Below are 456,758 nucleotides of genomic sequence, written 5' to 3'. Positions count from 1 at the left end.
GGTGCGGGGACGGCAGGTCCGGTCGTCCCCACGGCGGGCGCGGCCGGTCCGGGCGCCGCCTCGGTGCGGGGCGACCGCCACACGAGCAGCGTGCCGACGTCCGACACCACCTCGCCGACCCGCGCCCACCCGCCCGGGGGCGGGACGTCGTCGGGCAGCAGGACGCACTCGCCCGGCAGCGCCGCGACGGGCAGCAGACCCCCGAGCGCGGTGAGCGCGGCGACCGCGCCGAGCTCGCGCGCGACGGCGCGGAGGTCGGCGGGGCCGTCCCCGCGCGGCGCCGCGGCGCCCTCCTCGGCCAGCGCCTCGGCCGCCGCGACGGGGGTGGGCGCGACGACGTCCGTGCTCATGCGAGCACCGCCTCTCGGGACAGGTCGTCGGCGTCGGGGGACGCCGCGACGGAACGCGGGCCGAGGACGAGGGAGCAGCGGTAGCCCAGCTCGAGGCACCGCTCGTGCAGGACGACCGGCGCGTCCGGGACCTCGTCGCACGCGGCGAGGAGCTCCCAGACCCCCGTCGCCGCCGCGCCGGGGTCGGCGTGCAGGACGACGTTGCCGTCGACGTCCGGCACCTCGCCTGGGTCGACGTCGACGCCGAGGACGATCCGGCGGGCGTCGTCCGGGACAGGCCCCCACCAGGCCACGGCTTCGCTCGCGTGCGCCGCGCCCGGCCGTGGGCCGCGGGGCGCGCGCGCGACGGACAGCGCCTCGACCGGCCGTCCCGCGCCGTCGTGCCCGACGACGAGCGCGACGACGCGGTCGCGCGCGGGGACGCGCGTCGCCGTCGGGGGCAGCGTGCACTGCTCCAGGACGAGGACGAGGGCGTCGCCCCCGAGCCCGACACCCTGCGGGCCGCCGTGCGCGAGCTCCTCGTGCGCGAGCCGCAGCGCCGTGAACGGTCCCGCGAGGCCTTGCTCGGTCACGCAGAACGTGTACGGCCGGTCGTCGAACAGGTCCGCGACGAACCCGCCGAGCAGACGCTCGTGCTGCAGGTCAGGGGTGGTCACGACGAGGACGACCAGGCGCACGTCGGCGAGCAGGCCCCGGTCGCGCAGCGCGGCGCGCGCCGCGCGGATCATCGTCGGGTAGTCCCGGCCCGGGCCGCTCTCCAACCAGTCCGTCGGCTGGTCCTCGCCGTACACGTACCGCAGGTCCTCGGCGACCGACCGGCGCGTGCCGTCCCCGACGGGGACGAGGTCGTCGACCGGCACGTCCACGACGCCCCGCACGCGCAGGGCGGCGCCACAGGGCTCTGCCCAGGACGCTGACCCGCTCCCGCCCCCGAGCGTCACGTCAGTTCCGCGTCGAGTGCTCGACGACGAAGTCCGTCAGCGAGCCCACGCTCTCGAGGTGATGCTGCTCGAGCGACTCCGGGTCGACCTCCATGTCGAGCGAGTCCTCGAGTGCCATGAGCAGGCCGAGGACGCTCGTGGAGTCGAGGTCGAGGTCGTCGAACAGGCGGGTCGCGTCCGTGACGTCGGGCAGCGGGCGTCCGAGGACGCTCGACAGCGCCTCGACGACCGCGCCGACGACGCGCTCGCGGCCGAGGGCCTCCTGGGACTCGGTGCTGGTGCTCACGATGGTTCCTCCGGGTGGGTCTCGTGCGCCCGCGGTGCGGGCGGCGGCAGGTTGACGGGTCGGTGTCGGCCGGGCCGGCCGGCGGGTCAGGGTGCGGCGACGGCCTCGGCCGGGGCGATGCGCGCGCCGAGGTCGTGGAAGACCTGGCGGGCCAGGAGGTCGTCCGGCGTGTCCGCGTGCCGGACGAGGAACGTCTCGTCGCCCAGCGTCAGCACCTCCGCGGGGTAGCCGTGGCTGAGGAAGTGCACGGGCGACGCCGTCGCGCCGTACGCGCCGGACCGGTCGACGGCGACGAGGTCGCCCGCCGCGAGGTCGGCCGGCAGCGGGACGGCCTTGCCGATCGTGTCGTTGGGCGTGCACAGCGGGCCGGTGACGTTCCACGGCACGTCCTCGGCGCCGGACGCGGCGCCCACCTTGCGCATCGGGAAGTTGCGCTTGACGAACGAGCCGATGCCGACCGCCGCCATGTGGTGGTTCGTGCCGCCGTCGGCGACCGCGAACCGCTCGCCCATCGACTCCTTGACGTAGCGCACGCGCGCCACGTACGTGCCGCACAGCGCCACGAGGTACCGGCCGAGCTCCATGACGAGGTCTGTCCGGGGGTGCCGCTGCACGAACGCCTCGATCACCGGGTTGAGCGCCGCGGTGAGGACCTCGACGTCGAGGTCGCGCTCGCGCTCGAAGTACGCGACGCCGAGCCCGCCGCCGACGTCGACCAGCTCCAGCGGGAACCCGAGGCGGTCCGCGAGCCGCTCCGCGAGCTCGAAGATCCGCGTCGTGTTCTCGACGATCGTGCCCTCGTCGAGGATGCGCGTGCCCATGTACACCTGGACCCCGACCACGCGGGCCGTGGTGAGCCCGGCGCACAGGTCCGGCGCGTCGAGGAGCTGCTGCTCGTCGATGCCGAACTGGCGCGGCTTGCCGCCCATCGTGAGCCCGGAGCCCTTGACGGAGAACGACGGGTTGACGCGCAGCACCACGCGCGCGGCGCGCCCCGTCGCGCGCGCGAGCTCGTCCACCAGCGCGAGCTCCGGCAGCGACTCGACGATGATCGCCCGCACGCCCGAGTTGAGGCACGCGACGAGCTCGTCCCGGCTCTTGCCGGGCCCGAGGAACAGGACGTCCTGCGGCGCGACCCCCGCCGCGAGCGCCGTCCGCAGCTCGGTGAGCGACGACACCTCGGCGTTCGCGCCGAGCGAGTGCAGCAGCCCGCAGATGCTGACGTTCGGGTTCGCCTTGAGCGAGTAGAAGATCCCGAGAGCGGGGTGCAGCCGCTCGCGCAGCGCGCGGTAGTTCGCGGCGAGCACGTCGCCGTCGTACACGTACACGGGCGTGCCGAACTCCTCCGCGACCGCGGCGAGGTCCGCGCTCCCGGGCGTCGGCCGGCTCGGCGTCGCGGTCATCGGGGGTCTCCTTCGGTCGGGTCCGCGGTCGGTCCTGCGGTGGTGCGCCCGGCCAGCCGCTCCGTCACGGCGCGGTCGAGGCGGGTCAGCGCCTCCTCGTCGGGTGCGACGAGGAGGCCGTGGAGCCGGCCGGCGAACGTGCCGCCCGGGGTCGGGGACGACGCGCCGGCGTTGACGGTGCCGGTGCCCTGGACGACGAGGCCCGCCTGCCCGGGCGCGCCGGGGAGCAGGTCGCCGAGGACGTCGTGGAGCGCCGCGAACGGCAGCGGCGCGTCGAGCACGAGCGGGTACTGCCGCGCGAGCGCGACCCACCCCTCCGGCTGGAACCGCTCCTGGAGCGGCACGGTGTACGTGGACATGTTGCTGCGCGCGTTGATCTCCAGGACCGGCAGCAGCGAGCCGTCCGTGCGCACGAGCGCGTCGACCCCGACGAGGCCGTGGAAGCCGTCGGCCGCGAGGCGCGCGCCGAGCCGGGCCGAGAGCTCGGCCAGCGCGTCGACCTGCACCGCGGGCAGGCGCGACGGGATGCGGTGGCCCTTGTGGACACCGCCCTCGGTGATCGCCTCCTTGACGAAGTCGAACGCGACCGAGCCGTCCTGCGCGACCGTGAAGTGGTAGTTGAGGTCGGTGGCCTTGTCCGCCCAGACCTCGACGACGACGGCGAGACGGTCGTCGCCCGAGCGCGCGGCCCGGCGCGCGACCATGCGCACGAGCTGGTCGAGACGGCGCGGGTCGTCCACGACGAGGATCCCCTTGCCGGAGACGCCGTACGCGTCCTTGACGCCCACGGTCGCGCCGTCCGCGACGAGCCGCGCCGCCTCGGCGCACGCGCGCTCGAAGTCCTCGACGGTGCGGCACGCCCAGCCGCGCGCCTGCTCGATCCCGAGCTCGTCGCACAGCCCGCGGCTGTAGACCTTGCTGTTGACGGCCTTGGTCGTCGCGGCGTCGACGAGCACCGAGCGCAGGCCGGTCGCGGTCGCGAGGTCCTCCTCCGCCGCCGACGTGCCGTGCGCGAGGAGGCGGACGCCGTCCGCCGCGAGGTCGCGCAGGCGCGCGAGCAGCGCGGGCGAGTCGAGCGCGTCGAGGGTGACGGTGCGCAGAGGGTCGCTCGACTCGGCGACGTGCACGGTCGGGAGCCCGACGCCGAGCGCGTCCAGGTGGGCGAGGTGGTCCGGGTCGGGCTCGGCCTTGAGCACGACGTGGTCGTCGGGGCCGGCGAGGAGCAGCGCGAGCTCGTCCATGCGGTTGACGAGCGCGGCCGTCGCCGACGCACCCCCGACCGAGGGCAGGCCGACCTCCCCGACCGCCCACGCGTCCTCGACCTCGAAGTTCCCGAGCAGCACCAGCGGCGCGTCGGGCGCGCCCGCGAGCGCGCGCTTGGTCCGCGCGAGGAACGGCTCGGTGCCGTCCGCCTTCAGGGCATCCGGGGCAGCGTCCGGGGCGGCGGCCTCCGCCACCTGCTCGACCGTCATGCGGGCTCCTCCGTCTCGTGGGGCGCGTAGCGCAGGACCATGGCGGAGAACGTGGCACCCAGCCCGACCGCCACCATGAGGAACGGGTCGCCGGGGCGCAGCCGGCCCTCGGCGCGCGCGGCGGCGTAGCCGATGAACGAGTCGGCACCGAAGCAGTGGCCCGTCACGGGCACGTCGTCGAGCCGGACGCGCGCGATCGGCAGCCCGAGGCGCGAGCACAGGCGCCGCCAGGACACGCGGTTCACGTTGTGCGGCAGGACGAGCGCGAGGTCGTCCAGCGTCAGGCCCGCGCGCTCGACGGCCTCGACCACGACCTCCGCGAGCACCTCGGTGTACGCGACGCCGAACGGCGCGGCCAGGTCCTCCGGGAGCGGGACCTGGTGGTACTCGCCCAGGGTGCGCGTCGCGTAGGACAGCACCGGGCTGCCCGCCCGCGCGGAGACCCCACCGGTCGGGTCCGCCGCCACGAGGACGGCCGCCGTGCCCTCGCCCATGATCGTCGTGCCCTCGATGAGGCGGGACCCGGGGCTGAACGCCTTCTCCCCGGTGAGGACGAGCGCGAGCGCGTCGGCGTCGCCGTCGGCCGCCAGCAGGCGCCCGGCGACGTCGACCGCGAGCAGCGCGGACGCGCACGCGTGCTGGGTGAGGGTCCACACGACCGCGTGGTCCAGCCCCAGGCGGTCCGCGGCGTCGTGCAGGGGGTTCACCCCGACCGGGGCGACCGTCGCGATGGTCCGCGCGCCCAGCACGTACCGCACGCGGTGCTCGTTGCCCGCGAGGCCGGGCACGGCGCGCGCCGCGGCGACGAGCAGGTCGGTGAGGCTCTCGTCCGGCGCCGTGCACACCTCGCGCAGCCCGAAGAACCGCTCGAACACGCCCAGCTCGAGGTGGTCGAGGCCCAGCTCGTCCGCGAGGTCGCGGATGGGCACGCGCGTCGCGGGGACGTGCGCGCCGACGTCGACGAGGGTCGTCATGCCGCGGTCCCGGGGGCGTCGACGACGCTGCGCAGATGCTCCGCGAGCGCCCGGGGCGTCGGGTTGTCGACGACGGCCTCCGGGTCCAGGTCCACGCCGAGCGCGTCCTCCAGGTCGCCCAGCAGGGCCAGCACCTGGACCGAGCCGAGGCCGAGCCCGGCGAGGTCGCCCGCCGGGTCGACGTCCGCGGGCGCGACCCCCAGGGCGGTGGCGACGTGCCGGAGCACGAGGTCGTCGAGAGAGTCGGGCAGCGGTGCGGTCATGAGCGGGTCCCTGCGAGCTCGGTGCGCGCGCGGTCGCGGGACGCGCGCAGGGAGTGGAGCGCGGCGAGGTCGCCCGCGCCGTGCAGGTCGCGCGCCCGACCGCGCTGGATCTTGCCGCTCGTGGTCCGCGGCACCTGGCCGGGACGCACGAGGACGACGTCGTGCACCGCGGCGCCCGAGACGGAGGCCAGGTGGGAGGCCATCTGGCGCACGACGGCGTCCAGCTCGTCCTCGGCGCTCGCGCCGTCGAGCCGGGCCCCCGGCGTGGGCCGGAACTCCTGGACCGCGCAGAGCGTGCCCGGCAGCCCCTCCGCCTCGAACACCGCGCCCGGACGGCCGTCGGCCCCGGGGTGCAGGCGGCGCAGCTCGCGCTCGAGGTCGTAGGGGTACAGGTTGCGCCCGGCGACGATGAGGAGCTCCTTGATCCGGCCCGTGACGACGAGCTGCCCGCCGTGCAGCGCCCCCAGGTCCCCGGTCCGCAGCCACGGGCCCGTGCCGTCGGCGGCGACGGCGCCGAACGTCTCGGCCGTCGCGCCCGCCGCCGCGTCGCCCCAGTACCCGGCCGCGACGGTGCCGCCGCGCAGCCAGACCTCCCCGACCGCGCCGTCCGGGACCTCGACGCCCTGGTCGTCCACGAGGCGCAGCTCCACCCCGCTCGGCGGGCCGCAGCACACGAGCCGCGCGCCCGGGACGCTGCCCCGGCCCTGCGCCGCGGGGTCCGGGAGGGCAGACAGGAACGACGCCTCCTCGAGCACGACCAGGCGACCGTCGGCGAGCGCCGCCTCGTCGGCGGTGATGACGAGCGGGAGGCGGCGGTCCGGGTACGTCGCCGTCAGCGTCGCCTCGGCGAGGCCGTACCCCGGGCCGTGCGCCGACCCGCGGAAGCCCACGGGCTCGAACCGGCGCGTGAAGGCGTCCAGGACGGCAGGGTCCACCGGCTCGGCCCCGCCGAGCGCCCAGCGCAGCCGGGTGAGGTCGAGCTCGGCGAGCTGGTCGTCGCGCACGCGCCGCGCGCACTGGTCGTAGCCGAAGTTCGGCGACGCCGTGACGGTCGCCCCGGTCTCGGTGATCGCGGAGAGCCAGCGGACGGGGCGCTTGAGGAACGCCGTGGAGGGGACGATGACGGCCGTCGCGCCCAGGCCCAGGGGGACGAGCAGCATCCCGACGAGGCCGAAGTCGTGGTAACCCGGCAGCCAGCTGCAGAAGACGTCCTCCGGGACGAGGCCGAGGGTCGTCGTGAACGCGTCGTGGTGGTGCAGCACGTTCGCGTGCGTGACGACGACGCCCTTGGGGCTGCTCGTGGACCCGGAGGTGTACTGCAGGAACGCGACGTCCTGCGGGCCCGGGCGGCCGCGCCGGGCCGGGCCGCCCGTGGCGCCGTCGACCACGGTCACGACGACGGGGCCGCCGTCCGCGCGCCGCAGCGGCTCGGCCCACTCCGCGGTCTCGGTCGCGGCCGACGGGTCGACGAGCACGACGGCCGCGTCGCAGTCGACGAGCATGCCGCGCACGCGCTCGCGCTGGTAGGCCTGCCCGCCCGGGAGCGGGGACGGGACGGGGATCAGGCCCGCGTAGAAGCAGGCCACGATCCCGACGACGAACGACGCGGTGGCCGAGTAGAGCACGAGGGCGCGGTCGCCCGGCCCGTGCCGGTCCGCGAGGTCGGCCGCGAGCGCCGCCGCCTGCGCGTCGAGCCCGGCGTAGGTCAGCGTGCGCCGCTCGCCCACCTCCGGCACGACGACGACGGCGGCGTGGTCCGGTCGCTCCCGTGCGTGCTCGTGGACGAGGTCCACGAGGGTCAGGTCGTCCGGCTGCGCGCCCATGTGGCCCCCTCTGTCACCGGCGCCGGGACCGCCCCGGCACGTAGGACGCCGGGCAGCACGAAGCCCGACCCGGCGGTCCGGGGGAAGCCTGGCAGCGGACGAGCGCGGTGTAAACAAATCGGACGTGTCCGGAAGAGGACAAATACCCGTTGACCTCCCCGTTCGTCACATCGGTCCGGTCGCCGGGACGGCTCTCGGCACCCCCGAGGAGGTCGGCTACAGTCACCCCGTGTGACGTCGTCGGAGCGGGACCCGGTCCTCGGCGCCAGGCGCTCCGCGCGGGCCGTCGCGCTGCGCCGCGCGCGCGACGTCCTGGTCCTCGACGACGGCAGCGGGCACGACCCGGACCCCCTCTGGTCGCGGGTCCGCGAGCAGGTTCGGCGCGAGGCACGCCTCCGGGTCGTGACGGTCGAGCCGCCGCGCGACGGGACCCTCGACGACGGGCCGACCGACGACGAGGCGCTCGACGAGGGTCCTTTCGACACCACGCCACCCGCCACGGAGCACCCGGCGCCCGACGACCCTCGCGACGGACCCGCCGTCGAGCACCGCGTGGCCCCGACGCTGCCCGTGTCGCTCGTCGCCCTCGACGACACGGTCGTGCTCGTCGCCCGCCCGGACCGCACGCGGGCCGTGACCGACCGCGACGCCGTCCTCGCGCTGCGAGCGCTCGCCGAGTCCGAGTGGGGCCGGGCGCGGGCGGCCGACGACGCGCTGGCCCCGAGCGAGGACACGCTGCTGCGGCTCCTCGCCGAGGGCAAGACCGACACCGCCGTCGCCGCGCGGCTCGGGGTGTCGCCGCGGACGGTCCGACGTCACGCGGCCGGGCTCATGGGCCGGCTCGGCGCGACGAGCCGGTTCGAGGCCGGCGCCCGGGCGGCCCAGCGCGGCTGGATCCGGATCACGGACCGCTAGCGCGCGGCCGCCGCCGCGAGCTCGGCGTCGCTGCGCAGGATGCAGAACTCGTTGCCCTCCGGGTCGGCGAGCACGACCCAGCCCCCGCCGTCGGGCGTGCGCCGGTCCGCGACCTGCGTCGCCCCGAGCGCGAGCACGCGCTCGACCTCCTCCTCGCGCGTGCGGTCCGTGGGCCGCAGGTCGAGGTGGACGCGGTTCTTGAGCTCCTTGTCGTCGGGCACCTCGACGAACAGGACGTGCCCCCGGCTCTCGACGGGCGTCGCGGCGTCGGCCGGCGGGATGATCATGCACTCCTCGTGACCGGGGAGGTTGGGGTCGCCGGGCACGTCGGTGTACCCGAGGACCTGGGCCCAGAAGACGGACTGCGCGTAGGAGTCGCGCGCGTCGAACGTGGTGTGGGAGATGCGAGAGGTCATGGTCGCGACCCTGCCACGCCCTCCGGCCACGCGGCACGGCATTATCACCGGCCCTCCCGATCACCGGCCCTCCCGCCGAGCACGGGGTTGCTGGCGTTCTCACGCCGAGAACGACAGCGACGTCGTGCTCGACCGCGCGTGAGGTCGTGCTCGGCGAGCGGCGGCGGCCCGGGTCAGTCCTGTGGCGGCCGGCGCAGGCGCTTGACGTCGGTCCGCCGCTTCTTGGCGCCGATCCGGCGCTCGACCGAGCCCCGCGTGGGTCGGGTCGCGCGCCGCGGCGGCCCGGGCGGGGCGACGGCGTCGGCCAGCAGGGCGGCGAGCCGCGTCCGCGCGGCCTCGCGGTTGCGCCGCTGCTCCCGGTGCTCCGACGCCGCGACGGTGACGACGCCCCCGACGAGCCGCCGGCCCAGGCGGTCCAGCAGCCGCGCGCGCTGGGACTCCGTGAGCACCGCCGACCGCGCGACGTCCCACGACAGCTCGACGCGCGAGTCCGTCGTGTTGACGCCCTGCCCGCCCGGCCCGGACGAGCGCGAGAAGCGCCGCGACAGCCCTGCCTCGGGGACGACCAGGGTGGTCGTCACGCGCAGGCCGGGGCGGGCGTCGTCGGGCATCCGTCCATCGTGCCCGACGGCGCCCGCGCGGCCCAGGGGATTCGCGTCGCCGTCCGCGCGGGCACCCGTTCAGCGGTCGAGCTGCGCGTCGATCTCCGCGACGCGTGCCGCGACGAGGTCGCGGACGACGTCGTCGGGCAGCGGGTGGTCGCTCGAGAACCGGACGGTCCCCTTCGCGTGCGAGAAGCCGTCGAGCCGCGGCTCGACGGCGGTCACCGCGGCCGGGCTGAACGGATAGACCGCGAGGTGCTTCGCCGACGCCATGGCGCTCAGCAGCGCCTTGCTGCGGTACAGCAGTGCGGGCATGCCGTAGCTCGTGCCCTCGGTGGCGTCGGGCACGACGTCGCGCGCGACCTCGACGACGCGTGCGAGCGTCGCGCGGTCCGGCTCGTCGACGCCGGCCAGGTAGTCCGTGACGGTCCCCATCGGGACATCGTCCCGCCGCCCGCGGCGGACCGCTCGGCGAGCGGGACGGTCCGTCCGACCTGCAAGATCACAGTGCGCCCACCTTGACCTCAACCGTGGTCGAGGTCCTAGCGTGGCTGCATACCGACGGAAGGAACCTGAGGAACCATGCCTGTCTACACTCTCCCCGAGCTGTCCTACGACTACGGTGCGCTCGAGCCGCACATCTCCGGGCGGATCATGGAGCTGCACCACTCCAAGCACCACCAGGCCTACGTCACCGGCGCGAACACCGCCCTGGAGAAGCTCGCCGAGGCCCGCGAGACCGGCGACTTCGCCGCGATCAACCTGCACGAGAAGAACCTCGCGTTCAACCTCGGCGGCCACGTCAACCACTCCGCGTTCTGGACCAACCTCTCCCCCGAGGGCGGCGGCGAGCCCACCGGCGAGATCGGCGCCGCGATCGACGAGCACTTCGGCTCCTTCGACGCCTTCAAGAAGCAGTTCGCCGCCGTCGCCGCCGGCGTCCAGGGCTCCGGCTGGGCCATCCTCGCCTGGGACTCCATCGGCTCCAAGCTCGTCACCGTCCAGCTCTACGACCAGCAGGGCAACCTCACCCTCGGCCTCACGCCGATCGTGCTGCTCGACGTCTGGGAGCACGCCTACTACCTCGACTACCAGAACGTGCGCGCCGACTACGTCACCGCCTGGTGGAACCTCGTCAACTGGTCCGACGCCGAGGCCCGCCTCCAGCGCGCCAAGACCCAGACCGCCGGCCTCATCGTCCCCGCCTGACGAAGCCACCCCCGGGCGAGCACGACCCTGCTCCCCCACCACAACGACGTTGGTCCCGTTATCCACCGGATAACGGGACCAACCTCGTTCTCGGCGGGTTGCCGGACCCGCGGCGGGGCTCAGTCCGCCGTGACGAAGAGGTGGCGGGCTACGTCGTCGGGCAGGTCGAGGACGGTCTCCGCGCCGTCTCCCGACGCGGTGACGACGCCGTCGTTCACCGTCACGACGAGGGTCCGGCGCGGGAAGACGCCCGCCTCGGCGAGACGCGCGAGCAGCTCGACGTCGACCTGGACCGGCTCGGCGATGCGCTGGAGGACGACGCGCGTCTCGCCGTCAGGCCCGACGCCGTGGGCGGCGAGGTGCGCGGTGAGCGACACGACGCCGTCGAGGTACTCGACCTCCGGCAGGTCCTCGCCCAGCTCGCGCAGGCCCGGGATCGGGTTGCCGTAGGGGTCGTGCGCGGGGTGGTCGAGGAGCGCGACGAGGCGCTGCTCGACGAGGTCGCTCATGACGTGCTCCCAGCGGCAGGCCTCGGTGTGGACCTGCTCCCAGTCGAGCTTGATGACGTCGGTGAGGAGCCGCTCGGCGAGGCGGTGCTTGCGCATGACGCGCACCGCCGTCTGCTGTCCGAGCGTCGTGAGCTCGAGCTGGCGGTCGCCGCCGACGACGACGAGGCCGTCGCGCTCCATGCGCGCGACGGTCTGGGAGACGGTCGGCCCCGAGTGCCCGAGGCGCTCGGCGATCCGCGCGCGCAGCGGGGGGATCCCCTCCTCCTGCAGCTCGTAGATCGACTTCAGGTACATCTCGGTGGTGTCGATCAGGTCGGTCACTCGGCCTCCCGCGGCAGGTACGCACTCTTCTCTGGAACCGTTCCAGTCTAGCGCTCCCGGGTCGACACGATGATGTGCCTGTTGCACATACTGTGTGTCACACACTATGGTGTGAGCCATGACCGATCCCGAGATCTACGCCGGGCACAGCCAGGAGGTGCGTCGCGGCTCCGTCGTCGTCGCGAGCCTGCTGCTGCTGCGCACGCCCGGCTACGGCTACGGGCTCCTCGAGGCGCTCGCCGCAGCGGGCGTCCCCGTCGACGCCAACACCCTCTACCCGCTCCTGCGCCGGCTCGAGAAGCAGGGCCTCCTCGTGAGCGAGTGGAACACCGACGAGGCGCGGCCGCGCAAGTTCTACCGCACCTCCCCCGCGGGCGAGCGCTTCGCCCGCGACCTGCTCGACGAGTGGCTCGCCATCGCGCAGAGCCTCCGGACCATCGACTCCCAGGAAGGCACGTCATGACGCTCACCGACCGCTACGTCGCCGCCACGCTGCGCCGCGTCCCCACCGACCAGCACGCCGACCTCGAGCAGGAGCTGCGCGCGTCCGTCGCCGACGCCGTCGAGGCCAAGGTCGAGGCCGGCACCGACCCGGCGCGGGCCGAGACCGACGTCCTCAACGACCTCGGCGACCCCGACCGCCTCGCGGCCGACCTCGCCGGCCGGCCGCTCTACCTCGTCGGCCCCACGCTCTACCTCGACTGGCTGCGCCTCCTCAAGGTCCTGCTCTGGGTCAGCCTCATCCCCGGGGCGATCGTGCTCACGACGGGCCTCGTCGAGGGTGACGCCGTCGGGTCGGCCATCTGGAGCGGCATCTGGACGACCGCCTCGGTCGCGCTCCAGATCGCGTTCTGGACGACGCTCGTCTTCGTCCTGCTCGAGCGCTACGGCGCCCCGCGGAGCCAGGACGAGCTCACGGGCCCCTGGACGGTCGACCGCCTCCCGACCGAGCGCGCGCCCCGGGAGGTCACGCTCGTCGACACGGTCGTGTCGGTCGGCCTGCTCGTCCTGGTCGCCGCCGTGCTGCTCCTCCAGAACGTCGCGACCTACCGGGGTCCCGACGGCACCGCGGTCCCCGTGCTGCACCCCGACCTGTGGCCCGCCTGGACCGGCGTGCTCGTCGCGCTCGTCGCGGCCGAGATCGTGCTCACGATCCTCGTGTACGCACGCGGCCAGTGGACCGTCGGCCTCGCGGTCGTCAACACGATCACCGGCGCGCTGTTCGCGGGCGCCGTGGTGTGGCTCGCGAGCGCCGACCGCCTCGTCAACCCGGCGTTCCTCGAGGTCACCGGCGGGGACTCGCTCGCCTGGCTCTCGAACGCCATCATCGCCGGGACCCTCGTCATCGCGGCCTGGGACGTCATCGACGTCTGGGTCAAGACTCTGCGCGGTCGCCGCGCCTAGGCTGACCCGGTGACCAGCCGACGCCTCGATCGCACCCGGCGTGCGGTCGAGGCGGCCGCCGCGCGCGAGGGGTTCTCGCTCGACGCCCGCCAGTCCGCGCTCCTCGACCGGCTCGCACGGCTCGGCGGCGAGCTCGTCGGGGCCCGACGGCGGCCCGTCCGCGGGCTGTACGTGTGGGGGCCCGCGGGGCGGGGGAAGTCGTGGCTCGCCGGGGCGTTCTTCGCGGCGCTCGCCCAGGAGCTCCCTGCCGGCGCCGCGAGACGCGTGCACGTGTACGACCTGTTCCGCGAGCTGCACGCGGCGATCCACGCCCAGCGGGTGAGCGCCCTCGCCGGACCGCGCCCCGCCGTCGGGCAGGGTGGCCCGACGCGCGGGTGGCGCACCCGCCCGGCGCCGCCCACCCCGGACCCGGCAGCGGCCGCCGCGCCGGAGGACTCGCCGGCGCCGCGCCCCGGGACGGTCGACGCGGCGATCGACGACCTCCTGCGCGGGACGACGCTGCTCTACCTCGACGAGCTGCACCTCCACGACACCGGCGACGCGACCCTGCTCACCCGGCTCCTGCGCCGGGCGTTCGAGGCGGGGGTCGTCGTGCTCGCGACGTCCAACTACGAGCCGGGGACGCTCCTGCCGAACCCGCTCTGGCACCACCTCGCCGAGCCGGGCATCGCGCTCCTGCGGGCCCACCTCGACGTGGTCGAGCTCGCCGGACCGACGGACTACCGGGCGCTCGGCGGCCGTGGGCGCACGGGGTTCGGCGCAGGATCGTGGCTCCATCCCGGTACGACGGCGCAGCTCGCCGACCGCGGGCTCGTCGCCCCCGACCGGGGGTCCCGGGCGGTCGTGCGTACCGGGACGAGGTCGTTCGACGTCACCGCGGTGCGTGCGGACGGCGAGGCGCGCGACAGCGTCCCCGAGCTCTGGGTGACGTTCGACGACCTGGCGGGCCGGACGACCTCGACCCTCGAGTACCTCGACTGGGCCGCACGCTTCGGCCGCTGGGTCGTGACGGACGTCCCGCTCCTCATCGACGTTGACCGCGAGGCGCAGCAGCGGTTCATCGCCGTCGTGGACGTGCTCGTGGACGCCGACGTCGAGCTCGTCGTCACCTCCCCCCACGACCTCGCGACGTTCCGGGGCGCGCTCCCCGACCGGCCGGACGCGTTCCGGATGACGAGCCGCCTCCTCCTGCTCGCGGGCTGACACCGGACGGGCCGGACGGACCGTCTCCGTTCCGCGCGCCGTCGCCCACCGTCGGTGCCATGATCCGGCCATGAGCGCTACGGCCCCGGAGACCGGCCTGCACGGCTCCGGCACCCCCACGACGTCCGGCCCCGAGACCGCCGACACCCCGGCCTGGTACGCCCAGGAGGCCTCAGCGGTCCTCGCGGCCCTCGGGTCGGACGCGGCCGACGGCCTCACCGCCGCGGAGGCCCGTGCGCGGCTCGACCGCGACGGCCCCAACGAGATCGTCGCCGAGCCGCCGCCGTCCCGGTGGCGCATCCTGCTCGGTCAGCTCGCCGACCCGATGAACATCATGCTCGTCGCGGTCGCGGTGGTCAGCGTCGTCATCGGGGAGATCCCGGTGGGCGTGATCGTCGCGCTGCTCGTCGTGCTCAACGTCGTGCTCGGCACGCGCCAGGAGATCCAGGCGCGCGCCACGGTCGACGCGCTCGCCCGCACGCAGACGCCGCAGGCACGCGTCGTGCGCGGCGGGTCCGTCGCGAGCGTGCCCGCGGTCGACCTCGTCGTCGGCGACGTCGTGCAGCTCGAGGCCGGCGACATCGTGCCTGCCGACGGGCGCATCCTGCGGTCGGCGACGCTCGAGACGCAGGAGGCCGCGCTCACGGGCGAGAGCGCGCCGATCGGCAAGTCGGCGCCCGCGCTGCGCTCCGCCGACGTCGCGCTCGGCGACCGCGTGAACATGGCGTTCCAGAACACGTCCGTGACGCGCGGTACGGCGACGGTCGTCGTGACCGAGACCGGCATGAGCACGCAGATGGGTCGCATCGCGACGATGCTCTCGACGGTGAAGACCGCGCGGTCCCCGCTGCAGCGCGAGCTCGACTCGCTGACGAAGGTGCTCGGGATCGTCGCGTGGGGCGCGGTCGCGATCATCGTGATCATCGGCCTGCTGCGCGGGCAGAGCCTCACCGCCCTGCTGCTGCTCGGCATCTCCATGGCGATCTCCGCGATCCCCACGAGCCTGCCGACGTTCGTGCAGGGCATGCTCGCGTACGGGGCCAAGCAGCTCGCGGCCGCGAAGGCCGTGGTCAAGAACCTCACGGACGTCGAGACGCTCGGCGCGACGAGCGCGATCAACTCCGACAAGACCGGCACGCTCACGATGAACCAGATGACCGTGCGGTCGCTGTACTTCCGCGGCGAGTGGTACACGGTCGCCGGCGAGGGCTATGCCAAGCAGGGCACCATCCGGCACGCGGCCGGGAGCCCCGCTCCCGACTTCACGTACCTGGCCTACGGACTGTGCCTCGACAGCGACGCGACGGTGTCGGACGCGGGGGACGTCGTCGGGGACCCGACCGAGGCCGCGCTCGTGGTGCTCGCGGCCAAGATGGGCGTGGACGCCGAAGAGACGCGCCGCGCGTACCCGCGCGTCGCCGAGGTGCCGTTCGACTCCGACTACAAGTTCATGGCGACGTTCCACCACGTGCCCGTGGAGGGCGAGACGCGCCTGGCCGGGATCGTCAAGGGCGGGCCCGACGTCGTCCTCGCGCGCTGCTCGGGCGTGCTGCGGCCCGACGGCACGGTCGTCCCGATCGACGAGGCCCGGGACGAGGTCCTCGCGGCCAACCGGGAGCTGTCGGAGAAGGGGCTGCGTGTCCTCGCCTTCGCGGTGCGGCGGCTCGACGTGCCGGAGCCCGAGGTCCAGGCCGACCCGATGTCGTTCGTGACGGACCTCGTGTTCGTGGGGCTCGTGGGCATCATCGACCCGCTGCGGCCCTCGTCCGTCGAGGCGGTGCGCGTCGCGCACGGCGCGGGGATCGACGTCCGCATGATCACGGGCGACCACGCGATCACGGCCGCGGCGATCGGCAAGGAGCTCGGGCTCGGGCCGGGCGCGGCGTCGGGCGCCGACATCCAGGCCATGACCGACGACGAGCTCCTCGCGGCGCTGCCGAACCTGCACGTGTTCGGGCGCGTCACGCCGCAGGACAAGCTCCGCCTCGCGCGGCTCATGCAGCAGGAGGGTCTCGTCGTCGCCATGACGGGCGACGCCGTGAACGACGCCGCCGCCCTCAAGCAGGCCGACATCGGCGTCGCGATGGGTTCCGGGAGCGAGGTGACCAAGCAGGCCGGGAAGATGATCCTCACGGACGACAACTTCGGCACGCTCGTCACCGCGATCCGCCTCGGCCGCAGCATCTACGAGAAGATCGTGTCCTACGTGCGGTACCAGATGGCCGGGCTGTTCGGCCTCGTGCTGCTGTTCCTCACGGCGAGCGTCTTCGACATCAACGACGGCGTGCCGCTCTCGCCGCTCATGGTGCTGTTCCTCAACTTCTTCGTCACCCTGTTCCCGGTGATCGTCATCATGCTCGACCCGCCGAGCGAGGCGCTCATGAGCCGTCCGCCGCGTGACCCGAAGGTCACGATCACGAACCCGCACGCCGTGAGCCGCTGGCTCCTCTACGGCGGCGTCCTGTTCGGGGTCACGCTCACGACGCTCCTCCTCGCCCCGGGCGAGATGCGCTCCGACGGCCCGTCCGTGCCCGTGACGATGGCGTTCGTCGTCATGGCGCTCGGGTCGGTCTTCGGCGGCCTGGCGATGCGCCGTGACCCGGAGTCCGGGCTCGCATCCCCGGTGCTCAAGGCGCTCCTCATCTTCACGGTCCCGGTCGTGCTGACGCTCCTCATGGTCGAGTCGCGCATCGTCCAGGAGCTGCTGGAGACGACGAGCCTCACGTCGGGCCAGTGGCTGGCGTGCCTCGTCGTGTCCCTGGTCGTCCCCCTCGTCGTGGAGGCGGACAAGTGGCTGCGCCGGGTCGCCGCGCGCCGTCGTGCCGCCGGAGGTGCGAGGCCCGCCGACGTGCTCGACGTCGTCGCGCCGGTCCGCGCACGGTAGGGCCTCACCCGGGGCGGTCGTCCGGGGTGTCGTGGGCGCGGGCTACGATCGGCCGCAGTCGACCGCTACCCCCACCGACTGGAGGCCCCCGTGGCACGCTCCGACGGCACCGACGACGGCGCCCCCCGCGGCCAGCGCGGACCTCGCGCGGCGGACGCGCTCACCTGCTCGTTCTGCGGCAAGTCCCAGCGCCAGGTGAAGCGGCTCATCGCCGGGCCTGCGGGCGTGTTCATCTGCGACGAGTGCGTGGCGCTGTGCCTCGAGATGGTCGAGGAGGACCGCGAGGCCGAGAGCGCGTCGCAGGACGTCGTGACCGGCGACGGTCCGCTCCCCACGCCGCACGAGATCTTCGCGCACCTCAGCCGCTACGTCGTCGGGCAGGACGGTGCCAAGCGCGCCCTGGCCGTCGCGGTGCACAACCACTACAAGCGCGTCCGCGCCGCCGCTGCCGCCGAGGAGGCCGGCGACGCCCCCGCGACCGACGACCCGGACTACGTGGAGCTGGCGAAGTCGAACATCCTGTTGATCGGTCCGACGGGGACGGGTAAGACGTATCTGGCGCAGACGTTGGCGCGGATGTTGAACGTGCCTTTTGCGATCGCGGATGCGACGGCGCTCACCGAGGCGGGGTATGTCGGTGAGGACGTGGAGAACATCTTGTTGAAGCTGGTGCAGGCGGCGGACTTCGACGTGAAGAAGGCTGAGACGGGCATCATCTATATCGATGAGATCGACAAGGTGGCTCGGAAGGCGGAGAACCCGTCGATCACGCGTGATGTGTCGGGTGAGGGTGTGCAGCAGGCGTTGTTGAAGATCATCGAGGGGACGTCGGCGTCGGTGCCGCCGCAGGGTGGTCGGAAGCATCCGCATCAGGAGTTCATCCAGGTGGACACGTCGAACGTGTTGTTCATCGTGGCGGGGGCGTTTGCGGGGTTGGACGACATCGTGGCGGCGCGGGCGCGTAAGCGGGGTGTGGGGTTTGGTGCGCCGATCGAGACGGGTGCGGGGGAGGATCTGTTCGCGCAGGTGCGTCCGGAGGATCTGCACCGGTTCGGGTTGATCCCGGAGTTCATCGGGCGCCTTCCGGTGATCGCGTCGGTGTCGGCGTTGGATGCGGAGGCGTTGGTGCGGATTCTGACGCAGCCGCGGAATGCGTTGGTGAAGCAGTATCAGCGGATGTTCGCGATCGACGGGGTGGAGCTGGAGTTCACCTCCGGTGCGGTGGAGGCGGTCGCGGAGCAGGCGTTGTTGCGCGGGACGGGGGCGCGGGGGTTGCGGGCGATCATGGAGGAGGTGTTGCAGCAGGTGATGTTCGACGTGCCGTCTCGTGATGACGTGGAGCGGGTCGTGATCACGCGTGAGGTCGTGCTGGACAACGTGAACCCCACGATCGTGCCGCGCACGACTGCTGCACGGTCGCGGACCCCGCGGGAGAAGTCCGCCTGACCGGCGGTCGTCAAGTTGTCAGCACGTCGTCGCGCCATGGCGCGAGAACCTGCTGACAACTCTGGGGGCTCGGAGCTGGCGCGCGCCGACGGGTGAATCGTGTGGCTCGGCGCGACGGATCCTGGACGGGTGCCGATCATCGAAGGATGAGCACACCTGGGGGGACCCCGGCACCGGGGTGGTACGACGACGGGACGGGTACCGGCACGCAGCGGTACTGGGACGGCTCGGGGTGGACCGAGCAGACTGCCCCCGCAGCAGGTGCGCCACCCGGCGGGACCGGCGGAGCGACCGCGCCGGGCGGGACCGGATGGGCGACCGCGCCAGGCGGGACCGGCGGGGCGGCGCACTTCTCCGCTCCCCCGCAGACGGCGGTCGAGCCACCGGCGACGAAGCCGCACCCGCTGGGCTGGGTCGCCCTCGCCGTCGCCGTGGTCGGCTTCGTGTTCGCGTGCGTCCCCGGCGCGCTCATCGTCGGGTGGGTGCTCCTGCCGGTCGCGTTCGTCCTCGCGATCGTCGGCTTCTTCCTCCGGGGCAAGAAGTGGCCGGTGATCACGGCGCTCGTGCTCTCCGTCGTCGGGACGGTCGTGGGCTTCGTCGTGTTCCTCACGGTGGTGAGCGACTCCGTCGACGAGGCGTTCGGCGACTCCGACGTCTCGGTCTCCCCTCCTGAGTCCGAGGAGACGGACACCGGGAGCGAGGGCACCGAGAACGCCGAAGCACCCGATCCCGAGCCGGAGGAGGCCGACGACGAACCCGGGAGCCGCGAGAACCCGGTGCCGCTGGGCACCGTCGTGAGCGGCGACGACTTCGACGTCACGATCAACTCGGTCCAGCTCGACGCGACGGACGCCGTGATGGCGGCCAACGAGTTCAACGAGCCGCCGCCCGAGGGATCCACCTACGCCCTGATCAACGCGACCGTCGCGTACACGGGCGAGGAGTCGGGGTTTGCGATGGAGGTCACCATCGACTACGTCACGAGCACGGGCGAGGTCCTCGGCTCGTACGACTCGTTCGCCGTCGTGCCGGAGCCAGAGCTGGGTCTCGACGAGCTGTACAACGGCGGCACGACGACCGGCAACGTCGTCATCGCCGTCCCCGCGGGCGACGCCGGCCTGGTCCGCGTGACACCTGGGCTGTTCGCCGACGAGGTGTTCGTCGTGGCCCAGTAGCCGCTCCGCGCGACCACAGCTCTACCTCGGCCAACCACGGCTCTACCTCGCGCCACCACGGTTCTCCCCAGGCAGCACCGGGGGGCGGTAGGCCGGGCCGGCGAAGTGGTGCAGGGCGGTGTCGAGGTCGCGCGCGACGGGGACGTCGAGGTCGGCCGTGAACGGGACGGACGACAGCAGGCGCTCGTGCGTGAACGGCTCGGGGAGCACCAGGCGGGCGAGCGGCGCGGGGCGACCGGCGTCGTCGGTCTCGGCACGCGGGCACCACAGCAGCGAGAGGGTGACCGAGCTGGCGGGGCCCTTGGGCATGAGGTGGGTGCTCGCGGGCCGGACGGCGTCGACGTGGACCGCGACGGCCTCCAGGTCTGCCCAGTCGAGCCGCAGGGTGCCGGCGCCGAGCGACAGTCCGTCGGGGCCGACGGTCATGGTCTGTCGTGGCGCCCGCACGAAGGCCCGGACGGTCAAGACACCCAGCCCGCCGAGGAACGCGACGACGACGGTCAGGAGCACCACCGCGACCGCGACGGACACCCGCACCGACTCCGGGTAGAGCACGACCTGGCGCACCACGAGCACGGCCGCGGCCATCAGCGCGAGCCCGAGGACGAGGACGAATGGCCGTCGCTCCGCGAGCCGCAGGACGAGCGGCCGGTCGCCGTCGGGCCTCCAGGTCCCCGGCTCGGGCGGACCGTCGGGGCGGGTGGGCACCGTGCTCACGGCCGGACGTCGCGGGAGAGCCGCTCGCGCACCTGGACGACGTGCGGCGCGGCGGCGGGCGCCGGATCGAGGTTCCTGTCCGGGCCGGTGCAGACCTCGGCGGTGGCGAGCGGCGTCGCGGTCATGAACGCATGATCGCGCGCCGGGCCGCGGGAGGCGAACCCGGGCGTCGTCGTCGCCGCACACGCGGCGGGCGGTCACGAGCCGGGCTCGCGACCGCCCGTGGCGGGTCGTGCGCGGTTCACGCGCCGACGGTCTCGCTCGCGCGCGCCGGTTCGCCGGCCGCGGCGCGGGGCGGCGTGCGGAGCAGCACCGCGCTGAGGAGCGCCGCGACGAGCGCGATGACCCCGGCCCCGAGGAAGACTGCCGAGTACCCCTCGGTGAGCGCGACGAGGTCGTCGCTCGCGGTCGCCCCGAACGCCGCTCCGACGGCCGTCATCGCGGCGAGCCCGAGCGCGGAGCCCACCTGGTAGCTCGTGTTGACGATCCCGGACGCGAGGCCGCCGTCCTGCGGCGGGGCGCTGGAGATCGCGGTGCCGAGCGACGGGATGAAGGCGAGCGACATGCCGAGCGCCGCGACGAGCGTCGCGGGCAGCACGTCGACGGCGTACGCGCCGTCGGGCCGGACGAACGAGAGCCACCCGAGACCGACCGCGAGGACGAGCAGGCCGGAGACGACGAGCGCCTTGCTGCCCCAGCGCGCGATGAGGCGCGGGGCGAGCGCGACCATCCCGACCATGACGAGCGCGGTCATCGGCACGAGCGCGGCGCCCGACGCGAACGCCCCGAGCCCGAGGACCTGCTGGAGGTACAGGTTGAGGTAGAACCACATGGCGACCCAGGCGGCGCCGAGCAGCGCCTGGGCGAGGTTGGCCGCGCCGAGGTTGGGCGTCCGGAAGATCCGCAGCGGCACGAGCGGCTGGCTGCGCCGCGCCTGGCTGACGACGAACCCGGCGAGCAGCAGGAGCGCCGCGCCGAGCACGAGCCAGGTCTGCACCGCTCCCCACCCGACCTCGGGGGCTCGCACGACCGCGAAGACGAGGGCGCCGAGGCCCGCCGTGACGGTGAGCGCGCCGACGACGTCGACGGACCCGCGGGTCCGCGACCCGGCAGGGAGCAGGACCCGCGTGACGGCGAGCACGAGGACCGCGATCGGCACGTTGATCCAGAACACCCACGGCCAGCTCGCGTACTCGGTGATGAGTCCGCCGAGGAAGACGCCGGCGGTGCCGCCCGCGGGTGCCGCGGCACCGTAGACAGCGAGCGCCCGGGTGAGCTCGCGCGGGCTGGATCCGAAGATCGACATCAGCAGGGTGAGCGCGGCGGGGGCGACCAGTGCCGCGCCTGCGCCCTGGACGATGCGGCCGACGAGCTCGACGGCGACGCTGTCGGCCGCCCCGGCGACGACGGACCCGACCAGGAGCACCGCCCAGCCGATCGTGAAGACGCGGCGCGCGCCGAAGAGGTCGGCGAGCCGGCCGCCGAGAAGCAGGAGGCCGGCGAACGCGACGACGTAGGCGTTGAAGACCCACGACAGGTTGCCCGGCGAGAAGCCGAGGTCCTCCTGGATGCGTGGGAGGGCCACCCCGATGATCGAGGTGTCCATGATGACCATGAACTGTGCGGTGGCGATGAGCCCGAGGGCCCACCCCCGCCTCGATGCGTCCGACATCGAGCGTCCTCCTCCGGGCCCCGTCGGCCCCGTCCCGCCGCCAGGAACGGCGGCTCGTGTGACGACGGCGATCCGTCGCCAAATACCCCATGGGGGTATCTGGCGGTGAAGGTACTATACCGGTAGGGGGTATGCAAGGGTCGCGTTCCGGGCGGTCAGCCCACGAACACGCAGAACGGGTGCCCGGCCGGGTCGGCGTAGACGCGCAGCGGCTCGTCCGGGTCGTCCGACCGGTCGTGGAGCAGGCGCGCCCCGAGCGCGAGGGCGCGCTCGTGCTGCCGGTCGAGCTCCGCGACGTCCGCCACGGTGCAGTCGAGGTGGAGCTGCTGCGGCACGCCGTCGTCCGGCCACGTCGACGGCGGGAGCATGCCGACCTGCTGGAACGCGAGCTGGACCCCGCCCGGCGCGGCGCGCAGCACGAGCCAGTCCGCACCCGCCGGGTCCGGCTCGCCCGCGGGTGGCGGCTCGTCGCCCGCGCGGTACTCGAGCCCGAACAGCGCGCGGTAGAACTCCGCGAGCGCACGGGCGTCGGTCGTGTCGAGCACGACCTGGGCGATCCGGGGGAACACGTCGGCCACGGCGACCACCTCCGCTCGCCACCGTCACGCGGTACGGGGGCGCTCGCAAGCAGGTCGACGCCGGGCGCGGGAGGATGGGCCGGTGCGAAGGCCGACGACCATCCCGCAGGAGGCGACGTGACCGACCAGGACGCGCGGCTCGCGCGGCACGTCGCCGAGGCGGCGGACGCCTGGCTCCGCGACCCGCTCGACGCGGGCGTGTACCGACGCCTCGTCGACGCGACGCTCGCATGGCGTGCGGGCGGCGGCCGCGTGGTGCCGAGCACGACGGCGGCGCCCGCCCCGTTCCCCACCGACGCCCCGCGAGCCGTGACCGGCGCCGCGGCGGTGACCGGCGAGGCCGACGACCCGGACGACGACGCCCGCTACCTCCGCCCCGAGCGCGCGCCGCGCGCGGTGGGCAGCACGCTCGCGGACGTCGCGAGCATGCTGCGCGCGCGGGCGACCGCCGCCACGCCGGAGAGCAAGACCCCGACAGTGGACCCGCAAGAACGCGACGACCACACCTGACCGGGACGTAGGGTGAGGGCATGACGCGCGTCCTCGTCACCGGTGCCGACGGCGGCATCGGCCGCGCGACGGTGCGCCACCTCCTCGACCGCGGGTACGAGGTCACGGCGCTGTCCACCGCGTTCGAACACCCGTGCCCCGCCGACCGGGCCGTCGTCGGAGACGCCCGCTCCGCGGAGGACGTGGGCCGCGGGCTCGAGGACGCGGACGCCGTCGTGCACCTCGCGGCGATCCCGCACCCGAACCTGGGCACCCCGCTCGAGGTGTACGCGACCAACACGACCGCGACCTGGGCCGTGCTCTCGCTCGCGGGCGAGCAGGGCGTGCGGCGCGCAGTGATCGCGAGCAGCATCAACGCGTTCGGGGTCCCGATGAACCCGCACGACGTGCACCCCGCGTACTACCCCCTCGACGAGGACGCGCCCGCCGACGTCGCCGACGCGTACTCGCTCTCGAAGCAGGCGGACGAGGGCGCGGCCCGGGCCGCGTGGCGGCGGTGGGGCATCGACGTCGTCGCGCTGCGCTTCCCGCACGTGCGCGACGCCGCCGGCCTCCGGGAGACCGCGGCCGCCGTCGCCCGCGACCCGCGCGTCATGGCGCGCGAGGGCTGGGCCTACCTGGACCTGCGCGACGCGGCGGGAGCGATCGAGGCCGGGCTGACGGCCGACCTCACGGGCGCGCACGTCGTCGGGCTCGCCGCGGACGACACGCTCCTGGACACCCCGACCCCGGAGCTCCTCGCCCGGTACGCGCCCGGCGTTCCCCTCACCTGCGCGATCGGACCGCGCGACGGCCTCGTCGACACGCGCCGCGCGCGCGAGCTGCTCGGCTTCCGCCCGCGACACTCCCTCCACCGCCCCGCCGACCGAACCACCTCGGAGACCCCGTGACCGACGCCCCGCTCAGCACCGTCCACCCCGTCGACCCGGCGTTCGCGAACCCGTGGCCCGCGCGCGACGGCACGCGCATCACCGGCGTGCGCGCGATCGTCACCGCGCCGGACGGCATCCCGCTCGTCGTCGTGCGCGTCGACACGAACGTGCCCGGCCTGTACGGGCTGGGCTGCGCGACGTACACGCAGCGCTGGCACGCCGTGGCCGCGTACGTGGAGCAGCACCTCGAGCGGATCGTCGTCGGCCGCTACCCGGGCGACATCGGCGACCTGGTGCGGCTCGCGCGGCTCGCGCCGTACTGGCGCGAGGGCCCGGTGGGGAACAACGCGATCTCCGGCCTCGACATGGCGCTGTGGGACATCGCCGGCAAGCGTGCGGGCATGCCGGTCCACGAGCTGCTCGGCGGGAAGGTGCGCGACGCCGCCGACACCTACCTGCACGCGAGCGGGCGCACGGTCGAGGAGACGATCGACGACGCGGCGCGGATCGTCGACGCCGGGTGGCGGCACGTGCGCATCCAGACCGGCCAGCCGGGCCTCGGGCACTACGGCACGCCCGTCGACCCCGAGCCCGGATACCCCGCCGCGCCGAACCCCCACGGGTGGAGCGTCGAGGAGTACCTGCGCCGCACGCCGCGCCTCTTCGCGGCGGCGCGCGAGGCGCTGGGCGAGCAGGTCGAGCTGCTGCACGACGTGCACTCGCGCCTCACGCCCAAGCAGGCCGTGATGCTCGCCCGGGCCCTCGAGCCGTACCGCCCGTTCTTCCTCGAGGACGTCCTTGCGCCCGAGCACTGGGACCGCCTGCCCGAGGTGCGCGCCGCCTCGCCGGTGCCGATCGCGGTCGGCGAGCTCGCAACGTCGTTCCCCGACGCCGCGCGGCTCGTCCTGGGCGGCGGCGTCGACCTGATCCGGTGCCACATCAGCGCGATCGGCGGACTTAGCGCGGGCCGGGCCCTCGCGACGGCCGCCGAGATGGTCGGGGTGCGCACGGCCTGGCACGCGCCGGGCGACACGTCGCCGGTGGGCGCGGCGGCGAACGTCGCGCTCGACGTCACGTCGACCGCGTTCGGCATCCAGGAGGGCCACGTGTACTCCGACGCCGTGCACGAGGTCTTCCCCGGCACGCTGCGGATCACCGACGGGTGGCTGCGCCCGCACGACGCGCCGGGCTTCGGCGTCGACCTCGACGAGCGCGCCGCGGCCCGCTACCCGGCGGACCTCGCCGGCCACGACGCGTGGGCCGCGGGGGTCCGTGCGCCCGACGGCGGCCTGGTCGCCCCCTGACGGCAGGTCACCCGGCGGCGCACGTCGGGGTCGGGGGCTCGCCCGCCAGGCGCGCCTCGGTCCACCGCACGAGGTCCGGGGCGAGCGGGGAGTCGGCCTGCACGAGCCCGACGTGGTCCCGCCCCGGGTACGTGCGGTAGTCGACCGGCTGCCCGGCGGCGCACCGCGCGCCGACGTACGCCTCCTGCGCCGTGGGCAGGATCAGCGTGTCGGACGCCCCCTGGGCGACGAGCAGGGGCGCGGTGATCGCACCGGTCGGCACGTTCTCAGCCAGGCGTTCGCCCAGCGGGCCGGTCGTGGGGTCGGTCGTCCACAGGGGCTGGTCCATCGACAGGGCCTCCGCGACGGAGACGAGCGCGCCCGGCTCCGACAGGCAGCGCGACGCCATCTCCCGCACGACGAACCGCGCACCGGGCCGGACGTACCCGGCCGCGTCGCTGTCCGGGTAGATCGCGTCGTACGCCTCCACGACGAACGACGCGAAGACGCTGCCGCCCGTGACGTTCTCCAGGTGGGAGACCAGGCCCGTGAGGTCGCTCGCGGGCGCGAGCGCGGCGACGCCCGCGAGGGGGACGTCGGGCGCGTACTCCGGGGCGACGGCCCCGGTCCACAGCGCGGCGTGGCCGCCCTGCGAGTGTCCCCAGACGACGGTCTGCTCTCCGAGCGTCGCGCCGTCCAGCTCGCGCGCGGCGCGGACCGCGTCGAGGACGGACCGCGCCTCGCCCTGGCCGACGAGGTAGGGGTGCGGGCCGTCGGTCCCCAGGCCTACGTAGTCCGTGGCGACGAGCGCCCAGCCGTGCGCGAGGACGTCGTCGAGCAGGAAGAACGCGCCCGACTCGAACGGCTCGGCGAGGACGGACGGCGCGCACCCGCGCGCGTAGCCCGTCGTGCCGTGCGCCCACGCGATCACGGGAGGCGCGGCGGCGGCGTCCCCGACGGCGTCCGGCACGACGACGATCCCGCTCGCCACGGACGGCTCCCCCTCGTCGCGGGTCGTCGTGTAGAGGATGCGCCACGCCGTCGCGCCGTCGGGGATCTCGCGCGTGAACGGCTCCGCGCGCACGAGCCGGCCGGGCTCGCCCGGGACGGACGCGGGCGGGTCGTAGAACGCGTCGACCTGCGGCGCCGCCCGATGCAGACCGACGCTCACGACCGCGAGCCCCCCGGCCGCGACGACGGCGAGCACCGCGCCGACGAGCGCGACCCGACCGTGGCGGCGGGGCCCCGACGGGTCGGGTCCTGCGGGCGCGCCGCCCGCGCCGACGGTCCGGGCGCGCGCCGACCCCGGCTGCGCGCGGGCGCGGCGGACCCCGGAGACGACGAGTCGGACACCGAGGACCACGACGCGGACACCGAAGACGACGGCGACGACGAGGACCGTGACGTCCGGCCACGCGAGAGCCAGGACGCCCAGCACCACCGAGGCCACGCCGAGCGCCAGGCGCGTCCAGCGGTCGGCGCCGAACGACCGGAACCCCTCGAACCCGTCCAGGACGCCCGCGACGACGAGCCCGACGCCGACGAGGACCGCGACGACGACGATCGACGGCGCCGGCCAGACGACGACCGCGACCGCGAGCGCCAGGAACACCAGGCCGCGCGCGACGTGCGGCCAGCCCGGGGCCCGCGGTGCGTCGGGTGCCCCGGGACGGGACTCGTCCGCACGGTCGGGCGACCGCCCGCCGACGAGCTCCGTGACGCCGAGGACGACGGCTCCGACGACGACCGCGACCACCAGGAGCGCGAGCGAGGCGAACGGGCGCAGGACGAGTCCCGCGCCGACGAGCGTGCACACGACGCCGAGCGTGACGGAGACCCACGGCGGAACCCTCTCCGCCGCCGCGGCGGCGGACGCACGCATCCTGGCTCCGAGTCGACTCACGCCGCGAACGTACCGGGAGCGGTGCCGCTCCGCGCGGCGGCCGTCGTCGACGCCCGGCGCGTGGTGGCGACTCAGGCCGGCGGTGCGGCCTCGTGCGCGGGGCGCAGGTCGGTGCGCGAGAAGTCGTCCCCGACGTACAGGAGTCGGTCCCGTGTCGCCGCCGCCAGCGCGTAGGAGAAGCAGTCTCCGAGGTTGAGCCGTGCCGGGTGCCCGCTCCCTCGGCCGAACTCGCGGTACGCCTCGCGGGCGATCTCGGCGTGCTCGGCCGTGAACGGCTCGACCTCGATCCCGTAGAGCTCCAGGAGGGCGTCGAGCCGGCGGCGCTGCGCCGGGGACGACCGGTTGTCCAGGACGGCGTAGAGCTCGACGAGGGTCGGGGCGGCCATGCGCGGACGGCTGGCCGCGAGCAGGATCTCGGAGAGCGTGTCGGCGCCCGGCTCGTCCAGGACGATGGCGACGAGCGCGGACGTGTCGACGATCACCGAGGGAGACCGCTCTCGTCGTAGAGCGACGCCTCCGCGGCACGCACGCTCTCGACGTCGAGGTCGACGCGGATCTCGTCGAGGAGCCGGGCGATCTCGGCGCGTCGGGCGGCGACGGCCTCGTCGCCCCTCGACCGGGACTCGAGCACCTCGTCGAGACGGCGCTGGACCGCGTCCTCGATCGCGCTCGTCTGCGACTGGCCCGTGGTCTCCGCGAGCCGGCGTACGAGCGCGTGCGTGCGCTCGTTCTTGATGTTGAGGCTCATGGGCACCCTTCCACCGTGGCAGAACCTCTCGTCTACCCAGGGTAGATACTCCAGCCCGTCGATGTCCATGGCTCGCGCTCCGCCGACCGACGGGCAGGACTCCTGACGCAAGAAATAGACGAACGACCGCAATATCACTACAGAGTCTTGTGCTCGCAACGACGGCGCTCTAGTGTTCGGCACGAACGACCCTGCGCGGAGGTGCGACCGTGCAGCGGGCCGGAGGGTCAGCACGCCCTCCGGTGAGCACGGAGGCGGACGCCTCCCGAGAGAAGACGGGTCAACGATGATTCGCAGCACGAACCACCCCGCGGCACGGCGACGCGCCCGGGTCGCGACCGCCACGGCCGTCGCCCTCACGCTCGTGGCGGGCACCGCGTCGTCGGCCCTCGCCCACGGCAAGCCCCAGCCCCCGGCCCCCGCGGTCGTGACGCGCGCCGCCGTCGACCCGGCGCTCGTCGAGGGTCGCGGGGCCGCCGTCCCGTTCCTCGAGCAGGAGGCCGAGAACGCTGTGACGACCGGGACCGTCATCGGCCCCGGTCGTGACGCGTACACGATCGAGGCCGAGGCGTCGGGACGCTCGGCCGTCCGCCTCACGGCGGGCCAGAACGTGGAGTTCACGCTTCCCGCCGACGCCAACGCGATCACGGTCCGGTACTCGATCCCCGACGCCCCCACCGGCGGCGGGATCACCTCGCCCCTCGACGTGTCGGTCCTGCGCCAGGGCAAGAAGGTCGGGCTCGACCGGCGCATGACGCTCACGTCCGCCTATTCCTACCTGTACAACCAGTACCCGTTCACGAACGACCCGACGGCGGGCCTCCTCCAGCCCGGCTGGTGGGTCGCCGAGTGCGCGTGCGTCCCCGCGGAGACGACACCGACCCCGACGTTCGACACGCCCTTCCGGCCCATGAAGTTCTACGACGAGCAGCGTCTGCTGCTGGGCCAGACGTACAAGAAGGGCGACGTCGTCCGCCTCACGGTGCCCACGCGCGGCGCCGCGGAGTGGACCGTGGTCGACCTGCTCGACTCCGAGAAGGTCGCGCCCCCGAAGGTGCGCCTCCTCGCCGCGAACGCGCTGCTCTTCGGTGCGGACCCCACGGGCCGGCGCGACTCCGCCGACGCGCTCGACAAGGCGATCGCGTTCGCCAAGAAGCACCGGCTCGAGGTCTACGTCCCGCCGGGGATCTACCAGGTGAACCGGCACGTCCTCGTCGACGGCGTGACCATCCAGGGCGCCGGGAGCTGGTACACGATCTTCACGGGCAAGGAGGTCGCGCTCGACGCGCCGGCGCCCGACGGCTCCGTGCACACCGGCGTCGGGTTCTACGGGAGGTACGCGGACGAGGGCGGCAGCACGAACGTGCACCTGCGCGACTTCGCGATCGTCGGGGACGTGCGCGAGCGCGTCGACACCGACCAGGTCAACGGCGTCGGCGGCGCGCTGAGCTCCTCGTCGATCTCCGGCCTGTACATCCAGCACACCAAGGTCGGGCTGTGGTTCGACGGGCCGATGGACGACCTGCGCGTGGAGAACACCGTCGTCGTCGACCAGATCGCCGACGCGCTGAACTTCCACGGGGGCGTGACGAACTCGGTCGTGCGGAACGTCTTCGTCCGGAACACCGGCGACGACGGCCTCGCCATGTGGTCGGAGAAGGTCGCCAACGCCGGCAACGTGTTCGAGAACAACACGATCCAGTCGAACACCCTGGCCAACGGCATCGCGGTCTACGGCGGCACGGACAACACGGTGCGCGCGAACCTCGTCGCAGACCCCGTGCGCGAGGGCAGCGGGCTCCACGTCGGGTCGCGGTTCGGCGCCGAGCCGTTCGCGGGTCGCCTCGACCTCACCGACAACACCGCAGTGCGCGCGGGCACGCTCGAGCTCAACTGGAACATCGGGCTCGGCGCGATCTGGTTCTACGCGCTCGACCGCGACATCGACGCCGACGTCCGGGTCACCGGCGACCACTACCTCGACAGCACCTACAACGCGATCATGCTGGTCTCCGACTGGGGCGTGAAGGACCAGGTCGCCATCGAGGGCGTCGCGTTCAAGGACGTCCGGGTCGACGGCACCGGCACCTCCGTGGTGAGCGCGCGCGTGCGGGGCGGCGCGTCGTTCGAGAACGTCGACGCGCGCAACGTGGGCTGGGCGGGCGTGAACAACTGCGGCGCGTTCAACTTCCCCGACGGCGGCACCGAGTTCACGCTCACCGACCTCGGCGGCAACGACGGCACGTCGCTCAGCCCGTGGGAGCCCGGCACCGTGAACTGGCTCGGCCGGTTCGTACCGAACGCGCCGAGCTGCAACGACCGCCCGCCGGTCGTCGCTCCCCCGGCCCCGTCGCCCTGGGTCCAGCCGGTCGGCTGACCCCACCCCGCTGAGTGCATGAAATAGTCGCGGTCGGATCGATTCGGCCGCGACTATTTCGTGCACTCACGCGGTGGGCGGGCCGGTAGGGTCCTCCGGTGATCCTCGGACCGGACGACGACGTCGTCACGCGCCTCGGGCGCGTGCCGCGGCGGATCGCCGTGGCCGGGGTGTCCGGTTCCGGGAAGACGACGCTCGCTCGCCGGCTCGGGGAGCGGCTCGGGATCCCGCACACCGAGCTCGACGCGCTGCACCACGGGCCGGCGTGGACGCCACGGCCCGCTTTCCTCGACGACGTCCGTGCGCTCGTCGCGCAGGCCGCGTTCGTCACCGAGTGGCAGTACACGACGGCGCGACCGCTCGTCCTCGCGCGGGCGGAGGTTCTCGTGTGGCTCGACCTGCCGACGCACGTGACGATGCGGCAGGTGGTCGTGCGGACGCTGCGCCGGTCCGTCCGGCGCGAGGTGCTGTGGAACGGCAACGTCGAGCCGCCGCTGTGGCGCACCTGGTACAAGGCGCCGGACGAGAACATCGTCCGGTGGGCCTGGACGACGCGCCACAAGTACCGCGACCTCCCGGCGGAGGTCGCACGGGACGCCCCGGACGTGCTCGTCGTCCGGCTCCGGTCGCGGTGCGAGATCGAGCGCTGGCTCGCCGCGCTCCCGGTCGTCGACGGCGCCTGACGACACCTCACGACGCCGGCACGGGGTACCGGTCAGACCGCTGTCAGACCGCCTCGGCGGCCACCTGGCGCGCGAGCTCCTCGACGATCCGCACGTCGGCGTCGAGCCACGGCACGGTCAGCCAGCTCCCGGCGTCGAGCCAGGTCAGCTCGTCGTGCTCCACGAGCGGCTGCGGCTCACCGGCGGTGATCCGGGCGAACCACAGGCGCATGACGTGGCGGTCCGTGATGATCCACGTCCCGTGGTCGGGCCCCACGAGCTCGTCACCGAGCTCGACGGCGACGCCCAGCTCCTCGCGCAGCTCGCGGTGCAGCGCCTGCGTCGGGGTCTCACCGGGGTCGACCTTGCCCCCGGGGAACTCCCACCGACCTGCGAGGTGCGACGGACGGGACCGGCGCGCGCTGAGCAGGAGCCGCGGAGCGACGAGATCGTCGACGATCGCCGCGGCCACCACCAGTCTGCGCAGAGTCATACGCGGAGTGTCGCACGGCGTCGTGTCGTGCGGGTGACGCGGTCACGCCTCCGGCTCGCCATGGTGGACGAGCCGGCGGTCAGCGCAGGCCAGCCGCCCGTGCCCAGGCCACGGCCTCGGCGCGGGTCGAGACACCGAGCTTGCGGTAGAGGCTGCGGACCTGCGACTTGACCGTGTTGCGCGTGACGAAGAGCTTGGTGGCGATCTGCTCGAGCGTGACGTCCTCAGACAGGTTGGACAGGACGACCCGCTCGCGGCGGGTCAGCGGGGCGATCGGTGTGCCGATCAGCTCCGACGGGGCCGCCATGGGGCGGACCAGCTCGATGGTGCTCATGTTCTCCTCCAGTGGCTCTCCGGGCACGTCATCCCCACGTGGCGAGTTCCGGTGTGTTGCTACAAGAAGAGATGGACCAAGGTCCCGTTCATGACGCGACTTTTCACCCCGAGATCTGACCGCTCGTCAGAAGCCGGTCGAGTCCCCGTCACGCGGGCAGGTCTTCGCAGGTCAGAGGGCTTTTCCGGAGACACGGAACCGGCGCCGGACAGCGCGGTGGAAGGGCTCCACGCGCCACCTGACGCCGGTTCGCTCGTGTGATCTGCGTCACACTTTGTCGTGCAGATCAGCTCCCGACGTGCGCCGCGTACTGGTCCGGGGTGAGCAGGTCGCCCGTCTCCACCACGTCGACCTTGAAGAGCCAGCCGTCGGTGTACGGGTCGGAGTTGACGACGGCCGGGTCGTCGATCGCGGCCTGGTTCACCTCGACGACGGTGCCCGTGACGGGCGAGAAGAGCTCCGACACGGACTTGGTGGACTCCACCTCGCCGATGACGCTGCCCGCGGTCACCTCGGAGCCCACCTCCGGCAGCTCCAGGTAGACGATGTCGCCGAGGGCCTCGGCGGCCGTCGCCGTGATGCCGACGACGGCCGGGCTCGAGCCGTCGATCCACTCGTGCTCCGCCGTGTACTGCAGGTGGGCCGGGAACTGGGCCTCGGTCATGGGGTTCTCCTTCGAGCTCTTCGGGACGACGGCAGGGTCAGGACTGCTGGGGACGACGGTAGAACGGGAGCGGCACGACCACCACGGGCTCGGCCCGGCCGCGCACGTCGACCGCGAGCTCGGTGCCCTCCGCCGAGAGCTCGGGCGTCACGTACGCGAGCGCGATCGGGTAGCCCAGCGTCGGCGAGGGCGCCCCCGAGGTCACGGTGCCGACCCGGCGCGCGGACTCCCCCACCGCTCCCCCGGGCTCGGCCCCGGGAAGCACGACGGCGTAGCCCGCCCGGGCGGGGCGACGCCCCAGGCCCTTCAGCCCGACGAGCACGCGCGCGGGTGCGGACGCCCGGCGCGCCGCGAGCGCGGCCCGCCCGACGAACTCGAGCGGCGTCCCGTCGTCGGCGACCTTGTCGAGCTTCACCACGCGACCCAGGCCCGCCTCGTACGGCGTGGTCGTCGTGTCCAGCTCGTGTCCGTACAGCGGCATCCCCGCCTCCAGGCGCAGCGAGTCGCGCGCGGACAGGCCGGCCGGCACGAGGCCCAGCGGCGCACCGGCCGCGAGCACCGTGCGCCACAGGTCGGCCGCACGGTCCGCGGGCACGAACAGCTCGAAGCCGTCCTCCCCCGTGTACCCGGTGCGCGCGACGAGCGCGTCGACCGGACCGGCGTCCGTCCGCAGCGCGAGCGGGGCGGCCGCGTAGTACTTCAGCCCGCGCACGGTCTCGGCCGCGTCGGAGCCGTAGTCCGAGCCGGCATCCGAGCCGGCATCCGAGCCGGCGACGTCCGTCAGCCCGACGACGATCTCCTCCGCGCGCGGGCCCTGGACCGCGACGAGCGCGGTGCCCGCACCCTGGTCCGTGACCGTGGCGTCGAACCCGGCGGCGCGCTCGACCAGCTCGCGCGCGACCAGGTCCGCGTTCCCCGCGTTCGCGACGACGAGGAAGCGCTCCTCCTCCAGCCGGTACACGACGAGGTCGTCCAGGACCGCCCCGTCCTCCTGGCAGATCATCGTGTAGCGCGCCCGCCCCGGCGTGACGGCGGTGAGGTTGCCGACGAGCGCGTGGTCCAGCGCGGCCGCCGCCTGCGGGCCGGCGACCTCGATCTCCCCCATGTGCGAGAGGTCGAACAGCCCCGCCGCCTCGCGGACGGCGCGGTGCTCCGCGAGGTCGGACGTGTACCGCAACGGCATCAGCCAGCCGCCGAAGCTCGTGAGGTTCGCGCCCAGCGCGACGTGCTCGTCGTGCAGCGGGCTGTGCCTGTCGGTCGGCCTGTCGGTCGGCCTGTCGGTCGGCCTGTCGGTCGGCTGGTCGATCGGGTCGGTCGGCTGGTCGGTCATGCGAGGTCTCCCGTCACGTAGGACTCCACAGGCGGGCACGAGCACACCAGGTTGCGGTCGCCCCGCGCACCGTCGATGCGGCGCACCGGCGGCCAGTACTTCCCGGCGCGCAGGCTCGCGACCGGGTACGCCGCGAGCTCGCGCGAGTACGGCTTGTCCCACGTCTCGGCGACGAGCGCCGCCGCCGTGTGCGGGGCGCCGCGCAGCGGCGACTCCTCCACGCTCCACCGGCCCGAGGTGACCGCGTCGATCTCGCCGCGGATCGCGATCAGGGCGTCGACGAACCGGTCGAGCTCGGCCAGGTCCTCGCTCTCGGTCGGCTCGACCATGAGCGTGCCCGCGACCGGGAACGACAGCGTCGGTGCGTGGAACCCGTAGTCCATGAGGCGCTTCGCGACGTCCTCCGCCGTCACGCCCGTCTCCGCGGTGATGCCGCGCAGGTCGAGGATGCACTCGTGCGCGACGAGCCCCGCCGGTCCCGTGTAGAGCACCGGGTAGTGGTCGGCGAGCCGGCTCGCGACGTAGTTCGCCGTCAGCACCGCGGTCTTCGTCGCCTCGGTGAGCCCGTCCGGCCCCATGAGCGCGACGTACGCGTACGAGATCGGCAGGATCCCGGCCGACCCGTACCGCGTCGCCGAGACCGGCGTGGCCGGGGACGCGCCCGGCGCCAGGGGGTCGCCCGGGAGGAACGGGACGAGGTGCTCGGCGACCGCGACCGGGCCGACACCGGGCCCTCCCCCGCCGTGCGGGATGCAGAACGTCTTGTGCAGGTTCAGGTGCGAGACGTCGCCGCCGAACTCACCTGGGCGCGCCAGACCGACGAGCGCGTTGAGGTTCGCGCCGTCGATGTACACCTGACCACCGGCCTCGTGTACGAGGTCGCACACCTCGCGAACGTGCTCCTCGTAGACGCCGTGCGTCGAGGGGTACGTGATCATGATCGCCGCGACCCGGGGGCCGTGGTCGGCGAGCTTCGCCCGCAGGTCGACGAGGTCGACCTCGCCGCTCTCCGCGGTCTTCACCACGTCGACCTTCAGACCTGCCAAGGCCGCCGACGCTGCGTTCGTCCCGTGCGCCGACGCCGGGATGAGGCACACATCGCGCGCCGTGTCGCCGCGCGACACGTGGTAGTCACGAATCGCCAGCAGGCCCGCGAACTCGCCCTGCGAGCCGGCGTTCGGCTGCACCGAGACGCCCGCGTAGCCCGTGATCTCGGCGAGCGCGGACTCCAGGCCGTCGATGAGATCCGCGTAGCCGAGCGCCTGGTCGGCGGGCACGTACGGGTGGAGGTCCGCGAACCCCGGCCAGGAGATCGCCTCCATCTCCGCCGTCGCGTTGAGCTTCATGGTGCACGAGCCCAGCGGGATCATCGTGCGGTCCAGCGCGAGGTCCTTGTCCGAGAGCCGCCGCAGGTAGCGCAGCATCGAGGTCTCGGACCGGTGCAGGTGGAAGATCGGGTGCTGGAGGTAGCTCGTCTCGCGTCGGAGCGCCGCGGGCAGGGCGTCGGAGACGCCCCCGGCGGGGGCGGCGGCCTCGCCGTTCGCCTCACCACTGCTCGTGGCCACGCCTCGACCTCGCGAGGTAGAGGCCTGGTCCGTGAGGCCAAAGGCCTGGAGCACCGTGGCGAGGGTCGCGGAGGTCGTGGTCTCGTCGCAGGCGATCTGTACATGGTCGGCGTCGGGGTTGTACAGGTTCACCCCCGCGGCCGCCGCGGCAGCGACGACCGCGTCCGCGCGGCCGGGGACGAGAGTGCGGACGGTGTCGAAGAAGGTGTCGTGCTCCACGCTGACACCGCCCGCACGCAGCGCGTCCGCGAGGGTCGTGGCGTGGACGTGGGCGCGCTCGGCGATCGCGCGGAGGCCGTCGGGGCCGTGGTAGACGGCGTACATCGACGCCACGATGGCGAGGAGCGCCTGCGCGGTGCAGATGTTGCTCGTCGCCTTCTCGCGGCGGATGTGCTGCTCGCGCGTCTGGAGCGCGAGCCGGTAGGCGGTGTCGCCGTCCGCGTCGATCGAGACGCCCACGAGGCGGCCGGGGAGCGAGCGCTCCAGACCCTTGCGCACCGCCATGAACGCGGCGTGCGGGCCGCCGTAGAACAGCGGGACGCCGAACCGCTGGGCCGAGCCGACCGAGACGTCGGCTCCGAGCTCGCCGGGGGAGACCAGCAGCGTCAGTGCCAGCAGGTCGCTCGCCACGGTGACGAGCGCGCCCGCCGCCTTGGCCTCCGCGACCACGGGGCGCCAGTCCACGACGCGTCCCGACGCCCCGGACTGCTGGACGACGACGCCCACGAGCTGCGCGTCGTCGTCCACCCCGGCGGGGAAGGCCCCCGCGGCACGGGCCGCGTCGAGCCCGGTCTCCAGGCCGCCCGACAGGTCCACGACCACCACGGGCAGGCCGACGGCGTGCGCGCGGCCCAGCGTCACCGCGAGCGTCTGCGGGAAGAGGTCGGCGTCGAGGGCCACGTAGCCGCTCTTCGCGCGCGACGCGCGCCACATGAGCGCGACGGCCTCGGCCACCGCGGTGGCCTCGTCGAGGAGCGACGCGTTCGCGACGTCCAGGCCCGTGAGGTCCTCGACGACCTGCTGGAAGTTGAGGAGCGCCTCGAGTCGGCCCTGCGAGATCTCCGGCTGGTAGGGCGTGTACGCGGTGTACCAGGCGGGCGACTCGAGGACGTTGCGGCGGATCACCGGGGGAGTGACGGTGCCGTAATAGCCGAGCCCGATCATCTGCGTCTTGACGACGTTCTTGCCGGCCAGCGCGCGCAGGTGGTCCAGCACCTCGGTCTCGGTGCGCGCCGCGGGCAGGTCGAGCGTGCGCTCGGTGCGGATCGTCGCCGGGACGGCCGCGTCGACGAGCGCGTCGAGCGAGGCGTAGCCGAGCTGGTCGAGCATGACGCCCACCTCGCGCCCGCGCGGGCCGAGGTGGCGCGGCGCGAACGCGCCGGTCGCGGCGTTGTGCCGCGAGCTGGGGTCGAAGGACGGCTGGGTCACGAGGGACTCCCGGTGGAGGGGACGACGGCGGGTCCCTCCCCGCTCTGTCATCGGACGCACGCGTCGACCTGAGAGTTTTGCCGGTCCGCCGTGCCGCGAGGGCCGGGGCGCGCCGACTTGCACCGTCGGTGGGCCGAGGCCGCCGGAGGTCCGACGGGCGCTCGGCCGCTTTCCAGAGTTGCCTCACCTCGACGGTACGGGGGCCTGAGAGATTCCCGGGGAGGACTTGCTCCTTCGGCGCCGGCGCCGGTCCGAGGACCGTGGCGCCGAGCTCTCCCGTCGTGGTTCGGGCGGCAGTACTGCAGTTGTGGGCTCGATCATACCGGTCGGGCCGCCGCGCGCGCCGAGGCGCCCAGACCGCCGTCGTCTCACCCGACGGGTAATAACTACGGACCCCGAACGATCCGCGCTAGCGTCATCGCGGACGGGCGACGACGCGACGTGGGTGGGGGAGTCATGACGACCGAAGGTGCGGCCTCGCAGCCGCCGCTGGGGGAGCGGGTCCGGCGCTGGACGACCATGTGGGGGCTGCTGCGCCACGCGGGCGTCCCGATCGTGGCGGTGGGCCTCGCGCTGAGCGTCCTCCTCGCCCTCCTGCCGCTCGTGTCCATCGTCGCCCTGGGCCGCGTGCTCTTCCTCCTGCCGAGCATGTCCGACGGCGCGGCGAGCGCCGGCTGGGGCGACCTGCTCGCGGCGTTCGGCGTCGCGGTCGGAGCGCTCGTCGTGCAGCAGCTCCTCGCGCCGTTCCAGACGGGGATCGTCGAGACGATCGGGCGGCGGGTCGACCAGCGCTGCATCGACCGGCTCCTCGACGCGGCGCTCTCCGACGCCCCCCTCGCGCTGCTGGACGACTCCGAGGTGCTGGACGTCGTCGCCGACGCCCGCGCGGCGTTCGCGCGGCAGAACATGAGCCCCGGCGACGCGGCTGGCGCGCTGGTCCCGCTCGTCGGCCGCTACGTGCAGCTCGTCGGCGCGGCCGTGCTCGTCGCGGCCGTCGTCTCGCCCCTCGCGGGCGCCGTGATCCTCGCGACGGCGCTCGCCATGCGCGCGGGCGTGCGGGGCACGTTCAGCAAGCTCACCCCGATCTGGAAGACCCTCCACCCCCAGCGGCGCCGCATGTACTACCTGCGGGAGCTCGCGACCACGCCCGGGATCACCAAGGAGGTCCGACTCCTCGGCGTGCTCGGGTGGCTGCGCGAGCGCCTGCGTCGGGAGACGATGGCCTACCTCGAGCCGCAGTGGGCGGTCAACCGTCGGCTCCAGCTCTGGCCGTTCGTCGGGTTCTCGGCGATCGGCCTGGTCGGCGGCACGATCGTCCTGGTTCTGGTCGCGCTCGACGACGCGCTCGACCTCTTCGCGCTCGGCGTCGCGATCCAGGCGGTGCTCATCCCGCTGCGGTTCGGGGTGTACTTCCCCGAGTGCGACGTCCGCACGCAGTTCGGTCTGCTGTCGTTCGACGCGCTCGAGCGGTTCGAGCGGCAGCTGCGGTCCGCGACGCCCGAGAGCACGCGCGAGGACGGCGACGCCCCCGTCCCGCACGGCGTGATCCGTTTCGAGGACGTGTGGTTCCGGTACTCCGACGACGGCGCGTGGGTCCTGCGGGGCCTCGACCTCACGCTCGTCCCGGGCACCTCGACGGCCGTCGTCGGGCTCAACGGCGCCGGCAAGACGACGACCACGAAGCTCCTCGCGCGCCTGTACGAGCCGACGCGGGGGCGCATCACGGTCGACGGCGTGGACGTGCGCGACCTCCCGCTCGAGGCGTGGCGGCGCCGCCTCGCCCTGATCTTCCAGGACTACGTCCGCCTCGAGCTGCCCGTCAGCGACAACGTCGGGCTCGGCGCACCCGGCCTGCGCGACGACGCCGACCGGGTGCGCGAGGCGATCACCGCCGCCGGGGCCGACGGAGTCGTGGACGGCCTCGCCGACGGCCCTGACACGGTGCTCTCGGGCGGCTACGCGGGGGGCCGCGACCTGTCGGGCGGGCAGTGGCAGCGCATCGCCCTCGCGCGCGCCCTGCTCGCGGTCTCCGGCGGCGCGGACGTCCTCGTCCTCGACGAGCCGACGGCGCAGCTCGACGTGCGTGCGGAGGCGGAGTTCTTCGAGCGCTTCCTCGCCCACGGCGCGGTCGCCTCGGTGGCGCGCGAGCGCGCGGTGACGTCCGTCGTCATCTCGCACCGCTTCTCGACGGTCCGCCCGGCCGACCAGATCGTCGTCATCGCGGAGGGCCGCGTCGTCGAGCAGGGCACCCACGACGAGCTGCTCGCCGCCGACGGTCGCTACGCCGAGCTCTTCGTCCTCCAGGCCCGCCGGTTCCGCAGCGACTCGCCCGACGACCCGGACCCCGACCCCGGCGCGGCCAGCCCCGAGACGGCCCTGACCTCCGGAGGGGCCCGATGAAGCGCGTCGCTCTCGCTGCCCGGTTCATGCTCTCCCTCGCCTGGCGGACGGACCGGCGTCGCCTGCTCGTGGCGGTCGTGCTCCTGACGGTCGGGTTCCTCGCGGGTCCCCTCGTCGGCGTCGGGCTGGGGCTCTTCACCGACGCGCTGGTCGACCAGGACGTCGCGCGCGCCGTCGGGCTCGCGTGCGCGGTCACCGCCCTCGTCATCGCCGAGCTCATGCTGGGCCACTTCGCCCACCTGTCGTACTTCGAGGTCGCGGACCTCCAGCAGCTCCGTCTGCTGGACGAGGTCGCCGAGCTCACGCACGGCTCGGCGGACCTCGCCGAGCTCGACGACCCGGACCGTGTCCGTCTCCTCACCTCCGTGACGGAGGGCCTGCAACGGGTCCGGCTGGCCCTCGAGGGCACGCTCCAGCTCGGCGGCATGGTGCTCCAGGTGCTGGTCACCACCATCATCCTCGGTCTCGTCGAGCCGTGGCTGCTCCTGCTGCCCCTCGCGGCCCTGCCGCCCGTCTGGTTCGCCGACCGCGCGCAGCGGGTGCTCGACAGGGCGCGCGACGCCGCGGCCGACGACGTGCGCCTCTCGCGGCACCTCGTCACCGCGGGGACGACGGGCTCGTCGGCCAAGGAGATCCGGCTCTTCGGCGCACGTCGCCTCGTCGCGGACCGGCAGCGCGCGGCGTGGGACCGCACGACGGCGGTCCTGTGGAGCGCGCACCGGCGCTCCGCGCTGCTGCGCGCGGCGGGCCAGGTGTGGTTCGCGCTCGCCTACGGGGCCGCGGTCCTCCTCGTGCTCCGCAGCGCCGCGTCGGGCATGGCGGCCATCGGTCAGGTCGTGCTCGTCGTCACGCTCGCCATCCAGGTGAGCACCCAGGTCGCGGGCGCGCTGTCGCTGTTCGGCAACCTCCAGGACGCCGGTCGGACGGTCGAGAAGCTCCTCGAGCTGCGCGCGACGGCGACACCCCCGGGCCGAGCCCCCACGGGCGGGGCGCCCGCCCAGGCCACGCCCGCCGTCGGGCCGCTCCCCGCCCGGCTCGAGCAGGGCGTGCGCGTCCAGGACCTCACGTTCGCCTACCCCGGCGCGGACCGACCCCTCCTCGACGGCGTCACGCTCGACCTGCCCGCCGGGGCCACCGTCGCGCTCGTGGGGGAGAACGGCGCGGGGAAGTCCACCCTGGTCAAGCTCCTGTGCGGGCTGTACCGGCCGACGTCGGGCCGCATCCTCGCGGACGGCGTCGACCTCGCCGAGGTGGCGCCCGCCGCGTGGCAGTCGCGCGTCGCGACGCTGTTCCAGGACTTCGCGCGCCTCGAGCTCTCGCTGCGCGAGGACGTCGGGATCGGGCGCGTGGACGCGCTCCACGACGACGACGTCCTGTGGGCCGCGCTCGACGAGGCCCGCGCCCGACCGATCGTCGAGCGCTCGTCCGACGGCCTGGACCAGATCCTCGGCACGGGCTACGCCGACGGCACCCAGCTCTCGGGCGGGCAGTGGCAGACGCTCGGGCTGGCCCGCACGCTCCTGCGCCCCGACCCGATCCTGCTCGCGCTCGACGAGCCCGCGTCCGCGCTCGACGCGACCGCGGAGCACGCGCTGTTCGAGCGGTTCACCGAGACGGCACGGCGGACCGGCACGACCTCCGGCGGCGTCACGCTGTTCGTCTCGCACCGCTTCTCGACCGTGCGCGACGCCGACCTCATCGTCGTGCTCGACGGCGGCCGCGTCGCCGAGCTCGGCACGCACGACGAGCTCGCCGCCGCGGGCGGGTCGTACGCCGAGATGTACGCGCTCCAGGCCCGCGCCTACCAGTGACGGCCCTCTGGCAGGGTGAGGCCATGACCGCCGACACGATCGCCGACGTCGTCCTCCTGCTCGTGCTCGCCGGTGCCGGGGTCCTGCTCGTCTGGTGCGCCCGGGCGACGGCGTCCGGTCGCGTCGGTCGCAACCACGTCGCCGGGATCCGCACCGCGACGACGCTCGCGAGCGACGAGGCGTGGCAGACCGCCCACCGTGCGGCACGGCCGCTGAGCGAGGCCGCGGGCTGGGTGCTCGTCGCAGCCGCGCCGGTGCTGTTCCTCGTCGGCGACGACGCGGGTCTCGTCGTCGTGCTGGTCGCGACGGGCCTGACGCTCGCCCTCACGGTCGGCGGGCTCGTCGTCGGGACCCACGCCGTGCGACGCGGGGTCGACCGGAGCCGCTGACGCGCGCCCAGGTCGGGCGGGATCGCGTCAGGCGGGCTCGGAGACCAGCTCACGCTCCGCCGTCGGGCCGGGCTGGGGCTCCAGGGCCGAGCGGCGCGACGCCGGGCGGCCGTAGGTGAGGTAGAGCGGGAGGCCGGTGAGGAGCAGTCCACCGACGAGGTTGCCGAGCACGGTGGGGATCTCGTTCCAGACGAGGTAGTCCATGATCGTGAACTCGCCGCCGAGCAGCAGCCCGGACGGGAACAGGAACATGTTGACGATCGAGTGCTCGAACGACATGAAGAAGAACAGCATCACGGGCATCCACATCGCGATGGCCTTGCCGGGCACGTCCTTCGCGATCATCGCGCCGATGACGCCCATGGAGACCATCCAGTTGCACAGCATGCCGCGCACGAACAGCGTGAGCATGCCCGACGCCCCGTGCTCCGCGTACCCGACCGTGCGGCCCTCGCCGATGTGCCCGATCGCCTGACCGACCTCGTTGGGCGGGGTGTCGAACCCGTACGTCACGACGATCGCCATCATGACGGCGACGGCGAACGCGCCGAGGAAGTTCCCCGCGAACACGAGGCCCCAGTTGCGCAGCACGCCGCGCACGGTGACGCCGGGCCGCTTGTCGAGCCAGGCCAGCGGGCCGAGGACGAACATGCCGGTGAGCAGGTCGTACCCGAGCAGGTAGAGCAGGATGAACCCGACGGGGAAGAGGACGGCGCCGAGGATCGCGTGGCCCGTCGTGACCGTCACGGTCACGGCGAACGCGGCGGCGATCGCGAGGATCGCGCCGCCCATCGTGGAGCGGACGAGCGTGTCGCGCGTGGACAGCAGGACCTTGTTGGCACCGGCGTCGATGATCGTCGGGACGAGCTCGGCGGGCTTGACGTAGGACATGGGCGGGCTCCGGTCTCTGAGGCGACGTCGCGGCAGGGGAGTGCCCGACGGCGCGTCCCACGCTAGGAACCCGCGGTTTCGCCCGCGTTCCCGCCGGGGAGCGGCCTCGTTACCGGGGTCGCTCAGCGCGCGGGGCCGCCCTGTGAGAACTCGGTACCCGGCGCGGGCTCGACCACGACGGACCGGACCGTCGCGAGTCGCCGGACCGCGCGTTCGAGGGCCCGCGCGCGGCGCGGCGTCGCGCGGAACGTCACGACGATCCGCCCGGCCCGGCCGTCGTCGTCCACCGGCTCCGTCGCGAGCGAGTCGAAGCTGACCCCGCGCGTCGAGAACACCCCGGTCAGCGCCGTGAGCGTGCCCGGCTGGTCGAGGCCGTGCACGGTCGCGACCCACGCGGTCTCCGCCCGGCCCGACGGCGCCCGGTCGCCCGCGCGGGCCGGCTCACCGAGGTCGTGGGCGCGCGACGGTGCGGCGGGGGCACCTGCGGCGGTCCCGGCCCCCTCGGGCCGTCCCGACCGGTCGTCCCGGCCGGGCGTCACGCTCGCGGCGACCATGCGCCCGACGCCGTCCGCCGCGTGCGCGAGGCGGCGCGCCTCGTCGTCGGGCAGCTCGTCGAGGAGGACGCGCGTCCACCCGCCCGGCCCGAGGACGACGGGGACGCCGAGCACGCCCCGGTACGGGGCGCCGTCGGGCCCCGAGGGCATCCCGTCGAGGCGCCCGTCGAGCTCCCCGTCGAGGGCCACCTGCCCGGCGACGACGATCTCGCGACCGTCGAGGATCACCTCGAGGAGGTCGACGGTCGCGCTGGCGGTCCCGGCGGGCGTCTTGGCGCCGGACTGGTGCGTCATCCACGGGCGCGCGACGAGCCGCAGGTCGGCCGGCCACGCGTCGATGAGGTCGAACGCCGCACCCATGTCCTCGGCTGCGACGCGCGCCAGCTCGGTCTTCGCCGCGGCGATCTCGGCGGGCAGCGCGTCGAGCGTGCGGCCGCGCCGGAGCGCCGCGACGGCGCGGGCGCGCTCGTCGGCGTCGAGCCCGCTCACCCGGACCGTCGACCACAGCGGCACGGCGTCCTCGCCGTGCTGGCCGCCGACGAACCCGCCGACGCGGTGCCGGCGCACGCCCAGCTCGACCGCGAGCTCGCGCCGGAACCGCAGCGTGTCGAGCCACGCGCCCATCCCGAGCACGCGGTGCCGCCCGAGCCGTTCCGCCATGACCGCGACGCCGAGCTCCACGGGGTTCGTCACGACGATGACCACCTCGTGCCCCGAGCCGTGCCGCGCGATCGCGTCGGCGTACTCGGCGAGCACGGCGCCGTTCGTCGCGGCCAGGGCCCGTCGGTCGGGGTCGGCTCCCGTCCGGGCCGGGGGCGTCAGGCCCGCGGCGACCACGATCACGTCCGCCGTGACGTCGTCGGGGGAGTGCGCGACGTCGAGGAGCGGCGCGTGCTCGTCGTACGCGTCGACCAGGTCCGCGCGCAGCCCGTGCACGGCCCGGCCCGACGCCCCGCCCGCGCGGCCGACGAGCTGGAGCCGCGCCGTCGGCGGGAGCACCCGTCGCTCGACGATCTGCGTGCACACCTGCCGGCCGACGTCCCCCGTCGCCCCCACCACCGCTACGTCCACCCCGGCAGGCTACGTCCCCGACCGATGAGTCCGGGCGCCTCGGCGCGTCATCACCGGTGAGGACGCACCGGGACGAGAGGAGCAGGACGATGACGACCGCCGACCCGACGGTGAAGAACCTCGACGGCTACGGGACGCCGCCGATCGAGTGGGCGCGCGTGCACGACACGCTGTTCGGCCGGCTCCCGCAGGAGCCCGGGGCCGGCGGGCCGAACCGGCACACCACGTGGCTCGCGACGACCGACCCCGACGGGAAGCCGCACGTCGTGCCGTTCGGCGCGCTCGTCCTCGACGAGGAGATCTTCCTGTGCTCCGGCGAGGGCACGCGCAAGAACCGGAACCTGCACCGCGACCCGCGCTGCACGCTCACGGTCGCGACGGAGCCGTTCGACCTCACCGTCGAGGGCCGGGCCGAGCGCGTCACCGACCCCGAGGCCCTGGAGCGCGCGGCGGCGGGGTTCCGCGCCGACGGGTGGCCCGCGACCGTCGACGGCGACGCGCTCACCGCCGAGTTCAGCGCGCCGTCGGCCGGACCGCCGCCGTGGGCGGTCTACCGCCTGGTCCCCGAGCGCGTGTTCGCGTTCGGCACGGCCGAGCCCTACGGCGCCACCCGCTTCGACCTCCCGCCGAGGTAGCGCCCAGGTCGCGCGAGGTAGAGGCCTGGTCAGACGTCAGGCGAAGGCGATGTCCGCCGCGGCGGCGACCATCTCGTCGAGGACCGCGGAGACGACCGGCCGGGGCTCGTGCCGGGTCGCGCGGTGGCGTGCGACGAGGCGGCGGGAGCCGAGGCCGGGCAGGCCGACGACCGTGACGCCGTCGGGCACCTCGTCCGACGCGCCGCCCTCGACAGCGAGCGCCGGGAGCATCGCGACGCCGAGCCCGGCCGCGACGAGCGACAGCGCGACGTCGAAGTCGTAGTAGTTGTGCCGCGTGCGCACGGTCCCGCCGAGCCCGCGGGCCAGACGGCGCAGGGCGCGCGCCGCGGCGGTGCCCGGCTCGGGTCCGAGCCAGACGACGTCGCGCACGTCGTCGAGGCGGGTCGGGGTGGGCATGCTCGCCGGGACCACGAGCCGCCACGGCTCGTCGAGCAGCACGATCTCGCGCGTCCCGCGCGGCGCGGGGGAGTCGGCCTCGTAGTCGCGCTCCAGGAGCACGACGTCGAGCTCGCCCGCGCGCAGGAGGCGCAGCGCCTCGGTGGGCTCGCGCTCCTGCACGTCGAGCTCGATGCCGGGCGCCGTCTCCGCGAGGCGCCCGGCGACGGGCGCGACGACGGCGCGGATCGCCGTCTGGAACGACCCGACCGCGACCCGGCCGCTGACCTCGTCCCCGAGCGCGGCGAGCGCCTTGCGCGCCTCGACGAGCTCCGTCTCGATGCGCTCGGCCGTCTCCGCGAGCACGCGCCCGGCCGGCGTGAGGGTCACGCCGCGCGGGCCGCGGTCGAGGACCGCGACGCCCTCCTCCGCCTCGAGCCGCTGGATCTGCTGGGAGACCGCCGACGGGGTGACGTGCAGGAGATCTGCTGCCGCGAGAATGCCCCCACCGCGGTGCACGGCAAGGAGAAAACCAAGTCTGCGTGGGTCGGTCGCCATGTAGAGATGCTAAACGGCCGGTGCAGGATACTTCGATTGTGCTGAAGCGCGGGAGGCCTCACACTTGTCGTGGCGCCGGTCGGTTACCTCCTCCTCCTTACGGGTCGGCGCCCGAGCTTCCGCACCACCCGCGCCACCAGCCACCGGCCCGGAGCGCACAGCCACCGCAGCGTCGCGGTACCCCCCTCCACCCCTCTTCATCACCGGAGTACCGCTGTGCCCGTCACCCTCGACGCGTTCGTCATGTTCCTCGGCTGGATCGGCGCCGCCGCCGGCGTCGTCGCCTACGCGATGGTCAGCCGCGGCCGCTGGGCCGCGTCCTCCGCCCCGTTCCAGCTCACCAACCTCACCGCGGCTGGCCTCATGGGCATGGTCGCCGCCGCGAACGGGGTGTGGCCGTCGGTGGCCGCCAACATCGTGTGGATCCTCATCGGCGTGCAGGCGATCGTCGTGATCGTCCGCGCGCGGGCGCGCCGCCGCGCGGCCGTCGACGACGCGGCGACCCCGACGGCCGCGGTCGTCCCGGGCGCGGCCGCTCCCACCGCCCCCGAGTCGGTCCTCCCCGACGGCGACCCCTCGCCGCGCGAGGTCGGGCTCGCCGCCTGACTACACGCCGGCGGGCGTGATGAGCCCGATCAGCAGGCCCATCACCAGCACGGTGACCAGCTCGTGCGCGGCGTTGAGGACCGTGAGCCCCGCCGGCCGGCCCTCGAACGCGTCGTGCGTGACGAACCGCGCGGCGGTGAACCCCGCCCACAGCACGACGGCGGTCAGCAGCGCGTTGCCCAGGTAACCACCGCCGTAGAACGACCACGCGAGGTACGTCGCGCCCGCGAGGACCCACGCGGTGACGAAGCTGACCACGACCGTGACCAGGATCGGCACGACGGCGTCCCGCCCCTCCCCGGACGGGTCGACCTTCGCGACGCGCATCCAGTAGGTGCCGAACACCTTCGGCGTGTACCAGACCGAGCCCACGACCATGCTCGACACCGTCGCGGCCAGCACCGCCCAGTAGTTGATCTCCGGAACCATTCGACCGCTCCCTCGCGTCGACGCCTCGCTGGGAGCGTAGCGCTCAGGCGGTGGCGCCCGCCTGCGGTTCGACAACGACGTCGACCACGACCGCGCGGTGGTCGGACAGGCCGGTGTCGACGGCGGTCGCGGGGCCGAGCGCCCGGACCGTCGCCTGCCCGGGCGTGGTGTCGACGAGGACGTGGTCGATCTGGCGCACGGGCCGGTCCGTGGGGTGCGTGAGCACGTCGGCGAGCGACGTGAAGCCGCTGAGCTCGGCGGGCTCCGGCGCGCGCAGGTTGAGGTCCCCGAGCAGCGCGAGAGGCCGGGGGAGCGGCGCGCACGCCCGGACGAGGGACCGGAGCTGGTCCGCCGTGAACTCGGGGCGGGACGTCGTGTGGGTTGTGACCACGGTGAGCGGTCCCCACGGCGTCACGACGGCGGCCGCGAGCGCCGCACGGGGCTCGTCCGGGACGACGCGGAACGGGACGAGGCGCGCGGCACCGCTCACCGAACCTGGCGTCCGGCGGCGGACGCGCGAGCGCCACGGCATCCGGTCGAGCTCGAGCCGCGACCACCGCGCGACCGGGAACCGGCTGACCAGCCCGATCCCGTAGGACGCGACGCCGGGCACGCGCCGCACGCCCGCACCCGGCCGCGCGGCCCGGACCCACGCGCCGGCAGCGCCGCGCAAGGTCGGGGAGAAGTGCCGATGGTCGGCGCGGAGCGCCTCCGCGGCGACCGCGACGAGGTCGACGCGCTGCGAGCGCGGGGAGTCGCGCTCCACCTCTTGCAGCGCGAGCACGTCCGCGTCGAGGTACGCGACCGCGCGCGCGAACCGCTCGACGTCGACCGTCCCGTCGAGCGCGGCGCCGTGCAGGGCGTTGAACGTCGCGAGGCGCAGCGCGCCGTCGGGTCGAGGAGGCAGTCCTGACGAGGTGGGTTCGGTCGGCACCGCACGATCCTCGCGCGAGCCCGCGACGGTCGCGACCAGACGCGTCAGAGGGTGCGGCGCCAGGCGACGATGCGCTCCACCGCTTCCGCGACGGTCTCCGGGGCTGCCGCGAAGGAGAGGCGCACCCAGTCGCCGCCGCGGACGCCGTCGAAGTCCGTGCCCGGGGTGAGCGCGACGCCCGCCTCGGCGAGCAGCCGCTCGCACCACGCCACGGAGTCGAGGCCGTCGCCGGAGACGTCGGCGTAGACGTAGAACGCGCCGTCGGCCGGGGCGACGCGCGACCACCCGAGGTCGTCGAGCCGCGACAGCACGAGCTCGCGCGACGTCGCGTAGCGCGCGACGTTCTCCGCGGCGGCCGCGTACCCCTCGGGCGAGAACGCTGCCACGCCCGCGTGCTGCGCGAGCGCGGGCGGGGACAGCGCGACGTTGCCCGCCAGCGCGTCGACCGGCCCGACGAGCTCGTCGGGCAGCACGAGCCACCCCAGGCGCCAGCCGGTCATGGCCCAGTACTTGGAGAACGAGTTGACGACGACGGCGCCCTCGCCGACGTACCGCGCCGCCGTCGGCAGCGCCGCGGGAGAGGCCCCCGCCGCGTCGTCGTACGTGATGCCGTGGTAGATCTCGTCGCTCACGAGGCGGACGTCGTGGTCGGCGCACCACGCCGCGACGGCGTCGAGCTCGGCGGGCAGGATCATCGTCCCCGTCGGGTTCGCCGGGCTCGCGACGACCAGGCCGTCGAGACCGCCGTCGTAGTACGCCTCCATGAGCTGCGACACCGTGGGCTGGTAGCGCGTCTCGGGTCCGCAGTCGAGCTCGACGACCTCGCAGCCCAGCGCGCGCAGGATGTTCTTGTACGCGGGGTAGCCGGGGCGGGCCAGCGCGACGCGGTCGCCGACGTCGAACGCCGCGAGGAACGCGAGGAGGAACCCGCCGGAGGACCCGGTCGTCACCGCGACGCGCGCCGGGTCGACCTCGACGCCGTACCAGCGGTCGTAGTGCTCCGCGATCGCCCGTCGCAGGGCCGGGACGCCGAGCGACTCCGTGTACCCGAGGTCGCCGTGCTCCAGCAGCTCGATCGCGCGGCGCCGGACGACGTCCGACGCCCCCGTCGACGGCTCGCCCGCGCACAGGTTGAGGACGGACGCCCCCGCGTCGCGCAGCCTGTTCGCCTCCGCGAGCACCTCCATCACCGCGAACGGCGGCACGTGCGAGCGGCGTGAGACCTTCATCGACCCGGACATGGAGCCATCATGCCGGGTCAGCGGGGTCGGCCGGGCTGTCCGGGCTTCGTCGGCCCCGGCCGCCGGCCAGGCACCCCTCGCGCGCCGAACCCCGGGGTCGCCGGCGGCCCACGGTGCCGAACCCGGGGTTTCGGGTGGGTTCGGCGGCAGGGTCGCCCACAAGCCCGGGTTCGGCGGAGCGGGGTCATCCCTTGGGGGGAGCTCGACGGGGCCGATGGCGCGACGTCGGTCGTTCGGGCGACGCGCCGGGCCGTGGCGCCGGGGTCGGATGGGGCCATGACCGAGGACACGGGGGACGAGGGCGCCGACGGGCGGGCGAGGGACGGTCACGGGCGAGGAGGTCGCGACGAGACGTTCCGGCCGGTCCGGGGATGGGGCGTGCTGTGGCGCAGCGCGTTCGTGCTGCGCCACGGCGGGCACGAGTACGTCGTGGACGTCGACTTCCTCGACTGGGACGAGCGCATCCGGCTGTACCGCGACCGTCGCCTCGTCGACGAGCAGCGGTCCCGCGCCCGGTTCGACCTCGGCGGTGCGGCCCTCGAGGCCCGGATGAGCCTCTACGGGATGCGGTACGTGCGCGTCGTCGACGCCGTCGGTCACCGCCAGGACGTCCCGCCGATGCCCGGGACCGCCGAGGCGTGGCGGGACCGCATGGACCGCGAGCGCCCGACGGCGAGCCGCGCCGTCGGCGTCACGGCGTGGGTCGTGCTCGTGGTCGCGCTCGTGACGCAGGTGCCGCAGCTCCTCGACCTCGTCTCCGGGTTCACCGGCTGGACGCCGCCGTTCGTGCCCGACCTGCCCGCCTCCGTGAACACGGTGCTGTCCGTGGCCGGAGTGGTCGCCGCCGTCGACCGCGGGCTGCGCCGTCGCTACCACCCGCTCCTGGACGGCTGACCGCCCTCTCGTCCCGCACCGCCCCGCGTGCTTAAGGTGGACGGACGGCGACAGAGGAGGTTCTCGTGTTCCGACGACGGTCCCGCAGCACCCCCGACGACGACCCGGTCCGGCGCGCCGCGCAGTACCGGGTCGACCGCGAGACCGCGCGCGAGGAGTCGGAGCACGGGGACCCGGGACACACGGACGTGCCTGGTCCCGCCGGGGACGCGGCACCCGCGGAGTCCCCGGCGCCTGACGATGACGCTGCGCCCCGCGGCCCGCGGCGTGTACGACCCGAGGATCGTGCGATGTACGTCGACACGGTGATCGATCAGGCCATCCGACGAGGGGAGTTCGACGACCTCCCGCTCGCGGGCAAGCCGATCCCCGGCCTCACCGGGTCGCACGACCCCGACTGGTGGCTCAAGTCCGTCATCGAGCGCGAGCAGCTCACGGGTCTGGGCCCTCCGGCGATGCTGCTCAAGCAGGAGGGTCGAGAGCTCGACGACCGGCTCGACCGCGAGCTCGACGAGACGACCGTCCGCGAGATCCTGGCCGACTTCAACGCGCGCGTCGTCGACGCCCGCCGCCAGCTCCTGGGCGGGCCGCCTGTGGTCACGCCCACGCGCGACGTCGAGCACGAGGTCGCACGCTGGCGCGCACGGCGCGGGCGGACCGCCTAGCCCCACGGCCTCGTCCCGCAGACCGCCGCCCGTAGCACGGAGCAGGCAGGAACCACCCGCCGCACACACGACACGGGGGTCGTCATCGGGCTGATGACGACCCCCAGGTCGTGTTCGGCGGTGGAGCGGGCGCAGGAGAGCCCTGGCCCTGCTAGCGGCCCTGGAGCGCGCGGACGTTGTCGCCGAACGTCCAGCCCTTGGAGCCGTCCCAGTTGATCGACCACGTCATGAGGCCCTTGAGACGCGACGCGTACGGCTGGTACGCCTGCGTCACCAGCGACGGCGCCATGTAGCCGCCGCCCGCGCCCGCCTGGGCGGGGAGCCCCGGGACCTGCTTGTCGTAGGGCACCTTCACGGTGACGCCCTGGATCGTCAGGCCGGCGTTCAGGCAGTCGGTCTGCTTCTGGAAACCCTGGACGGTCCCGGCGCCGTACGAGTCGCCGCTGCACCCGTACATCGAGCCGTTGTAGTACTGCATGTTGAGCCACCACAGGCGGCCGTTGTCGACGTACTTCTTGATGATCGGCAGGTACGAGCCCCAGATCGACCCGTACACGACGCTGCCGCCCGTGACGTACGCCGTCTCGGGCGCCATCGTGAGACCGAACCCGCTCGGCATCTCCGCGAGGACGCCGTCGATGATGCGGATCAGGTTCGACTGCGACGTCGACAGCGTGCTGATGCTCCCGCTGCCGGACAGCCCCGTCTCGATGTCGATGTCGATGCCGTCGAAGTGGTTGTCGCGCAGGATCGGCACGACCGTCTCCACGAAGCGGTCCGCGACGGCCGGGCTGGACAGGTCGATCCCGGCGGTCGCGCCGCCGATCGACAGGAGCAGGCGCGTGCCGTTCGCCTTCGCCGCGCACATCTCGGCGGGCGTCGGCACGTCGACCCCGGTGTCCATGCCGTCCTGCCACAGCACGGTGCCGTCGGAGAGGATCACGGGGAACGCGAGGGTGACGACGTTGTAGCCGTGCGCGGAGATCCGGGCGTCGTCGATCGGGATGTGCCCCAGGCCCGGGTGCACGCCGTTGGACGCGCCGTCCCAGCTCTCCCAGTACCCCTGGAGCACCTTGCCCGCCGGCTTGCCCTGGACCGCGCAGTCGGTCGGGTCGGTGGGATCGGTCGGATCAGTGGGGTCCGTCGGATCGGTGGGATCCGTCGGATCGGTGGGATCCGTCGGATCGGTGGGATCCGTCGGGTCGCACGTCCCGCCGTCGGTCCACAGCGTCGGGGTCGCGGCGGGGTTCCAGCCGGTGCCGACGTAGGCCGTGTGCGTGACGCGCGCGGTGTACGTGCGCCCGCCGTACGTGACCTGGGCGCCGGCGGCGTACGTGGAGCCCTCCGCCCAGACGGTGGTCGAGCACTGGGCCGCGGCCGCCGGGGCGAGCGCACCCGGGACGACGGCGGCGCCGCCCACGAGGGCCGCCGCCAGGGCGACGGTGGCCGCTCCGGCGAGGAGCGGGGTCGGACGAGATCTCACGGGGGCACCTCGGGTTCGGTCGCACGGCGGCCGAGACGGGCGCCGTCGGCCGATGATGCCGCCAGTCTGCAAGCGCGCGACCGCGTCGCGCATGAGGGAGAACCACACGATCCGCGCCGCTCGCCGGGGCGCGGGGGGGCGCGCGGGGTACGGGTGGTCCCGGACCTCCCGGCCGTGGCCGGCCGGGAGGCGACGTGTCCCGTACCGAGCGCGCGCGAGCGGCCTCCCGCCCGCGCGCCTAGGGTCGGCGGCATGGCCGACTGGCAGCCCGACGTCCTCGGGGACGACTACGAGCAGCTCACGCTGCCGCTCGCCCCGGACGACGAGGGCGACGTCGTCGCCACGCTCGTGCGCCGCCGTCGGGCCGGGGGCGCCCGCACCCCGGCCGGGGGTGACGACGGAACCGCCCCCTACCTGGACGTCCTGTACGTCCACGGCTGGTCGGACTACTTCTTCCAGACCGAGCTCGCCGACTTCTGGGAGGCGCACGGCGCGCGCTTCCACGCGCTCGACCTGCGCAAGTACGGGCGCAGCCTGCGCCCCGGCCAGACCCCGGGATTCGTCACGGACCTCGGGGCGTACGACGAGGACATCGAGGCCGCGCTCACGGCGATCGGCCACCGCGGTGACGGGCGCTCACCGCGCGAGCTCGTGCTCATGGGCCACTCCACGGGGGGCCTGACCCTCAGCCTCTGGCTCGCCCGGAACCCCGGCCGCGCGGCGGCGCTCGTCCTCAACAGCCCGTGGCTGGAGTTCCAGACGCGGGAGGTGGGACGCCTGCTGCTCGAGCCCGTGATCGGGGCCCGCGCCCGCCTCACGCCGACGCGCCCGCTGCCGAACGTCGACCTCGGCTTCTACACGCGCTCGGTGAGCAAGGACTTCGACGGCGAGTGGACGTACGACCTCGCGTGGCGCCCCCAGCACGGGTTCCGCACCACGCCCGCGTGGCTGTCCGCCGTCTTCCGCGGGCAGCAGACGGTCGCGCGCGGCCTGGCCATCGGGGCGCCGGTGCTCGTGCTGCTCTCCGCCCGCAGCACGCTGCTCCCGCGCTGGACGCCCGAGATGATGCACACGGACACGGCGATCGACGTGGACGGCGTCGCGCAGCGGTCCGTCCAGCTCGGCGACCTCGTCACGGTCGCGCGCCTGGACGGCGCCCTGCACGACGTCGTCCTCTCGGCCCGGCCCGTGCGCGCGCTCGCGTACGGGCGCATCGCGCAGTGGGTCGGCGCGTACCTCCCGCGCCCCGCGCCCGTCGTCCTGGTCGTGCCCGACGTCGACGCCCCCGCTCCCGACGCCGCACCGCCCGCGTCGCGCCGGCTGGGCCCGCTGCTCTCCCGCCTCGGCGCGGGCGCCCACCGCGCCGGGCGCGCCGTCGCGCGCACGGTCGGCTCTGCCGTCGGGACGCTGCGCGGCAACCGGGCCGGCCGCCGGTGAACGGAGTCCGGACGAGGCCGGCCCACGACACCGCACCCCCGCCCTGGGCGTCCCGCCCTGCGGGGGGTCATGGGCCTACCGTGGGCACGTGAACCAGGCACTGGACGAGGGGCCGTTCTTCCACGGCACGAAGGCCGATCTCCGGACGGGCGACCTGCTGACCGCGGGCTTCCGTTCGAACTACCGGCCCGAGGTCACCATGAACCACGTGTACTTCACGGCACTCGTCGACGGCGCCGGCCTCGCCGCCGAGCTCGCGGCCGGCGACGCGGCACCTCGGGTCTACCAGGTCGAGCCGACCGGTCCGTTCGAGGACGACCCCAACGTCACCGACAAGAAGTTCCCGGGCAACCCGACGCAGTCGTACCGCAGCAGCGCACCGCTGCGGGTCGTCGGCGAGGTCACCGACTGGCCGCGCCTGAGCGAGGACGCGCTGGCGTCCTGGCGTGCGCGACTGGCGGCACTGCTGTCCGACGAGCGGGGCGAGATCATCAACTGAGGGCTGCCGCGCCCAGGCATCGGGCAGGGGTCGTCTACCCCCACAGGGGGAGGGTGCCGGGTCAGGGTTCGCCCCGTCGATGGATACCCCGGCGGCGGGGCGGCACTACCGTCGGCGACGTCGCGTACGGCCCAGCAGAAGGAGCGGTAGGAGTGTTTCGCGAGGTACCGGTCCTTCCCGTCGTGGCGCCCCTCGCTGCCGTCGTGCTCGGGACCCTGCTGTGGCGCCTGCGCCGCGCGGGTCGGCTGACGGTGCCGCGAGCCGCCGTCGCGCTCGCGCTCGCGGTCTACGCCGCGGGTGTCGTCGCGAACACCGTGTTCCCGATCTTCCTCGACAAGCCGGTGACCACCGCTCCCTGGAACGCCCACCTGGCACTCGTGCCGCTGAGGGACTACGAGGTCGCCGACGCGGTGATGAACATCCTCGTGTTCGTGCCGCTGGGGATGCTCGTGCCGCTCCTGACGGCGAGGCTGTCGTGGTGGGGTGCCGTCGCCGCGGCGGCGGCCTTCAGCCTGGCGATCGAGGTGACCCAGCTCGTCACCGCGCACCTTCTGGGCGGCGGCCACATCGCGGACGTCAACGACCTGGTCTTCAACGTCGTCGGCGGCGTAGTCGGCTTCGCCCTGGTCACCACGCTCACGCGCGTGCCCGCCCTGGACGCCGTCGTCGACCGCTTCCGCTGGTACCCGGGCTCGCGGCTGCGCGGAGAGCGGCGCCTCCGCGGCTCACGGCGGCACTGAACCGGCACTGAACCGGCACCGAGCCGGACACCGCGGGCGACGGACCCCGGTGGGGATCACTGGTCGAGCTGCGCCCGCACGAAGTCCACGATCCCGTCCGCCGCGGCCTCGACCTCGGCGAGGCAGTCCTCGAAGTCCTGCTGACCGCCGTACCAGGGGTCGGCGATGTCGAGCACGTGCTCGGGCTCGCCCGGCGCGACGCGGGGCGCCACCGGGTCGAACGAGCGGTACATCCGCACCGGGGCGTCGTCGTCGAGGCGCCGCAGGGCGCGCGCGTGCTGGGACGTCATCGCGAGCACGAGGTCCCGCGCGGCGAGGTCGCCCGCGCGCACCTGGCGGGCGCGGTGCGTCCCGTCGACGACGTACCCGTGCTCGGCGAGGACGCTGCGCGCACGGCGGTCGATCGGGTTCCCCCGCTCCTCGTCGCTGATCCCCGTCGAGTCGACGACGACGCGGCCTCCGAGCCCGGCGGCCTCGAACCGGTCGCGCAGCACCACCTCGGCCATGGGGGACCGGCAGATGTTGCCGGTGCAGACGGTCATGACGCGGTAGGGCGCGGGGGCCTCGGCACTGGTCATGAGCCCATTCTGCGGGAGTCGCGCGCGCTCCTCGCGGGGCACGCCGTCGTCGGGCGCCCCGCGACCGCCGCGTCTACCGTGAGGACATGATGATCGGGGCGGGGTCGGGGCGGATCGCCGTGACGGGCGCGAGCGGGCTCCTGGGGTCGAAGCTCGCGTTCCGCCTCGCCGCCGAGGGCGCGACCCAGCGCCTCGTCGTGCGCGACGCCGCGCGGGCGCCCAGCCTCGGCGACGACCCTCTCCCGGAGTCGGACGTCGCCGTCGTCGGCGGGTACACGGACACGCGCGGGATGGTCGCGGCGTTCACGGACGTCGACACCGTGTTCCTCGTGTCCGCCCGCGAGGACCTCGACCGCGTCGCGCAGCACCGCGCGGCGGTCGACGCCGCCATCGCCGCCGGGGTGGGGCACATCGTCTACGTGTCGTTCGTCGGTGCGGCGCCGGACGCCGTCTTCACGTTCGCGCGCGACCACTGGCGCACCGAGGAGTACATCCGCGCGACGGGCGTGCGCCACACGTTCCTGCGCGACAACCTGTACCACCGCGGGCTCGCGCTCATGGTCGGCGACGACGGCGTGATCCGCGGACCCGCGGGCGACGGCCGGGTCGCGTCCGTGTCGCACGACGACATCGCGGACGTCGCGACCGTCGTCCTGCTCGACGCCGACGCGCACCGCCACGACGGCGCCACCTACGGTGTCACGGGGCCCGAGGCCCTCACGCTCGGCGAGGTCGCGGAGTCCCTGGCCGCCGCCACGGGTCGCGAGATCACGTACCACGCCGAGACCGTCGAGGAGGCGTACGCGTCGCGCGAGAGCTACGGGGTGCCGCAGTTCGAGGTCGACGGGTGGGTGTCGTCGTACACGGCGATCGCCGCGGGCGAGCTCGCGCACGTGAGCGACGTCGTCCCCCGCCTCGTCGAGCGCCCCGCGCAGTCGTTCGCCGCGTGGCTCGACGACTACCCCGAGGAGTGGGCGCACCTGCGTCCCGCCTGACTCCCGGCGCCTCACCGCACGACGTGTCACCGCGCGACGTCTCCACGCCGTGCGCGAAAACCCCTGGCGCCGTCCGCGGGGGCGGACGTACCGTCGTCGTACACGCGAAAGGAGGTGGTCCTGGAAGTGAAGATTCTTCGGACTCGTGAGGTGGTTGCGCGCTAGTCGTCGCGCAACCGATCCAGCAACGGACCGGATGCGGTGAGCCCGTGAACCGGGCGGGGTCTCCCGAGGGGAGGCGCCCGACGGCGAGCGAGTACCACGCAACCACCGGAGCCCGCGGGCGTCGTGCCCTCGTCCAGCACGACAGGAGGAACCCTCCAGCCCGCGGGCTTCTCGCTGCCCGCCCGCTCGCTGAGTGCTGGGTATGTGTCGTCCGGATCCCCTGACGACGACACATACCCAGCACTCAGCGGGTGGCGGGGGCCGGCTCCGGGACGTGACCTGCGTCGTCGAGCGCGGTCGTCCGCTCAGGCGCCGCGGGCGCGGTGGTGGCCCGACGACGGCGCGGCGCTCCCATCGCGACCCCCGCGAGGGCGAACGCCGCGACCGGGACCCACAGCGCGGTGTGGAACGCGGCGAGGCCCGCCTCCGGCCCCGTCGCGTCCCCGAGGGCGAGGACGCTGACGGCCGTCGCCGCGGAGATGCCGATCGCCGCGCCGAGCTGGAACGCCGTGTTGAGCACGCCGCCGGCCACCCCCTGCTCCGCGTCGGTCACGCCCGTGGTCGCCGCGATGGCGATCGGCCCGTAGACCAGGGCGAACGCGACCCCGACGAGCGCCATCGACGGGACCATCACGGCGTACGTCCAGTCGAGCCCCGACGCGAGGAACCACGCCGCGGCGAGCGTCCCGGCGACGAGCCCCCCGACGATCACGCGTGGCACCCCGAACCGCTCCACGAGGCGCGGCGTGAGCACGGGCGCGAGGACGACGTCGATCGCCATGAGGAGCATCGCGAGCCCGGTCTGCAGCGGCGTCCAGCCCCGCAGCTCCTGCAGGTAGAGCGTGAGGAGCACCTGGAACCCGTAGAACCCGCCCGCGAAGAGCACCGCCGTGACGTTCGCCCGCACGAGCTCGGTCGAGCGGAAGAGCCGCAGCGGGAGGAGCGGGTGCGGGGCCCGGCGCTGCCGTGCGACGAACGCCGCGAGGAGCACGGCACCGCCCCCGAGCGCGGCGACCGTCCACGCGAGCCCCTCGCCCGGGTGCTCGAGCCGCACGATGCCGACGGCGAGCAGGACCATGGCGCCCGTCGCCAGGACGGCGCCGAGGACGTCGAGCGCGCCGCGGACGCGGCCCGTCGTGTCGCGCGGGACCGTGACCAGGGCCAGTGCGAGGAGCACGACGGCGAGGAGCACCGGGGCGAAGAAGACCCACCGCCAGTGGATCGCGGCCAGGAGCCCGCCCACGACGAGCCCGAGCGAGAAGCCCGCCGCGCCCGCGGCGCCGTAGACGACGAGCGCGCGGTTGCGGCGCGGCCCCTCGGCGAACGACGTCGTGATGAGCGACATCCCGGCCGGCGTGAGGAACCCGGCCGCGACGCCCGTGACGAAGCGTGACAGCAGGAGCATCCAGGCGTCGGTCGCGAACCCGCCGAGCCCCGAGAAGACGAGGAAGACGAGCAGCCAGAGGACGAACATCCGGCGGCGGCCGTAGAGGTCGGCCGCGCGCCCGCCGAGCAGCATGAACCCGCCGTACCCGACGACGTACGCCGTCACGACGCCGCCCAGCTCGCCCGTCGCGAGCCCCAGGTCGGCACGGATGCCCGGGAGCGCGACAGAGAGCATCGCGATGTCGCTGCCCTCCAGGAAGATCGCCCCGCACAGCACGAGGAGCAGCCCCCAGTCCCGGAGGGTGAAGCGTGCGGCCGCCCGCACGCTCTCGCGGCTGCGGCTCGTCGTCCCGTCGGTCATGAACGTCCCCTTCCTCCTGAGCACCTCTCGGTACTCGGTTACCTCTTGATACCGAGCCCATCGTGGGACAGGATCAGGAGGCATGGAAGACGGCACATTCGACTCACCTGGTATCACCGTGGATACCGTGGCGGCGCGCGGACGGTCCGCGGACGGGCACGAGGCTGCTCGCGCCGGCGCGTCCGACGACGTCCCGACCCCCGAGGGCCGGCACGGCTGCCCACCGGCCAAGTGGGAGAGCGACGTCGAGGTCTGGCAGTGGGACGCGCGCGAGGACTGCGAGGTGCGCCAGATCCTCGACCGCATCGCGGACAAGTGGTCGCTGCTCGCCATCGCGCTGCTCGACCGCCGGGTCATGCGCTTCACCGAGCTCAAGCGCGAGATCGACGGGATCAGCCAGCGCATGCTGTCGCGCACGCTGCGCCAGCTCGAGCGCGACGGCATCGTCGAGCGCACGGTCTACCCGACCGTCCCGCCGCGCGTCGACTACGCCCTCACCGAGATGGGGCGCTCCCTCCACGCGACGACCAAGGCGCTCGTCGTGTGGACCGAGGCGCACCAGGAGCGCATCGCCGCCGCGCGCAGCGCCTACGACGAGCGCGAGGCGTCGCTCCAGGACCTCTGAGGGGCGCCGGTCAGGCGACCGCGGTCGCGAGCACGCCGAACGTCGGGTCGGGCGAGATGGGGGACGGTGCGGGCTCGTCGCCCGCCGGACCGCTCGTCATCTCCCACGTCCCGTCGCTCTCGACGCGGACGGCGGCCGTGCGGGCCCCGGACGCGTCGACGACCTTGACGCTCCCCCCGAACGGCCGCCCCGGGAGCTGCGCGAACGCGGCCCGGACGAACCGCGACGCGGCGTCGGGCAGAGGGTCGCCCATCTGGAGCGGGCGCACGTGCCAGATGCCGAACGGGCGCGGCTCGAGCACGACCGCACCGCCCTGCGCGCCGACGAGCAGCGCGGCGTTGGTGCGCTCGTCCGCGATCGCCGCCGCCTCCACCCACTCGGTCGCGGTCGTGAGGACGCGCGTGAGCGGGACGACGTTGCCGACGGGTGCGAGCACCTCGCCCTCGACACGCGCGAGCCGCCGCACGACGAGCGAGCTGAGCCCCGCCGCGAGGAGGGGGGAGTCGGCGGGCACGTCGGGAAGGCGCAGGTTCTCGCGCGTCCTCGTGGCGGCAGGTCCCTCGTTGAGCGACAGGAGCACGAGCAGCTCCGGCCCCGTGAGCTCGATGAGCCCGTCGTCCGGACGGCTCGCCGCCTCGGTCTGCGTGGTCATCGGTCGTCCCTCTCCTCGTGCGGACCGTGGCCCCGGTCCGGCGCGTGCGCCGCGGTCACCACGGCCATACCTTCTTCAGCGTCTCGGTCGCCCCGTCGACGAAGTCCCCGCCCGCGTCCCACACGTCGCCGGCGAGGTCGGCGGCACCGTCGGCGAGGTCGCCCCCACGATCCCACAGCCAGCCCGCGCCGTCGGCGATGCGCTTCGTCACGGGGACGTCGCCGGAGAGCAGGGTCGCGACGCCCCACACGGCTCCCGCACCCGCGATCGCCCAACCGACCGGGTTGCTCGCGAGGAAGATCGCCGCGCCGATGCCGGCGGCGCCGAGCCCCGCGGTGATGACGCCGTCCGTCCCCTTGAACCCGTCGCCCTCCGCGAAGCCCTCCCACGCCTGCACCGAGCCGCTGTACACCGAGTAGCCGTCGAACACGAACCCGGCGCCCTTGAGCACCTTGCCGGCGGACGCGAGGTTGTCCGCGAGCCCCGCCACGTTGAGCGGGTCGTCGAGCTTGTTCATCGCGGCCCAGGCGTCGACTCCCTGGGACGCGACCCAGTTGAGCACGCCGCCCTGGGTCATGTCCGTCGTGAGCCACGACGGCGGGACCAGCCAGTCCGGCGGACCACCGTCGCCACCCCGGGTCACCGGATCGCCTGGCCCACCCGGAGAACCCGGTCCGCCGGGCCCACCGGGGCCGCCCGGCCCGCCCGGCCCGCCCGGCCCGCCCGGCCCGCCCGGCCCGCCCGGGCCACCGTCGCGGCTCGTCGCGTCCTGCTGCTCGGCGTTGCCGCGCAGGAGGTCGGCGGCGTCCGTGAGCAGCGCGGCGGTGCCCGTCAGGCTCGGCCGCAGGGTCGACGTCCACGCGGTGCGGAACTCGGCGGCGTCGGAGCCCTCCCAGCGCGCTCGGCCCACGGCCGTCTCGATCGCCGCCGCGGCCAGCTCCAGGGCCTGTGCGCCGTCCGCCACGCGGCCCGCGAGCGAGCGCAGGGCCTCGATGTCGGCCCCGTACATCCCGCTGCTCATTCCTCGCCCCTCTGCGCTCTCACCCACACCCCCCGCACGCTCCCGGATCGGCCACGCCGTGCCGGCGCCGCCTGCAGGGTACGGAGGCGGAGCGGGAGAGGTCGATGGTGACCGGTCCCCATGCCCGTCAGGACGGGCGCACGCCGCGGCGGCGGTCGTCGGCCACGAGCGCGCGGTACCGGCGCCACTGCCGGACGGCGAACCGGCCGAGGAACACGCAGGCCAGCACGCCGACGGCCACCCAGCCCCAGGGGAACGGGTCGCCCGCGTGGTAGCTGCGGAAGCCCTCCGTCCAGCCGTACACCTGGGCGCGGTACCAGCCCAGCACGAAGACCGCGACGACGGCGGGAGGGACGACGGCGGCGAAGGTCAGGAACCACGCGTACGTGCGCGCCTGCTTCGTGTCGCCCACGAACCGCGTCCGCGGCGCCCCGTCCATCCGTCCACCTCCGTGCTCGGGCCTCCGGGCACCCTACCCGGCGCCGGCCGACCGGCCGAGGCGTCTCGCCCGCCCTGTCGGCCGGCGTCCGTCAGCGCACGAGGTGGGGCTCGACGAGCTCGACGTACCGGCGGGCGAGCGTCGCCACGACGTCGGCGCCGGGCGCGGCCCAGACGTCGGCGTGGAAGATCTCGACCTCGACGTCACCGGCGTAGCCCGCCGCCGCCACCGAGCGCGTGAACGCGGCGAAGTCGACGTGGCCGTCGCCCATCATGCCGCGGCCGAGCAGCGTGTCCGCGGGCAGCGGGGTGATCCAGTCGCACACCTGGTAGCTGACGATCCGGCCCGCGGCACCGGCCCGCGCGATCTGCTCGTGGACCTTCGGCTCCCACCACAGGTGGTAGGTGTCGACGACGACGCCCACCTCCTCGGGCGCGAACGGCTCGGCGAGGTCGAGGGCCTGCTCGAGCGTCGAGACGACGCCGCGGTCCGCCGCGAAGATCGGGTTCATGGGCTCGATCCCGAGCGTCACGCCCGCCTCGCGCGCTGCCGGGACGAGCGCGGCGATCGCGTCCGCCGCGCGCGCCCGAGCACCGATCAGGTCGCGGTCGCCGTCGGGCAGCCCGCCCGGCACGAGGACGAGCGTCGGCGCGCCGAGGGCCGCCGTCTCCGCGATCGCGGCGAGGTTGCTCGCGTGCGCGGCGGCACGCGCGTCCGGGTCGCTCGCGGTGAAGAAGCCGCCGCGGCACACGGACGACACCCGCAGCCCGGCGTCGCGCACCCACCGCACGGCGGTGTCGAGCCCGACGTCGGCGACCGGCTCGCGCCACACCCCGATCGCCGGGAGCCCCGCGGCGACACAGCCGTCGATCGCCTCGCGCAGCGACCAGCGCGCCGTCGTGCGCTGGTTCAAGGAGAGCCGCGCAAGCCGAGGATCGCCGGCCCCCGGCGTCACCACCCGCGCTGCCACCCCGCTCGGAACGTCGATCCCCGCCACGTCCCCGCCGAGCATGCGGTCGTCGCCCGTCCCGGGGCTCTGACGAGCAGCAGCCGCATGCTCGGCGGACACCACCGCACGCTCGGCCGGGGAGGAGTCACGCGCGGGACCCGACGGGAACTCCGAGATCTCGGTGCTCACGCGACCACCGCCGCGACGCCGGCGTCGGCACTGCCACGGGCCGCGTCCGCCTCGATCCCGGCCGCGGCGAGGACGAGGCCGAGGCGGTGCGCGGCGCGGTCCGGGTCCGGCAGGAGCTGAGCCTCGTTCGCGAGCTCGAAGGCGCGTGCGAGGTGCACGACGCTCCGGGCCGACTGCAGCCCGCCCACCATCGTGAACCCGGGCTGGTGACCCGCGAGCCACGCGAGGAAGGCGATCCCGGTCTTGTAGTAGTACGTCGGCGCCTCGAACACGTGCCGCGAGAGCGCGAGCGTCGGGGCCATCTCGGCGTCGTAGCGGTCGAGGTCGCGGTCGTCGAGCGCCGTGAGCGCGGCCGAGGCGGCGGGGGCGACCGCCGCGAACGCGCCGAGCAGCGCGTCGGAGTGCCGCTCGCCGTCGCCCCGGATCAGCTCCGGGTAGTGGAAGTCGTCGCCGGTGTACAACCGGACGCCGTCGGGAAGTACGGCGCGCAGACCCACCTCGTGCGCCGCCGAGAGCAGCGACACCTTGACCCCGTCCACACGATCGGCGTGCGCCCGCACGAGGTCGACGAACGTCGCGGTCGCGGTAGCGACGTCCCCGGACCCCCAGTAGCCGCGCAGGTTCGGGTCGAACGCCTCACCGAGCCAGTGCAGGATCACGGGCTCGCGCACCTGGGACAGGATCGCGTCGTACACGCGCACGTAGTCGTCGGCCGACGTCGCGACGCGCGCGAGGTGGCGCGACGCCATGAGGATGACCTGCGACCCCGTGCCCTCGACGAACTCGACCTGCTCGGCGTACGCGCCGATCACGTCGTCCACGGTCCGCAGCTCGTCGGGCGACCGGTGGTCCGTCCCCGCGCCCGACGCGATGCGCGCCCCGAGCTCGTGGGCCTGCGCCGCGCTCCGCGACACGAGCTCCTGGACCGCGGGCCAGTCGAGACCCATGTTGCGCTGCGCGGTGTCCATCGCCTCGGCGACGCCCATCCCGTACCGGAACAGGTGCCGCCGGAAGGCGAGGGTCGACTCCCAGTCCACGACGGCCGGCGCACCGGGGACGTTCTCGCCCCGCGGGTCCGCGACGACGTGCGCCGCCGCGAACGCGACGCGCGACGCGTACGGGCCGGGGTGGTCCGCCCACTCCCGTGGTGCGCGCAGCTCGACGCGCCGCGTGCCGCCGTCGGGCAGCGGGATCCGCACCCCGCCCGCGCCGCTCACGCCCCCGCTCCGGACGCCGAACCCAGGGCCTCGGACCCGGGGTACGGCGAGGCGCCGAGCTCCACCCGACGCCCCTCGCGCGACGACGTGTAGCCCGCGTCCACGAGGCGCAGGCCCCGCACCCCGGCGTCGAAGTCGTACGGGTGCGGCCGCCCCGCGTGGACGTCGCGCAGGAACTCCTCCCACTGCGCGCGGAACCCGTTGACGAACTCCTGGTTGTCCGGGATCTGCTCCCACTGGGCGCGGAAGTCCTGGTCGGTGGGGAGGTCCGGGTTCCACACGGGCTTGGGGGTGCGGGCGCGCGACTGGATGCGGCACCCGAACAGGCCCGCGACCGCGGACCCGTGCGTCCCGTCGACCTGGAACTCGACGAGCTCGCCCCGGTCCACGCGCACCGCCCACGACGAGTTCACCTGCGCGAGGATCGGGCCGTCCGCCCCGGCGAGCTCGAAGATCCCGTACGCGGCGTCGTCGGCCGTCGCGGCGTAGGGCTCGCCGTGCTCGTCCCAGCGCTCGGGGATGTGGGTCACGGCCTTCGCCATGACCGCCTCGACCGGCCCGAACAGGTTCTCCAGCACGTAGTTCCAGTGGCAGAACATGTCGAGGACCATCCCGCCGCCGTCCTCGGCGCGGTAGTTCCAGCTCGGGCGCTGCGCGGGCTGCCAGTCGCCCTCGAACACCCAGTACCCGAACTCGCCGCGCACCGACAGGATGCGGCCGAAGAACCCGCCGTCGATCAGGCGCTTGAGCTTGAGCAGACCGGGCAGGTACAGCTTGTCGTGCACGACGCCGTGGATCACCCCGGCCGCTCGCGCCGCCTCGGCGAGCTCCTCGCCCTCGGCGACCGACTCCGCGATCGGCTTCTCCGTGTACACGTGCTTGCCCGCCGCGAGCGCCTTGAGGATCGCCTTGGTGCGCTCCGACGTGACCTGCGCGTCGAAGTAGATCGTGGCCGTCGGGTCCGCGAGCGCCGCGTCGAGGTCGGTCGTGTACTCGGTGACGCCGTGGCGCGCGGCGAGCTCCGCGAGCTTGGCGCGGTTGCGGCCCACGAGCACGGGCTCCACCTGGAGGCGCGTGCCGTCGTCGAGCTCGACGCCGCCGTCGTCCCGGATCGCGAGGATGGAGCGCACGAGGTGCTGGCGGTACCCCATGCGCCCGGTCACGCCGTTCATGACGATGCGCACGGTGCGGGTGGTCGGTCGGTCGCCCCCTGCGGCGTCCGTGGTCTGGCTGGTCATGCGGGCGGTCATCCGTTCTGCGAGAGCGAGCGCTCGGCGGGCCGGCCGCCGAGGTAGAGCTCGGAGAGCTGGGGGTCGGCGAGGAGCTCGGGCGCGGGTCCGGTGATGTGGACGCGGCCGAGGTCGAGCACGCACCCGATGTCGGCGGTCTCGAGCGCGCGGCGCGCGTTCTGCTCGACGAGCAGCACCGCGACGCCGGCGTCGCGCATGCGCACGACCTGCTCGAACACCGTCGACGTCGTCTTGGGGTCGAGGCCCATGGACGGCTCGTCGAGCAGCACGACCTCCGGGCTCACCATGAGCGAGCGCGCGAACTCGACCTGCTTCTGCTGCCCGCCGGAGAGCAGGCCCGCGAGCTGCTTCCACCGCTCGCCCACGATGGGGAAGAGGTTCTGCACGAACGCGACCCGCTCCGCGATCCTCTGCTTGTCACGGAGCGTGTACGCGCCGAGCAGCACGTTCTCCGCGACCGTCATCTCGCGGAACACGCTGTGCCCCTGGAGCACGTGCGCGAGCCCGGACGTGAGCATCTCCTGCGGCCCCTGGCCCGTGACGTCGCGCCCGCCGACGAGGATGCGGCCCGAGCGCGGCTTGAGCAGCCCGCTCGCGACCTTGAGCACCGTCGACTTGCCCGCGCCGTTCGGCCCGACGAGGCACACGACGGTCGCCGCCGGGACCTTGATGGTCAGCCCGCGCAGCACCATGGCCGCGCGGCCGTACCCGGCCTGGATGTCGTCCAGCTCGAGGAGGTACTCCTGCTTCGCCCCCGTCCCGGGGGTCGGGTCAGACACCAAGGTAGGCCTCCAGCACTCGCGGGTCGGCTTGCACGACGGCGGGGGTCCCCTCGGCGATGGGCCGGCCCCGGTCGAACACGATGACGTGGTGGGACAGGCTCATGACCATGTCCATGTTGTGCTCGACGACGAGGAACGTCTTGCCCTCGGCGTTGAGCTCCTGCACGAGCGTCCCGATGCGCCCGATGAGCGCCGGGTTCACGCCGCCCGCGGGCTCGTCGAGCATGATCGTGTCCGGGTCGCCCATGAGGACGCCCGCGAGCTCGAGCAGCTTCTGCTGCCCGTAGGAGAGGTTGCGCGCCTCGGCGTTCTCCAGGTGGTCGATGCCGACGCGCACGAGCAGCGCGCGCGCCTTGTCGATCTCCTCCGGGTTGCGCGCCCCGCCGAGCAGCTCGCGCACCGTGGCGCGCCGGACGGCGACGAGCATGTTCTCCAGCACCGTCATGCGCGGGAACACCCGGCAGAGCTGGAAGCTGCGCCCGATCCCGGCGCGCGCGATCTTGTGCGGCGCGCGCCGCGTGATGTCCTCGCCGCGGAACGTGACCGTGCCGGAGTCCGGCTTGATCATGCCCGTCACGCAGTTGAAGAACGTCGTCTTGCCCGACCCGTTCGGGCCGATGAGCGCGTTGATCTTGCCGTGGTGGAACGTGACCGTCGCGTCGCGGACGGCGTGGACGCCGCCGAACGACTTGGTGAGGCCGACGGTCTCGAGGTTGCGGGTCGTCGGGGGTGCGGTCGTCGTCATCGGTCCTTCTCCTCTCCCGTGCCCTCTGCGGTCGGCTCGCCGTCGGGTCGTCCCTGCACGACGGCGGCCGTCGGCTCGCCGGTCGGCTCGCCCGCCGCGGCGCGGTTGCGCTCGAGGAGCTCGGCCGCGGTCATCTCGCGGATCGACGAGTCCTGGGGACCGAACCGCTTCACGAGCGACTGCGCCGCGGGGATGATCCCGTCGGGCATGAAGAGCACGACGACGCCGAGGAGCAGGGCCGTGGCGACGAGGTGGAACTGGGTGTCGCCGAACTCGAGCTTGAAGTACTCCAGACCGGTACCGACGACGACGGCGCCGAGGAGCGGGCCGAAGAGGTGCCGGACGCCCCCGAACAGGGCCATGAGGACCATGTAGGAGCCGAGCATGATGGAGAACTGGAAGATCGGGTCGAGGTCGCCGAACCACAGGGCGTACATGCCGCCCGCGAGGCCGGTGAACGTCGCCGAGACGACGTAGGCGACGAGCTTGTAGTTGCGCGTCGGGACGCCGAGGGCCTGTGCCTTGTCCTCGTCCTCGCGGATCGCCTTGAGCCCGGTGCCGAAGCGCGAGCGGTCGATGACCCACCAGGCGACGAGCATGACGACGAGCAGCGCCGCGAACAGGTAGAAGAAGGTGCGGTGGTGCTCGGGGCGCAGCAGGTCCGGGAAGGGGCGCGGGACGACGAGGCCGTCCGACCCGCCCGTGAAGGATCCCCACGCCTGGAAGACGAGCAGCAGGATGAGGACGAACGAGATCGACACGATGACGAACGACGCGCCGCGCACGCGGAGCGCCGCGATGCCGACGGGGATCGTGATGAGCAGGACGATCAGGCCCGCGACGAGCCACGCGACGAAGCTCGGGAGCCCGAGGTCGCGGATCAGCAGGCCCGTGCCGTAGGCGCCGAGGCCGAAGAACGCGGCGTGCCCGAGCGAGACGTACCCCGTGAAGCCGCCCATGAAGTTCCAGGCGGTCGCGGTGCACGCGTAGCTGAGGACGACGATGCCGGCCGACAGGATGTACGCGTTGGGCGCCATCGTCGGGAAGGCCAGGACGAGCACGGCGAGGACGACGAGCGCGGCGAGGCGGACGACGCGGCCCCAGGGGCGGCGTGCGGTGGGTGCGACGACGGCCGAGGCCGTGCCTGCGCCGTCGGGCACCGCGCGGGCGGCCGCGCGGCGGCTCGCGGGACGGGTGTCAGAAGCGTTGGGCAAGGCGACCTCCGAAGAATCCCTGGGGCCGCAGCATCAGCGTCGCGAACAGCGCGACGTAGAAGATGGTCTGCGCCCAAGTGGTGCCGAGCGGCACCTGGAGCAAGCTCTGGCCGATGCCGAGCACCATGGCGGCGATCGCGGCGCCCGGGATGGACCCCAGGCCGCCGACGACGATGATCGCCATGAGCGGGCCGATCCAGTGCCAGTGCAGCGACGGGTAGATCGTCGCGTCGAGCGACAGCGCGGTCCCGCCGATCGCGGCGGTCGCGAGGCCGAGGCCGAAGCCGTAGCCCGCGACGCGGTCGGTCTTGATGCCGACGAGCTGCGCCGCCTCGCGGTGCTGGATCGTCGCGCGCAGCGCCTGGCCGAACCGGCTGTGCTTCATGAGCAGGTACAGGAGCGCGAGCGAGAGCGCCGCGAGGCCGAACGCCACGAGCTTCACGACGGCGATCCGCGCCCCGAAGAACTCGATGCTCGCGCCCGAGTAGGGGAGCTGGATGCGTCGCTGCGTGCCGCTCCAGACGAAGCCGATCATGCCCTCGATGAAGAGCGCGACGGCGAACGTCAGGAGGACGGACATCATCGTGAGCGTCGCGGGCCGCAGGCGCGTGATGAGCAGGCGCTGCATGCCCACGCCGACGAGGAAGAACAGCGGCACCGTGATGACGAGCGACAGCAGCGGGTCCATGCCGGTCTGCTGGTTGAAGAACCAGGCGAGGTACGCGGCGAGGATGAGGAACGCCGAGTGGGCGATCATCACGACGCGCATCACGCCGAAGTACAGGGTGAGGCCCGCTGCCAGGAGGGCGTAGAGCCCTCCCAGCAGCACGCCGAGCACGAGGCTCTGGAAGAGGAGCGTTCCCGTCACGTGCGGATCACCAGGCCGGCTTGGGGAAGACGAAGTCGGCTTCCTTGGCGTCCTGCGGCAGGACGATCTGGATCTCGCCGTCCACGTACTGCTGGATGAGGTGGGCGCCCTGCGGCTTGCCCGTCTCGTCCCAGGTCAGCGGCCCGACGACGGTCTCGACCTCGTTGCTGCGCAGCCACGAGATGAGTTCCTGCTGGCACTCGCCCTGCTCGGCGCAGCCGACGGCCTCGACCGCCGCGGCGACGACCTGGCCGGTCGTGTACGCGTTGGCCTCGTCCTCGCCGGGCGGGTTGCCGTGCAGCTCCGTGTACCGCTCGACGAAGTCGACGTTCGACGGCCAGCTCGCGGTCTCGGTGTACCCGGTGGGAGAGAGGATGCCCTCGGTCTTCGAGCCGATCGCCGCGGCGAACTCGGGGTTGGTCGGCGCGGTGGAGAACGCCGCGAGCGTGGGCTGGTAGTTGAGCTGCTGGAGGGCGACGATGAGGTTCACCGCGTCCTGGTACTGCGTGCCGCCGATGACCATGTCCGCGCCGGAGTCGCTGATCTTCGCGGCGATCGAGGAGAAGTCGGTCGTGTTGGGCGGGTAGACCTCGTCGACGACGATGTCGAGCCCGGCGTCGGCGAGCTTGTCGCGCAGGCCGTACGCGGTGCCCTGGGCGAACGGGTCGTCCATCGACGCCACCGCGACCGTCTGCGGGCGCTCGCCCTCGGGCATGTCGAGGATGTGGTCCGCGAGGTAGTTGTAGTGGTCGTCGGCGACGGCGGGCGCGGCGTAGAACAGGTTCTCGAAGCCCTGCTCGAACACCTCGGCCGCCGCACCGGCCGGCTCGACGAAGAGCATCCCGTACTCCTCGGCGACGCGGGCGCTCGGGACGACCAGGCGCGTGGAGAACGGCCCGAACACGAGGTCGACCTCGTCCTGGGCGATGAGCGCCTCGTAGTCCTGCACGACGCGGTCCGCGTTGGACTGGTCGTCGAGGATCTTGAGCTCGACCTGTCGCCCGAGGAGGCCCCCGTCCTCGTTGACGAACTGCGCCCAGGCCTCGTAGCCGCGCTGGACGCCCTTGCCGGGCTCGGAGAAGTCGCCGGTGAGCGGGAGGGAGATGCCGACGACGATCGGGTCGTCGGACCCGCCGCCTCCGCCCTCGCCGTCGGACCCGCCGGAGCACGCCGTGAGGACGAGCGCCGTCGCGGTCGCACCGGCCGCGAGGGCGAGCGCGCGCTGCGAGCGGGGGCGGGTGGACATCCGTGGAGTCGACCGAGAATGCATGGACGTGACTCTCCCTACTTCGTCGTAGTGAAGACCTGAGGCCGTACTGCTGCGTACGAGACTGCGTCATTGCGAAAGCGCTTTCGTAAGCGCTTCCGCTAGAGTACGGTGCGAACAGCGGATGTGGCAAGCGTCACGTCGGGGAGGGCCCTCGGGCCGCCGACCGGGCGACGCACGGACGAGCGGAGCAGGGGTGCGTCGAGAGGGTCGGACCACGAAGGGCCGGAGCGCGCTGCGGCTGGTCGACGTCGCCGAGCGGGCGGGCGTGTCGCTCGCGACCGCGTCGCGAGCGCTGTCGGGCAGCGACGGCGTCTCGGAGGTGCTCGCGGAGCACGTCCGCGAGGTCGCGACGGAGATGGGCTACATCGCCAACCCGCACGCGCGCACGCTCGCCGGCGGCACCACGTCGGTCGCGGGCCTGCTCGTCTACGAGATCGGCGACCCGTACTTCTCCGAGATCGCGAGCGGCGTCGTGCGCGTCGCGACCGAGCACGGCTGGAGCGTCCAGATCAGCCACACCGAGCGCGAGCCCAGCGCCGAGGTCACGCAGATCCGCCTCATGCGTGCGCACCGCGTCGGGGCGATCCTCGTCGCCGGGTCCGGGTACGTCGAGCCCGCGATGGAGGCCGACGCCGCGCGCGAGCTCGAGGCGTTCCAGGAGGCCGGTGGCCGGGTCGTCGTCATCGGGCGCCACCACCTGCACAGCGACGCCGTGCTGCCGGACAGCGAAGCAGCAGCCGCGAGCCTCACCGACCACGTCCTCGGCCTGGGCCACCGCCGCCTCGCCGTCGCGGCCGGGCCCGAGCGGCTCACGACCGTCGCCGACCGGATGGCCGGCATCCGGAGCGCAGCCGCGGCCCAGGGCCTCGACCCGGACGACCTGTTCGTCGTGCACGCGCCGTTCACCCGCGAGGGCGGCCGCGACGCCACGCAGCGCATCCTCGCCCAGCGCCCGGACACCACGGCGATCCTCGCGCTCAACGACGCCATGGCCACCGGGGTCCTGTCGCTGCTGCGCGAGCGCGGCGTCGTCGTGCCGCGCGACATGTCCGTCACGGGGTTCGACGACATCCAGGTCGCCCAGGACCTCGCGCCCGCGCTGACCACGGTGCGCCTCCCGATGAGCGAGATGGGAGCGACGGCGTTCGAGCTCGCGCTCCGGCCGCCGTCGGGCCGGCCGCGCCGCAAGCGCACCGACCACGAGCTCGTGGTCCGCGACTCGACGGCCCCGCCCCGCCCGGACACCCCGTGAGTGCATGAAATAGTCGCGCCACAGGCGTCCGGACGCGACTATTTCATGCACTCACGCCAGGGGTGGGCCGGGGTCGGGGGTGAGGTGGGCGGGCGTCAGAAGGGCTTGCGGGCGACGACGAGGAACCGCGGGGCCTCGTCCACGAACTCGTGGCCCGCGGCGAGGTGCAGGTGCAGGGCGCGCAGCGGCGCCTCGTACCGCGCGACCGCCTCGGGGGACAGCGCCGCCAGGTCGGGTACCTGCCACGCCATGAGCTTGAGGTACCAGAGCACCGAGGACAGGTCGCGGAACCGGCGCAGACCCTCGTGCTCGCGCGCGACGTCGACGACGAACCCCGCGTCGCGCAGCACCTCGACCGCGGCCTCGAGCGTCACGGAGTCCGGGTCCCACGGGAGCTCCGTGCCGAGCGCGGTGTTGAGGCGCAGGCCGTCTCGGGTGTCGACCTGCTGGGTGAGGAACACCCCGCCCGGCTCGAGCACGCGCAGCACCTCGTCGGGGTCGAACTCCTCGTGCCGGTCCAGCACGACCGCGAACTGGCCGTCGAAGAACGGCAGGAGCTGCTCGTCGTCGCCCTCGACCGGCCGGACGTCGACGCCCAGGGGCTCGAGCCGGCGTCGGGCCACCGGCAGGTTGGGCGCCCAGCCCTCCGTCGCCGCCGACCCGGCGGGCAGGGGACGGAGCGTCGACAGCAGCTCGCCGCCGCCGGTCCCCAGGTCGAGCACCGCCCCGCGCCCGCTGCCGACCAGCTCGCGCGCGAGCGCCGCGTAGTCCCACGGCAGCGGGTCCTCGACCACGCGCTCCGCCACGGGCGAGAGGTCGAACCCGACCACGGGCACCGCACGGGCCCAGGCGACGTGCTCCTCGAACGACGCGTCCCGGGCGGGGACGGGCACGTCGGCCGCCCGGTCGGAGGTGGCGGGGGTGTCGGGGACCGCGGCAGGCATGCGTCGATTGTCACCCGTGCGGGCGCCGTCGCCGAACATGCGCGCCGGGCCCGTCGCGGACCGACGGGGAGTCGTCCCCATCGCCGCGGGGCGGGTGCGCACGGTAGCCTCCCCGATGCCCGTTTCGTGCGTTCCGTGACGGACGGGGCGCGGCAGGGACACCGATCGACCAGCGAGGGGACGAGGACGACGTGAGCGGGATGTGGGGCGCCGACGTCACCGAGCTGAGGAGGCTGGCGCAGTCGCTGCGCTCCGCCTCCGACCAGCTCGTGAGCACGACGTCCGAGGTCAGCGGCCTCGTGGAGGCCGCCGGCCGGTGGCAGGGTGGCGACGCCGACCAGTTCCGGGGCGAGTGGACCGGGTCCTCGGTCGCGCTCCTGCGCGGCGTGAGCCAGACGCTCGCGGAGGCGTCGCAGGCGGTGCTGCGCAACGCCGACGAGCAGTACCTGACGAGCACCGAGGGCGGCGCGATCCCGTCCCCCGGCGTGCCCGGCCCGGGCGTGCCCACGGGCCCCGGCGGCGGGCCGCTCGGCGGCGGGACCACGCTGGCCGGGTCGATCTGGGACGTCGGCGAGACCCTCGGGGAGTCGGCGATGTTCGTCCTCGACGGGCTCAAGGCCTGGAAGGTCGGTCAGTCCCTCACCGCGTTCCTGCAGGCCAGCCGCCTCGCCGACCTGTCCGACGCCGCCGCGAGCGCGTCGGTCTTCGCGCGCGGCATGGTCCTCGACGACGCCATGGGGCTCCTGGGCGGGCTCGGGACGGCGGGCCGGCTCGCGGGCGGCGTCGGCGGCCTGTTCGGCGTCATCGGCGGCTTCAACCAGATGTTCAACACCGAGTACGACGGCGTCCGGGGCGGCGTCGACCGCGTCATGGGCGGTCTGTCGGTCGTGGGCGGCGCGGGGACGATGCTCATGATGGCGGGCATGCTCACCAACCCCGTGGGCATCGGGATCGTGGTGGGCGCGGGAGTCGTCGCAGGTGCCTGGGCGCTGGGGAACCTCGTCGTCGACAACTGGGACGCGATCTCCGGGTTCGCGACCAACCCCGGCCCGTACCTCGCGGACGGCTGGAACAACGTGACCGACTTCGCGGGCGACGCGGTCGATACGATCGGGGACGTCGCGTCCGACGTCGGGGACGCGATCGGCGACGGGCTCTCCGCCGCCGGTGACTTCGTCGGAGGGCTCTTCTCGTGACCCAGCAGACCATGCGGTGGTCCACGTCGGACGTCGCCGCGGCCGAGCGCGCGCTGGGACGAGCGACCCCGGGCGAGGTCACGCACGTCGTGACGCTCACCGACGAGGAGATCGTCATCCTCGACGGGCTGCAGAACCCCCAGCTCGTGGCGGTCCCGTGGCTCGACGCGCAGGAGGGCGCGGACCGCGGGCTCGTGGGCCGCGTCGCGCTCCGCTCGCTCCTCGCCCGCGGCATGGTCGTGCCGAGCGAGGACGCTGCCGCGGCCGAGCCCGTGGACGGCCGGCCGGCCGTCGGCATCGAGGCCGTCCCGGAGATCACGGGTCCGCTCGTCCTGCGCCGCACGGCGACCGCGATCCTGTCCGTCGAGCGCACGACGTCGCTCGGCCGGCACTGGGTGTACGTCTACCTCCACGAGGACGACCGCGTGCTCGAGGAGGAGGTGGCCCCGAGCGGCCACCACGCGTTCAGCGTCTACCCGCTTTCTGAGCTCGCGGGCCGGCTCGCGGTCTTCGTCGACCCGGGCTCCCAGGCCCTGCTCGACGGTCGCTCCCAGACGTTCACGCCCGACGACTTCGCTGCGCAGGCGCCGAGCCTGCCCGAGCTCGCCGGGGCGCTGGCCGTGACGACGCTCGGCGCGGTGCACGCGGGATCCGACGTCCTGGAGCAGGTGAGCGTCTACGCGACCCCCGACGGCGTGTACACCGTCCGGGGCGGCGAGCACGGGGCCGACGGCGCGCCGACCTCGCTCACGCTCTCCGAGGTCGGTGCGGCCACGGTCCGCCGTCTCCCGCTCGAGCTGCTCGGCCGATGACGGTGCCCACGGCAGGGCCCACGACCGGCGCGCGCGCGACGCGCAAGGTCCGGCACCACGCGGCGCGGTCGGGCCTCGGCGCGGTCCGGCACGTGTCGGCGGCGACGCCGAACGCTCCGGCGTGGGCGGTGACGGTGGTCGTGGTGCTGGTGTTCTCCGTCGGGCCGGCGCTCGTGGGGAACGCGGGGCCCGCCGCGATCGGCTACCTCCTGCCGTCCTTCGCGGCGATCGCCGCGGTGATCCTCTGGTTCCTCGGCTCCGAGAAGCTGGTCGTGCTCGACCACGGGATCCTCGTCGGCTCGTTCGCGCCGTTCCTGCGCCCCGTCGCGGTGCCCTTCGCGGCCCTCGACGTCCGGACGGTGCGCGCGGCCGTCGCGAGCCCGCGCACCCTCGGTCTGCTGCTGACAGACCGCGGCGTGTCGACGGCGTCGCGCACCGTGCTCTGGTCGCGCCGCGCCGTGACCTTCGTCGGGGTGGCACCGACCCAGCTCCGGCAGGCGCGCGCGCGAGGGCTGCACGTCGACCTCACGACCGCGACCGCAGTCGACCTCTGGGTCTTCTCGGCTCGCGACCCGCGTCGCCAGGAGCTGGTCGTCCGCGCGCTGGGCGACGCCGCACGCGCGGCCCAGGTGCCCGGCGCGGAGCAGGTCGAGGCGCTCGCCCTGCCCGCGCAGCCCGTGCAGGTCTCGCCGCAGGGCGCGGACCGCCTCGCGGTCCCGGAGCATCTGCGCAGCGCCCGGGCGCGCCACCCGCAGACGACGCGCTGAGCGTCTCGCGGGCGGGTCGCCCTCGGCGTCAGTCCGAGGCGGGCCCGAACGCCGCGGCGAGACGCGCCGTCGGACCGTCGCCCTCGGTGCTCGCGGCGCCGAGCGCGGCGACCTGGAGCACCATCCACGGGCTGAACGCCCACGGGGTCGCGGCGACCGCGCGCGCGACGTCGCGCGGGTCCGCCCAGGCGGTCTCCATGACCTCGTCGGGGTTCGGCTCGACCGCGCCCGCCGCGCGCGCCGCGTAGACGGGGCAGATCTCGTTCTCCACGACGCCGGAAGCATCGACGGCGCGGTAGCGGAAGCCCGGCACCGCGACCTCGAGGCCCGCGATCTCGAGCCCGAGCTCGTGCCGCGCGTGGCGGACGATCGACTCCTCGGTGGTCTCGGTCCAGCGCGGGTGTCCGCAGAAGGAGTTGGTCCACACGCCCGGCCACGTGCGCTTCGCGAGGGCGCGCCGCGTGAGCAGCAGGCGGCCCGCGTCGTCGAGCACGTAGCAGGAGAAGGCGAGGTGGAGGGGCGTCTCGGTCGTGTGGACCGCGGCGCGCTCGAAGGTGCCGGTCCGTCGACCCTGGTCGTCGACGGTGACGACGTGGTCGGCGGCGACGGGGACGTGCGAGGTCATGCGGCCACTCTCGCACACGCCCGCGCGCGACGGGGAAACGCTGTCAGGAGTCCGTGGTCCGGCGCCGGTCCAGGACCGGAGGCGCGACCTCCGCACGGCCGTGAGGGGTGTCACTCTCGGTGCTGCCGCACCGTCGTGCCGGTGCGGCAGCACCGTGAATTAAGGTGAGGGTAACCTCACCGTGCACGACCCGACCGGGCACGCGCCCCCGACCACATCCGAGCACCATGACCTCGCCCGCGACCGCCGACGCGCCGACCGGCGTCCCCGACGGGACCCGTCCGTCCTCGACGGACCGCGGCGACCGTCCGGCAGGGGTCGCTCGCACCAACGCGGGCCGCAGCCTGGGGCTGCTCGTCGCCGTCGCGGTTCTCGTGCTCGCGATCGCGCTGAGCCTCGCCATCGGCTCCAAGCCGGTCCCGCTCGGCACCGTCTGGGACGCGCTCACCGGGTACGACGGCTCGGGCGACCACGTGATCATCCGCGACCTCCGGCTGCCGCGCACGATCGTCGGCCTGCTGGTCGGCACGGCGCTCGGCGTCTCCGGAGCCCTCATCCAGGCCATGACGCGCAACCCGCTGGCCGACCCGGGCATCCTCGGCGTCAACGCCGGGGCCGCGTTCGCCGTCGTGCTCGCGGTCGCGTTCCTCGGGTTCACGGACATCCAGTCCTTCATCTGGTTCGCGTTCGCCGGGGCGGTGGTCGCGACCGTCGCGGTCTACGCCATCGGGTCGCAGGGGCGCGGGGGAGCGACGCCGGTGCGCCTGACCCTCGCGGGCGTCGCGCTCGGGGCCGTGCTCGGCGGCATCTCGCAGGGCATCACGTTGCTCGACCCCGCGGCGTTCGATCGCATGCGCTTCTGGGGCGCGGGCTCGCTCGCCGGCCGCACGATGGAGATGGCGGGCACGATCGCGCCCTTCGTCGTGGTCGGGCTGGTCATCGCGCTCGTCGTCGCGCGCCCGCTCAACACCATCGCGCTCGGCGACGACCTCGCGAGCTCGCTCGGCGCGCACGTCGGGCGCACCCGGATCCTCGTCGGCGTCGCGGTCATGCTCCTGTGCGGCGCCGCGACGGCGGCCGCCGGGCCGATCGCGTTCGTCGGGCTCATGGTGCCGCACGTCGCGCGCTGGACCGTCGGCCCCGACCAGCGCTGGATCCTCCCGTACTCGGCCGTGCTCGCGCCCGTGCTGCTGCTCGTGTCCGACGTCGTCGGCCGCGTCGTGGTCATGCCGGGCGAGCTCCAGGTCGGCATCGTCACCGCGTTCGTCGGGGCTCCCGTCCTCATCGCGCTCGTGCGCCGCTCGAAGGCGAGCGGGCTGTGAGCGCCCCGGTCCGGGACGACGCGCCCGTGGGCCCGTCCGTGCACGACGGCGGTACGCACCGCGTCGACTTCGGCCGCCCGACGCGCGTGGTCCGCGCACTCGGCGGCCGCGCGAGCCTCCGGCTCGACCTGCGCACGCTCGGGGTGTGCGGGGTGCTGCTGCTCGTCGCGCTCGCGATCGGCGTCGTCGCGCTGACCACCGGCGACTACCCGCTGACCGTCCCGCAGGTCCTGCAGGCGCTCGTCGGCGCGACGGACGGTCCGGTGCACATGGTCGTCGTCGAGTGGCGCCTGCCGCGCGCGCTCATGGCGCTCGTGCTCGGCGCGGCGCTCGGCGCGAGCGGCGCGATCTTCCAGTCCCTCACGCGCAACCCGCTCGGCAGCCCCGACGTCATCGGCTTCAACACCGGCGCCTACACGGGCGCGCTCGTCGTCATCATGCTGCTCGGCGGCGGGTACGTCGGCGTCGCAGCGGGCGCGCTCGTGGGCGGCATCGTCACGGCGGGGGTCGTGTACCTCCTGGCCTACCGGCGCGGGGTCCAGGGGTTCCGGCTCATCATCGTCGGCATCGCCGTGTCCGCGATGCTCGCGTCCGTCAACCAGTGGCTCATCATCAAGGCCGACCTCGAGACCGCGATGGCGGCCGCGGTGTGGGGCGCCGGGTCGCTCAACGGCATGACCTGGGCGCAGGCCGTCCCCGCGTGCGTGCTGGCCGCGCTCATCGCCCTGCCCCTCGTGTGGCTCGCGCCGCGCATGGGGCTGCTCGAGCTCGGGGACGACGCCGCGGCCGCCCTCGGCCTGCGCAGCGAGCGCGTGCGCCTCGCCCTCGTGATCGTCGGCGTCGCGCTCACGGCCCTCGTGACCGCGGCGGCCGGGCCCATCGCGTTCGTCGCCCTCGCCGCCCCGCAGCTCGCGCGCCGCCTCACGGGCGCCGCGGGCGTGCGGATCCTCCCCGCCGCCGTCATGGGCGCCGTCCTGCTGGCCGCGAGCGACCTCGTCGCCCAGCGCGCGTTCGCGCCCACCCAGCTCCCCGTCGGCGTCGTCACTGTGAGCGTCGGTGGCGCCTACCTCGTCTGGCTCCTCGTCCGAGAGGCCCGCAAGTGACCACCAACCCGCAGACCGGAAGGACCCCGGTGGCTCTCACGAACCTCGCGGCCGCCCCGAGCGTCGCCGACGCGCCGACCGACGCGCGCGCGGACGGCGTCCCGCCCGCGGACCGCCTGCACGCCGAGGGGATCACGGTCGGCTACGACGACCGCGTCATCTCGTCCGGCCTCGACGTGAGCATCCCCGACGGGTCGTTCACGGTGATCGTCGGGCCGAACGCGTGCGGCAAGTCCACGCTGCTGCGCGCGCTGTCGCGCCTGCTCAAGCCGTCGCAGGGGCAGGTCGTGCTCGACGGCCGCTCGATCTCCTCCATCCCCGCGAAGGAGGTCGCGCGCCGCCTCGGGCTCCTGCCGCAGACGTCGATCGCGCCCGAGGGCATCACCGTCGCCGACCTCGTCGCGCGCGGGCGCTACCCGCACCAGAAGCTCCTGCGGCAGTGGTCGCGCGAGGACGAGGCCGCGGTGGTCGGCGCGCTCGCCGCGACCGGGACGACCGAGCTCTCGGGCCGCCTCGTCGACGAGCTCTCCGGCGGGCAGCGCCAGCGCGTGTGGGTCGCCATGGTCCTCGCGCAGGAGACCCCCATCCTCCTGCTCGACGAGCCGACGACGTTCCTCGACATCGCGCACCAGATCGAGCTGCTGGAGCTGTGCGCCGACCTCAACCGCGACCGCGGGCACACGCTCGTCGCGGTGCTGCACGACCTCAACCACGCGTGCCGCTACGCGACCCACCTCATCGCCATGAAGGACGGCGCGATCGTCGCCGAGGGTGCGCCGGCCGACGTCGTGACGGCCGCGCTCGTCGAGGACGTGTTCGGCCTGCCGTGCCGCATCATCGCCGACCCTGTGACGGGCACCCCGCTCGTCGTGCCCGAGGGTCGCCCCCGCCGCGCCTGACCGTCGCGTGACCTCGTCGCGCGACCTCGTCGTCAGGCCTCGTCGTCAGGCCTCGTCGTCCGCCCGCCCGGCGATGACGGCGACCGCCCGCGCGAGCTCGTCCCCGCTCGGGACCGCGTCCGGGCTGAGGAGCCAGAGGATGCCGAGGCTCTGCACGAGCACGAAGTCGAGCCGGGCGACGGCCGCGAGGTCGTCCTCGCTCAGCTCGGGGCGCGCCGCCCGCAGGTGCTCGAGGATGCCGAGGTAGCCCTGCCCGGTCGCGGCGGCCAGCTCACGGCTCGCCTCGCCGTCGCGCAGGACGCGCACGGAGTTCTCGAGGCTCGCGAGCAGAGCCTCGCGGTGCGCGGCGAACACCTCGGGCATGCGGTTCCACAGGGCGGCGAACCCCTCGAGGAGCGGGAGCGACGCGGTCTCCTGGACGACCGCCTCCATCGAGTCGCCGATGCCGCTGCCGAGCGACTCCAGGAGCGCTTCGGTGATGAGCCGGTCCTTGGAGCCGAAGTGGTACCCGATCGCGGCGAGGCTGACCCCGGCCGCGGAGGCGATCTCGCGCGCGGTCGCCTTGGCGACGCCGCGCTCGACGATCACCTGGCGCGCGCCGGCGAGGAGGTCTTCACGGTTTCCCACGGGTGACACCCTATCGCGCGATTCAGACGTTCGTCCTAGACAAGCGTGCCATCGGTCTGTTAGACATACGTGTAAGACGAACGTCCAAACGGAGGGCACCGACATGACCGGCACCGACACCACCTCGCACGTCCTCGTCTCCGGCGGCGGCATCGCCGGGCTCGCGCTCGCGCTGCAGCTCGTGCGGCAGGGCCGACGCGTCACGGTCGTCGAGCGCGCGACGGCACCGCGCCCCGGGGGCCAGGCGGTCGACCTCCGCGGCGCGAGCCGCGAGGTCGCGACCCGGCTGGGGCTCATGCCCGCGATCGACCGGCACCGCGTGCACGAGGAGGGGCTCGCCTACGTGGACGGTCGGGGTCGGGTCTTCGGCCGCATGTCGATGGCCGACTTCGACGGCGAGGGCGCCGTCGCGGAGATCGAGATCGCGCGCGGCGACCTCGCGCGCGTCCTGCTCGACGCGCTCGTCGCCGCGGGCGACGACGCGCCGGGCCTCCTCGACCTGCGCTTCGGCGACCACATCACTGCGCTCGCCCAGGACGCCGAGGGCGTAGGCGTCACGTTCGAGCACGCCGACGACGCCCGCTTCGACCTCGTCGTCGGGGCCGACGGCGTCCACTCCGCGACCCGCCGGCTCGCCTTCGGTCCGGAGGAGCAGTTCGCGACCTACCTCGGCGGCTACGCGGCGTTCTTCACCCTGCCCACGCCCGACGACGTCGAGCCGGGCTGGTTCGCCATGCGGTTCGTGCCCGGTGCGACGTTCGGGATCCGCCCCGACCGCGACCCCTCGACCTCGAAGGCCCTGCTCACGCTCCGGGTCGACCGCGACCCCGCGCTGCGCGGCGACCGGGCGCGCCAGGAGGCGCTGGTCCGCGGCCTCCTCGAGGGCGCCGGGTGGCACGCCCCGACCGTGCTCGACGCGATGTCTCACGCGTCCGACCTCTACTTCGACGAGCTCGTGCGGATCGACGTCCCAGACCCCGTCGCGGGACGGGTCGTGCTCCTGGGGGACGCGGCGTCGTGCGGATCGCCCATGACGGGCCAGGGCACCGCGACCGCCCTGGTCGGCGCCTACCTGCTCGCCACGCACCTGGGGGCCACCCCGGACGACCCCGCCGGTGCGGCGCGGCGCTACGCGGCGGACGTCGCCCCGTTCGTCGAGACGGGCAAGAAGATCCCCGGCGGGGGCATCGCGCGCATGGTGCCCGGGAGCCGGGCCGAGGCCGCGGTGCTGCGCGCGACGACCGGCGTCATGCTGTCGCGCGCGCTGCGCCCGCTCGTGCGTCGCATGTTCCGGGCGGGCGGCGAGGCGCCGTCGCTCCCGGTAGCCGACACGGCACCGCAGCCCGTGCGCTGAGCGACCGCGGAGCACACACCGTGCCGGGCCCGCGGCGGGCCCGGCACGGCGGCTCCGTCAGACGAACCCGAAGACGGGCGGGAAGACGATCGCGACGATCGCGGCCCACGCCGCGTACACGGGGAGGAACCGGGTCTGCCAGGCCACGAGGTCCGCGAACGGGCGCCGCCCGCGCAGGAACGCCGTCGCCAGGACGGCGGACCACACGAGGTGCACGAGCAGGAGCAGGTTGAGCCCGAGCGCGGCGGCCTTGTTGGGGCTGACGCCGAACTCGGCGATGCGCGTGAGCATCGCGGTGAGCGCGACGGCGTCGACCGCGAGCGCCGCGACGACGAGGACGACCTGGAGCCCGTCGAAGAACGACCGGGGCGCGAGCGGGTCGCGCGCCGAGACGGAGTAGAGGAGCAGGCACAGGACGAGGACGAGGATCGCGTCCATGAGGATGAGCAGCTCGCGGTCGACGGCGGCGAGGTTCCCCGCGGTCGCGAGGACGACGAACACGGCGAGCAGCATGACGAGCGTCAGGGGCGTGAAGACGCGCGTGAGCACGGGCGCGATGTTCTCGACGACGTTCTGCTTGGCCTCGACGAGCCACGCGGCGACGATCAGCGCGGCCGGGACGCACAGGGGCAGGATCCAGTCCTCGAGGTAGGGCTCCAGGTCGACGTCGGCGAGGGAGAAGACGCCGGCCGTCAACCCGAGCAGGACCCCGCCGCCGAGCGCGAGGAGCGTGTAGTACACGGCGAGCTCGCCCGTGAAGCGCGCGAAGTCCATGCGCCGCGCGTCCGAGCGCCAGCGGCCCCCGACGTACGCGAGCCCGACGACGGCCCACAGCGTCACGGGGGCGGCGAGCGCCGCGAGGACGAGGGTGGAGCCCGTGGGCTCGAACGGGTACACGTTGAGGACGACGCCCAGGACGACGAACGGCACGGCGAGCGCCCCGACGACCCGCGCGGTGACCTGGCGCTTCCACGCGAGGTAGGCGGTGAGGAACGGCAGCACGAGGAGCCCGACGTTGAGTCCGACGGTCTCCGGGTCGAGGACCGCGGTCGCGACCTTGACCGTGATGCCGGTGGCGACGGCGAGCGCGAGCACGACCGCGAGCTCGCGCCACGACCGCGTGCGGCCCGTGGGCTGCTCGCCGACGAGGACGAGCTGCTTCCACAGCCGCTCGGAGTGCTCCTGCGCGAACTCGCGCGACAGGTCGTCGAGCGTGCCCATGCGCTTCACCGCGACGAGGAACGCCTCGTCGTCGTCGAGCCCGGTCGCGCGCAGGTCCTCGACCCGCTCGCGCAGGTGGTCCTCCATCTCGTCGACGTCCGCGGCGGAGATGGCCTCGCGGCGGCGGACGTAGCCGCGCCACTGGTCGATCTGGGCCTCGAGCGCAGCGTGCGGTCCGGGGCTCGCCCCGTCCGTCGGCGCGGTCGCGGCGCCCATCAGGCCCACCCCTCCGCGACGCGCGGCGGGCTCTGGAGCCCGTCCTGCGCCGTGCGCCAGACCTGGTGGAGCGCGTGCGCGACGACGTCCCACTGCGCCTGGCGCTCTTCGAGCGCCTCGCGCCCGGCGGCGGTGATCGCGTAGTGCTTGCGGCGCCGGCCGACGTCGGAGGTGCCCCACGAGGCCTCGACGAGCCCGAGCCGCTCCAGCCGGTGCAGCAGCGGGTACAGCATGCCGTCGGTCCACTGCATGCGGCCGCCCGAGAGCTCGTCGACGCGCTTGAGGATCGCGTAGCCGTACGACTCACCGTCGGCGAGGATCCCGAGCACGAGCGGGGTGGCCGACGCGGCCACGAGGTCCTTGTCGATACGCATGGCACTCCTATGCCTAGTTCTTCTAGGGGTACTGACCCTAGCAGATCTAGGGTTAGATGCGGTCGGCGGCGACGAACGGGGAGGCGATGACGCGACGACGGGCCTGGCGGCGGGACTGGGGTGTCACCGCTAGACGGGCCCTTCGACCGTTGCTACTGATCGCGGCCACCGGGGCACTCGTCGTCTGGCGCCTGCACACGCGGGAAGATCTCTCGGCCGTCGGCACCTTGTGGGTGGGCGCCGCCACCGTCGTGGTGGTCCTCGTCATCGTGACCGTGGTCCTTGCCCGTGTGCGGCGCCAGCTCCGCCTCGCGGCCGCCGCCAACCCGGGCGCCCTGGTCGCCCTGGCGGCCCCGGTCAGCGACTCCGCGGCGTTGCTGGACCAGCTTCCCCCGAAGCAGCGCGCCCGGCAGATGCCGTGCATCCTCGTCGTCCGGGACGACGAGGTCGATCTCTGGAGCACCGCTGATCCGCCGATGCTGCTCCTGCGGGTGCCGCGGGCCGGTCTCGAGGTCGAGGTCGTCGCGCTGGACCTCGGCATCCACCGCGAGCGGCTGACGCTCCGCCTCGTTCGCGGCGACCTCCGGTGCGACCTGGTCGTGCAGGGTTCGCTCGGGCGTCGTTCCTGGGGGCACCGGGGTGCGATCGACGGACTCGACGAGGTGCTCCGCGCCCTCGGTTGCCCGATCCGGCCCACGGCCGACGCGAAGGCGGGTCGCCCGGGCCACGTCGCGGAGCAGCCTCAGGGCTAGCGTGGTCCCACGGACGCGCGCCGCCCGGTCGGCCCGTGGAACGACAGGGGAGGACCCATGCCTCGCACGTACCTCTTCGCCCTGACCGACGGCGGCGGGACGGTCCCGCCCGAGGTGGGGGCCGTGCGTCGGCTCGTGGAGCGCGGGCACCGCGTCCGGGTGCTCGCCGAGGACTCGATGGCGCCCGAGGTGCGCGCGACGGGCGCGACGCTCGTCCCGTGGGCTACCGCGCCGAACCGGCCCGACCGTGACCCGGCGCACGACCCCCTCCAGGACTGGGCGGCGCCCAGCCTGCTCGCACAGGCACGCGACATGGGCGACCGCCTCATCGCCGGGCCGGCGCCGGACTACGCGCGCGACGTCCTCGACGCCGTCGACGACGAGCGCCCCGACCTCGTCGTGACGTCCGTCTTCGCGTTCGGCGCGATGATCGCGGCGCAGTCGAGGGACGTCCCGTTCGACGTCCTCGTCCCCAACGTCTACGCGCTGCCCACGCCCGGCCGCACGCCGTTCGGCGCGGGGCTCAAGCCCGCGCGGGGGCCGCTCGGCCGGCTGCGCGACCGCACGATCACCGGCCTCTCGACGCGCGTGTTCGACCGCTACACGCGCGACCGGCTCAACGCCCTGCGCGCCGACCTGGGCCTCGACCCGCTCGCGCGCTCGTGGGAGCAGCTGAGCGCCGCGCGCCGCCAGCTCGTCATGACGAGCCCGGCGTTCGACCTCCCCGGCCCGCTCCCCGCGAACGCCCGGTACGTGGGGCCCGTGCTCGACGACCCGGCGTGGGCCGACGACGTCCCGTGGGCCGCGCCGCCGGGCGACGACCCGCTCGTCCTCGTCGCGCTGTCGTCCACGTTCCAGGACCAGGCCGCGCTCCTGCGGCGGATCGTCGTGGCGCTCGCGACGCTGCCCGTGCGCGGCGTCGTCACGACCGGGCAGGGGCTCGCGCCCGACGCGGTGCCGGGCGCGGCGAACGTCACCGTGGTCGCGTCCGCTCCCCACCACGAGGTGCTGCGCGACGCCGCGCTCGTCGTCACGCACGGTGGGCACGGCACGCTCCTCAAGGCGTTCGCTGCCGGCTGCCCCGTCGTCGTCCTGCCGCACGGGCGCGACCAGGGCGACAACGCCGTGCGCGTCACGCTGCGCGGCGCGGGCGTCGCGCTCTCACGGAAGGCGTCCGCGCAACGAGTCGCGCGGGCCGTCCGCCGGGTCCTCGACGACCCGGCATACACGCGCCGGGCCGCCGCGCTCGGAGCAGCCGTTCGTCGCGACGCCGAGCACAGCACGCTCGTCGCCGAGCTCGAGGACCTCGATCCCCAGGGCTCCGCACCGCCGCTACGGTGACCCGATGGACGCCGAGACCCACGCCCGCCGGCTGCGCGACCACCTCGACGCCTCGACGCCGGACGCGGTGCGTCGCCTGCGCGCCGTCGTCGACGCGCTGCCCGACGCCGCCGAGGAGGTCGTCGTGACGGTCTTCCCCGACCAGGACGGCGAGGGCACGCTCGACGTCGTCGTCTCCCTCGACGGTCCCGACGCGTTCGTCCTCGACCGCGCGGTCGAGCCGTTCCGCACGCTCTTCGAGGTCGTGCACGGCGAGGACGGACCCGTCCCCGCCGTGCCTCTCGTCGCCCCCGGGCGGGCGGCGTACGACGCGCGCGACCTCGTCGTCGACACCGCCGCCGCGTGGGTCGCCGAGGTGTGGGACGCCGCGGCGCGGGGACGGTCGCGCGTCCCCGGCCGGGTGGAGGGCCACGACGGGTACGGCACCCGCGTCCCCCTCACCCTGGAGCCCTGACCCGGCGGGCGACCCGTCAGCCCTGGGCGGGGCGGGCGTGGGCCAGCGCCCACTCGAGGGCGTGGTCCGCGATCTCCTCCCAGCCCTCCTGCGACGTCATGAGGTGGGCCTTGCCGGGATAGGTCTCGTGCTCGGTCACCGTGCCCTCGCCGTGGTACTTGCCGGCGTTGGACCGCTGCACCGACGGCGGCATGATGTGGTCCTGCTCGCCCGAGAGGAAGAGCAGCGGCGCGCGGCCGGCGTTCGCGTAGTCGACCCAGATGTCCTGCGGGCCGGGCTGGAAGTTCGCCAGGACGCCGTTCCAGAGGATGCCGCCGGACGCGGGGATCGCGTACCGCTCGTAGACGCGGCGCGACTGCTCGGGTGTGAACCCGACGTTCGTGAACGCGTACTGGAACTGCTCGAACGTGAGCGGCACGGCCTTGTGACGGTTGGCGGGGGACCGCAGCACGGGGAACGTCGAGCGCACCTGGGAGAGCGGGATGGTCCGCACGCCCTCGGTCGGCGCCGAGTTCAGCGCGACGCCCGCGGCGCCGAGGCCGTGGTCGAGCAGCACCTGCGTGAAGGCGCCGCCCGCGGAGTGGCCGATGATGATCGGCGGCGTCGCGACCTCCTTGACGACCGCCTCCAGGTGCTCGACGACCGCCTGCGCCGTGAGGCGCACCAGCGGGGACGGGTCGGCGTTGAGCGCCTCGACCTCGACCTCGAGGCCGGGGTACGCCGGGGTGAGGACGCGGAAGCCCCGCGCCTCGTAGCGGCTCTTCCAGTCCTCCCAGCTGCGGGGGGTCATCCAGAAGCCGTGGACCAGGACGATGGTGTCGGGAGAGGTGGCCATGAACCGACGCTACGGACGGCCGCGGCCCGCGCGCATCGGTCACGTGACTGCAGTGGACGCCGGGCACCCGGCGACGGGATCATGCTCGGGTGCGGGAGCTCGTCGGGAGGGCGGCGGAACGTCGGGCGTTGCGCGACGCCCTGACCTCGGCGCGCACCCGGGGCGCGCGCGTCCTGCTCCACGGCGAGCCGGGCATCGGCAAGACCTCCCTGCTCGACGACCTCGCCGCGACCGCACGGGCGGAGGGAGTGCTCGCACTGCGGTGCGTGGGCGTGCCGTCCGAGACGCACGTCGCCTACGCCGCGCTGCACCAGCTGCTCCAGCCCCTCCTCGCCGGGCCCGCGCGCGACGCGCGCACCGCGCTCGTGCGGCGCGCCGTCGGTTCCGTCCCCACGCGCGACGACCCGACGGGCCCCGCGCCCGAGCCCGTCGCCGTCGCGCTCGCCACGCTCGACCTGCTGCGCGAGCGGGCCGCGACGACCCCGCTGCTCCTCGGCGTCGAGGACGTCCAGTGGCTCGATGCGTCGAGCGCGGTCGTGCTCGCCTTCGTCGCGCGCCGCGTCGACGACGACCGGGTCCTGCTCGTCTGCTCGAGCCGCGAGCCGCTGCGTCCGCCGCTGGACGACGTCCCGTTCCTCCCCGTCGACCTCGCGCCGCTCGACGAGGCCGCCGCCGCGACGCTCGCGCGTCGCGCCGCCCCCGACCTCCACCCCGTCCTGCGCGACCGGCTCCTGCGCGAGGCCCAGGGCAACCCGCTCGCGCTCGTCGAGCTCGCGGACGCGTGGCGCCGGCTGCCCGACGGCGCGCTGGTCACCTCGCCCGTGCCCGTCACCGCGCGGGTCGAGGCGGCGTTCGCCGCGCGCGTCGACGACCTCCCCGCGGGCTGCCGCGCCCTGCTCCTCCTCGCCGCCCTCCACCCGGGCGACGGGCGGTCGGCCGAGCTCGTCGCCGCGGCGCGCGCCCTCGGGCACGACGTCTCCGACACGTCCGCCCTCGCGCCCGCCGTCGACGCCGGGCTCGTCGCCGTCGAGCCGCAGGCCGTCACCTTCCGCCACCCCCTCGTCCGCTCCGCGGTCCACAGCCGGGCCGGGTCCGCCGAGCGCCGCGACGCCCACGCCGCCCTGGCCGGCGTGACGGGCGACCCGGACCGCTCGGCCTGGCACCGCGCCGGGGCCGCGACCGCACCGGACGAGTCCGTCGCCGGGGCGCTCGAGTCGAGCGCCGACCGCGCCCGGCGGCGGGGCGCCGTCCTCGAGTCGGTCGCGACGCTCGAGCTCGCCGCTGCGCACACGCCGGACCCCGTCGCCCGGGGGCGACGCCTCGTCCTGGCGGCCTTCCACGCCTCCGACGTGGGCCACGACGACGCCCTCGTCCGGCTGCTCGACGAGGCCGACGTCCTCCCGCTCGCAGAGTCGGACCGCGCTCGCGCGACCTGGCTGCGGTACCGGCCGCAGGACGCCGTCGGCGACTTCGAGCGGATGTCGCGGCTCGTCGAGGTGCTGGCCGGGCTCCACGCCGCCGGCCAGGCCGAGGCCGCGCTCGACTCGCTCGCGCCGGCGGCGGACGTCGCCTTCTGGCGCGGCGTCGAGCCCCGGTGCCGGGACCTGTTCTGCGGCGCCGTCGAGAGCCTCACCTCGGCCCCCGACCCGCGCCTGCTCACGGCGCTCGCGCTCACGGCACCCGTGTCACGCTCGCAGACCGTCCGCCTGGGGGTCGCCGCGCTGGACGCCGGATCGCTCACGGACGCCGAGGCGCTCGCGCTCGCCGGGCGCGCGGCCTCGGTCGTCGGCGACGTCGTCGGGGGCACGGCCCTGCTCGGGCGGGCGCTCGGGCCGCTGCACGCCCAGGGCCGCCTCGGCCTGCTCACGGCCAGCCTCGTCACGTACGCGTGGAACTGCTGGCACCTGGGTCGGTGGAAGGAGGCCGCCGCCGCGGCCGAGGAGGTCCGCGACGTCGGGCGCGCCCGCGAGCGCCCGCTCGTCTCGGCCGTCCTCGTCGAGGCGCTGCTGCTCGCCGTCCGGGGCGACGGCGACGCGGCCCTGCGCGGGTGGGAGAGCACGCGGGACGCCGTCGCCGCCACGGGGTCGCCCACGCTCGCCGCGGTCGCGACGTCCGCGCGGGCGACCGCCCTGCTCGTGCTCGACCGGGTCGAGGAGGCGTACGAGGCGCTCCGCCCCGGCTTCGAGGACGTCGACCACGACCGCCGCCCGGAGTCGGTCGCGAGCCTGCACCACGGCCTCGTGCCCCTGTACGCCGACGCCGCCCGACGCGCGGGCCGGGACGAGCACGCCCGCGCCGCCGTCGAGCCGCTGCGTACGACGCTCCGCCGGCACGGCTCGCCCCTGCTCGCCGCCTCGATCTCCTACGTCGACGCGGTGCTCGCCCCGGAGGACGACGCCGAGCCGCTCCTGCGCGCCGCGGGCGACGAGCTCGCGGGGTGGCCGTTCCTCCGGGCACGGGCGCGGCTCGCGCACGGGCGCTGGCTGCGACGGCAGCGCCGCGTCGCCGAGTCGCGCGCCGTCCTGCGCGCCGCGCGGGACGGCTTCGACGCGCTCGGCGCGCAGCCGTGGGCGCAGGCGGCGCGCCAGGAGCTGCGCGCCGCAGGGGAGTCCGTCGCCGGGTCGACCGCGTCGTCGCTCGCGCTCCTCACCGCGCAGGAGCGCGAGATCGTCGCCCTCGCGGCGCAGGGACTCACCAACCGGGAGATCGGCAACCGGCTCTACCTGTCACCCCGGACGGTCGGGTCGCACCTGTACCACGTGTTCCCCAAGCTGGGCGTCGCGTCGCGGACCGAGCTCGCCCGCGCGCTGAGCACCGACGGGGAGGAGGTCGACGGCGCCGGGGCCGGCTGAACCGTTCCCGGCGCCGCCGTCCGGCTCGGTCAGGCGACCGCGGTCGCCTCCAGCTCGACGAGCTGTCCTGGCACCGCCAGCCGGGTCACCCCGAGCATCGTCGTCGCCGGCGCCACGCGCGCAGCTCCGAGTCGCGCGGCGAGCACCCCGTAGTGCGGGAGGAGCGCGTCGACGTCGGTCGTGTAGACGTTCAGCCGGACGACGTCCGCGAGCGTCATGCGCGCCTCCGCGAGCACCGCCTCCAGGTTGTCCAGGCTCAGCGCGAGCTGCGCCGCGACGTCGCCCTCGTGCTGAGGACGGCCGTCGTGCGACATCGCCGTCTGCCCGGAGCAGAAGAGGGTCCGGGTGTGCCCCGAGACCAGCTCCGCCTGGTTGAACCCCAGCTCCTGCGACCACGTCACGGGGTTGATCGCCGTTCGTTCCAGTGCCATGCCGACTCCGTCCGACTCGTCCTGCCCGGGCGCCCGCCGACCCTCGTGGCCGACGTCCCGCACGCCCGTCTCCGAGCCTCTCGGCGATAGACGACACCCTCTGTCAGGTATCCCGGTACGTTTCTCAGGTGCGCGCCGACCGGCTGGTCTCCCTGGTGCTGCTGCTCCGGCAGCGCGGCCGGCTGTCCGCGACCACCCTGGCGCGCGAGCTCGAGGTGTCGACCCGCACGGTCCTGCGCGACGTCGAGGCGCTCTCCGCCGCAGGCGTGCCGATCTACGCCGAGCGCGGCCGGCACGGCGGCTTCGCGCTCCTGCCCGGCTTCCGCACGGAGCTCACCGGCCTGAACCCGGACGAGGCCCTCGCCGTCCTCGCCGCCGCGTCGCGGCGTGGCGAGCAGGTTCTCGGCCTCGGACCCGCGCTGGCGTCGGCCGTCCGCAAGGTCGTCGACGCGCTCCCGGATGCTCACCGTGACGCCGCCGACGACGCGGCCCGACGAATCCTCGTCGAGCCGGAGATCGACCTGCTCGCTCGTCGGCAGGATGCCGAGGTGGTCCCCGCGGTAGTCCTGCGCGAGGTCCGGCGCGCCGTGCTCGGCGGGTGGCGGCTCCGGATCCGCTACGCCGCCGTCGGACGGCCGCCGTCCTCGCGCGAGGTCGACCCGGTGGGGATGGTGACCGCCCGCGGCACGGGCTACCTGCTCGCCACCGTCGGCGGGGCGGACCGCACCTACCGCCTCTCCCGGATCCTTGCTGCCGAGGCGCTCGCCGAACCGGCGGACCGTCCCGACGTGGTCGACCTCGAGCAGCTCTGGCGCGAGCGCAGCGCCCGTTTCCGGGCGGGTGCCGACCAGATCGTCGCGCGCGTCCGGCTCGTGCCGGACCGCCGGGAGGCGCTCCTGGGCACCGCGGTCTGCGTCCGCGCCGAGTCCGCCGCCGACGACGGCCTGCTGGTGCTCGACGTCAGCTTCCAGGACCTCCGGCACGCCGTCTGGGCCGTGTGGCAGCTCGGGCCGGACGCCGAGGTGCTGGAGCCGGCACGACTCCGCGACCTGCTGCGGGACCGCGCCGTCGCGACCGCGCGGCGCTACGGGGCGGCAGACGACGCCCCCGCAGAAGGACGGCCCCGCCGCGGACGGCGCGGCGGGGCCGTCGTCGAGCCCGGGCGGGACCGGGTGGTCCCGCCCGGGGTCGTGCACGGGTCTCCCGGAGGAGGGTCGGGCTACCCGGCGTAGGTCTCGAGCTCGGCGACGCGGGGCGTGCCCGAGGCGCCGGTGATCTCGAGGTTGATCTTCGTGAGCGACGTCGCGGTGAACGTGATCGTCCCCGCACCGCTGCCCGTCTTGAGGACGGCGCCCGTGTCGTTGTTCACGAGGCGCCACGTCCCGATGCTGCCGCCGCCCGCGGCCTCCTTGACGACGACCCTGCCCACGGTCGTCGCGGTGCCCCACTTGACGGAGATGGTCCCCGTCGAGCCGCTGGGCGACCACCAGGTCGCGGTGCTGCCGTCGATCACGTTGCCGTAGCTCGTCCCGCTGCCCTTGCTCGAGCCATCCGCACCGGCGCCGATGCTGAGGTTGGTGCCCGACGGCGGGTCGGTCGGGTCGGTCGGGTCCGTCGGGTCGGTCGGGTCGGTCGGGTTCGTCGGCTCGCCGCCGAAGGTGACCCGGAGCGAGCCGTCCGCCGCGAACGACCAGCCGAGCTCGCCGTCGTAGGCGGAGCACGCCGACCCGTTCGAGCCGGACCAGAACGAGTTGCCGCCCGCGTCCGTGCCGACCGTCTTGTCGTTCGCGCCGGAGTCGCACGACACGTTGCCGCTGAACCGGTGGGTCCCGGCGTCGAAGCTGAAGTTGCGCTCCGCGTTCCCGACCGCGACGTTGCCGCTCACCGTGATCGAGCCCGGGTTCGAGTTGTACGTGAACCCGTGCTTGCCGTTGTCCACCGCGAACGAGTTCCGCACGACGTGGTCGACCTTGATGTCCTCGCCGCCGAGCTTGTACCCGTTGCGGTCGCCCGCACCGGCCTGGCCACCGTCGGAGAGCGTGCCGTTCTCGTACGCGAGCGAGCTCTCGATGGTCACGGCGCCGATGGGTCCCGTGTCGGACTTCGTGTACAGGTCCCAGCCGTCGTCGATGTTGTTGTGGGAGACGGTGTGCCGGAACACGTTGCCCGGGCCGGACGTGAGCTTCGCCGCGAAGCCGTCCGCGTCCTCGCCGTCCGAGTCCGCGTTGTCGTGCGACTCGCTGCTGAGGATCAGGTTGTTCGACGGCCACTCGCTCGCCGGGGCGCCTGCCACGAGACGGGAGAGCTGGAGACCGGTGTCGTGGTTGTAGCGGGTCACGACGCGCTCGATGACGTTGTTGCTGCCGCCGAGCAGGATGCCGTTGTCGCCCGCGTGCTCGACCACGATGCCGTAGACGTGCCACCAGTCGCCGCCGATCGCGAGGCCGCGGTTCGCCGGGTCCTCCGCCTGCGCGGAGAAGTTCAGCACCGGCCGCTCCCCGGGGTACGCGGACAGCAGGGTGCGGTCGCCCGACGTGCCGTCGTTGCCCGGCTCGATCGTGACGGTCGACGACAGGTCGTACCTGCCGCCGCGCAGGAAGATCTCACCGCCCGAGGCGACGCGCTCGATCGCGACGGGGAGCGTCGTCGGCGCCGACAGCGTGCCGGCCGCGCTCGCGCTGCCGTTCGGGGCGACGTAGATCGTCTCCGCCGTCGGCTCGGGCGGGTCCGTCGGGTCGACGGGACCCGGGTCCGTCGGGTCGGTCGGGTCCGTCGGGTCGGTGGGGTCGGGGTCCGGCGTCTGCGGCGTGCACGAGCCGTCCGAGACCTTGAGCCCCTTGTTCGCGCCCGCGGTCTGGTTCACGAGGTTCGGCACGCAGCTCGCGCCGTCGAGCGTGTAGGAGTACGGGATGCTGACCGACGTCGTGGAGGTCAGGTTCGGGCCGGCGGGCTGGATGTCACCGCTCGGGCTGGACCACGTGACGTCGTCGAGGACGTTCCCGGCGACCTGCCAGGTGCCCTTCTGGTCCGTGTAGAAGGTGCCGAGGACGTCCTTGGAGTCCTCGAAGTAGTTGTTCTCGACCTTCGCCCTCGCCCCGGCCCGCGAGTTGATCCCGGACTCGTTGAGGTGCACGTAGTGGTTGTTGTAGATGTGGGCGATCCCGCCGCGCAGCAGCGGCGTGCGCGAGTCGAGGTTCTCGTACTTGTTGTGGTGGAACGTCACGAACCCGTTGGACGTGTCGCTCTCGCTCGAGCCGATGAGGCCGCCGCGGCCGGAGTTGCGCAGGATGCTGTAGGACAGCGTCACGTACTGGACGCCCGCCTTCATGTCGAAGAGGCCGTCGTAGCCCTCGGACTCCCCGCCCGACGCCTCGAGCGTCACGTGGTCCACCCACACGTTGCGGACGCCGCTCTCCATGCCGATCGCGTCGCCGCCGTTCGACGTGGGCGAGCCGGACTTCTTGACGTTCTTCACGGTGACGTTCTGGATGATGATGTTGCTGGCCTCACGGAGGTGGATGCCCAGCTGGTCGAACGTCGCACCGTTGCCGACGCCGACGATCGTCACGTTGCTGATCTGCTTGAGCTCGATCACCCCGGCCGCGGTGTTGCAGCTGTCGCCCGACACCTTCGCGGTGTTGCCGTGGTTGATGGTGCCTTCGACCTCGATCGTGATCGGGGTGTCGTCGGCGACCCTGTCGCACAGGGCCGCGTGGATCTGGGTGCCGGTCGTGGCGCGGACGGTCTGGCCGCCGGCGCCACCGGTCGTGCCGCCGTTCTGGGTGGCGTAGCCGGTCGGGCTGCCGGTCACGGCGGCGTTCGCGGTGCTGGTCAGGGCGGTCACGCCCATGGTGGCCGCCAGGGCCGTCGCGGCGGTGGCCGCGAGCAGTCGTCGTGCGACGGGTCGTCTCATCGTGGTGCCTCACCTTTCGTCATCGAACTGGGGGCAGTGCGTGGTGACTCGCGGCGGCCAGGTCCGCGCTCGCGTCGGTCGACGCGGCGACCTCGTCCTGGTGCGCGGGCGCCGGGTCGTGCGCCCTGCGCGGCCCCCGACGACGACGTCGGGCTGGCCCGCCTCGACAGGCTCGTCGAGACCCTCGGAGGAGGTGGAGATCTGGGTAACCGGTTTCTCGATCGTAGGATACCGGTTTCCCATTGCGCAAGCCGGGTGTTCTTGACTCCCGCTTGACCACCGCACCGTCGTGAGCAGCGCGCGGCGACGGCGGCGGGCGCCGCGCTCCCGTCGCAGGGAGATCGACGGCCACGGAGAGGTCGATGGCCGCCGAGACGCAAAAAGTCCCGGTCAGGATCACCTGACCGGGACTTTCCGAAGGTCTTCCGACTCAGAAGTCGAAACCCTCGCCACGTGCGCGAGGGGGGACTTGAACCCCCACGCCCTTTCGGACACTGGCACCTGAAGCCAGCGCGTCTGCCATTCCGCCACTCGCGCGTGCCGCAGAAGACTAGCACGATGCACGACGGCGCCTGGAACCGCTCGGCCGGACGTGACGGCCGCCACGTGCCGGTCGTCGCGCACCGCCGACGAGGTGCCGACGGCTGCACGCCCGACGTTCACACGCTCCGCCCCGAACGCGCCACATCCGTCCGGAGATCGTGCGACGAATCGGGCCTCCGTCGCAGACGTGATCGATACGATCTAGGTAGTCTGCCCGGGACGCGGGTATGCACGGGGGCACCAGGAGCACGTCCGGAGGAGCAGACGACGACCGCGCGGCACGGACCGCGGCACGAGCGAGCACGAGGGAGGAGGTGGCATGGGAGTCCTGGACCGCTTCGAGAAGGGCGTGGAGCGCGTGGTGAACAACGCGTTCGCCAAGGTCGGGCGCAGCGAGGTCAAGCCCGTCGAGCTCGCGAGCGCGCTGCGGCGCGAGGTCGACGACCGCGCCGCCGTCGTGGACCGCGAGCGCACCGTCGTGCCCAACGAGTTCACCATCGAGCTGTCGGTGGACGACTTCGGCCAGGTCGAGGGGTGGGGCGCGGAGACGCTCGCCGACGAGCTGGCGTCGAACGTCACGCAGTACGCGGCGTCGCAGCACTACGCGTTCGTCGGCCCGGTGAGCGTGAGCTTCGAGCAGAACGACACGCTCGACGTCGGCCGCTTCCAGCTCCGTTCGGCCAGCGTGCGGGGCAACGTGGCGCCCGCGACGTCCGCGTCCCCGAGCACGCGGCACCCGCTCGTCGACATCGACGGGCAGCGCTACCTGCTCACCGGCCCGGTCACGGTCATCGGCCGCGGCTCGGAGGCCGACATCGTCGTCGACGACCCGGGGGTCTCGCGCCGCCACCTCGAGATCCGCGTGACGCCGGAGGGCGTCATCGCGACGGACCTCGGCTCGACCAACGGCCTGTTCGTCGAGGGCCACCAGGTGCCGGCCGCGACGCTGCTGGACGGCAACTCCCTGACGATCGGCCGTACCCGCATCATGTTCTGGACCGGCGCGTCCGACAACGAGGAGTGGTGATCCGGCCCGCATGACCGATCTCACGTTCACCCTGCTGCGGCTGGGCTACCTGGTGCTGCTCTGGGTGTTCGTGCTCTCCGCGATCGGGGTGCTGCGTCGGGACCTGTACGGCACCAAGATCACGCCGCGCCGGGGCCGCAAGGGCACCGCGCAGGCCGCGCGCCCGACGTCGGGCCCCACCCCTGCCGCGGCACCGGAGCCCGCGCGCCCCGCCGCGCCCGCGGGGCCGTCCCGGCTCGTCGTTACCGCCGGCCCGCTGACCGGCACGACGATCCCCCTCACGACGTCGTCGATCCTCATCGGCCGCGCGCCGAGCTGCACGCTCGTGCTCGACGACGACTACTCCTCGTCGCGCCACGCGCGCATCTTCCCGCAGCACGGGTCCTGGTTCGTCGAGGACCTCGGCTCCACCAACGGCACCTACGTCGAGGACCAGCGCATCAGCCAGGTGACGCCGCTGGGTCCGGGCACGCGGGTGCGGATCGGTCAGTCCGTCGTCGAGCTGCAGAGGTAGCCCGCAGTGAACATCGCCCTGCGCTACGCCGCGCGCTCCGACGTCGGGCTCGTGCGCTCGAACAACCAGGACTCCGGCTACGCCGGGCCGCACCTGCTCGTCGTCGCCGACGGCATGGGCGGCCACGCCGGGGGCGACGTCGCGTCGTCGATCGCCATCGCGGCGCTCGCCCCGCTCGACGGCGAGTCGCACGGCCCGGACGACGCGCTCGCCGAGCTCGAGCGCTCGATCGACCACGCGCGCCAGGACCTCGTGGACCGCAGCGTGACCGACCCCGAGCTGGTCGGCATGGGCACGACCGTCACCGCGATCCTGCGCGCGGGCAACAAGCTCGCGATGGCGCACCTCGGCGACTCGCGCGCGTACCTGCTGCGCGACGGCGAGCTCACCCAGGTCACGACCGACCACACGTTCGTGCAGCACCTCGTGGACACGGGGCGCATCTCGCCCGACGAGGCGGAGACCCACCCGCAGCGCAACGTCGTCATGCGCGTGCTCGGCGACTTCGACATCGACCTCACGCCGGACATGTCGGTGCGGGAGGCCAAGCCGGGCGACCGCTGGCTCCTCTGCTCCGACGGCCTGTCGGGCTTCGTCAGCCCCGAGACCATCAGCCAGACGCTCGCGGACGTCCCCGACGTCGACGAGTGCGCCGACCACCTTCTCCAGCTCGCGCTGCGCGCCGGCAGCACGGACAACGTGACCGTCGTGGTGGCGGACGTCGTCGACGTCGACGCGCTGCCCGACGGCGCGGCGCCCGGCACCGGGGCGCAGATCGTCGGGTCCGCGGCGATCGACCGCGACGCCCCGACGTCGGCCGCGGACGGCCCTGCCGCGCGGGCGGCGGCGCTCATGGCCAGCGCGAACGCCCCTGCCGCCACCGAGGAGCCCGCCGCGGATGGTGCGGCCGACCCGGCGGAGGGCGAGGCACCGGGGGAGACCCCGGGTGACGGCGACGACCTGCGGCCCGGCCGCGCGCCGCGCCGCTGGATCACCGTCGTCGCGATCCTCCTCGTCGTCGCGGGCCTGGGCGTGGCCGGGTGGGCGGGCTACCGGTGGACGCAGACGCAGTACTACGTCGGTGTCGCCGACGGCCAGGTCGCCGTGTTCCGCGGCATCCCGGAGAACGCGGGCCCGGTGACGCTGTCGACGCCGATCGAGCTCACGGGGACGCGCGTCGCGGACCTGCCGGGCTACGTCGTCGACCGCCTGGAGACCACGATCCCCGCGGAGTCGCTCGAGGACGCCCGCGCGCGGGCGGAGCGCCTCGTCACTGAGTCCACCGAGGAGGCCGCGGAGGAGTCCACCGACGCGCCCGCGACCGACGACACCACGGAGGCGCCTACCGAGGGTGCCGCCGAGACCCCGGAGGCCGGGGCACCCGACGTGACCCCGGCACCCACCGACGGCGCCGGCTCGGGGGCCTGATGGCCACGGTGGAGACCACCGAGGTGCGCCCCGGCCGGGGCGCGGAGCTCGGTCTGCTCGTCCTCGCGCTCGCGCTGGGCATCGGGGCGTACGCGCTCGTGGGCCTGCAGCTCACGGGCGAGCTCCCGGGCCGCTTCTACGTGTACAGCATCGGCACCGTGGTGCTCGCGGGCGCCGCGCACCTGCTGCTGCGCTTCAAGGCGCCGTACGCGGACCCGGTGATCCTGCCGATCGCCGTCGCGCTCAACGGCATCGGCCTCGCGATGATCTTCCGCCTCGACCTCGGCTCGCAGGTCACGGGCGGCACCCAGGACCTCGCGCCGCGCCAGCTCCAGTGGACCGCGCTCGGCATCCTCTGCGCGTTCGCCGTGATCTGGTTCCTGCGCGACCACCGGACCCTGCGCCGCTACACCTACACCGCGATGATCGCGGGCATCGTGCTCGTCGCGCTGCCGCTCGTCCCGGGCCTGGGCACGCGCATCAACGGCGCGCAGATCTGGATCAACGTCTTCGGCTTCTCGCTCCAGCCCGCGGAGTTCGCGAAGATCGCGTTCGCGATCTTCTTCGCCGGCTACCTCGTGACGAACCGCGACACGCTCGCGCTCGCCGGGCCCAAGGTGCTCGGGCTCCAGCTCCCGCGCCTGCGCGACCTCGGGCCGATCATCATCGTCTGGCTGGTCTCGCTCGCGATCCTCGTGTTCGAGCGCGACCTCGGCACGTCGCTCCTCTTCTTCGGCCTGTTCGTGGCGATGCTGTACATCGCGACCGAGCGCGTGAGCTGGGTCGTCATCGGTCTGATCCTCATCGCCGTCGGCGCGGTGCTCGCGGCGTCGACGTTCGGCCACGTGCAGGCGCGCGTCGACGTGTGGCTCCACCCGTTCGACGCCGAGATCTTCGGCCGCAGCCCCGGCGGCTCGGGCCAGCTCGTGGGCGGTCTGTTCTCCCTCGGCAACGGGGGTCTGTTCGGCACCGGCTGGGGTGCCGGCTACCCGCGCACGGTCCCGTACGCGTTCTCCGACTTCATCTACGCCTCGCTCGGCGAGGAGCTCGGGCTCACCGGCCTCATCGGCATCCTGCTCGCCTATCTCATCCTCGTGGAGCGCGGCCTGCGCACCGCGATCGGGGTCCGCGACGGGTTCGGCAAGCTCCTCGCGGGCGGCCTCGCGTTCGTCATGGCGTGGCAGCTCTTCGTCGTCGTCGGCGGGATCACGCGGATCATCCCGCTCACGGGCCTCACCATGCCGTTCGTCGCCCAGGGCGGGTCGTCGCTCCTCGCGAACTGGCTGGTCGTGGGCCTGCTGCTGCGCATCTCCGACGACGCGCGGCGGCCCTCGTCCCTGCCCGTGCGCGGGCAGGTCGCCCCTGGCGGGGCGCGCACGCGCCCCGACTCCGATCCGGTCGAGGTCGTCGGCAGCGGGGCTCCCGCCGTCGGCGCGCGGCCCGACGACGCGCCCACCACGGTCGGCGCGCCCGCCGTAGGCCCCGTGACGGGACCCGCCACAGGTCCGACGCGCGCGACGACGGGCGTCCAGCCCGCCGTCGGGCAGACCGGCGAGGTCCCCGGCCACCCCGACGAGCTCCGCACGGAGGTCGTGCGACGCCCCGGTACCGAGACCACCCACCCGGAGACCGACCCCTGGGGAGGAGCCCGGTGAACGTCCCCCTGCGTCGCGTCGCGACGGTCGTCCTCGTCATGTTCCTCGCGCTCATGGTGTCGACCACGTACATCCAGTTCGTCCAGGCGGACTCGCTCAACAACGACTCGCGCAACGCCCGCACGATCTACCGCGAGTACAACAAGTTCCGCGGCCCGATCGTCGTCGCGGGCGACGCGATCGCGTCGTCGACCCCGGTGGACGACGCGTTCGGCTTCCAGCGGCAGTACTCGAACGGCCCGCTGTACGCCCCGGTCTCCGGCTTCCTCTCGCTCACCAACGGGCGCACGGAGATCGAGGACAAGGAGAACGACTACCTCAACGGCGAGGCGAGCTCGCTGTGGCTCGACCGCCTGAGCGCCCTGTTCACCGGCAAGCAGCCCCAGGGCGCGTCCGTCGAGCTGACGATCAACCCGGCGGCGCAGCAGGCCGCCTGGGACGCCCTGGGCGACCAGCGCGGCGCGGTCGTCGCGATCGAGCCCAAGACCGGGCGCGTCCTCGCCCTCGTGTCGAAGCCGAGCTATGACCCCAACGAGCTCGCGACGCACGACACCGCCGCCGCGCGCGACCGCTACCAGGAGCTCCTCAACGCCGACGGCAACCCGATGTCGAACCGGGCCATCCGCGGCAACACGTACCCGCCGGGCTCGACGTTCAAGATCGTCACCTCGGCCGCCGCGATCGAGAGCGGGCAGTACACGTCCGAGAGCGTCATCCCGGCCCCGGACGTCTTCCAGTTCCCGCAGTCCACGGCGACGATGAAGAACTTCGGCGGCTCCCGCTGCTCCCCGTCGGGCGAGATGACGCTCGCGGACGCCCTGCGCATCTCCTGCAACACGGCGTTCGCCGAGCTGGGCGTGACGCTGGGCGACGACGTGCTGCGCGACCAGGCCGAGGACTTCGGCTTCGACCAGTCGCTCGAGATCCCGATGGACGTCACCGCGAGCCACTTCCCGACCGACGAGGAGGCGGACCCGGGCGCCACGGCCAACGCCGCGATCGGGCAGGGCGACGTGCGCGTCACCCCGCTCCAGATGGCGATGGTGTCCGCCGCGATCGCGAACGACGGCGTGCAGATGGCGCCGTACACGGTGGAGACGATCCGCAACCCCGACCTCGACGTCGTCCGTCAGTCCGAGCCGCGCCGCCTGCGCACGTCGGTGTCGCCGTCGACCGCCGAGCAGCTCACGCAGATGATGCTGGGCGTCGTGCAGAACGGCTCCGGCAAGGCCGCGCAGATCCCGGGCGTGCAGGTGGCGGGCAAGACCGGCACCGCAGAGACGGGCGGCGAGGCCGCACCGCACGCGTGGTTCACGAGCTTCGCGCCCGCCGACGACCCCCAGGTCGCGGTCGCGGTCATCGTCGAGAACGGCGGCTCGATGGGCAGCGAGGCGACGGGCGGCGCGATCGCCGCACCGATCGCGCGCGCGGTCATGGAGGCGGTGTTGAACGGATGAAGCCCGTGAGGGGGCTGACGCTCGGCAACCGCTACCGCCTGGTGCGGCGCATCGCCGTCGGCGGCATGGGCGAGGTGTGGGTCGCGGCCGACGACGCGCTCGGGCGCGAGGTGGCCGTCAAGGTCCTGCGGACCGAGTACGCGGGCAACGAGGACTTCCTCAACCGGCTGCGGACCGAGGCCCGCAACAGCGCCGCGCTCTCGCACCCCAACATCGCCCAGATGTACGACTACGGCGAGACGAACGGCTCCGGGTACCTCGTCATGGAGCTCGTCGTGGGCGAGCCCATGGCGGACCTGCTGGAGCGCGAGCCCGTCCTCCCGCCCGCGCGGCTCCTGCCGATCCTCGCCCAGACGGCGCGCGCCCTCCACGCGGCGCACCTGTCCGGCGTCGTGCACCGCGACGTCAAGCCGGGCAACATCCTCATCGACCGCTCCGGGACCGTGAAGATCACCGACTTCGGCGTCTCGCTCGCGGCCAACCAGGTCCCGATGACCGCGACCGGCATGGTCATGGGTACCGCCCAGTACCTGTCGCCGGAGCAGGCCGTCGGGCAGGCCGCCACCGGGGCGTCGGACATCTACGCGCTCGGCATCGTCGCGTACGAGTCGATCCTCGGGAACCGGCCGTTCACCGGGTCCACCCCCGTCGACATCGCGGTCGCGCACGTCAACGAGCCCGTGCCACCGCTCCCGTCGTCGGTCGACCCGGAGCTCTCCGAGCTCGTCATGGTCATGCTCGCCAAGGACCCGCTGGCGAGGCCGCACCCGGCCGACGCCCTCGCGCGGGTCTTCGAGGAGATCCAGGCGCGCCTCGCGGCCGACCCCTGGTCCGCCCGCGCCGGCGCGACCGCCAACACCCGGCGCGCCCGGCGCGCGCGCGCGACGGCGGACGACGCCCCTCCGGCACCCGAGCCCGACCCCGCTCCCGTCATCACGCCGCTCGTCATCCCGGCCGCCGTGCGCGACCCGCACCCGGTGGACCCGGCGATGCCGTGGGTCGCCCCGGAACCTCGACCGGTCGCCCCCGCCGCCGGGCACCCCGCGGAGAGCGTCGCGGAGCACGACGGTCGGACGACCGCCGCGCCCTCCGGAACGCCACCCGCGCCCGGCCCCGCACTGCCGTGGGAACGCCCCGTCCCCGCGGCCGCGGCGGGCGAGGAACCGGTCGGTCCACGCGCCTACCCGGCGCGTCGCGAGATGCACGGCGGCACCCGCTCGTCCCGCCGCCCGCAGCCGGCCCGGAGCGCCCCGCGGCCGGGCACCGGCACCGCCGCGAGCACCCCGTCGGCGGCACCCGCCACGCGGGCCGAGGCACGACGCCAGTCGCAGGCGGCCCCGTCGCGGTCGTCCTCCGGCCGACGCACGTCGACGACCACGGGGCGCCGCCTCGGGGGGCTGCCGAACGGCCTCACGTGGCCCCTGGTGGCCCTGCTGGGACTGCTCCTCGTGCTGGTCGTCGCGACGATCGCGTCGCTGGGGGACCGGGACGGGGGCGACGCCGACGCGTCGACCGTGGGCGTCGTCGAGACGGTGCCCGACGACGCCGCGCCGGGCTCCCCGGGTCCCGCGGGACGGGTGACATCGTGACGACATCGTTGTGTTCCCCGCTTTCCCGCACGCCCTCCAGTGGGATGATTGCGCCAGATGTGCCGCGCGCGGACGCGCCCGCGGCTCCGACGACACCGAAGGACGAATGAGTGGTGGACAACGCTCCCCGAGTGCTTGCCGGGCGCTACCAGGTCGGTGAGCTCATCGGCCGTGGTGGCATGGCCGAGGTGCACATCGGGCACGACAACCGCCTCGGTCGCACCGTCGCGATCAAGATCCTGCGGTCCGACCTCGCCCGCGACCCCACGTTCCTCGCGCGCTTCCGCCGCGAGGCCCAGGCCGCGGCGTCCCTCAACCACCCCGCCATCGTCGCGGTGTACGACACGGGCGAGGACGTCCACGCGGACGTCACCGGCAACTCGGTGCACGTCCCGTTCATCGTCATGGAGTACGTCGAGGGCCACACCGTCCGCGACATCCTCCGCGACGGCCAGGCCGTCCCCATCGACGAGGCCGTCGAGATCACGGCGGGCGTGCTCGCGGCGCTCGAGTACTCGCACCACGCCGGCATCGTGCACCGCGACATCAAGCCCGCGAACGTCATGATCACGCCCACGGGCGCCGTCAAGGTCATGGACTTCGGCATCGCCCGCGCCATGGCGGACTCCGCCGCGACGATGACGCAGACCCAGGCCGTCATCGGCACCGCCCAGTACCTCTCGCCGGAGCAGGCGCGCGGCGAGACGGTCGACGCGCGTTCCGACCTGTACTCCACGGGCTGCCTGCTCTACGAGCTGCTCACCGGCCGACCGCCGTTCATCGGCGACTCGCCCGTCGCGGTGGCCTACCAGCACGTGCGCGAGGCCCCGGCGACGCCGAGCGCCGTCGCGCCGGACGTGCCCGAGGTCCTCGACCGCATCACGCTCAAGGCGCTCGCCAAGGACCGCACGGCCCGCTACTCGAACGCCGCGGAGTTCCGCGCCGACCTGGAGAACGCCGTGCGCGGCGGGGCGATCACGGCCCCCTCGCTCGGGGTCGCCGCCGCGGCGGCCGGCCTCGGTGCCGCGGCCGCGGCCGCCGACCTCCAGCCGACGATGGTCGAGTCCGCGACGCAGGTCATGGCCCCCGCGGCCGCCGCCCCGAACCCGTGGGCGACGAGCGTGGCGCCGGCCGTCCCGCCCGGGGACGAGGTCCCGGGGGAGGACGAGGAGGAGCCCAAGAGCCGCAAGGGCCTCATGTGGACCCTCATCGCGATCGGCGTGCTCGCCCTCGCGGCGATCATCACGATGCTCGTCATCAACAGCCAGGGCGAGGACGAGCCGACGACGGGCACGGTCCCGACCCTCTCAGCGGGAGTGACGCCCGAGCAGGCCGAGAAGGCGATCACCGACGCCGGGTTCGTGTACGAGCAGGCCATCGACCAGGAGTCGACGGAGCCCGAGGGGACGTTCACGAAGACCGATCCCGCGGGCGGCACCACGCAGGAGCTCAACTCGACGGTGACGGCGTTCTTCTCCGCCGGGCCCGACGCCGTCACGCTCCAGGACCTCAAGGGGAAGACCCAGGAGGAGGCGCGGCAGTACCTCACCGACGCCGGCCTCAACGTCGGCGACGTCGCCACGGAGGACTCTCCGGACGTCGCGAAGGGGTCCGTGACGAAGACCGACCCGGGAGCGGGCCAGTCCGTGCCCGCCGGGTCGACGGTGAACCTGTTCGTGTCCAGCGGGCTCGTCGCCCTGCCCGACGTCACCGGTCAGCAGTTCGACGCCGCGAAGTCGACGATCGAGGCCCTCGGCCTCGGGGTCGACCGCAGCGACGAGGAGTCCGACGAGGCCGAGAACCAGGTCCTCTCGCAGCAGCCCAACGCCGGGAGCGTCCCGCAGGGGTCGCGCGTGACCCTCAAGGTCGCGATCCCGCGCGCCGCAGAGACGACGACCGTCCCGTCCAACCTCGTCGGGATGACCCTCGCGCAGGCCCAGGACGCCCTCGGCGGGGCCGGGCTCAACCCCGGTGCCCAGCAGAACCAGGAGTCCGACCAGTGGCCCGCCGGCACGGTCATCGGGTCCGACCCGCGTGGTGGTTCCGAGGTCCCCGTCGGCACCGAGGTCTCGCTCATCGTCTCGACCGGCCCCGGCCCGTCGACCGGGGGTGACAACGGTGGTGGCCCCGGCGGCGGAGGTGGCGGCGGCGGGAACAACGACGGCTGAGCCGCCACCCGGCACCCCCTGACGAACGGGCCCTCACCTCGCGAGGTGGGGGCCCGTCCGTCGTGCAGCGGGAGCAGCGCGGGGTGCGGCGGTCGGCACGGCAGCGGTCCGTGCGCCCGGGAGGCCCCGCCGGGCCGACCGGGCTACTGCCGGACGAGCGGCGCCATCCCGGCCGAGCGCTCGACGGCGCCGTCGAGGCCGCAGGCCTCGAGCCAGTTCGCGAGCAGGCGGTGGCCACCCTCGGTGAGCACGGACTCGGGGTGGAACTGGACGCCGTGCAGGGGCAGGTCGCGGTGCTGCAGGCCCATGATGACGCCCCCCGCGGTCGAGGCGGTCACCTCGAGCTCGGCGGGCACGGTGTCGGTCAGGACGGCGAGCGAGTGGTAGCGCGTCGCGGTGAAGGGCACCGGGAGCCCGGCGAGGACGCCCTCGCCCTCGTGCTCGACGAGGCTGGTCTTGCCGTGCATGAGCTCGGGCGCGTGCGTGACTGTCGCGCCGTACACCTCGGCGAGCGCCTGGTGCCCGAGGCACACCCCCAGCATCGGCGTGCGCGACGCGGCGCACGCACGGATGACCTGCTCGCTCTGGCCGGCCTCCTTGGGGGTTCCCGGCCCGGGCGAGACGAGGACGCCGTCGAACACGGTCCCGTCGACGTCGTGGAACCGCCCCTCGGCGTCGGGCTCGGGCACGGCGTCGTTGCGCACGACGACGGTCTGGGCGCCGAGCTGGTCGAGGTAGCCGACGATCGTGTAGACGAACGAGTCGTAGTTGTCCACGACGAGGATGCGGGTCTGGTGGGTCATCGCGGGGCCTCCACGGACACTGCGCCGGCGGCGTCGGTCTGGATGTTGGGGTCGTTGAACGGCATGTACTCGGACACGAGGGGGAACAGCCACTCGAAGCACGCGAGCACGACGGCTGCCGCGAGGACGAGCAGGATCAGCACCCGGACCCACGCCGGGCCGGGCAGCACGCGCCACAGCGCCCCGTACATCACGCGCTCCCTTCGGCAGCAGGAGCCGTCTGACCGACCAGGTCGGGCGGCGTGCCGTCCTCGACGGGCATCCAGTAGTCCAGCTTCGCGTTGACGATGAACCGCGCCACGAGCGAGTTCAGCCCGATCGGGTGGCACGTCGTCAGGGTGAGGTACCGCTCGGTCGGCTCGACGCCCGGCTGCCACGGCACGGGCGCCACGGCCTCCACCTGGTCGGGCTTCACGGCCTGCATGTGGTCCACGCGGTACACGTACCAGACCCCGCCCGCCTCGACGACGATCGGGTCACCGATCTCGAGCTCCTCCACGTCGTGGAAGATCTTGCCGTACGTCTGCCGGTGCCCCGCGAGCGAGAAGTTGCCGACGTCACCCGGCATGACGGTCTCGGGGTAGTGCCCCGCCTGGCCCTGGTCGAGGATCGAGCGCTTGTCCGTGCCCTCCGCGATCGGCATCATCTTGCCGTCCCAGCGCGGCACGTAGAGCGTGCCCCACACCTCGCCGAGGGCGGGCGCCTCCATGACCGGAGGCTCGTCCCGGCGCACGGCCGTCGCGACGTCCCCGGCGTCCGGCGTCGGCGCGTCCATCTCCTCCAGGACCTGCGCCTGCACACGGTCCGCCTGCACGTCCGTCCACCACAGCTGCCAGACGACGTACAGCCCCAGCAGGATGCCGAGCGTGATGAGCAGCTCCCCGACGACGCCGACCACCGTGGAGACGGCCCCGCGCCCGGACGCGCGACGGCCCGCGTGCCGCACCGGTGAAGGAGCCGTGGCCGTCACGACGCCACCGCGTCGGACGGGCGCGCGTAGCGGAGCTCGAGCGCGCCCTGGTAACCGGGGAGCTCGAGGTCGGTCCTGTCCTCGACGGACCAGCCCAGGTTCACGGCGTCGACGTACTCCTGGTACACCTGCACGCCCGGCGACCGTTCCAGGGCGTCGCGCAGCGCGTCCGGGTCACCCACGGCCTCGACGACGTAGGGCGGCGAGTACACGCGCCCGTGCAGCAGGAGGATGTTGCCCGCGCAGCGGAACGCCGACGTCGCGGTGACTCGCTGGCCCTGCAGGGTCATCGCCTCCGCCCCGCCGGCCCACAGGGCGTTGACGACGGACTGGATGTCCTGCTGGTGCACGACGAGGTCGTCCGGGCGGATCTGCGGCGGGTAGTTGCCCTCCGGGGGCGCGTCGTCGAGCGAGACGGACAGTCCCGTGCCGCTGACCGCCGCGGTGCCGGCCGCGACCGCGGTGCGCGACGCGAGGTCGGGGTCGACGCCGGCCGGGGCGTCTCCGGTCTGCGACAGTCCCGCGATCTCCGCCGTGAGCGCGTCGACCTGGGCCGACAGGTCCGCCACGCGGTCTGACTCGCGGTCGACGAGCTGCGCGAGGTTCTCGGGGTGACGCGAGTCGTCGCCCCGCGCGAGGCGCGCGTTCGCCGTGAACATCACGCCGGCGAGGGCGAGGACGAGCGCGACCGTGACGGCCGACCGCACCCGGCGCGAGCGCGGGGGTGCTGCGGGCTCGTCCGGCGTCGCGGAGGCGGGGCCGGTGCTGCTCACGCGACCGTCTCCTTCCTGGGCGGACGAGGGCGTCGACCGTCTCTCCGACGTGTCTCTGCCGTGCGTCTGTCGTGTCGTCGTCGCCGCGACAGGGCCGTTGCCCGCGCGCGGTGTCCGTGCCTATTGTGTGCGCCCACTACGCTAGTCGACGAACGTCGTCCACGATCGTGACGGACCCGTGCTCCTACGGAGCCTCGCGGCGCGTCGACGACCTTCGCCCGAGCCATGCACGGTTCCTGCACGACGACGGCAGGCGTCCGCTCCCGCGGTGCGTCCCGACGCCGCCGGCAGCGGACCCCACCAGGACAGGAGCCCACCCTCGTGCCCGAGTCGAAGTCGCGCAAGAAGCCCAAGCCGCAGCGCCCGCCGAGCGTGCCCAAGCCCGAGTCGGGCAACCCACGCTGGCTCGTGCCCACGATGCTCGGGCTGATGCTCCTCGGGCTGGCGTGGATCGTGCTGTTCTACCTCAGCGGGCCCAAGCAGCTCCCGATCCCGCCGCTGGGTGCCTGGAACCTCGGCGTCGGCTTCGCGTTCATCATCGCGGGCTTCGCGCTCACCACACGCTGGAAGTAGCGGTCCGACGGCGACCGCGCGCCTCGGGCGCGCGGCGCTCGGGTCGACCGGTGCCCTGGGGAATGACACCGGCGTAGTTCCACACCTGTGAGTAACCCTGGGGATAACTCTCCACGGGCCGCCCCGGGGGTCACCCGACGAGGTGGCCGAGCTGGTCCGCCGAGGCGTACGTCAGCCATGCCGCCACGACGAGCCCCACGGCGACGACCGCCGTCGCGCCCACGGACACCAGGGTGCGGCGTTCCTTCGGCGCGTACGCGTACGCGGCCCCGAGGACGAGGCCGACGACGAGCCCGCCGAGGTGCGCCTGCCACGCGATGCCGGTGAAGAAGAGCCCGATCGCGAAGTTGATGCCGATGAGCACGACGATCTGCATCGCGTTGCGACCGGTCCGGCGCAGCACCAGCAAGATCGCGCCGAAGAGCCCGAACACGGCTCCGGACGCACCGAAGACCCAGACGTACCATGCCTGCTCGGTCGGCCCGCCGGCGAGCAAGAGGTATCCGACGGATCCGCCGACTGCCGCGAGCAGGTAGAGCGCGACGAAGCGCCAGCGGCCGAGCATCTGCTCGAGGAATGGTCCTGTCACCCACAGGGCGTACATGTTGAAGAGGATGTGGACCGGGCTCGTCGAGTGGATGAACGCCGACGAAAGGAACCGGTAGGGCTCGACCTCTGCGAGGTCGGCACGAAAAGCGAGAAGTGCCGTCCAGGTCCCGCCCGTGACGAACTGGAGGATCCAGCTCACGACGCACAGGCCGATGATCGTGAACGTCACGACCGGCGGGCCGCCGCGGACCTTTCCGCCCAGCGCGCTGCGCTGTGACGGCGCCTGCCGGGCCGCCTCGCGCACGCAGTCGACGCACTGGACGCCGACGGCTGCGGGCCGCTGGCACTCCGGGCACGCGGGCCGACCGCAGCGCTGGCAGCGCACGTACGACACCCGGTCCGGGTGCCGCGGGCAGACGGGCGGGACGGCAGGACCGTCGTGCGGTCCGGCCGTCCCGTACGCCGGCGGGCCGGGCGGCCCGGGAGGTGTCGTCGAGATGGTCAGTCCTCGATCGTGACGGACGTGATGACGATGTCCTCCTGCGGGCGGTCGCCCGGGCGCGTCGGCGTCGCGTTGATCGCGTCGACGACCGCGCGGGACGCGTCGTCCGCGACCTCGCCGAAGATCGTGTGCTTGCCGTTGAGCCACGGCGTCGGCACGGTCGAGACGAAGAACTGCGACCCGTTGGTGCCCTCAGCCTCACCCGTGACCGGGTTGCGACGCAGGCCCGCGTTGGCCATCGCCAGGAGGTAGGGGCGATCGAACTGCAGCTCGGGGTGGATCTCGTCGTTGAACGTGTAGCCGGGACCGCCCGTGCCGGTGCCCAGCGGGCAGCCGCCCTGGATCATGAAGTCCTGGATCACGCGGTGGAAGATCAGGCCGTCGTAGAAGGGCTCGGTGCGCTCTGCGCCGGTGCGGGGGTCGGACCACGTCGTGGTGCCCTGCGCGAGCCCGACGAAGTTCGCCACCGTCTTCGGGGCGTGGTTCGGCAGGAGCTCGATCCGGATGTCACCTGCGGTCGTGTGGAGGGTTGCGAACATGGGCACCATCCTCCCACGAGACCCGCGCGCGACCCGTCGGGCGCGATGTCTCGCGGGGCGGGCACGGTGGTGGCAGAGTGGTCGGAAACGCCCATCGCATCCGCCCTTTCGTCCCGTCGGACGACGACCCCGGGGAGCACGCATGACCCGTTCTCGCTCAGCGAGCGACTCCGTCAAGGACACGCTCGAGTCGATCGACACCGAGAAGCTCAAGGACCAGGCCGCGCAGGCCGCCGTGACCGCGCAGAATGCCGCGAGCCAGCTCGCGGACCAGGCCAAGGACGCGGCGGTGCAGGCCAAGGAGTGGGGGACGCCCAAGGTCGAGGCGTTCCTCGAGTGGCTCCAGCCGCGCGTCGAGAAGGCGTGGCAGGACAGCATCCAGGCCGCCGCGCCGCGCGTCGAGAAGGCTGCGGGCAAGGCCGCGCCCGCCATCGACACCGCGCACGACAAGCTCGTCGACGACGTGCTGCCGAAGATCGTCGCGAGCTTCAACGCCGCCGCAGCCAGCGCCGCCGACTCCGCCCAGCGCGCGGCCGACAACGCGGCCGAGGCGACCGCCGCCGCGTCCGCGGCCACGGCGGCGGCGACCGGCAAGAAGGCGCGCAAGCTCGCCAAGGAGGCGCAGAAGGCTGCCACGGAGGCTGCGAAGCAGGCCCAGAAGGCCGCGGGCAAGGCGGGCAAGAAGGCCGCGAAGCACGCGGACAAGGCGGCGGAGAAGGCGGCAGCCAAGCTCGCCGCCGCGGCCGACAAGGCCGCGGCGAAGGCCGCCGAGGCCGACGCCTCGAAGGGCAAGGGTCGCACCCTCTGGTGGATCGCCGGAGGCGTCACCGCCGCCGGCGTCGGCTACGTCCTCTACCGCCGTGCCCAGCCCACCACCGACCCCTGGGCCGAGCCGTGGGAGCAGGAGGAGCAGCAGGTCCACTTCGACGACGTCGTCGGCGACGCACGCCACGCCGTCGGGGACGCCGCCGAGTCGCTGGGCGAGGCTGCGGGCGTCGCCGTCGCGAAGGGCCGCGAGGCGACCGACAAGCTCGCCGAGCGCGCCGCCGAGGTGCGTGACGACGTCAGCGACCGCGTCAGCGACGCCGTCTCCGACGCCAAGGACGCGGCCAAGAAGGCCACCAGCCGCGCCCGCAGCACCACCCGCAGCGCAGCGTCGTCCGCCAAGGACGCCGCCGCTGACGCGAAGGACGACCTCGGCGACGCCGGCAAGAAGGCCCGCGAGGCGGCCGAGGACGTCGCGGAGGACGCCGCCAAGAAGGCCGACGACGTCTGACCCAGCCAGGAGCGGCGCGCTGGTCGCGCACGGACGACGACGGGCCCCACCTTCATGGTGGGGCCCGTCGTCGTCTCAGGACGGCTTCGAGGGTTCGGTGAAACGCAGACGACCAGCATCGAGGCTCTCGATGCTGGTCGACGGAGTGGAGCCAGGGGGACTCGAACCCCCAACCCCCTGCTTGCAAAGCAGGTGCGCTACCAATTGCGCCATGGCCCCGGGTGACGCGGCCTGGGGCCGGTCAGGAGTGAGACGTGCTCACTCGAAGGTGTCGGTGACCTCTGCCCAGAGGTCACGCTCGGCGTTGTCCTCCGTGTACTTGCGCCACAGGAGATATCCGGCGCCGGCGGCGAGGAGCAGGACGAGAAGCTTCTTCATGACGTTCCCCCTCGAGTGGGTTCGGCAGTGGGCCTAAGAGGACTTGAACCTCTGACCTCTTCCTTATCAGGGAAGCGCTCTAACCGTCTGAGCTATAGGCCCGTACGCGCCTCGCCGGACAGCCCCAGGGGGCCGCTCCGCTCGCAGGCAGCGATTGAGGTTACCCCACCGGGAGCCGCAGACCCAAACCGAGAGGTCCGTGGCCCCCGGTCGGGGAGCCGTGCTGGGTCAGTCGTCCGTGAGCGTGAGGTGCACGCCGCCCACCAGCGCGGCGACGATGTTGTACAGGAACGCCATGATCGTCGACAGCGCGGTGATGATCACCACGTTCACGACGCCGAGCAGCGTAGCGATGGAGATCACGCGGCCGAACGCGACGTACTGCTGGATGTCCACGTCGGTCTCGGTGCCGACGATCTGCGTGAACAGGTCCTCGATCTTCGCGAAGACCATCATGCCGTCGAGGACGTACCAGACCACGGCCGTCGCGACGACGGTCATGATGCCGATCGCGACCGCCAGCAGGAAGCCGAGCTTCATCGCGGACCAGGGGTCGATGCGCGAGACCGCGAGCCGGACGCGTCGCGGGCCGCCCTCGTTCCGGACCGTGGGCGTCGCCCCCGTCGCCGGGCCGACGGCGGGTGTGGCACCGGTGAGCGGGGTGGCGGATCCCGACACGCCCGCGGCGGAGTAGTGCACCGCGGCCGGCGCCGGGGCGCTCGCCGAGGCCGCCGCCGAGGCGCTGGGGACCGTCGAGGTGGTCGTGGGCACGCGCCTCACCGTCTCGTCGTCGATCTCGTCGTGACCGGGCTGCTGGGGGCCGGTCTCCGCCGGTGCGGCCGGGACCGCGGCCGACACCTTCTTGGCCGCGCTCTTCGCCGCGGCGATGGCGGCAGCGGCAGCCTTCACGGCGCCGGCGCGGGCGACCGCGACACGACTCTCGCCGGACGCGCGCTCCATCCCGTCGTCGTCGACACCCCGCTGCGGGGCGGCCTGACCTCCGGTCTGGCTCGGCGGCGGTGGCGGGGGCGGCGGGGGGACGGCGCCGGACGCCGAACCGTTCGACGCGCCGTTCGACTCCGCGTGCTTGCTCGCCGTGGTCGCGCCCCCGGCGCGCGACGTCGTGTCCGTGTCGGGACGCGGCACGGTCAGCCGGGGCGTGATCGTCGGCGGTGCGTTGTTCTCGCTGCTCATCTGGTTTCCTCGGTGGTTCCGGGGGCCGGCTCGGTCCCGCTCGCCCCGTCGGACGAGGCGGTCGGGTCGATGATCGGTGCGCTGCTCGTGTCGGTGCCGACCGGGGCCGTGCCGGTCCCGTCCTCGCCCTCCACGGTATCCCGATCCTCTCCGAGGCGACGCTCGACGTTCCGCGCGACCGCGATGATGCGGTCACCCTTGTCGGGCTTCGCGAACGTCACCCCCTGCGTGTTGCGGCCCGTGAGGTTCACCTCGTCGACCGCGGACCGCACGATCTTCCCGCGTTCCATGATCACCAGCACCTCGTCGTCGGCCTCTGTCACCAGAGCCCCCACGAGATCTCCACGAGCCTCCACCAGGTTCGCGACCTTGATGCCCAGACCACCACGGCCCTGGACCCGGTACTCGTCGATCCGGGTGCGCTTCGCGAACCCGCCCTCGGTCACGACGAAGAGGTCGGAACCCTCCTCCACCACGTCCGCCGAGAGCAGCTCGTCGCCCTCGCGGAACTTCATGCCCGTCACGCCCGACGTCGCGCGGCCGAGCGGTCGCATCGTGTCGTCGCCGGCCGGGAAGCGGATCGACTGGCCCTTGCGCGAGACGAGGATGAGGTCGTCGTCGGCGTCCACGAGGAGCGCCGCGACGAGCTCGTCGGGCGTGCCCGACTCGTCCTCGCGCAGGTTGATCGCGATGAGCCCGCCCGAGCGCGGCGAGTCGTACTCCGACAGCCGCGTCTTCTTGACGAGACCGCGGCGCGTGGCGAGCACCAGGTACTCCGCGGTGTCGTAGTCGCGCAGGTCGAGGACCTGGGCGATCTTCTCGCCGGGCTGGAAGGCGAGCAGGTTCGCCACGTGCTGCCCCTTGGCGTCGCGGCCGCCCTCGGGGAGCTCGTACGCCTTGGCGCGGTAGACCCGCCCGAGGTTCGTGAAGAACAGCAGCCAGTGGTGCGTCGTCGTCACGAAGAAGTGGTCGACGATGTCGTCCTCGCGCAGCTGCGCGCCGCGCACGCCCTTGCCGCCACGCTTCTGCGCCCGGTAGTTGTCGCTGCGGGTGCGCTTCACGTAGCCGCCGCGCGTGATCGTGACGACCATCTCCTCCTCGGCGATGAGGTCCTCGATCGAGACCTCGCCGTCGAACGGGAGGATCGTCGTCCGACGCTCGTCGCCGTACTTGGCGACGATCTCGCCCATCTCCTCGCCGACGATCGTCCGCTGGCGCTCCGGCTTGGCGAGGATGTCCTCGTAGTCCAGGATCTTGCGCTCGAGCTCGTCGTGCTCGTCCAGGATCTTCTGGCGCTCCAGCGCCGCCAGACGGCGCAGCTGCAGGTTGAGGATCGCCGTCGCCTGCACCTCGTCCACCCCGAGGAGCTCCATGAGCCCGCCGCGCGCCTGCTCGACGTCCGGGGAGCGGCGGATGAGTGCGATGACCTCGTCGAGCGCGTCGAGCGCCTTGAGGTAGCCGCGCAGGATGTGGATGCTGCGCTCGGCCTCGGCGAGCAGGTAGCGCGTGCGGCGGACGACGACGTCGAGCTGGTGGGTCGTCCAGTGCCGGACGAACGCGTCGAGGCTCAGCGTGCGCGGGACGCCGTCGACCAGCGCGAGCATGTTCGCGCCGAACGTGTCCTGGAGCTGCGTGTGCTTGTACAGGTTGTTGAGCACGACCTTCGCCACCGCGTCGCGCTTGAGCACGATCACGAGGCGCTGGCCCGTGCGGCCCGACGTCTCGTCGCGGATGTCGGCGATGCCCTGGACGCGGCCGTCCTTGACGAGGTCGGCGATCTTCGCGGCGAGGTTGTCCGGGTTCACCTGGTAGGGGAGCTCGGTGACGACCAGGCACACCCGGCCCTGGATCTCCTCGACGTTGACCACCGCGCGCATCGTGATCGAGCCGCGCCCCGTGCGGTACGCCTCCTCGATCCCCTTGTGGCCGAGGATCGTCGCGCCGGTCGGGAAGTCCGGTCCCTTGATGCGCAGCAGGAGCGCCGCGAGGAGCTCCTCGCGGCTCGCCTCGGGGTGGTCCAGGTGCCACCGGACGCCCTCGGCGACCTCGCGCAGGTTGTGCGGCGGGATGTTCGTCGCCATGCCGACGGCGATGCCCGCCGAGCCGTTGACCAGCAGGTTCGGGAACCGCGCCGGCAGGACCGCCGGCTCCTGGGTGCGGCCGTCGTAGTTGTCCTGGAAGTCGACCGTGTCCTTGTCGATGTCCCGGACCATCTCCATGGCGATCGGGGCCATGCGGCACTCGGTGTATCGCGGCGCGGCCGCCGGGTCGTTGCCAGGCGAGCCGAAGTTCCCCTGGCCCGCGACCAGCGGGTAGCGCAGCGACCAGTCCTGCACGAGGCGCACGAGCGCGTCGTAGATCGCGCTGTCGCCGTGCGGGTGGAACTTGCCCATGACGTCGCCGACGACGCGCGAGCACTTCGAGTACGACCGGTCGGGGCGGTAGCCGCCGTCGTACATCGCGTACAGCACGCGGCGGTGCACCGGCTTGAGTCCGTCGCGGACGTCGGGCAGCGCGCGCCCGACGATGACGCTCATCGCGTAGTCGAGGTACGACCGCTGCATCTCGAGCTGCAGGTCCACCTGCTCGATGCGCCCGTGGTGCACCGCGACCGCCGTGCCGTCCGCGTGCACGATCGCCTCGTCCCCGTCGCCGGGGGCCGTGGGCTCGATCTCGGGGTTCTGGTCGTCGGTCACGGTCTACCTCGTTCGTCGTCTCGTGCAGGTGCTGCTGTCGCCGCCGGTGTCGGGACCGGAGCGGCGGCCGTGCCGGGTCGTGGCGGGTCTGGCGGGAGCGGCCGCGCGACGAGCTGCTCAGATGTCAAGGAACCGCACGTCCTTCGCGTTCCGCTGGATGAAGCTGCGGCGGGACTCGACGTCCTCGCCCATGAGGACGGAGAAGATCTCGTCCGCGGCGGCCGCGTCGTCCAGGGTGACCTGGTTGAGCGTGCGGTGCTCGGGGTCCATGGTCGTGTCCCACAGCTCCGAGTAGTCCATCTCGCCCAGACCCTTGTAGCGCTGGATCCCGTTCTCCTTGGGGATCCGCTTGCCCGCGGCCTGCCCAGATGCGAGGAACGCGTCGCGCTCCTTGTCCGAGTAGACGTAGTCGTGCGGGGCGTTCGACCACTTGAGCCGGTACAGCGGCGGCTGCGCGAGGTAGACGTGCCCGTTCTCGATGAGGGGGCGCATGTACCGGAAGAGCAGCGTGAGCAGGAGCGTCGCGATGTGCTGGCCGTCGACGTCCGCGTCGGCCATGAGGACGATCTTGTGGTACCGCAGCTTGGTGAGGTCGAAGTCCTCGCCGATCCCCGTGCCGAACGCGGTGATGATCGACTGGACCTCCTGGTTGGACAGGGCCCGGTCGAGGCGCGCGCGCTCGACGTTGAGGATCTTGCCGCGGATCGGGAGGATCGCCTGCGTCCGCGGGTTGCGACCACGGACGGCGGAGCCGCCCGCGGAGTCACCCTCCACGATGAAGATCTCGCACTCCTCGGCGCGGTTCGACTGGCAGTCCCGCAGCTTGCCGGGCATGCCGCCCGACTCCAGCAGACCCTTGCGTCGCGTCGCCTCGCGCGCCTTGCGGGCGGCGAGCCGCGCCTGGGACGCCTGGATCGCCTTGCGGATCACGTCGCGGCCCTCGTTCGGGTGCGAGTCGAACCAGTCCGTGAGCTGCTCGTGGACGACGCGCTGGACGAACGTCTTCGCCTCGGTGTTGCCGAGCTTCGTCTTGGTCTGGCCCTCGAACTGGGGCTCGCCGAGCTTCACGGAGACGACGGCGGTCAGACCCTCGCGGATGTCGTCGCCCGTGAGGTTGTCGTCCTTCTCCTTGAGGATGCCCTTGTCGCGCGCGTACCGGTTGACCAGCGAGGTCATCGCCGCACGGAAGCCCTCCTCGTGCGTGCCGCCCTCCGTCGTGGAGATCGTGTTCGCGTACGTGTGGACGGACTCGGAGTACGAGCTGGTCCACTGCATCGCGATCTCGACGGAGATGCGCTTCTCGGTGTCCTCCGACTCGAAGTCGATGACGTCGGGGTGGACGAGCTCGACCTTCTTGGCCGAGTTGAGGTGCTTGACGTAGTCCACGAGACCGCCGTCGTACTTGTACGAGACGGTGCGGGCCGGGGTGGAGGCCCCCGACGTCGCGCCGTCCGCCTCGGAGACGCCGTCCGCGTCGGTCGTCCCGTCGCCCCCCGTGACCTCGTCGCCCGTGTCGAGGTGGGCGGGACGCTCGTCCGTCAGCGTGATGCGCAGCCCCTTGTTGAGGAACGCCATCTGCTGGAAGCGCGCCCGCAGGGTCTCGAAGTCGTACTCGGTGGTCTCGAAGATCCCGGGGTCGGCCCAGAAGGTCTGCGTCGTCCCCGTCTCGTCCGACGGCTCGAGCCGTTCGACGGGGGCCACCGGGTTGCCACCCTCGGTGAACTCCTGGCGCCACGAGTAGCCGTCGCGACGGACCTCGGACACCATGCGCGTCGACAGCGCGTTGACGACCGACATGCCGACGCCGTGCAGCCCGCCGGAGACGGCGTACCCGCCGCCGCCGAACTTGCCGCCCGCGTGGAGGATCGTCATGACGACCTCGAGCGTCGGCTTCCCCTCGGTCGGGTGGATCGCGACGGGGATGCCGCGGCCGTTGTCGACGACGCGGACGCCGCCGTCGGCCAGGAGCGTCACGTCGATCGTGTCCGCGTGCCCGGCGAGGGCCTCGTCCACAGAGTTATCCACAATCTCGTACACAAGGTGGTGGAGGCCCCGCTCGCCGGTCGAGCCGATGTACATGCCCGGACGCTTGCGGACCGCCTCGAGGCCCTCCAGGACGGTGATGTTGCTCGCGTCGTAGCCGCCGCCCGCCGAGGGTGCCGCCTCCGCGGACGCCGTCGGGTCGGAGATGGCGGTGTCGGTGTGGTCTGCCACGGGCAGGACTGCTCCTCGTCGTCGTGCACGCAGCGCCCGCGTTCGTGCGGAAGCGGTCGCCGCTGCTCAAGGGTTCCGGGCCCGCACCACGACCGGCGTCGGCTCCTCCGCGACGGCGGACGGTCGGCCGTGGACGGCTGGCCGCGCCTCCTCGGAAGGGCTGCGCGCACGGGTGGTGAACAGACCCGGAATGACCTCCCCAGTCTACCCGCCACGAGCCGAATTCCGCGGATTGTGGCCCTCCTGGGGACGACGTCCCGGGCTATCACGACGCGATCCGCGCCCCGTCGTCGAGACTCCTCCACAAAGTTGTCCACAGGTGTTGTCCACCGCTCGGAGAGACGCCTCGGCACGCGCGCCGCAGCCCGGACGCCGGGCTCGCCGTCCAGGTCGTGGGAACGCTCCCTCCGGTGACAAGTCGGGAATCGGCATTTCACGTGGAAAGTGGTCTAATACCACACACAATCATGATTCGCGCGTCGTCCGCGCAGGAGTGATCCGCGTGCGGGCGGCCTCACCCCGAAGGGACCCTCACCTCGTGAAGAGACTCCTCGCGAGCGCTGCAGCGACAGTGCTCGCACTCGGCGGCCTGCTCGTGGCCACCGCGGCACCTGCCTCCGCCCACAGCGGCGAGCCCGTCGCCGACTGCCAGAGCCTCAAGGTCGATCTCTGGGCGTACGCCTCCGGGAACGGGCTCACCGTCGTCGTCGACGGGAAGACGCTCGAGCCGCGCAACTTCGACGGCCGGTTCTCGAAGACGTATCAGCTCGACCCGACCGTGGCCCACACGTGGAGCGTCGCCGTCGACGCCTCCGACCACGACCGCTACGACGCGGCCTGGGAGGGCACCACCAAGCCGTGCCAGCCCGCCGACGCACCCGTCCAGGTCGGGGTGTACGTCTACCCCAAGCTCGACCCGAAGAGCCCCGCCGCCTGGGAGAACTCCGGCCCGCAGAAGCTCGTCACGAGCGACGAGCTCGCCCTGCCCGAGAAGCCGTGGGACAAGACCTGGCTCGTCGCGCCTCTCGACCTGGAGGAGGTGCGCGCCGTCGCGCGCACCATCGTCCCCGACGTCACCACCGAGGACCTGTGCACCGCGTGGGCCGTGCAGCAGGACCTCGTGGACCTGCCCGGCGGGCTCGACGAGCTCCCGACGGACATCCGCTACTCGCCCGACGGCAAGCACCTCGGCGAGTTCCCCGACGGCACGCTGATCTCGTGGGACCACCAGGACCTCGCCAACCTCTTCCCCGAGGGCGCGTGCGACACCCCCGGGCCGGTCGACGAGGAGGTGGTCGCCCCCGCGACGCCGGAGGTCCCCGCCGCCGTCGAGGTGTGCGGCACCGAGCTGACCGGGGAGAACGTCCCGGCCGAGTCCGAGCAGTTCCGCTACACCGCGACGGCCGAGGGCGTCGTCGCCGAGCCGAAGAACGCCACCGTCGAGTTCTCCGAGGAGACGGCGCAGCTCGGCTACGTCGTCGCCGAGGACGGACGCAGCGCCCTGTTCCCGGTGGCGGACCTGCTTCCCGCGGAGGAGGCGTGCGCGCTCGTCCCGGGCGCGATCGAGGCGGTCTGCCAGGGCGACGTCCCCTACCTCGGCTACGATGTCGCGCTGCCCGAGGGCGTCACCGTCGACGAGGAGAACCCGCTCACCATCACGTTCCTGCACCCCAACGGCGGCGAGGACCACGTCGTGACCGGCCAGCCGCTCAGCGGCACGCTCCTGTGGCCCGGCGCCTCGGCCGCGGAGCCCCAGCAGTGGCCCGGGTTCGTCCGCAACGAGGACGGCTCGTACACGGAGACCGAGGGCAACTTCGCGTGGACGCGTGACGGCGTGGAGGTCCTCTTCGAGGTGAACCCGTCGTACTCGACGGTCGTCACCTACCCGCCCGCGACCAGCGCCTGCGCGAACCCGCCCGTCGCCCCGGTCGCGGTCGAGAACGTCGCCGGTCCCGCCGAGCCCGGCGGCCCCGCGCTCGCCACGACTGGCGCCACCGTCGCGGGCGCCGCGGCCTTCGCCGCCCTGCTCGTCGGCGGCGGTGTCCTGGTGTTCTGGCTGCGCCGCCGCGTGCAGTCCTGACCCCGACGTGGTGACCTGACCGTCACCACCCGCGAGGCCCGCCGTGCCCCGGTCACGGCGGGCCTCGTCGTGTCCGAGCACGCCGCGCCCGGGCGCGGCCCTCAGGACGGCGCGAGGCCGCGCCGTCGGGCACTCAGCCCCAGGTGTCGCGCGGGCCGGGTCCGCGGACCGACTTCTTGCCGCGCCGGAAGCTCGGGCCTGCCGGCCCGAGGACCGTCACCGTCTCCACGACGCCCTCGCCGACCTCGCGCGCGAGACGCTCGAGGAGCTGTGGTGCGAGCAGGCGCACCTGCGTCGCCCACGCCGTCGAGTCCGCCCGCACCACGAGGACCTTGTCCTCGAACGTCTCCGGCTCGCAGTGGTCCGCCACCTGGTCGCCGACCACCTCGCGCCACCGCCCGACGACGCCACCCACCGACACGTCGGCGACCCAGTCGCGCTCCCGCAGCAGCCGCGCGACGACGTCGCCCAGGAGCTGCGGGTCGCGGCCGCCCGGTCGGGCGCCCGACGTCGGGGGGTCGGCCAGGATCCGGCGGCGCGGCTCCTGCCCCGGCCGCAGCCCCTTCGCCCGCGCCGCCGCCTTCGCCCGGTTGAGCGCCTGCCGCGCCACCTCCGCCGGCGGCGTCAGCTCCACGACGTCCCCCACGGGCAGCCCCGTCGCCCGAGGCGCCGCGCTCTCCCCGTCCGTGGAGCCACGCCGCGAAGGGTCACCGGGGGCGGACGGCTGGGCCGCATCGTGCTCGGTGCGGTCGTCGCCGTGGTGGGACGAGAACGCGCCACCCTCAGTCCTCGACACGGCTCACCGTCCCGTCATGGACGGCGAAACGCGCCCCGTCCAGGAGCGCGGGGACGTCGTCGGGGACGGCGGCGGTGATGATGACCTGGCCCGCGCCCGCGACGAGCTCGGCCAGCCGCTCGCGGCGCCGGACGTCGAGCTCGGCGAACACGTCGTCGAGCACGAGCACGGGCTCGCCGTCCGGACCCCACTGGTCCGCCCACAGGAGGGAGTCGAGCCCCGCCGGGGCCCCGTCCTTGAGCAGCCGGTAGGACGCGAGGCGCAGGGCGAGGGCGAACGACCACGACTCGCCGTGGCTCGCGTACCCCTTCGCCGGCAGGCCGCCCAGGGTGAGGACGACGTCGTCGCGGTGGGGTCCGACGAGGTTCACCCCGCGCTCGATCTCCTTCGCCCGCACCGCCCGCATGGCATCCAGCATGCGCTTCTCGAGCGTCGGCGCGTCGGGGAGGCCCGACGTCGGGCCGTCGCCGTCGGTGCCCGGCTCGCCCCGCGGGGGGACACCGTCAGCGGCCCCGTCCGGGTCGAGCGCCTCGTCGACCGACGAGCGGTACGCGATCTGTGCCTCGCCCTGCCCGGCGCTGACCTGCTCGTACGCCTCCGCGACGTACGGCGTGAGCGCCGCGACGAGCTGGAGACGCAGGGCCGTGATCTCGGCACCGAGGCTCGCGAGCCGTGCGTCCCAGACCTCGAGCGTCGCCAGCGGGGACGACGTGCCTTCGGCCGCGTCGTCGTCGGGTGGTGGCTCCGCGGCCCTGGTGCGGCGGGTCGCACGGCGACCCCGGAGCGCGGTCGCGGACTTGAGGAGCGCCCCCCGCTGGCGCAGCACCCGCTCGTAGTCCGCGAGGAGCGCGGCGACGCGCGGGACCAGGAGGACGGCGAGCTGGTCGAGGAACCGGCGGCGACCGTCCGGGTCGCCCTTGACCAGGGCGAGGTCCTCCGGGGCGAAGAGGACGGTGCGCACGATGCCGAGGACGTCGCGCGGCCGCTTCGCGGGGGACCGGTTGATCCGGGCCCGGTTCGCGCGGCCGGAGGCGATTTCCAGCTCGACGGTGCTCGCGCGGTCGCCCCGGACGACCCGGGTCCGGACGACGGCACGCGTGGCGCCGGCCCGGACGAGCGCCGCGTCCCCGGCGACCCGGTGGCTCGCGAGCGTCGCCACGTACCCGATCGCCTCGACGAGGTTCGTCTTGCCCTGACCGTTCGGCCCGACGAGGGCATTCACGCCCGGGACGAGCTCGACGTCGACGGACTCGTACGAGCGGAAGTCGACGAGGGACAGGTGGGAGACGTACATCGCGGGAGGACGTGCCGGGTGAGGGTCGGCCGACCGGTCAGGCCGGGTCGGCGGCCTTCACCGCGTGCCCGCCGAACTGCTGACGCAGCGCCGCGACGGCCTTGAGCGCCGGGGACTGCTCCTGACGCGAGGCGAAGCGCGCGAACAGCGCGGCCGAGATGACGGGCAGCGGCACGGCGTTGTCGATGGCCTCGTCGACGGTCCACCGGCCCTCGCCGGAGTCGTCGACCCAGTCGTCGATCGCGGCGAGCTGCGGGTCCTCCTCGAGCGCCTTGACGAAGAGGTCGAGGAGCCAGGACCGCACGACCGTGCCGCGCGTCCACGCCTTCATCGTGCCGTGCACGTCCGTGACGAGCTCGCTCTTCGCGGCGAGGAGCTCGTAGCCCTCCGCGTACGCCTGCATGAGCCCGTACTCGATGCCGTTGTGGACCATCTTCGCGAAGTGGCCCGCGCCGACCTCGCCCGCGTGGACGAAGCCCTCCTCGCGGGGACCCTCCGGGCGCAGGGCGTCGAAGACCGGCATGGCGGCCTCGACGTGCGTGCGGTCGCCGCCGACCATGAGGCCGTAGCCGTTCTCGAGGCCCCAGACCCCGCCCGAGACGCCGACGTCGAGGTACCCCACGCCCTTCTCGCTCAGCTCGGCGGCGCGCGCCTGGTCCTCGGCGTAGTACGAGTTGCCGCCCTCGATGACGAAGTCGCCCGCGCCGAGCAGGTCGCCGAGCTCCGTCACCACGCCCCGGGTCGGCTCTCCCGCGGGGACCATGACCCACACGATGCGCGGACCGTCGTCGGGCAGGGCCGCGACGAGGTCGGCGAGGGTCGCGACGTCCGACACCTCGGGCCGCGGGTCGTAGCCCACCACCTCGATGCCGGCGGCACGGATGCGCGCCCGCATGTTGTTGCCCATCTTGCCCAGGCCGACGAGTCCGATGCGCGTGACCATGCGAGTCCTCCGGGGTGCGGTGATGCGGTCGAGGCGGTGGTGCGAGAGCGGTCCTCGCGGTGTCAGCCCGCGAAGCGGATCGGCACGAGCAGGTAGCGGTAGTGCGACGAGTCCTCGCCGTCCAGCGAGTCCTGCCCGGTGAACTCCACGGGCTTGTTCGGGTGCGTGAAGCTCAGGCGCACGAAGTCCGTCCCGAGGGCCCCGAGTCCGTCGAGGAGGAACTGCGGGTTGAAGGCCACCGAGATGTCCTCGCCCACGAGCACGGCCTCCAGCGCCTCGGACGCCTGTGCGTCGTCGCCCTGGCCCGCGTCGAGCACGACCTGCCCGTCCGTGAACGACAGCCGGATCGGGGTGTTGCGCTCCGCGACGAGCGACACACGCTTGGCGGCGTCGATGAGCGGCGCCGTCGGCACGACGGCGTGGATCGGGGTCTCGTCGGGGAACAGCCGGCGCACGGCGGGGTAGTCGCCGTCGACGAGCTGCGACGTCGTGTGGCGACCGCCCGCCTCGAAGCCGACGAGGTCCACCCCGGCGCCGGTGTTCAGGCCGACGTTCACGAGGCCCGAGCTGCCGAGCGACTTGGCCACGTCGTTGAGCGTGCGGGCCCGGACGAGCGCCACCGCCGAGTAGCTGGGGGTGACGGGCGTCCAGGTGAGCTCCCGGAGCGCGAGGCGGTAGCGGTCGGTGGCGAGGAGCGTGATCTTCTCGCCCTCGATCTCGACCCGGACCCCGGTGAGCAGGGGAAGGGTGTCGTCGCGGCTCGCCGCCACCGTGACCTGTGCGACGGCGTTCGTCAGCTCGTCGCCCGAGACCGTTCCCGTGAGCTCGGGCATCGCGGGCAGGGCGGGGTACTCGTCCACAGGCATGGTGAGCAGCGTGAAGCGGCTCGCTCCGCAGGTCACCGTGACCTTGTTGCCCTCGAGGACGACGTCGACCGGCTTCGCCGGGAGCGCACGGGAGATCTCGGCGAGCAGACGCCCGGACACGAGCACCGTGCCGGGCTCGCTCACCTCGGCGGGGATCTCCGAGCGGGCCGAGACCTCGTAGTCGAAGCTCGACAGGCCGATCGTCCCGGACGCGTCCGCCTCGAGCCGTACACCGGCGAGCACCGGGGCGGGCGGGCGGGTCGGCAGGGTCCGCGCCGTCCAGGTCACCGCGTCGGCCAGGACATCACGCTCAACCCGGAACTTCATCCCACACCCTCTCGTCCCAACGTCCTGATCGGACTCGATCTTCACATGTGCCGTCCGGCTGCGCCTCGGCGCACGGCTCGTCGTCGGGCTGAGGACGTCCTGACCGCTCGAGGGAAGGCCCGTGGCGGGGGACGCGAGGAGCTCGGGTCGCAGGTCCGCGCACACGTGTCGTGCATGAACCCTACGCGAGGAGGCGGTCGGGAGGAACTGGAACGACGTCGCTGGGGACAGTCCTGTGCACCGACGTCGTCAGGGCATCGTCGCGAGCGTCCGCGGTGTGCCGACGGGCGATCCGCTGGTCGCCGGTGGGACCGTCGGGCAGGGTGGTCGGAGCGGTCGCGCACGTCGGCCGTCGGAGCCTGATGAAGGCGTGTGGAATTCCCCCTTGATAACACTTTCGTCGTCGTCATAGGGGTTGTGGAATGCGTGGAAAACAGGTGTCCTCGCAGGTCAGAGGGCGAAACTGCGTGTGGACGAGCTGGTGGTCCCGCTGTGGGAAAGTCGCACGCCCTGTGGGCAACTGATCTGTCCCCACACGTCGTCCACCGACGGGTGCCATGTCATCCACACCTGAGGGCCCGTCGTCCACAGTTATCCACAGACGCATGCACAACCGTGTCATCGGAGAGCCGTCCACAGACTGTGCACGGTGCATCGTTTCCACAGCCATTCCGGGGAAAACCCTCGTCACTCCGCGGGTTGCGGAACGCCGCCGAGCGCTGTGGTCGATCGTCGATCCCTGGATCACGCGGATGTCACAACTCACAGGCGCCCTGTGGATGACTGTGGACAACTCGACCCACACGCTGTGTACGACACGGTGATGGAGGAGCCGTGGACTGTGCGGAGACGCTCTGGCGAGCTGTATCCACAGGATGATGCACCCCGGTGGGCATCTCTGTGGATCTGTGCGGAGGACGACACGGCACGGTGGTCCTGGTCATGGGTGGTCCCCGACACGGCTGCCTGTCGACAGCCCGGACCGGACTCCATGGGCGGGCGGTGGGTACGGGCCCCCACGGCGACGGGCCTCAGCCCCGGCGCTGCTGCTTGATCCTGCTCGTCAGCTCGGTGACCTGGTTGTAGGTGGACCGTCGCTCCGCCATCTGCTCCGTGATCTTGCGGTTCGCGTGCATGACCGTCGTGTGGTCGCGGCCACCGAACTGCTGGCCGATCTTCGGCAGCGAGAGGTCGGTCAGCTCACGGCACAGGTACATGGCGATCTGCCGCGCGGTGACGAGGACGCGCGAGCGCGAGCTCCCGCAGAGGTCGTCGATCGTCAGGCCGAAGTACGCGGCCGTCTGGGCGATGATCGCGGCGGGGGTGATCTCTGCGCTGTCCTCGTCGGTGATGAGGTCCTTGAGGACGATCTCGGCGAGCGGGAGGTCGACCTGCTGGCGGTTGAGGTTCGCGAAGGCCGTCACGCGGATCAGCGCGCCCTCGAGCTCGCGGATGTTCGTCGAGATGCGAGAGCCGATGTAGGAGAGGACGTCGTCCGGGGCCGCGAGCCGCTCGTTCGACGCCTTCTTGCGGAGGATCGCGATGCGCGTCTCGAGGTCCGGCGGCTGCACGTCGGTGATGAGGCCCCACTCGAACCGCGAGCGGAGCCGGTCCTCGAACCCGTTGAGCTGCTTGGGCGGCAGGTCCGAGGTGATGACGACCTGCTTGTTGGCGTTGTGGAGGGCGTTGAAGGTGTGGAAGAACTCCTCCATCGTCTGTTCCTTGCCCTGGAGGAACTGGATGTCGTCGATGAGGAGGACGTCGACGTCCCGGTAGCGGCGCTGGAACGCACCGGCCTTGCCCTCGCCGATCGAGTTGATGAAGTCGTTGGTGAACTCCTCGGAGTTCACGTAGCGCACGCGGACGTTGGGGTAGAGGTTGTGCGCGTAGTGGCCGATCGCGTGCAGCAGGTGCGTCTTGCCGAGGCCCGAGTCCCCGTAGATGAACAGGGGGTTGTAGGCCTTGGCAGGCGCCTCGGCGACGGCGACGGCCGCGGCGTGCGCGAACCTGTTCGACGACCCGATGACGAACGTCTCGAAGACGTACTTGGGGTTGAGCCGGCTCGGCTCGGCCTGCGGGCGAGGCGGGGGAGGGGGCGGGAGGTCGGGCAGACCGTCGTCCGGTTCGATGTACGGTCGCTCCACGGCGGGGCGAGAGGCAGGTGCCACGACCGGGTCCGAGCTGAGCTCCGGGTCGACCGTGATGCCGAAGCGGACGTCGCGGCCGAGGCAGGAGGACATCGCCGTCACGAGCTCGTCGCGCACGCGGGTCTCGAGATACGTCCGGGTCTGCTCGTGCGGCACCGCGATGAAGACCGTGTCGTCGAGGATCGCGAGGGGCTTGGCGAGCCGGATGAACGCGATCTGCCGCGGCGTGATGTCCGGGCTCGCCTCGAGGATGCTCAGGGTCTGCGCCCAGACGTCGGCGATGTTCTCGTCCGGGTTGGCCACGGGCAGTTCCTCACAGGTCGAGGGTGTGCGTCGGCGCGCAGGGCCGACCGTCGAGCGCGCGCTGACGGGCCGGGCGGGGTGCGCCGACGAAGAAAGGTCACGGGTGTGGTGATGCTGAGGTCGATCGTGCCATGGGAACCCCTCGTCCACATAGTTGTCCACAGGCTGTGGGTTATAGGGTGAGCATGGTCTCAGCGCCGTTCCGCTGCCGGTGGCGACTCGACACCGCGGTGCGCGTCCGGGGGCACACCTCACCCGTCCTGGTTTGACCTGGAGGGGTCGCTCAGCGTAACGTCAGACAGCCGTTCCAGGTGATCTTGGCGCGCCCGCGTGGAGGAGACTCGACACGAGGCCTCGCGTCGTGAGCTGCCTGCAAGGATCCGGTGCCCCCAGCAATGGCCCACTCGATCTGCGTGCCTGGACGACGACCCGAGCGGGCGACCGCACGGCGCACCACCTGAACCACCGACAGGCTCCAACCGGAACCTGTCACTGCATCGTCGAGGACATAGACGGTGTACCTCCCCGACGTTCTTGGAGTACCTCGTGAGCAAGCGGACCTTCCAGCCGAACAACCGGCGCCGGGCGAAGACCCACGGCTTCCGGCTGCGCATGCGGACCCGTGCCGGCCGCGCCATCCTGGCTGCCCGCCGTCGCAAGGGCCGCACCGAGCTCTCTGCCTGATCCCACGTGCTCCCCGCGGCGCACCGACTGCGCCGTTCCGTCGATTTCGAGCGGGCGGTGCGCCGCGGCGTGCGTGCGGGTAGGTCGACCGTGGTCGTGCACCTCTCGGAGGATCGTGAGGGGGACGCGCAGCCACAGGTCGGCTTCGTCGTCTCCAAGGCAGTGGGGAACGCGGTGCACCGCAACCTCGTGAAGCGTCGTCTGCGTGCCGCGACCGCGTCACGCCTCGACATGCTGCCCGCGCACGGGCGCGCCGTCGTCCGCGCGCTCCCCTCCTCCGCCGCCGCGCCCTTCGCCGTCCTGAGCGCCGATCTCGACAGCGGCCTCGATCGCGCCGTGCAGCGCCTCCATGAGCGCTCGGGCGTGGATCGATGACGACCACGCACCCGGTCGACGGTCCCGGCGTCACGTCCCCCGAGGATGTCGACGGCCGCGGAGCTCCCGGCATCGTGCGCCGCGTCGTCGCCGTCCTGCGCCGCGTCCCCGCGCTCACTCTCATCGGCATGATCCGGGCCTACCAGTCGGTGATCTCCCCGATGACGGGGCCCACGTGCAAGTACTACCCGTCCTGCTCCCAGTACGCCCTCACGGCGGTGCGTCGTCATGGCGCGCTGCGCGGAACGGGCCTCGCCCTCTGGCGGCTGCTGCGCTGCAACCCCTGGAGCCTCGGTGGGGTCGACGACGTTCCGCCGGCACGACACACGCACTAGACCGCAGCCCGATCACGGGCGATTCACAAGCTTTGTCCGAAGTTGAGGGAGCAGTCACCGATGGACTTCTTCGCGATCCTCTACCCCATCGAGTGGGTAGTCGCCTGGATCATGTACCTGTGCCACCAGGGCCTGACGTATCTGGGGTTCTCCGACGGTCCGGGCCCGGCCTGGGTGCTGTCGATCGTCGGCCTGGTCATCATCATCCGTATCCTGCTGATCCCGCTGTTCTTCAAGCAGATCAAGGCCTCGCGCGGGATGCAGATGCTGCAGCCCGAGATGCAGGCGATCCAGAAGAAGTACAAGGGGAAGACGGACCCGGCGTCCCGCGAGGCCATGAGCCGCGAGACCATGGACCTGTACCGCAAGCACGGGACGAACCCCTTCGCGTCGTGCATGCCGATCCTGCTGCAGTCGCCGATCTTCTTCGCGCTCTTCCGGGTCCTGAACGGCCTGGTGCCGATCTCCAACGGTACGGATGACCCGATCGGTCCGATCAACTCCGCGGTCGCGAGCGACATCGAGAGCTCGTCCGTCTTCGGTGCGAAGCTGTCCGACGTCTTTCTTCAGACGGACGACCTGCAGACGAAGATCGTCATCGCCGTGCTCATCGTCGCCATGTGCGCGACGACGTTCTTCACGCAGCGCCAGCTCACGATGAAGAACATGCCGAAGGCGGCGCTCGAGGGTCCGATGGCGTCGACGCAGAAGATGATGCTCTACGTCTTCCCGTTCATCTTCGCCGTGTCGGGCGTCAACTTCCCCGTCGGTGTGCTCGTGTACTGGACGACGACGAACCTCTGGTCGATGGGGCAGCAGTTCTACACGATCCGACGCATGCCCGCGCCGGGCTCCGAGGCGGAGCGACTCCTCAAGGAGCGGCAGGCCCGCAAGAAGGCGGCCAAGGGCATCGTCGAGGACGCCACGCCCGTGATCGAGCAGCCCCGCGGCCAGCGTCAGCAGCCGAAGCGCAAGGACCGTCAGAAGGGTGCTGCGCGCCCGGTCGAGACGTCCGCAGCGGTGGGTGCTGACGACGCCTCTGTGGAGGACGCACCGGTGAGCGACGTCGATTCCGGGACGAACGACGGCGCGAAGGGCTCGTCGTCCACCGAGACGCCCAAGCCTGCGCCCAAGAAGAAGAAGCAGAAGTAGACCCGCGCCCGAGCGCGCCCGCCGTGAGGAGCACCGTCATGACCCCCACAGAGACCCCTGCGCCTGAAGAGGCCGTCACCGACGAGTCGACGCGCGAGACCACCAGCCTGGAAGAGGAGGGTGAGATCGCGGCGGACTACCTCGAGGAGCTGCTCGACATCGCCGACCTCGACGGTGACATCGACATCGACGTCGAGCACGACCGCGCGGCCGTCGAGATCGTCGCCGACGACCCCGCGGCACTGCGTTCCCTCGTCGGTGACGACGGTGACGTCCTCGACGCGCTCCAGGAGCTGACCCGACTCGCCGTCCAGGCGCGGACCGGGGAGCGGAGTCGACTGATGCTGGACGTCGCCGGCTTCCGTGCTGCTCGGCGCCGTGAGCTCACCGCACAGGCCGAGGACGCGATCTCACGCGTTCGGTCCGAGGGGGCGAAGGTGTCGCTGGAGCCCCTGAACGCGTTCGAGCGCAAGGTGATCCACGACGCGGTGGCCGCAGCCGGTCTCCGGAGCGACTCCGAGGGCGTGGAGCCCCAGCGCTACGTGGTGATCTACCCCGCCGACTGACGCAGTCGCGTGTCAGACGCCCTTCGCCCCCCGTTTCACGTGAAACGGGGGGCGAACGTCTTGTACGGCACCTGAGAAGCAGGTGTCGTGCCGGTGGCAGAGGCCTGGCGGCGCTGGGTGGGCGCGCGGGGACCTGGAGAGTCGCACGGTCGACGGGATCACCTGGTGATCGGGCACGCCGTCGGGCGTTTCACGTGAAACGATGTGGCGTGCCCCATCACGAGGAGACAGAGGAGCCGATGCACGGCCTGGCTGACGGCGACGCCGAACCGCAGATCTCGCGGGAGGCGTTGACCGAGTATTTCGGCGCGTCGTTCCCGACCGTTGAACGGTTCGCGGACCGCCTCCGTGAGGAGGGCGAACTGCGTGGTCTCATCGGACCGCGCGAGGTCCCACGTATCTGGGACCGGCACATCCTGAACTCCGCGGCGGTCGTCCCGTTCCTCCCGCAGACCGGTCTCATCGCGGACATCGGATCGGGCGCGGGCCTTCCAGGGATCGTGATCGCCGCGATGCGCCCGCAGGCCTCCGTCTACCTGGTCGAGCCGATGGAGCGGCGATGTGCCTGGTTGTCGGAGATCGCGGCGGATCTGGGCCTCGCGAACGTCGAGGTGAAGCGGGGCCGCGCGGAGGAGTATCACGGTGCGTTCGAGTGTGACGCCGTGACCTCTCGCGCTGTGGCAGCACTGGACAAGCTGGCGCGGCTGTCGTTGCCGTTGGTTCGACCGGGTGGCGAGATGATCGTCCTGAAGGGCCGCAACGTGGCGCGAGAGATCGAGCCCGCCCGGAAGGTGCTTCGACGGCTCAAGGGGGGCGAACCCGAGATCGTGGACGCACCCACGATTCCTGGTGTGGAGACCACCACGGTCGTGCGCATCGTGCGGCAGACTGGGGCACGCTGAAACCGCCCCTGACGTCAGCACGGATGTCTTGACGACACGGGGATGACGTGCGCCCGACATCCACCGATGAGTGGGCCGGACGGCGCATGCTGGGACGCGACGACGGAGAGGATGAGGCGCGTGACGGAAAGCCCTGTCGACCCTGGAGAGCTCCAGGATCGGTCGGCGACGTCTCTCTCGGAGGACAGGGGAGGGGCCCGAAGCTCTGGCAACGAGGATGACCGGCGAGCAGCGCTGATGGCGAGCTTGCCGGACACGGACGAGTCGACACCGCTTGCCGCTCAGCTCGCCGAAGACGCTCGGCGTCGCATCGACCTCCAGGGTCGGCGATTCCCACGGCCAGTCTCGACGCGCATCATCACCGTGGCGAACCAGAAGGGCGGCGTGGGGAAGACCACCACGACCGTCAACCTCGCGGCAGGCCTCGCGCTGGCGGGTCTCAACGTCCTCGTCATCGACAACGACCCCCAGGGAAACGCCTCGACGGCGCTCGGTGTCGAACACCGCGCCGGGACACCGTCGGTCTACGAGGTCCTGGTCGACGGAGACCCCCTCGCCAGCGCGGTCCAGCAGTGCCCTGACATTCCCACGCTCTGGTGCGTGCCGGCGACGATCGATCTGTCAGGGGCTGAGATCGAGCTGGTCTCGCTCGTTTCACGTGAAACACGGCTCCGTCGCGCGCTCGACGAGTACCTGGCGGGGCGGGAACGAGAGGGCCTGGCACCCATCGACTACGTCCTGGTCGACTGCCCCCCGAGCCTGGGCCTCCTGACCGTCAACGCCTTCGTCGTCGGCCGCGAGGTGCTCATCCCGATCCAGTGCGAGTACTACGCACTGGAGGGCCTGAGCCAGCTCCTGAAGACGATCGAGCTCATCAAGTCGCATCTGAACCCCGGTCTGCACGTCTCGACGATCCTTCTCACGATGTACGACGGGCGCACCAACCTTGCGCAGCAGGTCGCGGCAGAGGTCAGGGAGCACTTTCCCGACCAGACACTGCGGACCACAGTCCCCCGCTCGGTACGGATCTCCGAGGCACCGAGTCACGGGCAGACGGTCATGACCTACGATCCTGGCTCGACGGGTGCGCTCGCGTACCTGGAGGCAGCGCGTGAGCTGACGCAACGCGGCGCGAACAGGCCCGACGATCGCGACCTCGACGCTCTGTCTGGGCGGGACTCGGCGCAGGAGCGGGGCTCCACTCCTGTGCCTGACAGCTTGTCCCCGACGGTCCGAACCGAACACGAGTTTGCCGGCACCATCGGTGGTCCCGGCCTGCGGCAGGAGGAACTGCGATGAGCGAGAAGCGTCGAGGGCTCGGTCGGGGGCTGGGTGCTCTGATCCCGACCAGTTCGGAGGGGAAGCGCCCAGTCGACGTCTTCTTCCCGAGCCCGACCGAGGAGCCGGTGCACGACGACGTCTCGAGCGAGGACGCGCTCGCAGCGCCGGGGGAGGACCGCGATGCGGCCGAGAAAGGCACTGGTCCCGTTCCGGTCGTGACGCTTGTCGCTGACGCCGGATCGGGCCCGGCAGATCTGGATTCCTTGACGTCGCTGTCCGCACACGACCTTGCCGAGCTGGACGCACTGAGTGCGGGCGGGCGCGGACCGCTTGGTGCGAGCGACGCTGAGGACGAGCGGTCGGGCACGCAGGTCACTTCACCAGGTGGTGGCGACACGGCGCCGCCTCCCGCCGACAGCCCGGACGACGTGGTTTCACGTGAAACGGCGCCTCAGGCCCAGAACGGGGACGGATCGGCGGTCTCCGGCGCGAAGTCGACCTCGGAGTCTCCCGCTGATGGCGACGGTGCCGTCACTGAGGAATGGGCAGGCAGCGCCGCTGCCGACCTCGTCCCCGTCCCTGGGGCACGCTTCGCCGAGGTGCCGACGGCCTCGATCCGTCCGAACCCCCGTCAGCCGCGCACCGTCTTCGACGAGGGTGACCTCGACGAGCTGATCGGATCGATTCGCGAGATCGGCGTTCTTCAGCCGATCGTCGTTCGACCGGTCCCCGGAGAGGACGGCTCCTTTGAGCTGATCATGGGCGAGCGGCGCTGGCGCGCGACGCAAGCTGCCGGCCTCGACGTCATTCCCGCGATCATCCGCGAGACGGACGACGCCGACCTGCTGCGCGACGCGCTTCTCGAGAACCTGCACCGCAGCGCACTCAACCCCCTGGAAGAGGCAGCGGCGTACCGTCAGCTGCTCGACGACTTCGGCTGCACGCATGAGGAACTCGCTGAGCGGATCTCGCGCAGTCGCCCGCAGATCTCGAACACCCTCCGGCTGCTGCGTCTGCCGCCCCTCGTGCAGCGACGGGTCGCCGCAGGCGTCCTCTCCGCCGGACACGCCCGCGCTCTCCTGGGCCTCACTGACGGCGCGGACATCGAACGTCTCGCCCAGCGGATCGTCGCCGAAGGGCTCTCGGTGCGCGCGACCGAGGAGATCGTCGCGATGGGCGGACTGGACGGTGAGCGTCGTGCGCCGCGCGCCCCTCGGGCGGGTCAACGGTCTGCGGCGATCGACGAGCTCGCGCATCGACTCTCGGACCGCTTCGAGACGCGGGTCAAGGTCGATCTTGGCAAGAACAAGGGGCGCCTCACGGTCGAGTTCGCGTCGGTCGAGGACTTGAACCGGATCCTGGACGTGATGGCCCCGGAAGACCCGGGCCTCCTGCGCAAGTAGCCAGATGCGCACTGCCGACGTGTGAGGCGACGTCGGAACCCGGCCGGGACCGCCATGGGGTGCTCGTGAGTACCAGCGGTGGTCCCGGCCTCATGCTGCGCCGCCAGGAGGCGGGCTCCGTGCATGTCGTGTGCGCCACGGCACGCGCTGGCGGTGATTCCGGTACCGACGGTACACGTGACCGGTACGCGGGGGAGGGGCGTCGCGGCGCCCTCCGTGCGAGGAGGTTACGACGGCGATCACGCGCACTCGTGAGGTGTCCCGCGGGACTGCAGCGCCGCGTCATGGCCGAGTTCTCGACCAGCCGAGTTCTCGACCAGCCGAGTTCTCGACCAGCCGAGTTCTCGACCAGCCGAGTTCTCGACCAGCCGAGTTCTCGACCAGCCGAGTTCTCGATCGGTGGCCCCGACCGCCCGGTTCTTCGGCACACATGCGCACCGCGCCCTCTAGCACGGCTACGTTTCACGTGGAACGTCCATGGAGCGCGAGGCGGTATCGGCTACCTCATCGATCGCCTCGCGTGCGTGTCGACGGCCCGGAGGACTTCGCTCACCGGTCCTGCGGACGGCGCGCCGCAATCGCAGTGCCCCGCGACTCGGGGGCAATGGCGAAGAGGGCTATCGCGCGGGGCACCGCTCGCACATCACGAGACCGAGTGGCCACGCGCAGGGAGCGGCATGTTCCACGTGAAACGTCGCGCCCCAGCGGCCCGTACCAGCAAGGGCACGGTGTTTCACGTGAAGCGGGCATCCTCCCAGCGCCGCCGGGGAGCCCCGGGCATGGTTGAGGAGTGGGACCGCGACAGACGCCGGAGTGCCGAAAGCTCCAGCAACTCCGCGAGCCATCCGCGCGCAATCCTGCTTCCGTGAGAGTGCCGCACACGCCGCTCAGGCGCCGTTCGGGACAGAACGCGCCACCCCGCGAACCGCCCGGCGCAGCACTCGGGGCCGTGGTCGTCGTAGGACGAGCATCGTGTGGCCGGGATTCATCCACCGAAACCCGCGCATGACGGCATCGGACGGCCGCACGGCGGCCTGACGGGCAGGCGTCAACGGCGCCGTCGACGGAAGAGATCAGCGTCAGGTTGGCCGCCTCCCCGGACGCGTCGCTCGACGGGTGAACCGTGGAGCTCATTCCTGCCAAGCATCGCAGTTCCTCGAATCGGCGTCGCGCGACCCGGAGAATGCCCGACATCGGTGTGCGGGGAGGCGGCACGACCGCTCGTCAGGAAGCGGGGCACGCTGCTTCGGAGCGGGCTCCGAGCCGTGACCTCTGCAGCGTTCGACCAGCAGGTAGACCTGATCGCTTCGCGCACACGTGGTCGCTCGCCTGCAGGGGCAAGATCGGGCGACCGACACGCGGCGCGACATGATCGGGCAGTCCGGTCACCTGTTCACGCAGTGGCGAGGACAGATGGCCTCAAGGACACGAACACGATGGCCCGACGTTCGGGGGGCCCGCCGCCCTCATCACGTGACCGCGCGACGGAGGGATCGCCGAGGACTCAACGCCACTTCTCCCACCGTGCGATCGCCTCAGAGGCCGCTGCCGCGTCGCCGAGTCGGGTCCATGCCGGCCACGGTGGACTCTCGACACGGCCCGTCCAGGTCGGGCGGACCAGTGCGAACGTCTCGTCGACGAGCCTGACGACGACGTCGTCGGTGGACCGGAACCGGGCCTCGACACCTGCGATCTTGCCCGCCAGCTCGTGGTCGGGGCTCAGTTCCAGGTCCATCTCGCGGAGCACCGCGTCACAGTTTCGCTCCGAACGTCGTCCCGAGCCAGGACAAAGCCACCATTCGCCCGAGAGGGTGAGCGCAGTCATGCGCCGATCGTGCCCTCTCGCCAGTGAGTCGACACGGCGCGTCACCTCACGTATCGCCCGAGGGACCGGCGCGAACGACGAGGATCGAGGGCGGCCGGACGAGCCGGGCGGTCGTCGACGACGAACCGACGTTCCACGTGAAACATGGCGTGCCGTCGAGTATGGCGGCACGCGACGAGGCTCAGTGGCGCACGTGGGCGTTGACGAGCGAGCGGTAGAGATGACCCAGGTCGAGGCCGGCAGCGCGCGCGGCCTGGGGGAGGAGGGACGTCTCGGTCATGCCCGGTGCGACGTTGACCTCGAGGAACTGCACGACGCCGTCCGGGTCGAGGATGACGTCGGTGCGGGACAGGTCGCGCAGGCCGAGCGCGACGTGTGCCCGAACCGCCACCTCGCGGACGACGGCCAGCACGTCGTCGTCGAGGCGCGCCGGAGCGAAGTACTCGGTCCGGCCGGGGTTGTACCGCGCGTCGAAGTCGTACGGGCCGGTCGTGACGATCTCGACCGGCGGCAGCGCCTCCGGCCCCTGACCGAGGTCGACGACGCTGACCGCGAGCTCCACGCCGCGCACGGCACGTTCGATCAGGGCGACGTCGCCGTAGGCGAAGCAGTCCACCATGGCGCGCGGGAGCTGGTCGGCACGCTCGACGAGGGTGACGCCGAGCGCCGAACCGCCGTGCGTGGGCTTGATGACGAGAGGGAGGCCCAGCCGCGCGACGACGGCGTCCAGGACGGGCTGGGCGCCGAGCTCACGGAACAGACTCTGGGGGAGGGTCACGTACTCGGGCGTGCACAGGCCTGCACCCAGTACGACGCTCTTCGCGACGGGCTTGCTCCAGGCCGCGCGGCTCTCCCGCGGCCCGGTGCCGACGTACGGCACACCGACGAGCTCGAGCACGTCGCGGATCGATCCGTCCTCACCGCTCGCGCCGTGCAGGAGCGGCCACACCACGTCGGGACGGGACGCGGCGAGGAAGGGGAGGAGATCGGCGTCGACGTCGTGGACGGTCACCTCGAGGCCGGCGGCGCGCAGGCTTTCGGCGACGCGGCGTCCCGACCGCAGCGAGACCTCGCGCTCGTGGGAGAGGCCGCCCGCGAGGATGGCGACGTGCCCGCCCGGGGGGACGGCGTCGTCAGGACGAAGAAGGTGAAGGTGCTGGTCAGGGCGCTGCGTGTCGGTCTTGGCTGCGGTGGCAGCCTCGCCCGTGGCCGCCGGGGTACCCGTGGTCGTGTCCACTGTTGACGGACTCCTGTTCGGTGCCGGCATCGCCCGGTGAGGGCCGCCTCGGCGTCGTGGTGAGGTGCTTCAGGCCAGGTTGGGCGAGGGGTTCTCGACGTCCGTGACGTCGGGGTCGAGCTCGGCGTTGGTCCCGAAGATCTCGACGAGCTCCTGCTCGGCGTTGACGACCCCAGCGAGGCGTCGGACTCCTTCACGGATCCGCTCGGGGGTCGGGAAGCAGTAGGAGAGGCGCACGTGGCTCGAGCCGGTGCCGTCCGCGTAGAAGGCGGTACCCGGCACGTACGCGACGCGTGCGGTGACGGCGCGGGGGAGCATGGACCGCGCGTCGAGGCCCTCGGGGAGCTGCACCCACGTGTAGAAGCCGCCGTCGGGCACGGTCCAGCTCGCTGAGGGGAGGTGCTCGGAGAGCGCGCCGATCATGGCGTCTCGGCGTTCCCGGTAGAGCTCGCGGAACTGCTTGATCTGACCCTTCCAGTCGCACGTGTCGAGGTACGCGGCGATCGCGAGCTGCGAGGCGTTGGAGGGACACAGGATCGCCGACTCGCTCGCGAGCACGAGCTTCTCGCGCACGGCGTGCGGCGCGACCACCCAGCCGACCCGGTACCCGGGCGCGAAGGTCTTGGAGAACGACCCGAGGTACAGGACGCCGTCCTCGTCGAGCGAGCGGAGCGCGGGAAGGGTCTGCCCGTCGAAGCCGAGGAGGCCGTAGGGATTGTCCTCGATGACCAGGACGCCGTACCGCTGCGCGATCTCCAGGATGCGCGGGCGGCGCTCCGCGGCGAGGGTCACCCCGGCGGGGTTGTGGAAGTTCGGCACGGTGTAGAGCAGCTTGACGCGGCGACCGTCCGCGGCGAGCCGGGCGAGCGTCTCCTCGAGCGCCTCGGGGACGAGACCGTGCTCGTCGAGGGGCACGTGCACGACGTCCGCCTGATAGGAACGGAAGACGCCGAGGGCTCCCACATAGCTCGGCGCCTCGGCGACGACGACGTCACCGGGGTCGACGAAGATCCTGGTCACGAGGTCGAGCGCCTGCTGCGATCCCGTCGTCACGACCACGTCGTCGGGGTGGCACTCGATGCCCTCGAGCCGGACGACGTCGAGGATCTGCTCACGGAGCGTCTCGTCGCCCTGCCCGGAGCCGTACTGGAGGACCGTCGCGCCACGCGTCGCGACGAGGCGCTGCATGGTGTCGGCGATCTGGTCGAGCGGGAGTCCTTCGAGGTACGGCATGCCGCCGGCGAGCGACACGACCTCGGGGCGGTTCGCCACCGCGAACAGGGCCCGGATCTCCGACGCTCGCATCCCGTGCGCTCGCTCTGCGTAGGCACCGAACCACGGGTCGAGGCGGGTGCCGCTGGGAGCGGGCTGCTGCGGGGGAGGTGTCGGTCCAGTCACGACCCCCAGTGTGGCACGGTGCATCGGGGGATCCCGTGAAGACGCCGGAGGGCGGACCGCGGTGCTCGCGGTCCGCCCTCCGGGGCGGTGGACGGGTGAGGCTCAGACGGCCGTGGCCAGCACGGCGTCGATCTCCTCGGTGAGCGCGCGCTTGGGGCGCGCCCCGATGATCGACTTCTGGAGCTCGCCGCCCACGTAGACGTTCAGCGTGGGGATGGACACGATGCCGTAGGCGCCGGTCGTCTCGGGGTTCGCGTCCGTGTCGAGCTTGGCGATCTTGATCTTGCCGCCGTACTCCTCGGCGAGCTCTTCGAGGATCGGCGCGACCTGGCGGCACGGGCCGCACCACGTCGCCCAGAAGTCGACGAGGACGGGGACCTCGGACTCGAGGACCTCGGCACGGAAGGTGTCGTCGGTGACCGGAACGGTCGGCATGGTGACCTCCTGCGGTAGGACTCGGTGGTGTGTGGACGGTCGCTGCGTCAGGCCTGGAGCTCGGCGAGCGCCTCGGGCAGCTCGTCCGGGTTCGGCGTCGCCGGGGTGCCGACGAGGTCCTCCAGGCCGGCGGCGTCGGCGAGCTCGGTGAGGTAGCGCTGCGCGTCGAGCGCCGCGGCGCAGCCGGAGCCCGCCGCCGTGATGGCCTGGCGGTAGGTGTGGTCGACGGCGTCGCCGCACGCGAACACGCCCTCGAGGTTGGTCGCGGTGGTGCGCCCGACGACCTGGATGTAGCCCTCGTCGTCCAGGTCGATCTGCCCCTTGACGAGCTCGGTGCGCGGCTCGTGACCGATCGCGACGAACAGGCCGGTCGCGGGGAGCTCGCGCTCCTCGCCGGTCACGGTGTCGCGCAGCGTCACCGCCTCGACCTTGTTCTCGCCGCCGATCGCGGCGACCTCGCTGTTCCAGGCGAACTCGATCTTCGGGTCGTTCAGGGCACGGTCGGCCATGATCTTCGAGGCGCGCAGCTCGTCGCGGCGGTGGACGAGGGTGACCTTGTCCGCGAAGCGGGTGAGGAACGTGGCCTCCTCCATCGCCGAGTCACCGCCGCCGACGACGGCGATGTGCTGGTCGCGGAAGAAGAACCCGTCGCACGTCGCGCACCAGGACACGCCGCGCCCGGACAGGCGCTTCTCGTCGTCCAGGCCGAGCTCGCGGTAGGCGGACCCGGTGGCGAGGATGACCGCGCGGGCGCGGTAGGTCTCGCCGTTGCCGGTCACGACGGTCTTGACCGGTCCCTCGAGGTCGAGCAGCGTGGCGTCGTCCCACTCGATGCGCGCGCCGAACCGTTCGGCCTGCTTGCGCATGTTCTCCATGAGGTCCGGGCCCATGATCCCGTCGGGGAACCCGGGGAAGTTCTCGACGTCGGTCGTGTTCATCAGCGCGCCACCGGCGGTGACGGAGCCTGCGAGCACGAGCGGGGCCAGCCCCGCACGCGCCGCGTAGATCGCCGCGGTGTACCCCGCGGGACCGGACCCGACGACGATCAGGTTCTGGACGGCAGACTGCTCGGTCACGTGCTCTCCTCGGTGCTCGGTGCGTGGCGGCCGACCACGCGAGAGTGTGAACGCCGCCAGGGCGGCTTCTGTTCCACGGTACGGGTGTTCGCGACGCTACGGCGACCAGGCGCACGGTGCGCGCGCCGTCCACGCACCGCGGCGCGGACGGTCCCGATCCGTGGGAGCCCGCCCACCGGTCGCGGCGGCCGGTGGGCGTCAGGAGACGAGGATCTCGTTGATCTCCGCGCGGAACTCCCCGGAAGGGTTCTGTGGCAGCTCGGTGAACCACAGGACGATCGACTCCGCCTCGACCGGCTGGTCGAACGTGAATTCCACGCCGGGAGCGAGCGGTCCGGAGGCGAGGACGGTGCCCTCGGTCGGGGCGTCCGGGCTCGTGGCGCGGATCTCGACGTTGCCGCCCGTGACGGCGGTGTCGAGCACGACCGTCGAGACCGGTGCCTTCTGCTCGAGCGTGACCGAGAACCCGATCCCGGAGCGCAGGCCGGCGAAGTCCGCGGCGTTGTACCGGCGCGAGAACCAGGTCGTGTCGGGCTTCTGGTCGTAGGCGAGCGGTGCGAGCTCGGGGTGCTCCCCGTCGTTGTTCCCGGAGGCGTCGCCCTCGGGGTCGAGGGCCTGGCCGGACGCGATCACGGGCCGGATGTCCGTCGCCGGGGGGGCCTGCTCACCCTCTGCGGTGCCACCGTCCCCCTCGGACGTGGCCTCGGACCCGTCGCCGGTCTCCTGCTCGCTCGTCTGCAAGGGCGGACGGAAGCCGTCGAACGCGGTGCCCACCGCCCAGACGACGCCCCAGACGACGATGCCGAGGACGAGCACGAGGACGATCGGGGTGGCGTTGAACCGGCGCGGGCCTCGCCGTCGCGGTGCGGGCTCGCTCCAGGCCTGCGGTGCGTCCGTGGTCGGGGGCACGGGCGGTGGCGCGGCTGCGTACTGGACGGTCGCGGTCCCGACGTCGTAGCCCACCGGGGGCGGCGGGACCGCGTACGCCGCGGTCGCGGGGTCCGGCGCGGGCGGCGGGACCGATGCCGTGGCGCCGGTGGCGACCCCGGTGGCGTACGCGACGCCGGGACCGGCGGAGCCCGGCACGTCCCCCACGCGGTGGATGCGGCCCGTCGTCGGGCGTCGGACCGGCGGCGCCGGCGGCGGCGTCCCCGGAGGCGCGGTCGTCGCGCCGTCGAACGCCGTGCGGACCGACTGGCGGCTCACGCCCGCCGTCGCGGGCTGCACGAACGAGGGCAGGGCCGCGACGACCGAGACCTCGCCCCAGGGCTCGACCGCGCCGACGACGTCGGCGGGGGAGCGGGGCGCGTCGCCGGCAGGCGGCGCCGTCCACTCCGCCGCCGTGCCGTGCGTGCCCGCGAAGGCGCGCGCGCAGAGCGTGTCGAGCTCGGTGGGGACGTCGGGGCGGACGGCCGAGAGCGCGAGGACCTCGTCGCCCGCGCGCTGCGCCGGGAGGGGGTGGATGGCCTCGGGGGCGATCCAGGGGACGTCCAAGGACGGTCCGGCCCAGCGCGCCGTCATCGCGTAGTAGAGGAGCGCGACGAGCCCGACGGCGTCGGTGCGCGACGTCTGGTCGGCGTCGTGCTGGTCATGGCCCGCCACGCCCGCGTCGAGGCCGAGGCCCGTGAGGAGGACGCGGCTGCCGTCGACGCGGAGCGCGTCGGGGCGGAGCGCGAGGTGGTGCACCCCCCGCCTCCGGGCGACCTCGAGCGCGGCCGCGGCCTCGCCGACGATCGCGCGCGCCTGCTGCGGGTCGACGATGCCGCCCGCGACGACCTCGCTCAGCGTGATGCCCGTGTAGCGCTCGGTCACGACGTACGCGACGCCGTCCTCCGTCCCGACGTCGAGGACGCGCGTCAGGCGCGGGTCGACGACGAGCGCGGCACGCCGGGCGGAGTCGAGGGCGTCGGCGACGTGCGCGCCGGAGACCAACGAGATCCGGACGGGTCGGTCGAGGATCTGGTCGTGCGCCGACCATGCCGTGACGTCCGACAGGTCGGACGCGAGCTGCTCGTCGAGCCGGTAGCGCGCGACGAGCAGTGTTCCTGGGGCCACGCCGTTCACCGGACCTCCTCCGTGGGACTCGTGGTCGACACACCATGGTACGCGGGCCCTGATTGCCCGCGTATCACCCGATTGGTTCTCGGTGGGCACATGCCGCTCATCGCCGCACGAGCCGGCGGACGCGGCCCACGATCGGACCGGCGAGCTGGTCGAGCTCGCGCACCCGCATGAGCTTGAGCCCGCCCGCGTAGACGAGCGCCATCACGGCCCCGGCGACGGACACCACGACGACGGCCTGCCACCACGAGAGCCCGTAGATGCCGTCCGGGCCGTCGCCGGTGACGACGACGAACCCGCGCAGGACGCCCCAGCCCGCGACGGCGCTGACGAGCGCGGCGAGCCCGGCCTTGACGTGCAGGCGCAGGATCCGGGCGCCGTCGAGCCCCCGCAGCGTGCGTCGCAGCCCGACCGTGCGCAGCGCGACGGCCACGAGGTTGGACAGGCTCATCGCGAGGCCGATGCCCACGACCCAGAGCTGGGGCGCCAGGACCTGCGTCGCGAGCCAGGAGACGCCGACGAGCACGAGCGTGCCCGGCACCTGGATCCAGAAGACGGTCCGGCCGTCCTCGAACGCGTAGTAGACCCACTTCATGAGCACCATGCCGCCCAGGGGGACGAGCCCGAGCGCCATGGCGCGCAGCACCTCGGAGACGGCCTCGCCGGACGCGGCGTCGACGGAGGGGACGAGGAGCTTGGTGATCGGCAGGGCGAGGACGACCAGCACGACGGTCGCGAAGACGGTGAAGACGCCGACGGTGCGCACGCCGCGCGAGAGGTCGTGCCGGACGCGCGCCAGGTCGCCCGCGTGGGCTGCGGCGCTCATGCCCGTGAAGAGCGCCGTCGCGATCGACACCGTCACGAGCGAGTGGGGCAGCAGGTAGATCATGAGCGCCTGCGTGTAGGCGGCGTTGCCCGCGACCGCGAGGGCCCCCGAGAACGCGTCGGGCGCGCCCGTGATCAGGCCTGTGACGGCCCCGAGGGTCCCGGGGTCGTCACGGTAGGGACCGAAGGTCTGCGCCAGCGCCGCGCGGGGCGCCTCGCTCGCGAAGCGTGTGGTGAACAGGACCCCGACCTGCTCGAGGAGGACGGCGGCGAACGTCCACAGCGCCACCTGGCCGGCGGACCGCAGCCCGATGCCGTGCAGGCCGAACCGCAGGTGCCAGCGGAAGCCGGCCCGCCACAGCGGGACCACGAGGATGAGCGCCTGCGCCGCGACCCCGAGCGTCGCGGTCCCTGCGAGGAGCGCGATCTTGGATCCGTCCCACTGCGTGAGGTCGTCGACGTTGCCCACCGCCGCCGGGCCGTAGATCGCGATGAACGCCCCGAACCCGACGATCGACACCACGTTGTTGAGCACGGGCGCCCACATGAACGGGCCGAACTGGCCCCGCGCGTTGAGCACCTGCCCGAGCAGGGTGTACAGCCCGTAGAAGAAGAGCTGCGGCGTGCACCAGAAGGCGAAGGCGACCGCGAGCGACGTCTGCGGCGCCGTCCACCCCGGCCCCGTGTAGAGCGCGACGAGGATGCTCGACCCCGCGGTGAGCAGCGCCGAGAGCGCGACCAGCACGACGCCGGAGAGCGTGAGCAGCTTGTCGAGCCGCTCCTGCGTGTTGTGCGCGCGGTAGGCGCGGACGATCTGCGGCACGAGGACGGCGTTGAGGACGCCGCCCGCGAGGATCGCGAAGAGGACGTTGGGGATCTTGTTCGCGACATCGAACGCGTCCGCGACCAGGCCCGTGGTCCCGATCGCGGCCACGAGGAGGACGTTGCGCACGAGGCCGAGCCCGCGCGAGACGAACGTGCCCGACGCCATGAGCGCGGACGAGCGGCCGAGCCCGCCCGTGCGGGGGGCGGGCGCCTCCGTGGCGCCGGCCTCCGCGGTCTCGTCCGGGGTGCCGGGCGCCGCCGGGTCGCCGGGCAGCGCCCCGGACGGGACGACGTCGCGCGTCGTGCCGGGCCGCGTGCCGTGCCCGGCGCCCGCGGGCCGGACGTGGCGGGGCTGGTCGGGGCTCACTCGACGCGCTCCTCGTCCCGGCGGGCGGGCGGCGTGGGCGGCTCCTGTGCGTGCGCCCGGTCCTGCGTGGGCGGCGCCGGCTGGTCCGCCGTGGCGCCCGCCAGACGGCGGGGCGAGCGACCCCGGCGCACGGTGCGCCAGATACCGGCGACGAGCGTCAGCGCGAGGAGGACCGCGATGACCGCGGTGCCGACCGACTCCCAGTCGGCGCGGACGCGCACGATGAACTCCTGCGGCTCCGCGACGCGGACCTGGGGCTGCGCCGCGCTGACGAGCTCGACCTCGACCGTGACGTTCCCGCTCCCGAATCCCTCGACCGGAACCCCCACGCTCGTCTCGGTCGCCACCAGGTCGCCGTCCGCGTCCCGGGTGGCGGCCGGGATCGTCACCGTCCTGCGCTCGGGGGCGCGCAGCCGGGGGTCGTCCGGCCGCAGCACGACCTCGACCGTCGCGTCCTGATCGAGGGTGCTGCGCACCCGGACGGGGAGGTCCTCCTCCTCGGCGACGAAGAGGAACGGGGCGCGGGTCTGGACGGACAGGCTTCCCTGGACCGCGGTGGACTGCTGCTCCGCGTGCTGGACGGCGAGCGCGCGCGAGGGCTCCGCTGCGCGGAACGCGACGGCGGTCGGCGTGACGAAGCCGGGCTCGAGCGGGCGCGTGATCGTCGTGGGGTCGGCGGCGACCGTCGCGAACGCGGCGAGGTCCGTGCGCGACCGGTCGAGCGCACGGAGCTGGGCGACGGTGATCTCGCCCTCGGGGGCGGCGGAGTCGGGGAGCGGCGCGCGCTCGACGGCGGGCGGCGCCGACGCCAGGAGGTCGTCCACCGGGGCCAGGTCGACCCAGGCGGCCGACCGGAGGGCGTCGAGCCGCGCCGTGAAGAGCGTCGGCTCGGCCTCCCAGCTCCGGGGCAGTGCGACGACGACGTGGCGCTGCTCGGCCGGGCGCTCGCGGGCGATCACCGCGGTCTCGGCGAGGATCCGCTGCGTCGCGGTGACGCCCGACCCGTCGCCGGCGGACAGGAGGGCGGTGAGCACCGCGTCGGCGACCAGCGCCTTCACGGGGCCGGCGGCGGTCGCGACCTCGGCGACGCCGGACGGCGTGTAGGTCAGCGACTCGTCCGGTACGAGCCCGCCGGGACCGACGACCGTCGCGGACGCGCCCGACGCCGCGGCGAGCGTCGTCGTGGCCAGGTCGGGGACGGCGTCACCCGGCCAGGCGAGGTCCGTCCGCCACCCGGACGCCGGGTCGGTCGGCTCGCCGGACTTCGCGCTCGTGGCCTTCGTGCCGTCCGTCGTCGCGTCGTCGTCGGTCGTCAGGTCGGGTGCGGTGGGGAGCGGGGTCCCCGCCGGCAGCGCGAGACCGGCGTGCGCGAACGCCGCGACGTCCGGGTCGTAGGCGCGCAGCGCGAACGTCGACCGGCCCGCCGAGCCAGCGCTCACGGCGTCGGCCCAGCCGTTCACCGCCGGGTCGGCCGCGGCCGCGGCTGCGGCGAGCAGCGCCGGGTCGGCGACCCACGCGACCTCCGGCGTACCGCCGGTCGCTGCGAGCAGGCGCCCGAGGCGACCGTCCGTCCCCATCGCGGTGGAGAGCGCGTCGTCGTAGGCCTGCGGGTCGGGGTCCACCGGGGGACCGGTCATGGCGGCGACCACGCTCAGGCGCAGCGGGGTCACCTCGCTCGACGGCTCCCACAGGACGAAGGTGCGCTGCACGGCCAGGCGCGCGCCGCCGTCGGACACCGTGAGGGAGATGCCGCGCGGTCCCCAGTCGCTGCCTGCGTTCAGGTTGAGCTCCGCGACCGTCGCGGTGAGCGTGACCTCCGCGCTCTCGCCCGGCGCGAGGGGGGCCCCGAGGCCCTGGCTGGTGACGCCGACCCCGACACGGCCGTCGAGCCCGGTCGTGGTCCAGCTCTCGAGCGCCGACCGGGTGCTCAGCACGCGCCGGTCGACGCCGAGCGCCACCTCGGGCGCCCCGAGCGTCTCCGCGGTCCCGTTGGTCACGCGCGTGGTGACGGTGAGGGTGGCGCCCGGACCGAGGACGGTCGGCTGCAGCGAGGACACCTCGAGCGTCACCGCGTCCTCGGTCTCCGTGGCGGCACCCGCCGTCGTGCCCTGGGGCGTGGCCGCCGCGGCGAGGGACCCGCCGAGGACGACGCCGACGGTCAGGACCAGCAGGACGACCAGGGCGACGAGGAGGCGAGCGGACCTGCCGAGGAGCGGGGCCGACGCGGCGCCGCCGAGGCGCGCGCCGCTGCTGGGGGAGGGCGTCATGAGTGGTCGGTCGAGCTCCGTGGGGCGGGCGGTGCCGGGCCGCCGCGGCCGTCGTGCGGACGGCCGGGCGAGCGGACGATCGTCCGGGTCACCCTACTCTCGACCACCCCGTGGAACCGCGCCGGTCTGCCCTCGAGGACGCTCTGCGCGACGACGGCGATCCGGCGCTCGTTCGGGTAGGCGAGCCGGTCGGGCAGGTCCGCCACGGGGATCCACGCGACGTCCTCGGCCTCGCCGTCCGGGTCGCCCTCGACCGTGAGGAACCCGCCCGTCGCGCGCAGGAGGAAGTGGTGCACGACCTTGTGCACGCGGCGGTCGTCGCCGGTGAACCAGTAGTCGATGACGCCGAGCGGCTCCTGCACCGCTCCGTGGATGCCCGTCTCCTCCGCGATCTCGCGGACCGCGGCCTGCTCCGGCGTCTCGTCGCCCTCGAGATGGCCCTTGGGCAGGCACCACTCGAGGCGCCCGCCCCGGTTGCGCCGCGCGATGATCGCCGCGCACAGGTCGCCGCCCGCGACCGTGACGACGAGCCCGCCGGCCGAGACCTCGTCGACCACGGGCAGCGGCGGCGGCGCGGGGGCCGGGCGCGAGCGCGGGTCGATGCGCAGCGCGTGCCCGCCGGGCGGGGCGGGGACCGGGAGAGGCTGCCCGCGACCGCTGTCACGCCCGCCCACCGGATCCCTCCGGGGCTCGTGGGCGTGCGCAGGGGTGGACATGTCCCAACTTTACCGAGTGGACGTCGGCTCCCCGGGACCGGCTCCCCGGTGCGGGCGTCGCATCTGGCAGGCTTGGGTGTCGTGCCCCAGCCTTCGTCGTCCCCGCCGTCACCTCCGCCGGCATCTCAGCCGACGCCGCAGTCGCTCGAGCTGCAGCGTCGAGCCCTCGCCGTCCTCACCGAGATGGCGCCCGCGGCGATCGAGCTCGGCGAGGCGTTCCGCGCCGCGGGTCACGAGCTCGCGCTCGTGGGCGGGCCCGTCCGCGACGCGTTCCTCGGACGGGCGAGCAACGACCTCGACTTCGCCACGTCCGCGTCGCCCGACGAGACCGAGGCGCTCCTCGCGCGCTGGGGCGACGCCCACTGGGACATCGGCAAGGAGTTCGGCACGATCGGGGCGAAGCGGTTCGGCCGTGGTGGCCCGGGCGACGACCTCGTCGTCGAGGTGACGACGTACCGCACCGACGAGTACGACCCGACGTCGCGCAAGCCCGTCGTCGCGTTCGGCGACACGCTCGAGGGCGACCTGTCGCGCCGGGACTTCACCGTCAACGCGATGGCGGTGCGCGTGCCGGAGATGACGTTCGTCGACCCCTTCGACGGCCTCGACGACCTCGCGCGCCGCGTGCTGCGCACGCCCATCGCCCCCGAGCGCTCGTTCGACGACGACCCGCTGCGCATGATGCGCGCCGCGCGCTTCGCGGCCCAGCTGGGGTTCGACGTCGACGGCGGCACGCTCGCCGCGCTCGTCCTCATGACCGAGCGCATCGAGATCGTGTCCGCCGAGCGGGTGCGGGACGAGCTGTCGAAGCTGCTGTGCGCGACGTCGCCGCGCCGTGGTCTCGAGGTGCTCGTGGACACCGGCCTCGCCGACCACGTGCTGCCCGAGCTGCCCGCGCTCAAGCTCGAGATCGACGAGCACCACCGGCACAAGGACGTCTACGAGCACTCGCTCACGGTCCTCGACCAGGCGATCGCCCAGGAGACCGGGCCCGACGGCGCGGTCCCGGCCCCCGACCTCGTGCTCCGCCTCGCCGCGCTGCTGCACGACGTGGGCAAGCCGCCGACGCGCCGCTTCGAGCCGGGGGGAGGCGTGAGCTTCCACCACCACGAGGTCGTCGGCGCCAAGATGGTCGCCAAGCGCCTCAGGGCGCTGCGGTACGACAAGCAGGTCGTCAAGGACGTCGCCCGCCTCGTCGAGCTGCACCTGCGGTTCCACGGCTACGGCGACGGCGCCTGGACCGACTCCGCCGTGCGCCGGTACGTGACCGACGCCGGACCGCTCCTCGAGCGGCTGCACCGCCTCACGCGCGCCGACTGCACGACGCGGAACCGGCGCAAGGCCCAGCGGCTGCGCGAGTCGTACGACGACCTCGAGCGCCGCATCGCCGACCTCCAGGAGAAGGAGGAGCTCGACGCCGTCCGCCCCGACCTCGACGGTCAGCAGATCATGGCGATCCTCGGGATCCGGCCGGGACCGGTGGTGGGGAAGGCGTACAAGCACCTGCTCGAGCTACGCCTCGACCGCGGCCCGGTCGACGAGGAGACGGCGCGAGCGGACCTCCTGGCCTGGTGGTCGACCCAACCGGAGTCGTCCACCTCCTGAGCGGCGACGCGTCCTGGTCGGTCCGGGCGAGACCTCCGGGGCGGTCGTGCCGGGTCTACCATCCGCGCCGCTCGTTCCTCGCGCCGCTCCCGCCAGACCCGCCACGACCCGGCACGACCGCCCCTCCGGCCTCGCCCTCGGCGGTCGCGTCGCCTCCGGGCGGGCGCGCGACCCGGCGAGGACTCAGACGTCGTCGGTGGCGAGAGCAGCCTCGACCGTGACGTCTTCCATGCGCGCATCCTCGACCGGCGCGTCCTGCGTGCGGTCCTGCGCGGGGCCGTGACCCGGGCCGTGCTCCTGCGGCGCGCTGCGACGCAGGAGGAACGAGAGGCCCACGGCCACGAGCATGACGGCCGTGCCCCAGACGAACGCGTCGCCGACCCCCTCGGCCAGCGCCGCCTGCGGTGACGCGCCCGCCTCGCCGTAGGCGATGGAGCGGGTCGTCATGACGGCGACGAACATGGCCGTGCCGGCGGCGCCCGCGAGCTGCTGCACGGTGCCGATCGACGCCGACCCGTGCGAGTACTGGTGCGGCTCGAGCGCCGAGAGCGCGGACGTGAACAGCGGCGTGAACATGAACGCCAGACCCAGGCTCAGCGTCACGTGCAGCGCGAGGACGAACCACGGCGACGAGTCCGCGTGGATCGTCGTGAACGCGGCGAGGGCGACGGCGACGACGCTCACGCCGGGGATGACGAGCGGGCGCGGGCCCACCCGGTCGTAGAGCCGTCCGACGGTCGGGCCGAGCAGACCCATGAGGAGCCCGCCCGGGAGCACGATGAGGCCGGTCGCGAGCGGCTCCAGACCCATCGCGTCCTGCAGGAACAGCGGCAGGAGGATGAGGGAGCCGAACATGGCGACCATGCCGACCGCCATGATGCCGAGCGGCACGCTGAAGCCACGGTGCGTGAACACGCGGAGGTCGAGCAGCGCACGGTCCTCGCGCTGGAGGACGAGCTGGCGCCACACGAACGCGCCGAGCGCGAGGGCGCCGAACGCGATCGGCACTACCGGCGGGACGACGGGCGTGTGGCGCGCGGCCTCACCGATGCTGGAGAGCCCGTAGACCAGGCCGCCGAACGCGAACGCCGCGAGGACCAGGGAGAACGGGTCGAGGCGCGAGTGCGTACGGTCGGCGACGTCCCGGATGTACAGGAAGCCGAGGACGAGCGCGACGAGCGCGATCGGGAGGACGATCCCGAACACCCACCGCCAGCTCAGCGAGTTGAGGATGAGGCCGGAGAGCGACGGGCCCAGCGCGGGTGCCGCGGCCATGACGATCGAGATGTTCCCCATGACCTTGCCGCGGATCGTCGGCGGGACCAGGGTCATGATCGTCGTCATGAGCAGCGGCATCATGATCGCCGTGCCTGACGCCTGCACGACGCGGCCGGTCAGCAGCCACGCGAAGCCCGGCGAGACGGCGGCGAGCAGCGTGCCCGCGCTGAACAGCGACATCGCGAGCAGGTACGCGCCGCGCGTCCCGAGGCGCTGGAGCAGGAACCCGGTCGCCGGGATGACGACCGCCATCGTCAGCATGAACGCGGTCGTGAGCCACTGGCCCGTGCTGGCCGTGATGCCGAGGTCCTCCATGAGCGGCGCCAGCGCGACGCTCATGGTCGTCTCGTTGAGGATCACGACGAACGCGGAGCCGAGCAGCAGCGCGATGACGAGGAAGTCCGCCCGGGGTAGCCGGTCGACGGGGGCCGCCGAGGTGTCGTGGGTGGGGGAGGCTGTCACGGGGTGTCTCCGCTCGCGTCGGTGGCGGCCCGGGCCCAGGTTCGGACCCGGTCGGGGCAGGGCGGGCTGCGTGGGGGCAGCACGGGAGTCGCGTGCGGTGCACGCGACGACGGTGTCGGTTCTCGGTCGGCGGGCCACGGGGGATGGGTGACCCGGGACGATCGGCGCGGCCCAGCCACGTCGATCCGTACCCTGTACGACCATCCACCATCCTGCGTTATTCCCGTCCGACGTGACGACCTCTTTTCGCTCGCGGACTCATCGGTGCTGCCGACAGCAGAAGCCGTGGTCGTGCCGCGTGAGGTGATCGGGGGAGGTGCGACCAGAAGAGGACGGCGGGTGACCGCTACCCCGCCTAGCGTCGAGGACGGACCCGCACCCCGACACCGGAGGCCCCTGATGGAGTTCCGACCGTTCACGATCGACGCCCCGCAGGCCGAGCTCGACGACCTGCGCGAGCGCCTCGCCCGCACCCGCTGGCCCGCCGAGCTCCAGGAGCAGGGCTGGGAGCGCGGCACCGAGCTGTCGACGATGCGTCGCATCGTCGCGCACTGGGTGGACGGCTACGACTGGCGCGCGCAGGAGGCGCGACTGAACCGCTTCCACCACCTCGTCGCCACGATCGCCGGCCGCGACCTCCACGCGATCCACGAGCGTGCGGTGCGCCCGGACGCTCCGGCGATCCTTCTGCTGCACGGTTGGGCGGACTCGTTCTACCGGTTCGCGCACGTCGTCGACCGCCTCACGGGCCGCGATCCCGTGATCGGCCCCGACGAGCCGGTGTTCGACGTCGTCGTCCCGTCGCTGCCAGGCTTCGACTTCTCGGACCAGCCCGAGGCCGGGACGGTGAGCGGCGCGCAGAGCGCCGAGGTCGTCGCGAGCCTCATGGCGGGCCTCGGCTACGACCGCTACCTCGTGCACGGCGGCGACTGGGGCGGTGTCGTCGCGCAGGAGGTGGCGCGCGCCCACCCCGACCGCGTCGTCGGCCTCCACCTCACCGACGTCCCGTTCCCCAACCTGTTCCTCGTCGACCGCGACACGGCGAGCGAGGGGGAGCGCGCGATGTTCGCCGCGGTCGACGCCTGGGGCGAGACGCACGGCGGGTACGTCGGGATCCAGTCGTCGCGCCCGCTCACGCTGTCCTACGGTCTGAGCGACTCGCCCGTCGGTCTCGCCGCTTGGCTCGTCGACCACTTCGGCCACCTCTCCGACACCCTGCCGTCCGACGACGACCTGCTCACCAACGTGATGCTCTACTGGCTCGGCAACTCGATCCGCTCCTCGATGCGCCTCTACAACGAGGGGCTCGACGGCGACTGGGGCGGTGAGTCGGGGGGCGACGCAGGGGACGACGCCGCATGGTCGGGCGGGGAGGGCGCCGACGCCGCATGGTCGGGCGAGGAGAGCGCCGACGCCGGCTGGTCGCAGCGCATCGACGTACCGACGGCGGTCGCCGTCTTCCCGCGCGACATCTCGCAGCCTCCGCGCGAGTACGCGGAGCGGTTCTTCGACGTCCGGCGGTTCACCACGATGCCGCGCGGCGGGCACTTCGCCGCGCTCGAGGAGCCGCAGCTCGTCGTCGACGACGTCCGGGCCTTCGTCTCCGAGCTCGGCTGAGCCCGATGGTGCGGCCGGGCCCTGTCAGGCGCCCGGTCGCCCGGCCGGGACGTCGTCGGTGGCCGACCCCTCGTCGGGCGCGCCGGCCTCGGGTACGGGCCGTGCGCCGTCGGGCACGACGGCGTCCCCCGCCCCGGCCGGGGTCCGTGCCCCGCGCGTCCAGATCACGAGCGCGGCGAGCGCGTAGGCGACCGCGAGGGCGACGAACACGCCGCGCGACCACCCCGTGTCGGGGAGCGTGAACGCTGCCAGGGCGGCCGCGCCGACGAACGCCGCGTTGTACAGGACGTCGTAGAACGCGAAGGCCCGGCCGCGGTACTCGTCGTCGGTGTCGCGCTGGACGATCGTGTCCACCGCGATCTTGGTGCCCTGCGCGGCCAGCCCGAGCAGGGCGGCGCCCGTGTACACGACCGCGCGCGACGGCGTCGTGACGAGCAGGAGCTGGCTCGCCGCGGCGAGCAGCAGCATGATCGCGATCCACACCTGCGGGCCCGTGTACCGGGAGAGCGTCGGCGTGAGCACCATGGCCCCGGCGCCGCCCAGGCCGGTCAGCCCGACGACGATCGCGAAGGTCGCCATGCCGGCCGTCTGGCTGCCCGCGTCGAGGAGGTTCCGGGCGATGAGGATCGACGCGATGAAGACCACGCCGTAGAGGAAGCGGTGCGTGGCCATCGCGAGCAGCGCCTGGCCCGGGGTGCGGCGCGCGACGAGGTACCGGGCGCCGTCGGCCAGGCCGCGCGCGACCTTGACGATCTCCGACCGGATCGCCGACTCGGCGGGGCGTTCCGGGCCGAGCTGCGTGCGGCCGAGACGCAGCGCGAGCAGCGACGCGATCCCGAACACGAGCGCCGCGCACACGAGCGCGGACGAGTCCTTGACCCGGCCCGGCTCGAACGCGAGCCCCAGGACGAACCCGATCCCGCCCCCCACGAACGCCGCACCGGCGCCCAGCGTCGGGGTCAGGGAGTTCGCGGTGAGGAGCAGCGGACCGTCGACGACGCGCGGCAGGCCCGCGGACAGGCCCGCGAGCAGGAAGCGGTTCACCGACAGCGCCGCGAGCCCGAGGGCGTAGATCCACCCGCTCACGCCGCCCGAGAGCATGAGCGCCGCCATGCCCAGCGTGATGACCACGCGGACCGCGTTGCCCCAGGCGAGCACCTGTCGGCGCTGCCACCGGTCGAGGAACACGCCCGCGAACGGCCCCACGATCGTGAACGGCGCCAGCATCACCGCGAACGCGCCCGCGATCGCCGCCGCGGTGCCCTGCGACTCGGGCGAGAAGAACAGCAGCGACGCCAGGCCGACCTGGAACATGCCGTCACCCGCCTGCGACACGAGCCGGACGGCGAACAGCTTGCGGAAGCCGCGCAGCCGCAGCAGCGCTCGCAGCTCGGCGACGACACTCACCCCTCAACCCTAGGCGGTCGACGCGCTCGGCCGGGACGTCATCGACGGGCCCGGCCGACGACGTCCCGTTCTCGCATCCTGGGAACGTCTGGGCAAGAATCATTAGGAAGGTTACCTTTGTGTTTTCGTCACGACCCGCCACAGTGGCCGGGCCCAGAGAAGCAGCGAGGCATTCTCGAATGACACGAACCCCCAGGACGGCAGCCGCAGGGCTCGCCTTCGCAGCGACGGCGGCGCTCGTCGCCGGCACGGTCGGCACGGCGTACGCCGCACCCGCGACCGCCGGCGGAGACGGCGCCAACGGCTACAAGACCGTCGGCTACTACCCCGCGTGGGACGCCGGCAACGAGGACGGCTACCAGGTGGCCGACCTCCAGACCACCGGGGCGGCGTCGGACCTGACGCACCTCAACTATGCGTTCGGCAACGTCACGACCGACCTGGTCTGCGACATCACCGACCGGGAGGACCCCGTCGACGGCGGGCTCCAGGGCGACCCCCTCAACGACTACGTGCAGCTCAAGCCGGCCGGGCAGGCCGTCGACGGCGTCGCGGACACCGCCGACCAGGCGCTCGCGGGGAACTTCAACCAGCTCAAGAAGCTCAAGGAGGCCAACCCGGGCCTGAAGGTCCTCATCTCGCTCGGCGGCTGGACCTGGTCGGACAACTTCTCCGACGCCGTGTCCACGCCGGAGAACCGCGAGCGGCTCGTCGAGTCCTGCCTCGACGTGTACTTCCGCGGGAACCTGCCCGTCGTCCAGGACGCGGAGAACGGCACCAAGGGTGGCGACGGCGTCGCCGCCGGCATCTTCGACGGCGTCGACTTCGACTGGGAGTGGCCCGGCGCGACAGGCGAGCACCCCACGCCGCGACCCGAGGAGGACGCGGAGAACTTCGTCCAGTTCGCGCAGCTCCTGCGCGCCGAGCTCGACGAGCTCGGCACCGAGACCGGCGAGGACTACCTCCTCACCGGCTTCGCACCGGCCGGCTGGGCCCCGCGCACCTATGGTGGCTGGCTCGACCCGCGCTTCGTCGAGGCGCTCGACTTCATCAACGTCCAGGGCTACGACTACCACGGCGACTGGAACACCACCCGCACGGGTCACCAGGGCAACCTGCACGTCTACGAGGACCCGACGACGGGGGAGCCCGCCAACTGGGGCCTCGCCGCCGACGGCGTCCTCGGCGCGTACCACGCCGCCGGGTGGCCCAAGGAGAAGCTCGTGCTCGGCATGGCCGCGTACGGCTACGGCTGGAAGAACGTCACCGACCCGACGCCCGGTGCCGCGGCGGACGGCGCGCTCCCGTTCACGTACTACTCGGAGATCAAGGCGAAGGGCCTCCCGGAGTACTACGACGAGGTCGCCGGGCAGGGCTACTTCTACGGCGACGGCGAGTGGTGGACCGCGGACACCCCGCGGTCCGTGACGGCCAAGGCCGAGTACCTCGCCACCAACGGCTACGGCGGCGGCTACTTCTGGGACCTCGCCGGTGACGACGACAACGAGCTCCTCGGGACCCTCCGAGGCGCGTTCGAGATCGCCACCCCCGGACCCCTCGTCCCCGCCGACGCGGCAGCCCCCTGGTACGCGACCGGCGTGTACACCGCGGGAGACGTCGTCTACCACGACGGGGTCGAGTACCGCGCCGCCTGGTGGACCCGGAACCAGGAGCCCGGCCAGCCGAACGGCCCCTGGCGCGCCATCGGCGGCGCCGGCACCGCCCCCGCCGGAGAGGCACCCGCGTGCGGCGACGCCTGGGACGCCGGCCGTACCTACACCACGGGCGACGTCGTCACCCGCGCGGGCGTGAACCACACCGCGCAGTGGTGGACCACCGGGTCCCAGCCCGGCACCGATGCGTACGGCGCCTGGGACGCGGGCAGCCCCTGCGTCTGACGCACAGCACCACGAGCACACGAGCGAGGCCCCTGCCGATCATCGGCAGGGGCCTCGCCCGTGTCTCGACCTGCGATGCGCTCCAGGTCAGCGCTCGACGTTCTTGGTCGCGCTGACCTTGCGCTCCGCTCCGGGCGAGTGCCTCGTTCCTCGGCCCTCGCCCTGCACTGCGCTCCGGATCAGCGCTCGACCCTTTCGGTCGCGCTGACCTTGCGCTCCGCTCCGGGCGAGTGCCTCGTTCCTCGGCCCTCACCCTGCACTGCGCTCCAGGTCAGCGCTCGACCTCACCGGCGATGAAGGCCTCGAGCTGCGCACGGCCCTTCGTGTCCTCCATCTGGACCGGCGGGGACTTCATGAAGTAGGTCGAGGCCGAGAGGATCGGGCCGCCGACGCCGCGGTCCTTGGCGATCTTCGCGGCGCGGACGGCGTCGATGATGATGCCGGCCGAGTTGGGGGAGTCCCACACCTCGAGCTTGTACTCCAGGTTCAGCGGGACCTCGCCGAACGCGCGGCCCTCGAGGCGCACGTACGCCCACTTGCGGTCGTCGAGCCACGCGACGTAGTCCGACGGGCCGATGTGGACGTTGCGGTCCTCCTTCTTGCCGCCGAGCGGGCCCTCGAGGTTCGAGGTCACGGCCTGCGTCTTGGAGATCTTCTTGGACTCCAGGCGCTCGCGCTCGAGCATGTTCTTAAAGTCCATGTTGCCGCCGACGTTGAGCTGGTACGTGCGGTCCAGCACGACGCCGCGGTCCTCGAAGAGCTTGGCGAGCACGCGGTGCGTGATCGTCGCGCCGACCTGCGACTTGATGTCGTCGCCGACGATCGGCACGCCGGCCTCCTCGAACTTCGCGGCCCACTCCGGGTCGGACGCGATGAAGACGGGCAGGGCGTTGACGAAGGCGACGCCCGCGTCGATCGCGGCCTGCGCGTAGAACTTCGCGGCCTGCTCCGAGCCGACGGGGAGGTAGCAGACGAGCACGTCGACCTGCGCCTCGCGCAGCGCGGCGACGACGTCGACCGCCTCCGCGTCCGACTCCTCGATCGTCTGCGCGTAGTACTTGCCGATGCCGTCGAGCGTCGGGCCGCGCTGGACGGTCACGCCGAGCGGCGGGACGTCCGCGATCTTGATCGTGTTGTTCTCCGAGGCGTTGATGGCCTCCGAGAGGTCGAAGCCGACCTTCTTCGCGTCGACGTCGAACGCCGCCACGAAGTCCAGGCTCGACACGTGGTAGTCGCCGAACTGCACGTGCATGAGGCCCGGGACGGTGGCGCTCGGGTCGGCGTCACGGTAGAAGTGCACGCCCTGGACGAGGGACGATGCGCAGTTGCCTACGCCGACGATGGCGACGCGGATGGAGGTCATCCTCGCTCCTTGGTGTTCGTTGTTCCAGGGTCCTCGGGACGCCTCGCGCCGTCGGGCTCCTGCTCGGATGGTTCCGCAGGATGCGGGGTGCTGCTGGACCGCGCACGGGTGGTGCTCCGGGAGTGCCCGAAGCTCCGGTCGCGCTCGGTGGTGATGAGACCGTCGAGCCAGCGCACCTCGCGCTCGACCTGCTCGAGTCCGTGACGTTGCAGCTCGAGCGTGTACTCGTCGAGCCGCTCGCGGGTGCGAGCCGCGGACTCCCTGACCGCCTCCAGCCTCTCCGTGAGCCGGGTGCGCCGGCCCTCGAGGATGCGGATGCGGGTCTCGGCGTCGGTCTGCGCGAAGAACGCGAACCGGACGTCGAAGCTCTCGTCCTCCCACGCGGCCGGCCCCGACGAGGCCAGCACGCTCTGGAGGTGCTCCTTGCCCTCGGCCGTCAGCTCGTAGACGATCCGCGCGCGCTTGCCCGAGAGGGCGGGCGCGAGCGTCGACTGCGCCGCGGACTGCTCCGTGCCGGTGATGAGCCCGCGGGCCACCAGCGACTTGAGGGCGGGGTACAGCGAGCCGTAGGACAGCACGCGGAACGACCCGAGCATGAGGTTGAGCCGCTTGCGCAGCTCGTACCCGTGCAGCGGAGACTCCTTGAGGAGGCCGAGGATCGCGGTCTCGAGCACCGGTGTCTTGCTGCGCACGAACCCACCTCCTGACGCACCTCGGGCGTGCCGCGGCGGGCTCGCTGTGACCTGATGATCGACTCGATGTATCGAGTCGATACATCGACAGGTTAGGTCGTCTCGATGCGTCGTGCAATCTTCGGGGAGTGTCGCGCATCGCGCCACAGATGTGAAGGACCCGCGGAGGCGGCGGGACGCCACGGCGAATCAATGGCGCACGATCGCGCTGTCAGTGCTGCAGACCCTTGTCCCGACAGGGCGACGCCCTATTGTTCAGGGTGGTCCGGCGTGTGCCGACCCCGTGCCCGACGACGTCCCGCGCCCGAGGCGGGGACGCGCCGTCGGGCAGGTGGTCCGCTCGCGGCGGGCCACGAGCAGGTCCGCGGACGACGTGGAGCCGGCTTCCCGTTGCCCCCCAGAGGAAGGTAGACCGTGGCGCGATCCACGAGGACGAACGGACGGACGACCCCCCGCGGGCGCCGTCGGTTCTTCAACTACCCGCGCTCGCACGTCAAGAGCTTCCGCCGTTGGCTGCCGTCGTGGCGCGTCGTCGTCGGGACCATGCTGACCGGCGTCGCGCTCGTCGCGGGCGTGCTCGTCGCGGCGTGGGTCACGACCGACGTCCCGACGAAGCTGCCGAGCGTCGGGGCGCAGACGTCCACGGTGTACTGGGGCGACGGGGCGACCGAGATGGGGACGTACGCGGTCGAGAACCGCGAGATCGTCGACTACGCGTCGCTGCCCGACTACGTGGGCAACGCGGTCGTCGCCTCGGAGGACAGCACCTTCTGGACCAACTCCGGCGTGGACTTCCGGGGCATCGCACGTGCCTTCTACAACAACCTCAAGGGTGGCGGCCGCCAGGGTGCCTCGACGCTCACGCAACAGTACGTCGAGCGGTACTACACGGACACCGTCACGGACTACGCGGGCAAGGCTCGTGAGGCCATCCTCGCGCTGAAGATCACGCAGCAGCAGAAGAAGGAAGACATCCTCGGCAACTACCTCAACACGATCTACTTCGGCCGCGGCGCGTACGGGATCCAGGCGGCCGCGCAGAAGTACTACGGCGTGAACGCGGCGGACCTGACGATCTCCCAGGCCGCGATGATCTCGGGCATCATCCCCAACCCGACGAACTGGGACCCCGCGAACAACCCCGAGCAGGCGCAGCACCGCTGGGAGCGGTCGCTCAAGAACATGCGGGACGACGGCCACATCGACAAGGCCCAGTACGACGAGGCGATCGCGGCCGGGTTCCCGACGGCGAACCCCTACGAGAAGTCGGACAAGTACTTCGGACCGACCGGGTACCTCCTCACCATGGTCGAGCAAGAGCTGGCGAGCGAGGGCATCGGCATCTCCGAGGCCGACCTGACGAGCAAGGGCTACAAGGTCGTGACGACGATCGACCAGGGGATGCAGGACGCGGCGGCGGCGACGGCCGAGTCTCTCCCTCGCGCCGAGCGCGGCGAGGAGAACCCCGTCTCGGAGAACATCCGCGCCGCGATCGTCTCCATCGACCCGAACGACGGCTCGATCCGGGCTCTCTACGGTGGCCGGAACTTCCTGCAGAACCAGTACAACAACGCCACCCGCGGCGCGGCTCAAGGTGGTTCGACGTTCAAGCCGTTCACGCTCATCGCCGGACTCGAGAACGACCACACGCTCGACGAGCGGTTCGACGGCAACTCGCCCAAGACGTTCCCGGGAGCGGACAACGGCAGCGACTGGAAGGTCCGCAACTTCAGCGACCACGACTGGGGAAACATCGACCTCACCGAGGCGACCGCGCAGTCGGTGAACACCGCCTACGCGGAGCTCAACCTCGAGGTCGGGCCGGAGAAGACCGCGGACGTCGCGGCACGTCTGGGCATCAAGGCCGACGTCGGGTCGAACCTGGCGAACGTGCTGGGTGACGCGACGGTGACGCCGCTCGAGCTGACGAACGCCTACGCGACCATCGCCGCGCAGGGCATGCGGTCGACGCCGCACATCGTGGCCTCCGTGACCGACTCCCGGGGCAACCTCGTGTACCAGGCACCGGGCGCCGACAAGCGCGAGCAGGAGTTCGCTCCGGACGTCATGGCTGCCGCGACGTACGCCCTCTCCCAGGTCGTCGAGAAGGGGTCGGGCAAGCCGGCGCAGGCCATCGGCCGCCCGGCCGCCGGCAAGACCGGAACCTCGACCGACAACAAGTCGGCCTGGTTCGCGGGATTCACCCCTGGCCTCGCGACGGTCGTCGGCCTCTACCAGTCCGGACCGAACGGCGAGCAGGAGCAGATCACCCCGTTCGGCAAGTGGGTCGGGGACGAGATCACGGGTGGTTCCTGGCCGGTCGAGGCCTGGACCTCCTACATGCAGACGGCGGTGGCGAACCTGCCCGTCGGCGAGTTCCCGGCGTACACGCCGCCGAAGCCGCAGCCGACGGAGACCCCCACCGAGACCCCGACGGAGACCCCGACCGAGGACACGCAGCCGGAGGAGCCGGTCGAGCCGGAGCAGCCGGAGAACGTCACGGTGCCCAGCGTCGTCGGCATGGAGAGCCGGGCCGCGCGCGCCCAGCTCGAGGCCGCGGGGCTCAAGGTGCGGATCACCGAGGAGTTCTCCGACCAGCAGCCGCGTGGCTTCGTCATCAGCCAGTCGTCGATGAGCGAGGTGCCGCCCGGGTCGACGATCGCCCTCGTGGTCTCCAAGGGGACGGACCCGGGCCAGCAGCCCGACCCGGACCCGACCGAGACGCCGACCGACCAGCCCACCGAACCCGGGTCCGGGAACGGGAACGGGAACGGGAACGGGAACGGCGGTGGACCGGGCGGAGGCGGCTGACCCGGCCGACCGCAGATTTCCAGGGGTCCGCGCCGAGCGGGTACCCTGGGGAGCTGCCGTCCGCTCGTCGGACGGCAGCAGCACGAATGCATGAACCCTCCTGTCACGGAGAGACCGTGACCGCGAAGACCAGAGGAGGTGGGTTATCCGCATGCGTCAGTACGAACTGATGATCATCCTCGACCCCGAGATCGAGGAGCGCACCGTCGCCCCGTCGCTCGACAAGTACCTGTCGGTCATCAAGACCGACGGCGGCTCCGTCGACAAGGTGGACATCTGGGGTCGTCGCCGCCTGGCGTACGACATCAAGAAGAAGTCCGAGGGCATCTACGCGGTCGTCGACTTCACGTCGACCTCCGACACCGCCAAGGAGCTGGACCGTCAGCTCGGCCTCAACGAGGTCGTCCTGCGGACCAAGATCCTGCGCACGGACGCTCGCTGATCCTCCCCGCGTCCCCCGTTCGACCGTCCCGCACCGGGACGCTCCACGCCGTAGCGCGTGTGGGCGCCGCGTGATGGGATGAGCGACGCGAGACCCGTTACGAGCACGAACGCGACGATGCTGACGACACACGAAGGAGCTGGCCATGGCAGGTGACACCGTCATCACGGTGATCGGGAACCTCACGGGAGACCCGGAGCTGCGTTTCACCCCCTCGGGTGCGGCGGTGGCCAACTTCACGGTGGCGTCGACGCCGCGGACCTTCGACCGCCAGTCGAACGAGTGGAAGGACGGGGACACCCTGTTCATGCGCTGCTCGATCTGGCGCGAGGCCGCGGAGAACGTCGCGGAGTCGCTGACGAAGGGCATGCGCGTCATCGCGCAGGGCCGCCTCGTCCAGCGCTCGTACGAGACCCGCGAGGGGGAGAAGCGCACCGTCGTCGAGCTGCAGGTGGACGAGATCGGTCCCTCCCTGCGCTACGCCTCCGCGAAGGTCACCCGGGCCCAGCGCTCGGGTGGCGGTGGCGGCGGCTTCGGCGGCGGTGGCGGCTACGGAGGTGGCGCCAACTCCGGCGGTGCCTCCGGTGGCGGATTCAGCTCCGGCGGCGGTCAGCAGCAGAGCGACGACCCGTGGGCCACGGCTGGCCCCGCGTCGTCCGGTGGTTCGTTCTCCGACGAGCCCCCGTTCTGATCGTCCGCCACTCCCAGAACACACACCCGTCCCCGCGGGTGCCGCGCCGCTCGTCGGCGCGGACCGCGCGCGGGGATCGCACCTTGTAGAGGAGCAACACCATGGCGAAGCCTGTGGTGCGCAAGCCCAAGAAGAAGTCCAACCCGCTGAAGTCGGCCAAGATCGAGTCGGTCGACTACAAGGACACCGCGCTGCTGCGCAAGTTCATCTCCGACCGCGGCAAGATCCGTGCGCGTCGCGTGACCGGCGTCTCCGTCCAGGAGCAGCGTCAGATCGCCCGTGCGGTGAAGAACGCGCGCGAGATGGCGCTGCTGCCGTACACGTCGACGGCTCGCTGAGCGGGAAGGGAGAGAACTCATGGCCAAGCTGATCCTGACCCACGAGGTCACCGGTCTCGGTGAGCCCGGCGACGTCGTCGAGGTGAAGGACGGGTACGCCCGTAACTTCCTCGTCCCGCGCAAGCTCGCCACGCCGTGGTCCAAGGGCGCCGAGTCCGAGATCACCGCGATCCGCAAGGCGCGTAAGGCCCGCGAGATCGCGTCGCTCGACGACGCAAAGGCGATCCGCGACTCGCTGCAGTCGAAGCCGGTCGTCGTCGAGGCGAAGGCCGGCGCTGCCGGTCGCCTCTTCGGTGCCGTGACGACGGCGGACATCGCGTCCGCCGTGACCGCCGCGGGCGCGTCGGTCGACAAGCGCAAGATCGAGATCGGCCAGCCGATCAAGGCGACGGGGGACTACACGGTCTCCGTCCGCCTCCACCCGGAGGTCTCCGCGACCCTCGCGGTGAAGGTCGTCGCTGCCTGATCTGCTGCTGAGCAGTCCTCGAAGGCCCGGTCCCTCCTCGGAGGGCCGGGCCTTCGTGCTGTTCACGCCGTCCCGGTGACCATCCAGGCGCTGCCCCGGGCGCGCAGTCCGGTGGTGACGGCGCGGGCGGCCATGAAGACCCCCGCGAAGGCGAGCCACAGCCACGCGAGGCCTGCTGCGCCGTCGGGCGCCCAGTGGCGGACGGCGAGCGCGAACGGCACGTAGACCACGAGCGTGAGCATGCCCGCCCAGGCGAGGAAGCGGCCGTCCCCGGCGCCGATGAGGACGCCGTCGAGCACGAACACCCAGCCCGCCATGGGCAGGAGCAGCCCGCACACGGCCATGCCGACGGCGACGGCGGCGCGCACGTCCGGGTCGGACGTGAAGAGCAGCGCGAACCACCAACCGCCCGCGGCCATGACGACCCCGAGGGCCGCGCCGGCCGCGACGCCCCACTGCAGGGTGCGGCGCAGGACGGCGCGGACGCGCGGGACGTCGTCGGCCCCGAGGCCGTAGCCGACGAGCGCCTGCGCGGCGATGGCGAGCGCATCGAGCGCGAACGCTGCCAGGCCCCAGACGGAGTTCACGACCTGGTAGCCCGCGAGCGTCACCTCGCCGAGCCCGGTCGCGACGAAGACCGTGAGGAGGATCGCGAGTCGCAGCGAGAGCGTGCGGACGAAGAGCGGCGCACCGGCGCGCGCGTTGGACCAGATGCCACCGGCCGCGGGGCGCAGGGACGCGCCGTGGCGCCGGGCGCCGCGCACGACCACGACGACGAGCACCGCGCCCATGGTGAGCTGCGCGACGGCCGTCCCGATGCCCGAGCCGGCGATCCCGAGGCCCGCGCCGTAGACGAGGACGACGTTGAGGACCGCGTTGAACGTGGCGCCGCCTGCGGCGACCCACAGGGGCGTCCGCGTGTCCTGCATGCCGCGCAGCACGCCCGTGGACGCGAGGACGAGGAGCATCCCCGGGAGGCCGAGGGCCGACCAGCGCAGGTAGACGACGGCGTGCTCGGCGACCTCGCCCGTCCCGCCCATCATCCCGACGGCCCAGGGCGCGGTCGCCCACAGCGCGGCGGCGAGGAGCACGCCGAGCCCGACGGCGAGCCACAGGCCGTCGACGCCCGACTGGAGCGCCTCGCGCGTGTGCCCGGCGCCGATGCGCCGGGCGACGGCGGCCGTGGTCGCGTAGGCGAGGAAGACGCACAGCCCGACGAGCGTGACCAGGAGCGTCGAGGCGAGGGAGAGGCCGGCGAGCTGCGCGGTGCCGAGGTGGCCCACGACCGCGCTGTCGACGAGGACGAAGAGCGGCTCTGCGACGAGCGCGCCGAGGGCGGGGACGGCGAGCGCGAGGATCTCGCGGTCGAGCAGGGAGCGGGTGCGGCGACCTGTGGACGACGCCGCGGGGTCGGGTGGCGTCCGGGTGTCGCCGGAGTGGCCGGGCGGTGTCCGGCGTGTCGTCGGCGTGTCGTCGGACTTTCTTTCTTCCACACCCCTGAGGGTAGTGACGAGGCTGGTCAGAGGCCGCTCCTGCTGATGTACACAGGGAGATCGTGACGTTGTCCACACCGTTATCCACCGGGTGTGCACAGTGACGGGGACTGTGTCCACAGGTTCGGGGGTCCCTGTCCACCGGGCGTGCACAGGGCCGTTTGCGGGGTGTGGAACCGCGATCTAGTGTCGCGGGGTCGTGCCTGTCGGAGGCGGGAGGCGCGGTCACCGGGACAGTCGTGTGGGTGGCCCGCTGTAGAACACGTGTACGACGAAGGTTTGTCCCGGTCGCGCGTCCCTCGGTGGGTCGTGACGGGCTCGGGGGAGCGAGGGGCGCATGTCGATCGAGGAGCTCGAGGAGAGCTACGGGGGACCGGGGCCGTCAGGTTTCGACCGGACGCCGCCGCAGGACGTCGCGGCAGAGATGAGCGTGCTCGGCGGCATGCTGCTGTCCAAGGACGCCATCGCCGACGTCATCGAGCAGATCCGCGGCTCCGACTTCTACCGTCCCGCGCACGAGGTCGTCTACGAGTCGATCATCGACCTCTATGGCCGTGGCGAGCCCGCCGACGCCATCACCGTCGTCGCGGAGCTGACCAAGCGCGGCGAGCTGCAGCGCATCGGTGGCGCCCCGTACATCCACGACCTCATGGCCGGCGTCCCGACCGCCGCAAACGCCGGGTACTACGCGCGCATCGTGCGCGAGCGTGCCGTGCTCCGGCGCCTCGTCGAGGCCGGCACGCGCATCGTCCAGCTCGGCTACGCGACCGACGGCGGCGACGTCGACGAGATCGTCAACAACGCCCAGGCCGAGGTCTACGCCGTCACCGAGCGTCGGACCACCGAGGACTACCTCCCGCTCTCGGAGATCCTCGGCCCGACGTTCGACGAGATCGAGGCCGCGCAGGGGCGCGGCGAGGGCATGACCGGCGTCCCGACCGGCTACTCCGACTTCGACCGGCTCACCAACGGCCTGCACCCCGGCCAGATGATCGTCGTCGCGGCGCGACCTGCTATCGGCAAGGCCCTCGCGCTGGGCACGCCGCTCCCCACGCCGTCGGGCTGGACGACGATGGGTGACGTCGCCGTCGGTGACCTGCTCGTCTCCGCGGACGGGACGCCCACGCGCGTCGTCGCCGCGACCGAGGTCATGGTCGACCGCCCGTGCTACGAGGTCGAGCTCGACGACGGCACGGTGATCGTCGCGGACGCGCAGCACCAGTGGGTGACCTCGACCCGCGCCCAGCGTCGCGCGGTGCGCGCCGGCGAGACGCCCGAGTCGTCCGTGCGCACGACCGAGGAGCTTGCTGCCACGCTCCGGACCGCGACGGCCGACAAGCGCGCGAACCACTCCATCGCCACCGCGGCGCCGCTCGACCTGCCGGACGCGGACCTCCCGATCCACCCGTACGCACTCGGGGTGTGGCTGGGTGACGGCAGCTCCCGACGTGCCGAGTTCACGTCCGCCGACCCCGAGATCGCGATGCGGATCGAGGGGCTCGGCTCCGTCGCGCGGCCGGGCGCGGACGACCTGCGCACCTTCGGTGTGCCGGGAATCGACCACATCCCGGCTGCGTACCTCCGCGCGAGCGAGTCCCAGCGCCGGGAGCTCCTGGCGGGGTTGCTCGACACGGACGGCACCGTCATGCCGCAGGGCAGCGTCCAGATCAGCCTGACGAACGAGCGTCTCGCGCGCGAGACGCGTGAACTCACCCTGTCGCTCGGGTACCGCACGGGTTGGTCGACGAAGACCGTGAAGGGGCGGACCGAGTCGTCGACGGCGTACACGATCACCTTCACGACCGAGGACGACGTGTTCTGGCTGGAGCGCAAGCGCCTCGTCCACAAGGAGCGCCGCCGTCCGGGCACCGCGCGGCTCACGTCACGGTTCGTCGTCGACGTCCGCCGGGTCGAGTCGGTGCCGGTGCGCTGCGTCGAGGTCGACCATCCCTCGCACCTGTACCTGGCTGGACGATCGATGGTGCCGACGCACAACTCCGTGCTCGGCATCAACGTCGCGACTCACGCCGCGGTGCACCACCAGATGGCGTCCGTCATCTTCTCCCTGGAGATGAGCCGCAACGAGATCACCATGCGTCTTCTTGCTGCCGAGGCGCGCGTGCCGCTGACGCGGATGCGGTCCGGGAAGATGGACGAGCAGGACTGGCAGAAGCTTGCGTCGACAATGGGAAAGGTCGCGGAGGCGCCTTTGTTCATCGACGACTCGCCCAACATGTCGCTCATGGAGATCCGGGCGAAGTGCCGGCGTCTCAAGCAGCGTCACGACCTCAAGCTCGTCGTCATCGACTATCTCCAGCTCATGAGCTCGGGCAAGCGCGTCGAGTCGCGCCAGCAGGAGGTCTCCGAGTTCTCGCGTGCGCTCAAGCTCCTCTCGAAGGAGCTCGAGGTTCCGGTCATCGCGATCTCGCAGCTGAACCGTGGTCCGGAGCAGCGCGGCGACAAGAAGCCGCAGATGAGCGACCTGCGTGAGTCGGGCTGCCTCACCGAGGACACGAAGATCCTGCGCGCCGACACCGGCGCAGAGACGAGCCTGGGCGAGCTCTTCGCGCTCAACGCCAAGGATGTCCCGGTGTGGGCGCTCAACGACCGGCTCCAATACGTCCGCCGTCACCTGACGCACGTGTTCCCCACGGGCGTGAAGCCCGTGTTCCGGATGCGACTGGCGTCGGGCAAGGAGATCGAGGCGACGGCGAACCACCCGTTCCTCACGTACGACGGCTGGACGGCGCTCGGTGACCTGGAGGTCGGTTCGCGCATCGGCGTGCCGCGCCACGTCCCCGGCCCGGAGCGAAACCTCGAGTGGGACGACCGCAAGGTCGTGATGCTGGCGCACCTCCTCGGCGACGGGTCGTTCGTGAAGCGACAGCCCATCCGCTACGCCTCGATCGACGAGCGGAACCTTGCGACCGTCTCCGAGGCCGCAGGCGCTTTCGGCATCACCCCGATCCGCGACGACTACGCTGCCGCAAGGGTCACGACCCTGCGCCTTCCGGCGCCCTACCGCCTCGCCCGGGGCCGCCGGAACCCCATCGCCGAGTGGCTCGACGACCTGGGGCTGTTCGGCGCACGCAGCCACGAGAAGTTCATCCCGACGAGCGTCTTCCACCTGCCGAAGCGCCAGATCGCGCTCTTCATCAAGCACATCTGGGCCACGGACGGCTCGGTGACGATCAACAAGAACGGGCGCAGCGGGCGGATCTACTACGCCTCGACGTCGCGCGAGATTATCGACGGGCTGTCGCGCCTCCTGCTCCGCTTCGGCATCTCGACGCGGGTGCGGACGGCGACCCCCAAGGGGTCGTACCGTCCCGGGTACACGCTGGACGTGAGCGGGGTGGACGACCAGCGCCGCTTTCTCCAGGAGATCGGCGTGCACGGCGACCGAGGCGATATCGCCGAGAAGCTGCTGACGATCATCCGCGAGACGCGCGCCAACACGAACGTGGACACCGTTCCGCGTCGGGTCTGGGACGACGTCCGCGACATCCTCGTCGAGCGCGGCATGACGCACCGTGAGTTCGCTGAAGCGATCGGGACCCAGTTCTGCGGTAGCGCGCTGTGGAAGAACTCGCCGTCACGGCATCGCCTCGGCAAGATCGCGGCGGTGCTCGAGAGTGAGGAGCTCGAGATCATGGCCGTGAACGACCTTCTGTGGGATGAGGTCGTCTCCGTAGAGCCGATGGGCGAGAAGCAGGTTTACGACGCCACCGTCCTCGACGGGCACAACTTCGTCGCCAACGGCATCGCCGCACACAACAGTATTGAGCAGGACGCTGACGTGGTGATCCTGCTCCACCGCGAGGACGCCTACGAGAAGGAGTCGCCGCGCGCGGGCGAGGCCGACCTGATCGTCGCCAAGCACCGTAACGGCCCCACCGACACGATCACCGTCGCGTTCCAGGGCCATTACCAACGGTTCGCAGACATGCAGATGTAGCAACCAGAGTTTTGACGTGCAACCTAGATTGCAAAGTCCTCCATATTAGTTACAAACACTGCCCGGCAGGTGGCTTACCACCTGTCGAGGTGGTGGCGGGCCAGCTCGCGAAGGCCGAGGCGGAAGTCGAGCGGCTGCGGCGTGACCTGGACGAGACGCCCGAGTAACACCCCGCGGAGTAGTCAGCAGTCCCACGTCGACTAGTTCGCCTCCGAGCACCGGACGCGAAGCAATTTCTCGCACGAATCCCTAGCCGCTAGGCGGATTCCTCCAGCCCAGCGACGGCCTCGTGCCCAAGAATCCCCGTCTCAAGTAGCCGCGTTGTCAACACTCGCGAGAGCGCTGGCGGTACCGCGTTGCCGATGATGACGGACAGTTGCGTGCGCGTCACCGTCGCGTCGAACTGGAAGTAGTCAGGGAACCCCTGGATGCGAGCGGCCTCGTGAGGCGTCAGCGTTCGAGGCTGCGACGGGTGTCCGTACCGGCCCTGCCCCAAGCTTCCGAAGCCGCTGGTGATGGTCTGCGCGGGCTGACTCCAAGTGAGGCGTCCGTACATGGACACGTACGAGTGGTCACCGCGGTGGCACTTGGGGCGTCGGTCATTCGGCAGGTTCACTTCGTTCTCGTCGATGAGCCACTGGATGCGTTCCCGGTTCGCCGAGCTCATCTTGGAGGGCGCATCGAACCAACGCTCGGTGTCGGCATGCTCAAGATCACCGATAGCCCATCGGAGGTCCCGCGTCGGTTGGGGTGCGAACTCAAGCAGGTCGGCGACCGACTGCCCATCCGCCAGGGCATCCGTTCGCACCGCGAGCAGGATGTGGCGTCGCCGTGTCTGTGGGATCCCGAGTCGTACGAGTTCCACCCGGGTGGCGGCGACCTTGTACCCCAACCGCTCAAGGTGGGTTCGCGTGCGGGCGACAACCTGCTGGGAATCGTGCACCACTGCGGGTACGTTCTCGACCACCATCACCCGAGGGCGCAGGACCTCGGCGGCACGCGCCATCCGCAGGTACAGGCGGTTCTTCGGGTCGTCCCTGCGCGTGCGGTTGTTGAGGTTCGAATGTCCCTGACACGGAGGGCCTCCGATGAGCAGATCGACGTCGCCAACTTGCTTGCGGGTCTTCAGCTCCGTGACCGTGGGCTTAGCGCCAAGGGCACCGTCGAAGTAGCTCTCCACGGATGCAACCTGAACGTTCGCCTTCGGGAAGTTCTTCCTGAACACCGTCACGGGTGCCTGCTCGAAGTCCACGGCGAGGGGCACTTTGAGGGCGAGACGACGGTCCCTTGCTGCCTGGGCGGCCCCGAGCGTCAGACCTCCGCACCCTGCAAAGAGGTCAACGACAACCAAGTTCCGGTCGCCGCGCTCAAACGCAGGTCGACGCTGGCCTTGAAGGGGGTGCTCGGTCGCCATCCATGCCCTTCCGCAGGCTGTACGCTCGGTTCGGTCGAAGGGCCAGCCTACTCGAGGTGCGCCGCGAGCCGTGGTAGGAGAACGCCGGGCGAAGGGCCTGTCGCCTGCGTGCTGCCCATCGTTCCCGCGCCGCCACCGACAGGGCGCTCTCGGCGACGCAGCGGGTGACTTCTCGGGGGGACTGGCAGAGTGTCGACATAACCCTCCACGTGCGGCTATACGATCGTGACGACGACGTTCGACAGCGAAGGAACACTCGCTCATGGCACTTGAGGTGAACGGCCATGTCGGGCGCCTGCAACGGTTTCAGCCCTTCGATGCGGACAGCGCCGACCTCGTGTTCGAGCGTCAGACCGACCACAACCAGCCGACATTTCGCGTCGTGACGCGTGACTACCTGCTGTCCATGGTGGAACTGCCTGGAACGCGCACCATCGTCCTCACGGGTGACGCGGGCCACGGCAAGACGAGCCTCTGTGCCAGCCTCCTCGAGGACCTCGGCGCGAGCAAAGAGGACGCCGCGCGGCAGATCGAGCAAGCTGGCAAGCACGGTCTTGAGCCAGTCGGTGCGACGGCGGCTGGGCGCCCCATCTACATGCTTAAGGACCTGAGCGACTTCTCCGCGCGCGTCGGGGCTCAGCGACTCATCGATCTCCTGGACCCATCGGACGACGGCGTTGCGATCATCTGCGCGAACGAAGGCCAGCTCCGAAACTGCGTCACCGCGGATCAATCCGGCCGCGCTCAAGTCGTCGTCGACACCCTCGGTTCGGGTATCGCGCTCGGGACCGTCGCGAGCAGCGACGGAGCAGTTGTCGTCATCAATCTCAACTACCAGTCGGTGGCGCCAGACAACGGGAACGACGGCCTCGTCGACTGGGCGACACGGACATGGTCCGGTGACAAGCGCTCGTGGCAGATCTGCAAGCGTTGCGACGCGCGAGACGCCTGTCCGATTCTCGCGAATCACGAGGCGCTCTCGGATGGCGTCAGTGGCCCGCTGAGGCGCCGTGCAGTCCGCGACGTGTTCAGCGCGGCAGAGCGGACTGGTGCCATCGTGACCGCGCGCCAGGCGCTGTCGGTGCTCGCCTACGCAATCACAGGTGGACTCACCTGCGAGTACGTTCACCGCCGGTACCGGAACGCCCATACGGACGATTCGTGGCAGTACCCGTATCAGTATCACCAGGCGTTGTTTGGAGATCGGCTCTCCCCGCAGCAACGCCAGCAGGTCCCGGCGATCGCGGCATTGCGACGCCTGGATCCTGGAAAGGTCTCACGTCGCCAGGTCGACGACATGCTCGAACCCGAGGGAGCCAAGGTCGCATTCCTCCCGCCGACGCCGGGTGCCAGCGGACGGCCCGTGAGGACAGCCCAGGACGCCCAGCGCGAGGCGAGCGCGCTGCGTGACCTCTACAAGTTCTTGCGCCGGGCCGACTTCTTTAGCGGCGATGCTTCCGACCAGTTTGCCCGTCTCGGGCTCAGTGCCGGCGACGATTTCGTCAAAATCACGGGAATCGCTTCTGAAGCGAGCAAGACCTCGGTCCGCGACGTCATCCTGAAGGGGCTTGAGGCAGTTCAGGGAGTCCATCGGACCGGTAGCAACCCCGACTTCCTCGTGCTCGATCCAGCGTTCTTCTCCCACCGCACGCGCGCAGCTGTGGTGTCGCGCACCGTGACCAATCGAAACGTCCAAGTCGTCGACCAGGTAAGCCAATGGCGTCGCGAGACGAAGCCTGGAGCTCCAGGTCCGGTGCTGCACGAGGCAGTCGAGTGGCTCAACCGCGCAATCTTCGTCCGAATTCCGGCCCCCTTGGGGCGTGCCCCCATCGCGGTCGAGGTCGATTTGCTGCGGTTCGAGCTGCTCAACCGGTGGGCGGCCGGCCTGCGAAGTGGCACTCAGCACGAGGCAGAGATCCGTGGGCTGACCAGCACGCTGGCAGCGCTGGCGGATGCGGCGAGCGAACGAGAGGTAATTCAAGTGTTGGTCGGTGCTGTGCCGCGAAAGCTCACGATCGACGTCGGCGACCAGATCAGATCGGTTCGGGTCTGATGGCGGACAGGTCGAAAGCCGAGGTCGTCCTCGACCTGTTTGGTCTGAACATCGAACAGCAGGGACGCGGGTTCTACGTGTCGCTTGAGCTCCTCGCGATTGCGCGTGGCGTCTACGAATCAGCTCGGTGGGAGCTTCTCGATCCGACGGTCAACGTCGTCTCGTACCGGCGGTCGTCCCACGACTTCGCGAGGCGAGTAGCTGCTGCCGCGGCCATAGACCCCGAGGCCCTTCGTGCGGCCGTCGATGATGAAGAGACACTTGCGACCCTTCAGGCATTGACGTCGTCACTACTGGTGCAGATCCCCGGGCGCCGCAAGTCTCCTAGCTGGTACAACTCGCACTTGTACCCCTTCGTGGGGGAACTCATCCACTACGACGCAGCAGAACGGCGGGCGCCCGGACTCCCTCGCGGTACCAAGGTGCCGCACATCGAGCGCTACGTCCTGCGTGGTGGCGGTGGGTGGGCGTATCGCGTCCTCCGCTCCGACCCAGACGGCGTGCGACGAGCCGGCACACGCGAGGGTTTGCTTGAGCTAGTGCACGACGGTGAGACGTCTCTGGGAGAGATCGCGCGCGCACTTCGGGCGCACGACTACGACACCGAAGACGAGGCCTTCCCGGACAAGACCGAAGCGGAGGTCAACACTTTCGATGACCTCAGTCCCTGGCCCGAGTATCTGAGACGTGGCGTGAACTCCATCGTTTCGCGCACCCAGGTCCCGCGGGCGAAGCGGATCGAGAGCCTGATGCACTGGACGCCGTACTGTCTCGCCCGCCACCAGCTCCATCTCGCCCGCGCGTCCCTCGGCTTGTCACTGGAGACCGTCTTCGTCGACATGCTGAAGGACGGCTCTCCGCTGCGTCGACTGTCGCAAGACGGCCTCGATGGGTTCCGAAAGAACATCGTGAACGCGATCATCGACCGCGCGACCGACCTTCACAGCAAGGCAGTGGCTCGCGGCAACGACGAAGTGGCGCGTCGGTTCGCGCGACACATGACCCCCAGTAAAGCCGGGACCGGATCTCCTGTGGCCTTCTTCTCCGAGTCGCTGGCCGCCGTGGGCGCGCTCAATGCGACGACCGGACGCCGGCACTTCACGTTGAAGCCGCCGATGCTGGAGGCCATGGTCTGCGCGTCGCTTGCTCCGGGCCAGGAGGAGGAGCTGTACAGCTTCTGCTCCCGAGTCTTCGATGAGTACCGCGTCATCGTCGACGACCGAACGGCCGGCGAACACGACCTGACTGTCGACGTTGACGCCTCGATTCTCGCGCGGAACTTGGACGCCTTCCGCTCGCGCCTGGCGGCAACCGGGCTTCTCACCCAGTACTCGGACGCCACGAGCATCGTGCGAGGAGAACCCCGGTGACCGATAGGGCAGACTCGACTCTCGGACGCGTGGTCGCGCGGGTGGCATTGGACTCGGTCACGCGAGGATCCGATGGAACCCGTGCAGCGTTGCGCATCGCCGCCTTCGAGAAGCCGATCGTGGAGTCCGCGTTGCGCGAGGTCGCAGAGATGCTGGCCGACGGGGCTACAACCGACGTCATCGTGAAGGTCGGCACGACTGAGCCCATTGAGGGTGTGCCGGACGGCTTCCTGTTGGACGACGGCGAGCAACTCACTGCCTGGCGGAACGTCCCCGGGACAGGGGCGTCGGTCGTGCTCTTCGACTGGGGCCAGCCACCAGATTCCGAAGGACTTTCGGCCGTCAACCGTCTCGACGGTGCCGTTCTCCTCACCGGGCCAGACGAGGATGCCCGGTTCGAACTCTTTGCCCGCGAGGCGTGGCTTGCCGTCGGCGGTGAAGGAAAAGCCCCTCCAGCGCTCGTGGCATGCCAGCGTCAGATCTGGCGCGCGGTGTCGGACTCTCAGGAAGAGAGCCGTTCGCTCCGTCGACTGGCTCGATATCTCGTGGAGTCCGCGGAGACGGTTACTGCCTCCAGCGTGCACACCGACGAGGTGATTCAGAAGGCCGCTTCCAGCGCGTTGCCTAGCCTGGGCCTGTTCCCCGACAGTGGCCTCTTCGCTTCCGAGAGCGCCGTCGAGGCGCGCGTCAAGAAGAACGTGCGTGTTGCGGGGCTCAGACAACCGAGCGGTGCACTGCTCTCTGAGGAGGATCTGCTTGCCCGCATCGATGAAGCGGAACTGACCTCGGCGGCACTCGAAAAGGTCGCCCTCTCGAGCGACGTTGCGAAAGCCCACATGAGGAACCTCGTGATGGAGGTGGGCGAGGGGTCGGAAGATCCTCGCCGAGCGCTCGACCTTCCGATTTGGCTAGAGATCTTCGAGAAGCGCTCGACGAAGGTCGGCCTCGGGCGCCAGATCCGCGATGTCTTCGAGCGAGTCGCCCCTGACCGGCTCGAGGAGTTCGACGCACTCCTCGTCGAAGACGGGCTGGACCGTAGCGATCAGGAGGCCGCTGAGCAGTTCTTGTTCGCGGAGCCGCCGCTGGACGCCGAGACGCTCGCCGATCTGTTGCCCAAGATTCTTCGCCGACGCGCCGAGAAGATCGCGTTCCCCGACTCGCAGGTTGTCCTCGACCCCCTTCGTGCGCTCCTTCGTGAACTCACCTACTTCGACGACGAGGACGAGGGGACGGTCAACGTCCGTGTCGAGGGTACCGTCGAGAGCGGTGGATGGACTCGATGGCTGTTTGCGTTCCTCTACGGGAGGTCGCTCAAGCAAGTTCAGGCCTCGGCTGGTCTTCGTCTCGGGCTAGAGGTCGAAGCCAGCCTGCTCTCTTGTGAGGCGCCCGAGCTGCCTGATGACGACGAGCCGTTCGATACGGCAGACGCTTGGGCACCCATCCGCGTCGTCGTCGAGATGCAAGGGGGAGCTCAACGACGCTTCCGGTGGGATCCGTTCACCACGCCGGGCCAGATCGCAGTCGCGGCACTCCTGCGCGGATTCGAGACTTCGCCCGGCGAGGTGCACGAAGGCAGCTTCGACGGGTTCCTAGAGCGATTTAGTGACCCGCGCGACTGGCAACGAAGTGGCGTCGCGCAACCGAGCGGGCAGTTTGGCGCGGAACTGTTCGACCTGCGCAGGAGCCACTTCGAGGGCTTCACCGAGGGTGTCGACGCCCAGCTGATCGGCGCGTACGTCGATGAGTGGGAGCAGGTCTTCGGCCGCGCACGCGCAAGCCTGGTTCCAGCGAACGCGCCAGATTCTGATCTCGCCGACGTCGTCCTCAGCGATGTCGTCCGGCTGTCAGACGGACGCTTGATGATGCTCGCAACTCATCCGCTGCGACTGCGCTGGCTTGCACGGCACTACGCAGAGGTGACCGGGTGGATCACAAAGGCCCTGAACGAGTGCCTCAGGCTAAACTCGGAGAACAGCGACCTGTTCTTCGACACGCTTGAGCGGGTGTCGCCGCACGGGACGCCGGCGATGATCGTCGGGCCGAACCAGAGCGTGGCCATCCCGATGCGGGAGTCCGCCGGGCATGAGGAGTACGCACCGGTCAGACAGGGCGGCAATGAGTCGCGGGACTGGCTGGCGGCCGTGGATGAGACGGCTATCGAGGAGATGGTTCGCGTCATCACCGACTATCTGGCGACTTACCCGCACAAGATGGACGGGCTCTCCGTACTGCTCTTGGACCGCAACGGTGACCCGGTTCTCCCCGTGCGCGTCGCGAAGCGCATGCGTGCCAAGAACCCCAAACTCCGCTTGGACCTGGTCGTCCTTGCTCCACGCGAGACGCACCACGGCATCATCCAGGCGTTCGACTTCGAGTTCACAGACTCGGACGTGGCAGAGGAGCGCTTCCTCCCCGACGTTCAGCTCGTCCTCAAACCGTGGAACTCCGAACGGGACATCGACTTCTCGGGGCTCGAAGACTCGATCGACGTCGCCCTGGCACCAGCACTCTTCGGCACACAGACAAGCCTCAACGCCAGCACGCGCGACCCGTCGGCCACGCTGGCCGGACGCTACGACCCGTGGACGCACCCGGCAGCGCACAACCTTGCCGAGTCCAGCGAGAACGTCGTCCGCGAGTTGCTGCCCACTTCGCCAGACGAAGTCCTCGAGACCTGGTCGACCCTGTGTGTCCGTTACGACCGTCGCTCGGCAGTTGCACGTGAGGCGGAAGGAAACATCGACTACTTCGAGATGCAGATTCAGTTCGACCAACATCAGGACCTCTTCGTGGCGCTTCACCGAGTTGCTCACTGGGTCGTGACGCTCGACGCCTTTATCGGGCGTGACCAGATCGACAACCTGCGCGACCGACCGGACGTCATTCTGGTGAAGCCCGGCGTGGGCAAGAACGAGGCCTACACACTGATTGTGAGCTCCCAGACGGGTCGACAGCTGGTCGTGCGACGCCTCCAGCGAAGGCTTGTCGACATTGGTGTCGTGGATCCTGATGAGGCCGAAGCGACTGCATCCAGGTTCTACTCGGTTGGCCGGAACGTCGTCCCGGGTGCCGTACTTCGCTCGCTGGGCATCGGTACGACAATCAACGAGATCGTGGGGCTGGTCGCGACGCGGTACGTCATCGCGCGGCAGGTGCCGGTGCCACATGACCAGAGCTGCCTCGTGGTCTGGCTCAGCTTCGACGAGCAGCAGCGATGGTTCGGTCGCGGGGCAAAGACGCGGGCGGACCTAGGCCGGTTCGCGCTCGCCCTCAGCGAGGACGGGAGTGTCAAGCTCGACATCCTCGTTGCCGAGTCCAAGTTCCGGCAGACCTATGACCACGGATCCGCCGAGGAGCAACTGAACCGCACGACGGATCTGTGCCGGTTCGCGTTCGCGTCCGGCGACGACGCGACCGACGATCACAAGTTCTGGCTCCAGGAGCTTGCCTCCGCCATCGAGCAGACGAGCAATAAAGAACTCCCCGCGGCGGAGCTCCCGTCCAGAAAGCACGTCGGCCCAATGTGCCCGGGCTTGGCCGCACGTGTGATCGAGGAGCTTCGCTCCGGCAACGTGGTCCTCAACTCCGTCAAGGGTGTGGCCGTCGCGGTTGCGGCAGGGCAGGAGGACTCGGCACCCGCTCCCCGGGCGCTCGGGAGCCACACTCTCCTGCGCCTGAACCGCCCCGAACTTCAGCAGGTCATCGCCCTGCTCCGCGCTCGGACGGACCCAGCGTTGGTGGCGGACGCGGAGATCGCGGAATCCGACGAGTTGCGATCACGTGGTGTCTCGAGAAGCGTCGAAGCCCCGGACGACCAGGAGCGCAGCACATCCACCGGTCGCGACGTCGACGCTCAAAGCGAGCGACTCGATGCGCGTAGTGAGAGCGCGCCTAGAGTTGCAGACGAAGGTCCGGCGCCGTCGTCCTTCCCCGCCACGGGCCTCGGCGACGACGAGCTCCGCCACCGGTACAACAAGGTGCTCAGCGTCTTCTCGCTCCACAACGTCCAGGTCGGCCCACCGGAGGCCGGCGATGCCTGGCAGGAGGGACCCGGGTTCTACGTGCTGCGATTCGTCCCGCGACCCGGCGTCACCGTGGACAAGGTCGTCAACCGACGCGAGGAGATCTTCCTCGCGCTTGGGCTGCCTGCCGGCTACAGCATCCGCACCCGCAGCGATCGCGGTGCCGTCGTATTCGAAATCCCAAAGGTCGAGGACGAGAAGTACGGCGTGCCCACAACCACGCTCTGGCAGCTCTGTCCGGTTAACTCGAACGACCTCATCGCACCGGTCGGCGCCGACATCGCTGGGACCCCCGTCGAGATCCACTTCTCCTCGCCCGACTCGCCACACCTGCTCGTCGCCGGCACGACGGGCTCCGGAAAATCCGTCGCCCTCGACACGATCCTCAAAGGTCTCATCCGCTACGACGCTTCCTCGGTCAGGCTCCAACTCGTCGATCCCAAGGGAACGGAACTCGTCGATTTCGAGGACGACCCGCACGTCGATGGCACCATCGGGATGGACGCAGACGACGCCATCGAGATCCTTGAGGCCGCCGTTCAGGAGATGGAGGATCGCTACCGAGCCATGAAGGTCGTCCGCGCGCGGAAGCTCGTGGAGTACAACGCGCAAGTCGAGGCCGTGGAGCGGAGACCGTGGATCGTCATCGTCCTCGACGAGTACGCCGATCTGACCAGCGACCCAGACGACAAGCGAGCGATCGAAGACCTTCTTCGTCGATTGACACAGAAAGCTCGCGCGGCGGGTATCCATGTCATCGCGGCAACACAGCGCCCGAGCGCGGACGTCATCTCTACGACCATCAGGTCCAACTTCCCGGCGCAGCTCGCGTTGCGGGTCAAGACGGCGACAGACAGCCGGATCGTCCTCGACGAGACCGGAGCTGAGTCGCTGGCGGGACGTGGTGACGCACTGCTGCATACCGCACAGGGCACAGTCCGAATCCAGGTGGCATACGACAACTCCTGACCCTGCCGAGGAGACCAAGGCTGCCGCGAGGGCCGGTTCGAGAGCATCGTCGCCGGCTGCGCGTCGACGCATGCAAGCAAACCGGCGTCGAGACACGGCTCCGGAGATGGATCTCCGGAGAGCTGCGTATGCACTCGGGCTCCGCTATCGCGTCGACGCTAGACCCGTTCGCGACTTGAACCGAAGAGCCGACATGGTCTTCGCGGGTGCGAAGGTAGCGGTGTTCGTCGACGGCTGCTTCTGGCACGGATGCCCGCAGCACGGGACCAACGCCAAGCAGAACGCCGCCTTTTGGAGGGCGAAGATCACTCAGAACCGTGCACGCGACGCTGATACGAACGCGAGGCTTGAGGCAGCGGGCTGGGCTGTCGTTCGCGTCTGGGAGCACGAAGACTCGAACGAGGCCGCAGTCCGGCTCGCTACCGTGGTTTCGCTGCGGAGGCGCCGCCGTCCGTCCGCAGGCCCGTCTCCGCAACTCTGACGGAGTGTCCGACGAACATGCGTGCGGAGGGCCGAACCGCAATGGCCGGTGTGGCTGCAAGACGATCCTTGGAGGACCGCGACAACCTGCCCGTGCCCGAGGTCATCGCCCGAAAGATCGTCGAGGACGGACCTGCCTGCAGCGCGTCCTAAGCCACCGGAGTCGCACGATCCGCGACACGCGAAAGCAACACGCCCAGCAAGCCCGCGGCCATCGCGGTCACGACAAGGAGGGAAAGGCCTGGAACCACGACGCTCCGCACGCGACTCACGCTCCCCTTGCTCGAGTCATCTTGTCTTTGCACGGTCGGACGCTACCGGCGCCCGCTGAAGGTACTAGGCATCAAGCCGTGCGGATAGTGCCATCTTCCAGCCACGGTGTGGTGTCCGCTACGAACTGGAGGCCCACCGGCGCCATTTGGCGTTGCCGAGTCCTTCGTCCTGAGCGGCGGTGAGCGCCGGTCCTTGAAGGATCTCCGACCGGCCAGCCCGGCGGAGTTAGGGCGTGGCTCACCCGAGTAGTAGTCAGGCGAAGGCGACCTACTGTGTGCACGACCCACGACACGCCCGGGGTCGTGCAAGGCAGAGCGGCGTGTCCCTGCAATCTGCGCCGCACGTCGACACAGAGCTTGCTGTCCAGATGCGGGCCGCTCTGCCCGATCCTTCATCTAGCCAGAAGCGCACTGGTAGGCGTGCGTCCTCGGCACGTGCGAGCTCGTGCGCCTCGGCACCTGCGGGCTCGTGCGCCTCGTCTGGTACCAGACCGCGTCTCCAGAGGTACCGGCGCGGGGTACGGTCAGGCGCATGGTCAGCAGTGGTAACGGCAGCGGGTGGCTCTTGTTCGGCGTCGGCATCATTGCCCTGGCCGTCCTGATCGGCTGGTACGCCGCCCGGGCGTCACGTCTCGACATCCGCCGGCAGACCGAGAAGGGCGACCCGTTCGACCACCGTGACGATGACTGCGCGCCGTAGACCGGCTCGATCGGTGGCGGTGGGATCGCCTCGCCCGTGAACGTCAGCCGCAAGTAGACGACCAGGGCGACGGCGGGGATGAGGGGCACGATCTGGGCGACGTGCCTTGGACATGCGAGAGGGGCTTCGACGACGGTCGGCGCGACCGGCATCACGATCGACTGTGCATGTCCCTGAGCCGCTGTGCCGCCGCGCGTCGTCGGCGCTACCGGCGCCGTTGACGGAAGCACCGACGGCGGGGGCGCTTCTTCTCGCTGGTCTCCACAGCTGCCGCCGCCCGTGCCTCCGCCGCCCGCGCTGCGCGGCGTTCTGCCCAGGCCGCCACTGTCTGGTCGACGTCCCGCGGCATGGTGACGAGCGGCGGGCCGGCGGGTGCTTGGTAGCGGCCGCGGAGGACGCGCCGGTTGAACTCCTCGACCTCGTGGCGCACGTCGTCCTCGACCCAGATCTCGTCGAGGCGTTCGTCGAGCGCGGCGTCTTCTCTGCGCAGCTCGATGGAGGGTGGCAGCACCACGAGCCGCTCGCGCTTGACGAGGTTCTTGAGCCACCAGTCGGGGTCGTAGCGGTCGGGCATGGGGAGCGGCTTGCCGCTGCCGGGCAGGTCGTCGAACTCGCCGCGTTCGATGGCCTTGCGGACGTGCAGGTCGGCCAGCAGGGCGATCGCCACCTCGTGGTCGATGGCGACGGCGTACGGGTTGAAGAACGCGGGGGGCGGGTGCGGGTCGGCCATCGTCTCTCCCTCCCAGGGTTTGCCATACAACTGTATTGTGTCACGCGTACCGCCAGAAGGAAGGGAGCCCGGGGTGCCGAAGCTGGTGGATCACCAGGAACGTCGCGAGGCGCTCGCGCGGGCGCTGTGGCGGGTCGTCGACCAGCACGGCTGGACCAAGGCCACGATGCGCGAGGTCGCGAGCGAGGCCGGGGTCTCCCTCGGGCACGTGCAGCACTACTTCGCGTCGCGGACCGGGCTGCTGACGTTCGCGATGGAGTACGCCGCCGAGCAGACCGCGGGCCGGGTCGCGCGGGGACTGGCCGCGCTCGACCAGCCCCCGCACCCGCGGGACGTGCTCCGGCTGGTCCTCGTCGAGATGCTCCCCCTGGGCCCCGACGCGCGGGCGTCGAGCCGCATGAGCGCCGCGTACGTCCTGGAGGCGCTGCACGACCCGGCGCTGCGCGAGCGAGCGAGCCTCGGGCTCCGTGACGGCCGCGCGATGGTCGCGCAGCTCGTCCACGAAGCGATGGCGCAGGGGCAGATCGCGCCGGACCGCGACCCGGACGTCGAGACCGACCTGCTCCTGGCGTTGACCGGGTTCACGCCGCTGCTCGAGCTCGAGGTGATCGAGCCGCGGGCCGCGCTGGCCGCCATCGACCAGCACCTGGAGCACCTCTTCGCCCGGGCCTCCTGACCGCGGCTGGCCGCGATGCGGCAGGGAGAGGCTCGCGCGGTGCGCGCACGTCCGCCCGTCGCGGCGGCGCCGCCCGACGCGGCCTCCGTTGACCCCGTCCGGCACCCGGGCTACTCTCTGCGCCCCCATTCGGAAAGTGCGCCCGAAATTTCGGGGGTCACGACACGAAGGAGTGCCTGATGGATGGAACGACCACGACCGCGCGGAGCGGCGTGCACCGCCACCGCGGAGCCGCGCTCGTCGCGAGCGGACTCGTCGGCGGGCTGGCCCTGGCCGCCGGCCTCGCCGCACCCGCTGCGGCGGAGAGCGTCCCGGCGGCGGGGAGCGTCCCCGCGAAGGCGACGCCCGGCGTCGGGCCCGACGGCCTGACCGGCGCGCAGCGCGCGACGCTGGAGACGTACCTGGAGGACACGTACACCTCGTTGGAGGCCATGACGGACGAGGGGACCGGCCTGCCCGCGGACAACATCGAGGGCAACCTGGACCCGGCGTCGAGCAGCGCGTACACGTCGCCGACGAACATCGGCGGCTGGCTCTGGTCCACCGTCGTGGCCCGCGACCTGGGCCTGGTCGACGCCGACGAGGCCCACGACCGCCTCGCGACGACGCTCGACACCGTCGCGTCGCTCGACCGGCACGACGCGAGCGGGATGTTCTACAACTGGTACGACCCCGCGACCGGCGACCGGGTCGAGACGTGGCCGGACAGCGGCGACGTCGTCCACCAGTTCCTCAGCTCGGTGGACAACGGCTGGCTGGCCGCGGGCCTGCGCGTCGTCGCGGAGGCGGAGCCGCGCCTCGCGGACGAGGCGCGCGCGATCTACGACGACATGCACTTCGGCGCCTTCTACAACCCGGACGCGCGTCCGGACCTCGGCGTCGGGCTGCTGCGCGGCGGGTTCTGGGACGAGGAGCCGCCCGGCTGCTCGGTCGCGGGCGACTACCTCGGCACGGGCACGGACGTGTTCTACACGTGCCACCACTACGACACGACGGTCTCGGAGACGCGCATCGCGACGTACCTCGGCATCGCGGAGGGCGAGGTGCCTCCGGAGGCGTACTACGCGAGCCACCGGACGTTCCCGGACACGTGCGACTGGTCGTGGCAGGAGCAGAAGCCGATCGGCGAGACGCGCGAGCACCTGGGCGTCCCGGTCTTCGAGGGCGCGTACCGGTACCGCGACCTCGCGGTCGTGCCGGGCTGGGGCGGCTCGATGTTCGAGGCGCTCATGCCGGACATGCTGGTGCCCGAGGCGGAGTGGGGTCCGGCGTCGTGGGGCGTCAACCACCCGCTCGTCGTGCGCGCGCACAAGGAGCACGGGCTCGACGAGGCGGGTTACGGGGCCTGGGGCTTCTCGCCCGCGAGCAACCCCTTCGGCGGGTACGCGGAGTACGGCGTCGACGCGATCGGGCTGCGCTCGGACGGCTACCTGTCCGACGGTGAGACCGACGTCGACCTCGGGTTCGACGGCTGCCGCGAGGCGACCAACCCCGCGCCGGAGTTCGGCGACGGCGTCGTGACGCCGCACGCGTCGTTCCTCGGCCTCGCGTACGACACGGACGGCGTGCTCGACAACCTGGCCCACCTCGCCGACGACCTCGGCGCCTACGGGCCGGGCGGTTTCTACGACTCCGTCGCCGTGCGGTCGGGCACGGTCGCCGAGCGCTACCTGTCGCTCGACCAGGCGATGATCGTCGCCGCGATCGGCAACGTCCTCGACGACTCGCGCCTCAAGGACTACTTCGTCGACGACGAGCTCGAGCAGCGCCTGCGGCCGCTCATGGAGGCGGAGACGTTCTCGGCCACGGCCGACCTCACGCCCGGCGTGGGCGCCGACGTCCAGGTCCAGGCGCGCTGCCTCGGCCACCGGGCGGCCGTCGCCGTCCGGGCGACGAGCACGGGGGACGGCCGCGCGGACGTCGCGCTCGCCACGCCCTACGGGTCGCGGTCGTTCGACGACGTCGTCCCGCACCGCAGCACCTACCAGTCGTTCGCGGCGCGCACGGCGGAGATCCCGTCCGGCGCCGCGACGGTGACGGTCACGTCCGACGACGGGTCGACGACCCAGGAGCTGTCCTACCGCTACGCGGGCGTCTCCTGCGGCTGACCGGCCGCCGGCTCGTCGGTCGACCGGCACGCGGCGACGGGAGGGGCGCGGACCGCGTCCCTCCCGTCCGCCGTGGCCCCGGCACGCGCCGGGACGCGAGCCGGGACGCGAGCCGGGACGCGCGCCGGGGCGCGTGTCAGGACCGCGTGAGGACCGCGCGTCGTGCAGCGCGTCCGGACCGACCCGGGGCCGCGCACGCCGGGCCACGTGCCAGGGCCGTCAGGGCAGGCTCACGACCGCGGGGGAGCGGTGGACTCGCGGACGACGAGGCTCGTCGCGAGCTCGGTGCGCAGCGTGTGCCCGCTCGCGGTGCGCGCGCGGTGCACGAGCCCGACGGCCGACGCGCCCATCTCGACGAGCGGCTGGCGGACGGTGGTGAGCGGCGGGTCGGTCCAGGGCGCGACGGGGAGGTCGTCGAACCCGACGAGCGAGACGTCGCCCGGCACGGACCGCCCCGCCTCGCGCAGCGCCCGCAGCGCGCCGAGCGCCGTGTCGTCGCTGCACGCGAAGATCGCGGTCGGGGGGTCGTCGCGGGCGAGCAGGCGCTGCGTCCCCTCGTAGCCCGCGGGGACGCCGTACGTGCTCAGGCAGACCAGGTCGTCGTCGACGGGCACGCCCGCCTGGATCATCGCGGCGCGGTACCCGGCGAGCCGCGCGATCGCGTTGTCCTGCTCCGGGACGCCGGTGATCGTCGCGATGCGCCGGTGCCCGAGCGCCAGCAGGTGCGCGGTCGCCTCGAGCGCCCCCTGGAAGTTCGCGGCGCCCACGCTGAGCACGTCCTCGGGCGGGCGCCGTCGCGGGTCGACGACGACGAGCGGCACCCCGGCCGCCGCGAGCGTCGCGCGCGCCTCGGCGTCGGGGACCGCGACGACGCTCACGAGCCCGTCGGTGCCCCGGGTCAGAGCGTGCCGGACCCACGCGCCGCAGTCGTCGGGGTCCAGCTCCACGGACAGCACGACGTCGAGGCCCAGGCGTCGCGCCTCGGCGACCGCGCCGCGCACCACCGCCTCGGACCACGGACCCTCGAAGTCGACGATGCGGACGTCCACGAGTCCCGTCCGCCGGGGAGTGGGAGGCCGGATCTCGTAGCCGTGGCGCCGCAGGACCGCGGCGACACGCTCGCGCGTCGCGGCCGAGACGTCGGGCCGTGCGTTGAGCACCTTCGACACCGTCGGGACCGACACCCCGGCGTCGGCCGCGACGGCGGCGAGCGGGACGCTCCGCCCACCGGGCTGCGCGGTGCTCATCCGGCTCCCTCGTCTCCGTCGCGCCGCGGAGCGACCCCCGTGGCGCGCGCCGCCGCGAGCCAGCCGTGCGGGTCCTCGCTCGCGACGAGGTCCGTCCCGGACACGAGCCACGTGGCCCCGGCGCGGAGCGCCTGCGGGACGATCGAGCGCGTGACGCCGCCGTCCAGACCGACGGCGTGACCCGGGCCGGCAACCTGCCCGACCGTGGCGAGCGCGTCGACCTGGAACGTCGAGCCGGCGTGGCCGGGGGTGATCGACATGACGAGGACGTCCGTCCCGGGCTCGACCTCCGGCACCCCGACGCCGGGCGAGAGCGCGACGCCGGCACGCGCGCCCCGGGCGCGGACGCGGTCGAGCGCGGCGCGCCAGTCGCGCGTCCCCGCGTGGACGACGACGAGCTCGCAGAAGTCGGTCCAGCGGTCGACCTCACCGAGCGGCTCCTCGACCATGAGGTGCGCCTCGGCGGCCAGCCCGCTGCCGGCGGTCACGGCCGCCGCCTCCGCGGCGTCAAAACCGCCTGCCGCGGCGTAGCGCCCGTCGGTGCGGTCCCAGTGGACGGTGCGGAGCCCGGCGCGCGCGAGCCGGTCGGCCTCCGCGGCGACGCGGTCGCGCGGCGTGGACCAGAACGACGCGGCGACCCGGGTGCGGGGCGCGCTCATCGGTCGGTGCCGCGCGCGACGGGCGGGAGGTCGAGCAGGGCCTCGGCGCACCGCTGCTCGGTGACGAGGGCGGAGACGAGGCCGGACCGGGTGACGGCGTGGACGGCGGCCGCCTTCTCGTGCTCGGCGGCGACGGCGATCACCTTGGGCACGCGGGCGAGCTGGCGCGCGGAGATCGAGAGGCACCGCTCGGCGAAGTCGGGGACGAGGTCGCCCTCGGCGGTGAGGAGGATGCCCGCGATCTCGGCGCGGACGCCGCGTGCGGTGAGGTCGTCCCGCTCGTCGCGCCCGAGGACCTCGCGGAGCTGGGAGATCGGCGGGTCCCACGACCCGATCGCGACGACCGCGACGTCGACCCGGTCGAAGAGCGAGAGCGCACGGGCGATGTCGGGCTGGCGGCGCAGCGTGGCCGCGGTCGCGGCGTCCTCGACGACCAGCGGCGCGAAGATCGCGTGCGCGTCGCCGCCGGCGCGCAGGGAGACGCGGCGGATCACCTCGACGGGCGAGTCGGAGAGGTCGGAGCCGACCGCGCCCGTGAGCTGGACGACCGTGACGGGCGGCAGCGCGGTGAGGCGCTCCGTCATGGCGGTGAGCGTCCGCCCCCAGGCGAAGCCGAGGGTGTTCCCCGGGCGCAGGGACCGGGTGAGCAGCTCGGCGGCGGCCGCGCCGACGTCTTCGCGCAGCTCGGACACGGTGTCGCGGCCCTGGACCACGAGGCACTCGTCCAGGCCGAGGTGCGAGCGCAGACGCGCGGAGAGGGCCGGGTCGACGACGCCGGCGTCGTCGATGGTGATGGTCACGATCCCGGCCTCGAGCGCCTGCTCGAGCATCCGCGCGACCTTGAACCGTGAGACGCCGAGCTCCTCGCCGATCTCGACCTTGGAGGCCGAGTCCACGTAGTAGCGGCGGGCCACGTGTGCGAGCTCGTGGCGCGAGAAGTCCGTCATGTCACCCATTCTTGCTCATCTGAGCGCTCGTCTGCGCATGTGTTACCGATCTGTGATCGAGGCGCGTTGCTTGTGGCCTCGCGGTGTCCATACTATCGACATACGAGCAATCGCGTGCTCATATGAGCACCCGCAAGGAGGCGAGAAGTACATGTCGCGACGACGCGTCCCCGACGAGGTCGGGATCGCGGGGATCTTGGTCCTCGTGGTGGTGGTGATGAGTCTGCTGTCCCCGAACTTCCGCACCGCCGGGAACTTCGAGGTCCTGCTGCTGAACGGTGCCGTGGTGGCGCTGCTCGCGCTGGGCCAGACCTTCGTGCTGCTCACCGGTGGCATCGACCTCTCGACGGGGTCCAACCTCGCCCTGACGGGCATGGCCGCGGCGCTCGGGATGCAGGCGGGGCTGCCCTGGTGGGCCGCCACGGTCCTCGCGCTCGTCGTCGGCGTCGCGGTCGGCCTCGTCAACGGGATCTTCGTGCACTACCTGCGCCTGCCCCCGTTCATCGCGACGTTCTCGATGTTCGGCATCGCCGGCAGCATCCCCATGATCCTCACGGGCGCGGCGTCGGTCACGGTGCGCGACCCGATGTTCGCCTTCCTCGGGCGCGGCGGGGTCTTCGGCATCCCGACGCCGATCCTCATCGTGGCGCTCGTCGCCGTCGTCTTCAGCGTCCTCCTGGCGCGCACCAGCACGGGCGTCCACATCTACGCGCTCGGCGGCAACAAGGAGACGGCGCGCCTCGCGGGCATCCACACCGGGCGCACGACCCTCTTCGTCTACGCGGTCTCCGGCCTGTGCGCCGCGCTCGCCGGCGTCGTGACGACCTCGCGCCTCATGGTCGGGTACCCGTCCGCCGGCTCGGGCAACGAGCTCTTCTACTCGATCGCCGCCGCGGTGGTCGGCGGGGTGAGCCTGTTCGGCGGGGTCGGCTCGATCGGCGGCGCGCTGCTCGGCGCGGTGCTCATCGCGACCGTCTCGAACGGCATGAACGTCGTCGGCGTCGACAGCTTCTGGCAGCCGCTCGTCATCGGCGTGATCATCCTCGCCGGCGTCAGCCTCGACACCTACCGCCGCTCGCTCTCGACCACCGGAGGGAAGGGTCGCCTCTTCCTCCAGCTCCTGCAACCACGGCGCGCCTCGCGCGCCACGTCCTGACCCCCACCGCTCGAAGGAGAGTACTCATGCGACGCAAGATCATCGTCTCGGCCCTCGCCGTGACCGCCCTCGCCCTCGCGGGCGCCTGCTCCGCCGTCGACACCGGCACCGGCGACACGAGCGGGAGCGGCTCGACCGACCAGGCCGAGACCACGCTGCCCGCGTCCTGCGACGGGGAGAACCCGTACGTCGCGGTCAGCCTGCCGAACCTCACCAACCCGTACTACGTGGCCATGAAGCAGGGCTTCGAGGACGGCGGAGCCGCCAACGGGTTCGACGTCGAGGTCCAGGTCGCGAACGACGACGACGCCCAGCAGCTCGCCCAGGTCGAGGCCATGCTGCAGAAGGACCCGTGCGCGCTCGCGCTGAACCCCGTGAAGTCGGAGCCCGCCGCCGGGATCGTCAAGGCGGCGAACGACGCCGGCGTGCCCGTCTTCACCGTGAACGTCATCGTGGACGAGGACGCGCTCGCCGCCCAGGGGGCGACGATCGTCCAGTACCTCGGCGCGGACAACGAGGCGGGCGGTCGCGCGATGGGCGAGAAGGTCCTCGAGGACCTCGGCGCCGACGCCGCGCTGAGCATCGGCTTCATCACCGAGCCCGACGAGCGCCCGGTCGTCATCCGCGACGAGGGCTTCACCGACGCGGTGTCGGCCAACCCGAACGCCGAGGTCGTCGCCAAGGTCGACGGCAACGTCAAGCCCGACGACTCGCTGCGCGTCACCGGCGAGATGCTCCAGGGCAACCAGGACATCAACGTCATCTGGGCCTCGACCGGCCCCGCCGTCTACGGCGCGCTGCAGGCCCTGGGCAACCGCACCGACGTCGCGCTCTACGGGTTCTGCGCCTCCGAGGAGCCGCTCACCGAGGTGTACCGCGGCTGCGTCGCGCAGGAGCCGGAGAGCTACGGCACCCAGGTGACCGAGCAGATCCGCGCGTACGTCGACGGCGAGGACGTCGAGCCGGAGATCCTCCTGCCGCTCAAGGCGTTCACCGTCGGCGAGACCCCCGCGCCGGGGGAGGTCGGCTGACATGACCGACGTCACGACGTCGGTCCCGCGGGGCGCCGCCGAGGGCGGCGCCCTGCGGGCCAGCGGGATCGTCAAGAGCTTCTCGCACGTGCGGGTGCTCAAGGGCATCGACCTGACGCTCGCGGCGGGCACCGTCACCGGGCTCGTCGGGCACAACGGCGCCGGCAAGTCGACGCTGCTCCGCGTCCTCGCGGGGGCGCACCCCGCCGACGAGGGCACGGTGTCCGTGGACGGCCACGCGCTGCCCCAGGGCTCCCCGACCGCCGCGCTCGACGCGGGGATCTCGACCGTCTACCAGGAGCTGTCGCTCCTGCCGAACCTCACGGTCACGCAGAACGTGTTCCTCGGTCGTGAGCTGACGCGCGGGGGAGCGCTCGACCGCCGCGCCATGCGCGACCAGTCCCGCGCGCTCGCGGACCGGTTCGGCCTCGCGGTGGACGTCGACCGCAAGCTCGGCGCCTACCCCGTCGCGACCCGCCAGCTCCTCGAGATCGCGGTGGCCGTGGCGCGCGACGCGCGCTACCTGCTGCTCGACGAGCCGACGACGAGCCTCGAGGGCGGGCAGGTCGAGCGCTTCCTCGAGACCGTGCGCGACCTGGCCCGCACCGAGGGCCTGGGGATCCTGCTCGTCGACCACAAGCTCGACGAGCTGTACGCCGTCGCCGACCACGTCGTCGCGCTCGTCGACGGCGAGGTCCGCATCGCCGGCCCGGCCGGCACGGTCGACCGGCAGGCGGTCGTCCACGCGATCGCCGGGGACGAGGCCGTCGCCTCGACGGGTGGCGTCACGGAGGCGGCGCACCGCACCGACGTCGTCCCGCTCGACGCGGGCGCCCGCCCGTCGCTCGTGGTGCGGAACCTGCGCACGCCCGCGCTCGCCGACGTCAGCCTCACGGCCCATCCCGGCCGCGTGCTGGGGGTCTACGGGCTCATCGGCGCCGGCCGCACGGAGCTGCTGCGCACGCTCGTCGGCCTCGACAGGGTCCTGGCCGGGAGCATCGAGCTCGACGGCGCGCCGTACCGGCCCGCGACCCCCGCCGAGGCCCAGCGGCGCGGTCTCGTCTACCTCACCGAGGAGCGCAAGGTCGACGGCATCGTCGGCGGGCTGGACGCGACGACGAACGTCGTCCTCCCGGTCCTCGACCGGTACCGGCGGCTCGGCCTGCTCGACAAGCGACGGATGCGCCGCGAGGCGGCGGCCCTCATGGACCGCATGCAGGTCCGCGGGGACCGCGAGGGCCCCGTCGAGCGCCTGTCCGGCGGCAACCAGCAGAAGGTGCTCCTCGCCCGCGTCCTGGCGCAGGCGCCGCGCGTGCTGCTGCTCGACGAGCCCACCAAGGGCGTCGACATCGGCGTGAAGACCGAGATCCACCGGCTCCTGCGCTCGCTCGCGCACGACGACGGGCTCACGGTCGTCGTCGTGTCCAGCGAGGAGGAGGAGATCCTCGAGCTGGCGGACGACGTCGTCACCCTCACGGAGGGCCGGTGCGACGGCGACGTCGTCGCGGCCGGCGACCTGTCCTCCGTGGACCTGCGGCACGCGGCCTGGAGCGCCGCGTGACCTCACCGAGAACCCCTGGACGAGGAGTACCCATGACCATCCCCGACACCACGACGCGACGCCGTGCCGCCGTGCTCGAGACCGCCCGGGCCGTCGTCGCGCACGAGGCGCAGGGGGTCGCGGCGAGCGTGACCGACCTGGGCGACGTGTTCCTGGACGTGGTCCAGCGGGTGTACGAGTGCACGGGCAAGGTCTTCGTCACCGGGGCGGGCACGTCCGGCGCGGTCGCGCGCCGCATGGCGCACCTGCTCTCCGTGTCCGGCACCCCGTCGGTGTTCATCTCCGGCGCGGACGCGCTGCACGGCACGATGGGCGCGATGGCCCCGGGCGACATCCTCGTCGCGATCTCCCGCGGGGGCGGGAGCGACGAGATCAACGACCTGGTCGTGCGCGCCAAGGAGCGCGGCGTCGACACCGTCGTCGCGGTCACGGCGGACGCCTCCTCGCGCCTCGCGCGGAACGCGGACGTCGTGGTCGAGCTGACGATGATCCCCGGGATCGACCCCGGCGAGGTCATCGCGATGGGATCTACCCTCGTGACGGCAGCGTGGGGCGACGCGCTCGCCGTGGTCCTCATGCGGATGCGCGGGTACTCGTGGGCGAACGTCCTGCACTCGCACCCGTCGGGGGCCGTCGGCAAGATCGACGAGGCGCCCCAGGAGCTGCCGCCCCTCGAGCCCTACTGGAAGTAGCCATGGACCTTGTCGCAGGGGTCGACTCGTCGACCCAGTCCTGCACCGTCGAGCTGCGCCGCCGGGACGACGGCGCGCTCGTCGGGACCGCCTCCGCGCCTCACCCCCGGACCGCACCGCCCGTCAGCCGGCAGGACCCGCGGGACTGGTGGGCCGCGTTCCGGGCGGCGTTCTCGGGCGCCTTGCGCGACGCCGACGCCGACCCGACGCAGGTCGTCGCGCTCGCCGTCGGCGCGCAGTGCCACGGGCTCGTGCTGCTGGATCGGAGCGGCGAGCCCCTGGCTCCCGCGCCGCTGTGGAACGACACGACGGCGGGCCCCGCGGCGGCGCGGATCGCCGAGGAGTACGGGCTCGAGCCGTGGATGCGCGACGTCGGCATGGCGCCGTCGTCCGCCCTGACGATCATGAAGCTCGCGCACGTGGCGGAGACCGACCCCGCGCTCCTCGTGCGCGTCGCGCACGTCCTCGTGCCGCACGACTACCTCACCTACCGGCTCACCGGGTCGACGGTCACCGACCGGTCCGACGCCGCCGGGACCGGCTACCTCGACGTGCACCGCGGCGTCTGGCGGCCCGAGCTCCTGGACCGCTTCGTCTCGCCGGACGTCGGCTGGGAGGACGTCCTCCCGACCGTCCTCGGGCCCGACACCCCGGCCGGGACCGTGCGCCCGGACGTGGCGGCCGAGCTCGGGCTCGGGCCGGGGGTCGTCGTCGGGCCGGGCGGGGGAGACCAGCACCTCGCCGCCGTCGGGCTCGGCCTCGTCGAGGGCGACCTCGGGGTCTCCCTCGGCACCTCCGGCGTCGTCCTCAGCCCGCGCCGCACGTCCGTCGTCGACCCGCTCGGCACGGTCGACTCCGTGTGCGACGCGACCGGCGGGTACCTGCCCCTCGCGTGCACGCTCAACGCCGCCAAGGTCACCGACACGTTCGCACGGCTCCTCGACGTCGACCACGCGACCCTGGAGCGCCTCGCCCTCGCCGCCCCCGTCCGGGGGGAGCGGCCGACGCTCGTCGCCTACCTCGACGGCGAGCGCACCCCGCGGCGACCGGGCGCGACCGGCGTGCTCGGCGGGATCACCGGCGAGACCACCCGGGAAGACCTCGCGCTGGCCGCGTTCGAGGGCGTCGTGGCCGGCCTCGTCGGGGCGGCCCGCGCGCTCGAGCGCGTGGGCGTCGACACGACCGGCGAGGTCGTCGTCAACGGCGGGGGTGCCCGGTCGCTCGCGTACCGGCAGGTCCTCGCCGACGCCCTCGGCCGCCCCGTCGTGCGTCGCGCGGCCCCCGAGGCGACGGCGCGCGGCGCGTGCGTCCAGGCCGTCGCCGTCCTCGAGGGCGCCACCGTCGTGGACGTCGCCGCGTCGTGGGCGCCCGCCGTGCTCGACGCCGTCCCGCCCCGCGACGTGCCCGCGACGATCGACGCCCCCTACTACGACCTGCTCGCCACGGTCGCGGACCGGCCCCGGCCGACCGCGCCCTGACCGCACCACCGCGGCCTGACCGCACCACCAGGGAGAACGCATGCTGTACATCGACTCCGCCGACCGCGACCAGGTCGAGCGGCTCCTCGCGACCGGCCTGTTCGCCGGCGTCACCACGAACCCGACGATCCTGTACCGGTCGGGGCTCACGGTCGACGACGTCCCCGCCGTCCACCGCTGGGCGCGCGCCGCCGGGGCCGGGACGGTCTTCCTCCAGGCCGTCGGCCCGGACGAGGCGGCGTTGGAGGCGCACAGCCGGGAGCTCGTCGACCTGGGGCCGGACGTCGTCGTCAAGCTGCCCGCGACGCGCGACGGCCTCGCCGTCTCCCGCCGGCTGACGCGCGAGGGGGTGCCCGTGCTCGTCACGGCCGTCTACCACGCGTCCCAGGCGCTCCTCGCGGACGCGGCCGGCGCGGGCTGGGTCGCGCCCTACGTGGGGCGGATGGGCGACCTCGGGCTCGACGGCGTCGAGCAGACGGTCGACCTCCACGCCACGCTGCGCGCGTCTGGTCAGGGGTGCCGGGTGCTCGCCGCGAGCCTGCGCGACACGACCCAGGTCGCGGCGCTCGCGGCCCGCGGGATCGAGGACTTCACGCTGTCCACCGCGCTCTGCTCGGCGTTGCTGGAGAACCCGGACACCGTCGCCGCGGCGGCGCAGTTCGAGACCGACGCCCGCGCGGCGGGGTGACCACCCTTCCGGACGGACGACGACGCGGGGCAGGGACGATGTCCCCGCCCCGCGTCGTGACCTGCAGGAGAGTGCGGCGCGCGGCCGTGACCGCGTCGCGTCAGTCGTCGAGCGAGACGGTGCCGCGGGCGACGCCGCCGAGCCAGGCGAGGCTGGGCTTGGGCGTGCGCTCGAAGGTCTCCGGGTCCCAGGCGACGAGCCCGAAGGTGGGGGCGAAGGAGCCCCACTCGTAGTTGTCGAGCAGCGACCAGTGCAGGTAGCCGAGCAGCGGGAGGCCCGCCTCCATCTCGGCGTGCAGCGCGCGCAGGGCGTCGCGCGTGTAGTCGATGCGCCGCGCGTCGTCGGCCGTCGCGATGCCGTTCTCGGAGACGAGGACCGGCAGGCCGGTGATCTCGTGCCCGAGGCGCGCGGCCTCCGCGATGGCGGCCGGGTAGTACTCCCACCCGGTGAGCGTCTTCTCGGAGTCCTCCGGGGCGGGCAGCGGGCCGTCCACCGTGATGCGCGTGCGCGTGTAGGCCTGGACGGCGATGAAGTCGTCGCCCTTCGCGGCTTCCAGGAAGACCGTCTCGCGCGGGTAGGCGTACTCGCGCAGGACCTCCTCGGCGCCCGGGTCGGCGAAGAACTGCTGCGGCGCGACGGGCCACCCGACGGGCACCCCGACGGTCCGCACGAGCTCGACGGCCCGGCGGTGCGCGGCGATCAGGTGCTCGGTCGCGACCGGGTCGGGCGCGTGCATGGTGCCCGCCTGGAGCTGCTCGGCGCCCTTGGCGGCCGTGATCATCATCGCGAGGATGTTCGGCTCGTTGATGGTGAACACGTGCGACGCGCGGTCGAGCAGCGGCAGCACGTGCTCGACGTACCGCGCGAACCGCTCGACGGACCGCGGGTCCGTCCAGCCGCCGTCCTCCGCGAACCAGCGCGGCGACGTGAAGTGGTGCAGCGTGATGAGCGGCGTGACGCCGTGCTCCAGGCAGCAGTCCACCATGCGGCGGTAGTGGTCGAGCTCGGCGCGCGAGAAGCGACCCTCGGCGGGCTCGATGCGCGCCCACTCGATCGAGAACCGGTAGGAGGTGAGCCCGGACTCGGCCAGCAGCCGGACGTCCTCGGCGTACCGGTGGTAGGAGTCGGCGGCGTCACCCGACGGCTCGGCGAGCGTCGAGGCCGGGTCGACCTCGCGGGCCCACCAGTCGCTGTTGACGTTGTTGCCCTCGATCTGGTGGGCCGCCGTCGAGGCGCCCCAGACGAAGGACTCGGGGAAGGTGATCGACACAGGTACTCCTCGTCGGTCGCCGGTCACTTGATGCCGGTCATGGCGATGCCCTGCACGAAGTAGCGCTGCAGGAACAGGAACAGGATGAGGATCGGCGTCACGACGAGCACGGAACCGGCCATGAGGAGGCCGTAGTAGGTTCCGTTCGAGCCGACCGAGTACAGCGAGAGCGCGACCGGGAGGGTGTACATGTTCTCGGTCTGCGCGACGACCAGGGGCCACAGGAAGTTGTTCCACGACCCGAGGAACGTGAGGATGCTCAGCGTCGCGAGCGGCGGGCCGCACTGGGGCAGCACGATCCGGAAGAAGACGCGGAACTCGCCGGCGCCGTCGATCCGGGCGGCCTCGATGAGCGCGTCGGGGATGCCGAGCATGAACTGCCGCATGAGGAACACGCCGAGCGGTCCGGCGAGGAACGGCAGGATGAGCGCGGGGTAGGTGTTGACGAGCCCCATGTTGGACACGAGCACGAACATCGGCACGAGCGTGACGACGCCCGGGACCATGAGCGTGAGCATGACGAGGGCGAACAGCACCCGCTTGCCGGGGAAGCTCATCTTCGCCAGGGCGTAGCCGACCATCGAGCAGAACACGATGTTGCCGAGCACCACGGCGACCGCGACGACGATCGAGTTGGTGAAGTACTGCCCGTAGTTGAGCTGGGAGAGCCACCGCTCGTAGTTGTCGAGCGTGGGGTTCTGCGGCCACCACGTGATGGGGCGCTGGAGGAGCTCGCCCTGCGTCTTGAAGCTGCCGAGGGCCATCCAGATGAACGGCATGAGGGTCAGGAGCAGCCCGACGACGAGCGCCGTGTAGGTGGCGCCGCGCGACCAGCGGATCGGGCGTCGCGGCCGACGGCGGGGCGCGCCCTCCGGCGTCGACGTCGCGGAGGTGGTCCGCGAGGACGTGACGGTCATGTCAATCCTCCTTCGACCGCAGCAGGCGGAACTGGACGGCGGCGAGGGCGGCGATCAGCGCGAAGAGCACGTACGCGGCTGCGGAGGCGAACGCGTAGTTGCCGTAGCCGAACTGGTTGTAGACGTAGTAGCTGATGGTCAGCGTGGAGTTGACCGGGCCGCCCTTGGTCATGACGAACGGCTCCTCGAACACCTGGAGGAAGCCGACGGACAGCAGCACCGCGCCGAGCAGCAGGGTGGGGCGCATGAGCGGGACCGTGATGGAGCGGAAGCGGCGCCACGAGCCGGCGCCGTCGACCTCGGCGGCCTCGTAGACGTCGCGCGGGATCGCCTGCAGGCCGGCCAGGAAGATGATCATGAGCGTGCCCATGTTGCGCCAGGCGGCCATGACGATGATCGACGGCATCGCCGTCGCGCTGTCGTTGAGCCAGTCCGGGCCGTCGATGCCGACCCAGCCGAGCACGGTGTTGACGAGGCCGGAGTCCTGGAGGATGAACCGCCAGACGACCGCCACGGCGACGATCGACGTCACGACGGGCGTGTAGAAGCCGACGCGGAAGACGCTGCGGAACTTCTCGATGCCCGAGTTGAGGGCGACGGCGAGTGCGAGCCCGAGCACCATCGTCAGCGGGATGCCGACGAGGACGAAGTAGAAGGTGTTGAGCAGCGCCTTGCGGAACAGCTCGTCCTGGAAGACGCCGGTGAAGTTCTCGAGCCCGACGAAGTTCACCGCGAACGGCGTCTTGATGTCACGGATCGTGAGGTCCGAGAACGACATCCCGAACGACGCGAGCAGCGGCCCCAGCATGAAGACCGCGAAGACCGCGACGAACGGGAGAGCGAACAGCCAGGCGACGAGCGCTTGCCGTCGCCGGTGGACGGCGCCGGCCGTACGCCGGCGCCGTCCCTCGGTGGTGGTGGTCATGACTGACGGGCCCTGTTACCAGCCGAGCCCGAGCGTGTCGGCCTTGGCCTGGATCGCCTTGGCGGCGTCCTCGGACGTGACCTGACCGTTCGCGACCTTCTCGGCCTCGGTCTCGATCGTCGCGGAGAGCTCGTCCCAGCTCGGCACGGTCGGCGGGGCGATCGTGTTGTCGAGCTGCTCCTGGAGCACCTGGGTGCGCGGGTTGGACGTCAGCGGCTCGTAGTCCCACGCGGTGGTGAGGGCGGGCAGGTCGCTCGTCGCGTCGAACCAGGCCTGCTGCGTCTCGGGCTGGGCGAGCCAGCGCACGAGCTTCCACGCGCCGTCGGCGTTCTTGGCCTCGGCGAACACGCCGAGGTGGGCGCCGCCGATGTACGAGTCGTTGTTCGCGGAGCCCGCGGGCACCGGGACGGTCGCGACGTTCTGCTCGACCCAGTCCTCGCCCTGCAGGTCGGCGAGCACGTTGACCATCCACGGGCCGGAGATGAACGCCGGGTCGGAGCCGTCGACGAACGCGCTGTTCTGCGAGTCGCCGTAGCCCGACAGCGGCGACAGGCCCTCGGCGAAGAAGGACGCGTAGTAGTCGAGCGCGTCGATCATCGCCTGGTTGTCGAGGTCGAACGCGTCGCCCGCCTCGTCGAGGACCGAGCCGCCGGCCTGCGAGTAGAACGGCAGGATGACCTGCGTGGAGTCCTCCGCGTCGCCCATGGGGAGCTGGAGGCCGTAGGTCGAGCCGTTCGCCTGCATGGCCTGCGCGAAAGCGGTGAGCTCCTCCCACGACGTGGGCGCCTCGACCCCGGCCGCCTTGGCCAGGTCGGAGCGGTAGTACAGGACGCGGGTCTCGACGTACCACGGCACGCCGTACTCGACGCCGTCCGCGACGGTGGACGCGGCCGCACCCTCGACGAAGTCGGCGCTGTCGACGAGGCCGTCCGGGACGGGCGCGAGGCCGCCGGTGGCGACCATCGTCGGCATGAAGGACGAGCCGATCATGATGGCGTCGGGCACGGTGCCCGCGGCGACGGCGGTCTGGAACTTCGTCATGACGTCGGCCCACGGGATCGTGGTGACCTCGACGTTCGCGTCGGGGTTCTCGTCCGTGAAGCCCTGGACGAAGTCGGGCAGCTTCTCGCCCTCCTCACCCATCGCCCAGATCGTGATGTCACCCTCCGCGGGGGCGTCGTCGACCGTCGTGGTGGACCCGGCGGCGCTCTCGCCACCCGTCGAGTCGTCGTCCGCGCGACCGCACGCGGTCAGGGCCAGGAGTCCGACGACGCCGATGGCGACCGCCTTGCGTCCGAGCTTCATGAGCAATCCTCCTCATCGAGCAGTCGGCTCGTCTGGTGTGAGCCGCTGTGGAAACTACCTTAGCGTGCGCTCGGTTAGTATTTTCAACCGGGGCGTCCAGGCCGTACCGTTGGCGCCGAGAGACTGGCGAAGGAGACGGTGATGAACGAGAGCGACTCCGCAGGTGGCGGCGCCACGACGGGGACGGCGGGGGCCGTGGGGAACCGAGCGACGACGACCGCGACCCGCGGCACGACGGCGGCCGGCCTGCCCGACCGACGCATCGTCCGGGGCGAGCAGCGCCGCCGCGAGATCCTGCGCACGGCCGTCGAGGTGTTCGGCGAGCAGGGCTTCCGCGGCAGCTCGCTGCGCGAGATCGCGGCGCGCGTCGGCATCTCCGAGGCCGGGCTCCTGCACCACTTCGGCAGCAAGGCGGGCCTCCTGACGGCGACGCTCGAGGAGCGCGACCGGCGCGACCTCGTGCGCCGCACCGAGGACGAGGCCGCCGGCGCGGACCTCCTCACGACCATCCGCGACCAGGTCCGGCGCAACGCCGAGACCCCCGGCCTCGTGTCCCTGCACGTCGTGGTCGCCGCCGAGGCGACGGACACCGCCCACCCGGCCCACGACGTCGTGCGCGACCGGTACCGCGCCCTGCGCCACCAGGACGACACGCGCTTCCAGGACGCCGTCGCGCGTGGCGAGCTGCGCCCCGAGGTCGACCCGCAGGCGATCGGCCAGCTCTTCTCCGCCGTCATGGACGGCCTGCAGCTCCAGTGGCTGCTGGACCCCGACAACGTCGACATGGTCGCGCTCTTCGACCAGTTCCTCGCGCTGCTGCGCCCCGAGGGCACGACCCCCGCAGCACCCGAGACCCGCACCACCGAGCAGGAGACCGCGTGACCCTCACCGCCAGCCCCGCACGCACGACCCCCCTCGCGGGCGCGACGCTCGCCTCGGGCGAGCTGACCGTCGAGCTCACCGGCGGGGGTGACGTGCGCGCCGTGAGCACGGGCGGCCTGCTCGTCAACCAGTACCTGCCGGGCGAGCACGACCGCATGCCCGGCGGCGTCCTGCTGCGCGCGACCCGCGCGGACGGCGGCGTCGAGGTCGCGCGCCTCACGGGGTCGGCGCCCGCGGTGACGTCGGTCGAGGTCGGCACCGACCGCGTCGTGTGGTCGGGCGAGGCGCTCGGCCTCGCCACGCGCGTCGCGCTGACGCTCGACGGGCGCACGCTCGTCTGGCGGGTCGACCTCACGGCCGGGCCCGCGACGCCCGCGGACGTCCGTTACGACGTCGTGCACGCGCAGGACCTCGCGCTCGCGCCGCCCGCCGCCGCGCTGTCGAGCGAGCCGTACGTGTGCCAGTACCTGCTGCACCGTGCGATGGAGCACCCCGACGCGGGCACCGTGCTCGTCAGCCGGCAGACCATGTCCGCCCAGCCGCGCCTCCCGCTCGCCGTCGCGTTCCTCGTCGAGGGCGCGGTCGCGCACCTCACGGACTCGCTCCAGGTCTTCACGGCGCGGGCGCGGCGCGACGGCGTCCCGCACGGGCTGCTCGGGCCCGTGGACTCCGGCGTGCTCCAGTACGAGTACGCGATGCCGACCCTCGTCTCGCGTCCGCTCGACCTGTCCGGCGGGACCGCCCGCGTGCACGCGGTGACCGTCGTCGACCCCGACGCGCCGGGCCCGCTCGCCGCGCACCTCGACGAGGTGGCCGGCTGGGCCGCGGCCGCGGTCGCCGCCGCGGCGGACGAGCGCGCGACCACCCCGCTGCCGCGGACCGGGTCCGTGCTGCGCGACGCGCCGCTCCTCGCGGGCGACGAGCTCGGCGAGGCCGACCTGCTCGCCGCCGTCGGGCTCGGCCCCGACGACGTGCTCCTGCCCGAGCGCGACGCCGACGGCACGCTGCTGTCGTTCTTCACCGCGACCGGGACGCACGTCGTGGACGCGCGCAAGGACACGGTGACCGAGCGCTCGCACGGGCACGTGCTCAAGGCGGGCGACGACGTGCTGCCCACCGACGACGTGCTCTCCACGACGGCGTTCGCGCCCGGCGTCTTCGCCTCGCACGTCGTGCTCGGCAACACCACGGCCAACCGGCTCGCGACGGTGCACCGGCACCACCTCAACCTGCTGCGCAGCAGCGGGCTGCGCGTGCTCGTCGACGACGGCCGCGGACCGTGGCTGCTCGGCCTGCCCTCCGCGCTCGTCCTCGACGTCGGCGGCGTCCGCTGGGTCTACGAGACGCCGCTCGGCCGCGTCGACGTGCGGACCGTCGCGCACGACCGCGAGAACCGCATCGACGTGGACGTGCGCTGCGACCGACCGCTGCACGTCACCGCGACCCTCGAGCTCGACGACGAGGCGGGCGGCTGGGTCGTCGAGCACGTCGCCCCGGCGGCGGACGCCGGCGAGGCCGTCGTCGTGCACCCGGTCCCGGGCGGCGACGTCGACGCGCACTACCCGGACCTGCGGTACGTCGTGGCGTCGAGCGCCTCGGTCTCGCTCGACACCGAGACCCCTGCGGGCACGTCCGCCGGGACCGCGCGCCGCCTCACGAGCGCGACCGACTCCGGCGCGCTCCGGATCGCGATCACCGCCTCGCTGCGGGGACCCGACGCCGCGCTCGCCCTCACGGGGTCGGCGCACGACCCGCTCGCGGACCTCGACGCGACGCTCGCGGGCCACCTCGCGACCGTCCGCGGGGTCGTGCGCGGACTGCGGTTCGCGCCGCACGCAGAGCTCGAGACGCACGAGCTCGACCTGCTCGTGCCCTGGTACGCGCACGACGCCCTGGTCCACTTCCTCGTCCCGCACGGCCTGGAGCAGTACTCGGGTGCGGCGTGGGGCACGCGCGACGTGTGCCAGGGGCCGTTCGAGCTCGCCCTCGCGGGCGGGCGGCACGACGTCGCGCGCGCGATCGTGCTGCGCGTCCTCGCGCACCAGCACACGTGGGGCGAGTTCCCGCAGTGGTTCATGTTCGACGCGTACGGCGAGCGCTACAACGACTCCTCGCACGGCGACGTCGTCGTGTGGCCGCTGTTCGCGCTCGCGCAGTACCTCGACGCGAGCGGCGACCTCGCGGTCCTCGACGAGCCGGTCCCGTTCTGGGACCACGCGCACCGGCGCCCCGCCGCGTCGGGGGCCGACGCCGCGGCGACCGTGCGCGACCACGTCGCGCGCCTGCTCGACCACCTCGACCGCGACCGCCTGCCCGGCACCGCCCTGCCCGCGTACGGCGAGGGCGACTGGGACGACACGCTCCAGCCCGCCGACCCGCGCATGCGCACGGACCTCGCGTCCACGTGGACGTCCGCGCTGCTCGTGCAGGCCGCCGAGCTGCTCGCCCGCACCACGTCCGGCAGCGACGACCACGCCGCCCTCTCGGCGCGCGCCGGGACCCTGGCCGCCGAGGTGCGCGCGGACCTGCGCGAGCGCGCGCTCGTCGACGGCGTCCTGGCCGGGTACGTGCGGCACGGGTCCGACGGCGACGAGCTCGTCATCCACCCGTCCGACACGGTCTCCGGGATGCGGTACCGCCTCATCCCCATGACCCAGTCGATCATCGCGGGCATCCTCACGCCCGAGGAGGCGGAGCACCACGAGCGCCTCGTGGTCGAGCACCTGCACTTCCCCGACGGCGTGCGCCTCATGGACCACCCCGCCGCGTTCGACGAGGGCGTCCCGCACACGTTCCTGCGGGCCGAGCAGGCGGCGAACGTCGGCCGCGAGATCGGCCTCATGTACGTGCACGCGCACATCCGTTACGTCGAGGCGCTCGCCGCCCTGGGCCGCGGTCGAGCGCTCGACGAGCTGCTGCGCATCAGCCCCGTCGACCTGGGCAGCCGCCTCGCGCACGCCGCGCCGCGCCAGCGCAACGCGTACTTCTCGTCGAGCGACGCCGACTTCCCGGACCGCCAGAGCTTCGCGCGCGACTTCGACCGGCTGCGCGACGGCACGGTGGGCGTGCGCGGCGGGTGGCGCGTGTACTCCAGCGGGCCGGGCATCTACCTGCGTCAGCTCGTCCAGGGCGTGCTCGGCCTCACGGAGCGCTCGGGGTCGACCGGCGCGCTCGTCGTCGACCCCGTGCTGCCCGCGGCGGCCGACGGCCTCGCCGTCGACCTCGAGCTCGCGGGGCGGACGCGCCGCGTGGTCTACCGGGTCACCACGATCGGTGAGGGCGTCCGGGTCCGCGCCGGGTCCGACCGCGGCGCGCTCGTCGACGTCCCCACCACCCCGCGGGCCGGCGACTACCGCGAGCGCGGCGTCCTCGTCGCGTCGGACGACCTGGGTGACGCCGACCTGGTCGAGATCACGGTGCCCGCGGGGTCGTAGGCCCCCGGGTCTCGTCGCCGCGTCGCGTGGTCCCGCGCGGGGGCGGGAGGCGCTAGCCTTCGGACCACGCCGCCGTCGGGACGGCGCCACCCGCGACGAAGGAACACGCCGTGAGCCAGCCTCCGTACCAGCCGTACCCGGGCGGCGACGCCCAGCAGCCCCCGCAGGCCCCGGGCCCGTACGGGCAGGGCCAGCCCGCCTACGGGCAGCCGGCCGCCCCCGGTCCGTACGGCGCGCAGGCGCCGTACGGTCAGGGCCAGCCGGCGTACGGCCAGCCCGCGCAGCCCGAGCAGCACCAGCCGGCCTACGGGCAGATGGCGCCGCAGGCTCCCCCCGCGGCGCCGTACCCGCCGCAGGGCCAGCAGCCCTACGGGACGCCCTACCCGCCGCAGGGTCAGCCGCCGTACGGCGCGCCCTACGGCCAGCCCGGCTACGGCGCGTACGCGCCCGTCGGCCCGCAGCCGATGACGTGGCGCACGATCCTCGCGTACGTGTTCAGCCCGATCGCGGTGTTCTTCCTGCCGATCGTGTTCGGTGTGCTCGCGATCGTCTTCTCGGCGATCGCGGCCCGCCGGAACGAGAAGACGGCGAAGATCGCGCTCGCGGTCGCGATCGCGTGCACCGCGGTGGGCTTCGTCCTGGGCGCGATCAGCGGGTACCAGGCGGCCAGCCAGTACTTCTGACGGTCACCCGGGCGGGCCGATCAGGTTGCCTGCCCGGGTCAGGGGACCGGGTCAGCGCGCGCGGCGAGCCACGACCAGGTGGCGGGTCGAGTGCGCCACGAACGGGGTGGACGTCGTCCCGTCGTCGCGCGCGCCCACCCGCACCCGCGCGTCGAGGTCCTCGAGCACGCCGCGGTAGCGGTCGACGGTGAAGTCCGGGACCCACCACACGCACTTGCGCAGCAGCCAGACGACGGCGCCCACGTCGTGGAGCTCCATGCGGCACGTCGCCGTGCGGAGATCGACGACGTCGAGACCCGCGGTGCGTGCCTGCCGAGCTTCGTCCTGCGGGTCCCGGCCGCGGCGGGCCGCGGGCTGCGGGCCGAGGAACGCCTCGATGAGCTCGAACGCCGAGCCCGGGCCCACGTGCTGCCCGAGGTACGTGCCGCCCGGGCGCAGCACGCGGTGGACCTCGGGCCACGCGGGCGCGACGGGGTGGCGCGCGGTGACCAGGCCGAACGATCCGGCGTCGACCGGGAGCACGCCGTCGACCGGGACGACGACGCGCCCTCCCCACGGCGCGAGGAGCGAGCGGGCGCGCGCGGCGTTGGGCGCCCACCCCTCCGAGGCGACGAGCGTCGTCGGGGTCGCGTCGCCGCGGTCGGCGGCGGCCGCCAGCGCCTCGGCCAGGACCTCCCCGCCGCCGGTGTCGAGGTCGAGCGCCGCGTCCGTCCGCCCGAGGTGCTGCGACAGGAGCGTCACGAAGCGCCACGGCGGGCGCTCCTCGGTGGCACGGCCGTCGAGCCAGCCGAACCCCCAGCCGGTGACGTCCGCCTGCTCGGCCTCGGTGATCAGCTCGTCGAAGGGTCGCACGGGCCCACCCTCACAGACGGGACCGGTCGGCGCCCGCCCTTTTCAGCCGCAGTCGACCCCGGCGTACGGCGTCTCGACGACGACCGGGCCGTCGTCGCCCGCGACCGTCAGCGTGGCGGCGCCCGCCTCGACCGACGCGGCCCGTGTGCTGAACGCCTGGTAGGCGTTGCGGCCCGGCTGGACGTCGGCGAACGAACGCTCGCCCGTGGCCGCGCCGAGGGTGAGGTCCACGGCGTCCTCCCCGACGTTGAGCGCGCGCACGGCGACGTGCGCCGTGCCCGCCAGGCACCGCGCGTCGACCTCGACGTGGACGGGCGGGAGCTCGCGGACCCGCACGTCGCGGTAGGTGACGACGTCGGGCGCGGACCCGTGCGCCTGGAGACCGACGTACCCGACGAGGCCGCGGCTGCTCGAGTCCGGGTCGAGCGGGCGGTCGGGGAACGGGACGCCGGGCAGGTTCTCGTACTCGTTGATGACGACCCCGTCCCGGATCACCGTGTAGTGCTGCCCGACGACGCGCACCTCCAGCTCGTTCCACGTGCCCTTCGCGGTGGGGCGCGCGCGGTCGAGCCCGATGTCGGCGAACCCGTAGACGGACCCGGTCTTGCGGGGGTCGTTCGACCCGCCCTCGGGGGAGTCGTTCACCTGGATCTCGTGCCCGCAGTTGACGGCGATCCACGAGAGGTTGCCCGTCTCGTTGCCGTTGAACGTCGTCGGGCACCCCTCGACGGGACCGGACAGGTCCGGGAACCGGACCTGCACGCCGCTGTTGGCGCGTGCGTCCCCGGGCGCGTCGTCGCGGAACTGCACGACGAGCGAGAAGTCCCCGTACTGCCGGACCGGGTACCAGAGCGTCCCGAACCCGCCGCCCGCACCCGCCCGGGAGCGGATCGTGCCGTCGTCGAGCAGGTCGAACCCGCCGTCGCCCGCGTACTCCCAGGCCTCGAACGACTCCGCGGTGCCGTCGAAGATCACGTCGTACCCGTCGTCGGGCGCCGCGGCCCGGGGCACCGCTGCCACGGCCGTCGAGGCCTCGGGCGCCGGGGTCTCCGGTGCCGCCGGCACGACCGCCGCGGCCGGCGCGGCGAGCGCGACCCCGACGGCGAGCGCGGCCGCCCCGGCGAGGCGGGCGCGGTGCGCCCGGCGGAGGACGGGGGGACGGGTGGTGCTCGACATCGGAACTCCCTCGTTCGACGCGTGTCCCTCCACCCTCGCACGGATGCCGGGCGCTCTCCACGGCACGGGGAGCGAGCGCGCGCCCGGGGCCGCGCGGCGCCCCCGCACCCGCGTGCGCGCGTCGGGCGCGGTGGGAGAATCGACCGGTGGCCGGAGCCGAGGAGCGAGTGCTGGAGTCCGCACGGGTCGCGGCGACGCTGCGCGACGAGATCCTGGACGGGGCGCGACGCCCGGGTTCCCGGCTGGTCGAGCGGGATCTCGCGGCCGACTTCGGCGTGAGCCGCATCCCCGTGCGCGACGCGCTCAAGGCGCTCGAGGGGGAGGGGCTCGTGGTGCTGCGCCCGCACACCTGGGCCGTGGTCCGGGAGTTCTCCGACGCGGACCTCGCCGACCTCGACGAGGTCCGGGAGGTGCTGGAACCGCTGGCGTTCCGCCTCGCGGCCGAGCGGCACGGCCCGGAGGGGCTGGACCGGCTGCGGAGCGCGCTCGCGAGCGAGCTGGAGGGCGCGCGCACGGCCGACAGCGTCGGGTCGCGTCGGTCCGCGGCCGACTTCCACGAGATCGTGACCGACCTCGCCGACAACCAGCTCCTGCGGGACATGATGCAGGGCATCCGCAGCCGTGTGCGCTGGGCGTTGTCGCAGCACGACGACCTCGCGCACGTCACCGAGGAGCACGCGGAGCTCTTCGAGGCGGTCGCGTCGCGCGACGGCGAGCGTGCCGCCGCCCTGGCCGAGGCGCACGTCGACAGCAGCCGTCGTCAGCGCTCCGCGCACGTCGCAGCGCTGCGCTCGGGGGACTGAGCCGGTCGCTCGTCGCGGACCTCGGCGTGCGTCGCGGGCCGGGATCAGACGGGTCCGGCGGTCCCCTCGTGCGACGTCGCCGGGCGGGCCGGGATCTCCACCGCCTTCTCCCACGACCCGACCAGCCGGCCGTCGCTCGTCTCGAGCCGGAACGGCGCGAGCGGGAGGTTGCCGGCCCGGCGCCGCGCGCGGAGCACGTCGATCGCGTCCTCGTCGCTGTCCGCGCCGAACGGCTCCCCGCGGCGTGCGCCCGTGGCGGTGACCACGCGGTAGCTGGTCATGCTGTCGTCGTCGTGGTGGACCTCGTCGGCGAGCGCGGCGACCTCCTTGGCGACCTCGAGGTTCGGCAGCGCGACCCAGGTGCGTTCGGGGCCGTCGAGCGTCCAGGTGTCGGCGTCGTCGCGCCGGATCACGTACTCGCGCGACGCGTTGCGGGCACGCCAGGTCGCGTCGTCTACGGCAGTCCAGGTGAGCATGTTCATGAGCGCTGGTGCGGGTCGGACGGCGGTCCGGTCTCTCGTCGGTCGAGCGGTAGTTCCCCCTGTCCGTCGTCCGGTGACCCACCGGCAGCGTACGCTGCCCGCCCCACGGGCGTGTCCACCCTGGGGAGGAGATCACCCGCCGGTCACGTCACACGGCGGCGGGACGCGTCAGGAACCGAGCGGGGTGACGGGCGCCCGCCAGTCCGTGCCGACCGGGATGTTCTTCACGGGGACCGCCAGCGCGTCCCCGCCGTCGAGCCACGGCATCCCCGGTGCGAGAGTGCCGAACCCCGGGCGACCTTGCGGCGGCCCGAAGCTGGGGAGGTACGCGCCGTAGATCGCCAAGGTCTCCTGGATCGGCCGGTAGCAGCCGGTCCCGGTCCTCGGGTCGTACGCCTGGACCGTGCCGAGCGCGCGCAGTCCCGTGGCGTCGGAGCGCCACACCGGGGCGCCGGCGTCGCCGGGGCCGGTGCGCATGTCCGTGCACAGCAGCGCCGCCCCGCGGAACATGACGGCACCGGTGATCCGGCCCTCGGTCCAGCCGGTCCCGATCCCCATCTTTCCCACGAGCATCCCGAGCGGTTGCGCCGCGGACGCGGTCCATCCCACGACGCGCCCGTCGCCCGGCGTCCTCCCGGTGAGCGGGTCACGGACGATCTGGTACGCGTCGTCGCCCGGGATCTCGCGCACGAGCGCGTTCCCGTCCGGGTAGTTCTGGGAGAACGTCCAGCCGTAGAGGCGGTCGCTGCCTCGCACCGAGGAGTAGATCACCGAGCAGGCCCGCGGACCGAGGAGGAACGTCCCGCTGTCCCCGGCGACCGCCCAGCCGCCGGTGCAGGCTCCTTCGTAGCCGCCGGACGCCGTCCCCCCGTTGTTGAAGATCATGGGGTCACCTGGCCGGAAGACGTAGCCCCCGGGCTGCGGGGACGTGGCCCCGGGACGTGCGGCGTCCCCGTCCAGAGCCCCGGTCACGGCACCGACGTCCCCTGGGTGCGCGGCGGCGGGGCTCAGGCCGAGGGCCAGGGCGCAGACCGCGCCGAGCACCACGCTCAGTCGTCTCCTCATGGACCGATCCTCGCGTCGCGACGGCCCGCGCGCCAGGGGTGGCCCGCACCCGCGCACCGGTGGGGACGGCGGAGCGGGGCCCAGCACGACCGCGAGCGTGACTCCGCTACCCTGCACGAGCCGCCCGCGACGAGAGGACCCGTCCGATGTCTCACCCCACCGACCCGAACGAATCGGTCGACGACCACACCGTCATGCGGCCGCCGCGGCGGTACGGGGACGACGGCGGGGCGGGCCCCGGCGGGCAGGCGCCCCCGCCGCCGGGCTACGGGTACCCCCACGCGCAGGTGCCGTACGGCACCGACCCCTACGGCACGGGCGGTCGCCGGGGGCCCGGTCAGCTCGGCGACCCCCACGCGACGCTCCCGCCCGCGGAGACCGGGGCGACCTGGCCGCCCGCGGGTACCGCGCCCGGCTACGCGCCGCCCCCGCCGCCCGGCACGTACCAGGGCCCCCCGCCTCCTCCCGGCCCGTCCGGCACCCCGACCGCTCCGTACCCGACCCCGTCGGGCCCCGCCTACGGCGCGCCGGACGACGCGACGGTCGTGCCGGGGCCGCCGGTCCCGCCGTCGGACCCCTACGGCTTCTCCCCGTACGCGACGCCGCCCGGGCGCGGCTCGCGGAAGTGGCTCGTGCCCGTCCTCGCCGGCGTGGGCGCGTTCGTCCTCGTCGCGGGCGGCCTCGGCGTGTGGCTGGCCGTGCGCGACGACGCCCCGCCCGCCCCGGAGCCGACCACCGCGGAGCAGGCCCCCGCGACGGACGCCCCGGAGGAGCCGGAGGCGACGGACGAGCCCGAGGCGACCGAGGAGCCGGTGGACACCGACGTCACCGACGACGACCCGTGGCTCGAGCAGCAGTACCGCGCGGGGGCGGAGATGGACCCGGAGTCGGGCCCTGCGCTCGCGCCCATGTCGTGGGACTACTTCTCCGACAACGACTACCTCGTCAACGAGGACCGCATCGCGCTCGTGGCGCGGCGCGACTTCGCGTGCGACGACCTCCCTGCGATCCCCGCGATCGAGGCGCTCGCGGGCTCGTGCCAGGCCGGGTTCGAGGCGCGCGTCGTGTCCGACGACGGCCCGACCCTCGCGCTCGACCTGGTCCTGGTGGACGTCGGGTCGGAGGAGGAGGCCGAGCGCGTGGCCGCCGCCTTCAACGACGCACCGCAGGGCGACCCCCTCGCCGACACCACGGGACCTGCGCACCCGACCCTCGCCGCCGCGGTGCCGCAGCCGGGGTTCCAGGGCTCGTACGCGCTGCTCGACGACGGGAACTCGCCGGGGGTCATGCTCAACACCGGGACCGTCGTCATGCTGTACCGGCTCGGCATCGACGACGGGCTGGAGCGCGACCAGATCCTGCCGGTCGCGCAGGCCGTCGGGTTCGTCATCACGGACCACGAGCTCGCCAAGTCGTTCGGCGAGAAGAAGTGGCTGGACACGAAGGCAGGCTGAGCGGTCGACGGCCGGGCTGGGTACCCTGGGGGCGGTGATGGATCCCGCCGGGGCGTAGCCGCCCGAACCGCCGCCAGGGCTGATGGTTCCTGTCTCGTCGCGCGTCGGCGGGCAGGGTGCTGCCCGCGGGAAGAGGTCCGCATGAGAGCCAGACCCGTGCCGCAGCCCGCGCTCGACCGCATGGTCCCGTTCGCCGGGCACCCCGTGGTCGTGGGCGTCGTGCCGGGCGGCGACCCGCTGGTCGTCCGGACGGCCGCGGCCTGGGCGGTGGCTGCCGGGTCCCGCGTCGTCGCCGCGTACGCCGACACCTCCCGCCACGTGGTCGAGGAGCACCCCGACGGCTCGGTGACGCACGCGCCGCTCGACCCGGACTCCGCCGACGACTCCTGGCAGGGCGTCGAGGCGCGGTTGCGGGCCGAGGTGGGGGAGGGGGTGCAGGGCCTCCCGGGCGACGGCGCGGTGGAGTGGGACCTGCGCTACCTCGCGGGCCGCCCCGACCGCGCGCTGACGCACCTCGCGCGGGCGGTCGACGCCGCGGTGATCGTCGTGGGGACGCGTGCCCCCGGGTCGACGGCGCACCTGCGCGAGCTCGTCGAGGGGTCCGTCGCGGCGCACCTCGCCCACCACCAGCACCGGCCGGTGCTCACGGTCCCGCTCGCGGTCGTGGACTGGAAGGAGCTCCGCACGCCGTGGGAGAGGTGAGACGACGGACCCCGCTCCTCGCGCTCGCGGGCCTCGTCGCGCTGGGCGGAGCCGTCGGCACGACGGCGCGCGCGCTCCTCGAGCAGGCGTTCGCCCCCGGGCCCGGGTCGTGGCCGTGGACGACGTTCTGGATCAACCTCGTGGGGTCGTCCGTGCTCGGCGCGCTCCTCGAGACGCTGCTGCGCTCGGGGCCGGACGCCGGCTGGCGGCGGGGCGTCCGGCTCGGCTGCGGGACGGGCGTGCTGGGCGGGTTCACGACGTACTCGACGTTCGTCGTCGAGGCCGAGCGGCTCGCGAGCGGGGGGCACGCCGCCCTCGGCGCCGCGTACGCGCTGGGGAGCGTGGCGCTCGGCGTCGCGGCAGCGGTGGGCGGGGTCGCGCTCGCCGCGGCGGTCCGACGCCGCCTCGTCGCCCGGGGCGGTGGGGCGCGGTGACGGGTGTCCCGGAGCTGGTGCTCGTCGCCGTCGCGGGCGGGCTCGGCGCGGCGTCCCGGTTCCTGCTCGACACCCTCGTGGCGCGGCACAACCGCTGGTCGACGCCGCTGGGGACGGTCGTCGTGAACGTCACCGCGTGCTTCCTGCTGGGGCTGCTCACGGGCTGGGGCGGGACGCACCCGGGGCACGGCGACGTCGCGGCGGTGCTCGGGGTCGGGTTCCTGGGCGGCTACTCGACGTTCTCGACGGCGTCGGTCGAGGGCGCACGCCTCCTGCTCGCGGGCCGCGGCGTCGTCGCGCTGGTGCACGCGCTCGGGATGCTCGTCGTGTGCCTCGCGGCGGCGGTGGCGGGGATCGCGCTCGGGGGAGTGTGAGCGGGTGACCCCCACCGTCTGCGCAACCGAAGGGTTGCGTTCAGTCGGACAGTGTGCAACTCTGAAGTTGCAGATGTGCCCGTTTCCCTCCCACGGAGAGGTTGCACCATGACCAGCATCAACGAGCCGGCCGTCGTCGACACCGAGGCGTACACCGTCTCCCGCACCGTGACGATCGAGGCCACGCCCGAGCGCGTCTGGGCGGCGCTCACGCAGGAGGACCTCATCAGCGGCTGGTTCGGCCAGCGGACCGAGCTGCGCGACCTGCGCGTCGGCGGCGAGGGCGTGTTCAGCTGGCCCGACGTCCCCGACGTCCAGGTGCGGATCGAGGAGTACGACCCCACGACGACGTTCGCGTTCCGCTGGGGGACCCCGGTCGGGCAGGTCATGGACGAGACCAGCTCGACCGTCGCGCGCTTCACGCTCGAGCCGCAGGGGTCGTCGACCGTCCTGCGCGTCGTCGAGACCGGGTTCGACCTCGTCACGGACACCGCAGAGCGGATCGAGAGCCACCAGCAGGGCTGGACGAGCGAGCTCGACGAGCTCGTCGCGCTCCTCGAGGGGGCGCTCGCGGTCGACGGAGGTCGCGCGTGAGCGCACCCGCCACGGAGCTCGCGCCCGTGTTCTCGGCCCTCGCGGACGACACCCGGTGGCGGATCCTGCAGGAGCTCGGCAGCGCGGACCTCTCGGCGTCCGCGCTCGCCGAGCGCCTGCCGGTGAGCCGCCAGGCCATCGCGAAGCACCTCGCCGTGCTCGCGGAGGTCGGGCTCGTCGAGTCCGTGCGGGTGGGCCGCGAGGTCCGCTACCGCGCGGTCGGCGCCCGGCTGGAGGAGACCGCCCGCGCGCTCGAGGCCATCGGCGCGGCCTGGGACCGCCGGCTCGCGGCGATCAAGCGCATCGCGGAGTCCTAGCTGTCGTCGGTCAGGAGCCGGGGGCCGGGACCGGGTGCGCCTCGAGCGCCGTCGCGACGGCGTGCAGGTTGTGCGCCATGAGGCGGCCCGTCTCCCGGGCCCACTCGTGGCCGTGGCCGGTCTGCACGTAGTCCGGGCCGGGGCCGGGGCCCTGGTTCCAGTAGGTCCAGGCCTGGCCGGGGATCGTGTACCCGATGTCGCCGAGCGCACCGCTGACCTCCGAGATGACGTGGTGCGCGCCGTCCTCGTTGCCCGTCACCACGACGCCCGCCACCCGGTTGTAGGCGACCGGCGTGCCGTCGGGACCTTCCTCGGAGAGCATCGCGTCCATGCGCTCGAGCATGCGCTGGGCGACCGACGACGGGCGGCCGAGCCACGTCGGCGTGAGCCGCTCGTGCACGCGCGGCCACTCGTCGCCCTCGCCGGCGTCGGTGACGACGCCCGGCAGGACGTCGAGGTCGACGAGCCGGACGTGCTCGACCTCGACGCCGCGGTCCTGCAGCGCCTCGGCGACCACCCGCCCGAGCGCCTCGGTGTTGGACGGTTCCGGGGACTTCTTGAGCGTGCAGCTCACGAACAGCGCCTTCATGGGTCCTCCCGTGTCGCCGGACGGGGCGACGGGTCCTTCGTGCGTCCGCCCGGACGGCCGACGGCGGGTGGCTTCACCGTCCCGTCCAGCGTCACGGGGCCACGGCCCGCTCGCAACGCGCCGAGCGCTGCTGCATCCCCGGCCGAGCGCTGCACGCGGAGGTGCCTCTCCCGACCGGACGTGCCCCTCCGGCCGGCCGTCGCGCCCGACGTCAGGGCAGTGCGGCGTCGTCCTGCCTGTACCCGGGCGCGAGGCGGACCTCGCCGCGCCCGACGGAGGCGACGTCGTCCCACGGCACGAGGAACGTGCCGCGGTGCCGGTGGCGGACGAGCTGCGGGACCGGCCACGGCGCGGTGACGCCCGTGCGCTCGTACCCGAGGAACGACGCGCCCGTCCGCGGGCTCACGAGGACCCCGACGACGCGCGCCCGACCGACACGGTCCCGCCGCCGGACGCTCGCGCTCAGCGCCCGGTCCTCGGGGTGCGCGTCGTCGGGGTCGCCGTCGGACGGGGCGTCGTCGGGCAGCCTGTCGAGCGCGAGCCGGACGTCCACGAGGAAGCCGAGGTCCTCGCCGTCGGGCCCGACGACGCGCGCGTCGAGCAGGTCGCCGAGGATCACGACCCCTCCTCGGGATCGTGGCGTCCGCCCGGGACGCGGCCGACGACGTGCTCGCGCAGCCAGTCCTCGGTCCAGTGCAGGTCGAGCGAGTCCGCGCGGACGGTGAGCTCGATCGCCGTCCCCACGTGCCCGACGTCGGACCACGGCACGCGTTCCCAGCGCGACGCGGGCGGTCGGCCGCCGAGGAGGCGCGTCACGAGCACCGGTCCGGTGAGGATCGCGCCGACCTCCGCCGGCTCGCCGGGCACGACGTCGCGCGGGCCGTCGTCCGCGCCGGTGCCGTCCGGGCCGCTCACGGCGACGAGCTCGAGGTCGTCGACGGTCGTGACCGGCTCGCCGTCGACGTCGAGCACCTGGCGGCTGAGCAGGTGCAGGCGCGCGTCCACGACGCGCACCCCCGTCGGCGTGGAGGCGTCCCGGCTCATGACCCCGCTCCCGTCGCGATCATCAGGGGTATCGCCGCGACGGCCGCGACGACCACGATCACCAGGTACACCATGCCCAGCGCGTTGGTCGCGCGCCCGTTGACGTGCTCGCCCATGTACTCCGGGTCGTTCGCGACGAGGAGGATCGGCACGTACGTGAGGGGCAGCGCGACGGCCGAGAACACGACCGACATCTCGGTGACGGCGACCGGGTCGACGCTCGTCATGAGGATCGCGACGGCCAGCAGGAGCGCGACCACCATCGTCACGTGGAAGCGCGCGGCGCGCGCCGGGCGGCGGAACTTGCCCCACGACCAGCCGAGGTGCTGCGCAAGCGTGTAGCCGCTCGACAGCGCGGTCTCGAGCGCGGCGCCGAACGTCGCCGCGACGATCCCGACGATCACGACCGCGAGCAGCAGGGTCCCGCCGGCCTCCGCCACGGGCAGCACGATCTGCGACAGCGACGACACCTCGATCCCCGCCGACAGCAGCACCACCGCCGCGCACGCGGCGATCGCGACGGACAGCAGCCCGCCGAGCGGGAACCCGACGAGCACGTTGACCCGGTTCTGCGCGAGGTCCTTCGCGGTCCACCCCTCCTCGACGGCGCCCGACGAGAAGAAGAACACCTCGTACGGCGTCATCGCGGCGCCGAACAGCGCGACCGCGTAGTACCAGTACGTCGCGACGTGCTCCGTCGCGGGCGGCGACGGCGGCACGGCCTGGCGCAGCAGCTCGCCCCAGTCCGGGCCCAGCAGGAAGAGCGCGACCCCGAACCCCACGAGCAGCAGCCCGAGCAGTCCCGCGACGTTCTCCATGACCTGGAACTTCACGCGCCACAGCACGAGCCAGACGGCGAGCGCCGCCACCGGGATCCACAGTCGCGGCTCGACGCTGCTCGCGAGGTGCAGCGCGAGCGCGATGCCGCCCACCTCCGCCGTGAGCGTGAGCAGGTTGATCGCGAACGACGCCGCGAGGTTCGCGCCCGCCGCGCGGGGGCCGAGGCGCTCGCGGATGATCTCGAACGTCGCGCGCCCGCTCACGGCCGCCACGCGCCCGGACATCGACGCGAACAGGCAGATGCCGACGACGCCGACGACCACGACCCACACCAGCGACAGCCCGAAGCGCGACCCGACGACGGCGTTCGTCACCAGGTCCCCGATGTCGACGAAGCCGCCGATCGCCGTGAGGATGCCGAGCGCGACGCCGAGGAGCTGCTTCACGCGCCACCCGCCAGGGCCAGCGCCGTGTCCACGTCGTCGGCGGCGCGGGCGAGGTCGGCCTCGAGCTCGGACGCCGTGAGCGGGACGGCGCCCGCCTCCGACAGGTCGCCGCCCGCCTCGCGCGCGACCCACGCGCGCGCCGCGACCACCTCGCGCGTCGCGTCCGCGACGGCCACGAGACCGGCGTCGCGCTGCGCGGACGAGACGTCGTCGGGCGGGACGAGGGTCGTGAGCGCCGTGGTGGACTCCTCGAGCACGCGCACCTGGTCCAGCACCGCGGCGTCCGCGACGGGCGTGGTGACGCGGTCGGCGTCGAGCAGGCGCACGGTGAGCCGCGTCGTCTCGACCGCCGACCCGGCCTGGGCGAGCGCGTCGGCCACGGCGGCCGTCGCCTGCCCGGGGTCCTGCCGGCTCACGGTGCAGCCCGTCGTCCCGAGCGCGAGCACGAGGCTCAGCAGAGCCCCGGCCCGGGCGGTGCGCGCGCGACGTCCCACGTCAGCGATGCTCCCGCCGGGGGAGGCCGCTCGCACACGGACGACCCGTCGCGGCGGTCGTCGCGACGCGCATCACCGTGCGCCGAGGCCCGCCTCGTGCGCGAGGATCGCGGTCTGCGTGCGGTTCACGGTGCCCAGCTTCGTCATGGCGTGCGCCAGGTAGGCCTTGACCGTCGACTCCGCGAGGTACAGCCGTCGGGCGATCTCGGCGTTGGAGAGCCCGTCCGCGAGCGCCCCCACCACCTCTCGCTCCTGCGGTGCGAGCGCGTCGAGGCGGCGCTGCGCGTCGGCGCGCCGGGCGGGCACGTCGTCGCCCGCGGCGGCGAGCAGGTGCCGCGCGACGGCGGGGGAGAGGATCGCGTCGCCCGCGACCGCGGCCCGGATGCCGTGGTGCAGCTCCTCCGGGGTCGAGTCCTTGAGCAGGTAGCCGACCGCGCCCGCTCGCAGGGCCGGCAGCACGTACTCGTCGCTGAGGAAGCTCGTCAGCACGACGACCGCGGTCTCGGGGTGCTCGCGCCGGACCGTCACGAGCGCGTCCAGCCCGTCCATGACGGGCATCTGCATGTCGAGCAGGAGGGCGTCGGGGGACAGCTCGCGGACCAGCTCGACCGCTCGGGCGCCGTCGCCGCCCTCGCCGACGACCTCGAGATCGGGCGCCGTCGCGATCAGGCGGACCACGCCGGCGCGCAGGAGCGCCTCGTCGTCCACGACGACCACGCGGATCATGGCGTCCTCCTCGGGAGCGTCGCCCGCAGCCGGTATCCGCCCGGGGGCGTGGGTCCGGACTCCAGGGTGCCGCCCAGGAGCTCGACGCGCTCGCGCAGCCCGGTGAGGCCGAAGCCGCCGGTCGTGAGCCCGGTGGGTGGGCGGGCGGGCGGACCGTTGTCGACCGTGACGCGGACGCCGCCCGCGACCGGTGCCACCTCCACGGTGGTGTCGGCGCCCGGGGCGTGCCGGACGGCGTTCGTCAGGCCCTCCTCGACGACGCGTGCCACCGTCCGGTCCACGAGGTCGGGCGGAGACGTGGACGGGGCCGAGACCTGGACCTCGACGGGCTGCCCGGCCGTGCGCGCGTCGGCGGCGAGAGCCTCGACCTCCGCGGCCCCGGCCACAGCCGGCGCGGGTCCGGGGGCGGGCTCGGGGACGTCTGACGTGAGCGCGGTGAGCACCTGCCGCATCTCGGCGAGCGCCGCCCGGCCGCTCGTGCCGATCTCCTCCGCGGCGTGGCGGACGTCGGCGTCGTCCGTCGACGTCGCGAGCACCTCCGCCTCGACGACGGCATAGCTCACCCGGTGCGACACGACGTCGTGCAGCTCGCGGGCGAGGCGGGCGCGCTCGCCCGCCCGCGCGGCCTCCGCGCCGCGCAGGGCGGCACGGCGCTCGGTCTCCCCGCGGGACCGCTCGGCGCGTCCCGCGACGTAGGCGGCGAGGAGCATGAGCGTGCTCACCCACAGGGTGGTGGGGCCGGACGCCTCGGCGGTGAGGCGCCACGCGGGCAGCGCCGCGGTGACGACGCCGAGCACCACGGCTCCGCTGACCCTCGCCGACGCGACCTCGGTCCCGACCGTGTAGAGCGCGGCCAGGGTCGCGAGCGCGGGGGAGACGAAGGAGAGCGCGACGCACGCCGCGAGGACGGCGACCGGCCACCGCCTCCGGACGAGGAGCAGCGCGGCGGCGGCCTCCTGCGCGGCGAGCTCGGCGCCGAGCGGCGCCCAGCCGATCCCCGACCCCGCCCGCAGCACGACGAGGAGCGCCCCGGCGACCCCGCAGGACACCGCGACGAGGACGTCGGCCCGCGAGACCTGGACCCCCACGCCGCTCAGGCTAGCCACGGCCGGGCGGCCGGGCTCGCCGAGGAGGTCGTGGGGAGTCGACTTTCGGAGGTAGTCGTCGCCGTCGTTCGGGCGTGCCGGAGAGGTGCTCCCCGGGCGGAACGTGGAGTCATCGGGAAACACCCGCCACGACAGTCAGAGGAGCTCCACCATGAAGGTTCTTCGCACCGCCACCACGACCGCCGTCTCCGCCGCCCTCGTGCTGGGGGCTCCGCTGGCCGCGTTCGCGAACGACGGCGAGGCCCCGGCCCCCGAGGCGACCGCCCCGGAGACCACCGCCACCGACGCCCCCGCCGAGGAGGCCGCCCCGGAGCCGGCCCCCGCGCCCGAGGCGCCCGCCACGGTGACGACGGACGCGGCCCCCGCACCGGTCGACCCCGTCGTGGCGCCCGCCGCGGAGGCACCGGCCGCCGAGGCCGTACCGGAGCCTGCTCCGGCCGGTGCGGAGCCGGCCGTCGAGACCGACGAGCCCGCCACGGAGAGCGCCGGCGAGACCGTGACCGACGACGTCGTGGAGGGACTGCCCGAGGACGTCACGGTCGACCCGGTCGTGCCGGACGGCGTGGCCGAGGACGCGAGCGCGGCGGCCGAGGCGTCGACCGACGCTCCCGCGGGCGCGGACGTCGCGACCACCCTCGCCACGGCCGCCACCGCGGGCCTGCTGGGCGCGACGCAGGCCGCCTACCCCGACGCCGAGTACGAGCCCCACTGGCACGACGGCTACTACCACGGCTTCCCGTGCGACTACTGGTACTTCATGGAGCCCGCCGAGGGCGGCTCCGGGAAGGACTGGACCGGCTGGGGCGGCCAGCCGCAGCTGCACATCCTCCACCACACCCTCGTGGACGACGACGGGACCGTGCACATGGTCTACGACCGCGACATCGCCGGGTACTGGTACCACGCGTGGTCCGGTGACGAGTCGGTCGCGCCCGACCCCGAGGGGATCCACTGGGAGAACACCTCGGCCCAGCAGACCATCCTCGTCAACGGGTACAAGGGCGGCAACGACGCGAGCGCGCGCGCAGCGGACGCCCAGCGGCTGTTCGACCGGGCCGGGGTGAGCGTGACACCGACGACGAGCTGGGAGACGTTCCTGGGCTGGTACCAGGGGAGCATCGACGACGGCAGCTACTCCGAGGACGACGTGCGGCAGATGTGGGAGGACCAGTACCTCAACCGCACCCTGGACTACACGGCGTACGAGGCCACGCAGTTCGCGGTCTGGTACTTCTCGACGGGTCACGACGTCATGGGGCTGCTCTTCGACGTGGACGCCGACAACCACGTCACCCTCTCGCAGAAGGCGCTCCAGCAGTTCGAGGCCATGCCGTACCCGGAGGACGGGAACTGGGAGGGCTTCGACTACACCCGCGACTGGGCCTCTGCCTACAACAGCGACCGGATGGCGACCCTGCAGACCGCCGCGTGGCTCATCGAGGAGGCTCTCACCACGAACGTCGTCATGCCGCAGCCCGGGTTCGTCTCGAACGGGTTCGTGCGCAACACCGACGGTTCGACCGACTACGGGTTCACGGCCTCGCTGGCCGGGGGCTCCGGGAACGTGCACGTCGAGCTCCGCACGGCGGACGGCTCACCGATGCCGGCCGGGGTCGTCCTCGTGGACGCGCAGGGCCGGGTCGTCGACAGCGTGACGCCGGGCCAGAAGGTGTTCGTCCGCGTCCCCGCCGGCATGAGCGTCACCGACCTCCCGTCGTTCCAGCTCTGGGGGTCCGCCCAGGGCACCCAGCAGGGCAGCCCGCACTTCTACACCGGCTGGGACCACAACAACCACGGCGTCACGGCCGAGGACGGGACGTGGAGCGCGGCGACCTTCCAGCACTGGTTCATCGGTCTCGGCGAGCTGGACAGCCCGTCCACGGCCTGGGACTGGATCGGCGTGACCCTCGCGGACGAGCCGGAGGCCCCGGTCGACCCGGTCGACCCGGTCGACCCGACGGACCCGACGGACCCGGCCGACCCGGCCGACCCGGCCGACCCGACCGACCCGGGACAGCCCGTCGAGCCGACGGCGCCGATCTACGCCGACGGCGCCGGCCGCGTGGTCACGACCGGGGCGTCGTCCGACCCGGCGAACCTCGGTCTGACGGACGCGCAGCCGGTCGCCGAGGTCGAGCAGGCCGCGGCGCAGCGTGACGCGCTCGCGACGACGGGCGCGGACGCGAGCGTCCTCGCCGCCGGGGCGTTCATCGTCCTCGCCGGCACGGGTCTCGTCCTCGCCTCGCGTCGCCGTCGGTCCACGGACGCGCGCTGACGACGACGCACGGCCCCTCGGCCCGCCCGCCCCGGTCCCGCACCCACGGTGCGGGGCCGGGCGTCGTCGTGCACGGGCAGGCGCGGCGTCGGTGCGCGTGCCGAGCCGAAAAGCCCGTGCCGGAGGCGCGTCGCGCTGACAGGCTCGCAGGATGGAGCACCCCGTACCGGTCGACCTCGAGACCTGGCCCCGCCGCGAGCACTTCGAGCACTTCCTCCACGCGTCGCCGTGCACGTACGCGATGACCGTCGAGCTGGACGTGACGGCGCTCGCGGCCGCGCTGGCCGGATCGTCCCGCAAGACCTACGTCGCGCAGGTCTGGGCGCTCGCGACCGTCGTGAACCGGCACGAGGAGTTCCGCCTGTGCCTCGACGACGCGGGCGCCCCGGCGGTCTGGCCGGTGGTGCACCCGGCGTTCACGGTCCTCAACCCGGAGCGCGAGACGTTCTCGGCCGTCTGGGCGCCCTACGACCCCGACTTCGACGCGTTCCACTCCGCGGCGTCGGCGCTGCTCGCCGAGCACCGGACCGCGACGACGTTCTTCCCGCAGGGTGCGCCGCCGCCGAACGCCTTCGACGTGTCGAGCCTGCCCTGGGCGTCGTTCACGGGCTTCACGCTCGCGATCCGGGACGGCTGGCGGCACCTCGCGCCGATCGTCACGCTCGGGCGGTACGTCGAGCGGGAGGGGCGGACGTTCCTCCCGCTCGCGGTCCAGGTGCACCACGCCGCGGCGGACGGGTTCCACACCGCGCGCCTCGTGACCGAGCTGCAGGAGCTCGTCGACGACCCGTCGTGGCTCGGCTGACGCCGGACCCGCGCCCGCGCGGGCCGGGTCGTCACGGGCGCAGCAGGGACTTGATCGCGCGGCGCTCGTCCATCGCGGCGTAGCCCTCGGCGGCGTCGTCGAGGGAGAGCTCGAGGTCGAACACGCGCGCGGGGTCGATGCGCCGGTCGAGGACGAGGTCCATCAGCTCGGGCAGGTACTGGCGGACCGGCGCCGGGCCACCCGACCAGTGCACGTGCCGGTAGAACATGTCGACGACGGGGAGCTCCACGCCGTGCGGCAGCCCGACGACGCCGACGTACCCGCCGGGACGCACCGACCCGAGCGCCTGGGCCACGGACTCCGGCGTGCCGACGGCCTCGACCACACCGTGCGCGCCGAGCCCGTCGGTGAGGTCCAGGACGCGCGCGACGCCCTCGTCGCCGCGCTCCGCGACGACCTCGGTCGCGCCGAACGCCCGCGCGAGCTCCTGGCGGGGCGCGTGCCGGCTCATGGCGATGACCTGCTCCGCCCCGAGCTGCGCGGCGGCGAGGACCGCGAGCAGGCCGACGGCGCCGTCGCCCACCACCACGACCGTGCGGCCCGGTCCCGCCTCGGCCGCGCGGGCGCCGAACCAGCCGGTGCCCAGGACGTCGGACGCGGTGAGCAGCCCGGGCACGAGGTCGTCGTCGGGGCGCTCGGGCGTCGCGACGAGCGTCCCGTCGGCGAGCGGGACGCGCAGCAGCTCGGCCTGGGCGCCACGCACGGGCTGGCGGTGGACGCACGACGTCTGGTAGCCGGCGCGGCAGATCGGGCACGTGTTGTCGGACGCGTAGAACGACCCGACGACGAGCTGCCCCGGACGCACGCTCCGGACGTCGGCGCCCACCTCCTCGACGGTGCCGACGTACTCGTGGCCCATCGCGACGGGGTGCTCGATCGGGTTCGCCCCGCGGTACGTCCACAGGTCCGAGCCGCACACGCACGCGGCCTCGACGCGCACGATCGCGTCGGTCGGTGCGAGCAGGCGGGGGTCGTCGCGCTGCTCGACGCGGACGTCGTACGGGGCGTGGATGACGGTCGCGCGCACGGTGGCTCCCTCGGCGGCGGACGGGACGCCGTCGAGCCTACGACTGCCCGCCCTGGCCCGCTCGGTCCGGTCCTCGTGCTCCTCGTCCAGCCTTCCACCACCGGGCGCTCGCTCGGCGACGCGACCTGCAGCGTCGGCGCTCCGCGCAGGCGGCGGGTTGCAGGAACGCCGCGCCGGACTAGAGTCCCGGTCTGAGTCTGGACCTGGCTCACGACCCGCTGAACGACGACGGAGACGACCCATGTCCCTGGAGGATCACGCAACCCTGCACCCGCTGTCCCTCGGCGACGACACGACGCTGGGGCAGTACCGGGTCGACCTGGCGACCGACACCTGGTGGTGGTCGGCCGAGACGTACCGCCTGCACGGCTTCGAGCCGGGCGACGTCGTGCCGACGACGTCGCTCGTGCTGGCCCACAAGCACCCCGACGACCGCGACCGCGTCCGGGACGTGCTGGAGCGCGCTCGTCGCGACGGTGCGCCCTTCTCGAGCCTGCACCGGATCATGGACGCGCGGGGGAGGGAGCGCGTCCTCGTCGTCGTCGGCCAGGGTCGGCGCGACCCCGGCACGGGTCGGGTCGTCGAGCTGCTCGGGTACTTCGTCGACGTGACCCGACCGGTCCGTGCGCAGGGCGGACGGCAGGCGCAGCGGGACATCGCCGCCGCGGCCGACAGCCGGGGCCCGATCGAGCAGGCGAAGGGGGTCGTGGCCGCGGCGTTCGGCGTCCGGCCCGAGCAGGCGTTCGCGCTCCTCAAGCGCGCGTCGAACGAGCGCAACGTCCGCCTGCGCGAGCTCGCCCGGCAGGTCGTCGAGGAGGGCACGCGGCCCGACGACGACCGCGCCGACCGGGTCGCCGTGCTGCTGTCGTAGGCGCTGCCGTCGGAGGCGCCGCCGTCGGAGACGCTGCCGTCGGGCCTCGGACGCGACGTCCGACGGCCGCCAGACGGCGTGCACGCGCCCGGTCAGGCTGGGGTCATGACCACCACCTCGACCCGCCCCGCACCGTCGCACGTCGTGATCGACCCGGGGATCCTGTACTTCGGCACGCCCGTCGCGCTGCTCAGCACGGTCGGCGCGGACGGTCGCGCGAACCTCGCCCCGATGTCGTCCGTGTTCTGGCTGGGTCGGACGGCGGTGCTCGGCCTCGGCGCGCGCTCGCAGACGGCGCTCAACCTCCTCGCGACGCGTGAGGTCGTGGTGAACCTGCCCTCGACGGCCGAGGTCGACGCCGTCGACCGCCTCGCCCTGACGACCGGGCGCGACCCGGTCCCGGACCGCAAGGCGTCCGTGGGCTACCGCTACGAGCCGGACAAGTTCGCCCGCGCCGGGCTGACACCCGTCGCGTCGGACACGGTCGCGCCGCCGCGCGCCGCGCAGTGCCCCGTCGCGGTCGAGGCGCGGCTCGTGCACGCGCACCCGCTCGGTCGCGACGACGCCGCGCGCGCCGGGTCGCTCGTCGCGTTCGAGGTCCGCGTGACGCGGGTCCACGTCCACGAGAGCATCCGCGTGCCGGGGGCCGCGCACCGCGTCGACCCCGACCGCTGGCGCCCGCTCCTCATGAGCTTCCAGCGGTTCTACGGCCTCGGGCCCGAGGCGCACCCGTCGCGCCTGGCGACGATCGACGAGGACTGGTACCGCTGAGCAGGGGGCGCCCGAAAACGTGCTGACGCGGACCGGCGTCCGGCCTACGGTGCTGCGATGGGACGATCCACGCTCGTACGGCTCGCGCACTCCGACCACCCGATCGCGTCGCCGCTGAGCGACGCGCGCGTCGACGACCTGCTGCGGCGGGCGGTCGGGGGTCGGGGGTCCGTCCTCGACCTCGGGTGCGGTGACGGGACCTGGCTCCTGCGGGCGCTGCGGCAGCACCCCTCGCTCACCGCGGTCGGGGTGGACACGTCCGACGTCGGGTTCGAGCAGACGCTCGCCCAGGCCGTCGCCGCAGGCGTCGCGGACCGGCTGACGCTGGTCCAGGGGGACGCGCAGGAGTACGCGGGCGACGCGCCGTTCGACGCCGTGCTCAGCGTGGGCGCCGCCTACGCGTTCGGGGGCCTCGGCCCGACGCTCGACGCCGCGCGCGGCCACCTCGCGACCGACGGCCTCCTCCTGCTCGGCGACTGCTTCTGGCCCGCGCCCCCGACGCAGGCCGTGCTCGACGGGCTGGGCGGGGCGTCGGCGGACGAGTACCTCGACCTGCCCGGCACCGTCGACCTCGCGACGCAGCGCGGCTGGGCGACGGTGCACGGGCACGTCAGCACGCAGGAGGAGTGGGACGGCTACGAGTGGGCGTGGACCGGGGCGCCCGCGCGGTGGGCCGTCGAGCACCCGGACGACCCCGAGGCGCGCGAGGTGCTGGCCGAGGTCGAGAAGCACCGTGACGGCTGGCTCCACGGGTACCGCGGCGGCCTCGGGTTCGTCACGCTCCTCCTGCACCCGGGGCGCGCCGCCGTGACGGGCGGCTGAGCACGGCCGCGGTGGGACCGCGGGGCCGGACGGTCAGCGCCGGCCGAGCGCCCGCACAACCGCCGCGACGTCGGCCGGGGCCTCCTCGGCCATGAAGTGCCCGGCCGTCGTCGTGAGGTGCTCCAGGTCCGGTGCCCAGCGGCGCCAGACGCCCGCGGCGTCGTACCCGAGCTGCGCGCCCCAGTCCTGCTGGACCACGGTGACGGGCATGGCGAGCCGGTCGCCGGCGTCGAGCGACGCCTGGTCGTGCTCGATATCGATCGTGGCGGTCGCGCGGTAGTCGGCCACGATCGAGTCGACGGCGTCCCGGCTCGCCTCCAGGTAGTGGGCCCTGACGTCGGCGGGGATCGCCGCAGGGTTCCGGGTCCACGCGTCGAGGAAGGACCCGAAGAACGCGTCGGCGCTGTGGCGGATCATCACCTCGGGCAGGCCCGGGGGCTGCGCCATGAGGTAGAGGTGGAAAGCGACCGCGGCGTCCACGCCGTGCAGCACGCCCCACGTGTCGAGCGTGGGCACCACGTCGAGGATGCCCAGCCTGCTCACCCGGTCCGGGTGGTCGAGCGCGGCGCGGAACGCGACGAGCGCGCCCCGGTCGTGGCCGACGAGGACGAACCGGTCGACGTCCAGCGCGTCGGCGAGCGCGACGACGTCGGCGCCCATGGTGCGCTTGGCGTAGACGTCGGGCGTGGTCGCGGCGGGCTTGGCGCTGTCGCCGTAGCCGCGCAGGTCGGGCACGACGACGTGGTGGTCGCGCGCGAGGTCGACGGCGACGTGCCGCCACATGTGGCGGGTCTGGGGGAAGCCGTGCAGCAGGACGACGGGCGTGCCCTCGCCCGCGGTCTCCGCGCGCAGCGCGACGCCGGGCGCGACCTCGACGGTGCGGGTCTCGAAGCCGGGGATGTGCATGGGTGGGTCCTCTCTCGGGGTGGTGCGAGCCGCCGCAGGTCGTGCCCGGGCGGCTCGTGACCATCCTCGGAGCGGTGGATCAGCGTCCGATCAGTGCCGCGTGCCGCGGGGCCGCGCGCACGCGCCGTCGTCTTCGCCGTCGTGTCGACGTGCGGCGAGAATGGCCGGGTGGTGGAGCTGCGCGTCGAGGTGCTCGGGCCGGTCCGGCTGCTGCGCGACGGCGCGGAGGTCGACCCGGGCGGGCCGCGTCAGCGCGAGCTCATGGCGCGGCTGGCGGCCGCGCGCGGGCGTCCGGTGTCGTTCGAGCGGCTCGCCGCGGACCTGTGGGACGACGCCGCGGAGCACGACCTCCGCGCCCGGCGCGGTGCCCTCGCGACGTTCGTCGGCGACCTGCGCCGTCGCCTGGAACCCGGGCGCGCACCGCGCACACGGCCGCGCCTGCTCGTCACCGAGCACGGCGGCTACGCGCTGCGGCTCCCGGACGGGGCGCTCGACGCGGCGCGGCTGGAGTCGGCCGTCGCCCCGGTCGGTGGACGCACGACGCACGGTCGGGCCGCCGCCGCACCCGGCGCCGCGCCGGGGTCCGGGGCCGGGGACGCGCCGTCGGGCACGCGTGCGCTGCAGGACGCGGTCGCGGCGTGGCGCGGGGAGCCGTTCGCCGACCTGCCGGACCGCGCGTGGGTGCGGGCGGAGCGGCGGCACCTCGCCGAGGTGCACGCGCGGGCGGTCGAGCTGCTCGCCGAGGCGCTGCTCGCGGAGGGGCGCCCGGGCGAGGCGGTCGCCGCGCTCGACCCGCACGCCGCCGCGCACCCGTGGCGCGAGCACGCGTGGGCGCTGCTGGTCCTCGCGCTGTACCGCGAGGGCCGCCAGTCCGACGCGCTCGACGTCGTGCGCCGGGCGCGCCGCCGGCTCGCCGACGAGCTCGGCCTCGACCCCGGACCGGAGCTCGCGCGTCTCGAGCGCGACGTGCTCGACCAGGCGCCGTCGCTCGACGGCCCGACGCCGGGCCCCCGCCTCGCGGTCACGGCCCCGACCTCGCGCACCCACCTGCGGTCCACGGTCGACGTCGCGCGCACGCTCGCGATCGCCGGGGGAGACCACCTCGCGACCGCGCAGCAGCAGCGGGTCGCGGCGGCGCTCGCTGCGGAGGCCACGGGCGACCCGGTGCTCACCGCGCGCACGGTCACGGCGTACGACGTCCCGGCCGTCTGGACCCGGAGCGACGACCCCGAGGCGGCCGCCGCGCTCGTCGGCGTCGCGCGGCGCACGCTGCACCGGTTGGGCCCCGCGGCGAGCCCCGTGCTGCGGGCGCGGCTGCTCGCCGTCGTCGGGATCGAGCACCGGGGGACGCGCGACGCGTGGGCGTGGGCCGCGGCCCAGGACGCGGTCGGCGTCGCGCGCGACGTCGGCGACCCGGGGACGCTCGCGCTCGCGCTCAACGCCCGGTTCCTCCAGTCGTTCCAACGCCCGGGCGCGGGCGCCGAGCGGGAGGCGACCGGCGCCGAGCTCGTCGAGCTCGCCGCCGCCCACGACCTGCCGACGTTCGCGATCCTCGGGCACCTCGTCCGGATGCAGGCCGCCGCGGGAGACGGGCGGTTCGGCGACGCCGACGCCCACGCCGCCGCGGCGGAGGACGTCGCGGCCGGGTACGAGTCGCCCGTGGTCCCCATGCTCACGGCCTGGTACCGGGCGATGCGCGACGCCGAGACCGCGCCGCCCGACGCCGCGGCGCGCGCGTACCGGGCCGCCGACGACCTGCTGGCCGGGGTGCGCATGCCGGGCGTGCGCGACGGGCTGCTCCCGCTCGCGCTGCTCACGGTGCGGCTCCGCCACGGCCGCCCGCTCGCCGGGCTCGGCGACCCGGGGCCGTACGCGCCGTGGGTCGCGCCGCTGCTCGCGCTCGACGCGGGTGACCGCGAGGCCGCCGCGGACCTGGTCCGCGCAGCCCCCGAGCCCCCGGCCGACCACCTGCGCGAGCTGCGGTGGGCGCTCGTGGCCGAGGCCGCCGTCCGGCTCGGGGACGCCGGCCTCGCGCGGCGTGCCCGGCACGCGCTCGCGCGAGTGCCCGACGAGCTCGCCGGGGGAGGCTCGGGCCTTGTGTCGCTCGGCCCGGTCCGGGCGTGGCTCGACCGGATCGACGGTCGTCGGACCTAGGCGAGCACGTCGCCGTGGTCGATGGTCGCCGTCGGCTCGCCACCCGCGTCGGGGGTGCGTGGCGGTGTCGCTCGTGCCCGCTGCGGGCTCGGGTCGACCGCGCCGATGACCGGCACCACAGCCTGACGGGCACGCAGGGCGGTGTGCCCTGCGTGCTCGCGCGTCAGTACGAGCAGGAGGCCGTGACCGGGCCGACGCCGGTCGGGACGCTCCACTGCGCGACGGTCGACACGCCGGAGTACACCTTGTACTGCGAGCCGATCAGCCGCGCCGTGTAGAGGCGGTTCGTCGTGGACGTGATGACGCGAACCGTGAACGGCTTCGCGGAGGTGAAGGTCGCCGTGCGACCCGCGGTGCAGGTGAAGCCGGCGTTCGCGCTGGCGGCGCCGGCAGGGAGGACGGTGGCGCCGAGCGCGAGGCCGAGGCCGAGCACCACACCGAGGAACTTCTTCTTCATCGAGGAATCTGCCTATCTCTCGTCGCCGCCCCTCGTTGGGCGGCAGGGATGATGATGGCGGCCAGCGGGACCACATGACAAGACTTTGTGAGGGCCACTTTCAAGTGGGGTCGGGCGGGGTGTCGACCCGGAGACGCGGACCGGTCGGGCAGGTGAACTTCAGCGCCGGGGTCTTGAGGTCGGTGGGTGCGGCACGTACCGTGAGGGCGGCGAGGCGGAGCAGCCTCGGCACGACCCCCCCAAGGAGATCTTTCGTGGCCAGACCATCTGCCGCGCGTCTTGACAGCGCTGTCGGACGACGCGGGGCCAGCCCGACGTCCGACCCCCACCCCCGACGAGGCCGCCGCAGCCGGCTCGGCGGAGCCCTCGCCGGGGCTCTCGCCGCCGCCCTCGCCGTCGGCGTCCTGCCGCCCGCCGCCGCGGTCGCGGCCCCCGCGGCGCCCGCCGCCGAGAGCGACCTCGCGTCGCTCGTCGACGTGTTCGTCGGCACCGAGGGCGACTACGGCAACGACATGCCCGCCGCGCAGGCACCGAACGGCCTCGCCAAGGTGAACCCGCGCACGACCCCGGGCCGCAACAACACCGGCTACGACTACGCGCAGTCGAAGATCTCGGGCTTCACGCACACCAACCTCGACGGGGTGGGGGGCTCCGGCGGCGGTGGTGACATCCTCGTGGTCCCGACCTCCGGGTCGTACACCGCGCGGCCGGGCACGGGCACGTACGCGCACACCTTCTCGCACGACGACGAGCAGGCCGGCCCGGGCTTCTACTCCGTCGGGCTCGGCAACACCGCGGGCAAGGACGGCGCCATCGCGGCCGCGCCGGGCACCATCGAGGCCGAGGTCGCCGCGACCACGCGCTCGGGCGCGCACCGCTACGCGTTCCCCGAGGGCTCGACGCCGAGCCTCGTCGTCGACCTGGAGACGAACAACACGAGCCGCCGGTCGTCCTCGGTGCAGGTGGAGACGCGCGCGGACGGCACCGTGGAGCTGTCCGGGCAGGTCACCGGCTACTTCTACAACGCCGCCTACACGCTGTACTACACGGCGCGCACGCTCCAGCCCGCGACGGTGCAGACGTGGGGCGACGACGACAAGCTCGTCGACGCGACGGCCCAGGACGGCGTCGACACCGGCGCGGTCCTCACGTTCGACCCGGCCGACGCGGGGGACGTCGGCCTGCAGGTCACGCTGTCGCCGGTGAGCGTCGAGCAGGCGCGGATCGACCAGCAGGTCGAGCTCGGGGAGCTGTCCTTCGACGCGATCCGTGACCGCACGCGGGCCGAGTGGAACGCCACGCTCGGGCGGGTCGCGATCGACGCCTCGACGGCGACGGACCCGACGGGCGAGCTGCAGAAGCTCTTCTACACGCACCTCTACCGCATGTTCGCCATGCCGATGAACGCGACGAGCACGTCGGGCACGTACCGTGGCGTCGACGGCGCGGTGCACGCCGCGCAGGGCTTCACGTACTACGACTCGTGGGCCACGTGGGACGACTTCCGCAAGTTCTCCGTCATCGCCTACATCGACCCGGCGCTGTACCGCGACATGGTGCAGTCGCTCGTCTACCTGTTCGCGGACGCCGAGGCGACCGGCACGGGCAGCGGCCTCGGCGGGTTCGTGCACTCGGTCCCGACGGTCCGCTGGGAGCGGTCGTCCCTCGTGGTCGCGGACGCGATCGCCAAGGGCTTCGACGGGTTCGACCGCCTCGACGAGGCGTACCCGGCGCTCAAGCGGCTCGCCGGGCAGTACAGCGCGGACGAGCTCCAGCGCGGGTACGTGGCGGGCAACCCCGGCGCGTCGGTGCAGCGCGGCTACGACCAGTACGGCCTGTCCGTGATCGCGGACGAGCTCGGCCTGACGGACGAGGCGCAGACGATGCGCGAGCAGGCGTCGTGGCCGATCGAGAAGCTCACCAAGCCGGGCGCGTGGACCGCGGCCGACGGCACGCAGGTCGGCCTGCTCACGCCGCGCGCCGCCGACGGATCGTGGCAGACCGCCGACTACGCGAAGTTCGAGGCCGCGAGCCTCTACCAGGGCACGCTCTGGCAGTACCACTGGTACGACGCGTACGACATGGACGCGCTGATCGAGGCGATGGGCGGCCCCGAGGCGGCCCGCCTCGCGATGCGCCACATGTTCGGCGAGCACGCGCCGGACGACGGCAAGGCGATGCTCCACTCGAACGCCAACGAGATCGACCTGCAGGCGCCGTACCTCTTCAACTACACGGGCGAGCCGAGCCTGACGCAGAAGTGGGCGCGCGCGATCTACACGAAGGAGACCTGGAACCGGTACATCGCGACCGGCTCCTCCAGCGCGGTCCCGAGCGGCGGCGGGGAGTTCACGCCGCCCGTGAAGACGAAGGTCTACCAGCTCGACCCGCGCGGCATGCTCCCCACGATGGACAACGACGCCGGCACGATGTCGACGATGTTCGTCGCCGCGGCCGTCGGGCTGTTCCCGGTGACCGCCGGGTCGTCCGAGTTCCAGGTCGGGTCGCCGTTCTTCGACTCCACGACCATCACCTACGACGACGGCAGCGCCTTCACCGTGACGGCCGACGGCGTCTCCGAGGACGCGTTCTACGTCCAGTCGGCGACGCTCGACGGCGCGCCGTTCGGCAACACGTGGGTCGACTACGAGACCGTGATCGGGGGCGCGGATCTCGCGTTCCGCATGGGCGAGCAGCCGAGCGACTGGGGCACGGACACCGAGCCCGCGTTCTCGATGAGCACCGCCACGGACGAGCCGGCCGAGGGCCCGCGCGTCAGCGCCGACCCGACGACGGTCCAGACCGGCGACGGCGGGGCGCTCGACGCGACCGTGACGCTCACGCTCGACGGTGCCCGGTTCGCCGGGTCCGCGGGCGCGGACCTCGTCGCGAGCGGGGCGGCGAGCGTCGTCGGGCTGCCCGACGGCGTCACGGCGGCCGTGACGGTCGCGTCGCCGACCGCGCTCACCGTCTCCCTGACGGGGACGGCGTCCGCCGACGCGCGCTTCTACGTCCACCTGGGCGACGGCGTGCTCGACGACGGCGTCGCCGCGTCGTCGCTCCGCGGGCAGGGCGTCTCCGTGCTCTCCCCGCTGCGCCTGTCCGTGGCGTCCGCCGAGCGCGACGCGCTCGCCGGGCTCGTCGACGACGCCGTGCTCGTGCGGCACGGCAACTACTCCTCGGTGACGTTCGACCGGTTCTCCACCGCGCTGACCCAGGCGCAGGACGCCCTCGCGGACGAGGCCGCGACGAGCATCGCGCTGCGGTTCGCGGCCGACCGGCTCGGCGCGGCGATCGACGCGCTCGACCTCACGGGCGGCGGCTACCGCACGCTCGAGGCCGAGCAGTCCGAGGCGTGGTCGGGCGGCGAGCTGAAGAACGAGGCGAACAGCTCGTCCGGCAACCTCGGCGGCGTGCGCTCCGGGTCGTGGGTGCAGTACCGCGACATGACCTTCGAGACCGCCGCCGGGGACACCCCGCCGCGCTTCCTCACGGTCCGGTACGACACGAGCTTCGCCCCGACGGACACGCCGAGCACCGTGCGCGTGCACGCCGGCGACGTGACCGGCCCCGTGGTCGCGACCGTCGACCTGAAGGGCACGAGCGGCTGGGGCAAGTACACCGAGGTGACGGCGGAGCTCGGCGACGTCCAGGCGCTCGTCGACGCGAAGGCCGTCACGTTCGAGCTGCTCGCGCCGTCGGGCCGGAGCTGGGTCGGCAACTTCGACTGGTTCCGGTTCAGCGCCGAGGACCCGGCGGCCCCGGGCCAGCCGGGCGAGTCGCCGGCGGTGACGATCGAGGCCGAGGACTGGACCGCCAACTCCGGTCGCGGGCTCAAGAAGGAGTCCTCGACGTGGACGAGCGGGCCGGTGACGAACGTCGGCGGGACCGCGGACGGCGACTGGATCGCCTACGGCGCGGTCGACCTCGGCGAGCTCCCGCTCGGCGAGCTGTCGGTCCACTACGTGCACAACTCGAACCGGTCCGGGAACAACTCGGCGCTGTCGGTGTACCTCGACGCGTTCGACCCGGCGAACCCGGGCGAGCCGTTCGTCACCGTGCCGCTGCCGACGACCGGTTCGAGCTGGACCGCCGACGGGACGGCGACCGTCGTCCTGCCGGAGACGGTGCAGGGGACGCACGAGGTGTTCGTGCGCCTGTCGACCGAGGCGTACGCCGACCACCCGTACGTCGCGAACCTCGACAGCCTGACGTTCGCGCCGGGCGGCCCGACGTCGGTCGTCGTCGAGTCGGAGGCCTGGACGTCGAACTCCGGCCGCGGGCTGAAGAACGAGAGCTCGACGTGGACGAGCGGTCCGGTGACGAACGTCGGCGGCACCGCGGACGGCGACTGGCTCGCGTACGGCGAGATCGACCTCGGCTCCGCCGCGCTCGACCAGCTCTCCGTGCACTACGTGCACAACTCGAACCGGTCCGGGCGGAACTCCGCGCTGTCGGTGTACCTCGACGCGTTCGACCCGGCGAACCCGGGCGAGCCGTTCGTCACCGTCCCGCTGGCGAACACCGGGTCGAGCTGGACGACGGACGGGACCGCCGTCGTCGACCTGCCGAGCACGGTGCGCGGCAAGCACCAGGTGTGGGTGCGCCTGTCCACCGAGGCGTACGCCGACCACCCGTACGTCGCGAACCTCGACAGCATGCGGTTCTTCACCGACGCGTACGACGTCGAGGCTCCCTCCACGGACACCGGGGCGCTCGCCGCGTCCGTCGAGGACGCCGCGACGTTCGAGGCGGAGATCGACCGCTACGGCCGGATCGACGCGGGCGTCTTCTCGCGCGAGCTCGCCGCCGCGCGCACGCTGCTCGGTACCGACGGCGCCACCCAGGCGCAGGTCGACGAGCGGGCGCGCCGCCTCGGGCTGGCGACCGACCAGCTCGTGCCGGCCGAGCGTCGTCGGCTCGAGAACCTCGTGACGAGCGCGGAGGCCCTGACCGACGAGGGGTACAGCCCCGAGTCGTGGCAGGCGTTCCGCACGGCGCTCGCCGCGGCGACCGAGACCCGGGACGACGCCGCGGCGTCGGACGAGGCGCTGCGCGACGCACGCCTCGCGCTGCAGGGAGCGATCGACGCCCTGGAGGAGCCGGCCGACGTCGAGCTCGTCGAGGTCACGCTCAGCCCGCGCTGCCTCGCCGGGAAGCCCTACGTGGCGGTCCGCGCGGACAACGTCTCGGGCGAGGCGGTCGACGTCGAGATCGCCTCGGCGGTGGGGACCAAGACGTTCGCGGGCGTCGCGCCCGGGGCGAACGCCTACCAGTCGTTCGCGGCCCGCGGCGTGACTGGTGACCTCGTGGTCACCGTGACCGCCACCGGCGCGGACGGCGAGCAGACGGTCGAGCAGACGGTCACCGTCCCGACCTGCTGACCGCACCCGACGTGCCCGCGTCACGGCCTCGTGCCGTGACGCGGGCACGCTCGTCTCCGGGTGCCCTGGCGGGGTGCGGCAGAATTCCCGGAGGTCGGTCCCGGTCCAGGGACCGGGACGGGAGGCGTGCGATGTCGGTCGAGGCGCAGAGGCGTCTGGTGACGGTGCTGGCGCGGGAGCTGGCAGCGGCGCAGACCGCGCCCTGGGACGAGCTGTCCTGCCGCGCGTTCGTCGTGGCCGACCGGACGCAAGAGCACGTGTCGGTCGTCGGCGGATGGCCACCCCCACCCGCGCAGAAGCCGACCTCCTCGGCGTTCGCGGCGGCGCTCGCCGAGCTGCGGACCGTCACCGCGCCGACCGGTCTGGGCGCCTGGTTCACACTCTCGCTGACGGTGCGCGCCGACGGCGAGGTCGACGCGTCGTACGACTTCGACACCGAACCCGGCTTCCTGCCCCCGGCCAGGCCCGCCGAGTTCGCCCGCGACCTGGAGCGGTTCCCCCGGTCGGTCGAGACGCAGCCCACCTGGCTGCGCGAACGCCTCTCCTGGGCGCGGCTGACGTCGGAGCAGAGGTCGCGCGCCGAGGTCGGGGTGAGTGCGCTCCAGCCGTACCCGGCGCTCGGCGGGAGCCGGCCGCTGTTCACCGTGACGGTGCCGCCGGAGGACGACGTCGTCGACGTGCTCGACCACGCGACCGGCCGGCGGGCGCGCGTCGACCGGGTCGGCACCGTCCGGCTCGTCGCGCCGGACCCCTCGGCCCGCCCGCGCTGACCGCGCCCTACCGCGCGAGCGCGCGCACCCCGTCGATCGTGTCGGCCTCGTCGGCGGTCTTGTCGTCGCGGTAGCGCAGCACGCGCGCGAACCGGAGCGCGAGGCCGCCGGGGTAGCGGGTGGACCGCTGGAGCCCGTCGAACGCGATCTCGACGACCTGCTCCGGTCGCACGTGCACGACGTACCCGTCGTCGGACGTCTCCAGCTCGCGGAACCGGCGCGTCTGCCACTCCAGCATCTCGTCCGTCATGCCCTTGAACGTCTTGCCGAGCATGACGAACCCGCCGTCGGGGTCGCGCGCACCGAGCCAGATGTTCGACAGCCACCCGCGGCGGCGGCCCGAGCCCTGCTCGACCGCGAGCACGACGAGGTCGAGCGTGTGCCGGGGCTTGACCTTGACCCAGCCCGCGCCGCGCCGCCCGGCCGCGTAGGGGGTGTCGAGCGACTTCACGACGACGCCCTCCTGCCCCTCGGCCACCGCGCTCTCGAAGAACGCGGTCGCGGCGTCGGGGTCGTCGGTGACGAGGCGCCGCACGGCGTGGGGGCCCGCCACGTCGTCGAGCACCGCGAGCCGGTCGCGCAGCGGCTCGTCGAGCAGGTCGCGGCCGTCGACGTGCAAGGCGTCGAAGAAGAATGGCGACAGCTCGAGCGACGCCGCGAGCTCGGCCTCCTCGGCGGGGCTGCGCTCGCCCTGGGTCGCGGAGCGGGCGGCGGTCTCCTGGAACGGGCGCGGGACGCCGTCGGGCCCGACGACGAGCGCCTCGCCGTCGAGCACGAGCGCCCGGGCGGCCAGGGCCCGCGCCGCGGCGACGATCTCCGGGACGCGCTCGGTGATGTCGTCGAGCGAGCGGGTGAACACGCGCACGTCGTCGCCGTCGCGGTGCACCTGGATGCGGATCCCGTCGAGCTTCACGTCCACGGCCACCGCGGTGCCCGACGGCGGGTGCTCGCCCTCTGCGGCTCCCTCGCCGGGTCCGGCGCCGAGCTTCTCGAGCGCGGCACCGACGTCGGGCGCTGACTGCGCGAGCATCGGCCGGACGGGACGGCCGACCGTGAGCCGGAACGTCGCGAGGGCCTCGGTCGCAGCATCGGGGCTCCCGGCCGTCAGCGCGGCGCGCGCGACCGGTCCTGTGGCTCCGGCGAGCATGACCGCGCGGCGCACTGCGTCGGCGGGGACCTCCGACGCCTCGGCGACCGCGTCGACCACCACGGAGTCCAGCGCGCCCTGCCGCAGCTCGCCCGAGACGAGCCCCGCGAGGAGCGACTGCTCGCGCGCCGTCGCGGCACCGAACAGCGCGCCGGCCTCGGCCTGGCGGGCCGTCGCCGAGCCGGGACCGGAGAGACCGGCCATGCGCGCGAACGCGGCGTCGACCGCGGTCAGCGTGAGTCTCGGCTCCTCGGCCGGGGTGGGCAGGTCGCGCAGCGAGCGCCACCCGAGTCCCGTGCGCCGCTGGCGCAGCTCGCCCGCGAGGTACGCGACGGCGATCTCCACCTCGTCGCGGGTGTCTGCGCCGTCGGTGTCGTCAGGTATGCCGGCCGGGCCGGCGTCGTCGGCGACGCGGCGCAGCAGGTCCGCGATGGCAGAGCGCTTGGCGAGGCGCGAGCGGGTGGCGGCGACGGCGTCGGACGTGGCGGCGACCTCGGCGAGCAGCATGCTCCATCCTCACGCCGACCACCCACGCCCGCGCTCCCACGGTGCCGAACCCGGATCTCTGCCGGGAGCCGTCGCCCCCGCCCGGCGTCGAACCCGGGTCTGTGTGGCACGTCGGGTCGCCGATCACGCGCAACCCCGGGTTCGGCGGCAACGCGTAGCCGTGAACCCCGGGCTCGGCGGCGAGGCGCGGGTCTGTGCCGGCCGGGGCGGCAGCCGGTCAGCGGGTGGGCGCCACCACGACGTCGACCGTCCCGACCGACGGCAGTGCACGTCGCAGCGCCGTGTCGGCGGCGGCCGTGACCTGGTCGGCGGCGGCGACCGGAGTCTGCGGCGGCACGAGGACGCGCGCCTGGACGGCCAGGCGGTGCCCCGACCAGCGCAGGCGGACGTCGTCCACGCCCTCTAGCCCGTCCACGCCGTCGAGCGCTTGGCGCGCACGGTCGGTGAGGTCCGGGTCGACGCCGTCGAGGAGCCGGCGCCCGACGTCGCGCGCGGTGCCCCACAGGAGCACGAGGATCGCGACGGTGATGAGCAGCCCGACGAGCGGGTCCGCGAGGGGGAGGCCCGCGAGGACGCCGAGCGCACCGAGCACGACTGCGAGCGACGTGAACCCGTCGGTGCGCGCGTGCACGCCGTCCGCGACGAGAGCGGCCGAGCCGATGCGGCGCCCGACGCGGATGCGGTACACGGCGACCGCCTCGTTGCCCGCGAAACCGACGACCCCCGCGGCGATCACCCAGCCCAGGTTGTCCACAGGCTGGGGATCCGCGAGGCGTCGCACCGACTCGACGCCCGCGACGACCGCCGAGAGGGCGATCATCGCGACGATGAACAGCCCCGCGAGGTCCTCGGCCCGGCCGTAGCCGTGGGTGTACCGGCGCGTCGCGGCGCGGCGCCCGAGCACGAACGCGATCCACAGCGGCACGGCCGTGAGCGCGTCGGAGAGGTTGTGGACGGTGTCCGCGAGCAGCGCGACCGAGCCGCTGACCGCGACGATGCCGAGCTGCGCCAGCGCCGTCGCGCCGAGCACCACGAGCGACACCTTGACCGCCCGGATGCCCTGCCCGCTCGCGACGAGCTCGTCGTCGATCGAGTCGGCCGCGTCGTGCGAGTGCGGCACGAACACCTCGTGCAGCCAGCCGCGCAGCCCGCTCGGGTGAGGATGGTCGTGGTCGTGGTCGTGGTCGTGGTCGTGGTCGTGGTCGTGGTCGTGGTCGTGGTCGTGGTCGACGGCGGCCGGGCGGGTCGTGCTCAACGCCGCGCCTCGGCGTCCCCGGCGGTGGGGGAGGACCCGTCGAGCGCGCCGTGCGCATCGTCGGCGTGGTGCGCGGGGTGGTCGTCCACGGCGTGCTGCGCCTGGAAGACGGCCTGGGTCACGAGCGTGCGCGCGTGCTCGTCGACGAGCGAGTAGAACACGCGGTTGCCCTCCTGGCGGGCGCGGACGATGCGGCCCCAGCGGAGCTTGGCGAGGTGCTGCGAGACCGCCGTCGGGGACTTGCCGACGATCTCCGCGAGCGCGTTGACCGGCAGCTCGGTGTCGCGCAGGGCGAGGACGATCCGGACGCGCGTCGCGTCAGCGAGCAGCGAGAACACCTCGGCCGCGAGCTCGACGTACTGGCTCTCCACGCCAAAGGTGCAGACCTTCGTATCTTCACGCATACGCAGATACTAACGGAGCCTGCGCCACCACGGCGCCGAACCCGGGGTTGTTCCCCACGGCCGCCGCGCCCTGAGGAGCAACCCCGGGTTCGGCGGCTCGGGTCGGGTGGGTCGGGGCTGCGGCTGCGGTGAGGGTGGCCCCTGCTTGGTACAGGGTTTCCTGAATACAGGAGAGCGTGTACTCTCGGGCGCATGGTCGAGACGGTCACGCTCACCCACACCGCGGCGCTCGCGCGGTTGGGGCACGCCCTGTCGGACGAGACGCGCACGCGCGTCCTCCTGGCGCTGCGGGAGGCCCCGGCCTACCCGTCCGACCTCGCGGACGCGCTCGGCGTCTCGCGGCAGGTCATGTCGAACCAGCTCGCGTGCCTGCGCGGGTGCGGGCTCGTCGAGGCGATCCCCGACGGCCGTCGCACCTGGTACCGCCTCGCCGACCCCCACCTGGCCCCCGCCCTCGACGACCTGCTGCGCCTCGTCGTCCAGGTCGACCCCACCTGCTGCGGGCCTGACGGGTGCACGTGCTCATGACCTCCGTCTCGATCGGGCCCCCGCCGTCCGGACCTGCCGCCCTCACCGCCGCGCGCCGCGCCGTGCTCGAGCGCCGGGTGCGGTGGGTCGTCGCGGCGACGATCACCTGGAACGTCGTCGAGGCGGTCGTCGCGATCACCGCGGGCCGTATCGCGTCGTCGGCCGCGCTCGTCGGGTTCGGGCTCGACTCGCTCGTCGAGGTGCTGTCCGCCGCCGCGGTCGCGTGGCAGTTCGCGGCGCCCGACCCGCACCGGCGCGAGCGGGCCGCGCTGCGCGTCATCGCCGTCTCGTTCTTCGGCCTCGCCGTCTTCGTGTCCGTCGACGCCGTCCGGTCGCTGCTCGGCGCGGCCGAGCCCGCGCACTCCGTCGTGGGCATCTGGCTCGCCGCGGTGAGCCTCGCCGTCATGCCCTTCCTGTCGTGGTTCGAGCGCCGCACGGGTCGCGAGCTGGGGTCGGCGTCCGCTGTCGCGGACTCGAAGCAGACGCTCCTGTGCACGTACCTGTCGGCGGTGCTGCTCGTCGGGCTCGTGCTCAACGCGACGCTCGGCTGGTCGTGGGCCGACCCGCTCGCCGCGCTCGTCATCGCGGCCGTCGCCGTCAAGGAGGGCGTCGAGGCCTGGCGCGGGGACGCGTGCTGCGCCCCCGTCTCGGCGCTCGTCGGCGAGGGCGATGCAGACACCTGCGCCGACGGGTGCTGCGCACCCCAGGACGACGGGCCGACGTGGCGCCCCTGAGCGCTCGTGCGCCCGTCGCGGGCTCTACGATCGCGACGTGAACGCCTCGGGAGCACCGGCGCGCCGCCGTGTGCCGCTGTGGCTCGTCGCGGCGGTGGTCGTCGTCGTGCTGCCCGCGACCGGGCTGCTCCCCGCGACGGACGCGCGGGAGCTGCTCGTCCGGACCGGACCCGTGCTCGTGTTCCTCCTCGCGATCACGGTCGTCGCCGAGCTGTGCGCGGGCGCCGGCCTGTTCGACGCCGTCGCGGCCCGGGCTGCGCGGCTCGCCCGGGGCAGACGGATCGTCCTGTGGGGGCTCGTCGTCGTCCTCGCGACGGCGAGCACGGTCGTGCTCTCGCTCGACACGACGGCGGTGCTCGTCACGCCCGTCGTGCTCGCCCTCGCACGCCGCACGGGCACGCGGCCGCTGCCCCTCGCGCTCACCGTGCTCGCGCTCGCCAACACGGCGTCCCTGCTCCTGCCCGTCTCGAACCTGACCAACCTGCTCGCGGCGCACCGGTTCGGCACCGGGTACGTCGCGGTGATGTGGGCGCCGGCGCTCGCCGTCCTGACCGTGACCGTCGTCGTGCTGCTGGTGCTGCACGGCCGCGACCTGCGCGGGCGCTTCACGCTCGCGGGTGCCGGCCCGACGCCGCCCGACCGGCTCCTCCTGCGGCTCACCGCCGCGGTCGTCGTCCTCCTCGCGGTCGCGTTCGCGCTGGAGATCCCCGTCGCGCCGACGGCCCTCGCGGGCGCCGCGGTGCTCGCGCTCGCGACGTGGTGGCGGCGCGTGCGACCGCTCGTGCCGGTGCGGGAGATGCTGCCGTGGCGGTCCGCGCTCGTCGTGGCGGCGCTGTTCGTGCTCGTCGAGACGTGGCACGCGCACGGGCTCGGCGACCTGCTCGCGACCGTCGCAGGCACGGGCGACGGGCCGGGCGACCTCGCGCAGCTGGCCGCGACCGGCGTCGTCGCGGCCAACCTGGTGAACAACCTGCCCGCGTTCCTCGCGCTGCTGCCCGCGGCGGGGGAGAGCGTCGACCGGCTCGCGACGCTCCTCGTCGCGGTGAACGCCGGGCCGCTGATCACGCCGTGGGCGTCCCTCGCGACCGTGCTGTGGTGGCAGCAGTACCGCCGCCACGCGTTCGAGCACGGTCCCCCGCCCGCGTGGCACGTGGTCCGGCAGGGCCTCGTGCTCGCACCTCTCGCCGTCGCTGCGGGGGTCGCGGTCGTCGCGCTCAGCTAGGCAGAGCGCGAGCTCGCCCGGGTGCATGGTCGACGGTTCGCCGTCGTGCGCGCGGCGCGCGGACTCACGTCACAGGCGGTCGAACGGGGCGGCATAGGTGAACCGTCCCGAGTACTCGTCGCGCCAGGCGCTCAGGGCGCGCGCCTGGAAGTAGTCCCCCCACGCCGGCTCGGGAGCCTCGATCCCCAGGGAGGCGGCGGGCACGAACCCGAACCGGGAGTAGAGGGCCGGCTCCCCGAGCAGCACCACGACGGGCTCTCCGAGAGCGTCCGCTGCACCGAGGACCGTGTGCACGAGCGCGGCACCGACTCCGCGCCGCTGGTGGTCGCGACGGACGCTGAGCGGTCCGAGCCCCAGCGCCGGCCGGTCCGCGAGCCGCCCGTGGGTGGCGACGGCGTGCCCGACCACCTGCGGGTCAGGGCGCCCGGTCTCGGCGACCAGCGACAGCTCCGGGATCCACCCGCTGTCCTCCCGCAGCCACCCGACCAGGGTGGCCTCGCCGGGCGCGCCGTCGGGTTCGACGGACGGGGCGGCGTGCTCGACCGCGGAGAAGGCGTCTGCGGTGACCGCCCGGATCGCCTGGACGTCGGACGGGCGCTCGCGTCTGATCAGCATGCCGACACACTCGACGGGTGCGCGCCGGGAGGCAACGGAAATTCGCCGGCGGATCGCCGACCGTCGTCCTTCCGAGGTATCAGGTCTCTGGGGCGATCCCCCCGTCGTGACCGCGCCCCTGTCGGCGGGCTCGGCATCGGGGATGCTGCCGGCCCGTCGTCGCCGCTGCGTCGCCACTGCGGGAGGTAACGCGCTGCCTGACTCAACCTTTCGGTGACGGTGGACGTGTCACAGTCATGACCGTGAACGCACTCGCCGTCTCCGAGGACGACGACGCACCCGACGTCGGGCCACCAGACCAGATCACCCTCGTCCGGGTGGCGGCCGACCCCGAGCAGGAGTTCGCCGCCTTCATGGCGGATGCCGCACCCCGGCTGGGCCGCACCGCCTGGCTGCTGTGCGGGGACGCCCACGTCGCCGACGAGCTCGTCCAGCAGGCGCTGACCAAGACCTACCTGCACTGGAGGACGGCCCGCGAGCGGGACCCGTTCGCCTACGCGCGGCAGGCTCTCGCGACGTCGCGCATCGACCAGTGGAGGCGGCGGCGGCGCGAGGTGCTCGTCGCGACCGACGACGTCCCCGAGCACGCGGAACGGTCGGCGCCCGTGGAGACGCACGCCGAGCGGGACCGTCTCGTCCGAGCTCTCGCGACGCTCACGCTCCGGCAGCGCCGCATCGTCGTGCTGCGCCACCTCGTCGGGATGTCGGCGAGGGAGGTCGCGGACGACCTCGGCGTGTCGGTCGGCACCGTGAAGTCGACGGCGTCCCGCGGGCTCGCGCAGCTCCGGTCGGTGCTGTCCGCGGCGGACGCCGTCGACGTCCGGCACCGGTCCGCCGGTGTCAGCGGCGCTCGCCGCCCGTCGTCGTCGCGCGTCGAACCCACCGAGGGGAGCCTTTCGTGAACGCCACGCTGCCTCGCCCCGACGAGGACTTCGCCCGCACCCTGCGCGACCGGCTGGACGCCGTCGCACCCACGGTCCTCGTCGACACGTCGCGCGTCGTCCCGGCTGCGCGGCGCGCACGCCGTCGGCGGCGGGTGACCGCTCTCGTCGCGTGCGCCACCGTGCTCACGGCGGGGGTCGGGTGGGTCGCCCAGCCGTGGGCCGATCGGGAACCCCAGATCCTGCCCGCCACGGACCCGCCGTCCACCCCGCCGGACGCCTCGCCGGCCCCGGGCGACGCCGCCCCGACGCTCGGGCCCGGTTGGCCCGACGCACCGTACTGGCACCTTCGTCGTGAGATCCACGAGGTCGAGAGCAACGGGGACGAGCACGTCAACGTCCTCGACGAGTGGTTCGGCAACGACCGGCCGGGGCTGGCGATGAACGACGGCGACCTCGAGTCCGCCATCGGTGTCGGCCTGCACCCCTGGGGGCGGGAGATGCTCCTGGACGGTGAGCGCGTCGATCTCGGCTGGGGCACGTTCTACGCGCTCCCGACCGACCCCGCCGAGCTCGAGGCCGTCCTGCGCGACAACGTCGCCGTCCTGTACCAGGAGCCGAACCCGCGCGAGGACGCGGTGCTCCAGCTCGCCGGCTCCTTCATCGGGCGCACCCCGGCTCCTCCTGCCCTGCGGGACGCGCTGTGGACCGTGATGACGAACCAGCCCACGGCCACGGCGCTCGGTGAGGTCCGCGACAGGCAAGGACGCGTCGGCGTGGGGCTGGAGTCGGTGATCACCACCGGGGGCGAGGGGGACGAGACCGTCCAGACCCAGTTCGCTCGGTACGTGTACGACCCCGTCGAGCGCCGACTCCTGGAGGTCTCGGGAGCGGTCACCTCCGGGCCGCCCGAGGACGCCGGAGAGGTCGTGTTCACCTCGTGGGACACGTACCTCGAGGAGGGGCCCGTCGACGTGCTGCCCAAGGAACCGCGCCTGGAGGACAGCCACTGCCGCTCCTGGGAGGACTGCTGACCCTCGCCACCCACGCACGACGACGGCGCCGTCACCGGGCCGGGTGCGGCGCCGTCGTGCCGAGGCGGTGCCGGACGGACCGGCGGGTCCGCTACGCCGAGGCTGCCGGTCGAGCCTCGCGGGACGCGAGGGCCGCCGCGACCGCGGCCGGGGATGCCGGGAGGAGCGGGAGCCGCACGCGCGGGCTGGCGATCCGGCCGTCGGCGGCGAGGACGGCCTTGATCACCGCCGGGCTGGGTTCGGCGAACAGGGCGCGCGTGAGCGGGACCAGCGCGTCGTGCATCGTGCGGGCCCGTCCTGCCGGGCCGTGTCGCCAGGCGCTGACGAGCTCCGCGTAGGCGCGCGGCGCCACGTTGGCGCTCGCGGTGATCGCCCCCCGGGCCCCGAGGGAGATCAGCGGGCCGATGTACAGGTCGTCGCCGGCCAGCACCGACACGTCCGGTCGCAGGGTGCTCAGGAACGCGACCGTCGTGTCGTCGATCGAGCCCACCGTGTGCTTGAACCCGGCCACGCCGGGCAGGTCGGCGAGCCGGTGGAGCGTGTCCGCCGTCAGGCTGAGGCCCGTCCGGTACGGGACGTGGTAGACGACCAGCGGGACGGGGGTCGCCGCAGCGAGGCGCCGGAAGTGCTCGACGACGCCCTCCGGGGAGGGGCGCGTGTAGGCGGGGACCGTGACGAGCGCGGCGGACGCCCGGGGGTCGAGGTCCGCGATCAGGTCGACGGACGCGGCGGTGCTGCTCGTCCCCGTGCCGACGACGAGCTGCCGGTCGCGTCCCGCGCAGACCCCGGCGCAGACGTCGACCACCTGGCGGGCCTCGGCGCGGGTCAGGGCCGCCGGCTCCCCGGTCGTGCCCAGGGCGACGACGCCCGCCGCGCCCTCGTCGAGGACCGTGGCGGCGAGCGTCGCGAGCGCGTCGAGGTCGAGGCGGTCGTCGTCGGTGAACGGGGTGACCAGGGGGACGTAGAGGCCGGAGAGCTCCATGGCGGCCACTCTGGGCCCGTCGCTATCGTCGGGTCCAGTTCATGTTTCTGTCGGGTGCCGTAAGTTCTCCTTATGCTCGACATCCGCAGGCTCCGGCTGCTCCGGGAGCTCTCGCACCGGGGGACCATCGCCGCCGTGGCCGAGGCGCTCGCCTACACTCCCTCGGCCGTGTCGCAGCAGCTCTCCGTGCTCGAGCGCGACGCCGGGGTGACCCTCCTGGAGCGGTCGGGCCGCCGGGTGCGGCTCACCGCGGCCGCGGTGACGCTCGTCGAGCACACGGAGAGGATCCTCGAGGTCCTGCGCGAGGCCGAGGCCGACCTCGCCTCGGCCGCCACGACGCTCCGCGGGACGCTGCGCATCGGCGTCTTCCCGACGGCCGTGCCGACCCTGCTCACGCCCGCCGTCGTGCGCCTGAGCTCCGACCACCCGGGGCTGCGGCTCCTGGTCTCCGAGCTCGATCCCGCCACGGTCCCCGCCGCGCTGCGCGGGGACGCGGTCGACGTCGCGCTGGTCCAGGAGTACGACCACGTCCCGCTCACGGTCGGGCCAGGAGTCGAGACGGAGCCGCTGCTGGAGGAGACGGTCCACCTGGCCGCCCTGGACGCGGGGTCGCTCGCCGACCGTCGGGACGCACCCTGGATCGCCGGCACGCCCGGGACCCTGTGCCACACGCTGACCGTCAGGGCCTGCGAGGCGGCGGGCTATGCCCCCGCCATCCGGCACCACGCGGACGACTTCGGCGCGGTCCTCGCGCTGGTGGCCGCCGGGCAGGGTGTCGCGCTCGTCCCGGACCTCGCGGCCGGGAACCCTCCCACGGGCGTGGTCCTCACGCCGCTCGCCATCCGCCGTCGGACCTCGCTGGCCTACCGCCGCGGGTCCCGGTCGCACCCGGAGGTCGCCGCCGCACGCGAGGCGCTGCACGCGGCCGTGGCGGCCGCCGGGCTCAGCCGCACCACCGGGTAGCAGCACAGGGATCGACGGCGCCGGTGCGCACGGCCGCGCCGGGGCGCCGTCAGCTCTCGGGGTCGTCCTGGAACACGCGCACCTCCTGCCGGCACCGGCAGGCGACGGCGATCTTCGCGGCCCACCGGAGCGCCTCGTCGCGCGTCGGCACCTCCAGCACGGTGTAGCCGCCCTCGAGCCGGGCTGTCTGCGGGTACGTGCCCTCGGTGACGGTGCCGTCCCCGGCGACGAGGACCGGCGGGACGCTCTCGTCGATCCCGCCGCCGAACACCCAGACGCCGGCCTCCTTGGCCTCCCGCACGACCGCGTGCGCCGCGTCCGCGGCCGCCTCGAGGCCGCCGGGACCGAGGTCCATCTCGCCGCTGGGGAACGAGATCAGGTACTTCGCCATCGCACGACTCCTTCGTCTCCGGGGATCCCGGTCCATCGTCGCGCGAGGTACCTGCTCCGCGTCCACCCTTGACGCCCCGGATGTCCGTCTCGTAACGTCCGTACTGCACGACGCAAGAAGTTGACAGAAGTCCAGCACAAAGCAGTGCACACGCTGCAACTCTCGAATGCCGCCACGGGTCCGACCGGTGACCATCCCTGACGGGTCGTTCGTGGCACACCCGGCTGACCGGTCTCGACCTCTGGGTCGATCCCGGTCCGACCCTGAACCAGCCCTGACCCGACCCACCCGTGACGGCGGCGCGGCACCAGCACGGTCGCGCCCGCCGTCGGGCACCGCTGCCCGCGGGTGGACGAGCCCGCCCCGGCGGGAGAACGAGGACGTTCATGAGAACCCCCTGGAAGCACACGGTCGTGGCGGGCGCCGCGGTGGCGCTCGTCGCGCCGCTCGGCGTCGTCGCCGTGGCGCACGCCGCGGACGCCACCAACCTGGCGCTCGGCAAGCCGATCGCCGCGTCGTCGGTGACGCAGACGTACGTCGCGGGCAACGCGAACGACGGGAACGCGAGCTCCTACTGGGAGGGCGCGGGCGGCCAGTACCCGTCGCACCTCACCGTCGACCTCGGGGCGGAGGCCGACGTCGACCGCGTCGTCGTCACGCTGCCGCCGCCCTCCGTGTGGTCGTCGCGCACCCAGACGTTCAGCGTGCTCGGCCGCTCCGACGGCGAGACGTCGTTCCGGACGCTCAAGGCGTCGGCGGCGTACGGGTTCGACCCGGCGAGCGGCAACAAGGTCGAGATCCCCCTCGACGTCGAGGTCGACGAGGTGCGCCTCGCGTTCACCGGCAACTCCGGAGCGGGCAACGGCCAGGTCTCCGAGCTGCAGGTGTGGGGCACGCCCACGGGCGGCACCGACCCGACGGACCCCACGGACCCGACCGACCCGACGGACCCGACCGGCACCAACTACGCGAAGAGCCGCCCCGCGACGGCGTCGTCGACGGAGTGGCAGTTCGTCGCGGCGAACGCGGTCGACGGCAGCGCGACCACGTACTGGGAGGGCGCGGGCGGTCAGTATCCGTCGACGCTCGACGTCGCGCTCGCCGCGCCGACGCAGCTCAGCAGCGTCCGCGTCCGGCTCAACCCCGACGCGGCGTGGGGCCCGCGCACGCAGACGTTCTCCGTGTGGGGCCGCACCGGCACGGGCACCTGGCAGGAGCTCAAGGCGTCCGCCGGCTACGCGTTCGCGCCGGGCAGCGGCAACCTCGTCGACGTCCCCGTGACCGGGACGGCGACCGACGTGCGCCTGCGCTTCACCGGCAACACGGGCGCGGGCAACGGCCAGGTCGCCGAGCTCGAGGTCTACGGCGCCCCCGCGCCGAACCCCAACCTCACCGTCACCGCGGTGACCGCGTCCCCGGCGTCGCCCACGGCGACGACCCCCGTGACGCTCACGGCGACGGTGAAGAACACGGGCGACCGCGCGTCGTCGGCCACCACGCTCGACGGGAAGCTCGGCGGGTCGACCGCGGGCTCGGCCGCCGTCGCCGCGCTCCAGCCCGGCGCGAGCGCGCAGGTCCAGGTCGCGGCGGGCACCCGGCCCGCGGGCGAGTACACGGTCGGTGCGGTCGTCGACCCGGCGAACACCGTCGTCGAGCAGGACGAGACGGACAACGCGTTCACGGCGACGGCCAAGCTCGTCGTGGGCGAGGCGCCCGGGCCGGACCTCGAGGTCGTCTCCGTGACGTCGAACCCGGCCAACCCGGCCGTCGGCTCGGCCGTGACGTTCTCCGTCCAGGTCCGCAACCGCGGCAACCAGCCCGTCGCGGCCGGGTCGGTGACACGCGTCGTCGCCGGCACCACGACGCTCGACGGCACGACGCCGGCCGTCCCCGCGGGCGCGACCGTCACCGTCACGCCGAGCGGCTCGTGGACCGCGACGAACGGCGGGGTCACCGTGACCGCGACGGCCGACGCCACGGGCGTCGTCGCCGAGACGAACGAGGACAACAACACCGGCACGCTCGCCGTGACCGTCGGGCGCGGCGCCGCCGTCCCGTACACGACGTACGAGGCCGAGGACGGCCAGTACACGGGGACGCTGCTCCAGACCGACGCCCTGCGCACGTTCGGGCACACGAACTTCGCGACCGAGTCGTCTGGCCGCGAGTCCGTGCGCCTGACCAGCACGGGCCAGTACGTCCAGTTCACGTCGACGAACGCGACGAACTCGATCGTCGTGCGGAACTCGATCCCCGACGCCCCCGGCGGTGGCGGCCAGGAGAAGACGATCAGCCTCTACGCGGACGGCCAGTTCGTGCAGAAGCTGACGCTCTCCTCCAAGCACGCCTGGCTCTACGGCACGACCGACCAGCCCGAGGGCCTCGTCAACACCCCGGGCGGCGACGCACGCCGCCTCTTCGACGAGTCCCACGCGCTGCTCGGCCGGTCGTTCCCGGCCGGGACGGTCTTCAGGCTCCAGCGCGACGCGGGCGACGACGCGGCGTTCTACGTCATCGACCTGGTCGAGCTGGAGCAGGTCGCCCCGCCGCTGGCGAAGCCCGCGCAGTGCACGTCGATCACCGAGTACGGCGCGGTGCCGAACGACGGTCTCGAGGACACGGCCGCCATCCAGGCCGCCGTCACCGCGAACCAGAACGGAGAGATCGACTGCGTGTGGATCCCGGCGGGGCAGTGGCGCCAGGAGAAGAAGATCCTCACCGACGACCCGCTCAACCGCGGCATGCACAACCAGGTGGGCATCAGCGACGTGACGATCCGCGGTGCGGGCATGTGGCACTCGCAGCTCTACAGCCTCATCCCGCCGCACCTCGCCCCGGGCGTCATCAACCACCCGCACGAGGGCAACTTCGGGTTCGACATCGACGACAACGTCCAGATCTCCGACCTCGCGATCTTCGGCTCCGGGACGATCCGCGGCAACAACGCGCAGGAGGAGGGCGGCGTCGGCCTCAACGGCCGGTTCGGCAAGGACACGAAGATCAGCAACGTGTGGATCGAGCACGCGAACGTCGGCGTGTGGGTCGGGCGCGACTACACCAACATCCCCGAGCTGTGGGGACCCGGCGACGGCGTCGAGTTCTCCGGCATGCGCATCCGCAACACCTATGCGGACGGCATCAACTTCAGCAACGGGACGCGCAACTCGCTCGTGGTGAACTCGACGTTCCGGAACACCGGCGACGACGCGCTCGCCGTCTGGGCCAACCCGTACGTCAAGGACCGGAACGTCGACATCGGGCACAGCAACACGTTCCGCAACAACACCGTCCAGCTCCCGTGGCGCGCCAACGGCATCGCGATCTACGGCGGCTACGGCAACAAGATCGAGAACAACCTGATCTCCGACACCATGAACTACCCCGGCATCATGCTGGCGACCGACCACGACCCCCTGCCGTTCTCGGGGACGACGCTCATCGCCAACAACGGGCTCTACCGCACCGGCGGGGCGTTCTGGAACGAGGACCAGGAGTTCGGCGCGATCACGATCTTCCCGCAGACGCACGACATCGTCGGCGTCACCATCCGCGACACGGACATCGTCGACTCCACGTACGACGGCATCCAGTTCAAGAACGGCGGCGGGAACATGCCGGACGTGAAGATCACGAACGTGCGGATCGACCAGTCCAACAACGGCTCCGGCATCCTCGCGATGGGCGGCGCCCGCGGCAACGCGATCCTGTCGAACGTGACCGTCACAAACTCGCGTGACGGCGACGTCGCCAAGGAGCCCGGCTCGCAGTTCACGTTCACGGGCCAGTAAGGCCTCGCCGAACACGAGGTTGGTGTCGTTATCCGCCGGATAACGACACCAACCTCGTTCTCGGCGCGGGGGAAGGTCGTGGTCGACGGCGGGCCGCTGGGCTGGCCCGCGAGGTACCGCACGCCGGTGAAGGCCGCCCACCCCGCGAACGACCCGGGGCCCGCGGCCCGGCGCTCAGCGCGGCGGCAGCCGGTCGGCGACCGGCTCCGGGGGCACCGTGTCCTCCACGAAACGGGGGCGGCAGGCGAACCAGCCGCCGACCACGCCGGGGATCGCGGTCGTGGCGAGCACGAGGAGCGGGACCGACCACGACCCGGTCGCCTCGCGCAGCAGGCCCAGGCCGATCGGGCCGAAGCACGCCAGCGCGTACCCGAGACCCTGGACGAAGCCCGACACGGCCGACGCGGACTGGGGCGTCCGGGTCCGCCGGTTGATGAGGGTCATGCACAGGGGGAACGTGCTCACCCCGATCCCGAGCGCGCACATCCACAGCACGGTGCCGTCGAGCGGGGAGAGGAGCAGGCCGAGGTACCCGGTCACGAGGACGACCGCGCACACCACGACCACGACGAACGGGTTCGCGAGGCGCGTGGCCAGCTGCGGGACGACCAGCGCAGCGACCATCCCCCAGGCGGAGTAGAGGGCGACCATGGTGCCGCCGAGCGCCGCGCTGCCGCCCGCGTCGGTGAGGACGGCCGGGACCCAGGTGATGATCCCGTAGTTGGACCACGAGATCGCCGCGAACAGGACCACGAGGCCCCAGACGGTCGAGGACCGGCCGATCCGCAGCCTCGCGCCGACGGCGGTCGTGGCGCCGGGCGCGTGGTGGTCGGCGGGCGTCCGGGTCGCCAGGACGAGCCAGACGACGGCGGCCAGCGCCGCGGGTCCCGCCCAGATCCCGACGGAGAACCGCCAGCTCGTCGCCTCGGCGACGGGCACGGCCAGGAGCGGGGCCACGAACTGACCGGTCTGCATGAGGATCAGGTAGAGCGACGTCCACAGGGCGATCCGGTCCGGGAACCACGCCTTCACCAGGGGGACGATCACGACGTTCGCCGCGCCGATCCCGGCGAGGGCCAGCACGGTCGACGCCACCAGCCAGGTGGTCGACGGGGAGACGGCGCGCAGGACGAGGGACAGGGCCGTCAGCCCCAGCGCGACCGTGGCCGTGCGCTCGAGGCCGAACCTGCGCGTGACCACGGGGGCGAGGAACCCGAAGAGGCCGAACGACACCGCGGGCACCGTGCCGAGCAGCCCGGCCACGGCCACGCCGTAGCCCAGGTCCGCGCCGATGATCTCCAGGAGCGGGGTGAACCCCGTGACGGCCGTCCGGAGGTTGATCGCCGTGAGCGCGACGGCGAGCCCGGCCCACAGGGTGAGGCGGACTCGCCCTGCGGGGACGCGGGTGGGGGAGAGTGTGGCCATGAAGAGCTCCGCTGCGAGGTCGGCCGACGATAGGATCATGGGATGAATCCTGAGCAGTCTGACACGCGCGAGCCGCTGCGTCGAGTAGGGCTCATCGACCAGGCGGCGGCACGGTTCCGCGACGAGGTGGTTTCCGGGCGCTGGCCCGTCGGCGAGCGCATCCCGACCGAGGTCGCACTGGTGGCGGAGTTCGGCATCGGGCGGAACACGGTCCGCGAGGCGCTCCAGTCGCTGGTGCACGCGGGCCTGCTGCGCCGCGAGCAGGGGCGCGGCACGTTCGTCATCTCCCGCTCCGAGCTGACCGGGACCCTCGAGCGCCAGCTCGCCGGAGGGAGCCGCCGCCACTACCTGGAGCTGCGCCTCGCCCTCGACAGCACGGCGGCGTCGCTCGCCGCCGCGAGCCGCACGGACGCCGACGTCGTGCTGCTGCGCGTGCTGCGCGACCGGCGGGAGGCGACGTGGTCGACCGACGACCCCGACGCGCGCGCGAGCGCGGACCTCGACCTGCACCGCGCCATCGTCGAGGCGACGCACAACCCCCTGTACGTGACGCTCTACTCGAGCATGCTCGACGTCTTCGCCGTCCACATGCGCGACGAGGAGAACGAGGACGAGGACGCCGCGCACCGGCACCACCACGAGCTGGTCGAGGCGATCGCCGACGCGGACGCCGGCCGCGCCGCCGCGGCGGTGGCTGCCATCATGGACCCGTTCCTGCGCTGAGCCGCGGCGCGGCGAGCGGGCTCCGCGGTCGGCCGGCTCGGGATCAGTCCAGGCAGAACTCGTTCCCCTCGACGTCCTGCATGACGATGCACGACTCGTCCTCCTCGTCCGCGACCATCACGCGCACGCACGTCGCGCCGAGGGCGACGAGGCGGTCGCGCTCGGCCTCGAGCGTCGCGAGCCGCTCGGCGCCCACGAGCCCGGTGCCGACGCGCACGTCGAGGTGCACCCGGTTCTTGACGACCTTGCCCTCCGGGACGCGCTGGAAGAACAGGCGCGGGCCGACCCCCGTGGGGTCGCTGCACGCGAACCACGCGTCCCGCCGCTCGGGCGCGAGCGCGGCGTTCGCGTCGTCCCACGTCGCGAAGCCGTCCGGGGGCGACGGCGGGACGTAGCCCAGCACCTCGCACCAGAACCGGGCGACGCGCTCCGGCTGCGCGCAGTCGAACGTGACCTGGACCTGCCTGACCGTCGTCGTCATCCCGCCACCCTAGGCGTGCGGGCCCTCCCGGTCGGAGGGCATTTCCGTCACCGGCGCGTCCGTCACCGGCGCGTCCGTCACCAGCGTGGTCGGCGCCGCAGGGAACGTGCGCCGCGCGACGAGGACCACGACGAGCGCGACGGCGACGATCCCCGCCCCGACGAACGGGACGACGTCGAGCCCGGAGCGGGCGAGGACGAGCGCGCCGAGCGCGGCGCCCCCGCCGATGCCGACGTTCGACGACGCGTTGACGAGCGCTCCCGTGAGGTCTGGCGACGCCCCGTGCGCGCGGATCGCCGCCGCCTGGAACACCGGAGCGACGGCGCCGAACCCCGCGCTCCACACCCCGATCGCGACGAGCACCCCGACGGTCCCGGGGAACGCGAGCCCGACCGCGAGCATGCCCGCCACCACCGCGACCAGCGTGACGACCGTCGTCCGCCGCGGCCGGTGGTCGAGGCGCGCGGCGGCGAACGCCGTCCCGACGAGCCCGAGCGCGCCGAGCACGAGGAGCGCCGGGCCGAGTGCCGACTCCTGGAGGCCCGCGCCCAGGAGCAGCAGCGAGACGAAGGTGTAGACCGTGTACTGGCCCAGGTAGGTGAGCGCGTTGGTGGTCGTGGCCACCGCGAGCGCCGAGCGTCGGCTCGAGCTCGTCGCGTCCGACGGCGGGGCGCCGCCCCCGGGCACGGGGGGCAGCAGGAACGCGATGAGCACCGTGGCCAGCGCGCACGCGCCCGCGAGCACGCCGAACGCGGGGCGCCAGCCGATCGCGGTGCCGAGCGTGGTCGTCAGCGGGACGCCGAGCACGAACCCGACTGCCGCGCCCGCGGTGACGAGCGAGAGCGCGCGCCCCGTGAGGTGCGGCAGCACGAGCCGTGACGCGTACCCGATGCTCACCGAGAAGAACACCGCGTGCGACGCGCCGCCCAGGGCCCGCGCCGCCGCGACGATGCCGAACGTCGGCGCGACGGCGACGAGCACGTTGCTCAGGGTGTAGAGCACGAGCGTCGTCAGCAGCAGTCCCTTGCGCGGGAGCCGGGCCGTCCCGAGCGTCAGCGGCACCGCGAGCGCCGCGACCATGACCGCGTACGCCGTGACGAGCAGCCCCGCGACGGACTCGGTGACGTCGAGGTCCGCGCTGAGGAGCGGCAGCAGCCCGACGGGAACGAGCTCGGTCGTGATCGCCACGAACGTCGCGAGGCCCAGCGCGACGATGCCGCCCGTGGCCTCGCGCACCGTGCCCGGCCGGAAGGACGCGGTCATGCGTCCGTCTCGACCTGCAGGGTCGTGTGGGGGTTCTCCAGGCCCTCGACCATGACGATCGTGCACGCCGTGACCCGGCCCTTCCACCGCGCCGCGACCTCGAGGTCCGCGCGCGGCTCGAGGGGGTAGCGGTTGGCCGTGAAGCTGTTGCCCCCGTTGCCGTGCGGGGACGCGTGGACGTGGTTCATGTACCGGATGCCGGTGTCGAGGTCGACAACGACCGGGTGCGCGAACGCCTCCGACTGGCTGAAGCCCTTGCGCTTGCGCTCGGGCCGGATGTCGGCGAACTCGGTGACCTCCACGGCGTGCCCGACGGGCAGGGGAGCAGGGTAGTTGAGGGCGACGGTCCGCAGCATGCGTCCACCCTAGGAGCCCGACCTGCCCGACGTCCCCGGAGACGCTGCCGCGCGATCTGGCATCCTGACGCCGTGCGCGTGGAACCGGTGACCGAGGACGTCCTCGTGGACCGGGTCGTGGACCTCGTCCTCGGGTTCCGGCGCGGCGACCGGGCGACGGCGCCCGACGGCGCGGTGCGGCTCCTCGTCGACGGCCACCCGTCGGCGCGACCCGAGGCGCTCGCGGACCTGCTCGTCGCACCGCTGCGCGCGGCCGGGCGACCGGTCGCGCGGGTCCGGGTGCAGGACTTCTGGCGACCCGCGTCGCTGCGGCTCGAGCACGGCCGCGAGGACCCGGACGCGCTGCTCGACGCGTGGATCGACGTGGCGGGCCTCAACCGCGAGGTGCTCGACGCCGTCGGCCCGGGCGGGTCCGGGCGCTACGTGCCGAGCCTGCGCGACCCGGCGACGAGCCGGTCGACGCGCGCGGCGTACGTCGCCGCGGAGCCGGGACTGGTCGTCGTGCTCGACGGCGCGCTGGCCCTCGGGCGCGGTCTCGCGGTGGACCTCTCCGTCCACCTCGCGCTGCGCGACACGACCCTCGCGCGCCGCACCGCGCCCGCGGACGCGTGGACGCTCCCCGCGTACGCGCGCTACGAGCGGGAGGTCCGGCCCGCGGAGGTGGCCGACGTCGTCGCGCGGGTCGACGACGCGCGGCACCCCGCGCTCGTCGTGCGCTGACGCCCGTCCGCGGGATGGCGCGCGCTCAGCGCGGCAGGTGCGTCTCGACGAGGTCGACGATCGCCGGGTCGTCGGGGAGGGTGCGGGGTCGGAAGCGGTGGACCTCGCCCCCGGGCAGCACGACGAACTTCTCGAAGTTCCACGTGACCCGCCCGGCCTTGCCCTCGGCGTCCTCGGCCTTCTTGAGCTCCTGGTAGAGCGGGTGGGCGTGGCGGCCGTTGACCCGCACGCGGTCGACCACGGGGAACGTCACGCCGTACGTCAGCGAGCAGAACTCCTGGATCGCCTCGTTGGTGCCGAGCTCCTGGAGGAACTGGTTGCTCGGGAACCCGATGACGGTGAACCCGCGGTCGCGGTACTTCTCCTGCATCGCCTCGAGCGTCGCGTACTGCGGCGCCAGGCCGCACCGCGACGCGACGTTGACGACGAGCACGACGTCGTCCGCGTGCTCGCGCAGGGTGTGCGTCGTCCCGTCCATGGCGTCGAACGGGATGTCGTACAGGCTCATGCGGGGATCTCCTGACAGGCGGGCGGGGATGGTTCGCCTCCCATCCTGCACCCGACGACGCCCGAGATGTGAAGATCTCGGGTCGAGGTCGCGCCCGCGGTCGCCGCCCACCACCCGGCCCGTCAGACTCGCGACATGGCCACGCCCGACCTGGACGACTCCCGCACGGACGGCACGTCGCGCCTCGGGAGCGCGGTCGTCGGCGTGGTCGTGGGGCTCGTGATCTTCGCGTGCGTGGGCGTCGTGGGGTACTTCCTGTTCGTGGGGGTCGCCATGGAGCGGTGGGCCGAGTCGTACGACGCGTCCGCGCCCGAGGTCACCGAGACGGCCGAGGACACGACCGCCGTCGGGCAGGAGACCGGGCTCGACGCGTCCAACGAGGCGTACCGGCAGCGGGCGGGCACGCCCGAGAGCGACGCCGAGGCGGCGCTCTCGGTGCCCGCCGTCCAGGCCGCGCTCGACCCGGTCGCCGACGGGTCCGCCGTCGGGGGCGACGAGGTCTCGGCCGCGCTCGTCGCGGCGGGCTTCGACAACGTGCAGGTCGTGGACAGGAACGCCTTCGGTGACGTCGTGCCGGTCGTCGGCGTGGGGGTCGCGGTCCCCGGCGGCTGCGTGTACGGGGCGGTCGCGCCCGACGCCGTGACGCTCGACGCGGGCGGCCCGATCGCCGACGGCGGGTGCCTGGAGATGCCGACGCACTGACGCCCTCGGAGGTTCCCCCGCGAGATCGGCCCGTGCGTTCGAGACCGACCTTCGGTGGGTCGATCTCGCGACCTGCGGGTCGACCTGGGTACGGTCAGCGAGGCGGGTGACGGCGCCCGCGCGGGTGACGGAGGGTGAGACATGCGGATCGAGGGCACGGTCGCCCTGGTGACGGGAGGGGCCTCGGGCCTCGGGCGCGCGACGGCGGAGGGCCTGGTCGCGGCGGGAGCGCGGGTGGTCCTCGCGGACCTCGCGTCGTCCGACGGCGTCGCGGTCGCCGGTGCGCTCGGTGACGCCGCGCGGTTCGTCCCCACGGACGTGACGAGCGAGGACGACGTCGCGCGGGCGCTCGACGCGGCGGACGCCCTCGGCGGTGCGCGCGTCGTCGTGAGCTGCGCCGGGATCGTGCTCGCGCAGCGCGTGCTCGGGAAGTCCGGCGTGCACGCCCTGGACGCGTTCCGGCGGGTCGTGGACGTCAACCTCGTGGGGACGTTCAACGTCGTCCGGCTCGCGGCCGAGCGCATGCTCGCGCTCGACCCGCTGGGGCCCGACGGGTCGGACCCGCAGGGTGAGGAGCGTGGTGTCGTCGTGCAGACCGCGTCGGTCGCGGCGTTCGACGGGCAGGTCGGGCAGGCCGCCTACGCGGCCTCCAAGGCGGGCGTCGCCGGCCTCACGCTGCCGCTCGCGCGCGACCTCGCGCAGCACCAGATCCGGGTCATGACCATCGCGCCGGGCATCTTCCGCACCCCCATGATGGCGTCGCTCCCCGAGGCGGCGCAGGAGTCGCTCGGCGCGCAGGTGCCGCACCCGAGCCGGCTCGGGCGGCCGGAGGAGTACGCGCACCTGGTGCGCGCGATCGTCGAGAACCCGCTGCTCAACGGCGAGGTGATCCGCCTCGACGGCGCGATCCGCATGGCGCCGCGCTGAGCGCACGGGCCGCGCCGCGGCGTGGAACGCACGGACCGTGGGCGACCGCCCGCACGAGAGGAGAAGGACGATGCCGCCGTACACCACGGCGACCGACTTCCGCGCCGACCTGCTCGCGCGCGCGAGCGCGGCCCAGCGCCGCGCCTACACGCGGTACTTCCCGGGCGACGACACGCTCGCCGGGGTGCGCATGGGGGACGTGTTCACGCTCGCGAAGGGCGCGCTCGACCTGCCGGTGGACCAGATCGAGCTGCTCCTGGAGGACCGCGTGCACGAGGTGCGGGCAGGAGGCTGCTCGATCATGGGCAAGTCGGCGACGGCCCGGCGCGTCACCGTCGAGCGGCACGCGGAGCTCGTCGAGCTCTTCCTGCGCCGGCACGACCGGATCGACACGTGGGACCTCGTCGACCTCACCGCCTACCAGGTGCTCGGGTCGTGGCTCCTCGACCGGCCGCGCGACGTCCTCGACGACCTCGCCCGCGCGCCGGACTGGCCGCGCCGGCGCACCGCGATCGTCGCGACGGCCGCGTTCCTGCGGCGCGGCCAGGTCGACGACACGTTCCGGCTGTCCGAGGTCCTCGTCGACGACCCCGAGCCCTACGTGCAGAAGGGCGTCGGGTGGATGCTGCGCCACGCGGGCGACGTCGAGCCTGAGCGGCTGCGCACGTTCCTCGAGCAGCACGCCGCGACCATGCCGCGTGACGTCCTGCGGGCCGCCGTGGAGAAGCTGCCGCCCGCGGAGCGCAAGGAGTGGCTCGCGCGCTGACCGGGCGCGCACGGACGGAGGAGCGACGCCATGACCGACGACCGGCAGACCCACGCCGCCTTCGCCACGCTGCTGCGCGCGTGGGGCGACGCGCTCGTCGCCAACGACCCCGCCGCGATCGACGCGTTCGTCGACCCGGGCTGGGTGGTCGTGGGGACGGACGGGAACGCGCAGCCCCGCGCCGGGTTTCTCGCGGTCGTCGCGTCGGGCGAGCTGGTGCACACCGAGATGTCGTCCGAGCTCGTCGCGGTGAGCGTGCACGACGACGTCGCGGTCACCCTCGCGCGCGGCGTGTCCGCGGGCACGTGGCGGGGGACGCCGTTCCGCGACGAGGAGTGGTCGGTCGACACGTTCGTCCGTCGCGGCGACGCGTGGCGCTGCGTCCACACCGCGCTCGTCCCCGCGCTCCGCGCGCAGCAGCCGGTGACCGACGATCGATAGACATTCGACTTTTGATTGACACCCGACAGAAGGCTCGTAGGATGACGACCGGGTGGTAGGTGAGAGCCCGCCCGACGAAACGGTGTGGACGCGCTCCTCCGGCACGACGACGTGCGGAGGACTCGCTCGAGGACGAGACGAGGAGGACCAGTCGCAGGGCGCTGTTCGGCCCTGACCAGGACGGACGACGAAGCGGGCCGCCCGAGGACCTGTCGTCGGCGGCGACGAGCACGTGTGCCGCTGACTCGCTGCCGACCTGCACCACCGCGGTGCGACTCGCCCGAGCCGCACCGTCACATCCCTCGAAGGAGAGACGATGAGCAAGTCTCAGATGACGCGCCGCAGCCTGATCAAGGCGCTCGCGACGTCGACCGTGGCCGTGGGCCTCGGTGCCGCCGTCGCCCCGGTGGCCAACGCAGCCCCGGCTCCCACCGCGGCCGGGCCGCTCGCGGCCGCGGGCAACGGTCGCCTGGTGCCCCCGGGCAAGATCGGCATCCAGCTCTACTCGATCCGCGACAAGGTCTCGAGCCTCGGGTTCCGGACGGTGTTCGAGCAGCTCGCCGACATCGGCTACTCCGAGATCGAGTTCGCCGGCTACACCCAGGGTCAGGTCGGCGCGATCACCCCGGAGGAGATCCGCCAGCTCCTCGACGACAACGGGCTGCGCGCCGTCGGCTCCCACGTCGGCATCAACGCGCTGCGCACGGACCTCCCGCGCCAGCTCGAGATCGCGAACATCCTCGGCATGCCGCACGTCGGCACGGCCAACGCCCCGTCGAACGTCAACACGGTCGACGGGTACCGCGCCGCCGCGGACGAGTTCAACGCGTGGGGCGCCCAGGCGAGCGCCGCTGGACTCAAGCTCTACCAGCACAACCACGCGGGCGAGTTCGCGTTCGCGACGGACCGGCCCGAGGTGCGTCTGTACGACGTCTTCTTCGACAACACCGACCCCCGCGACGTGTTCCTCGAGATGGACGTCTACTGGGCCTTCGTGGGCCAGTACCGCTTCCCCGGCTTCGAGCCCATCGACTACGTGCGCAACAACCCGCACCGCTACCCGCTCCTGCACCTCAAGGACGGGGCGCGCAACGAGGCGAACCCGAACGGGTTCGACATCATCGAGTTCGACGCGGGCGACCTGCCCTACCGCGAGTTCCTCCGTGCGACGAAGGCGCGCGGCACGCGCTGGGGCATCTGGGAGCAGGACAACGCCCCGACGACGGCCGTCCCGCCGAACCCGGTCGACTCGTTCGGCAACGCCCGGCGCAGCTACACGTCGATCCTCGGCCTGCGCGGCTGAGGCACCCGGCCTCGAGGGCCCCGTCCGCGGCTGCGCGGGCGGGGCCCTCGTGCGCGGTCAGACGTCGCGGACGAACGCCCGGAGGCCCGCGAGCACCCCGGGCGCGGCGTCGCCGCCGAGGAACCCGTGGCTCGCTCCGGGCACCTCGACGAGCTCGCACCGGACGTCGTCGCGCGCGCACGCCGCGGCGAGCGTCCGTGCCTCGGGGAGCAGCGCGTCCTGGTCGCCGACCGCGAGGAACGTCGGCGGGAGCCGCGACGCGTCGAGGTCGAGCCGCGGCGCGTCCGCGAGGTCCTCGACCCGGGTCCAGGCGCGGAACGACTCCGCGGACAGCGCGGCGTCGGGCCCGCCCGGCCGGTCCGGGTCGAACGACCCGAGCGTGAGGTCGAGGTTGGGGTTCGTCAGCGCCAGCCATGCCGGGGCGAGCGGCGTGCCGTGCGCCCGGTGCGCGGCGGCGACGGCGACCGCCCCGCCCGCCGAGTCGCCGAACAGGGCGAGGCGGCCGACGCCCTCCGCGGCGAGGAGCGCGAGCGCGACGAGCGCGTCCCCGGCCGCCTCGGCGAGCGAGCCCTCGGGCGCGAGCCGGTAGTCGACCGAGACCACGGGCGTCGCGAGCGCCGTCGCGACGCGGCGGCACGAGGCGTCCTGCAGCTCCAGGTCCCCGAACAGCCCGTACCCGCCGTGCAGGAACACGACCACGACCTCGGCGTCGTGGTCCCTGGGCACGTAGCGGCGCAGCCCGACGCCCTCTCGCGTCTCGTCCCGGACCGTCCCCACGAACGGGTGCCGGGGCCGGGCCAGGGCGCGCTCGCGCGCCTCGCGTCGCAGCGTCGCGACCTTCTCGGTGAGCTCCACGGGCCGATTCTCGGTCATCGCACCCGACGTCGCGGGCCGGGGCCGGAGGACCACGGTGCTCCCTCGTGGACCGGGGGTGCTACCTCGTGGGCTCGGGGTCCTCGACGGGCACCGCGGCCACGGGCCGAGGCGCCGGGCGGGGGAGCGGGCGCACCTGGCCGGCCACGGCGAGCGACAGGACGGTCGCGGCGCAGATCACGAGGAGCATGTGCCGTGCCCCGACCTGGTCGACCATCAGGCCGAGCAGCGGCGGCGCGGTGAGCATGGCGACGGTCGAGAACGACGTCGCGACCGCGACGCGCGGCGCGGCGTGGGCCGGGTCGTCGGACGCCGCGGCGATGGCGACAGGGTTGGCGAGCGCCGCGCCGCAGCCCCACAGCACGATGCCGACCCACGCGAGCGGCAGGCTCGGCGCGAGGCCGAAGACGAGCAGCCCGACGAGCGCGGAGACGCCCGACGCGCGCAGGACGGCGACGCGCCCGAACCGGTCGATGAGCCTGGTCCCGGCGAACCGGAACACCGTCATCGCGCCGACGAACGTGCCGTACGCGACCGCGCCGAGCGCCTCGCGCACCTCGAACCCGTCGACGACGGCGATGGAGAGCCAGTTGCCCGCCGACCCCTCCGACAGCGACGACGCGAGCAGCACGAGCCCGATGAGGAGCGTGCGCGGCTCGCGCCACGCGGCGAGCGCGGCGCGCACCCCGGCCCCGCGGCGGGGCGAGGTGGCGGCCGAGGGCGCGGCGCCGTCGTCGACCCGGTCGGGAGCGAGCGCGGTCGCGGGGGCGATGAGGACGGCGCGCGTCACCGTGACGGCGAGCGTCACGACGAGGATCTGCGCGGTGATGCCGACGTGCGCCCACGAGAACACGGCGGCGACGAGGGCGCCGCACGCGGCGCCGATGGAGAACGCGGCGTGGAAGTGGGGCAGGATCGCCCGCCCGACGTGCTGCTCCACGGACGCGGCGCAGATGTTGATCGGCACGTTGGTCAGGGCGCCGCACACGCCGTTGAGGAACGCGCCGGCCGCGAAGAGGACGACGCCCCCCGTCCCGGTGCCGAGCGCGACGAGCCCGAACCCGACGACGTTCCCCACCGTCGCGACGACGAGGGTCGTGCGGCTGCCGAACCGTGCCACGACCGCGCCCGCGGACACCACGGACACGAGCGAGCCCAGGCCGCCGACGACGAGCAGGAGGCCGAGCTGGCTCGCGCTGATCCCCAGCGCCTCGCGGACCGAGGGCAGGCGGCTCATCCACGACGCGCCGATGACCCCGAACAGCCCGAACTGCACCATGAGCGCCCAGCGGGCGCGCGCGACGACCGCGCGGTCCGTCAGGGCGCGGTCGGACCCGGAAACTGGTGGGGTTGTTGACACTTGCCCCAGTCTACGGACCGGCCGAGGTCAGAGCCGGACGGTCCCCGCGACGCACGTGACGCTCGCGCCGCCCACCCAGACGGTCCCGGAGCCGTCGCGCTCGACGTGCACGCGCCCGGCGCGACCGAGCGCCGCGCCCTGGGTCGCGACGTAGCGGTCGGGGAGGCGGCCGTCGCGCACGAGCCACTGCCCGACGACGGCGTTGAGGCTCCCGGTGACCGGGTCCTCGGGGATGCCCATGGCGAGCGCGAACCCGCGGACCTCGACCGCCGCGCCGTCGGGCCCGCCGTCGGCGCCGTACAGCCCGGCGACGCCGACGGAGAGGTCGGGGTGCTCGACGCGGAGCCGCGACCAGTCGGGCGCGAGCCCGGCGACGCGATCGGCGGAGTCGAGCAGCACGACGCGCCAGCCGGGCCCGTTGTCGAGGACGCGGTGGTCGAGCACGGCGTCGTCCGGGACGCCCAGCGCGGCGACGATCGCGGCGAGGTCGTCGGCCGGGACCGGCTCGTCGGCGAGCAGGTCGGGCGCGGCGAACGCGAGCCGGCCGGGCGCGGCTGCTGCGTCCTCCGCGTGCCCGTCCGGCCCGACGGCGTCCGACGTCCCGCGCCGGATCGTCACCAGGCCGACGCCGCACTCCTGCACGACGACGTCGCTCGCCCGGGGCTCCCCGCCGGCCTCGAGCCACGCGTGGCAGGAGCCGAGCGTCGGGTGCCCGGCGAAGGGCAGCTCGCCGCCGGGGGTGAAAATCCGCAGGCGGTAGTCGGCGCCGCCGGCCGCACCCTCGCTGCTGGGCGGGAGGAGGAATGTCGTCTCCGAGAGGTTCGTCCAGCGGGCGAACGAGGCCATCTGCTCGTCGGTGAGCCCGTCGCCGTCGAGCACGACCGCGACGGGATTGCCGAGGGTCGGGGCCTCGGTGAAGACGTCCACCTGCGCGAACGGCCGGGACGCGGTGCTGTCGGCGATGTCGCCGTGGCGTGCGCTCATGTCTCCGAGCGTACGTCGGGGCAGGCCAGGGCACTTTTGTCGACGGTGAGTCGGAAGTTGTAGACACATCGATAGAACGAGGACTAGCCTGTCCAGCGTTGTCATCGACGGAGCCGGGCAGGGGTTACGCTCCGTGGACTCGAAGTCCGACCGAGTATTAGGGAGCAACGATGCTCGAACGCACCAGCCTGCCGGTGTCCCGCCGGATCAGGTACCGACGCGGCGCGGCCGCCCTCACCCTCGGCGCCGTGGTCGTCGCGGGCTGGGCCGTTCCCGCCGCCGCCGACCTCCCCGAGCAGGAGCCCGGCGTCACGCTGCGCACCTTCCAGCTCGCGCAGAACCCCGGGGGCGTCTGCACCCTCAAGTCCGGCCAGACCCCCAACGTCGACAAGCTGATGCCGACCATCGACTGGTCGACCGCCGAGCAGTTCGGCGCGGAGGACAACTTCATCTCGCAGGCGCTCGCCAACCTGCACGTCCCCGCCGACGGCCAGTACCAGTTCCGCGTCACCAACGACGACGGGGCGCTCGTCTACATCGACGGCCAGCTCGTCGTCGAGAACGACGGCCCGAACGACTCGACCTCCGTCGAGGGCACCGCGACCCTCACGGCGGGCGTCCACGACCTGCGGGTCGACTACTACGAGGGCAGCGACAAGCAGCGCCTCACGCTCGCCTGGAAGACGCCGGGCAGCTCGACGTTCGAGGTCATCCCGACATCGGCGCTCAGCACCGAGGCGGGCGTCGTGCGCGTGACCGCGCCCGGCTACAAGTACTGCGAGGGCGCCACCGACACGGCCGGCGACGGCCTGCGCCTCGACGCGGTCAACCCCAACTACGACCTGGTCGACCTGCGCCCCGCGGGCTTCGAGCCCAAGGTCTCGGGCCTGGCGTTCACGCCGGACGAGAAGCTCGCCGTCGTGACGACGGGCGAGGTCAGCTCCGGCGGCTGGCGGCCCGACCCGGTGTCCGGCGAGGTGTACCTCCTCGACGGCGTCACCACGGCCGACGGTCCCGAGGACGTCACGGCGACCCTGGTCGCGGACGAGCTGCTCAACCCGATGGGCATCGAGGTCGTCGAGGACTCGATCTTCGTCTCGGAGCGGTACCAGCTCACGCAGCTCACGGACCCCGACGGCGACGGCTTCTACGACCAGCACACGAAGATCGCGGAGTGGCCCGACGGCGGCAACTTCCACGAGTTCGCGTTCGGCCTGATCCACGACGAGGACTACTTCTACGTCAACCTCTCCGTCGCCATCGACAACGGCGGCGCGACGACGAACCCGCAGCCCGGCCAGAACCGCGGCACGTCGATCAAGATCGACCGCGAGACGGGTGAGGTCTCGTACGTGGCGGGCGGCCTGCGCACGCCCAACGGCATCGGCTTCGGCCCCGAGGGCGCGATCTTCGGGACGGACAACCAGGGTGCGTGGCTCCCGGCGAACAAGCTGGTCCACATCGAGCAGGACAAGTTCTTCAACCACTACACGAACCCCGCGGGCCTGTTCGACGCGAACCCCGTGTCGCCGCCGGCCGTGTGGCTCCCGCAGAACGAGATCGCCAACTCCCCGGGCAACCCGGTCCTCATCCAGGACGGCGAGTTCGCCGGCCAGATGCTCGTCGGCGACGTCACGTACGGCGGCATCCAGCGCACGTTCCTCGAGAAGGTCGACGGCGAGTTCCAGGGTGCGGTCTTCCGCCACACCGCGGGCCTCGAGGTCGGCGCCAACCGCACCATCTACGGGCCCGACGGCGCGATCTACGTCGGCGGAACCGGTGAGGGCGGCAACTGGGGCGAGTCCGGCAAGCTCCGGTTCGGCCTCCAGAAGCTCGTGCCCGTCAACGAGGACTCCTTCGACATGAAGGAGATGCGCGTGGTCGAGGGCGGCTTCGAGATCGAGTACACCGACCCGGTGTCCGACGAGGTCGTCGAGAAGCTCGCCGACGCCTACCAGGTCAAGCAGTGGCGCTACGTGCCGACGCAGCAGTACGGCGGCCCGAAGGTCGACGAGGAGCCCCTCTTCGTCACCGACGCCACGGTGTCCGAGGACCGCACGACCGTCACGCTGAAGATCGACGGCCTCAAGCCCGGCCACGTCGTCTACATCCGCTCGCCGCGCCCGTTCGCGTCCGCGGAGGGCACCGAGCTCCTCAGCACCGAGGCCTGGTACACGCTCAACTCGCTCCCCGGCTACGTCGCCCCGGCCGACCGCGGCTGGTACGAGGCGGAGCTCGCGCAGCCCCTCGGCAGCTCGAGCATCGGCTCGGACCACAGCAACTACTCGGGCTCCGGCTTCGCCGCGGGCATGACGAGCGTCGGCGCCGGTCGCACGTTCTCCGTGACCGTCCCCGAGGCGGGCACCTACCCGGTCAACGTGCGCTACGCCAACGGCATCCACCCGTACACGACGCTGCGGGCGAAGAACGTCTCGCTCCACGTGAACGGTGCTGACCTCGGTCAGTGGAACTTCCCGACGACGGGGAGCTGGAAGGACTGGGGTGTGCTGACGCGCAACCTCGAGCTCCAGGCCGGAGTCAACACCATCACGCTCGCGTACGAGACCGGCGACGAGGGCAACATCAACCTCGACGTCCTGTCGATCGGCGAGAACCCGGACATCTGCAGCCCGGGTGAGGTCGAGGACGGCTACACCGCGATCTACGACGGCACGCTCGCGAGCCTGCAGGAGGGCTGGCGCATGGCCGGTCCGGGTGGCTTCGGCCGCCAGGACGACTGCTCGATCCGCGGTGCGGGTGGCATGGGCCTGCTCTGGTACGACCAGGAGCTCGGCGACCGCTACAGCCTGAAGCTCGACTGGAAGCTCACGAAGGACGACAACGGCGGCGTGTTCGTCGGGTTCCCGAACCCGGGCGACGACCCGTGGGTGGCCGTCAACAAGGGCTACGAGATCCAGATCGACGCGACGGACGCCGACGACCGCACCACCGGCGCGGTCTACACGTTCCAGGGCGCCGACGAGGCAGCCCGGGACGCCGCCCTCAAGCCGGTCGGGCAGTGGAACGCGTACGACATCCGGGTCGAGGGTGACCGCATCCGCATCTACCTCAACGACGTGCTCGTCAACGACTTCACGAGCACCGACCCGGCCCGTCTGGTGAACAGCTTCGTCGGCATCCAGAACCACGGCAGCGGCGAGATGGTCAACTACCGGAACATCCGGTTCAAGGCGCTGACCGACGAGCCGGTCGAGGAGCTCGCGATCTCGACGACGGTCCAGACCCGCTGCATGGCGGGCAAGGTCTACGTCGCGGTCCGTGCCACGAACGACGACACGGTGCCGGCGGACATCACGCTGACGACGCCGTTCGGGACGAAGACGGTGACCGGCGTCCAGCCGGGTGCCTCCGCGTACCAGTCGTTCGCGACGCGCTCGGCCTCGGTCGAGGCGGGCACCGCCCAGGTGTCCGCGACGGGCGGCGACCTGACGTTCCAGGCGGACGTCGCCTACGAGGCCGCGAGCTGCGGCTGACGTGAGACCCCGGGGCGGGCGGCGCGAGCCGTCCGCCCCGGGACGGACCGGGCGGGGGCGGCAGCACGAGCCGTCCCCGCCCGTCCCGTCTCACCCCTTCTCCACCTCGGTCTCCCCGAGGCGCGCCCTTCGCACGGGCGGAGCGTGGTCCGACGGCGCTCCCACCCTCGCGTAGGGTGCTCACCTCACCCCCCGGCCCCGCGGACTCGCGCGGCCGGCACGAACCCTGGTACGTCCCCCTGCGCGACTCTCTCCGCACGACGTCCCTCGACGAGGAGGACTGCCCATGGCGCTCGGACGCCTCCTGCACCGGACCGGACGGTTCGCCGCGCGCCGCCGCGGCGTCGTCCTCGGGGTCTGGGCGGTCCTCCTCGTCCTCGGCGCGGTGCTCGGCGGCGCCGTCTTCGACAAGACCACCGACGTCGAGCCCGCGCCGCCCGGGAGCGCCTCCGCCCTCGCGGCCGAGCGCCTCGACGAGCTCTCGCCCGAGGGCGAGACCGTCGTCGCCGTCCTGTCCGGGCGCGACTACTTCTCCACCGATCTGATCGCCCAGGCGAGCGACGTGATGCACGGCATCCGCGCGATGCCGGGCGTCGTCGAGGTGTTCGACGCCTACACCGGCGGCGGTCTCATCGCCGACGACGGCCAGGGCTCGCTCGTGATCGTCGAGCTCGACCCCGCGCTGTCCGACGACGACGCGCTGGCCCTCGCGCACGAGGTCGCCGACGCGCTCCACACCGTCGACACCCCCGAGGTCCTCGTCGGGGGCGCGCTCCTCGCGGAGGAGGCGTTCGTCGACCAGGCGATCACCGACGCCGCGGTGGGCGAGGGCGTCGCGATCGCCGTCCTGCTGATCGTGCTCGTCGTCGTCCTCGGCGGCCTGCGCGCGGGCCTGGTCCCGCTGCTGTCCGCGCTCGCCGCCATCGCGGTCGCGCTCCTCGTGCTGAGCGGCCTGCTGGGGATCGTCCCCGTCAACGAGTTCGCCGTGAACGTCGTGACGCTGCTCGGCCTCGGGCTCACGGTCGACTACTCCCTGCTCGTCCTGGCGCGCTTCCGCGAGGAGCGCGCCGAGAGCCCGGGCCTCCCGCTCGACGAGCTCGTCGGGCGGACCCTCGCGACCGCCGGGCGCGCCGTGCTCGCGTCGGGGCTCGCCGTCGCGGTCGCCCTGACCGGCCTGCTCCTGCTCGGCGACTCGCTGCTCTCCGGCATGGCCGTCGGCGGCGCGATCGTCGTGCTCGTCGCGACCGCCGCCGGGCTCACGCTCGTGCCCGCGCTCGTCGCGACGTGGCACCGCGCCATCCCCGCCCCGGGTGCCCGCACCTGGTCCCACCCGTGGACCGGTCGCGGTGGCGCCGGGACGCTCGGCCGCCTCGCGCGCACCGCCCAGCGGCACGCCGTGCTCGTCACGCTCGGCGCGACGGCCCTCCTGCTCGCGCTCGCCGCGCCGCTCGGCTCGATGACGCTCGGCAGCTCCGAGGTCCACTCCCTGCCCGCCGACGCCGAGGCGCGGCTCGCCGCCGACGCGTCCACCTCGCGCTTCGCCGACCTCGGCGTCACCCCGATCACCGTGCTCGTCGAGGCGCCCCGCGGTGACGAGGCCGCGTCCGCCTACCTCGACCGCGTCGCGGCCCTGCCCGGCGTCGAGGACGCGATGCAGGACACCGACTTCCCGTCCGAGGTCCTCGTCGTCGATGTCACGCCCGACGTCGGCGAGGGCGGCGACGCGACCGCCGCCGAGGCCCAGGACCTGCTGCGCGCGATCCGCGCGATCGACACCGGCGACCTCGACGTGCACGTCGCCGGTCCGGCCGCCGAGGTCGTCGACACCCAGGGGCACCTCGCGCAGCGCCTCCCGCTCGCCGCGGGCGTCGTCGTGCTCGCGACGTTCGCGCTCCTCTTCCTGCTCACCGGCTCGCTCGTCGTGCCGCTCAAGGCGCTCGTGCTCAACCTGCTCACGCTCGCCGCGACGCTCGGCGTGCTCGTCTCCGTGTTCCAGCACGGCGTCGGCGCCTCGCTCCTCGGGTTCGAGCCGTGGGGCGCGCTCGACGTCACGACACCCCTGCTCATCGGCATGCTCGTGTTCGGCCTGTCCACCGACTACGAGGTGTTCCTCCTCGCGCGCACGGCCGAGGAGTGGCGCGCCCGCACGCCCGGCGAGGACCCGCGCGCAGCGAACGACCGGGCCGTGCTCCGCAGCATCACCGCGACCGGCCCGGTCGTCACGACGGCGGCCGTCGCCATCGGCATCGTGTTCCTCGGCTTCGCGGCGGGCGAGCTCGTCGCGATGAAGGAGGTCGGCGTCGGCATGGCCGTCGCCGTGCTGCTCGACGTGACCGTCGTGCGCGGCCTCCTCCTCCCCGCCACGATGACCCTCCTGGGCCGGTGGAACTGGTGGCCCTCGTGGCGGGACGGTTCCGGTTCGCCGGTCCCGGGGCGGGAGGAGGGGTCGGGTCGGCCGGTGCCCGCGCGGGACGGCCAGGTGGTACCCCACCTGCCGAGGTAGAGCTGTGGTGCGTCAGGCGTCGCGCATGACCTCGGTGACGAAGCGGGCGGAGCGCTCGCGCAGACCGTCGACGCGGAGCTCGACGAACAGCTCGCGCATCGACTCGTCGTCGCCGATCTCGCTGCGGGTCGGGGTGCGGCGCACGTTCTGCGAGCAGAGGAACTGCGTGCAGATGAGGGTGCCGACGGTGTTGCCGCGGCGCCCGGAGGCGCCGGCACGCCGCGCGACGTAGAGACTGACGTCGTCCGTCACGACGACGTCCTCGCACCACGCGCACACGGCACGCTTGCGCATGCCGCCCGTCTTGGCGTCCGTGGAGCGCAGCAGGATGCCGCGCGGCTCGCCGTCGACCACGACGACGGCGTACGCGAGCAGCGGCGCCTTGCGGTCGCGCCACCCGAGGTAGTCGAGGCGGTCCCAGTCGAGCGTGTCGAGGTCGGGGAGGGTCGCCTGCGCGGCCTCCCGCTTGGAGGCGTTGACGAACGACGCGCGGATCTGCTTCTCGGTCAGGGGGATCATGGGTTCACGGCTTCCGTGTCGGTACGGTCCCACCCTGCCCGACGGCGTGCTGCGGCGCAGGCGGTCGGCTCACGACGACGCAGGGTCGCCGGGCGCACGACGGCGCCGCTCGCTCGGGGGCGGGGCGGGGATGACGGCATGCCCGCGACCGTCGTCGCCAGACCTGCTGAGTGCGGGATATCAGTCGTCGGGAACACGTGATGACGACGAACGTGCCGCACTCAACGGGGGCGGGGCGCCGGGTCGGCGTCCGGCCGAGGGGCTCAGCGGGTGACGGTGCGGGAGGGGAGGGCGCCCGAGCAGGCCGCCATGGCCACCTCGCAGCCTGCGGTGCCGTGCATCCGCGTCTCCTCGTCCCGTGCGGTGCGCCGTCCGGCGCGACCTGATCCGTGGTCGTGCCCGTCCGGCACGACGAACGGCTGCCCTCGGCAACCGTCACCCTCGATGGTGCGCCTCGCGCACCGCGGTCGTCAACGTGATTCCGGTCGCGCGGCGCCGCCCGGCCGCCGAGCCCGGGGTTCTTCCCCAGGGTGCGCCCCGCATGGGGAGCGACCCCGGGTTCGGCACCGCGGGCCGCGCCCGGTGACCTCCGGCGACCGGGAAGGGACGAAAGACGGCCGGTCCGGACGCTCGCGGGCGCGAGACTCGGAGGCTCCGCCACCCGTCGTCGAGGAGGATCCTCCGTGCCCGTCGCGTCGTCACCGTCCGAGACCGCCGCACCCGTGGAGGAGCGCCTGGTGTCCGTCGAGGTGGTGGTGCCGTCCGGGGTCTTCTGGTCGGGCCGGGCGCGCAGCGTGACGGTGCCGTCGGTGTCCGGGACCCTGGGGATCCTCGCGCGGCACCAGCCGGTCGCGGCGACCCTGACGGCGGGACGTGTGCGGCTGCGCACGCCCGACAGCCCGACGACGGAGCTGCGCATCGGCGGCGGCTTCGTCGTGGTCGACGACGACGAGGTGACGATCCTCGCCGACGACGCGACCTGGGTGCAGGCGCGGTAGCCCTACGCGGGGTCGGCCACCGGGCCGAGCTGTACGACGACGATCCGGTGCCCGTCGGGGTCGTGGACGTGCGCGAACCGGTCCCCGGACTCGGCGTCGGCGTCCGGCCCGACGAACGGCTCGACCCCCACGGCGGCGAGCCGCGCGAGGGTCGCGTCGAGGTCGTCGACGTAGAGCACGAGGTTCGGCAGCCCGTGGCGCACGAGGGGCGCGCCGCCCGCGGGGAGCGGGACGAGCCACAGCCCGGGCTCGTCGACGCGACCCGGTCCGACGTGCAGCAGCGGGAAGCCGTCGGTCTCGCCGCGGAACAGCGTCCCGAACCCGAACCCGTCCGCCCAGAACGCAGCGCTCGCGTCGAGGTCGTGGCACAGCAGGACGGTGCGGCCGATCGTCGTCGTCATGGGCCCGAGCCTAGGACGTCGGACGTGCCGCCCGACCGCCCGGGCGCGCGTCCGCCGTCGGGCATACCGTGGTGCGCATGACCAGCGACGGCGGCATCCGCAGGACGATCGGCGACCTCGTGGCGCAGGAGCGCGAGCTCCGCGAGCAGCTCGCGCACGGCGAGATCACCGGGGGGCAGGAGCACGAGCGGCTGCGCGCGATCGAGGTGGAGCTCGACCAGTGCTGGGACCTGCTGCGCCAGCGCGACGCGGCCCGCGAGTTCGGGAGCGACCCGGATGCCGCGACCGTGCGCGACCCCGGTACCGTGGAGGGGTACCTGGACTGACCCGCACCGAAGGAGCCCTTGTGAGCACGCAGGACACGCAGCAGATCCCCACCGGCACCGAGGGGCGCGACGTCGCGGACCGTGCGGGCGCCGTCGCCCGGTTCGTCGTCGCCTTCGCGCTGTTCGTGGGCGGGCTCGTGCTCATGGGCTCGGGCATGTCGGGTGTGGACGGCGGCGTGTGGCTGTTCGTCGGCGGCCTCGCCGCCTGCACGCTCGCGTTCGCCCTCCCGATGTCGGGCGCCGCGGAGCGCTGACCCACCTGCCGAGGGAGCACTCCGGCCACGCGAGGTAGTACCGGGGTCAGGACCCGGTACTACCTCGCGGACTGCATTACTTCGTCGCGAGGGTCGCGCGAACCGCCCGCGCCGCCGCGACGAGGTGCTCGAGGGACGGCACGGTCTCCTCGTAGCGGCGGGTCTTGAGGCCGCAGTCCGGGTTGACCCACACGACCTTCGGGTCGATCGACTTCACGGCGAGCTCCAGCAGCTCCGTGACCTCCTCGGCGGAGGGCACGCGCGGGCTGTGGATGTCGTAGACGCCCGGCCCGATGCCGCGCGCGTACCCGGCGTCGCGCAGCTCCGGCACGATCTCCATGCGCGAGCGCGCCGCCTCGACCGACGTCACGTCGGCGTCGAGGCCGTCGATCGCGCCGATGACCTCGCCGAACTCCGAGTAGCACAGGTGCGTGTGGATCTGCGTCGCCGCCTCCACGCCCGACGTCGCGAGCCGGAACGAGCCGACCGACCAGTCGAGGTACGCCGGCTGGTCGGCCTTGCGCAGCGGCAGCAGCTCGCGCAGCGCAGGCTCGTCGACCTGCACGATCCCGATGCCCGCGGCCTCGAGGTCCGCGATCTCGTCGCGCAGCGCGAGGCCCACCTGGTTCGCCGTGTCGCCGAGCGGCTGGTCGTCGCGCACGAACGACCACGCGAGGATGGTCACCGGCCCGGTGAGCATGCCCTTGACGGGCTTCTCGGTGAGCGACGCCGTGTACGACGACCACTCGACCGTGATCGGCGCCGGGCGCGTCACGTCGCCCCACAGGATCGGCGGCCGCACGCAGCGCGACCCGTACGACTGCACCCAGCCGTTCGCCGTGACCGCGAACCCGTCGAGGTGCTCCGCGAAGTACTGCACCATGTCGTTGCGCTCGGGCTCGCCGTGCACGAGCACGTCGAGGCCCAGCTCCTCCTGGAGCGTGACGACGCGCGCGATCTCCTCGCGCATCGCGGTCGTGTAGTCCGCGTCCGCGAGCTCGCCCTTGGTCCACAGCGCACGGGCGCGGCGGATCTCGGGCGTCTGCGGGAACGAGCCGATCGTCGTCGTGGGCAGCGGCGGCAGGTTCAGGCGCTCCTGCTGCGCGGCCGCGCGCTCGGCGTAGTCGCCGCGCGCGAAGTCCGTGTCGGTGAGCGCGGCGGCGCGCTCGCGCACCGCCGGCACGACGACGCCGGTCGCCGCGGCGCGCGACGCCACCGCCGCGCGGGACGCCTCGATCTCCGCCGCGACGGCGTCGCGACCCTCCGTGAGGGCCCGGGCGAGCGTCGCGACCTCGCCGACCTTCTGGTCCGCGAACGCGAGCCAGTCGCGCAGGCGCGGGTCGAGCGTCGTGCCCGACGCCGTCCCCGCCTCGGCGAACGTCTCGTCCTCCACGTCGTGCGGCACGTGCAGCAGCGACGTCGACGTCCCGACGGCGACCGCGCCCGCACCCAGGCCCTCGACGGCCTCGACGACCTCGAGCTTCGCCGCGAGGTCCGCGCGCCACACGTTGTGCCCGTCGATCACGCCCGCGACGAGCGTCTTGCTCGCGAGACCGGGGACGCCGCCGTCGGCCGCCGTCGGGACGGCGCCCTTGACGAGGTCGATCGCGATCGCCTCCACGTCCGTGCCCGCGAGGAGCGCGAGCCCGTCCCGCGCGTCGTCGCCGTCGGTCTCGGGCCTGGCCTGCAGCCCGCCGAACGGCGCGGCGACGAGGATCGCGGGCCGCACCCCGACTGCCGAGCCCGGGGTTTCGGGCCAGTCGGCGGCCGATGTAGCGCCCAACCCCGGGCTCGGCACCGGGCGGAGGGTCGTCGCGAGGGTGCGGTAGGCCGACTCCACCGCTGCTGCGAGCTCCGTGAACGGCACGTCGACCGAGTCGGTGACGAGGATCGGCTCGTCGAGCTGGACCCACGGCGCACCGGCGGCGGCGAGCGCGCGCAGCAGGTCGGCGTAGGCGGCGACGACGTCGTCCAGGCGGTCGAGCGGCGAGTACCCGGCGGGCGCGTCGTCCGCGGCCTTGGACAGCGCGAGGAACGTCACGGGCCCGACGACGACGGGCCGCGTCACGACGCCCGCCTCCTTCGCCTCGACGAACGCGCGCACGACGCGGTCGTCGACGAACCGGATCGGGGTGTCCGGGCCGATCTCGGGCACGAGGTAGTGGTAGTTCGTGTCGAACCACTTGGTCATCTCGAGCGGGGCGTCGTCGCCCTGGCCGCGCGCGACGGTGAAGTAGCCCGCGAGGTCGAGCCGACCGGCGTCGTCGGTGAGCGACGCGAACCGCGACGGGACCGCCCCGAGGGAGGCGGCGACGTCGAGCACCTGGTCGTAGAAGGAGAACGAGCCGGGGACCGACGCGTCGTCGGCACCGAGGCCGAGGTCCACGAGCCGGCGCGCGGTCGCGAGACGCAGCTCGCGGGCCGTGGCCTCGAGCTCGTCGGCGCTCGTGCGCCCGGCCCAGAACGCCTCGACGGCCTTCTTGAGCTCGCGGCGACGCCCGATGCGGGGGTAGCCGAGCACGGTGCCGGCGGGGAAGCCGGCCTGAATCTGGGTAGGGGAGGGTACGGAAGTGGCCATGATCGAAACCTCTTGCTGGTCCGGAGGACCGGTCAGACGGGCGTGCCGTGCGTGGCGGCGCTCGTCGTGGGCAGGGAGGTGCCGGTGACCCACGGCCCGCTGGCCAGGTCCGGGACGAGCGGGGCGGCGGCAGCGCTGGCGCTGCCTCCCGTCCCGGCCGACCCGCCGCCGAGGTGGACACCCTCGAGCAGGTCAAGAGCGGCGCGGTGCTTGTTGAACGTGTACACGTGCAGACCGGGCGCACCCGCGTCGAGGACGCGCTGCGCGAGGTCGACCGAGTACGCGATCCCGTAGGCGTGCTGCGCCTCCGGGTCGGGCAGGGCGTCGAGCGCGTCCAGCAGGTGCTGGGGCGCGCGCACGCCCGTGAGCTCCTCGACGCGGCGGAGCCGCGCGGGCTCCGTCGTGGGCAGCAGCCCGGCGAGGATGGGGATCGTCACGCCGGCCGCGCGGGCCTCCGCGACGAAGTCGGTGTACGACGACGCGTCGTAGAAGAGCTGCGTGATCGCGAAGCTCGCGCCGGCCTGCTGCTTCTGCCACAGGCGGCGCACCTCCTGCGTGCGCGTCGTGCCGGCGGCGGGGTTGCCGTCGCAGAACGTCGCGACGGCGATCGTCAGCGGCCGGGCCGCACCGCGCAGGGCCGCGGCCGGGTCGGCCGCGCAGCGCGACGCCTCGACCTCGCGGAGCAGCGCGACGAGCTCGGTCGACGACCGCACGCCGTCGGGCGCGGGCTGCCAGTCCGGCTGGTCGCGCGGCGGGTCGCCCCGCAGCGCGAGGAAGCTCCGCACGCCCTCGTCGAGGAAGTCGGAGATGACCTCCTCGACGTCCTCGCGCGACGCCCCGACGCACGTGAGGTGCGCGATCGGCAGGACCGGCGTGCCCTGGAGCAGACGGCCGACGACCTGGCGCGCGGTCGCGCGGTCGGTGCCGGCCGCCCCGTACGTGACGGACACGAAGTCGGGGTGCGTCGCGACGAGACGGCGCGCCGTCTCCCAGAACTTGGGTGCCGCGTCCGGGCGCCGCGGGGGCATGAGCTCGAACGAGACCGTCGGCCGTGCCGCCCCGCCGTGGGCCTGCCCGACGGCGTCCGCGACGCTCACGACGTCGCCCCGGCCGGGGTGGGTGCGTGCGCGACCGCCGTCGGGCACGTGCTGCCCGGACGGTGCGCGAAGGATGCCTCTGAGACCATTAGTCGCTCCATCGACCCTGGCGTTAGCACCTTTGTCCTCGGGAGGCTTCCGTCGGCGGGTTGCTGCGGTGTCGTCGAGCCAGGACTCTCGACCGCTCTGGATGGTTGCCACGATCCTACGACCCATCCGACATGCGGTCGAGCGCGCCCGCCAGGTGAGATGGCCCGGGCACGTGCCGAGCGGTCGACGCGCGGCGCGCGCACCTAGGGTGAGGTCCGACCGTCCGCACGACACCCAGCCGAGGAGACCGCCGTGTACGCCACCCCGACCCGCCCGATGACGCAGGACGAGCTCGACCGGATCTGCCGGGTGTGGGCCGACTGCGGCAGCGACGACCCCACCGACCGGTGGCTGGAGCTCTGGGACGGCGGCGACGCCGACGACCACCCGGAGCAGCGCGACGCGATCGTCGCGATCGCACGGGAGGTCGGCCTGGAGGCCACGGTCGAGGACGGCGTCCTGCGCGTGCAGAAGACCCAGCAGCTCCACGACGAGATCGGCGCACGCTGGATCTGACCAGGTCAGGGCTCCTGCGCTACAGATTTCACGCTCTCTGCGCGACAGATTTCAGGCTTCACACCGTCGTCAACGGCGCCGGAGCTCCGGGACGTGCAGGCGCCGGAGGAACCGGTCGGTGCGCAGCGGCGGGCCGTGGCGGTCGCGCAGCGACACCACGACGACGGTGGCGGTCGCGAGGGGGATGGTCCAGGCCGCGGGCTGGGCGAGCAGGGCGCGTACGACGCCGGGGACGCCGTCCGCCGTCGTGCCGGACGAGCCCGTCCCGTAGCCCGCGGCGACGAGCGCGGACGAGGCGAGCAGCGCCGTCGCGCACAGGACGGACCCCACGACCATCCCCGCCACCGCGCCGCGCGCGGTGAGGCGGCGCCACCACACGCCGAGCAGGATCACGGGCGACAGCGCGGAGGCGGCGAACACGAACACCGTCCCGACGCTCGTCACGAGCCCCTGCGGGATGGTCACGAGCGCGAACGCGAGCGGGATGAGCGTGCACGCGACCGCCGACCACCGGAACGACCGCACGGTCCCGCCGAACAGGTCCTGGCTCACGACGCCCGCGAGCGCCACGACCAGCCCGGACGACGTGCCGAGGAACGCGGCGAAGGCCCCGGCGACGACGAGCGCGGCGAGCAGCTCGCCGCCGAGCCCGGGGACGAGGCGGGTCGGGAGCGTGAGCACGACGGTGTCGGCGACGCCGGGCGTCGCGAGGTCGGGCGCGACGACCCGGGCGACGAGCCCGAGCGTGCTCGACACCATGTAGAACACGCTGATCATCACGAGCACGACGACGGTCGTGCGGCGGGCCGAGCCGCCGTCGGGCGAGGTGTAGAAGCGCACGAGGACGTGCGGCAGGCCGGTCGTGCCGAGCAGCAGCGCGAGCAGGAGCGACACCGTCGCGTAGGCGTCGAGGCCGCCGGGACCGGCGTCGTGCGGGAACACGGCGGCGGGGTCGAACGTGACGATCGCGCCGCCGGGCTCGAACGCCCCGCCGAGCGCCATGAGCACGAACACGAGGGGCAGCGCGAGCGCCGTGAGCTTGACCCAGAACTGGAACGCCTGGACGAACGTGATGGAGCGCATGCCGCCCGCCGCGACGACCGCGCTCACGACGACCGCGATCCCGACCGACCCGACCCACGGCGGGACGGGTGCGACGCTGGTGATGACGAGCGCCGCGCCGTGGAGCTGCGGCACGACGTACAGCCACCCGATGACGAGCACGAGCACGCTCGTGACGCGGCGCGCGACGACGGAGTCGAGCCGGGCGTGGACGAAGTCGGGGATCGTGTACGCGCCGCTGCGGCGGAGCGGGCCAGCGACGAACAGCAGGACGAGCAGATAGCCGGCCGCGTACCCGACGGGGAACCAGAACGCCTCGGCGCCGGAGAGCAGCACGAGCCCCGAGAGGCCCAGGAACGTGCCCGCGGACAGGTACTCGCCGCTGATCGCCGACGCGTTCCACACCGGCCGGACCGTGCGCGACGCGACGAAGAAGTCGCTCGTGGTGCGCGAGATGCGCAGGCCGTAGAACCCGATGAGCCCCGTCGCGAGCAGGAGCAGCCCGATCGCGACGAGGGGCAGCGCGCTCACGGGACGCCGCCGTCGTCGGGTCCTGCCTCCGCCGGGCCGGCCTCGGCGGCCCCGGCCGATCCCTCGGCGAGCGCGCGGTACCGGCGCTCGTTGCGCGCCGCCGCGACGGCGAACACGACCGCGAACGCGACGATCACGGGGTAGAAGCCGTACGCGTGCACGAGCCACGGGAGCGGGACGCCGAGGAGCACCACGGAGTCCAGCGCGGGCACCGCGCTCATCGTCACCGTGAGCAGCGCGACGACCGCGAGGAACGAGACCACGCACGCGAGCCCGAGCCGGAGCTGGGCTCGCACGAGGCCGCGCGTGTAGTGGGCTGCGGCGTCGTCGGGTTCGTCGGGACGACCTCGCGGGGTGCCCGACGGTGAACCACCGGCCGGGGCGTCGGGCCGCGGGTCCGTCGACCGGACGCGCACGCGTCCCCGGCCGAGCGCTGCGTCGGCGTCCGAGTGCTGCGTCCCGGGACGCAGCACTGGAGCAGGGACGCATCCGTCGGCGGGCGGGGTCGGGGCCGACGACCGGTCCGGGTCGCTCACGACGGACCCCGGTGCGGGCCGAGCAGCGCCTCCCGCACGGCCGGGACCATGCGGCGGCTCACCGGGACCTCGTGGCCTGCGACGACGAGCGCGGGCTGCGCCCCGCCGAACCGCGCAGCGGTCACGGCCGCGCGGTCCACGAGGTACGACCGGTGCACGCGCAGGAACCCGGCCGGGGCCCACCGCTCCTCGAGGTCGGACAGCGGCTCGCGCACGAGGAACTGCTCGGTGTCCGTCACGAGGCGCGAGTAGTCGCCCTGCGCCTGCACCCACCGCACCGCGCTGCGGCGGACGAGGCGCGTCGTCGTCCCGACCGTCACGACGAGCGTCTCGTGCTCCGGCGCCTCGCGCCCCGGGGCGGCAGGTGGGGCGGCGGCGCTCGCGGACGGTGACCCTCCGCCGTCGGGCACGCCCCAGGCCCCGACGCCGCCCCCGACGCCGGGCCCGGCACCGCGCCCGGCGCGGTCCGCGACGCGCTCCACGACCCGGTCGACGGCACGGGTCAGGCGCTCGCGGCGCACGGGCTTGAGCACGTAGTCGACGGCCTCGACGTCGAACGCCTCGAGCGCGCGGGCCTCGTCGGCGGTGACGAACACGACGGCGGGCCGGTCGGCGAAGCGGGACAGCGCGCGGGCGAGGTCGAGGCCGGTCAGCCCGGGCATGTGGATGTCGAGGAACGCCGCGTCGACCGTGCGCGAGGAGAGCTCGCGCAGCGCCTCCGAGCCGGTCGCGACGCCGAGCACGGTCCGCACGCGCGGGTCGCGCCGCAGCAGGGCGACGAGCTCGTCGAGCACGGGGCGCTCGTCGTCGGCCACGAGCACGTCCAGCCCGACGGCGGCCGGGTCCTCGGACGCCGGGCCGGGGGTCGGGTCGGTGCCGGTCACGGCACGCTCACCTCCGTCTCGTGCAGGGGCTGGGAGCGGGGCACGCGCAGGCGCACGAGCGTGCCGGAGCCGGGGGCGGTCTCGATGTCGAGGGCGTGGTCGTCGCCGTAGAGCTGGCGCACGCGCCGGTCGACGTTGCGCAGGCCCACGTGCTCGCTCCCGCGCGACGTGAGGAGCTCGCGCACGACGGCCGGGTCCATGCCGACGCCGTCGTCCTCGACGGTGATCTCCGTCTGGGTGCCCTCGTCGCGCGCGGTGATGACGATCGTCCCGCCGCGCTCCTGGGGCTCCAGCCCGTGCCGGACCGCGTTCTCGACGAGCGGCTGCACCGACAGGAACGGGATGACGGTGGTCAGCGACTCGGGCGCGATCTGCAGGGTCACGGCGAGGCGCTCCCCGAACCGGGCCCGTTCCAGCTCGACGTAGGAATGGATGGAGCCCAGCTCGTCGGCGAGCGTCGTGAAGTCGCCGCGGCCGCGGAACGAGTAGCGCGTGAAGTCGGCGAAGTCGAGCACGAGGTCGCGCGCCCGTTCCGGGTCCGTGCTGATGAACGACGCGATGGCACCGAGCGCGTTGTAGACGAAGTGCGGACTGATCTGGGCGCGCAGCGCGCGCAGCTCGGCCTGCGCGAGCGCGGTGCGCGACGCCTCGAGCTCGCCGAGCTCGAGCTGCGCCGAGCACCACTGCGCGACCTCGCCCGTCGCGCGCACGAGCGGCGGGCGGACCGTGCCCGCGAACGCGACGACGACGCCCGCGACGCGACCGCCCGCGACGACCGGGGCCCCGACGGCGTCCGCGACGTCGCCGCCCGCCTCGTCGCCGTTCCTGTGGTCCCGGCTCTCGACGTGGCGGCGGCCGGTGGCGAGCACGCGCTCGGCGACCCGGCGCGCGTCGGGCTCGAGGGTCGTGCTGCCGTCGAGCGCGACCGCGCCCTCGGCCGTGACCACGGCGAGCGCGTCCGCGCCGAGGAGCTGGCGCAGCGAGCGGGCCGCGCGTCCGACGTCGTCGCCGTCGAGCCCGCCCCGCAGGTGCGTCGCGGCGCGCGACGCGAGGTGCAGGGTGCGGAACGTCGCGCGGTCCGAGTCGCTCCCGAGCTCGCGCGACCCGCGCGCGAGCCGCCACGCGAGCACCAGCCCGAGGGTGAGCAGCACGCCCACGACGAGACCGGCGACGGCGCCGGCGAACACGGGCCCGGACATGCAGCGATCGTAACCAGCGTCACGTCCCGCCCCGTGACCCTCGAAGATAAGGTGAGGCAACCCTACGGAAGACGAAGGAACCCCCTGTGCCGATCTCCCGGACCTCATCGTCCAGCCTCCGCGGGCGCCGCGGCGCCCTCGCCGGTGCGCTCGTGCTCGCCTCCGCCCTGCTCGCCGCGTGCTCGTCCGCGCCGGAACCCGCGCCGACCACGACGGAGGCTGCCCCCACGGGGTACGCCGTCGAGCACGCGCGCGGGACCGCCGAGCTCGCGGCGGCGCCGCAGCGCGTCGTGACGCTGGAGCCCGTGGAGACGGACACCGCCGTCGCGCTCGGCGTCGTCCCGGTGGGAGCGGCCGTGCTCAGCGTCGAGGCCGGCGTGCCGGCCTACCTCGGCGAGGAGGCGCAGGCGATCGAGGTCGTGGGCACGGTGCCCGAGCCGAACCTCGAGGCCATCGCCGCGCTGGAGCCGGACCTCATCCTCGGCACGGAGTCGCGCCACGCCGACCTCTACGACCAGCTCGCGGGCATCGCGCCGACGGTGTTCATGGCGACGCAGACCGACCCCTGGCAGGAGAACGTGCTGCTCGTGGGTCGTGCGCTCGGCCGGGAGACCGACGCCCAGGCCCTGCTGGACGCCTACGACGCGCGGTGCGCCCAGCTCCAGGAGGACTACGACGTCAGCGGGACGGCGCAGCTCCTGCGCCCGCGCGACGGCATCGTGTCCGCCTACGGTCCGCGGTCGTTCGCGGGCAGCACGCTCGAGTGCGTCGGGTTCTCGACGCCGGAGCAGGACTGGGGCGAGGACATCTCGGTCGACCTGTCGCCCGAGCGCGTGACCGAGGCCGCCGCCGACCTCGTCCTCGTCTCGGCCGCCGACCCGGCCGACCCGGCCGCGGTCCCGGCCGAGATCCCGCTCAACGCGTCGTCGTTCCCCGACGTGCGCGTCGTCGACCAGTCGTCCTGGATCAGCGGCGTCGGCCCGCTCGGCGGCCAGGCCGTGCTCGACGACGTCGAGCGGTTCCTCCAGGACCGTGCCGGGTCCTGACCGGCCGGCCGGGAGCACGGTCGGGAGCGAGGCCGGGTGCCGGTTCCACCGGTCGCCCAACGTCCTCTTCCCGACGACGGTCGCGCGTGTGCACGACGTCGGACCGCGCCTGGTGCGCGTGACCCTCGCCGGCCCGGACCTGGCGGGGTGCGCCGACGTCGGGCTCGACCAGCGCGTGAAGATCCTGCTCCCCGGGCCGGGGACGGACCTGCTCGCGCGGCGTGCGGGGCTCGCGGGCGAGAGCGCGTGGCGGCGCGAGTGGTCCGCGCTCGACGACGACGTACGGCCGGTGATGCGCTCGTACACGCCCGTGGCCGTGCGGCCCCGGGACGCCGAGGTGGACCTCGACCTGTACCTGCACGAGCCCGCGGGACCGGCGAGCGCGTGGGCGCGCCGCGCGGCGCGCGGGGACCGCGTGCTGCTCTCGGCGCCGCACGTCCGGTTCGGCGTGACCGACCACGGCACGCAGTGGGAGCCGGGGCCCGACGTCGCGCACGTGCTGCTCGTCGGCGACGAGACCTCGGCGCCCGCGGTGCGCGGCATCCTCGCGAGCCTGCGTCCCGACGTGCGGGCGCACGTGCTCGTCGAGGCCGACGACCCGGCGGACGCGCCGGTCGGCGACGTGCCCGGGACCGTGCGCGTCGCGCACGTGCGTCGGCGCCGCCGTGGGGGCGAGCGGGCCGTGCTGGGCGCGGTCCGGGCCTGGGCCGTGGAGCACGGCCGGTCCGCGGCCGACGCGGGCGCAGGCTTCTACGCGTGGTGCGCGACCGAGAGCGCCACCGTCGCGCGGGTCCGCGCCGAGCTCGTGGCGGCGGGGATCGAGAGGTCGCGCGTGCACGCGCAGGGCTACTGGCACGACCGGGCCCGGCGTCGGCCGGAGCCAGAGGGCGGCGAGGCGCGCGCCTGAGGACCGCACGTGTCCTCCGGGACCGCGCCCTCGCGACGCTCAGACGATGATCGCGACCACGACGACGAACAGCACCACGAGGGCGAGGAGCGTGCCGAGCCCGACCAGCAGGGCGAGCGCGACCGGGTGGGCCTGCGGCCAGGGCACGAGCCGCCGGTCGAACGCGCGGAGCTGGGCCGGCGTGACCGGCTGGTGCCAGGGCGTGAGGGGGACGCCGCGGCGCGCGAGGTCGAGCGCGAGGGTCGAGAGCTGGTCGCGGTCCCACATCTGCCCGACGAGCAGGAGCAGGCGCTTCGTCGGGCCGAGGACGATGAGGTGGTGCGTCGCCCCGGCCATGCCGAACGCCATGCGGTCCACCGTGACGACGCGGTCGACGTCCGCGACCGTGAACCGCTTCGTCCGGCCCCAGCCGTGCACGGTGTACGTCCCGTCGCCCAGGACGATCCGCGCGCGGTCGACCATGCGACGCCCGATCGCGTACGTCAGCGGGATCATGGCGAGCGCGAAGGCGAGGAACCCGACGGCGAGCGCCAGGTTCCCGCTCGTGATCGCCGCCGGGAGCTGCGCGAGACCCACGAGCGGCGCGAGGATCGAGATCAGCGCCATGTTGGAGCGCAGCACCTGACGCTTCGCGGCGTCGCCCATGGCCAGCTCGATCAGGGGCGGGGCCGTCGCGCGCCCGGCGGTCGGCTCAGCCACGGCGGAAGAGCTTTCGCCCGGTGGCCGGGTGCAGGGGCGACCCGGCGGGGATCTCGACGGCGTTCGCCCAGACCGGGACGTCGTCGGGGCGCAGCGCCCCGGCGCGGACGGCGCGGTCGCACAGGCCGCGCGCGACGGCCCCGAGGCTCTCGCGGCACGAGAAGACGCCGTCGACGAGGGACAGGGCGACGGCCGTGGCGGGGGCCTGACCCGTTCCCGGGTCGAGGCGCCCGACCGTCGCGACGGCCCGGCCGTGCGAGACGAACGCCGTCGCGCGCGGGGTGACCCAGCGCAGCACGTCGAGGTCGTCGAGGAAGAAGGCGCGACCGGCGCCCCCGATCTCCCACAGCGCCGCACCGTCCTGGTGGGCGGCGTCCGAGGCGCGACGCTTCCAGCGCTGGGCGCCGAACGCCTCGGCGACCCAACCGGCCGCGGTCGAGGGGTCGGTCGCGAGCACGACCGAGACGGTGGGGATCTGACCCCGCGGCGGGTCGAGCGTGATGGGGACGGGAGGGCGAGCCACGCCCGTCACCGTAGCCGGTCCGGGTCGGGACTCTCGCCGAGGCCGGTGAGCGCCCGGAGCAGGACGGCGTGACCGGCCCGCGCGGCCCCGGGCAGCCAGGCGGCGAAGACGGCCCCGAACGCGAGCGGGAGGAGCGCGACGCACCACGCGACCCCGTTCTGGTAGACGGCGCCGAGCGTCGCGAGCCCGCAGGCCGCGGCGAGCCAGATCGCGACCAGGAGGAGGTCCAGCCCGCTCGGCGCGACCGCCCCGCGCACCCGGACGCCGTCGGGCTCCTGGGTGAGACGGGCCCGCAGCACGCTGTGACCGCTCGCGTGCGCGCCGCTGGCCCAGCGCCGCGCGACCAGCACGTCGCCGCGCACGCGGACCCGGACCTCCTGCCCGCGGCGCGGCAGCTCCGCGGCGCGGCGCCGGACGTCGGCGGTCGAGACCCGCGGCAGGAGCAGGTCGAGGGGGACGCGGAGCACGGCGCAGAGCCTAGGCCGTCAGCAGCAGCGCGACCCCGGGTTGGCGTCCTGCTCGGCGTGGCGCACACGCCAGAACTCACGCTCGGTCATCACGACGCCGCCCGGGTGCACCGCGCGCTGGTGCGCGGCGTAGGTCGCGTACGCGTCGTCGCCCATGACCTGCCGCACGTACCAGCGGACGGCGCGGAGCCCCGCCACGACGGTCGCGCGGACCGTCGTGGCGGGACCCTGCGAGACCTGCCGCACCGTCACCGGTGCCCCGTCGCGGCAGGACGCTTCTCGGGCGGCAGCGCCGCCCACTCCTTCTGGATCGCCTTCTCGGCCTTCGTCGCGACCAGGTCGGCCGGGGCGAACCGGCGCGACGCCACGGGCGGGTCCTCGTGGTTCGTGCCGCCGCCGTCGCGCAGCGCCTTCGCGGTCACGAGGACCGAGGCGACGATGACGACGATCGCGAGCACGACGAACACGATCGACAGCGTGCCCTGGACGAACGTGTTGCGGACGACCGCCTCCATGGCCTCGACCGAGCCCGCCGTGCCGAACGACGTCTCGCCCGCGGCGAGCGCGTCCTTGAAGGCGTTGTGGTTGGCCCAGTACCCGACCGCGGGCACGGGCGAGAAGATCTTCTCGATCGACGCCCAGATGGTGATGACCGCGGTGAACGCGAGCGGCGCCGCGACGATCCACAGCCAGCGCTGGTAGCTGCGCCCGCGCTTGGCGACGATCGCGAGCACGACGGCGAGCGCGATGGCCGCGAGGAGCTGGTTGGCGATGCCGAACAGCGGGAAGAACGTGTTGATGCCGCCGAGCGGGTCGGTGACCCCGAGGTAGAGGATCGATCCCCACCCGGCGACCATGATCGCGGTGCACAACCAGACCCCGGGGCGCCACGTCACGTCCCGGAACCTCGGCGCCACGTTGCCGATCGTGTCCTGGAGCATGAACCGCGCGACGCGGGTGCCGGCGTCGACGGCGGTGAGGATGAACAGCGCCTCGAACATGATCGCGAAGTGGTACCAGAAGCCCATCATCGCGGTGCCGCCCACGAGCTGCTGCATGATGTGCGCGAGGCCCAGGGCGAGCGTCGGGGCGCCGCCCGTGCGGGACACGATCGACGGCTCGCCGACCGCCTCGGCCGTGGACGTGAGCATGTCCGGCGTGAGGTTGACGCCCATGAGCCCGAGCCCGTTGACGAAGGCCACGGCCCCCTCCACGGTGCCCCCGGTCGCGCCGGCGGACGAGTTCATCGCGAAGTAGATGCCGCGGTCGATCGAGATCGCGGCGACGAGCGCCATGATCGCGACGAACGACTCCATGAGCATGCCGCCGTAGCCGATGAAGCGCGTCTGGCGCTCCTTCTCGACGAGCTTGGGGGTCGTGCCCGACGCGATGAGGGCGTGGAACCCGGACAGCGCACCGCACGCGATCGTCACGAAGAGGAAGGGCCAGAGGGCGCCGGACACGACCGGACCCGTCTCGCCGCTCGCGAACTCGCTGATCGCGGGGACGGTGATCTCCGGCCGCACGACGATCACCGCGACGGCGAGGACGACGATGACGCCGACCTTCATGAACGTCGACAGGTAGTCGCGCGGCGCGAGCAGGAGCCACACGGGCAGCACGGCCGCGACGAAGCCGTAGACGATCACGCCGACGGCGATGGTCGTGCGGTCGAGGGTGAAGAGGTCGGCGCCCCAGGCGGTGTCGGCGATCCAGCCGCCGCCGATGATCGCGGCGAGCAGCAGGACGAAGCCGATGACGGAGACCTCGGTGATCTTGCCCGGGCGCAGGTAGCGCAGGTACACGCCCATGAACAGAGCGATCGGGATCGTCATGGAGACGGAGAACACGCCCCACGGGCTCTCGCCGAGCGCGTTGACGACCACGAGCGCGAGGATCGCGACGATGATGATCATGATGAGCAGCGACGCGACGATCGCGGCGGTACCGCCCACGCGGCCGAGCTCCTGGCGCGCCATCTGGCCGATGGTCCGCCCGCCGCGGCGCATGGAGAAGAACAGCACGAGGTAGTCCTGCACCGCGCCCGCGAGCACGACGCCGACGATGATCCAGATCGTGCCCGGCAGGTAGCCCATCTGCGCGGCGAGCACCGGGCCGACGAGCGGGCCCGCGCCGGCGATGGCCGCGAAGTGGTGGCCGAACAGCACGTGGCGGTCGGTCGGGACGTAGTCCTTGCCGTCCTCGCGCGACTCGGCAGGCGTCGCCCGGCGGTCGTCGGGGCGCGTGATGTAGCGCTCGATGACCTTGGAGTAGAAGCGGTACCCGATGAGGTACGTGCACACGGCGGCGAACACGAACCAGATCGCGTTCACCGTCTCGCCGCGGACGACCGCGAGCATGACCCAGGCGATGCCGCCCAGCAGCGAGATCGCGGCCCACAGGGCGATCTTCTGCGGCGTCCAGCGGGTCCGCGTCTGCGCTCCGGGGACGGAGTCGGGCACTGCGGTGGGGGGCAGCGACGGGTCCGGCACGATCTCCGGCTCGTCGGGGGCGGCGTTCCGCGCCGCGCGGGTGTCTGTCGTCATCGAGCCTCTCCAGGGTCGCGTCGTTGCGTCCGACCTCGGAAGGCTAGGGAGCCCGTGCGGGGGTGATCCAGGTCACGTCGACCGGCGGTCGAGGTGTGCGACGAACGGTGGCCCGCGTGCGACGAACGGCGCCCGCCGCGCGCGATCCCGCGGCGCGGGCTACGGTCCTGCCGTGGCCGACGAGGGCGAGCAGGTCCAGCAGGTCGAGCAGGTCCGGCAGGCGGCGGACGGCGAGCAGGCCGAGAACCGCGGGCACGCCGGACGGTCGTGGCGCGAGACCGTGACCGTCGTGCTGCTCGCGGTGACGGCCGTCCTCACGGCCTGGAGCGGGTTCGAGGCGAGCAAGTGGGGCGGCGAGATGTCGATCGCGTTCTCGCGCGCGTCGACCCAGCGCATCGAGGCGTCGACGCAGCGCGCGCACGCCGACACCGCCCGGTCGATCGACCTGCAGGTCTTCGGCCTGTGGCTCGAGGCGTACGCGACCGGGGACACCGAGCTGGAGGAGTTCACGCGCGCGCGGTTCACGCCCCACTTCCAGCCGGCGTTCGACGAGTGGCTCGCGTCGCGCCCCCTGCAGAACCCCGACGCCGCCCCGAGCCCGTTCGCGCTCGACGCCTACGTCCCGCCCGGAGCGGTCGAGGCGGTCGAGGCCGACGAGCGGGCCGACGCCCTCTTCGCGCAGGCGCTCGTCAACAACCAGCGGGGCGACAACTACACGCTGACGACCGTGCTCTTCGCGCTCGTGCTGTTCTTCGGCGCGTTCGCGGGCAGGTTCCGCTCGGAGCGCGCCTCCTGGGCCATGGTCGGCCTCGCGTGCGTGGTCCTCGTGGTCGGCATCGGCTTCCTGGTGACCTTTCCGAAGATCATCTGACACCGCGGTCCCCGGGCACCTGCGGGCCTCGTAGCCTGGGGCGATGCAGACCCTCACGACAGCCCGGCTCACCCTCCGCCCCTGGCAGCCCGACGACGCCGACGCCATCCTGGACATCTACTCGCGCTGGGACGTCATGCGGTTCATCGGCGTGACGCCGCGCGTCCTGGAGCACCGCGACGAGGCGCTGGAGCGGGTCGAGCGCTGGGCCGCCGCCGACGACGGCACGCACGGGGTCTGGGCGGTCGTCCCGCGCGAGGGCGAGGGTGGGGGTCTGCCCGACGCCGCGCCCGTGGGGACCATCCTGCTCAAGCCCATCCCGGCGTCGGGCACGGGCGACCCGCTGCAGCCGTCGGGCGACACGGAGATCGGGTGGCACTTCCACCCCGACGTGTGGGGCCGCGGGTACGCGTCGGAGGCGGCGGCCGCGGTGCTCGCGCACGCCTTCGAGCGCGGGCTCGAGCGTGTCGTCGCCGTGACGCACCCCGACAACGCGGCGTCCCAGGCGGTGTGCCGGCGGATCGGCATGACCCACCGCGGGACGACCGACGCGTACTACGACGCGACCTGCGAGCTGTTCGACGTGACCGCGCCCTGACGGGACCGCCCCCTGACGGGACCGCCGCCTAACGGGAGCGCGCTCTGACGGGAGCGCCCCGTCAGGGAACCCGCGTGAGGCGTCGGACCGCGCCGAGGACGTCGACGTCGTCGTGCGGCTCGGTGTCGAGCGCGCGGTGGATGGTCATGCCCTCGATGAACGCGTCGAGCACGCGGCACGTCGCGGCGTCGAAGTGGCGGCCGAGCGCGTCGCGGCTACGGCGCATCCAGTCGTTCGTGAGCGTCCGGTAGGCGGGGTCGCGCGCCGCGAGCGTGTAGAGCTCGTGCGACAGGACGAGGTCGCGCTGGGTCGCGAACACGTCGTGCGTGATGAGCGTCGTGACCGCCTGCACGGCCTCCTCGGGCGTGCGCGCGTCGCTCATGCGGCGCTCGAACTGAGCGGCGGCGTCGCGCGCGAACCGACCGAACGCCTCGCGCAGCAGCTCGTCCATCCCGGCGAAGTGGTACGTCATCGACCCGAGCGGGACGTCGGCCGCGACCGCGACGCGCCGGTGCGACGTGCCCGCGACGCCGTGCTCGGTGATGACGTCGAGGCACGCGTCGATGATGCGGTCGCGCCGCTCCGGGTCGTGGCGGCGGGCTCGGGGCGTCGTCCCGGACGGGGCCTCAGGGGCGCTCATGGTCAGATGTTCTCGCGGATCACCCGGGCCGGGTTGCCCACCGCCACGACGTTCGCGGGCAGGTCGCGCGTCACGACGGAGCCCGCGCCCACCACCGTGTTGTCGCCGATCGTCACGCCCGGGCACACGATCACGCCGCCGCCGAGCCACACGTTGTCGCCGAGCGTGATGGGCTCGGCCGCCTCGAGCTTGTCGCGCCGGGGCTGCGGATCGACGGGGTGGGTCGGGGTGAGGAGCTGGACGTTCGGCCCGATGAGGCAGTCGTCGCCGACCGTGATCGCCGCGACGTCGAGCGCGGTGAGGCCGGAGTTGACGAAGGTCCGGGCGCCGAGGTGCACGTTGCTGCCGAAGTCGACCGCGAGCGGCGGCTTGACCCACGACCCCTCGCCGAGCGACCCGAGCAGGTCGGCGAGGATCTCGCGGGCTTGCGCGTCGTCGCCGTCGCCGTCGAGGACGGCGCGGTGGAACGCGTCGACGAGGCGCAGACCGCGCTGGACGCCGCGCGCGATCTCCGGGTCGTCGGCGACGTAGAGGTCGCCCGCGGCCATGCGCTCGTAGCTCGTGCGGTCGTCGCCGGCGAAGTAGTCGGTCGTCATGCGGTGGTGGCCTCCTCGGGCGCGGTCGTGCGGCGTTCGTGGTCATCATGCCGGGCGGGGGACGGCTCACCGTCGTGTTCGACGCGGCCCGGCCTGCCCGTCGAGCGCCGTCGCGGGGCGAGCACGCCGGCCAGGAGCACGACGACGAGGCCGGCCAGCGGCAGGACGAGCAGCCCGGCGCGCAGGCTCGTGGCGTCGGCGACGAGCCCGACGATCGGCGGGGACAGGAGGAACCCGAGGCGCATGAGCCATGAGACGAGGGTGAGGCCCGTGCCCGCGCGCAGGCCAGGGAGCTCGTCGGCCTGCTGCATCGCGGCGGGGACCAGGGTCGCGACGCCGAACCCGGCGGCGGCGAACCCGGCGATCGTGCCCGGGACGGACGGGAACGCGAGCGCGAGCCCCGTGCCGAGCAGCACGAGCGCGCCCCCGGTCCGGGCGACGGCGCGCTGGCCGAAGCGGTCGACGAGGCGGTCGCCGACGAGCCGACCGACGAACTGTGCGCCGACGAGCGCGACGAACCCGGCGGCGGCGAGCGTCGCCGGGGCGCCGAGCGACCCGGAGAGGTAGACCGCCGCCCACGTGCTGCCCGCGTCCTCCACGAGCGTGCCCGCGACGGCGACGAGGACGAGCGCCGCGAGGACGGCGACGGTGCGCGTGCGGGACGTGCGCGCGGCGGCCGCAGCGGCGGCCTCGGCGCTGGTCGGGACGCCCGGGGTGGCGAGCGCCCCGGCCTCGCCCGCGACGTCGTCGGGCACCTCGCCGTCCAGCCCGGGCAGGCACGAGCGCAGGGCCACGAGGGCGACGACGGAGAACAGCGCGCCCGTGATCGCCAGGTGCACGGCGAGCGGCAGGTCGAGCGCGATCGCGGCGGCGGCCATGCCGCCGCCGACCACGGCGCCGACCGACCAGAGCGCGTGGAAGCCGTTGATGATCGAGCGGCCGTAGCGGCGCTGCACCCGCAGGCCGTGGGCGTTCTGCGCGACGTCGGTGAACGCGTCCATCGCGCCTGCCGCGAACAGCGCGACGACGAGCAGCGGCAGGGCGGGTGCGAGGCCCGCGAGCAGCAGCCCTGCGGCGGTGAGCACGGTGCCGGCGACCGCGACGCGCGCCGACCCGAAGCGGCGCACGAGCGCCGCGGCGGCGAGCCCCGCGGTGATGGCCCCTGCGGGGAAAGCGGCGACGGCGAGCCCGTACGTGGCGTTCCCCAGGTCGAGCCCGGCCTTGATCTCGGGGTAGCGCGGCACGAGGTTCGCGAACAGGGCGCCGTTCGTGAGGAACAGCGCGGCGACGGCGACGCGGGCGCGCCGGACGTCGAGCACAGGTCGAGCGAGGGCGGAGGACGACATGCGGACGATCGTACACACGATGCGTACGCCCGTACACAACCGCGGACGGTGCCGAACCCGGGGTTGTTCCCCGGATCGGCGCCGAGGTGGGGAAGAACCCCGGGTTCGGCGGGGTGCGGTACCGCGTGAACCCGGGTTCGGCGGGGCCGGGGGCGGCGTCTGCACCTAGGCTGGCGCGCATGGACACCGAGGAACGCCTGGCCGTCTTCATCGACTACGAGAACCTCGCGCTCGGCGCGCGCGAGCACCTGGGCGGCATGACGTTCGACTTCGGGCCGATCGCCGACGCGCTCGCGGTGCGCGGGCGCGTGGTCGTGCGGCGCGCCTACGCCGACTGGTCGTACTTCGACGAGGACCGCCGCTCGCTCACGCGGCACCAGGTCGAGCTCATCGAGATGCCGCAGCGCATGGGCGCGTCGCGCAAGAACGCGGCCGACATCAAGATGGTCGTCGACGCGATCGAGATGGCGTTCGAGCGCGACTACATCTCGACGTTCGTCATGTGCACGGGGGACAGCGACTTCTCCCCGCTCGTCCACAAGCTGCGCGAGCTCAACAAGCGCGTCATCGGGGTCGGGGTCGAGAAGTCGACGTCGCGGCTCCTGCCGCCCGCGTGCGACGAGTTCCTCTTCTACGACCGCCTCGAGGGTGTCGACGTCCCCGACGAGCCGGAGCCCCGGTCCGTGCGTGGCGGGCGCGCCTCGGGCGGGACGACGTCGGGCGCGGGCAAGGCGAAGCGCGGCGGCGGGCGTTCGACCGGGCGCCGCAAGGCGACCGAGATCGCCGAGCCGGAGGTCGAGACGCCGGCCGCGGCGGCGCTCGCGGAGCTGGGCGAGGCCGTCGGGCGCACGACCCGCCGCGGCGAGCCCGTCGTGACGGAGAGCGACGAGGTCGAGGTCACGACGACGTCGGTCACCGAGGTGCCCGAAGCGGTCGAGACCCCGGCGCCCGCCCCCGAGGCCGACGACGAGGCGCCGTCCGGCGAGGACCTTCCCATGGAGGTGCGTGTCGCGCAGACGCTCGCGGACCTGGAGGCGTCGACGAGCGGCGCGGTGACGGCGTCCGTGCTCAAGCGCACGCTGCTGCGCAAGGACCCGACGTTCAGCGAGGCCGACTACGGGTTCCGCAACTTCGGTGAGTTCCTGCGGTTCCTGGCCGACCGGAGCATTGTCGAGCTCGCGCCCGGGCCGGCCACGGGCGACCCCGAGGTGTCCCTGCCGGCTCAGGGCGACACCGACCAGGCGTTCGCCCTCGTGCGCGAGGTCGTGCAGGAGGAGGGCGGCTCGGCCGTCCTGTCCGGGCTGAAGAACGCGATCCGCAAGAAGCGCCCGGACTTCAGCGAGAAGGCGCTCGGCTACCGCGGGTTCCTGCAGTTCTGCAAGGCGGCGCAGGCCGCCGGCGCCGTCGACCTGGCCTGGGACGACGACGCCGACGACTACCGCGTGTCGGTCGCCTAGCGGGCGACGAAGGCGAGCAGCGCCTCGTTGACCTCGGCGGCGTGCGTGACGAGCAGCCCGTGGGGCGCGCCCTCGACCTCGACGTACTCGGCGTCCGGCACGAGCTGCCGGAAGCGACGCCCGGTCGCGTCGATCGGGAGGATGTTGTCCTTCGTGCCGTGGAGGATGAGCGTCGGCTTGCCCGCCGCGCGGACGGCCTCGACGTCGGCCCGGAAGTCCTCGATCCACGTGGGCACGACGGCGTACGCGGCGACGGGAGCGGACCCGATCGCGGTGATCCAGCTCGCGCGCACGGTGTCCTCGCTGATGCGCGTCCCGAGGTTCTCGTCGAGGTTGTAGAAGTTCTTGTAGAAGTCGGTGTACCAGGCGTACCGGTCGGCACGGGCCGCGTCGACGATCCCGTCGAACACGGACTGCGGGACTCCCTCGGGGTTGTCGTCGCGCTGGACGAGGAACGGCTCGAGGGACGCGAGGAACGCGAGCTTGGCGACGCGCTCGTGCCCGTGGTTGTGGACGTAGCGGGCGAGCTCGCCGGTGCCCATGGAGAACCCGACGAGGATCACGTCGCGCAGGTCGAGCGTCTCGAGGACGGTGTTCAGGTCGGCCGCGAAGGTGTCGTAGTCGTACCCGCTGCCGACCTTGCTCGACGCGCCGAACCCGCGGCGGTCGTACGTGATGACGCGGTGGCCGGCATCGATCAGCTCGCGCTTCTGGAGCTCCCAGCTGTGCCCGTCGAGGGGGTAGCCGTGGATGAGGACGACCGGCTGGCCGGTCCCCTGGTCCTCGTAGTAGAGCTCGATGTCGGTGGAGTTCTCCTGCCCGACGGTGATGTACCCCATGGTCGTGCTCCCTTCGCGGAGTGCTGAGAACGATCGTTCTCGCCGATGGTCGCTACACTAGAGAACGATGGTTCTCCTCGCAAGTGGGGTGACGTGAACGGGAGGTGACGATGCTCGACGACGCGAGCGCACGCGCAGCGGTCGTGGCTGCCGCCGACCGGCTGTTCTACGCGCGCGGCGTCCAGTCCGTGGGGATGGACGCGGTCCGCACCGAGGCCGGGGTGTCGCTCAAGCGCATCTACGCGCTGTTCCCCTCCAAGGACGACCTGGTCGTCGCGGTGCTGCGGCACCGCACCGAGCAGTGGGACGCGGGGATCGCGCGCGCGGCGGCTGGTGCGACCGCGCCCCGCGACCGGCTGCTCGCCGTGTTCGACTTCCTCGACGCGTGGTTCCGCGAGGACGGGTTCCGCGGGTGCGCGTTCATCAACTCGTTCGGCGAGCTCGGCGCGACGTCGCCCGCCGTCGCCGCGGCCGTGCGCGAGCACAAGGAGTCGTTCCAGCGGTACGCGCGCGACGTCGTGCGCGAGGCCGGCCTGCCTGACGACGTCGCGCTCCAGGTCGTCCTGCTCGCCGAGGGCGCGCAGACGACGGCGGCCATCACCCAGGACGTCGACGTCGCACGTCAGGCACGCCGGGCAGCCGAGGCGATCCTCGACGCGGCGGTCCCGGCGACCGCCTGAGCCCGCGGGCGCGTGCGCGTGGGGACCCCGGCGTCGGCGCACGGCACTTCCTGAGGATGGATGTGGGAGCGATTCCACGACACGCCGAGAGAGCGCTTGCTCGGCGACCTCCCGCGCCCGTAGGTTCACGGACGGAGGGCCGAGGAACGGCCCCCGCCCCGGTGCAGAGTCGCGCCGAGAGCACGTCGCGCACCGTGGCGAGACGCAGGCGGCAGCCGCCGCCGGACCTGGAGGATCGATGGACCTCGCACGTCAGCGTTCACCCCGTCCCACGCCCCGGCGGGGTGCCCGCCCACGACCCGGTCGGCCACGACGTCGTCCGGCCCCGCGCCTCGGCGAGACCGCGCGCCGCGTCGTCGCGGTCGCGGTCACGACGCTCACCGTGAGCGCCGGAGCGCTCGTGGCGGCCCCCGCCGCGACCGCTGCGCCGGGCGACATCATCTGGTCGGACGAGTTCGACGGCGCCGCGGGCTCGGCCCCGAGCTCCGCCCGCTGGAACCACGAGACGGGCGCCGGCGGCTGGGGCAACGCCGAGCTCCAGAACTACACGACGTCGCGCGCGAACTCCGCGCTCGACGGGCAGGGCCACCTCGTCATCACCGCACGGCGCGAGGCCGACGGGTCGTACACGTCCGCGCGCATGACGACCCAGGGGAAGTACCAGCCGCAGTACGGGCGCGTCGAGGCCCGCATCCAGATCCCGCGCGGCCAGGGCATCTGGCCGGCGTTCTGGATGCTCGGCGGCAACCTCCCCGGGGTCGGCTGGCCGACGTCGGGCGAGATCGACGTCATGGAGAACGTCGGCTTCGAACCGCACCGCGTGCACGGCACCGTGCACGGGCCGGGGTACTCCGGCGGCGCCGGCATCACGGGCATGTACCAGCACCCGCAGGGCTGGTCGTTCGCGGACGACTTCCACACCTTCGCCGTCGACTGGAAGCCCGGCGAGATCACCTGGTTCGTCGACGGCCAGCAGTTCCACCGCGTCACGCGCGCGAGCGTCGGCGCCAACGCGTGGGTGTTCGACCAGCCGTTCTTCCTCATCCTCAACGTCGCGGTCGGCGGACAGTGGCCCGGGTACCCCGACGGCACGACGCAGCTCCCCCAGCAGATGAAGGTGGACTACGTGCGGGTCTACGACAACGGCTCGGGAACCTCGAACCCGCCGAACCCCGGCGGCGGCCTCCCGACCGGGACCGGGACGATCCGGATCGCGAACGGGTACTGCCTCGACGTCCCGTGGGGCCAGACGCACGACGGCAACCGCGTGCAGATCGTCCCGTGCAACGGCAACGCCGCCCAGTCGTGGACGCGGGGGAGCGACGGGACCATCAGGGCGCTCGGCAAGTGCCTCGACGTGAGCGGCAGCGGCACGGCGAACGGCACGGCGGTCCAGCTCTGGACGTGCAACGGCACGAACGCGCAGAAGTGGACCTACGACGCGGGGGCGAAGACGCTGCGCAACCCGCAGGCGGGGAAGTGCCTCGACGCCGAGGGCGGCAACCCGCTCTACGAGGGCCAGCGGTTCGTGATCTGGGACTGCCACGGGTCGACCAACCAGCAGTGGACCTTCTGACCCGTCCGCAGCCGAGCGATGCGTCCGCGTGCGAGTGCTGCGTCTCCGGACGCATCCCTCGCGCGCGGACGCATCTCTCGCCGGGTCATCCGGCGCCGCGTTCCCCGGTCGACGGGTCCGCGACCTCCGCGGGGCGCGGGCCCAGCCGGCTCGCGACCATCGGGAGCACGATCACCGACAGCACGCCCGCGCCGACGAGCGCCGCGCCGACGCGCGACGTCATCGCGCCCTGCTCGACCGCGATCTCCGTGAGGGCGACGAGCAGCGGCAGCGCGGTCGCGGCGTAGAGCGCGGTCTGGACGCGCTCGACCGACGGCAGCTCGCGTCGGAACCACAGCAGCACCGGTCCGCCCCGCACGACCACCATGAGCACGAAGAACGTCAGCGGCAGCAACGGCGACGCGACGATCGAGTCGATGTCCAGGCCCATGCCGGAGCTGACGAAGAACACCGGCACGAACACGCCCCACGCGACCGCGTCGAGCTTCTTCTCCAGCGCCTCGACGTCGCCCGGCGCCCAGCGGCGCAGCACCATGCCGCCGACGAACGCGCCCAGCACCGCGTCGAACCCGAGCCCCGCGGCGAGCGCGAGCAGCGCGACGAGCAGCAGCACCGTGAGGCGCAGCGTGCTCTGGCCGGTCCCGTGCTCGGCCGCGCTGAAGAGGCGGTCGCCGCCGAGCGCCTTGATGCGCCCCAGCCGGCCCGGCAGCGCGGACAGCGCGATCGCGACGACGGCGAACAGCACCAGCAGGATCGCCGCGACGCCGCTCTCGCGCGTGCCGAGCAGCACCGCCATCGCGACGATCGGCCCCAGCTCACCCACCGCCCCGACCACGAGCACGGCCCGCCCGAGCCGTGAGCCGAGCTGACCGCCGTCGCGCAGGATCGGGAGCACGACGCCGAGCGCGGTGGTCGTGAGCGCGATCGCCCCGGCCGCCACCTTGTGCGGCGAGCCGTCGCCCACGACCACGAGCACCAGCACCGCGCCGACGACGAGCGACGTCAGCCACGCCGCCCCGGCGCGTCGCCCGATGCGCTGGCGCAGGAGGTTCGGCTCGAGCTCGTACCCGGCGAGGAGGAACAGGAAGCCCATGCCGAGGTCGGAGAGGAGCGTGACGTCGGCGGGCGTCGCGAGGTCGAGCGCCGACGGCCCGATGAGGATGCCCCCGAGCAGCAGCACGACGACCTGCGGCACCCGCGACCGCACCGGCATGAGGCCCGCGAGGAGCGGCGCGAGCAGCGCGACGACGAACACCGGGACGAGCGGGGCGTAGACGTTCACGGGTGGGCTCCGGGTGGTCGGTGGACGGCGGGTCCCAGGATCCCGCAGCGCCCCGGCTCGCGCGCGGCGGGACGGGCCCGACGCCGTCGTGCCGGTTGACGACGCGTCGCGCCCCGGCCTACGGTCGGCGCAGCCGCGGGTTCCCGCGGCCCTGGATCGGCAGACAGGACCACTGAGCCGGCGCACCGTGGCGCCGGAGCCGCGCCCCGGTGAGCACGAGCCACCAGGAGGCACCATGACCAGCACCCGCACCTGGGTCCGCGACCCGCTCGGCGTCTTCACCGCGGACGACTCCCCCGACGCGCCGGACGCGCGGGGCGGGGTCGTCGTCGAGGACGGGGTGATCGTCGAGGTGGTCGCGGCGGGAGCGCAGCCGTCCGCCCCGGTCGACGAGACGTTCGACGCGTCGCAGCACGTGCTCACGCCCGGCCTGATCAACACGCACCACCACTTCTACCAGACGCTCACGCGCGCCTGGGGGCCGGTCGCCGACGCCCCGCTGTTCCCCTGGCTGCAGCGCCTGTACGCGGTGTGGGCGCGGCTCACGCCGCGCGACCACGAGCTCGCGACGACCGTCGCGCTCGCCGAGCTGCTGCTGTCCGGCTGCACGACGGCAGCCGACCACCACTATGTGTTCCCGGCCGGGCTCGACGACGCGATCGACCTCCAGGTCGCCGCGGTGAAGCGGCTCGGGATGCGCGCGACCCTCACGCGCGGGTCCATGACGCTCGGCCAGGACGACGGCGGCCTGCCGCCGCAGTCGGTCGTGCAGAACCTGGACGTGATCCTCGCCGACTCGCAGCGCCTCGTGGAGAGCTACCACGAGCGGGGCGCCGGGGCGCAGGTCCAGATCGCGCTCGCGCCGTGCTCGCCGTTCTCCGTGACGACCGACGCGATGCGCGAGAGCGCGGCGCTCGCGGAAGACCTCGACGTGCGCCTGCACACGCACCTCGCCGAGACGATCGACGAGGAGGACTTCTGCCGCGAGCGCTTCGGGATGCGCACGGTCGACTACCTCGAGTCGGTCGGCTGGCTCACCGACCGCGCGTGGCTGGGGCACGGCATCCACTTCGACGACGACGAGGTGCGCCGCCTCGGGGCCGCGGGGACCGGCGTCGCGCACTGCCCGACGTCGAACATGCGCCTCGCGTCCGGGATCGCCCGGGCCGTGGAGCTCGAGGACGCCGGTGCGCCCGTCGGGCTCGGGGTCGACGGCTCGGCGTCGAACGACGCCTCGACGATGATCCTCGAGGCGCGCCAGGCCCTCTACCTCCAGCGCCTCAGGTACGGCGCGGACATCCCCGTGACCCGCGCGCTCGGCTGGGGCACGCGCGGGTCGGCGCGCGTCCTGGGCCGGGATGACGTCGGCGTGCTCGCCGTCGGCAAGCAGGCGGACCTCGCGCTGTGGCGCCTCGACGAGCTGCGCTTCTCCGGCTCCCACGACCCGGTCGCGGCGCTCCTGCTGTGCGGCGCCGACCGCGCGGACCGCGTCATGGTCGGCGGCGAGTGGCGGGTCGTCGACGGCGCGGTCCCGGGCCTCGACCTCGACGCCCTGGTCGCGGAGCACTCGGCCGCGGCCCGGCGCCTCGTCGCGGGCTGAACCCGCTGCCGGGCGGGGACGTGCCCGGTCGCCGACCGGCGCGTCCCCGCCGGCTCAGAGCTCGCGGTAGTAGTGGACGACGGGGAGCGCGGTGAAGCCGCTCGACTCGTACAGGGCGCGGGCGGCGTCGTGCCCCGGGTCGCCGCCGGTCCAGACGTTGGCGTACGCGCACCCGGCGTCGCGCAGGAGCTGCAGCGCGGCGTCCACGAGGATCCTCCCGACGCCCTCGCCCTGCGCGTCGGGGTCGACGGCGATGATCTCGACGTCGCCGGTGCGGGCTCCTTCGGCGGGAGGCTCGCCGATCACCGCGGTCGCGAACCCGACGACCCGGCCGGCCCGCTCCGCGACGACCGTCGTCGCGGGGTGCTTCTCGCACGTGCCGCGCACCTCCGCCTCCTGGCTGCGCCGCCAGTCGGGGTACGCGAGCCCGTAGAGGCGCTCGCCGAGGATCTCCCGCCACGAGGCGAAGGCGTCCTCCCACGCGCGCAGCGACAGGTCGGCGACCGCGTCGAGGTCCGTGGAGCGGTAGGGGCGGAGCGTCGTGGTCACCGCTGGAGGCTACGGAGGCCGGGCGGGCCGGGGCCAGTGCTTTGACGTCGACGTCGTACCAGGCCGTCGCCGCAGGCCACGTGCGAGTTGCCGGGAGGGGCTTGACACGCGTCACACTTGGCGTTCGAATAGTGGAAGTAGTTTTCCGCCAAGCGGAACGATAGCTGACGAGGAGGTCCGCTATGAACGCGCGAGCCACGAGGGCCACGGACGGCGCAGAACGGCGTCCGGTACGCCCCGAGGACGAGCGGCTGCCCATCGGGTCGACGTTCGGGTACGGGTTCCAGCACGTGCTCACGATGTACGGCGGCATCATCGCCCCACCGCTCATCGTGGGCGGCGCCGCCGGGCTGACCGGGGCCGAGATCGGGACGCTCGTCGCGGCGTCCCTCTTCATGGGCGGCCTCGCGACGATCCTGCAGACGCTCGGCATCCCGTTCTTCGGGTCGCAGCTCCCGCTCGTGCAGGGCGTGTCGTTCGCGGGCGTGTCGACGATGGTCGCGATCGTCAACGGCGGGGGAGGGATCCCCGGCGTGCTGGGCGCGGTGCTCGTCGCGTCGGCGGTCGGCCTGCTCATCACGCCGTTCTTCGCGCAGATCATCCGGTTCTTCCCCCCGGTCGTCACGGGCGTGGTCATCACGACGATCGGTCTGACGCTCATGCCCGTCGCCGCCAACTGGGCCATGGGCGGCAACGCGAGCGCGCCCGACTACGGCTCGGTGAGCAACATCGGCCTCGCCGCGCTGACGTTCGCGATCGTCATCCTGCTGTCGAAGGTGGGCAGCGGCACGATCTCGCGCCTGTCCATCCTCATCGCGATCGTCGTCGGCACCCTCATCGCCCTCGCGCTGGGCAAGGCGGACTTCTCCGGCGTGGGCGACGGCCCGGTCGCCGCGTTCCCGTCGTTCCTCGGCTTCGGCGCCCCGACGTTCGAGATCGCCGCGATCATCTCGATGCTCATCGTCATCCTCGTGACCCTCACCGAGACGACGGCGGACATCATCGCCGTGGGCGAGATCGTCGGCACCAAGGTGGACCGCAAGCGCATCGCGAACGGCCTGCGCGCCGACATGGCGTCGTCCGTCGTCTCGCCGTTCTTCGGCTCGTTCACGCAGTCGGCGTTCGCGCAGAACGTCGGGCTCGTGGCCATCACGGGCGTGAAGTCGCGGTTCGTCGTCGCGGCGGGCGGCGCGATCCTCGTGGTCCTCGGCCTCCTGCCGGTCCTGGGCCGCGTCGTGGCCGCGGTCCCGACGCCGGTCCTCGGCGGTGCGGGCGTCGTGCTGTTCGGCTCCGTCGCGGCATCCGGCATCCGCACGCTCGCGAAGGTCGACTACTCCCGGCCGATGAACCTCATCATCGTGGCGGCGTCGATCTCGTTCGGCATGATCCCCATCGCCAAGCCCGACTTCTACGACCAGTTCCCCACGTGGTTCGGCATCATCTTCCACTCGGGCATCAGCTCCGCCGCGGTCATGGCGATCCTGCTCAACCTGCTGTTCAACCACGTCAAGCTCGGCAACCCGCCCGACCCGTCCGTGTTCGCCGCGGGCGCCGAGCACGGCGCGAGCTCGGTGGACGAGGACGACCTCGACGACCTCGAGGACGACGGCGTCATCAACGGATCGACCCGCCGGCCCGCGGCCACCGACACGGTCCCGCCGGCGGAGCCCGCGGCGAACCCCGCGCCCGTCGCGGGCGAGCAGCAGGTCGACGGGGCGCCCTCCCCGGCGCCCGAGGCGGCGCCCGCGGGTGGTGCCGCCGACGGCGAGAGCACGACTCCCCGGCAGCACGCGGTCGCCCCGCTCCCGCGGACCGCGACCCCGTAGGCGCACCCGGCGAGCAGGCACAGCGTCGTGCCCGACGCCGCCCCGCACCCGAGCGACCCCCTCGCGCCGGGTGCGGGGCGCCGTCGTGCCCGGGCCGTGTAGCGTCGTGGGTCGGCGTCGAGCACGACACCGGCACCCCGACCGCAGGACCGCACCATGAGCGCCCCCACGCCCGAGCACCCGGCACCGACCGCGAACGACGCACCGACCGAGAGCCCGGCGGCCGACCACCTCGGGCACGGGCTGCGGACGCGGCACCTGACGATGATGGGGCTGGGCTCCGCGATCGGCGCGGGCCTGTTCCTCGGCTCGGGCGTCGGGATCGCGACCGCCGGGCCCGCCGTGCTCGTGTCGTACGCGATCGCGGGCGTCGTCGTCATCCTCGTCATGCGGATGCTCGCCGAGATGGCGAGCGCGCGGCCCGCGAGCGGGTCGTTCTCCGTGTACGCGGAGGAGGCGCTCGGGCCCTGGGCCGGGTTCCTGCTGGGCTGGCTCTACTGGTTCATGCTCGTCATGGTGCTCGGCGCGGAGATCACCGGCGCCGCGCGCATCGTCACCGGCTGGTACCCGGACGTGCCGCAGTGGGGCGTCGCGCTCGTCGTGGTCGTCGTGTTCGCGGTGATCAACCTGTGGGGCGTGCGGCAGTTCGGCGAGCTCGAGTTCTGGTTCGCGTTCGTCAAGGTCGCGGCGATCGTCGGGTTCCTCGTGGTCGGCGTCCTGCTGGTCCTCGGCCTGCTGCCCGGGACCGACCCCGTCGGCACGTCGAACCTCCTGGGCCACGGCGGCTTCGCGCCCGAGGGATGGGCCGGGATCGCCGCGGGGCTGCTCGTCGTCGTCTTCGCGTTCGGGGGCATCGAGATCGTCACGATCGCCGCCGCGGAGGCGCGCGAGCCGCGCACCGCCGTCGCGCGCGCGACCCGCAGCATCGTGTGGCGGATCCTCGTGTTCTACCTGGGCTCGGTCGCGATCATGGTGCTCGTCCTGCCGTGGGACTCGCCGCTGCTGGCAGAGAGCCCGTTCGTCGCGGTGCTCGACCTCGCCGGGCTCCAGGGGGCGGCGCGCGTCATGGAGGTGGTCGTGGTGATCGCGCTCCTGTCGGCGTTCAACGCGAACGTCTACGGCACGTCCCGCATGGCGTACTCGCTCGCCGGGCGCGGCGACGGGCCGCGGGCCCTGCGGCGCGTGTCACGTCGTGACGTGCCGTGGGTCTCGGTGCTCGTCTCGGTGTTCTTCGCGCTCGTCGCGGTCGGGCTGAACTGGCTCCTGCCCGAGGCGCTGCTCGGCATCCTGCTCAACGCGGTGGGCGCGGCGCTGCTCGTCGTGTGGGTGCTCGTGGCGGTGTCGCAGCTCCGGCTGCGCCGCCGGATCGAGTCGCAGGCGCGCGCGTCGGGCGAGCCGATGACGTTGCGCATGTGGGGCTTCCCGTGGCTCACGTGGGCCGTGCTCGCGGGCCTCGCGGCGCTCGCCGTCCTCATGCTGACCGACGACGCCGCGCGCGCCCAGCTCCTGTCCACGGCCGGTCTGGTGATCGTCGTCCTGGCCCTCTACGCGGTGACACGCGGCGGCCGTGCACGCCGCGTCGCGTCGGCGGAGGCGCGCCGGGGCACGTGAACCGGAGGTGACCCGAGGTGACCTGCGCGGACACCGGGGCCGAACACCGCGTGCACGGACGTGCGCCGACGACGGTGCACAATGAACGGATGACCTACCGCGTCCTGAGGCTCATCCTGTCGCTGCTCGCCTACGTGCTGCTGCGACCACAGGTGACCGGACGCAACAACATCCCGCGCAACGGGGCGGTCATCCTCGCGAGCAACCACCTGTCGTTCATCGACTCGATCCTCATCCCGATCGTCGCGCCGCGGCACGTCACGTTCCTCGCCAAGGCCGAGTACTTCACGGGCCGCGGGCTCAAGGGCCGGCTCTCGCGCTGGTTCTTCACGACGATCGGCATGATCCCCGTCCAGCGCGACGACCCGCGCGCGGGGCAGCGCTCGCTCGAGGACGCCCTCGAGGTGCTCCAGCGCGGCGGCGCGTTCGGCATCTACCCCGAGGGCACGCGCTCGCGCGACGGCAAGCTGCACGCGGGCCGCACCGGTGTCGCCTGGCTGGCGCTCGCGGGCCACGCCCCGGTCGTCCCCGTCGCCGTGCGCGGCACGGACAAGGTTCAGCCGATCGGCAAGCGGATCCCGCGCCTGCACCGCGTCCAGGTGCACTTCGGCAAGCCCATCGACCCGCAGCGCCAGATCACGGCGGGCACCAAGCCCGCGCAGGCGCGGCGCGAGCTCACGGACGAGGTCATGGCGTCGATCCACCGCATGAGCGGCCAGGACCTCGCGGCCTGACGCTCAGAGCGAGCTCAGCCCGAACGCCGTCGCGAAGCCCAGCACCGTGACGAGTCCGGTGACCGGGCCGCCGAACTCCGTCGCCTCGGGGATCATCGTGTCGACGAGCATCGTGAGCAGCGCCCCGGCGGCGAACGCCTGCGTGATCGCCACGACCGCGGGCGACGCGCCGTCGAGCGCGACGTAGCCGATCCCGGCCGCGAGCGCCGAGACCAGGGTCGTCGACCCCCACAGCACCCAGAGCCGTGAGGGCTTCGTGCCCGCCTTGAGCAGCCCCGACGTCGCGGACATCGCCTCGGGAAGGTTCGAGACGAACACGGCGGCGAGCATCGCGACGCTGACCCCGCCGCCGCCGATGAGCGTCGCTCCGAGGACGACCGACTCGGGGATGCCGTCGAGCACCGTGCCGAGCGCGATCGCCGCGCCCCCGGTCCCGCCCGCCGCCTGGACGGACTCCGCCTGCACGCCAGTGGACCGCTTGCGGCCCTCGCCGCCCATCCGGTCGATGATGCGGTCGCCGACGAAGAACGTCAGCGCGCCGCCCGCGAGGCCGGCGAGCAGGACGAGGCCGCTCGCGTGCGTGGACGCGTCCTCGACGAGGTCGTACGCGACCGCGCTGATGAGCACGCCCGACCCGAACGCCATGATGAGCCCGACGAGCCGCTGGCCCGGCGGCCGCCAGAAGACGAGCGCCGCGCCGAGGAGCAGCGACGACGCGCCGACGAGGCCCCACCAGAACCCGAGCATGCGCCCATTGGACCAGCGGCCGGGCGGGACCGCGCGGGGACGGGCGGTCGGCTCGTACGGTTTCCCCCGGCCGGGGGAGGCGCGCCCTGCCCGGTCCCGGGAGACTGGGGCCATGACGCCCGACGACGCCCGCCCGACCCGTGCGGCGACCGCGCCGGGGCCGGGCGGGTGGGGACGGGTGGTCGCACCGCTGCGCAGCGCGACCACCGTCCGGGCGGGCGTCTACCTCGTGGTCGGCGGCGTGGTCGCCGGCGCGTACGTGACGCTGGTCGCCGGGTTCGTGCAGATGTTCGCCTCGCTGCAGACGCCGCGCGTCGCGATCCTCGTCCTGGCCCTCGTCTCCGCGGTCCTCGTGAGCACGCCGCCGTTCCTGGCCACGGTGCGCTCGCTGGAGATCGCGGCGGCCCGGACGTTCCTCGACGTCGACGTGCCGCTGCCCGCGCCGGGAGCGCCCGCGCCCGGTGCGGCCACGCGCTGGCGCGCCGCGGCCTGGTACGGGCTGCACCTCACGCTCGGTGCCGCGGTGCTCGTCGTGGTGCTGTTCCTCGTCCCGGTCGCGACGCAGCTCGTCCTCTCCGCGACGGGCGTCGAGCCGGTCCTCCTCACCGACTGGCGGCCGTGGGAGGCGCTGCCCGCGTGGACGTGGCTGGTCACCGCGGTGCTCGCGCTGCTCGCCGTCCCGTACGTCGTCGCGCTCGCGCGCGCGATGCTGCGGCAGGCGGCCCTCCCGCTCCTCGGGCCCGACCAGACGGAGCGCATCGCGGAGCTCGAGGCGGCGGCCGACCGCGACGCCGAGCGGGGCCGGCTCGCACGCGAGCTGCACGACTCGGTGGGCCACGCGCTGACCGTCACGACCCTGCAGGCCGCCGCGGCCGCCCGCCTCCTCGACCGCGACCCGGTCGCCGCGCGTGCCGCGCTCGCCGCGATCGAGGAGACGGGCCGCACCGCGATGGCGGACCTCGACCACGTCCTCGGGCTGCTCCGCGCGGACGGCGCCTCGGCCACGGGCGGCGCCCCGCCCGCGCCCGTGCGCAGCCCGGCGCGCACGCTCGACGACCTCGACGCCCTGCTCGACGACGCGCGCCGGACCGGGGCGGACGTCCGGCGCACGGGCGGCGACGCACGGGTCGACGTCCCGCGCGCGGTCTCGCAGGAGGCGTACCGCGTCGTCCAGGAGGCGCTCACGAACGCGCTCCGGCACGCCCCGGGCGAGCCGGTCGCCGTCGGCGTGGCCTCGGGTCCGGGCGGCGCGCTCGTCGTCGAGGTGCGCAACCCGCTCGTGCCGGGCACGCGCCGTCGGGCACCCGACGCCCCCGGTCGCGAGCGCCGCGGCCTCGCGGGCATGCGGGAGCGGGCTCACCTGCTGCGCGGGGACGTCTCGGCGGGTCCCGCGCCCGACGGCGGCGCGTGGGTCGTGCGCGCGACGTTCCCGCTGGCAGGATCGGGCGGATGACCGACGGGACGACGCGCGTGGTGCTGGTGGACGACGAGCCTCTGGTGCGCACGGGACTGCGGGTCATCCTCGACGCCGAGCCCGACCTCGAGGTCGTCGGCGAGGCGGGCGACGGGGCGGAGGTGCCGGGGGTCGTCGCGCGGGCGCGCCCCGACGTCGTGCTCATGGACGTGCGCATGCCGCGCGTCGACGGTATCGCCGCGACGCGCGCGCTCCTCGCGCGGGGCGACGCACCCCGCGTGCTCGTCCTCACGACGTTCGAGAACGACGACCACGTGCTCGACGCGCTGCGCGCGGGCGCGCACGGGTTCCTGCTCAAGCGCGCGCGGCCCGAGGAGGTCGCGCAGGCCGTGCGGGTCGTGGCGCGGGGCGAGTCGCTCCTGTTCCCCGACGCGGTGCGCCGGCTCGCGACGGCCCGCCCGCCCGCGGGTGACGAGCTGCGCGCCGCGCACCTCACCGAGCGCGAGGGCGAGGTGCTGCGGCTCGTCGCGCAGGGGTTGTCGAACGCGGAGATCGCGGGCGAGCTCTACCTGGGCGTCGAGACGGTGCGCACGCACGTCGGCAACGTCCTCGCCAAGCTCGGGGTGCGCGACCGCACGCAGGCCGTCGTGCGCGCCTACGAGTCCGGGTTCGTGCGGGCCGGCTGACCGGCCGCGAGCGTTCCCCCGCGCGGGGGAGCGACGTCGTCGTCGCGGGTGATCCGGCGCGCACCGCCGGACGCGAGGGTCGAGTCATGAGCACACGAACCCCGCCCCCGTCCTCCGTCACCACGCCGTCCGGCCCGCGCACGGTCGACGTCGGTTCCCTCTCCGGTGCGCCGCCCGGTCCCGGGGCGCACGCGTCCCGCGGGCGGTGGATCGCCCCGACCGCCGCGGCGTGGTGGGTGGTCGGGGGCGTCGCGGCCCTCGTCGTCACCCTGACGGGCGGCACGCTCGCGGTCGGCGACGCGAACGACCTGTCGTTCGGCGCCCTGAGCGGGGTCGCGGGCGCGGCGCTCACGCCCTGGGTCGCGGTCCTCGCCCTCGTCGGCGCGGCGACCGCGCTGCGGGCGTGGCTCGGGGGTCGGCACGGCCCCGTCGCCCGGGCCGACCGTGCGCTGACCGTCGCGGCGACCGCGCTCGTCTCGGCCGGGGTGCTCGCGCTCACCGACGCGTCCATCCTGGCGCGGCTGGGGTACCTCCCGGTCACGCTCGTCATGGCGCCGTTCGACCCCGTGATCCGGGCCGCGTTCCAGGACTTCCTCGGCGCGGGCCCGCTCACGCAGCTCGCGCTCCTGGCCGGCGCCGCCCTGCTCGTCGCCTCGACGTGGCGGTTCGTGCGCCGCGGCGTCGGTGCGTGCGCGTCGTGCGGACGTCGGCACGACGGCCACGACCCGGCCTGGACGACGCCCGCCGCCGCGGCGCGCTGGGGCCGGACGGCCGCGCTCGTCGCCGCCGCGATCCCGACGTTCTACGCGGTGACCCGCATCGCCTGGGTCCTCGGCATCCCGCTCGGCTTCTCGGCGGAGAACGTCGCCCAGCTCGCGGGGCAGGACGGCCTGGTCGCGGCGCTCGGGCTGGGCGGCTTCGCGCTCGTCGGTGCGGTGCTCACGCTCGGACTGTTCCAGCGCTGGGGCGAGGTCTTCCCCCGCTGGATGGTCGGGCTCGCGGGCCGCAGGGTCCCGGTCGGGCTGGCGGTCGTCCCGGCGACGATCGTGGCGGTCGCGGTGCTCCCCGCGGGGCTCTCGCTCATCGTGATCGGGCTCGGCGAGAGCCGGCTGGCGCTGACCGCGGACTCGTGGGGCGCCGTCGGCCCGACGTTCCTGTGGCCGGTGTGGTCCCTCGCCCTCGGCGCGGCGACCTACGCCTACTGGCTCCGCCGCCGCGGCACCTGCCGCGCCTGTGGCCGCGGCTAGCGGCCGTCCGGCGCCCGACGCCGTTCCACCGCTCGCCGCCGACCACGACGCCGCTCCCCGTCGAGCACGACCTTGCTGTCGTTATCAGCCCGATAACGACAGCAACGTCGTGCTCGGCGGCTACTGGGGCTCTACCGGGCCGTCGTGGCCCGCTACCAGGTCGCCGCAGGTGGTCTCCTGGGCCGTCGTGACGACCGGGTCGTCCGCGGCGGCGTCCTGCGCCACCGTCTCCTCCTCGCCGTTCGTCGCCGTCTGCGCGCCCGCGTCGAGGTCGACGAAGGTGCGCGACACGGTGAAGGACGTGCCGTCGTCGGACACGGCGTTCAGGCCCGCGAGGTGCAGCTCCCCGTCGACCTCCGTGCAGCCGACGCCCGTGCCGAACCCGGTGAATCCCTTGTCGAACGTGTACTGCTCGCCCTGGGCGTTCTGCGTCGGGGTCACGGCGCAGTCGGCGGCGGAGAACAGCAGGACCTCGCGGCCCGTGTCGACGAGCGCGATCGGTGCCGTGGCGTCGCCCGCGGCGACGAGCTGGACGATCGCGCTCGCCGCGACGGGGCTCGCGGACTCGATCGGCGCGGAGAACGTCGCGCCCGACGCCGTCGTGATCCCGAACGCGCGGTCCGTACCGCCGGTCAGCCACGCGGTGTCCGGGCGGCCGTCGCCGTCCACGTCGACGATCTCGTGCGTGCCCGCGCCCGCGGGGACGCCGTCGCCCGCCGCGGGGCAGCCCTCGGCGGCGGGCGTCGACGTGTCGTCGGTCGGGGTGCCCGTGTCCGTCGGCGACGGGTTCGGTGACTCCGTCGCGGTCGGGGTCTCCGCCGCGGGCGCGTCCTCCGTCGGGCGGTTGACGAGCCACACGACAACACCGATCACCACCACCGCGACGATCGTGAGCACGATCCACGGCCAGGTCCGCCGCGGCCGCTCGGGTTCGGGGTCGGGAGTGGGGAAGGGCAGGTCGGGCGTCGTCATCCCCTCAGGCAATCACCCGCGACGACGCGTGGCACCCCGGCGCGCCGGGCGGCCCGGCGAGCGAGGACTCGTCGGCGCGTCCTAGCGGCGCAGAGCCCGGGCGAGGGCCCGGGTGAGTGCGTCGCCGTCGGGGCCGTGCGCCGTCGGGACGCCGCGCACCTCGCCGGACAGGCTGCCGGGCGCCGGCAGCGGCGAGCCGTGGGCGAGGACCTGCTGCGCGGGCGTGAGCTCGCGGATCGCGACGGCCGCGACGTGGTCGGGGTGCCGGCGCGCGGCGCGCGCGTAGATGTCCGGGTCGTGCTGGCCGTCGTCGCCCACGAGCAGCCAGTCGACGTCGGGCAGCTCGCGGAAGAGGCGGTCGAGCGACGTGTCCTTGTGCTCCGGCCCGCTGCGGAACCAGCCGGTGTTCGTCGGGCCCCAGTCCGTGAGCAGGAGCGGGCCGGGCGGGAACCCGTGGCGCTGGAGGAAGCGGCGCAGGTTCGCGGCGGTGTTCCACGCGCCCGTCGACAGGTAGACGAACGGCGTGCCGGGGCGCGTCGTCGCGATCCCGCGGTAGAGGGCGGCCATCCCGGGCACGGGCACGCGCGCGCTCGAGTGCCGCACGAACGTGTTCCAGGCCGCGATGAGGGGACGGGGGACCGCGGTCACCATCGCGGTGTCGTCGATGTCGGACACGACGCCGAGCCGGCGCCCGTCCGCGACGACGAGCACGCGACCCGTCGCGACCGCTCCCGACGACGGACGGAACGTCACGTCGTGCCAGCCGGGGGCGAGAGCGACGTCGATCGTCGCGTCGAGGTAGCCGCTGCGGTCGGAGACGAGGTCGACGGTCGCGTCGCCGACGTGCACGCGGACCTCCTCGCGCGGCGCGGGGGCGGTGAAGAAGTAGCGCCAGCCGCGCCGGTCGGCGGACTCGCGCTCGTGCAGCGCGGGGTCGAACGCGGGGCTCGCGAGGAGCACGCGCGCCAGCACGCGCACGCGCCGCGGGGTCCCGTACCCCGCGAACGGCTCGACGCGGGGGCGCCACCCGCGCGCCTTCTGGAACCGGGAGACGACGGCGCGCCACCGGTCCTCGATCCGGGCCGCCCGGTGGGGTCGCTGGGTCACGGCGTGCTCGGTCGGGGTCGAGGTCATGGGGGCGCGGCGGTCTCCGGTCGACGTCGGGGGCTGGTTCCCACTGTGTCACACCCCGGTGACGCCGCACCGTCGGGACGCGACCGCGTCCCGGTGCGCCGTGAGCGCCGTCTCGTCAGACCTTCGACTTGCGGTACCCGGCCGCGACCGCGGCAGCCTCCGTGGTGAAGCACTCCTCCGGGTTCGTGTCGGCGTAGGACCGCCCACCGGGGACGTGGTAGATCCACTCGCCGGAGGAGGAGTGGTTTCCCTTGATCGGAGCCCAGGACGGGCAGTTCCGGATGTCCACCGGGGGCGTCCGCTGCGGGTAGACGACGGTCGCCGTGGAGGAGGACGTGGCCGACGCGGACACGTACCCGGACCTCGCACCCGTGACACGCACCGAGATGCGCTTGCCGTGCTGTCCTGCGGTCACGGCCAGCGTGGATGCGGTCGCTCCGGAGATCGTGGCGCCGTTCGCGAGCCACTGGTAGGAGAACGACGTCCCGGCGGTCCACGTGCCCGGCCGCGCGGTCAGCGTGGACCCCACGACGGCCGAGCCCGCGATGGTAGGCGCCGACGAGGACATGCATCCGAGGTTCGCCGCCGCGGCGTCGCTGACCGCACCGGCACCGCCCATCACGACCCGCTTCGACGCGCCGAGCGAGGCGACGGCGTTGCGCGTCGCCTCGGGAGTGCATGCACGCGAGGTGACGTACAGCGGGGCGGCGAGACGGCCCGCGAGGGCGGCCCCGGCGAGCGCGTCGGGAAAGTCGGTGCCGGTCGCGAGGAACACCGTGGTCGTCGACCCGGGCGGGAAGTACGCCTGGTTGACGAGCGCCGCGGTGTCGTACCGAGACGCTCCGCCGTAGCGGGAGACGGCCATCCCGTCGGCGCGGAGCTGGTCCGCGATGCCCGTGCTGACGGCACCGGAACCTCCGGCGATCGCGACACTCGTCACGCCGAGCCGGTGCAGCGTGCTGAGCGTCGCGGGACTGACGCGGGGCTGGAGACCGTCGACCAGGATCACCGGGACCTGGCGCGCTCCGGCTGCTCCGGTCGCGGCGAGCGCGTCCGGGAAGGACCGTCCGGTCGCGATGATCGCGTGCGCCGAGGTCGGGAACGTCGCGTCGACGATGCCCAGGCCGGTCTCGTAGCGAGACGCCCCGCCCAGCCGAGTGGCCGGGGCGATACTGCGGAGCGTCGAGAGCACCGCGTCGCTCACCGCACCACGACCACCGACGACGTAGATCTTCTTCGGTGCGAGCCGCACGATCTCGGTCTGTACCGCCGCGGGGAGCGAGCCAGGCGGCGTCAGCAGGAGGGGGCCGCCGACCCGGGCGGCCGCCGACGCGGCGGACAGGGCGTCGGGGAAGTCCGACCCGGTCGCCACGAACACCGCCGGCACCCCGGCCGCGTATCGCTTCGACGCCTGGAGCGCGGTCTCGTACCGTGTCGAACCGGACAGACGGGTCGTCCCGTCGGCGAAGGGGGCGATCACGGTCTGCCCCGGATCCACCGGGGGCTCCGGGACCGCTCTGATCATCGTGGCGGGGAGCGTCACCACCTGCGCTCCGCAGCCTCCGGACAGGGCGGACGTGAGCGCGTCCATCTCCCGCTGGTCCACGGCGAGCGACCACCGGTACTTCACCAGGGCCCACGCGGTGACGTACTCGCAGCGGTTCCCGACGTCGGTGGGCTGCCACTCAGCCGGGTCGTTGTCCGACTTCGCCTGGTTCGACGCACCCGAGACGGCTGCGAGCGCGTACGGGACGTCGAGGTCGTTCGCAAAGGCCTGCCTCTGCTCGTCCGTCCACGCGGAAGCGCCGGATCGCCAGGCCTCGGCGAGCGCGACGACATGGTCGACCTGCAGGTCCTCGATGCTGGTCGTCGTGACACCGTCGTAGACCGACACCCACGAGCCGCCGGTCAGCGTGCACGAGCCGGAGACGGTCGGTGGGGTCACGGCCTCGGCGACGAGCACTTCGTAGCGAGTGTTGCAGCCGTCCCCGTCGGCATCGATCCAGTGCTCGAACCGGTCTCGGTCGTACGACGGGGAGGTCGTCTCGGTGGCGACCGTGAGCAGACCAGGCAGGTCTGCGGCCGCGATGGTCGAGGCGACGACAGGCTGGACTCCGACGAACGTCGACGTGACGAGCGAGAGCGCGGCGACGAGGCCGACGCGCGCAGGGGTACGCATGGTGTGCACTTCTTTCCAGGACCCCCGCCGCTGTTGCTCGGAACTCTACCGGGACCGCTGGACGAGGCTCTCAGTGCGAGCGGGTGAACTCGTCGACCCGTACTCGGCGCGGGCACGGGTCCCTGGGACGGTGCACGGGGCTCTGGTCGAACGCGCGAGGGCCCGACGGGGACGACCGATGAGTTCCGGGCCAGCGGGCGGTCGACCCCGACGTCCGACGAGCCTCGACAGGAGCACCCATGACCGAGACGCCCGCCCCGACCGTCGACCACGGCGACCTGCTCGCCGCCTACAGCACGCCGGAGGCGCCACGGGTGCCGTGGTCCGCCGTCCGGGAGGCGCTCGAGCGCGCGGGGGTGTCGTGGGTGTCGACGGTCCGGCCCGACGGGCGGCCCCACGTCACGCCGCTGCTCACCGTGACGGCCGACGGGGCGCTGTTCTTCTGCACGGGCCCCGACGAGCGCAAGGCGCGCAACCTCGCGGCGAACCCGCACGTCGTCCTCACGACCGGGGCCAACCGGTACGAGGAGGGCATGGACGTCGTGGTGGAGGGCGACGCGGTGCGCGTCACCGACGACGCGATCCTGCACCGCCTCGCGGAGCGGTGGCGCTGCAAGTACGACTGGCACTTCGAGGTGCGCGACGGCGCGTTCTGGGACACGCCGGGCGGCGGCGGGGAGGCGTACGTGTTCGCCGTGCGGCCGGACGTCGTCTTCGCGTACGCGCGCGGCGCCGAGCACACGGCGATGCGGTGGCGGTTCGGTGCCGACGCGCCGTCGACCGGACTGGGCGCGGCGCGCGCGCCGCAGCCCGCCTCGTGAGGCGGGCTGCGGCGTCAGGCGTGGTGCGGAGGGGCGTCAGTTGCGCGTGATGGTGAAGGTCGACGTCGTGTTCTCGATGTCCCGGAAGTTGCCCGAGAACGTGAGGTTGGTGAACGTCGCCGTGCCGACCGCCGGGCCCTGTCCGGCCTCCGGCATCGGGTTGGCCCAGATGCCGTAGCCGGACTTGGCGTCGTACTGGTCGCCGCTCTTCTTCGCCCCCGTGATGGTGACGTTGGTGAAGGTCGGGTTCTGGAACGTGTTCTGCGGCTGCCCGCCGACGTAGTTCGTCTGGAACATGATCCCGGAGTACGTCGGGTCGATGACGTCGAGGTTGTTCACCTGGATGTTCCCGAACGACTTGGACGCCGAGAACATCCACACGGCCCCGAACACCTGGTCGCCCCAGAAGTGCCCGCCGGAGCGCACGACGGTGAGCCCGTCGAACACGGTGGGCGCCGGGCCGAAGCCCTCCATCGGGTAGCCGAAGTCGAGCGAGCTGATCGTGACGCCCGAGTAGACCAGGGTGTCCGCGATGTAGATGTTGCGGAACGTGTTGTCCTGGCCGCCGTAGACCGCGAGGCCCGCCGCGCGCCACGTGTTGGTCGACGTGAGGTTCTCGAACACGTTGCCGCGCTGCCCGCTGCCGCCGTTGTCGGTGGCCGCGAAGAGCGCGAACGAGTCGTCGCCCGTGCCGCGCGCCTGGTTGTTGTGCACGTGGTTGTTCGCGCTGCCGTTGGTCATGTTGATCGCGTCCGCGAACGTGTTGCGGATGCGCGAGTTCGTGACCTCCGAGTCGTCCATGTTGGACGCCCAGAACATGCAGATCATGTGCTCGACCCAGATGTTGTCGATCGTCATGTTCTTCACGTTGGCGAAGTCGAAGACCTTGCCCGGGCCGTCGATGCGCGAGGTGTAGTTCCCGAAGTACGCGAAGTCGCGGAACGTCGAGCCGTTCGCGCTCGCCTCGGCACGGAAGCCGACGTCGGTGTTCTCCTGGCCCTGCGGCGCGAAGAACCGCGTGAACCACGGCCCGGCGCCGACGACGTCGACCCCCTTGCCGTACACCTGGAACTTGCTCGACGTCTGGTAGTCGCCGGCGGGCAGGTAGACGCCCTTGAGCGTGCCCGTGGCGTCCATGCGGACCTTGTCGAGCGCCGCCTGGACGTCCTGGTGCGTGAAGCCCGCGGGCTGCGTGTACTGCGCGGGGTTCGGGTTCGCCTGCGGCGTCGCGAGCTCGAGGTCGACGAAGTCGATCGCGTACTGGCTCGTGTTGCTCGCCGTCTTCTGGAGGCGGATCTTCGAGCCCGCCGGGACGGTCGTGCCGAGCAGCGTGCTCGCCTCGTCGTAGACGTGCCGCGGCGCGCCCTGGCCCGGCTGGTTGCCCGGGTTGGTCTCGTTGCCGTACAGCCACGCGTAGCGCGAGGTGAGGTCGATGTTCTTGAGGAACTGGCCGTCGACGTAGATCGCGAGAGTCGCGTTCGTCCCGCCGCCGCCCGCCGAGTCGGGGATCGAGAAGCGGGTCAGCAGGGTGTTCGTCGGGGCCTTGGTGGTCCACTCGACGTACGCGCCGGTCTGGTTGAGCGTCACCGCGCGCCGGCCCGAGGCCTCGCCCGCGAGGTCGCCGACGACGCGGTTGGGCGCCAGCACGGTCGCGCCGCCGCCCGTGACGCCGTCCTCCGCCTCGTACGTGTCGAACGGCAGGTTGGCGCCGCGCCCGACGAAGAGCGGTCGGGTCGCGGTGTTGTTGGCCTGCTTCGCGGCGACCTCGGTGGAGTCCGGCGCGGCGACGACCTTCACGTCGTAGTTGCCGTTCGCGGCGGTCCACGTGCCGAGGTTGACGCTCGCGCTGCTCGCGCCCGCGGCGATCGCGCCGCTCGCGGACCCCGTGAGGGTGCGCACGACGGCGCCGGTCGCCTTGTTCGTCACGGTCACGGTGAGGCCGTGCGCGGCCGCGGAGGTCGCGACGTTGCCCTGGTTGGCGATCGTCGCGGAGAACGTCACCGTGCTGCCCGCGGCGGGGTTGCTCGGCGACCACGTGAGGGTCGGGACGAGGTCGGAGCTCGGGACGGCGGTGACGACGAGCGGGGTCGGGTTCGCGTACCCGTTGTTGCCCTCGTTCTGCTCCGCGACCGTGCCGCCCGCGTCGGCGACCGCGCCGATCGCGTAGCTCGCGGCGGGACGGGCGCCGACGTCGGCCGTGACGGTCGCCTGGGCGCCCGCCGCGAGGCCGCCGACCGGCTTCGTCGCGACCGTCTGGCCGTCGAGCGTGAACGCGACGTCGGTCGCGGCCGACGCCTGCGTGCCGATGTTCTTGACGACCGCCGACAGCGTGATCGCCTGCGACTCCAGCGGCGACGCGGGGGTCGCCGTGACGCTCGTGACGACGAGGTCCGGGTTGGGCGCGGCGGTGCCGAACACCTGGAGCTCGGCGACCTGGCCGTTGCCGGAGCCGGTGTTGCCGGTGAACCGCAGGCGCACGTCCTTGGCCGTCCCGGTGACGGGGACCGTCACCGTGTTCCCCGACGTCGGGGAGAACGGGTAGCCCGCCGACGGCTTGAGCGTCTGCCACGCGCCGGTCGCGGTCGCGCGACCCTGGACCTCGAAGGTCTGGGTGCGCGGGCCCCACGCGGACGCCGGCGGAAGCTTGACGACGACGTTCGTGAGCTGCGTCGCGGAGTCCAGGGACACGGTGAGCGTGCTTGGGTACTGGCCGCCCGCGCCCTCCCAGTAGGTCGAGGTGCTGTCGTCGTTCGCGTTCTTCGCGACGAACTGCCACTCCGTCGACGACCCCTCGATCGGCTTGTTCAGCGCGAGGTTGGTGCCGGTCGGGGGCTCCGGGTCGCCCGGGTCGCCGGGGCCGCCCGGGTCGGTGCTGCCGGCCGTGCCGCGCACCTCCAGCTCGGAGAGCTGGCCCGCGGGCCAGCCCGTGTTCGCGGTGATCTGGACGCGCACGTAGCGGGCGGACGTGTCCGGCACGTCGACCGTCACGGTGTTCCCCGACGCGGGGTTGAACGCGTACGCCTGTGACGCCTTGATCGTGGAGAAGCTCGAGCCGTCCGTGCTGGACTGCACGCTGAGGGTCTGGTTGCGCGTCTCCCAGCCCGTCGGGAGCTTGAGCACGAGGTCCTCGACCGTGGCGGCCGCGCCGAGGTCGACCTGCGCCCACTGCGGGAACGTGTTGTTGGTCGACTCCCAGTAGGTGCCCTGGTTGCCGTCGGTGAGGTTGCCGGACAGGTACGGCGAGTTGTTGCTGCTCGCGGCCGTCGGCTTCCCGGCGGACAGCACGGTGGGCGCCGCCGTCGCGGTGGTCGTCAGGCCGAGCGGGACGAGCAGGGCCGTCGCCGCCGCGGTCGCGGCGAGCAGGCGGAGCCGGCGCTGCGGCGCCCCGGCGGGTGTGCGGTTCGACGTGCTGGGTCGATGTCTCATCGATGTCCTCGATCTCCCGTCGTCGTCGACGGGCGTCAGGCCGCGCCGAGCGCGACCCCGCACCGGACCGGACGCCCGGGTCGGAGGACGGGCCACGGCGCACGTCCGGCGGGGCCGGCTGGCTCGGGTCGGTACCTTCGAGAATTGCGGTCCCGCTGTGCCGCACCGCACAACGGAGTGTTGATTTCTTGCATCAACACGCAAGAACGCTACTGCCGGGTGAAGGAGGCGTCAAGAGATGTCGCAAGCACCCGATGCGCCCGGTTCGTCGCGGGAGAACCGGGGTCGATCCCGGTCGCGTGAGGGAAGAGCCCGGTCAGTGCCGGGGGTCGCGGATCGCAGCGGTGAAGAGCTGCCAGCCGGTGTCGGCGTGGGAGACCGCGAAGAGATAGGGGCGGTCGACGCGGAAGCTGAGCGGAGCGACCTCTGCCTCCGACGACATCGCCTGCGCGCCGAGCTCCGTCACGGCCGCCGCGACGGTGCCCTCGGCGTCGACCTGGAGCATCGCCTGCTGCTTCGCCTGCGACACGAACAGGTCCTCGTCGCTGATGCCGCCGAGGTCCGGTGGGTCGACGGGGTCGAACAACCCGCCCAGCCCGGCGGCGGCGAGCGCGGGGCGCAGGTCCGTCGCGCGCTCGACCGGGACGTCGAGGGTCGGCATCGTCAGCGCCACCCGCTGCGGCGTCGCGGCGTCGAGCGCCTCGCGCAGCGCGGTCGCACGTGCCGGCGTGATCGCCGCGGGGTCGGTTCCCTCCGGAGGCAGGACGACGTCCGCGTGGAACCCGTCGACGTAGGGGAGGCGCACGCCGCGCCAGCCGTCGTGCTCGGCGTACGCCCACGACTCGGTGAGCGACAGCGACTCGACGTCCACCTGCTCGGCGGTCGAGAGCCGGAACGGTGACGGCCGGGTCTCGCCCTCGTCGAACGGCGCCTCCCACCGCGCCGCGAAGAGCACGGCGTTCTGGAGCACGAGGCGGAGGTCGACGTCCGGTTCGATCGCGCTCTTCTCGATGAGCCCGCCCGTGTGGAACCGGACCCAGTCGCTCAGCGGGGCGATGCCCGACGCCGCCCCGAGGTCCGTGCGCAGGACCCCGGCGCCGTAGCCGGTCGCGAGCGCCTCGAGGTACGTGTCGTGGACCTGTGCCTGGTCGTCGAGGACGACCTGGTTCGCGACGTGCACGAGCGGGGTCTTCGGGAGCTCGTCCTTCTGCACGAGAGCGGGGTCGCCGTCGTAGACCTGCAGCGCTGCGAGCAGGGCGTTGACGGCGTCGGTCCGGCCCTGGCCGGTCGCGCCGAGCGCGGCGTCGAGGGACGCAGCGGTCTCGCCCCGCGCGCCCTCCGCGAGCATCGAGAGAGCGACGACGGCGCTCGCCGGCGACACGACGACGTTGCCCTCGCGCGGGGCCGCGTCGAGCATCGTCAGGCCGAGCCGATCGGTCGCCTCGACGACGGAGGTCGTCGCGGGCGCGTCGGAGACCGAGACGACGTGACGTGCCGCATCGGCGGTCGCGAGGGGCAGGTCGGGCCCGGCCGGGACACCGCTCGCGCACGCGGCGACCAGCCCGACGACGGCTGCCGCCGCTGCGACACCGGCACCGGTCCGGGCCATGCTCGTCCGGGGAGCCATGGTGCTGTCGCCGTCCTCTCGTCAGTGGCGGGGGTCGCGGACCGCAGCGGTGAACAGCGGCCAGCCCGTGTCCGTGTGCGACACGGAGAACACGTACGGCCGGTCGACGCGCAGCTCGACGACGTCCTCGATCATGGGCGCGGACTCGACGCCGGCGACGACCTCCGTCACCGCCGCCGCCACGGTGCCCTCCTCGTCCACGCGCAGCACCGCCTGCTGCCACGCCTGCGTCACCTTCAGGCCGTCCTCGTCGCTGATGCCGGTCAGGTCGGGCGTTTCCAGCAGGTCGCCGAGCCCGGCCGCGACGAGCGCGGGCGTCAGGTCGAGCGGTGCGTCGGCGTCGATGTCGAGCGTCGGGAGCGTGAGCGCGACGCTGCGGGGCGAGGCGGCGTCGAGCGCCGTGCGCAGGGCAGCGCTCGTCTCCGGCGCGAGCGTCGCCGGGTCGACGCCGTCCGGCGGGAGCACGACGTCGGCGTGGAAGCCCTCGGTGTACGGGAGCCGGACGGCCTGCCACCCGTCCACCTCGGCGTACGACCAGTCGTGCTTCTGGTGCATCGCCTCGGCGTCGACGTCGGTCCCGTCCGCCAGGACGAACGGGCTCGGGCGGGTCGCCTGCTCCTCGAACGGCGACGACCAGCGCGCCGCGAGCAGCGCGGCGTTCTGGAGCGCGAGGCGGGAGTCGGTGTCGGGCTCGACTGCGGACTCCTCGATCAGCCCGCCCGTGTGGTGCCGGACCCACCGGTCCAGCGGCTCGAGGCCTGCCTTCGAGCCGAGGTCGGTCTCGAGCACCCCCGCGTCGTACCCGGCGGCGAGCGCCTCGAGGTACGTGTCGTGGACCTGTGCCTGGTCGTCGAGGACGACCTGGTTCGCGACGTGCACGAGCGGGGTCTTCGGGAGCTCGTCCTTCTGCACGAGGGCGGGGTCGCCGTCGTAGTCCTGCAGCGCTGCGAGCAGGGCGTTGACGGCGTCGGTCCGGTCCTGGCCGCTCGCGCCGAGCGCGGCGTCGAGGGACGCGGCGGTCTCGCCGCGCGCGCCCTCCGCGAGCATGGACAGGGCGACGACGGCGCTCGCCGGCGACACGACGACGTTGCCCTCGCGCGGGGCCGCGTCGAGCATCGTCAGGCCGAGCTCCTCGGTCGCGCCGACCACGTCGGGCGTGGCGTCCGCGTCGGCGACGGTCACGACCCGGCGCTCCACGTCCGCGGTCGTGACCGCGGGCGGCTCGCTCGACGTCGTCGCGCACGCTCCGAGCACCAGCGTCGCGAAGGTCGCGACCCCGATCAGAGCGGTCTCGCGCCGCCTGCCGGGCCGATGTCGCGTCCAGGTCGTCAATGCCGCCCCCTCGTGGAACTGCCGTGGCGTACCCGCCACGCTCACGACCTGACTATGTCGTACCGCGGGCCGGGCTTGCGCACCGGTAGGGTCCGCGCATGGGACTCGGGCCGGTCTACCCTTTGCTGATGCTGCTCTACGTCGCCGTGGTCGCGACGGTCGCCGTGCTGGTGATCTGGGCGCTGATCCTCACGATCCGGCTGCTGCGCAGCGTGCTCGCGGAGCGCGAGGCGCGCGCCCAGGGCGGCTGGACGCCGCCGCCGGCGTAGTCGCGCCCGTCAGTCCCCGGCGGGCCCGAAGCGCTCGGTCTTGACACGCGCCGGGTCGTGGCCGAGCGAGACGAGCTGGCGGGCGACCGCCTCGACGAACCCCGTCGGCCCGCACACGAAGCACGCGGGCTCGATCTCGGCGGGCCAGCCCCACGCCGCGAGGTCGCGTCGTTCGAGGCGGCCGGGTCCACGCATCGCGCCGAGCGGGGCCGAGCGGGTGAACACGACCTGGGTGTCGAGCCCGTCGTGCGCGGCGGCGAGCCGGTCGAGGTCCGCGACGTACAGCCGGTCCTCGGGGCGGCGGACGGAGTAGACGAGCCGGAACGGCGTCCGGTCGCCCGCGTCGCGGCGCGTGCGGAGCATCGCCATGAGGGGCACGAGCCCCGACCCGCCGGCCGCGAGCAGGACCGGTGTCCCGGCGTCGTGCTCCGGCGACCAGACGAACCAGCCGCCGACCGGCCCGCGCAGCTCGATCGCGTCCCCCACCGCGAAGCCGTCGGTGAGGTACGTGGAGACCTCCCCGCCGGGGACGCGCTGCACGGTGACCTCGACGCGCGCGGGGGAGCCGTCGTCGGGCACGCTCGCGCGCGTCGCCGCGCTGCCGATCGAGTAGCTGCGCTCGGCGGTGTAGCCGTCCGGCGCGGTGAGGCGCAGGTCCACGTGCTGACCTGCCAGGTGTCCGGGCCAGGCGGGGACCTCGAGGACGAGCGTCCGCGCGGACGGGCTCTCCTCCCACGCGTCGACGAGCGTCGCGACCTGCCAGCGCGACGGCGTCGCGTACCGGGCGCCGAGGCGGACCGGCGCCTCGGTCATCGTGAAACCTCAATCACCTTGGTACCTCTGCTCGCGCCACGGGTCGCCGAGGTCGTGGTAGCCCAGGCGCTCCCAGAAGCCCTGGCGGTCCATGGGCATGAGCGTGATGCTGTTGACCCACTTGGCCGACTTCCAGAAGTACAGGTGCGGCACGAGCAGCCGCGCCGGACCGCCGTGCACGGGGTGCAGCGGGGCGCCGTCGAACGTGTGCACGACCCACGCCTTGCCGCCCAGCAGCTCCGCGACCGGGAGGTTGGTCGTGTACCCGCCGTAGCAGCCGATCATCGCGAAGTCGGCGGTCGACTCGACGTCGGCGAGGAGCGTGTCGAGCGAGACGCCGCGCCACGACGTCCCGAACTTGGACCACCGGGTGACGCAGTGGATGTCGACGGTCGGCTCGTCCTGGGGGAGCGCCATGAGGTCCGACCACGACCACGCGTGCGTCGTGCCCGTCTCCGTCGTGACGTCGAGCCGCCAGGTCGCGGTGTCGACGCGCGGTGTGGGCCCCGCCGAGAGCACGGGAAACCCGGTCTCGACGTACTGGCCCGGCGGGAGCGCCACGCCCTGCGGGCGCGGCCGGCCGTGGAAGCCGGGGGTGAGGGTGCTCATGGCACACGGTAGGCGCGGTGCCCGACGGCGCGCCAGGGCTCAGGCGTCGGCGTCGCGCTCCGGAGGCGCCGCGACGAGTCGCACGACGCCGTCGCGCAGCCAGGCGCGGTACCGCTCGCCCGGCCAGCCGGCGCCCGCGACGAAGTGGGTCCAGCCTTCGGGCGCGAGGAGGTAGGACAGAGACTCGGCCGCCTCGTCCCGCGGCGCCCGGGGGCGGAACCCGTGCGAGGCGAGCACGTCGACGCTCGCACGCAGGTCTGCGCGGCGGCGTTCGAGGAGCGCGTCGAGCTCCGCGGCGACGGCGTCGTCGGAGCGCGCCGCCGAGGTGAAGGCGGACCACAGGCCGGCGACCCGCTCGTTCGCCGCCGCGACGAGCGCGACGAGGCCGTCGAGGAACTCCTCGGGGTCGGTGGTGCCGGCCACCGAGCGTCCCTCGGGCCGCTCGCCCAGGGACTCCTGGCCCTCCGACCCGGCGAACGTGAGCTCGAACGCGGCGAGCAGGAGAGCGCGCTTGGGTCCGTGCGCCTTCACCGTCTCGAGCGAGACGCCTGCGCGTGCGGCGACGCGCGCGAGCGTCGTGCGCTCGTAGCCGCGCTCGGTCAGCTCCTGCGCGGCGGCGCGCACGACCCGTTCGCGCGTGCGTGCGGCCTGCTCGGCGCGGAGGTCGGACGTGTAGACGCGAGGCACCACTATTGACTACCCCTTCAAGGTGATGAATACTCCTGACGGTTGTTCGATCTTCTCACACGCCGTCTCCCCTCCGGCGTCGCCCGCGCAGACGGCCCGGTCCTGCGCCTTCCCGTCCGACCGGCGCGCCCGCGCGCCGCCACGAGAGAGGCCCCACCGATGGCCACCGTCCTGCTCTGCTCCACCCCGGTGCACGCCCACGTCACCCCGCTGCTCGCCGTCACCCGGGCGCTCGTCGCCCGCGGCCACGACGTCAGGTTCCTCACCGGCGCCCGGTTCGCTGCCGCCGTCGAGGCCACCGGGGCCGAGCACGTCCCGCTCCCGGCAGCGGCCGACTTCGACGACCGCGACCTCGCCGCGGCGTTCCCCGGCCGCGCGGGGCGCACCGGGCTCGACGCGATCCGGCACGACATGCTGGAGATCTTCGTGGCGCCGGGCGCGGCGCAGCACCGAGCGGTGCTCGCGGCTCTCGCCGAGCGCCCGGCCGACGTCGTGCTCGTCGAGCCCCTGTTCCTCGGCGCGATGCCGCTCGTCTCGGTGCCCGCCGACCGCCGTCCTCCTGTGCTCGCGCTCGGGATCTTCCCGCTCGGGCTGACGAGCGACCACACCGCGCCGTTCGGCCTCGGGGTGCTGCCCGCGCGGGGCCCCCTCGGTGTCCTGCGCAACCGGGCGCTCCACGCCTTCGTCGAGCGGGTCGCGTTCGCAGCCCCGCAGCGCGCCGCGCAGGACATGGTCCGGGCCGCGGGCGGGGAGCCGAGCGGCACCTTCTTCCTCGGCTGGCCCGCCGACGCGGACGCCGTCGTGCAGCTCACCGTCCCCGAGCTCGAGTACCCGCGGCCCGACGTCGCGACCCCGGTCCGGTTCGTCGGCCCGCCGCGCCCGGCGCCGGGGAACGACGACCTCCCGGCGTGGTGGGGCGACCTCGACACCCGCCGGCCGGTCGTGCACGTCACGCAGGGGACCGTCGCGAACGAGGACCCGACCCAGCTCCTCGTCCCCACGCTGCGCGCGCTCGCGGCCGAGGACGTGCTGGTCGTCGCGGCGACCGGCGGCCGTCCGGTCGGAGCGCTCGGGCCGCTCCCGGCGAACGCGCGCGCGGCCGAGTACCTCCCGTACGACGCGCTGCTCCCGCGCACCTCGGTCCTCGTCACGAACGGCGGCTACGGCGGGGTGCACCACGCGCTGCGGCACGGCGTCCCCGTGGTCGTCGCGGGCAAGACCGAGGACAAGGCGGAGGTCGCCGCGCGCGTCGCGTGGACCGGTGCGGGCGTGCGGCTGCGGACGAGCACCCCGCGCCCCGGCCAGGTCCGGCGCGCGGTGCGGCAGCTGCTCGCCGACCCGTCGTACGCCCGCGCGAGCCGGCGCCTCGGCGAGCGCATCGCCGCCTCGCCAGGCGAGACCGGCGTGGTCGACGTCGTCGAGGAGGTCGTCGCGGCCCGCGAGGCGGCGCGCGCCGCCCGCTGACCCGGAGGCAGGATCGGGGGATGCCCAGCGACCTGCTCATGCGCATCCACGGTCCCGAGTTCCGCGCCATGTCCGAGAGGGTGCTGCGGGCCACCGAGCTCACCTCCCGGCTCAACGTCCTGCCGTTCGACGACGAGGACGGTCGGGCGCGGCTGTTCGAGCAGATCCTCGGCCGCCCCCTGCCGCCGCGCGTGACGATCTACCCGCCGTTCTTCACCGACCACGGGCTGCGCCTCGACCTGGGGGAGCGGGTCTTCGTCAACCAGAACTGCACGTTCCTCGACTACGCGGGCATCCGGCTGGCCGAGCGCGTCATGGTCGCGCCGCGGGTCACGTTCGTCACCGTCGGGCACCCGGTCGACACCGACGACCGCAAGGTCTGGCTGACGGGCGGCCCGATCGACGTGCACGAGAACGTGTGGATCGGCGCCGGCGCGACGATCCTGCCCGGCGTGACCATCGGTCGCGACGCGGTCGTCGCCGCCGGCGCGGTCGTGGCCGACGACGTCCCGGCGCGCAGCCTCGTCACGGGCACCAAGGCGGTCGTGCGGCGCACGTGGTGAGCGGTCGTCCTGGGTCGGAGGGCGACTCAGAGGTCGGCGACGTGCGGGACCGCCGGGGCGACGGCGCCGCGCACCCACGCGGCGAGGGGCGTCGTCGGCGGGCGCAGGATCACGGTGTCCACGCCGAGCCCGGCGAGCGGGCGGACGTCGTCGACGAACGCCCTGACGTCGCCGCGCAGCAGCGCCTCACCGCCGTGCAGCACCGTCACCCGGATCTGGGCGGGATCGCGCCCGACGTCGTCGCAGTGCCGGCGGAGCACGTCCAGCTTGTGCGCCACGTCCTCGGGCGACGTCGCGAAGAGGTTGCACGCGTCCGCGTACTGCGCGACGAGCCGCAGCGTCTTGCGCTCGCCCGACCCGCCCACCATGATCTCCGGCGTGCTCAGCGGGAGCGGCGAGCACAGCGTCTCCGCGAGCTGGTAGTGCACGCCCTCGTAGGGGCCGTTCGCCGCGGGGTCGTACATCTGCCGCGCGATCTGCAGCGTCTCCTCCAGCCGCTCGAACCGCTCCTTGAGCGGCGGGAACGGGACACCGAGCGCCGCGTGCTCGCGCTCGTACCAGGCCGCGCCGATCCCGAACGTCGCCCGGCCGCCCGAGAGCACGTCGAGCGTCGCGACGGTCTTGGCGAGCAGGCCCGGGTAGCGGTACGTCACGCCGGTGACCAGCGCGCCGAGTCGCACGGTCTCGGTGCGGCCCGCGAGGTAGCCGAGCGTCGTGTAGGCCTCGAGCATGGGGTCCGACGGCGGGAGGCCCGCGGGCTCCATCTGGAACCAGTGGTCCATCACGGAGATCCAGCCGAGGCCGGCCTCCTCCGCCGCGGCGGCCGTGTCCCCGAGCTCCCGGCGCAGGGCCGAGGGCTCGACGGAGTCGAATCGCATGAGGTGTGCACCGAGTCGCATGCCTCGCATCGTTCTCCTTCGAGCGCGCTCGAAGTCAACCCCGGCGGGCAGGTGCGGTGAGCACTCGACCCGCCGGTCGTGCCGGAGCCTGCGCTTGCTTCGCTGCGCTCCGGCTCAGCACTCGATGACGTTGACCGCGAGGCCGCCCGTCGAGGTCTCCTTGTACTTGGTCGACATGTCGACGCCGGTCTGGCGCATGGTCTCGATGACGGTGTCGAGCGAGACGACGTGCGAGCCGTCGCCCTGGAGGGCGAGGCGCGCCGCGGAGACGGCGGTGCACGCGGCGATGGCGTTGCGCTCGATGCACGGGACCTGGACGAGCCCGCCGACGGGGTCGCACGTGAGCCCGAGGTTGTGCTCCATCGCGATCTCGGCCGCGTTCTCCACCTGGGCCGGGGTGCCCCCGAGCACGGCGCAGATCGCCCCCGCGGCCATCGAGCACGCCGAGCCGACCTCCCCCTGGCAGCCCGCCTCCGCGCCGGAGATGGACGCGTTGCGCTTGTAGAGCGCGCCGATCGCCGCGGCGGTGAGGAGGTACGTGCGCATGGCCCGGCGCCGGCGCGCGGGGTCGGCGGCGACGTCCGGGTGGGTGCGCAGGAAGTGGCGCCCGACGGCAGGGATGATCCCGGCGGCGCCGTTCGTCGGCGCGGTCACGACGCGGCGCCCGTCCGCGTTCTCCTCGTTGACGGCCATGGCGAACGCCTGGAGCCACTCGATCGTCGTGTCGGCACCGCGCTCGTCCGCGAGCTCGAGGCGTTCGCGCTGCGCCCGCGCCCGACGGCGGACCTGGAGACGACCGGGCAGCACGCCGTCGCGCTCGAGCCCGGCGTCGACGCACGCGCTCATGGTGTCCCAGATCCGGTCGACGCCCGCCTCGACCTCGGCGGCGGGACGCAGGGCGGACTCGTTCGCCCACGCGACGGCCGCGACGGACGTGCGCTCGCGCTCGCACAGGGCGAGGAGCTCGGCCGCGTTGGCGAACGGGAACGGCACGCCCGACGGCTCGGTCCCGGGGTCGATCGCCTCGCCCGCGAGCTCGGCGCCGACCTGCGCCGCCTCGTTCGCGGCCGCGGACTCGAGCTCGGCGGCGGTGAGCACGAAGCCGCCGCCCACCGAGTAGTACGCCTCCTCGGCCAGCGGGGCGCCGCTCGCGTCGAGCGCGGTGAACCGCATGCCGTTGGGGTGGCCGGGCATGCGGGTCAGCGGCGCGAGGCGCACGTCGTCGCTCGTCATGGTGATGCGGTGGAGGCCCAGCAGAGCGACAGGCGCGCCGTCGCCCAGCTTCTCCCACGAGCCGGGGACCCGGGCTGGGTCGCACGTCTCGGGGTCGAGGCCGAGCAGCCCGGCGACGACGGCGTCCGGCGTGCCGTGGCCGACGCCGGTCGCTCCGAGCGACCCGCACAGGACGACCCGCAGGCCGACGACGTCACCCAGCGCGCCGCGGTCGTCCAGCATCGCGACGAACGCCCTCGCGGCCCGCATCGGCCCGACGGTGTGCGAGCTCGACGGGCCCACACCGACGGAGAAGAGGTCGAGGACCGACACGTACGCGCTCATGGGGACCATGGTCGCACCTCGTCCCACGATGCGGGCGGTTCTTGCTATAGCGACGGCGCCGGGGCGCTCGGTCGGCCCGGCGTGGCCAGGGCGACCGGGCAGGTCGCGAGGTGGTCGTCCACCAGGCCGCACGCCTGCATCGCGGCGTAGGCCGTCGTCGGCCCGACGAACCGGAAGCCCAGCTTCTTGAGCGACTTCGAGAGCGCCGTCGACTCGGGGGTGAGCCCCGGGACGTCGCCCCAGGTCGCGGGGCGCTCGCGGCGGGCCGGTGGTGCGAACGACCAGATCAGCTCGTCCAGCGTGCGCCCGCTCTCCTGGAGCGACAGCAGGGCGCGCGCGTTGTCGATCGTGGCGGTGATCTTCTGCCGGTTGCGGATGATGCGCGCGTCGCCGAGCAGGCGCTCGACGTCGGCCTCGCCGAACGCGGCGACGGCCTCCGGGTCGAACCCCGCGAACACCTCGCGGAAGGCAGGGCGCTTGCGCAGCACGGTGATCCAGGACAGGCCGGACTGGAACCCCTCCAGCGCCAGGCGCTCGAACAGCGCCGTGTCCCCGTGCACCGGGACCGCCCACTCGGAGTCGTGGTACTCCTCGTAGAGCGGGTCCCCGTCGCCGAAGCAGCGGGCGCCCGGTCGCGGGGCGGCAGGCGCGTCGTCGGGCACCGCGAGGGGCGTCGACGCGGTCGTGTCGGTCGTCATGCGTCCACTCTGCCCGGTCCCGCCGACACGGAGGCACCCTCCGGTGCCCCCTGTGGACGGGGACCGCGGTGTCCGGGCCTGTGCACGGTCAGGTTCCCGGGGACGGCGCGGGAGGCAGCCGGAGGTCCGCGATGGCGCGCAGCGCGTCGAGGTGGGCGACGAGGGCGTCGCGACCTGTGCCGGTCAGCCGGACCCACGTGCGTGCGCGGCGGCCCGAGCGCTCCTTGGAGATCTCCACGTACCCCGCGGCCTCCAGCACCGTGAGCTGCTTGGACAGCGTCGGGTCGGAGAGCTCGATGGTGTCGCGCAAGGTCTTGAAGTCCGCCTTCTCGACGCCGGACAGCGCCGCGACGACCGACAGGCGCACGGGGGAGTGGATCACCTCGTCGAGCGTGTGCCGCGGGTGGTGCTCGACGGCGTCGCCCGCGGCGACGTCGCGCTCGGCGGTCATGCGGTCGCCACGGTGTCGCGCGGCGCGGGCAGCCACGCCGCGAGGAGCAGGGGGACCGCGCTGACGAGTGCGGCAGGGACCCAGAACGCGACGTCGCCCGCGAACCGGTCGAGCCCGACGAAGAGCGTCGCGCCGTAGACGACGGCCCACCCGCCGGCGCCGAGGACCAGGCGGCGGCGCGTCCCGGCGGCCATGCTCCCCTGGCGCGCGGCCCACGTGACGCCCGCCGTGACGATCACGGCCCAGGCGCTCATGCCGACGACGAACCCGATCTGCCCGCCGAGGCCCAGGGCGAGCACGAGGCCGACGCCCGCCGCGGCCCAGCCCGTGAGGTAGAGGCGGACCCAGCGCCAGCCCCGGGTCCGCGTCGACGTGGCGAGCCGCGCGGCGTGCTCCAGCGCGGAGGAGGCCTCGGCCGGGCTGGGGGCGGGGCGGGCGGTCGTCTCGTCGGTGCTCATGGATGCCATCCAAGCATCTACTTTCCAGCATGGCAACTAGTTGCCTCGGGGAGTTGTGCCGATGGTCGGGCGTCACCGGTCCGGGGCACACTGTTCCCGGCCGGTCGCGCTCACGGGCGCACCCGCGCCGTCGTCCCGTCCGCGCCACCGAGGAGCCCCCATGTCCGACGCCCTGGCCGCGCTCGCCGCCGCCGTCGCGGCGGCGCCGTCGAGCGCCCCGCTGCGCGTCCACTACGCGAGCCTCCTGCTGGCCGCCGGGCGCCCGGTCGAGGCGCTCGAGCAGGCGAGCGCGGCGCTGCGGATCGACCCGGCCGACGGCGAGGCGCTGCGCCTCGTCCAGGACTCGGCCGTCGCCGCGGCGACGGGAGCCCGCGCCGCGGCGACCGGGGCCGACCCGTCCGCGACGGGCTCCGCCACGGCGTCGGCCCCGGTCGCCGGGCTGCACGCTCCGACGTCCGCGCCGGGAGGCCTCGGCGACGGGCTCATCACGGGCGCGCCGTCCGACGCGACCGTCCCGCGCGCGCCCGGCGCCGCCGCACCCGGCGTCCCGGCCGCCGAGGCCCCCGCGGAACCCGTCTCGCCCGCCGCACCGGGCTCTGCGGCGCCGTCGGGCATCGACTGGGACCGGCTGGAGCACGAGGTGGGCGTCCACGTCCCGGCACCGTTCGTCGAGACACCGGGCGCCGAGGCGCCGCCCGGGCAGGCGCCCGCCGTCCCGCCCGCCGGGCCGGGCGCGGCGCCCCGCGTGGAGGACGACGTCGTCGCGCCCGCGCCGGGCGGCGAGCCGTTCCTCGTCCCCGCGCGCGACGACGCCCCTGACGACGGGTCCGGGCTGCTCGAGATCTCGCGCGAGACGGTGACGCTCGCGGACGTCGGCGGCCTGGAGCCGGTGAAGCAGCGCATCCGCGAGGCGTTCCTGGAGCCGATGCGGAACCAGGCGATCGCCAAGGCGTTCGGCAAGTCGCTGCGCGGCGGGCTCCTGCTCTACGGGCCGCCCGGGACCGGCAAGACTTACATGGCCCGCGCGGTGGCGGGCGAGCTCGGCGCGCGCTTCCTCACCGTGACGCTCGCGGACATCCTCGACAAGTACATCGGGGAGAGCGAGCAGAACCTCCACGCCCTGTTCCAGCGGGCACGCCAGCTCGCCCCCGCCGTGCTCTTCCTCGACGAGGTCGACGCGATCGGCGGCAAGCGCGCGCAGTACTCCGGGTCGTCGGGCATGCGGACCGTGGTCAACCAGCTCCTCCAGGAGATGGACGGCATCGGGTCGGACAACGACGGGCTGTTCGTCCTCGGCGCCACGAACCACCCGTGGGACGTCGACACGGCGCTCCTGCGGCCGGGGCGGTTCGACCGCGTCGTGCTCGTGCTGCCGCCCGACGAGCCGGCGCGCGAGGCGATCCTGCGCCACCACCTCGCCGGCCGCCCGGTCGCCGGGATCGACCTGCGCTCGGTCGTGCAGCGCACCGACGGCTTCTCCGGCGCCGACCTGGAGCACCTCGCGGCCACGGCGGCCGAGAAGGCGATGATGGACTCGATCGCGTCGGGCCAGGTGCGACCGATCACCATGGCGGACCTGGACGCCGCGCTCGCGGACGTGCGGCCCTCGACGACGGCGTGGCTCCAGTCCGCGCGCAACGTCGTCACCTTCGCGAACAACGACGGCCGCTACGACGACCTCGCCGCGTACCTGCGCGCGCGGCGCATGCTCTGAGCCGCGGAGGCCCGGACCGTGACGACCACGACCGACCCGCGCGCCGTCGCCTCGCGCGCGGAGCTGCTCGTCCAGATGGGGCGACCCGAGCGCGCGCTCGACGAGGTCGACGACGCGCTCGCGAGCGTGCCCGACGACCCGCGGCTGCTCCTCGCCGCGGCCTGGGTGCGGCTGCACCTGCAGCGCTCGGCCGAGGCGCTGCCGCTCCTGGAGCAGGTCGTCGGCGCGCAGCCCGCGGCCGACGGCGCGCTCCACCTGCTGTCGGTCGCGCGCCAGAACACGGGCGACGTGCCGGGCGCGCGCGACGCCGCGGCGAGGGCGCTCGAGCTCGACCCCGACGACGCGCGGTACCACCTCCAGCTCGCCGACACCCACCTGTCGGGCCGCGTGCGCGGCGCCGACCGGAGGCTCGCGCGCGAGCGCATCGACTCGGCGCTCGCGCTCGCGCCCGAGAACCCCGACCGGCTCGCGCAGGCCGCGCGGCTGTGGTCGCGGCTCGGCGACGACGACCGGGCGCGCGCCCTCGTGCGCCAGGGCCTCGCCGTCGCCCCGGAGCACGAGGACCTGCTCTACCTCGACGCGGCGCTCGCCCTCGACGCGGGGCGCAGCGCGAAGGGGTACAGCGGCGTCCTCGCGATGAACCCCGAGCATGCCGAGGCCGGCTACCTGCTGCACCTCAGCGTGTGGCAGCAGGTCCTGCGCCTCGTCGAGATGCCGGTGCTGCTCGTCGGGGCGGTCGCGCTGGTCGTCGCCTTCTCGATGAGCGACTCCTCCGTCGGCAGCGTGCCGCTCTGGGGGATCGTCGTCCTGCTGTGGACCGGGATCACCGCCCTGCGCGTGCTGCCCGTCCTCCTCCGGGTGCCGCGCGGCCTGCTGCGCCGCACGCTGCGCCGGACGCCGTTCCGGGGCGGGACCGTCGTGGCGGTCGTCGTGGGCTGGGTGGGCGTGCTCGCGGGGCTCGCCCTGCTCTACGTGGTGCGCGACGCCGTCGTCGTGCGCTGGTTCCTCGTCGGCCTCGGGGTGGTGCTCGCGGGCACGGCCGTGACCTCCGCGGTCCTGCACGCCGCCATGGTCACGCAGACGCGCGACCTGGGATACCTCCCGCCCGGCCCGACGGGGGCGGCCCGCATCGCCGGCCTGCGGTCCGGCCTGCGCGGCGCCGTCGTGCGGCGCACGGTGGTCATGGGCCTCGTCGCGATCGTGGTCGCCGCGATCGGTCCGGGCGGGTTCGCGCGCGGCGACGCCCGACCCGTCGCGGCGCTCGCCGCCGTCGCGTTCGTCCTGCCTGTGGCGGTGGGCCTGTGGATCGCCTGGCGCGTGGCCTCCCAGCAGCGCGCGGCGTCGGACGAGCGCCCGGCGGTCGGCGCCGGAGCGGCCGTCCGTGCCGGGCTGGGCGCGGCGGTCCTCCTCGTCACGACGCTGCTCCTCGCGCTCGGCGGCGTGGCAGCGCTCGCCGCGCTGCCGGTGAGCCCGGGTGAGCACGACGCCGACGGCCGCTACGTCCAGGCGCCGGACGCCCCGCGCGACCCGGACTCGGACGTCCAGGAGTGCACCGGCCGGCCCGTGACCCGTCTCACCTGCATCCAGGAGAACAACCGCACCCGGCAGGAGGAGCTGCGCGACCGGATGGAGGACATGGACATCCCCAGCATCGACGTCCCGACGTTCGACGTGCCGGACCTCCCCGACCTCCCCGACGTCCAGGTGCCCGACGCCCCGGCCTGGCCGACCTCCTGACCCGATGAGCCTCCGGGCGAGCGGGCGGGATGGCGTCCCGCTCGTGGACCCGGCACCGTGCGGCGGTCAGCCGTGGTCGGCGGTCCCGCGGGCGGTGGCGCGCTGGGTGACGAACGCCTCGATCCCGTCGAGGAGGATGTCGAGGCCGAAGCCGATGTCGCTCTCCCAGTCGTCGGGCTGGACCGCCGTCGGCGTCCAGCTGGCGAGCGCCCCGGTGAGCGCGGGGTAGGTCTCGGGGTCGACGAGCCGCGTGAGCACGAGCTCGTAGTCGGCGTACGGGTTGGCGGCGGCGACCGCGTCCGCGTCGAGGTCGGCCTCGGGGGTGTCGGCGGGGAGGCCTTGGGCGCGGCGCACGGCCTCCGCGGCCGCGCGCCGGGTCTCGACCTGGACGCGGCCCTCGCCGAGCACGTGCTGGGCGAGGAGCCCGACGATCTGCAGCTTCTCGTCCACCGTCAGGTCGAGCGGCGCGAGGATCGCGAACCCGCGGTCGATCCAGCGCAGGCGGTTCGGCCCGACCTGCGCCGTCGTCAGCGGCAGGTCGAGGAACCAGGGCCGCGCGAGGACGCCCGCGATCTGCGCGCGCGTCCAGGCCTCCAGCCCGGCGCGCCAGTCGCCCTCGTCGTAGGGCGGCAGCTCGAGCACGTCCGCGGCGGCGTCGGCCATGAGGACGAGGAGCTCGTCCTTGCTCTCGACGTAGCGGTAGAGCGCCATCGACGAGTACCCGAGCGACTCGGCGACACGCGCCATGGACACGGCGGGCAGACCCTCGGCGTCGGCGAGGTCGACGGCGGCGCGCACAACCTGCTCGACCGTCAGCGCGGGCTTGGGGCCGCGCCGCGGGGCGGTGCCGCGGCCCCACAGGCGCGCGATGACGGGCGGGAGCTCCGTCCCGGCGTCCGGTCGGTCGGTGCTGGGTCGGTCGTCGGCGTCGGTCCCGGTCATGTCGTCATCCTCCCGCGGGCCTTGACCGCTCGCGAAACTGTGTCTACCGTCAGCAGAATAGCAGCGCTCATAAACAGTTTCTCTCCAACACCGTTCTCACCACGTCCCAGGGAGTCCCCATGCCAGCACCCGACGTGCTCGTGCGTGCCGAGGGCCTACGCAAGAGCTACGGCTCCGCCCGCAGGTCGGTGCGCGTGCTCGACGGCGTGGACCTCACGCTGCACCGCGGCGAGGTCCTCGCCCTCCTCGGCCCCAACGGTGCGGGGAAGACGACCACCGTCCGCATCCTCGCCACGCTCCTGCGCCCCGACGGCGGCACGGCGACGGTCGCGGGCCACGACGTCGTGCGCGACGCCGCGCGCGTGCGCGGGACCATCAGCCTCACCGGCCAGTACGCGGCGGTCGACGAGAAGCAGTCGGGCCGCGAGAACCTCACGATGATGGGTCGCCTCGCGCACCTGCCGCGCCGGGCCGCACGAGCCCGCGTCGACGGCCTCCTCGACGCGTTCGACCTCGCCGCCGCCGCCGACCGCCGCGTCGGCACGTACTCGGGCGGCATGCGCCGTCGGCTCGACCTGGCGGCCGGGCTCCTCACCCGCCCCCAGGTCATGTTCCTCGACGAGCCGACCACCGGCCTCGACCCCCGCAGCCGCCAGACCATGTGGGAGGTGATCCGCGGCGTCGTCGCCGACGGCACGAGCCTGTTCCTCACGACGCAGTACCTCGAGGAGGCCGACCAGCTCGCCGACCGCGTCGCGCTCGTCGACGACGGCCGCATCGTCGCCGAGGGCTCGCCGTCCGACCTCAAGCGCCGCGTCGGCGACGCGAGCATCGAGCTCACCTTCGCGTCGGTCGCCGAGGCGACGTCGGTCGCGTCCGCTGGGCCCTGGACGGACGCGCTCGGCGTCACCTCCGCGACGCTCCGCGTGCCGACCGACGGGTCGGTCGAGCACGTGCGTGGCGTCCTCGCCGCGGTGGCCGCGACCGGCGTCGAGCCCGTGCGGTGGGAGGTGCGCGAGCCGACGCTCGACGACGTGTTCCTCACCCTGACGGGCCACGCCGCGCGGACGCGCGACCGGGACGGCGGCACGACCGAGACCGCGCACGAGGAGACCGCAGCATGACCGCCCAGACCGTTACCGCGCCGTCGGGCACGGCCGCGCGGCTCCCCGCGCCCGCGCCCAGGCCGGGCCGCCACGTGCTCGCCGACGCCGGGACGATGGTCGCGCGCTCGTTGAGGCTCGTGCGCCGTGAGCCGGACGAGCTGGTCCTCGCGCTCGTGCTGCCGGTGATGCTCATGATCCTGTTCGTGTACGTGTTCGGCGGCGCGATGAGCGTCGGCACGGACTACGTCACGTACGCGACGCCGGGGATCATCCTGCTGTGCGCGGGGTACGGGGCGTCGAACACGGCGATCGCCGTCGAGCAGGACATGTCCGGCGGCATCATGGACCGCTTCCGGTCGATGCCGAACGCGAGCTGGACGGTGCTCGTGGGTCACGTCGTGGCGAGCGTCGTGAAGAACCTCGTGACGACGGCCGTCGTGCTGGGCGTCGCCTTCCTCATCGGCTTCCGGCCCGACGCGGACGCGCTCGAGTGGCTGGGAGCCGTCGGGGTCGTCGCCGCGTACGTGCTCGCGATCACGAGCGTCGCGGCCTTCGTGGGCGTGCTCGTGCGCTCGCCCGCGGCGGCCGGGGGGTTCAGCTTCTTCATGCTGTTCCTGCCGTACGTGTCGAGCGCGTTCGTGCCGCCGGAGACCATGCCGTCGTGGCTGCGCGGGTTCGCGGAGCACCAGCCCGTCACGCCGGTGATCGAGACGATCCGTGGCCTGCTCGTCGGCCTGGACTCGACGGGCGCGCCGGTCACGGACCTGGGACCGACGGCGGCCCTCGCCCTCGCGTGGTGCGCCGGCCTGGTCCTGGCCTTCCTCGGCGCGGCGGCCGCCGTGTTCGCGCGCCGTCGTCGTGGGTAGACCGCCCGTGCGACGACCACACCCGGAGAGCAGGGACCGCATGATCGAGGTCAGGCGTGGCGACGAGCTCGGCGAGAGCAGCCGGCGGCGGATCACCGAGGTGCTCGTACGCGGCTTCGCGGACGACTTCGCGTACTTCTCGAAGGACCCGCGCGTGCTGGCGGACGCGTTCGCGCACATGCTCGTCCTCGAACGGTTCTACGTCGCCGTCGTCGACGGCGAGCCCGCCGCCGTCGCCTCGGTCACCGAGGGCGCGCAGGAGTGCTTCGCCCCCGAGAGACGTCCCTTCCGGGACGCGTTGGGTCGTGTCCACGGCGCGATCAGCTACCGGATCGTCCGGAGCCAGTTCCTCGGCGCGTACGACGGCGCGCGGGACGGCCTCGCCGAGGTCGGGTTCGTCACGACCGCGCCGGAGCACCAGGGCCGGGGCGTGGGCACCGCGCTCGTGCGCCACCTGATGGAGCTGCCGTACGACGAGCTCGTGCTGCGCGACATCAAGGACACCAACGCTCCCGCGCTCGGGCTCTACCGCAAGCTCGGGTTCGTGGAGACCGGGCGCCGCCCGGTGCGGTTCGCCCGACGGGCGGGGTTCTCGGCGTACGTCACCATGAGCCGCGCCCGGGACGTCGCGTCGTGACCGCGGCCGGTGCGGCGAGCCGCCCGGCGAGGGGGACGACGGCCTGGACGGCCAGGCTGGCGGCCAGCGCGACCGAGAACGCCGCGGCGACACCGAGGCGTTCCACGAGGAGCGCGACGAGGAGGCAGAAGACTGCGAACCCGGTGAGCCCGGCGAGCAGTCCCCGCAGGAGGCGGACGGTCTCGGCCGACCCGCGCTGCGCGAGCGCGAACGCGGCGACCACGCTCGACGCGATCGGGAACGGCGCGAGCACGCCCGTCATCGCCGGCCCGAGCGCGCCCGACGCGGTGGTGACGGCGAGGACGAGCGCAGCCGTCGTCGCGGCCCGGGCGGGAAGGTCCCACCAGGGCGACGGGACGGCCGACGGCGGAGGACCCGGCGCATCGGGCGGCATGACGCGGGACGCGCCCCAGAACGACGCGAGCGCCACCACGAACGCGATCCCGGCGGGAAGCGTCAGCCGGGCGAGGGCGACGTCCGCCACGAGGCACGCGGCCCAGGACGCCGCGAGCGCACCGAGCCACCTCGTCCGGCGGGAGCACCAGCCGAACACCACGGCGAACAGCGCGAGGGACGTGAGGCCGAGGAGCGCCGAGGAGGCGGCGGCGGCGCCGAACGCGGTGCCGTGGTCGAGCGTGGTGATGAGCAGGATCGGCCCGGCCACGACGGGAAGCCCGACGAGCACACCGGTGAGCCGGGATCCCCAGCGCCGCCCGGCGAGCGTGGACGCGACCACCAGGGCAGGCGCCAGCACGAGCTTGAGGAGCAGCGTCACGCGGTTACGGTAGCCCGTGCCGGTCCGGTGGCCCGTGCCGGGTTCGCGCCGGGGGACCGGACCGGGCCCGCGGTCGGCGCGCACGAAGAAGGGCGGCGGTCCCGGAGTCCTGTCCACCGGGGCCGCCGCCCGCGAGGGCGACACCGTCGACGTGAAGCCGCCCTCGAGCCGAGGGCCGGGCGGTGAGGAGGGGCCGCCCGGCCGTGCGCGACGGTCGGTCAGACCGCCGCGAGCCGACGGCGCAGCCCGAGCCCGACGCCCGCGACGCCCGCGAGCACGGTCCCGCCGACGAGCGCCGACATGCCGAGCGACACCCGTCCGACGGGGCTGTTCTCGACGCTGTCCTTGAGCTCCGTCGTGCCGTCGGAGAGGGTTCCCGTGCCGTCGGAGAGCGCCGCCGCGCCGTCCGCGATGCGGGTGCTGCCGTCGTGCAGCTTCGACGCGCCGTCGGCGAGCGTCGTCGTGCCGGCGTGCAGCGTCGTCGAGCCCTCGGCGAGCGCGGCGTTGCCCGCAGCGAGGGCCGTCGCGCCGGTCGACAGCGTCGTGAGGCCGTTCTGCAGGCGCAGCGTCCCGTCCTCCAGCCGCGTCGTCCCGGCGAACAGGTCACCGGCGCCCGTGCGCAGCCTCACCGTGCCCGCGGAGAGGTCGGCGGCCCCTGTGGCGGCCCTGGTCGTCCCGGCCCGGAGGTCGGCGGCGCCGGCGGCGAGGTCGGACGTGCCGGTCGCGAGCTCGGAGGTCTTCGTCGCGAGGAGCGCGCTGCCGCCGCTCACGCGCGCGGCGCCCGCGGCGAGGTCGGCGTTGCCGTCCGCGACCTTCGAGGCGCCGGCGCTGAGCTCGCCGACCTTCCCGTGGAGCGTCGCGGCACCGGTCTCGAGCTCGCCGATCTTGCCGTCCAGGGTCGTGGCGCCGGTGGCCAGCGCGTCGATGCCGCCCGCGAGCTGGACGTCGATGCCCGTTCGGAGCTGCTGGACCCCCGCTGCGAGGCCCGGCTGCGTGGGAGTGCCCTCGCCGAGGCCCGCGCGAAGCTGCGCGAGCCCCGCGGTGAGCCCGGGCCGTTCCGGGGTGCCGGTCGCGAGTCCGGCCGAGAGCTGGTCGATGCCGGCGGTGACCTCGCCCGCTCCCACGGAGAGCCCGCGGGCGCCCGTCGCCAGCCGCCCCGCGCCGACCGCGATCTGCGCGGAGGCGCCGGGCGACGACTCGGTGCCGTTGCCCAGCGCGCGGAGGTTCGCGGCGATCGTCCCGAGGGTCTCCGGCGTCGCCGCGACCTCGCCGCGCGCGATCTTGTCCAGCTGTGCCGCGAGGCCGTCCAGGTTGGTCCCGACGGTCACGGCCGAGCGCTGGAGCTCGCCGGCAGAACCCTGCAGCTGGTCGGCGCCGCCTCCGAGGGTGACCGCGCCGCCGCGCACCTGGGTCGCACCTCCCCGCAGCTGGTCGACCCCGGCCTGGATCGTGTCGACCCCGGCACGCGCCGCGGCGACACCGCCGGCGAGGCGTGCTGCACCGCCGGAGAGCTGCGCCTGGCCCTGGTCGAGGGCCTGGACACCTGCGCCGAGGCTCTCGCGCACGCCGGCCCGGAGCTCGGTCGTCCCTGCGGCGAGGGTGCCGGCCCCCGTCGCGAGCCGACCGGCACCGGACGCGAGGTCGGCGGAGCCGGTCGCGGCGCGGGCGGCCCCGGCGCTCAGGTCGCCGGCGCCCGTGCTGAGGTCGCCCGCTCCCGTGGCGATCTGCGACGCGCCGTCCGCGGCACGCGCGTTGCCGGCGGCGAGGCGGGCGGCCCCGGCGTCGAGGTCCTTGCTGCCGGTGGCGAGGCGTGCCGCTCCGCTCGCGGCGTCGCCCGTCCCCGCGGCGAGGCGGGCGGCTCCGGCGTTCAGCTCGTCCGCTCCGGCGGCGAGCTCGGTCGCCCCGTCGAGCGCGGTGGTGCCACCGGTCGCGAGCTGGGCCGCGCCGTCGGACGCCTGCTGCGCCCCGGCGACGAGGTCGCCGGCGCCGTCGCGCAGGTCGCCGGCCCCGTCGGCGAGGCGCTGGGCGCCGTCCTGCGCCTCGGCGGTGCCGTCGGCGAGCGTCGACGCGCCGTCGGAGAGCTGGGCGGCGCCGTCGTCGAGCCGGGTCGCGCCGTCGGCGACCTTGCTGTTGTACACGAGCAGGAACGCGATCAGGCCGGCCACCGCGAGGGCGAGCACGGCGAGCGCGACGGACGTGAGGACCGTGTGCGTGCGCGACGGTCGGGGAGAGGCGTGCTGCGTCATCGGTCGTCCTTCCTCGCGCCCGGCGTCGTCGCGGGGCGGTCGGCAAGAGGGGAGAGGAGCGGGAGAGAGGCGGGGTCACGTGCGTGCCCGCCGCGGGAGGGCGTCGGGACCACGCCCGCCAACGTTGGCGGGACGTGGAGTAGCAGGTAAATCCCGAACGACGCTAGCAACCGCCATGACAGGGCGGACAGCGAGTACTAGGTACTTTCGCCGTCACGATTCGGTCACGGGGCCGAAGTATCAGGTACTCCGGTGCCGGACTTGTCGCCCGGAGCAACTGGCGCCCGCGCCGGGGCCCTCGCGGGCTCTCGCGAGCGGTGCCGCGCACTGTTCATCCGACGGCCACCCGTCGGCCCGGATCCGGTCGCCGCCACGCCACCGCGGGCCACCACCCTCTGCTCGACCCTCGTCGAAGGAGAGACATGTCAGCCATCCCTGAGCAGGCTCGTCAGCGCACCACGGCGCGCACCCCCGTGCGCGCCCGGGCCCGCCGCACGCGCCTCGCCGCGCTCGTCGCCACGGGCGCGACGCTCACCCTGGGCCTGGGCGCGCTGCCCGCGCTCGCCGCGGCGCCCGCGCACCCGGCCGGCGCGGTGGCGTCGGCCCCGACGGCGGCGCTCGGCCTCGCGACGGACGCCGCCTGGACGGCCCCCGCCGCGGACGAGACGTTCCACCGCCTCGCCACGTACCCCGTGTTCCAGAACCGCCCGGCCGGCGAGGACGCCGCCAGCGAGACGGTCGCCGAGATCTCGGCGGTGAGCGAGGACGGACGCACGGTCGTCCACACGGACGCGCTCGCGCGCCGCATCGGCTTCCTCGACATCACGGACCCGAGCGCACCGCAGGGCCTGGGCACGCTGAGCCTCGCCGAGCTCGGGTCGGAGCACGACGAGCCGACGTCGGTCGCGATCGTCGGTGGGTACGTCCTCGTCGTGGTGGACACGTCCGTGAGCTTCACGGAGCCGAGCGGGCGCCTCGACGTCGTCGACCTCGCGACGCGCGAGCGCGTGCGGTCGCTCGACCTCGGCGGTCAGCCCGACTCCGTCGCCGTCACGCCCGACGGCACGCACGCCGTCGTCGCGATCGAGAACCAGCGCGACGAGGAGGCGACGCCCGAGGGTGGCGACGAGGGCGACCTCCCGCAGCTCCCCGGCGGCTTCCTGCAGATCCTCGACCTGCCCGGCGACGACCCGGCGGCCTGGTCGACCCGCGCCGTCTCCTTCCTCGACGAGGCCGGCGCGCCGCTCCCGGTCGTCGAGGCCGCCGGCCTCGACACCCCGCAGGACCCCGAGCCCGAGTACGTCGCCGTCAACCCTGCGGGCACCAAGGTCGCGGTGACGCTCCAGGAGAACAACGGCGTCGCCGTCGTCGACCTCGCCACGGGCGAGGTCGAGACCGTCTTCTCCGCGGGCGCGGTCGCCGTGTCCGGGATCGACGTGAAGAAGGACGGCGTCATCGACCAGACAGGGTCGATCCCGGCGACGCCGCGCGAGCCCGACGCGATCGGCTGGCTCGACGACGCGCACGTCGCGACCGCGAACGAGGGCGACTGGAAGGGCGGCTCGCGCGGCTGGTCGGTGTTCGACGCGGCGTCGGGCGAGGTCGTGTGGGACGCGGGCGCGGAGCTCGAGCGCCTCGCGGTCCGCGTCGGCCTGCACACGGAGGACCGCGCGGCCAAGAAGGGCGTCGAGCCCGAGGGCCTGGCCGTCGCGACGCTCGGCGGGACGCGCTACGCGTTCGTCGGCTCGGAGCGCTCGAACTTCGTCGCCGTCTACGACGTCTCCGACCCGAGCGCCCCGCGGTTCGTCCAGGTGCTCGCGACGACCAACGGCCCCGAGGGCCTGCTCGTCGTGCCGGGGCGCGACCTGCTCGTCGTGTCGAGCGAGGAGGACGACGCCGGTGCGGGCGTGCGGTCGGCCGTCACGGTGTTCGGCCTCGGCGCGCAGTGGGCCGACGGCGCGGGGTCGCCGCAGTTCCCCAGCGTCGTCTCCGCGGACGCGACCGAGGGTCCGCAGGCCGGCGCCCCGATCGGCTGGGGCGCGCTCGGCGCGCTGACCGCCGATCCGGCCGATCCCCAGCGCCTGTGGACGGCGACCGACGCCGCGTACTCCACGACGCAGCTCCTGTCGCTCGACGTGCGCGGCTACGGCCAGGGCTCCCCGGCGGTCATCGACCGGACCGTGCCCCTCACGCGCGACGGCGCCCCCGTGGGCCTCGACGTCGAGGGTGTCGCGGCGCGCGCCGACGGCGGGTTCTGGCTCGGCGTCGAGGGCGCGAAGGGCGCGGAGAACGCGATCGTGCGCGTCGACGCCGCGGGCGCGGTCGTCGAGTCCGTGGCGCTCCCCGAGGGCGTCGCCGCGGGTCTCGGCAAGCAGGGCATCGAGGGCGTCGCGGTCGCTCCGGCGGTCTCGACGGCCGACGGAGCCGCGGGCGCGGGCGAGCAGGTGTGGGTCGCGCTCCAGCGCGGCCTGACCACCGACGAGGGCGGCACGGCGGGCACCGCGCGCCTGGGCCGCTACGACGTCGCCTCGGGCACGTGGGACTGGTTCGCGTACCCGCTCGAGCAGACCACGACGGGCGGCGACTGGATGGGCCTGAGCGAGGTGACCGTCGTCGACCACGACACGCTCGCCGTGATCGAGCGCGACAAGCTCAACGGCCCCGCCGCCACGGTCAAGCGTGTCTACGCGGTCGACGTGCCGGCCGTCGCCGTCGGGGCCGCGTCGACGACGCCGGTCGCGGTGACCAAGACGCTCGCGCACGACGTCCTGCCCGACCTGCGCGCCACGAGCGGCTGGACGCAGGAGAAGCTCGAGGGCCTCACGGTCGGCGGCGACGGCACCGTCTGGGCGATCACCGACAACGACGGCCTCGCCGACGCGACGGGCGAGACGGTGCTCCTGAGCCTCGGCGCGGCGACCGACGTCTTCGAGGCTCACCTCGACGGCGAGAACCCGGGTGGTCCGGGCGAGCCCGGCGAGACGCCCGGCGCGGGCGAGGAGCCGCCGTCGTCCCCGCGGCACACCGTGGGTGCCGACGACCTCACCGACGCGAACCACGGCGGCGTCACGCTCTCCCCGGCGCGCGTGCGCGCGGGCGCGCAGGTCACGGCGACGGCCGAGGGCTTCGTGCCCGGCGAGTGGGTCTCCGCGACCCTCTTCTCCACGCCGACGGACCTCGGGATGTACCGCGCCGACGCGTCGGGCACGCTCACGGCGACCGTGACCGTCCCGGCCGACGCCGCGGCGGGCCTGCACCGGTTCGCGCTCGTCGGGCAGGTGGACGGCCGCGTCCTGTGGACGGAGCTCGAGGTCCTCGCGACGGACGGCGCGCCCGGCGGGTCGGACGGCGAGCAGCCGGGCCGGCCGGACGGGCTCGCCACGACCGGCGCGCACGTCGGTGCCCTGGTGGGCCTCGCCGTCGTGCTGGTCGCGGGCGGCGCGACGATCGTCGTCGCCCGGCGCCGCATGCGCGGGCTCCCGGGCTAGCGGGCGCCGCACCACGCCGAACCCGGGGTTGCGGGTGGTCTCGAGCCCGAGACCACCCGCGACCCCGGGTTCGACCGTCCGGGCGACCGGCGCGACCGGGTCAGTCGCGGTCGTCGGGCATGAGGGCCCAGAGGATGAGGTAGGCGATGACCTGCGGGCCGGGGAGCAGGATCGAGACCGCGGCGACGATGCGCACGACGGTCGGGTCCCACCCGAACCGGCGGGCGATCCCTGCGCACACGCCCGCGATCATCCGACCGTGGCGCGGCCGGGACAGGGTCGGCCGGAACGAGGCTGCGGAGGCGTCTGAGGTGCTCATCCCTCGACGGTAGGAGCACGCTCGTCGCGGCGGTATCGGGAAGTCCCCCGAACCGACCCTGATCCTCCCGGCGCCGACCCTGACCCCTGGCTCAGCACCCGGAGGGCCTGGCTCAGCTCCCGAGTGCGGCCTCGAACGCGGCCAGGGCGCGGGGCGACGCGAGCGCGAACGTCACCGCCGTGACGCCGGCGCCGGGGTCGGCGCTCGGACGGACCGCGGACCACCCGCGCACGGCCCCGACCGCGACCCGCGCGACGTCGTCGACGTCCCAGCCGTAGACGCCCGCGCTCACGGCCGGGAAGGCGACGGTCGCGGCGCCGAGGCCCGCGGCGACGTCGAGCGAGCGCGTGAAGCACGACGCGAGCAGCGCGGGGTCGGTCTGGCCGCGGTGGCGGTCCGGTCCGACCGTGTGGATCACCCAGCGGGCGGGGAGGTCGTAGGCGCCGGTCGCGACGGCGTCGCCGACGGGCAGGCCGTCGGGGAGGGTCGTGCGTCGGATCCGGCGGCACTCCTCCAGGAGCCGGGGCCCCGCCGCGGCGTGGATCGCGCCGTCCACGCCCCCGCCGCCCAGCAGCGACGAGTTGGCGGCGTTGACGATCGCGTCGACCGTGAGCGTCGTGATGTCGGCGAGCCGGGCGTCGAGGTCCATGCCCCCATCCTCACGCGAGCACGACGTTGCTCGCCGTCGAGCACGAGGTTCTTCGCGTTCTGGCGCCGAGAACGACAGCAACCCCGTTCTCGGCGTGAGGGGTCAGTCGCGCGAGACGACCACGCTCGCGCTGTGGCCGCCGAAGCCGAACGCGTTGACCAGCGCGTGGCGGGCGGTCGTGTCCCGGGCGGTGCCGTGGACGACGTCGAGGTCGATCGCCGGGTCCAGCGCGTCGAGGTTGAGCGTGGGCGGCACGCGTCCGTCCCGCACGGCGAGCAGCGCGACGAGGATGCCCAGCGCGCCCGAGGCACCGAGCAGGTGGCCCGTCGCGCCCTTGGTGCTCGTCACGGGCGGGGGCATGCCGAGCGCCGCGTGCAGGGCGTCCGACTCGTTGACGTCGCCCACGGGGGTCGACGTCGCGTGCGCGTGGACGAGGCCGACGTCACCGGGGGAGAGGCCCGCCGAGCGCAGGGCCATCCCGATCGTCCGCGCCTGGTTCTCCGGGTCCCCGCCGACGATGTCGAACGCGTCCGACGTCAGCGCGGCCCCGGCCACGACGCCGTGCACCGCGGCACCGCGCGCCCGGGCGTGCTCCTCGCTCTCGAGGACGAGGAGCGTCGCCCCCTCGCCCATGACGAAGCCGTCCCGGTGCACGTCGAACGGGCGCGACGCTCGCTCGGGCTCGTCGTTGCGGGTCGACATGGCGCGCGCCGCGGCGAAGGCGGCGAGGGAGAACGGCCGGACGCCCGCCTCCACCCCGCCGCACACGACGACGTCCGCCGACCCGGCGAGGATCATCTCGCGACCCATCGTGATCGCCTCGGACCCCGCGGCGCACGCGCTGATCGGCGCACGCGCGCCCGCCTTGGCGCCCAGGTCGATCGACAGCCACGCCGCGGGACCGTTGGCCATGAGCATGGTGACCGTGTGCGGCGAGACGCGGCGGGGTCCCTGCTCGTCGAGCACGTGGGACTGGTCGAGCGTCGTCGCGATGCCGCCGTTCGCGGACCCGACGACGACCGCGAGGCGCGTGGGGTCGACGTCGGGCGACCCCGCGGACGCCCAGGCCTCGCGGCCCGCGACGAGCGTGAGCTGTTCCGCCCGGTCCGTGCGGCGCGCCTCGCGCACGGCGAGCCCCTCCGCGAACGCGTCGTCCACCCGTGCCGCGATGCGCACGGGCAGGTCGGCGGCCCAGTCCTCCTTGATGGCGTGCACCCCGGGCTCTCCGCGCAGCAGCGCGTCCCAGGTGTCGCTCGCGGTGAGCCCGACCGGGGTCACCGCCCCGTAGCCGGTGACGACGGCTCGTGTCATGGTGTCCCCCTACCTGCGGGCGTCGCCTCGTCGGACGACGGATGTGGTCGATGGGTCCCATTTCAAGACATCCGTATGGGGTTTGTCTTGTCCGACAGTGTGACAGTGCGCACGCTGTCACTCACCACGAGTGAAGCGGCGGGTCGGTCATCCGACCACGGTGGGCCCGCAAGGACGCGTCCGGTCGGCACACATTCGGGACATGAGGGAGAGCCGCGTGGCTCGTACGGGGAGAGCGGTCGGGGCCGCGCTGGCGGCCGTCCTGGTGCTCGGAGGCTGCGCGACGGCGGACAGGCCCGCGGGCGAGACCGCGGGCGAGGGCGCGTACCGGTGCTGGGAGACGGCGGTCCCCGACGGCGTGCTGGAGTCGGGCGTGACGGCGGACCGTCTCAGCGAGGAGGGCCGGGCCGCCCTCGACGGACTCGAGGTGCCTCCGATCGACCCCGCCGAGTGGTCCGTCGTCGAGGACGGGGCCGAGCGGGTCGCCCTGCTTCGTGCGCTCGACCAGCCGGAGGACCTGGGTTCCGGCGACGTACGGACCCACGAGATGCTCGTGATCGAGCTGACCGACGCCACGGACGTCGACCCCGTGCCGACGTGGTCCCTCACCGCCGCGCAGACCTGCGCCCTGCGCGCCGACCTCGGCGGGCTCGGCACCGCGACGCTCACGCTCGACCCGGAGCACCCGCCCGCATCGGGCGCGCGGGAGGTGCACCTGCTCGTCACGGAGATGGCCTGCAACAGCGGGCAGGACGCCGAGGGGCGGGTGCGGCTCTCCGACCTCGCGGTGCGCGACGACGCGATCGCCGTGACGGTCGGCGTCGAGCCGCGCACGGGCGTGGCGGACTGCCCGTCGAACCCGCCGACGCCGTTCGTCGTCGAGCTCGACGAACCGCTGGGCGACCGCGTCGTGCTCGACGCGTCGGTGCACCCGGCGCGGGAGGTCGTGCTGCCCTGACCCGGCGGGTCAGGCCTCGTCGAGCCCGAGCACCCGGCACGCGTTCCCCGCGTAGAGCGCCGGCAGGAGGTGCGCCGGGAGGTCCGCGCCCGAGATGGCCCACCGACCCTGCGGCGGCACGGGGTCGCCGGGGGAGTAGGCGAAGTGCTCGTCGGCCGTCTCGAGGAACCGGAAGTGCGTCTCGAGCTGCTCGTGGGACAACGGGAACGCGTCGGTGCCGAACAGGACCCGGTCGGGGAAGTCCTCGACGAGCCGGCGGAAGCGCCGCGGCTGACGCCCGAGCTCGCCCAGCCGGCCCGCGATGTCGACGACGAGGTTCGGCGCGGCCCGCAGGAGCCGGGAGACGTGGTCGAGGTCCTCGGCGACGCAGCCGACGTGCGCGCCGACGTAGGTGGTCCCCGGCGTCGCGACGAGCAGGCGTTCGAACGCGTCGAGCAGGTGCTCGAACGACGGGAACCGGGACCGGTCGGCGAACGACCACGACGGCTGCGCGGCGAGCTCGTCAACGCGCTCGTTGTACCGGTCCAGCGGGTCGAAGAACGCCTTCGGGTCGGCGACGTGGACCAGGACGGGCAGCCCGAGCTCGCCCGCGAGCGCGAGCGTCTCGACGACGCGAGGGTCGTCGGGCGCGACGAGCGCGCCGTCGGGGCCGGTGACGGTCAGGCCGAGGTCCTTCCACACCTTGAGGCCGCGCGCCCCGCGCGCCGCGGCGTCGCGGAGCTGCCGCTGCACCTCGCGCTCGCCGCCCGCGTGGGCGAGCGCCCTCCAGTCGACCTGGCAGAAGGTGAGGAACCGGCCCGGGTGCGCGCGGTCGTACCGGTCGAGGTTGGCCTCGAGCTCGTCGCCCCACAGGCCGTCGAGGTTGACGACCGTGCGCACGTTCGTGCGGTCGAGCAGGTCGAGCAGCGCGGGGACGTCCGGCGCGCACCAGTCGGCGGTGAGCCAGCGGCCCAGGTGGTTGTGGACGTCGACGGCGGGCACCGCGGCCCGGGTGACGTCGGTCCGGGGGAGCCGCACGCGGGCACGCGGCTCCCAGTCGGCGAGCCGCAGGTCGGGTGCGGGCGGCACCGGGGGCGGGGTGGCGTGGTGGAGAGGATCGGTCACGTCCCCGAGCATCTGCCCCGCGCGCGCAGATTTCACGGATGTTACGCGAACCGATCATCCAGAGTGAGTGAATGTGCCACTCTGCGTGACTATCGCGCAGACGATGAGCAGGATCTTGGGCATCGGGTCCGCGCCGCGCGGCACCCACCACCGCTGGACCCGGGGTCACGACCCCGCCGACGACAGGACAAGCACGTGAGCCCGAGCGCCGTCACCGAGCGAGAGATCCACAGCCAGCCCGACGTGTGGGCCAAGGCCCTCGCGGGCGGACCCGCCACCGGCTCCGTGCTCGGCGCGCCCGGCGAGCGCGTCCTCGTGCTCGGGTGCGGGACGAGCGCGTTCGTCGCCGAGGCGATCGCGGTCCTCCGTGAGGACGCGGGCCTCGGCGAGACCGACGCCGCGTACGCGTCGGAGTGGCACCCGACGCGTCCCTACGACCGCGTGGTCGTCATCAGCCGCTCCGGGACCACGAGCGAGTGCCTCGAGGCGCTCGCGGCCGTCCCCGCGGGAACGCGCACCGCCGCGGTCGTCGGGGTCGCGGGCACGCCCGTCGCCCTCGCGGCGGACGACGTCCTCGTGCTCGACCTCGCAGACGAGGAGTCGGTCGTCCAGACGCGGTTCCCGACCACCGTGCTCGCCGTCGCCCGCCAGGCGTTCGGCGAGGACCTCTCCGACCTCGTCGAGCAGGCCGAGCAGGCGCTCGCGGCGCCGCTGCCCGTCGAACCGGGCGCGTTCGAGCACTTCGTGTTCCTCGGCCGCTCGTGGGCCTACGGCCTCGCGCAGGAGGCGGCGCTGAAGATCCGCGAGGCGGCGCAGGCGTGGTCCGAGTCGTACCCGGCGCTCGACTACCGGCACGGGCCGGTCGCCGTCGCGACCGACGCGACGCTCGTGATCCTGCTGGGCGAGGACGACCCGGCGCTCGCCGACGACGTGCGGCGTACCGGCGCGACCGTCGTGCACCTCGAGGGGGACCCGCTCGTCCAGCTCGTGCAGTGCCAGCGCCTCGCCGTCGCCCTCGCCACCGACCGCGGCCTCGACGCGGACGCGCCGCGCCACCTCACCCGCTCCGTCGTCCTCGGCTGAGGACGACCCGCGACAGCCCGTCACCGACGGGGACGCAGTACCCGGACACTCGACGAAGAGACCGCCCAAGAGACAAGGCCGACAATGTTCCGTCATCCCACCCGCCGCCGTCCCGACCGTCCTCTCACCGTGGCCCGGGGAGCCGCCGGAGCGGCCGTCGTCTCCGGCGCGCTGCTGCTCGCCGCGTGCTCGTCCGGGACGCAGGGCGCCACGACCCTCGACCCCGAGGCCGACGTCACGCTCACGTGGTGGACCGGCCAGGCCGACCAGGCCCAGACGATCCTCACGGGCCTCGCCGAGGAGTTCGAGGAGCTCCACCCCAACGTGACGATCGAGGTGTCGTCGGGCGCGCCGTCGACGGAGGACCTGCTGCAGAAGCTGTCGTCCTCGTTCGCCGGCGGGACCTACCCGGACATCTCCTACGCGTTCGGCTCCTGGGCGAGCGAGCTCGCCGAGTCGGAGCGCACGCTCGACATCACCGACCAGGTGAGCGACCCCGACGTCGGCTGGGACGAGTTCTCCGGCGCCGCTCGCGCCACCGCCCAGCCGGACGGCGAGACGACGATCGGCTTCCCGGCCGTCGTCGACAACCTCTCCCTCCTGTACAACAAGACGGTGTTCGACGCCGCCGGCGTGGACTACCCGACCGAGGACTGGACGTGGGACGACTTCCGCGCCGCGGCGAAGGAGCTCACGGACCCCGCGACGAGCACGTACGGCTACGCCTACGGGGTCTCCGGCTCCGAGGAGACGACGTGGCAGTTCTGGCCGCACCTGTGGCAGCGGGGCGGGGAGATCCTCGACGAGTCCGGCACGACCGCGAGGTTCGACTCCGACGCCGGCGTGGACGCGCTGACGTTCCTGCGCGACATGGCCGTCGAGGACGGGTCGGTCTACCTCGACCAGACCGACACCAAGTTCACGCAGATCTTCGCGAGCGACCAGATCGGCATGGTCACGTCCGGGCCGTGGACGCTGTACGACCTCCAGGTCGCGGGCACGCAGTACGGCGTCGTCCCCCTGCCGGCCTACGGCGGCGAGCACACGACGATCTCCGGCGCCGACCTCTGGGTCCTCTTCGACCACCAGGACGCGAACCGTGAGCACTGGTCGTACGAGTTCACGAGGTGGCTGACCGACCCCGAGCAGGACGTGCGCTGGAACGTCGTCTACGGCAACCTCCCGCTGCGCGAGAGCGAGATCGACTCGCCGGAGTTCCAGGCACAGGTCGCGGCGATGCCCGGCCTGGACGTCATGGCGCAGAACAGCGAGAACGCGACGATCCCCCGCCCGACCGTGCCGGGGTACGTGAACCTCTCCGAGGCGGTCGGCACGGCGGTCTCGGAGGTCCTCCAGGGCAAGGGAGAACCGCGCGAGGCGCTCGAGCGGGCCGCCGACCGGTCGGACGAAGCGCTGGCGGACCAGTGACGACGACGATCGCGCCCACCCCCGTCCGGCGGCCCCCGCGGCGCCGCCGGACGGGGGAGGCGCTCGCCGGGTGGGGCTTCGTCACCCCGGCGACGCTCCTCGTCGTCGGTCTGTCGATCTTCCCCGCGGTCTGGGCGTTCCTGCTGTCGCTGCAGGACTGGAACGGCTTCTCCACCCCGGAACCGGTGGGCGCGGACAACTACCGGCGCATGCTGACCGACGCCGAGCTGGGCGCCGCGGTGGGGCACACGCTCCTGTACACCGCGCTGTTCGTCCCGGCGTCGCTCTTCCTCGGGCTCGGTCTCGCGGTCGCGCTCAACCGCCGGCTCGTCCTGGTCGGGGTCTACCGCACCCTCGTGTTCCTGCCGTTCGTGGTCTCCGCGGCGGCCACCGGCATCCTCACGACCTACCTGTTCAACCCGCAGTTCGGGTTCGTGAACAACGTGCTGCGCGTCCTCGGCCTCCCGCAGCAGGGCTGGCTCGAGGACCCGTCGCAGGCGATGGTCGTCATCACGATCATGTCGTTGTGGGGGCAGGCGGCGTTCACGACCGTCATCTACCTCGCCGCGCTCCAGGACATCCCGGTCGAGCTCGCGGAGGCCGCCCGTGTGGACGGCGCGAACCGGTGGCAGTCGTTCTGGCACGTGACGTTCCCCCAGCTCGCCCCGGTCACGGTGTTCGTCGCCATCTGGCAGACGATCCAGGCGATCCAGCTCTTCGACCTCGTCTACACCACGACGCGCGGCGGCCCGCTCGGGTCGACCGAGACGATCGTGTACTACCTGTGGAAGGCGGCGTTCAAGGAGCTCGAGTTCGGGTACGCCTCGGCCGTGGCGTACGGGCTGTTCGCCGTGACCCTGCTCATCACCATCGCCGTGACGCTCTACTCCCGCCGCACGAAGGTTGGTGGACTCTGATGTCGACGACCGTTCCCGGACCTGCCGCCTACGCCGCGGCGCCCGGCGGACCGCAGGCGGTGCCGCCCGGCGCCCCGGACGGCCCGCTCCCCGCCACCACCACCGCCACCCCCGCACCGCGGCGCCGGCGGCGACGCGCCTGGCTGTGGCACCTGCTGCTCGTCCCCGTCGCCGCGCTGTTCGCGACGCCGTTCGTGCAGATGTTCCTCACGTCGCTCACGCCCGAGGCGGAGATCAACCGGTTCCCTCCGCGGTTCTGGCCCTCGCAGCTCACGCTCGACGGCTACGTCAAGCTCTTCACCGAGACCGACGTGCTGCGCTGGACGACGAACACCGTCCTCGTCTCGGTCGTCGCCGTCGCGTCGCACATCGTGCTGTGCTCGCTCGCCGGGTACGGGTTCGCGCGCCTCAAGTTCCCGGGCCGCACGTTCGGGTTCCTCGCGATCATGGCGACGATCATGATCCCGACCCAGCTCCTCATGGTCCCGACGTACGTCCTCTTCGCGCGCATCGGCATCATCGACACGCTCGCCGCCGCGATGGTCCCGTGGCTCGCGTCGGCGTTCGGGATCTTCCTCATGCGCCAGTTCTTCCTGTCGCTCCCGCCCGAGCTCGAGGAGGCGGCCGTCCTCGACGGGTGCTCCCGGCTCGCGACGTTCTGGCGGATCATCCTCCCGCTCGCGCGGCCCGCGCTCGCGACGCTCGCGATCTTCACGCTGCTCGGCTCGTGGAACGACCTCGTCTGGCCGCTCATCGCGATCAACGACCCGTCGTCGTTCACGCTCCAGCTCGGGATCACGAACTTCCAGGGCGCGCGCCGGACCGACTGGTCGCTGCTCATGGCGAGCAACGTCGTCGCGACCCTGCCGCTGGTGCTGTTCTTCCTGTTCGCCCAGCGCCAGTTCATCGCCACCATGACCTTCACCGGAGTCAAGGGATGACCACGCCCCACACCCTGCCCGACGGACCCGACCGGACCGCTTCACGACCCGTCGTCGTGGTCGGCGACGCGAACGTCGACCTCGTGCTGCGCGGCGACGTCGTCCCGCGCTTCGGCCAGGCCGAGCAGCTCGCCGACTCCGGCGACCTCGTCCTCGGCGGCTCGGCCAGCATCGCGGCGGCCGGCGTCGCGCGCCTCGGGGTGCCGACGACGCTCGTCGCGCGCGTCGGCGCGGACACGTTCGGCACCTTCACGCTCGACGCGCTGCGCGCCGCCGGGGTGGACGTCTCCGCCGTCGACGTCGCCCACGACGAGCCGACAGGGCTCTCGGTCATCCTCTCCACGCCCGACGACCGGGCGATCCTCACGGTCCCGGGCACGATCCCGACCCTCACCGGCTCCCACGCGCTCGCCGTGCTCGACGGCTGGCACGGGCCGCCCGGCGTCGTGCACGTCGCGTCGTTCTTCCTCCAGCCGCGTCTCGCCGCGGACCTGCCCGCGGTCCTCGCGTCCGCACGCGCGCGGGGGTGGACGACGAGCCTCGACACGAACTGGGATCCCGCCGAGCGCTGGACCGGGCTCGCGGACCTGCTGCCCCACGTGGACGTGCTGCTGCCGAACCGCAACGAGCTGCGCGCCGTCGCGGCGGCGTTCGGCGCGGGCGTGCGGGACGCGCCGCACACCGGCGATCCCGACGCCGCGCTCGCCCGGGCGGTCGCCGCGCGCGGCCCCCGCGTCGTGGTCAAGGACGGTGCGCGCGGCGGGTGGTCCGTGGGACCGGCCGGAGCCGTCGTGCGTGCCCCGGGGCTCGCCGTGGACGTGGTCGACACGACCGGCGCCGGAGACAGCTTCGACGCCGGCTACCTCGCGGCCCTCGCGCACGGGATCGAGGACGAGACCGAACGCGTGCGCTGGGCGGCCTGCGCCGGCTCGTTGTCGACGCGCGGCCCGGGGGGCACCGGGGCGCAGGCCACGCTGGCCGCGCTGCGTGCCGCGCTCGCATGATCTCCGCGCTCGCCCTCAGCCCGTCGCTCGACGTCACGTACGTCGTCGACGCGCTCGAGGGGATCCAGCGCCCGCGCGAGGTCCGTCGCGTCGGTGGGGGGAAGGCGCTCAACGCGGTCCGCGCCGCGGCGTCGCTCGGCGCCCGCACGACCGCCGTCGCGGTCCTCGCCGGGGGATCGGGCGAGGACGTCGCGGCGGGGGCGAGAGCCGACGGCGTAGACCTGCGCGTCGTGCCGGGAGAGCACCCGACGCGCACGTGCGTCTCGGTCCTGGCCGCAGAGACCGGTGCGCTCACCGAGATCTACGAGCGTGCCGTCCCGGTGGGTCCGGACACGCTCGACCGTGCCGTCGGGCTCGCGCTCGACCTCGCCGCGCACCACGGCGGGTGGTGGCTGCTGTCCGGCGGCCTCCCCGGCACCATCGCGCCGAGCGTGGTCGGCGCCGTCGTCGGTCGGCTGCGGGCGGCGGGTGCCCGCGTCGCCGTGGACAGCCACGGTCCGGCGCTCGCGGGTGCCGTGGGGGAGGGGCCCGACCTGGTCAAGGTGAACCGGGTCGAGGCGGCAGAGCTGCTGGGCGTCCCCGAGGACACCCCGGGGCCAGCGCTCGTCACCGGGATCCGCGACCGGTCGGGCGGCCTCGTGGTCGTCACGGACGGCGCGGAGGGGGCGTGGGCGAGCGACGGCACGAGCGTCCTGCGCGTGCGGCTCGGGGGCCACGTCGGCCGCTTCCCGGTGGGGAGCGGCGACTCGTTCCTGGGCGGGATGCTCGTCGCGCTCGACACGGGGGCCTCCCTCGCCGCGGCGGTGGCGCTCGGTGCCGCCGCGGGCACGGCCAACGCCCAGGTCCCCGGTGCGGCCGTCCTGGACGCGGACCTGGCCCGCCGTCTCGTCGGCGAGGTCGAGGTCGAGGCCGTGGCGCTCCCGGTGCCGTAGACCCGCTGCGGGGTCAGAGCGGCGTGGTCGGCCCCTCGGCCGGCTGCACGGCCGTGACCGGACCGTCGTCGGGCACGACCTGGACGTCGACACCGGCCGCCGCGATTGCGTCGAGGGCCTCCGGGTCGGCGGACGAGTCCGTCACGAGCACGTCGATCTCCTCGAGGTCCGCCATCTTGGCGAGCGTCACGCGCCCCACCTTCGACCCGTCCGCGACCACGACGACGCGCTCGGCGTGCGCGACCATCGCGTGGTTGGTGCGCGCCTCGGTCTCGTCGTGCGTCGTCGCGCCGCCGCGCACGCTGATGCCGTCCGTGCCCAGGAACGCCGTGCCGACGTTGATCGCGTTGAACGTGTGCTCGGCGAGCACGCCGACGGCCTCCAGCGAGCTCGAGCGGACGAACCCGCCGGTCATGATGACCTGCAGGTTGCTGCGCGCGGCGAGCTCGGTCGCCGTCGTCAGGGCGTTCGTGGCGATCGCGAGGTCGGGTCGCGTCGCGAGGGCGCGCGCGACGGCGGCCGCCGTCGTGCCGCCGCTGATCGCGACGGAGTAGCGCCCCGGCGGGAGCAGCCCGGCGGCGTGCTGGGCGATGCGCAGCTTCGCCTCGCGGAACCGGGAGTCGCGCAGGAGCACCGGGACCTCCGTCGTGGGGTCGAGGGCGCGCACCCCGCCGTGCGTGCGGAGCACGAGGCCCTGCTCCTCCATGTCCGCGAGGTCGCGCCGCATCGTGGCCGAGGACACGCCGAGCTCGTGGACCAGCTCCGTGAGGCGTGCCGTGCCGTGCTCGTTGACGTACGTCAGCGCCCGCATCATGCGGTCGCTGCGCTTGTGGGAGATCGCGCGGGGCGCGGCGTCGGGTGCGACGGACATGCGCTTCCTTCCGGCGGTTGTGGGGCGGACGCCCGAGGCCCTCGGCGCCCGGACGAGGCAAATCGCTCATTCAAAGTGAGTGTTATCAGCGAAATCTGATCGTATTCTTGCACAGTGCGCTCGACGGCGCCGAGGATCGTCGACATGGTCAGCATCGCGTTCGTCGGCGCCGGGAGCGTCGTCTTCACCCGCCAGCTCGTCGCCGACATCCTGCGCTACCCGGAGCTCGCCGACGCCCGCCTCGTGCTGCACGACATCGACCCCGAGCGGCTCCGCGTCGCCGAGGGCACCGCGCGTCAGGTGAGCCGCCAGCTCGGGGCGTCGGCCACCGTCGAGGCGTACGCCGACCGTCGCCGGGCCCTCGACGGGGTCGACTTCGTCGTCAACATGATCCAGGTCGGCGGCATCGACGCGACGCTGAAGGACCTCGAGATCCCCGCGCGCCACGGACTGCGCCAGACCATCGGCGACACGACCGGCGTCGGTGGCGTGTTCCGCGCGCTGCGCACGTTCCCGGTGCTGGAGGGCATCGCGACCGACATGCGCGAGCTGTGCCCCGAGGCGTGGCTGCTCAACTACACGAACCCGATGGCGATGAACGTGTGGTGGGTCTCCACCGTCGCTCCCGACCTCCAGGTCGCCGGGCTCTGCCACTCCGTCTACTGGACGGCGCACGACCTCGCGGAGCTCGTGGGCGTCCCGGTGGAGGAGACGCGGTACCGGGCCGCGGGCGTCAACCACCAGGCGTGGCTGCTCGAGTGGGAGCACCAGGGCGAGTCGCTGTACCCCCGGCTGCGCGAGACGATCCGCCGCGACCCCGGGCTCGAGCGTCGCGTCCGGGTCGAGATCTTCCGTCGCCTCGGCTACTACCCGACGGAGACGAGCGAGCACTCCTCCGAGTACCTGCCGTGGTTCCTCCGCTCCGACGAGCAGATCGAGCGCTACCGCCTGCAGCCGCTCGAGTACGTCGGCATCAGCCGGGAGAACGTCGCGGAGTTCGAGGCGGCGCGGCGTGCGCTCGCCGCCGGCGAGGACCTCGCGCTCGAGGACGGCGCGAGCGAGTACGCGCCCCAGATCATCCACTCGCTCGTCACCGGGACGCCGCGCGAGGTGCACGTCAACGTCCCCAACCACGGGCTGATCGACAACCTGCCCCAGGGCGCGGTCGTCGAGGTCCCGGCGGCGGTCGACGGCGACGGCCTGCGTCCCGTGCCGATGGGCTCGCTCCCGGCCCAGTGCGCGGCGCTCAACCAGCCGTACGTCTCCGTCGGCGCGCTCACCGTCGAGGCGGCGCGCACCGGCGACCCTCGGCTCGTGCGCCAGGCCGTCCTCATGGACCCGAACGCGTCCTCGACCCTCACCCCCGAGCAGATCTGGGCCCTGTGCGACGAGCTCGTCACGGCGCACGGCGACCTGCTCCCCGAGCCGCTCCGCGCCGTCGTCCCGGCAGGTGCCCTGTGACCCTGGCCGCGACGGGGAACCTCGTCGCTGCGGCGGCGCGCGACGGCGGCGCCGTGCTCGCGTTCAACGTCATCACGCTCGAGCACGCCGAGGGCATCGTCGCCGGCCTCGAGGACGCCGGGGCTCCCGGCATCCTGCAGATCAGCGAGAACGCCGTCCGCTACCACGAGGGCCGCATGACGGCCCTGGTCGCGGCCTGTCGCGAGATCGCCGTCGCGGCACGCGTCCCCGTCTCGCTGCACCTCGACCACGTCCAGGACGTCGACCTCGCGCGTCAGGTCGTCGACCAGGCGTGGCGACTCGGGATCACGTCGATCATGGTCGACGCTGCCCACCTCGACTACGCGGACAACGTCGCCACGACCCGCGACCTCACCCGGTCCGCGCACGACACCACGCTGTGGGTCGAGGCCGAGCTCGGCGAGATCGGCGGCAAGGACGGTGCGCACGCACCCGGCGTGCGCACCGACCCCCACGAGGCCGTGTCGTTCGTCGCGGCGACCGGCGTCGACGGGCTCGCCGTCGCCGTCGGCAGCTCGCACGCGATGACGAGCGCGACCGCGGACCTCGACCTCGACCTCGTCGAGCGGATCGCCGCCGAGGTCCCCGTCCCGCTCGTGCTGCACGGGTCGTCCGGTGTCCCTGCCCCGATGCTGCGCGACGCCGTCGCGCGCGGGATCCGCAAGATCAACGTCGGGACCGCGCTCAACGTCGGCTACACGCGTCAGGTGCGAGACTTCCTCGACGCGCACGACGCCGTCACCGACCCCCGCAAGTACCTCGCCCCGGCGCGGGGGGCCGTGCGCGACGCCGTCGACCGGCTCTGCACGCAGGTGTTCGCCTGACACCTCGGACCGTCCTGCATCTCCTGATCGGCACCCCCACCATGGCGCGCGGGCAGCGCGTCACGACGAGAGGAACGAGCACATGAGACGAACGACGACCGGCCTGGCACTCGGCTCGGCGCTGGTGCTGACCGCGTGCGCGGGCGGCCCCGCCGTCGGCGGCACGAGCCCCGTCCCGGACACGGCACGCACGACCACGACCGACGCGACGACGGCGGCGGTGGTCGAGCTGCCGCCCACGAGCGGGGTCCTCGACTACCAGCTCGGCGGCGCGTACGACGAGGTCGACGCCGGTTCCGGTCCGGTGACCCCCGACGTCGTGGTGCGCGACGCGACGGCGACGCCGCTCTCCGGTGCGTACAACGTCTGCTACGTGAACGGCTTCCAGACGCAGCCCGACGACGCCGACCTGTGGCTCGCCCACGAGGACCTGCTGCTGCACGACGCAGGTGGGGAGCTCGTGATCGACCCCGACTGGCCGGACGAGTTCGTGCTCGACCCCTCGACCGCCGCGCAGCGCGACGGGATCCTCGACGTCCTCGGTCCGGTGGTCACCGGCTGCGCGGACGACGGGTTCGACGCGGTCGAGATCGACAACCTCGACACCTGGACCCGGTTCGCCGAGATCGACGAGGCCGGCGCGCACGCGCTCGCCACGGCGTACGTCGACCTCGCGCACGACGCCGGGCTCGCCATCGCGCAGAAGAACGCCGCGGAGATCACGCAGGTCGCGCACGACGACCTCGGCTTCGACTTCGCCGTGACCGAGGAGTGCGCCGTCTGGGACGAGTGCGCCGCGTACACCGACGTGTACGGCGACCACGTGCTGCAGGTCGAGTACCCCGGCCCGCTCGCGGGCGAGGGGCTGACGTTCGCCGACGCGTGCGCCCTGCCCGACCGCGCACCGCTCACCGTGCTGCGCGACCTCTACCTCGTCACGCCCGACACGGACGTGAGCGGGTTCGACCCCGTCGAGGAGACGGGCGAGCCGTACTCGTACGTGTTCGAGACCTGCTGACCGCGAGGCGGCGGGCGGCGCCCGCGCCGTGCGCCGCCTCGTGTCACCAGCCGTCGGGCGTGAGGAGCTTGCGGATGCGCTTCTCGCTCACCGGGCCGTCCGTGCCGAGCTGCTGCGCGAACAGCGACACGCGCAGCTCCTCGACCAGCCACCGGACCTCGGCCAGGTCCGCCGCGCGGACCGGGTCGGCCGGGCCCTGTGCGTAGGCGGCGCGGGCGCGCTGGTACGCCTCCTCGACGTCGTGCACGCGCCACGCGAGCTCGGCGTCGCGGTTCGGGTTCGACTGCGCCTTCTCCAGCCGGTACGACGCCGCGCGCAGGTAGCGCGTGAGGTGCGGCAGCCGGCGGGGCGGGGTCTGGGAGACGAACCCGTCGTGGATCAGGCCCGCGGCCTGGTCGCGCAGGTCGGTGAGCGTGTTGAGCAGCGCGAGGCTGTTCGACGCGCGGATCTCCGCGTCGAGGTTGCGCGACGCCGTCAGCGCCGCCACGACGTGCCCGACCACCTGGTGCACCTGCTCCTCCAGGTGCGCCCGCACGAACGCCCTCGCGGCCGCGTAGGCCTCCGCGTCGCGGATCGTCGTCGCGTCCGGCTGCGCTCCGTACTGCCCGCTACCGCCGCTCGTCAGCGCGATCACCGCGGCGAGCTGCAGGTCCGCGACCAGCGCGTCCGTGTTCCGGTACGGGCTGGCCGCCATCGTGAGCGACTGCGTCCCGTTCCACCGACTGGTGATGCGCCCGGTCTGCAGCGCCGTCTCGGACAGCAGCAGACGCCGCACGCCGCGCGCGTGCTCGCGCGCCTGCGCGTTCGCGTCGGCGAGCACGCGCAGCGCGACGACCGGCTTCCCCTTCGCGTCCTGCTCCTCGACGACCGCGGGGTACCCCCGCACCACGACCCCACTCCCGAGGTCTGTCGACACCGTCGCCGGGAGTCGGCCGTCGCTCAGGTCGTCGGGCCAGGTGGTCAGGTTCGCGCGTTCGGTCACCAGGGCGGCCGTGGTCGCGTCCGCGGCGGCTGCCCGTCGCGTCGTCGCCTCGTCGAGGTCCGACGACGCCAGATCGGCCCGCACGTCGGCTCGCCCGGGCGAGCCGGTCGCCACGGCCGGACCCGCGCCGTCGCGCACTGCGGCTTGTCCGTTGCGGGAAGGTGAGCCGGACGCGGAGGCGGGGGAGGGGGCGTCGGATGCGAAGGGCGTGGTGGGACTGGCGGGAGCGCCGTGAGGAACGAGCGGCGCGGATGGTAGCCCGAGCACCGACGCCCCCTCCGCCGCCGGACCCGGCCCCGCACCCGCGGCGCCCGTCCCCGCCCGAGATCCCGCCTCGCGCAACGCCGCGCCCACCGCGCCCTTCACCGCGGCGCGGACCGCCGCCTGGTTCTGGGCGGCGAGTCGGCGCTGGAGGGCGAGCAGGTCCTTCGACTCGTCGAGGACGACGGACCCGCCGCGGTCGCGCGGGTCCTCGACGCGGAACGTCATGCGCAGGTGCGCGGGGAGGCGCGCCTCCTGCTCGGGGCCCCACGCGTCGTCAGGGATGACGACGTCGCGCAGCGCCCGGACGCCGCGCGTGAACGCCACGTGGAACGGCTCGGCCATGTCGCCCGCGCGGGCCATGTCCTCCCAGGCGGGGGTGTGCGCGCGGAGCCAGGCGACGACGTCGCGCGCGACGTCCGGCGCCGGCACGAGCTGGACGCGGACCGGCTTGGGCAGCGAGCGGATCGTCGCCGTGGCGAGCTCGTCGAGCAGGCCCGGCACCATCCAGTCGAACCCGTCGGGCACGACGCGGTTGAGGACGGAGATCGGGACGTGCACGGTGACGCCGTCGGCGTCGGTCCCGGGCTGGAACTGGTAGGTGAGCGGGAGGGTGAGCTCGCCCTGCGGCCAGGTCTCGGGGAACTGCGACGTGTCGATCTGCTCGGCGTCGGGCACGAGCTGTTCGAGCGTGAAGGTGAGCAGGTCGGGGTCGCGGCGCTGCGCCGTCTTCCACCAGCGGTCGAAGTGCGCGGCGGACACCACGTCGTCCGGGACGCGCTCGTCGTAGAAGTCGAACAGCACGTCGTCGTCGACGACGAGCCCGCGCTGGCGCGAGCGCGCCTCGAGCTCCTCGGCCTCGGCGAGGAGCTTCCGGTTGTCGTGGAAGAACCGGTGGTGGGTCGTCCACTCGCCCTGCACGAGCGCGTGCCGCACGAACATCTCGCGCGCGGCCTCGGGGTCGACCTTGGCGTAGAGGACCTTGCGGTCCGCGACGATCGGCACGCCGTACAGCAGCACCTTCTCGGTCGCGATCGCCGCGCCGCGCTTGGTCGACCAGTGCGGCTCGGAGTACGTGCGCCGCGCGAGGTCGCCCGCGAGGTCCTCGGCCCACTCGGGCTGGATCCGGGCGACGTCGCGCGCCCACAGCCGCGACGTCTCGACGAGCTCGCCCGCCATGATCCACGCCGGCGGCTTCTTGCTCAGCGGCGACCCGGGGAAGATCGCGAACCGCGCGCCGCGCGCGCCGGTGTACTCGTTGCGCGCCTGCTTCTGCGCGCGCCGCAGCGCCTTGGCACGCGCCTCGCCCTTGAGGTGCGCGACCGACGACGCCTTCACGTCGCCCGTGTCCTGCATCCCGATCTGCGACAGCAGGCCGGACAAGAGCGCCTTGTGGATCGTGTCGCCGTCCCAGGCGCGCTTGTAGGCCTGGCTGTCGGGGGTTGCGTCGGGAGCGGTGGTCGGGTCCGCGGCGGCTGCCCCCGAGGTGCTCGGGCTACCGGCCGCACCGCGTGCGCGCGGCTTGTACGACATGTCGATACCGAGGGGCTTGGACATCTCGCGGAGCTGGGCGACGACGTCCTGCCACTCGCGGATGCGCAGGAAGTTGAGGTACTCGGCCTTGCACAGGCGGCGGAACGCCGACGACGAGAGCTCGTGCTGCTGCTCGCGGACGTACTCCCAGACGTTGAGGTACGTGAGGAAGTCGGAGTGCGGGTCGGTGAAGCGCGCGTGCGCCTGGTCGGCCTGCGCGCGGACCTCGGCGGGGCGCTCCCGCGGGTCCTGGATCGACATGACGGCGGCGATGATCGCGACCTCGCGCGCGACGCCGAGCCTCGAGCCCTCCCAGATCATGCGGGCGAGGCGCGGGTCCATGGGGAGCTGCGCGAGCACCCGCCCGACCTCGGTGAGGCGCGCGACGCCGTCGGACGTGGCGAGGGCGCCGAGCTCGGTGAGGAGCTGCACGCCGTCGCGCACGGCGCGCGTGTCCGGGGGTTCGACGAACGGGAAGCGCGCGACCTCGTCGGGGGTCTCGACGACGCCGACGGAGATCATCTGGAGCAGCACGGACGCGAGGGACGTGCGCAGGATCTCGGGCTCGGTGAACTCGGGCCGGGAGAGGAAGTCGTCCTCGGAGTAGAGGCGCACCGCGATGCCGTCGGCGACGCGCCCGGACCGGCCGGAGCGCTGGTTCGCGCTCGCCTGCGAGACGGGCTCGATGGGCAGGCGCTGGACCTTCGTCGCCTTGGAGTAGCGCGAGATGCGGGCCGTGCCCGGATCGACGACGTAGTGGATCCCCGGCACGGTGAGCGACGTCTCGGCGACGTTCGTCGCGAGCACGATGCGCCGCGAGGAGTGCGCCTGGAACACGCGGTGCTGCTCGGCCGACGACAGCCGCGCGTACAGCGGCAGGATCTCGACGCGCTGCGGGTGCTTCGGGTCGGTCACGCGGTCCTTGAGGTGACCGGTGAGCGCGTCGGCGGCGTCGTGGATCTCGCGCTCGCCGGAGAGGAACACGAGGATGTCGCCGTGCCCCTCGCGCATGAGCTCGTCGCACGCGTCGACGATGCCGGTCACGAGGTCCTTCTCCTCGGCGCCCGCGCGACCCTTCGCCTTCGTGCCGGTGCCGGTGGAGGCGCCGGGGTCGACGTCGGGGGACAGCGGCCGGTACCGGATCTCCACCGGGTAGGTGCGGCCGGACACCTCGACGACGGGCGCGGCGTCGGGCAGCGCGTCGACCACGTAGTCCGGCGCGCCGCCGAGCTGGGCGAGGTGCGCGGGGGAGAAGTGCTGCGCGAACCGCTCGGAGTCGATCGTGGCCGACGTGATGATCAGCTTGAGGTCGGGGCGGCGCGGCAGCAGGCGCGCGAGGTAGCCGAGCAGGAAGTCGATGTTGAGGGACCGCTCGTGCGCCTCGTCGACGATGATCGTGTCGTAGGCGAGCAGCTCCGGGTCGCGCTGGATCTGCGCGAGCAGGATGCCGTCGGTCATGACCTTGACGAGGGTGTCCTCGCTGGAGGTGTCGGTGAACCGCACCTGGTAGCCGACGACGCCGCCCAGCTCCGTGCCGAGCTCCTCCGCGATGCGCTCCGCGACCGTGCGCGCGGCGATGCGGCGGGGCTGGGTGTGCCCGACCTGACCCTTGCGGCCACGGCCGAGCTCGAGCGCGATCTTGGGGAGCTGCGTCGTCTTCCCGGACCCCGTCTCGCCCGCGACGATGACGACCTGGTGGTCGCGGATCGCGGCGGCGATGTCCGCGCGTCGGGCGCTGACGGGGAGCTGCTCCGGGTACGTGATGGGCGGGACCGTCACGGACTCGCGCGCCTGCGCGGCCCGCTCGAGCTGCGCGCGGCTCACCTGCCGCGGGCCCGACGGCGTCCGCTCGCCCCGCCCGCGCCGCGTCGGTTCCGTGGTCGTCGAGGTGCCCGACGTCGGGCGGTCACCCCGCCCGCGGCCGCGGCGGTTCCCGCGGCGCCGACGACCCTCGCGCGGGGTGCCCTCGGCGGCGCCGCCCTGCTGGGCAGGGCGCGCGTCAGGCTGGTTCGCTGCGGGCTCGGTACTCACGACGGTCCATTCTCTCAACCCGCCGCAACTTCATTGCGCCCAGGGTGGGGTCGACCCTGGCGGACGATGCTGTCATTTTGCTAGCGTTGTCCTCGGAGGTGGTCGAGATGGCGACGCTGACGATCCGAGGGCTCGACGACGACGTGCGCGAACGGCTGCGTGCGCGGGCCGCAGAGCACGGACGGTCGATGGAGGCGGAGATCCGCGCGATCCTCACGTCTGCGGTGACGGCACCGAGCGGGTTGGAACGTGGGCTCGGCACGTTCATCCACAGCTCGTTCGCCGACGCCGGGCTGACGGTCGAGCTCGACCTGCCCCCGCGCTCGGAGCACGGGCGCGCCGTCGAGTTCTCCGACGAGCCGGGCGGGCCGGACCGCGAGGTCGCAGACGCGTGATCGTCCTCGACACGAACGTGGTGTCCGAGGTGATCCGCCCGGTACCCGAGGCGCGCGTGCTCCGCTGGCTCGACGCGCAGGCTCCGGAGGCGCTGTGGATCACGGCCGTCACGGTCGGCGAGATCGTCCACGGCGTGGCTCGGCTGCCCGAGGGGCGGCGCCGGGACCGTCTCGCCGCGCTCATCGAGGAGCACGTCACCACGACCTTCTCGGGCCGGGTGCTCGCGTACGACGCCGACGCAGCGCGCGTCGGAGGCACTCTCCTCGCGCTCCGCGAGCGAGCGGGGCGGCCGATGAGCATGGCCGACGCGCAGATCGCTGCGATCTGTCGTGTGCACGACGCGACGCTCGCGACGCGCAACGTCCGCGACTTCGTCGGCACCGGTGCGGCCGTCGTCGACCCGTGGGGCACCGGGCCGTCCTGACCGAGCGCGCTCAGCCGAGCGCGTGGCGCATGACGACGCGCGGCACGCCGCCGCTCACGCCGGTGGTCGGGGCGGCGCGCTCGAACCCGGCCCGCTCGAACAGCGCGACCGTGCCGACGTACCCGGAGATCACGTCGACGCGCTCGCCGCCCGTGTCCACGGGATAGCCCTCGACGGCCGGCGCGCCGTGCGCGGCCGCGTGCTCGACCGCGCCGGCGAGCAGGTGGTGCATCAGCCCGAGGCGCCGGTACCCGGCCCGGACGACGAAGCACACCGCGCTCCACGCGTCGAGGTCGTCGACGAACGGGATGGTCCGGGCGTTCATCAACCGGCGGTAGGTGCTGCGCGGCGCGACGGAGCACCAGCCCGCGACCTCGCCGTCGACGTACGCGAGCACGCCCGGCCCGGGGTCGGTCGTGCACAGGTCGGCCATGAACCCGGGGCGGTCCTCCGCGCTGACCCGGCTGTCGCGGTAGGACATGCACCAGCAGCCGCGCACGCCCTCCTTCCGCGGGCCCACCACGGTGGCGAAGTCGTCGTAGCGCCCGACGGCGGAGCGCACCTCCACGTCCATCCCGCCACGCTAGGCGCGCCCGCCCACACCGGCGAGCGCCGCCGTCGGACCCCACGCCGGGGCGGCGCCGAGAACGACCCTGCTCCCGGTCGAGCACGACCCCAGTCCCGGAACGAGAGCCAGAACGACAGCAACGTCGTGTTCGGCTACCGGGCCAGGCAGGGCCCGGTCAGGGTGGGGTCGCTCGGGCGTAGCGGGCGGCGAGAGCGTGCACGTGGTCGACGAGCGCTTTGGGCTCCGTCACGTGGAAGTCCAGGCCGAGCATGCCGACCCACACCGCGACGACCTCGACGCTGTCGCCGCCCGTGACGAGGACGCAGCGGTCGTCGTCGAGCGGTTCGACCGTGCCGACCGTCGGGTTGATGCGCCGCAGCACCTCGTCGGCGGGCGCGTCGACGACGATCCGCGCGTGGACCGCCCATCCCGTGCGCGCGACCTCGCGCACGACGAAGTCCGTCAGGTCCCCGGGGAAGTCGACCGGCGCGAACCGTCGCCCGCCCGGGACCCGGAGGACGAGCCAGTCCACGCGGAACGGGGCCCACGCGCCGGTCGCCGGGTCGCGGGCGACGAGGAACCAGCGGCGCTGCCACGCGACGAGGCGGTACGGCTCGAGCTCGAGCGGTTCGTCGCGGTAGAAGCAGCGCAGGCCTTGGTGGTCGCGCACGGCGTCGGCGAGGGCGGTCAGCGTGTCCGGGTCCACGACCGGGTCCTCGACGTTCGAGTCGGTGTTGGCCGGCCCGGCGGCGCTCGCGGACCGCAGGGCGACGAGGCGGCGGCGCAGCCGGTCGGGCATGACCTGCTCGAGCTTCGCGAGCGCGGAGGACCCGGACTCCTCGAAACCCGCCGTGCCGGTCGCGGCCCGCAGCCCGACGGCGACCGCGACGGCCTCGGCGTCGTCGAGCAGGAGCGGGGGCAGCCGCGCACCCGCGCCCAGGCGGTACCGGCCACCCGGCCCGCGCACGGCGTCGACGGGGTAGCCGAGCTCGCGCAGCCGCGCGACGTCGTTGCGGACGGTGCGGTCGGTGACGTCGAGGCGCGCGGCGAGCTCGGCGCCCGACCAGTCGGGACGCGACTGGAGCAGCCCGAGCAGGGCGAGCATGCGGGCCGAGGTCGAGGCCACCAGGTCCCTCCGAGAGGTCGTCGGGAGAACGTCGGAACCCAGCGAGAATAGCGGAAGAAACTGTTCCTGAACCGTGCGTAGCGTCGGTATCAGAGCAGGGCACGAGGCCCGCTCCGACCGAGGAGGAATCATGAGCAGCACGACCCTCGAGCACCGCCCGTTCTCCGTCGCCGTCCCGCCGGCCGACCTGGACGACCTGCGCGAGCGCCTCGAGCGGACCCGCTTCGCGCCGGCCGCGCCCGGCGACTCCTGGGACTACGGCACGCCCGAGTCCTACCTGCGCGACATGGTCGGGCGCTGGACGGCGTTCGACTGGCGCGCCGTCGAGGACCGGGTGAACGCCTACCCGGGGTTCCGCACCGAGATCGACGGCCAGCCGATCCACTACCTGCACGTCCGCTCGCAGCACGAGGACGCGACCCCGCTGCTGCTCGCGCACTCCTATCCGGGCTCGTTCCTCGACTTCCTCGACATGATCGAGCCGCTCGTCGACCCCGTCGCGCACGGCGGGCGCGCCGAGGACGCGTTCCACCTCGTGATCCCGTCGATGCCGGGGTTCGGGTTCTCCACCCCGGTCGTCGGGGACACGGACTGGACGATGGCGCGCGTCGCCCGCGCGTACGACGTCCTCATGCGCGACCTCGGCTACGCGTCCTACGGGATCCACGGCAGCGACGGCGGCGCGATGGTCTCGCGCGAGCTCGCGATCCTCGACCCCGAGGGCTTCCGCGGCGCCCACGTGCTCCAGCTCTTCTCCTTCCCGTCCGGCGCGCCGGGGGAGATGGACGGCTTCGGGGAGAAGGAGTTCGCGGCGCTCGGCCACCTCCAGTGGTTCCAGTCCGTCGGCGCCTACAACACGATGAACGCGTCCCGGCCGCAGACCATGGCCGCCGGCCTCGCCGACTCGCCCGTCGCCGTCCTCGCGTACCACGAGCTGTTCGAGAGCTTCGGCAACGGGACGAGCCTCGTGAGCGCCGACCAGGTGCTCGCGCAGGCGACGCTCTACTGGCTCACCAACTCCTACGCGACCGCCGCGCGCTACCACTACGCGGAGCAGCGCTCCGGTGCCGAGCCGGTCGTGAGCCGCGGCCGGATCGGCGTCGCCGTCTTCCGGGACGACTTCCAGACGATCCGCGCGTTCGCCGAGCGGGACAACGCCCGGATCGAGCACTGGTCCGAGTTCCCGCGCGGCGGCCACTACGCCTCGCTCGAGGTCCCGCAGGACGTCGTCGCCGACCTCCGGGTGTTCTTCGCCTGACACCCCGCGATCGTCGAGAACGGGGCGACGCGCCCTCGACCACGACGTTGCTGTCGCTATCGGCCGGATAACGACAGCAACGTCGTGCTCGGCGCAGAATGGGGCGGTGTTCACCCGAGCCCGGACCACCCTCGACCTCGTTCCCCGCCGCGCCCGCGTGCACCGCGTCCAGGAGACGTCCGGCGCGCTGCGGCGCATCACGTTCCGCGATGCCGCCCCGACCGCGCACGACGGACGGGCGGCCGGGCCTGACGTCGACGGCTCGCGCCTGGCCTCGCTCGCTGCGCTGCGCGCTCCGGGCCCGGACGACCACGTCAAGGTCTTCCTGCCCGACCCGGCGAGCGGCGTCCTGCACGCCCCGACCCTGACGGCGGACGGCGCGCTCCAGCGCCCGACCGGCGTCGTGTCGATCTCGCGCGAGATGACCGTGCGGGCGACGCGGACGGTCGACGGGGTCGCCGAGGTCGACGTCGACTGGGTGCTGCACGGTGGCGCCGACCCGGGCGCGCCGCCCACCGGGGAGGGCGGTCCGGCATCGGCGTGGGCGGCTCGGGCGCAGGTCGGTGACGAGGTCGTGCTCGCAGGCCCGACGACGAGCCGCGGCGTGCCCGACGGCGTCGCGCGGCTGCTGCTCGTCGGGGACGAGTCGGGGCTGCCCGCGCTCGCGCGGTGGGTCGACGCCGTCGCGACGGACGTCCCGGTGACGGCGATCGTGGAGGTCGGCGACGACGTGGACGAGTCGTTCGTCGAGGACGAGCTCGGTCGCGCGACGCTCGAGATCCTCTACCGCACGGACGGTCCCGGCCAGCTCGCGGAGGCGGTCCGCGCCCTGGGCCCGCTCGACGCCGACGAGTACGTGTTCGGCGCCGGTGAGGCGACCGACCTCGTCCCGGTGCGTCGCGACCTACGACGGACGGGGGCGCGGCCCGACCAGGTCGAGGTGCACGGCTACTGGCGCCGCGGCGTCGTCAACCTCGACCCCGACGCACCCCTGGACCCGACCGACCCTGACTGAGCGTCGGCCGTTGCGCGCGCACCCGGGGGTCCGGGTCAGGCGCCGCGCAGCACGTCCACGGCGAGCCCGCGTCCGGCGACGGCGAGCCGCGCGTCGTTCGTCCACAGGGCGGTGCACCCGTGCACCTGCGCGGCGGCGAGGTGGAGTGCGTCAGACGTGCGGAGCGACGAGGCGGCGCGGAGACGCGCGGCACGCTCGAAGACTGTGGCGTCGAGCGGCACCTCGGCGAACAGCCCGAGTGCCGCGCGGTACCGGTCCTCGAGCTCGACGTCCCCGGACCGGAGCGGCCCGACGAGGCACTCGAGCCGGACCAGCGGGCTGATCGCGAACTCCTCCTCGCCGTGCCGGGCGAGCAGCCCGCGTACGTGGGACCCGCGCTCCGCGTCCTCGACCAGGTAGATCACGAGACACGAGTCGAGGTAGATGCACGGTGCCTCCTCGGTGTCGGGCGTCATGGCCAGGAAACCTTGCCAGGTGGGTCGGGCGGGACCCGGGCCGAGAGGGCCTGTCCGAGCGCGCGCGCCTCCGGCCGTCTGCCCGCGGCGAAACCGCCTGCGGGCGAGTCGACGACGCACCAGAGTGGGTCCATGACCCGACTCCTGGTCCTCGGCGGCTCCGACTTCGTGGGACGTGCCGTCGTCGACGACGCGCTCGCCCGCGGCTGGGACGTGACCGTCCTCAACCGCGGCAGCACGCCCGCGCCCGACGGCGTCCGGCAGCTCGTCGGCGACCGCACCCGCGCGGACGGCCTGGATGCGCTGCGCGCCGACGACGTCCCGCAGACGTGGGACGTCGTGGTGGACACGTGGTCGTGGGCGCCCGCGGCGGTCCGCGACGCCGCGCGGCTGCTCGCCGGCAGGATCCCCGGCGACAGCCGGTACGTCTACGTGTCGTCGCGCTCGGTGTACCCGTTCCCGAAGCCCCGCGGAGCCGACGAGACGGCGTCGGTCGTCGACGGCGACCCGGACGACACGACGCACGACGACTACGCCCGCGCCAAGCGAGGGGCGGAGATCGCCGCCGTGGACGCGCTCGGCGACCGGGCCGTCCTGCTGCGCGCGGGGCTGATCCTCGGCCCGCGGGAGAACGTCGGGCGGCTGCCGTGGTGGCTCCGGCGCGTCGCGCAGGGCGGGCCCGTGCTCGCGCCCGGGCCGGCGGACCTGCCGCTGCAGTACGTCGACGCGCGCGACCTCGCGGCGTTCGCGCTGGGTGCGGCGCTCGCGGGCGCGTCGGGACCGGTCGACGTCGTCAGCGCACCGGGCCACACGACGACGGGCGAGCTGCTCGCCGCGTGCGTCGCCGTGACGGCCGACGACGCCGCCGCGGCCGGGAACCCGCCCGCCGAGCTCGTGTGGGTCGAGCCGGAGGTGGTGCTCGCCGCGGGGATCGCGCCCTGGACGCAGCTCCCGGTCTGGCTCCCGCCCGGCGAGCTGCACGACGCGCTCCACGGCTCCGACACGTCGCACGCGTACGCTCTCGGGCTCCACCCGCGGGACGTGAACGAGACCGTGCGCGACACCTGGGCGTGGCTCCGCGAACTCGACGTCGCGGGCGAGGCGACGCCGCAGCGCGCGGACCGTCCCGCCGTCGGCCTCCCGCCGGACCTCGAGGCTGCCGCTCTCCGCGCAGCCGCCACCGACTGACCCGCCGACCCGGCCGCCCACGACCCCCGGGGACCGGCCGTCGTCGAACACGACCCTGCCCGCCGCCCAACACGAGGTTGCTGCCGCTATCAGCCCGATAACGACAGCAACCTCGTGTTCGACGGCGGGCGTGGGGCCGGGGGTCAGGACTCCGCGAGGAGCTCGCGGACGCGGGGGATGACCTGGGTGCCGTAGAGCTCGATGCTGCGCAGCATGGCCGAGTGGGGGAGCGTGCCGGTCGAGTACTTGAGGTCGAACCGGCCCGCGCCGAGCAGGCGGACCGTGCGGGCGATCTTGCGCGCGACGGTCTCGGGCGAGCCGACGTAGAGCGAGCCGTCGCGCACGTCGTGGGCGAAGCGCCCGCGGTGGTACGCGGGCCAGCCGCGCTCGCGGCCGATGCGGTTGTTCATGGCCGCGAAGTGCTCGTAGACCTCCTCCTGCGCCTGCTCGTCGGTCTCGGCGACATGGCCGGGGGAGTGCACGCCGACCGGCAGCACCGGGTTGCCGAGCTCCTCGACGGCGCGGTGGTAGAGGTCCACGTAGGGCCGGAACCGCTCGGGCTCGCCGCCGATGATCGCGAGCATGAGACCGAGCCCGTGCCGCGCCGTCCGGACCACCGACTCGGGCGACCCGCCCACGCCGACCCACGTGCGCAGGCGCCCGCCCTCCGTTTTGGGCCAGACCTCCTGGTCGGCCAGCCCGGCGCGCGTCGTGCCCGACCACGTGACCGGGCCCTCGTCGAGCAGGTGGACGAACAGGTCGAGCTTCTCCTCGAACAGCACCTCGTAGTCCGCGAGGTCGTACCCGAACAGCGGGAACGACTCGATGAACGACCCGCGCCCGAGGATGACCTCCGCGCGCCCGCCGGACAGCGCGTCGAGCGTCGAGAACCGCTCGAAGACCCGCACCGGGTCGTCCGAGCTGAGCACGGTCACCGCGGAGCCGAGGCGGATGCGCGACGTCCGCGTCGCGATCCCCGCGAGCACGACCTCCGGCGCACTGATCGCGAAGTCCGCGCGGTGGTGCTCGCCGACGCCGAAGAAGTCGACACCGACCTGGTCCGCGAGCTCCGCCTCCTCGACGACGTCGCGGATCGTGCGCGCCCCGCTGAGCAGGGCGCCGCCCGCGTCGGAGGTGACGTCGCCGAACGTGTCGAGGCCCAGCTCGACGGTCGCGGGGTCCGGCTGGCCGACAGGGGCGCTCGCCGGGGTGGTCGGGGTGCTCGTGTCGTCGGTCATCGTCTGCTCCTGCGGTCGGGCGACCGTCGGGGGACCGGTGGGGCTCACCGGCGGCGCGGTCGTGCGCCGTCTCAACCGTGCCCGGCCGCAGGATCTTCCGCGACCGGTCGCGGTCGCGTGCAGCCCACCCCGAGCACGACGACGGCCGCCGTCCCGGGTGGGACGACGGCCGTCGGACGGGGCGCCGGCTGGCGGCGCGGCGACGTCAGTACGTCGAGGTCACGGCGCCGTTCGCGACGAGCGCGGCGATCGCGACGATGTAGATGATCGTCCCGATGGCGCCCAGCACCGTGAAGATGATGCTGAGGATGAGGCCCCACTTGGCGAGCTGGTTGTCGAAGCCCGCCTCCTTGCTCTTCTTGCGCGCGATCGCGCTGACGACGATGCCCGCGATGGCGAAGACGAACGCGAGCACGAAGCCCACGATGCCCAGGGTCTTGCCCGGGTCCTCGATCGGGGCGGCGTAGCCGGCGGGGGCCTGCGGGGCGGCGGGGTACTGCTGGGCCATGGTTCTTCTGCTTTCTGGGGTGGGCCGACGTGGCCGGGTCCGGTGGCGGCGCGGACGGGCCGTCCGCGCGCGTGCGGGGCTCATTGTGGGCCATGTCGTGTGTGTCTGAACAGGGGGAGTTCTCCCCGATGTCCGTGAAAGCGTGACAAAAGGGATAGGCGTGACGTCCTACCCGGCGGTGGGGTCGCGTGGCGCGTAGATCCGCACGGCGCCGGGCCGCATCGTGAGACGGACGGTGACCGTGTCGCCGCTCCCGGCGCCGTCGAGCGCGAGGGTCTCGCCGTCGTGCGCGAGCACCACGGGCGGCGGCCCGGCAGCCTCGGGCGAGGCCCCGCCGTCGGGCACGGGTTTTCCGTCCGGGCCGACCACGGCGCCCCGGGAGGGGAACCGCAGCTCGAGCGTCGGGACGGCCGTCGCGTCGACCACGAGGTGGCGCCGCACGCCGGGCACCCGGCGCGCGACGCGGGTCCCGGTGTCGCCCGCCGCGACCTCGAGGAACGTGCGCAGCCGGCTCGCGCGCCGCTCCGCGCGGGCCGTGCGGACATCGAGGACGCCGTCGTCCAGCCGGCGCCGCTCGACGGGGGCGAGGCTCTGCGGGTAGTAGCGGTTGACACCCGCGAACAACGACCAGTATTCGCCCTCGTGCCCGTCGACCGTCATCCGCACGCGGTGCGCGCGACGCAGGACCCGCGCCGCGGCGAGCACCGCCGCCGGCCACTTGCCGAGGCGGTGCTCGTGCTTCTCGCGCTCCGTGACGAGCTCCGGGTAGACGCCCGCCGAGAAGGTGTTGAGCACGGTTCGCGGCGGGCCGTCGTCCCCGTCGACCTCGAGGTCCGCGACGTCGATCGTCACGCCCGAGCCGGTGCGGACGGCGGCGACGGTCGCGCCCATGGAGGTGAGGTCGGCGGCGCGCGCGAAGTGGTTCAGCGTGCCGCCGGGGAACACCGCGAGCGGGAGGTCGTGCGCGCGGGCCGCAGCCGCGGCGGTGGAGACGGTGCCGTCGCCGCCGCTGATGCCGAGGGCGCGGGCACCGTCCGCGGCCGCGTCGTCGAACAGACGGCGCAGGTCGTCGTCCTCGCTGAGCAGGTGCACGACGGCGCGCGGCAGGCCCTCGCGCAGCGCGACGAGCGGGTCCTCCTTGAGCATGCGCCCCGACCCCGCGGCCGGGTTGACCACGACGAACAGCCCGACCCCGTCGTCGAGCGCGGGGACGACGGCGGGCGGCCCGGCGGGGACGTCCGGGCCGCGCTCGGCCCGGCCGGGCACGAGCGCACGACCCACGAGGGCGACCCCCGCTCCGAGCGCGGCGCCCGCTGCGACGTCCGAGAACCAGTGGGACCCGGTGTGGAGGCGCGAGTACATGACCGCGCCGGCCAGCGGCGCGAGGGCGAGGCCCAGCGTGGGCCACACGGTCGCGACACCCGTGACGAACGCCGCCGCGGACGCCGAGTGGCCGGACGGGAACGACGGCGACGTGGGGGGGTCGGCGAGCCGGCGCCACAGGGGGAGCGGTTCGAGCGAGGGGCGCTCGCCGCCGAACACGGTCTTGCCGACGACGTTCGCCAGGAGGCTCGAGACGAGCAGCGAGCCGAAGCCGCGCAGCGCCGCCTCGCGTCCGCGCCGGCCGGTCGCGGCGACGCCCAGGGCCGTGCCCGCCCACAGCACGCTGTGGTCGGCCACGGTCGAGAGCCGCGACAGCGCGGCGTCCGCGGGGGGGCCGAGCGCGCGACGGTTGGTCCAGTCGTTGACGGCACGATCGAGCCGCGCGATCCCGGGGAACGCCTCGTGCGGCTTGACGATCCCGGTGACGCGCGGCATCCCGCCATCGTAGGAAGCGTCGCGACGGACCGCGCGGCGGCGGTCGTTCTCCGCGAGATCTACCCGACGGGGGTCAGACCCCGGCGCGGCTCGTCTCGCCGCGGAGCACGTCGATGTGGGCCTGCAGCCGCTCCAGCGCGACGGCGACACCCTCGCCCGCGTCGTGGGCGAGGTCCGTCGCGTACCGGAGCTGCGCGGACGCCGCGTCGAGCGCGACCTGCGCGTCCGCCAGCGCGACGGCGGCCCGGCCGTCGGCGGCCTCGTCGCCGTCGGTCGCGCGGTCGAGCGCGGAACGGGCCTCGTCCGTCGCCGCCTGGACGGACTCGACGGCGTCGAGCACGTCGTTGCGGAGCACGGGGTGGAGGGCGGGGAGCTGGGCGTGGACCCGGTCGAGGTCGTCACCGATCGTCTCGGTCTGGACCTGCGCGTCGGCGATGAGCTGCTGGACCTCGGCGGCGGTGGCCGTGGCGCACATCGGGAGCATCATGGCCAGCGCGAGCAGGCTCGCCGCGGCGAACCGGGCAGACGTGCGCGTGCGCTGCGGCGTCGTGGGCTCGCTCGTCCTCGCTGACATGGCACCTAGTCTCCCGGTCGAACCTGAGAAGAGCCAGGGAATCGTGGGCGAATTCATGGAGATTTCGCACACAGCGCACGTGGGCGACACGTCGCCCGACGTCCGGAACGGTCCGCGGCCCCGGCGGGCGCAGAGTCAGACCCGGACGAGGCGCCGGCGTCGTGCGGCGGCGACGCGGGTCCCGATCAGGCCGTGGCGCGGGCTGAACAGGTACGCGAGGGCGAACGCGACGCCCAGCGCGACCACGACCGTGCCGCCCGAGGCCGTGTCGAGGTAGTAGCTCACGTAGATCCCGACGACCCCGCACACCGCCGCGACGAGCGGCGAGATCCAGAGCATCCGCGAGAACCGGTCGGTGAGCAGGTAGGCCGTCGCGCCGGGCGTGATGAGCAGCGCGACCACGAGCACGACCCCGACCGCCTGGAGCGCGACGACGACGGTCAGCGCGAGCAGGCCGAGCAGCAGCGCGCCGAGCCGCCGCGGGGACAGGCCGATCGCGTGCGCGTGCGTCGGGTCGAACGCGTAGAGCGTGAGGTCGCGCCGCTTGAGCACGACGACGGCGAGCGTCACCGCGCCGAGGACCAGCACCTGGAGCAGGTCGGCGCGCGACACCCCGAGGAGGTTGCCGAACAGGATGTGGTTGAGGTCCGTCTGGCTCGGCGTGACGGAGATGAGCACGAGGCCCAGCGCGAACAGCGTCGTGAACACGACCCCGATCGCCGCGTCCTCCTTCACGCGGCTCGTGTCCCGGACCGCGCCGATGAGCAGGACCGCGAGCAGGCCGAACACCAGCGCACCGAGCGCGAACGGCGCCCCCACGACGTACGCGAGCACGACGCCGGGCAGCACGGCGTGCGAGACGGCGTCGCCCATGAGCGACCACCCGACGAGCACGAGCCAGCACGACAGCACGCCGCACACGATCCCGGCGGTGACCGTCACCGCGAGTGCCGTGCGCAGGAACTCGAACGACAGCGGTTCGGTGAGCGGTTCGAGGAGCACGGAGAGGGCGTCGTTCACGGCGCCACCTCCACACCGAACGCGAGCGCGAGGTTCTCGGGCCGCAGGACCTCGTCCGGCGTCGAGTGCAGGAGCACGCGCCGCTGGAGCAGCACCGCCTCGTCCGCGAGCTCGGGCAGGGCGTGCAGGTCGTGGGTCGAGACGAGGACGGTCGCCCCGGCCGCCGCGAGCTCGCGGAGCAGCGCGGTGATCGTGGCCTCGGTGCGCTTGTCGACACCGGCGAACGGCTCGTCGAGCAGGAGGATGGTGGCGCCCTGGGCGAGCCCGCGCGCGACGAACGCTCGCTTGCGCTGCCCGCCGGAGAGCGCGCCGATCTGGCGGTCCGCGAGGTCGGTCAGCTCGACGCGCTCCAGCGCGTGCGCGACGGCCTCCCGGTCGGCGGGGCGCGTGCGCCGCGTGAACCCCTGGTAGCCGTAGCGGCCGGTCATGACGACGTCACGCACGCTCAGCGGGAACGCCCAGTCGACGTCCTCGCTCTGCGGGACGTACCCGACGGCCTGGGCGCGCCGGGCGCGCGCGGGCGGCGCGCCGTCGACCAGGACGGTCCCGCGGTCCGGGCGGACCATGCCCATGACCGCCTTGAACAGCGTCGACTTGCCCGAGCCGTTCATGCCCACGAGCCCGCACACGGTGCCCGGCCCTCCCGCCGACCCCAGGGCGAGGGTCGCGCCGTCGAGCGCGAGCACGTCGCCGTAGTGGACCGTGAGGTCGCGCACGTCGATCGCGGGCGTGACCGACGGCGTCCGCTCGCCCGGCGTCACGCGTCGCCCTCCGCCGTCGTCCCGGCGAGGCCCGCGACGATGGTCTCCGTGTCGTGCCGCAGGAGGTCGAGGTACGTCGGCACGGGGCCGCCGGGCTCCGAGAGCGAGTCGACGTAGAGCGTGCCGCCGAACGCCGCCCCGGACTCCAGCGCCACCTGCCGCATCGCCTTGTCCGAGACGGTGGACTCGCAGAACACCGCCGGGACGTCGTGCTCCTCGACGAACTCGATCGCGCCGACCACGGACCGCGGAGTCGCCTGCTGCTCCGCGTTGACCGCCCACAGGTACTGCTCGGCGAGGCCCGCGTCGCGCGCGAGGTAGGAGAACGCGCCCTCGCACGAGACGAGCGCGCGGTGACCCTCCGGGAGCGCGTCGAGCGCGTCGGTCAGCTCGTCGTGCACCGCGGCGAGCTCGGCCGAGTAGGCCGCGGCGTTCGCCGCGTAGTCGTCCGCGTGCGCCGGGTCGAGCTCGGCGAACGCGTCGGCCATGTTCTGCGCGTAGAGCCGGCCGTTCACGGGCGACATCCACGCGTGCGGGTTGTCCTTGCCGCGGTACTCCTCGGCGGTGTCGTCACCGAGCGCGATCGGGTCGACGCCCTCGCTGACGACGACGTGCGGCACGTCCAGCCCGTCGACGAACCGCCCGAACCACGCCTCGAGGCCCATGCCGTTGTCGAGGATCAGGTCCGCGTCCGCCGCCCTCCGGAGGTCGCCCGGCGTCGGCTCGTAGCCGTGGATCTCTGCGCCCACCTTGGTGATCGACTCGACGCGCAGGTGGTCGCCCGCGACGTTCTGCGCCATGTCCGCGAGCACGGTGAACGTCGTCAGGACGACAGGCCGCCCGTCGTCGACGGTCGCCCCGCCCCCGGCGTCGGTCCCGGCGGAGCACCCCGCGACGGCGAGCGCGGCCACCCCGGCCGCGACGGCCGCACGAACGAGGGATCCTCCGGTCACCCGGGAAGCAAAGTTCGGCACACCGAAGAATCTAGTCCGGACGACCATTGAACGCAACGCCCGCGCCACCCACGAGAGCACCCGACCGCCGAGGTAGAGCCCTGGTAGGCCTCTACCTCGCGCCGAGGCGGCGGCTGACCTCGGTGGCGGCGCGGCCGACGGCGGCGGCGAGCTCGGCGCGGCGGGCGGGCGGCGCGTCGTCGGCCCAGAACGTCAGGGCGATGCCGGCGACGGGGAGGCCGGTGTGGTCCACCGCCGCATGGGCGACGGACGCGAGACCAGGCGTGACCTCGCCGTCCTCCTCGGCCCAGCCGCGCCGTCGGACGCCGCGCAGGATCTCGAGCAGGGCGCTGAGGGACTGCGGTCCGACGCCGGTGCGGTCGGCGAACGCGGCGGCGCTGGGGAACAGTGCGCGGACCTGGGCGGCGGGCAGGCCCGCGAGGACGGCGCGTCCGCTCGCGGTGAGGTGGGCGGGGAGGCGGACGTCGACGTCGGTCACGAGCGTGGGGCGGCGCGGTGCGCGCTGCTCGACGAGGTAGAGGACCTCGCGCCCGTTGAGGACGGCGAGGTGGGCGCTCTCGCCGGTGGACTCGACGAGGCGCGCGACGACGGGCCGCGCGAGCCGGGCGAGCGGCGCCTGGCGCGCGTACGCGGACCCGAGCGCGAGCGACGCCGTGCCGAGCCCGTACCGGTGCTCCTCGGGGAGGTGCGTCACGAACCCCTCGTCGACGAGGACGGACAGCAGGTGGTAGACGGTCGAGCGAGGGAGCCCGAGGCCCTGCGCGACGGCGGCCGCGGGCGACGGGCCGGCCTGCGCGGCGAGGTACGTGAGCACGCGGACGGCCTGGCGCGCGGCGGGGACGTCGCTCGGCATGGAGACCACGGTAGGCGCGTGGCACGATCGAGGCGTGACGACCCTCCCCGACGACCAGCGCCTGCGCGACCTCGCGCGGCTGCGGCGCGTCCGGGACCGGATCGACCGCGAGTACGCGCAGCCCCTCGACGTCGCGGCGCTCGCGGCCGGCGTGCACGTGTCGGCGGGGCACCTGAGCCGCGAGTTCAAGGCCGCGTACGGCGAGTCGGTGTACGCGTACCTCATGACGCGGCGCATCGAGCGCGCGAAGGCGCTGCTGCGTCGCGGCGACCTGAGCGTCACGGACGTCTGCTTCGCGGTCGGGTGCTCGTCGCTCGGGACGTTCAGCACGCGCTTCACCGAGCTCGTCGGCGTGCCGCCGAGCGTCTACCGACGTCGTGCGGCGGAGTCCGACGCCGTGTCCCCGGCGCCCGCGGAGTCCCAGAGGGCCGGGGCGGCCGCGTCGCGCGGCATCGGGGCCGACACACGGGCCGACACAGCGACCGACACCGGGCGGGCGCGTCCGGACGGGACGGGCACCGACCCCGGGGCGGAGCGGCTCGACGGGCTACCGGCGTGCGTCGCGCGACGGGTTACGCGACCGGTCAGGAATCGAGAAGCGCGGGCCGGGCGACGCGCCTAGCGTCGATCCCATGAACCTCACCATCAACTCCAGCTTCCTGCCCCAGACCGACCCCGACGCGTCGCTGGCCTTCTACCGCGACGTCCTCGGCTTCGAGATCCGCAACGACGTCGGGTACGAGGGGATGCGGTGGATCACCGTGGGCCCGGCCGACCAGCCGGACACCGCGATCGTGCTGCACCCGCCGGCCGCGACGCCGGGCCTCAGCGACGACGACAAGCGCGCGCTCCTGGAGATCGTCGCGAAGGGCGCCTACTTCGGCGTGAATCTCGCGACCCCTGACGTCGACGAGACGTTCGCGCGGATCGAGGCGGCGGGCGCAGAGGTCGTGCAGGAGCCGATCGACCAGCCCTACGGCGTCCGCGACTGCGCGTTCCGCGACCCGGCGGGCAACGAGATCCGGATCCAGCAGCGCCGCTGAGGGTCGTCAGACCCGGCCGCTCGACCCCGCGGCCTCGAGGTCGAACGTGAGCGCGAGCGGCCCGAGCTCGGCCGCGACCTGGGAGAACTCGGCGACGAGCGGGGGGATCGGCCCGGCGCGCCGGACGAGCCCCCAGCGCAGCACGGGCCGCTCGTCGAGCGGCACGTAGGCCACGTCCGAGCGCTCGAGGTAGCGGATGCCCTGGGCGCACGCGACGGCGACGCCGTCGCCGGACATGACGCGCCACAGCACCTCCTCGCGCGTCGGGGCGGTGCCGCCGCGGTCGGGCTCGCTGCGGGGGACGGGGCTGACGGCGTCCTCCCAGTAGTCGGGGACGGGCAGCCCGGACGGGAGGACGTTCTCGTCGGCCAGCTCCGCGACGGACACCGACGAGCGCGTGGCGAGCGGGTGCGTCCGCCCGACGGCGAGCACGATCGGCTCGGTGAACGTCACCGGGCCCACGGCGAGGTCCTTCTCCTCGACGGGCAGCCACAGGAGCGCGACGTCGACCTCGCCGTCGCGCAGCAGGCGGAAGGGCTCGTCGATGCGGACCTCGCGCATGCGCAGGTCGACGTGCGGGTTGCGGGCGCGGAACAGCGCCGTGACGGGGGCGAGCTCCTGCCACAGGGGTCCCATGACGCCGAACGTCAGGGTCTCGCGCGCGGCCCGCGCGGTGCTCGCGGCGGACTCGACGCCCTCGAGGATCCGGCGGTACCCGGCCTCGAGGTCGGCGCGGAGCTGCTCCCCGAGGGGCGTGAGCGTGACGCGCCGGCTGGTGCGCTCGAACAGGGGCGCGCCGATCCGGCGCTCCTGCTTGGCGATCGCCTGGCTCACCCGGGGCGCGGACACGTGCAGGCGCTCTGCCGTGCGCCCGAAGTGCAGCTCCTCGGCGAGCGTCAGGAAGATCTCGATGTCGCGCAGCTCCACCTGACGATCGTCGCGTTCGTTAACCCCGCGCGCAACCACCGTTGCGGGATCGGCCGTTGTTCGCGCGGCCCCCCGGCCCGAGCCTGGAAGGGCACGGCGAGAGGCGCCGGGCGCGATCGGGAGGAGACGACCATGGCCGTCGTCAGGACGCACCGGTACACGGTGGAGACGGGCCGGCTGGCCCAGATGCTCGAGCAGCGCAGCGCGCTGATCCAGGGGCTGCGCGCGGCGAACCCCGCGTTCACCGCGGCCACGCTCGTCCGGCTGGAGGACGGGTCGTACCTCGACATCTGGCGGTGGGACTCGGCCGCCGCGATGCAGACGGCGGCGCAGGCCGCGCGCGACGTCCCGCTCGTCGGGGCGACGCTCGGCCTCACCACCGACCACGAGGCGCTCGACGGCGAGGTGCTGGACGAGCGGTGAGGACCGCCGTCGTCCCCGGTCGTCACGGCGGGGACGACGGCCCGGACGGGCGGCCGCGACCGACGCGGCACGCCAGGTAGGGCTGGACCGACTCAGGAGGAGCAGGACGATGAGCACCGAAGGACGGACGACGAACGGCGCGGGCCGCACCCCGGGGACGCCGGGACGGTTCTCGCGCTGGATGCAGCGCCGCTCGAACGCGCGGCTCGTGCGCAAGGTCCGGGGCGGCAAGGCCACGTTCATGGGGATGGACGTCCTCGTGCTGCACACGGTCGGTCGCCGCAGCGGCGCGCCGCGCGAGACGCCGCTCATGTGGCTGCCGGACGAGGGCGACGCCGTCCTCGTCGTGGCCTCGGGAGGCGGCAGCCGCAACCCGGACTGGCACGCCAACCTCGCGGCCCACCCCGACGACGTCGCGATCGAGCTGCCCGGGCGGGCGCCCGTCCCGGCGTCGCCGCACGAGCTCGACGGCGCGGACCGGGAGCGCGCGTGGCAGCGCGTCGCGACGGCGCAGCCGCGGATCGCCAAGTACCAGGGCAAGGCCGAGCGGCAGTACCCGCTCGTGCGGCTGACGCCGCGATGAGTCGCGCCCGCGGGGACGGTCCTGACACGGGGCGGCCGCGCGGCGCGGGAGAGACCACGCGCCGAACCGACCACTGCTCGGGCAGACTTTCACCGGGCTGCGAAGGCCGGGCGGCCGGCGCCGTCGACCGGCCCGTCCACCGGACCAGCGGGGGCCGCGCGACGAGGCACGACGACGAGGAGACACGATGAGCACGGCAACGACGACGCAAACGCAGGCCTCGGTACCCCAGGACCCCGACGCGCACGACGTCATCCGGGTCCAGGGGGCACGGTCGAACAACCTCCAGGACGTGAGCGTCGAGATCCCCAAGCGGCGCCTCACGGTGTTCACGGGGGTCTCCGGCTCCGGCAAGAGCTCGCTCGTGTTCGACACGGTCGCGGCGGAGTCGCAGCGCCTCATCAACGAGACGTACCCGGCGTTCCTGCAGGGGTTCATGCCCACGCTGGACCGCCCCGACGTCGACGTCCTCGAGGGCCTGACCACGGCGATCGTCGTGGACCAGGAGCGCCTGGGCGCGAACCCGCGCTCCACCGTGGGCACGGTGACCGACGCCAACGCGATCCTGCGGGTCCTGTTCAGCCGGTTCGGCGAGCCGCAGGTCGGCCCGCCCACGGCGTTCTCCTTCAACATCCCCGCGCGCAAGGCGAGCGGCATCATGACGTCGGCGACGGGCGAGAAGACGATCGTCCGCAACGCGATCTACCACGGCGGCATGTGCCCGCGGTGCGAGGGGCGCGGCTCCGTCTCCGACCTCGACCTCACGGAGATCTTCGACGACTCGAAGTCCCTGCTCGACGGAGCGATCAAGGTCCCGGGGTACACGGCCGACGGCTGGATGGTGCGCGGGTTCGCCGAGTCCGGGTTCTTCCCGGGCGACCGGCCGGTCCGCGAGTTCACCGAGCAGCAGATGCAGGACTTCCTCTACAAGGAGCCCACCAAGATCAAGGCGATGGGCATCAACGTCACGTACGAGGGCCTGATCCCCAAGATCCAGAAGTCGATGTTCTCCAAGGACGTCGACTCGCTCCAGCCGCACGTCCGGGCGTTCGTCGAACGCGCGGCGACTTTCGCGCCGTGCCCCGACTGCGGCGGGACGCGGCTCTCGGAGTCGGCGCGCTCGTCGAAGATCCGGGGCGTCAACATCGCGGACCTGTGCGCGATGCAGATCACCGACCTCGCCGCGTGGATCCGCGACCTCGACGACCCGAACATGGCGCCCGTCGTCAACGCGCTCGGCGACAACCTCGCGTCGTTCGTCGAGCTCGGGCTGGGCTACCTCAGCCTCGACCGGCCGTCGGGCACGCTCTCGGGCGGCGAGTCGCAGCGCATCAAGATGCTGCGCCACCTGGGCTCGTCGCTCACGGACGTCACCTACGTCTTCGACGAGCCGACCATCGGCCTGCACCCGCACGACATCGACCGCATGAACGGCCTCCTGCTCCAGCTGCGCGACAAGGGCAACACCGTCCTCGTCGTCGAGCACAAGCCGGAGACGATCACGATCGCGGACCACGTCGTCGACCTCGGCCCCGGCGCGGGCACCGCCGGCGGGCACGTGACGTTCGAGGGCACGGTCGACGGGCTCCGGGCGAGCGACACGGTGACCGGCCGCCACCTCGACGACCGGGCGACGCTCAAGGACGCGGTGCGGACGCCGTCGGGCACGCTCGAGGTCCGCGGCGCGGACGCGCACAACCTCCAGGACGTGGACGTCGACATCCCGCTCGGCGTGCTCGTCGTCCTGACCGGGGTGGCGGGGTCGGGCAAGAGCTCGCTCGTCGAGGGGTCGGTGTCGCGGCGCGAGGACGTCGTGACGATCGACCAGGGCGCGGTGCGCGGGTCGCGGCGGAGCAACCCCGCCACCTACACGAGCCTGCTGGAGCCGATCCGCAAGGCGTTCGCGAAGGCCAACGGCGTCAAGCCCGCCCTGTTCAGCGCGAACTCCGAGGGCGCGTGCCCCGAGTGCAAGGGCGCGGGCGTCATCTATACCGAGCTCGGCTTCATGGAGACCGTCTCGACCCCGTGCGAGGACTGCGGTGGCCGCCGCTTCCAGGCCGCTGTGCTCGACTACACGCTCGGCGGGCTGAACATCGCCGACGTGCTGGACCTGCCGGTCTCGAAGGCCCGCGAGTTCTTCTCGTCGGGCGAGGCCAAGGTCCCGGCGGCGAAGGCGATCCTCGAGCGGCTCGACGACGTCGGCCTCGGGTACGTGAGCCTCGGCCAGCCCCTCACGACGCTGTCCGGCGGCGAGCGCCAGCGCCTCAAGCTCGCCACCCACCTGGGCGACAAGGGCGGCGTCATCGTCCTCGACGAGCCGACGACGGGCCTGCACCTCGCCGACGTGCAGAACCTCCTCGGCCTGCTCGACCGGATCGTCGACGCGGGCAAGTCCGTCATCGTGATCGAGCACCACCAGGCGGTCATGGCGCACGCGGACTGGATCATCGACCTCGGCCCGGGCGCCGGCCACGACGGCGGTCGCGTCGTCTTCGAGGGCACCCCGGCCGACCTCGTCGCGGCCCGATCCACCCTCACGGCCGAGCACCTGGCGACGTACGTGAACGCCTGACGCCGAACACGAGGGTGCTGTCGTTATCAGCCCGATAACGACAGCAACCTCGTTCTCGGCCCGGAGCAGGGTCGGGGTCGGTCGGCACCGCTGGAGCGCGAGTCTGGGATACCAGACTGAACCTCGGTCGGCGGCCTGCCCGCACGACGCGCGGCGGTGTGTCCTGGGGGCATGACAGCGACGACGCACTCCCCGGCCGTCCCCGGCGCGACGGCGGCCCTCGCCACGGACCCGGCCCGCGCCGCGCGCGTGGTCGTGGTGGGCGACGGTCCGCTGACGATCGACGACGTGGTCGACGTCGCGCGGCACGGCGCGCGCGTGCGGCTCGCCGACGCCGCGGTCGAGGCGATGGCCGCGAGCCGGGCCGTCGTCGAGGAGCTCGCGGACGACGACCGCCCGCACTACGGCGTCTCGACCGGGTTCGGCGCGCTCGCCCGGCGGCACATCCCGGTCGAGCGGCGCGCGCAGCTCCAGCTCAGCCTCGTGCGGTCGCACGCGGCGGGGTCGGGCCCGGAGGTCGAGCGCGAGGTCGTGCGGGCGCTCCAGCTCCTGCGGCTCGCGACCCTGGCGACCGGGCGGACCGGGGCGCGCCCCGTCGTCGCGCAGACGTACGCCGCGATGCTCGACGCCGGGATCACCCCGGTGGTGCGGGAGTTCGGGTCGCTCGGCTGCTCGGGCGACCTCGCGCCGCTCGCGCACGTGGCGCTCGCCGCGCTCGGCGAGGGCGAGGTCCGGGACGCGACGGGTGCCCTCGCGCCGGCCGCCGACGCGCTCGCCGCCGCCGGGATCTCCCCGCTCGCCCTGCGCGAGAAGGAGGGCCTCGCGCTCATCAACGGCACCGACGGCATGCTCGGCATGCTCGCGCTCGCGCTGCACGACCTGCGGTCCCTGCTCACGACGGCCGACGTCGCGGCGGCGGCGAGCGTCGAGGCGCTGCTCGGCTCGGACGCGCCGTTCGCGGCGGACCTCATCGCTCTGCGCCCGCACCCCGGCCAGGCGGCGTCGGCCGCGAACCTGCGCGCCCTGCTCGACGGCTCGCCCGTCGTGGCGAGCCACCGCACGCTCGACGCCGAGGGGCGACCCGAGTGCACGCGCGTGCAGGACGCGTACTCGCTGCGGTGCGCGCCGCAGGTGCACGGCGCCGCGCGCGACACGCTCGACCACGCGGCCGCCGTCGCGCGCCGGGAGCTCGCGGCGGCGATCGACAACCCGGTCGTCACGGTGGACGGCCGCGTCGAGTCGAACGGGAACTTCCACGGCGCCCCGGTCGCGTACGTGCTCGACTTCCTCGCCATCGTCGCGGCCGACGTCGCGAGCATGAGCGAGCGCCGCACCGACCGGTTCCTCGACAAGGCCCGCAACGAGGGCCTGCCGCCGTTCCTCGCCGACGACCCCGGCGTCGACTCCGGACTCATGATCGCCCAGTACACCGCGGCGGGGATCGTCTCGGAGCTCAAGCGGCTCGCGGTGCCGTCGAGCGTCGACTCGATCCCGTCGTCGGCCATGCAGGAGGACCACGTCTCGATGGGCTGGGCCGGGGCGCGCAAGCTCCGCCGCGCCGTCGACGGCCTCGCGCGCGTCCTCGCGATCGAGCTCCTCACGGCCACGCGCGCCCTCGACCTCCGCTGCACCGCCGACGTGTCAGGCCCAGAGCTGTCAGCACGAGGTCGCGCCATGCCGCGACGATCCGCTGACAGCCCGGAGCGGTCGCTCGCGCCGGCGCGGGGGACCGGGGCCGTGCGGGACCTCGTGCGTACCGTCGTCGACGGTCCCGGCCCGGACCGCTACCTGTCGCCCGACATCGAGGCCGTGACCCACCTCGTCACCACCGGTGCCGTGGCCGCGGCGGCGAGCGGCGCCGTCGGGTACCTGGCCTGACCTCCCGCCCGCCCGACCCCGAAGGAGCGAGACGACCATGACCCACGAGCCCCACCGACTCGGCACCCCCGTCCCGGTCCGCGCGCCGCGCGGCACGACCCTCACCGCGCGGTCGTGGCAGACCGAGGCGCCGCTGCGGATGCTCATGAACAACCTCGACCCGGAGGTCGCGGAGCGTCCCGACGACCTCGTGGTCTACGGCGGCACGGGCCGCGCGGCGCGGGACTGGCCGAGCTACCACGCGATCGTCCGCACGCTCACGACGCTGGCCGACGACGAGACGCTCCTCGTGCAGTCGGGCAAGCCCGTCGGGGTGCTGCGGACGCACGAGTGGGCGCCGCGCGTGCTGCTCGCGAACTCGAACCTCGTGGGGGACTGGGCGACGTGGCCCGAGTTCCGGCGGCTCGAGGCGATGGGCCTGACGATGTACGGGCAGATGACGGCCGGGTCGTGGATCTACATCGGTGCTCAGGGCATCCTCCAGGGCACGTACGAGACGCTCGCCGCGGTCGCGGCGAAGCGGTTCGGAGGCTCGCTCGCCGGGACGCTCACCCTCACCGGGGGGTGCGGCGGCATGGGCGGCGCGCAGCCGCTCGCGGTGACGCTCAACGGCGGGGCGTGCCTCGTGGTCGACGTCGACCGGGCGCGCCTCGACCGCCGGGTCCGGGAGCGGTACCTCGACGTCGTCGCGGACGACCTCGACGCCGCGGTCCGGCTCGTCGAGAACGCGCGGCGCGAGCGCCGGGCGCTGTCGGTGGGGGTCGAGGGGAACAGCGCTGCGGTCGTGCCGGAGCTGCTGCGTCGCGGCGTGGAGATCGACGTCGTGACGGACCAGACGTCCGCGCACGACCCGCTGTCGTACCTCCCGCTCGGGGTGGACGTCGCGGACTGGGCTGACTATGCCGCCGCGAAGCCCGACGAGTTCACCGACCGCGCCCGCGAGTCCATGGCGCGGCACGTCGAGGGCATGGTCGGCTTCCTCGACGCGGGCGCCGAGGTGTTCGACTACGGCAACTCGATCCGCGACGAGGCGCGCCGCGGCGGGTACGACCGCGCGTTCGACTTCCCGGGGTTCGTGCCCGCGTACATCCGGCCCCTCTTCGCGCAGGGCAAGGGCCCGTTCCGGTGGGCCGCGCTGTCCGGCGACCCGCGCGACATCGCCGCGACGGACGCCGCAGTGCTCGACCTGTTCGACGACGACCACCTCCACCGCTGGATCCGCGCCGCCCAGGAGCGGGTCGCCTTCCAGGGCCTGCCCGCGCGCATCTGCTGGCTCGGGCACGGCGAGCGCGACCGCGCGGGCCTGGCGTTCAACGACCTCGTGGCGTCGGGCGCGGTGCGCGCGCCGGTCGTCATCGGCCGTGACCACCTCGACGCCGGGTCCGTCGCGTCCCCGTACCGCGAGACGGAGGCCATGGCCGACGGCTCCGACGCGATCGCCGACTGGCCGCTGCTCAACGCCCTGACCGCCGCGTCGTCGGGCGCGACGTGGGTGTCGATCCACCACGGCGGCGGCGTCGGCATGGGCCGCTCGATCCACGCCGGCCAGGTGTCCGTCGCGGACGGCACGCCGCTCGCCGCGGCCAAGCTCGCGCGCGTGCTGTCGAACGACCCTGGCCTCGGCGTGCTGCGCCACGTCGACGCGGGCTACGACGACGCGATGGCCACGGCCGAGCGGAACGGCCTCCGCGTCCCGACGCGGGAGTCGTGATGGAGCGTCGGCCGACGGGTCACCCCCCGCTGCCGAACCCGGGGTTACCGGTCAGTTCACCGCCCTGGTGGCCCGCAACCCCGGGTTCGGCAGCCGCACGGTGGCCGGAAACCCCGGGTTCGACCGGTGGGTCGACGCTCCTCGTCGGGATCGGGGAGCTGACGACCAACGTACCCGGCGGGCCGGGGACGCGTGACGGCGACCCGACCGGCCTCGTGACGGACGCGGTCGTGCTGCTCGACGGCGGCCGGGTCGCCTGGGCAGGGCCGGCCCGGGAGGCGCGGGACGCCGTCGGGCACGCGCTGGGCGGGCGCGAGCCCGACGTCACCGTCGACGCGGGCGGGCGTGCCGTGCTCCCGGGTTTCGTCGACTCGCACACGCACCTCGTGTTCGCGGGCGACCGTGCCGCCGAGTTCGAGGCGCGCATGGACGGGCGCCCGTACGAGGCGGGAGGCATCCGGTCGACCGTCGCGGCGACGCGCGCGGCGTCCGACGACGTCCTCCGCGCGGGCCTTGCGCGGCACCTCGACGAGGCGGCCCGGCAGGGTACGACCACGGTCGAGGTGAAGAGCGGATACGGGCTCACGGTCGCGGACGAGGCGCGCGCCGTGCGGCTCGCGCGCGAGGTCACCCCGGAGGTGACGTTCCTCGGGGCGCACGTCGTGCCGGTGGAGTACGCGGGCCGGGCCGACGCCTACGTCGACCTGGTGTGCGGCGAGATGCTCGCCGCGTGCGCGCCCCACGCGCGGTGGGTCGACGTGTTCTGCGAGACCGGCGCGTTCACGCCCGACCAGTCGCACCGCGTCCTGGAGGCCGGGGCCGCGGCGGGCCTCGGCGTGCGCGTGCACGCCAACCAGCTCGGGCCGGGGGAGGGGGTGCGCCTCGCCGTCGGGCTCGGCGCCGCCGCGGTGGACCACTGCACCTACCTCGCCGACGACGACGTCGTGGCGCTCGCGGGCTCGTGGTCGGGGGCCGCCGCGGCCCCGGCGCCCAGGAGCGGGGCGGAGTCGGGAGCGGTCGCCGGGACCGTGGCGACCCTGCTCCCGGGGGTCGAGTTCTCCACGCGCCAGCCCTACCCCGACGCGCAGCGCCTCCTCGACGCGGGCGCCGTCGTCGCGCTCGCGAGCGACTGCAACCCCGGGTCGAGCTACACGTCGTCGATGGCGCTGTGCGTCGCGCTCGCGGTCCGCGAGATGCGCATGACGGTCGCCGAGGCCGTCTGGTCCGCGACCGCGGGCGGCGCCCTCGCGCTGCGTCGCGACGACGTCGGGCACCTCGCCCCCGGCGCGCGGGCCGACGTCGTGCTGCTCGACGCCCCGAGCCGCGTCCACCTCGCCTACCGCCCGGGCGTCCCGCTCGTCGCGGCGGTCTGGCGGAACGGCGTCGGCCTCCCGCCGAGATAGAGCGTCCGGTCGCGAGATAGAGCCCGCCGCGTTCTACGTCGCGACCGGACGCTCTACCTCGCGGAGGGCGAGGCCGGCGGCGAGCTCCAGGACGCAGAGGGCGGCGAGGCGGACGGTGCGGCCGTCCGGGGCGTCGGCGGTGGCGTCGACCTCGACGACGTCGGCGGACCGCACGCGGTCGTCACGGGCCGCCGCGCGGACCAGGGCGCGGAGCTCCCACGCCGCGATGCCGCCGGGGACGCTCGCCGGGCACCCGGGGGCGACGGACCGGTCGCACACGTCGACGTCGACGTCGAGGTGCACCGGCCCGCCCGCGGAACCGGCGATCTCGAGCGCTGCCCGCATCACGTCCTCCGGGCCGCGCCGGCGCAGCTCGTCGACGTGCACGACGGTGATCCCGAGCTCGACCGCCCGGCGCGCGTACTCGGCGGAGTTCGCGAAGTCCGCGATCCCGACCTGCACGACCCGCGCCGGGTCGAGCCCTGCCTCGACCAGCCGCCGCACGGGCGACCCGTTCGAGACACCGTCACGCAGGTCGTGGTGGGCGTCGAGGGTGACGAGTCCCGCGGTGGCGAGGTCGTCACCCCACGCGCCGAGCGCCGTCGCGACGGTCACGGAGTTGTCGCCGCCGAGCGCGACGAGCAGGCGCGCGCGCTCCAGGGCGGCGCTGACCGCCGTGCGCGTCCGTGTCTCGCCCTCCGCGCCGTCCGGCTCGTCGATGTCGCCGAGGTCCGCGAACGCGAGGTCCGCGAGGTCGTCGGGCCGGGCCCGGCCCGACGCCGCCCCTCGCCCGGTCGCGGCGGCCCCGGTCGTGTCCGCCCCGGTCCCGGCAGCCCCGGTCGCGTCCGGCCCGGTCGTAGCGGCGGGCCGCACGCGGGCGGAGGGCCCGCCGTCGGGCAGGGGACGGTCGGGAGCGAGGGCGGGGCTGAACCGGCGCAGCGCGTCGCGCACGGCGGCGGGCGTCGCGTGCGCGCCGGTGGGGGAGAGCGACGTGCGCCAGGCCGGGACGCCGAGGATCGCGACGTCGACGTGGGCGTCCCCGCCGGGCGGGGGCCAGTCGCCCGCCCGGGGCCAGGACGGGTCGTGGGACAGGGGCTGCGCGGCGCTGCTCACACCGCGACCGTAGCAACGCCCCGGACCGGACGAGCGGCGCGCGTCAGGACGCGAGGGTCCCGAGGAGCGTCGCCAGCCCGAACCCGGACTGCCGAGCGACTGGCCAGCGCACGACTCCACTTGTGCATAGCAAGCGCGCATAACAAAGATCCACGACATGCATCTTTCGACTAAACATCGACAAAAGTAGATCCCGAAGGTACGGTCGGGTTTCGTCGGCCGACTCGGGCATCCCCGGTCGGTCGCACGTGCAGCCTCAGCGTCGAGTGCTCGCATGCGTCGACCGGCGCGAGCCACGGAGGAGCGCGGCCAGAGACCCTGTGCCCCGCCCTCACGGTGCAGGGCTGCTTGCTTCCCCCAGTGCGTCGAGGAGGACGTTGTGCACAGATTTTCCCCAGGCCACCGCAGGTGGTCCCGATACGTCGCTGCGGCGGTCTCAGCCGCGGTGCTGGTACCGCTGACGGTCAGCGGCGCCTATGCCCACCCCGGGCACGAGGAAGGCGGCGACACCGCCGCCGCAGCAGCGCTCGACTGGAACAACTACGAGAAGGTGCTGCTCAGCAAGGACACGGGCGAGCCGATCGACCTCGCCGTCCTGCCCGACTCGCGCGTCCTGCACACGGCCCGTGACGGCGTCGTGCGACTCACGGACCCGACGACGGGTCTGACGAGCCAGATCGCGCAGCTCGACGTCTACAAGAACTCGGAGGACGGCCTCCAGGGGATCTCCCTGGACCCGGGCTTCGAGGAGAACCACTTCGTCTACATGGTGTACGCGCCCCGGGTGATGTCGGGCACGTCGCCGTCCGGGGTCGACTACCCGGAGACGACGCCGAGCGGCAGCGCGCCGAACTCCCTGCCGGCCGGCGCGGACGACTCCTACTGGGACCAGTGGCTGGGCTACAACGTCCTGTCGCGGTTCACCTGGGACCCGGCGACCGCCGCGATCGACCTGTCCACCGAGCGCGAGATCATCAAGGTCGACGCGCAGCGCGGGCAGTGCTGCCACGTCGGTGCGGACATCGCGTGGGACGAGGACGGGAACCTGTTCCTCTCCACCGGTGACAACACGCCGGCGAGCGCGCCGGGTGCGGCGGGGTATGCGCCGAACAACAACGCTCCCGGCATGAACCCCGGCTTCGACGACCGCCGCGGCGCCGGCAGCACCAACGACCTGCGCGGCAAGATCCTGCGGATCAACCCGATCGAGGACCTCGCCGCAGACACCGAGGTGGGCCCGGGGAGCACGTACACGATCCCCGAGGGCAACCTTTTCGACGACCCGCAGTACGACGACGTCCGCGACCTCGTGCGCGACGAGACGTACGTCATGGGCCTGCGCAACCCGTTCCGCATCGACTACGACGCTCAGTCCGGCGCGCTGGTGTGGGGCGACTACGGCCCCGACGCAGCCACCGCGAACCCCGACCGTGGCCCCATGGGCTACGTCGAGTGGAACCTGACGACCGAGCCGATGAACGGCGGCTGGCCGTACTGCCACGGTCCCAACGCGAACTACAACGAGTGGGACTACGCGACGTCGACGCCGGGCGAGTTCTTCGACTGCGAGGCCGGCGCCGAGAACAACTCGACGTGGAACACCGGCCTGGACGTCCTGCCGCCCGCGACCGCGCCGCAGGTCTACTACGGGGACAACCCCGGCGACCAGCCCGAGCTGCTCGACCCGCTGACCGAGTGGGGCGGCGGCGGCCAGGCCCCCATGGGCGGCCCGATCTTCCGCTCGGCCGACTACGCGGACGCACCGGGCAAGTTCCCCGCGTACTGGGACGGCAAGCCGTTCATGGCGGAGTTCTCCCAGGACTACGTCGCCGCGTTCACGCTCGACGAGCTGAGCAGCGCCGGCGTGGTGACGGCCGTGGAGGACTTCCTGCCGAACGCGCACCTCACGAGCGCCGCACAGCCCATCTGGGACAACGTCATGGACTTCGAGTTCGGTCCGGACGGCAACCTGTACGTGCTGGAGTACGGTGACGGCTTCTTCCGCCAGAACCCGGACGCCGGCCTGTACCGCGTGTCCTACAGCGAGGGCAACCAGCACCCGCAGGCATCATTCACCGCGAGCGCGATCTCGAGCAGCGAGGCTCCGCTCGAGGTCACCTTCGACGCCTCGCGGTCGAGCGACCCCGAGGGTGCGGAGCTCACCTACGAGTGGGACTTCGACGGTGACGGTCAGACCGACGCCACCGGCGTGAGGGTCACGCACGAGTACACCGAGCTCGGGCAGTTCAACGTCATCCTGCGGGTCACGGACCCGGAGGGTCTGTTCACGCTCTCGACGAAGCAGATCACGGTCGGCAACACGGCACCCGAGATCAGCGTCGACGTCGCGGACGGGGCGATCTTCAACTGGGGCGACAAGATCGACCTGGGCGTCTCCGTCCACGACGCCGAGGACGGCGACCAGGTCACGTGCACCGACGTGAAGTTCACGTTCGGCCTCGGGCACAACACCCACGCCCACCCGGAGGTCACCGGGTCGGCGGCCGCGACGGCCGACGGGTGCGGTATCACGATCCAGACCAACGCGGACGCCGTGGAGCACGGCGAGGGCGAGAAGATCTTCGGCACCCTCGTCGTCACCTACAAGGACAAGGCGCAGGGCGACGTCCCGGCCACGACCGGTGAGCTCACGCGCATCTTCAAGCCCGAGGAGCAGCAGGCCGAGTGGTACGACGAGGCCGAGGGCATCGAGGTCGTCGTCGACGAGACCGCCGACGCCGGTGGCTACGTCACGTCCCTCGACGCGGGCGACTCGTTCGCGTACGAGCCCGTGGCCTTCGAGCACGCCCCGTCGGGCGACGCCATCAACCGCGTGACCGTCCTCGGTCGCGGCGAGGGCACCGTCACGCTGGGCTGGGAGGGCGCCGACGGCACGGCCGACGAGTCGCTCGCCGAGCTCCGCTTCGCCAGCGAGGGCTGGACCGACGTCACCCGGACGCTCACCAGCGTGCCGGAGGGCTCGGGCAAGGTCGTCGTGACGAGCACGGGCGGCGTCGACGTCGACAACGTCTTCTTCGGCAAGTCCGTCATCATCCCGGCGGAGCAGGTGTCGATCCAGATGTTCTCGCTCATCCCGTGGGTGGGTGCGGACGGCCAGGAGGCGGTGCTCCAGCGTCTCGGCGAGATCGGGCTCCAGAACATCGAGCCCTTCGGCGGCAACTACTCCGGGCTGACGGGTCAGGAGTTCCACGACATGGCGGAGGCGGCAGGCCTGAAGGCCCCGTCCTCGCACTACAACGTGGGTGAGGGCGACTTCGACCAGACCCTGGAGTACGTGGGCGCGGTCGGCCAGCAGTACGTGGGCTCGGGCGGCTTCCCCGCCCCGGGGATCGGCACGTACGAGAACACGCTGGCCACGGCCGAGGCGATGAACCGTCTCGGTGAGCGGGCTGTGGCTGCCGGCTTCGAGAAGTTCTTCGGCCACAACCACGACAGCGAGTTCCGGACGAAGTACGTGCACGACGGTGTCGAGATGTCCGCGTGGGAGATCCTCGTGGCCGAGACCAACCCCGAGTACGTGACGTTCGAGGTCGATGTCGCGTGGGCCGCCCACGCCGGGGTCGACGTCCCCGCGCTGCTCGCGCAGTACGGCGACCGGATCGAGCTCCTGCACATCAAGGACGCGGTCAACCTCAACGCCGGTGGCCGTCCGACGTTCACCAACCTCGGTGACGGCGACGTGCCGCTCCAGGAGATCCTGGCTGCCGCGAAGGAGGCCGGAGTCGTGTACTACGTCATGGAGTACGACATGGCCGCCGACGGCGAGTCCTTCGCGACGACCGGGTTCGAGTACCTCACCGGTGAGGCCGCGGGCGGCTCGGAGGAGCCGACCGAGCCGGTCACCATCCCGGTGGAGAAGGTCTCGATGCAGCTGTTCTCGCTCAGCTCGTGGAGCCGCCAGATCGGCTGGGAGGGCGTCTACGACCGCCTGGGCGAGATCGGCTTCGAGAACGTCGAGCCCTTCGGGTCGAACTACTCCGGCCTCACGGCGGAGCAGGCTCGTGCCCAGTTCGACGCTGCCGGTCTCCGTGTCCCGTCCTCGCACTACACCGTGAACGAGGGCACCTTCGACGCGACGCTCGCGTACGTCAAGACGATGGGTCAGGAGTATGTGGGCTCGGGTGGCTTCCCGGCCCCGGGGATCGGTGGTGGCCTGGAGAACGTGCTGGCCACGGCCGAGGCGATGGACCGTCTCGGTGAGCGATCGGTCGCGAACGGCACCGGCAAGCTGTTCGGTCACAACCACGACCAGGAGTTCAACACCCAGTACGAGTACAACGGTGTGCTGACCTCCGCGTGGGAGATCCTCGTGGCGGAGACGAACCCCGAGTTCGTCGCGTTCGAGCTGGACACGGCCTGGGCGGCGAACGCCGGCGTGGACGTCCCGGCGCTGATCGACGAGCACGCGGACCGCATCGAGCTCCTGCACATCAAGGACGCGACGAACCTCAACCAGGGTGGGCGTCCGACGTTCACCAACCTCGGTGAGGGTGACATGCCGCTGCAGGAGATCCTGCGGGCCGGTCTCGACGCGGACGTGGCGTACTTCGTCATGGAGTACGACGGCTCGCCGGCGAACGACGTGTTCTCCGTCGAGGGCTTCGAGTACCTCACCGGCCTCGAGGCCGGTGCGGACACCCCGGAGGTCGACGTGACGGTCGAGCCGCGCTGCCTGGCCGGCAAGGTCTACGTCGCGGTGCGCGCGCTCAACGCGGACGACTCCGCGCTGGACGTCGCGATCGAGACGCCGTTCGGCAGCAAGACCTTCGCGGACGTGGCCCCGGGCAAGAACGCCTACCAGTCGTTCAGCACCCGTGCCACGGAGATCGAGGCCGGCGAGGTGACCGTCACCGTGACGGATGCCGACGGCGGCACCGAGACGGTCACGGCCGAGTACGCCGCGCGGTCGTGCGGCTGACGTGACCCGAGCGCCGGGTGAGACGGGGGTCCGACACCGTCTCGCCCGGCGTCACCGGGGCGCCACGTGGGGCGGCGGCCGATGCTGCCCCACTTCTCAGGGGTGGTGTGCCCGTCCGGCAGCGGGCGCACCACCACCTGTCCGTGCCGGGCGTGGTGACCGCCGTGGGGGCTACGCCTTCTCGGCGTGCACGACGGCGACCGGGTGCGTCGCGTGGTGCAGCACCTGCTGGCTCACGGAACCCAGGACCATGCCGCGCAGGTCACCCCGGCCGCGCGAGCCGACGACGGTCAGCGCGGCTCCCGCCGCGGCCTCCCGGATCGCGACGGACGGCTCGCGGTCCACGACGAACGTCTCGACGAGGACGTCGTCGTGCTCGGCGGTGCGCACGCGCGCGAGCGCCGCCTCGACGGTGCGCGACGCCTCGGCCCGCGCGTCGCGCTCGGCCGCGGTGTAGAACGACGGGTTCTCCTCCCACAGGGGCCCCGCCGGCAGCCGCCACGCGCACACCGCGACGACGCGCGACCGGGTGCGCGCCGCCTCGTCGAGCGCGAACCGCAGCGCCGCGTCGCCGTGCACGGACCCGTCGACGCCGACGACCACGTCGGTCGTGCGCTCGGCCCGGTCCACGACCGGCGGCACGACGACGACCGGCACGGGCGAGCGCGCGGCGAGCCGCGTCCCGACGGAGCCGAAGAACATGGAGCCGACGGAGCCCAGGCCGCGCGACCCGACCACGACGAGGTCGGCGTCCTTGGCCTCGTCGAGCAGCGCCTCCGCGGGTGGGCCGGAGCGCAGCGTGGTGCGCACGGGGACCGTGGGGTCGACGTGCGCGGCGCGCTCCGCGGCGGCCGACAGGATGGGCCCGGCGATCTCGCCGAGCTCCTCGACGCTCGGGTAGTACGCGCCGCCGACGAACGGCGTCGCGACCACCGGCACGTAGGCGACGTGCAGCACGCGGAGCTGGGCGCCGCGCCGGGCCGCCTCGCGCACCGCCCAGTCCAGGGCCTTGCCGCTCGTCGCGCTGCCGTCCACACCGACCAGCACGACCTGCTGCGTCGATCCGCTCACGGTTCCCACCTCGGTCCCTCGTCCCCTTCGCGGCGGGTCGTGCCCGCCGCCTGCACACCTCCTGGATACCCCCCGAGACCGGGCGTGCGCACCCTGCGACCGCCCTCGCGCGCGGGGACCCACGGCTCGAGGTGGTGGGACGAAGGTCCCGCACCTGCGGCGTCGCACCCTCGCGCGCGCGAGAATCCGCCCCCGACGGGCTACGTTGAGGGCATGGGCTCTCCCCACCCGATCCGTGTGTTCCTGCTCGACGACCACGAGGTGGTCCGGCGCGGCGTCGCCGCGCTGCTCGAGGCGGCCGGTGACATCACCGTCGTCGGCGAGGCCGGCACCGCCGCGTCCGCGCTCGCGCGCATCAAGGCGACGCGACCCGACGTCGCGATCCTCGACGTACGCCTGCCCGACGGCTCCGGCGTCGAGGTGTGCCGCGAGGTGCGCTCCGAGCTCCCCGAGGTCGGCTGCCTCATGCTCACGTCGTTCGCCGACGACGAGGCGCTGTTCCAGGCCGTGCTCGCCGGTGCCTCGGGGTACGTGCTCAAGCAGATCCACGGGTCCGACCTCGTCGGCGCGGTCCGTACCGTCGCGGCGGGCGGGTCGCTGCTGGACCCGGCGAGCACGGCGCGCGTGCTGGAGCGCCTGCGCCACGCCGCGGACGAGATCCCGGACCGGCTCGAGGGCCTGTCCCAGCAGGAGCGCCAGATCGTCGCGCTCATCGGCGAGGGGCTGACGAACCGCGAGATCGGCAAGCGTCTCTACCTCGCGGAGAAGACGGTGAAGAACTACGTCTCGCACGTCCTCGCGACGCTCGGGCTCCAGCGGCGCACCCAGGTCGCGGTGCTCGCGACCGAGATGCGCCAGGAGGAGGCGACGCGCCAGGGCGGCACCCCGGGCGCGGGCGCGCCGGCGGGGGACCGGCAGCACGGTGGCCAGCCCTTCCGTCCCTGAAGGCGACGCCGGGGTGCGCCCCGCGGGGTCCGAGGGCTCGTCGCCGGACGGACCGGGGGCCGACGGCGAGGGTCCGGGCGACCGCGCGGCGTCGGGACCTTCGGCTCTCGCCGATCTGACACCGCGGCGCGACGATGTGGAGATGGACACAGTCGAGCGGACCGGGACAGGGGCACCGGTGGCGGGAGCGGGGGCCATGACGGCCGAGCGTCCGCGCGCCTCGGCAGGGCTCTCGGAGCTCACGCCGGAGGAGAGCTACGCGCTCCTCGCGACCGTCCCCGTGGGCAGGATCGTCTACACCGACCACGCGCTGCCGGCGATCCAGCCGGTGAACTTCGTCCTCGACGGGCCGGACGTCGTGTTCCGCACCGCCGAGGGCTCCAAGCTCGCGGTCGCCGCGAGCCGCGCGGTCGTCGCGTTCGAGGTCGACCAGTTCGACGCGGAGGCGCGCTCCGGCTGGTCCGTCGTGCTCGTGGGCCGCACGTTCGAGGTCACCGAGCCGGTGGAGCGGGCACGGCTGCTCGCGCTCCCGCTCGTGACGTTCGTGCCGGGCGTGCGCGACCGCGTCATCAAGGTCGTCCCGCGCATCGTCACCGGGCGGCGGATACTGCGCTGAGGCGGTCGCCCGGCGCGGCTACGCTCGCCGCATGACGGAGGCGACCGAGGTGCGCGACGCGACGCCCGACGACTGGCCGGGGATCTGGCGCGCGCTGGAGCCCGTCTTCCGCGCCGGGGAGACGTACACGTACCCGCGGGACATCAGCGAGGCCGACGCGCGTGCCGCCTGGACCCGGGCGCCGGGCGCGCGGGTCCTCGTCGCGGTCGCCGCGTCCGGCGGCGCGAGCGCGGCACCGGGCACGGTGCTCGGCACGGCGAAGTACCTGCCCAACCACCCGGGCGCGGGTGCGCACGTCGCGAACGCGAGCTTCGTCGTCGGGCCCGACGGCGCAGGGCGGGGCGTGGGCCGGACGCTCGCCCGCGCGGTGCTCGACGGAGCGCGCGCCGACGGCTACCGGGCGATGCAGTTCAACGCCGTCGTGGAGACGAACGAGCGTGCGGTGCGGCTCTGGGAGTCGCTCGGCTTCGCGATCCTCGCGACCGTGCCCGAGGCGTTCGACCACCCCGTGCACGGCCTGGTCGGCCTGCACGTCATGCACCGCGCGCTCTGAGGAGCACGGCGCGCCGCGTCAGACGAGCGGCACCCACCACTCGAGCCGCGTGCCGCCGTCGGGCAGCGCGGTCGCCGTGCTCGACCCGCCCAGCGCCGCCGCGCGCGCCTGCATGTTGCGCAGGCCCGAGCGGCGCCCGCCGGGCTGGATGCCCACGCCGTCGTCCGTGACGGCCAGGCGCGCCTCGTGCGCGGTCACGGACAGGTGCACGACGACGTGGCTCGCCTGCGCGTGCCGCGCCACGTTGGTCAGGGACTCGCCGAGCACGACGACGAGCTGGTCGGCGACCTCGGCGGGCAGGCTCGGGCCGCCGTCGGACACGCCCGCGCCCGACCCCTCCGAAGCGACCTCGACGCTGACCTCCGGCGCGAACCCGAGCACCGTCGTCGCGGCCTCCGCCTGCGCGCGGAACCGGTCCTCGATGGAGGGCGCGTCCGGGTCGGTCGCCGTGTGCAGGGCGAAGATCGTCGAGCGGATCTGCCGGATCGTCTCGTCGAGGTCGGAGACGGTCTCCTCGATGCGGGTCCGCGCGTTCGGGTCGGCCACGAGCGGCTGCACGCTCATGAGGGTCATCGCGGACGCGAACAGCCGCTGGATCACGACGTCGTGCAGGTCGCGCGCGATGCGGTCGCGGTCCTCGAGGACGCCCACCTGCTTGGCCCGCCCGTAGAGCCGCGCGTTCTCGATCGCGACGCCCGCGGCCGCGGCGAGCGCGATCACCGCCGCCTCGTCCTCCGCCGTGAACTCTTCCCGGTCTCCCGCAGAGGACTGCTTGTCCGTGAGGTAGAGGTTGCCGAACACCGTCTCGCGCACCCGGACCGGGACGCCGAGGAACGTGTGCATCGGCGGGTGGCCCTCGGGGAACCCGGCCGAGCGGACGTCGTCGCCGATCTCCGAGACGCGGATGGGCTCCGGGTTGTCGATCAGCTCCCCGAGCAGGCCCTCGCCGTGCGGCCAGTGGTCGATCGCGGCGACCTCGTCGTCCGAGAGACCCAGCGGGATGAACTGCGCGAGGCGCTCGCGGCCCGAGGCGTCGAGCACCCCCAGCGCCCCGTACCGGGCGCCGGTCAGCTCCATCGCCGCCTCGACGATGCGCCGCAGCACCTGCGGGAGGTCGAGGTCGCTCGTCACCGCCACGACCGCGTCCAGCACGCGTTGCCCGGCGGTGGCCGGCAGGTCCGTCGTTCCGCTCACCCGAGCCAGTCTCCCAGACGAGAGGCGCCGGGCAGCACCCCGCCTGACCTGGAGGTGTGACGTGGGCGACACCCCCGCGCTATCGTGCGTCCACATCTCGGGACGTCCGTCGCCGTCCTGCCGGTCGCGCACCGCTCCCGGCCCGGCACGGGCCGACCGAGGCCGTCGACGCAGGGGGCCGAAGGGACGCGGTGCCGCATGCCGACCACCGACCAGAGCGCGGGCCCCGCCGCGGCGACCGCGCTCGCCGACCTGCGGGCCGCCGTCGGGCACCTGCACCCCGACGACCCCGCCGAGCTCGTCGCCATCGCCGACGACCTGCGCGCCCTCGGCAGTCCCGCCGCCGCGGTGCCGTTCTACGAGTCGGCCGTCGAGCACGGCGTCCCCGGGGCCGTGTACCGGCTGGGGGTCGCTCACCACGAGGCGGGCGACGCCGCCGAGGCGTTCCGCTGCTTCGAGCTCGCGGGCCTCGCGGGCGACGTGCTCGGCGCGTTCATGGCCGCGCAGGTCGCGACCGAGCGCGGGGACCTGCACGCCGCCCGCCGGTGGTTCGAGCAGGCGCAGGAGGTCGAGGGCGCCTCCGTGCGGCTCGCGCAGGTGCTCGCCGAGCTGGGGGAGCAGGACGCCGCCGCCGACCTCCTGGCCGCGACGTCGGGCGAGAGCTGGGAGGCCGCCGTCGAGCTGACGCGCAGCGGCGCGCTCACGGGGGACGACGCCGTCGCCCTCCTGGAAGGCTGGGCCGAGGCGGGCGAGGCACGTGTCGCGGCGCCGCTGGCGGACCTCTACGTCCGTGCGGGCCGTGGCCTCGACGCCGAGGACCTGCTGGAGCAGGCGGCGCTCGTGGGCGAGCCGACCGCGCGCACGAGCCTCGGCGTCCTGCGGCTGCGGGCCGGTCGGGTCGCCGAGGCGATGACGCTGTGGAGCGAGGCCGCCGGCCAGGGCGACGCCCAGGCGGCGGAGCTGCTCGCGCGCTTCGGCTGACACCGGGGGCCACGCGGGTGGGGACAGAAAGGCGCCCGGCGGGCGACCCGCTCCGTCGAGCGTCGGTCGCCCTGCCGGGCGCGGAGGGCGGGACGTGCGGGTGGTCTCCCCACCGCCCGCACGTCCCTCTTCCCCCGGGAGCGACTCCCTGCAGCGACGGCCTCAGAATCGTCGCGCGGTATCGGTCGCCCCGTAGGCCCGCCGCACACGGCGGGCTGTCGTGACCGTCAGACCAGCCAGGCGTTGCGCTGGACGAACGGGATCTTCTTCCACGTCTTGCCGAGACCGAGCACGCTGCCTGCCCCGAGGAGCGTGAGCGCGATGATCGTCAGGGCCATCGTGATGTGGTCGTCGATGATCGGGTTGGTCACGAGCGGGAGCTCGGCCAGGTACATGAGCAGGAGCAGGAGCGTGCCGCTCACCGAGGCGACCCGCATGCCGATGCCCAGGATGAGGGCGAGCCCGATGCCGAGCAGGCCGACCATGAAGAGCACGTCGATGAACGCGTTGCCGGCCAGGCCGCCGAAGAAGCCCGAGAACGTGCCCTCGAGGTTCGACAGGAAGCCGGTGGTCGGGCTGTTCCCGTTGATCCACGACCGCTCGGCGGGGGTCGCGAACCCGAGCCCGAACGTCTTGTCGAGGAACGCCCAGAGGAAGTAGAAGCCGAGCACGATCCGCAGGACGCCGAGGACGACCTGGGTGTGTCGCGGAGCGCGCTCCGCGAGGCTGAGGGTCTCCGGCTCGTTGCCTTCGACCGTAGGGAGCGGCGCGTTGGCGTTCCGCTCGATCGTCCCCTTCATCACTGTCCCCTCTCATCGACCCGGCCGGTGCGGTCGGGCTCCTGAGACCAAGCAAACCCCTGTGAAGGAAGGGTGGACGTCAGGCAAAGGTCGCCGCCCACGGGGACCTAGGTCACCGGTGAGCCGGGCGATTCAGCGCGAACGATGCGTCCCGGGCCGAGCGCTGCGTCCGGGGACGCAGCGCTCGGGCGCCGACGCATCGCTCGCCGCGCCCTCCGGCGGGGTCGCTCAGGAGCCGGTGGACTCCTCGAGGTCGGCGCGGAGCTCGTCGACGCGGGCGCGCAGGCTCTCGATCGCGTCCCGGACCGCGGCGTCCGCGCCGGAGAGGGAGTCCGCGACCGCGTCGAGCTCGGTGGACGCGTCCTCGAGCGCGGTCTCCGCGTCGGCGAGGCGCTGCTCGGCCTCGGCGCGGGTGTCCTCCGTGGCCGTGGCGGCCTCGTCCGCCGCGGCGCGGGCCTCGTCCGCCGCCTCCTGCGCGGCCGTGACCGCGTCCTCGGCGCGCGTGCGGGCGTCGCCGGACAGGGACCCGAGGTCGTCGGTGAGCGCCCGGACGTCGTCGCCGATCGTCTCCGCCTGGGACCGGGCGTCGTCGAGGAACTGCTGGACCTGGTCCCCGGTGAGGGTGAACTCCGGCACGCTCACCGAGCCGTCCTCCGCGCAGCCGGAGAGCGCGAGGGCCGCGACGACCGCCGCGCCGAGCGCGAACGAGCGTGACGTTGACCTGCGGTGACGCGTCGGTGAACTCATGGCGGCATTCTCCCTCGCAAACATGAGACGGGGGTGAGAGCCGCGTGGAGGCGGTGTACGGTAAGCGGACGAGGGCACTGTGGCGTGCAGCACACCGACCGGTGGGCGCGCGCAGCCGTGACGTCGGGCGCGACGACGCGCTGAACCGGCGCGCGGGACCGCAGGTCCGTGGCAGGGCACGAAGCACGGGAGTGAGCGGTGAGCACCACGGCGGAGCACGAGGGCGCGACGGACGACGTGCCCGAGACGCCTGAGCCTGCGGTGCCCGCGGCCGCCCCGTCGCCGACCTTCGCGCGACGGGCTCGCACCGTCTCCCACGTCCTCATCTCCTCGGCGCTCGCGATCACGCTCGCCGCGGCGCTCGCAGGGAGCGTCGAGCCCCGACCGGGCGCGTCGTTCTTCTCCGCCGAGGGCACGACCGCGACGCAGGTCTCGGCGCTGTCCAGCACGCTCGGGGCCGGGCTCGACGAGGACCAGCAGCTCGACGGCGCGATCGAGGTCCTCGCCACGGCCAACGCGCTCGCGGACGGTGACGTCACCGCCCCCGTGGAGCAGGCGCGCGCGGAGCTCGGCATGCTCCTCGCCACGTACCTCGCCCAGCAGGACGCCGCGCGCCGCGTGCCCGTCCAGGTGGTTCCCGACGGCGGGCTCGACCTCGACGAGTCGCTCGACGACGCCGAGGTTCCCGAGCTCCCGGAGCCGCTCGACCCGGGCACGGGCTCCGAGGACCGAACCGTCCCCGGCACGGACGACCAGGGGACGACGCCCGCCGGGCGCCCCGCCCAGCAGCCGGCGTCCGTGGACGCCGCGGGCGACGTGGACGTGGTGCGCACGTCTGCCACCCGCACCGCCCCGTCCCCGAGCCCGACGAGCAGCCCCGACCCCAGCGCGTCCCCCAGCCCGAGCGGGTCGCCGAGCCCGTCGCCGTCGAGCGACGCGCCGACGGGTCCGACGACGCCGGGCTCCACCGACGGCACGAGGACCCCGGGGGACCGCACCCTGCCCGAGGACGCCGTGCCGGCTCCCGACGGCGTCGCTCCGGGGGAGCTCGACGGCACCTCGGGCGATGCTGCCGACCCGTCGGGTGACAGCGGTGACGGCGAGCACGCCGAGGACGACGACCACGCCCACGGCGACGTGACGCTCGAGGACGTCGTGGTCTCGGCGACGCACCTCGCGGACCTGCTCGGTACCGACTTCTCTCCCGTCGGCGTCGTCCCCGCGGCCGGCGTGACGGCGCTCGCGGGCACGACCCTCGCGGAGCGGCTCGCCGAGGTGGTGGAGAGATACGCGGGCTCGACCGCGCAGTACCAGAACGGCCGGATCCCGCCCGAGGCGCTGTGCGCGCTCGACTTCGCGCCGGGCAAGACGCTGCGCTGCGACGCGGCGGTGCAGCTCGAGGCGCTCGCAGCCGAGTTCCAGAAGGAGTTCGGGTACGCGCTCAAGATCACCGACGCCTACCGCCCGTACGACGACCAGGTGCGGCTCAAGGCCATCAAGCCCTACCTCGCCGCGGTCCCCGGGACGTCCCAGCACGGCTGGGGCCTCGCGATCGACATCGGCGGCAACGTCCCGTCGGGGACGTCGCGCGAGTACGTGTGGCTGCGCACGCACGGCCCGGACTACGGCTGGGACAACCCCGCCTGGGCACGACCGAACGGGTCCAAGCCCGAGCCGTGGCACTTCGAGTTCTTCGCCGCGGGCAAGATGCCGACGCGCTACACGCCGTCCGAGGGCTCGACCCCGACGACCCCGCAGAAGCCGTCGACCCCGACCGCGCCCCCGGCGCCGAAGCCCACCCCGACCCCGCCCACCGAGCCCACGAAGCCGACCGAGCCCACGAAGCCGACCGAGCCGACGACGCCGACCGAGCCGGAGGAGCCCGCGAAGATCGCCGTGCCGGCCGGGCTCGTCGGGCGCACGCAGGCGGACGTCGAGGCAGCGCTCGCGAAGGCAGGGCTCAAGGTCAGCGTGACGACCAGGGAGGACGCCGCCGCGGCGGGCACGGTGATCGCGGTCGACCCGGGCTCCGGTGCCCAGGTCGCGCCGGGGAGCACGGTGACGATCGTCGTCTCGACCGGGCCCGCGGTCGTCGAGCCCGAGCCCGAGCCGACGCCGGATCCCACCGACGAGCCGACCGCCGCACCGACGTCGGCGCCGACCGAGGAGCCCACCGCGGACGTGACGGAGACGGCCGCACCCTGACGCGGGACGGCATCGAGACGCGGAAGGTCGTCGGGTCCCCGAGCTCACGGCGCGCGCGATAAATCCCGTGCGCCGTGCGGCGCGACCGCGTAGCCTCGTCGACGATGTGATCCTCACCAGCCCCGACCGCTCCGTCCCGTCGAGCCCGTCGTCGTGGCCCCCGCGCCGTCCTCGGCGCGCGTGCGTGCCGCCCGGGCACCCTGGTAGGTGATCACCCATGGCCCGTTCCACCCCTGTCCTCCGTGCGTCCGACGTCCGCGTGTCGTTCGCGGGTCGTCCCGTCCTGCGCGGCGTCGACCTTGCCGTCGACCCCGGCCACCGCACGGGTCTCGTCGGCGAGAACGGCGTCGGCAAGTCCACCCTCCTGCGCGTGCTCGCGGGCACCCTCGCGCCCGACGACGGTGCGGTGACCCGGCCCGACGATCTCGGGTTCCTGCACCAGGAGTTCCCGTACCCGCCGTCGACGACCGTGCGCGCGGTCGTCGACGACGCGCTGGCGCGCGTCCGGGCGATCGAGCGCGAGCTCGAGGAGGCGGCGCTCGCCCTCGCGGGTCCGGCCGGCTCGGTGACTGCCGAGTCGCCCGTCGCGGGTGCCGACGAGGCGTACGCGCGCGCCCTCGACCGTGCCGAGCTCGCGGACGTGTGGGACGCCGACGCGCGGGCCGCGCGCACGCTCGCGGGCCTGGGGCTCGACGTCGACGGCGTCGCCGGTCGTGCGGTCGGCTCGCTCTCGGGCGGGCAGCGGACGCGGCTCGGGCTCGCCGCGCTGCTGGTGCGGCAGCCGGGCGCCCTGCTGCTGGACGAGCCGACGAACCACCTCGACGACGACGCGGCCGAGTTCCTCGCGGCGGCGCTGCGTGCGCTCCCGGGCGCCGTCGTGCTCGCGAGCCACGACCGGGTCTTCCTCGACGAGGTGTGCACGGAGATCCTCGACCTCGACCCGGTGGCCGAGCCGTTGCGGGGCGCCGCGGACGGTGCGTCGCGACCCGGGGGCGCAGCCACGCTGTACGGCGGCACGTACAGCGACTATCTGGACGCGAAGCGCGTCGAGCGCGCGCGCTGGGAGCAGCGCTTCGAGGCCGAGCAGGCGGAGCTCGTCGAGCTGCGCCGGTCCGTCGCGGTCACCGCGCGCGACGTCTCGAAGAACCGTGAGCGCGGCAACCAGGCGAAGATCCTCTACGACTTCAAGGGGGAGCGCGTCCAGAGCCAGGTGTCGCGGCGCGTGCGCAACGCCCAGCTGCGGCTCGACACCCTCGATCGCGACCAGGTCCGCAAGCCCCCGCCGCCGCTGCGCTTCGCCCCGCCGAGCGGCGACGGCGCGGTCACCCCGGGAGGGGGCGACGTCGTCGCCTGGGCGCGGGGCGTCGTCGTGCACCGACCGGCGGGCACGGGCGCGCCCGGCGAGCGCGCAGACCGGCTCGACATGACGGCGTCGGGCGTGCCCTCGGTCGAGGTCGCTCGCGGCACGCGGCTGCTCGTCACGGGCGTCAACGGCGCGGGGAAGTCGACGCTCCTGCACGTCCTCGCAGGCGACCTCGGGCCCGACGCGGGCACGGTCGGGCGGGCGCGCGGGGTGCGCGTCGGCCTGCTGGAGCAGGACGTCCACCTGCACGACGACGACCGCACGCCGCGCGAGCTCCTCGCCCTCGCGCAGGGCTGGGACCCGGCCGACCGGGCGGGCGCGCGCGAGGCCGCCGTGGACGCGCACGGGCTGCTCGCGCCGCGCGACCTCGGGCGCCCGCTCGCGGAGCTGTCCGTGGGCCAGCGGCGGCGCGTCGTGCTCGCCATGCTCGTGACGCAGGCGCCGGACGTGCTGCTCCTCGACGAGCCGACGAACCACGTGTCGCTCACGCTCGCGGGGGAGCTCATGGAGGCCGTCGACGAGTGGCCGGGCGCCGTCGTCGTCGCGTCGCACGACCGGTGGCTGCGGCAGCGCTGGACGGGCGACGTCGTGCACCTCGCGTGAGCCCTGCACCTGTCGGCGCCCCACGCGTCGTGTGACCCGTGGGGTGCCGACAACTCGCTGGCCCCAGGCGCCGGAGGGTGCCTAGTGTCGGTGGGTGGACGAGGAGCAGACCGGTGCCATGGCACCGGACAACGCGTGGAGGCAGGTCGTCGCGTCGCTCGCGGACGCGGGGCGGCTGGAGGTGCTCGCGCGCGTCGTGACGGAGGGCCCCGCCGAGGCGGTGCTGTCGACGGACGAACGGCGGCGGCTCGCCCCGCTCCTCGCCGCGGGGGTGGTCGTGCGCGACGACACCGGGTTCCTGCGTGCCGCGCCGGAGCGGTTCGCGGCGCTGCTCGCGACGGTCCCCGCTCCCCGGCCGACGGGTCCCGAGCGGTTCCTCGTCGACGGCCGGCTGCTGCGCTCGCCCAAGCGGCTGCGGGACCGCGAGCTCGTGGTGCGGTTCCTCGCGGCGCGGGTGCTGCCGCTGGAGGAGCCCGTGACCGAGCTCACGCTGACCAAGCGGCTCGCGGAGCGCGCGGCAGACCCCGTGTCGTTGCGGCGCGCGATGGTCGACGCCGGACTCGTGCACCGCACGCGCGACGGCGCGGAGTACTGGCGCACGGTCGTCACGGAGTTCGACGACGTCTGACGTCCGAGCCGCGCGAGCCCGCGACCCGGGGGTCGCGCGTCGGACGCGGCGGCTAGGGTCGGTGCCATGAGCAGCGAGCGCGCCCTGGCGGCGCTGGAGGCGACGGGCATCGACTACACCGTCACGCGGCACGGCCGGGTGGGGTCGCTCGAAGAGGCCGCCGCGGCCCGCGGCGTGGACCCGTCGCGCGTCCTCAAGACGATCGTCGTGCGGCGCGCGGAGGACGACTACCTGTTCGTCCTCGTCCCCGGCGACCGCCAGATCTCCTGGCCCAAGCTGCGCGCGCTCCTCGGCGTCTCGCGCCTGTCGATGCCGGACAAGGAGGTCGCGCGCGACGTCACGGGCTACGAGCGCGGCACGATCACCCCGTTCGGCTCGACGCACCCGTGGCCCGTGGTCGCGGACGTCCGGGTCGTGGCCGGAGCGGGGGAGGGCGACGACGTCGACGTCGCGGGTGACGCCGACGGGCAGGGCGCGGGGTCCGAGGCCACGGCGCGCCTCGTCTCGATCGGCGGGGGCGCGCACGGCGTCGCCGCGACGGTGGACGGGCAGGCGCTCGTCGGGGCGCTGGGCGCGCAGGTCGCGGACGTCACCGAGCCCCTGTAGCGCGTCCGTCCGGCCGCGGCGCGGCGGTTGTGTGGGTTCGGAGAAAGGTCGAGGACCACCCCCGCGGGGGCTGGTGCGTGCAGCGCGTCGGGTGCAGACTCGTTCTGCTCCGGTCACGGTCGCCCGGCGCGGTCCGTCGCTCGACGGTGGCGCGCGCGACCGGACGGAGCCTCGCGGGGGCGCGCGGGGAACAGGCCGTCACCACCGGACGTTGTCCGGAGGGGCGGCCGACAGCACGCAGGACGACTCGAGAGAGACGGTGAGCGGGAACCGTGGACACAGGCAGCGCGATCGACCGGACGAGCGGGATCGTCTACGCCCCGGCGGACGGCGGCGTGGTCGTGACGATGTGGGGAGAGATCGACGCGGCGCTGCGCGACCGCGCGAGCGAGGCGATGTCCTACGTGCTGGACACGCGAGGTCGCGTCGTCGTCGACGTCGCCGACGTGACCTTCATCGACTCGTCGGGCATCGCGTTCATCATCCAGCTCTACATGCTCGGCGAGGAGGACGGTCGGGACGTGGTGCTCCGCGACCCGTCGACCAGCATCGTCGAGCTGCTCGACATGATCGGCATGGGCGGACGCATCCCCGTGGAGCGCAGCGGCGCGACGACCGGCCCCATCGAGGTCGTCGGGGCGGTCTGACTCAGGCCGACCCGTACGGCGGGTCGTCGTGGCGGGGCGGTGGCGCGTCCTGGGTGCCGGTGCCGCGGGGAGGGTTCTGCGCCGGGAGCTTCTGGCGCAGCGCCGCCCAGTAGAGCCCGGTGAGCATGGCGCCGACGACGGCGATCGGCACGAGCGCGTCCTTGAACCACAGCGCGGAGCAGGCCAGGAGCGCCCCGTACACCATCGGGACCGCCAGGTCGAGGGTGCGTCGGTCCATGGGTCCTCCGTCGGTCGGGTGCCGCGCGGGCACCGTGCGGCTCGACCCTACCGGGGGCCCGGCCTGTGCCGCGGTGCCCCGCCGCAGGTCGGACCGCACCGCCGTCGGTCCTTCGGCCTGTGGGACGCGGTCGGTACGGTGCGGACATGCGCATCCTGCACACGTCCGACTGGCACCTCGGGCGCACGCTGCACGGGGTCGACCTGCTGGAGCACCAGGCCGCGCACCTCGACCACCTCGTCGAGCTGACCCGCACGGAGGACGTCGACGCCGTCGTCGTCGCGGGTGACGTGTACGACCGCGCGATCCCGCCGGTCGACGCCGTCTCGCTCCTGTCCGACGCGGTGACGCGGCTCGCGGAGCACGCGCACGTCGTCGTCACGCCGGGCAACCACGACTCCGCGGTGCGGCTCGGGTTCGGGGATCGCGTGATGCGTCCGGGCGTGCACCTGCGCGCGCGGCTGTCCGACGTCGGGACGCCCGTCGTCCTCGCGCCGCGCCAGGGGAGCGGCGGGGGATACGACGCGCCGCTGCTCGTCTACGCCCTGCCGTACCTCGACCCGGACACGGCGCGTCACGCGCTGGCCGAGGGCGACGCCGCCGCGCCCGAGCGGTCGGGACCGAGCATCGGCAGTGGCCGGCGGCCGCTCGCCCGGTCGCACGAGGCCGTCATGGCCGCGGCGATGCGGCGCGTCGGGGCCGACCTCGCGCGTCGTCGCGCGCAGGACCCGACCGCCCGAGCCGTCGTCGTCGGCCACGCGTTCGTGGTCGGCGGGCTCGCGTCGGAGTCCGAGCGGGACATCCGTGTGGGCGGGGTCGACGCCGTGCCCGCGGCCACGTTCGGGGGCTGGGGGGTCGACTACGTCGCGCTCGGGCACCTGCACGGGCCGCAGCGCGTCACGGTGCCGGACGTTTCACGTGAAACCGCAGGTCACGCCAGCGGGCCGGTGACGGTCGCGCGCTACTCCGGATCGCCGCTCGCGTTCTCCTTCTCCGAGCTGCACCAGCGCAAGTCCACGGCGCTCGTCGACCTGGACGGGCTCGGTGCCGGTGGCGACCCGGACGCGGCCGTCGAGCTCGTCCCCGCGCCGGTGCCGCGGCGGCTCGCCGAGGTCACGGGGACGCTCGACGACCTGCTCGGGGAGGCGGGCGAGCCGCACGTGGACGACTGGCTGCGCGTCGTCGTGACGGACGCGGTGCGCCCCGCGGAGCTCTACGCGCGCGTCCGGGGACGCTTCCCGCACGCGCTCCAGGTGACCCACCGCCCACCGCGCCCCGCCGAGCGGGAGGTCGTGACCGCCGTCGGGCCGGGGCGGGACCCGCTCGACGTCGCGCGGGACTTCGTCGAGCACGTGGCGGGCCACGCGCCGACCGACGCCGAGGTCGCCGTGCTGCGCGAGGCGTTCGAGCTCGCGCTGGCGGAGGAGCGGAGCGCCTGATGCACCTGCACTCGCTGACCTTCCAGGCGATCGGACCGTTCGCGGGCCTCCACCACGTCGACCTCGCCTCCCTCGGCGCGTCCGGGATCTACCTCCTCGACGGGCCCACGGGCGCGGGCAAGTCGACGATCATCGACGCGATCGTCTTCGCGCTCTACGGCAAGGTCGCCTCCGACGCGGCGAGCGACGACCGCCTCCGCTCGGCGTTCGCGGGGCCCGACGTCGAGTCGTTCGTGGACCTCGTGCTGGAGGTCCCGTCGGGCGTGTACCGCGTGCGCCGGACGCCCGAGTACCGGCGGCCCAAGAAGCGCGGCACCGGCACGACGACCCAGCAGGCGTCGGTGCGGCTCTGGCGCCTGGCGGGCGCGCCGTCCGCGGAGGCCCTCGCGGGGGTCGACGGCTCGCCCGGCGAGCTGCTCTCGGCGCGCCTCGACGAGGCGGGGGACGAGATCCGCCGGATCGTCGGGCTCGACCGGCGCCAGCTCGTGCAGACCGTCGTGCTGCCGCAGGGCGAGTTCGCGACGTTCCTGCGGGCGAAGCCCGAGGACCGGGCCGTGCTGCTGCAGAAAGTCTTCGGCACCGAGCTCTACCACCGCGCGGCGGTGCGGCTCGCCGAGCTCGCGCGCGCGGCGCGGGCACGGTCGGACGGCGCGCGGCAGGGCGTGCGCGGCGCGGTCGAGCGGTTCACCGGGGCAGCGGGGCTCGTGCCCGACGACGCCCGGCGACTGCGCGAGGCCGCGCAGGACGACGCGCGGCTGCGACGTGCCGACGAGGCGGACGTCGCCCGGGCCGTGGCGGACATCGGTCGGGGTGTGGCGGACGACGCTCGGGTTGAGGCGGGCATCGCTCGGGAGGCGGCGAGGCCGATGGGCCTCGACGCCGCGGACACCGCGCCGCCGTCCCCCGCGCCGCTCGACGACGGACGGGTCACGGTGGGGGATCCCGCCGCACCCGCGGCGGTGATCGAGGAGGCAGCCGCCCCGGTCGCGGGCGTGCACGCGCTCGCCCTCGCGCGCGTCGCGGGGCTGGAGGCCGAGGCGGAGGTGCTGGCCGAGCGCGAGGTCACGGCCAACGCGGCTCTCGTCGCGGCACGCGACCGGCTCGACGCCGAGCGGGCGCTCGCCGACGCCGTCGAGCGCCGGGCGCGGCTGCGCGCCGAGGAAGCGCGCCTCGCGGAGGAGGAGCTCCAGGTCGCCGTCGACCGGTGTCGCGTCGACGCCGCGACCCGGGCCGCCGTCGTCGCTCCTGCGGCGCAGGGCCTCGTCCGCGCGGAGCGGCTCCTCACCGCCGCGCACGACCGGCTCGCGCTCGCCCGGACGGGCGCGCCCGCGCCCCTCGCCGACGCCGACCCGACGACGCTCGAGGCGCTGCGTGCCGACGTCGCGACGGCCGGGGTGCGCGTGACCCGCCTGCTCCCCGTCGGTGCCTCGCTCCCGGCCCGGGACCGGGAGGTCGCGGACGGACGCAAGGACGTCGTGCAGGCCGCCGAGGAGCGAGCGCGCACGCTCGACGAGCTCGCCGCGCGCCCGGGGCGTCGCGAGGATCTGCGCCTGCGGCTCGCATCGCTCGCCGAGACGGCCGCGACGCTCGGGGCCCTGCAGGAGCGGGCCCTGCGCGCGCGTGCGGTCGAGGAGGCGGCGCGACAGGCCGCGACGCTCGCCGTGGACGAGCAGGCCGCGCGCGCCGCGCGCACGGAGGCCGCGACGGTCGCGCGCGCCGCGGTCGAGCAGGAGGCGCGGGCCCGTGCGGCGCGCATCGCGGGGCTCGCGGGCGAGCTCGCCGCGGGGCTCTCCGCGGAGTCGCCGTGCCCGGTGTGCGGCGGCACGGACCACCCGGCCCCGGCGCCGCTCGCGGACGGCCACCCCTCGGCGCAGGACGTCGAGGACGCGGAGCGCGGCCGGGCCGAGGCGGAGCGGGCGCTGCACGACGCCTCCGCGCGGGTCGAGGTGCTCGCCGAGCGGCTGAGCGCGCGCCGTCGGGACGCCGAGGGCCTGACGCCGGACGAGGCTGCGGAGCGGGTCGCGGAGGTCGACGCCCTCGTCGCGGGCGCGCGGGCGGCGGCCCACGAGCGCGCGGACGCCGAGCGCGAGCTCGACGCCCTCGACGTGGCCACGGTCGCGCTCCAGCAGCGTGCCGCCACGCTCGCGGAGGAGATCGCCGGCACGACGGCCCGCCTCGACGAGCTCGAGGCGGCGCTCGGCGCCGACCGGGCCGAGATCCGCGCGGAGGTCGCCGCGGCCGGACCGCTGGTGGAGCTGGCCGACCTGCCCGACGCCCTCGCCGACGAGGGCGGGACCCGCAACCCGGTCGCCGTGCTCGCCGTGGCGCTCGAGGAGCGGCTCCGCACGATCGACGCGCTCGCCGACGCGGGGGCCGCGGTCGCCGCTGCGGCACGGGCCGTCGAGGAGCGGACGGCCGAGCTCGGTGCGCTCGTCGAACGGTCGGGGTTCGCGGACGCCGCCGAGGCGCTGGACGCCGTCCTCGACGAGCCGGTCCGCCTCGCCCTCGCGCGCGGCGTCGCCGAGCACGAGGCGGCGTGCGCCGCCACGGTCGCGGGGCTCGCCGACCCCACCCTCACGGACCTCGCCCCGGACGCCGAGCCCGACGTCGCCGCGGCGCGGGCCGGCGTCGCGGAGGCCGAGGCGACGGCCCGGGCCGCGGGTCGTCGGCACGAGCTCGTCGCCCGTCAGGCACAGGCTGCGCGCGTCGCCGCGGAGGGGATCGGGACGACGGCGGACGACTGGGACCGGGCGCGGGCCGCCGCCGAGCCGGTCGCCCGCATGGCGGCGCTGGCGTCCGGCTCCGGGGACAACGCCCACGCGCTCACGCTCGCGACGTTCGTCCTCGTCCAGCGGTTCGAGGACGTCGTCGCCGCCGCGAACGAGCGCCTCGCGGAGATGTCGTCGGGCCGGTACGAGCTCGTGCGCAGCGCGACCCGCGAGGACGTGCGCGCGCACAAGCGCGGGCTCGCGATGAAGGTCCTCGACCACGTCACCGAGCGCGAGCGCGACCCGCGCACCCTGTCCGGCGGCGAGACGTTCTACGTGTCCCTGTGCCTGGCCCTGGGTCTCGCGGACGTCGTCACGGCGGAGGCGGGCGGCGTCGAGCTCGGGACGCTCTTCGTCGACGAGGGGTTCGGCAGCCTGGACCCCGAGACGCTCGAGGCCGTGCTCGCCGCCCTCGGGCGGCTCCGGGCGGGCGGGCGCGTCGTCGGCGTCGTGTCGCACGTGGAGGCGCTCAAGCAGTCCATCGCGGAACGCATCGAGGTGCGGCGCGTGCCCGGAGGCGGGAGCACGCTCACCGTGCGAGCGTGAGGACGGCGGTGCCTGCCCGGGACGCCGGCCCGGGACGCCGGGGGCACGACGCCGGCCGGGCGCGCCGACGACCGGTCGACGCGGCCGGGTGCAGCGGGCCGCCCACGGGCGGCGAGGGGTGGTGCGGATGGCAGGACCGACCGGGCACGACGGCGCGGTGACCCCGCGCGCCGCCCGGCTGCGGCGGCGCTGGGACCGGGAGGCGGGCGCCTACGACCGTGGCATGGCCGTCGCCGAGCGCCGCTTCTTCCCGGACGTCCGTCCCCGGGCGTGCGGGCTCGCGACGGGCGAGACGCTGGAGGTCGCGATCGGCACGGGCCTCAACCTCGCGCACTACCCCGCGCACGTGCTCGACGGCCGTCTGACGGGCGTCGAGTGGAGCCCGGGGATGCTCGCGCACGCGCGACGTCGGGCGGCGGAGCGGGGGATCGACGTCGACCTCCGGCTCGGCGACGCGCAGCGGCTCGACCTGCCCGACGACGCCTACGACACCGTGGTCTGCACCTTCTCGCTCTGCGCGATCCCCGACCACCGTGCCGCGCTCGCGGAGATGGTCCGCGTGCTGCGGCCCGGCGGCCTGCTCGTCCTCGCCGACCACGTCGAGTCGACGTCGTGGCTGCTCCGCGCGCTCCAGGCGGCGGGCGACGTCGTGAGCGTCCCGCTCGCCGGGGAGCACTTCCGCCGCCGCCCGCTGCGCTGGGTGCTCGACGCGGGACTCGCCGTCGAGCGGCACGAGCGCACGCGGGCAGGGGTCATCGAGTGGTTCGCGGCGCGCACACCCGGTCCACGAGCTCCGTGACCGCCGCGCGCACGGGGTGTGGCGGCGCGCGGCCGTCGAGCGCGAGCGCCGCGCGGTCGAACGCCGCGGAGAGCAGGAGCGTCAGCGCGTCGAGCCGGTCGTCGTGCGCGATGTCGAGCGCGACGTCGTCCGTGACGCGCGGTGCGGTCGGCCCGTGCTCGCGCGCGGGGACGGGGCTCGGACGCTCGGGCGCGGGGTCCGCCGCGTGGCGCGGTCCCGCCGTCGGCCCCCTGGTGCCGTGGTCGCGCGCGCTGTCCTCGCGGGTGCGCTCCTGGTCCGGCGCGGTGTCCAGAGCCGCGGCGAGGCCCGCGCGCAGCGTGCGACGGGCGTGTCGCGCGTCGAGGGCGTCGGCCTCGGCGGCGCCGAGCACTGCCGGGGCGTCGACGAGCAGCAGGCGCGTCCGGCCGGGGACCGCCATCGCGTCGAGGTAGGCCCGCGCGCCCTCCACGAGCATCCCGCGGGCGTCGCGGGCGTCGGGTGCGTCGGGTGCTCCGGGCGCGGGCGCGGGCGCGCGTTGCGAGCGGGGGCCGGGGGCCGCGTCGCTCGTGCGGGGTGCCGTCCGGGTTGCGCCCGCGGCCGCGGTCTCGCGGACGCTGGCGGGCGGGCCGGTCCGCGCCTCGATCTCGCGCGCGACGGCCTCCGCCTCGGCCTCGACGACCGCCCGGAACAGGTCCCGCTTGTCCGCGTAGTGGTGGTAGAGCGCGCCGCGCGTGACGTGCGCGGCCGCGGCGATCTGCGGCGTCGACGCCTCCGCGTACCCGGGGTCGACGAACAGCTCGCGCGCCGCGGCGACGAGGGCGGTCCGGGTGGCGAAGGTGCGCTCGGCGTTGGTGCGACGGGTCTCTTGCATACCGACAGACTGTAGGTCATTCTTAGATACATACAGCCTGTTTGTTTATTCGAGCGGCTGCCCATGACCAGGAGGAGGAGAACCGTGCGCATCACGAGCTGGTACCCGGTGATCATGACCGGAGACGTCGCGGCGACCGCGGCGTTCTACGTCGAGCACCTCGACCTCCGGCCGCTCTTCACGAGCGACTGGTACGTGCACCTGCAGTCCGTGCACGACGACGCGGTGAACCTCGCCGTGCTCGACGGCGACCACGAGACGATCCCCGAGAGCGGGCGGGGGAGGGCGAACGGGCTCCTGCTCAACCTGGAGGTCGAGGACGTCGACGCCGTCCACGACCGGTTCGTCGCGGCCGGCCTGCCGATCCTGCGCTCGCTGCGCGACGAGGCGTTCGGCCAGCGGCACTTCATCACCGCCGACCCGAACGGCGTCCTCCTTGACGTCATCACGCCGATCCCGCCGACGGGCGAGTTCGTCGAGCAGTACGAGGAGTCCGCCCTCCCGACGGCGTAGCGGACCGGACGGGCGCGGCGGCGGGTGTCACGAACCCGGACCGCGTCCGTCCCTCCTACGGGGGCAGGGCGACGACCGACCGCGGTCGTCGCGCGTCATCACCGGGACCGTCGCGACCGCGGCGGGTGGACCGTCGCCCGGTGCCGTCGAAGGAGAGCAGCAATGTCAGCAGCATCGTCCCCGCTCGAGCGCGAGCTGCGGCGCATGGAGGTCATCGCGCGCCGCGAGCAGCTCCGGCTCGTGGGTCGCGTCCTGCCCCGCGTGGCCGAGCGCCGCCGCTGGGCTGACGCCCCGCGGCGTCAGTCCCCGACGACCGCGACCCGGTAGACCGCCCCGTCGGGCGCACGTCGGCCGAGCGTCGTACCCGCGGCCGAGAGCTGCGTCTGCGGCCGAGCGCTGCACGTCCGGGTGCATCCCTCGTTCCGGAGCGCCTCTCTCGGCGCGCGGGTGCTCAGCGCGGTGCACCCAGGCCGGCGAGGGTGCGCGCGCGGAGGAGCACGTCGTCGAGCATCTGCGGCGTGAGCCGTCCGGTGAACGTGTTCTGCTGGCTCACGTGGAAGCACCCCAGGAGGGTGAGGGTCGGCGCGGGGGCCGCCTGCCCGACGTCGGGCACCGCGCTCGCGGGACGTCCCGCCGCGGCGCCGGCCGGGATGGGTGCCCGACGCCGCAGCGTCACCTCCGCGCCGTGCGCGAACCGTGGCCGGGGCCGAGGGACGTCCCACCCCTGTTCGGCGAGCGTGGACAGCAGCGCCTGCCACCCGAACCCGCCGAGCACGACGGCGACGCGCACGGTCTCCCCGAGCAGCTCGACCTCGCGCGCGAGGTACGGCCCGCACCGGCGGCGCTCCTCGGGCGTGGGCTTGTTGTCGGGCGGGGCGCACCGCACCGGGGCGGTGACGCGGATCCCGGTGAGCCGCAGCCCGTCGTCCGCGGACACCGACGTCGCCTGGTTGGCCAGGCCCGTGCGGTGCAGGGACGCGAAGAGGAAGTCGCCGCTGCGGTCACCGGTGAACATGCGGCCGGTGCGGTTGGCCCCGTGCGCCGCGGGCGCGAGCCCGACGACGAGGATCCCCGCGCGTTCGTCGCCGAACCCGGGCACGGGGCGGGCCCAGTAGTCGTCCTCGCGGAACGACGCACGCTTGACCTCGGCGACGTGCTCGCGCCACGCGACGAGCCGCGGGCAGGCCCGGCACGCGACGAGGTGCGCGTCGAGCGCCGCGAGCGTCGGCGCGCCGCGCGCGCCGAGCGGATAGTCGGGTTCGTCGGGCGTCACCCGCCCATTCTCCGCGCCGAGCACGACGTTGCTGTCGTTATCCGGCGCATAACGACAGCAACGTCGTGTTCGACGGCGCGTGGTGTCGTTCTCGGCGGGCAGACCAGCGGGTCAGGCGCCGCGGTCGGCGAGCACCGTCGCCTCGGCGAGCGCTGCGGCGTCGTCGGGGACGGCGACGGTCGCCTCGTGGCCGGGCTGGTCGACGGCGCCCGCGGTACGGGATCCGTCGACCGTCGCGCCGGACGCGGCGGTGGCGCTGCCGACCTCTGCCGCGTCCCGGGTGCCGAGGGCGTCCGCCGCATCGTCCGGGACGGGCGCGCCGAACGTGTGCCGCAGGCCGAGCAGGACCGCCCCGGCGATGACGACGACGCCGAACATCACCGCGGCCATCGTCACGGGCGGCGACCCGCCGAGCAGGCCGGTCAGCGGCGCGACGACCGCGCCGACGCCGAACTGGAACGCCCCGATGAGCGCTGCCGCGCTGCCGGCGCGGTGCGCGTTGCGCTCGAGCGCGATGGCGGGGACGGACGGCATGACGAAGCCTGCGGTGCCGAGCGTGAGGACGATGAGCGGGACCAGCCACGCGAGCCCGCCGCCGGCCAGCGCCGCGACGAGCAGACCGCCCGAGAGGACGAAGCCCGCGGCGACCGCGCCCTGGAGGATGCGCTCGGGCGCCACGCGGCCCACGAGCGCGCCGTTGATCTGGCTGCCCGCGGTCACGGACACCGCGCCGACGCCGAACACGATCGCGTACTGCTGCGCGGACATGCCGAAGAAGTCCTGGAACACGAACGTCGACGCGGAGATGTAGGTGAACATCGCGGCCATGTAGAAGCCCGCGATGAGCGCGAGCCCGATGAACGACCAGTCGGTGAGGAGCGAGCCGTACGACCGCAGGGCCGCGACGGTCCCGCCGGAACGTCGCCGCTCGGCCGGCAGGGTCTCCCGCAGGCGGAGCAGCACGAGCACGAACAGCACCGCCCCGACGACGGCGAGCGCGACGAACATGCCGCGCCACGACCCGAGCCGCAGGAACTGGGCGCCGATGGTCGGGGCGAGGATCGGCGCGACGCCCACGACGAGCATGAGCCGCGCGATGACCTTGCCGATCTGGTAGCCCTCGAACGAGTCGCGCACGATCGCCATGGAGAGCACCATCCCGGCGGCCGCGGCGAGACCCTGGACGAATCGCAGGCCGGTGAGCGCGGCGACGGACCCGGCGAACACGATCCCCACGGACGCGGCGACGTACACCGCGAGCGAGACCAGCAGGGGTGCGCGACGGCCGATCGCGTCGGAGACCGACCCGATGAGGAGCTGGCCGAGCGCGAGCCCGGCGAGCGTGGCGGTGAGCGTGAGCTGGACGCGGGACTCGGTCGTGCCGAGCTCGTCGACGATGCGCGGGAAGGCGGAGAGGTACAGGTCGATCGTCAGCGGGCCGATCGCGGTGAGCGCGGAGAGCAGCAGGACGAGGCCCGCGCTGATGCGCCTGGGTCGGGCCGGAGCGGCGGGGCTCGTGGAAGGTCCGGTGCCCGGCTGGGCGGCGACGGGCGCGGTCGGCGCCGGGGTCGCGGGTGGGGTGGAAGCCATGAGAGGGGCAACCGCGGGCGGGGCGTCACATGTTCCCGGACGCCGTACGTGATCGGATGCTGAGACGGCGGAGCGGTCTCAGGCCCTGCCGCGCGCCTCGCCGTCGTGCTGGCCGTCCCCGTCGTCGGTGCCGACCCCGTGCCCCGTGGCTGCGAGACCACGCCGCGCACGGGCCTCCTCGGCGGCGTCGTCGAGCTCGACGGCGAGCGTGCGCGCCTCGTCGTGCAGGTCTGCCGCGCGGCGGGCGTCGCCCGCGGCGAGCACGGCCTCCCCGAGCGCGTTGAGCGCCTCCGTCTCGACGAGGCGTGCGCGGACGCGCCGCGCCAGCTCGACCGCGGCGTCGCCCGCGGTCACCGCCTCGGCGACGGAGCCCGCCGCGAGCAGCGCGGTCGTGAGGGCGCTGCGGCCCTCGGCCTCGGCGTCGGGATCGCCGAGCGCGACGGCGGCCCCCACCGCCTCGCGCAGCTCGGCGACGCCGGACCCGGTCTCGCCGGCGCGCACGAGGAGCCGACCCACGTGCACGCGGGCCCGCGTCGCGAGCCCCGCGTCGCCGAGCGACGTCGCGCTGGCGAGCGCGTCGCGGTGCTGCGCGAGCGCACGGTCGAGGCTGCCCTCGGCCTCGGAGAGGATCGCGGCGTTGCTCGACACGATGGCGACGTTGAGGACGTCACCCACGCGGCGCGACAGCGCGAGCGCCCGGTCGTAGCCGGCGCGCGCGTCGTCGTGCCGTCCGAGGATGCGGTGCACGTCCGCGAGGTTCCCGACGGCGCGGCCCTCGCTGACCGGGTCGCCTGCGGTCCGCGCACCGGCCGCCGCGTCGCGGTACGCGGCCTCGGCCTCGTCGAAGCGCCCGAGCCGCTTGTACACGTTGCCGACGCGGTTGAGCGTCTGGCCGGGGCGCGGGTCGTCGCCGCGCTCGAGCGAGCGGACGAGCTGGGCGAGCGCCTCGTCGTACCGGCCGAGCCGTTCGAGCGCCCGCCCGAGGTCGCGCCCGGCCTGGGACCGCCCGGGCGCCCGCCCGTGCTCGACCGCCGCGGTGTGCACCGCGACCGCGTCGTCCCAGCGACCCGCGGAGTCGAGGTAGGGCGCGAGGAGGGCCGAGAGCTCGGTCACGACGTCGGCGAGCTCGTGCTCCGCGGCGAGCGCCGACGTCGCGACGAGCAGGTCCCGGTGGGCATCGAGCCACGCGAGCGCGACGTCGGTCGTGCGTGCGGCCGCCGCGTCGCCGGGCCCGGTCGAGTCCGACCCGTTCGCCTTGGGCCCGGTCGCCCCTGGCCCGGTCGAGCCCGGCCCGGCCGTGCGCCCTGGAGCGTCGTGGTGGGGCGACGTCGCGCGCACCGCGGGCCGGGCGTCGTCGATCAGCCGGGCGGCGAGCCGCCCGACGGCGGTGGCCCGCGCGGAGAACGGGTCGTCGGACCGGGCGAGGTCGGCGGCGAGGGTGCGGACGGCGTCGGGCACGACGACCTCGCCGTGCGGCCCGTGCGTGACGAGGTGCGCGCGACCCAGCGCGGCGAGCGATCCGTGGCTCTCGCTCGTCGAGACGCCGAGGAGCACGGCGACCCACGCGGCGTCGAGCGGCACCGGGACGAGGGCGAGGAGGCGCAGGGCGCGGGCGTGGTCGGCGGGGAGGCCGCGGTGCGCCGCGGCGAGCGCCGGGTGGAGGGCCGGTCCGGGCAGGTCCTCCACCCGGCGGGCGTGGTCGGTGAGCGACCAGCCGGGCCGCGCACGGACGTCGTCGGCGACGCGCACCAGCGCGGCGGGGAGACCCCCGCACGCACGGACCAGCCGGGTCGAGGCCTCCGGCTCGGCGGCCACGCGGTCCGCGCCGACGACCGACCCGAGGAGCGCGAGCGCGTCGTCCTCGGGGAGCGGGTCCAGGGTCGTGCCGATCGCGGCGGGGAGGTCGAGCACGCGGTGCGCCGTGGCCACGACGCGCGCCGTGGCCGGCAGGTGCGCGACGACGTCCGCGACGGGCGCGGCGTCGGCTGCGTCGTCGAGGACGACGGTCGCGCGACGCCCGCCGAGCGCGGTCGCGAGGCGTGCGGCGAGGGCGGGGAGGCTGCGCGCGTCCGCCGCGGGTGGCGGCGCGCCGAGCGCCTGGAGCAGCGCGTCGAGCACGACGGCGGCCGACGACGCCGCGCCGCCCGGTTCCCCGTGGAGGTCGACCCGCACGACCACGTCCGCCGGGACCTCGCGCGCGACGGCGAGCGCGACGCTCGTCGTCCCCGTCCCGGCGAGACCCGTGACGGTCACGACGCGCGACGCGGCGCTGCCGGGCGCGTCCTCGTCCGGCGGCTCCGCGAGCACCGCGACCAGCCGGGCGACCTCGCCGTCGCGGCCGACGAGCGGACGGTCGGGCGCGACCGGCCCCCGCCGCGCGGTCGGCGCCGCGGCGTGCGGTCGGTCCGCGGCGCGCGGCTCGGTGCGCACCGCCGCGTCCACGGCGGTGCCCTGCGCGGTGGCGGCCTGCGCAGCCGTCCGGTACGCCGCGCGCCACCCGGCGGGGCGCGCGTCGCCGAGGGCCTGCGCGACGTCGGCGAGGAGGTCGACGTCGAGCCGGGACCGGCCTTCCCGGAAGACGTCGTAGACGGTCACGCGGCCGGGGCGCGCCTCCGCGGCGGGCACGCCCCGCGCGGTGCGGAGCGCGCCGACGCGCCGTGCGATCTCCGTGTACGAGGGGTCGCCGGCCCAGGCGCGCAGCGCCCGCAGACGGGTCGCGAGCTCGTCCACCGACCCGGCGCCCACGGGCGACGGCGGCGGGTCGAGGGGCACCGCGCCAGGCTAGCGACGGCCACCCACCGGTGCGCGGCGTGACCGCGACCGTGCGCGGCGCCGGACGCGATCGAGCGGGTGAAGAACGCCCCGGTGCCGTTCGGGATCGTTCGGGAGGCGTGCCGTGGGACGGTCACGCCGTCAGGCTCGCCGGAGGCCGCGACGACCGCGGCGCGACGGACCGCGTCGGTGGCGCGGGGAGACGAAGGAGCGACGGTGGGCCTGTTCGACAAGCTCAAGGACATGTTCTCGGGGACCGCGGACCTGTACGCGAAGGAGGACGCTCCCGTCCTCGCGCCCGCGCAGCAGCGGGGCCTCGCGCTCGGCGCGGTCTACGCCGTCGAGGGCGTGCTGCCCATCAACGCGCTGACCGTGGAGGCGGACGCGCGCACGGCAGCGAAGCCGCTCGCGGCGGGGTGGGACGTGCGGGGCGCGGACGACGTCGAGCGCACGTACGAGTTCCTGCTCACCCAGGGCCACCGCGGCTACTACGCGATCGCGATGCCCAAGGTCGAGGAGCTGTACTCGGGTCGCCTGAGCCGCCGGGACGCGAAGGGCGCGGCCGAGCAGCACGCCGCCCAGGCGCGGCAGGAGGCGACGGCGCGCGGGCTCGACCCCGAGCGCGCGGTGGCGTTCTACCAGGGCTGGAGCGCGTCGGCGCAGGTGGGCGGGCACGGCGAGCTCGCGGACCCGCTGCCGCCGTCGATCGCGGCGTGGGACGCGGCGCGGGTCGTGCACGTCAGCCGCCTCGCGGTCGACGCCGGGTTCGTCACGCCCGAGCGGGCGTGGGCCGCGATCGAGGAGGCCGTCGTGATGTCGCGCCCCGCGTACGCGTCGTGGGAGCAGTTCGGCGACGGGTTCCTCGCCGGACGCGCGTTCTGGTCGGCGGGCAACCGCACCCCGATCGACCAGGACCTGCCCGACTTCAAGCGCGCGGCGCGGCGACTGCTCGACACCGAGTCGTCGCCGTGGCGGACGCTGGCCTACTGATCGTGCGGTCGCCCTGGTGGTGGCGAGCGGGGGTCCTGCTCGTCGTGATCGGGGTCGGCGTGGCCGTGGTGGTGGCCGACGACGGCCTGCGCTCGGAGGTCCACGCGGCGCTGTCGAACCTCGCGCGGGCGCTGTTCTGACGACGGACGCCCCGTCGAGAACGACGACACCCCGCGTCGAGCACGACGTTGCTGTCGCCACGAGCGTCAGAACGACAGCAAGGTCGTGGTCGGCGGACCTAGGGTGGGCGCATGAAGCGACTGGTGGGCCTGCTCGTGACGCTCGTGGTGATCGTGGCGGTCGCCGTCGTGGCGGACCGGGTCGCGGTCGGTGCCGCGGAGCGCGGCGCGGTGACGGCGTTCGAGGAGCAGGCCGACGACGTCACGGGGGCGCAGCTCGACATCACGGGGTTCCCGTTCCTCACGCAGCTCGCGCGCGGCGAGCTGACGCACGTGACCGGCTCGGCGGACACCGCGTCGTTCGGCGGATACGCGATCTCCGACCTCCAGGTCGAGGCCGACGGCGTGAGCACGTCGACGCCGTACCGGATCGCGTCGGGCACCGCGTCGGGCGTGATCGCCGCCGAGTCGCTGCAGCAGATCGTCGCGGAGCAGACCGGCCTGGACGTGGGGATCACCGCCTCCGACGACGTCCTGTCGCTCGCCTTCGACCTGCTGGGCGCGACGATCACGGTCGACGTGACGCCGCGCGTCTCCGGGCCGGCCGAGCTCGCTGTCGACGTCGTCGCGGTCCGCACGGGCCTGGGGACGGTGTCGGTCGACGACCTCCCGTCCGGGATCTCCCGCGCCCTGTCCGACCTGCGGGTCCCGCTCGACCTGCCCGACGGCGTCGCGCTCGACTCCGTGTCCGTCGTCGAGGGCGGGGTGCGCGTCGGCGTGACGGGGACCGACGTCGTCGCCGAGGACCTGGTGGCGTCGTGACCCGCGCGGGCGGGACGGGGGCGGCACGGTGAGCGAGGCGGCGGTCGACGAGCGGCACGTGCTCGCGGCGCGCCTCGCCGCGCACCGGCTGCGGTCGCCCGACCTGCCCGACGTGCCGACCGCCGTCGGGCACCTCGTCGCGGTGCAGGGCCAGGAGTTCCACCCCGCGCTGTGGGGCCTCACGCGCCGGCTGCGGCCCGGCGCGCGGCCCGGTGCGTCGGGGGCGGTCGCCGCGTGCGACCAGGGCGAGGTGCTGCGCACGCACGTGCTGCGACCCACGTGGCACCTCGTCCGGTCCGACGACGCCCGCTGGCTCGTCGAGCTCAGCGCGCCCCGCGTGCACCGGGCCAACGGCACGATGTACCGGCAGGTGGGCACCGACGGGCACGCGGCCGAGATCGACCTCGTCGTCACCGCCGTGCAGGAGCGGCCCCGGACGCGCCGCGAGCTCGCGGGCCTGCTCGCCGCCCACGGCCGCCCGCTCGAGGGCATCGCCCTCGGCTACGTGCTCATGCAGGCCGAGCTCGACCGGCAGCTCGTCAGCGGGCCGCTCGACGGCAAGCAGCAGACGTACGCCGCGTTCGACGACCGCGTCCCCGCGGGCTACGGGCCGCTCGGCGAGCGGTTCGACCGCGACGCCGCGCTCGTCGAGCTGCTGCGCCGCTACCTCGCGGGCCGCGCGTACGCGACGGTCAAGGACGTCGCGCAGTGGTCGGGCTTCACGCTCACCGACGTCCGGCACGCGCTCGACCTGCTCGGGGACGAGGTCGTGGCCGTGCCCGGAGCGGGTGTCCTCGAGGGCGCGGCCCTGTGGCGGCTCGCCGACGCCGACGAGCGCGTCCTCGCGCCGGGGCCGTTCGTCGGCCACCTCGCGCCCGACGGCGACCCGGACCGCCCGGTCGTCGACCTGCTGCAGAGCTACGACGAGCTCTTCATGTCCTACGGCGAGACCCGTGCGCTCGTCGTCGCGGCGGGGGTGGACCTGGGCGACCGCCTGGGCTCGTTCATCCACGGGCTCGCGGTCGACGGCGTGGTGGTCGGACGGTGGCGCTGGGTCGTCGGGACGCGGGGCGTCGTCGTCGAGCCGCAGTGGCGCCGCGAACCCACGCCCGCGGAGACGGCGGCGTTCGACGAGCAGGTCGCCGCCGTCTCCGCGCACTGGTCCCGACCCGCTGACACCGCGCCCGCACGCCGGTAGGGTGCGGACACCCGCAGAGCGGCGGGTCGCGCAGGGGGGACAGGGGGACGTATGCACGAGGCAGCGCCGGAGGACGAGGTCCGCACCGAGGGTCCGGGGGACGACGCACGGACAGGACGCGGTCCACGTGCGCGCGCCTTGCTCGTGGGCGGGGCGCTCGTCGTCGCCGTCCTCGCGGTCGGGGTCGCCGCGGCCCTGACCGGGCGCGCGGCAGGGACGGAGCCGAGCGACGCCGTCGGCGGTGCGCCGGCCGCGGAGGCGCCCGGGGACGACCCGGCGCTCGCCGCCGAGACCCCGGCGCCGGCACCCGTCGAGACGAACGGCGTCCAGGTCTGCTGGGACGTCGTGATGCCGGACGGCCCAGCGATCACGGTCCGCGGCGACGACGGTGCGCCGATGGAGCTCGGGGGGCTCGAGGGCTGGTGGACCAGCATCCCGGCGGACGACGCGGGCGGCGTCCTGCCGGTCGAGGAATGGCCGCAGCAGATCCTCGACCACCCTGCGACGGCCCAGGTCGAGACGACCACGAGCACGGTCCTCGAGACCTTCGACCGCCGTACCTGCTCGGGCGTCGACGGCTACGTCCCGCCGGACCTGTCCGCGCTCCCGCCGTCGACCGTCGTCGTGCTCGATGCCGAGACGGGCGAGGTCCTGGCCGAGCACCCCGTGGAGCTCGTGACGTCCTGAGCGCGCACACTGGTGGGATGACGACTCTCGCGACGGACCGCGGCCTGACGATCGCCGAGGCGGCGGAGGCGACCGGGCTCACCACGCACACGCTGCGCTACTACGAGCGCGACGGGCTGCTGCCCGACCCGGTCGAGCGCGCGTCGTCGGGCCACCGACGGTACCGCGAGCAGGACCTGGGCTGGATCACGCTCGTCACGCGCCTGCGCGCGACGGGCATGCCGGTGCGCGAGGTGCGCGCCTACGCGGAGCTGGTCCGCGCCGGGGAGGGGAACGAGGCGGAGCGGCTCGACCTCCTGCGCGCCCACCGCGAGCGCGTGCGCGCCGAGCTCGCGGCCGTCCGGACGCACCTCGACGCGATCGAGCACAAGATCGACGTGTACGAGGCCCGCGCCGCGCGCGGGGACTGCTGAGGGGCCCGCGCGCACCCCTTGACTTCGAGCGCGCTCGAAGCAGCAGCCTGGGGTCGTGACCACCACGAGCTCGTCCATCCTCCCCACCCGGACCCTCGGCAGCGCCCGGAACGGCACCGCGCTCGACGTCGGCGCCCTCGGCCTCGGCTGCATGGGCATGTCCGCCTACTACGGCGCGACGAGCGGTGCCGGCTCCGCGACGGACGCCGAGTCCGTCGCGACGATCCACCGCGCCCTCGACCTCGGCGTCACGCTGCTCGACACGGCCGAGGTGTACGGCCCGCACACGAACGAGGAGCTCGTCGGGAAGGCCGTGCGGACCTCCGGCGTCGACCGCGACCAGGTCGTCGTCGCGACGAAGTTCGGCTTCCGCTTCGCGCCCGACGGCTCGCGCGGCCTCGACTCGCGCCCCGAGAACGTGCGCCGCGCCCTCGACGGGAGCCTGCGGCGCCTCGGCCTCGACCACGTCGACCTCTACTACCAGCACCGCGTCGACCCCGACGTCCCGATCGAGGAGACCGTCGGCGCGATGGCCGAGCTCGTCCAGGCGGGCAAGGTGCGGCACCTCGGGCTCTCCGAGGCGGGCGCCGACACGGTCCGCCGCGCGCACGCCGTCCACCCCGTCACGGCGCTCCAGACCGAGTACTCGCTGTGGTCGCGCGACGTGGAGACCGACGTCCTGCCGACCCTGCGCGAGCTCGGCATCGGTCTCGTGCCGTACTCACCGCTGGGCCGCGGCTTCCTCACCGGCGCGATCCGGTCCGCCGACGACCTCGCGCCCGACGACTTCCGCCGCAGCAACCCGCGGTTCGTCGGGGACGCGCTCGACGCCAACCTCGCGCTCGTCGAGCGGGTGCGCGCCCTCGCCGACGCGCGGGGCGTCACGGCCGGCCAGCTCGCGCTCGCGTGGGTCCTCGCGCAGGGCGACGACGTCGTCCCCATCCCGGGGACCCGCCGCGTCGCGCGCGTCGAGGAGAACGTGGGCTCCGCGGCGGTCGTGCTGAGCCCCGAGGACCTCGCGGCGCTCGCGGACGCCGTGCCGGCGAGCGCCGTCGTCGGCGACCGGTACGCGGACATGACGCCGCTCGGTCGCTGACCCGCGCGTCGGCCACAGGGTGGGCGCCGGGACCGCGGTGGCACCCACCCCGTGCCGGGCGGTCAGGGGCGGGGAGCGCCGGGGCGCGTGACGAGGTGGACCAGCACCGACGTCAGCACGATCACGCCGACGTACACCGCCATCGCGACGGGCGACGTCACGGCGAGGACCGTCAGCGCGACGTTCCCCACGAGGTGCAGCGCGACCGCGGCCGGCACCCCGCCGCGCAGGCGCTCGCTGACCAGCCAGTACGCGCTCGAGAGCGGGATCATCGCGAGCAGGAACAGCACCGCCTCGACGCTGACGAGGCCGAGCGACGACTGCCACGTCCCGGTGAGCGCGAACAGCGGCAGGTGCCAGACCGCCCACACCGCGCCGAGCACGACCGACGTCACGAGCGGCGAGCGCCGACGCCGCAGGCGCGGCTGCGCGTAGCCGCGCCACCCGAACTCCTCCGACAGCGGCCCCGCGCACAGCGAGACGAGGGCGAACAGGAGCGGGCCGCCCGACCCGGCGACGGCCGCCGCCCCGGCCGACAGGTCCGTCGTCGGGCCGCCGAGGAACGGCACGACGAGCGCCGTCAGGACCGCGGGCGCGGCCCCGATCCCGACCGCGGCCGGGAGCCATCGACCTGCCGCGCCCCAGCGCGCCGCCCGCGGGCTGGTGCGGCCCGCCGCCCGCAGCACGAGCGCGGCCAGGCTCGGGCCGAAGCCGCCGAGCGCGAAGAGCGCGAACACGAGCGGGTCGGCGAGGTCGCCGCCGAGCAGCCACGCGGCGCCCCACGACGTCCAGGACAGCGCGAACGCGAGCGTCCAGAACGCGGCGAGCCCGCCGCGGAGGGGCCGCTCGGGGCCGTCCGGGGACAGGGCTGAGGCGTCCCGGGACGAGGCGGGCGAGGCGTGCCGGGACCGTGCGGGAGCCGGGAGAGGACGTGCGCTGGTCGTCATGTCTCGATCTCACCGCTTCGTCCCGTTCCGGGGACCCCGGGCCGCCCCCGACCGCGGGTGGGGACAACCCCCGTCCGGCTGGCCGAGCACGGGCTTGCCCGTCGTCGAGCACGACCTGGACATCGTTCTGGGCCTCAGAGCGACGCTCACGTCGTGTTCGGCGGGGAGGGGGTGGCAGGGTGGGGGCGTGACGACGACCGCCGAACCCGCCCGATCCGGCAACTGGGCCGGGAATCTCACCTACTCCTCCGTCGAGGTCGTGCATCCCCTGACGCCCGACGCGCTGACCGACGTCGTGCGGCGCTCGCGCCGCGTGAAGGCGCTCGGGTCCCGGCACTCGTTCGGGGACGTCGCGGACACGACCGGGACGCACGTCGTCCTCGACCGGTACGACGACGGACGCCCGCCCGTCGTGGTCGACCCTGCCACGGGCGTGGCGTCGGTCGCGGCGGGGCTGCGGTACGGCGACGTGACGCGGCACGTGCAGGCGGCGGGCCGCGCCCTCGCGAACCTCGCGTCGCTCCCGCACATCTCCGTCGCGGGGTCCGTCGCGACGGCGACCCACGGCTCGGGCGACGCGGTCGGCTCGCTGGCGAGCGCCGTCGTCGGGCTGGAGCTGGTCGCGGGAGACGGCGAGCGGCGCCTCCTGCGGCGCGGGGACGCGGACTTCCCGGGAGCGGTCGTCGCGCTCGGGTCGCTGGGCGTGGTGACGCGGGTCGAGCTCGAGACCGTCCCGACGTTCGACGTGCGCCAGGACGTGCACGTCGGGCTGCCGTGGGACGCGGTGACGGCGTACTACGACGAGCTCACGGCGTCGGCGTACTCGGTGAGCCTCTTCACGGACTGGGGCCCCGACGGCGTGCAGCAGGTCTGGCGCAAGTCGCGCCTCGCGCCGGGGGAGACCGGGACCGCGCGCGAGGAGCTCTTCGGGGCGACGCCCGCCGCGACGATGCTGCACCCGCTGCCCGGTGTCGACCCGCGGCACTGCACGCCGCAGCTCGGCGAGCCCGGGCCGTGGAACGAGCGGCTGCCGCACTTCCGGCTCGACTTCACGCCGAGCAACGGCGCCGAGCTCCAGTCGGAGTACCTCGTGCCGCGCGCGCGGGCGCAGGAGGCGTTCGCGGCGATGCGCGACCTCGGCCCGCGCGTGACGCCGCTGCTCCAGGTGGGGGAGGTCCGCACGGTCGCGGCCGACGCGGAGCCCCTGTGGCTGAGCCCGTTCGACGGCGCGGCGGTCGGCGTCCACCTCACGTGGAAGCCCCTGCCCGACGACGTCGCGCGCGTCCTGCCCGACGTCGAGGCCGCGCTCCTCTCCCTGGGCGCCCGCCCGCACTGGGGCAAGCTCTCGCACGCGCTCGTCCACGACCCGGGCTCGGTCGCGGCGCTCTACCCGCGCTTCGACGACTTCGGCGACCTCGTCCAGCGCTGCGACCCCGACGCACGCTTCCTCGGCGGCTACGTCGAACGCCTCCTGGCATCCTGACCCCCCCTCCCCGCCCCCCGCCCCCCGCCCCCCCCGCCGACCACGACCCCGCACCCCGTCGAGCACGACGTTGCTGTCGGAATGCGGGCTATTCCGACAGCAAGGTCGTGTTCGGCGGGGTGGTTCGTCACGGTTCGGCGTCGATGTTCCTGCCGGTTTGGTGAGTGGAGCGGTGCGGCCTCACACTCGTGCGCAGGTGCTGCGCACCGCCGGGTCCTCTGTTCCCCGTACGTTCCTCGGCCTCCGGGCCGGGTGCTGACGTAACACGACGGAGACGATCGGTGTCTACGCTGCCCCTGCCCGGCCCCCACCCGATCGGAGAACACCATGCGTACGACCCTGCGCAAGCTCCCCCTCGGCCTCGTCGCGCTCACCGCGACGAGCGCCCTCCTGCTCACCGCGTGCACCGACGCCTCCCAGACCGGGACGGACGGCAGCACCGCAGGATCCGACGAGACGTCGTCCGCGCCGTCGTTCGACCCCTCGACGATCGAGGTCGACGACGCGGCCGCGGCGCTGCTGCCCGAGGACGTCGCGTCCGCGGGGACGCTCGTCGTCGCCTCGAACACGGAGTACGCGCCTGCCGAGTTCATCGACGCGGACGGCACGACCCCGATCGGCTTCGACATCGACGTCATCAAGGCCGTCGGCGCGACGCTCGGCCTCGACGTCGACGTCCAGTCGGCCGACTTCCCGGCGATCATCCCGGCGCTGGGCACCAAGTACGACGCCGGCATCTCCTCCTTCACGATCACGGAGGAGCGCATGCAGGAGGCCAACATGATCTCCTTCCTCAACGCGGGCTCCGCGTACGCGGTCGCGGCGGGCAACCCGGACGACGTCGACCCGGCGAGCCTGTGCGGCCTGACCGTCGCGGTCCAGACCGGCACCATCCAGGACGAGGACATCGCCGTGCAGAGCCAGGCGTGCACCGACGCGGGCGAGGAGAAGATCGACATCCTCCAGTACGAGTCGCAGTCCGACGCCACGACGAACGTCGCGGGCGGCAAGGCGCAGGTCCTCTACGCGGACTCGCCGGTCATCGGCTACGCGGTCGAGCAGACCGGCGGCCAGCTCGAGCAGCTCGGCGACGTGTTCGACAGCGCGCCCCAGGGCGTCGTCGTCGCGAAGGACGACACCGAGCTCGCCGCCGCGATCCAGGCGGCGCTGCAGTCGCTCATGGACAGCGGCCAGCTCGTCGAGATCCTCGGCGCGTGGGGCAGCGGGGACGCCGCTCTCGACACCGCGGAGATCAACCCGTCCGTCGGCTGACGCCCCCGCGCAGCCTCAGCCCATCCCTCCTCCCAGTCCCCGCCGTGTCGCGGGCGCCCACCCGGCGCCCGCGACCGGCACACTGGACGCCTGCACGGACGACGCCGTCCGCGCGGCCCGGCTCGTGCCCCGAGCCCCGACACCCCGAGGTGCACCATGACCGGTAGGACACCCGGCGGCGACGCCGCCGGCGCACCGGGCGACGACCCGGTCCCCGACCGCATCCACGCCCGACCCGTCCCGCGGCCCGGCCGGTGGATCTCCGCCGTCGTGCTGCTGGTCCTCGCCGCGATGGCCGCGAACGCGCTGCTGACGAACGAGAAGTTCCGCTGGGACGTCGTCTGGCTCTACTTCCGCGACGTGACGGTCGTGCGCGGCGTGGGCTGGACGCTCGTGCTGACGTTCTGCTCGATGGCGATCGCGATCGTGCTCGCCGTGCTGCTCGCGATCATGCGACGGTCGGACAACCCCGTCATGAAGTCGGTGAGCTGGGGCTACATCTGGTTCTTCCGCGGCACCCCGATCTACACCCAGCTCGTGTTCTGGGGCCTGGTCTCGGTGCTCTACCCGCGTCTGAGCCTCGGCATCCCGTTCGGCCCCGAGTTCTTCGAGTTCCGCACGGCGGACCTGTTCACGGCGTTCGTGTGCGCGCTCATCGGGCTCTCGCTCAACGAGGCCGCGTACCTCGCGGAGATCGTCCGTGCGGGCCTCGGGTCCGTCGACCCGGGCCAGACCGAGGCGGCCAAGGCGCTCGGCATGAAGGACGGCAAGATCCTCCGGCGCATCGTGCTGCCGCAGGCGATGCGCGTCATCGTGCCCCCGACGGGCAACGAGACGATCTCCCTGCTCAAGACGACGTCGCTCGTGCTCGCGGTGCCGTTCACGCTCGACCTGCAGTACTCGACCAACGCGATCGGCAACCGGCTCTTCCTGCCGATCCCGCTGCTCATGGTCGCCGCGATCTGGTACCTGCTCATCACGAGCGTCCTCATGGTGGGCCAGCACTACATCGAGCGGTACTACGGCCGCGGGTTCGGCACGCAGACCGCGGCCCGACGCCGTGGGCGCGGGCCGAGAGGCACGGGCGGCGGACGCCGGAAGCCCAGCAAGCAGGACCTCATCGCGGCGTCCGGCACGACCAAGGACGACCCCTTCCTGGAGGTGACCCCGTGAGCGGGACGCACGACGCGGCATCCTCGGCGGCCGGCCGCACGGACGACCGGGCGCAGGCTGGCACGAGCACGCCGATGGTGCAGGTCGAGGGCCTGCACAAGATGTTCGGCGACCTGCACGTGCTCCGGGGCGTGGACCTCGAGGTCCCGCGCGGGTCGGTGTGCGTCGTCCTGGGGCCGTCGGGCTCGGGCAAGTCGACGCTCCTGCGCTGCGTCAACGAGCTCGAGGAGATCACGGGCGGGCGCATCCGCGTCGACGGCGAGCTCATGGGCTACCGCGAGGTGACCAAGGACGGGCGCACCCGCCTGCACCGCCTCCACCCCAAGGTCGTCGCGCGCCAGCGCTCGCGCATCGGCATGGTGTTCCAGCGCTTCAACCTGTTCCCGCACATGACCGCGCTCGAGAACGTCGCGGAGGCGCCGGTGCAGGTGCAGGGGCTCGGGAAGGCGGCCGCGCGCGCACGGGCGACCGAGCTCCTGGAGCGCGTCGGCCTCGCCGACCGCGCCGACCACTACCCGGCGCAGCTCTCCGGCGGCCAGCAGCAGCGCGTGGCGATCGCGCGGGCGCTCGCCATGGAGCCCGAGCTCATGCTGTTCGACGAGCCGACGTCGGCGCTCGACCCCGAGCTCGTCGGCGAGGTGCTCGCCGTCATGCGCGACCTCGCGCGGTCCGGCATGACGATGATGGTCGTGACGCACGAGATCGGGTTCGCGCGCGAGGTCGCGGACGCCGTCGTCTTCATGGACGAGGGCGTCATCGTCGAGCAGGGCACGCCCGACCAGGTGCTCGGCGACCCGCAGCACGAGCGCACGCGGTCGTTCCTCGCGCACGTGCTGTAGGGAGGGGGGCCCTCAGCCCGCGCGACGGCGGCGCGGCAGTGCGGGGGCGTCGTGCGCCGCGAGGAGCCGGGGCGAGAGACCGGTGGGGCGCGCGACCGTGACCATCTCCCCGCTGAGCGCCCGGCCCAGGTGCACGAGCGGCAGCATGTTCTCGTGCTCGACCACGAGCGCGTCGTAGATCGGGGTCTCGTCGTCCGAGGCGTGGGAGCGGGTGTGGGAGAGGGATCGCGTCAGCACGCCTCCCACCTTCTGTGAGGGACGTGCGTTCCGCGACCGGAAGCGGTGACGTGTCCGTGAGGCGTTCGTGGAGACGTTCGTGAAGATCCGGCCGCCGTGGGTCACCGGTGGCGGGACGCGGAGCGGCGCAGTTCAATGCTGCTGACCCGAGTTCGTCGTCGCGTCCGGGCCGTCCCCGGGAGGACCGCATGAGCCTCGCCCCGATCGTCCACGAGCTCCGCCTCGCATGCCCCGTCGAGGTCGCCTTCGACACGTACGTCGACCGGATCGCGGAGTGGTGGCCGCCCGGCTACACGGACGACGCCGGGTCGTTCTCCGGGCTCGTCGTCGAACCGGTGGTCGGCGGCCGCGTCGTCGCGTCCCACGGCACCGACGAAAAGGTGTGGGGACGCGTGACCCTGTGGGAGCGGGCGACCCACCTCGCGCACACGTTCACCCCGGGCCAGCCGCCCGGCCGGGCATCGCTCGTCCGGGTCGACCTGCGGCCGAGCGCGAGCGGGACCGCCGTGCGGTTCGAGCACGGCGGCTGGGCGCCCGGCAGCGAGCGCGTGCGGTCGCGCTTCACGGGGTGGCCGCGCATCCTCAGCCGCTACGCGCACCTCGCCGAGCACCCCGACCCGGAGAAGTGAGCCCCGGGCTCGCGGGGACCACCGCGGTCTCACCAGCCCCAGTCGCCCCAGTCCCAGCTGCCGTCGTCGGTGTTGCCGTTGTTCCCGTTGTTGCCGTTGTTCCCGTTGCCGGGCTGGTCCTGCTGGTCGCGGTCGTCCTGCTTCTTCTGCCGGTCGTCCAGCTCCTGCGACCGCTTGGCGGCGTCCTCCTCGGCCTTCGTGATCGCCGCCTCGCGCTCGGTGAGCTGGGTCGTCGCCGCGTCGAGCTCGGCGCGCTGAGCCTCCAGGTCGGCGCGCTCCGACTCGAGCTGCTCGCGCTCGGCCGCGACCTCGCTCTGCACGCGCTGCGCCTCGGCCTTCTCGCGCTGCGCCTCCCCCTGCGCGGAGAGCGTCAGGCCGATGCCGACGAGCAGGCCGAGGGCGACGCCCGCGAGGCCGACGGCGGTCGGGACGAGCCATCGGCGGCCGCGGTCGGGGGCTGCGTCCTCGTCGTCGTCGGCGCCGGGGAGCGCGAGCGGGCCGACGCCGCCGGGGGCGCGCGTCGGGTTCGCCGTCGCGCGCGCCGGTGCCGTGGCCGGGCCGGCGGGCGTCGGGCCGACGGGAACCACGCCGGAGCGCGCGGCTCCGGCTGAGACCGTCGGGGCCACGCCGGCGACCGGGGGCCGCGCGGCCGGGTCGTCGAGCAGCGCCCCGAGCGCGGGGAGGATCATCGTCGAGCTGGCGACCGGGTGGTCGTCGACGGCGCCCGTCGCGACCGGGGCGAGCGTCGCCACGTGCGTCGCGTCGGCCGCAGGGCCCGCGGGGTGCGCGCCGACCACCCCGGTCACGCTCACCGCCGGGGTCGCGCCGGACGAGCGCTCCCGCAGCGACCGGCGGGTCGGCGCCCCGCCCGCGGAGGGTACGGGCTCAGAGCGCGTCGGCCCCGTGGGCAGGGGCTCGGTCGAGCGGAGCACCGGCGCGTCCGGGAGGGGCACGGGGAGCGGGGACGCGGAGGCCCCCGCGTCCTCCCAGAACACCCAGCCCGGGGGCGGGGCCGGCCAGGACGGGTCCGGGTGCCAGTCGGTCGTGGGGGTGAAGCCCTCGGGGACGGGCCACCCCGGGGGCGGTACGAACCGCACGGCCATGGGTCCTCCTTCGGTAGCGCCCGGTGCGCGGTCGACGGGGACGCGGGGTCTCGACGGGGCTCCGGGTTCGACGGGAACAGTAGGGGAGTCGTGGCCTCCGGCACGAATCGCACCGGCCGTGGGCCGACGCCTGAACCCGTCGTGACCCGGCCGTGGCCCGGGCAGCACCGCGTCCGGCCGCGCGGCGACGTGGGTGGTCGCTGGTAGAACGGAGGCAGACCGGCGAGGCGGCCCCGCTCCCGCCCCGGCGGCGATCGTCCCCGACCCGGAGGTGCGCGTGTTCCTCGTCGACGAGCCGGCGCTGCGGACCGCCGCGGCAGACCCCGGCCGGACCGCCCCCGGCGGCGCCCCCGCGCGCGAGCGTGTCCTCGTGCACTCGGCGAGCGACCTCGTCGTCGCCGCCGACTGCGAGTACCGGCTCCTGTGCCGTCTCGACGAGCAGCTCGGCCGGGCGCCGCGCCACGACGCGGGAGAGGACGCGATGCTCGCGCGCACCGCCGCGCTCGGCGCGCGGCACGAGCGCGAGGTCCTCGCACGCTTCGAGACCGAGCACGGCGCGTTCGACCCGACGACGGGCCGCGGCGTCGTCCGGCTCGAGCCGCCCCGCGGGGTCTCCTGGGACGAACTCGTGGCCGCGCAGGCGCGCACGCTCGCCGCGCTCGAGGCCGGCGCCGACGTCGTGCACCAGGCGGCCTTCTTCGACGGCTCCTTCCACGGGCGCGCGGACTTCCTCGTCCGGACCGGCACCGACGACGCGGGGACGGCCCGCTACGCCGTCGTCGACACGAAGCTCGCACGGCGCGCCAAGGTCCCCGCGCTCCTCCAGCTCGCCGCGTACGGCGACCAGCTCCAGGCTGCGGGCGTTCCCGTCGACCCCGACGTCTCCCTCGTCCTCGGCACGCGCGAGCGCACGTCGCACCGCCTCGCGGACCTCCTGCCCGTGTTCCGGGACCGTCGCGACCGGCTCGTGCGGCTCACGGCCGAGCACGTCGCGCGCGACGGCCGCGCCCCCTGGGACGACCCCGCCGTCCGGGCGTGCGGGCGCTGCGACGACTGCCGGGCGCAGATCGACGCCCACCGCGACGTGCTGCTCGTGGGCGGGGTGTACGAGTCGCAGCGCGCACGGCTGCACGCCGCGGGGATCCGCACGATCGACCAGCTCGCCGCCGCGACCGACGAGACACCCGTGCCCGACGGCATGAGCCGGTCCGCGTTCGCGAAGGTCCGACGCCAGGCGGCGCTCCAGCTCGGCACCGGGCCCTCCGACGGGACGGTCGTGTGGGCCGACGCCTCGGGTCCGCACGAGCTCTCGTGGCGTATCGACGACCCGGCGCCCGTGCTCGCGCTGCCCGCGCCGAGCCCCGGTGACGTCTTCTTCGACTTCGAGGGCGACCCGCTGTGGACGGACGAGGGCGGCACGAGCTGGGGCCTCGACTACCTGTTCGGCTGGGTCGAGCGTCCCGCGGCGCCCGCGGACCGCCCGCCCTTCCACGCGCTGTGGGCGCACGACCTCGCGGCGGAGCGCGACGCCCTCGTCGCGTTCGTCGACCACGTCAACGCGCGCCGCCGCACGTACCCGGACCTGCACGTCTACCACTACGCCGACTACGAGCGCGCGCACCTGCTCGCCATCGCCGCGCGGCACGGCGTGTACGAGGAGGAGGTCGACGACCTCCTGCGCGACGGCGTGCTCGTCGACCTGTACGCGGTGGTGCGCCAGGCGCTCCACGTCTCCGACAGGTCCCGGTCGATCAAGAAGCTCGAGCCGCTCTACATGGGCGACGAGCTGCGCACCGGCGACGTGACCACCGCCGCCGCGTCCGTCGTCGCGTACGCGGAGTACACCGCGCTGCGCGAGGCCGGCCGCGACGACGCGGCGGACGAGCTGCTCCGCGGGATCGCGGACTACAACCGGTACGACTGCGTGTCGACGCTGCGGCTGGGGGAGTGGTTGCGGCGTGCGGTCGCTGCTCGTGACGACGCGATGGTCGGCCTGGGTGCGGGGTCGGGGGAGACGCGCGCCGTCTACCATCCGCATCCTCGTCCCTCGGATGCTCCCGCCAGGCCCGCCACGACGGCGCGCGTCTCCCCCGACCCCGCTGCGTCCGTCGCCTCTCCCTGGGGCGAGTCCGCGGCTGACGGCCGTGGGGAGGCTTCGGCGGACGGGGTCGCCGTGCGGGAGCGGCCGTCCGCGGTGGTGCTGGAGGAGGAGATCCGGGAGGTGGTGGGGGAGGACCGGGCCCGGCGCGGCGCCGGCGAGGGGGCGCTCGCGCTGTACGGCGCGGCGGCGGGGTACTTCCGGCGTGAGGCGAAGCCGTTCTGGCACGAGCACTACTCGCGGCTCTCGCTCCCGGTGGACGAGTGGCTGGGGCGCCGCAACGCGTTCCTCGTCGAGCAGGCCGAGGTCGTCTCGGGCTGGGAGGTCGAGCCGGGGCGCCGGACGTGGTCGCGCCGCCTGGCGCTCGTGGGCCGGCTGCCCGAGGGCAGCGACCTGCGCGTCGGCGTGGCGCCGTACCTGCTCTACGACCCGCCGCTGCCGCCGTGCGCCAAGACCGCCGCCGACGGGGTGCGGGGCTGGCTCACGGGGGCGTCGGTCGTCGACGCGGCACGTCGCGCGACGCCCGCGGGCGAGCGGGACGTGCTGGTCGTGCGCGAGCAGCTCCCGACCGGCGCCGAGCCGTTCGACGCGACCCCCGTCGCGCTCACCCCGTCGCCCGGCCCGAGCGCCAAGCCGCTCGAGGCGGCTGCGGAGGCCGCCGCCCGGGGCGCGCTCCAGGCGTGGCGGACGACAGGGACGCTGCCGCTCGACGCCGCGACCGACGTGCTCCTGCGACGACCCCCACGGCTCGCGCCGGAGACCGCCGCACGATCAGCCGGCGCGCACGTCCCGGCAGGTGCCGACGGACCGGCCGGTCCCGGGCTCCCGCCCGTCGTGGACGGCGACGTCGTCACGGCGGTCACGACCGCCGTCGAACGGCTCGACGACTCGTACCTCGCGGTCCAGGGGCCGCCCGGGACGGGCAAGACGTACGTGGGGTCGCGCGTGGTCGCCCGGCTCGTCGCCCAGGGCTGGCGCGTCGGGGTCGTCGCGCAGTCGCACGCGGTCGTCGAGAACATGCTGCGGGCGATCGTGCTCGGGGCGGGCGTCCCGCGCGAGGTCGTGGCGAAGAAGGTCGCGGCGGACGGCCCGTCGGCGCGCGCCGTGTACGACGAGCTCGACGGCACCCACCTCGCGGCGTTCGCGACGCAGCCGGGGCCGCGCGTCGTCGGCGGCACCGCCTGGGACTTCGCGGCGGACCGGCTCCCGGCCGGCACGCTCGACCTGCTCGTCGTCGACGAGGCCGGCCAGCTCTCGCTCGCGACCACCGTCGCGGTGTCGCGCGCCGCGCGCCGCCTCCTCCTGCTCGGCGACCCGCAGCAGCTCCCGCAGGTGAGCCAGGGCCGCCACCCGGAGCCCGTCGACCGGTCGGCGCTCGGGTGGCTCGCTGACGGTCACGGGGTGCTGCCCGCACGGCGTGGCTACTTCCTCCCCGTGACGTGGCGCCTGCACCCGCGCCTCGCGCGCGCCGTCTCGACGCTCGCGTACGAGGACAAGCTCCACGCGCACCCGCTCACCGCGGCCCGGCACCTCGACGGCGTGCCACCCGGGGTCGAGCAGGTGCTCGTGGAGCACACCGGGAACTCGGTGCGGTCTCCGGAGGAGGCGGCAGAGGTCGTCCGGCAGGTCGAGACCGTCCTCGGTCGGTCGTGGACGACGACGGTCGACGGGGCCACGGAGGAACGTCCCCTCGAGCAGGGCGACGTCCTGGTCGTCGCGGCGTACAACGCGCAGGTGTGGGCGGTGCGCGCGGCGCTCGGGGCCGCGGGCCACCCGGACGTCGAGGTCGGCACGGTCGACCGGTTCCAGGGCAAGGAGGCGCCGGTCGTCGTCGTGACGCTCGCCGCGTCCTCGGGCCGGGACGCCTCGCGCGGCCTCGGGTTCCTGCTGTCGCGGCACCGCGTCAACGTCGCGGTCTCGCGGGCGCAGTGGCGCGCGGTCGTCGTGCGGTCGCCCGCGCTCACCGACGTGCTGCCGCACTCGCCGCGGGGCGTGGAAGAGCTCGGTGCGTTCCTCGGGCTGACGGGCTCCGCGCCTCTGGTCTGACCCGCCGTCGACCTGCTCCGACGCTGGGCGCAGGCCGACGGCGGTGCCGTCACGGATCGGGACCGCGGCCAGGGGGTGCCGGATCCGGCGTCACGGGGTCGGAGCCCGTCGTCACGAGGTCGGGACCTGGCGGTGCGGGGTCGGGACCTGGCGGTGCGGCCGGGTCAGAACTCGCCGAAGCCCCCGAAGTCGTCGAAGCCGCCGCCGAAGTCGCCACTGCCGAAGTCGCCGCCGCCAAAGTCGCCACCGGCCGAGGGGTCCTCGCCCGCCGCCTCGACCGCTCCACCGTCCCCGCCCTCGGCAGCGCCGGGGTCCTCGGCGCCCTGCTCGGCCGCGGCGTCCTCCGCGACGGGCTGCGTCGGGTCGGCGAACGCGGGCCCAAAGAGGGCGTTCGCGACCGCCGACCCGATGACGACGCCCGCGATCGTGCCGAGCAGGCTCGAGCCGACCATGGCGCCGAAGCCGGGTGCGCCCTGGCCGCGGCCGGCGAACGTGCGCTCGAGGGTGCCGGGCTGGCGCATCTCGGCGCGCGTCGCCATCCGGGCGAGGTCCTGCGGGGCATCGGACGTCGCGCGCTCCGACGCCGGGACCTGCTCGCCGAGCTCGGCGAGCACCTGCCGCCGCTGCTCGGGCGTCAGGCGGGCGAACGCCTCCGCGTGCGCCTGCTCCACCTGGTCCGGGGGCGCGGTGCGCAGCAGGTACCGGTAGCGGTCGACCGCGACCTGGTCGGGTGTGCGGGGCGCGGCCGCCCCGGCGCGCGCGTCCTGCGGGGCGCTCCCGTAGGCGGGCTGTCCGGGGTGCTGCGCGGCGGGGTACTGGGTCGGGTACTGCGTCGGGTGCTGCGCCGGCGAGCCGTGGGGGCCCGCCTGCGGGGGGCCGTACGGGTCGCGCGGCTCGCGGCCGAGGAGCCGGTCCAGGAATCCCATGGGTCGTCCTCCGAGTTCGGTGGCGCGGCGTCGTGCGCTCGCGCGTGGCTCGTGGCCGGGTGCGGCTCACTCCCGGACCAACGAGAAGCCACGCCCCACGGTTCCGCCCACGCCGCCGAACCCGGGGTTGGGCGCCACCTGCGCCCTCCCGTACCCGGCGACCCCGGGTTCGCAGGGCCGCGCTCTCCGCCGAACCCGGGGTGACGCGTCATGTCGACCGGCGCGTGACCAGTAACCACGGGTTCGGCACGTCACCCGACGGACGAACCAGCCTCGGACGCACGAGTGCCCCCGACCGGAGGGTCGGGGGCACTCGGTGAACGATCGGTCGGCGCGACCCGTGAGGGTCGTCACCGGGGAGATCGGATCAGATCGCGCGGATGTTCTCCGCCTGCGGGCCCTTGGGGCCCTGCGTCACGTCGAACTCGACGCGCTGGTTCTCCTCCAGCGTGCGGAAGCCCTGCGACTGGATCGCGGAGTAGTGCGCGAACACGTCGGCCGAGCCGTCCTCGGGGGCGATGAAGCCGTAGCCCTTCTCGCTGTTGAACCACTTCACGGTTCCGGTAGCCATTGTTACTCCTTCAAGAGTGTGGAAACACCCCCCGCGGGCGCAGGGGAGTACATCACGGTGTTCGTCGTCAACTCTTGGGTAACAAGGTCCGCCGGGCGCCCGCCGGGTGGCGGTCACATCGACGCGAGGACAAGCGAGGCACTGCAATCTCGGGGTCAACCGTACAGGGTATGCCCCTTCTTGGCCATGGCTCGCCCCGCGAGTGTCGCGACGACCTCACGACGGCGCGACGCCGCAGGTCACGCCCCGAGAGCGGTCAGCTCCACCACCGGTACGACCCGCCGCCAGTCGGCCTCCCCGCGCTCGGCGGCGAGGGGCTCGGCCCACTCGCGGAGCACCGGCTCCAGCACGGCCCAGCCCCGCGCGTACCGGGCGGCGTACTCGCGCAGGAGCCGTGCGCCGTCGTCGGGCGGGAGCGTGCGGGCGGTGCTCCGCACCTGCCGGCGCCGCCCCACCCACACGAGCGCACGCGGGTCCGCGACGACGTTGCGGTACCACTGCGAGCGGGGTCCGAGCCCCGCGACGACGACCCACGACCCGGGCGCGGGCCGGTCGGTCACCTCGAGGACGACGTACCGCGCCTCGCCGGACGTCCGACCGCGGTGCCCGAGGAGGAGGAGCCGCCCGCCGGCGAGGAAGCCGAGGCCGGAGCGGAAGAGAACGATCGGGGCCCGGACGAACCAGCGGGTGTGCAGGAGGCGCGACGCGAGGGTCATCGCCCCACCGTAGGCCGACGCCGGAATCGGCACATTCGTACCGTCCACGGAACGAAACGAGACCCTTACGTTACGAGTCGGTAACAACTCCCTGCGTCCCACGAAATCCGATCCGCCTACGTTCGCGTCACCCAGGAACGCGGAGGGCGCCACCTCCCGCGGATTCGTGGGTCCGGAGCCCTCCGAGATGCCGCGGAGGGCTCCGGGCGACACGTCTGCGGGGAGGTTTCGTCACCGGGTGACCTGTGTCACTATTCAGCACGCAATTCAGTGTTGAATTCAGCGATCGACCGCGGAGAGAAGCGGCTTGGCTGCCCTCCGCGGGGATCAGGACCACGGAGGTTGGCATGCATCGCACAGCACGACGGGCGAGCGGGGGTGCTGCTCTGCTCCTCGCGGCCACTCTCGTCCTCACCGCCTGCGGTCCCCAGTCCCAGGGCGGCGGAGACGACGAGACGACCGGGACGTCGACCGAGACCGACGACGGTGGCTCGGCCGACCTGAGCATCGTCCCGTCGGTCCAGATCGACATCGACGGTGCGGAGGTCCCCGCGGCCGAGGCCGGCAACCCGGTCGACCCGGCCGGCGACGGCAGCGCCGAGTGCGCCGAGGGCACGTCGATCGCGATGGCGGGTGCCCTCACGGGCCCGAACGCCGCGCTCGGCCTCAACATCCAGTACGGGGCGCAGGTCGCGGTGGACGCGTTCAACGCCGCGAACCCCGGCTGCCAGGTCACGCTCAAGCCGTTCGACACCGAGGGCGACCCGCAGAAGGCCACCCAGGTCGCGCCGCAGATCGTCGGCGACGCCACGGTCCTCGGCCTCCTCGGCCCGGCGTTCTCGGGCGAGACCGCGGCGACCGGCGACGTCTTCAGCCAGGCCGGCCTGCTGTCGCTCACCGCGTCGGCCACGAACCCCGACCTGACGACGAACGGGTGGACGAACTTCTTCCGCGGCCTCGCCAACGACGCCGTCCAGGGGCCGTCGGTCGCCAAGTACCTCGTCAACACGAAGGAGTTCGGCAGCGTCTGCGTCGTCTCCGACAACTCGGACTACGGCATCGGCCTCGCCCAGCAGATCACCGAGGGCCTGGGCGACGCCGCGAACGAGGACTGCGCCGCCGAGGTCAAGACGGGCGACAAGGACTTCTCCGCCGCCGTCCAGATCATCTCCGGTGCCGACGCCGACGCGGTCTTCTACGCCGGCTACTACGCCGAGGCGGCACCGTTCGTGCAGCAGCTCCGCGACGGCGGCGTCGAGATCCCGTTCGTCTCGGCGGACGGCACGAACGACCCGCAGTTCGTCTCGCAGGCCGGTGCGTCGTCGAAGGGCGCGATCCTGTCCTGCCCGTGCGGCCCCGCGCCGGAGGACTTCGCAGCCACCTACGAGGAGTCGGCCGGCCAGGCGCCGGGCGTGTACTCGGTCGAGGGCTACGACCTCGCGACGATCATGCTCACGGGCATCGCGTCCGGCGTGACCGACCGCGCGGGCCTGATCGACTACGTGGCGAACTACTCCGGTGAGGGCCTGGCCCGCACCTACGAGTGGGACGACACGGGCGAGCTCGCCTCGGCGCTCATCTGGATCTACGAGGTCCAGTAGTCCGACGACGACGGGCGCCCTGCCCCGACGCCCCCGCACCGCGCGGGGGCCGGCGGGTGGGGCGCCCGTCGTGGACCACGACCTCGTACACCAGAGAAAGAATCAGGGAGCGTCATGCCCGCTCTTGCTGACGCGCTGATGCACAGCGCGACCGCCGGTCCCCTCGTCCACCAGTCCCTCATCGACTTCAACATCGCGGGCCTCGCCCGGAACTTCTGGGGCCTCACCATCGAGGGCCTCACCTACGGCGCGATCTACGCGCTCGTCGCCGTCGGCTACACGCTCGTCTACGGCGTGCTGCGGCTCATCAACTTCGCCCACTCCGAGGTCTTCATGCTCGGCATGTTCGGGCAGTACGCGACTCTCATGCTCCTGGGCTTCGCCCCGAGCGGGAACGCGTACGACAAGGGCATCGCCCTCACCGTCCTCTACCTGGGCATCGCCATGCTGGGCGGGATGCTCGTCGCGGGCGGCGCCGCCGTCGGGCTGGAACGCGTGGCCTACAGACCGCTGCGACGGCGCGGCGCGCCGTCGCTCGTGTTCCTCATCACCGCGATCGGGATGTCGTTCATCATCCAGGAGTTCGTGCACTTCGTGCTGCCGAAGCTCACGGGTGGCACGCTCGGCGGCGTCAACGCCCAGCAGCCGATCCGGCTGGTGCAGCCGGAGGTGCAGTTCACGATCGGTGGCGCGCCGGTCACGAACATCACCATCGTCATCATCCTGTCGGCCCTCGTGCTCGCGCTCGCGACGGACATGTTCATCAACCGCACCAAGTTCGGCCGCGGTATCCGCGCGGTCGCGCAGGACCCGGTGACAGCGACCCTCATGGGTGTCTCGCGCGAGCGCGTCATCATGCTGACGTTCCTCATCGGCGGCATCCTCGCCGGCGCGGCCGCGCTCCTGTACACGCTGCGCGTGCCGAACGGGATCATCTACTCCGGCGGCTTCATCCTCGGCATCAAGGCGTTCTGCGCCGCGGTGCTCGGCGGGATCGGCAACCTGCGCGGCGCGCTGCTCGGCGGCCTGCTGCTCGGCGTCATGGAGAACTACGGACAGGTCGTGTTCGGGACGGAGTGGCGCGACGTCGTCGCGTTCGCGCTCCTCATCATCGTCCTCATGTTCCGCCCGACGGGCATCCTCGGTGAGTCGCTGGGGAGGGCCCGCGCATGAGCACCTCGACCCCCGCTCCCCAGCCGGCGCCCGAGGGCCGCCCCACGTCCATGCCCCCGGTGGGACGGGTGGCGACGAAGGACCGCCCGCACGGCGGCGTCGGCGACCGGTTCCGCCTGTGGTGGGACGCCCAGGCGCGACCCACGCAGTGGCTGATCGGCGTGCCGTTCCTGATCTTCATCGCGCTCGTGCCGGTCCTCAACATCCCCGTGCTCACCACGGTGGGCACCAACTTCGGCGGCGTGATGGCGCAGTTCGGCATGATCGCGCTCATCGCCATCGGCCTGAACGTCGTGGTGGGCCAGGCCGGCCTGCTCGACCTCGGGTACGTCGGCTTCTACGCCATCGGCGCGTACACGGTCGCGATCCTCACGAGCCCCGACAGCCCGTGGAACCAGACGGACGAGTGGCTGTCGAGCGACTGGGCCTGGCTCGCGGCGCTCCCCGTCGCGGTCGCGATCACGTCGCTGTCGGGCCTGATCCTCGGGTCCCCCACGCTGCGCCTGCGCGGCGACTACCTCGCCATCGTCACCCTCGGCTTCGGCGAGATCGTCCGCCTCCTCGCGGACAACCTCGACGAGCTCACGGGTGGCGGCCAGGGCCTGCGCGGCGTGGCCTACCCGCGCGTCGGGGTCACGGAGGAGCTGCCCAACGGCGTCTTCTCCGCCGGCAACGCGGCGGGCACGTTCAACTCCGGCGTGTGGTGGTACTGGCTCAGCCTCGTGTTCATCGTCATCTCGCTGCTCCTCGTGGGGAACCTCGAGCGCTCGCGCGTCGGGCGCGCCTGGGTCGCGATCCGGGAGGACGAGGACGCGGCGGAGATCATGGGCGTCCCCACGTTCCGCTTCAAGCTGTGGGCGTTCGTCATCGGCGCGTCGATCGGCGGCGTCGCGGGCGCGCTCTACGCGGGCCAGGTCCAGTTCGTCATCCCGACGAACTTCAACGTCATCAACTCTGTGCTCTTCCTCTGCGCGGTCGTGCTCGGCGGCCAGGGGAACAAGCTCGGGGTGATCCTCGGCGCGTTCATCATCGTGTACCTGCCGAACTTCTTCCTCGGCCGCACCGAGCTGTTCGGCATCCCGATCAACGGCAACGAGATCGCGAGCTACCGGTACCTGTTCTTCGGGATCGCGCTGGTCGTGCTCATGATCTTCCGTCCACAGGGCCTGATCCCCGTCCGGCAGAAGCTGCTCGCCTACGGGCGCGAGCTCTACGTGGCGGCGCGCCGCGCGGCACAGGCCGCCACGCGGTCGGGGTCCGACGGCGGTGCGCGGCCGGGCTCCCCGGCCGTCGCCACGGCGTCGGGCGGCTCGCGCCCGACGACGGGCGGGACCGGCGCGGGAGAGAGCACGACGGACGGGGAGGAGACCCGATGAGCACCCACGACCCCGGCGGCATCGGGGCGGGCGGCGAGCACGGCGACGAGCACCTCGCGTCGTCGGGCCGCGCCGACTCGTCGCGCGCCGACCTGTACATGCCGGGCGCCGTCCTGGAGGAGCCCGCGATCGTCGACGTCGCCGAGGTGCGGCCCGAGCTCGCGAACCCGGAGCTCGTCGACGCGATGGTCGCGCCGGACCGCACGGTCCACGCGAAGGTCGGCGAGCCGCTGCTCCAGATGCAGAACGTCACCGTGCAGTTCGGTGGCCTCGTCGCGCTGGACGACGTGACGTTCGACATCCGGCGCGGCGAGATCCTCGGCCTCATCGGGCCGAACGGCGCGGGCAAGACGACGGCGTTCAACGCGATGACCGGCGTCTACCGGCCCACCAAGGGGCAGGTCGTGTTCGACGGCTCCCCGGTCGGCAAGCTCAAGCGCTACCGGATCACGCAGCGCGGCATCGCCCGTACGTTCCAGAACATCCGCCTGTTCAACGAGATGACGGCGCTCGAGAACGTCGTCGTCGGGTCGGACGCGCGGCACCGCACGTCCGTCCCGGGCGCGCTGTTCCGCACCCCGCGCCACCGGCGCGAGGAACGCGACGCCATCGACCGGGCGCTCGCGCTGCTCGAGTTCGTGGGCGTGGGCGGGCGGGCGACGGAGAAGGCGCGCAACCTGTCCTACGGCGACCAGCGCCGTCTGGAGATCGCGCGCGCCCTGGCCACCGAGCCCAAGCTCCTGTGCCTCGACGAGCCCGCGGCGGGCTTCAACCCGGCGGAGAAGGAGTCCCTCATGGACCTCATCCGCCACATCCGCGACGACGGGTACACCGTCCTGCTCATCGAGCACGACATGCGCCTCGTGCGGGGGGTCACCGACCGCATCGTCGTGCTCGAGTTCGGGCGCGTCATCGCGGACGGCACGCCCGACGAGGTCACGAGCGACCCCAAGGTCATCGCGGCCTACCTGGGCGTCCCGGACTCCGAGCTGACCGCAGACGAGGGCGGCACGGGACCCGACCGTCCCGCCGGGCCGACGACCGAGGGAGGCGGCGGCGATGCCACTGCTTGAGCTGCAGGACATGACGGTCGCCTACGGGCGCATCGAGGCGGTGCGGGGCATCTCGATCACCGTCGAGGAGGGCGAGCTCGTCACCCTCATCGGGGCGAACGGCGCCGGGAAGACGACGACGATGCGCGCGATCTCGGGCATCCGCCCGGTGTCGCGCGGCAAGGTCCTCTTCGACGGCAAGGACATCACCAAGATGAAGGCCCACCTGCGCGTGCTCGAGGGCATCGTGCAGGCGCCCGAGGGGCGCGGGATCTTCCCCGGCATGACCGTCATCGAGAACCTGGAGATGGGCTCCTACGCGCGCACGTTCGCGTCGAAGGCCGAGCACGACGAGACCCTCGACCGGGTGTTCGACCTCTTCCCGCGCCTCGCCGAGCGCAAGGAGCAGGTGGGCGGCACGATGTCCGGCGGCGAGCAGCAGATGCTCGCGATCGGGCGCGCGCTCATGGCGCGCCCGCGGCTCCTGCTCCTCGACGAGCCGTCGATGGGTCTCGCGCCCATGGTCATCCAGCAGATCTTCCGCATCGTGTCGGAGATCAACGCGCAGGGCACGACGGTCCTGCTCGTGGAGCAGAACGCGCAGCAGGCGCTGTCGCGCTCCGACCGCGCCTACGTGCTGGAGACGGGCGAGGTCGTGCGCAGCGGCGGCGGCAAGGAGCTGCTGGCCGACTCGAGCATCAAGGAGGCGTACCTCGGCGTGGCCTGACCCCCCGGCGCAACCTGGTCGAGCACGCCTCTGCGCGCTGCCGAGAACGGCATGGGTGCCGTTATCCGACGGATATCGGCACCCATGTCGTTCTCGGCGGGGTGGGGGTGGTCGGCGGGACGCGGGCCGCCGCGAGGCGGGCCTCGCCCTCGCGCACGAGCTCGTCGGCGTCCGCCGCTCCGGCGACGGACCACGTGAGCGAGGTGCGGAACGTCGGCCGTGCCGGGCCGTCCGTCGCGCCGAGCCGGGCGAGGACCTCCTGGCGCAGGGCCTCGGCGCTCGCGGCGGCCTCGACGTCACCCATCGCGGGCAGCGTCGCGAGCACCGCGAACCGGTCGCCGTCCACGCGACCGGCCTCGCAGCCCCCGGGGAGCCACGACCGCAGCCGTCGGCCCACACCGGCCAGCAGCGCGTCCCCGGCGTCCTGCCCGTGGAGCGCGTTGACCCCGGCCATGTCCTGGACGTCGAGCAGGAGCAGCGCGACACGCGTGCCGCCGTGCGCGACCAGCCGGCAGCGCCGGGTGAGCGAGTGCCACGTGCTGCGGCGCGAGAGGAGGCCCGTCAGCGCGTCGTGCGTGGACCGCTCCGCGAGCGTCCCGACGAGCGAGCGCACGAGCTCCGCCGCGCCGACGCTCGCCCAGCGGCCGCCGCGGACGAGGACGTCGTCGTACCGGTGGTCGTCGGGCCGGGACATGGCGAGGGTCGCGACCTCGGTGACGGCCGCCGTCGGCGCGACGACGAGCGGCGCCCAGTCCGTGACGCTCGCGACCGGTCGGCGTTCCAGGACCGCGCGGCCGTAGCCGAGCCGGCCCGTGAGCGCGGCGACGAGGCTCGAGCGCACCACGACGCCGAGGCGACCGTGGGCGTCGGCGGCCGGAGCGCCCGGCGGGGGGACCGCGTCGTCGTGCACGACGACGCACGTGACGTCGGGATTGCGGAACACGACCTCCAGCTGGCCCACCGGCATGGAGGAGCCGACCGACAGGACCGGCCGCGCGAGGTCGGCGACGGTGCCGCTCGCGCGCGCGGGCGGGCGCATCGCGGTGTGCTGGGCCAGCTCGGTGAGTTCGTCGTGCACACGGGCAGTGTGGCGGCGCCGCGACCGTCACGGCCGAGGTCGAGGACAGAGTTCGTCGAGAGTTCACGGCCGTGTCACGCGGCCGTCGCCGGGCGTCACCGCGCGGCCCGTGAGGGCCGTCCCACGGTCACGTGCGAGGCGAGGTCGGAGCGCGGGAGCCCCTAGGCTGGCAGGGTGCCGCTCCGCCGTCGTGACGCCCGGGACCGACTGACCTTCGAGCTGGTCGAGTCGGCGGACGCGGACGCGGACCTCGAGGACGACTCGCCGGCCTGGGGTTCCGCCGCCGGCACCACGCCCGTTCCTCGCGGCAGCACCGCGGGCGCCTCCCGGTCGGGCGCCGCGTCGCTGGTCGACCTCGACGCGCTCGGACCCGGACAGGGCGTGCCGGTCCCGGGCCCGGAGGACGCTCCCGACCCGGCCGAGCCCGCGGACGGCGCCCCTTCCGGCGGTGCCCGGGCGTCCCGCTCCGGCCGACGGACGGCCGTGGTCGGCGCGGTCGCCGCCGGGGTCGCCCTCGTGCTCGGCGGGATGCTCGCCGTCGACGCGTGGCACGGCCGTGCCGACCTCGACCGCCTGCGCGCAGCACCAGGCGGGGTCGAGCCGCTCCCCGACGCCCCGCGGGAGCAGTGGACCGCCGACGTCACGCTCCCGGGCGGCTTCTCCCTCGTCCCCGGCGCCCTCGTGACGTTCGAGGGGGAGTCCGCGGTCGCGCGCTCGCTCGACACGGGGGAGGAGCGCTGGCGCGTCGAGGTCGGCGCGTACGCGGCGTGCGGCAGCGCGCTCGTCTGGTCCCTGCCGTTCGGCGAGCCGGACGACACGCTCGTGTGCCTGGCCCCCTCCCTCGACGCGGCGGGCGCACCGCTCCCCGAGGACGAGCTGCCGGTCGACCCGATGACGGGGCGCGTCGAGGCCTCGGCGTGGACGGTCACCGTGGTCGACGCGGACGGCGAGGTGCTCGGCCGTCGGGAGGTGACCTCGGAGGGCGGCGCTCCCTCGCCCGGGCTCGGTGGGACGATCGTCCGGGCGGAGCGCGTGGGCGAGGTGCCGGAGGGTGACGGTGCCCTGGTCGAGCAGGACCCGGTGACGGGCGAGATCAGCGAGATGCCCGTCGGACGCCCGGCCGTCGTCCGGGTCGAGGACGCCCTCACGGGTGACCTGCGCTGGGAGGCCGACCTCCCGTTCGTCGCACGGTCGGGGCAGTGCGTCGAGTGGAGCGAGACCGACGGCACCCAGACGACCCGCGCCGAGCTCGAGAACCTGTGGGTCGCCGTCGAGACACGCCTCGTGCGCGTCGACGGCTGCGGCGTCACCTCGTGGTTCACGCCCGACGGGACCCGGCTCGACGACGTCGGCGTCCCGACGGACGGCGTCGTGGCGCTCGGCGACGGCACCTACTACCGCGACCCGACGAGCAACGACTACAGCTGGGGCTACCCGGCGGGCGGGGACGTCACGGCGGCACCCGCGATCCTCGCGCCGGACGGGTCGGTGCGCTGGGAGGCGCCCGGCCCGGTCGTCGTGCCCCGGTCGACGGACGGGCGCCCGAGCCCGCGCGTGGTGCGCGACGGGCTGGGGATCGTCGCCTACGACCAGGCGGGCGCGGAGCTGTGGCGCACGGACGAGGTCGGGACGCCGGAGAGCGTGCTCGTCGCGGCGAGCGACACGCTGGTGATCTCGAACGGGTACGGGAACGGCGTCCTCATCGGGCTCGACGCCGCCACGGGCCGCGAGCGCTGGTCGTTCGGCAGGGAGGAGGCCGAGGCGGCGCTGGACGTCGGGTCGGGCTGGGGGACCGACACGGCGTACACCGACGGCACCCGGGCGATCGTCACGGTCTCCGACTGGGACGCCGGGAGGACCACGCTCGTCGCGCTCGACCTGTCCGACGGCCACGTCGCGTGGACGACGGAGGTGTCGGCCGACGGGGGCTCCTGGGCCGCGCCGCTCCAGGGTCGGCTCCTGCGGATGAGCGAGACGGAGATCGCCCGGCTCGGTTGACGGCCGTCCTACTCTGGGCGTGTGCCGCTCCGACGACGAGACGGCGGTGACGACCGCCGCACGTTCGAGCTCGTCGAGTCGGCCGGGGTCGACGTGGACCCCGACCTCCTCGACGTGCCCCACCCCGTGCTGCTCGGTGCGCTCCCGCGCGACGCCCCGCCCGGTCTCGAGCACCACGACCCGACGCGGCTCGGCGACGACCTTGACGACGCCGGCGTCGGTGTCCCGGGTGCCGCACCGCGCGCGCCCGGCGCGGACCGTCGGCGACGGCGGTGGGTCGCCGCCGCCGTGGTGACGGGTGTCGTGGCCGCGCTCGTGGGCGGGATGCTCGTCGTCGACGCGGTGACGAGCCGGGACGCGCAGGAGCGGCTCGAGAGCGCGCGGGGAGCGGTCCACGCGCTCGACGAGGCCCCGGCAGAGCGGTGGACGGCGCCGGCGTCGACGGACCGTGGCGCCGGGTTCCTGCCCGGCCTGCTCGTGACGGTCGAGGGTGACGAGGCGGTCGCGCTGGACCTGGCCACCGGCGCCGAGGCGTGGCGCGTCCCGCTCGGCGGGGACGAGGCCGTGTGCGGGTCGTGGAGCCCGTGGGAGCTGACGAGCGCGGTGTCGCGCGAGGTCGTGTGCGTCGCGGGGTCCGGGGTGGGTCCCTACTGGTACGACCCGCGGACGCCGTCGCAGGCCGAGCCGGGCGCGGACGTCCCCCCGGCGCACGTGACCGTCCTCGGCGCGGCAGGGCAGGTCGTGGGGGAGCGCGACGTCGAGGTGGACGACGCGGTCCTCGCGCCGGGTCCCGACGGCGGCCTGGTCCGGGCCGAGCGCGTCGGGAACCCGGGGGAGCCGAGCGGGCCGCCCGTCGCGGTCGACCCGGGCGCCGGGGAGTCGGTCGACGGCGTCGCGGGGCGGGACGTCGTCGTGACGGTCGAGGACGCCCTGACCGGCGCCGTGCGCTGGCGCAGCGAGCTCCCGTTCCAGGACGTGCCGTGGTCGTGCACCACGTGGGACCCCGAGACGGGCGGCGAGGAGATCGACCCGGAGCGGCTCACGCTCGTCTCGACGGAGACGCTGGTCGACGTCGGCGGCTGCGGCGTCGCGGCGTCGTTCCTCCCGGACGGCGTGCGCCTGGACGACCCCGACCTGCCCACCGACGGCGCGGTGCCGCTCGCGGGCGGTCGGTTCCTCGTGGACGCGGACCGGCAGGGCACGACCGGGGCGCTGCGCGCCGACCGCGTGCTGGACGCCGCCGGGGTGCCTGTCCTCGACGTCCCGGGCGAGCTGCTCGACCCGCAGGCGACCGACGACCCGGCGCCCGGCGTGCTCCTCGTGCGCGACGGGATCGACCTGCGCGCGTACGACGACGAGGGTGCGCGCCTGTGGACGTACGACGGCGCGCGCGTCCCGGAGGCCGTCTACGTGCTCGCGGAGGGCACGGCCGTCGTCGGGACGGCGAGCACGGTGTTCGGGCTGGACGCGCTGTCCGGCGAGCAGACGTGGTCACGGTTCCTCGACGACCTCGGGGGCTACGAGGGCTGGTCGGCGATGGTGACGCAGGCCTTCACGGACGGGCGGTGCGCGATCCTGGTGCTGGTCGACCCGGCGACGGGGACGCACCCGCGCGTGGTCGCGCTCGAGCTGTCGTCCGGTTCGGTCGTCTGGGAGCAGGACCTGGACGGGGAGCAGGCGTCGTTCGTCCCCGTGCAGGGTCGGCTCCTGCGCTGGGACGGGCAGACGGTCACGCTGCTGGGGTGAGCCGCGCCCCGGCTCGGCCGGGCTCACCCGACGAGCACCGCGTCCCGCGGGACGGCGGCCCAGCCGGTCCGGCGCGCCGTGAGGTCGGTCCAGCCCAGTCGGCCGGTGGGCGACCACGTCGTCACGTAGCGTCCCGGCCGCAGGCGGTCGTCGGTGGCCCACAGGACGGTGAGCGCCGCCTCGGCGGTCCGGTCGCCCGCGTCGGCGAGGAGCGTGAGCTCGGCGACCCGGTCCGTGAGCGCGACGGCGCGGTCGTCCGGGGTGGCGCCGGGCAGGGCGGACGCGCCCCACACGTCCCACAGCAGGAGCTCGTGCCGCTGCCGGTGCGCGAGGTCGGCGAGCACGTACCGCTGCACGAACCCGGGCCCGGTCAGCCAGGGCAGGTCGGGGCCGGCACCGTGGTCGGCGAGGTCGCGCCGCCCGGCACGGTACGCCGTCCAGGCCTCGGCCGCGGTCTCGAACGGGGACCCCTCGCCCGTCGGCAGGTCGAACGGGTCGAACGCGACGCCGGCGGGCGCGATCTCGGGGTCGGACCGGACCCACCGTGCGCCGTCGTGCCGTTCCACCACGACGTGGTCGTGGTGGAACCCGTCCGCCCCGAGGTAGTCCGCGAACCCGAGGCGCGTCCGGGCCGGGACGCCGTGCTCGCGGAGCACGGCGACGGCGAGGAGCGAGTGGTCGCGGCAGCATCCCCCGACCTGCGCGTCCGCGGGCCGCGTGGCGGCGAGCGGCGCGCCGGGTGCCCGCTCCGTCGCGGCGTCGAGGATCGACGCGACCCAGCGTCGGTCGACGTCCGCGCACTGGGCCGGGGTGGGTGCCGTCTCCCCGGCGCGGTAGTGCACGACGGCGTGGTTCACCGCCGCGTGCAGGCTCGCCGGGTCGGGCGCCACGGCCGCGAGGAGCGGGGCGTGGTGGCGCGGGTCGGAGTAGGGGCTGTGGGCGGCGTAGCGCGAGACGTCCATGCCGCGAGCCTCGGGCCCGCCCCAGGGGCAGGGTCAAGCCGCGTTCCGGTGGCGGTGCGGTCGCGCCCGCCCTACGGTCGGCGCAGCCGCTCGGCGTCGAGCGCGCGCGCCGTGCACCGACCGACGAAGGAGCCTGAGCCATGTCCGACGCGAGCACCGATACGAGCACCTCGACCGACGACGCGTTGGCCGCGGCGCTGGCCGCGGTGAGCACCCCGTCTCCGCTGGACACGCCGCTGGGGCGGTTCGAGCTGGTCGACGGCGTGCCGACCGAGGAGTCGGTCGGCCGGCTCTACGGGTCGCTGGACTTCCTGCGCGGGGTCGAGGCGTTCCTCAGCACCGTGCCCGGCGCCTCGCTCGTGGCGATGCGGCGCGGGTTCCGCAGCCTCGGGCTCCTGCGGTCGAACCAGGTCGGGTACACCGACCCGCGGGCGGACTCGGGCGGCATCTTCCTCACACCGAACACGGAGACGACGTACGGGTCGCTCTTCGTCGACCTGCGCGAGACGGGACCGCTCGTCATCGAGCCGCCGAAGCAGTCGCTGTGCGTCGTCGACGACTTCTGGTTCCGCTACGTCGCGGACATGGGCATCGCGGGGCCGGACCGTGGCGAGGGCGGGCGCTACCTGTTCCTCCCGCCCGGCTACGACGGCGACGTGCCGGACGGCTACTTCGTCTACCGGACGCCGACGTTCACCAACTGGGTCGTGCTGCGCGCGCTGGGCGGCGTGCCGGCCATGAAGGAGACGCGGATCTACCCGCTCGCCGACGCGGCGGACCCTGCGCCGACCGAGTTCGTCAACATCGCCGGGTCGCGCGTCAACACGGTGCACGCCAACGACGCCTCGTTCTTCGACGAGGTCGCCGAGATCGTCGCGGAGGAGCCGACGAGCGCGCTCGACCCGGAGCGCGCGGGCCTGCTGCGCGCCGTGGGCATCGCGCCCGGCCGCCCGTTCGCCCCGAGCCCGGAGCTGCGCGCGACGCTCGACACCGCCGCGCACGCCGGCGCGGCGATCAGCCGTGCGCTCGTGTACTCGCCCCGCGACCCGGAGGCGCGCGTCGCGCCCGGGTCGAGCTGGCTCCAGGCGTTCCTCGGCGGCTCCTACGAGTTCCTCGCCGACGGTGCGCGCCTGCTGGACGCGCGCACGCAGTTCCACTTCTTCGCGACGGTCATCACCCCCGCCATGGCGCACGCCCAGGTCGGGGCCGGTTCCGCCTACGCGTACACCGCCCACGACGCGCAGGGCCGGATCCTCGACGGGGCGCGCACGTACCGGCTCGTGCTGCCGCCGAACCCGCCCGCGAAGAACTTCTGGTCGGTGGACCTCTACGACACCCAGACCCGGTCGCTCCTCCAGACCGCGAACCCGTACCCCAGCGTCATGAGCCTCAGCGGCACGGTCGCGACGGAGCCCGACGGGAGCACCGTGCTGTGGTTCGGTCCGGAGCCGCCGGCAGGGCGCGAGTCCAACTGGGTCGGGACGGTCCCGGGCAGGTCGTGGTTCCCGATGCTGCGCCTGTACGGGCCGCTCGAGCCGTGGTTCGACCGCACGTGGCTCCCGGGGGACCTGGAGCTCGTCGAGGACTGACGGGCTAGCGCGCGGGGCCGGGCCCGACGGCGAGGGCGACGTCCGCGACGACGGCGTCCGGCTCGTCGGACCACGGGACGGCGTACACCTCGCGGGACGGTGCGTGCGGCTGCCCCGTCGCGACGCGCAGCGCGTCGAGGTACCCGACGATCTGCGGGAACCGGCAGTCGCGCGACGGCACCTCGACGTACGCCTCCGTGCGGGCCGGGTCCTCGCGGAGCACGACCGGCCCGGCCGGGACGACCGCCCCGCGGTACGGGACGCAGGCCTCGACGCGCCCGGGGACGTCGCGGCCGACGGGCGAGTGGTAGACCACCCAGTGCGCGGCCCCCGCCTCGGCGCCCGCGGCGGCGAGGTGCGCGCGGATCGTCAGCAGGTCGGCGCTGAACGTGGGGACGAGGTCGGTCTGGGTCGTGGACGAGGTGATCGTCGCGACCGTGCACGCCGGGACGTCGCGCCACCGGACCTCGGGCTCCCCGCGCCGCACGGCGAGCCGGCGCGCGAGCTCCTCGGCGGTCGCGCGCTGCTCCGCGAGCGACCGCTGCTGCTCGTCCCACCACCCGAGGAGGACGTCGCGCACGTCGCGCGGGTCGGCGTCGAGCACCTCGGGGACGCGCGCGAGCGGCACGTCGATCCGGCGCAGCAGCGCCAGGGCGCGGCCCCGCTCCACCTGCTCGGGCGCGTAGGCGCGGTACCCCGTGCGGGCGTCGACGCGGGCCGGGACGAGCAGCCCGTTCGCGTCGTAGAGCCGCAGCGCCTTGATGGACAGCCCCGACGCGCGCACCATCTCGCCGCTCGTGAGCGACGTCGTCGTCCGGCGCGCCCCCTGCTCCTCCGTCACGCGTCGAGCGTAACGACCGGTGCGGGACGCGCCACGGCGACCGCGCGCCGTCGGGCGGCACTACCCTGGCCAGATGCCTGACGACCTCACGCAGACCGCCACGCCGCCGACCCCCGCGGAGCGGGAGGAGCCGCAGGCGCCCGTCGCGCCCCGCCGCCCGGCGCCGCGCACGCACCACGGGGAGACCGTGGAGGACGACTACGAGTGGCTGCGGGACAAGGAGTCGCCCGAGGTCGTCGCCCACCTGGAGGCCGAGAACGCGTACACCGAGCAGCGGTTCGCGCACCTCGAGCCGCTGCGCGAGCGGATCTTCGAGGAGATCAAGGCGCGCACGCTCGAGACCGACCTGTCCGTGCCCGTGCGGCAGGGTGCGCACTGGTACTACGCGCGCACGGTCGAGGGCTCGCAGTACCCGATCCGGGCGCGCGCGCCGATCGACGCGAGCCTGGGCAGCGACGCGCCGTCGTCCTGGGTGCCGCCCGTGCTGGAGCCGGGCGTGCCCGTGCCGGGCGAGCAGGTGCTGCTCGACGACAACGTGGAGGCCGAGGGCCACGACTTCTTCTCGCTCGGGGCGTTCGACGTGTCCGTCGACGGGACGCGGCTCGCGTACGCGGTCGACGTCGTCGGCGACGAGCGGTACACCTTGCGGATCCGCGACCTCGACACGGGCACGGACCTCGTCGACGAGGTCCCCGGGACGTTCCCCGGCGCCGTCTTCTCCCCGGACGGGCGGTACGTCTTCTACCCGACGGTCGACGACGCGTGGCGGCCCTGGCGCGTGTGGCGCCACGAGGTGGGCACCCCGGCGACGCAGGACGTCGTCGTCTTCGAGGAGCCCGACGAGCGCTACTGGGTCGGTGTGGGCGTCTCGCGCTCGCAGCGGTTCGTGCAGATCGACGTCGGCTCGAAGATCACGTCGGAGACCTGGCTGATCGACGCCGCCGACCCGACCGCCGAGCCGCAGGTCGTGTGGCCCCGCCGAGAGGGCGTCGAGTACACGGTCGAGCACGCCGTCCTGCCGAGCACGTGGTTCCCTGCGGTCGAGCACGACGAAGATGGCGGAAAGGCCGGGGGGACGACAGCAACGTCGGGTTCGGCGGGGGAGCAGCGCGACGTGCTGCTCGTGCTGCACAACGACGGTGCGGAGAACTTCGAGCTCGTCGTGACCCGGGTGCCCGACGGCGGTGCGTCCGCCGGCGGGCCGGCCGGCCCGAGCGACGCGACCGTCGTCGTGCCGCACGATCCCGAGACCCGGCTGGAAGGGGTCGACGCCTTCGCCTCGCACCTCGTCGTCTCCTACCGGCGGGACGCGTTGTCGCGGGTCGGGGTGATCGACCTCGCGTCGGCCGAGCCGCCGCGCCCCGCCGGCCTGCCGACCCCGATCCGGACCGGGGACACGCCGGCGCCCCCGGCCGACCGCTGGCACGTGCACGAGGTGCCGTTCGACGAGCCGCTGTACACCGCCGCGCTCGCCGGGAACCCCGAGTGGGACCAGCCGAACGTGCGCCTGTCCTACGCGAGCTTCGTCACGCCGTCGACGGTCTACGACCTGCGTGTCGAGACCGACGAGCTCACGCTGCTCAAGCAGCAGCCCGTGCTCGGCGGGTACGACGCCGCGGACTACGTGCAGCGCCGCGAGTGGGCCACGGCCGAGGACGGGACGCAGGTGCCGGTCTCGCTCGTGTGGCGGCGCGACGCCGTCGGGCTCGACGCGACGGGCACGGGCGCCGAGCCCGCGCCGCTGCTGCTCTACGGCTACGGGTCGTACGAGATCAGCATCGACCCGGGCTTCTCCGTCTCGCGCCTGTCGCTGCTGGACCGCGGGGTCGTGTTCGCCGTCGCGCACGTGCGCGGCGGGGGCGAGATGGGGCGCCGCTGGTACGACGAGGGCAAGACGCTCACCAAGCGGAACACGTTCACCGACTTCGTCGCGGTCGCGCGCCACCTCGTCGACGCGGGCTGGACGACCCCGGAGCGCCTCGTCGCACAGGGCGGCTCGGCGGGCGGGCTGCTCATGGGCGCGGTGACCAACCTCGCGCCCGAGCTGTTCGCGGGCGTGCTCGCGCAGGTGCCGTTCGTCGACGCGCTCACGTCGATCCTCGACCCGTCCCTGCCGCTGACCGTCGTCGAGTGGGACGAGTGGGGCGACCCCCTGCACGACCCCGAGGTCTACCGGTACATGCGCACGTACACCCCGTACGAGAACGTGCCCGACGACGCGGCCCGCTACCCGCGGATCCTCGCCGTGACGTCGCTCCACGACACGCGCGTGCTGTACGTCGAGCCGGCCAAGTGGGTCGCGCGCCTGCGCGCCGCCGGGGCCCCCGCGCTGCTCAAGATCGAGATGCACGCCGGGCACGGCGGCGTCTCGGGCCGGTACGAGGGCTGGCGCGAGGTCGCGTACGAGGACGCGTGGGTCCTCGACGTGCTCGGGCTCGCGGGGCGGTGACGCGCTCGACGCCCGACCCGCGGACCGCGCGCGACGCGACGCCCCCGGGGACGGCGGCGCTGCTGCTGCGCCCGGTCGGCTACCTCGCGATCGGGCTGGTGTGGACGGCGATCGGGCTGTTCGTCGTCGGCCTGTACCTCGCGGTCGCGGCGTACGGGCTGTTCGAGCCGCCCGCGGACCAGGAGCCGTGGGCCGAGCTCGTGGTCTCGCCCGGCGCCGTGCTGGGCCGGCTCGCCGTCGTCGCGCCGATCGTCGTCGTGCTCGCCGGGCCGGTCGCCTGGTACCTGTCGTGCGCGATCTGGCCGCTCGCGGCGCTGTCCTTCGTGTACGCCGGGCGGGCGCTGCGGCCGTCGTACCGCGGCGACCGGCTGTCCTTCACGAGCCACGTCGCTCCCGGCACGACGCTCGGCCCGCCCGTGCCGGGGCCGGTGGCGATGTCGCTCCAGCCGCAGCGGCGCACGCGGCTCACGGACACGCTCGTGCGCTTCTACGCCTGCGGGTGGAACCTGGACTTCCGCGAGTTCTGGCCCGCGGTCCCGGTGGGGATCGCCTGGGCGCTCGCGAGCACCGGGGCGTCGACGGCGCTGCCGTCGGGCTGGCGGACCGGGCTCGTCGTGGCCGCCGTCCCGTTCGCGCTGTGGTCCGTGGTCGCGCTGCGCCGGGCCTGGACGTGGCGGTTCCACCGCGAGCGCGCCCGACTGGCGGCGCAGCGCCGCCTCGAGCGGCGCGGCGACCAGTACCGGATCGACCCGCGCGTCGTCCGCACGCGCCCGCAGTCCGCCGAGCACCGGGCCCGCGTCGAGGCGGAACGCGCCGCGGCGCGCGGCGCGCAGGACCACCTGACGAGCCTGTCGAGCGACGCCATCGGCGAGCGCCGCGAGGCGGTGCTGCGGGCGCGCCGGGCGCGCCGGGACCGCGAGGCGCGCGAGCGCTCCCAGGACGACGACCCGAAACGAGGCTGACGTAACGGGACGTGGTCAGGCGGCCTGCGGGCTGCCGCACTCCGCGCAGAAGCGCGCACCGGCGGCGTTGTCGGTACCGCACTCGCGGCATGCGGCGACCTGCGCGAGGCGCTCGCCGCACTCGCCGCAGAACCTGCCGCCGTCGACCTTGGCCGCGCACGACGGGCACTGCGTGACGACCGGCGTCCGCAGGTCCGCGCCGCCGACCAGGTCGGTCGTCCGGAGCTGCTCCTGGAGCTGGTAGCGGCGGGCCTCGGCCTGGAGCTGGGCGAGCTCCTCCGCCTGCTGGGGCGAGCAGCGCACGCACTGCCCGACGGCGTCGTTCCAGCAGACCTCGTGGCACGTCCAGTCGCCGCACCCGTGGCACTGGCGGAACGCGTCGCGCACCTCGCCGACGGCGGCGTCGAGCGCCTTGTCCTTCGCGGACGAGTTGGTCTGCCGGTCGGCGGCCCACGAGCCGGCCGCGTACGACAGGTCGGCGACCTTGCCGCCGAAGAACCGGCCCGCGGCCTGGACGAGGCTGCTGCCCTTCGCCACGAGGTCCGCCTGGTACGCCGACCGGTACCCGTTGCCGCACCGCTCGCACCGGAACTCGAACTGGTAGCCGCCCGCGTTCGACAGGTCGCGGACGTTGTCGGTGAAGGCGATGGGCGCGCTCATGGCAGGGACCTCGGCAGGCTCGGGGGTCGGCGTCCCCGCAGGCCAGGCCCGCGGGAGGGGGACGTCATGGGGGGCCCATGACCGCAGCGATGCTACCCACGGACCCTCGTCGCCCGGGCGGATCACCCGGGTGAAATCGGGCACCCGGCGGTCAGGGGCGGACGAGCCGCAGGGGCGAGCCGGCGGTGCGGACCGTGACGGTCTGGCCCCAGGCGGCGACGAGGCGGTCGTCCTCCACGCCGTCGCCGAACACGACGAGACGGTCCGACGCGACGGTGAGCGCGACGTCCGTACCGTCCTCGACGACGCCCTCCGTGAGCGTGACGCCCGTCGCCGGCGAGGGCCACGCCTCGCGCACGAACCAGCCGAGCCGGTGCTCGGTGCGCCCCGGCGCCGGGCGGCCGCCGCGGTCGTGCGCGAGCGAGGCCCACCAGCCCGTCGCGCCGGTGCCGGTCGCGACGAGCACGCCCGACGACGACTGCCGCTCCTCGCCCGCCGCGCACCGCAGCGTGTAGCGCGCGCTCTGGTGGCTCGGGTGACCGACGAACACCTCGTTGAGCGCCGTGAGGTGCTGCCCGTCGTCGAGGTCGGCGCGAACCATGGTGAGCGCGTCGACGGGCAGGACCGCCGTGGGGTCGGGAGCGCCCGCGGGGGCATCGCCCCCGAGACCGCGGAGGAGGGTCGTCGCGGCGCCGACGGAGTGCCGAACGAGCACCCCGGGGTTCACCCCGGGCTCGGGGTCCACGCCCAGCACGGGCTGCCCGCGCAGGTACTTCGCGACGTTCGCGACGAGGCCGTCCTGCCCGACGACGACCACGACGTCCTCCGGCGCGAGGAGGAACCGCGACAGGTCGGCGCGCTCGACGTCCGCGCGCGCCCAGCCCGCGGGGAGGGCGGCCACGACGGCGTCGCGCGCCGCGCCGAGCGCGTCGTGCCGCGCCTGGACCTCGGTGAGCGACCGGCCGCGCGAGCGGAGGAAGAACTCCGCCTGGCCGCGGGTCCCGTGCCGGTCCAGCAGGTCGTCGAGCTCCGTGCGGCGGTGCACGACGACGGCGCGTCGGCGCAGCACCGTCAGGCCGCCTTCCCGGTGGTCCCCGACGCCGTGCCCGACCTCGTGCCGTCCGGTCCGCCGTCGGGACCACCGAGCACGCCGCCCAGCAGCGAGCCGAGCACCCCCGTCAGGAGGTCGGGCGTGATGGTGAGGTTCTGGACGTCGGGGAGCGAGCCGGCCGCCTCGCGGACCGCGAGCGCGAGCAGCGTGCCCTGCCCGGCGCTCGCCCAGACGTCCATGCGTGCCTGCTCGGCCGCGGCCTCGGCGGCGCCGACGACGCGCACCTGCTCGGCCTGCGCGTCGGTCGCGAGCCGCGCGCGCTCGGCGGTCGCGCGGGCGTCGACGAGCGCGGCGGCGGCCTTCTCCTCGGCCTCGCGCCGGGCGTTCGCGCCGTCCTGGGCGACGAGGCGCTCGCGGCGGGTCGCGAGCTCGATCTTGCTCGCCAGCTCGTTCTCGGCGATCGCGCGCTCGCGCTCGACGGCGAGGGCCCGGCGCTCGTACGTCGCGCGGTCGGCCTCGGCCTGCACCTGCTCGCGCGCCGGCGTCTGGAGCGCGCGCTCGACGTCCTTCTCGGGCCGGACGGCGAGCACCTGGACGCCGATGACGACGATGCCCGTCGCCGTGAGGCGAGGGTCCGTGGTCAGGGCGTCGGCGAGCACGTCGCGCACGCGTGGCACGCCGGCCGTGAGCGCGTCGGCGAGGGGCATCTCGGCGAGCGCGTCGGCGGCCCGGCTCTGCGCGAGCCGCCCGACGATGCTCGTCACCTGGTCGCGTCCCGCGGTGCTCGACTCGCCGCTGCGGGGGTCGACGGCGAAGTCGAGGCGCTGCGAGACGGTCACGGGGTCGGCGAACCGGTAGGTGACCCCGGCCTGGACGGTGACGTCCTGGTGGTCGGCGGTCACGGCGTGGAAGAAGACGGGCAGCTCCTGGTCGTCGACGGGGACCTCCGAGAGGACCGACGTCGTCGGGCGGAACCAGAACGCCTGGCCGACGCCCTCGTGCGCGACGCGCCCGCGGCGCAGGTGCACGACGTGCCCGGTGGGGCTCCCGAGGAAGTGCCGCGTCCACGGGTAGGTGCGGATGGTGGCCATGGTGGTCTCCGTTCATTCTCGTCGTTCTGACGATAACGACGCTAGACCTCTTGGCCATTCTCGTCAACCTGACGCTAATGTGCGACGATGGCCGCATGACCCCGTCCGTCAGCCCGACCCCCGACGTCCCGCCGACCGCCGCGCTCCTGCCCGTCACCGTCGACGTCGTCGCGCTCACGGTCCGCGACGATGCCCTGCACGTGCTGCTCGTCGAGCGCGGCATCGAGCCGTTCCGCGGCGCGCTCGCGCTCCCGGGCGGGTTCGTGCTGCCGGACGAAGGTCTCGCTCGGGCGGCCCGGCGCGAGCTCGCGGAGGAGACCGGCGTCCGCCCGCCCGGCCATCTCGAGCAGCTCCGCACCTACGGGCCGCTCGACCGCGACCCGCGCGGGCCGGTCCTCTCGGTCGCCTACCTCCTGCTCGCGCCCGAGTTCGGCGTCGTGCACGCCGGGTCCGACGCCGGGGGAGCGGCCTGGCACCCCGTCGAGACCCTGCTCGCGGCGGCACCGGGCGGGCCGACGGCGTCGGGCGACCGGGCGCCGTCGGGCACCGGCCTCGCGTTCGACCACGCGCGGATCCTCGCCGACGGCGTCGAGCGCGCCCGCGCCAAGCTCGAGTACTCGGCGCTCGCGACGGCGTTCTGCCCGCCGGAGTTCACCGTCGCGGACCTGCGGCGCGTCTACGAGGCGGTGTGGGGCGTGCGCCTCGACCCGCGCAACTTCTCCCGCAAGGCGACGACCACCCCCGGCTTCCTCGCCGACACCGGCCGCACGACGTCGGGCGGCACCGGCCGCCCCGCGGCCCTCTACCGCGCCGCGCCGGACCCGGGATCTCTCCCCACGACCGGCCCGGCCCGGGGGGCGACCCCTGGCTCGACGGCGGACCCGGACGACGCCCCGGCGAGCGTGCCCGCCGTCCTCGACCCGCCGCTCATGCGTCCGCGACGGTGACCGCCGGGGGTACCGGGGAGAACTCCCCCTCGACAGGGGCGCGCGGCTGAGTACGCTCGCGCGCATGTCGACGTACAGCTACTGGCGCAGCGACCAGGGCAACATGCAGGCCCTCTCGGACGAGCTCGCCGCGCAGGCCTCGATGGCGAGGTCGCGGGAGGCGTCGCTCAACCGGCGGCTGCGCTCGCTCGAGGGCGACCTGTCGAGCCGCGTCGAGGTGCTCACGCGCCTCGTCAACGCGCTCATCGAGCTCGGCGAGGTGCGCGAGGAGCTCGCGCTGTTCACCCCCGCCCGGCGCGCCCGCGACGCGGCGCGCGCCCTGACGCGCGCGGTCGTGACGGGCGAGGGCGACGTGTCGCACCTGCGGCGGTCGCCCGACCTCGCCGACGTCCCCGGCTACTGGCTCGTGCCCGCGGCGCTCGCCGTCGCCGAGCTCCCCGCGGGCCGGCTCGACGCGGACGCGGCGCAGGAGGCGCTGCTGCGCGACCGCCGTCGGGCCGCGACGTACCTCGTCGCGGTGTGCACGCTCGTCGGGCAGCCCGGCCTGGTGCGCGAGTGGACGCCCTGGGTCCTCGACGCCCCCGTCCTCCCGGCGGCGGGCTGGGGCAGCGCCGACGGCGCCGCGGCGCCCGCCGCTGCTCCGATCGGGAAGGGCGAGGCGCCGGCCGAGGTCCTCGTGACGGGCGCGGAGCGCGCGCTGTGGCTCGCGGCCGCGGCGGGGAGCCTCGGGGACGACGGCGTCGCGGTCGTCCGTGCGGCGCTGGCCGACCGCGTGGCGCTGCTCGACGACGACGCACGGGCCCGCGGGCGCTCGCTGCTCCTCGAGGCCGCGCCCGCGCTCCCCGGGGGCGGGACCGACTGGGGCACGCCCGACGCCGACGCGGCGTCCGGCGGCGCCCGCCGGCGCACCGCCGCACCCGAGGCGCTGCCGCTCCTGCGCGCGTGGGCGGCGTGGTCGCGCGCCGTCGTGGGCGGTGAGATCGCCGTGCCGACGACGACGCCGGGACCGCTCGCTCTCGACGTGCCGGCCGGGGCCCCGCCCGGCGCCGAGAGCCCCGCCCGACCGGAGACCCCCGGCGAGGCGCTGCTCCGCGTCGTCGGGTCGCTCGTGAACGAGGGAGCGCCCGTGGAGCGCGATCTCCTCGAGCGCGCGGAGCTCCTCGCCGACCGCGTGGGGCGCGCGCCCGAGGACGACGGCCCGGAGTGGGACGCGTCGGCCGGGACGCTCGTCGACCTGCTCGTCGAGGACGCGCGCGGGTCCGACCCGGGCCGCGCGGCGCTCGCGGCCCCGCTCGTCGTCGACGACCTGCGGACCGCGAGCCACGCGCGCGCGTCCGAGCTCGCGGCCACCCCGGCGCCGTCGCGCGTGCTGCGCCTCGCCGGCCGGTCCGTCACCGTGACGCCGAGCGAGGACGGCGCGGCATCCGCCGCGACGGCACGGTCGGAGCTCCTCGCGCGCCCCGTCGACGGGGTGTCGTGGGGCGTCGTCGGCGGGGTCGGGGCGATCGCCGTCGCGACGCTCGTGCTCGGGATCGCGGTCGCACCGGCGTGGTTCGCGGTGACCGTCGTCGCGGGCGTCGTCGCGGCGTGGCAGTGGTTCTCGGGCGAGCAGCGTGCGCGGGACCAGCGCGCGGCCGCGCAGGCGAGCGCGGAGCGGTTCGACGCCGAGCTGGCCGAGGCGCGCACCGCGGTCGCGGCGGAGGCGGAGCGCGCGCGGACGCAGCGCGAGGCGGTCGCGACCGTCGTCGACGACCTCGACGACGCCCTCGCCGACCTGGGCGCGCCCACCCCCGCCTGAGGCCCGCCCGACGGCTCCCCACCAGGGCCGGGCCGCCCGTGCCCGCGGGCCGTCCGGCCCTGGTCGGCCGGGCCCCGTCCGGCGTTCGAACAACGGCTTCGAACGCCGGATGAACTGTCGGTGAACAGTGGCGGAAGAATCCACAGGATGGTCGAGCGCGCTCCGGGGATGACCCCACCATGGACGACGTGACCGAGACGCTCCTGCTGGTGCTCGTCGTCGTGACCGCACTGGCCTTCGACTTCACCAACGGCTTCCACGACACGGGCAACGCGATGGCTACGTCCATCGCCACCAAGGCCCTCAAGCCCAAGACCGCCGTCGCCCTCTCCGCCGTCCTCAACATGGTCGGGGCGTTCCTCTCCCTGGCCGTCGCGGCGACCATCGCGAAGGGGTTGGTGGACGCCGACGTCATCACCCTCGAGGTCGTCCTCGCGGGGCTCGTGGGCGGCATCACCTGGAACCTGCTGACCTGGCTGCTCGGCATCCCGTCGAGCTCGTCGCACGCGCTGATCGGCGGTGTCGTGGGCTCGGTGCTCGCGGCCGTCGGCACGCAGGGCGTGATCTGGAGCGGCGTCGCCGCGAAGGTGCTCATCCCCGCGCTGATCGCTCCGCTCGTCGCGGTCGGTGTCGCGAGCGTCGGCACGTGGGCCGTCGCCCGCCTCACGCGCGACGTGCCGGAGGACGTGTCGACCCGAGCGTTCCGCTGGGGGCAGGTCGGCTCGGCCTCGCTCGTCTCGCTCGCGCACGGCACCAACGACGCGCAGAAGTCGATGGGCATCATCCTGCTCGCGCTCATCGCGGCGGGCGCCGTCCCGGCCGACTCGAGCGTGCCGTTCTGGGTGATCCTCGCCTGCGCGTCCTTCATGGCGCTCGGCACGTACCTGGGCGGCTGGCGCATCATCCGCACGCTCGGCAAGGGCCTCGTCGAGATCGACACCCGTCAGGGCATGGCCGCCGAGACGTCGTCCGCGGCCGTCATCCTCATGTCCGGCCTGTTCGGCTACTCGCTCTCGACGACGCACGTCGCGACCGGCTCGATCCTCGGCTCGGGCGTCGGCATGCCGGGCGCCAAGGTCCGCTGGGGCGTCGCGGGCCGCATGCTCGCCGCGTGGGGGCTGACGCTCCCGGCCGCCGGACTCGTCGGCGCGGCCTGCTACGGCATCCAGCACGGGATCGGCGGCGCGGCCGGCACGGTCGTCGTGTTCGCGATCCTCGTCGCGACGTCCGTCGCCATCTGGGTCGCGTCGCGCCGCAAGCCCGTGGACCACAACAACGTCAACGACGCCTGGGAGGAGGGCGCGGTGGACGCCGGGCTCGAGACCGAGGTCGTCGAGGCGCGGGAGGCCGCGCTCGAGCGCCGCCTCGACGCGGCCGACCCGTTCACCGACGCCGAGCCGCCGGCCGCGGCTCCGGCCACGCCCCTGACCGCACCCGCCTCGCGCCAGCGCGCGAGCGTCTGACCGGCAGCCCGGAGGAGAGAACCGTGTTCGTCGAGATCGACTCGCTGCTCAAGGTCGTCGTCGCCGGCCTCGTCGTCGGCGCGGGCCTGCCCGCCCTCTTCGCGCTCGGGGTCCGGCTCGCCGCCGGTCGGGCCGTGCCCGTGGAGGTCGGCACCCCCGACGGCCGCTTCACGTCCGACGGCCGGACCGTGCGCGTCGAGCGCGCCACCCGGGGCCGCCAGGTGGGCGCGCTCGTGTGCTTCGCCGTCGTCGTCGTCGCGATCGCGGTCGGCATCGCCTTCGTCGCGAGCGGCGGCCACTGACCCGGGCTCCCAGCCCCCGCTGAGTGCATGAAATAGTCGCGGTCGGATCGATTCGGCCGCGACTATTTCATGCACTCAGCGTCATGCACCGCGTCGGGAGGTCAGGCGGAGTCGCGCACCACGAGGCTCGGGTCGAACAGGACGGAGCGGGCCTCGGTCTCCGGGGCGTCGATGGCCGCGAGCAGGAGGCGCGCCATCTCGGCCGCCATCTCCTCGACAGGCTGACGCACCGTCGTGAGCGGCGGGTGCGCCTGGTGCGCGACCGTGGAGTCGTCGAAACCGACGACCGCGACGTCCTCCGGGACGCGTCGCCCGGCCGCCTGCAGGACCGTCGACGCGCCGTCGGCCATGAGGTCGCTCGCGCCGAACACGCCGTCGACGTCGGGGCGCGCCACGAGGACCTCGCGGGCCGCGGCCTCGCCGCCCGCCCGCGTGAAGTCGCCCTCCACGACGAGCGGCTCGGGGAGCCCCGCGGCCCGCACCGCGTCGAGGAAGCCCTCGAGCCGAGCACGCGCGAAGGGGACGTCGGACGGCCCGGCGACGGTCGCCAGGCGCGTCCGGCCGCGGGACACGAGGTGCTCCGCCGCGAGCCGGCCGCCCGCTGCTTGGTCGAGGTCGACCCAGCTCACGCCCGCGGACTCGTCCGCGCCGTCGAGGTGCGTCGAGAGCACGACGGGCACGGACAGCGCGGCGAACCGCGCCGGGAGCGGGTCGCCGGAGCTCGACGTGATGAGCAGGACGCCGTCGACGTGGCCCTGGCGCACGTAGCGCACGACCTGGTCGTGCGCGGGCGGGTCGGCGGGCAGGATCGCGAGGTGGATGTCGCGCGGGCGGAGCACCTGCTGCGCGCCGGCCGTGACGCGGCCGATGTAGGGGTCCGTGAACAGGCGCTCCAGGAAGGGGCTGGTGTGCCGCCGCTCCGTCGGCTCGGAGACGACGAGCGCGACCGAGCCGGTGCGCCGCGTCACGAGGGTGCGCGCGGCGAGGTTGGGGACGTAGCCCGTCTCGTCGATCGCCTTCTCGACGACCTCGACGATCGCCGGGTCGACCGTCGGCACGCCGTTGATGACGCGGGACACGGTGGCTCGGGAGACGCCGGCGACGGCCGCGACGGCCTCGAGCGTCGGGCGGGGGGCGGAGCGACGGGCAGCCATGGCGTCAGTTATACCGCCCGCCCGGGCGTGCGCGGCCGACCATCCCCGGGGCCGTCCCCGGGGCGGGCTCGGTCCGGGGGCGTGGGCGGTGCCCGACGGCGCAGGAGCAGCACCGCGCCGTCGGGCACCGGGGTGCGGGCGCTGGAGGGACGCCCGCCGTGGACCGGTCACGGGGAGAGGCGGGGCCTCACCACGGGAACGGGCCGGCGGCCCGCAGGGGCCGCCGGGTGCGGGCGCTCACCGGTACACCCGCACGTAGTCCACGAGCATGCGGGACGGGAACGGCGTGCTCGCGTCGGGAGCGCCCGGCCAGTCCCCGCCGACCGCGAGGTTGAGGATCAGGTAGAACTCGTGGTCGTAGACCCACGGCCCGCGCGTCGACTCGACGGTCTCCTTCGACGCGTAGAACGTGTCGCGGCCGTCGAGCGAGAACTGGATGCCCTCGCTGTCCCACTCCGCGGCCCACACGTGGAAGTCGTCCGCGAACCGCGCGTTGCCCGGCAGCGTCGCCGGGCCGCCGTGGCCGCCGGCACCCCAGTACGCGGGCGCGTGCAGCGTCGAGTGCGTGATCGTGGGCTCGAACCCGACGTTCTCCATGATGTCGATCTCGCCGTTGTACGGCCACGGGCGACCCTCGAGGAAGTCGGAGCCCATCATCCAGAACGCCGGCCACAGGCCCTGGCCCGCGGGGATCTTGATCCGGGCCTCGAAACGGCCGTACTGGGTGTTGAGCGCCGTCGACGTGTTCATGCGGTGCGACGTGTACTCGCGGCCCTCGACGTTCTCGCGGCGCGCCTCGAGGACGAAGTGGCCCTGGCCGTCGTGGAAGCCGTTGCCCGACGCCGTGTAGACCTGGTGCTCGGCGTTCTGCGGCATCCCGGGGTCGACGTGCCACTTCGCGGCGTCGGCGGGCGTGCCGGCCGGGGCGTCGAACTCGTCGGACCAGACGAGGTCGAGGTCGTCGAAGTCGGGGTCCGCGGGCTGCGCGGGCGGGGCCGTGGGCGCGCCGCCGGTGCCGTACACCTGGAACTCCCACAGCGAGTAGCCGTACGCGCTGCTGCGGTCGTTCATGTGCACGCGCACGTGCCGGCCGTCGGCGTCGAGCGGGATCGTCTCCTTGAACCCGCTCCCCGTCGTGGTGGAGAACACCGAGCGCCAGGACGACCCGTCGTCCGACACCTCGATCGAGTAGCCCGTCGCGAACGCCGGGTCCCACTGGAGGACGACCCGGCTGACGTGCGCGGGTGCGCCGAGGTCGACGGCGATCCAGCCCTCGTCGACCCAGCCCGTGTCCGGGGACGTGGCCCAGCGCGACGCCGGGTCGAGGTCGAACGCCTTGTCCGGGGTGCAGTCCCAGCAGTTCGGGTCGAGCGTCTGGGAGCTCGACGCGCTGCCCTGCTTGCCGTAGGAGAGCAGGCCCGCGGTGCCGGGCTCGGGGTCTCCGGGACCGCCCGGCCCGCCCGTGCCGTCCTCGTCGCCGAACACCTGGAGCTCCCAGAGGGACACGCCCCAGACGGTCGCGCGCTGCGTCGCGGTGAGGCGCACGTAGCGTGCGGCGACGTCGAGCGGCAGCGTCTCGTCGCCGCCCTGGCCGTTCGTGGTCGAGTACGCGGTCGCCCACGCGGCACCGTCGGTCGAGACCTCGACGCGGTAGCCGGACGCGTACGCCGTCTCCCAGTCGAGCTCGACGCGGTCGAGGTCGTGGACCGCGCCGAGGTCGACCTGGATCCAGGCGCCGTCGGCGTGCGCGCTGGACCAGCGCGTGCCGCGGTCGCCGTCGACGGCGGCGGACGCGGTGCTCCAGTCGAACTCGGTGGCCGACGAGGTCGCGGTGCGGCCCTGCGAGAGCGGGTCGCCGGGCGCGGCGGTCGCGGGCGCCTGGGTGAGCGCGCCGAGGGCGAGGAGCCCGACGGCGGTCGTGGCGGCCGCGAGGGCGCGGCCGCGGGACCGTGGCGAGGGCCTTCGGGAGGTGCTGCTGGAGGTGCTGCGGGTGCCGCGGGGCGCGGTGCGCATGGACGTGCTCCTTCGGACGTCGGACGGGTCACGAGCTGCTCGGAGAGTCGGGCGAGCCGCTGTGCTCGCGCTGATAGAGCGCTCTCTCACACCCTGGACCACGGGGTCCGGGCCGGTCAAGTGGGCGAATGGGTTTTTCTTACTTACCGGTCAGCCAGTATTGACATCGGGGTCGTCGCCCCGCGATCCTTGGGGACGGCGGACGAGACCGTGACCCGGGACCTCGCCATCGTCACGACATGGTTGGAGCAGGGCCAAGGGGGGCTCGTGTCGTACCCATGGATCGTCGCATGCCTGGTGACGGCCGGCGTCTTCGCCGCCTCCGTCCACGGCGCGGTCCGCTCGCCGGAGAACCGTAGCGAGTTCGTCGGGTCCGTCGTCGCGCTGGCGCGACGGCCGCGCCCCGTCGCCCGCCGCCTGGCCGTCGTGGTCGTCGTCGCGGAGAGCGCCGTCGTGCTCGGGACCGGCGCGGCCCTGCTGCTGGCGTCCGCAGGAGGAGCCGCGAGGGCGCCCGCCGGAGCGCTCGCGGCCGCCGCCGGGACGGGCGGCGCAACGCTGCTCCTCGTGCTCGCCGCCGCACTGCGCCGGGCGCTGCGCGAGCAGCCCGGGGCGCGGTGCCACTGCTTCGGTGCCGGCGACGAGGTCGCCGCGCGGCACGTCGTCCGCAACCTCGTGCTCGCCGCCGTCGCGCTCGTGCCGGTCGTCGACCTCCTCCTCCCCGCGCCGGACCCGCCCCGTCCTGCCGGGGCCCTCCTCTGCGCGGTCGTCGCGACCGTCGCCGTGGAGGCCGTGCGACGTCTCGACGACGTGGCCGGCCTCCTCGCCCCGCCCCGCGCCTGACCGCCCCCACCGCGTCCTGCCCCGCCCCACCCCCGCCCCGAGAGGCTCCGCCGTGCCCGTGCTCACCGCTGCCGTGGTCGTCCTGACCGTCCTCGTCCTGCTCAACCTCGCCCTCACGGGCGCCGTGATCCGCCGGCTCCGTGCCGATGCCGGACCGAGCGCGGACGGGAGCCCGCGCCCGCTCGTCGACCTCGCCGTCGGCGCCTCCGTCCCGGCGTTCGACGCGACCGGGACCGAGGGCGAGACCCTCACCACCGCGGACCTCGACGGCGGGCGCACGCTCCTCGCGTTCTCGTCGACGACCTGCGCCGCGTGCGTCGAGCACGCCCCCGCGCTCGCCGCGGCGGCGGACGGGCTCGCCGCCGCGGGGGTCGCGGTCGTCCCGGTCCTGCTCGGCGACGCCGACCCGCAGGGCCTCGCGCCCGTCCTCGGCGCGGCGGGCCCGCTGGTCCGCGAGCCGCACGGCGGACCGGTGAGCGCGGCGTTCGGTGTGCGGGGCACGCCGTCGTACGTCCTCGTCGGTCCCGACGCGCGGGTGCTCGC

At 73.9% G+C, this 456,758-nt stretch carries 403 protein-coding genes, 3 tRNA genes, 1 pseudogene and 3 riboswitches (1 of these 410 running past the window's edge); of the genes and pseudogenes, 207 read left to right on the top strand and 200 right to left on the bottom strand.

Annotated features, from left to right (window positions below; all coding sequences use genetic code 11):
* The 8 genes from JOE63_RS02020 to JOE63_RS01985 all read right to left on the bottom strand — a co-directional run.
* Positions 1 to 350 carry the 5' end (the start) of an acyl-CoA dehydrogenase family protein gene (locus tag JOE63_RS02020; RefSeq protein WP_204538687.1) on the bottom strand. 493 nt of this gene lie to the left of the window's left edge, so 350 of the gene's 843 nt are visible here — the first part of the coding sequence; the start codon lies at positions 348 to 350; the stop codon falls past the left edge of the window.
* Positions 347 to 1,291: a hypothetical protein gene (locus tag JOE63_RS02015; RefSeq protein WP_204538684.1), complete on the bottom strand. Its 945-nt coding sequence runs from the start codon at positions 1,289 to 1,291 to the stop codon at positions 347 to 349. Before JOE63_RS02015 ends, JOE63_RS02020 begins: the two co-directional genes overlap by 4 nt.
* A gap of 1 nt (position 1,292) precedes the next feature.
* Positions 1,293 to 1,577: an acyl carrier protein gene (locus JOE63_RS21305; RefSeq protein ID WP_087470515.1), complete on the bottom strand. Its 285-nt coding sequence runs from the start codon at positions 1,575 to 1,577 to the stop codon at positions 1,293 to 1,295.
* 86 nt (positions 1,578 to 1,663) lie between these two features.
* Positions 1,664 to 2,980 (bottom strand): type III PLP-dependent enzyme, encoded by a 1,317-nt coding sequence (locus JOE63_RS02005; RefSeq protein WP_087470514.1) that lies wholly within the window; start codon positions 2,978 to 2,980, stop codon positions 1,664 to 1,666.
* Positions 2,977 to 4,452, bottom strand: coding sequence for a preATP grasp domain-containing protein (locus tag JOE63_RS02000; protein ID WP_157759527.1), 1,476 nt, complete (start codon positions 4,450 to 4,452; stop codon positions 2,977 to 2,979). Before JOE63_RS02000 ends, JOE63_RS02005 begins: the two co-directional genes overlap by 4 nt.
* Positions 4,449 to 5,426 carry a 3-oxoacyl-[acyl-carrier-protein] synthase III C-terminal domain-containing protein gene (locus tag JOE63_RS01995; protein WP_204538681.1) on the bottom strand — a complete coding sequence of 326 codons (978 nt, stop codon included), beginning with the start codon at positions 5,424 to 5,426 and terminating at the stop codon, positions 4,449 to 4,451. The genes JOE63_RS02000 and JOE63_RS01995 overlap by 4 nt, the downstream gene beginning before the upstream one ends.
* A complete protein-coding gene (locus JOE63_RS01990; RefSeq protein ID WP_087470512.1) occupies positions 5,423 to 5,689 on the bottom strand; it encodes an acyl carrier protein in 267 nt (88 codons plus the stop codon). Before JOE63_RS01990 ends, JOE63_RS01995 begins: the two co-directional genes overlap by 4 nt.
* Positions 5,686 to 7,512 carry a fatty acyl-AMP ligase gene (locus JOE63_RS01985; protein WP_204538678.1) on the bottom strand — a complete coding sequence of 609 codons (1,827 nt, stop codon included), beginning with the start codon at positions 7,510 to 7,512 and terminating at the stop codon, positions 5,686 to 5,688. The genes JOE63_RS01990 and JOE63_RS01985 overlap by 4 nt, the downstream gene beginning before the upstream one ends.
* 231 nt (positions 7,513 to 7,743) lie before the next feature.
* Between JOE63_RS01985 and JOE63_RS21590 the strand changes: the two genes are divergently transcribed.
* Positions 7,744 to 8,427 (top strand): helix-turn-helix transcriptional regulator, encoded by a 684-nt coding sequence (locus JOE63_RS21590; RefSeq protein WP_204538676.1) that lies wholly within the window; start codon positions 7,744 to 7,746, stop codon positions 8,425 to 8,427.
* Here JOE63_RS21590 and JOE63_RS01975 read toward each other — a convergent pair.
* The 3 genes from JOE63_RS01975 to JOE63_RS01965 form a co-directional block, all read right to left on the bottom strand.
* Positions 8,424 to 8,843, bottom strand: coding sequence for a VOC family protein (locus JOE63_RS01975; protein ID WP_047233433.1), 420 nt, complete (start codon positions 8,841 to 8,843; stop codon positions 8,424 to 8,426). The two genes, JOE63_RS21590 and JOE63_RS01975, sit on opposite strands and share 4 nt — an antisense overlap.
* 173 nt (positions 8,844 to 9,016) lie before the next feature.
* Positions 9,017 to 9,454 (bottom strand): alternative ribosome rescue aminoacyl-tRNA hydrolase ArfB, encoded by a 438-nt coding sequence (gene arfB / locus JOE63_RS01970; protein ID WP_204538672.1) that lies wholly within the window; start codon positions 9,452 to 9,454, stop codon positions 9,017 to 9,019.
* Positions 9,455 to 9,523: 69 nt separating this feature from the next.
* Positions 9,524 to 9,880, bottom strand: a complete 357-nt coding sequence (locus JOE63_RS01965) for an iron chaperone (protein WP_087470508.1) — start codon at positions 9,878 to 9,880, stop codon at positions 9,524 to 9,526.
* Between the two features lie 147 nt (positions 9,881 to 10,027).
* Between JOE63_RS01965 and JOE63_RS01960 the strand changes: the two genes are divergently transcribed.
* Positions 10,028 to 10,654, top strand: a complete 627-nt coding sequence (locus tag JOE63_RS01960) for a superoxide dismutase (protein ID WP_053369073.1) — start codon at positions 10,028 to 10,030, stop codon at positions 10,652 to 10,654.
* 119 nt (positions 10,655 to 10,773) lie between these two features.
* On the opposite strand, the gene JOE63_RS01955 is transcribed toward JOE63_RS01960, so the two are convergent.
* Positions 10,774 to 11,484: a metal-dependent transcriptional regulator gene (locus JOE63_RS01955; RefSeq protein ID WP_087470507.1), complete on the bottom strand. Its 711-nt coding sequence runs from the start codon at positions 11,482 to 11,484 to the stop codon at positions 10,774 to 10,776.
* A gap of 118 nt (positions 11,485 to 11,602) precedes the next feature.
* Between JOE63_RS01955 and JOE63_RS01950 the strand changes: the two genes are divergently transcribed.
* The 6 genes from JOE63_RS01950 (at position 11,603) to JOE63_RS01925 (ending at position 19,596) form a co-directional block, all read left to right on the top strand.
* Entirely contained in the window at positions 11,603 to 11,947 is a 345-nt protein-coding gene (locus tag JOE63_RS01950) for a PadR family transcriptional regulator (RefSeq protein WP_087470506.1), read from the top strand.
* A complete protein-coding gene (locus tag JOE63_RS01945; RefSeq protein WP_087470505.1) occupies positions 11,944 to 12,888 on the top strand; it encodes a permease prefix domain 1-containing protein in 945 nt (314 codons plus the stop codon). The genes JOE63_RS01950 and JOE63_RS01945 overlap by 4 nt, the downstream gene beginning before the upstream one ends.
* Before the next feature lie 9 nt (positions 12,889 to 12,897).
* The gene (zapE, locus tag JOE63_RS01940) at positions 12,898 to 14,091 is read left to right on the top strand and encodes an AFG1/ZapE family ATPase (RefSeq protein WP_204538670.1); all 1,194 of its coding nucleotides are present in this window, start codon (positions 12,898 to 12,900) and stop codon (positions 14,089 to 14,091) included.
* Between the two features lie 70 nt (positions 14,092 to 14,161).
* Positions 14,162 to 16,975: a cation-translocating P-type ATPase gene (locus JOE63_RS01935; RefSeq protein ID WP_087470503.1), complete on the top strand. Its 2,814-nt coding sequence runs from the start codon at positions 14,162 to 14,164 to the stop codon at positions 16,973 to 16,975.
* 90 nt (positions 16,976 to 17,065) lie between these two features.
* A complete protein-coding gene (clpX, locus tag JOE63_RS01930) occupies positions 17,066 to 18,421 on the top strand; it encodes an ATP-dependent Clp protease ATP-binding subunit ClpX (RefSeq protein ID WP_087470502.1) in 1,356 nt (451 codons plus the stop codon).
* 146 nt (positions 18,422 to 18,567) lie between these two features.
* Entirely contained in the window at positions 18,568 to 19,596 is a 1,029-nt protein-coding gene (locus JOE63_RS01925) for a DUF2510 domain-containing protein (RefSeq protein WP_087470501.1), read from the top strand.
* A gap of 42 nt (positions 19,597 to 19,638) precedes the next feature.
* Here JOE63_RS01925 and JOE63_RS01920 read toward each other — a convergent pair whose 3' ends face one another.
* From JOE63_RS01920 to JOE63_RS01910, 4 genes are all read right to left on the bottom strand, one after another.
* Complete coding sequence (locus tag JOE63_RS01920; RefSeq protein ID WP_087470500.1) at positions 19,639 to 20,313, bottom strand: hypothetical protein; 675 nt, start codon at positions 20,311 to 20,313, stop codon at positions 19,639 to 19,641.
* Complete coding sequence (locus tag JOE63_RS21300; protein ID WP_275582754.1) at positions 20,310 to 20,438, bottom strand: hypothetical protein; 129 nt, start codon at positions 20,436 to 20,438, stop codon at positions 20,310 to 20,312. The genes JOE63_RS01920 and JOE63_RS21300 overlap by 4 nt, the downstream gene beginning before the upstream one ends.
* Positions 20,439 to 20,554: 116 nt before the next feature.
* The gene (locus tag JOE63_RS01915) at positions 20,555 to 21,985 is read right to left on the bottom strand and encodes an MFS transporter (protein ID WP_204538667.1); all 1,431 of its coding nucleotides are present in this window, start codon (positions 21,983 to 21,985) and stop codon (positions 20,555 to 20,557) included.
* Positions 21,986 to 22,140: 155 nt separating this feature from the next.
* Positions 22,141 to 22,563, bottom strand: coding sequence for a VOC family protein (locus JOE63_RS01910; protein WP_087472644.1), 423 nt, complete (start codon positions 22,561 to 22,563; stop codon positions 22,141 to 22,143).
* Positions 22,564 to 22,680: 117 nt separating this feature from the next.
* Between JOE63_RS01910 and JOE63_RS01905 the strand changes: the two genes are divergently transcribed.
* The 3 genes from JOE63_RS01905 to JOE63_RS01895 are packed head-to-tail and all read left to right on the top strand — an operon-like array spanning position 22,681 to position 25,249.
* On the top strand, positions 22,681 to 23,073 hold the full coding sequence (locus JOE63_RS01905) for a hypothetical protein (protein ID WP_087470498.1): 393 nt from the start codon (positions 22,681 to 22,683) through the stop codon (positions 23,071 to 23,073).
* A gap of 20 nt (positions 23,074 to 23,093) precedes the next feature.
* Positions 23,094 to 23,963, top strand: coding sequence for an NAD-dependent epimerase/dehydratase family protein (locus tag JOE63_RS01900; protein WP_204538664.1), 870 nt, complete (start codon positions 23,094 to 23,096; stop codon positions 23,961 to 23,963).
* On the top strand, positions 23,960 to 25,249 hold the full coding sequence (locus tag JOE63_RS01895; RefSeq protein ID WP_087470496.1) for an enolase C-terminal domain-like protein: 1,290 nt from the start codon (positions 23,960 to 23,962) through the stop codon (positions 25,247 to 25,249). The genes JOE63_RS01900 and JOE63_RS01895 overlap by 4 nt, the downstream gene beginning before the upstream one ends.
* Before the next feature lie 7 nt (positions 25,250 to 25,256).
* Here JOE63_RS01895 and JOE63_RS01890 read toward each other — a convergent pair whose 3' ends face one another.
* The 3 genes from JOE63_RS01890 to JOE63_RS01880 form a co-directional block, all read right to left on the bottom strand.
* Positions 25,257 to 27,131: a lipase family protein gene (locus tag JOE63_RS01890; protein WP_307839898.1), complete on the bottom strand. Its 1,875-nt coding sequence runs from the start codon at positions 27,129 to 27,131 to the stop codon at positions 25,257 to 25,259.
* Between the two features lie 71 nt (positions 27,132 to 27,202).
* Positions 27,203 to 27,613, bottom strand: coding sequence for a type II toxin-antitoxin system VapC family toxin (locus JOE63_RS01885; protein ID WP_204538661.1), 411 nt, complete (start codon positions 27,611 to 27,613; stop codon positions 27,203 to 27,205).
* Entirely contained in the window at positions 27,610 to 27,879 is a 270-nt protein-coding gene (locus JOE63_RS01880) for a type II toxin-antitoxin system VapB family antitoxin (protein ID WP_087470493.1), read from the bottom strand. Before JOE63_RS01880 ends, JOE63_RS01885 begins: the two co-directional genes overlap by 4 nt.
* Positions 27,880 to 28,165: 286 nt before the next feature.
* Here JOE63_RS01880 and JOE63_RS01875 point away from each other — a divergent pair, with 286 nt between their 5' ends.
* Together JOE63_RS01875 and JOE63_RS01870 are read left to right on the top strand one after the other, a co-directional pair.
* On the top strand, positions 28,166 to 30,256 hold the full coding sequence (locus tag JOE63_RS01875; RefSeq protein ID WP_204538659.1) for a glycosyl hydrolase family 28-related protein: 2,091 nt from the start codon (positions 28,166 to 28,168) through the stop codon (positions 30,254 to 30,256).
* A 98-nt stretch (positions 30,257 to 30,354) separates the two neighbouring features.
* A complete protein-coding gene (locus tag JOE63_RS01870) occupies positions 30,355 to 30,939 on the top strand; it encodes an AAA family ATPase (RefSeq protein ID WP_307839897.1) in 585 nt (194 codons plus the stop codon).
* Between the two features lie 43 nt (positions 30,940 to 30,982).
* On the opposite strand, the gene JOE63_RS01865 is transcribed toward JOE63_RS01870, so the two are convergent.
* From JOE63_RS01865 to gcvP, 5 genes are all read right to left on the bottom strand, one after another.
* On the bottom strand, positions 30,983 to 31,411 hold the full coding sequence (locus JOE63_RS01865) for a (deoxy)nucleoside triphosphate pyrophosphohydrolase (protein WP_087470491.1): 429 nt from the start codon (positions 31,409 to 31,411) through the stop codon (positions 30,983 to 30,985).
* A gap of 79 nt (positions 31,412 to 31,490) precedes the next feature.
* Positions 31,491 to 31,745, bottom strand: coding sequence for a helix-turn-helix domain-containing protein (locus tag JOE63_RS01860; protein ID WP_087470490.1), 255 nt, complete (start codon positions 31,743 to 31,745; stop codon positions 31,491 to 31,493).
* A 286-nt stretch (positions 31,746 to 32,031) separates the two neighbouring features.
* Entirely contained in the window at positions 32,032 to 32,409 is a 378-nt protein-coding gene (gene gcvH / locus JOE63_RS01855) for a glycine cleavage system protein GcvH (RefSeq protein ID WP_087470489.1), read from the bottom strand.
* 37 nt (positions 32,410 to 32,446) lie between these two features.
* Positions 32,447 to 33,739: a glycine cleavage system aminomethyltransferase GcvT gene (gene gcvT / locus JOE63_RS01850; RefSeq protein WP_204538655.1), complete on the bottom strand. Its 1,293-nt coding sequence runs from the start codon at positions 33,737 to 33,739 to the stop codon at positions 32,447 to 32,449.
* Positions 33,736 to 36,783, bottom strand: coding sequence for an aminomethyl-transferring glycine dehydrogenase (gene gcvP, locus JOE63_RS01845; RefSeq protein ID WP_204538652.1), 3,048 nt, complete (start codon positions 36,781 to 36,783; stop codon positions 33,736 to 33,738). Before gcvP ends, gcvT begins: the two co-directional genes overlap by 4 nt.
* A 131-nt stretch (positions 36,784 to 36,914) precedes the next feature.
* Positions 36,915 to 37,021: riboswitch (glycine riboswitch) on the bottom strand.
* A 167-nt stretch (positions 37,022 to 37,188) separates the two neighbouring features.
* On the opposite strand from gcvP, the gene JOE63_RS01840 reads away from it, so the two are divergent.
* The 3 genes from JOE63_RS01840 to JOE63_RS01830 are packed head-to-tail and all read left to right on the top strand — an operon-like array spanning position 37,189 to position 41,332.
* Entirely contained in the window at positions 37,189 to 39,132 is a 1,944-nt protein-coding gene (locus JOE63_RS01840) for an ABC transporter ATP-binding protein (protein ID WP_204538649.1), read from the top strand.
* Positions 39,129 to 40,943, top strand: coding sequence for an ABC transporter ATP-binding protein (locus JOE63_RS01835; protein ID WP_204538646.1), 1,815 nt, complete (start codon positions 39,129 to 39,131; stop codon positions 40,941 to 40,943). Before JOE63_RS01840 ends, JOE63_RS01835 begins: the two co-directional genes overlap by 4 nt.
* Before the next feature lie 23 nt (positions 40,944 to 40,966).
* Positions 40,967 to 41,332 carry an SdpI family protein gene (locus JOE63_RS01830; protein ID WP_204538643.1) on the top strand — a complete coding sequence of 122 codons (366 nt, stop codon included), beginning with the start codon at positions 40,967 to 40,969 and terminating at the stop codon, positions 41,330 to 41,332.
* 27 nt (positions 41,333 to 41,359) lie between these two features.
* Here the strand turns inward: JOE63_RS01830 and JOE63_RS01825 are convergent, their stop codons facing one another.
* Both JOE63_RS01825 and JOE63_RS01820 read right to left on the bottom strand, forming a co-directional pair.
* Positions 41,360 to 42,223 carry a formate/nitrite transporter family protein gene (locus JOE63_RS01825; protein ID WP_204538640.1) on the bottom strand — a complete coding sequence of 288 codons (864 nt, stop codon included), beginning with the start codon at positions 42,221 to 42,223 and terminating at the stop codon, positions 41,360 to 41,362.
* 122 nt (positions 42,224 to 42,345) lie between these two features.
* Complete coding sequence (locus JOE63_RS01820) at positions 42,346 to 43,848, bottom strand: lactate/malate family dehydrogenase (RefSeq protein ID WP_204538637.1); 1,503 nt, start codon at positions 43,846 to 43,848, stop codon at positions 42,346 to 42,348.
* Between the two features lie 89 nt (positions 43,849 to 43,937).
* On the opposite strand from JOE63_RS01820, the gene JOE63_RS01815 reads away from it, so the two are divergent.
* A complete protein-coding gene (locus JOE63_RS01815; RefSeq protein WP_087470484.1) occupies positions 43,938 to 44,483 on the top strand; it encodes a pyridoxamine 5'-phosphate oxidase family protein in 546 nt (181 codons plus the stop codon).
* 36 nt (positions 44,484 to 44,519) lie between these two features.
* Here JOE63_RS01815 and JOE63_RS01810 read toward each other — a convergent pair whose 3' ends face one another.
* Complete coding sequence (locus tag JOE63_RS01810; RefSeq protein ID WP_087470483.1) at positions 44,520 to 45,437, bottom strand: LysR family transcriptional regulator; 918 nt, start codon at positions 45,435 to 45,437, stop codon at positions 44,520 to 44,522.
* A gap of 216 nt (positions 45,438 to 45,653) precedes the next feature.
* On the opposite strand from JOE63_RS01810, the gene JOE63_RS01805 reads away from it, so the two are divergent.
* Positions 45,654 to 46,043 (top strand): CBU_0592 family membrane protein, encoded by a 390-nt coding sequence (locus tag JOE63_RS01805; protein WP_204538634.1) that lies wholly within the window; start codon positions 45,654 to 45,656, stop codon positions 46,041 to 46,043.
* On the opposite strand, the gene JOE63_RS01800 is transcribed toward JOE63_RS01805, so the two are convergent.
* The 3 genes from JOE63_RS01800 to JOE63_RS01790 are packed head-to-tail and all read right to left on the bottom strand — an operon-like array spanning position 46,044 to position 48,635.
* Positions 46,044 to 46,472 (bottom strand): DUF1761 domain-containing protein, encoded by a 429-nt coding sequence (locus JOE63_RS01800; RefSeq protein ID WP_204538631.1) that lies wholly within the window; start codon positions 46,470 to 46,472, stop codon positions 46,044 to 46,046. It abuts the gene before it with no gap.
* A gap of 43 nt (positions 46,473 to 46,515) precedes the next feature.
* The gene (locus tag JOE63_RS01795) at positions 46,516 to 47,406 is read right to left on the bottom strand and encodes an endonuclease/exonuclease/phosphatase family protein (RefSeq protein ID WP_244286329.1); all 891 of its coding nucleotides are present in this window, start codon (positions 47,404 to 47,406) and stop codon (positions 46,516 to 46,518) included.
* A gap of 44 nt (positions 47,407 to 47,450) precedes the next feature.
* Positions 47,451 to 48,635: a pyridoxal phosphate-dependent aminotransferase gene (locus tag JOE63_RS01790; protein ID WP_204543389.1), complete on the bottom strand. Its 1,185-nt coding sequence runs from the start codon at positions 48,633 to 48,635 to the stop codon at positions 47,451 to 47,453.
* 288 nt (positions 48,636 to 48,923) lie between these two features.
* On the opposite strand from JOE63_RS01790, the gene JOE63_RS01785 reads away from it, so the two are divergent.
* On the top strand, positions 48,924 to 49,541 hold the full coding sequence (locus JOE63_RS01785; RefSeq protein WP_204538628.1) for a hypothetical protein: 618 nt from the start codon (positions 48,924 to 48,926) through the stop codon (positions 49,539 to 49,541).
* A gap of 290 nt (positions 49,542 to 49,831) precedes the next feature.
* Positions 49,832 to 50,206, top strand: a complete 375-nt coding sequence (locus JOE63_RS21765) for a DnaJ family domain-containing protein (RefSeq protein WP_204538625.1) — start codon at positions 49,832 to 49,834, stop codon at positions 50,204 to 50,206.
* A 151-nt stretch (positions 50,207 to 50,357) separates the two neighbouring features.
* Here the strand turns inward: JOE63_RS21765 and JOE63_RS01775 are convergent, their stop codons facing one another.
* The gene (locus JOE63_RS01775) at positions 50,358 to 51,689 is read right to left on the bottom strand and encodes a carbohydrate-binding protein (RefSeq protein WP_307839895.1); all 1,332 of its coding nucleotides are present in this window, start codon (positions 51,687 to 51,689) and stop codon (positions 50,358 to 50,360) included.
* A 252-nt stretch (positions 51,690 to 51,941) separates the two neighbouring features.
* On the opposite strand from JOE63_RS01775, the gene JOE63_RS01770 reads away from it, so the two are divergent.
* The 3 genes from JOE63_RS01770 to JOE63_RS01760 all read left to right on the top strand — a co-directional run bounded on the left by JOE63_RS01770 (position 51,942) and on the right by JOE63_RS01760 (position 54,365).
* Positions 51,942 to 53,126 (top strand): alpha/beta hydrolase, encoded by a 1,185-nt coding sequence (locus JOE63_RS01770; RefSeq protein ID WP_087470480.1) that lies wholly within the window; start codon positions 51,942 to 51,944, stop codon positions 53,124 to 53,126.
* An 88-nt stretch (positions 53,127 to 53,214) separates the two neighbouring features.
* Positions 53,215 to 53,625: an NAD(+)--rifampin ADP-ribosyltransferase gene (gene arr / locus JOE63_RS01765; protein ID WP_087470479.1), complete on the top strand. Its 411-nt coding sequence runs from the start codon at positions 53,215 to 53,217 to the stop codon at positions 53,623 to 53,625.
* Between the two features lie 152 nt (positions 53,626 to 53,777).
* Entirely contained in the window at positions 53,778 to 54,365 is a 588-nt protein-coding gene (locus JOE63_RS01760; protein ID WP_087470478.1) for a VanZ family protein, read from the top strand.
* A gap of 56 nt (positions 54,366 to 54,421) precedes the next feature.
* Here the strand turns inward: JOE63_RS01760 and JOE63_RS01755 are convergent, their stop codons facing one another.
* Complete coding sequence (locus tag JOE63_RS01755; RefSeq protein WP_239576586.1) at positions 54,422 to 54,943, bottom strand: low molecular weight protein-tyrosine-phosphatase; 522 nt, start codon at positions 54,941 to 54,943, stop codon at positions 54,422 to 54,424.
* Between the two features lie 86 nt (positions 54,944 to 55,029).
* On the opposite strand from JOE63_RS01755, the gene JOE63_RS01750 reads away from it, so the two are divergent.
* Complete coding sequence (locus JOE63_RS01750) at positions 55,030 to 55,938, top strand: SDR family oxidoreductase (RefSeq protein WP_204538622.1); 909 nt, start codon at positions 55,030 to 55,032, stop codon at positions 55,936 to 55,938.
* Between the two features lie 409 nt (positions 55,939 to 56,347).
* Here the strand turns inward: JOE63_RS01750 and JOE63_RS01745 are convergent, their stop codons facing one another.
* Positions 56,348 to 57,850 carry an MFS transporter gene (locus JOE63_RS01745; protein ID WP_204538619.1) on the bottom strand — a complete coding sequence of 501 codons (1,503 nt, stop codon included), beginning with the start codon at positions 57,848 to 57,850 and terminating at the stop codon, positions 56,348 to 56,350.
* A gap of 118 nt (positions 57,851 to 57,968) precedes the next feature.
* On the opposite strand from JOE63_RS01745, the gene JOE63_RS01740 reads away from it, so the two are divergent.
* Positions 57,969 to 58,475, top strand: coding sequence for a winged helix-turn-helix transcriptional regulator (locus JOE63_RS01740; RefSeq protein ID WP_307839894.1), 507 nt, complete (start codon positions 57,969 to 57,971; stop codon positions 58,473 to 58,475).
* Between the two features lie 10 nt (positions 58,476 to 58,485).
* On the opposite strand, the gene JOE63_RS01735 is transcribed toward JOE63_RS01740, so the two are convergent.
* The 11 genes from JOE63_RS01735 to JOE63_RS01685 all read right to left on the bottom strand — a co-directional run bounded on the left by JOE63_RS01735 (position 58,486) and on the right by JOE63_RS01685 (position 69,047).
* Positions 58,486 to 59,127, bottom strand: a complete 642-nt coding sequence (locus JOE63_RS01735; RefSeq protein WP_087470475.1) for a hypothetical protein — start codon at positions 59,125 to 59,127, stop codon at positions 58,486 to 58,488.
* Between the two features lie 55 nt (positions 59,128 to 59,182).
* Complete coding sequence (locus JOE63_RS01730; RefSeq protein WP_204538616.1) at positions 59,183 to 60,148, bottom strand: WXG100 family type VII secretion target; 966 nt, start codon at positions 60,146 to 60,148, stop codon at positions 59,183 to 59,185.
* Positions 60,149 to 60,275: 127 nt separating this feature from the next.
* Positions 60,276 to 60,587 (bottom strand): hypothetical protein, encoded by a 312-nt coding sequence (locus JOE63_RS01725; protein WP_157759525.1) that lies wholly within the window; start codon positions 60,585 to 60,587, stop codon positions 60,276 to 60,278.
* A gap of 91 nt (positions 60,588 to 60,678) precedes the next feature.
* A complete protein-coding gene (locus JOE63_RS01720) occupies positions 60,679 to 61,725 on the bottom strand; it encodes a sugar phosphate isomerase/epimerase family protein (protein WP_307839893.1) in 1,047 nt (348 codons plus the stop codon).
* Positions 61,722 to 62,942, bottom strand: a complete 1,221-nt coding sequence (locus JOE63_RS01715) for a dihydrodipicolinate synthase family protein (protein ID WP_307839892.1) — start codon at positions 62,940 to 62,942, stop codon at positions 61,722 to 61,724. Before JOE63_RS01715 ends, JOE63_RS01720 begins: the two co-directional genes overlap by 4 nt.
* On the bottom strand, positions 62,939 to 64,180 hold the full coding sequence (locus JOE63_RS01710; protein ID WP_204538613.1) for a Gfo/Idh/MocA family protein: 1,242 nt from the start codon (positions 64,178 to 64,180) through the stop codon (positions 62,939 to 62,941). Before JOE63_RS01710 ends, JOE63_RS01715 begins: the two co-directional genes overlap by 4 nt.
* Positions 64,181 to 64,188: 8 nt before the next feature.
* Complete coding sequence (locus JOE63_RS01705; RefSeq protein WP_307839891.1) at positions 64,189 to 64,971, bottom strand: ABC transporter ATP-binding protein; 783 nt, start codon at positions 64,969 to 64,971, stop codon at positions 64,189 to 64,191.
* Complete coding sequence (locus JOE63_RS01700) at positions 64,964 to 65,719, bottom strand: ABC transporter ATP-binding protein (RefSeq protein WP_204538610.1); 756 nt, start codon at positions 65,717 to 65,719, stop codon at positions 64,964 to 64,966. Before JOE63_RS01700 ends, JOE63_RS01705 begins: the two co-directional genes overlap by 8 nt.
* Complete coding sequence (locus tag JOE63_RS01695) at positions 65,716 to 66,933, bottom strand: branched-chain amino acid ABC transporter permease (protein ID WP_239576584.1); 1,218 nt, start codon at positions 66,931 to 66,933, stop codon at positions 65,716 to 65,718. The genes JOE63_RS01700 and JOE63_RS01695 overlap by 4 nt, the downstream gene beginning before the upstream one ends.
* Positions 66,917 to 67,801: a branched-chain amino acid ABC transporter permease gene (locus JOE63_RS01690; protein ID WP_024841626.1), complete on the bottom strand. Its 885-nt coding sequence runs from the start codon at positions 67,799 to 67,801 to the stop codon at positions 66,917 to 66,919. The genes JOE63_RS01695 and JOE63_RS01690 overlap by 17 nt, the downstream gene beginning before the upstream one ends.
* Positions 67,802 to 67,808: 7 nt before the next feature.
* Positions 67,809 to 69,047, bottom strand: a complete 1,239-nt coding sequence (locus tag JOE63_RS01685; RefSeq protein ID WP_087470471.1) for an amino acid ABC transporter substrate-binding protein — start codon at positions 69,045 to 69,047, stop codon at positions 67,809 to 67,811.
* Positions 69,048 to 69,264: 217 nt separating this feature from the next.
* Between JOE63_RS01685 and JOE63_RS01680 the strand changes: the two genes are divergently transcribed.
* A complete protein-coding gene (locus JOE63_RS01680) occupies positions 69,265 to 70,323 on the top strand; it encodes a LacI family DNA-binding transcriptional regulator (RefSeq protein ID WP_244286323.1) in 1,059 nt (352 codons plus the stop codon).
* Positions 70,324 to 70,418: 95 nt separating this feature from the next.
* On the opposite strand, the gene JOE63_RS01675 is transcribed toward JOE63_RS01680, so the two are convergent.
* Positions 70,419 to 71,267: a class I SAM-dependent methyltransferase gene (locus tag JOE63_RS01675; RefSeq protein WP_204538607.1), complete on the bottom strand. Its 849-nt coding sequence runs from the start codon at positions 71,265 to 71,267 to the stop codon at positions 70,419 to 70,421.
* Positions 71,268 to 71,458: 191 nt separating this feature from the next.
* Here JOE63_RS01675 and JOE63_RS01670 point away from each other — a divergent pair, with 191 nt between their 5' ends.
* The 3 genes from JOE63_RS01670 to JOE63_RS01660 are packed head-to-tail and all read left to right on the top strand — an operon-like array spanning position 71,459 to position 74,042.
* Entirely contained in the window at positions 71,459 to 72,463 is a 1,005-nt protein-coding gene (locus tag JOE63_RS01670) for a hypothetical protein (RefSeq protein ID WP_157759524.1), read from the top strand.
* Entirely contained in the window at positions 72,460 to 73,275 is an 816-nt protein-coding gene (locus JOE63_RS01665; RefSeq protein ID WP_204538604.1) for a hypothetical protein, read from the top strand. The genes JOE63_RS01670 and JOE63_RS01665 overlap by 4 nt, the downstream gene beginning before the upstream one ends.
* Positions 73,272 to 74,042 (top strand): hypothetical protein, encoded by a 771-nt coding sequence (locus tag JOE63_RS01660; protein ID WP_087470467.1) that lies wholly within the window; start codon positions 73,272 to 73,274, stop codon positions 74,040 to 74,042. The genes JOE63_RS01665 and JOE63_RS01660 overlap by 4 nt, the downstream gene beginning before the upstream one ends.
* A gap of 28 nt (positions 74,043 to 74,070) precedes the next feature.
* On the opposite strand, the gene idi is transcribed toward JOE63_RS01660, so the two are convergent.
* Positions 74,071 to 74,667 (bottom strand): isopentenyl-diphosphate Delta-isomerase, encoded by a 597-nt coding sequence (gene idi / locus JOE63_RS01655; RefSeq protein WP_204538601.1) that lies wholly within the window; start codon positions 74,665 to 74,667, stop codon positions 74,071 to 74,073.
* A 227-nt stretch (positions 74,668 to 74,894) separates the two neighbouring features.
* Here idi and JOE63_RS01650 point away from each other — a divergent pair, with 227 nt between their 5' ends.
* The 3 genes from JOE63_RS01650 to JOE63_RS01640 all read left to right on the top strand — a co-directional run bounded on the left by JOE63_RS01650 (position 74,895) and on the right by JOE63_RS01640 (position 77,991).
* On the top strand, positions 74,895 to 75,989 hold the full coding sequence (locus JOE63_RS01650; protein ID WP_204538598.1) for an iron chelate uptake ABC transporter family permease subunit: 1,095 nt from the start codon (positions 74,895 to 74,897) through the stop codon (positions 75,987 to 75,989).
* Between the two features lie 26 nt (positions 75,990 to 76,015).
* Positions 76,016 to 77,092, top strand: a complete 1,077-nt coding sequence (gene fepG / locus JOE63_RS01645) for an iron-enterobactin ABC transporter permease (RefSeq protein WP_307840289.1) — start codon at positions 76,016 to 76,018, stop codon at positions 77,090 to 77,092.
* 116 nt (positions 77,093 to 77,208) lie between these two features.
* A complete protein-coding gene (locus JOE63_RS01640) occupies positions 77,209 to 77,991 on the top strand; it encodes an ABC transporter ATP-binding protein (protein ID WP_239576926.1) in 783 nt (260 codons plus the stop codon).
* Between the two features lie 45 nt (positions 77,992 to 78,036).
* Here the strand turns inward: JOE63_RS01640 and JOE63_RS01635 are convergent, their stop codons facing one another.
* Positions 78,037 to 78,618 carry a TetR/AcrR family transcriptional regulator gene (locus JOE63_RS01635; RefSeq protein WP_204538592.1) on the bottom strand — a complete coding sequence of 194 codons (582 nt, stop codon included), beginning with the start codon at positions 78,616 to 78,618 and terminating at the stop codon, positions 78,037 to 78,039.
* A gap of 103 nt (positions 78,619 to 78,721) precedes the next feature.
* On the opposite strand from JOE63_RS01635, the gene JOE63_RS01630 reads away from it, so the two are divergent.
* On the top strand, positions 78,722 to 79,972 hold the full coding sequence (locus tag JOE63_RS01630) for an FAD-dependent oxidoreductase (protein ID WP_204538589.1): 1,251 nt from the start codon (positions 78,722 to 78,724) through the stop codon (positions 79,970 to 79,972).
* A 57-nt stretch (positions 79,973 to 80,029) separates the two neighbouring features.
* Here JOE63_RS01630 and JOE63_RS01625 read toward each other — a convergent pair whose 3' ends face one another.
* Entirely contained in the window at positions 80,030 to 81,409 is a 1,380-nt protein-coding gene (locus tag JOE63_RS01625) for a permease prefix domain 1-containing protein (RefSeq protein ID WP_204538586.1), read from the bottom strand.
* Positions 81,409 to 81,783 (bottom strand): PadR family transcriptional regulator, encoded by a 375-nt coding sequence (locus JOE63_RS01620; protein WP_087470461.1) that lies wholly within the window; start codon positions 81,781 to 81,783, stop codon positions 81,409 to 81,411. Before JOE63_RS01620 ends, JOE63_RS01625 begins: the two co-directional genes overlap by 1 nt.
* Positions 81,784 to 81,839: 56 nt before the next feature.
* Here JOE63_RS01620 and JOE63_RS01615 point away from each other — a divergent pair, with 56 nt between their 5' ends.
* The 3 genes from JOE63_RS01615 to JOE63_RS01605 are packed head-to-tail and all read left to right on the top strand — an operon-like array spanning position 81,840 to position 84,330.
* Positions 81,840 to 82,535, top strand: a complete 696-nt coding sequence (locus JOE63_RS01615; protein ID WP_204538583.1) for a hypothetical protein — start codon at positions 81,840 to 81,842, stop codon at positions 82,533 to 82,535.
* A 57-nt stretch (positions 82,536 to 82,592) separates the two neighbouring features.
* On the top strand, positions 82,593 to 83,876 hold the full coding sequence (locus JOE63_RS01610) for a glycosyltransferase (RefSeq protein WP_204538580.1): 1,284 nt from the start codon (positions 82,593 to 82,595) through the stop codon (positions 83,874 to 83,876).
* Positions 83,877 to 83,880: 4 nt separating this feature from the next.
* Positions 83,881 to 84,330: a DUF6389 family protein gene (locus JOE63_RS01605; RefSeq protein ID WP_204538577.1), complete on the top strand. Its 450-nt coding sequence runs from the start codon at positions 83,881 to 83,883 to the stop codon at positions 84,328 to 84,330.
* A gap of 16 nt (positions 84,331 to 84,346) precedes the next feature.
* Here the strand turns inward: JOE63_RS01605 and JOE63_RS01600 are convergent, their stop codons facing one another.
* Positions 84,347 to 85,165, bottom strand: coding sequence for an alpha/beta hydrolase (locus JOE63_RS01600; RefSeq protein WP_087470457.1), 819 nt, complete (start codon positions 85,163 to 85,165; stop codon positions 84,347 to 84,349).
* 89 nt (positions 85,166 to 85,254) lie between these two features.
* Between JOE63_RS01600 and JOE63_RS01595 the strand changes: the two genes are divergently transcribed.
* Positions 85,255 to 88,017 carry an AAA family ATPase gene (locus JOE63_RS01595; protein ID WP_087470456.1) on the top strand — a complete coding sequence of 921 codons (2,763 nt, stop codon included), beginning with the start codon at positions 85,255 to 85,257 and terminating at the stop codon, positions 88,015 to 88,017.
* 29 nt (positions 88,018 to 88,046) lie between these two features.
* Here the strand turns inward: JOE63_RS01595 and JOE63_RS01590 are convergent, their stop codons facing one another.
* Positions 88,047 to 88,442 carry a RidA family protein gene (locus tag JOE63_RS01590; protein WP_204543379.1) on the bottom strand — a complete coding sequence of 132 codons (396 nt, stop codon included), beginning with the start codon at positions 88,440 to 88,442 and terminating at the stop codon, positions 88,047 to 88,049.
* Between the two features lie 134 nt (positions 88,443 to 88,576).
* Here JOE63_RS01590 and JOE63_RS01585 point away from each other — a divergent pair, with 134 nt between their 5' ends.
* Complete coding sequence (locus JOE63_RS01585) at positions 88,577 to 89,680, top strand: helix-turn-helix transcriptional regulator (RefSeq protein WP_087470455.1); 1,104 nt, start codon at positions 88,577 to 88,579, stop codon at positions 89,678 to 89,680.
* On the opposite strand, the gene JOE63_RS01580 is transcribed toward JOE63_RS01585, so the two are convergent.
* Together JOE63_RS01580 and JOE63_RS01575 are read right to left on the bottom strand one after the other, a co-directional pair.
* Positions 89,668 to 92,361: a pectate lyase family protein gene (locus JOE63_RS01580; protein ID WP_239576580.1), complete on the bottom strand. Its 2,694-nt coding sequence runs from the start codon at positions 92,359 to 92,361 to the stop codon at positions 89,668 to 89,670. The genes JOE63_RS01585 and JOE63_RS01580 overlap by 13 nt on opposite strands.
* A gap of 454 nt (positions 92,362 to 92,815) precedes the next feature.
* A tRNA-Leu gene (locus JOE63_RS01575) sits at positions 92,816 to 92,898 on the bottom strand.
* A gap of 325 nt (positions 92,899 to 93,223) precedes the next feature.
* Between JOE63_RS01575 and JOE63_RS01570 the strand changes: the two genes are divergently transcribed.
* From JOE63_RS01570 to pknB, 7 genes are all read left to right on the top strand, one after another.
* Entirely contained in the window at positions 93,224 to 93,931 is a 708-nt protein-coding gene (locus tag JOE63_RS01570) for an FhaA domain-containing protein (RefSeq protein ID WP_047230883.1), read from the top strand.
* 10 nt (positions 93,932 to 93,941) lie between these two features.
* Positions 93,942 to 94,445 carry an FHA domain-containing protein FhaB/FipA gene (locus tag JOE63_RS01565; protein ID WP_087470445.1) on the top strand — a complete coding sequence of 168 codons (504 nt, stop codon included), beginning with the start codon at positions 93,942 to 93,944 and terminating at the stop codon, positions 94,443 to 94,445.
* 6 nt (positions 94,446 to 94,451) lie between these two features.
* Positions 94,452 to 95,873, top strand: a complete 1,422-nt coding sequence (locus JOE63_RS01560; RefSeq protein WP_204538574.1) for a Stp1/IreP family PP2C-type Ser/Thr phosphatase — start codon at positions 94,452 to 94,454, stop codon at positions 95,871 to 95,873.
* Positions 95,873 to 97,528, top strand: coding sequence for an FtsW/RodA/SpoVE family cell cycle protein (locus JOE63_RS01555; RefSeq protein WP_204538570.1), 1,656 nt, complete (start codon positions 95,873 to 95,875; stop codon positions 97,526 to 97,528). The genes JOE63_RS01560 and JOE63_RS01555 overlap by 1 nt, the downstream gene beginning before the upstream one ends.
* The gene (locus JOE63_RS01550) at positions 97,525 to 98,985 is read left to right on the top strand and encodes a peptidoglycan D,D-transpeptidase FtsI family protein (RefSeq protein ID WP_204538567.1); all 1,461 of its coding nucleotides are present in this window, start codon (positions 97,525 to 97,527) and stop codon (positions 98,983 to 98,985) included. The genes JOE63_RS01555 and JOE63_RS01550 overlap by 4 nt, the downstream gene beginning before the upstream one ends.
* Positions 98,982 to 100,574: a serine/threonine-protein kinase gene (locus JOE63_RS01545; RefSeq protein WP_204538564.1), complete on the top strand. Its 1,593-nt coding sequence runs from the start codon at positions 98,982 to 98,984 to the stop codon at positions 100,572 to 100,574. Before JOE63_RS01550 ends, JOE63_RS01545 begins: the two co-directional genes overlap by 4 nt.
* Positions 100,575 to 100,687: 113 nt before the next feature.
* Positions 100,688 to 102,742 carry a Stk1 family PASTA domain-containing Ser/Thr kinase gene (pknB, locus tag JOE63_RS01540; protein ID WP_374058977.1) on the top strand — a complete coding sequence of 685 codons (2,055 nt, stop codon included), beginning with the start codon at positions 100,688 to 100,690 and terminating at the stop codon, positions 102,740 to 102,742.
* Positions 102,743 to 102,885: 143 nt separating this feature from the next.
* On the opposite strand, the gene JOE63_RS01535 is transcribed toward pknB, so the two are convergent.
* From JOE63_RS01535 to JOE63_RS01520, 4 genes are read right to left on the bottom strand one after another with little or no spacing between them, the layout of a single operon-like run.
* Complete coding sequence (locus JOE63_RS01535) at positions 102,886 to 103,545, bottom strand: aminodeoxychorismate/anthranilate synthase component II (protein ID WP_087470439.1); 660 nt, start codon at positions 103,543 to 103,545, stop codon at positions 102,886 to 102,888.
* Positions 103,542 to 103,736 carry a hypothetical protein gene (locus JOE63_RS01530; protein ID WP_087470438.1) on the bottom strand — a complete coding sequence of 65 codons (195 nt, stop codon included), beginning with the start codon at positions 103,734 to 103,736 and terminating at the stop codon, positions 103,542 to 103,544. Before JOE63_RS01530 ends, JOE63_RS01535 begins: the two co-directional genes overlap by 4 nt.
* On the bottom strand, positions 103,736 to 104,515 hold the full coding sequence (locus JOE63_RS01525) for a class E sortase (protein WP_244286322.1): 780 nt from the start codon (positions 104,513 to 104,515) through the stop codon (positions 103,736 to 103,738). The genes JOE63_RS01530 and JOE63_RS01525 overlap by 1 nt, the downstream gene beginning before the upstream one ends.
* The gene (locus tag JOE63_RS01520; RefSeq protein WP_244286321.1) at positions 104,512 to 105,288 is read right to left on the bottom strand and encodes a DUF881 domain-containing protein; all 777 of its coding nucleotides are present in this window, start codon (positions 105,286 to 105,288) and stop codon (positions 104,512 to 104,514) included. Before JOE63_RS01520 ends, JOE63_RS01525 begins: the two co-directional genes overlap by 4 nt.
* Before the next feature lie 321 nt (positions 105,289 to 105,609).
* Here JOE63_RS01520 and JOE63_RS01515 point away from each other — a divergent pair, with 321 nt between their 5' ends.
* Positions 105,610 to 105,861 (top strand): cell division protein CrgA, encoded by a 252-nt coding sequence (locus tag JOE63_RS01515; protein ID WP_087470436.1) that lies wholly within the window; start codon positions 105,610 to 105,612, stop codon positions 105,859 to 105,861.
* A 130-nt stretch (positions 105,862 to 105,991) separates the two neighbouring features.
* On the opposite strand, the gene JOE63_RS01510 is transcribed toward JOE63_RS01515, so the two are convergent.
* Together JOE63_RS01510 and JOE63_RS01505 are read right to left on the bottom strand one after the other, a co-directional pair.
* Positions 105,992 to 106,804, bottom strand: a complete 813-nt coding sequence (locus JOE63_RS01510) for a rhomboid family intramembrane serine protease (RefSeq protein ID WP_244286320.1) — start codon at positions 106,802 to 106,804, stop codon at positions 105,992 to 105,994.
* A 107-nt stretch (positions 106,805 to 106,911) separates the two neighbouring features.
* Positions 106,912 to 107,451: a peptidylprolyl isomerase gene (locus JOE63_RS01505; protein WP_087470435.1), complete on the bottom strand. Its 540-nt coding sequence runs from the start codon at positions 107,449 to 107,451 to the stop codon at positions 106,912 to 106,914.
* 142 nt (positions 107,452 to 107,593) lie between these two features.
* Here JOE63_RS01505 and JOE63_RS01500 point away from each other — a divergent pair, with 142 nt between their 5' ends.
* Complete coding sequence (locus tag JOE63_RS01500; RefSeq protein WP_087470434.1) at positions 107,594 to 108,727, top strand: hypothetical protein; 1,134 nt, start codon at positions 107,594 to 107,596, stop codon at positions 108,725 to 108,727.
* Between the two features lie 146 nt (positions 108,728 to 108,873).
* On the opposite strand, the gene JOE63_RS01495 is transcribed toward JOE63_RS01500, so the two are convergent.
* From JOE63_RS01495 to gyrB, 6 genes are all read right to left on the bottom strand, one after another.
* Positions 108,874 to 108,946: transfer RNA gene (locus JOE63_RS01495), tRNA-Ala, on the bottom strand.
* A 39-nt stretch (positions 108,947 to 108,985) separates the two neighbouring features.
* The gene (locus tag JOE63_RS20765) at positions 108,986 to 109,105 is read right to left on the bottom strand and encodes a DLW-39 family protein (RefSeq protein WP_208863433.1); all 120 of its coding nucleotides are present in this window, start codon (positions 109,103 to 109,105) and stop codon (positions 108,986 to 108,988) included.
* A 28-nt stretch (positions 109,106 to 109,133) separates the two neighbouring features.
* Positions 109,134 to 109,207, bottom strand: a tRNA-Ile gene (locus JOE63_RS01490).
* Positions 109,208 to 109,333: 126 nt separating this feature from the next.
* Complete coding sequence (locus JOE63_RS01485; RefSeq protein ID WP_204538560.1) at positions 109,334 to 110,299, bottom strand: DUF3566 domain-containing protein; 966 nt, start codon at positions 110,297 to 110,299, stop codon at positions 109,334 to 109,336.
* A complete protein-coding gene (gyrA, locus tag JOE63_RS01480; protein ID WP_244286386.1) occupies positions 110,296 to 112,935 on the bottom strand; it encodes a DNA gyrase subunit A in 2,640 nt (879 codons plus the stop codon). Before gyrA ends, JOE63_RS01485 begins: the two co-directional genes overlap by 4 nt.
* A 177-nt stretch (positions 112,936 to 113,112) precedes the next feature.
* The gene (gyrB, locus tag JOE63_RS01475; protein WP_307840288.1) at positions 113,113 to 115,185 is read right to left on the bottom strand and encodes a DNA topoisomerase (ATP-hydrolyzing) subunit B; all 2,073 of its coding nucleotides are present in this window, start codon (positions 115,183 to 115,185) and stop codon (positions 113,113 to 113,115) included.
* A gap of 562 nt (positions 115,186 to 115,747) precedes the next feature.
* Between gyrB and JOE63_RS01470 the strand changes: the two genes are divergently transcribed.
* Positions 115,748 to 117,289 (top strand): hypothetical protein, encoded by a 1,542-nt coding sequence (locus JOE63_RS01470; protein WP_204538554.1) that lies wholly within the window; start codon positions 115,748 to 115,750, stop codon positions 117,287 to 117,289.
* Positions 117,290 to 117,422: 133 nt separating this feature from the next.
* On the opposite strand, the gene JOE63_RS01465 is transcribed toward JOE63_RS01470, so the two are convergent.
* From JOE63_RS01465 to dnaA, 5 genes are all read right to left on the bottom strand, one after another.
* Positions 117,423 to 117,935, bottom strand: a complete 513-nt coding sequence (locus JOE63_RS01465) for a DUF721 domain-containing protein (protein ID WP_264028989.1) — start codon at positions 117,933 to 117,935, stop codon at positions 117,423 to 117,425.
* A 136-nt stretch (positions 117,936 to 118,071) separates the two neighbouring features.
* Complete coding sequence (recF, locus tag JOE63_RS01460; protein WP_204538551.1) at positions 118,072 to 119,379, bottom strand: DNA replication/repair protein RecF; 1,308 nt, start codon at positions 119,377 to 119,379, stop codon at positions 118,072 to 118,074.
* 37 nt (positions 119,380 to 119,416) lie between these two features.
* Entirely contained in the window at positions 119,417 to 120,322 is a 906-nt protein-coding gene (gnd, locus tag JOE63_RS01455) for a phosphogluconate dehydrogenase (NAD(+)-dependent, decarboxylating) (RefSeq protein ID WP_204538548.1), read from the bottom strand.
* Positions 120,323 to 120,384: 62 nt separating this feature from the next.
* Positions 120,385 to 121,515: a DNA polymerase III subunit beta gene (gene dnaN / locus JOE63_RS01450; RefSeq protein ID WP_204538545.1), complete on the bottom strand. Its 1,131-nt coding sequence runs from the start codon at positions 121,513 to 121,515 to the stop codon at positions 120,385 to 120,387.
* Positions 121,516 to 122,546: 1,031 nt separating this feature from the next.
* A complete protein-coding gene (gene dnaA, locus JOE63_RS01445; protein ID WP_087470426.1) occupies positions 122,547 to 123,965 on the bottom strand; it encodes a chromosomal replication initiator protein DnaA in 1,419 nt (472 codons plus the stop codon).
* 546 nt (positions 123,966 to 124,511) lie between these two features.
* On the opposite strand from dnaA, the gene rpmH reads away from it, so the two are divergent.
* From rpmH to JOE63_RS01405, 8 genes are all read left to right on the top strand, one after another.
* The gene (rpmH, locus tag JOE63_RS01440; RefSeq protein ID WP_034225701.1) at positions 124,512 to 124,649 is read left to right on the top strand and encodes a 50S ribosomal protein L34; all 138 of its coding nucleotides are present in this window, start codon (positions 124,512 to 124,514) and stop codon (positions 124,647 to 124,649) included.
* A gap of 6 nt (positions 124,650 to 124,655) precedes the next feature.
* Positions 124,656 to 125,024 (top strand): ribonuclease P protein component, encoded by a 369-nt coding sequence (gene rnpA, locus JOE63_RS01435; RefSeq protein ID WP_204538542.1) that lies wholly within the window; start codon positions 124,656 to 124,658, stop codon positions 125,022 to 125,024.
* Positions 125,021 to 125,359 carry a membrane protein insertion efficiency factor YidD gene (gene yidD, locus JOE63_RS21580; RefSeq protein WP_307839890.1) on the top strand — a complete coding sequence of 113 codons (339 nt, stop codon included), beginning with the start codon at positions 125,021 to 125,023 and terminating at the stop codon, positions 125,357 to 125,359. The genes rnpA and yidD overlap by 4 nt, the downstream gene beginning before the upstream one ends.
* Before the next feature lie 60 nt (positions 125,360 to 125,419).
* Complete coding sequence (gene yidC / locus JOE63_RS01425; protein ID WP_204538539.1) at positions 125,420 to 126,511, top strand: membrane protein insertase YidC; 1,092 nt, start codon at positions 125,420 to 125,422, stop codon at positions 126,509 to 126,511.
* Positions 126,512 to 126,549: 38 nt separating this feature from the next.
* On the top strand, positions 126,550 to 127,077 hold the full coding sequence (locus JOE63_RS01420) for a Jag family protein (RefSeq protein ID WP_087470422.1): 528 nt from the start codon (positions 126,550 to 126,552) through the stop codon (positions 127,075 to 127,077).
* A gap of 239 nt (positions 127,078 to 127,316) precedes the next feature.
* Positions 127,317 to 127,979 (top strand): 16S rRNA (guanine(527)-N(7))-methyltransferase RsmG, encoded by a 663-nt coding sequence (gene rsmG, locus JOE63_RS01415; protein ID WP_087472625.1) that lies wholly within the window; start codon positions 127,317 to 127,319, stop codon positions 127,977 to 127,979.
* A gap of 120 nt (positions 127,980 to 128,099) precedes the next feature.
* The gene (locus tag JOE63_RS01410; RefSeq protein WP_279627892.1) at positions 128,100 to 129,278 is read left to right on the top strand and encodes a ParA family protein; all 1,179 of its coding nucleotides are present in this window, start codon (positions 128,100 to 128,102) and stop codon (positions 129,276 to 129,278) included.
* Positions 129,275 to 130,663: a ParB/RepB/Spo0J family partition protein gene (locus tag JOE63_RS01405; RefSeq protein WP_204538536.1), complete on the top strand. Its 1,389-nt coding sequence runs from the start codon at positions 129,275 to 129,277 to the stop codon at positions 130,661 to 130,663. The genes JOE63_RS01410 and JOE63_RS01405 overlap by 4 nt, the downstream gene beginning before the upstream one ends.
* Before the next feature lie 1,504 nt (positions 130,664 to 132,167).
* Here JOE63_RS01405 and JOE63_RS01400 read toward each other — a convergent pair.
* The 9 genes from JOE63_RS01400 to JOE63_RS01360 form a co-directional block, all read right to left on the bottom strand.
* Positions 132,168 to 132,488, bottom strand: coding sequence for a hypothetical protein (locus JOE63_RS01400; protein WP_157759519.1), 321 nt, complete (start codon positions 132,486 to 132,488; stop codon positions 132,168 to 132,170).
* Between the two features lie 181 nt (positions 132,489 to 132,669).
* Positions 132,670 to 133,590, bottom strand: a complete 921-nt coding sequence (locus tag JOE63_RS01395; RefSeq protein WP_307840287.1) for a D-alanine--D-alanine ligase family protein — start codon at positions 133,588 to 133,590, stop codon at positions 132,670 to 132,672.
* Between the two features lie 204 nt (positions 133,591 to 133,794).
* Positions 133,795 to 135,147, bottom strand: a complete 1,353-nt coding sequence (locus JOE63_RS01390) for an aminotransferase-like domain-containing protein (protein ID WP_087470419.1) — start codon at positions 135,145 to 135,147, stop codon at positions 133,795 to 133,797.
* A gap of 78 nt (positions 135,148 to 135,225) precedes the next feature.
* Complete coding sequence (trxA, locus tag JOE63_RS01385; RefSeq protein WP_204538530.1) at positions 135,226 to 135,558, bottom strand: thioredoxin; 333 nt, start codon at positions 135,556 to 135,558, stop codon at positions 135,226 to 135,228.
* A 47-nt stretch (positions 135,559 to 135,605) separates the two neighbouring features.
* Entirely contained in the window at positions 135,606 to 136,634 is a 1,029-nt protein-coding gene (gene trxB / locus JOE63_RS01380) for a thioredoxin-disulfide reductase (protein WP_087470417.1), read from the bottom strand.
* Positions 136,635 to 136,832: 198 nt separating this feature from the next.
* A complete protein-coding gene (locus JOE63_RS01375) occupies positions 136,833 to 138,698 on the bottom strand; it encodes a protein kinase family protein (protein ID WP_204538527.1) in 1,866 nt (621 codons plus the stop codon).
* Positions 138,699 to 138,795: 97 nt separating this feature from the next.
* The gene (murJ, locus tag JOE63_RS01370) at positions 138,796 to 140,712 is read right to left on the bottom strand and encodes a murein biosynthesis integral membrane protein MurJ (RefSeq protein ID WP_307839889.1); all 1,917 of its coding nucleotides are present in this window, start codon (positions 140,710 to 140,712) and stop codon (positions 138,796 to 138,798) included.
* A complete protein-coding gene (locus tag JOE63_RS01365; protein WP_204538524.1) occupies positions 140,709 to 142,979 on the bottom strand; it encodes a DUF6049 family protein in 2,271 nt (756 codons plus the stop codon). The genes murJ and JOE63_RS01365 overlap by 4 nt, the downstream gene beginning before the upstream one ends.
* Complete coding sequence (locus JOE63_RS01360; protein ID WP_087470413.1) at positions 142,976 to 143,695, bottom strand: NUDIX hydrolase; 720 nt, start codon at positions 143,693 to 143,695, stop codon at positions 142,976 to 142,978. The genes JOE63_RS01365 and JOE63_RS01360 overlap by 4 nt, the downstream gene beginning before the upstream one ends.
* A 150-nt stretch (positions 143,696 to 143,845) precedes the next feature.
* On the opposite strand from JOE63_RS01360, the gene JOE63_RS01355 reads away from it, so the two are divergent.
* Positions 143,846 to 145,300: a CCA tRNA nucleotidyltransferase gene (locus tag JOE63_RS01355; RefSeq protein WP_275582801.1), complete on the top strand. Its 1,455-nt coding sequence runs from the start codon at positions 143,846 to 143,848 to the stop codon at positions 145,298 to 145,300.
* A 183-nt stretch (positions 145,301 to 145,483) separates the two neighbouring features.
* On the opposite strand, the gene JOE63_RS01350 is transcribed toward JOE63_RS01355, so the two are convergent.
* Entirely contained in the window at positions 145,484 to 147,040 is a 1,557-nt protein-coding gene (locus JOE63_RS01350; protein ID WP_307839888.1) for an MDR family MFS transporter, read from the bottom strand.
* A gap of 399 nt (positions 147,041 to 147,439) precedes the next feature.
* On the opposite strand from JOE63_RS01350, the gene JOE63_RS01345 reads away from it, so the two are divergent.
* Positions 147,440 to 148,657 carry an epoxide hydrolase family protein gene (locus tag JOE63_RS01345; protein WP_204538517.1) on the top strand — a complete coding sequence of 406 codons (1,218 nt, stop codon included), beginning with the start codon at positions 147,440 to 147,442 and terminating at the stop codon, positions 148,655 to 148,657.
* A 24-nt stretch (positions 148,658 to 148,681) separates the two neighbouring features.
* Here the strand turns inward: JOE63_RS01345 and JOE63_RS01340 are convergent, their stop codons facing one another.
* The gene (locus tag JOE63_RS01340) at positions 148,682 to 150,064 is read right to left on the bottom strand and encodes an MFS transporter (RefSeq protein ID WP_244286317.1); all 1,383 of its coding nucleotides are present in this window, start codon (positions 150,062 to 150,064) and stop codon (positions 148,682 to 148,684) included.
* A gap of 179 nt (positions 150,065 to 150,243) precedes the next feature.
* Between JOE63_RS01340 and JOE63_RS20760 the strand changes: the two genes are divergently transcribed.
* The gene (locus JOE63_RS20760) at positions 150,244 to 151,962 is read left to right on the top strand and encodes a glycosyl hydrolase family 18 protein (protein ID WP_239576578.1); all 1,719 of its coding nucleotides are present in this window, start codon (positions 150,244 to 150,246) and stop codon (positions 151,960 to 151,962) included.
* 271 nt (positions 151,963 to 152,233) lie between these two features.
* Here the strand turns inward: JOE63_RS20760 and JOE63_RS01330 are convergent, their stop codons facing one another.
* Together JOE63_RS01330 and JOE63_RS01325 are read right to left on the bottom strand one after the other, a co-directional pair.
* Positions 152,234 to 153,325, bottom strand: coding sequence for an inositol-3-phosphate synthase (locus tag JOE63_RS01330; RefSeq protein ID WP_204538514.1), 1,092 nt, complete (start codon positions 153,323 to 153,325; stop codon positions 152,234 to 152,236).
* Positions 153,322 to 154,017: a PadR family transcriptional regulator gene (locus JOE63_RS01325; RefSeq protein ID WP_087470408.1), complete on the bottom strand. Its 696-nt coding sequence runs from the start codon at positions 154,015 to 154,017 to the stop codon at positions 153,322 to 153,324. Before JOE63_RS01325 ends, JOE63_RS01330 begins: the two co-directional genes overlap by 4 nt.
* 414 nt (positions 154,018 to 154,431) lie before the next feature.
* Between JOE63_RS01325 and JOE63_RS01320 the strand changes: the two genes are divergently transcribed.
* The 5 genes from JOE63_RS01320 to rplI all read left to right on the top strand — a co-directional run bounded on the left by JOE63_RS01320 (position 154,432) and on the right by rplI (position 158,765).
* Entirely contained in the window at positions 154,432 to 156,828 is a 2,397-nt protein-coding gene (locus tag JOE63_RS01320) for a transglycosylase domain-containing protein (protein ID WP_204538511.1), read from the top strand.
* Positions 156,829 to 156,979: 151 nt separating this feature from the next.
* A complete protein-coding gene (gene rpsF, locus JOE63_RS01315; protein WP_172819989.1) occupies positions 156,980 to 157,270 on the top strand; it encodes a 30S ribosomal protein S6 in 291 nt (96 codons plus the stop codon).
* 145 nt (positions 157,271 to 157,415) lie between these two features.
* On the top strand, positions 157,416 to 157,961 hold the full coding sequence (locus JOE63_RS01310; RefSeq protein ID WP_087470406.1) for a single-stranded DNA-binding protein: 546 nt from the start codon (positions 157,416 to 157,418) through the stop codon (positions 157,959 to 157,961).
* Between the two features lie 101 nt (positions 157,962 to 158,062).
* On the top strand, positions 158,063 to 158,299 hold the full coding sequence (rpsR, locus tag JOE63_RS01305) for a 30S ribosomal protein S18 (protein ID WP_021481584.1): 237 nt from the start codon (positions 158,063 to 158,065) through the stop codon (positions 158,297 to 158,299).
* A 19-nt stretch (positions 158,300 to 158,318) separates the two neighbouring features.
* Positions 158,319 to 158,765, top strand: coding sequence for a 50S ribosomal protein L9 (gene rplI, locus JOE63_RS01300; protein ID WP_087470405.1), 447 nt, complete (start codon positions 158,319 to 158,321; stop codon positions 158,763 to 158,765).
* Positions 158,766 to 158,827: 62 nt separating this feature from the next.
* Here rplI and JOE63_RS01295 read toward each other — a convergent pair whose 3' ends face one another.
* Positions 158,828 to 160,138 (bottom strand): MATE family efflux transporter, encoded by a 1,311-nt coding sequence (locus JOE63_RS01295; protein WP_087472621.1) that lies wholly within the window; start codon positions 160,136 to 160,138, stop codon positions 158,828 to 158,830.
* 457 nt (positions 160,139 to 160,595) lie between these two features.
* On the opposite strand from JOE63_RS01295, the gene JOE63_RS01290 reads away from it, so the two are divergent.
* Entirely contained in the window at positions 160,596 to 164,216 is a 3,621-nt protein-coding gene (locus tag JOE63_RS01290) for a replicative DNA helicase (RefSeq protein ID WP_204538508.1), read from the top strand.
* A 256-nt stretch (positions 164,217 to 164,472) separates the two neighbouring features.
* Here the strand turns inward: JOE63_RS01290 and JOE63_RS01285 are convergent, their stop codons facing one another.
* The gene (locus tag JOE63_RS01285) at positions 164,473 to 165,630 is read right to left on the bottom strand and encodes a DNA cytosine methyltransferase (protein WP_204538505.1); all 1,158 of its coding nucleotides are present in this window, start codon (positions 165,628 to 165,630) and stop codon (positions 164,473 to 164,475) included.
* A gap of 262 nt (positions 165,631 to 165,892) precedes the next feature.
* Between JOE63_RS01285 and JOE63_RS01280 the strand changes: the two genes are divergently transcribed.
* The 5 genes from JOE63_RS01280 (at position 165,893) to JOE63_RS01265 (ending at position 175,496) form a co-directional block, all read left to right on the top strand.
* Positions 165,893 to 167,683, top strand: a complete 1,791-nt coding sequence (locus JOE63_RS01280; protein WP_204538502.1) for a hypothetical protein — start codon at positions 165,893 to 165,895, stop codon at positions 167,681 to 167,683.
* The gene (locus JOE63_RS01275; protein WP_204538499.1) at positions 167,683 to 169,053 is read left to right on the top strand and encodes a hypothetical protein; all 1,371 of its coding nucleotides are present in this window, start codon (positions 167,683 to 167,685) and stop codon (positions 169,051 to 169,053) included. Before JOE63_RS01280 ends, JOE63_RS01275 begins: the two co-directional genes overlap by 1 nt.
* Positions 169,050 to 174,044, top strand: a complete 4,995-nt coding sequence (locus tag JOE63_RS21575; RefSeq protein ID WP_307839887.1) for an FtsK/SpoIIIE domain-containing protein — start codon at positions 169,050 to 169,052, stop codon at positions 174,042 to 174,044. The genes JOE63_RS01275 and JOE63_RS21575 overlap by 4 nt, the downstream gene beginning before the upstream one ends.
* Positions 173,977 to 174,525, top strand: a complete 549-nt coding sequence (locus JOE63_RS20750; RefSeq protein WP_307839886.1) for a very short patch repair endonuclease — start codon at positions 173,977 to 173,979, stop codon at positions 174,523 to 174,525. The genes JOE63_RS21575 and JOE63_RS20750 overlap by 68 nt, the downstream gene beginning before the upstream one ends.
* Positions 174,526 to 175,328: 803 nt before the next feature.
* Positions 175,329 to 175,496 carry a hypothetical protein gene (locus tag JOE63_RS01265; protein ID WP_204538493.1) on the top strand — a complete coding sequence of 56 codons (168 nt, stop codon included), beginning with the start codon at positions 175,329 to 175,331 and terminating at the stop codon, positions 175,494 to 175,496.
* A gap of 205 nt (positions 175,497 to 175,701) precedes the next feature.
* Here the strand turns inward: JOE63_RS01265 and JOE63_RS01260 are convergent, their stop codons facing one another.
* Positions 175,702 to 176,226, bottom strand: coding sequence for a DnaJ family domain-containing protein (locus JOE63_RS01260; protein ID WP_204538490.1), 525 nt, complete (start codon positions 176,224 to 176,226; stop codon positions 175,702 to 175,704).
* Positions 176,227 to 176,299: 73 nt separating this feature from the next.
* On the opposite strand from JOE63_RS01260, the gene JOE63_RS01255 reads away from it, so the two are divergent.
* Both JOE63_RS01255 and JOE63_RS01250 read left to right on the top strand, forming a co-directional pair.
* Positions 176,300 to 176,902, top strand: a complete 603-nt coding sequence (locus JOE63_RS01255; RefSeq protein WP_204538487.1) for a TetR/AcrR family transcriptional regulator — start codon at positions 176,300 to 176,302, stop codon at positions 176,900 to 176,902.
* Between the two features lie 179 nt (positions 176,903 to 177,081).
* Positions 177,082 to 179,010: a glucoamylase family protein gene (locus JOE63_RS01250; RefSeq protein ID WP_204538483.1), complete on the top strand. Its 1,929-nt coding sequence runs from the start codon at positions 177,082 to 177,084 to the stop codon at positions 179,008 to 179,010.
* Positions 179,011 to 179,240: 230 nt separating this feature from the next.
* Here the strand turns inward: JOE63_RS01250 and JOE63_RS01245 are convergent, their stop codons facing one another.
* Genes JOE63_RS01245 through JOE63_RS01235 form a run of 3 tightly spaced genes read right to left on the bottom strand, consistent with a single transcriptional unit; the run spans position 179,241 to position 181,863 of the window.
* Positions 179,241 to 180,257 carry a LacI family DNA-binding transcriptional regulator gene (locus JOE63_RS01245; protein WP_204538480.1) on the bottom strand — a complete coding sequence of 339 codons (1,017 nt, stop codon included), beginning with the start codon at positions 180,255 to 180,257 and terminating at the stop codon, positions 179,241 to 179,243.
* The gene (locus tag JOE63_RS01240) at positions 180,254 to 180,916 is read right to left on the bottom strand and encodes a hypothetical protein (RefSeq protein WP_204538477.1); all 663 of its coding nucleotides are present in this window, start codon (positions 180,914 to 180,916) and stop codon (positions 180,254 to 180,256) included. The genes JOE63_RS01245 and JOE63_RS01240 overlap by 4 nt, the downstream gene beginning before the upstream one ends.
* Positions 180,913 to 181,863, bottom strand: coding sequence for a sugar-binding transcriptional regulator (locus JOE63_RS01235; RefSeq protein WP_204538474.1), 951 nt, complete (start codon positions 181,861 to 181,863; stop codon positions 180,913 to 180,915). The genes JOE63_RS01240 and JOE63_RS01235 overlap by 4 nt, the downstream gene beginning before the upstream one ends.
* 151 nt (positions 181,864 to 182,014) lie before the next feature.
* Between JOE63_RS01235 and JOE63_RS01230 the strand changes: the two genes are divergently transcribed.
* Genes JOE63_RS01230 through JOE63_RS01205 form a run of 6 tightly spaced genes read left to right on the top strand, consistent with a single transcriptional unit; the run spans position 182,015 to position 188,469 of the window.
* Entirely contained in the window at positions 182,015 to 183,019 is a 1,005-nt protein-coding gene (locus JOE63_RS01230; protein WP_204538472.1) for an ABC transporter permease, read from the top strand.
* A gap of 26 nt (positions 183,020 to 183,045) precedes the next feature.
* A complete protein-coding gene (locus JOE63_RS01225) occupies positions 183,046 to 184,050 on the top strand; it encodes a substrate-binding domain-containing protein (protein ID WP_087470398.1) in 1,005 nt (334 codons plus the stop codon).
* A 1-nt stretch (position 184,051) separates the two neighbouring features.
* The gene (locus JOE63_RS01220; RefSeq protein WP_204538469.1) at positions 184,052 to 185,611 is read left to right on the top strand and encodes a sugar ABC transporter ATP-binding protein; all 1,560 of its coding nucleotides are present in this window, start codon (positions 184,052 to 184,054) and stop codon (positions 185,609 to 185,611) included.
* Between the two features lie 32 nt (positions 185,612 to 185,643).
* Complete coding sequence (locus JOE63_RS01215; protein ID WP_087470396.1) at positions 185,644 to 186,303, top strand: KpsF/GutQ family sugar-phosphate isomerase; 660 nt, start codon at positions 185,644 to 185,646, stop codon at positions 186,301 to 186,303.
* Between the two features lie 2 nt (positions 186,304 to 186,305).
* The gene (locus tag JOE63_RS01210) at positions 186,306 to 187,781 is read left to right on the top strand and encodes a xylulokinase (protein WP_204538466.1); all 1,476 of its coding nucleotides are present in this window, start codon (positions 186,306 to 186,308) and stop codon (positions 187,779 to 187,781) included.
* A 40-nt stretch (positions 187,782 to 187,821) separates the two neighbouring features.
* Positions 187,822 to 188,469, top strand: a complete 648-nt coding sequence (locus JOE63_RS01205; protein WP_087470394.1) for a transaldolase family protein — start codon at positions 187,822 to 187,824, stop codon at positions 188,467 to 188,469.
* 100 nt (positions 188,470 to 188,569) lie between these two features.
* Here JOE63_RS01205 and JOE63_RS01200 read toward each other — a convergent pair whose 3' ends face one another.
* The 4 genes from JOE63_RS01200 to JOE63_RS01185 are packed head-to-tail and all read right to left on the bottom strand — an operon-like array spanning position 188,570 to position 192,886.
* On the bottom strand, positions 188,570 to 189,739 hold the full coding sequence (locus JOE63_RS01200) for a glycoside hydrolase family 1 protein (protein WP_307839885.1): 1,170 nt from the start codon (positions 189,737 to 189,739) through the stop codon (positions 188,570 to 188,572).
* Between the two features lie 23 nt (positions 189,740 to 189,762).
* Complete coding sequence (locus JOE63_RS01195) at positions 189,763 to 190,656, bottom strand: carbohydrate ABC transporter permease (protein WP_087470393.1); 894 nt, start codon at positions 190,654 to 190,656, stop codon at positions 189,763 to 189,765.
* 1 nt (position 190,657) lies between these two features.
* Positions 190,658 to 191,581 (bottom strand): carbohydrate ABC transporter permease, encoded by a 924-nt coding sequence (locus JOE63_RS01190; protein ID WP_047230920.1) that lies wholly within the window; start codon positions 191,579 to 191,581, stop codon positions 190,658 to 190,660.
* Positions 191,582 to 191,596: 15 nt separating this feature from the next.
* Positions 191,597 to 192,886, bottom strand: a complete 1,290-nt coding sequence (locus tag JOE63_RS01185) for an extracellular solute-binding protein (RefSeq protein ID WP_204538463.1) — start codon at positions 192,884 to 192,886, stop codon at positions 191,597 to 191,599.
* Positions 192,887 to 193,027: 141 nt separating this feature from the next.
* Here JOE63_RS01185 and JOE63_RS01180 point away from each other — a divergent pair, with 141 nt between their 5' ends.
* The 3 genes from JOE63_RS01180 to JOE63_RS01170 all read left to right on the top strand — a co-directional run bounded on the left by JOE63_RS01180 (position 193,028) and on the right by JOE63_RS01170 (position 197,885).
* On the top strand, positions 193,028 to 193,768 hold the full coding sequence (locus JOE63_RS01180) for a TetR/AcrR family transcriptional regulator (protein WP_087470391.1): 741 nt from the start codon (positions 193,028 to 193,030) through the stop codon (positions 193,766 to 193,768).
* Positions 193,765 to 197,202: a GH36-type glycosyl hydrolase domain-containing protein gene (locus JOE63_RS21570; RefSeq protein ID WP_204538460.1), complete on the top strand. Its 3,438-nt coding sequence runs from the start codon at positions 193,765 to 193,767 to the stop codon at positions 197,200 to 197,202. The genes JOE63_RS01180 and JOE63_RS21570 overlap by 4 nt, the downstream gene beginning before the upstream one ends.
* 110 nt (positions 197,203 to 197,312) lie before the next feature.
* The gene (locus JOE63_RS01170; RefSeq protein ID WP_087470390.1) at positions 197,313 to 197,885 is read left to right on the top strand and encodes a hypothetical protein; all 573 of its coding nucleotides are present in this window, start codon (positions 197,313 to 197,315) and stop codon (positions 197,883 to 197,885) included.
* 51 nt (positions 197,886 to 197,936) lie between these two features.
* Here JOE63_RS01170 and JOE63_RS01165 read toward each other — a convergent pair whose 3' ends face one another.
* The gene (locus JOE63_RS01165; RefSeq protein ID WP_087470389.1) at positions 197,937 to 198,737 is read right to left on the bottom strand and encodes an SAM-dependent methyltransferase; all 801 of its coding nucleotides are present in this window, start codon (positions 198,735 to 198,737) and stop codon (positions 197,937 to 197,939) included.
* A 42-nt stretch (positions 198,738 to 198,779) separates the two neighbouring features.
* Entirely contained in the window at positions 198,780 to 199,913 is a 1,134-nt protein-coding gene (locus JOE63_RS20740; RefSeq protein WP_239576575.1) for a 3-keto-disaccharide hydrolase, read from the bottom strand.
* A gap of 146 nt (positions 199,914 to 200,059) precedes the next feature.
* On the opposite strand from JOE63_RS20740, the gene JOE63_RS01155 reads away from it, so the two are divergent.
* On the top strand, positions 200,060 to 200,716 hold the full coding sequence (locus JOE63_RS01155) for a GntR family transcriptional regulator (RefSeq protein WP_204538458.1): 657 nt from the start codon (positions 200,060 to 200,062) through the stop codon (positions 200,714 to 200,716).
* Between the two features lie 44 nt (positions 200,717 to 200,760).
* Here JOE63_RS01155 and JOE63_RS01150 read toward each other — a convergent pair whose 3' ends face one another.
* Together JOE63_RS01150 and JOE63_RS01145 are read right to left on the bottom strand one after the other, a co-directional pair.
* Positions 200,761 to 201,198 (bottom strand): hypothetical protein, encoded by a 438-nt coding sequence (locus tag JOE63_RS01150; RefSeq protein ID WP_087470387.1) that lies wholly within the window; start codon positions 201,196 to 201,198, stop codon positions 200,761 to 200,763.
* 168 nt (positions 201,199 to 201,366) lie between these two features.
* Entirely contained in the window at positions 201,367 to 202,263 is an 897-nt protein-coding gene (locus JOE63_RS01145) for a hypothetical protein (RefSeq protein WP_204538454.1), read from the bottom strand.
* A gap of 146 nt (positions 202,264 to 202,409) precedes the next feature.
* On the opposite strand from JOE63_RS01145, the gene JOE63_RS01140 reads away from it, so the two are divergent.
* From JOE63_RS01140 to JOE63_RS01115, 6 genes are all read left to right on the top strand, one after another.
* Positions 202,410 to 203,717, top strand: a complete 1,308-nt coding sequence (locus JOE63_RS01140; protein WP_087470385.1) for a hypothetical protein — start codon at positions 202,410 to 202,412, stop codon at positions 203,715 to 203,717.
* Between the two features lie 24 nt (positions 203,718 to 203,741).
* A riboswitch (Fluoride riboswitch) is annotated at positions 203,742 to 203,816 on the top strand.
* 42 nt (positions 203,817 to 203,858) lie between these two features.
* A complete protein-coding gene (locus JOE63_RS01135) occupies positions 203,859 to 204,419 on the top strand; it encodes a universal stress protein (RefSeq protein WP_087470384.1) in 561 nt (186 codons plus the stop codon).
* On the top strand, positions 204,416 to 204,853 hold the full coding sequence (locus tag JOE63_RS01130; RefSeq protein ID WP_204538452.1) for a FluC/FEX family fluoride channel: 438 nt from the start codon (positions 204,416 to 204,418) through the stop codon (positions 204,851 to 204,853). The genes JOE63_RS01135 and JOE63_RS01130 overlap by 4 nt, the downstream gene beginning before the upstream one ends.
* Positions 204,850 to 205,227, top strand: a complete 378-nt coding sequence (locus JOE63_RS01125) for a fluoride efflux transporter FluC (RefSeq protein ID WP_204538449.1) — start codon at positions 204,850 to 204,852, stop codon at positions 205,225 to 205,227. The genes JOE63_RS01130 and JOE63_RS01125 overlap by 4 nt, the downstream gene beginning before the upstream one ends.
* Before the next feature lie 108 nt (positions 205,228 to 205,335).
* Positions 205,336 to 205,821 (top strand): SRPBCC domain-containing protein, encoded by a 486-nt coding sequence (locus JOE63_RS01120; RefSeq protein ID WP_087470382.1) that lies wholly within the window; start codon positions 205,336 to 205,338, stop codon positions 205,819 to 205,821.
* Positions 205,818 to 206,138, top strand: a complete 321-nt coding sequence (locus JOE63_RS01115) for an ArsR/SmtB family transcription factor (protein WP_087470381.1) — start codon at positions 205,818 to 205,820, stop codon at positions 206,136 to 206,138. The genes JOE63_RS01120 and JOE63_RS01115 overlap by 4 nt, the downstream gene beginning before the upstream one ends.
* Positions 206,139 to 206,148: 10 nt before the next feature.
* On the opposite strand, the gene JOE63_RS01110 is transcribed toward JOE63_RS01115, so the two are convergent.
* From JOE63_RS01110 to JOE63_RS01080, 7 genes are all read right to left on the bottom strand, one after another.
* Positions 206,149 to 206,727, bottom strand: a complete 579-nt coding sequence (locus JOE63_RS01110; protein WP_204538446.1) for a flavodoxin family protein — start codon at positions 206,725 to 206,727, stop codon at positions 206,149 to 206,151.
* A 211-nt stretch (positions 206,728 to 206,938) separates the two neighbouring features.
* Positions 206,939 to 207,346, bottom strand: coding sequence for a PRC-barrel domain containing protein (locus tag JOE63_RS01105; protein WP_204538443.1), 408 nt, complete (start codon positions 207,344 to 207,346; stop codon positions 206,939 to 206,941).
* Entirely contained in the window at positions 207,343 to 207,771 is a 429-nt protein-coding gene (locus tag JOE63_RS01100; protein WP_204538440.1) for a hypothetical protein, read from the bottom strand. The genes JOE63_RS01105 and JOE63_RS01100 overlap by 4 nt, the downstream gene beginning before the upstream one ends.
* The gene (locus tag JOE63_RS01095; protein WP_204538437.1) at positions 207,768 to 208,997 is read right to left on the bottom strand and encodes an NRAMP family divalent metal transporter; all 1,230 of its coding nucleotides are present in this window, start codon (positions 208,995 to 208,997) and stop codon (positions 207,768 to 207,770) included. Before JOE63_RS01095 ends, JOE63_RS01100 begins: the two co-directional genes overlap by 4 nt.
* Complete coding sequence (locus tag JOE63_RS01090) at positions 208,994 to 209,491, bottom strand: hypothetical protein (protein ID WP_204538434.1); 498 nt, start codon at positions 209,489 to 209,491, stop codon at positions 208,994 to 208,996. The genes JOE63_RS01095 and JOE63_RS01090 overlap by 4 nt, the downstream gene beginning before the upstream one ends.
* A gap of 72 nt (positions 209,492 to 209,563) precedes the next feature.
* Positions 209,564 to 210,217, bottom strand: coding sequence for a response regulator (locus JOE63_RS01085; RefSeq protein ID WP_087470375.1), 654 nt, complete (start codon positions 210,215 to 210,217; stop codon positions 209,564 to 209,566).
* Positions 210,214 to 211,305: a sensor histidine kinase gene (locus JOE63_RS01080; protein WP_204538431.1), complete on the bottom strand. Its 1,092-nt coding sequence runs from the start codon at positions 211,303 to 211,305 to the stop codon at positions 210,214 to 210,216. The genes JOE63_RS01085 and JOE63_RS01080 overlap by 4 nt, the downstream gene beginning before the upstream one ends.
* Before the next feature lie 169 nt (positions 211,306 to 211,474).
* On the opposite strand from JOE63_RS01080, the gene JOE63_RS20735 reads away from it, so the two are divergent.
* Both JOE63_RS20735 and JOE63_RS01070 read left to right on the top strand, forming a co-directional pair.
* Positions 211,475 to 213,598: a hypothetical protein gene (locus tag JOE63_RS20735; protein ID WP_239578565.1), complete on the top strand. Its 2,124-nt coding sequence runs from the start codon at positions 211,475 to 211,477 to the stop codon at positions 213,596 to 213,598.
* A 151-nt stretch (positions 213,599 to 213,749) separates the two neighbouring features.
* Positions 213,750 to 214,403, top strand: a complete 654-nt coding sequence (locus JOE63_RS01070; protein ID WP_087470372.1) for a CatA-like O-acetyltransferase — start codon at positions 213,750 to 213,752, stop codon at positions 214,401 to 214,403.
* 31 nt (positions 214,404 to 214,434) lie between these two features.
* Here JOE63_RS01070 and JOE63_RS01065 read toward each other — a convergent pair whose 3' ends face one another.
* A complete protein-coding gene (locus JOE63_RS01065; protein ID WP_204538428.1) occupies positions 214,435 to 215,451 on the bottom strand; it encodes a zinc-binding dehydrogenase in 1,017 nt (338 codons plus the stop codon).
* A gap of 241 nt (positions 215,452 to 215,692) precedes the next feature.
* Here JOE63_RS01065 and JOE63_RS01060 point away from each other — a divergent pair, with 241 nt between their 5' ends.
* The 3 genes from JOE63_RS01060 to JOE63_RS01050 all read left to right on the top strand — a co-directional run bounded on the left by JOE63_RS01060 (position 215,693) and on the right by JOE63_RS01050 (position 217,915).
* On the top strand, positions 215,693 to 216,322 hold the full coding sequence (locus JOE63_RS01060; protein ID WP_239576573.1) for a PAS and ANTAR domain-containing protein: 630 nt from the start codon (positions 215,693 to 215,695) through the stop codon (positions 216,320 to 216,322).
* A gap of 105 nt (positions 216,323 to 216,427) precedes the next feature.
* Entirely contained in the window at positions 216,428 to 217,093 is a 666-nt protein-coding gene (locus JOE63_RS01055; protein ID WP_204538425.1) for a flavin reductase family protein, read from the top strand.
* Positions 217,094 to 217,150: 57 nt separating this feature from the next.
* Entirely contained in the window at positions 217,151 to 217,915 is a 765-nt protein-coding gene (locus tag JOE63_RS01050) for an SAM-dependent methyltransferase (RefSeq protein WP_204538422.1), read from the top strand.
* A 33-nt stretch (positions 217,916 to 217,948) separates the two neighbouring features.
* On the opposite strand, the gene JOE63_RS01045 is transcribed toward JOE63_RS01050, so the two are convergent.
* Positions 217,949 to 218,821, bottom strand: a complete 873-nt coding sequence (locus JOE63_RS01045) for an alpha/beta hydrolase (RefSeq protein WP_204538419.1) — start codon at positions 218,819 to 218,821, stop codon at positions 217,949 to 217,951.
* Positions 218,822 to 218,989: 168 nt separating this feature from the next.
* Here JOE63_RS01045 and JOE63_RS01040 point away from each other — a divergent pair, with 168 nt between their 5' ends.
* Complete coding sequence (locus JOE63_RS01040; protein ID WP_307839884.1) at positions 218,990 to 220,975, top strand: BTAD domain-containing putative transcriptional regulator; 1,986 nt, start codon at positions 218,990 to 218,992, stop codon at positions 220,973 to 220,975.
* Positions 220,976 to 221,138: 163 nt separating this feature from the next.
* Here JOE63_RS01040 and JOE63_RS01035 read toward each other — a convergent pair whose 3' ends face one another.
* Positions 221,139 to 221,432: a hypothetical protein gene (locus JOE63_RS01035; protein ID WP_087470368.1), complete on the bottom strand. Its 294-nt coding sequence runs from the start codon at positions 221,430 to 221,432 to the stop codon at positions 221,139 to 221,141.
* 254 nt (positions 221,433 to 221,686) lie between these two features.
* Between JOE63_RS01035 and JOE63_RS01030 the strand changes: the two genes are divergently transcribed.
* Positions 221,687 to 226,816, top strand: coding sequence for a glycoside hydrolase domain-containing protein (locus JOE63_RS01030; protein ID WP_204538416.1), 5,130 nt, complete (start codon positions 221,687 to 221,689; stop codon positions 226,814 to 226,816).
* A gap of 158 nt (positions 226,817 to 226,974) precedes the next feature.
* Entirely contained in the window at positions 226,975 to 227,586 is a 612-nt protein-coding gene (locus JOE63_RS01025) for a hypothetical protein (protein ID WP_204538413.1), read from the top strand.
* A gap of 7 nt (positions 227,587 to 227,593) precedes the next feature.
* Here JOE63_RS01025 and JOE63_RS01020 read toward each other — a convergent pair whose 3' ends face one another.
* The 3 genes from JOE63_RS01020 to JOE63_RS01010 form a co-directional block, all read right to left on the bottom strand.
* Positions 227,594 to 229,240 carry an ATP-dependent DNA ligase gene (locus JOE63_RS01020; protein ID WP_087470365.1) on the bottom strand — a complete coding sequence of 549 codons (1,647 nt, stop codon included), beginning with the start codon at positions 229,238 to 229,240 and terminating at the stop codon, positions 227,594 to 227,596.
* Positions 229,241 to 229,457: 217 nt separating this feature from the next.
* Positions 229,458 to 230,495 (bottom strand): cation diffusion facilitator family transporter, encoded by a 1,038-nt coding sequence (locus tag JOE63_RS01015; protein WP_204538410.1) that lies wholly within the window; start codon positions 230,493 to 230,495, stop codon positions 229,458 to 229,460.
* The gene (locus tag JOE63_RS01010) at positions 230,492 to 230,899 is read right to left on the bottom strand and encodes an ArsR/SmtB family transcription factor (RefSeq protein WP_087470363.1); all 408 of its coding nucleotides are present in this window, start codon (positions 230,897 to 230,899) and stop codon (positions 230,492 to 230,494) included. Before JOE63_RS01010 ends, JOE63_RS01015 begins: the two co-directional genes overlap by 4 nt.
* 192 nt (positions 230,900 to 231,091) lie before the next feature.
* On the opposite strand from JOE63_RS01010, the gene JOE63_RS01005 reads away from it, so the two are divergent.
* From JOE63_RS01005 to JOE63_RS00995, 3 genes are read left to right on the top strand one after another with little or no spacing between them, the layout of a single operon-like run.
* Entirely contained in the window at positions 231,092 to 231,427 is a 336-nt protein-coding gene (locus tag JOE63_RS01005) for an ArsR/SmtB family transcription factor (RefSeq protein ID WP_047230949.1), read from the top strand.
* A complete protein-coding gene (locus tag JOE63_RS01000) occupies positions 231,424 to 232,161 on the top strand; it encodes a cation transporter (RefSeq protein ID WP_087472616.1) in 738 nt (245 codons plus the stop codon). The genes JOE63_RS01005 and JOE63_RS01000 overlap by 4 nt, the downstream gene beginning before the upstream one ends.
* A 37-nt stretch (positions 232,162 to 232,198) precedes the next feature.
* Positions 232,199 to 233,383 carry an SLC13 family permease gene (locus JOE63_RS00995; RefSeq protein ID WP_307839883.1) on the top strand — a complete coding sequence of 395 codons (1,185 nt, stop codon included), beginning with the start codon at positions 232,199 to 232,201 and terminating at the stop codon, positions 233,381 to 233,383.
* A 69-nt stretch (positions 233,384 to 233,452) separates the two neighbouring features.
* Here JOE63_RS00995 and JOE63_RS00990 read toward each other — a convergent pair whose 3' ends face one another.
* Entirely contained in the window at positions 233,453 to 233,998 is a 546-nt protein-coding gene (locus JOE63_RS00990; RefSeq protein ID WP_204538404.1) for a GNAT family N-acetyltransferase, read from the bottom strand.
* Between the two features lie 242 nt (positions 233,999 to 234,240).
* Here JOE63_RS00990 and JOE63_RS00985 point away from each other — a divergent pair, with 242 nt between their 5' ends.
* Both JOE63_RS00985 and JOE63_RS00980 read left to right on the top strand, forming a co-directional pair.
* Entirely contained in the window at positions 234,241 to 234,900 is a 660-nt protein-coding gene (locus tag JOE63_RS00985) for a SigE family RNA polymerase sigma factor (RefSeq protein WP_307839882.1), read from the top strand.
* Positions 234,897 to 235,913, top strand: a complete 1,017-nt coding sequence (locus tag JOE63_RS00980; RefSeq protein ID WP_204538398.1) for a hypothetical protein — start codon at positions 234,897 to 234,899, stop codon at positions 235,911 to 235,913. The genes JOE63_RS00985 and JOE63_RS00980 overlap by 4 nt, the downstream gene beginning before the upstream one ends.
* 91 nt (positions 235,914 to 236,004) lie before the next feature.
* On the opposite strand, the gene dapA is transcribed toward JOE63_RS00980, so the two are convergent.
* Positions 236,005 to 236,895, bottom strand: coding sequence for a 4-hydroxy-tetrahydrodipicolinate synthase (dapA, locus tag JOE63_RS00975; protein ID WP_204538395.1), 891 nt, complete (start codon positions 236,893 to 236,895; stop codon positions 236,005 to 236,007).
* 72 nt (positions 236,896 to 236,967) lie between these two features.
* Between dapA and JOE63_RS00970 the strand changes: the two genes are divergently transcribed.
* The gene (locus JOE63_RS00970) at positions 236,968 to 237,858 is read left to right on the top strand and encodes a LysR family transcriptional regulator (protein WP_204538392.1); all 891 of its coding nucleotides are present in this window, start codon (positions 236,968 to 236,970) and stop codon (positions 237,856 to 237,858) included.
* A 49-nt stretch (positions 237,859 to 237,907) separates the two neighbouring features.
* Here the strand turns inward: JOE63_RS00970 and JOE63_RS00965 are convergent, their stop codons facing one another.
* Positions 237,908 to 238,249, bottom strand: a complete 342-nt coding sequence (locus JOE63_RS00965; RefSeq protein ID WP_087470357.1) for a YciI family protein — start codon at positions 238,247 to 238,249, stop codon at positions 237,908 to 237,910.
* 386 nt (positions 238,250 to 238,635) lie between these two features.
* Between JOE63_RS00965 and JOE63_RS00960 the strand changes: the two genes are divergently transcribed.
* Complete coding sequence (locus JOE63_RS00960) at positions 238,636 to 242,037, top strand: CARDB domain-containing protein (RefSeq protein WP_239576571.1); 3,402 nt, start codon at positions 238,636 to 238,638, stop codon at positions 242,035 to 242,037.
* Between the two features lie 174 nt (positions 242,038 to 242,211).
* On the opposite strand, the gene JOE63_RS00955 is transcribed toward JOE63_RS00960, so the two are convergent.
* Positions 242,212 to 243,501, bottom strand: coding sequence for an MFS transporter (locus JOE63_RS00955; RefSeq protein WP_087470355.1), 1,290 nt, complete (start codon positions 243,499 to 243,501; stop codon positions 242,212 to 242,214).
* 3 nt (positions 243,502 to 243,504) lie between these two features.
* On the opposite strand from JOE63_RS00955, the gene JOE63_RS00950 reads away from it, so the two are divergent.
* Entirely contained in the window at positions 243,505 to 244,185 is a 681-nt protein-coding gene (locus JOE63_RS00950; protein WP_204538388.1) for a FadR/GntR family transcriptional regulator, read from the top strand.
* Positions 244,186 to 244,228: 43 nt separating this feature from the next.
* Here JOE63_RS00950 and JOE63_RS00945 read toward each other — a convergent pair whose 3' ends face one another.
* From JOE63_RS00945 to JOE63_RS00935, 3 genes are read right to left on the bottom strand one after another with little or no spacing between them, the layout of a single operon-like run.
* Positions 244,229 to 244,666, bottom strand: coding sequence for a VOC family protein (locus JOE63_RS00945; RefSeq protein WP_204538385.1), 438 nt, complete (start codon positions 244,664 to 244,666; stop codon positions 244,229 to 244,231).
* Between the two features lie 9 nt (positions 244,667 to 244,675).
* Entirely contained in the window at positions 244,676 to 245,929 is a 1,254-nt protein-coding gene (locus JOE63_RS00940; protein WP_204538382.1) for an MFS transporter, read from the bottom strand.
* Positions 245,926 to 246,285 carry a hypothetical protein gene (locus JOE63_RS00935; RefSeq protein WP_204538379.1) on the bottom strand — a complete coding sequence of 120 codons (360 nt, stop codon included), beginning with the start codon at positions 246,283 to 246,285 and terminating at the stop codon, positions 245,926 to 245,928. The genes JOE63_RS00940 and JOE63_RS00935 overlap by 4 nt, the downstream gene beginning before the upstream one ends.
* A gap of 72 nt (positions 246,286 to 246,357) precedes the next feature.
* On the opposite strand from JOE63_RS00935, the gene JOE63_RS00930 reads away from it, so the two are divergent.
* The gene (locus JOE63_RS00930) at positions 246,358 to 247,005 is read left to right on the top strand and encodes a uridine kinase (RefSeq protein WP_204538376.1); all 648 of its coding nucleotides are present in this window, start codon (positions 246,358 to 246,360) and stop codon (positions 247,003 to 247,005) included.
* 25 nt (positions 247,006 to 247,030) lie between these two features.
* Here the strand turns inward: JOE63_RS00930 and JOE63_RS00925 are convergent, their stop codons facing one another.
* Positions 247,031 to 247,513: a glutathione peroxidase gene (locus JOE63_RS00925; protein ID WP_087470350.1), complete on the bottom strand. Its 483-nt coding sequence runs from the start codon at positions 247,511 to 247,513 to the stop codon at positions 247,031 to 247,033.
* A gap of 135 nt (positions 247,514 to 247,648) precedes the next feature.
* Here JOE63_RS00925 and JOE63_RS00920 point away from each other — a divergent pair, with 135 nt between their 5' ends.
* From JOE63_RS00920 to JOE63_RS00900, 5 genes are all read left to right on the top strand, one after another.
* The gene (locus JOE63_RS00920) at positions 247,649 to 248,215 is read left to right on the top strand and encodes a DUF6993 domain-containing protein (RefSeq protein ID WP_204538374.1); all 567 of its coding nucleotides are present in this window, start codon (positions 247,649 to 247,651) and stop codon (positions 248,213 to 248,215) included.
* A 141-nt stretch (positions 248,216 to 248,356) separates the two neighbouring features.
* Positions 248,357 to 249,142, top strand: a complete 786-nt coding sequence (locus JOE63_RS00915; protein ID WP_204538371.1) for an SDR family NAD(P)-dependent oxidoreductase — start codon at positions 248,357 to 248,359, stop codon at positions 249,140 to 249,142.
* Positions 249,143 to 249,212: 70 nt separating this feature from the next.
* The gene (locus tag JOE63_RS00910) at positions 249,213 to 249,908 is read left to right on the top strand and encodes a DNA alkylation repair protein (RefSeq protein ID WP_087470347.1); all 696 of its coding nucleotides are present in this window, start codon (positions 249,213 to 249,215) and stop codon (positions 249,906 to 249,908) included.
* Between the two features lie 30 nt (positions 249,909 to 249,938).
* Positions 249,939 to 250,349: a nuclear transport factor 2 family protein gene (locus JOE63_RS00905; protein ID WP_087470346.1), complete on the top strand. Its 411-nt coding sequence runs from the start codon at positions 249,939 to 249,941 to the stop codon at positions 250,347 to 250,349.
* Positions 250,350 to 250,665: 316 nt separating this feature from the next.
* Positions 250,666 to 251,652, top strand: coding sequence for a sugar phosphate isomerase/epimerase family protein (locus JOE63_RS00900; protein ID WP_087470345.1), 987 nt, complete (start codon positions 250,666 to 250,668; stop codon positions 251,650 to 251,652).
* A 57-nt stretch (positions 251,653 to 251,709) separates the two neighbouring features.
* Here the strand turns inward: JOE63_RS00900 and JOE63_RS00895 are convergent, their stop codons facing one another.
* From JOE63_RS00895 to JOE63_RS00885, 3 genes are all read right to left on the bottom strand, one after another.
* Positions 251,710 to 252,507 carry an alpha/beta hydrolase gene (locus JOE63_RS00895; protein ID WP_204538368.1) on the bottom strand — a complete coding sequence of 266 codons (798 nt, stop codon included), beginning with the start codon at positions 252,505 to 252,507 and terminating at the stop codon, positions 251,710 to 251,712.
* A gap of 79 nt (positions 252,508 to 252,586) precedes the next feature.
* Positions 252,587 to 253,885 (bottom strand): MFS transporter, encoded by a 1,299-nt coding sequence (locus JOE63_RS00890; RefSeq protein ID WP_307839881.1) that lies wholly within the window; start codon positions 253,883 to 253,885, stop codon positions 252,587 to 252,589.
* A 27-nt stretch (positions 253,886 to 253,912) separates the two neighbouring features.
* Positions 253,913 to 254,869 carry a PhzF family phenazine biosynthesis protein gene (locus tag JOE63_RS00885; protein WP_204538365.1) on the bottom strand — a complete coding sequence of 319 codons (957 nt, stop codon included), beginning with the start codon at positions 254,867 to 254,869 and terminating at the stop codon, positions 253,913 to 253,915.
* A gap of 170 nt (positions 254,870 to 255,039) precedes the next feature.
* On the opposite strand from JOE63_RS00885, the gene JOE63_RS00880 reads away from it, so the two are divergent.
* Together JOE63_RS00880 and JOE63_RS00875 are read left to right on the top strand one after the other, a co-directional pair.
* On the top strand, positions 255,040 to 258,363 hold the full coding sequence (locus tag JOE63_RS00880; RefSeq protein ID WP_204538362.1) for a family 16 glycoside hydrolase: 3,324 nt from the start codon (positions 255,040 to 255,042) through the stop codon (positions 258,361 to 258,363).
* A gap of 286 nt (positions 258,364 to 258,649) precedes the next feature.
* Entirely contained in the window at positions 258,650 to 260,866 is a 2,217-nt protein-coding gene (locus JOE63_RS00875) for an MMPL family transporter (protein ID WP_204538359.1), read from the top strand.
* A gap of 12 nt (positions 260,867 to 260,878) precedes the next feature.
* Here JOE63_RS00875 and JOE63_RS00870 read toward each other — a convergent pair whose 3' ends face one another.
* A complete protein-coding gene (locus tag JOE63_RS00870) occupies positions 260,879 to 261,385 on the bottom strand; it encodes an FBP domain-containing protein (protein ID WP_087470339.1) in 507 nt (168 codons plus the stop codon).
* A 683-nt stretch (positions 261,386 to 262,068) separates the two neighbouring features.
* Between JOE63_RS00870 and atpC the strand changes: the two genes are divergently transcribed.
* A complete protein-coding gene (atpC, locus tag JOE63_RS00865) occupies positions 262,069 to 262,383 on the top strand; it encodes an ATP synthase F1 subunit epsilon (RefSeq protein WP_157759512.1) in 315 nt (104 codons plus the stop codon).
* 2 nt (positions 262,384 to 262,385) lie between these two features.
* On the opposite strand, the gene JOE63_RS00860 is transcribed toward atpC, so the two are convergent.
* The gene (locus JOE63_RS00860) at positions 262,386 to 262,784 is read right to left on the bottom strand and encodes a VOC family protein (protein WP_087470337.1); all 399 of its coding nucleotides are present in this window, start codon (positions 262,782 to 262,784) and stop codon (positions 262,386 to 262,388) included.
* A 77-nt stretch (positions 262,785 to 262,861) separates the two neighbouring features.
* Between JOE63_RS00860 and JOE63_RS00855 the strand changes: the two genes are divergently transcribed.
* Together JOE63_RS00855 and JOE63_RS00850 are read left to right on the top strand one after the other, a co-directional pair.
* Positions 262,862 to 263,110: a DUF2630 family protein gene (locus JOE63_RS00855; RefSeq protein ID WP_087472614.1), complete on the top strand. Its 249-nt coding sequence runs from the start codon at positions 262,862 to 262,864 to the stop codon at positions 263,108 to 263,110.
* A gap of 20 nt (positions 263,111 to 263,130) precedes the next feature.
* Positions 263,131 to 263,364, top strand: a complete 234-nt coding sequence (locus tag JOE63_RS00850; RefSeq protein ID WP_239576567.1) for a hypothetical protein — start codon at positions 263,131 to 263,133, stop codon at positions 263,362 to 263,364.
* Between the two features lie 76 nt (positions 263,365 to 263,440).
* On the opposite strand, the gene metE is transcribed toward JOE63_RS00850, so the two are convergent.
* Both metE and JOE63_RS00840 read right to left on the bottom strand, forming a co-directional pair.
* A complete protein-coding gene (gene metE, locus JOE63_RS00845) occupies positions 263,441 to 265,942 on the bottom strand; it encodes a 5-methyltetrahydropteroyltriglutamate--homocysteine S-methyltransferase (RefSeq protein ID WP_204538357.1) in 2,502 nt (833 codons plus the stop codon).
* Positions 265,943 to 265,974: 32 nt separating this feature from the next.
* Positions 265,975 to 266,970, bottom strand: coding sequence for a methylenetetrahydrofolate reductase (locus tag JOE63_RS00840; protein ID WP_087472612.1), 996 nt, complete (start codon positions 266,968 to 266,970; stop codon positions 265,975 to 265,977).
* A 163-nt stretch (positions 266,971 to 267,133) separates the two neighbouring features.
* Positions 267,134 to 267,236, bottom strand: a riboswitch (SAM riboswitch).
* Positions 267,237 to 267,381: 145 nt separating this feature from the next.
* On the opposite strand from JOE63_RS00840, the gene JOE63_RS00835 reads away from it, so the two are divergent.
* Positions 267,382 to 267,645 (top strand): hypothetical protein, encoded by a 264-nt coding sequence (locus JOE63_RS00835; RefSeq protein ID WP_204538354.1) that lies wholly within the window; start codon positions 267,382 to 267,384, stop codon positions 267,643 to 267,645.
* 69 nt (positions 267,646 to 267,714) lie between these two features.
* On the opposite strand, the gene JOE63_RS00830 is transcribed toward JOE63_RS00835, so the two are convergent.
* From JOE63_RS00830 to JOE63_RS00815, 4 genes are all read right to left on the bottom strand, one after another.
* Positions 267,715 to 269,238 carry a sodium/solute symporter gene (locus JOE63_RS00830; RefSeq protein WP_204538351.1) on the bottom strand — a complete coding sequence of 508 codons (1,524 nt, stop codon included), beginning with the start codon at positions 269,236 to 269,238 and terminating at the stop codon, positions 267,715 to 267,717.
* Complete coding sequence (locus tag JOE63_RS20730; RefSeq protein ID WP_239576564.1) at positions 269,235 to 269,534, bottom strand: hypothetical protein; 300 nt, start codon at positions 269,532 to 269,534, stop codon at positions 269,235 to 269,237. The genes JOE63_RS00830 and JOE63_RS20730 overlap by 4 nt, the downstream gene beginning before the upstream one ends.
* Before the next feature lie 236 nt (positions 269,535 to 269,770).
* Positions 269,771 to 270,658 (bottom strand): LytR/AlgR family response regulator transcription factor, encoded by an 888-nt coding sequence (locus tag JOE63_RS00820; RefSeq protein ID WP_307839880.1) that lies wholly within the window; start codon positions 270,656 to 270,658, stop codon positions 269,771 to 269,773.
* On the bottom strand, positions 270,655 to 271,857 hold the full coding sequence (locus JOE63_RS00815; protein ID WP_087470333.1) for a sensor histidine kinase: 1,203 nt from the start codon (positions 271,855 to 271,857) through the stop codon (positions 270,655 to 270,657). The genes JOE63_RS00820 and JOE63_RS00815 overlap by 4 nt, the downstream gene beginning before the upstream one ends.
* 86 nt (positions 271,858 to 271,943) lie before the next feature.
* On the opposite strand from JOE63_RS00815, the gene JOE63_RS00810 reads away from it, so the two are divergent.
* Together JOE63_RS00810 and JOE63_RS21565 are read left to right on the top strand one after the other, a co-directional pair.
* Complete coding sequence (locus tag JOE63_RS00810; RefSeq protein ID WP_244286310.1) at positions 271,944 to 272,903, top strand: ABC transporter substrate-binding protein; 960 nt, start codon at positions 271,944 to 271,946, stop codon at positions 272,901 to 272,903.
* Positions 272,904 to 272,991: 88 nt separating this feature from the next.
* A complete protein-coding gene (locus JOE63_RS21565) occupies positions 272,992 to 273,810 on the top strand; it encodes a siderophore-interacting protein (RefSeq protein WP_204538348.1) in 819 nt (272 codons plus the stop codon).
* 39 nt (positions 273,811 to 273,849) lie between these two features.
* On the opposite strand, the gene JOE63_RS00800 is transcribed toward JOE63_RS21565, so the two are convergent.
* From JOE63_RS00800 to JOE63_RS00780, 5 genes are read right to left on the bottom strand one after another with little or no spacing between them, the layout of a single operon-like run.
* Entirely contained in the window at positions 273,850 to 274,509 is a 660-nt protein-coding gene (locus JOE63_RS00800) for a hypothetical protein (protein WP_157759511.1), read from the bottom strand.
* Positions 274,502 to 275,032, bottom strand: coding sequence for a hypothetical protein (locus JOE63_RS00795; protein ID WP_204538345.1), 531 nt, complete (start codon positions 275,030 to 275,032; stop codon positions 274,502 to 274,504). Before JOE63_RS00795 ends, JOE63_RS00800 begins: the two co-directional genes overlap by 8 nt.
* Before the next feature lie 5 nt (positions 275,033 to 275,037).
* Positions 275,038 to 275,499, bottom strand: a complete 462-nt coding sequence (locus JOE63_RS00790; protein ID WP_204538342.1) for a hypothetical protein — start codon at positions 275,497 to 275,499, stop codon at positions 275,038 to 275,040.
* A gap of 18 nt (positions 275,500 to 275,517) precedes the next feature.
* Positions 275,518 to 275,751 carry a YbdD/YjiX family protein gene (locus JOE63_RS00785; protein ID WP_307839879.1) on the bottom strand — a complete coding sequence of 78 codons (234 nt, stop codon included), beginning with the start codon at positions 275,749 to 275,751 and terminating at the stop codon, positions 275,518 to 275,520.
* Positions 275,748 to 278,045 (bottom strand): carbon starvation CstA family protein, encoded by a 2,298-nt coding sequence (locus tag JOE63_RS00780; protein ID WP_087470328.1) that lies wholly within the window; start codon positions 278,043 to 278,045, stop codon positions 275,748 to 275,750. The genes JOE63_RS00785 and JOE63_RS00780 overlap by 4 nt, the downstream gene beginning before the upstream one ends.
* 172 nt (positions 278,046 to 278,217) lie before the next feature.
* On the opposite strand from JOE63_RS00780, the gene JOE63_RS00775 reads away from it, so the two are divergent.
* Positions 278,218 to 278,916: a hypothetical protein gene (locus JOE63_RS00775; RefSeq protein WP_087470327.1), complete on the top strand. Its 699-nt coding sequence runs from the start codon at positions 278,218 to 278,220 to the stop codon at positions 278,914 to 278,916.
* 43 nt (positions 278,917 to 278,959) lie between these two features.
* Positions 278,960 to 279,514, top strand: coding sequence for a GNAT family N-acetyltransferase (locus JOE63_RS00770; RefSeq protein ID WP_204538339.1), 555 nt, complete (start codon positions 278,960 to 278,962; stop codon positions 279,512 to 279,514).
* A 61-nt stretch (positions 279,515 to 279,575) separates the two neighbouring features.
* Here the strand turns inward: JOE63_RS00770 and JOE63_RS00765 are convergent, their stop codons facing one another.
* The 3 genes from JOE63_RS00765 to JOE63_RS00755 are packed head-to-tail and all read right to left on the bottom strand — an operon-like array spanning position 279,576 to position 282,096.
* The gene (locus JOE63_RS00765; RefSeq protein WP_204538336.1) at positions 279,576 to 280,154 is read right to left on the bottom strand and encodes a TetR/AcrR family transcriptional regulator; all 579 of its coding nucleotides are present in this window, start codon (positions 280,152 to 280,154) and stop codon (positions 279,576 to 279,578) included.
* 2 nt (positions 280,155 to 280,156) lie between these two features.
* Positions 280,157 to 280,750 carry a sugar O-acetyltransferase gene (locus tag JOE63_RS00760; protein WP_204538332.1) on the bottom strand — a complete coding sequence of 198 codons (594 nt, stop codon included), beginning with the start codon at positions 280,748 to 280,750 and terminating at the stop codon, positions 280,157 to 280,159.
* Positions 280,747 to 282,096: an MFS transporter gene (locus JOE63_RS00755; protein ID WP_204538329.1), complete on the bottom strand. Its 1,350-nt coding sequence runs from the start codon at positions 282,094 to 282,096 to the stop codon at positions 280,747 to 280,749. The genes JOE63_RS00760 and JOE63_RS00755 overlap by 4 nt, the downstream gene beginning before the upstream one ends.
* A gap of 179 nt (positions 282,097 to 282,275) precedes the next feature.
* Here JOE63_RS00755 and JOE63_RS00750 point away from each other — a divergent pair, with 179 nt between their 5' ends.
* Positions 282,276 to 283,553, top strand: a complete 1,278-nt coding sequence (locus JOE63_RS00750; RefSeq protein WP_204538326.1) for a PIN domain-containing protein — start codon at positions 282,276 to 282,278, stop codon at positions 283,551 to 283,553.
* Here the strand turns inward: JOE63_RS00750 and JOE63_RS00745 are convergent.
* Positions 283,550 to 284,392 carry an alpha/beta fold hydrolase gene (locus JOE63_RS00745; protein ID WP_087470321.1) on the bottom strand — a complete coding sequence of 281 codons (843 nt, stop codon included), beginning with the start codon at positions 284,390 to 284,392 and terminating at the stop codon, positions 283,550 to 283,552. The genes JOE63_RS00750 and JOE63_RS00745 overlap by 4 nt on opposite strands.
* Positions 284,393 to 284,502: 110 nt before the next feature.
* Here JOE63_RS00745 and JOE63_RS00740 point away from each other — a divergent pair, with 110 nt between their 5' ends.
* Both JOE63_RS00740 and JOE63_RS00735 read left to right on the top strand, forming a co-directional pair.
* Positions 284,503 to 285,072 carry a TetR/AcrR family transcriptional regulator gene (locus JOE63_RS00740; RefSeq protein WP_204543360.1) on the top strand — a complete coding sequence of 190 codons (570 nt, stop codon included), beginning with the start codon at positions 284,503 to 284,505 and terminating at the stop codon, positions 285,070 to 285,072.
* 382 nt (positions 285,073 to 285,454) lie between these two features.
* The gene (locus JOE63_RS00735) at positions 285,455 to 286,648 is read left to right on the top strand and encodes a ricin-type beta-trefoil lectin domain protein (RefSeq protein WP_307839878.1); all 1,194 of its coding nucleotides are present in this window, start codon (positions 285,455 to 285,457) and stop codon (positions 286,646 to 286,648) included.
* Positions 286,649 to 286,733: 85 nt separating this feature from the next.
* On the opposite strand, the gene JOE63_RS00730 is transcribed toward JOE63_RS00735, so the two are convergent.
* Entirely contained in the window at positions 286,734 to 287,930 is a 1,197-nt protein-coding gene (locus JOE63_RS00730) for a cation:proton antiporter (RefSeq protein ID WP_204538320.1), read from the bottom strand.
* A 235-nt stretch (positions 287,931 to 288,165) separates the two neighbouring features.
* On the opposite strand from JOE63_RS00730, the gene JOE63_RS00725 reads away from it, so the two are divergent.
* Positions 288,166 to 289,530: an 8-oxoguanine deaminase gene (locus tag JOE63_RS00725; RefSeq protein ID WP_204538318.1), complete on the top strand. Its 1,365-nt coding sequence runs from the start codon at positions 288,166 to 288,168 to the stop codon at positions 289,528 to 289,530.
* A gap of 54 nt (positions 289,531 to 289,584) precedes the next feature.
* Here the strand turns inward: JOE63_RS00725 and JOE63_RS00720 are convergent, their stop codons facing one another.
* Entirely contained in the window at positions 289,585 to 290,079 is a 495-nt protein-coding gene (locus JOE63_RS00720) for a GNAT family N-acetyltransferase (protein WP_204538315.1), read from the bottom strand.
* Positions 290,080 to 290,261: 182 nt separating this feature from the next.
* On the opposite strand from JOE63_RS00720, the gene JOE63_RS00715 reads away from it, so the two are divergent.
* From JOE63_RS00715 to JOE63_RS00705, 3 genes are all read left to right on the top strand, one after another.
* Positions 290,262 to 291,905, top strand: a complete 1,644-nt coding sequence (locus JOE63_RS00715) for a nucleobase:cation symporter-2 family protein (RefSeq protein WP_239576562.1) — start codon at positions 290,262 to 290,264, stop codon at positions 291,903 to 291,905.
* Between the two features lie 156 nt (positions 291,906 to 292,061).
* Positions 292,062 to 293,516 (top strand): amino acid permease, encoded by a 1,455-nt coding sequence (locus JOE63_RS00710; RefSeq protein ID WP_204538312.1) that lies wholly within the window; start codon positions 292,062 to 292,064, stop codon positions 293,514 to 293,516.
* Between the two features lie 89 nt (positions 293,517 to 293,605).
* Positions 293,606 to 294,250 carry a lysophospholipid acyltransferase family protein gene (locus JOE63_RS00705; RefSeq protein ID WP_087470316.1) on the top strand — a complete coding sequence of 215 codons (645 nt, stop codon included), beginning with the start codon at positions 293,606 to 293,608 and terminating at the stop codon, positions 294,248 to 294,250.
* Positions 294,251 to 294,253: 3 nt separating this feature from the next.
* Here JOE63_RS00705 and JOE63_RS00700 read toward each other — a convergent pair whose 3' ends face one another.
* The gene (locus JOE63_RS00700) at positions 294,254 to 294,997 is read right to left on the bottom strand and encodes a ZIP family metal transporter (RefSeq protein WP_087470315.1); all 744 of its coding nucleotides are present in this window, start codon (positions 294,995 to 294,997) and stop codon (positions 294,254 to 294,256) included.
* 112 nt (positions 294,998 to 295,109) lie between these two features.
* On the opposite strand from JOE63_RS00700, the gene JOE63_RS00695 reads away from it, so the two are divergent.
* The 3 genes from JOE63_RS00695 to JOE63_RS00685 all read left to right on the top strand — a co-directional run bounded on the left by JOE63_RS00695 (position 295,110) and on the right by JOE63_RS00685 (position 298,344).
* Positions 295,110 to 296,450 (top strand): sensor histidine kinase, encoded by a 1,341-nt coding sequence (locus JOE63_RS00695; protein ID WP_204538308.1) that lies wholly within the window; start codon positions 295,110 to 295,112, stop codon positions 296,448 to 296,450.
* On the top strand, positions 296,447 to 297,097 hold the full coding sequence (locus tag JOE63_RS00690; protein WP_087470313.1) for a response regulator: 651 nt from the start codon (positions 296,447 to 296,449) through the stop codon (positions 297,095 to 297,097). Before JOE63_RS00695 ends, JOE63_RS00690 begins: the two co-directional genes overlap by 4 nt.
* An 86-nt stretch (positions 297,098 to 297,183) precedes the next feature.
* Entirely contained in the window at positions 297,184 to 298,344 is a 1,161-nt protein-coding gene (locus JOE63_RS00685; protein WP_204538305.1) for a hypothetical protein, read from the top strand.
* Positions 298,345 to 298,464: 120 nt separating this feature from the next.
* Here JOE63_RS00685 and JOE63_RS00680 read toward each other — a convergent pair whose 3' ends face one another.
* The 3 genes from JOE63_RS00680 to JOE63_RS00670 form a co-directional block, all read right to left on the bottom strand.
* Positions 298,465 to 299,316, bottom strand: coding sequence for a hypothetical protein (locus JOE63_RS00680; RefSeq protein ID WP_204538302.1), 852 nt, complete (start codon positions 299,314 to 299,316; stop codon positions 298,465 to 298,467).
* A gap of 81 nt (positions 299,317 to 299,397) precedes the next feature.
* Complete coding sequence (locus tag JOE63_RS00675) at positions 299,398 to 300,423, bottom strand: App1 family protein (protein ID WP_244286308.1); 1,026 nt, start codon at positions 300,421 to 300,423, stop codon at positions 299,398 to 299,400.
* A 142-nt stretch (positions 300,424 to 300,565) separates the two neighbouring features.
* Positions 300,566 to 302,629, bottom strand: coding sequence for a cell wall-binding repeat-containing protein (locus JOE63_RS00670; RefSeq protein ID WP_157759509.1), 2,064 nt, complete (start codon positions 302,627 to 302,629; stop codon positions 300,566 to 300,568).
* 239 nt (positions 302,630 to 302,868) lie between these two features.
* On the opposite strand from JOE63_RS00670, the gene JOE63_RS00665 reads away from it, so the two are divergent.
* Positions 302,869 to 303,450: a pyridoxamine 5'-phosphate oxidase family protein gene (locus JOE63_RS00665; RefSeq protein ID WP_087470309.1), complete on the top strand. Its 582-nt coding sequence runs from the start codon at positions 302,869 to 302,871 to the stop codon at positions 303,448 to 303,450.
* A 36-nt stretch (positions 303,451 to 303,486) separates the two neighbouring features.
* Here JOE63_RS00665 and JOE63_RS00660 read toward each other — a convergent pair whose 3' ends face one another.
* From JOE63_RS00660 to JOE63_RS00650, 3 genes are all read right to left on the bottom strand, one after another.
* Complete coding sequence (locus JOE63_RS00660; RefSeq protein ID WP_204538299.1) at positions 303,487 to 306,876, bottom strand: discoidin domain-containing protein; 3,390 nt, start codon at positions 306,874 to 306,876, stop codon at positions 303,487 to 303,489.
* A 316-nt stretch (positions 306,877 to 307,192) separates the two neighbouring features.
* Entirely contained in the window at positions 307,193 to 308,503 is a 1,311-nt protein-coding gene (locus JOE63_RS00655; protein WP_204538296.1) for a serpin family protein, read from the bottom strand.
* Between the two features lie 21 nt (positions 308,504 to 308,524).
* A complete protein-coding gene (locus JOE63_RS00650) occupies positions 308,525 to 309,880 on the bottom strand; it encodes a serpin family protein (RefSeq protein ID WP_204538293.1) in 1,356 nt (451 codons plus the stop codon).
* An 83-nt stretch (positions 309,881 to 309,963) separates the two neighbouring features.
* Between JOE63_RS00650 and JOE63_RS00645 the strand changes: the two genes are divergently transcribed.
* A complete protein-coding gene (locus JOE63_RS00645; RefSeq protein ID WP_157759508.1) occupies positions 309,964 to 310,104 on the top strand; it encodes a hypothetical protein in 141 nt (46 codons plus the stop codon).
* Positions 310,105 to 310,113: 9 nt separating this feature from the next.
* Here the strand turns inward: JOE63_RS00645 and JOE63_RS00640 are convergent, their stop codons facing one another.
* The 3 genes from JOE63_RS00640 to JOE63_RS21560 are packed head-to-tail and all read right to left on the bottom strand — an operon-like array spanning position 310,114 to position 312,213.
* Positions 310,114 to 310,917 carry a ferredoxin reductase gene (locus JOE63_RS00640; RefSeq protein WP_087470306.1) on the bottom strand — a complete coding sequence of 268 codons (804 nt, stop codon included), beginning with the start codon at positions 310,915 to 310,917 and terminating at the stop codon, positions 310,114 to 310,116.
* A 9-nt stretch (positions 310,918 to 310,926) separates the two neighbouring features.
* The gene (locus JOE63_RS00635) at positions 310,927 to 311,526 is read right to left on the bottom strand and encodes a sulfite oxidase-like oxidoreductase (RefSeq protein WP_087470305.1); all 600 of its coding nucleotides are present in this window, start codon (positions 311,524 to 311,526) and stop codon (positions 310,927 to 310,929) included.
* Between the two features lie 39 nt (positions 311,527 to 311,565).
* On the bottom strand, positions 311,566 to 312,213 hold the full coding sequence (locus JOE63_RS21560) for a TetR/AcrR family transcriptional regulator (protein WP_307839877.1): 648 nt from the start codon (positions 312,211 to 312,213) through the stop codon (positions 311,566 to 311,568).
* Positions 312,214 to 312,372: 159 nt separating this feature from the next.
* Between JOE63_RS21560 and JOE63_RS00625 the strand changes: the two genes are divergently transcribed.
* Entirely contained in the window at positions 312,373 to 313,677 is a 1,305-nt protein-coding gene (locus JOE63_RS00625; protein WP_087470303.1) for a glycosyltransferase, read from the top strand.
* 20 nt (positions 313,678 to 313,697) lie between these two features.
* Positions 313,698 to 314,240 carry a DapH/DapD/GlmU-related protein gene (locus JOE63_RS00620; protein ID WP_087470302.1) on the top strand — a complete coding sequence of 181 codons (543 nt, stop codon included), beginning with the start codon at positions 313,698 to 313,700 and terminating at the stop codon, positions 314,238 to 314,240.
* A gap of 26 nt (positions 314,241 to 314,266) precedes the next feature.
* Here JOE63_RS00620 and JOE63_RS00615 read toward each other — a convergent pair whose 3' ends face one another.
* The 5 genes from JOE63_RS00615 to JOE63_RS00595 all read right to left on the bottom strand — a co-directional run bounded on the left by JOE63_RS00615 (position 314,267) and on the right by JOE63_RS00595 (position 318,303).
* Positions 314,267 to 315,139, bottom strand: coding sequence for an LLM class F420-dependent oxidoreductase (locus JOE63_RS00615; RefSeq protein WP_204538290.1), 873 nt, complete (start codon positions 315,137 to 315,139; stop codon positions 314,267 to 314,269).
* Between the two features lie 114 nt (positions 315,140 to 315,253).
* Positions 315,254 to 316,696, bottom strand: coding sequence for an L-serine ammonia-lyase (locus JOE63_RS00610; protein ID WP_204538287.1), 1,443 nt, complete (start codon positions 316,694 to 316,696; stop codon positions 315,254 to 315,256).
* Positions 316,697 to 316,740: 44 nt separating this feature from the next.
* Positions 316,741 to 317,394, bottom strand: coding sequence for a DNA-3-methyladenine glycosylase I (locus JOE63_RS00605; protein ID WP_087470300.1), 654 nt, complete (start codon positions 317,392 to 317,394; stop codon positions 316,741 to 316,743).
* Between the two features lie 88 nt (positions 317,395 to 317,482).
* Entirely contained in the window at positions 317,483 to 317,845 is a 363-nt protein-coding gene (locus tag JOE63_RS00600) for a winged helix-turn-helix domain-containing protein (protein ID WP_087470299.1), read from the bottom strand.
* Complete coding sequence (locus JOE63_RS00595; protein WP_204538284.1) at positions 317,842 to 318,303, bottom strand: hypothetical protein; 462 nt, start codon at positions 318,301 to 318,303, stop codon at positions 317,842 to 317,844. The genes JOE63_RS00600 and JOE63_RS00595 overlap by 4 nt, the downstream gene beginning before the upstream one ends.
* Positions 318,304 to 318,463: 160 nt before the next feature.
* On the opposite strand from JOE63_RS00595, the gene JOE63_RS00590 reads away from it, so the two are divergent.
* Together JOE63_RS00590 and JOE63_RS00585 are read left to right on the top strand one after the other, a co-directional pair.
* Positions 318,464 to 320,017: an ATP-binding protein gene (locus JOE63_RS00590; protein ID WP_204538280.1), complete on the top strand. Its 1,554-nt coding sequence runs from the start codon at positions 318,464 to 318,466 to the stop codon at positions 320,015 to 320,017.
* An 18-nt stretch (positions 320,018 to 320,035) separates the two neighbouring features.
* Entirely contained in the window at positions 320,036 to 321,754 is a 1,719-nt protein-coding gene (locus JOE63_RS00585; RefSeq protein ID WP_204538277.1) for a CHAT domain-containing protein, read from the top strand.
* Between the two features lie 66 nt (positions 321,755 to 321,820).
* On the opposite strand, the gene JOE63_RS00580 is transcribed toward JOE63_RS00585, so the two are convergent.
* Positions 321,821 to 322,696, bottom strand: a complete 876-nt coding sequence (locus JOE63_RS00580; RefSeq protein WP_204538274.1) for a TetR/AcrR family transcriptional regulator — start codon at positions 322,694 to 322,696, stop codon at positions 321,821 to 321,823.
* A 119-nt stretch (positions 322,697 to 322,815) separates the two neighbouring features.
* Here JOE63_RS00580 and JOE63_RS00575 point away from each other — a divergent pair, with 119 nt between their 5' ends.
* Genes JOE63_RS00575 through JOE63_RS00565 form a run of 3 tightly spaced genes read left to right on the top strand, consistent with a single transcriptional unit; the run spans position 322,816 to position 325,305 of the window.
* A complete protein-coding gene (locus JOE63_RS00575) occupies positions 322,816 to 323,820 on the top strand; it encodes an ATP-binding cassette domain-containing protein (RefSeq protein ID WP_204538271.1) in 1,005 nt (334 codons plus the stop codon).
* A complete protein-coding gene (locus JOE63_RS00570; protein ID WP_204538269.1) occupies positions 323,817 to 324,668 on the top strand; it encodes an ABC transporter permease in 852 nt (283 codons plus the stop codon). Before JOE63_RS00575 ends, JOE63_RS00570 begins: the two co-directional genes overlap by 4 nt.
* Before the next feature lie 40 nt (positions 324,669 to 324,708).
* Positions 324,709 to 325,305: a GNAT family N-acetyltransferase gene (locus JOE63_RS00565; protein WP_204538267.1), complete on the top strand. Its 597-nt coding sequence runs from the start codon at positions 324,709 to 324,711 to the stop codon at positions 325,303 to 325,305.
* Here JOE63_RS00565 and JOE63_RS00560 read toward each other — a convergent pair.
* Both JOE63_RS00560 and JOE63_RS00555 read right to left on the bottom strand, forming a co-directional pair.
* Positions 325,271 to 326,080 (bottom strand): hypothetical protein, encoded by an 810-nt coding sequence (locus JOE63_RS00560; protein WP_204538265.1) that lies wholly within the window; start codon positions 326,078 to 326,080, stop codon positions 325,271 to 325,273. The two genes, JOE63_RS00565 and JOE63_RS00560, sit on opposite strands and share 35 nt — an antisense overlap.
* A gap of 218 nt (positions 326,081 to 326,298) precedes the next feature.
* Entirely contained in the window at positions 326,299 to 328,326 is a 2,028-nt protein-coding gene (locus JOE63_RS00555) for a hypothetical protein (RefSeq protein ID WP_087470291.1), read from the bottom strand.
* A gap of 422 nt (positions 328,327 to 328,748) precedes the next feature.
* On the opposite strand from JOE63_RS00555, the gene JOE63_RS00550 reads away from it, so the two are divergent.
* On the top strand, positions 328,749 to 331,814 hold the full coding sequence (locus tag JOE63_RS00550) for an esterase-like activity of phytase family protein (protein WP_204538263.1): 3,066 nt from the start codon (positions 328,749 to 328,751) through the stop codon (positions 331,812 to 331,814).
* A 100-nt stretch (positions 331,815 to 331,914) separates the two neighbouring features.
* Here the strand turns inward: JOE63_RS00550 and JOE63_RS00545 are convergent, their stop codons facing one another.
* From JOE63_RS00545 to JOE63_RS00535, 3 genes are all read right to left on the bottom strand, one after another.
* On the bottom strand, positions 331,915 to 332,133 hold the full coding sequence (locus JOE63_RS00545) for a PspC domain-containing protein (protein ID WP_087470289.1): 219 nt from the start codon (positions 332,131 to 332,133) through the stop codon (positions 331,915 to 331,917).
* A 112-nt stretch (positions 332,134 to 332,245) separates the two neighbouring features.
* A complete protein-coding gene (locus tag JOE63_RS00540) occupies positions 332,246 to 332,782 on the bottom strand; it encodes an O-acetyl-ADP-ribose deacetylase (RefSeq protein ID WP_204538261.1) in 537 nt (178 codons plus the stop codon).
* A gap of 102 nt (positions 332,783 to 332,884) precedes the next feature.
* Positions 332,885 to 334,093, bottom strand: coding sequence for a beta-ketoacyl-[acyl-carrier-protein] synthase family protein (locus tag JOE63_RS00535; protein ID WP_087470287.1), 1,209 nt, complete (start codon positions 334,091 to 334,093; stop codon positions 332,885 to 332,887).
* A gap of 202 nt (positions 334,094 to 334,295) precedes the next feature.
* On the opposite strand from JOE63_RS00535, the gene JOE63_RS00530 reads away from it, so the two are divergent.
* A complete protein-coding gene (locus tag JOE63_RS00530) occupies positions 334,296 to 335,051 on the top strand; it encodes a hypothetical protein (protein WP_204538259.1) in 756 nt (251 codons plus the stop codon).
* 9 nt (positions 335,052 to 335,060) lie between these two features.
* Here the strand turns inward: JOE63_RS00530 and JOE63_RS00525 are convergent, their stop codons facing one another.
* Complete coding sequence (locus tag JOE63_RS00525; protein WP_307839876.1) at positions 335,061 to 336,155, bottom strand: amidohydrolase family protein; 1,095 nt, start codon at positions 336,153 to 336,155, stop codon at positions 335,061 to 335,063.
* Between the two features lie 195 nt (positions 336,156 to 336,350).
* Between JOE63_RS00525 and JOE63_RS00520 the strand changes: the two genes are divergently transcribed.
* The 6 genes from JOE63_RS00520 to JOE63_RS00495 all read left to right on the top strand — a co-directional run bounded on the left by JOE63_RS00520 (position 336,351) and on the right by JOE63_RS00495 (position 342,460).
* Positions 336,351 to 337,238, top strand: coding sequence for an SIS domain-containing protein (locus JOE63_RS00520; protein ID WP_087470284.1), 888 nt, complete (start codon positions 336,351 to 336,353; stop codon positions 337,236 to 337,238).
* 129 nt (positions 337,239 to 337,367) lie between these two features.
* Positions 337,368 to 338,666: an ABC transporter substrate-binding protein gene (locus JOE63_RS00515; RefSeq protein WP_307839875.1), complete on the top strand. Its 1,299-nt coding sequence runs from the start codon at positions 337,368 to 337,370 to the stop codon at positions 338,664 to 338,666.
* Positions 338,663 to 339,583 (top strand): carbohydrate ABC transporter permease, encoded by a 921-nt coding sequence (locus JOE63_RS00510; RefSeq protein ID WP_087470282.1) that lies wholly within the window; start codon positions 338,663 to 338,665, stop codon positions 339,581 to 339,583. Before JOE63_RS00515 ends, JOE63_RS00510 begins: the two co-directional genes overlap by 4 nt.
* A complete protein-coding gene (locus JOE63_RS00505) occupies positions 339,583 to 340,524 on the top strand; it encodes a carbohydrate ABC transporter permease (protein ID WP_087470281.1) in 942 nt (313 codons plus the stop codon). Before JOE63_RS00510 ends, JOE63_RS00505 begins: the two co-directional genes overlap by 1 nt.
* On the top strand, positions 340,521 to 341,528 hold the full coding sequence (locus JOE63_RS00500; protein ID WP_204538255.1) for a carbohydrate kinase family protein: 1,008 nt from the start codon (positions 340,521 to 340,523) through the stop codon (positions 341,526 to 341,528). Before JOE63_RS00505 ends, JOE63_RS00500 begins: the two co-directional genes overlap by 4 nt.
* Positions 341,525 to 342,460, top strand: coding sequence for a 1-phosphofructokinase family hexose kinase (locus tag JOE63_RS00495; RefSeq protein WP_204538252.1), 936 nt, complete (start codon positions 341,525 to 341,527; stop codon positions 342,458 to 342,460). The genes JOE63_RS00500 and JOE63_RS00495 overlap by 4 nt, the downstream gene beginning before the upstream one ends.
* Positions 342,461 to 342,473: 13 nt before the next feature.
* Here the strand turns inward: JOE63_RS00495 and JOE63_RS00490 are convergent, their stop codons facing one another.
* Entirely contained in the window at positions 342,474 to 343,331 is an 858-nt protein-coding gene (locus JOE63_RS00490; protein WP_204538248.1) for a DeoR/GlpR family DNA-binding transcription regulator, read from the bottom strand.
* 144 nt (positions 343,332 to 343,475) lie between these two features.
* Between JOE63_RS00490 and JOE63_RS00485 the strand changes: the two genes are divergently transcribed.
* The 3 genes from JOE63_RS00485 to JOE63_RS00475 all read left to right on the top strand — a co-directional run bounded on the left by JOE63_RS00485 (position 343,476) and on the right by JOE63_RS00475 (position 346,655).
* Positions 343,476 to 344,792, top strand: a complete 1,317-nt coding sequence (locus JOE63_RS00485) for an alpha-glucosidase/alpha-galactosidase (RefSeq protein ID WP_204538245.1) — start codon at positions 343,476 to 343,478, stop codon at positions 344,790 to 344,792.
* Positions 344,789 to 345,637, top strand: coding sequence for a class II fructose-bisphosphate aldolase (locus tag JOE63_RS00480; protein ID WP_204538242.1), 849 nt, complete (start codon positions 344,789 to 344,791; stop codon positions 345,635 to 345,637). Before JOE63_RS00485 ends, JOE63_RS00480 begins: the two co-directional genes overlap by 4 nt.
* An 82-nt stretch (positions 345,638 to 345,719) precedes the next feature.
* Positions 345,720 to 346,655 (top strand): endo alpha-1,4 polygalactosaminidase, encoded by a 936-nt coding sequence (locus tag JOE63_RS00475; protein ID WP_087470275.1) that lies wholly within the window; start codon positions 345,720 to 345,722, stop codon positions 346,653 to 346,655.
* A gap of 43 nt (positions 346,656 to 346,698) precedes the next feature.
* Here the strand turns inward: JOE63_RS00475 and hrpA are convergent, their stop codons facing one another.
* The gene (gene hrpA, locus JOE63_RS00470) at positions 346,699 to 351,462 is read right to left on the bottom strand and encodes an ATP-dependent RNA helicase HrpA (RefSeq protein WP_204538240.1); all 4,764 of its coding nucleotides are present in this window, start codon (positions 351,460 to 351,462) and stop codon (positions 346,699 to 346,701) included.
* Between the two features lie 107 nt (positions 351,463 to 351,569).
* Here hrpA and JOE63_RS00465 point away from each other — a divergent pair, with 107 nt between their 5' ends.
* Together JOE63_RS00465 and JOE63_RS00460 are read left to right on the top strand one after the other, a co-directional pair.
* Complete coding sequence (locus JOE63_RS00465) at positions 351,570 to 351,857, top strand: FitA-like ribbon-helix-helix domain-containing protein (RefSeq protein WP_204538237.1); 288 nt, start codon at positions 351,570 to 351,572, stop codon at positions 351,855 to 351,857.
* The gene (locus JOE63_RS00460; RefSeq protein ID WP_204538233.1) at positions 351,854 to 352,282 is read left to right on the top strand and encodes a type II toxin-antitoxin system VapC family toxin; all 429 of its coding nucleotides are present in this window, start codon (positions 351,854 to 351,856) and stop codon (positions 352,280 to 352,282) included. The genes JOE63_RS00465 and JOE63_RS00460 overlap by 4 nt, the downstream gene beginning before the upstream one ends.
* Before the next feature lie 10 nt (positions 352,283 to 352,292).
* Here JOE63_RS00460 and JOE63_RS00455 read toward each other — a convergent pair whose 3' ends face one another.
* Together JOE63_RS00455 and JOE63_RS00450 are read right to left on the bottom strand one after the other, a co-directional pair.
* Positions 352,293 to 352,856 carry a GNAT family N-acetyltransferase gene (locus JOE63_RS00455; protein ID WP_204538230.1) on the bottom strand — a complete coding sequence of 188 codons (564 nt, stop codon included), beginning with the start codon at positions 352,854 to 352,856 and terminating at the stop codon, positions 352,293 to 352,295.
* A gap of 169 nt (positions 352,857 to 353,025) precedes the next feature.
* The gene (locus JOE63_RS00450) at positions 353,026 to 353,976 is read right to left on the bottom strand and encodes a helix-turn-helix transcriptional regulator (RefSeq protein ID WP_087470271.1); all 951 of its coding nucleotides are present in this window, start codon (positions 353,974 to 353,976) and stop codon (positions 353,026 to 353,028) included.
* 130 nt (positions 353,977 to 354,106) lie between these two features.
* On the opposite strand from JOE63_RS00450, the gene JOE63_RS00445 reads away from it, so the two are divergent.
* Positions 354,107 to 355,234: an epoxide hydrolase family protein gene (locus JOE63_RS00445; RefSeq protein WP_087470270.1), complete on the top strand. Its 1,128-nt coding sequence runs from the start codon at positions 354,107 to 354,109 to the stop codon at positions 355,232 to 355,234.
* Between the two features lie 106 nt (positions 355,235 to 355,340).
* Positions 355,341 to 356,249 carry a siderophore-interacting protein gene (locus JOE63_RS00440; protein WP_204538227.1) on the top strand — a complete coding sequence of 303 codons (909 nt, stop codon included), beginning with the start codon at positions 355,341 to 355,343 and terminating at the stop codon, positions 356,247 to 356,249.
* Positions 356,250 to 356,284: 35 nt separating this feature from the next.
* Here JOE63_RS00440 and JOE63_RS00435 read toward each other — a convergent pair whose 3' ends face one another.
* A complete protein-coding gene (locus tag JOE63_RS00435) occupies positions 356,285 to 356,704 on the bottom strand; it encodes a type II toxin-antitoxin system VapC family toxin (RefSeq protein WP_087470268.1) in 420 nt (139 codons plus the stop codon).
* Between the two features lie 132 nt (positions 356,705 to 356,836).
* Here JOE63_RS00435 and JOE63_RS00430 point away from each other — a divergent pair, with 132 nt between their 5' ends.
* Positions 356,837 to 357,892, top strand: a complete 1,056-nt coding sequence (locus JOE63_RS00430; RefSeq protein WP_087470267.1) for an NAD-dependent epimerase/dehydratase family protein — start codon at positions 356,837 to 356,839, stop codon at positions 357,890 to 357,892.
* Positions 357,893 to 358,035: 143 nt separating this feature from the next.
* Here the strand turns inward: JOE63_RS00430 and JOE63_RS00425 are convergent, their stop codons facing one another.
* The 8 genes from JOE63_RS00425 to JOE63_RS00390 form a co-directional block, all read right to left on the bottom strand.
* Complete coding sequence (locus tag JOE63_RS00425; RefSeq protein ID WP_204538224.1) at positions 358,036 to 359,130, bottom strand: LLM class flavin-dependent oxidoreductase; 1,095 nt, start codon at positions 359,128 to 359,130, stop codon at positions 358,036 to 358,038.
* A 205-nt stretch (positions 359,131 to 359,335) separates the two neighbouring features.
* The gene (locus JOE63_RS00420; RefSeq protein WP_204538222.1) at positions 359,336 to 359,638 is read right to left on the bottom strand and encodes a hypothetical protein; all 303 of its coding nucleotides are present in this window, start codon (positions 359,636 to 359,638) and stop codon (positions 359,336 to 359,338) included.
* Between the two features lie 168 nt (positions 359,639 to 359,806).
* A complete protein-coding gene (locus JOE63_RS00415) occupies positions 359,807 to 361,456 on the bottom strand; it encodes a bifunctional phosphatase PAP2/diacylglycerol kinase family protein (RefSeq protein WP_204538220.1) in 1,650 nt (549 codons plus the stop codon).
* Positions 361,457 to 361,529: 73 nt separating this feature from the next.
* Positions 361,530 to 362,030: a hypothetical protein gene (locus JOE63_RS00410; protein ID WP_087470265.1), complete on the bottom strand. Its 501-nt coding sequence runs from the start codon at positions 362,028 to 362,030 to the stop codon at positions 361,530 to 361,532.
* A 135-nt stretch (positions 362,031 to 362,165) separates the two neighbouring features.
* Positions 362,166 to 363,050: a metal ABC transporter permease gene (locus JOE63_RS00405; protein WP_244286304.1), complete on the bottom strand. Its 885-nt coding sequence runs from the start codon at positions 363,048 to 363,050 to the stop codon at positions 362,166 to 362,168.
* A complete protein-coding gene (locus JOE63_RS00400) occupies positions 363,047 to 363,811 on the bottom strand; it encodes a metal ABC transporter ATP-binding protein (protein ID WP_204538217.1) in 765 nt (254 codons plus the stop codon). The genes JOE63_RS00405 and JOE63_RS00400 overlap by 4 nt, the downstream gene beginning before the upstream one ends.
* Positions 363,808 to 364,785: a metal ABC transporter substrate-binding protein gene (locus JOE63_RS00395; protein ID WP_374058974.1), complete on the bottom strand. Its 978-nt coding sequence runs from the start codon at positions 364,783 to 364,785 to the stop codon at positions 363,808 to 363,810. The genes JOE63_RS00400 and JOE63_RS00395 overlap by 4 nt, the downstream gene beginning before the upstream one ends.
* Positions 364,786 to 364,876: 91 nt before the next feature.
* The gene (locus JOE63_RS00390; RefSeq protein WP_204538213.1) at positions 364,877 to 365,638 is read right to left on the bottom strand and encodes an IclR family transcriptional regulator; all 762 of its coding nucleotides are present in this window, start codon (positions 365,636 to 365,638) and stop codon (positions 364,877 to 364,879) included.
* On the opposite strand from JOE63_RS00390, the pseudogene JOE63_RS00385 reads away from it, so the two are divergent.
* A pseudogene (locus tag JOE63_RS00385) lies at positions 365,637 to 366,029 on the top strand (helix-turn-helix transcriptional regulator); the annotation flags it as partial. The gene JOE63_RS00390 and the pseudogene JOE63_RS00385 sit on opposite strands and share 2 nt — an antisense overlap.
* A 241-nt stretch (positions 366,030 to 366,270) precedes the next feature.
* Entirely contained in the window at positions 366,271 to 366,681 is a 411-nt protein-coding gene (locus JOE63_RS00380) for a VOC family protein (protein WP_087470262.1), read from the top strand.
* 6 nt (positions 366,682 to 366,687) lie between these two features.
* On the opposite strand, the gene JOE63_RS00375 is transcribed toward JOE63_RS00380, so the two are convergent.
* Positions 366,688 to 367,608 (bottom strand): LysR family transcriptional regulator, encoded by a 921-nt coding sequence (locus tag JOE63_RS00375; RefSeq protein ID WP_204538211.1) that lies wholly within the window; start codon positions 367,606 to 367,608, stop codon positions 366,688 to 366,690.
* Positions 367,609 to 367,740: 132 nt separating this feature from the next.
* Here JOE63_RS00375 and JOE63_RS00370 point away from each other — a divergent pair, with 132 nt between their 5' ends.
* From JOE63_RS00370 to hutI, 6 genes are all read left to right on the top strand, one after another.
* Positions 367,741 to 368,031 carry a hypothetical protein gene (locus JOE63_RS00370; protein ID WP_047231033.1) on the top strand — a complete coding sequence of 97 codons (291 nt, stop codon included), beginning with the start codon at positions 367,741 to 367,743 and terminating at the stop codon, positions 368,029 to 368,031.
* Positions 368,032 to 368,140: 109 nt separating this feature from the next.
* Positions 368,141 to 368,614 carry a nitroreductase family deazaflavin-dependent oxidoreductase gene (locus tag JOE63_RS00365; RefSeq protein ID WP_087470260.1) on the top strand — a complete coding sequence of 158 codons (474 nt, stop codon included), beginning with the start codon at positions 368,141 to 368,143 and terminating at the stop codon, positions 368,612 to 368,614.
* A 187-nt stretch (positions 368,615 to 368,801) separates the two neighbouring features.
* Complete coding sequence (locus JOE63_RS00360) at positions 368,802 to 371,186, top strand: ATP-binding cassette domain-containing protein (protein WP_204538208.1); 2,385 nt, start codon at positions 368,802 to 368,804, stop codon at positions 371,184 to 371,186.
* A gap of 171 nt (positions 371,187 to 371,357) precedes the next feature.
* Positions 371,358 to 373,064 (top strand): histidine ammonia-lyase, encoded by a 1,707-nt coding sequence (gene hutH, locus JOE63_RS00355; RefSeq protein ID WP_204538205.1) that lies wholly within the window; start codon positions 371,358 to 371,360, stop codon positions 373,062 to 373,064.
* Positions 373,065 to 373,101: 37 nt separating this feature from the next.
* Positions 373,102 to 374,775, top strand: a complete 1,674-nt coding sequence (gene hutU / locus JOE63_RS00350) for a urocanate hydratase (protein WP_204538202.1) — start codon at positions 373,102 to 373,104, stop codon at positions 374,773 to 374,775.
* Between the two features lie 215 nt (positions 374,776 to 374,990).
* Positions 374,991 to 376,178, top strand: a complete 1,188-nt coding sequence (gene hutI, locus JOE63_RS00345; RefSeq protein WP_374058973.1) for an imidazolonepropionase — start codon at positions 374,991 to 374,993, stop codon at positions 376,176 to 376,178.
* Positions 376,179 to 376,211: 33 nt separating this feature from the next.
* Here the strand turns inward: hutI and JOE63_RS00340 are convergent, their stop codons facing one another.
* Positions 376,212 to 377,291, bottom strand: a complete 1,080-nt coding sequence (locus tag JOE63_RS00340) for an arginase family protein (protein ID WP_374058972.1) — start codon at positions 377,289 to 377,291, stop codon at positions 376,212 to 376,214.
* A 445-nt stretch (positions 377,292 to 377,736) separates the two neighbouring features.
* Between JOE63_RS00340 and JOE63_RS00335 the strand changes: the two genes are divergently transcribed.
* A complete protein-coding gene (locus JOE63_RS00335; RefSeq protein WP_204538195.1) occupies positions 377,737 to 382,230 on the top strand; it encodes a PQQ-dependent sugar dehydrogenase in 4,494 nt (1,497 codons plus the stop codon).
* Between the two features lie 171 nt (positions 382,231 to 382,401).
* Here the strand turns inward: JOE63_RS00335 and JOE63_RS00330 are convergent, their stop codons facing one another.
* Positions 382,402 to 383,301 (bottom strand): universal stress protein, encoded by a 900-nt coding sequence (locus JOE63_RS00330; RefSeq protein ID WP_167551021.1) that lies wholly within the window; start codon positions 383,299 to 383,301, stop codon positions 382,402 to 382,404.
* A 213-nt stretch (positions 383,302 to 383,514) separates the two neighbouring features.
* Here JOE63_RS00330 and JOE63_RS00325 point away from each other — a divergent pair, with 213 nt between their 5' ends.
* The 3 genes from JOE63_RS00325 to JOE63_RS00315 all read left to right on the top strand — a co-directional run bounded on the left by JOE63_RS00325 (position 383,515) and on the right by JOE63_RS00315 (position 385,415).
* Positions 383,515 to 384,246 (top strand): response regulator transcription factor, encoded by a 732-nt coding sequence (locus JOE63_RS00325; RefSeq protein WP_082379792.1) that lies wholly within the window; start codon positions 383,515 to 383,517, stop codon positions 384,244 to 384,246.
* Positions 384,247 to 384,388: 142 nt separating this feature from the next.
* On the top strand, positions 384,389 to 384,862 hold the full coding sequence (locus JOE63_RS00320) for a pyridoxamine 5'-phosphate oxidase family protein (RefSeq protein ID WP_204538192.1): 474 nt from the start codon (positions 384,389 to 384,391) through the stop codon (positions 384,860 to 384,862).
* Positions 384,863 to 384,893: 31 nt separating this feature from the next.
* Complete coding sequence (locus tag JOE63_RS00315) at positions 384,894 to 385,415, top strand: GNAT family N-acetyltransferase (protein ID WP_204538189.1); 522 nt, start codon at positions 384,894 to 384,896, stop codon at positions 385,413 to 385,415.
* Positions 385,416 to 385,433: 18 nt separating this feature from the next.
* Here the strand turns inward: JOE63_RS00315 and JOE63_RS00310 are convergent, their stop codons facing one another.
* Positions 385,434 to 386,609, bottom strand: coding sequence for a GAF domain-containing sensor histidine kinase (locus JOE63_RS00310; protein ID WP_307839873.1), 1,176 nt, complete (start codon positions 386,607 to 386,609; stop codon positions 385,434 to 385,436).
* A gap of 198 nt (positions 386,610 to 386,807) precedes the next feature.
* On the opposite strand from JOE63_RS00310, the gene JOE63_RS00305 reads away from it, so the two are divergent.
* Entirely contained in the window at positions 386,808 to 387,590 is a 783-nt protein-coding gene (locus JOE63_RS00305) for a tetratricopeptide repeat protein (protein ID WP_204538181.1), read from the top strand.
* 227 nt (positions 387,591 to 387,817) lie between these two features.
* On the opposite strand, the gene JOE63_RS00300 is transcribed toward JOE63_RS00305, so the two are convergent.
* Complete coding sequence (locus JOE63_RS00300) at positions 387,818 to 388,390, bottom strand: hypothetical protein (protein WP_087470248.1); 573 nt, start codon at positions 388,388 to 388,390, stop codon at positions 387,818 to 387,820.
* 228 nt (positions 388,391 to 388,618) lie between these two features.
* Positions 388,619 to 389,137, bottom strand: coding sequence for a hypothetical protein (locus tag JOE63_RS00295; protein ID WP_157759504.1), 519 nt, complete (start codon positions 389,135 to 389,137; stop codon positions 388,619 to 388,621).
* A 198-nt stretch (positions 389,138 to 389,335) separates the two neighbouring features.
* On the opposite strand from JOE63_RS00295, the gene JOE63_RS00290 reads away from it, so the two are divergent.
* The 5 genes from JOE63_RS00290 to JOE63_RS00270 all read left to right on the top strand — a co-directional run bounded on the left by JOE63_RS00290 (position 389,336) and on the right by JOE63_RS00270 (position 395,189).
* Positions 389,336 to 391,342: a M15 family metallopeptidase gene (locus tag JOE63_RS00290; protein ID WP_204538177.1), complete on the top strand. Its 2,007-nt coding sequence runs from the start codon at positions 389,336 to 389,338 to the stop codon at positions 391,340 to 391,342.
* Positions 391,343 to 391,559: 217 nt separating this feature from the next.
* Positions 391,560 to 393,308, top strand: coding sequence for an ABC-F family ATP-binding cassette domain-containing protein (locus JOE63_RS00285; RefSeq protein WP_204538133.1), 1,749 nt, complete (start codon positions 391,560 to 391,562; stop codon positions 393,306 to 393,308).
* 94 nt (positions 393,309 to 393,402) lie between these two features.
* Positions 393,403 to 393,936, top strand: a complete 534-nt coding sequence (locus JOE63_RS00280) for a DUF2087 domain-containing protein (RefSeq protein ID WP_307839872.1) — start codon at positions 393,403 to 393,405, stop codon at positions 393,934 to 393,936.
* 66 nt (positions 393,937 to 394,002) lie between these two features.
* The gene (locus JOE63_RS00275) at positions 394,003 to 394,542 is read left to right on the top strand and encodes an aminoacyl-tRNA deacylase (RefSeq protein ID WP_204538130.1); all 540 of its coding nucleotides are present in this window, start codon (positions 394,003 to 394,005) and stop codon (positions 394,540 to 394,542) included.
* A gap of 272 nt (positions 394,543 to 394,814) precedes the next feature.
* Positions 394,815 to 395,189, top strand: coding sequence for an STAS domain-containing protein (locus JOE63_RS00270; RefSeq protein ID WP_244286300.1), 375 nt, complete (start codon positions 394,815 to 394,817; stop codon positions 395,187 to 395,189).
* Between the two features lies 1 nt (position 395,190).
* Here JOE63_RS00270 and JOE63_RS00265 read toward each other — a convergent pair whose 3' ends face one another.
* Positions 395,191 to 395,427, bottom strand: a complete 237-nt coding sequence (locus JOE63_RS00265) for a hypothetical protein (RefSeq protein WP_087470243.1) — start codon at positions 395,425 to 395,427, stop codon at positions 395,191 to 395,193.
* 146 nt (positions 395,428 to 395,573) lie between these two features.
* On the opposite strand from JOE63_RS00265, the gene JOE63_RS00260 reads away from it, so the two are divergent.
* The 3 genes from JOE63_RS00260 (at position 395,574) to JOE63_RS00250 (ending at position 400,979) form a co-directional block, all read left to right on the top strand.
* Positions 395,574 to 396,866 (top strand): exonuclease SbcCD subunit D, encoded by a 1,293-nt coding sequence (locus JOE63_RS00260; RefSeq protein ID WP_204538127.1) that lies wholly within the window; start codon positions 395,574 to 395,576, stop codon positions 396,864 to 396,866.
* On the top strand, positions 396,866 to 400,180 hold the full coding sequence (locus JOE63_RS00255; RefSeq protein WP_204538124.1) for an AAA family ATPase: 3,315 nt from the start codon (positions 396,866 to 396,868) through the stop codon (positions 400,178 to 400,180). The genes JOE63_RS00260 and JOE63_RS00255 overlap by 1 nt, the downstream gene beginning before the upstream one ends.
* 127 nt (positions 400,181 to 400,307) lie before the next feature.
* Entirely contained in the window at positions 400,308 to 400,979 is a 672-nt protein-coding gene (locus JOE63_RS00250; RefSeq protein ID WP_204538121.1) for a class I SAM-dependent methyltransferase, read from the top strand.
* Here JOE63_RS00250 and JOE63_RS00245 read toward each other — a convergent pair.
* Positions 400,933 to 401,829, bottom strand: a complete 897-nt coding sequence (locus tag JOE63_RS00245; protein WP_204538118.1) for a helix-turn-helix domain-containing protein — start codon at positions 401,827 to 401,829, stop codon at positions 400,933 to 400,935. The two genes, JOE63_RS00250 and JOE63_RS00245, sit on opposite strands and share 47 nt — an antisense overlap.
* An 84-nt stretch (positions 401,830 to 401,913) precedes the next feature.
* Here JOE63_RS00245 and JOE63_RS00240 point away from each other — a divergent pair, with 84 nt between their 5' ends.
* Entirely contained in the window at positions 401,914 to 402,342 is a 429-nt protein-coding gene (locus tag JOE63_RS00240) for a VOC family protein (protein ID WP_087470239.1), read from the top strand.
* A gap of 162 nt (positions 402,343 to 402,504) precedes the next feature.
* The gene (locus JOE63_RS00235) at positions 402,505 to 402,669 is read left to right on the top strand and encodes a hypothetical protein (protein ID WP_157759503.1); all 165 of its coding nucleotides are present in this window, start codon (positions 402,505 to 402,507) and stop codon (positions 402,667 to 402,669) included.
* A gap of 124 nt (positions 402,670 to 402,793) precedes the next feature.
* Here JOE63_RS00235 and JOE63_RS00230 read toward each other — a convergent pair whose 3' ends face one another.
* The 3 genes from JOE63_RS00230 to JOE63_RS21555 all read right to left on the bottom strand — a co-directional run bounded on the left by JOE63_RS00230 (position 402,794) and on the right by JOE63_RS21555 (position 407,977).
* Positions 402,794 to 403,615, bottom strand: a complete 822-nt coding sequence (locus JOE63_RS00230; protein ID WP_307839871.1) for a uracil-DNA glycosylase — start codon at positions 403,613 to 403,615, stop codon at positions 402,794 to 402,796.
* Positions 403,616 to 403,726: 111 nt separating this feature from the next.
* Positions 403,727 to 405,205 carry a multidrug effflux MFS transporter gene (locus tag JOE63_RS00225; RefSeq protein ID WP_204538109.1) on the bottom strand — a complete coding sequence of 493 codons (1,479 nt, stop codon included), beginning with the start codon at positions 405,203 to 405,205 and terminating at the stop codon, positions 403,727 to 403,729.
* A 78-nt stretch (positions 405,206 to 405,283) separates the two neighbouring features.
* A complete protein-coding gene (locus JOE63_RS21555) occupies positions 405,284 to 407,977 on the bottom strand; it encodes a tetratricopeptide repeat protein (RefSeq protein ID WP_204538106.1) in 2,694 nt (897 codons plus the stop codon).
* Between the two features lie 216 nt (positions 407,978 to 408,193).
* Here JOE63_RS21555 and JOE63_RS00215 point away from each other — a divergent pair, with 216 nt between their 5' ends.
* The 7 genes from JOE63_RS00215 to JOE63_RS00185 all read left to right on the top strand — a co-directional run bounded on the left by JOE63_RS00215 (position 408,194) and on the right by JOE63_RS00185 (position 413,302).
* Positions 408,194 to 408,967 (top strand): DUF1266 domain-containing protein, encoded by a 774-nt coding sequence (locus tag JOE63_RS00215; protein WP_204538103.1) that lies wholly within the window; start codon positions 408,194 to 408,196, stop codon positions 408,965 to 408,967.
* A gap of 2 nt (positions 408,968 to 408,969) precedes the next feature.
* On the top strand, positions 408,970 to 409,107 hold the full coding sequence (locus JOE63_RS00210) for a hypothetical protein (protein ID WP_157759501.1): 138 nt from the start codon (positions 408,970 to 408,972) through the stop codon (positions 409,105 to 409,107).
* Positions 409,108 to 409,218: 111 nt separating this feature from the next.
* On the top strand, positions 409,219 to 409,908 hold the full coding sequence (locus JOE63_RS00205; protein ID WP_204538101.1) for an LmeA family phospholipid-binding protein: 690 nt from the start codon (positions 409,219 to 409,221) through the stop codon (positions 409,906 to 409,908).
* A 28-nt stretch (positions 409,909 to 409,936) separates the two neighbouring features.
* Positions 409,937 to 411,106, top strand: a complete 1,170-nt coding sequence (locus tag JOE63_RS00200) for a DNA glycosylase AlkZ-like family protein (RefSeq protein ID WP_204538098.1) — start codon at positions 409,937 to 409,939, stop codon at positions 411,104 to 411,106.
* A gap of 51 nt (positions 411,107 to 411,157) precedes the next feature.
* Positions 411,158 to 411,793 (top strand): hypothetical protein, encoded by a 636-nt coding sequence (locus JOE63_RS00195; RefSeq protein ID WP_204538095.1) that lies wholly within the window; start codon positions 411,158 to 411,160, stop codon positions 411,791 to 411,793.
* A gap of 17 nt (positions 411,794 to 411,810) precedes the next feature.
* Entirely contained in the window at positions 411,811 to 412,206 is a 396-nt protein-coding gene (locus tag JOE63_RS00190) for a MerR family transcriptional regulator (protein WP_204538091.1), read from the top strand.
* Between the two features lie 55 nt (positions 412,207 to 412,261).
* On the top strand, positions 412,262 to 413,302 hold the full coding sequence (locus JOE63_RS00185) for an aldo/keto reductase (protein ID WP_307839870.1): 1,041 nt from the start codon (positions 412,262 to 412,264) through the stop codon (positions 413,300 to 413,302).
* Positions 413,303 to 413,364: 62 nt separating this feature from the next.
* Here JOE63_RS00185 and JOE63_RS00180 read toward each other — a convergent pair whose 3' ends face one another.
* Positions 413,365 to 414,249: a CPBP family intramembrane glutamic endopeptidase gene (locus JOE63_RS00180; protein ID WP_204538087.1), complete on the bottom strand. Its 885-nt coding sequence runs from the start codon at positions 414,247 to 414,249 to the stop codon at positions 413,365 to 413,367.
* Positions 414,250 to 414,436: 187 nt separating this feature from the next.
* Here JOE63_RS00180 and JOE63_RS00175 point away from each other — a divergent pair, with 187 nt between their 5' ends.
* From JOE63_RS00175 to JOE63_RS00160, 4 genes are all read left to right on the top strand, one after another.
* Entirely contained in the window at positions 414,437 to 415,732 is a 1,296-nt protein-coding gene (locus JOE63_RS00175; protein WP_307839869.1) for an FAD-binding protein, read from the top strand.
* 327 nt (positions 415,733 to 416,059) lie between these two features.
* The gene (locus tag JOE63_RS00170; protein ID WP_087470228.1) at positions 416,060 to 417,004 is read left to right on the top strand and encodes an ABC transporter substrate-binding protein; all 945 of its coding nucleotides are present in this window, start codon (positions 416,060 to 416,062) and stop codon (positions 417,002 to 417,004) included.
* 156 nt (positions 417,005 to 417,160) lie between these two features.
* Complete coding sequence (locus JOE63_RS00165) at positions 417,161 to 418,177, top strand: amino acid ABC transporter permease (RefSeq protein WP_204538081.1); 1,017 nt, start codon at positions 417,161 to 417,163, stop codon at positions 418,175 to 418,177.
* A 74-nt stretch (positions 418,178 to 418,251) separates the two neighbouring features.
* Positions 418,252 to 419,016: an amino acid ABC transporter ATP-binding protein gene (locus JOE63_RS00160; protein WP_204543349.1), complete on the top strand. Its 765-nt coding sequence runs from the start codon at positions 418,252 to 418,254 to the stop codon at positions 419,014 to 419,016.
* A 12-nt stretch (positions 419,017 to 419,028) separates the two neighbouring features.
* Here the strand turns inward: JOE63_RS00160 and JOE63_RS00155 are convergent, their stop codons facing one another.
* Positions 419,029 to 419,253, bottom strand: a complete 225-nt coding sequence (locus tag JOE63_RS00155; RefSeq protein WP_087470226.1) for a hypothetical protein — start codon at positions 419,251 to 419,253, stop codon at positions 419,029 to 419,031.
* Between the two features lie 188 nt (positions 419,254 to 419,441).
* On the opposite strand from JOE63_RS00155, the gene JOE63_RS00150 reads away from it, so the two are divergent.
* Positions 419,442 to 419,882 (top strand): SRPBCC domain-containing protein, encoded by a 441-nt coding sequence (locus JOE63_RS00150; RefSeq protein WP_087470225.1) that lies wholly within the window; start codon positions 419,442 to 419,444, stop codon positions 419,880 to 419,882.
* A gap of 29 nt (positions 419,883 to 419,911) precedes the next feature.
* On the opposite strand, the gene JOE63_RS00145 is transcribed toward JOE63_RS00150, so the two are convergent.
* The gene (locus JOE63_RS00145) at positions 419,912 to 420,985 is read right to left on the bottom strand and encodes a hypothetical protein (protein WP_087470224.1); all 1,074 of its coding nucleotides are present in this window, start codon (positions 420,983 to 420,985) and stop codon (positions 419,912 to 419,914) included.
* A gap of 193 nt (positions 420,986 to 421,178) precedes the next feature.
* Between JOE63_RS00145 and JOE63_RS00140 the strand changes: the two genes are divergently transcribed.
* Positions 421,179 to 425,129, top strand: coding sequence for a TM0106 family RecB-like putative nuclease (locus JOE63_RS00140; RefSeq protein ID WP_307839868.1), 3,951 nt, complete (start codon positions 421,179 to 421,181; stop codon positions 425,127 to 425,129).
* Positions 425,130 to 425,293: 164 nt separating this feature from the next.
* On the opposite strand, the gene JOE63_RS00135 is transcribed toward JOE63_RS00140, so the two are convergent.
* The 3 genes from JOE63_RS00135 to JOE63_RS00125 form a co-directional block, all read right to left on the bottom strand.
* Positions 425,294 to 426,055 (bottom strand): hypothetical protein, encoded by a 762-nt coding sequence (locus JOE63_RS00135; protein WP_204538078.1) that lies wholly within the window; start codon positions 426,053 to 426,055, stop codon positions 425,294 to 425,296.
* Between the two features lie 367 nt (positions 426,056 to 426,422).
* Entirely contained in the window at positions 426,423 to 426,626 is a 204-nt protein-coding gene (gene cspE / locus JOE63_RS00130; protein ID WP_047231069.1) for a transcription antiterminator/RNA stability regulator CspE, read from the bottom strand.
* A gap of 239 nt (positions 426,627 to 426,865) precedes the next feature.
* Positions 426,866 to 427,342, bottom strand: coding sequence for a nitroreductase family deazaflavin-dependent oxidoreductase (locus JOE63_RS00125; RefSeq protein WP_087470222.1), 477 nt, complete (start codon positions 427,340 to 427,342; stop codon positions 426,866 to 426,868).
* 347 nt (positions 427,343 to 427,689) lie between these two features.
* Between JOE63_RS00125 and JOE63_RS00120 the strand changes: the two genes are divergently transcribed.
* The 5 genes from JOE63_RS00120 to JOE63_RS00100 all read left to right on the top strand — a co-directional run bounded on the left by JOE63_RS00120 (position 427,690) and on the right by JOE63_RS00100 (position 433,271).
* Positions 427,690 to 428,943: a branched-chain amino acid ABC transporter substrate-binding protein gene (locus JOE63_RS00120; protein ID WP_087470221.1), complete on the top strand. Its 1,254-nt coding sequence runs from the start codon at positions 427,690 to 427,692 to the stop codon at positions 428,941 to 428,943.
* Positions 428,944 to 429,057: 114 nt separating this feature from the next.
* A complete protein-coding gene (locus tag JOE63_RS00115) occupies positions 429,058 to 430,116 on the top strand; it encodes a branched-chain amino acid ABC transporter permease (RefSeq protein WP_239576557.1) in 1,059 nt (352 codons plus the stop codon).
* Positions 430,113 to 431,492 (top strand): branched-chain amino acid ABC transporter permease, encoded by a 1,380-nt coding sequence (locus JOE63_RS00110; protein ID WP_204538075.1) that lies wholly within the window; start codon positions 430,113 to 430,115, stop codon positions 431,490 to 431,492. Before JOE63_RS00115 ends, JOE63_RS00110 begins: the two co-directional genes overlap by 4 nt.
* A complete protein-coding gene (locus tag JOE63_RS00105) occupies positions 431,489 to 432,565 on the top strand; it encodes an ABC transporter ATP-binding protein (protein ID WP_239576555.1) in 1,077 nt (358 codons plus the stop codon). Before JOE63_RS00110 ends, JOE63_RS00105 begins: the two co-directional genes overlap by 4 nt.
* Complete coding sequence (locus tag JOE63_RS00100) at positions 432,552 to 433,271, top strand: ABC transporter ATP-binding protein (protein ID WP_087470217.1); 720 nt, start codon at positions 432,552 to 432,554, stop codon at positions 433,269 to 433,271. The genes JOE63_RS00105 and JOE63_RS00100 overlap by 14 nt, the downstream gene beginning before the upstream one ends.
* Before the next feature lie 61 nt (positions 433,272 to 433,332).
* Here the strand turns inward: JOE63_RS00100 and JOE63_RS21550 are convergent, their stop codons facing one another.
* A complete protein-coding gene (locus tag JOE63_RS21550) occupies positions 433,333 to 434,349 on the bottom strand; it encodes a GGDEF domain-containing protein (protein ID WP_204538073.1) in 1,017 nt (338 codons plus the stop codon).
* 174 nt (positions 434,350 to 434,523) lie between these two features.
* On the opposite strand from JOE63_RS21550, the gene JOE63_RS21545 reads away from it, so the two are divergent.
* Positions 434,524 to 436,347, top strand: a complete 1,824-nt coding sequence (locus JOE63_RS21545) for an outer membrane protein assembly factor BamB family protein (RefSeq protein ID WP_204538070.1) — start codon at positions 434,524 to 434,526, stop codon at positions 436,345 to 436,347.
* A 21-nt stretch (positions 436,348 to 436,368) separates the two neighbouring features.
* Complete coding sequence (locus JOE63_RS00085; RefSeq protein ID WP_204538067.1) at positions 436,369 to 438,093, top strand: PQQ-binding-like beta-propeller repeat protein; 1,725 nt, start codon at positions 436,369 to 436,371, stop codon at positions 438,091 to 438,093.
* 23 nt (positions 438,094 to 438,116) lie between these two features.
* On the opposite strand, the gene JOE63_RS00080 is transcribed toward JOE63_RS00085, so the two are convergent.
* Positions 438,117 to 439,055 carry a transglutaminase-like domain-containing protein gene (locus tag JOE63_RS00080; RefSeq protein ID WP_204538064.1) on the bottom strand — a complete coding sequence of 313 codons (939 nt, stop codon included), beginning with the start codon at positions 439,053 to 439,055 and terminating at the stop codon, positions 438,117 to 438,119.
* 140 nt (positions 439,056 to 439,195) lie between these two features.
* Here JOE63_RS00080 and JOE63_RS00075 point away from each other — a divergent pair, with 140 nt between their 5' ends.
* Positions 439,196 to 440,644, top strand: coding sequence for a DUF1254 domain-containing protein (locus JOE63_RS00075; RefSeq protein WP_087470211.1), 1,449 nt, complete (start codon positions 439,196 to 439,198; stop codon positions 440,642 to 440,644).
* A gap of 4 nt (positions 440,645 to 440,648) precedes the next feature.
* Here JOE63_RS00075 and JOE63_RS00070 read toward each other — a convergent pair whose 3' ends face one another.
* Positions 440,649 to 441,485: a MerR family transcriptional regulator gene (locus tag JOE63_RS00070; protein ID WP_307839867.1), complete on the bottom strand. Its 837-nt coding sequence runs from the start codon at positions 441,483 to 441,485 to the stop codon at positions 440,649 to 440,651.
* 73 nt (positions 441,486 to 441,558) lie between these two features.
* On the opposite strand from JOE63_RS00070, the gene JOE63_RS00065 reads away from it, so the two are divergent.
* Both JOE63_RS00065 and JOE63_RS00060 read left to right on the top strand, forming a co-directional pair.
* Entirely contained in the window at positions 441,559 to 443,934 is a 2,376-nt protein-coding gene (locus tag JOE63_RS00065) for a S9 family peptidase (protein WP_204538061.1), read from the top strand.
* A complete protein-coding gene (locus tag JOE63_RS00060; protein WP_204538058.1) occupies positions 443,931 to 444,896 on the top strand; it encodes a hypothetical protein in 966 nt (321 codons plus the stop codon). Before JOE63_RS00065 ends, JOE63_RS00060 begins: the two co-directional genes overlap by 4 nt.
* Before the next feature lie 15 nt (positions 444,897 to 444,911).
* Here JOE63_RS00060 and JOE63_RS00055 read toward each other — a convergent pair whose 3' ends face one another.
* From JOE63_RS00055 to JOE63_RS00045, 3 genes are all read right to left on the bottom strand, one after another.
* Positions 444,912 to 445,556 carry a zinc ribbon domain-containing protein gene (locus JOE63_RS00055; RefSeq protein WP_204538055.1) on the bottom strand — a complete coding sequence of 215 codons (645 nt, stop codon included), beginning with the start codon at positions 445,554 to 445,556 and terminating at the stop codon, positions 444,912 to 444,914.
* Between the two features lie 151 nt (positions 445,557 to 445,707).
* Entirely contained in the window at positions 445,708 to 446,625 is a 918-nt protein-coding gene (locus JOE63_RS00050; protein WP_204538052.1) for a hypothetical protein, read from the bottom strand.
* A gap of 2 nt (positions 446,626 to 446,627) precedes the next feature.
* On the bottom strand, positions 446,628 to 447,698 hold the full coding sequence (locus tag JOE63_RS00045) for an SPFH domain-containing protein (RefSeq protein ID WP_204538049.1): 1,071 nt from the start codon (positions 447,696 to 447,698) through the stop codon (positions 446,628 to 446,630).
* Between the two features lie 95 nt (positions 447,699 to 447,793).
* Here JOE63_RS00045 and JOE63_RS00040 point away from each other — a divergent pair, with 95 nt between their 5' ends.
* The 4 genes from JOE63_RS00040 to JOE63_RS00025 all read left to right on the top strand — a co-directional run bounded on the left by JOE63_RS00040 (position 447,794) and on the right by JOE63_RS00025 (position 452,208).
* Positions 447,794 to 448,645 carry an NUDIX hydrolase gene (locus JOE63_RS00040; protein WP_204538046.1) on the top strand — a complete coding sequence of 284 codons (852 nt, stop codon included), beginning with the start codon at positions 447,794 to 447,796 and terminating at the stop codon, positions 448,643 to 448,645.
* 64 nt (positions 448,646 to 448,709) lie between these two features.
* Complete coding sequence (locus JOE63_RS00035; RefSeq protein WP_204538043.1) at positions 448,710 to 450,443, top strand: hypothetical protein; 1,734 nt, start codon at positions 448,710 to 448,712, stop codon at positions 450,441 to 450,443.
* A gap of 179 nt (positions 450,444 to 450,622) precedes the next feature.
* A complete protein-coding gene (locus JOE63_RS00030) occupies positions 450,623 to 451,906 on the top strand; it encodes an inorganic phosphate transporter (protein ID WP_087470203.1) in 1,284 nt (427 codons plus the stop codon).
* Between the two features lie 23 nt (positions 451,907 to 451,929).
* Positions 451,930 to 452,208, top strand: a complete 279-nt coding sequence (locus JOE63_RS00025) for a hypothetical protein (protein WP_087470202.1) — start codon at positions 451,930 to 451,932, stop codon at positions 452,206 to 452,208.
* A gap of 101 nt (positions 452,209 to 452,309) precedes the next feature.
* On the opposite strand, the gene JOE63_RS00020 is transcribed toward JOE63_RS00025, so the two are convergent.
* Together JOE63_RS00020 and JOE63_RS00015 are read right to left on the bottom strand one after the other, a co-directional pair.
* Positions 452,310 to 453,362, bottom strand: coding sequence for a LacI family DNA-binding transcriptional regulator (locus tag JOE63_RS00020; protein WP_087470201.1), 1,053 nt, complete (start codon positions 453,360 to 453,362; stop codon positions 452,310 to 452,312).
* Positions 453,363 to 453,599: 237 nt separating this feature from the next.
* Positions 453,600 to 455,375, bottom strand: coding sequence for a discoidin domain-containing protein (locus JOE63_RS00015; protein WP_087470200.1), 1,776 nt, complete (start codon positions 455,373 to 455,375; stop codon positions 453,600 to 453,602).
* A gap of 267 nt (positions 455,376 to 455,642) precedes the next feature.
* Here JOE63_RS00015 and JOE63_RS00010 point away from each other — a divergent pair, with 267 nt between their 5' ends.
* Complete coding sequence (locus JOE63_RS00010; protein WP_204538040.1) at positions 455,643 to 456,215, top strand: MauE/DoxX family redox-associated membrane protein; 573 nt, start codon at positions 455,643 to 455,645, stop codon at positions 456,213 to 456,215.
* A gap of 52 nt (positions 456,216 to 456,267) precedes the next feature.
* A partial coding sequence (locus JOE63_RS00005; protein WP_204538037.1) for a redoxin domain-containing protein occupies positions 456,268 to 456,758 on the top strand: 491 nt, incomplete at its 3' end.

This window comes from Cellulosimicrobium cellulans, assembly GCF_016907755.1.
Lineage (GTDB): Bacteria > Actinomycetota > Actinomycetes > Actinomycetales > Cellulomonadaceae > Cellulosimicrobium > Cellulosimicrobium cellulans_D.
Note: the sequence above shows the minus strand (reverse complement) of the source record. Positions and strands in the feature narration are given on the sequence as shown.

Excerpts from the sequence above, each read along its gene's own strand:
- JOE63_RS02005 (WP_087470514.1), bottom strand. The coding sequence starts at position 2,980 with ATGACCGCGACGCCGAGCCGGCCGACGCCCGGGAGCGCGGACCTCGCC.
- JOE63_RS02000 (WP_157759527.1), bottom strand. The coding sequence starts at position 4,452 with ATGACGGTCGAGCAGGTGGCGGAGGCCGCCGCCCCGGACGCTGCCCCG.
- JOE63_RS01995 (WP_204538681.1), bottom strand. The coding sequence starts at position 5,426 with ATGACGACCCTCGTCGACGTCGGCGCGCACGTCCCCGCGACGCGCGTG.
- JOE63_RS01990 (WP_087470512.1), bottom strand. The coding sequence starts at position 5,689 with ATGACCGCACCGCTGCCCGACTCTCTCGACGACCTCGTGCTCCGGCAC.
- JOE63_RS01985 (WP_204538678.1), bottom strand. The coding sequence starts at position 7,512 with ATGGGCGCGCAGCCGGACGACCTGACCCTCGTGGACCTCGTCCACGAG.
- JOE63_RS01975 (WP_047233433.1), bottom strand. The coding sequence starts at position 8,843 with ATGACCTCTCGCATCTCCCACACCACGTTCGACGCGCGCGACTCCTAC.
- arfB (WP_204538672.1), bottom strand. The coding sequence starts at position 9,454 with ATGCCCGACGACGCCCGCCCCGGCCTGCGCGTGACGACCACCCTGGTC.
- JOE63_RS01965 (WP_087470508.1), bottom strand. The coding sequence starts at position 9,880 with ATGGGGACCGTCACGGACTACCTGGCCGGCGTCGACGAGCCGGACCGC.
- JOE63_RS01960 (WP_053369073.1), top strand. The coding sequence starts at position 10,028 with ATGCCTGTCTACACTCTCCCCGAGCTGTCCTACGACTACGGTGCGCTC.
- JOE63_RS01950 (WP_087470506.1), top strand. The coding sequence starts at position 11,603 with ATGACCGATCCCGAGATCTACGCCGGGCACAGCCAGGAGGTGCGTCGC.
- JOE63_RS01945 (WP_087470505.1), top strand. The coding sequence starts at position 11,944 with ATGACGCTCACCGACCGCTACGTCGCCGCCACGCTGCGCCGCGTCCCC.
- JOE63_RS01935 (WP_087470503.1), top strand. The coding sequence starts at position 14,162 with ATGAGCGCTACGGCCCCGGAGACCGGCCTGCACGGCTCCGGCACCCCC.
- JOE63_RS01925 (WP_087470501.1), top strand. The coding sequence starts at position 18,568 with ATGAGCACACCTGGGGGGACCCCGGCACCGGGGTGGTACGACGACGGG.
- JOE63_RS21300 (WP_275582754.1), bottom strand. The coding sequence starts at position 20,438 with ATGACCGCGACGCCGCTCGCCACCGCCGAGGTCTGCACCGGCCCGGAC.
- JOE63_RS01915 (WP_204538667.1), bottom strand. The coding sequence starts at position 21,985 with ATGTCGGACGCATCGAGGCGGGGGTGGGCCCTCGGGCTCATCGCCACC.
- JOE63_RS01900 (WP_204538664.1), top strand. The coding sequence starts at position 23,094 with ATGACGCGCGTCCTCGTCACCGGTGCCGACGGCGGCATCGGCCGCGCG.
- JOE63_RS01880 (WP_087470493.1), bottom strand. The coding sequence starts at position 27,879 with ATGAGCCTCAACATCAAGAACGAGCGCACGCACGCGCTCGTACGCCGG.
- JOE63_RS01875 (WP_204538659.1), top strand. The coding sequence starts at position 28,166 with ATGATTCGCAGCACGAACCACCCCGCGGCACGGCGACGCGCCCGGGTC.
- JOE63_RS01865 (WP_087470491.1), bottom strand. The coding sequence starts at position 31,411 with ATGACTCTGCGCAGACTGGTGGTGGCCGCGGCGATCGTCGACGATCTC.
- JOE63_RS01860 (WP_087470490.1), bottom strand. The coding sequence starts at position 31,745 with ATGAGCACCATCGAGCTGGTCCGCCCCATGGCGGCCCCGTCGGAGCTG.
- gcvH (WP_087470489.1), bottom strand. The coding sequence starts at position 32,409 with ATGACCGAGGCCCAGTTCCCGGCCCACCTGCAGTACACGGCGGAGCAC.
- gcvT (WP_204538655.1), bottom strand. The coding sequence starts at position 33,739 with ATGACCGACCAGCCGACCGACCCGATCGACCAGCCGACCGACAGGCCG.
- gcvP (WP_204538652.1), bottom strand. The coding sequence starts at position 36,783 with ATGACAGAGCGGGGAGGGACCCGCCGTCGTCCCCTCCACCGGGAGTCC.
- JOE63_RS01840 (WP_204538649.1), top strand. The coding sequence starts at position 37,189 with ATGACGACCGAAGGTGCGGCCTCGCAGCCGCCGCTGGGGGAGCGGGTC.
- JOE63_RS01835 (WP_204538646.1), top strand. The coding sequence starts at position 39,129 with ATGAAGCGCGTCGCTCTCGCTGCCCGGTTCATGCTCTCCCTCGCCTGG.
- JOE63_RS01830 (WP_204538643.1), top strand. The coding sequence starts at position 40,967 with ATGACCGCCGACACGATCGCCGACGTCGTCCTCCTGCTCGTGCTCGCC.
- JOE63_RS01825 (WP_204538640.1), bottom strand. The coding sequence starts at position 42,223 with ATGTCCTACGTCAAGCCCGCCGAGCTCGTCCCGACGATCATCGACGCC.
- JOE63_RS01815 (WP_087470484.1), top strand. The coding sequence starts at position 43,938 with ATGACGACCGCCGACCCGACGGTGAAGAACCTCGACGGCTACGGGACG.
- JOE63_RS01810 (WP_087470483.1), bottom strand. The coding sequence starts at position 45,437 with ATGGCGACCGACCCACGCAGACTTGGTTTTCTCCTTGCCGTGCACCGC.
- JOE63_RS01800 (WP_204538631.1), bottom strand. The coding sequence starts at position 46,472 with ATGGTTCCGGAGATCAACTACTGGGCGGTGCTGGCCGCGACGGTGTCG.
- JOE63_RS01790 (WP_204543389.1), bottom strand. The coding sequence starts at position 48,635 with ATGAAGGTCTCACGCCGCTCGCACGTGCCGCCGTTCGCGGTGATGGAG.
- JOE63_RS01785 (WP_204538628.1), top strand. The coding sequence starts at position 48,924 with ATGACCGAGGACACGGGGGACGAGGGCGCCGACGGGCGGGCGAGGGAC.
- JOE63_RS21765 (WP_204538625.1), top strand. The coding sequence starts at position 49,832 with ATGTACGTCGACACGGTGATCGATCAGGCCATCCGACGAGGGGAGTTC.
- JOE63_RS01770 (WP_087470480.1), top strand. The coding sequence starts at position 51,942 with ATGGCCGACTGGCAGCCCGACGTCCTCGGGGACGACTACGAGCAGCTC.
- JOE63_RS01755 (WP_239576586.1), bottom strand. The coding sequence starts at position 54,943 with ATGACCAGTGCCGAGGCCCCCGCGCCCTACCGCGTCATGACCGTCTGC.
- JOE63_RS01750 (WP_204538622.1), top strand. The coding sequence starts at position 55,030 with ATGATGATCGGGGCGGGGTCGGGGCGGATCGCCGTGACGGGCGCGAGC.
- JOE63_RS01745 (WP_204538619.1), bottom strand. The coding sequence starts at position 57,850 with ATGACCGACGGGACGACGAGCCGCAGCCGCGAGAGCGTGCGGGCGGCC.
- JOE63_RS01735 (WP_087470475.1), bottom strand. The coding sequence starts at position 59,127 with ATGACCACGCAGACCGAGGCGGCGAGCCGTCCGGACGACGGGCTCATC.
- JOE63_RS01730 (WP_204538616.1), bottom strand. The coding sequence starts at position 60,148 with ATGAGCAGCGGGATGTACGGGGCCGACATCGAGGCCCTGCGCTCGCTC.
- JOE63_RS01725 (WP_157759525.1), bottom strand. The coding sequence starts at position 60,587 with ATGGACGGGGCGCCGCGGACGCGGTTCGTGGGCGACACGAAGCAGGCG.
- JOE63_RS01710 (WP_204538613.1), bottom strand. The coding sequence starts at position 64,180 with ATGACCAGCCAGACCACGGACGCCGCAGGGGGCGACCGACCGACCACC.
- JOE63_RS01700 (WP_204538610.1), bottom strand. The coding sequence starts at position 65,719 with ATGACGACGACCGCACCCCCGACGACCCGCAACCTCGAGACCGTCGGC.
- JOE63_RS01685 (WP_087470471.1), bottom strand. The coding sequence starts at position 69,047 with ATGTCCACCCGCCCCCGCTCGCAGCGCGCGCTCGCCCTCGCGGCCGGT.
- JOE63_RS01675 (WP_204538607.1), bottom strand. The coding sequence starts at position 71,267 with ATGCCTGCCGCGGTCCCCGACACCCCCGCCACCTCCGACCGGGCGGCC.
- JOE63_RS01660 (WP_087470467.1), top strand. The coding sequence starts at position 73,272 with ATGACGGTGCCCACGGCAGGGCCCACGACCGGCGCGCGCGCGACGCGC.
- idi (WP_204538601.1), bottom strand. The coding sequence starts at position 74,667 with ATGACCTCGCACGTCCCCGTCGCCGCCGACCACGTCGTCACCGTCGAC.
- JOE63_RS01650 (WP_204538598.1), top strand. The coding sequence starts at position 74,895 with ATGACCTCGCCCGCGACCGCCGACGCGCCGACCGGCGTCCCCGACGGG.
- JOE63_RS01630 (WP_204538589.1), top strand. The coding sequence starts at position 78,722 with ATGACCGGCACCGACACCACCTCGCACGTCCTCGTCTCCGGCGGCGGC.
- JOE63_RS01625 (WP_204538586.1), bottom strand. The coding sequence starts at position 81,409 with ATGGGCGCCGCGACCGCGCCGACGGACGGGGCGAGCCCCGGACCGCAC.
- JOE63_RS01620 (WP_087470461.1), bottom strand. The coding sequence starts at position 81,783 with ATGCGTATCGACAAGGACCTCGTGGCCGCGTCGGCCACCCCGCTCGTG.
- JOE63_RS01615 (WP_204538583.1), top strand. The coding sequence starts at position 81,840 with ATGCGGTCGGCGGCGACGAACGGGGAGGCGATGACGCGACGACGGGCC.
- JOE63_RS01610 (WP_204538580.1), top strand. The coding sequence starts at position 82,593 with ATGCCTCGCACGTACCTCTTCGCCCTGACCGACGGCGGCGGGACGGTC.
- JOE63_RS01605 (WP_204538577.1), top strand. The coding sequence starts at position 83,881 with ATGGACGCCGAGACCCACGCCCGCCGGCTGCGCGACCACCTCGACGCC.
- JOE63_RS01600 (WP_087470457.1), bottom strand. The coding sequence starts at position 85,165 with ATGGCCACCTCTCCCGACACCATCGTCCTGGTCCACGGCTTCTGGATG.
- JOE63_RS01580 (WP_239576580.1), bottom strand. The coding sequence starts at position 92,361 with ATGAGACGACCCGTCGCACGACGACTGCTCGCGGCCACCGCCGCGACG.
- JOE63_RS01570 (WP_047230883.1), top strand. The coding sequence starts at position 93,224 with ATGGGAGTCCTGGACCGCTTCGAGAAGGGCGTGGAGCGCGTGGTGAAC.
- JOE63_RS01565 (WP_087470445.1), top strand. The coding sequence starts at position 93,942 with ATGACCGATCTCACGTTCACCCTGCTGCGGCTGGGCTACCTGGTGCTG.
- JOE63_RS01555 (WP_204538570.1), top strand. The coding sequence starts at position 95,873 with ATGGCCACGGTGGAGACCACCGAGGTGCGCCCCGGCCGGGGCGCGGAG.
- JOE63_RS01545 (WP_204538564.1), top strand. The coding sequence starts at position 98,982 with ATGAAGCCCGTGAGGGGGCTGACGCTCGGCAACCGCTACCGCCTGGTG.
- JOE63_RS01535 (WP_087470439.1), bottom strand. The coding sequence starts at position 103,545 with ATGACCCACCAGACCCGCATCCTCGTCGTGGACAACTACGACTCGTTC.
- JOE63_RS01530 (WP_087470438.1), bottom strand. The coding sequence starts at position 103,736 with ATGTACGGGGCGCTGTGGCGCGTGCTGCCCGGCCCGGCGTGGGTCCGG.
- JOE63_RS01505 (WP_087470435.1), bottom strand. The coding sequence starts at position 107,451 with ATGTTCGCAACCCTCCACACGACCGCAGGTGACATCCGGATCGAGCTC.
- JOE63_RS01500 (WP_087470434.1), top strand. The coding sequence starts at position 107,594 with ATGACCCGTTCTCGCTCAGCGAGCGACTCCGTCAAGGACACGCTCGAG.
- JOE63_RS20765 (WP_208863433.1), bottom strand. The coding sequence starts at position 109,105 with ATGAAGAAGCTTCTCGTCCTGCTCCTCGCCGCCGGCGCCGGATATCTC.
- JOE63_RS01485 (WP_204538560.1), bottom strand. The coding sequence starts at position 110,299 with ATGAGCAGCGAGAACAACGCACCGCCGACGATCACGCCCCGGCTGACC.
- recF (WP_204538551.1), bottom strand. The coding sequence starts at position 119,379 with ATGTACGTCTCCCACCTGTCCCTCGTCGACTTCCGCTCGTACGAGTCC.
- gnd (WP_204538548.1), bottom strand. The coding sequence starts at position 120,322 with ATGGTCACGCGCATCGGACTCGTCGGCCTGGGCAAGATGGGCAACAAC.
- dnaN (WP_204538545.1), bottom strand. The coding sequence starts at position 121,515 with ATGAAGTTCCGGGTTGAGCGTGATGTCCTGGCCGACGCGGTGACCTGG.
- yidD (WP_307839890.1), top strand. The coding sequence starts at position 125,021 with ATGACGACCACGCACCCGGTCGACGGTCCCGGCGTCACGTCCCCCGAG.
- yidC (WP_204538539.1), top strand. The coding sequence starts at position 125,420 with ATGGACTTCTTCGCGATCCTCTACCCCATCGAGTGGGTAGTCGCCTGG.
- JOE63_RS01420 (WP_087470422.1), top strand. The coding sequence starts at position 126,550 with ATGACCCCCACAGAGACCCCTGCGCCTGAAGAGGCCGTCACCGACGAG.
- rsmG (WP_087472625.1), top strand. The coding sequence starts at position 127,317 with ATGCACGGCCTGGCTGACGGCGACGCCGAACCGCAGATCTCGCGGGAG.
- JOE63_RS01405 (WP_204538536.1), top strand. The coding sequence starts at position 129,275 with ATGAGCGAGAAGCGTCGAGGGCTCGGTCGGGGGCTGGGTGCTCTGATC.
- JOE63_RS01400 (WP_157759519.1), bottom strand. The coding sequence starts at position 132,488 with ATGACTGCGCTCACCCTCTCGGGCGAATGGTGGCTTTGTCCTGGCTCG.
- JOE63_RS01390 (WP_087470419.1), bottom strand. The coding sequence starts at position 135,147 with ATGCACCGTGCCACACTGGGGGTCGTGACTGGACCGACACCTCCCCCG.
- trxA (WP_204538530.1), bottom strand. The coding sequence starts at position 135,558 with ATGCCGACCGTTCCGGTCACCGACGACACCTTCCGTGCCGAGGTCCTC.
- JOE63_RS01365 (WP_204538524.1), bottom strand. The coding sequence starts at position 142,979 with ATGACGCCCTCCCCCAGCAGCGGCGCGCGCCTCGGCGGCGCCGCGTCG.
- JOE63_RS01360 (WP_087470413.1), bottom strand. The coding sequence starts at position 143,695 with ATGTCCACCCCTGCGCACGCCCACGAGCCCCGGAGGGATCCGGTGGGC.
- JOE63_RS01345 (WP_204538517.1), top strand. The coding sequence starts at position 147,440 with ATGGAGTTCCGACCGTTCACGATCGACGCCCCGCAGGCCGAGCTCGAC.
- JOE63_RS20760 (WP_239576578.1), top strand. The coding sequence starts at position 150,244 with ATGACACGAACCCCCAGGACGGCAGCCGCAGGGCTCGCCTTCGCAGCG.
- JOE63_RS01330 (WP_204538514.1), bottom strand. The coding sequence starts at position 153,325 with ATGACCTCCATCCGCGTCGCCATCGTCGGCGTAGGCAACTGCGCATCG.
- rpsF (WP_172819989.1), top strand. The coding sequence starts at position 156,980 with ATGCGTCAGTACGAACTGATGATCATCCTCGACCCCGAGATCGAGGAG.
- JOE63_RS01310 (WP_087470406.1), top strand. The coding sequence starts at position 157,416 with ATGGCAGGTGACACCGTCATCACGGTGATCGGGAACCTCACGGGAGAC.
- rpsR (WP_021481584.1), top strand. The coding sequence starts at position 158,063 with ATGGCGAAGCCTGTGGTGCGCAAGCCCAAGAAGAAGTCCAACCCGCTG.
- rplI (WP_087470405.1), top strand. The coding sequence starts at position 158,319 with ATGGCCAAGCTGATCCTGACCCACGAGGTCACCGGTCTCGGTGAGCCC.
- JOE63_RS01290 (WP_204538508.1), top strand. The coding sequence starts at position 160,596 with ATGTCGATCGAGGAGCTCGAGGAGAGCTACGGGGGACCGGGGCCGTCA.
- JOE63_RS01285 (WP_204538505.1), bottom strand. The coding sequence starts at position 165,630 with ATGGCGACCGAGCACCCCCTTCAAGGCCAGCGTCGACCTGCGTTTGAG.
- JOE63_RS01280 (WP_204538502.1), top strand. The coding sequence starts at position 165,893 with ATGGCACTTGAGGTGAACGGCCATGTCGGGCGCCTGCAACGGTTTCAG.
- JOE63_RS01275 (WP_204538499.1), top strand. The coding sequence starts at position 167,683 with ATGGCGGACAGGTCGAAAGCCGAGGTCGTCCTCGACCTGTTTGGTCTG.
- JOE63_RS01265 (WP_204538493.1), top strand. The coding sequence starts at position 175,329 with ATGGTCAGCAGTGGTAACGGCAGCGGGTGGCTCTTGTTCGGCGTCGGC.
- JOE63_RS01260 (WP_204538490.1), bottom strand. The coding sequence starts at position 176,226 with ATGGCCGACCCGCACCCGCCCCCCGCGTTCTTCAACCCGTACGCCGTC.
- JOE63_RS01250 (WP_204538483.1), top strand. The coding sequence starts at position 177,082 with ATGGATGGAACGACCACGACCGCGCGGAGCGGCGTGCACCGCCACCGC.
- JOE63_RS01245 (WP_204538480.1), bottom strand. The coding sequence starts at position 180,257 with ATGAGCACCGCGCAGCCCGGTGGGCGGAGCGTCCCGCTCGCCGCCGTC.
- JOE63_RS01240 (WP_204538477.1), bottom strand. The coding sequence starts at position 180,916 with ATGAGCGCGCCCCGCACCCGGGTCGCCGCGTCGTTCTGGTCCACGCCG.
- JOE63_RS01235 (WP_204538474.1), bottom strand. The coding sequence starts at position 181,863 with ATGACGGACTTCTCGCGCCACGAGCTCGCACACGTGGCCCGCCGCTAC.
- JOE63_RS01230 (WP_204538472.1), top strand. The coding sequence starts at position 182,015 with ATGTCGCGACGACGCGTCCCCGACGAGGTCGGGATCGCGGGGATCTTG.
- JOE63_RS01225 (WP_087470398.1), top strand. The coding sequence starts at position 183,046 with ATGCGACGCAAGATCATCGTCTCGGCCCTCGCCGTGACCGCCCTCGCC.
- JOE63_RS01220 (WP_204538469.1), top strand. The coding sequence starts at position 184,052 with ATGACCGACGTCACGACGTCGGTCCCGCGGGGCGCCGCCGAGGGCGGC.
- JOE63_RS01215 (WP_087470396.1), top strand. The coding sequence starts at position 185,644 with ATGACCATCCCCGACACCACGACGCGACGCCGTGCCGCCGTGCTCGAG.
- JOE63_RS01210 (WP_204538466.1), top strand. The coding sequence starts at position 186,306 with ATGGACCTTGTCGCAGGGGTCGACTCGTCGACCCAGTCCTGCACCGTC.
- JOE63_RS01205 (WP_087470394.1), top strand. The coding sequence starts at position 187,822 with ATGCTGTACATCGACTCCGCCGACCGCGACCAGGTCGAGCGGCTCCTC.
- JOE63_RS01195 (WP_087470393.1), bottom strand. The coding sequence starts at position 190,656 with ATGACCGTCACGTCCTCGCGGACCACCTCCGCGACGTCGACGCCGGAG.
- JOE63_RS01190 (WP_047230920.1), bottom strand. The coding sequence starts at position 191,581 with ATGACCACCACCACCGAGGGACGGCGCCGGCGTACGGCCGGCGCCGTC.
- JOE63_RS01185 (WP_204538463.1), bottom strand. The coding sequence starts at position 192,886 with ATGAAGCTCGGACGCAAGGCGGTCGCCATCGGCGTCGTCGGACTCCTG.
- JOE63_RS01180 (WP_087470391.1), top strand. The coding sequence starts at position 193,028 with ATGAACGAGAGCGACTCCGCAGGTGGCGGCGCCACGACGGGGACGGCG.
- JOE63_RS20740 (WP_239576575.1), bottom strand. The coding sequence starts at position 199,913 with ATGTCGAGCACCACCCGTCCCCCCGTCCTCCGCCGGGCGCACCGCGCC.
- JOE63_RS01150 (WP_087470387.1), bottom strand. The coding sequence starts at position 201,198 with ATGAACATGCTCACCTGGACTGCCGTAGACGACGCGACCTGGCGTGCC.
- JOE63_RS01145 (WP_204538454.1), bottom strand. The coding sequence starts at position 202,263 with ATGAGGAGACGACTGAGCGTGGTGCTCGGCGCGGTCTGCGCCCTGGCC.
- JOE63_RS01140 (WP_087470385.1), top strand. The coding sequence starts at position 202,410 with ATGTCTCACCCCACCGACCCGAACGAATCGGTCGACGACCACACCGTC.
- JOE63_RS01135 (WP_087470384.1), top strand. The coding sequence starts at position 203,859 with ATGAGAGCCAGACCCGTGCCGCAGCCCGCGCTCGACCGCATGGTCCCG.
- JOE63_RS01120 (WP_087470382.1), top strand. The coding sequence starts at position 205,336 with ATGACCAGCATCAACGAGCCGGCCGTCGTCGACACCGAGGCGTACACC.
- JOE63_RS01110 (WP_204538446.1), bottom strand. The coding sequence starts at position 206,727 with ATGAAGGCGCTGTTCGTGAGCTGCACGCTCAAGAAGTCCCCGGAACCG.
- JOE63_RS01100 (WP_204538440.1), bottom strand. The coding sequence starts at position 207,771 with ATGAGCCGGGACGCCTCCACGCCGACGGGGGTGCGCGTCGTGGACGCG.
- JOE63_RS01085 (WP_087470375.1), bottom strand. The coding sequence starts at position 210,217 with ATGATCCGCGTGGTCGTCGTGGACGACGAGGCGCTCCTGCGCGCCGGC.
- JOE63_RS20735 (WP_239578565.1), top strand. The coding sequence starts at position 211,475 with ATGAAGGTTCTTCGCACCGCCACCACGACCGCCGTCTCCGCCGCCCTC.
- JOE63_RS01070 (WP_087470372.1), top strand. The coding sequence starts at position 213,750 with ATGGAGCACCCCGTACCGGTCGACCTCGAGACCTGGCCCCGCCGCGAG.
- JOE63_RS01060 (WP_239576573.1), top strand. The coding sequence starts at position 215,693 with ATGTCCCTGGAGGATCACGCAACCCTGCACCCGCTGTCCCTCGGCGAC.
- JOE63_RS01055 (WP_204538425.1), top strand. The coding sequence starts at position 216,428 with ATGACCACCACCTCGACCCGCCCCGCACCGTCGCACGTCGTGATCGAC.
- JOE63_RS01050 (WP_204538422.1), top strand. The coding sequence starts at position 217,151 with ATGGGACGATCCACGCTCGTACGGCTCGCGCACTCCGACCACCCGATC.
- JOE63_RS01045 (WP_204538419.1), bottom strand. The coding sequence starts at position 218,821 with ATGCACATCCCCGGCTTCGAGACCCGCACCGTCGAGGTCGCGCCCGGC.
- JOE63_RS01035 (WP_087470368.1), bottom strand. The coding sequence starts at position 221,432 with ATGAAGAAGAAGTTCCTCGGTGTGGTGCTCGGCCTCGGCCTCGCGCTC.
- JOE63_RS01020 (WP_087470365.1), bottom strand. The coding sequence starts at position 229,240 with ATGCTGCTCGCCGAGGTCGCCGCCACGTCCGACGCCGTCGCCGCCACC.
- JOE63_RS01010 (WP_087470363.1), bottom strand. The coding sequence starts at position 230,899 with ATGCGTGAAGATACGAAGGTCTGCACCTTTGGCGTGGAGAGCCAGTAC.
- JOE63_RS01005 (WP_047230949.1), top strand. The coding sequence starts at position 231,092 with ATGGTCGAGACGGTCACGCTCACCCACACCGCGGCGCTCGCGCGGTTG.
- JOE63_RS01000 (WP_087472616.1), top strand. The coding sequence starts at position 231,424 with ATGACCTCCGTCTCGATCGGGCCCCCGCCGTCCGGACCTGCCGCCCTC.
- JOE63_RS00990 (WP_204538404.1), bottom strand. The coding sequence starts at position 233,998 with ATGCTGATCAGACGCGAGCGCCCGTCCGACGTCCAGGCGATCCGGGCG.
- dapA (WP_204538395.1), bottom strand. The coding sequence starts at position 236,895 with ATGGAGCTCTCCGGCCTCTACGTCCCCCTGGTCACCCCGTTCACCGAC.
- JOE63_RS00970 (WP_204538392.1), top strand. The coding sequence starts at position 236,968 with ATGCTCGACATCCGCAGGCTCCGGCTGCTCCGGGAGCTCTCGCACCGG.
- JOE63_RS00965 (WP_087470357.1), bottom strand. The coding sequence starts at position 238,249 with ATGGCGAAGTACCTGATCTCGTTCCCCAGCGGCGAGATGGACCTCGGT.
- JOE63_RS00960 (WP_239576571.1), top strand. The coding sequence starts at position 238,636 with ATGAGAACCCCCTGGAAGCACACGGTCGTGGCGGGCGCCGCGGTGGCG.
- JOE63_RS00955 (WP_087470355.1), bottom strand. The coding sequence starts at position 243,501 with ATGATCCTATCGTCGGCCGACCTCGCAGCGGAGCTCTTCATGGCCACA.
- JOE63_RS00950 (WP_204538388.1), top strand. The coding sequence starts at position 243,505 with ATGAATCCTGAGCAGTCTGACACGCGCGAGCCGCTGCGTCGAGTAGGG.
- JOE63_RS00945 (WP_204538385.1), bottom strand. The coding sequence starts at position 244,666 with ATGACGACGACGGTCAGGCAGGTCCAGGTCACGTTCGACTGCGCGCAG.
- JOE63_RS00940 (WP_204538382.1), bottom strand. The coding sequence starts at position 245,929 with ATGACCGCGTCCTTCCGGCCGGGCACGGTGCGCGAGGCCACGGGCGGC.
- JOE63_RS00935 (WP_204538379.1), bottom strand. The coding sequence starts at position 246,285 with ATGCTGCGGACCGTCGCCCTCAACTACCCTGCTCCCCTGCCCGTCGGG.
- JOE63_RS00925 (WP_087470350.1), bottom strand. The coding sequence starts at position 247,513 with ATGAGCCTGTACGACATCCCGTTCGACGCCATGGACGGGACGACGCAC.
- JOE63_RS00920 (WP_204538374.1), top strand. The coding sequence starts at position 247,649 with ATGGCCACGCCCGACCTGGACGACTCCCGCACGGACGGCACGTCGCGC.
- JOE63_RS00915 (WP_204538371.1), top strand. The coding sequence starts at position 248,357 with ATGCGGATCGAGGGCACGGTCGCCCTGGTGACGGGAGGGGCCTCGGGC.
- JOE63_RS00910 (WP_087470347.1), top strand. The coding sequence starts at position 249,213 with ATGCCGCCGTACACCACGGCGACCGACTTCCGCGCCGACCTGCTCGCG.
- JOE63_RS00905 (WP_087470346.1), top strand. The coding sequence starts at position 249,939 with ATGACCGACGACCGGCAGACCCACGCCGCCTTCGCCACGCTGCTGCGC.
- JOE63_RS00900 (WP_087470345.1), top strand. The coding sequence starts at position 250,666 with ATGAGCAAGTCTCAGATGACGCGCCGCAGCCTGATCAAGGCGCTCGCG.
- JOE63_RS00885 (WP_204538365.1), bottom strand. The coding sequence starts at position 254,869 with ATGAGCGCACGCCACGGCGACATCGCCGACAGCACCGCGTCCCGGCCG.
- JOE63_RS00880 (WP_204538362.1), top strand. The coding sequence starts at position 255,040 with ATGCTCGAACGCACCAGCCTGCCGGTGTCCCGCCGGATCAGGTACCGA.
- JOE63_RS00875 (WP_204538359.1), top strand. The coding sequence starts at position 258,650 with ATGGCGCTCGGACGCCTCCTGCACCGGACCGGACGGTTCGCCGCGCGC.
- JOE63_RS00870 (WP_087470339.1), bottom strand. The coding sequence starts at position 261,385 with ATGATCCCCCTGACCGAGAAGCAGATCCGCGCGTCGTTCGTCAACGCC.
- JOE63_RS00860 (WP_087470337.1), bottom strand. The coding sequence starts at position 262,784 with ATGACGACGACGATCGGCCGCACCGTCCTGCTGTGCCACGACCTCGAC.
- JOE63_RS00855 (WP_087472614.1), top strand. The coding sequence starts at position 262,862 with ATGACCAGCGACGGCGGCATCCGCAGGACGATCGGCGACCTCGTGGCG.
- metE (WP_204538357.1), bottom strand. The coding sequence starts at position 265,942 with ATGGCCACTTCCGTACCCTCCCCTACCCAGATTCAGGCCGGCTTCCCC.
- JOE63_RS00840 (WP_087472612.1), bottom strand. The coding sequence starts at position 266,970 with ATGCCCCCGCGGCGCCCGGACGCGGCACCCAAGTTCTGGGAGACGGCG.
- JOE63_RS00815 (WP_087470333.1), bottom strand. The coding sequence starts at position 271,857 with ATGTCCGGGCCCGTGTTCGCCGGCGCCGTCGCCGGTCTCGTCGTGGGC.
- JOE63_RS00780 (WP_087470328.1), bottom strand. The coding sequence starts at position 278,045 with ATGACGACAGACACCCGCGCGGCGCGGAACGCCGCCCCCGACGAGCCG.
- JOE63_RS00770 (WP_204538339.1), top strand. The coding sequence starts at position 278,960 with ATGCAGACCCTCACGACAGCCCGGCTCACCCTCCGCCCCTGGCAGCCC.
- JOE63_RS00765 (WP_204538336.1), bottom strand. The coding sequence starts at position 280,154 with ATGAGCGCCCCTGAGGCCCCGTCCGGGACGACGCCCCGAGCCCGCCGC.
- JOE63_RS00760 (WP_204538332.1), bottom strand. The coding sequence starts at position 280,750 with ATGACGACCGACTACTTCGCCGGCGACGACCGCACGAGCTACGAGCGC.
- JOE63_RS00755 (WP_204538329.1), bottom strand. The coding sequence starts at position 282,096 with ATGTCGTCCTCCGCCCTCGCTCGACCTGTGCTCGACGTCCGGCGCGCC.
- JOE63_RS00750 (WP_204538326.1), top strand. The coding sequence starts at position 282,276 with ATGGACACCGAGGAACGCCTGGCCGTCTTCATCGACTACGAGAACCTC.
- JOE63_RS00745 (WP_087470321.1), bottom strand. The coding sequence starts at position 284,392 with ATGGGGTACATCACCGTCGGGCAGGAGAACTCCACCGACATCGAGCTC.
- JOE63_RS00740 (WP_204543360.1), top strand. The coding sequence starts at position 284,503 with ATGCTCGACGACGCGAGCGCACGCGCAGCGGTCGTGGCTGCCGCCGAC.
- JOE63_RS00725 (WP_204538318.1), top strand. The coding sequence starts at position 288,166 with ATGACCAGCACCCGCACCTGGGTCCGCGACCCGCTCGGCGTCTTCACC.
- JOE63_RS00715 (WP_239576562.1), top strand. The coding sequence starts at position 290,262 with ATGAACGCGCGAGCCACGAGGGCCACGGACGGCGCAGAACGGCGTCCG.
- JOE63_RS00710 (WP_204538312.1), top strand. The coding sequence starts at position 292,062 with ATGAGCGCCCCCACGCCCGAGCACCCGGCACCGACCGCGAACGACGCA.
- JOE63_RS00705 (WP_087470316.1), top strand. The coding sequence starts at position 293,606 with ATGACCTACCGCGTCCTGAGGCTCATCCTGTCGCTGCTCGCCTACGTG.
- JOE63_RS00700 (WP_087470315.1), bottom strand. The coding sequence starts at position 294,997 with ATGCTCGGGTTCTGGTGGGGCCTCGTCGGCGCGTCGTCGCTGCTCCTC.
- JOE63_RS00695 (WP_204538308.1), top strand. The coding sequence starts at position 295,110 with ATGACGCCCGACGACGCCCGCCCGACCCGTGCGGCGACCGCGCCGGGG.
- JOE63_RS00690 (WP_087470313.1), top strand. The coding sequence starts at position 296,447 with ATGACCGACGGGACGACGCGCGTGGTGCTGGTGGACGACGAGCCTCTG.
- JOE63_RS00685 (WP_204538305.1), top strand. The coding sequence starts at position 297,184 with ATGAGCACACGAACCCCGCCCCCGTCCTCCGTCACCACGCCGTCCGGC.
- JOE63_RS00680 (WP_204538302.1), bottom strand. The coding sequence starts at position 299,316 with ATGACGACGCCCGACCTGCCCTTCCCCACTCCCGACCCCGAACCCGAG.
- JOE63_RS00670 (WP_157759509.1), bottom strand. The coding sequence starts at position 302,629 with ATGCGTACCCCTGCGCGCGTCGGCCTCGTCGCCGCGCTCTCGCTCGTC.
- JOE63_RS00665 (WP_087470309.1), top strand. The coding sequence starts at position 302,869 with ATGACCGAGACGCCCGCCCCGACCGTCGACCACGGCGACCTGCTCGCC.
- JOE63_RS00660 (WP_204538299.1), bottom strand. The coding sequence starts at position 306,876 with ATGAGACATCGACCCAGCACGTCGAACCGCACACCCGCCGGGGCGCCG.
- JOE63_RS00655 (WP_204538296.1), bottom strand. The coding sequence starts at position 308,503 with ATGGCTCCCCGGACGAGCATGGCCCGGACCGGTGCCGGTGTCGCAGCG.
- JOE63_RS00645 (WP_157759508.1), top strand. The coding sequence starts at position 309,964 with ATGCTGCTCTACGTCGCCGTGGTCGCGACGGTCGCCGTGCTGGTGATC.
- JOE63_RS00640 (WP_087470306.1), bottom strand. The coding sequence starts at position 310,917 with ATGACCGAGGCGCCGGTCCGCCTCGGCGCCCGGTACGCGACGCCGTCG.
- JOE63_RS00635 (WP_087470305.1), bottom strand. The coding sequence starts at position 311,526 with ATGAGCACCCTCACCCCCGGCTTCCACGGCCGGCCGCGCCCGCAGGGC.
- JOE63_RS00625 (WP_087470303.1), top strand. The coding sequence starts at position 312,373 with ATGGCCACCGTCCTGCTCTGCTCCACCCCGGTGCACGCCCACGTCACC.
- JOE63_RS00620 (WP_087470302.1), top strand. The coding sequence starts at position 313,698 with ATGCCCAGCGACCTGCTCATGCGCATCCACGGTCCCGAGTTCCGCGCC.
- JOE63_RS00615 (WP_204538290.1), bottom strand. The coding sequence starts at position 315,139 with ATGCGACTCGGTGCACACCTCATGCGATTCGACTCCGTCGAGCCCTCG.
- JOE63_RS00610 (WP_204538287.1), bottom strand. The coding sequence starts at position 316,696 with ATGAGCGCGTACGTGTCGGTCCTCGACCTCTTCTCCGTCGGTGTGGGC.
- JOE63_RS00605 (WP_087470300.1), bottom strand. The coding sequence starts at position 317,394 with ATGACGACCGACACGACCGCGTCGACGCCCCTCGCGGTGCCCGACGAC.
- JOE63_RS00600 (WP_087470299.1), bottom strand. The coding sequence starts at position 317,845 with ATGACCGCCGAGCGCGACGTCGCCGCGGGCGACGCCGTCGAGCACCAC.
- JOE63_RS00595 (WP_204538284.1), bottom strand. The coding sequence starts at position 318,303 with ATGAGCACCGACGAGACGACCGCCCGCCCCGCCCCCAGCCCGGCCGAG.
- JOE63_RS00590 (WP_204538280.1), top strand. The coding sequence starts at position 318,464 with ATGTCCGACGCCCTGGCCGCGCTCGCCGCCGCCGTCGCGGCGGCGCCG.
- JOE63_RS00580 (WP_204538274.1), bottom strand. The coding sequence starts at position 322,696 with ATGACCGGGACCGACGCCGACGACCGACCCAGCACCGACCGACCGGAC.
- JOE63_RS00575 (WP_204538271.1), top strand. The coding sequence starts at position 322,816 with ATGCCAGCACCCGACGTGCTCGTGCGTGCCGAGGGCCTACGCAAGAGC.
- JOE63_RS00570 (WP_204538269.1), top strand. The coding sequence starts at position 323,817 with ATGACCGCCCAGACCGTTACCGCGCCGTCGGGCACGGCCGCGCGGCTC.
- JOE63_RS00565 (WP_204538267.1), top strand. The coding sequence starts at position 324,709 with ATGATCGAGGTCAGGCGTGGCGACGAGCTCGGCGAGAGCAGCCGGCGG.
- JOE63_RS00555 (WP_087470291.1), bottom strand. The coding sequence starts at position 328,326 with ATGACGCAGCACGCCTCTCCCCGACCGTCGCGCACGCACACGGTCCTC.
- JOE63_RS00550 (WP_204538263.1), top strand. The coding sequence starts at position 328,749 with ATGTCAGCCATCCCTGAGCAGGCTCGTCAGCGCACCACGGCGCGCACC.
- JOE63_RS00545 (WP_087470289.1), bottom strand. The coding sequence starts at position 332,133 with ATGAGCACCTCAGACGCCTCCGCAGCCTCGTTCCGGCCGACCCTGTCC.
- JOE63_RS00540 (WP_204538261.1), bottom strand. The coding sequence starts at position 332,782 with ATGGACCTCGACGCCCGGCTCGCCGACATCACGACGCTCACGGTCGAC.
- JOE63_RS00535 (WP_087470287.1), bottom strand. The coding sequence starts at position 334,093 with ATGACACGAGCCGTCGTCACCGGCTACGGGGCGGTGACCCCGGTCGGG.
- JOE63_RS00530 (WP_204538259.1), top strand. The coding sequence starts at position 334,296 with ATGAGGGAGAGCCGCGTGGCTCGTACGGGGAGAGCGGTCGGGGCCGCG.
- JOE63_RS00505 (WP_087470281.1), top strand. The coding sequence starts at position 339,583 with ATGTCGACGACCGTTCCCGGACCTGCCGCCTACGCCGCGGCGCCCGGC.
- JOE63_RS00500 (WP_204538255.1), top strand. The coding sequence starts at position 340,521 with ATGACCACGCCCCACACCCTGCCCGACGGACCCGACCGGACCGCTTCA.
- JOE63_RS00495 (WP_204538252.1), top strand. The coding sequence starts at position 341,525 with ATGATCTCCGCGCTCGCCCTCAGCCCGTCGCTCGACGTCACGTACGTC.
- JOE63_RS00490 (WP_204538248.1), bottom strand. The coding sequence starts at position 343,331 with ATGTCCGTCGCACCCGACGCCGCGCCCCGCGCGATCTCCCACAAGCGC.
- JOE63_RS00485 (WP_204538245.1), top strand. The coding sequence starts at position 343,476 with ATGGTCAGCATCGCGTTCGTCGGCGCCGGGAGCGTCGTCTTCACCCGC.
- JOE63_RS00475 (WP_087470275.1), top strand. The coding sequence starts at position 345,720 with ATGAGACGAACGACGACCGGCCTGGCACTCGGCTCGGCGCTGGTGCTG.
- JOE63_RS00465 (WP_204538237.1), top strand. The coding sequence starts at position 351,570 with ATGGCGACGCTGACGATCCGAGGGCTCGACGACGACGTGCGCGAACGG.
- JOE63_RS00455 (WP_204538230.1), bottom strand. The coding sequence starts at position 352,856 with ATGGACGTGGAGGTGCGCTCCGCCGTCGGGCGCTACGACGACTTCGCC.
- JOE63_RS00445 (WP_087470270.1), top strand. The coding sequence starts at position 354,107 with ATGAGCAGCACGACCCTCGAGCACCGCCCGTTCTCCGTCGCCGTCCCG.
- JOE63_RS00435 (WP_087470268.1), bottom strand. The coding sequence starts at position 356,704 with ATGACGCCCGACACCGAGGAGGCACCGTGCATCTACCTCGACTCGTGT.
- JOE63_RS00430 (WP_087470267.1), top strand. The coding sequence starts at position 356,837 with ATGACCCGACTCCTGGTCCTCGGCGGCTCCGACTTCGTGGGACGTGCC.
- JOE63_RS00425 (WP_204538224.1), bottom strand. The coding sequence starts at position 359,130 with ATGACCGACGACACGAGCACCCCGACCACCCCGGCGAGCGCCCCTGTC.
- JOE63_RS00420 (WP_204538222.1), bottom strand. The coding sequence starts at position 359,638 with ATGGCCCAGCAGTACCCCGCCGCCCCGCAGGCCCCCGCCGGCTACGCC.
- JOE63_RS00415 (WP_204538220.1), bottom strand. The coding sequence starts at position 361,456 with ATGCCGCGCGTCACCGGGATCGTCAAGCCGCACGAGGCGTTCCCCGGG.
- JOE63_RS00410 (WP_087470265.1), bottom strand. The coding sequence starts at position 362,030 with ATGTCAGCGAGGACGAGCGAGCCCACGACGCCGCAGCGCACGCGCACG.
- JOE63_RS00390 (WP_204538213.1), bottom strand. The coding sequence starts at position 365,638 with ATGCCGAGCGACGTCCCCGCCGCGCGCCAGGCCGTCCGCGTGCTCACG.
- JOE63_RS00380 (WP_087470262.1), top strand. The coding sequence starts at position 366,271 with ATGAACCTCACCATCAACTCCAGCTTCCTGCCCCAGACCGACCCCGAC.
- JOE63_RS00370 (WP_047231033.1), top strand. The coding sequence starts at position 367,741 with ATGGCCGTCGTCAGGACGCACCGGTACACGGTGGAGACGGGCCGGCTG.
- JOE63_RS00365 (WP_087470260.1), top strand. The coding sequence starts at position 368,141 with ATGAGCACCGAAGGACGGACGACGAACGGCGCGGGCCGCACCCCGGGG.
- JOE63_RS00360 (WP_204538208.1), top strand. The coding sequence starts at position 368,802 with ATGAGCACGGCAACGACGACGCAAACGCAGGCCTCGGTACCCCAGGAC.
- hutH (WP_204538205.1), top strand. The coding sequence starts at position 371,358 with ATGACAGCGACGACGCACTCCCCGGCCGTCCCCGGCGCGACGGCGGCC.
- hutU (WP_204538202.1), top strand. The coding sequence starts at position 373,102 with ATGACCCACGAGCCCCACCGACTCGGCACCCCCGTCCCGGTCCGCGCG.
- JOE63_RS00325 (WP_082379792.1), top strand. The coding sequence starts at position 383,515 with ATGGGCTCTCCCCACCCGATCCGTGTGTTCCTGCTCGACGACCACGAG.
- JOE63_RS00320 (WP_204538192.1), top strand. The coding sequence starts at position 384,389 with ATGGACACAGTCGAGCGGACCGGGACAGGGGCACCGGTGGCGGGAGCG.
- JOE63_RS00315 (WP_204538189.1), top strand. The coding sequence starts at position 384,894 with ATGACGGAGGCGACCGAGGTGCGCGACGCGACGCCCGACGACTGGCCG.
- JOE63_RS00305 (WP_204538181.1), top strand. The coding sequence starts at position 386,808 with ATGCCGACCACCGACCAGAGCGCGGGCCCCGCCGCGGCGACCGCGCTC.
- JOE63_RS00300 (WP_087470248.1), bottom strand. The coding sequence starts at position 388,390 with ATGAAGGGGACGATCGAGCGGAACGCCAACGCGCCGCTCCCTACGGTC.
- JOE63_RS00295 (WP_157759504.1), bottom strand. The coding sequence starts at position 389,137 with ATGAGTTCACCGACGCGTCACCGCAGGTCAACGTCACGCTCGTTCGCG.
- JOE63_RS00285 (WP_204538133.1), top strand. The coding sequence starts at position 391,560 with ATGGCCCGTTCCACCCCTGTCCTCCGTGCGTCCGACGTCCGCGTGTCG.
- JOE63_RS00275 (WP_204538130.1), top strand. The coding sequence starts at position 394,003 with ATGAGCAGCGAGCGCGCCCTGGCGGCGCTGGAGGCGACGGGCATCGAC.
- JOE63_RS00265 (WP_087470243.1), bottom strand. The coding sequence starts at position 395,427 with ATGGACCGACGCACCCTCGACCTGGCGGTCCCGATGGTGTACGGGGCG.
- JOE63_RS00260 (WP_204538127.1), top strand. The coding sequence starts at position 395,574 with ATGCGCATCCTGCACACGTCCGACTGGCACCTCGGGCGCACGCTGCAC.
- JOE63_RS00255 (WP_204538124.1), top strand. The coding sequence starts at position 396,866 with ATGCACCTGCACTCGCTGACCTTCCAGGCGATCGGACCGTTCGCGGGC.
- JOE63_RS00250 (WP_204538121.1), top strand. The coding sequence starts at position 400,308 with ATGGCAGGACCGACCGGGCACGACGGCGCGGTGACCCCGCGCGCCGCC.
- JOE63_RS00245 (WP_204538118.1), bottom strand. The coding sequence starts at position 401,829 with ATGCAAGAGACCCGTCGCACCAACGCCGAGCGCACCTTCGCCACCCGG.
- JOE63_RS00235 (WP_157759503.1), top strand. The coding sequence starts at position 402,505 with ATGTCAGCAGCATCGTCCCCGCTCGAGCGCGAGCTGCGGCGCATGGAG.
- JOE63_RS00225 (WP_204538109.1), bottom strand. The coding sequence starts at position 405,205 with ATGGCTTCCACCCCACCCGCGACCCCGGCGCCGACCGCGCCCGTCGCC.
- JOE63_RS00205 (WP_204538101.1), top strand. The coding sequence starts at position 409,219 with ATGAAGCGACTGGTGGGCCTGCTCGTGACGCTCGTGGTGATCGTGGCG.
- JOE63_RS00195 (WP_204538095.1), top strand. The coding sequence starts at position 411,158 with ATGCACGAGGCAGCGCCGGAGGACGAGGTCCGCACCGAGGGTCCGGGG.
- JOE63_RS00190 (WP_204538091.1), top strand. The coding sequence starts at position 411,811 with ATGACGACTCTCGCGACGGACCGCGGCCTGACGATCGCCGAGGCGGCG.
- JOE63_RS00180 (WP_204538087.1), bottom strand. The coding sequence starts at position 414,249 with ATGACGACCAGCGCACGTCCTCTCCCGGCTCCCGCACGGTCCCGGCAC.
- JOE63_RS00170 (WP_087470228.1), top strand. The coding sequence starts at position 416,060 with ATGCGTACGACCCTGCGCAAGCTCCCCCTCGGCCTCGTCGCGCTCACC.
- JOE63_RS00165 (WP_204538081.1), top strand. The coding sequence starts at position 417,161 with ATGACCGGTAGGACACCCGGCGGCGACGCCGCCGGCGCACCGGGCGAC.
- JOE63_RS00160 (WP_204543349.1), top strand. The coding sequence starts at position 418,252 with ATGGTGCAGGTCGAGGGCCTGCACAAGATGTTCGGCGACCTGCACGTG.
- JOE63_RS00150 (WP_087470225.1), top strand. The coding sequence starts at position 419,442 with ATGAGCCTCGCCCCGATCGTCCACGAGCTCCGCCTCGCATGCCCCGTC.
- JOE63_RS00145 (WP_087470224.1), bottom strand. The coding sequence starts at position 420,985 with ATGGCCGTGCGGTTCGTACCGCCCCCGGGGTGGCCCGTCCCCGAGGGC.
- JOE63_RS00135 (WP_204538078.1), bottom strand. The coding sequence starts at position 426,055 with ATGGGATTCCTGGACCGGCTCCTCGGCCGCGAGCCGCGCGACCCGTAC.
- cspE (WP_047231069.1), bottom strand. The coding sequence starts at position 426,626 with ATGGCTACCGGAACCGTGAAGTGGTTCAACAGCGAGAAGGGCTACGGC.
- JOE63_RS00125 (WP_087470222.1), bottom strand. The coding sequence starts at position 427,342 with ATGACCCTCGCGTCGCGCCTCCTGCACACCCGCTGGTTCGTCCGGGCC.
- JOE63_RS00120 (WP_087470221.1), top strand. The coding sequence starts at position 427,690 with ATGCATCGCACAGCACGACGGGCGAGCGGGGGTGCTGCTCTGCTCCTC.
- JOE63_RS00115 (WP_239576557.1), top strand. The coding sequence starts at position 429,058 with ATGCCCGCTCTTGCTGACGCGCTGATGCACAGCGCGACCGCCGGTCCC.
- JOE63_RS00110 (WP_204538075.1), top strand. The coding sequence starts at position 430,113 with ATGAGCACCTCGACCCCCGCTCCCCAGCCGGCGCCCGAGGGCCGCCCC.
- JOE63_RS00105 (WP_239576555.1), top strand. The coding sequence starts at position 431,489 with ATGAGCACCCACGACCCCGGCGGCATCGGGGCGGGCGGCGAGCACGGC.
- JOE63_RS00100 (WP_087470217.1), top strand. The coding sequence starts at position 432,552 with ATGCCACTGCTTGAGCTGCAGGACATGACGGTCGCCTACGGGCGCATC.
- JOE63_RS00080 (WP_204538064.1), bottom strand. The coding sequence starts at position 439,055 with ATGGACGTCTCGCGCTACGCCGCCCACAGCCCCTACTCCGACCCGCGC.
- JOE63_RS00075 (WP_087470211.1), top strand. The coding sequence starts at position 439,196 with ATGTCCGACGCGAGCACCGATACGAGCACCTCGACCGACGACGCGTTG.
- JOE63_RS00065 (WP_204538061.1), top strand. The coding sequence starts at position 441,559 with ATGCCTGACGACCTCACGCAGACCGCCACGCCGCCGACCCCCGCGGAG.
- JOE63_RS00055 (WP_204538055.1), bottom strand. The coding sequence starts at position 445,556 with ATGAGCGCGCCCATCGCCTTCACCGACAACGTCCGCGACCTGTCGAAC.
- JOE63_RS00045 (WP_204538049.1), bottom strand. The coding sequence starts at position 447,698 with ATGGCCACCATCCGCACCTACCCGTGGACGCGGCACTTCCTCGGGAGC.
- JOE63_RS00040 (WP_204538046.1), top strand. The coding sequence starts at position 447,794 with ATGACCCCGTCCGTCAGCCCGACCCCCGACGTCCCGCCGACCGCCGCG.
- JOE63_RS00035 (WP_204538043.1), top strand. The coding sequence starts at position 448,710 with ATGTCGACGTACAGCTACTGGCGCAGCGACCAGGGCAACATGCAGGCC.
- JOE63_RS00030 (WP_087470203.1), top strand. The coding sequence starts at position 450,623 with ATGGACGACGTGACCGAGACGCTCCTGCTGGTGCTCGTCGTCGTGACC.
- JOE63_RS00020 (WP_087470201.1), bottom strand. The coding sequence starts at position 453,362 with ATGGCTGCCCGTCGCTCCGCCCCCCGCCCGACGCTCGAGGCCGTCGCG.
- JOE63_RS00015 (WP_087470200.1), bottom strand. The coding sequence starts at position 455,375 with ATGCGCACCGCGCCCCGCGGCACCCGCAGCACCTCCAGCAGCACCTCC.